At 57.2% G+C, this 461,373-nt stretch carries 388 protein-coding genes, 1 tRNA gene and 1 other RNA gene (2 of these 390 cut by a window edge); 142 read left to right on the top strand and 248 right to left on the bottom strand.

All coding sequences use genetic code 11. The features are described 5' to 3' along the window. The 7 genes from EDB95_RS10715 to EDB95_RS10685 all read right to left on the bottom strand — a co-directional run. Nucleotides 1–423 carry the 5' portion of a YggS family pyridoxal phosphate-dependent enzyme gene (locus EDB95_RS10715; protein ID WP_133993435.1) on the bottom strand. 210 nt of this gene lie to the left of the window's left edge, so 423 of the gene's 633 nt are visible here — the first part of the coding sequence; the start codon lies at nt 421–423; its stop codon lies off the left edge, out of view. Between the two features lie 9 nt (nt 424–432). Continuing rightward, nucleotides 433–915 (bottom strand): hypothetical protein, encoded by a 483-nt coding sequence (locus EDB95_RS10710; protein WP_133993433.1) that lies wholly within the window; start codon nt 913–915, stop codon nt 433–435. 177 nt (nt 916–1,092) lie between these two features. Continuing rightward, nucleotides 1,093–2,232, bottom strand: coding sequence for an acyl-CoA dehydrogenase (locus tag EDB95_RS10705; protein WP_133993431.1), 1,140 nt, complete (start codon nt 2,230–2,232; stop codon nt 1,093–1,095). A 63-nt stretch (nt 2,233–2,295) separates the two neighbouring features. Further along, nucleotides 2,296–3,510 (bottom strand): agmatine deiminase family protein, encoded by a 1,215-nt coding sequence (locus tag EDB95_RS10700; protein ID WP_246073599.1) that lies wholly within the window; start codon nt 3,508–3,510, stop codon nt 2,296–2,298. Nucleotide 3,511: 1 nt separating this feature from the next. Beyond that, nucleotides 3,512–4,381 (bottom strand): carbon-nitrogen hydrolase, encoded by an 870-nt coding sequence (locus EDB95_RS10695; protein ID WP_133993429.1) that lies wholly within the window; start codon nt 4,379–4,381, stop codon nt 3,512–3,514. A gap of 32 nt (nt 4,382–4,413) precedes the next feature. After that, nucleotides 4,414–5,151: a bacillithiol biosynthesis deacetylase BshB1 gene (gene bshB1 / locus EDB95_RS10690; protein ID WP_133993427.1), complete on the bottom strand. Its 738-nt coding sequence runs from the start codon at nt 5,149–5,151 to the stop codon at nt 4,414–4,416. Between the two features lie 64 nt (nt 5,152–5,215). Further along, nucleotides 5,216–5,920: a DUF4294 domain-containing protein gene (locus EDB95_RS10685; protein WP_246073597.1), complete on the bottom strand. Its 705-nt coding sequence runs from the start codon at nt 5,918–5,920 to the stop codon at nt 5,216–5,218. A 49-nt stretch (nt 5,921–5,969) separates the two neighbouring features. Between EDB95_RS10685 and EDB95_RS10680 the strand changes: the two genes are divergently transcribed. Then, nucleotides 5,970–6,323 (top strand): hypothetical protein, encoded by a 354-nt coding sequence (locus EDB95_RS10680; protein ID WP_133993425.1) that lies wholly within the window; start codon nt 5,970–5,972, stop codon nt 6,321–6,323. Further along, a complete protein-coding gene (locus tag EDB95_RS10675; protein WP_133993424.1) occupies nt 6,298–6,570 on the top strand; it encodes a hypothetical protein in 273 nt (90 codons plus the stop codon). Before EDB95_RS10680 ends, EDB95_RS10675 begins: the two co-directional genes overlap by 26 nt. Here the strand turns inward: EDB95_RS10675 and ccsA are convergent. Both ccsA and EDB95_RS10665 read right to left on the bottom strand, forming a co-directional pair. Continuing rightward, entirely contained in the window at nt 6,505–8,928 is a 2,424-nt protein-coding gene (gene ccsA, locus EDB95_RS10670) for a cytochrome c biogenesis protein CcsA (RefSeq protein ID WP_133993422.1), read from the bottom strand. The two genes, EDB95_RS10675 and ccsA, sit on opposite strands and share 66 nt — an antisense overlap. A 12-nt stretch (nt 8,929–8,940) precedes the next feature. Beyond that, nucleotides 8,941–9,348 carry a cytochrome c maturation protein CcmE domain-containing protein gene (locus EDB95_RS10665; RefSeq protein WP_133993420.1) on the bottom strand — a complete coding sequence of 136 codons (408 nt, stop codon included), beginning with the start codon at nt 9,346–9,348 and terminating at the stop codon, nt 8,941–8,943. Nucleotides 9,349–9,400: 52 nt separating this feature from the next. Here EDB95_RS10665 and EDB95_RS10660 point away from each other — a divergent pair, with 52 nt between their 5' ends. The 4 genes from EDB95_RS10660 (at nt 9,401) to EDB95_RS10645 (ending at nt 14,771) form a co-directional block, all read left to right on the top strand. Then, nucleotides 9,401–10,444, top strand: coding sequence for an agmatinase family protein (locus tag EDB95_RS10660; protein WP_133993418.1), 1,044 nt, complete (start codon nt 9,401–9,403; stop codon nt 10,442–10,444). Nucleotides 10,445–10,448: 4 nt separating this feature from the next. Then, the gene (locus EDB95_RS10655) at nt 10,449–11,075 is read left to right on the top strand and encodes a hypothetical protein (protein WP_133993416.1); all 627 of its coding nucleotides are present in this window, start codon (nt 10,449–10,451) and stop codon (nt 11,073–11,075) included. A gap of 1 nt (nt 11,076) precedes the next feature. Further along, nucleotides 11,077–12,375, top strand: a complete 1,299-nt coding sequence (locus EDB95_RS10650) for a radical SAM protein (protein WP_133993414.1) — start codon at nt 11,077–11,079, stop codon at nt 12,373–12,375. A gap of 188 nt (nt 12,376–12,563) precedes the next feature. Continuing rightward, on the top strand, nt 12,564–14,771 hold the full coding sequence (locus EDB95_RS10645; protein WP_162852546.1) for a glycoside hydrolase family 15 protein: 2,208 nt from the start codon (nt 12,564–12,566) through the stop codon (nt 14,769–14,771). Between the two features lie 18 nt (nt 14,772–14,789). On the opposite strand, the gene EDB95_RS10640 is transcribed toward EDB95_RS10645, so the two are convergent. Further along, entirely contained in the window at nt 14,790–15,764 is a 975-nt protein-coding gene (locus tag EDB95_RS10640) for an App1 family protein (protein ID WP_133993410.1), read from the bottom strand. Between the two features lie 56 nt (nt 15,765–15,820). On the opposite strand from EDB95_RS10640, the gene EDB95_RS10635 reads away from it, so the two are divergent. The 3 genes from EDB95_RS10635 to EDB95_RS10625 all read left to right on the top strand — a co-directional run bounded on the left by EDB95_RS10635 (nt 15,821) and on the right by EDB95_RS10625 (nt 18,963). Continuing rightward, on the top strand, nt 15,821–16,723 hold the full coding sequence (locus EDB95_RS10635) for a diacylglycerol/lipid kinase family protein (RefSeq protein WP_133993409.1): 903 nt from the start codon (nt 15,821–15,823) through the stop codon (nt 16,721–16,723). A gap of 56 nt (nt 16,724–16,779) precedes the next feature. Further along, nucleotides 16,780–17,637: a RodZ family helix-turn-helix domain-containing protein gene (locus tag EDB95_RS10630; protein ID WP_133993407.1), complete on the top strand. Its 858-nt coding sequence runs from the start codon at nt 16,780–16,782 to the stop codon at nt 17,635–17,637. 72 nt (nt 17,638–17,709) lie between these two features. After that, on the top strand, nt 17,710–18,963 hold the full coding sequence (locus EDB95_RS10625; protein WP_246073596.1) for a bifunctional folylpolyglutamate synthase/dihydrofolate synthase: 1,254 nt from the start codon (nt 17,710–17,712) through the stop codon (nt 18,961–18,963). Here the strand turns inward: EDB95_RS10625 and EDB95_RS10620 are convergent. From EDB95_RS10620 to EDB95_RS10580, 9 genes are read right to left on the bottom strand one after another with little or no spacing between them, the layout of a single operon-like run. Then, nucleotides 18,960–20,078, bottom strand: coding sequence for a tetratricopeptide repeat protein (locus EDB95_RS10620; RefSeq protein WP_162852545.1), 1,119 nt, complete (start codon nt 20,076–20,078; stop codon nt 18,960–18,962). The two genes, EDB95_RS10625 and EDB95_RS10620, sit on opposite strands and share 4 nt — an antisense overlap. Nucleotides 20,079–20,114: 36 nt before the next feature. After that, the gene (locus EDB95_RS10615; RefSeq protein ID WP_133993401.1) at nt 20,115–20,678 is read right to left on the bottom strand and encodes an NUDIX hydrolase; all 564 of its coding nucleotides are present in this window, start codon (nt 20,676–20,678) and stop codon (nt 20,115–20,117) included. Next, the gene (locus EDB95_RS10610; protein WP_133993399.1) at nt 20,679–21,194 is read right to left on the bottom strand and encodes a YfiT family bacillithiol transferase; all 516 of its coding nucleotides are present in this window, start codon (nt 21,192–21,194) and stop codon (nt 20,679–20,681) included. Nucleotides 21,195–21,203: 9 nt separating this feature from the next. Continuing rightward, nucleotides 21,204–21,944, bottom strand: coding sequence for an FKBP-type peptidyl-prolyl cis-trans isomerase (locus EDB95_RS10605; RefSeq protein WP_133993397.1), 741 nt, complete (start codon nt 21,942–21,944; stop codon nt 21,204–21,206). 10 nt (nt 21,945–21,954) lie between these two features. Further along, a complete protein-coding gene (locus EDB95_RS10600; protein ID WP_133993395.1) occupies nt 21,955–22,719 on the bottom strand; it encodes an ABC transporter ATP-binding protein in 765 nt (254 codons plus the stop codon). 20 nt (nt 22,720–22,739) lie between these two features. Continuing rightward, complete coding sequence (locus EDB95_RS10595) at nt 22,740–23,255, bottom strand: CAP domain-containing protein (protein ID WP_133993393.1); 516 nt, start codon at nt 23,253–23,255, stop codon at nt 22,740–22,742. 34 nt (nt 23,256–23,289) lie between these two features. Beyond that, nucleotides 23,290–24,285, bottom strand: coding sequence for a class 1 fructose-bisphosphatase (gene fbp / locus EDB95_RS10590; RefSeq protein ID WP_133993391.1), 996 nt, complete (start codon nt 24,283–24,285; stop codon nt 23,290–23,292). 42 nt (nt 24,286–24,327) lie between these two features. Beyond that, nucleotides 24,328–25,182 (bottom strand): nucleotidyl transferase AbiEii/AbiGii toxin family protein, encoded by an 855-nt coding sequence (locus tag EDB95_RS10585; protein ID WP_133993389.1) that lies wholly within the window; start codon nt 25,180–25,182, stop codon nt 24,328–24,330. Then, nucleotides 25,179–25,817, bottom strand: a complete 639-nt coding sequence (locus EDB95_RS10580; protein WP_133993387.1) for a type IV toxin-antitoxin system AbiEi family antitoxin domain-containing protein — start codon at nt 25,815–25,817, stop codon at nt 25,179–25,181. Before EDB95_RS10580 ends, EDB95_RS10585 begins: the two co-directional genes overlap by 4 nt. Before the next feature lie 103 nt (nt 25,818–25,920). Between EDB95_RS10580 and EDB95_RS10575 the strand changes: the two genes are divergently transcribed. Genes EDB95_RS10575 through EDB95_RS10565 form a run of 3 tightly spaced genes read left to right on the top strand, consistent with a single transcriptional unit; the run spans nt 25,921 to nt 28,660 of the window. Next, nucleotides 25,921–27,180, top strand: coding sequence for an aspartate kinase (locus EDB95_RS10575; protein ID WP_133993385.1), 1,260 nt, complete (start codon nt 25,921–25,923; stop codon nt 27,178–27,180). Nucleotides 27,181–27,189: 9 nt separating this feature from the next. After that, entirely contained in the window at nt 27,190–28,083 is an 894-nt protein-coding gene (locus EDB95_RS10570) for an SMP-30/gluconolactonase/LRE family protein (RefSeq protein WP_246073595.1), read from the top strand. A gap of 58 nt (nt 28,084–28,141) precedes the next feature. Then, on the top strand, nt 28,142–28,660 hold the full coding sequence (locus EDB95_RS10565) for a DUF4337 family protein (RefSeq protein ID WP_133993381.1): 519 nt from the start codon (nt 28,142–28,144) through the stop codon (nt 28,658–28,660). Here the strand turns inward: EDB95_RS10565 and EDB95_RS27510 are convergent. From EDB95_RS27510 to EDB95_RS27735, 12 genes are all read right to left on the bottom strand, one after another. Then, entirely contained in the window at nt 28,657–30,243 is a 1,587-nt protein-coding gene (locus EDB95_RS27510) for a hypothetical protein (RefSeq protein ID WP_211352073.1), read from the bottom strand. The two genes, EDB95_RS10565 and EDB95_RS27510, sit on opposite strands and share 4 nt — an antisense overlap. Nucleotides 30,244–30,247: 4 nt before the next feature. Next, on the bottom strand, nt 30,248–32,476 hold the full coding sequence (locus EDB95_RS10555) for an alpha-galactosidase (protein WP_246073593.1): 2,229 nt from the start codon (nt 32,474–32,476) through the stop codon (nt 30,248–30,250). Beyond that, nucleotides 32,469–33,347, bottom strand: coding sequence for an AraC family transcriptional regulator (locus tag EDB95_RS10550; protein WP_133993379.1), 879 nt, complete (start codon nt 33,345–33,347; stop codon nt 32,469–32,471). The genes EDB95_RS10555 and EDB95_RS10550 overlap by 8 nt, the downstream gene beginning before the upstream one ends. Before the next feature lie 54 nt (nt 33,348–33,401). Next, complete coding sequence (locus EDB95_RS10545) at nt 33,402–34,421, bottom strand: LacI family DNA-binding transcriptional regulator (RefSeq protein ID WP_133993377.1); 1,020 nt, start codon at nt 34,419–34,421, stop codon at nt 33,402–33,404. A gap of 16 nt (nt 34,422–34,437) precedes the next feature. Then, on the bottom strand, nt 34,438–35,058 hold the full coding sequence (locus EDB95_RS10540) for a YhcH/YjgK/YiaL family protein (RefSeq protein ID WP_133993374.1): 621 nt from the start codon (nt 35,056–35,058) through the stop codon (nt 34,438–34,440). Then, nucleotides 35,055–37,097 carry a glucosidase family protein gene (locus EDB95_RS10535; protein WP_133993372.1) on the bottom strand — a complete coding sequence of 681 codons (2,043 nt, stop codon included), beginning with the start codon at nt 37,095–37,097 and terminating at the stop codon, nt 35,055–35,057. The genes EDB95_RS10540 and EDB95_RS10535 overlap by 4 nt, the downstream gene beginning before the upstream one ends. Then, nucleotides 37,087–39,519 (bottom strand): glycoside hydrolase family 88 protein, encoded by a 2,433-nt coding sequence (locus tag EDB95_RS10530; RefSeq protein ID WP_133993370.1) that lies wholly within the window; start codon nt 39,517–39,519, stop codon nt 37,087–37,089. Before EDB95_RS10530 ends, EDB95_RS10535 begins: the two co-directional genes overlap by 11 nt. Before the next feature lie 7 nt (nt 39,520–39,526). Then, nucleotides 39,527–41,065 carry a rhamnogalacturonidase gene (locus EDB95_RS10525; RefSeq protein WP_133993368.1) on the bottom strand — a complete coding sequence of 513 codons (1,539 nt, stop codon included), beginning with the start codon at nt 41,063–41,065 and terminating at the stop codon, nt 39,527–39,529. A 42-nt stretch (nt 41,066–41,107) separates the two neighbouring features. Continuing rightward, on the bottom strand, nt 41,108–42,835 hold the full coding sequence (locus tag EDB95_RS10520; protein ID WP_246073591.1) for a RagB/SusD family nutrient uptake outer membrane protein: 1,728 nt from the start codon (nt 42,833–42,835) through the stop codon (nt 41,108–41,110). Nucleotides 42,836–42,845: 10 nt separating this feature from the next. Next, entirely contained in the window at nt 42,846–45,938 is a 3,093-nt protein-coding gene (locus tag EDB95_RS10515) for a SusC/RagA family TonB-linked outer membrane protein (protein ID WP_133993366.1), read from the bottom strand. Nucleotides 45,939–46,032: 94 nt separating this feature from the next. Then, on the bottom strand, nt 46,033–47,487 hold the full coding sequence (locus EDB95_RS10510) for an alpha-L-fucosidase (protein ID WP_133993364.1): 1,455 nt from the start codon (nt 47,485–47,487) through the stop codon (nt 46,033–46,035). A gap of 55 nt (nt 47,488–47,542) precedes the next feature. Beyond that, nucleotides 47,543–51,010, bottom strand: a complete 3,468-nt coding sequence (locus EDB95_RS27735) for an alginate lyase family protein (RefSeq protein WP_246073589.1) — start codon at nt 51,008–51,010, stop codon at nt 47,543–47,545. Between the two features lie 189 nt (nt 51,011–51,199). Here EDB95_RS27735 and EDB95_RS10495 point away from each other — a divergent pair, with 189 nt between their 5' ends. Continuing rightward, nucleotides 51,200–55,669 (top strand): AAA domain-containing protein, encoded by a 4,470-nt coding sequence (locus EDB95_RS10495; protein WP_133993362.1) that lies wholly within the window; start codon nt 51,200–51,202, stop codon nt 55,667–55,669. Here the strand turns inward: EDB95_RS10495 and EDB95_RS10490 are convergent. Then, nucleotides 55,666–58,299 (bottom strand): alkaline phosphatase family protein, encoded by a 2,634-nt coding sequence (locus EDB95_RS10490; RefSeq protein ID WP_133993360.1) that lies wholly within the window; start codon nt 58,297–58,299, stop codon nt 55,666–55,668. The genes EDB95_RS10495 and EDB95_RS10490 overlap by 4 nt on opposite strands. A 68-nt stretch (nt 58,300–58,367) precedes the next feature. Continuing rightward, nucleotides 58,368–59,120, bottom strand: a complete 753-nt coding sequence (locus EDB95_RS10485) for a L,D-transpeptidase family protein (protein WP_246073587.1) — start codon at nt 59,118–59,120, stop codon at nt 58,368–58,370. A 184-nt stretch (nt 59,121–59,304) separates the two neighbouring features. Between EDB95_RS10485 and EDB95_RS10480 the strand changes: the two genes are divergently transcribed. After that, nucleotides 59,305–60,585: a sugar MFS transporter gene (locus EDB95_RS10480; protein ID WP_133993358.1), complete on the top strand. Its 1,281-nt coding sequence runs from the start codon at nt 59,305–59,307 to the stop codon at nt 60,583–60,585. Here EDB95_RS10480 and EDB95_RS10475 read toward each other — a convergent pair. After that, on the bottom strand, nt 60,575–60,874 hold the full coding sequence (locus tag EDB95_RS10475; RefSeq protein ID WP_133993356.1) for a YciI family protein: 300 nt from the start codon (nt 60,872–60,874) through the stop codon (nt 60,575–60,577). The two genes, EDB95_RS10480 and EDB95_RS10475, sit on opposite strands and share 11 nt — an antisense overlap. 92 nt (nt 60,875–60,966) lie before the next feature. Between EDB95_RS10475 and aqpZ the strand changes: the two genes are divergently transcribed. Both aqpZ and EDB95_RS10465 read left to right on the top strand, forming a co-directional pair. Continuing rightward, on the top strand, nt 60,967–61,665 hold the full coding sequence (aqpZ, locus tag EDB95_RS10470; protein ID WP_133993354.1) for an aquaporin Z: 699 nt from the start codon (nt 60,967–60,969) through the stop codon (nt 61,663–61,665). 203 nt (nt 61,666–61,868) lie between these two features. Beyond that, the gene (locus EDB95_RS10465) at nt 61,869–62,780 is read left to right on the top strand and encodes a hypothetical protein (RefSeq protein WP_133993351.1); all 912 of its coding nucleotides are present in this window, start codon (nt 61,869–61,871) and stop codon (nt 62,778–62,780) included. 17 nt (nt 62,781–62,797) lie between these two features. Here the strand turns inward: EDB95_RS10465 and hppD are convergent, their stop codons facing one another. Continuing rightward, entirely contained in the window at nt 62,798–63,928 is a 1,131-nt protein-coding gene (gene hppD / locus EDB95_RS10460) for a 4-hydroxyphenylpyruvate dioxygenase (RefSeq protein WP_133993349.1), read from the bottom strand. 192 nt (nt 63,929–64,120) lie between these two features. On the opposite strand from hppD, the gene EDB95_RS10455 reads away from it, so the two are divergent. From EDB95_RS10455 to purE, 5 genes are all read left to right on the top strand, one after another. Beyond that, nucleotides 64,121–65,242 (top strand): 5-(carboxyamino)imidazole ribonucleotide synthase, encoded by a 1,122-nt coding sequence (locus EDB95_RS10455; RefSeq protein ID WP_133993347.1) that lies wholly within the window; start codon nt 64,121–64,123, stop codon nt 65,240–65,242. A 138-nt stretch (nt 65,243–65,380) separates the two neighbouring features. Further along, complete coding sequence (locus EDB95_RS10450; RefSeq protein ID WP_246073585.1) at nt 65,381–66,442, top strand: efflux RND transporter periplasmic adaptor subunit; 1,062 nt, start codon at nt 65,381–65,383, stop codon at nt 66,440–66,442. Between the two features lie 2 nt (nt 66,443–66,444). Beyond that, nucleotides 66,445–69,522, top strand: a complete 3,078-nt coding sequence (locus EDB95_RS10445; RefSeq protein ID WP_133993345.1) for an efflux RND transporter permease subunit — start codon at nt 66,445–66,447, stop codon at nt 69,520–69,522. Further along, nucleotides 69,519–70,826 carry a TolC family protein gene (locus tag EDB95_RS10440; protein ID WP_133993343.1) on the top strand — a complete coding sequence of 436 codons (1,308 nt, stop codon included), beginning with the start codon at nt 69,519–69,521 and terminating at the stop codon, nt 70,824–70,826. The genes EDB95_RS10445 and EDB95_RS10440 overlap by 4 nt, the downstream gene beginning before the upstream one ends. Before the next feature lie 36 nt (nt 70,827–70,862). Next, the gene (gene purE, locus EDB95_RS10435; RefSeq protein ID WP_133993341.1) at nt 70,863–71,384 is read left to right on the top strand and encodes a 5-(carboxyamino)imidazole ribonucleotide mutase; all 522 of its coding nucleotides are present in this window, start codon (nt 70,863–70,865) and stop codon (nt 71,382–71,384) included. On the opposite strand, the gene EDB95_RS10430 is transcribed toward purE, so the two are convergent. The 3 genes from EDB95_RS10430 to rimO form a co-directional block, all read right to left on the bottom strand. Then, nucleotides 71,385–73,838 (bottom strand): FtsX-like permease family protein, encoded by a 2,454-nt coding sequence (locus EDB95_RS10430; RefSeq protein ID WP_133993339.1) that lies wholly within the window; start codon nt 73,836–73,838, stop codon nt 71,385–71,387. 117 nt (nt 73,839–73,955) lie between these two features. Next, nucleotides 73,956–75,551, bottom strand: coding sequence for a bacillithiol biosynthesis cysteine-adding enzyme BshC (bshC, locus tag EDB95_RS10425; RefSeq protein WP_133993337.1), 1,596 nt, complete (start codon nt 75,549–75,551; stop codon nt 73,956–73,958). 43 nt (nt 75,552–75,594) lie between these two features. Beyond that, nucleotides 75,595–76,902: a 30S ribosomal protein S12 methylthiotransferase RimO gene (gene rimO, locus EDB95_RS10420; RefSeq protein WP_133993335.1), complete on the bottom strand. Its 1,308-nt coding sequence runs from the start codon at nt 76,900–76,902 to the stop codon at nt 75,595–75,597. A gap of 97 nt (nt 76,903–76,999) precedes the next feature. Here rimO and EDB95_RS10415 point away from each other — a divergent pair, with 97 nt between their 5' ends. After that, complete coding sequence (locus EDB95_RS10415) at nt 77,000–77,440, top strand: hypothetical protein (protein WP_133993332.1); 441 nt, start codon at nt 77,000–77,002, stop codon at nt 77,438–77,440. Here EDB95_RS10415 and ftsY read toward each other — a convergent pair. The 4 genes from ftsY to rpmB form a co-directional block, all read right to left on the bottom strand. Further along, on the bottom strand, nt 77,437–78,393 hold the full coding sequence (gene ftsY / locus EDB95_RS10410; protein WP_133993330.1) for a signal recognition particle-docking protein FtsY: 957 nt from the start codon (nt 78,391–78,393) through the stop codon (nt 77,437–77,439). The two genes, EDB95_RS10415 and ftsY, sit on opposite strands and share 4 nt — an antisense overlap. 113 nt (nt 78,394–78,506) lie before the next feature. Further along, complete coding sequence (locus tag EDB95_RS10405; protein WP_133993328.1) at nt 78,507–78,677, bottom strand: DUF4295 domain-containing protein; 171 nt, start codon at nt 78,675–78,677, stop codon at nt 78,507–78,509. Between the two features lie 2 nt (nt 78,678–78,679). After that, on the bottom strand, nt 78,680–78,862 hold the full coding sequence (gene rpmG, locus EDB95_RS10400; protein WP_133993326.1) for a 50S ribosomal protein L33: 183 nt from the start codon (nt 78,860–78,862) through the stop codon (nt 78,680–78,682). Between the two features lie 28 nt (nt 78,863–78,890). Next, nucleotides 78,891–79,127: a 50S ribosomal protein L28 gene (gene rpmB / locus EDB95_RS10395; protein ID WP_133993324.1), complete on the bottom strand. Its 237-nt coding sequence runs from the start codon at nt 79,125–79,127 to the stop codon at nt 78,891–78,893. Nucleotides 79,128–79,192: 65 nt separating this feature from the next. Here rpmB and mutS point away from each other — a divergent pair, with 65 nt between their 5' ends. Together mutS and EDB95_RS10385 are read left to right on the top strand one after the other, a co-directional pair. Further along, nucleotides 79,193–81,793 carry a DNA mismatch repair protein MutS gene (mutS, locus tag EDB95_RS10390; RefSeq protein WP_133993322.1) on the top strand — a complete coding sequence of 867 codons (2,601 nt, stop codon included), beginning with the start codon at nt 79,193–79,195 and terminating at the stop codon, nt 81,791–81,793. 211 nt (nt 81,794–82,004) lie between these two features. Continuing rightward, on the top strand, nt 82,005–82,268 hold the full coding sequence (locus EDB95_RS10385; protein WP_133993320.1) for a hypothetical protein: 264 nt from the start codon (nt 82,005–82,007) through the stop codon (nt 82,266–82,268). Nucleotides 82,269–82,298: 30 nt separating this feature from the next. On the opposite strand, the gene EDB95_RS10380 is transcribed toward EDB95_RS10385, so the two are convergent. From EDB95_RS10380 to EDB95_RS10355, 6 genes are all read right to left on the bottom strand, one after another. Next, entirely contained in the window at nt 82,299–82,934 is a 636-nt protein-coding gene (locus EDB95_RS10380; protein WP_133993318.1) for a porin family protein, read from the bottom strand. A 56-nt stretch (nt 82,935–82,990) separates the two neighbouring features. Continuing rightward, entirely contained in the window at nt 82,991–84,253 is a 1,263-nt protein-coding gene (locus tag EDB95_RS10375) for a retropepsin-like aspartic protease (RefSeq protein WP_162852544.1), read from the bottom strand. A 106-nt stretch (nt 84,254–84,359) separates the two neighbouring features. Further along, nucleotides 84,360–86,720 carry a ribonucleoside-diphosphate reductase subunit alpha gene (locus EDB95_RS10370; protein ID WP_133993314.1) on the bottom strand — a complete coding sequence of 787 codons (2,361 nt, stop codon included), beginning with the start codon at nt 86,718–86,720 and terminating at the stop codon, nt 84,360–84,362. Between the two features lie 43 nt (nt 86,721–86,763). After that, nucleotides 86,764–87,738, bottom strand: coding sequence for a ribonucleoside-diphosphate reductase small subunit (locus EDB95_RS10365; RefSeq protein WP_133993312.1), 975 nt, complete (start codon nt 87,736–87,738; stop codon nt 86,764–86,766). 333 nt (nt 87,739–88,071) lie between these two features. Next, a complete protein-coding gene (locus tag EDB95_RS10360) occupies nt 88,072–89,208 on the bottom strand; it encodes a hypothetical protein (RefSeq protein ID WP_133993310.1) in 1,137 nt (378 codons plus the stop codon). A gap of 259 nt (nt 89,209–89,467) precedes the next feature. Next, nucleotides 89,468–89,812, bottom strand: coding sequence for a hypothetical protein (locus EDB95_RS10355; RefSeq protein WP_133993308.1), 345 nt, complete (start codon nt 89,810–89,812; stop codon nt 89,468–89,470). Nucleotides 89,813–89,891: 79 nt separating this feature from the next. On the opposite strand from EDB95_RS10355, the gene EDB95_RS10350 reads away from it, so the two are divergent. Genes EDB95_RS10350 through EDB95_RS10340 form a run of 3 tightly spaced genes read left to right on the top strand, consistent with a single transcriptional unit; the run spans nt 89,892 to nt 93,656 of the window. Continuing rightward, complete coding sequence (locus EDB95_RS10350) at nt 89,892–91,376, top strand: alpha-amylase (protein ID WP_133993306.1); 1,485 nt, start codon at nt 89,892–89,894, stop codon at nt 91,374–91,376. Between the two features lie 15 nt (nt 91,377–91,391). Then, a complete protein-coding gene (locus EDB95_RS10345; protein ID WP_133993304.1) occupies nt 91,392–92,690 on the top strand; it encodes an NAD(P)/FAD-dependent oxidoreductase in 1,299 nt (432 codons plus the stop codon). 15 nt (nt 92,691–92,705) lie between these two features. Next, complete coding sequence (locus EDB95_RS10340; RefSeq protein WP_133993302.1) at nt 92,706–93,656, top strand: cation diffusion facilitator family transporter; 951 nt, start codon at nt 92,706–92,708, stop codon at nt 93,654–93,656. Here the strand turns inward: EDB95_RS10340 and EDB95_RS10335 are convergent. Then, nucleotides 93,653–95,041, bottom strand: a complete 1,389-nt coding sequence (locus tag EDB95_RS10335) for a hypothetical protein (protein WP_133993300.1) — start codon at nt 95,039–95,041, stop codon at nt 93,653–93,655. The two genes, EDB95_RS10340 and EDB95_RS10335, sit on opposite strands and share 4 nt — an antisense overlap. A gap of 188 nt (nt 95,042–95,229) precedes the next feature. Between EDB95_RS10335 and EDB95_RS10330 the strand changes: the two genes are divergently transcribed. Further along, nucleotides 95,230–96,789 (top strand): gluconokinase, encoded by a 1,560-nt coding sequence (locus tag EDB95_RS10330; RefSeq protein WP_162852543.1) that lies wholly within the window; start codon nt 95,230–95,232, stop codon nt 96,787–96,789. 10 nt (nt 96,790–96,799) lie between these two features. Further along, the gene (locus EDB95_RS10325; RefSeq protein ID WP_133993296.1) at nt 96,800–97,846 is read left to right on the top strand and encodes a tryptophan 2,3-dioxygenase family protein; all 1,047 of its coding nucleotides are present in this window, start codon (nt 96,800–96,802) and stop codon (nt 97,844–97,846) included. Nucleotides 97,847–98,201: 355 nt separating this feature from the next. On the opposite strand, the gene EDB95_RS10320 is transcribed toward EDB95_RS10325, so the two are convergent. Continuing rightward, entirely contained in the window at nt 98,202–99,179 is a 978-nt protein-coding gene (locus tag EDB95_RS10320) for a hypothetical protein (RefSeq protein ID WP_133993294.1), read from the bottom strand. A gap of 77 nt (nt 99,180–99,256) precedes the next feature. Between EDB95_RS10320 and EDB95_RS10315 the strand changes: the two genes are divergently transcribed. The 4 genes from EDB95_RS10315 to EDB95_RS10300 are packed head-to-tail and all read left to right on the top strand — an operon-like array spanning nt 99,257 to nt 103,524. Then, complete coding sequence (locus EDB95_RS10315) at nt 99,257–99,967, top strand: 3'-5' exonuclease (protein ID WP_133993292.1); 711 nt, start codon at nt 99,257–99,259, stop codon at nt 99,965–99,967. Further along, entirely contained in the window at nt 99,964–100,962 is a 999-nt protein-coding gene (gene holA, locus EDB95_RS10310) for a DNA polymerase III subunit delta (protein ID WP_133993290.1), read from the top strand. Before EDB95_RS10315 ends, holA begins: the two co-directional genes overlap by 4 nt. Nucleotides 100,963–101,000: 38 nt before the next feature. Next, complete coding sequence (gene glmM / locus EDB95_RS10305; protein WP_133993288.1) at nt 101,001–102,389, top strand: phosphoglucosamine mutase; 1,389 nt, start codon at nt 101,001–101,003, stop codon at nt 102,387–102,389. Nucleotides 102,390–102,393: 4 nt separating this feature from the next. Further along, on the top strand, nt 102,394–103,524 hold the full coding sequence (locus EDB95_RS10300) for a cysteine desulfurase family protein (protein WP_133993286.1): 1,131 nt from the start codon (nt 102,394–102,396) through the stop codon (nt 103,522–103,524). Here EDB95_RS10300 and EDB95_RS10295 read toward each other — a convergent pair. From EDB95_RS10295 to thrA, 12 genes are all read right to left on the bottom strand, one after another. Further along, on the bottom strand, nt 103,521–104,024 hold the full coding sequence (locus EDB95_RS10295; protein WP_133993284.1) for a hypothetical protein: 504 nt from the start codon (nt 104,022–104,024) through the stop codon (nt 103,521–103,523). The two genes, EDB95_RS10300 and EDB95_RS10295, sit on opposite strands and share 4 nt — an antisense overlap. Further along, nucleotides 104,021–105,136 carry an AAA family ATPase gene (locus tag EDB95_RS10290; RefSeq protein WP_133993283.1) on the bottom strand — a complete coding sequence of 372 codons (1,116 nt, stop codon included), beginning with the start codon at nt 105,134–105,136 and terminating at the stop codon, nt 104,021–104,023. Before EDB95_RS10290 ends, EDB95_RS10295 begins: the two co-directional genes overlap by 4 nt. 37 nt (nt 105,137–105,173) lie before the next feature. Beyond that, entirely contained in the window at nt 105,174–105,923 is a 750-nt protein-coding gene (locus tag EDB95_RS10285) for a DoxX family protein (RefSeq protein ID WP_133993281.1), read from the bottom strand. Between the two features lie 3 nt (nt 105,924–105,926). Continuing rightward, nucleotides 105,927–109,373: a hypothetical protein gene (locus tag EDB95_RS10280; protein WP_133993279.1), complete on the bottom strand. Its 3,447-nt coding sequence runs from the start codon at nt 109,371–109,373 to the stop codon at nt 105,927–105,929. A 53-nt stretch (nt 109,374–109,426) separates the two neighbouring features. After that, entirely contained in the window at nt 109,427–110,188 is a 762-nt protein-coding gene (locus EDB95_RS10275) for a succinate dehydrogenase/fumarate reductase iron-sulfur subunit (RefSeq protein ID WP_133993277.1), read from the bottom strand. 9 nt (nt 110,189–110,197) lie between these two features. Beyond that, on the bottom strand, nt 110,198–112,171 hold the full coding sequence (locus tag EDB95_RS10270; RefSeq protein ID WP_133993275.1) for a fumarate reductase/succinate dehydrogenase flavoprotein subunit: 1,974 nt from the start codon (nt 112,169–112,171) through the stop codon (nt 110,198–110,200). 9 nt (nt 112,172–112,180) lie between these two features. Further along, a complete protein-coding gene (locus EDB95_RS10265; protein WP_133993273.1) occupies nt 112,181–112,852 on the bottom strand; it encodes a succinate dehydrogenase cytochrome b subunit in 672 nt (223 codons plus the stop codon). Nucleotides 112,853–112,920: 68 nt separating this feature from the next. Continuing rightward, complete coding sequence (locus EDB95_RS10260; protein WP_133993271.1) at nt 112,921–115,242, bottom strand: erythromycin esterase family protein; 2,322 nt, start codon at nt 115,240–115,242, stop codon at nt 112,921–112,923. 49 nt (nt 115,243–115,291) lie between these two features. Further along, nucleotides 115,292–115,876 (bottom strand): hypothetical protein, encoded by a 585-nt coding sequence (locus EDB95_RS10255; RefSeq protein ID WP_246073582.1) that lies wholly within the window; start codon nt 115,874–115,876, stop codon nt 115,292–115,294. A 44-nt stretch (nt 115,877–115,920) separates the two neighbouring features. Beyond that, nucleotides 115,921–117,201: a threonine synthase gene (gene thrC, locus EDB95_RS10250; protein WP_133993269.1), complete on the bottom strand. Its 1,281-nt coding sequence runs from the start codon at nt 117,199–117,201 to the stop codon at nt 115,921–115,923. Nucleotides 117,202–117,237: 36 nt separating this feature from the next. Then, entirely contained in the window at nt 117,238–118,182 is a 945-nt protein-coding gene (locus tag EDB95_RS10245; protein WP_133993267.1) for a homoserine kinase, read from the bottom strand. A gap of 36 nt (nt 118,183–118,218) precedes the next feature. Beyond that, a complete protein-coding gene (thrA, locus tag EDB95_RS10240) occupies nt 118,219–120,666 on the bottom strand; it encodes a bifunctional aspartate kinase/homoserine dehydrogenase I (protein ID WP_133993265.1) in 2,448 nt (815 codons plus the stop codon). Between the two features lie 289 nt (nt 120,667–120,955). Here thrA and EDB95_RS10235 point away from each other — a divergent pair, with 289 nt between their 5' ends. Further along, nucleotides 120,956–123,532 carry a phosphoenolpyruvate carboxylase gene (locus EDB95_RS10235; protein ID WP_133993263.1) on the top strand — a complete coding sequence of 859 codons (2,577 nt, stop codon included), beginning with the start codon at nt 120,956–120,958 and terminating at the stop codon, nt 123,530–123,532. Nucleotides 123,533–123,549: 17 nt separating this feature from the next. Here EDB95_RS10235 and EDB95_RS10230 read toward each other — a convergent pair whose 3' ends face one another. Next, nucleotides 123,550–124,350 carry an alpha/beta hydrolase gene (locus EDB95_RS10230; protein ID WP_133993261.1) on the bottom strand — a complete coding sequence of 267 codons (801 nt, stop codon included), beginning with the start codon at nt 124,348–124,350 and terminating at the stop codon, nt 123,550–123,552. Nucleotides 124,351–124,378: 28 nt separating this feature from the next. Here EDB95_RS10230 and EDB95_RS10225 point away from each other — a divergent pair, with 28 nt between their 5' ends. The 10 genes from EDB95_RS10225 to EDB95_RS10180 are packed head-to-tail and all read left to right on the top strand — an operon-like array spanning nt 124,379 to nt 133,603. Then, nucleotides 124,379–125,095 (top strand): esterase family protein, encoded by a 717-nt coding sequence (locus EDB95_RS10225; protein ID WP_133993259.1) that lies wholly within the window; start codon nt 124,379–124,381, stop codon nt 125,093–125,095. Nucleotides 125,096–125,139: 44 nt separating this feature from the next. Continuing rightward, nucleotides 125,140–126,096 (top strand): ATP-grasp domain-containing protein, encoded by a 957-nt coding sequence (locus EDB95_RS10220; RefSeq protein WP_133993257.1) that lies wholly within the window; start codon nt 125,140–125,142, stop codon nt 126,094–126,096. A 32-nt stretch (nt 126,097–126,128) separates the two neighbouring features. Then, the gene (locus EDB95_RS10215; protein ID WP_133993255.1) at nt 126,129–127,244 is read left to right on the top strand and encodes a carboxylate-amine ligase; all 1,116 of its coding nucleotides are present in this window, start codon (nt 126,129–126,131) and stop codon (nt 127,242–127,244) included. A 26-nt stretch (nt 127,245–127,270) separates the two neighbouring features. Continuing rightward, nucleotides 127,271–127,813 (top strand): RNA polymerase sigma factor, encoded by a 543-nt coding sequence (locus EDB95_RS10210; protein WP_133993253.1) that lies wholly within the window; start codon nt 127,271–127,273, stop codon nt 127,811–127,813. After that, nucleotides 127,810–129,198 carry a hypothetical protein gene (locus EDB95_RS10205; protein WP_133993251.1) on the top strand — a complete coding sequence of 463 codons (1,389 nt, stop codon included), beginning with the start codon at nt 127,810–127,812 and terminating at the stop codon, nt 129,196–129,198. Before EDB95_RS10210 ends, EDB95_RS10205 begins: the two co-directional genes overlap by 4 nt. Next, nucleotides 129,198–130,127, top strand: a complete 930-nt coding sequence (locus EDB95_RS10200) for a hypothetical protein (RefSeq protein WP_133993249.1) — start codon at nt 129,198–129,200, stop codon at nt 130,125–130,127. Before EDB95_RS10205 ends, EDB95_RS10200 begins: the two co-directional genes overlap by 1 nt. Nucleotides 130,128–130,138: 11 nt before the next feature. Beyond that, nucleotides 130,139–131,104 (top strand): FAD-dependent oxidoreductase, encoded by a 966-nt coding sequence (locus EDB95_RS10195; protein WP_133993247.1) that lies wholly within the window; start codon nt 130,139–130,141, stop codon nt 131,102–131,104. 10 nt (nt 131,105–131,114) lie between these two features. Continuing rightward, entirely contained in the window at nt 131,115–131,906 is a 792-nt protein-coding gene (locus EDB95_RS10190; protein ID WP_133993245.1) for a type 1 glutamine amidotransferase, read from the top strand. 15 nt (nt 131,907–131,921) lie between these two features. Further along, nucleotides 131,922–132,413 carry a c-type cytochrome gene (locus EDB95_RS10185; RefSeq protein WP_133993243.1) on the top strand — a complete coding sequence of 164 codons (492 nt, stop codon included), beginning with the start codon at nt 131,922–131,924 and terminating at the stop codon, nt 132,411–132,413. After that, on the top strand, nt 132,410–133,603 hold the full coding sequence (locus EDB95_RS10180; protein ID WP_133993241.1) for a hypothetical protein: 1,194 nt from the start codon (nt 132,410–132,412) through the stop codon (nt 133,601–133,603). Before EDB95_RS10185 ends, EDB95_RS10180 begins: the two co-directional genes overlap by 4 nt. A 3-nt stretch (nt 133,604–133,606) precedes the next feature. On the opposite strand, the gene EDB95_RS10175 is transcribed toward EDB95_RS10180, so the two are convergent. The 4 genes from EDB95_RS10175 to EDB95_RS10160 all read right to left on the bottom strand — a co-directional run bounded on the left by EDB95_RS10175 (nt 133,607) and on the right by EDB95_RS10160 (nt 138,565). Continuing rightward, on the bottom strand, nt 133,607–134,872 hold the full coding sequence (locus tag EDB95_RS10175) for a sensor histidine kinase (protein ID WP_133993239.1): 1,266 nt from the start codon (nt 134,870–134,872) through the stop codon (nt 133,607–133,609). Further along, nucleotides 134,869–135,552 carry a response regulator transcription factor gene (locus EDB95_RS10170; RefSeq protein ID WP_133993237.1) on the bottom strand — a complete coding sequence of 228 codons (684 nt, stop codon included), beginning with the start codon at nt 135,550–135,552 and terminating at the stop codon, nt 134,869–134,871. Before EDB95_RS10170 ends, EDB95_RS10175 begins: the two co-directional genes overlap by 4 nt. A 66-nt stretch (nt 135,553–135,618) precedes the next feature. Further along, nucleotides 135,619–137,679, bottom strand: a complete 2,061-nt coding sequence (locus tag EDB95_RS10165) for a putative porin (protein ID WP_133993235.1) — start codon at nt 137,677–137,679, stop codon at nt 135,619–135,621. A gap of 52 nt (nt 137,680–137,731) precedes the next feature. Next, nucleotides 137,732–138,565, bottom strand: a complete 834-nt coding sequence (locus EDB95_RS10160) for a purine-nucleoside phosphorylase (protein WP_246073581.1) — start codon at nt 138,563–138,565, stop codon at nt 137,732–137,734. A gap of 51 nt (nt 138,566–138,616) precedes the next feature. Between EDB95_RS10160 and sucC the strand changes: the two genes are divergently transcribed. Together sucC and EDB95_RS10150 are read left to right on the top strand one after the other, a co-directional pair. Continuing rightward, a complete protein-coding gene (gene sucC / locus EDB95_RS10155) occupies nt 138,617–139,828 on the top strand; it encodes an ADP-forming succinate--CoA ligase subunit beta (protein ID WP_133993233.1) in 1,212 nt (403 codons plus the stop codon). Nucleotides 139,829–139,850: 22 nt separating this feature from the next. Further along, nucleotides 139,851–140,363 carry a GNAT family N-acetyltransferase gene (locus EDB95_RS10150; protein WP_133993231.1) on the top strand — a complete coding sequence of 171 codons (513 nt, stop codon included), beginning with the start codon at nt 139,851–139,853 and terminating at the stop codon, nt 140,361–140,363. Here the strand turns inward: EDB95_RS10150 and EDB95_RS10145 are convergent. The 5 genes from EDB95_RS10145 to EDB95_RS10125 are packed head-to-tail and all read right to left on the bottom strand — an operon-like array spanning nt 140,352 to nt 142,437. Further along, nucleotides 140,352–140,975: a SprT-like domain-containing protein gene (locus EDB95_RS10145; RefSeq protein WP_133993229.1), complete on the bottom strand. Its 624-nt coding sequence runs from the start codon at nt 140,973–140,975 to the stop codon at nt 140,352–140,354. The genes EDB95_RS10150 and EDB95_RS10145 overlap by 12 nt on opposite strands. Beyond that, nucleotides 140,975–141,358 (bottom strand): hypothetical protein, encoded by a 384-nt coding sequence (locus tag EDB95_RS10140; RefSeq protein ID WP_133993227.1) that lies wholly within the window; start codon nt 141,356–141,358, stop codon nt 140,975–140,977. Before EDB95_RS10140 ends, EDB95_RS10145 begins: the two co-directional genes overlap by 1 nt. Nucleotides 141,359–141,373: 15 nt before the next feature. Continuing rightward, nucleotides 141,374–141,580 carry an AtpZ/AtpI family protein gene (locus EDB95_RS10135; RefSeq protein ID WP_133993225.1) on the bottom strand — a complete coding sequence of 69 codons (207 nt, stop codon included), beginning with the start codon at nt 141,578–141,580 and terminating at the stop codon, nt 141,374–141,376. Then, nucleotides 141,564–142,016: a bactofilin family protein gene (locus EDB95_RS10130; RefSeq protein ID WP_162852542.1), complete on the bottom strand. Its 453-nt coding sequence runs from the start codon at nt 142,014–142,016 to the stop codon at nt 141,564–141,566. Before EDB95_RS10130 ends, EDB95_RS10135 begins: the two co-directional genes overlap by 17 nt. A gap of 25 nt (nt 142,017–142,041) precedes the next feature. Beyond that, nucleotides 142,042–142,437 (bottom strand): hypothetical protein, encoded by a 396-nt coding sequence (locus tag EDB95_RS10125; RefSeq protein ID WP_133993221.1) that lies wholly within the window; start codon nt 142,435–142,437, stop codon nt 142,042–142,044. 116 nt (nt 142,438–142,553) lie between these two features. Here EDB95_RS10125 and porW point away from each other — a divergent pair, with 116 nt between their 5' ends. The 4 genes from porW (at nt 142,554) to EDB95_RS10105 (ending at nt 149,288) form a co-directional block, all read left to right on the top strand. After that, nucleotides 142,554–145,514 carry a type IX secretion system periplasmic lipoprotein PorW/SprE gene (porW, locus tag EDB95_RS10120; RefSeq protein WP_133993219.1) on the top strand — a complete coding sequence of 987 codons (2,961 nt, stop codon included), beginning with the start codon at nt 142,554–142,556 and terminating at the stop codon, nt 145,512–145,514. Nucleotides 145,515–145,567: 53 nt separating this feature from the next. Continuing rightward, entirely contained in the window at nt 145,568–147,940 is a 2,373-nt protein-coding gene (locus EDB95_RS10115) for a transglycosylase domain-containing protein (protein WP_133993217.1), read from the top strand. A 14-nt stretch (nt 147,941–147,954) separates the two neighbouring features. Beyond that, nucleotides 147,955–148,500 carry a DUF2911 domain-containing protein gene (locus EDB95_RS10110; protein ID WP_133993215.1) on the top strand — a complete coding sequence of 182 codons (546 nt, stop codon included), beginning with the start codon at nt 147,955–147,957 and terminating at the stop codon, nt 148,498–148,500. Nucleotides 148,501–148,565: 65 nt separating this feature from the next. Further along, complete coding sequence (locus EDB95_RS10105; RefSeq protein WP_211352071.1) at nt 148,566–149,288, top strand: isocitrate lyase/PEP mutase family protein; 723 nt, start codon at nt 148,566–148,568, stop codon at nt 149,286–149,288. A 4-nt stretch (nt 149,289–149,292) separates the two neighbouring features. Here the strand turns inward: EDB95_RS10105 and EDB95_RS10100 are convergent, their stop codons facing one another. From EDB95_RS10100 to glgB, 4 genes are read right to left on the bottom strand one after another with little or no spacing between them, the layout of a single operon-like run. Beyond that, on the bottom strand, nt 149,293–149,898 hold the full coding sequence (locus tag EDB95_RS10100; protein ID WP_162852541.1) for a hypothetical protein: 606 nt from the start codon (nt 149,896–149,898) through the stop codon (nt 149,293–149,295). Between the two features lie 31 nt (nt 149,899–149,929). Continuing rightward, nucleotides 149,930–150,307, bottom strand: coding sequence for a septal ring lytic transglycosylase RlpA family protein (locus EDB95_RS10095; protein WP_133993209.1), 378 nt, complete (start codon nt 150,305–150,307; stop codon nt 149,930–149,932). A gap of 39 nt (nt 150,308–150,346) precedes the next feature. Continuing rightward, complete coding sequence (locus EDB95_RS10090) at nt 150,347–152,041, bottom strand: L,D-transpeptidase family protein (RefSeq protein WP_133993207.1); 1,695 nt, start codon at nt 152,039–152,041, stop codon at nt 150,347–150,349. Nucleotides 152,042–152,066: 25 nt separating this feature from the next. Next, entirely contained in the window at nt 152,067–154,004 is a 1,938-nt protein-coding gene (glgB, locus tag EDB95_RS10085) for a 1,4-alpha-glucan branching protein GlgB (protein WP_133993205.1), read from the bottom strand. Nucleotides 154,005–154,119: 115 nt separating this feature from the next. Between glgB and EDB95_RS10080 the strand changes: the two genes are divergently transcribed. After that, on the top strand, nt 154,120–156,909 hold the full coding sequence (locus EDB95_RS10080; protein ID WP_133993203.1) for a TonB-dependent receptor: 2,790 nt from the start codon (nt 154,120–154,122) through the stop codon (nt 156,907–156,909). A 10-nt stretch (nt 156,910–156,919) separates the two neighbouring features. Next, complete coding sequence (locus EDB95_RS10075; protein ID WP_162852540.1) at nt 156,920–157,663, top strand: GLPGLI family protein; 744 nt, start codon at nt 156,920–156,922, stop codon at nt 157,661–157,663. A 52-nt stretch (nt 157,664–157,715) separates the two neighbouring features. Here the strand turns inward: EDB95_RS10075 and mobA are convergent, their stop codons facing one another. From mobA to EDB95_RS10045, 6 genes are read right to left on the bottom strand one after another with little or no spacing between them, the layout of a single operon-like run. Beyond that, a complete protein-coding gene (gene mobA / locus EDB95_RS10070) occupies nt 157,716–158,339 on the bottom strand; it encodes a molybdenum cofactor guanylyltransferase (RefSeq protein WP_133993199.1) in 624 nt (207 codons plus the stop codon). Then, complete coding sequence (locus tag EDB95_RS10065; protein WP_133993197.1) at nt 158,329–158,607, bottom strand: SelT/SelW/SelH family protein; 279 nt, start codon at nt 158,605–158,607, stop codon at nt 158,329–158,331. The genes mobA and EDB95_RS10065 overlap by 11 nt, the downstream gene beginning before the upstream one ends. A gap of 16 nt (nt 158,608–158,623) precedes the next feature. Beyond that, complete coding sequence (locus tag EDB95_RS10060; protein ID WP_133993195.1) at nt 158,624–160,012, bottom strand: rubredoxin; 1,389 nt, start codon at nt 160,010–160,012, stop codon at nt 158,624–158,626. Beyond that, entirely contained in the window at nt 160,009–163,566 is a 3,558-nt protein-coding gene (locus EDB95_RS10055) for a nitrate reductase (RefSeq protein WP_133993192.1), read from the bottom strand. The genes EDB95_RS10060 and EDB95_RS10055 overlap by 4 nt, the downstream gene beginning before the upstream one ends. Next, nucleotides 163,563–164,852, bottom strand: coding sequence for an MFS transporter (locus EDB95_RS10050; protein WP_133993190.1), 1,290 nt, complete (start codon nt 164,850–164,852; stop codon nt 163,563–163,565). Before EDB95_RS10050 ends, EDB95_RS10055 begins: the two co-directional genes overlap by 4 nt. Nucleotides 164,853–164,856: 4 nt before the next feature. Beyond that, nucleotides 164,857–166,383 (bottom strand): alginate export family protein, encoded by a 1,527-nt coding sequence (locus tag EDB95_RS10045; RefSeq protein ID WP_133993188.1) that lies wholly within the window; start codon nt 166,381–166,383, stop codon nt 164,857–164,859. 247 nt (nt 166,384–166,630) lie between these two features. On the opposite strand from EDB95_RS10045, the gene EDB95_RS10040 reads away from it, so the two are divergent. Further along, nucleotides 166,631–167,347 carry a Crp/Fnr family transcriptional regulator gene (locus tag EDB95_RS10040; protein WP_133993186.1) on the top strand — a complete coding sequence of 239 codons (717 nt, stop codon included), beginning with the start codon at nt 166,631–166,633 and terminating at the stop codon, nt 167,345–167,347. Here EDB95_RS10040 and nirD read toward each other — a convergent pair. Together nirD and nirB are read right to left on the bottom strand one after the other, a co-directional pair. After that, nucleotides 167,320–167,679: a nitrite reductase small subunit NirD gene (nirD, locus tag EDB95_RS10035; protein ID WP_133993184.1), complete on the bottom strand. Its 360-nt coding sequence runs from the start codon at nt 167,677–167,679 to the stop codon at nt 167,320–167,322. The genes EDB95_RS10040 and nirD overlap by 28 nt on opposite strands. 42 nt (nt 167,680–167,721) lie before the next feature. Then, nucleotides 167,722–170,226, bottom strand: a complete 2,505-nt coding sequence (nirB, locus tag EDB95_RS10030; RefSeq protein WP_133993182.1) for a nitrite reductase large subunit NirB — start codon at nt 170,224–170,226, stop codon at nt 167,722–167,724. Between the two features lie 194 nt (nt 170,227–170,420). On the opposite strand from nirB, the gene EDB95_RS10025 reads away from it, so the two are divergent. After that, complete coding sequence (locus EDB95_RS10025; RefSeq protein ID WP_133993180.1) at nt 170,421–171,182, top strand: uroporphyrinogen-III C-methyltransferase; 762 nt, start codon at nt 170,421–170,423, stop codon at nt 171,180–171,182. Between the two features lie 130 nt (nt 171,183–171,312). On the opposite strand, the gene EDB95_RS10020 is transcribed toward EDB95_RS10025, so the two are convergent. The 5 genes from EDB95_RS10020 to EDB95_RS10000 all read right to left on the bottom strand — a co-directional run bounded on the left by EDB95_RS10020 (nt 171,313) and on the right by EDB95_RS10000 (nt 178,108). Next, nucleotides 171,313–171,975, bottom strand: coding sequence for a DUF4760 domain-containing protein (locus EDB95_RS10020; RefSeq protein WP_133993178.1), 663 nt, complete (start codon nt 171,973–171,975; stop codon nt 171,313–171,315). 119 nt (nt 171,976–172,094) lie between these two features. Then, nucleotides 172,095–173,957, bottom strand: coding sequence for a glycoside hydrolase family 13 protein (locus EDB95_RS10015; RefSeq protein WP_246073580.1), 1,863 nt, complete (start codon nt 173,955–173,957; stop codon nt 172,095–172,097). Further along, complete coding sequence (locus EDB95_RS10010) at nt 173,954–175,279, bottom strand: MFS transporter (RefSeq protein WP_133993176.1); 1,326 nt, start codon at nt 175,277–175,279, stop codon at nt 173,954–173,956. The genes EDB95_RS10015 and EDB95_RS10010 overlap by 4 nt, the downstream gene beginning before the upstream one ends. 94 nt (nt 175,280–175,373) lie before the next feature. After that, nucleotides 175,374–176,657, bottom strand: a complete 1,284-nt coding sequence (locus tag EDB95_RS10005; RefSeq protein WP_133993174.1) for a glucose-1-phosphate adenylyltransferase — start codon at nt 176,655–176,657, stop codon at nt 175,374–175,376. Nucleotides 176,658–176,695: 38 nt separating this feature from the next. Further along, the gene (locus EDB95_RS10000; RefSeq protein ID WP_133993172.1) at nt 176,696–178,108 is read right to left on the bottom strand and encodes a glycogen synthase; all 1,413 of its coding nucleotides are present in this window, start codon (nt 178,106–178,108) and stop codon (nt 176,696–176,698) included. A 151-nt stretch (nt 178,109–178,259) separates the two neighbouring features. Here EDB95_RS10000 and EDB95_RS09995 point away from each other — a divergent pair, with 151 nt between their 5' ends. After that, nucleotides 178,260–179,240 (top strand): ROK family protein, encoded by a 981-nt coding sequence (locus EDB95_RS09995; RefSeq protein ID WP_133993170.1) that lies wholly within the window; start codon nt 178,260–178,262, stop codon nt 179,238–179,240. On the opposite strand, the gene EDB95_RS09990 is transcribed toward EDB95_RS09995, so the two are convergent. From EDB95_RS09990 to EDB95_RS09970, 5 genes are read right to left on the bottom strand one after another with little or no spacing between them, the layout of a single operon-like run. Beyond that, nucleotides 179,194–180,354, bottom strand: a complete 1,161-nt coding sequence (locus EDB95_RS09990; protein WP_133993168.1) for an MFS transporter — start codon at nt 180,352–180,354, stop codon at nt 179,194–179,196. The two genes, EDB95_RS09995 and EDB95_RS09990, sit on opposite strands and share 47 nt — an antisense overlap. A gap of 43 nt (nt 180,355–180,397) precedes the next feature. Further along, nucleotides 180,398–180,676, bottom strand: coding sequence for an ArsR/SmtB family transcription factor (locus EDB95_RS09985; protein WP_246073578.1), 279 nt, complete (start codon nt 180,674–180,676; stop codon nt 180,398–180,400). Between the two features lie 53 nt (nt 180,677–180,729). Next, nucleotides 180,730–181,308 carry a hypothetical protein gene (locus EDB95_RS09980; RefSeq protein ID WP_133993166.1) on the bottom strand — a complete coding sequence of 193 codons (579 nt, stop codon included), beginning with the start codon at nt 181,306–181,308 and terminating at the stop codon, nt 180,730–180,732. Further along, on the bottom strand, nt 181,305–182,396 hold the full coding sequence (locus tag EDB95_RS09975; RefSeq protein ID WP_133993164.1) for a dipeptide epimerase: 1,092 nt from the start codon (nt 182,394–182,396) through the stop codon (nt 181,305–181,307). Before EDB95_RS09975 ends, EDB95_RS09980 begins: the two co-directional genes overlap by 4 nt. Nucleotides 182,397–182,398: 2 nt before the next feature. Beyond that, a complete protein-coding gene (locus tag EDB95_RS09970) occupies nt 182,399–185,089 on the bottom strand; it encodes a 4-alpha-glucanotransferase (protein ID WP_133993162.1) in 2,691 nt (896 codons plus the stop codon). 72 nt (nt 185,090–185,161) lie between these two features. On the opposite strand from EDB95_RS09970, the gene EDB95_RS27260 reads away from it, so the two are divergent. Next, nucleotides 185,162–185,320, top strand: coding sequence for a hypothetical protein (locus EDB95_RS27260; protein ID WP_162852539.1), 159 nt, complete (start codon nt 185,162–185,164; stop codon nt 185,318–185,320). A gap of 444 nt (nt 185,321–185,764) precedes the next feature. On the opposite strand, the gene dnaK is transcribed toward EDB95_RS27260, so the two are convergent. Then, the gene (dnaK, locus tag EDB95_RS09965) at nt 185,765–187,678 is read right to left on the bottom strand and encodes a molecular chaperone DnaK (RefSeq protein WP_133993160.1); all 1,914 of its coding nucleotides are present in this window, start codon (nt 187,676–187,678) and stop codon (nt 185,765–185,767) included. Nucleotides 187,679–187,800: 122 nt separating this feature from the next. Next, nucleotides 187,801–189,045, bottom strand: coding sequence for a TCR/Tet family MFS transporter (locus tag EDB95_RS09960; RefSeq protein WP_133993158.1), 1,245 nt, complete (start codon nt 189,043–189,045; stop codon nt 187,801–187,803). A gap of 47 nt (nt 189,046–189,092) precedes the next feature. On the opposite strand from EDB95_RS09960, the gene ygiD reads away from it, so the two are divergent. After that, the gene (ygiD, locus tag EDB95_RS09955) at nt 189,093–189,929 is read left to right on the top strand and encodes a 4,5-DOPA-extradiol-dioxygenase (protein WP_133993156.1); all 837 of its coding nucleotides are present in this window, start codon (nt 189,093–189,095) and stop codon (nt 189,927–189,929) included. Nucleotides 189,930–189,932: 3 nt separating this feature from the next. On the opposite strand, the gene EDB95_RS09950 is transcribed toward ygiD, so the two are convergent. Then, nucleotides 189,933–191,150, bottom strand: coding sequence for a hypothetical protein (locus EDB95_RS09950; RefSeq protein WP_133993154.1), 1,218 nt, complete (start codon nt 191,148–191,150; stop codon nt 189,933–189,935). Nucleotides 191,151–191,179: 29 nt separating this feature from the next. Between EDB95_RS09950 and purU the strand changes: the two genes are divergently transcribed. Further along, entirely contained in the window at nt 191,180–192,004 is an 825-nt protein-coding gene (purU, locus tag EDB95_RS09945) for a formyltetrahydrofolate deformylase (protein ID WP_211352069.1), read from the top strand. A 10-nt stretch (nt 192,005–192,014) separates the two neighbouring features. Here purU and EDB95_RS09940 read toward each other — a convergent pair whose 3' ends face one another. From EDB95_RS09940 to EDB95_RS09920, 5 genes are all read right to left on the bottom strand, one after another. Then, complete coding sequence (locus EDB95_RS09940) at nt 192,015–193,535, bottom strand: RagB/SusD family nutrient uptake outer membrane protein (RefSeq protein ID WP_133993150.1); 1,521 nt, start codon at nt 193,533–193,535, stop codon at nt 192,015–192,017. A gap of 9 nt (nt 193,536–193,544) precedes the next feature. Then, nucleotides 193,545–196,946, bottom strand: a complete 3,402-nt coding sequence (locus EDB95_RS09935) for a SusC/RagA family TonB-linked outer membrane protein (protein ID WP_133993148.1) — start codon at nt 196,944–196,946, stop codon at nt 193,545–193,547. 5 nt (nt 196,947–196,951) lie between these two features. Continuing rightward, complete coding sequence (locus EDB95_RS09930) at nt 196,952–197,908, bottom strand: FecR family protein (RefSeq protein ID WP_133993146.1); 957 nt, start codon at nt 197,906–197,908, stop codon at nt 196,952–196,954. A gap of 62 nt (nt 197,909–197,970) precedes the next feature. Beyond that, a complete protein-coding gene (locus EDB95_RS09925; protein WP_133993144.1) occupies nt 197,971–198,483 on the bottom strand; it encodes an RNA polymerase sigma factor in 513 nt (170 codons plus the stop codon). 63 nt (nt 198,484–198,546) lie between these two features. Further along, nucleotides 198,547–199,434 (bottom strand): polysaccharide pyruvyl transferase family protein, encoded by an 888-nt coding sequence (locus tag EDB95_RS09920; protein WP_133993142.1) that lies wholly within the window; start codon nt 199,432–199,434, stop codon nt 198,547–198,549. Between the two features lie 38 nt (nt 199,435–199,472). Between EDB95_RS09920 and EDB95_RS09915 the strand changes: the two genes are divergently transcribed. Genes EDB95_RS09915 through EDB95_RS09905 form a run of 3 tightly spaced genes read left to right on the top strand, consistent with a single transcriptional unit; the run spans nt 199,473 to nt 202,757 of the window. Continuing rightward, a complete protein-coding gene (locus tag EDB95_RS09915) occupies nt 199,473–200,576 on the top strand; it encodes a glycosyltransferase family 2 protein (RefSeq protein ID WP_133993140.1) in 1,104 nt (367 codons plus the stop codon). Further along, entirely contained in the window at nt 200,530–201,360 is an 831-nt protein-coding gene (locus tag EDB95_RS09910) for a hypothetical protein (protein ID WP_133993138.1), read from the top strand. The genes EDB95_RS09915 and EDB95_RS09910 overlap by 47 nt, the downstream gene beginning before the upstream one ends. Beyond that, nucleotides 201,357–202,757 carry a DUF4403 family protein gene (locus EDB95_RS09905; protein ID WP_162852537.1) on the top strand — a complete coding sequence of 467 codons (1,401 nt, stop codon included), beginning with the start codon at nt 201,357–201,359 and terminating at the stop codon, nt 202,755–202,757. Before EDB95_RS09910 ends, EDB95_RS09905 begins: the two co-directional genes overlap by 4 nt. Here the strand turns inward: EDB95_RS09905 and EDB95_RS09900 are convergent. The 4 genes from EDB95_RS09900 to EDB95_RS09885 all read right to left on the bottom strand — a co-directional run bounded on the left by EDB95_RS09900 (nt 202,747) and on the right by EDB95_RS09885 (nt 206,147). Next, the gene (locus tag EDB95_RS09900; protein ID WP_133993134.1) at nt 202,747–203,232 is read right to left on the bottom strand and encodes a GtrA family protein; all 486 of its coding nucleotides are present in this window, start codon (nt 203,230–203,232) and stop codon (nt 202,747–202,749) included. The two genes, EDB95_RS09905 and EDB95_RS09900, sit on opposite strands and share 11 nt — an antisense overlap. 63 nt (nt 203,233–203,295) lie before the next feature. After that, entirely contained in the window at nt 203,296–203,796 is a 501-nt protein-coding gene (locus EDB95_RS09895) for a hypothetical protein (RefSeq protein ID WP_133993132.1), read from the bottom strand. 100 nt (nt 203,797–203,896) lie between these two features. Beyond that, nucleotides 203,897–204,385: a hypothetical protein gene (locus tag EDB95_RS09890; RefSeq protein ID WP_133993130.1), complete on the bottom strand. Its 489-nt coding sequence runs from the start codon at nt 204,383–204,385 to the stop codon at nt 203,897–203,899. A gap of 136 nt (nt 204,386–204,521) precedes the next feature. Further along, entirely contained in the window at nt 204,522–206,147 is a 1,626-nt protein-coding gene (locus tag EDB95_RS09885) for an ABC-F family ATP-binding cassette domain-containing protein (protein ID WP_133993128.1), read from the bottom strand. Between the two features lie 74 nt (nt 206,148–206,221). Between EDB95_RS09885 and EDB95_RS09880 the strand changes: the two genes are divergently transcribed. The 7 genes from EDB95_RS09880 to EDB95_RS09850 all read left to right on the top strand — a co-directional run bounded on the left by EDB95_RS09880 (nt 206,222) and on the right by EDB95_RS09850 (nt 217,000). Next, nucleotides 206,222–207,031 (top strand): SDR family oxidoreductase, encoded by an 810-nt coding sequence (locus EDB95_RS09880; RefSeq protein ID WP_133993126.1) that lies wholly within the window; start codon nt 206,222–206,224, stop codon nt 207,029–207,031. A 1-nt stretch (nt 207,032) separates the two neighbouring features. Continuing rightward, nucleotides 207,033–209,771 (top strand): MGH1-like glycoside hydrolase domain-containing protein, encoded by a 2,739-nt coding sequence (locus EDB95_RS09875; RefSeq protein WP_211352068.1) that lies wholly within the window; start codon nt 207,033–207,035, stop codon nt 209,769–209,771. 94 nt (nt 209,772–209,865) lie between these two features. Next, complete coding sequence (locus EDB95_RS09870; protein WP_133993125.1) at nt 209,866–210,606, top strand: class I SAM-dependent methyltransferase; 741 nt, start codon at nt 209,866–209,868, stop codon at nt 210,604–210,606. A gap of 81 nt (nt 210,607–210,687) precedes the next feature. Beyond that, the gene (locus EDB95_RS09865; RefSeq protein WP_133993123.1) at nt 210,688–213,756 is read left to right on the top strand and encodes a SusC/RagA family TonB-linked outer membrane protein; all 3,069 of its coding nucleotides are present in this window, start codon (nt 210,688–210,690) and stop codon (nt 213,754–213,756) included. Between the two features lie 18 nt (nt 213,757–213,774). Beyond that, a complete protein-coding gene (locus tag EDB95_RS09860) occupies nt 213,775–215,205 on the top strand; it encodes a RagB/SusD family nutrient uptake outer membrane protein (RefSeq protein ID WP_133993121.1) in 1,431 nt (476 codons plus the stop codon). Nucleotides 215,206–215,297: 92 nt separating this feature from the next. Next, entirely contained in the window at nt 215,298–215,972 is a 675-nt protein-coding gene (locus EDB95_RS09855; protein ID WP_133993119.1) for a response regulator, read from the top strand. A gap of 98 nt (nt 215,973–216,070) precedes the next feature. After that, nucleotides 216,071–217,000 carry a hypothetical protein gene (locus EDB95_RS09850; protein WP_133993117.1) on the top strand — a complete coding sequence of 310 codons (930 nt, stop codon included), beginning with the start codon at nt 216,071–216,073 and terminating at the stop codon, nt 216,998–217,000. 71 nt (nt 217,001–217,071) lie between these two features. Here EDB95_RS09850 and EDB95_RS09845 read toward each other — a convergent pair whose 3' ends face one another. From EDB95_RS09845 to EDB95_RS09830, 4 genes are read right to left on the bottom strand one after another with little or no spacing between them, the layout of a single operon-like run. After that, nucleotides 217,072–217,596 carry a hypothetical protein gene (locus tag EDB95_RS09845; protein ID WP_133993115.1) on the bottom strand — a complete coding sequence of 175 codons (525 nt, stop codon included), beginning with the start codon at nt 217,594–217,596 and terminating at the stop codon, nt 217,072–217,074. A gap of 18 nt (nt 217,597–217,614) precedes the next feature. Beyond that, the gene (locus EDB95_RS09840; protein WP_133993113.1) at nt 217,615–218,133 is read right to left on the bottom strand and encodes a hypothetical protein; all 519 of its coding nucleotides are present in this window, start codon (nt 218,131–218,133) and stop codon (nt 217,615–217,617) included. A gap of 16 nt (nt 218,134–218,149) precedes the next feature. Beyond that, nucleotides 218,150–218,668, bottom strand: coding sequence for a hypothetical protein (locus EDB95_RS09835; protein ID WP_133993111.1), 519 nt, complete (start codon nt 218,666–218,668; stop codon nt 218,150–218,152). A 41-nt stretch (nt 218,669–218,709) separates the two neighbouring features. After that, a complete protein-coding gene (locus EDB95_RS09830) occupies nt 218,710–220,692 on the bottom strand; it encodes an LTA synthase family protein (RefSeq protein ID WP_133993109.1) in 1,983 nt (660 codons plus the stop codon). A 108-nt stretch (nt 220,693–220,800) separates the two neighbouring features. Here EDB95_RS09830 and EDB95_RS09825 point away from each other — a divergent pair, with 108 nt between their 5' ends. From EDB95_RS09825 to EDB95_RS09815, 3 genes are read left to right on the top strand one after another with little or no spacing between them, the layout of a single operon-like run. Then, on the top strand, nt 220,801–221,394 hold the full coding sequence (locus EDB95_RS09825; RefSeq protein ID WP_133993107.1) for a phosphatase PAP2 family protein: 594 nt from the start codon (nt 220,801–220,803) through the stop codon (nt 221,392–221,394). Next, the gene (locus EDB95_RS09820) at nt 221,391–222,698 is read left to right on the top strand and encodes a hemolysin family protein (RefSeq protein WP_133993105.1); all 1,308 of its coding nucleotides are present in this window, start codon (nt 221,391–221,393) and stop codon (nt 222,696–222,698) included. The genes EDB95_RS09825 and EDB95_RS09820 overlap by 4 nt, the downstream gene beginning before the upstream one ends. Beyond that, nucleotides 222,699–223,505 (top strand): hypothetical protein, encoded by an 807-nt coding sequence (locus EDB95_RS09815; RefSeq protein WP_133993103.1) that lies wholly within the window; start codon nt 222,699–222,701, stop codon nt 223,503–223,505. An 8-nt stretch (nt 223,506–223,513) separates the two neighbouring features. Here the strand turns inward: EDB95_RS09815 and EDB95_RS09810 are convergent, their stop codons facing one another. Together EDB95_RS09810 and EDB95_RS09805 are read right to left on the bottom strand one after the other, a co-directional pair. Continuing rightward, a complete protein-coding gene (locus tag EDB95_RS09810; protein ID WP_133993101.1) occupies nt 223,514–223,717 on the bottom strand; it encodes a hypothetical protein in 204 nt (67 codons plus the stop codon). Beyond that, nucleotides 223,714–224,583, bottom strand: a complete 870-nt coding sequence (locus EDB95_RS09805; RefSeq protein WP_133993099.1) for an SPFH domain-containing protein — start codon at nt 224,581–224,583, stop codon at nt 223,714–223,716. Before EDB95_RS09805 ends, EDB95_RS09810 begins: the two co-directional genes overlap by 4 nt. 91 nt (nt 224,584–224,674) lie before the next feature. On the opposite strand from EDB95_RS09805, the gene EDB95_RS09800 reads away from it, so the two are divergent. Continuing rightward, on the top strand, nt 224,675–226,012 hold the full coding sequence (locus tag EDB95_RS09800) for an SGNH/GDSL hydrolase family protein (RefSeq protein WP_211352067.1): 1,338 nt from the start codon (nt 224,675–224,677) through the stop codon (nt 226,010–226,012). On the opposite strand, the gene EDB95_RS09795 is transcribed toward EDB95_RS09800, so the two are convergent. From EDB95_RS09795 to EDB95_RS09695, 21 genes are all read right to left on the bottom strand, one after another. Then, a complete protein-coding gene (locus EDB95_RS09795; protein WP_133993097.1) occupies nt 226,013–226,678 on the bottom strand; it encodes a toxin-antitoxin system YwqK family antitoxin in 666 nt (221 codons plus the stop codon). It lies immediately after the preceding gene. A gap of 26 nt (nt 226,679–226,704) precedes the next feature. After that, the gene (locus EDB95_RS09790; RefSeq protein WP_133993095.1) at nt 226,705–227,802 is read right to left on the bottom strand and encodes a TlpA disulfide reductase family protein; all 1,098 of its coding nucleotides are present in this window, start codon (nt 227,800–227,802) and stop codon (nt 226,705–226,707) included. Then, on the bottom strand, nt 227,792–228,388 hold the full coding sequence (hisIE, locus tag EDB95_RS09785; protein ID WP_133993093.1) for a bifunctional phosphoribosyl-AMP cyclohydrolase/phosphoribosyl-ATP diphosphatase HisIE: 597 nt from the start codon (nt 228,386–228,388) through the stop codon (nt 227,792–227,794). The genes EDB95_RS09790 and hisIE overlap by 11 nt, the downstream gene beginning before the upstream one ends. A 5-nt stretch (nt 228,389–228,393) precedes the next feature. Further along, nucleotides 228,394–229,149: an imidazole glycerol phosphate synthase subunit HisF gene (hisF, locus tag EDB95_RS09780; RefSeq protein WP_133993091.1), complete on the bottom strand. Its 756-nt coding sequence runs from the start codon at nt 229,147–229,149 to the stop codon at nt 228,394–228,396. Beyond that, the gene (gene hisA / locus EDB95_RS09775) at nt 229,143–229,856 is read right to left on the bottom strand and encodes a 1-(5-phosphoribosyl)-5-[(5-phosphoribosylamino)methylideneamino]imidazole-4-carboxamide isomerase (protein ID WP_133993089.1); all 714 of its coding nucleotides are present in this window, start codon (nt 229,854–229,856) and stop codon (nt 229,143–229,145) included. Before hisA ends, hisF begins: the two co-directional genes overlap by 7 nt. A gap of 1 nt (nt 229,857) precedes the next feature. After that, nucleotides 229,858–230,451, bottom strand: coding sequence for an imidazole glycerol phosphate synthase subunit HisH (hisH, locus tag EDB95_RS09770; RefSeq protein WP_133993087.1), 594 nt, complete (start codon nt 230,449–230,451; stop codon nt 229,858–229,860). Beyond that, nucleotides 230,448–231,236 carry a tryptophan synthase subunit alpha gene (trpA, locus tag EDB95_RS09765; protein ID WP_133993085.1) on the bottom strand — a complete coding sequence of 263 codons (789 nt, stop codon included), beginning with the start codon at nt 231,234–231,236 and terminating at the stop codon, nt 230,448–230,450. The genes hisH and trpA overlap by 4 nt, the downstream gene beginning before the upstream one ends. Before the next feature lie 6 nt (nt 231,237–231,242). Further along, nucleotides 231,243–232,424, bottom strand: a complete 1,182-nt coding sequence (trpB, locus tag EDB95_RS09760; protein WP_133993083.1) for a tryptophan synthase subunit beta — start codon at nt 232,422–232,424, stop codon at nt 231,243–231,245. Between the two features lie 5 nt (nt 232,425–232,429). Further along, nucleotides 232,430–233,068, bottom strand: coding sequence for a phosphoribosylanthranilate isomerase (locus EDB95_RS09755; protein WP_133993081.1), 639 nt, complete (start codon nt 233,066–233,068; stop codon nt 232,430–232,432). After that, nucleotides 233,058–233,849: an indole-3-glycerol phosphate synthase TrpC gene (trpC, locus tag EDB95_RS09750; RefSeq protein ID WP_133993079.1), complete on the bottom strand. Its 792-nt coding sequence runs from the start codon at nt 233,847–233,849 to the stop codon at nt 233,058–233,060. The genes EDB95_RS09755 and trpC overlap by 11 nt, the downstream gene beginning before the upstream one ends. After that, nucleotides 233,846–234,841, bottom strand: coding sequence for an anthranilate phosphoribosyltransferase (gene trpD, locus EDB95_RS09745; RefSeq protein ID WP_133993077.1), 996 nt, complete (start codon nt 234,839–234,841; stop codon nt 233,846–233,848). The genes trpC and trpD overlap by 4 nt, the downstream gene beginning before the upstream one ends. Beyond that, nucleotides 234,838–235,404, bottom strand: coding sequence for an anthranilate synthase component II (locus EDB95_RS09740; RefSeq protein ID WP_133993075.1), 567 nt, complete (start codon nt 235,402–235,404; stop codon nt 234,838–234,840). The genes trpD and EDB95_RS09740 overlap by 4 nt, the downstream gene beginning before the upstream one ends. A 5-nt stretch (nt 235,405–235,409) precedes the next feature. After that, nucleotides 235,410–236,813, bottom strand: a complete 1,404-nt coding sequence (locus tag EDB95_RS09735; protein WP_133993073.1) for an anthranilate synthase component I family protein — start codon at nt 236,811–236,813, stop codon at nt 235,410–235,412. Nucleotides 236,814–237,025: 212 nt separating this feature from the next. After that, nucleotides 237,026–238,165 (bottom strand): bifunctional histidinol-phosphatase/imidazoleglycerol-phosphate dehydratase HisB, encoded by a 1,140-nt coding sequence (gene hisB / locus EDB95_RS09730; protein ID WP_133993071.1) that lies wholly within the window; start codon nt 238,163–238,165, stop codon nt 237,026–237,028. 102 nt (nt 238,166–238,267) lie between these two features. Next, nucleotides 238,268–238,750, bottom strand: coding sequence for a c-type cytochrome (locus EDB95_RS09725; RefSeq protein WP_133993069.1), 483 nt, complete (start codon nt 238,748–238,750; stop codon nt 238,268–238,270). A gap of 59 nt (nt 238,751–238,809) precedes the next feature. Next, nucleotides 238,810–239,871, bottom strand: coding sequence for a histidinol-phosphate transaminase (gene hisC, locus EDB95_RS09720; protein ID WP_133993067.1), 1,062 nt, complete (start codon nt 239,869–239,871; stop codon nt 238,810–238,812). Next, nucleotides 239,868–241,151, bottom strand: coding sequence for a histidinol dehydrogenase (gene hisD, locus EDB95_RS09715; protein ID WP_133993065.1), 1,284 nt, complete (start codon nt 241,149–241,151; stop codon nt 239,868–239,870). Before hisD ends, hisC begins: the two co-directional genes overlap by 4 nt. After that, a complete protein-coding gene (gene hisG, locus EDB95_RS09710; RefSeq protein WP_133993063.1) occupies nt 241,151–242,008 on the bottom strand; it encodes an ATP phosphoribosyltransferase in 858 nt (285 codons plus the stop codon). Before hisG ends, hisD begins: the two co-directional genes overlap by 1 nt. Nucleotides 242,009–242,154: 146 nt before the next feature. Beyond that, complete coding sequence (gene fsa / locus EDB95_RS09705) at nt 242,155–242,811, bottom strand: fructose-6-phosphate aldolase (protein ID WP_133993061.1); 657 nt, start codon at nt 242,809–242,811, stop codon at nt 242,155–242,157. A gap of 35 nt (nt 242,812–242,846) precedes the next feature. After that, an RNA gene (gene ffs / locus EDB95_RS09700) (signal recognition particle sRNA small type) lies at nt 242,847–242,945 on the bottom strand. A 37-nt stretch (nt 242,946–242,982) separates the two neighbouring features. Next, nucleotides 242,983–244,272 (bottom strand): type IX secretion system plug protein, encoded by a 1,290-nt coding sequence (locus EDB95_RS09695; protein WP_162852536.1) that lies wholly within the window; start codon nt 244,270–244,272, stop codon nt 242,983–242,985. A gap of 36 nt (nt 244,273–244,308) precedes the next feature. Here EDB95_RS09695 and EDB95_RS09690 point away from each other — a divergent pair, with 36 nt between their 5' ends. Next, entirely contained in the window at nt 244,309–245,538 is a 1,230-nt protein-coding gene (locus EDB95_RS09690; protein ID WP_133993056.1) for an ABC transporter permease, read from the top strand. A 7-nt stretch (nt 245,539–245,545) separates the two neighbouring features. Here the strand turns inward: EDB95_RS09690 and EDB95_RS09685 are convergent, their stop codons facing one another. Further along, on the bottom strand, nt 245,546–246,292 hold the full coding sequence (locus tag EDB95_RS09685) for an RNA methyltransferase (RefSeq protein WP_133993054.1): 747 nt from the start codon (nt 246,290–246,292) through the stop codon (nt 245,546–245,548). Nucleotides 246,293–246,314: 22 nt separating this feature from the next. Here EDB95_RS09685 and EDB95_RS09680 point away from each other — a divergent pair, with 22 nt between their 5' ends. Beyond that, complete coding sequence (locus tag EDB95_RS09680) at nt 246,315–249,092, top strand: BamA/TamA family outer membrane protein (RefSeq protein WP_133993051.1); 2,778 nt, start codon at nt 246,315–246,317, stop codon at nt 249,090–249,092. Here EDB95_RS09680 and truB read toward each other — a convergent pair. Continuing rightward, entirely contained in the window at nt 249,080–249,778 is a 699-nt protein-coding gene (truB, locus tag EDB95_RS09675) for a tRNA pseudouridine(55) synthase TruB (RefSeq protein WP_133993049.1), read from the bottom strand. The two genes, EDB95_RS09680 and truB, sit on opposite strands and share 13 nt — an antisense overlap. Before the next feature lie 521 nt (nt 249,779–250,299). On the opposite strand from truB, the gene EDB95_RS09670 reads away from it, so the two are divergent. After that, on the top strand, nt 250,300–250,749 hold the full coding sequence (locus EDB95_RS09670) for a hypothetical protein (RefSeq protein WP_133993047.1): 450 nt from the start codon (nt 250,300–250,302) through the stop codon (nt 250,747–250,749). Here EDB95_RS09670 and EDB95_RS09665 read toward each other — a convergent pair. Genes EDB95_RS09665 through EDB95_RS09645 form a run of 5 tightly spaced genes read right to left on the bottom strand, consistent with a single transcriptional unit; the run spans nt 250,746 to nt 256,029 of the window. Further along, on the bottom strand, nt 250,746–252,083 hold the full coding sequence (locus tag EDB95_RS09665; protein WP_133993045.1) for a DUF58 domain-containing protein: 1,338 nt from the start codon (nt 252,081–252,083) through the stop codon (nt 250,746–250,748). The two genes, EDB95_RS09670 and EDB95_RS09665, sit on opposite strands and share 4 nt — an antisense overlap. Nucleotides 252,084–252,085: 2 nt before the next feature. Continuing rightward, on the bottom strand, nt 252,086–253,066 hold the full coding sequence (locus EDB95_RS09660; RefSeq protein WP_133993043.1) for an AAA family ATPase: 981 nt from the start codon (nt 253,064–253,066) through the stop codon (nt 252,086–252,088). Continuing rightward, nucleotides 253,066–254,316, bottom strand: coding sequence for a DUF4350 domain-containing protein (locus tag EDB95_RS09655; RefSeq protein ID WP_162852535.1), 1,251 nt, complete (start codon nt 254,314–254,316; stop codon nt 253,066–253,068). The genes EDB95_RS09660 and EDB95_RS09655 overlap by 1 nt, the downstream gene beginning before the upstream one ends. Beyond that, nucleotides 254,313–255,080, bottom strand: coding sequence for a DUF4129 domain-containing protein (locus tag EDB95_RS09650; protein WP_133993039.1), 768 nt, complete (start codon nt 255,078–255,080; stop codon nt 254,313–254,315). Before EDB95_RS09650 ends, EDB95_RS09655 begins: the two co-directional genes overlap by 4 nt. Next, nucleotides 255,073–256,029, bottom strand: a complete 957-nt coding sequence (locus tag EDB95_RS09645) for a stage II sporulation protein M (RefSeq protein ID WP_133993037.1) — start codon at nt 256,027–256,029, stop codon at nt 255,073–255,075. The genes EDB95_RS09650 and EDB95_RS09645 overlap by 8 nt, the downstream gene beginning before the upstream one ends. A gap of 38 nt (nt 256,030–256,067) precedes the next feature. Here EDB95_RS09645 and EDB95_RS09640 point away from each other — a divergent pair, with 38 nt between their 5' ends. Further along, entirely contained in the window at nt 256,068–256,790 is a 723-nt protein-coding gene (locus EDB95_RS09640; protein ID WP_133993035.1) for an RDD family protein, read from the top strand. A 7-nt stretch (nt 256,791–256,797) separates the two neighbouring features. Here the strand turns inward: EDB95_RS09640 and EDB95_RS09635 are convergent, their stop codons facing one another. Both EDB95_RS09635 and proS read right to left on the bottom strand, forming a co-directional pair. Beyond that, nucleotides 256,798–257,244, bottom strand: a complete 447-nt coding sequence (locus EDB95_RS09635; protein WP_133993033.1) for a DUF5362 family protein — start codon at nt 257,242–257,244, stop codon at nt 256,798–256,800. 13 nt (nt 257,245–257,257) lie between these two features. After that, a complete protein-coding gene (gene proS, locus EDB95_RS09630; protein ID WP_133993031.1) occupies nt 257,258–258,733 on the bottom strand; it encodes a proline--tRNA ligase in 1,476 nt (491 codons plus the stop codon). A 98-nt stretch (nt 258,734–258,831) separates the two neighbouring features. On the opposite strand from proS, the gene EDB95_RS09625 reads away from it, so the two are divergent. Genes EDB95_RS09625 through EDB95_RS09615 form a run of 3 tightly spaced genes read left to right on the top strand, consistent with a single transcriptional unit; the run spans nt 258,832 to nt 261,802 of the window. Beyond that, entirely contained in the window at nt 258,832–259,668 is an 837-nt protein-coding gene (locus EDB95_RS09625; RefSeq protein ID WP_133993029.1) for a hypothetical protein, read from the top strand. A gap of 34 nt (nt 259,669–259,702) precedes the next feature. Further along, nucleotides 259,703–261,253: a hypothetical protein gene (locus EDB95_RS09620; protein WP_133993027.1), complete on the top strand. Its 1,551-nt coding sequence runs from the start codon at nt 259,703–259,705 to the stop codon at nt 261,251–261,253. Nucleotides 261,254–261,286: 33 nt separating this feature from the next. Then, the gene (locus EDB95_RS09615; protein ID WP_133993025.1) at nt 261,287–261,802 is read left to right on the top strand and encodes a hypothetical protein; all 516 of its coding nucleotides are present in this window, start codon (nt 261,287–261,289) and stop codon (nt 261,800–261,802) included. Here EDB95_RS09615 and miaA read toward each other — a convergent pair. The 4 genes from miaA to EDB95_RS09595 form a co-directional block, all read right to left on the bottom strand. Continuing rightward, the gene (miaA, locus tag EDB95_RS09610) at nt 261,772–262,671 is read right to left on the bottom strand and encodes a tRNA (adenosine(37)-N6)-dimethylallyltransferase MiaA (RefSeq protein ID WP_246073575.1); all 900 of its coding nucleotides are present in this window, start codon (nt 262,669–262,671) and stop codon (nt 261,772–261,774) included. The two genes, EDB95_RS09615 and miaA, sit on opposite strands and share 31 nt — an antisense overlap. 3 nt (nt 262,672–262,674) lie before the next feature. After that, nucleotides 262,675–263,241, bottom strand: a complete 567-nt coding sequence (locus EDB95_RS09605) for an IS1096 element passenger TnpR family protein (RefSeq protein WP_133993023.1) — start codon at nt 263,239–263,241, stop codon at nt 262,675–262,677. A gap of 96 nt (nt 263,242–263,337) precedes the next feature. Then, complete coding sequence (locus EDB95_RS09600; protein ID WP_133993021.1) at nt 263,338–264,777, bottom strand: CCA tRNA nucleotidyltransferase; 1,440 nt, start codon at nt 264,775–264,777, stop codon at nt 263,338–263,340. Nucleotides 264,778–264,841: 64 nt separating this feature from the next. Then, complete coding sequence (locus EDB95_RS09595) at nt 264,842–265,411, bottom strand: L-threonylcarbamoyladenylate synthase (protein WP_133993019.1); 570 nt, start codon at nt 265,409–265,411, stop codon at nt 264,842–264,844. A 49-nt stretch (nt 265,412–265,460) separates the two neighbouring features. Between EDB95_RS09595 and EDB95_RS09590 the strand changes: the two genes are divergently transcribed. Next, nucleotides 265,461–266,273, top strand: coding sequence for a 2,3,4,5-tetrahydropyridine-2,6-dicarboxylate N-succinyltransferase (locus EDB95_RS09590; protein WP_133993017.1), 813 nt, complete (start codon nt 265,461–265,463; stop codon nt 266,271–266,273). A gap of 48 nt (nt 266,274–266,321) precedes the next feature. Here EDB95_RS09590 and EDB95_RS09585 read toward each other — a convergent pair whose 3' ends face one another. Then, nucleotides 266,322–267,311, bottom strand: coding sequence for a glycosyltransferase family 9 protein (locus tag EDB95_RS09585; RefSeq protein ID WP_133993015.1), 990 nt, complete (start codon nt 267,309–267,311; stop codon nt 266,322–266,324). Nucleotides 267,312–267,391: 80 nt separating this feature from the next. Between EDB95_RS09585 and EDB95_RS09580 the strand changes: the two genes are divergently transcribed. Continuing rightward, nucleotides 267,392–267,473: transfer RNA gene (locus EDB95_RS09580), tRNA-Leu, on the top strand. A gap of 149 nt (nt 267,474–267,622) precedes the next feature. On the opposite strand, the gene EDB95_RS09575 is transcribed toward EDB95_RS09580, so the two are convergent. Next, complete coding sequence (locus EDB95_RS09575; protein ID WP_133993013.1) at nt 267,623–268,114, bottom strand: GNAT family N-acetyltransferase; 492 nt, start codon at nt 268,112–268,114, stop codon at nt 267,623–267,625. 45 nt (nt 268,115–268,159) lie between these two features. On the opposite strand from EDB95_RS09575, the gene EDB95_RS09570 reads away from it, so the two are divergent. Beyond that, complete coding sequence (locus tag EDB95_RS09570; RefSeq protein WP_133993011.1) at nt 268,160–268,654, top strand: hypothetical protein; 495 nt, start codon at nt 268,160–268,162, stop codon at nt 268,652–268,654. Nucleotides 268,655–268,815: 161 nt separating this feature from the next. After that, entirely contained in the window at nt 268,816–269,859 is a 1,044-nt protein-coding gene (locus EDB95_RS09565) for a Fic family protein (protein WP_133993009.1), read from the top strand. A gap of 6 nt (nt 269,860–269,865) precedes the next feature. Here EDB95_RS09565 and EDB95_RS09560 read toward each other — a convergent pair whose 3' ends face one another. After that, nucleotides 269,866–272,835, bottom strand: coding sequence for a glycoside hydrolase family 2 protein (locus EDB95_RS09560; protein ID WP_133993007.1), 2,970 nt, complete (start codon nt 272,833–272,835; stop codon nt 269,866–269,868). Between the two features lie 285 nt (nt 272,836–273,120). Here EDB95_RS09560 and EDB95_RS09555 point away from each other — a divergent pair, with 285 nt between their 5' ends. Next, complete coding sequence (locus tag EDB95_RS09555) at nt 273,121–274,194, top strand: lanthionine synthetase LanC family protein (protein ID WP_133993005.1); 1,074 nt, start codon at nt 273,121–273,123, stop codon at nt 274,192–274,194. Nucleotides 274,195–274,196: 2 nt separating this feature from the next. Here the strand turns inward: EDB95_RS09555 and EDB95_RS09550 are convergent, their stop codons facing one another. The 11 genes from EDB95_RS09550 to EDB95_RS09500 all read right to left on the bottom strand — a co-directional run bounded on the left by EDB95_RS09550 (nt 274,197) and on the right by EDB95_RS09500 (nt 286,556). Next, entirely contained in the window at nt 274,197–275,276 is a 1,080-nt protein-coding gene (locus EDB95_RS09550; protein WP_133993003.1) for an NHL repeat-containing protein, read from the bottom strand. A gap of 30 nt (nt 275,277–275,306) precedes the next feature. Further along, a complete protein-coding gene (locus EDB95_RS09545) occupies nt 275,307–276,224 on the bottom strand; it encodes a pirin family protein (RefSeq protein WP_133993001.1) in 918 nt (305 codons plus the stop codon). A 14-nt stretch (nt 276,225–276,238) separates the two neighbouring features. Further along, complete coding sequence (locus EDB95_RS09540) at nt 276,239–276,910, bottom strand: response regulator transcription factor (RefSeq protein WP_133992999.1); 672 nt, start codon at nt 276,908–276,910, stop codon at nt 276,239–276,241. 17 nt (nt 276,911–276,927) lie between these two features. Further along, nucleotides 276,928–277,683: a sensor histidine kinase gene (locus tag EDB95_RS09535; protein ID WP_133992997.1), complete on the bottom strand. Its 756-nt coding sequence runs from the start codon at nt 277,681–277,683 to the stop codon at nt 276,928–276,930. After that, nucleotides 277,653–278,315, bottom strand: coding sequence for a hypothetical protein (locus EDB95_RS09530; RefSeq protein ID WP_133992996.1), 663 nt, complete (start codon nt 278,313–278,315; stop codon nt 277,653–277,655). The genes EDB95_RS09535 and EDB95_RS09530 overlap by 31 nt, the downstream gene beginning before the upstream one ends. Next, nucleotides 278,305–278,916, bottom strand: coding sequence for a hypothetical protein (locus tag EDB95_RS09525; RefSeq protein WP_133992994.1), 612 nt, complete (start codon nt 278,914–278,916; stop codon nt 278,305–278,307). The genes EDB95_RS09530 and EDB95_RS09525 overlap by 11 nt, the downstream gene beginning before the upstream one ends. A gap of 112 nt (nt 278,917–279,028) precedes the next feature. Then, the gene (locus EDB95_RS09520; protein WP_133992992.1) at nt 279,029–280,498 is read right to left on the bottom strand and encodes a RagB/SusD family nutrient uptake outer membrane protein; all 1,470 of its coding nucleotides are present in this window, start codon (nt 280,496–280,498) and stop codon (nt 279,029–279,031) included. Between the two features lie 17 nt (nt 280,499–280,515). After that, nucleotides 280,516–283,884, bottom strand: coding sequence for a TonB-dependent receptor (locus EDB95_RS09515; RefSeq protein ID WP_133992990.1), 3,369 nt, complete (start codon nt 283,882–283,884; stop codon nt 280,516–280,518). 100 nt (nt 283,885–283,984) lie between these two features. Then, nucleotides 283,985–285,142: a FecR family protein gene (locus EDB95_RS09510; RefSeq protein WP_133992988.1), complete on the bottom strand. Its 1,158-nt coding sequence runs from the start codon at nt 285,140–285,142 to the stop codon at nt 283,985–283,987. Between the two features lie 38 nt (nt 285,143–285,180). Continuing rightward, a complete protein-coding gene (locus tag EDB95_RS09505; protein ID WP_133992986.1) occupies nt 285,181–285,771 on the bottom strand; it encodes an RNA polymerase sigma factor in 591 nt (196 codons plus the stop codon). A gap of 59 nt (nt 285,772–285,830) precedes the next feature. Continuing rightward, the gene (locus EDB95_RS09500; RefSeq protein ID WP_133992984.1) at nt 285,831–286,556 is read right to left on the bottom strand and encodes a hypothetical protein; all 726 of its coding nucleotides are present in this window, start codon (nt 286,554–286,556) and stop codon (nt 285,831–285,833) included. A gap of 69 nt (nt 286,557–286,625) precedes the next feature. Here EDB95_RS09500 and EDB95_RS09495 point away from each other — a divergent pair, with 69 nt between their 5' ends. The 3 genes from EDB95_RS09495 to EDB95_RS09485 are packed head-to-tail and all read left to right on the top strand — an operon-like array spanning nt 286,626 to nt 288,138. After that, the gene (locus tag EDB95_RS09495; protein ID WP_133992982.1) at nt 286,626–287,123 is read left to right on the top strand and encodes a GNAT family N-acetyltransferase; all 498 of its coding nucleotides are present in this window, start codon (nt 286,626–286,628) and stop codon (nt 287,121–287,123) included. Further along, a complete protein-coding gene (locus tag EDB95_RS09490) occupies nt 287,120–287,590 on the top strand; it encodes a MarR family winged helix-turn-helix transcriptional regulator (RefSeq protein WP_133992980.1) in 471 nt (156 codons plus the stop codon). Before EDB95_RS09495 ends, EDB95_RS09490 begins: the two co-directional genes overlap by 4 nt. After that, nucleotides 287,563–288,138: a Crp/Fnr family transcriptional regulator gene (locus EDB95_RS09485; RefSeq protein ID WP_133992978.1), complete on the top strand. Its 576-nt coding sequence runs from the start codon at nt 287,563–287,565 to the stop codon at nt 288,136–288,138. Before EDB95_RS09490 ends, EDB95_RS09485 begins: the two co-directional genes overlap by 28 nt. Here the strand turns inward: EDB95_RS09485 and EDB95_RS09480 are convergent. The 4 genes from EDB95_RS09480 to EDB95_RS09465 all read right to left on the bottom strand — a co-directional run bounded on the left by EDB95_RS09480 (nt 288,135) and on the right by EDB95_RS09465 (nt 291,358). Beyond that, on the bottom strand, nt 288,135–288,689 hold the full coding sequence (locus tag EDB95_RS09480) for a YceI family protein (protein ID WP_133992976.1): 555 nt from the start codon (nt 288,687–288,689) through the stop codon (nt 288,135–288,137). The two genes, EDB95_RS09485 and EDB95_RS09480, sit on opposite strands and share 4 nt — an antisense overlap. Nucleotides 288,690–288,694: 5 nt before the next feature. Then, nucleotides 288,695–289,603 (bottom strand): AraC family transcriptional regulator, encoded by a 909-nt coding sequence (locus EDB95_RS09475; protein ID WP_133992974.1) that lies wholly within the window; start codon nt 289,601–289,603, stop codon nt 288,695–288,697. Nucleotides 289,604–289,688: 85 nt separating this feature from the next. Next, a complete protein-coding gene (locus tag EDB95_RS09470) occupies nt 289,689–290,696 on the bottom strand; it encodes a lipid A deacylase LpxR family protein (RefSeq protein WP_133992972.1) in 1,008 nt (335 codons plus the stop codon). Nucleotides 290,697–290,830: 134 nt separating this feature from the next. Continuing rightward, the gene (locus EDB95_RS09465; protein WP_133992970.1) at nt 290,831–291,358 is read right to left on the bottom strand and encodes a carboxymuconolactone decarboxylase family protein; all 528 of its coding nucleotides are present in this window, start codon (nt 291,356–291,358) and stop codon (nt 290,831–290,833) included. A gap of 107 nt (nt 291,359–291,465) precedes the next feature. On the opposite strand from EDB95_RS09465, the gene EDB95_RS09460 reads away from it, so the two are divergent. The 7 genes from EDB95_RS09460 to EDB95_RS09430 all read left to right on the top strand — a co-directional run bounded on the left by EDB95_RS09460 (nt 291,466) and on the right by EDB95_RS09430 (nt 301,180). After that, a complete protein-coding gene (locus EDB95_RS09460; protein ID WP_133992968.1) occupies nt 291,466–291,897 on the top strand; it encodes a Crp/Fnr family transcriptional regulator in 432 nt (143 codons plus the stop codon). Between the two features lie 100 nt (nt 291,898–291,997). After that, nucleotides 291,998–292,693, top strand: a complete 696-nt coding sequence (locus tag EDB95_RS09455; protein WP_133992966.1) for a LytR/AlgR family response regulator transcription factor — start codon at nt 291,998–292,000, stop codon at nt 292,691–292,693. Nucleotides 292,694–292,705: 12 nt separating this feature from the next. Continuing rightward, nucleotides 292,706–294,919, top strand: a complete 2,214-nt coding sequence (locus tag EDB95_RS09450) for a hybrid sensor histidine kinase/response regulator (RefSeq protein ID WP_133992964.1) — start codon at nt 292,706–292,708, stop codon at nt 294,917–294,919. 86 nt (nt 294,920–295,005) lie between these two features. Beyond that, nucleotides 295,006–296,403 (top strand): TolC family protein, encoded by a 1,398-nt coding sequence (locus EDB95_RS09445; RefSeq protein ID WP_133992962.1) that lies wholly within the window; start codon nt 295,006–295,008, stop codon nt 296,401–296,403. Beyond that, complete coding sequence (locus EDB95_RS09440) at nt 296,400–299,549, top strand: efflux RND transporter permease subunit (protein ID WP_133992960.1); 3,150 nt, start codon at nt 296,400–296,402, stop codon at nt 299,547–299,549. Before EDB95_RS09445 ends, EDB95_RS09440 begins: the two co-directional genes overlap by 4 nt. A 4-nt stretch (nt 299,550–299,553) precedes the next feature. Beyond that, the gene (locus EDB95_RS09435; protein WP_162852534.1) at nt 299,554–300,636 is read left to right on the top strand and encodes an efflux RND transporter periplasmic adaptor subunit; all 1,083 of its coding nucleotides are present in this window, start codon (nt 299,554–299,556) and stop codon (nt 300,634–300,636) included. Between the two features lie 124 nt (nt 300,637–300,760). Then, a complete protein-coding gene (locus EDB95_RS09430) occupies nt 300,761–301,180 on the top strand; it encodes a hypothetical protein (protein ID WP_133992956.1) in 420 nt (139 codons plus the stop codon). 59 nt (nt 301,181–301,239) lie between these two features. Here the strand turns inward: EDB95_RS09430 and EDB95_RS09425 are convergent, their stop codons facing one another. The 5 genes from EDB95_RS09425 to EDB95_RS09405 all read right to left on the bottom strand — a co-directional run bounded on the left by EDB95_RS09425 (nt 301,240) and on the right by EDB95_RS09405 (nt 308,781). After that, entirely contained in the window at nt 301,240–301,686 is a 447-nt protein-coding gene (locus EDB95_RS09425) for a hypothetical protein (RefSeq protein ID WP_133992954.1), read from the bottom strand. A gap of 234 nt (nt 301,687–301,920) precedes the next feature. Continuing rightward, complete coding sequence (locus tag EDB95_RS09420; RefSeq protein WP_133992952.1) at nt 301,921–303,462, bottom strand: RagB/SusD family nutrient uptake outer membrane protein; 1,542 nt, start codon at nt 303,460–303,462, stop codon at nt 301,921–301,923. Nucleotides 303,463–303,472: 10 nt separating this feature from the next. Further along, the gene (locus EDB95_RS09415; RefSeq protein WP_162852533.1) at nt 303,473–306,751 is read right to left on the bottom strand and encodes a SusC/RagA family TonB-linked outer membrane protein; all 3,279 of its coding nucleotides are present in this window, start codon (nt 306,749–306,751) and stop codon (nt 303,473–303,475) included. A gap of 304 nt (nt 306,752–307,055) precedes the next feature. After that, nucleotides 307,056–307,613, bottom strand: coding sequence for an RNA polymerase sigma-70 factor (locus EDB95_RS09410; RefSeq protein WP_162852532.1), 558 nt, complete (start codon nt 307,611–307,613; stop codon nt 307,056–307,058). A 22-nt stretch (nt 307,614–307,635) separates the two neighbouring features. After that, nucleotides 307,636–308,781: a FecR family protein gene (locus EDB95_RS09405; RefSeq protein WP_133992946.1), complete on the bottom strand. Its 1,146-nt coding sequence runs from the start codon at nt 308,779–308,781 to the stop codon at nt 307,636–307,638. A gap of 75 nt (nt 308,782–308,856) precedes the next feature. Here EDB95_RS09405 and EDB95_RS09400 point away from each other — a divergent pair, with 75 nt between their 5' ends. After that, entirely contained in the window at nt 308,857–310,404 is a 1,548-nt protein-coding gene (locus EDB95_RS09400) for a M20/M25/M40 family metallo-hydrolase (protein WP_133992944.1), read from the top strand. A 182-nt stretch (nt 310,405–310,586) separates the two neighbouring features. On the opposite strand, the gene EDB95_RS09395 is transcribed toward EDB95_RS09400, so the two are convergent. Continuing rightward, nucleotides 310,587–311,684 (bottom strand): AI-2E family transporter, encoded by a 1,098-nt coding sequence (locus EDB95_RS09395; RefSeq protein ID WP_133992943.1) that lies wholly within the window; start codon nt 311,682–311,684, stop codon nt 310,587–310,589. Nucleotides 311,685–311,768: 84 nt separating this feature from the next. Between EDB95_RS09395 and EDB95_RS09390 the strand changes: the two genes are divergently transcribed. Further along, the gene (locus EDB95_RS09390) at nt 311,769–315,539 is read left to right on the top strand and encodes a hypothetical protein (RefSeq protein ID WP_133992941.1); all 3,771 of its coding nucleotides are present in this window, start codon (nt 311,769–311,771) and stop codon (nt 315,537–315,539) included. Here the strand turns inward: EDB95_RS09390 and EDB95_RS09385 are convergent. Both EDB95_RS09385 and EDB95_RS09380 read right to left on the bottom strand, forming a co-directional pair. Next, nucleotides 315,505–316,893 carry a porin family protein gene (locus tag EDB95_RS09385; RefSeq protein WP_133992939.1) on the bottom strand — a complete coding sequence of 463 codons (1,389 nt, stop codon included), beginning with the start codon at nt 316,891–316,893 and terminating at the stop codon, nt 315,505–315,507. The genes EDB95_RS09390 and EDB95_RS09385 overlap by 35 nt on opposite strands. A gap of 118 nt (nt 316,894–317,011) precedes the next feature. Beyond that, on the bottom strand, nt 317,012–317,767 hold the full coding sequence (locus EDB95_RS09380) for an MBL fold metallo-hydrolase (RefSeq protein ID WP_133992937.1): 756 nt from the start codon (nt 317,765–317,767) through the stop codon (nt 317,012–317,014). A gap of 73 nt (nt 317,768–317,840) precedes the next feature. Between EDB95_RS09380 and EDB95_RS09375 the strand changes: the two genes are divergently transcribed. Next, complete coding sequence (locus EDB95_RS09375; RefSeq protein WP_133992935.1) at nt 317,841–320,756, top strand: FAD-binding and (Fe-S)-binding domain-containing protein; 2,916 nt, start codon at nt 317,841–317,843, stop codon at nt 320,754–320,756. Here EDB95_RS09375 and EDB95_RS09370 read toward each other — a convergent pair. Continuing rightward, complete coding sequence (locus EDB95_RS09370; protein ID WP_133992933.1) at nt 320,745–321,515, bottom strand: hypothetical protein; 771 nt, start codon at nt 321,513–321,515, stop codon at nt 320,745–320,747. The genes EDB95_RS09375 and EDB95_RS09370 overlap by 12 nt on opposite strands. A 96-nt stretch (nt 321,516–321,611) precedes the next feature. Here EDB95_RS09370 and EDB95_RS09365 point away from each other — a divergent pair, with 96 nt between their 5' ends. Next, on the top strand, nt 321,612–322,178 hold the full coding sequence (locus tag EDB95_RS09365) for a Crp/Fnr family transcriptional regulator (protein ID WP_133992931.1): 567 nt from the start codon (nt 321,612–321,614) through the stop codon (nt 322,176–322,178). Between the two features lie 23 nt (nt 322,179–322,201). On the opposite strand, the gene EDB95_RS09360 is transcribed toward EDB95_RS09365, so the two are convergent. The 6 genes from EDB95_RS09360 to EDB95_RS09335 form a co-directional block, all read right to left on the bottom strand. After that, nucleotides 322,202–323,692 (bottom strand): alpha-L-fucosidase, encoded by a 1,491-nt coding sequence (locus tag EDB95_RS09360; RefSeq protein WP_133992929.1) that lies wholly within the window; start codon nt 323,690–323,692, stop codon nt 322,202–322,204. 63 nt (nt 323,693–323,755) lie between these two features. Then, nucleotides 323,756–325,423 (bottom strand): RagB/SusD family nutrient uptake outer membrane protein, encoded by a 1,668-nt coding sequence (locus EDB95_RS09355; RefSeq protein WP_133992927.1) that lies wholly within the window; start codon nt 325,421–325,423, stop codon nt 323,756–323,758. Nucleotides 325,424–325,449: 26 nt separating this feature from the next. Beyond that, complete coding sequence (locus EDB95_RS09350; protein ID WP_211352065.1) at nt 325,450–328,878, bottom strand: TonB-dependent receptor; 3,429 nt, start codon at nt 328,876–328,878, stop codon at nt 325,450–325,452. A gap of 209 nt (nt 328,879–329,087) precedes the next feature. Next, nucleotides 329,088–330,152, bottom strand: a complete 1,065-nt coding sequence (locus tag EDB95_RS09345; RefSeq protein WP_133992925.1) for a FecR family protein — start codon at nt 330,150–330,152, stop codon at nt 329,088–329,090. A 103-nt stretch (nt 330,153–330,255) separates the two neighbouring features. Further along, on the bottom strand, nt 330,256–330,816 hold the full coding sequence (locus EDB95_RS09340) for an RNA polymerase sigma-70 factor (RefSeq protein WP_133992922.1): 561 nt from the start codon (nt 330,814–330,816) through the stop codon (nt 330,256–330,258). Nucleotides 330,817–330,827: 11 nt separating this feature from the next. Next, nucleotides 330,828–331,256: an SRPBCC family protein gene (locus EDB95_RS09335; RefSeq protein WP_133992921.1), complete on the bottom strand. Its 429-nt coding sequence runs from the start codon at nt 331,254–331,256 to the stop codon at nt 330,828–330,830. Between the two features lie 81 nt (nt 331,257–331,337). Here EDB95_RS09335 and EDB95_RS09330 point away from each other — a divergent pair, with 81 nt between their 5' ends. Next, complete coding sequence (locus EDB95_RS09330; RefSeq protein ID WP_133992919.1) at nt 331,338–334,025, top strand: ABC transporter permease; 2,688 nt, start codon at nt 331,338–331,340, stop codon at nt 334,023–334,025. 28 nt (nt 334,026–334,053) lie between these two features. On the opposite strand, the gene EDB95_RS09325 is transcribed toward EDB95_RS09330, so the two are convergent. Beyond that, on the bottom strand, nt 334,054–336,738 hold the full coding sequence (locus EDB95_RS09325; RefSeq protein WP_133992917.1) for a glycoside hydrolase family 78 protein: 2,685 nt from the start codon (nt 336,736–336,738) through the stop codon (nt 334,054–334,056). Nucleotides 336,739–336,848: 110 nt separating this feature from the next. After that, on the bottom strand, nt 336,849–337,628 hold the full coding sequence (locus tag EDB95_RS09320; protein ID WP_133992915.1) for an RMD1 family protein: 780 nt from the start codon (nt 337,626–337,628) through the stop codon (nt 336,849–336,851). Between the two features lie 43 nt (nt 337,629–337,671). Here EDB95_RS09320 and EDB95_RS09315 point away from each other — a divergent pair, with 43 nt between their 5' ends. Continuing rightward, the gene (locus EDB95_RS09315) at nt 337,672–339,936 is read left to right on the top strand and encodes a B12-binding domain-containing radical SAM protein (protein WP_133992913.1); all 2,265 of its coding nucleotides are present in this window, start codon (nt 337,672–337,674) and stop codon (nt 339,934–339,936) included. 75 nt (nt 339,937–340,011) lie between these two features. Here the strand turns inward: EDB95_RS09315 and EDB95_RS27865 are convergent, their stop codons facing one another. Continuing rightward, complete coding sequence (locus tag EDB95_RS27865) at nt 340,012–341,178, bottom strand: YXWGXW repeat-containing protein (RefSeq protein WP_211352064.1); 1,167 nt, start codon at nt 341,176–341,178, stop codon at nt 340,012–340,014. A 145-nt stretch (nt 341,179–341,323) separates the two neighbouring features. On the opposite strand from EDB95_RS27865, the gene EDB95_RS09305 reads away from it, so the two are divergent. Both EDB95_RS09305 and EDB95_RS09300 read left to right on the top strand, forming a co-directional pair. Next, a complete protein-coding gene (locus EDB95_RS09305) occupies nt 341,324–342,148 on the top strand; it encodes an alpha/beta fold hydrolase (protein ID WP_133992911.1) in 825 nt (274 codons plus the stop codon). Next, entirely contained in the window at nt 342,145–343,248 is a 1,104-nt protein-coding gene (locus EDB95_RS09300; protein WP_133992909.1) for a DUF1624 domain-containing protein, read from the top strand. Before EDB95_RS09305 ends, EDB95_RS09300 begins: the two co-directional genes overlap by 4 nt. 4 nt (nt 343,249–343,252) lie before the next feature. On the opposite strand, the gene EDB95_RS09295 is transcribed toward EDB95_RS09300, so the two are convergent. From EDB95_RS09295 to EDB95_RS09280, 4 genes are all read right to left on the bottom strand, one after another. Next, nucleotides 343,253–344,479 carry a GNAT family N-acetyltransferase gene (locus EDB95_RS09295; protein WP_133992907.1) on the bottom strand — a complete coding sequence of 409 codons (1,227 nt, stop codon included), beginning with the start codon at nt 344,477–344,479 and terminating at the stop codon, nt 343,253–343,255. A gap of 17 nt (nt 344,480–344,496) precedes the next feature. Continuing rightward, nucleotides 344,497–344,997 carry a DinB family protein gene (locus EDB95_RS09290; RefSeq protein WP_133992905.1) on the bottom strand — a complete coding sequence of 167 codons (501 nt, stop codon included), beginning with the start codon at nt 344,995–344,997 and terminating at the stop codon, nt 344,497–344,499. Between the two features lie 79 nt (nt 344,998–345,076). Further along, a complete protein-coding gene (locus tag EDB95_RS09285) occupies nt 345,077–346,117 on the bottom strand; it encodes an LIC11966 family surface protein (RefSeq protein ID WP_133992903.1) in 1,041 nt (346 codons plus the stop codon). Continuing rightward, complete coding sequence (locus tag EDB95_RS09280; protein WP_133992901.1) at nt 346,114–348,057, bottom strand: S41 family peptidase; 1,944 nt, start codon at nt 348,055–348,057, stop codon at nt 346,114–346,116. The genes EDB95_RS09285 and EDB95_RS09280 overlap by 4 nt, the downstream gene beginning before the upstream one ends. 48 nt (nt 348,058–348,105) lie before the next feature. Here EDB95_RS09280 and EDB95_RS09275 point away from each other — a divergent pair, with 48 nt between their 5' ends. After that, nucleotides 348,106–349,017, top strand: a complete 912-nt coding sequence (locus EDB95_RS09275; protein WP_133992899.1) for a hypothetical protein — start codon at nt 348,106–348,108, stop codon at nt 349,015–349,017. Between the two features lie 3 nt (nt 349,018–349,020). Here the strand turns inward: EDB95_RS09275 and EDB95_RS09270 are convergent, their stop codons facing one another. Beyond that, nucleotides 349,021–349,554, bottom strand: a complete 534-nt coding sequence (locus tag EDB95_RS09270) for a YbhB/YbcL family Raf kinase inhibitor-like protein (RefSeq protein ID WP_133992897.1) — start codon at nt 349,552–349,554, stop codon at nt 349,021–349,023. A 73-nt stretch (nt 349,555–349,627) separates the two neighbouring features. Then, a complete protein-coding gene (locus EDB95_RS09265) occupies nt 349,628–350,488 on the bottom strand; it encodes a helix-turn-helix transcriptional regulator (RefSeq protein ID WP_162852531.1) in 861 nt (286 codons plus the stop codon). A gap of 87 nt (nt 350,489–350,575) precedes the next feature. Here EDB95_RS09265 and EDB95_RS09260 point away from each other — a divergent pair, with 87 nt between their 5' ends. Next, the gene (locus tag EDB95_RS09260; protein WP_162852530.1) at nt 350,576–351,427 is read left to right on the top strand and encodes a PhzF family phenazine biosynthesis protein; all 852 of its coding nucleotides are present in this window, start codon (nt 350,576–350,578) and stop codon (nt 351,425–351,427) included. Here EDB95_RS09260 and EDB95_RS09255 read toward each other — a convergent pair. The 17 genes from EDB95_RS09255 to EDB95_RS09175 all read right to left on the bottom strand — a co-directional run bounded on the left by EDB95_RS09255 (nt 351,413) and on the right by EDB95_RS09175 (nt 367,492). Beyond that, on the bottom strand, nt 351,413–353,803 hold the full coding sequence (locus tag EDB95_RS09255) for an ABC transporter permease (protein WP_133992890.1): 2,391 nt from the start codon (nt 353,801–353,803) through the stop codon (nt 351,413–351,415). The genes EDB95_RS09260 and EDB95_RS09255 overlap by 15 nt on opposite strands. A 55-nt stretch (nt 353,804–353,858) precedes the next feature. After that, nucleotides 353,859–354,662 carry a metallophosphoesterase family protein gene (locus EDB95_RS09250; protein WP_133992888.1) on the bottom strand — a complete coding sequence of 268 codons (804 nt, stop codon included), beginning with the start codon at nt 354,660–354,662 and terminating at the stop codon, nt 353,859–353,861. Next, a complete protein-coding gene (locus EDB95_RS09245) occupies nt 354,659–355,846 on the bottom strand; it encodes an alpha-D-ribose 1-methylphosphonate 5-triphosphate diphosphatase (RefSeq protein ID WP_133992886.1) in 1,188 nt (395 codons plus the stop codon). Before EDB95_RS09245 ends, EDB95_RS09250 begins: the two co-directional genes overlap by 4 nt. A gap of 53 nt (nt 355,847–355,899) precedes the next feature. Then, nucleotides 355,900–356,709, bottom strand: a complete 810-nt coding sequence (phnE, locus tag EDB95_RS09240; protein WP_133992884.1) for a phosphonate ABC transporter, permease protein PhnE — start codon at nt 356,707–356,709, stop codon at nt 355,900–355,902. Further along, on the bottom strand, nt 356,706–357,500 hold the full coding sequence (gene phnE, locus EDB95_RS09235) for a phosphonate ABC transporter, permease protein PhnE (RefSeq protein WP_133992882.1): 795 nt from the start codon (nt 357,498–357,500) through the stop codon (nt 356,706–356,708). The genes phnE (EDB95_RS09240) and phnE (EDB95_RS09235) overlap by 4 nt, the downstream gene beginning before the upstream one ends. Continuing rightward, nucleotides 357,481–358,245 (bottom strand): phosphonate ABC transporter ATP-binding protein, encoded by a 765-nt coding sequence (locus EDB95_RS09230; RefSeq protein WP_133992880.1) that lies wholly within the window; start codon nt 358,243–358,245, stop codon nt 357,481–357,483. Before EDB95_RS09230 ends, phnE (EDB95_RS09235) begins: the two co-directional genes overlap by 20 nt. Before the next feature lie 2 nt (nt 358,246–358,247). Next, nucleotides 358,248–359,165: a phosphate/phosphite/phosphonate ABC transporter substrate-binding protein gene (locus EDB95_RS09225; RefSeq protein ID WP_133992878.1), complete on the bottom strand. Its 918-nt coding sequence runs from the start codon at nt 359,163–359,165 to the stop codon at nt 358,248–358,250. After that, nucleotides 359,162–359,797 (bottom strand): DapH/DapD/GlmU-related protein, encoded by a 636-nt coding sequence (locus EDB95_RS09220; protein ID WP_133992876.1) that lies wholly within the window; start codon nt 359,795–359,797, stop codon nt 359,162–359,164. Before EDB95_RS09220 ends, EDB95_RS09225 begins: the two co-directional genes overlap by 4 nt. Before the next feature lie 3 nt (nt 359,798–359,800). Beyond that, nucleotides 359,801–360,652, bottom strand: a complete 852-nt coding sequence (locus EDB95_RS09215; protein ID WP_133992874.1) for a hypothetical protein — start codon at nt 360,650–360,652, stop codon at nt 359,801–359,803. After that, on the bottom strand, nt 360,645–361,910 hold the full coding sequence (locus EDB95_RS09210) for an alpha-D-ribose 1-methylphosphonate 5-triphosphate diphosphatase (RefSeq protein ID WP_133992872.1): 1,266 nt from the start codon (nt 361,908–361,910) through the stop codon (nt 360,645–360,647). The genes EDB95_RS09215 and EDB95_RS09210 overlap by 8 nt, the downstream gene beginning before the upstream one ends. 33 nt (nt 361,911–361,943) lie before the next feature. After that, complete coding sequence (phnL, locus tag EDB95_RS09205) at nt 361,944–362,657, bottom strand: phosphonate C-P lyase system protein PhnL (protein ID WP_133992870.1); 714 nt, start codon at nt 362,655–362,657, stop codon at nt 361,944–361,946. Next, complete coding sequence (locus EDB95_RS09200) at nt 362,654–363,490, bottom strand: ATP-binding cassette domain-containing protein (RefSeq protein ID WP_133992868.1); 837 nt, start codon at nt 363,488–363,490, stop codon at nt 362,654–362,656. Before EDB95_RS09200 ends, phnL begins: the two co-directional genes overlap by 4 nt. After that, the gene (locus tag EDB95_RS09195) at nt 363,487–364,371 is read right to left on the bottom strand and encodes an alpha-D-ribose 1-methylphosphonate 5-phosphate C-P-lyase PhnJ (protein WP_133992866.1); all 885 of its coding nucleotides are present in this window, start codon (nt 364,369–364,371) and stop codon (nt 363,487–363,489) included. Before EDB95_RS09195 ends, EDB95_RS09200 begins: the two co-directional genes overlap by 4 nt. Further along, on the bottom strand, nt 364,368–365,549 hold the full coding sequence (locus tag EDB95_RS09190) for a carbon-phosphorus lyase complex subunit PhnI (RefSeq protein WP_133992864.1): 1,182 nt from the start codon (nt 365,547–365,549) through the stop codon (nt 364,368–364,370). Before EDB95_RS09190 ends, EDB95_RS09195 begins: the two co-directional genes overlap by 4 nt. Before the next feature lie 11 nt (nt 365,550–365,560). Continuing rightward, complete coding sequence (gene phnH, locus EDB95_RS09185; protein ID WP_133992862.1) at nt 365,561–366,232, bottom strand: phosphonate C-P lyase system protein PhnH; 672 nt, start codon at nt 366,230–366,232, stop codon at nt 365,561–365,563. 1 nt (nt 366,233) lies between these two features. Then, nucleotides 366,234–366,653 carry a phosphonate C-P lyase system protein PhnG gene (gene phnG, locus EDB95_RS09180; RefSeq protein ID WP_133992860.1) on the bottom strand — a complete coding sequence of 140 codons (420 nt, stop codon included), beginning with the start codon at nt 366,651–366,653 and terminating at the stop codon, nt 366,234–366,236. Between the two features lie 128 nt (nt 366,654–366,781). Continuing rightward, nucleotides 366,782–367,492, bottom strand: coding sequence for a response regulator transcription factor (locus tag EDB95_RS09175; protein WP_133992858.1), 711 nt, complete (start codon nt 367,490–367,492; stop codon nt 366,782–366,784). A gap of 218 nt (nt 367,493–367,710) precedes the next feature. Here EDB95_RS09175 and phnN point away from each other — a divergent pair, with 218 nt between their 5' ends. The 8 genes from phnN (at nt 367,711) to EDB95_RS09135 (ending at nt 381,071) form a co-directional block, all read left to right on the top strand. Next, a complete protein-coding gene (phnN, locus tag EDB95_RS09170) occupies nt 367,711–368,259 on the top strand; it encodes a phosphonate metabolism protein/1,5-bisphosphokinase (PRPP-forming) PhnN (protein WP_133992856.1) in 549 nt (182 codons plus the stop codon). Further along, a complete protein-coding gene (locus tag EDB95_RS09165) occupies nt 368,256–371,597 on the top strand; it encodes a SusC/RagA family TonB-linked outer membrane protein (protein WP_133992854.1) in 3,342 nt (1,113 codons plus the stop codon). Before phnN ends, EDB95_RS09165 begins: the two co-directional genes overlap by 4 nt. Before the next feature lie 21 nt (nt 371,598–371,618). After that, nucleotides 371,619–373,253: a SusD/RagB family nutrient-binding outer membrane lipoprotein gene (locus EDB95_RS09160; protein WP_133992852.1), complete on the top strand. Its 1,635-nt coding sequence runs from the start codon at nt 371,619–371,621 to the stop codon at nt 373,251–373,253. Between the two features lie 44 nt (nt 373,254–373,297). After that, nucleotides 373,298–374,116 carry a tyrosine-protein phosphatase gene (locus EDB95_RS09155; RefSeq protein WP_133992851.1) on the top strand — a complete coding sequence of 273 codons (819 nt, stop codon included), beginning with the start codon at nt 373,298–373,300 and terminating at the stop codon, nt 374,114–374,116. 85 nt (nt 374,117–374,201) lie between these two features. Continuing rightward, the gene (locus EDB95_RS09150) at nt 374,202–374,807 is read left to right on the top strand and encodes a sigma-70 family RNA polymerase sigma factor (RefSeq protein WP_133992849.1); all 606 of its coding nucleotides are present in this window, start codon (nt 374,202–374,204) and stop codon (nt 374,805–374,807) included. A gap of 56 nt (nt 374,808–374,863) precedes the next feature. Further along, the gene (locus tag EDB95_RS09145) at nt 374,864–379,360 is read left to right on the top strand and encodes a SusC/RagA family TonB-linked outer membrane protein (RefSeq protein WP_162852529.1); all 4,497 of its coding nucleotides are present in this window, start codon (nt 374,864–374,866) and stop codon (nt 379,358–379,360) included. Nucleotides 379,361–379,362: 2 nt separating this feature from the next. Further along, complete coding sequence (locus EDB95_RS09140) at nt 379,363–380,724, top strand: RagB/SusD family nutrient uptake outer membrane protein (protein WP_133992845.1); 1,362 nt, start codon at nt 379,363–379,365, stop codon at nt 380,722–380,724. An 11-nt stretch (nt 380,725–380,735) separates the two neighbouring features. Beyond that, the gene (locus EDB95_RS09135) at nt 380,736–381,071 is read left to right on the top strand and encodes an RNA polymerase sigma factor (protein WP_133992842.1); all 336 of its coding nucleotides are present in this window, start codon (nt 380,736–380,738) and stop codon (nt 381,069–381,071) included. Here the strand turns inward: EDB95_RS09135 and EDB95_RS09130 are convergent. Further along, nucleotides 381,068–381,481, bottom strand: coding sequence for a DoxX family membrane protein (locus EDB95_RS09130; protein WP_133992840.1), 414 nt, complete (start codon nt 381,479–381,481; stop codon nt 381,068–381,070). The genes EDB95_RS09135 and EDB95_RS09130 overlap by 4 nt on opposite strands. Before the next feature lie 179 nt (nt 381,482–381,660). Here EDB95_RS09130 and EDB95_RS09125 point away from each other — a divergent pair, with 179 nt between their 5' ends. Both EDB95_RS09125 and EDB95_RS09120 read left to right on the top strand, forming a co-directional pair. Continuing rightward, complete coding sequence (locus tag EDB95_RS09125; RefSeq protein ID WP_133992838.1) at nt 381,661–382,026, top strand: hypothetical protein; 366 nt, start codon at nt 381,661–381,663, stop codon at nt 382,024–382,026. 84 nt (nt 382,027–382,110) lie between these two features. After that, the gene (locus EDB95_RS09120; protein WP_133992836.1) at nt 382,111–383,514 is read left to right on the top strand and encodes a sigma-54-dependent transcriptional regulator; all 1,404 of its coding nucleotides are present in this window, start codon (nt 382,111–382,113) and stop codon (nt 383,512–383,514) included. On the opposite strand, the gene EDB95_RS09115 is transcribed toward EDB95_RS09120, so the two are convergent. Then, entirely contained in the window at nt 383,507–386,074 is a 2,568-nt protein-coding gene (locus EDB95_RS09115; RefSeq protein WP_133992834.1) for an ATP-binding protein, read from the bottom strand. The two genes, EDB95_RS09120 and EDB95_RS09115, sit on opposite strands and share 8 nt — an antisense overlap. A gap of 53 nt (nt 386,075–386,127) precedes the next feature. Between EDB95_RS09115 and EDB95_RS09110 the strand changes: the two genes are divergently transcribed. The 5 genes from EDB95_RS09110 (at nt 386,128) to EDB95_RS09090 (ending at nt 396,996) form a co-directional block, all read left to right on the top strand. Then, nucleotides 386,128–387,726, top strand: coding sequence for a DUF6377 domain-containing protein (locus EDB95_RS09110; RefSeq protein ID WP_133992832.1), 1,599 nt, complete (start codon nt 386,128–386,130; stop codon nt 387,724–387,726). Between the two features lie 173 nt (nt 387,727–387,899). Further along, nucleotides 387,900–391,058, top strand: a complete 3,159-nt coding sequence (locus tag EDB95_RS09105) for a SusC/RagA family TonB-linked outer membrane protein (protein WP_133992830.1) — start codon at nt 387,900–387,902, stop codon at nt 391,056–391,058. 18 nt (nt 391,059–391,076) lie between these two features. Continuing rightward, nucleotides 391,077–392,870, top strand: coding sequence for a RagB/SusD family nutrient uptake outer membrane protein (locus tag EDB95_RS09100; protein ID WP_133992828.1), 1,794 nt, complete (start codon nt 391,077–391,079; stop codon nt 392,868–392,870). Nucleotides 392,871–392,948: 78 nt separating this feature from the next. Next, nucleotides 392,949–394,541, top strand: coding sequence for an endo-1,3-alpha-glucanase family glycosylhydrolase (locus tag EDB95_RS09095; RefSeq protein ID WP_133992826.1), 1,593 nt, complete (start codon nt 392,949–392,951; stop codon nt 394,539–394,541). A gap of 10 nt (nt 394,542–394,551) precedes the next feature. Beyond that, nucleotides 394,552–396,996, top strand: coding sequence for a glycoside hydrolase family 31 protein (locus tag EDB95_RS09090; protein ID WP_133992824.1), 2,445 nt, complete (start codon nt 394,552–394,554; stop codon nt 396,994–396,996). A gap of 92 nt (nt 396,997–397,088) precedes the next feature. On the opposite strand, the gene EDB95_RS09085 is transcribed toward EDB95_RS09090, so the two are convergent. The 6 genes from EDB95_RS09085 to EDB95_RS09060 form a co-directional block, all read right to left on the bottom strand. Then, entirely contained in the window at nt 397,089–398,579 is a 1,491-nt protein-coding gene (locus tag EDB95_RS09085) for a RagB/SusD family nutrient uptake outer membrane protein (RefSeq protein WP_133992822.1), read from the bottom strand. A gap of 30 nt (nt 398,580–398,609) precedes the next feature. Further along, nucleotides 398,610–401,843 (bottom strand): SusC/RagA family TonB-linked outer membrane protein, encoded by a 3,234-nt coding sequence (locus EDB95_RS09080; RefSeq protein ID WP_162852528.1) that lies wholly within the window; start codon nt 401,841–401,843, stop codon nt 398,610–398,612. Between the two features lie 215 nt (nt 401,844–402,058). Continuing rightward, nucleotides 402,059–403,237, bottom strand: coding sequence for a FecR family protein (locus EDB95_RS09075; RefSeq protein WP_133992818.1), 1,179 nt, complete (start codon nt 403,235–403,237; stop codon nt 402,059–402,061). A gap of 91 nt (nt 403,238–403,328) precedes the next feature. Further along, nucleotides 403,329–403,928, bottom strand: a complete 600-nt coding sequence (locus EDB95_RS09070) for a sigma-70 family RNA polymerase sigma factor (protein ID WP_133992816.1) — start codon at nt 403,926–403,928, stop codon at nt 403,329–403,331. A 26-nt stretch (nt 403,929–403,954) separates the two neighbouring features. Continuing rightward, complete coding sequence (locus tag EDB95_RS09065; protein ID WP_133992814.1) at nt 403,955–405,799, bottom strand: family 20 glycosylhydrolase; 1,845 nt, start codon at nt 405,797–405,799, stop codon at nt 403,955–403,957. A 12-nt stretch (nt 405,800–405,811) separates the two neighbouring features. Then, nucleotides 405,812–407,107: a Gfo/Idh/MocA family protein gene (locus EDB95_RS09060; protein ID WP_133992812.1), complete on the bottom strand. Its 1,296-nt coding sequence runs from the start codon at nt 407,105–407,107 to the stop codon at nt 405,812–405,814. On the opposite strand from EDB95_RS09060, the gene EDB95_RS09055 reads away from it, so the two are divergent. Further along, on the top strand, nt 407,106–408,236 hold the full coding sequence (locus EDB95_RS09055) for a Gfo/Idh/MocA family oxidoreductase (protein WP_246073572.1): 1,131 nt from the start codon (nt 407,106–407,108) through the stop codon (nt 408,234–408,236). The genes EDB95_RS09060 and EDB95_RS09055 overlap by 2 nt on opposite strands. On the opposite strand, the gene EDB95_RS09050 is transcribed toward EDB95_RS09055, so the two are convergent. Continuing rightward, complete coding sequence (locus EDB95_RS09050) at nt 408,237–408,524, bottom strand: YXWGXW repeat-containing protein (protein ID WP_133992810.1); 288 nt, start codon at nt 408,522–408,524, stop codon at nt 408,237–408,239. 22 nt (nt 408,525–408,546) lie between these two features. Next, on the bottom strand, nt 408,547–409,533 hold the full coding sequence (locus EDB95_RS09045; protein WP_133992808.1) for a LuxE/PaaK family acyltransferase: 987 nt from the start codon (nt 409,531–409,533) through the stop codon (nt 408,547–408,549). 34 nt (nt 409,534–409,567) lie between these two features. On the opposite strand from EDB95_RS09045, the gene EDB95_RS09040 reads away from it, so the two are divergent. The 5 genes from EDB95_RS09040 to EDB95_RS09020 all read left to right on the top strand — a co-directional run bounded on the left by EDB95_RS09040 (nt 409,568) and on the right by EDB95_RS09020 (nt 413,990). After that, a complete protein-coding gene (locus tag EDB95_RS09040) occupies nt 409,568–410,071 on the top strand; it encodes a hypothetical protein (RefSeq protein WP_133992806.1) in 504 nt (167 codons plus the stop codon). A 31-nt stretch (nt 410,072–410,102) separates the two neighbouring features. Then, nucleotides 410,103–410,909, top strand: a complete 807-nt coding sequence (locus EDB95_RS09035) for a UbiA family prenyltransferase (protein WP_162852527.1) — start codon at nt 410,103–410,105, stop codon at nt 410,907–410,909. Between the two features lie 71 nt (nt 410,910–410,980). Continuing rightward, entirely contained in the window at nt 410,981–412,093 is a 1,113-nt protein-coding gene (locus tag EDB95_RS09030; protein WP_133992804.1) for a M42 family metallopeptidase, read from the top strand. A 2-nt stretch (nt 412,094–412,095) separates the two neighbouring features. Further along, nucleotides 412,096–413,109 carry a biotin synthase BioB gene (gene bioB, locus EDB95_RS09025; protein ID WP_133992802.1) on the top strand — a complete coding sequence of 338 codons (1,014 nt, stop codon included), beginning with the start codon at nt 412,096–412,098 and terminating at the stop codon, nt 413,107–413,109. A 23-nt stretch (nt 413,110–413,132) separates the two neighbouring features. Next, nucleotides 413,133–413,990, top strand: coding sequence for a hypothetical protein (locus EDB95_RS09020; protein WP_133992800.1), 858 nt, complete (start codon nt 413,133–413,135; stop codon nt 413,988–413,990). A gap of 61 nt (nt 413,991–414,051) precedes the next feature. Here the strand turns inward: EDB95_RS09020 and EDB95_RS09015 are convergent, their stop codons facing one another. From EDB95_RS09015 to EDB95_RS08965, 11 genes are all read right to left on the bottom strand, one after another. Next, the gene (locus EDB95_RS09015) at nt 414,052–415,026 is read right to left on the bottom strand and encodes an RpnC/YadD family protein (RefSeq protein ID WP_133992798.1); all 975 of its coding nucleotides are present in this window, start codon (nt 415,024–415,026) and stop codon (nt 414,052–414,054) included. 187 nt (nt 415,027–415,213) lie between these two features. Next, on the bottom strand, nt 415,214–415,645 hold the full coding sequence (aroQ, locus tag EDB95_RS09010) for a type II 3-dehydroquinate dehydratase (RefSeq protein ID WP_133992796.1): 432 nt from the start codon (nt 415,643–415,645) through the stop codon (nt 415,214–415,216). Beyond that, nucleotides 415,642–416,736 carry a glutamine-hydrolyzing carbamoyl-phosphate synthase small subunit gene (carA, locus tag EDB95_RS09005; RefSeq protein ID WP_133992794.1) on the bottom strand — a complete coding sequence of 365 codons (1,095 nt, stop codon included), beginning with the start codon at nt 416,734–416,736 and terminating at the stop codon, nt 415,642–415,644. Before carA ends, aroQ begins: the two co-directional genes overlap by 4 nt. A gap of 177 nt (nt 416,737–416,913) precedes the next feature. Continuing rightward, entirely contained in the window at nt 416,914–417,408 is a 495-nt protein-coding gene (rplQ, locus tag EDB95_RS09000) for a 50S ribosomal protein L17 (protein WP_133992791.1), read from the bottom strand. 88 nt (nt 417,409–417,496) lie between these two features. Then, nucleotides 417,497–418,495, bottom strand: coding sequence for a DNA-directed RNA polymerase subunit alpha (locus tag EDB95_RS08995; protein ID WP_133992789.1), 999 nt, complete (start codon nt 418,493–418,495; stop codon nt 417,497–417,499). 74 nt (nt 418,496–418,569) lie between these two features. After that, nucleotides 418,570–419,175 (bottom strand): 30S ribosomal protein S4, encoded by a 606-nt coding sequence (rpsD, locus tag EDB95_RS08990; RefSeq protein WP_133992787.1) that lies wholly within the window; start codon nt 419,173–419,175, stop codon nt 418,570–418,572. 141 nt (nt 419,176–419,316) lie between these two features. Continuing rightward, entirely contained in the window at nt 419,317–419,724 is a 408-nt protein-coding gene (rpsK, locus tag EDB95_RS08985; protein WP_133992785.1) for a 30S ribosomal protein S11, read from the bottom strand. 120 nt (nt 419,725–419,844) lie between these two features. After that, entirely contained in the window at nt 419,845–420,225 is a 381-nt protein-coding gene (gene rpsM, locus EDB95_RS08980; RefSeq protein ID WP_133992783.1) for a 30S ribosomal protein S13, read from the bottom strand. Nucleotides 420,226–420,251: 26 nt separating this feature from the next. Continuing rightward, on the bottom strand, nt 420,252–420,368 hold the full coding sequence (gene ykgO / locus EDB95_RS08975; protein WP_133992781.1) for a type B 50S ribosomal protein L36: 117 nt from the start codon (nt 420,366–420,368) through the stop codon (nt 420,252–420,254). A gap of 6 nt (nt 420,369–420,374) precedes the next feature. Further along, nucleotides 420,375–420,596, bottom strand: coding sequence for a translation initiation factor IF-1 (gene infA / locus EDB95_RS08970; RefSeq protein WP_133992779.1), 222 nt, complete (start codon nt 420,594–420,596; stop codon nt 420,375–420,377). Between the two features lie 96 nt (nt 420,597–420,692). Then, nucleotides 420,693–421,850, bottom strand: a complete 1,158-nt coding sequence (locus EDB95_RS08965) for a homogentisate 1,2-dioxygenase (RefSeq protein WP_133992777.1) — start codon at nt 421,848–421,850, stop codon at nt 420,693–420,695. A gap of 278 nt (nt 421,851–422,128) precedes the next feature. On the opposite strand from EDB95_RS08965, the gene EDB95_RS08960 reads away from it, so the two are divergent. After that, nucleotides 422,129–422,647: a metallophosphoesterase family protein gene (locus EDB95_RS08960; protein WP_133992775.1), complete on the top strand. Its 519-nt coding sequence runs from the start codon at nt 422,129–422,131 to the stop codon at nt 422,645–422,647. Here EDB95_RS08960 and EDB95_RS08955 read toward each other — a convergent pair. Beyond that, nucleotides 422,630–423,103 carry a hypothetical protein gene (locus EDB95_RS08955; RefSeq protein WP_133992773.1) on the bottom strand — a complete coding sequence of 158 codons (474 nt, stop codon included), beginning with the start codon at nt 423,101–423,103 and terminating at the stop codon, nt 422,630–422,632. The genes EDB95_RS08960 and EDB95_RS08955 overlap by 18 nt on opposite strands. Nucleotides 423,104–423,147: 44 nt before the next feature. Between EDB95_RS08955 and EDB95_RS08950 the strand changes: the two genes are divergently transcribed. The 7 genes from EDB95_RS08950 (at nt 423,148) to EDB95_RS08920 (ending at nt 428,199) form a co-directional block, all read left to right on the top strand. Beyond that, the gene (locus EDB95_RS08950; RefSeq protein ID WP_133992771.1) at nt 423,148–424,149 is read left to right on the top strand and encodes a tetratricopeptide repeat protein; all 1,002 of its coding nucleotides are present in this window, start codon (nt 423,148–423,150) and stop codon (nt 424,147–424,149) included. A gap of 13 nt (nt 424,150–424,162) precedes the next feature. Next, a complete protein-coding gene (gene rpe, locus EDB95_RS08945) occupies nt 424,163–424,810 on the top strand; it encodes a ribulose-phosphate 3-epimerase (protein ID WP_133992769.1) in 648 nt (215 codons plus the stop codon). Between the two features lie 190 nt (nt 424,811–425,000). Next, nucleotides 425,001–425,984, top strand: a complete 984-nt coding sequence (locus EDB95_RS08940) for a PhoH family protein (protein WP_133992767.1) — start codon at nt 425,001–425,003, stop codon at nt 425,982–425,984. Between the two features lie 28 nt (nt 425,985–426,012). Beyond that, nucleotides 426,013–426,426 (top strand): hypothetical protein, encoded by a 414-nt coding sequence (locus EDB95_RS08935; RefSeq protein WP_133992765.1) that lies wholly within the window; start codon nt 426,013–426,015, stop codon nt 426,424–426,426. Beyond that, nucleotides 426,423–427,256, top strand: a complete 834-nt coding sequence (locus tag EDB95_RS08930; RefSeq protein WP_133992763.1) for a sulfite exporter TauE/SafE family protein — start codon at nt 426,423–426,425, stop codon at nt 427,254–427,256. The genes EDB95_RS08935 and EDB95_RS08930 overlap by 4 nt, the downstream gene beginning before the upstream one ends. After that, nucleotides 427,253–427,639: a DUF1634 domain-containing protein gene (locus EDB95_RS08925; RefSeq protein ID WP_133992761.1), complete on the top strand. Its 387-nt coding sequence runs from the start codon at nt 427,253–427,255 to the stop codon at nt 427,637–427,639. Before EDB95_RS08930 ends, EDB95_RS08925 begins: the two co-directional genes overlap by 4 nt. 17 nt (nt 427,640–427,656) lie before the next feature. After that, nucleotides 427,657–428,199, top strand: coding sequence for an inorganic diphosphatase (locus EDB95_RS08920; protein ID WP_133992759.1), 543 nt, complete (start codon nt 427,657–427,659; stop codon nt 428,197–428,199). 2 nt (nt 428,200–428,201) lie between these two features. On the opposite strand, the gene EDB95_RS08915 is transcribed toward EDB95_RS08920, so the two are convergent. After that, nucleotides 428,202–428,966, bottom strand: a complete 765-nt coding sequence (locus tag EDB95_RS08915) for a C40 family peptidase (RefSeq protein ID WP_133992757.1) — start codon at nt 428,964–428,966, stop codon at nt 428,202–428,204. Nucleotides 428,967–429,006: 40 nt separating this feature from the next. Between EDB95_RS08915 and EDB95_RS08910 the strand changes: the two genes are divergently transcribed. Both EDB95_RS08910 and EDB95_RS08905 read left to right on the top strand, forming a co-directional pair. After that, the gene (locus EDB95_RS08910; RefSeq protein WP_133992755.1) at nt 429,007–429,564 is read left to right on the top strand and encodes an RNA polymerase sigma factor; all 558 of its coding nucleotides are present in this window, start codon (nt 429,007–429,009) and stop codon (nt 429,562–429,564) included. Next, nucleotides 429,557–429,886, top strand: a complete 330-nt coding sequence (locus tag EDB95_RS08905) for a hypothetical protein (protein WP_133992752.1) — start codon at nt 429,557–429,559, stop codon at nt 429,884–429,886. Before EDB95_RS08910 ends, EDB95_RS08905 begins: the two co-directional genes overlap by 8 nt. Here EDB95_RS08905 and EDB95_RS08900 read toward each other — a convergent pair. Further along, complete coding sequence (locus EDB95_RS08900) at nt 429,883–430,362, bottom strand: nucleoside deaminase (RefSeq protein ID WP_133992750.1); 480 nt, start codon at nt 430,360–430,362, stop codon at nt 429,883–429,885. The genes EDB95_RS08905 and EDB95_RS08900 overlap by 4 nt on opposite strands. A gap of 2 nt (nt 430,363–430,364) precedes the next feature. Beyond that, nucleotides 430,365–431,450, bottom strand: a complete 1,086-nt coding sequence (locus tag EDB95_RS08895) for a hypothetical protein (RefSeq protein WP_211352063.1) — start codon at nt 431,448–431,450, stop codon at nt 430,365–430,367. 90 nt (nt 431,451–431,540) lie between these two features. Between EDB95_RS08895 and EDB95_RS08890 the strand changes: the two genes are divergently transcribed. Continuing rightward, nucleotides 431,541–431,978 (top strand): DoxX family protein, encoded by a 438-nt coding sequence (locus EDB95_RS08890; RefSeq protein ID WP_133992748.1) that lies wholly within the window; start codon nt 431,541–431,543, stop codon nt 431,976–431,978. Here the strand turns inward: EDB95_RS08890 and clpB are convergent. Continuing rightward, a complete protein-coding gene (gene clpB / locus EDB95_RS08885; protein ID WP_133992746.1) occupies nt 431,975–434,575 on the bottom strand; it encodes an ATP-dependent chaperone ClpB in 2,601 nt (866 codons plus the stop codon). The genes EDB95_RS08890 and clpB overlap by 4 nt on opposite strands. Nucleotides 434,576–434,731: 156 nt before the next feature. On the opposite strand from clpB, the gene queG reads away from it, so the two are divergent. Further along, a complete protein-coding gene (gene queG, locus EDB95_RS08880) occupies nt 434,732–435,697 on the top strand; it encodes a tRNA epoxyqueuosine(34) reductase QueG (RefSeq protein WP_133992744.1) in 966 nt (321 codons plus the stop codon). On the opposite strand, the gene EDB95_RS08875 is transcribed toward queG, so the two are convergent. From EDB95_RS08875 to EDB95_RS08865, 3 genes are all read right to left on the bottom strand, one after another. After that, complete coding sequence (locus EDB95_RS08875; protein ID WP_133992741.1) at nt 435,645–436,274, bottom strand: hypothetical protein; 630 nt, start codon at nt 436,272–436,274, stop codon at nt 435,645–435,647. The genes queG and EDB95_RS08875 overlap by 53 nt on opposite strands. Further along, nucleotides 436,271–437,731, bottom strand: coding sequence for a hypothetical protein (locus EDB95_RS08870; RefSeq protein ID WP_133992739.1), 1,461 nt, complete (start codon nt 437,729–437,731; stop codon nt 436,271–436,273). The genes EDB95_RS08875 and EDB95_RS08870 overlap by 4 nt, the downstream gene beginning before the upstream one ends. Before the next feature lie 67 nt (nt 437,732–437,798). After that, nucleotides 437,799–438,332: an RNA polymerase sigma factor gene (locus EDB95_RS08865; RefSeq protein ID WP_246073570.1), complete on the bottom strand. Its 534-nt coding sequence runs from the start codon at nt 438,330–438,332 to the stop codon at nt 437,799–437,801. A gap of 105 nt (nt 438,333–438,437) precedes the next feature. Between EDB95_RS08865 and bioA the strand changes: the two genes are divergently transcribed. Continuing rightward, on the top strand, nt 438,438–439,712 hold the full coding sequence (gene bioA, locus EDB95_RS08860) for an adenosylmethionine--8-amino-7-oxononanoate transaminase (RefSeq protein ID WP_133992735.1): 1,275 nt from the start codon (nt 438,438–438,440) through the stop codon (nt 439,710–439,712). On the opposite strand, the gene EDB95_RS08855 is transcribed toward bioA, so the two are convergent. After that, the gene (locus tag EDB95_RS08855) at nt 439,699–440,040 is read right to left on the bottom strand and encodes a DUF5615 family PIN-like protein (RefSeq protein ID WP_133992733.1); all 342 of its coding nucleotides are present in this window, start codon (nt 440,038–440,040) and stop codon (nt 439,699–439,701) included. The genes bioA and EDB95_RS08855 overlap by 14 nt on opposite strands. Further along, entirely contained in the window at nt 440,037–440,264 is a 228-nt protein-coding gene (locus EDB95_RS08850) for a DUF433 domain-containing protein (RefSeq protein ID WP_133992731.1), read from the bottom strand. The genes EDB95_RS08855 and EDB95_RS08850 overlap by 4 nt, the downstream gene beginning before the upstream one ends. Nucleotides 440,265–440,334: 70 nt before the next feature. On the opposite strand from EDB95_RS08850, the gene EDB95_RS08845 reads away from it, so the two are divergent. The 3 genes from EDB95_RS08845 to EDB95_RS08835 all read left to right on the top strand — a co-directional run bounded on the left by EDB95_RS08845 (nt 440,335) and on the right by EDB95_RS08835 (nt 442,542). Beyond that, nucleotides 440,335–441,018: a cbb3-type cytochrome c oxidase subunit I gene (locus tag EDB95_RS08845; RefSeq protein ID WP_133992729.1), complete on the top strand. Its 684-nt coding sequence runs from the start codon at nt 440,335–440,337 to the stop codon at nt 441,016–441,018. 83 nt (nt 441,019–441,101) lie between these two features. Further along, complete coding sequence (locus tag EDB95_RS08840) at nt 441,102–441,656, top strand: hypothetical protein (protein WP_133992727.1); 555 nt, start codon at nt 441,102–441,104, stop codon at nt 441,654–441,656. Nucleotides 441,657–441,717: 61 nt separating this feature from the next. After that, a complete protein-coding gene (locus EDB95_RS08835) occupies nt 441,718–442,542 on the top strand; it encodes a hypothetical protein (RefSeq protein WP_133992725.1) in 825 nt (274 codons plus the stop codon). A 154-nt stretch (nt 442,543–442,696) separates the two neighbouring features. Here the strand turns inward: EDB95_RS08835 and EDB95_RS08830 are convergent, their stop codons facing one another. The 9 genes from EDB95_RS08830 to EDB95_RS08790 are packed head-to-tail and all read right to left on the bottom strand — an operon-like array spanning nt 442,697 to nt 458,939. Next, nucleotides 442,697–444,832: an IPT/TIG domain-containing protein gene (locus tag EDB95_RS08830; RefSeq protein WP_133992723.1), complete on the bottom strand. Its 2,136-nt coding sequence runs from the start codon at nt 444,830–444,832 to the stop codon at nt 442,697–442,699. Between the two features lie 12 nt (nt 444,833–444,844). Continuing rightward, nucleotides 444,845–448,108: a TonB-dependent receptor gene (locus EDB95_RS08825; RefSeq protein ID WP_133992721.1), complete on the bottom strand. Its 3,264-nt coding sequence runs from the start codon at nt 448,106–448,108 to the stop codon at nt 444,845–444,847. A 22-nt stretch (nt 448,109–448,130) separates the two neighbouring features. Beyond that, on the bottom strand, nt 448,131–449,114 hold the full coding sequence (locus EDB95_RS08820; protein ID WP_133992719.1) for a fasciclin domain-containing protein: 984 nt from the start codon (nt 449,112–449,114) through the stop codon (nt 448,131–448,133). Between the two features lie 8 nt (nt 449,115–449,122). Beyond that, nucleotides 449,123–450,352, bottom strand: coding sequence for a fasciclin domain-containing protein (locus EDB95_RS08815; RefSeq protein ID WP_162852526.1), 1,230 nt, complete (start codon nt 450,350–450,352; stop codon nt 449,123–449,125). An 18-nt stretch (nt 450,353–450,370) separates the two neighbouring features. Next, entirely contained in the window at nt 450,371–451,459 is a 1,089-nt protein-coding gene (locus tag EDB95_RS08810) for a fasciclin domain-containing protein (protein ID WP_162852525.1), read from the bottom strand. A 20-nt stretch (nt 451,460–451,479) separates the two neighbouring features. Continuing rightward, nucleotides 451,480–452,679 carry a hypothetical protein gene (locus EDB95_RS08805; RefSeq protein WP_133992713.1) on the bottom strand — a complete coding sequence of 400 codons (1,200 nt, stop codon included), beginning with the start codon at nt 452,677–452,679 and terminating at the stop codon, nt 451,480–451,482. 1 nt (nt 452,680) lies between these two features. Continuing rightward, a complete protein-coding gene (locus tag EDB95_RS08800) occupies nt 452,681–454,408 on the bottom strand; it encodes a DUF4397 domain-containing protein (protein WP_133992710.1) in 1,728 nt (575 codons plus the stop codon). Nucleotides 454,409–454,438: 30 nt separating this feature from the next. Continuing rightward, a complete protein-coding gene (locus tag EDB95_RS08795) occupies nt 454,439–457,921 on the bottom strand; it encodes a TonB-dependent receptor domain-containing protein (RefSeq protein WP_211352062.1) in 3,483 nt (1,160 codons plus the stop codon). Between the two features lie 37 nt (nt 457,922–457,958). Beyond that, entirely contained in the window at nt 457,959–458,939 is a 981-nt protein-coding gene (locus tag EDB95_RS08790; protein WP_133992708.1) for a FecR family protein, read from the bottom strand. 101 nt (nt 458,940–459,040) lie between these two features. On the opposite strand from EDB95_RS08790, the gene EDB95_RS08785 reads away from it, so the two are divergent. Continuing rightward, nucleotides 459,041–459,610, top strand: coding sequence for an RNA polymerase sigma factor (locus tag EDB95_RS08785; RefSeq protein WP_162852524.1), 570 nt, complete (start codon nt 459,041–459,043; stop codon nt 459,608–459,610). Here the strand turns inward: EDB95_RS08785 and EDB95_RS08780 are convergent. The 3 genes from EDB95_RS08780 to sppA all read right to left on the bottom strand — a co-directional run. Next, nucleotides 459,595–460,158 (bottom strand): SRPBCC family protein, encoded by a 564-nt coding sequence (locus EDB95_RS08780; RefSeq protein ID WP_133992704.1) that lies wholly within the window; start codon nt 460,156–460,158, stop codon nt 459,595–459,597. The two genes, EDB95_RS08785 and EDB95_RS08780, sit on opposite strands and share 16 nt — an antisense overlap. Before the next feature lie 3 nt (nt 460,159–460,161). Next, nucleotides 460,162–461,274 (bottom strand): ABC transporter permease, encoded by a 1,113-nt coding sequence (locus tag EDB95_RS08775; RefSeq protein WP_133992702.1) that lies wholly within the window; start codon nt 461,272–461,274, stop codon nt 460,162–460,164. Nucleotides 461,275–461,335: 61 nt separating this feature from the next. Then, nucleotides 461,336–461,373, bottom strand: partial view of a signal peptide peptidase SppA gene (sppA, locus tag EDB95_RS08770; protein WP_133992700.1) — the end only. It continues 1,729 nt past the right edge of the window; only the last 38 of its 1,767 coding nucleotides appear in the window; the start codon falls outside the window, past its right edge; its stop codon occupies nt 461,336–461,338.

Below are 461,373 nucleotides of genomic sequence, written 5' to 3'. Positions count from 1 at the left end.
CGCGTTTGCAAAAGCGTGGTCCAGCGCGGGCGCGAGCTCGTCCCGGTCGAAGCCGAACTTGGTCTCCTCCGCGGCAATGTGCACCTGGAGCAAACAGTCGATCACCCGATCGTGTTTCGCCCCTTGTTTGTGGATCTCCTTTAGCAGTGAAAGGCTGTCCACCCCGTGGATAAGGTACACGAAAGGGGCGATGTACTTGACCTTGTTGGATTGCAGGTGGCCAATAAAGTGCCAGCGGATGTCCCCCGGCAGGAGGGGTTGTTTTTCGAGGAGTTCCTGCACATAGTTTTCCCCAAAATCCCTTTGGCCCAGGTCATACAAGGCCTGGATATCCTCCACGGGTTTTGTCTTGGAAACCGCCACCAGCGTGACACCGGCGGGTAGCTCCGCGCGCAGCGCCCGGAACGCGTCCATTTGTATCATGGCGCGAAGTTACTCCTTCAACGGTATACTGAAGCGCGTATACGCCGTAGGCTGCTTGACCTCGTTCTTGAACACCTCGTACACGATGCTGCCCGTGAGCCGGGCCTTGTCCATCGGTACTTCGAGGCGCTGGATAAAATGAAGCTTTTTGCGGAACGATACGTAAGGGCTTTCCTTGCCCCGCTGGCGTTGGAGGGGGGTGAGCGCCTCGACTTCGCGGTCAAACAGCAGCTCGGGGTCCAGGGCGAAGCGGATGTTTACCGGGTAAGCGAAAGCACCAGGTGTTTGCGGCCGGTCGGAGAGGTACCATCCTTCCGCCACCTTTGCAATGATGCAAAGGTCATAGATACGACCAAAAACCGGTTTCGCGGAACAGATCCATTGAAGTGCGGACTGTTCGGTCAGGGCTCTTTGGATGACCGGGTCCCAGAAGATCAGCGTGCCCGTTTCCACCTTTTCCAGCGAATCCTTCATCGTAAGTTCATCCATCATGGGAATGTTTTTTACATTAAAAATTCACCACCGGTCCGGGACTTGCGGGCGCACAATTCACCAGACCGGATAGGTCATTACCATAAGGCTTGCACAGAACAATTCAGGTCGTAGGCTAATAGTGAGAGATAGGAACCTAAACCTAAGTAATAAAATTGAGACCGCAAAGAGGAATCCTTATTTCAGAATCGACCGGCTGATGACAATCCTTTGGACTTCGCTCGTACCCTCGTAGATCTGGGTGATTTTCGCGTCCCTCATCATGCGTTCGACGTGATACTCTTTGACATAACCGTAGCCGCCGTGGACCTGTACGGCCTCCGTGGTCACCCACATCGCCGTCTCCGACGCATAGACCTTGGCCATCGAGCTGCTGGCGGTATAATCGAGCCCCTGGTCCTTTTCCCAGGCGGCTTTAAAGATGAGCAGCCGGGACGCCTCGATGCGCGTGGCCATATCGGCCAGCTTGAAGGCGATGGCCTGGTGGTTCATGATTTCGGTGCCAAAGGCCTTGCGTTCCTTGGCATACGCCAGCGCACGTTCATACGCGCCACTCGCGATGCCGAGGGCCTGGCTCGCGATCCCGATGCGTCCCCCCGCCAGGGTTTTCATGGCAAAAGAAAAACCAAATCCGTCGTCCCCGATCCGGTTTTCTTTCGGCACCCGGACGTCGGTAAAAAGGATGGAGCAGGTATCGCTGGCGCGGATGCCCATTTTATTTTCCTTGGCCCCCACGGTGACCCCGGGGGTATCCCTTTCTATGATCAGGGCGTTGATCCCATGGCTGCCCTTTGAGGCATGCGTCTGGGCCATGACGAGATAGATAGAAGCGCTGGCGCCGTTGGTGATCCAGTTCTTGGTGCCGCTCACCAAATAGTGGTCCCCCTTGTCTTCGGCAACGGTGCGCTGGGACGTCGCGTCGCTCCCCGCCTCGGGCTCACTCAGCAAAAAGGCGCCGATGACCTCCCCCTTGGCCAGGGGGACCAGGTATTTTTGTTTCTGGGCTTCGGTCCCATATTTTTCGAGCCCCCAACACACCAGGCTATTGTTGACGGACATGCAGACGCTGACGCTGGCCTCCACCTTGGAGATCTCTTCCATGGCCAGGACATAGCTGATGGTATCCATACCCGATCCACCGTACGCCGGGTCGACCATCATTCCCATAAAGCCCAGCTCACCGAGCTTTTTTATCTGTTCCTTTGGAAATTGTGCTTTTTCGTCCCGTTCGATAACGCCCGGCAAACATTCCTGTTGGGCAAAATCCCTGGCGGCTTTCCGGATCATCAAATGTTCTTCTGAGAGTTGGAATAGCATATAGCGTCGCAGTAATTGGTTGAGACGCTAAAATAGGGAAATACACTGACAACTGTTAGTTTTTTACGCCGGTTCTTGCTGACTCAAACAATGAAAGCTCCCGAGCCCCCAGATAATGTCGGTGGAATCGATCCCTACGACCTCGCGGGACGGGAAACATTCCTGGATAATCCTCAAAGCCCGGTCATCCGCCGCGCAGCGGTACGTCGGGACGATGACGTGTTTATTGGCGATATAGAAGTTGGCATAAGACGCCGGCAACCGCTGGTCCTCGTACACGACCGGCGCCGGCATCGGCAGCTCGACGATGTTGAGGGGTTTCCCGTTCGCCAGGCGCATGGCCTTCAGTTCGCGGAGGTTGGTCTGAAGCAACGCGTAGTTCTCGTCGTTTTTGTTGGATTCCACGACGGTCAGCACCGTGTCTTCGTTGACAAAGCGGACGGTATCGTCGATGTGCCCGTCGGTGTCGTCGCCCACGATCCCTTCGGAGACCCAAAGCACCTGTTCCATGCCGTAGAAGTCGCACAAAAAGCGTTCGATGGTGGCTTGATCCAGGTTCGGATTACGGTTGGGGTTGAGCAGACAACAGGTGGAGGTGAGCACCGTCCCGGCGCCGTTGAATTCCACGGAGCCGCCTTCCATGACGATCCCGGGGTAAAAGACCGGAAGACCCAGGGCCTGGCCCACAAGCGTGGGGATGTTGTCGTCTAAGTCGAAGGGAGGGTATTTACCACCCCAGGCGTTGTAGCCCCAGTCCAGGATGGCCTTCCCTTTGGCGGGGTCGCGGTTCAACAGGAACGCAGGGCCGTGGTCGCGGCACCAGGCGTCGTTGGTGGGGTGGAGGTAAAAATGTATGCGATTCACATCCGCGCCCGCTTTGAGAAGCCAGTTCGTGGCAGCGGCCTTCATGACGTCATCGTTGACGTTGATGCAGACTTCCTCGCCCAGTGCCAGCGTGCGGACGAATTCCGCGTATCGCGGATAGATGGCCTCGATCTTGCCCGGCCAGGAGGCTTCCTTATGCGGCCAGCTCAACCAAGTGGCGCGGTGGGGGGCAAATTCGGCGGGGAAAAAGTAGCCTTGCTCGCGGGGCGTGGATCCCGGTGCGGCCGTGGTGGCCACCGCCTGACCCGGGGTCATGCTGACGGGGGCCGGGGCCAATTGCGACAGAGGGTCGGCGGGGGCCGTTACGTTGGCGCCTTCGCGCGCAAGGTCGTCCATCGCCTTGCTAAACATGTCCTCTGCGGGAACCTTCGGTTTGAACTGGATGATGCCCATACTAGTCTATATAACGTTTGAGAATGGGTTCGTAGGAATCGATGCGCCGGTCCCGCATAAAGGGCCAGTGCGTGCGGTATTTGTCGGTGGCCTCGGTGTCGATGAGGACGACGGCCACTTCCTCTTCGTCATGGGAAGCCTTGTAGAGCAGGGTCCCGAACGGATTGGAAACGAAAGAACCGCCCCAGAATTTCATGGCCCCGTCCTGTTCGAAGCCAACCCGGTTGACGCCCACCACGTGCACCCCGTTGGCCACGGCGTGGCCGCGCTGGATCGTTTGCCAGGCGTTGTATTGCTCTATGTTGGTCGCCTCGTCCTGGGAGGTCGCCCAGCCGATGGCCGTGGGATAGAAAAGGATCTCTGCGCCCATGAGCGACGTGATCCGCGCGGCTTCCGGGTACCACTGGTCCCAGCAGATCAACACGCCAAGGGTGCCGAACTTCGTTTTCCAGACTTTATACCCCAGGTCGCCCGGTGTGAAGTAGAATTTCTCGTAGTACGCCGGATCATCCGGGATGTGCATCTTCCGGTATTTGCCCAGGTACGTCCCGTCCGCGTCGATGACCGCGGTGGTGTTGTGGTAGATCCCTTTGGCGCGTGCTTCGAAAAGGGAAGCGATGACCACGACGCCTTCTTCCGCGGCGACTTTGCTCAATGCATCGGTCGAAGGCCCGGGAATCGGTTCGGCGAGCTTGAAGTTCTCGTAGTCCTCCACATCACAGAAATAGAGCGACGTGAACAGCTCCTGCAGACAGACGATCTGCGCCCCCTTCCGGGCGGCCTCGCGGATCTTATCTTCCGCTTTTTTCAGATTTTCAGCCTTGTCGGCGGTGCAGCTCATCTGCACCAGGCCTACGTTTACTTTTGCCATATCCAATTGATGCGCTTTTGTGCGAAAAATCGTTACGTGTCCCGGCGGACGAAAGCATCCATGCTCGCCACACCGAGCATCTTTTCCGAAATAAATCCTTCCGCATACGGTACGCCAATCATTTTGCCATACATCTGCAACCGCCCGATGATCGCGTTGAGGAACTCCGGTGTCGAAATATACGTCTGCGGCTCGTCTTCTTTATATTCTGTGGAAAAGAATTGGGACGAATACGCCTTGATGGCCTCTATTTTCCGTTCCATCACCGGGCTGATGTCGTATACAAAAGAAGGGGTGTAGTACCGGTCCTGGACAAAATGAAAAACGTATTTGGGCCGCCAGTGCGCCTGGGGTTTCCCCTCGTCGTCCAGGGTCTCCACTTTTCTCAACCCGCTCAGGAAACAGGACTCGGCGACGAGCTTCCCCGCCCGCCCGTGGTCCGGGTGCCTGTCCTCCAGAGGGTTGGTGAGGACGATCTCCGGGCGGTACTTCCGCAGCGCGCGGATCACCTTGCGCTGGTGCTCTTCGTCGATCTTGAAAAAGCCGTCCGCCATCCCGAGGTTTTCCCGCACATCCAGGTCGAGGATAGCCGCCGCCCGGGCTGCTTCTTTCAGCCGCAGTTCCGCCGTGCCCCTTGTCCCGAGCTCGCCCCGGGTGAGGTCAACGACCCCGACCTTTTTGCCCCGGAGTTTCTCCATCATGAGCGTGCCCGAAGCGCAGAGCTCCACGTCATCCGGGTGCACGCCGATCGCCAAAATGTCTAGTTGCATAGTGCGGTTTGAAGGCCGCAAAGATAGCGATTTTTCGCGCGCGGGGGAAGACGGGCGGCGGCGCCTAGCGGCGCGAGTACATGCGGTTGATCTCCTGGACCACCGTCTCTATGGGCTGGTCCTCGCCGGAAGCGTCGTAAGGTTGTTTGAGGCTGCTGCCGAAGAAAAAGGCAACGGTTTGATAGACGCGGGCGTTGAACCCGCCCTTGTATTCTTTAATGATTTCGTAACAGTTGTTACCGGTCTGGCGGTTGATCAGCTTCATCAGGATCCTGCCCTGGTAGACCGACATCTGCTCCAACTGGTTGGTGAACTGCCCTCTCAGTTCTTTTTCCCTGGACTTGATATATGCCTTGCGCTCCTTCTCGTCGGACATAAAGGCGAGGTGGGCGTTGATGTCGTTGATCACCCGCCCGGCGGCCACGGCATAGGGATAGGTGACATAAACTGCGTTTCGCAGACGGTTCCAACGCTCCATCATCCGGGCGTACTGGGCGGGGGTTCCCCCGAAAATATAGATATCGGCTAAGACACGGTAAGGGATGGTATCGCCTTCGTACAGGATCGCGCCCGTCATGATGGTGTCGTTTTTGCCCAACTGGACAGGCGCACCGGGCATCGCAATAGGAGCCCCGGGAGCCGCCTTGGGAACGACTTCGCCGCTTTGCGCCCGGGTGACCAAGGGTAGCAAACCGGTCAACAGGGCGACGGCCAACAACCCACGGGTACAAAGGTTGGAAAGGATGCTGTATTTTTGACTGGACTCCATGGAGCGAATGTAAATATAGCAAAACCGTACCTACTATTGATCTTATAAAATGCTAAAAGTAACCCCGTTCGCCGGCGCGATATTTCTTAATTTTTTGTTATTTAACGGATGCAACCAGGACACCGGCAGCAACCGGGAAGAGATACGTTATGAAAACAAGCTGGATTCCCTCTATGAGCGCAAAATCGACAGCGCCTACGCCCGGATCGGCCATACCTGCGACAGCACGCTGGCGGCCCGGTGGAAGGTCCTTGAAGACTCCATTTTACAAAAGCATCATGTGCTGGACTCGCTTACTGCCGATTCGGTGGCCTTTGAGCGCCATATCCGCGACTCGCTGGAACAGCGGCGCCACGACTCGCTGGCCGCGCACGCTCATGCTCATCCTCGCCGTCGCCGTTAGCGGGGCCACCGCCATTGGCGCCGCCGGCTGCCGCCCGCGCGCTACCATGGAGCAAAAACTCGACGCCTGGCTGATCCACCAGCGCAAAATGGAGGTCATCCTTCAGGATGTGCAAATGGATTGCGATTCAACGGTGGAAGCAACGCTCCGGTACCGGGTGGACTCGTTGGAGAAAGCCCTCTTACCCGCGCCTCACCCGGCGCACCACGCTCATCACGAGACCGGCCGCCATCACCATCGTTCCTAGCCACAAGAGGTTGATGTACGGGAAGACGTACGCCTTGATGGTGACGAAGTCCATGACGGACGCGGACTCCCGCGTACCCAGCGTGATCCCTTTGGCCGTGGCGCCCGCGAAACGCAGGATCAGGCTTTGAGACATGACGGTATCGGGGTAATACGCCAGCCGGCCGTTTTGGACGACAAGCACCGGTCTTGCCCGGTACAGGCTGCTGTCCATGGCGTGGACCGTAATATCCGCGGTAAAGACGGAATCCCCCAGACCGGCGTCAATCCCTTCCCGGCCGTCGGTGCCGTGGACGATCCGGTTCAGGATCATCAGACCTTTGCTATAGAAAAGAGTATCCCCCGGTTTGAGCGCATGGTCCCGGAAGGTCGACGTGTCGTCGGTGCTGGAGCGGTTGGGCAGCGAGGTCAGGTACACAAACACGTCCCGGTCGAGGTAGTGTTTGGAAGCCGGGTTGGCCAGGATACCTTCCTGTCCCTTGGGGTTGATAAACGCGTCGGGGTAAATGGCAAAGTCTTCGTTGGGGCTGGTAAAATGCAACCGGTAGTACACTTTGGCATCCTTGGGGCCACCCGCCGAGTCCCCGGTATAGGTTACGCGGTAGTTGGCCAGGCGGAAGTCCAGGTTTTTGACCAGGGTCAGGTTTTCGGTGGGGTCTTCGGGTTTGCCCTTGGCGTCCGTCAAACCGGGGATCACGATCCCCGATGTATTCTGGGAAATGACCGTTTTTTTGGAGGTGGAAATGAGGATGCCCAACAACATCAGCCCAAAACCGATGTGGGCCACGGAGGCGCCCGCATTTTTGAGCTTGCCCTTATACGCCACCCAGATATAGGACAGGTTGGCGACAACCGCAAAAACGGCGGAGGCCACCGCCACATAGATGGCGATCAGGTAACCTTGTCCGTATTTCAGGTAGTCGAAGTGTCCGAAACCTAAGACGAGGGCGGCGACCGCCAGCGCAATCACGGACGGCAGGAGGAGTTTCCGGAAGCCCGTGGCCGTTTTCTTATACTTGAGGTATTGGGTGATCCCGGTGAGGAGTGCGATCACGATCAACACCAGGATCATCACCTTGTTGTAGGCATAGAGCACGTCTTCGGGCGGGGCGGTCTTTTTATTAAAGAGTTTGTCGTACACCGGGATCGATGTAAACGCGATCACGTAGACTGCTGACAAAAAAAGGATCAGCGCCCCGACAAACATCCAGAACTCCCTGGAATCGACCGCCTCTTCGGCCTTGATCGAGGGAATGTCTTTATAACGTACGATAAAGAGCAGGAGGGAGGGGATGACAAAAACAAAAAGGAACAATGCGAGCTGTGTATTCATCCCCAGGTCCGTAAAGGAATGCACCGAGGTGTCTCCTAAAATGCCGCTCCGGGTAAGGAAGGTCGAATACAGGATGAGCAGGAAAGCCAGGATGAAAAAGGCAAAGGTGATCCTCCCCGAATGCCCGGTAGACTTATACGCGAGCAGGGTGTGGATCCCGCAGATCATGACCAGCCAGGGCACCATGGACGCGTTTTCCACCGGGTCCCAGGCCCAGAAACCGCCAAAGGTGAGGGACTCGTACGCCCAGGCGGCGCCCATCATGATCCCCGTCCCTAAAACGGCGGCGCTGAACAATGCCCAGGGAAGGGCCGGTTTGATCCATTCCTTGTATTCCCGCTGCCAAAGGGCGGCGATCGCATACGCAAAGGGGACGATGGTCGACGCAAAACCAAGGAAAAGCACGGGCGGGTGGATCACCATCCAGTAGTTCTGGAGCAAGGGGTTGAGCCCCCGTCCGTCCTGCATCACCGGGCTTTGCAGGTAATGCGGGTCCGAGAAAATGGGCGCGCCCGCCTCGAACTGCCGCATCAGGATAAAGGGGTTGGTGCCAAATTTTGCGGAAGAGAAATAGATCCCTACGATCATGGACGCCAGACAAAGCTGGGCAAAACTCAACACCGACATCACCGGCGCTTCCCATTTGCCCGACATCCGCATCAGGACCAGGCCCAGGACACAGTTCCAAAAGGTCCAGAGCAGGAAGCTCCCTTCCGAACTTTCCCAGAAACCTGCGAGCAGGAAGCGGCGTTGCATTTCGTTGGAGGAGTGGCTCCACACGTAAAAGTATTCGTAATAGTGGCTGGAGATCAGAAAGTACAAGGTGCCGATCACCACAAACACCGCGACGATGTCGGTGATAAAGGCCGCCCTCGCGAGACGCCGCCAACTGTTTTTCTCTTCGGGATTTTCGGTCCGGGTGGACTGTATATACGCGATCATCGCCACCAGCGAGGCGGCAAAGCTCAGGATCGCAAAAAAATGCCCCAGCTCGCCGGGCAGCAGGTGTTCACCGATGAATTGCATGGAGGGCCCCCTCTATAATTTTGCGTTGAGTTGTTGCTGCACCTGGTGCTTGTCGTCCTTGTATTTGGAAGGACACTTCAGGAGGATATCCTTGCAGTCGAAAACCTGGCCATTCATCCGTCCCTTGATCACCAGCCGGTCGCTGGATTCCAGGTCGGCGGGTTTGGGTTCGTGGTAGATGACTTGCGTCCGGTCACCCAGGGAGTCTACCACAAAGAAGCTCAAATAGTTAGGATCTTTCAACGCGTCGTAAACGATGGGTTGGGTCCGGTCCAGCTTGGCGATGACGTGGACAAACTTGCCCTGTTTCTGGCGGGCCGAGGCCAGGGTATCGTAGGTGGACAGGTCTCCCGTCATGCTGATCAAAACCCCGATGGCGGCGGCGATGACGATGAGCAGGATGATGTGGACTTTCTTCATGAGCAGCAAAGTTAGGCCAAAAACCTATCGGCTTTTATTATTTTGCACCTTCATGGCAGATCTTTCCCGTTTTGACCCGGACGGCATCAGCAACCCAAAGGGGAACATCTTCGGCCTCCCTTTTTCCGAGGAAGACGCCCGCCTGGTGATCCTTCCCGTACCCTGGGAGGTGACCGTCAGCTACCACGCGGGAACCGCCCGGGCAGCAGATCATATTTTCCAGGCCGCCCTCCAGGTCGACCTGTTTGATCCCTCTGCTCCGGACGCCTGGAAAGAGGGGGTGTACATGCGGCCCTTAGACAAAAAGATCCTCCTCAGGAGCGACTATCTCCACAAAGAGGCGGAACTTTTTCTTCGCTACATCGCCGAAGGCGAAGCCGTGGAAGCGAACGCCTTTATGTCGAAAACGCTCAAAGAAGTCAACGAAGGCAGCGCTTTCCTGAACCAATGGGTCTACCAGCAAACGTCGGCCCTTCTTCACCAGGGGAAGCTGGTGGGTATCCTGGGCGGCGACCACAGCACCATTTTCGGTTTTGTAAAAGCGCTGGGCGAACGCCACCAGGGTTTTGGCATCCTGCAGATCGACGCGCACTGCGACCTGCGGAAGGCGTACACCCGGTTCACCCATTCCCATGCCTCGATCATGCGCAACATACTGGAAGAGATTCCCGCCGTGGAGCGCCTGGTGCAGGTGGGTGTACGAGACTTTGGCCAGGACGAATGGACCTATATCCGCGAAAGCGGGGGGCGTGTGGTCGCTTTTCCTGACGCAGACCTTTCCCGCCGGCAGTGGGAAGGGGAAACCTGGAAAAACCTGGCCGGGGACATCGTTTCCCGGCTCCCCTCCAAGGTGTACATAAGTTTTGACATAGACGGCCTGGACCCTAAGCTGTGCCCTCATACCGGAACACCTGTGCCGGGTGGTTTGGAGACGGCCCAGGTCCATTACCTTTGTCAAAGGATATTGGACAGCGGCCGGACCCTGATCGGGTTCGACCTGGTGGAAGTGGGCGCCGGCCCCAACGATTGGGACGCCAATGTGGGGGCCCGCCAGTTGCTAAAGCTCTGTTATCTGCTGATCCGTTCAAACACTTAGAACTATGCAAGCCTACAGGATAGCCGTGATGTTACCGGACGTGGAGCGTCGGAAAAGAACCCTGGGACCACTGCACTTTTTTGCAGGTTGTGTCTTTGTTTTTTACAGCGCATCCCTGCTCCGTGGGATACGCTCCGACAGCATCACCTACTGGTCGGCGGTCATCCTGATGGGGCTGTGGATTGCCGTTTTTGCCCTGGCGGGGAAGCGTATCTTCCCTCACGAAAAGGACTTCGCCGCCGCCAGCCGCAGCATGCGCTGGCTCGAATCGGGTCTTTTCGTGTTGCTGGCGTTGTTCGTTTTTTTGCACGGGGGACCCTACTTACACGCCGTCATCCTGTTGTGCTGGTCCCTGGCCTTCGCCCTGATGGCCTGGACGGAGCGCGCCCTGTTCGAGCCCATCTACGTCAGCATCACCGACAAAGGCATCGGCATACCCCGGCCCGGTAACCCGCGCGTCATCACCTGGAACCAGATCGAAGGGGTGGCCCTGAGACCCGATTTTTTTACCATCCTTCTGCCGGGCAACCGCTACATGCAATTTGAAGTCACCCAGTTACTCCTGGACGCAGAAATCGTGGAAATAAACGAATTTTGCTCTTCCATGTTGAAACAAAACACCCCCTCCTGAGATGTCACTGACCACGTCCCCCTACCTGTTGTATTCCGACGGGAAGGGCAATATATTCGAAGATACCTCCCTGTATACCGTAGGGAGGAGTGGCTGGGACGCCTACCCGGTGCCCCCGGAAGACTGGATACCCTTGCCCGACGGAGGTTCGCTGTACGAACTGCCCGGCCGGAGGGGCATCGGCATAGACGTCGACACCGGAGATATGCGGCTTTGCGAAAAAGGCTGGGCGGTCGCCGCCTTTATCCCGCCCGCCCATACAGGCCTGTTCCTGGCAGCTTACGAAACCCTTCCGGAAGCCCCCACGCTTCCCCTGTTTTGTTATACCGCCGCGGGTTGGTCGGACGGTGTCTTTTATGTCCCCGCCGTCCGGATCGAAAGCGACATCCGCCAGGAATGCGCCGGTTTCGACCAGACGCGTGTCGAAACCGGGGTGGACACCCTCCTGGCCGCCTATCCCCACAACCGGCTGGTTCGCCACCTCGCGGAAAACTGCGCCCTGACGTACCATTGTCCCGCCGCCCGGAATTATTTCATGGGCCGCTGGGAATGCCCCATCCCGTCCTCCCCCGCCTGTAACGCCAACTGCGTGGGATGCATCTCCTTCCAACCCGAAACGGAGACCATCCCGTCCACCCAGGACAGGCTCACCTTCAAACCCAGCGCCGAGGAGATCGTCGAATACACCGTCCCCCACCTGGAAACCGCACCCTACCCCATCGTCAGCTTTGGCCAGGGTTGCGAAGGCGAACCCCTGCTGATGTGGGAAACCATCCGGGACGCCATCCGGGAGATCCGCCGGCATACTTCCAAAGGAAGCATCAACATCAACACCAACGGCTCCAAACCCGACGCCGTACGGGCGCTCTGCGAAGCCGGTCTGAACAGCATCCGCGTCAGCACCAACTCCGCCCGGCCCGAGGTCTACCTACCCTACTACCGGCCCAACAACTATACGTTCGAAGACATCGTCGAAAGCCTAAAGATCGTCCGCGGCTTTGGCGGGTGGACGTCGATCAATTATTTTGTTTTCCCCGGGATGACCGACAGCGTGGCGGAATACGAAGCGCTGCGACGCCTGATCATCGACACAGACCTGTGCATGATCCAGTGGCGCAACTTCAACATCGACCCCGACTGGTATCTGGGTAAGCTGGGCGTGGTCGACACCGGTGAATGCATGGGCATGGGGCAGCTCCTGGAGCTCATCCGGGAGGAGTTCCCGGCGTTGCGCTTTGGGTATTTTAATCCGCCCATGGAGCGGATCCACGGGGATTATGCCGCGGATTTCGCCCATTAGGGCGCCTCCGGCGCCCGGCCCCGAAGGGGCAATCATTAGCGATGTTGCGGCGGCGGCCTAAATTGTCCGCCAAGGCCGCCGCCGCAACACATTAACAGGCCGTTGTCATTGTATGTCAGGCAATTTTATATATTTTTGTAGCCCAACGCTTACCTCGTATGTCGTTGGGATCCAATATGCCTCTGCTCATGACCGACCCTAAGGAACTTGCCCCGGGCGCACCGGGTAGTCCGCCCTACCGGGCAAAGTCCCCCCTTTCGGGTGTCGGTACCGCGCTTTCCCCTACCTCAAAAGTTACTTTTTGCCTATCGGAGGGCATCGTTTCCGAGGTCGGTTTTCCCGACGCAGGCTCCCCCTGTCTGTCGAGCCTGGAGTGGATCGTCACCGACGGAGCGGCTTTTTTTTCCCAGGAACAGCGGCACACGCTCCACGAAACCGCCTTTTTCGAGGAAGGCATCCCTGGCTATCGTCTGGTGAATACGTGTCTTGAAGGCAAATACCGGATCACAAAGGAAGTCCTGACCGATCCGGTCCGGGATACTTTTTTGCAAAAAACCCGGCTGGTCCCCCTGGCCCCCCTGGACAATCCGCTCCGGCTCTTCTTGACGCTCAACCCCTGTATCGGCGGAGACAGCGCCCTTCACGACGCCCGGGTCAGCCGGTACAAAGGACAGCCTTTGCTGGTCGCCCAAAAAGGGGCTGTTACCCTGGCCGTACTTTGCTCCCACCCCCTGAAACATACGTCCGTGGGCTACGCCGGTATCTCCGACGGCTGGCTGGACCTGGCCGCCCACCAACGGATGACTCGTTTCTACGAAAGGGCCGAAGGCGGACATGTGTCGCTGACAGCAGAAGTCGAGCCGGGCGAGACCGACATCATCGTCGCCATCGGCCTGGGCCAAAATGAACGCGAAGCCGCGGCCAAAGCCTGGGCGAGCCTTCTTGACGGCTTCGATACCGCCAAGGAGCGGTTTGTGGGGCCTTGGAGGACCTGGCAGCAGGGGCTTTCGCCGATGCCGCCGATGCTGGGCAGCGCCCTTCCCGCTGGCGCCCTGTCCGCCGGCGCCCACGTCAAAACCGGCGCCCTCGCGCTCCGCGCCCTGGAGTCCAAAGCCCACCCCGGCGCCCTGGTATCCTCCGGCGGCGTCCGGCCCCGGGATTTGGCGGCCGCCTTTGACGCTTTTCAGGCGCTGGGAGCTCGCGAGGACGCCCAGCGCATCCTGGCCTACCTGATGGCTGTGCAGGAGGAACGGGGCTTTTGGGCCATGTTGCTCCACCCCGACGGGAGCGCCGCCTCCGGTCGCGTGGCCCGCGACCAGGTGGCACAGGTCATCCTGATGGTGGACGCCTGCCGCCGTACGTTCCAGCTCAGCCCCGCCCGGATGCAACGTTATTGGCCCCTGGTCTGGACGGCCGCGGCCTATCTCGTAGGCGGCGGACCCGAACCGGAAGCCGACCGTTGGGACGGGGCGGAATCCCTGTCCCTACACACCCTTTGCGCCACCGTGGCCGCACTCCTGGCCGCGGCCGATATGGCCGACGAACGCGGGCAACCCGGCGTCGCCACGTACTGCCGCAAAACAGCCGACTATCTTCACGAACACATCGACCCCTGGACATACATCCGCGTCGGGCCCGGATCGGGTCCCGACCGAATTTCCGGGTACTATGCGGCGGCCGGGCAACCCGGTCAGAAGGCTTCCGGGCCGGCGAGCGCCGACGTGCTGTCGCTGGTGCGTTACGGGCTTCGGGCGGCCGATGATCCGCGGGTGATCGATACGCTGAAGGTCGTCGATGCCAACGCGCGGCGGGACGCCGACGCATTGCGGGACGCCGATGCGCGGCCGGGTACCGCCGAAGCACAGCCCGCGGCCGCGCCCCTGCTGCTCACCGCCGAACGCGCCCTCTACGAGCTCTCCGCCGGTAACAAAAACGGCGCGCTCGCACTCCTGCAAACCCTGGAGGCTCAAGCCCCCTCCGGCTTTTTCCCCGACAAAACCGGTCACCTGCCCGACCTCCGCACCCACGCGGAATACATCCGGCTTTGCTGCGCACTGAAGGCGGAACACGCCCCCGAGGTGCCCCGCTTTACGACCGAACGTTATATCCGGAAGCAAACCACCGCGCCCTTTGACTTGTGGCGCATCGAACGGCCCTGCCCCCGGCTGGCGCCCGACAAAAAGCTCCGTATAGAACTCCCGTCCGGCGCGTTGATCCACTGGACAGACGATGACTGGGCCACGAAGCAACACACCCTCACACGCGATACCCGTCTCGGGGTCCACGTCGCGGAGCTGAGCCCGCATCCCGGGGCCCGGCAGGTCATCTTTACATTTTTCTGGTTGACGACGGAAAGGTGGGAGAACAGGAACTATACGGTGCCGGTGGGTGGATGAAGGTGCCGGGCGCGCCCATTACATAAACCCCATCGCGCGCGAATGCCGTATGGCCTCCTCCGAATGTCTGAAATAGCAATGCGGCACCCCCAGCCGTTCGATCTCCCCCAGCATCGCGGAAACCTCCCGCGACGGCCGCCGGCGCGTATGGCGGATATAGACGCAGGCCACCTGTTGCGGGAACTTGCGGACGGCCTGCATATAAAGGACGGGGTCCTGCTGGGTGTCGTCGCCGAGGAGGATAAAGCGGTGGTCGGGGTAATACCGGAAGATCTCCTGGATCTTATGGAGTTTGTGGCCGTGGTTGCCACCCGGGCGGAACAATTCGGTAAAGCGGGTCTTGAGGTTGGCCATGAGGTAGATCCCCCGGGGCACCTGGTAGGTCCGCGAAAAAGCACGGATAAACGGATAGAGGTTCCATTCGCTGCTGGACACGAACGAGAACAGGCAGGAGCCCTTCCGGCTGTTGGCATCGTAGAGCTGCTGGTAGTGGGACACGACGCCGTCGAAGGGTTTGCGCTCGCTGGGCTGGTGCATGATCAGGAGCCGGAATTTTTTCCACCAGTTGAGCGAATGGGATATCAGGAGCGTGTCGTCTATGTCGCTGATGATGTCGTAGGAATTCAGGGCGGGATGGAGGATCCTGCCCTGGGCTACCGGTGCCTCATAACCGCCGCCGGGGGCGAGGCGGACCTCCACGGCAGTCCATCCATAGGGGACGGAGGGGGCGAGCGTGAGGTCGAAGCGGAAGAAGCCGTTGACATCGGTCGTGGTCTCGGCCACCAGGCTGCCCACACAAAGCTGGACACGCGCGCCGGCGAGGCCCTTTACCCGGAAAAGTTTCCACAACACGCGGAGGTTGGCAAAAAAATTATCGGAATAGGGATACCAATGGCGCAGGTTTTGCCTGAAAACATGACCGAATACCACCAGCCCGGAATGGTTGGCGTACCCGGGATAAACGACGATCGTGGGGTTAGCAGCTGCTCGCATCGGACGGTTAATTTAACGAAATTTGAGATGCGGCGCCTGCGGCGCCATAAGAGAATATGCACAGGGAAGAAAAAATACTCTTCGTCGTCAATCCCGCCGCGGGCGGCAGGGACAAAAGCCTTTTCTGGACCTGTTTGGAGCAGGCCCTGGCGATCCATGCCTTTGATCACCTGACCTACCGGACTACCGGGGAGAACGACGTACAAGAATTGCGCCACCTGCTCGCGGGACATGCTTTTACGAGGGTGATCGTGGTGGGCGGGGACGGCACGGCAAAGATGGTGGCTGAACAACTGGTCCATTCCCCCATCGCATTGGGCATCATCCCCATGGGCTCCGCCAATGGCATGGCCAGGGAACTGGGGTTGCCCTCGTCCATAAAAGACGCGCTCAGGGTGGCCCTTGGTCCGAATACCACGTATATCGACACGATCCACCTCCAGGGACACGGGCTGTGCATCCACCTGTGCGACCTGGGGCTCAACGCATCGCTGGTGGAGCGTTATGCAAAAGAGGGCTTTCGCGGGATGTGGGGGTACGGACGGCTGTTCGTTTCGACCGTATTGCAACGGAACCGTTTCCGGATCTATGTATCCGGGGATCATTTCCGGTATAACCGTAACGTATACATGCTCATGCTGGCAAACGCGCGTAAATTCGGCACGGGTGCGCTGATCAATCCCCTGGGCTCGCCCCGGGACGGACGCTTCGAAGTCATCATGATGAAGGACTTCCGCTGGTGGGACCTGCCGCGTCTTTTCCTGCCGCACCGCAAACAACACCTGGAAAGGGAAGAGGTCGTTTCCGTCCAGTCCGTCAGCATCGCCTGTAACCGGGCGGTCCACTTCCAGGTGGACGGCGAATACAAGGGCAAGATCAAGCGGTTGAAGGCGTCGGTCATTGCGCAATCGCTGAGGGTCCTGGTGCCCGAACGCCTGGGCGCGGCCGCCGCGGGATAATGCAATTTTAACAGCTCCCCGTTCGTTGTAAAGAGGTCATAAGGTATATTTGTAGCATGGAACAACCTAACGATACGGCTAAAAATACAAAAGCGCTGGTGGCCACCCTTGTCTGGCATGGTGCGCTGCTGTTGTTCCTCATCTTCGTAGGTTTTAGGGTTCCCCAGCCGCCTCCCCCGCCCCAGGACCAGGGTATCGAGGTCAACCTCGGCAACAGCGACCAGGGTTCCGGTACGGAACAGCCGCTGGCACCGGGAGACCCTGCCCCCGAAACACACGTACACACCGCGCCTGCGCGGACCCAGACGCCGCCCACGGCCCAAGCGCATATAGAAACCAACGACAACAACAACGACGACCAACCCGCCGTCGAACAACCCAAAAAAGTCAAGCCCACGCCGCAACCCGTCATCCGGGAAACCGCGCCGAGGGTGACGCAAAGGACCATCGTCAACCCAACCCCGGCGCCCCCACGTCCCAAGGCCCTCTTTAAAGGCGGTACCGGTACGGGAGGGAACGACCAGGACGCCTTTAACAAGAGCCAGAACGAAGGCATAGCCGGGGGACAGGGCGACCAGGGCAAACCCAACGGCGACCCCAATTCGAAGAGCTATACGGGCAACGGGGGCACCGGTCATTCGGGCGCGGCGATCGTCCGGGGACTGGTCGGCCGTACTTTTTCCATGCCCTCTTTCGAAGGAGACTATAATGAACCCGCCAAGGAATACGTAGACCTGAAGGTCGACCGGAACGGACACGTCATCAGCGCCTCCCTCCACCTCGCCGGTTCTACGCATTTCAACGGGTATTTTGCCGACCAGGCCGTAGAGCTGGCCCGGAAACTCAAATTCAACACCAGTAACGCCGACGAACAGACGGGAACGATTTTGTTTGTCTTCAAGGTCCATGAATAAAACGAACACGATATTAGCGCCTCACCAATGAACTATCCGGAAACCGTCCACTACTTGTTTACCCGCCTGCCTATGTACAGCCGAATCGGAGCGGCGGCTTATAAAGGAGACCTTGGCAACACCATCGCCCTTTGCGATATCCTCGAAAATCCCGAAAACCGGTTTAAATCCATCCATATCGCGGGCACCAACGGGAAAGGCTCGGTGAGCCACATGCTGGCCGCCATCCTCCAATGCGCGGGTTACCGCACCGGGTTGTATACCTCCCCCCACCTCCACGACTTCCGGGAACGGATCAAGGTCGACGGGAAAGAGATCACCGAAGACTTCGTGGTCGATTTTGTGTCCCATATCCAACCGCACATCGACACGATCGATCCTTCTTTCTTTGAGATCACCGTGGCCATGGCGTTTGACTATTTTGCCAACCAGGAAGTAGACATCGCCGTTATCGAAACGGGGCTGGGCGGACGCCTGGATTCGACCAACGTCATCCTCCCGGAGCTGTCCGTCATTACCAACATCGGCTACGACCACATGCACATCCTGGGGGATACCCTGGAAAAGATCGCTGCCGAAAAAGCCGGCATTATCAAACGGGACATTCCGGTCGTCATTGGCGAATTCAGGGAGGTCACGGGTCCGCTTTTTGTCCGGAAAGCCCGGGAAAAACACGCGCCCATCATGTTTGCCGACCGGGAAAGGTCCGCGACGAACTGGTCGTTCGAAGGGCAGGATATGAAGATCGAGGTGACCATCCGTCACACCGACATCAAGGACTATTATACCCTGGACCTCGCAGGGCTGTACCAGACCAAAAACCTGCTGACTGTTCTTCAGGCTGTCCAACAGCTCCGCGAAAAAGGCTGGAACATCAAGGATTCGGCCCTTCGCGAGGGACTGGCCAAAACACGGGCGCTGACCGGTCTGCATGGCCGTTGGGAACGGCTGCACCAGCACCCCACGGTCATTGCGGACGTGGCCCACAACGAAGACGGTATCCGTGAGCTGATCCGCCAGATCGAGGTCACCACCTTCCACCAATTGCATATCGTCATAGGCATGGTCAAAGACAAGGACATCCGTTCCGTGTTGCACCTGTTGCCCCAGGACGCCCACTACTATTTTACGCAGGCGGACATTCCCCGTGCGTTGCCGAAGGAAGACCTTTGGGCGGCGGCGGAAGACGCCGGTCTGCAGGGAAAGGCCTACGAGGACGTCAATACCGCCCTCCAGGAAGCCCTGGGCCATGCGCACAAGGACGACCTTATCCTCGTTTGCGGAAGCGTCTTTGTCGTGGGTGAGATCGACAGGGGCCGTCTTTAGTGGCAATATTGGGCCAGCGCGGCGCCCGCCTGGGTGAGTCCCTTGTCCGCCGCCGTCCGCAGGTCCGCACAGGCACCCTTCGTATTCCCCGCGGCAACCTCCAGGAGACCCCGGTTGTAGTAGGCGGGTCCGTAATTGGCATCCGCATCGATGGCCCCGCTAAAATCCTTTACGGCGCTGCCCGGTTTACCCATTTGTTTGTGGGTGATCCCTTTATTGTAATAATAGTCCGGGTTAAACCCGTTTAGCTCGATGGCCTTGTTAAAATCCCGAAGGGCGGCCCGGTAATGCCCCTTTCGCATCTCCAGGGTACCCCTGTCGTTATAGGCGTCGGAGAAATGGGGGTCGAGGCTGATGGCTTTGTCAAAATCCCTGCGCGCATCCGTCAGGTTTCCTAAGTATTGTTCCTCCAGGGCGCCGACCTCCAGGTAAGCCCTTGCATTCTGGGGATTCCAGCGAAGACACTGCCGGAAGTCTTCTATGGCCTCGGGAAAGCGCCCCATGGATTCCTCCAGGAAGGCCCGGTTCATATACCCCAACGTAAAACCGGGTTCGGCGTGCACCGCCCGTTGATAATCGTCCAGGGCGCCGGTCGTGTCCCTGAGTTCCAGTTTGCACTTGGCCCGGTTATTATAGGCGTCCTCCGCCTCGGGGTTGAAGCGGATGGCCTGGTCGTAGTCGGCCATGGCGTCCTTGTATCGCCCCAGGGCCAGCTCGCTGCCCGCCCGGTTGTAGAAATACACGTCCCGGTCGGCGACGCTGATGTCCAGGCAATGGGTAAAATCTTCTATGGCCTTGGCGTATTCGCCCTGTTGACTAAAGGCCATCCCCCGGTTATTGTAGGCTTCCAGAAAACGGGGATACAGCGAAATGGCCGTGCCAAAATCCTTGATGGCCATGTTCAGGTTTTGCAGCGCCATCAACGTCAGGCCCCGCATGTTATAGGCGGCCGCCCACTGGCGGTTGGTTTCGATGGCGTGGTTGAGGTCCTCCAGGGCGGCGGTATACTCCCGGGCCTGGTAGAGCAATTGCGCCTCCTGCAGGTAGTCCCGGTGTTGCGCTTGCACCCGGCCCAGGAAGAGCAACAGGAAGAATGGTAGGACCCTGAAAGACATGGGGAAGCCTTTCCTTAAAGTTACGATAAAGCCCATTTAAACAAAGGCCACTTGTCCCATTTGCAACAGGGCGAACCAAAGACAATTGACGTGCAACGACTGCGCCAGCTCGCCACGCCGCAACATGCCCTTCAGGTCCTCCAGCGGCACCAGGACGATCTCGATGTCTTCGTTCGGGTCCAGACGCTGCGCCCCGGCCTTGCGGCCTCCCTTGGCCAGGAAAAGGTGGGTATAATTGTTCAAAACGCCGGGGTTGGCCGCTATTTTCCCGAGGTGGATCACCTCGTCGAAGGCGTAACCGGTTTCTTCGAGCAATTCCCTGCGGGCGGACTCCGAAGGATCTTCTCCCTTATCGATAAAACCGCCTGGGATTTCCAGGAGGGTCTCCCCCAGCGGATGACGGTATTGGCGGATCATCACCACCTCGTTGTTCTCCGTGAGGGGAAGCACGCAAACCGAGGGGGGCAGCTCCACCACGAAGTATTCGGGGACGATCTTTCCGTCCGGGCGCTGACACCGGTCCTTACGGGCGGTGAAATAGATGTGGTGGCTGATATAGGTACTGTCCAGGACCTTCCAGCGCATAGGATCTTCGCTCATTTACCAACCTTTTGCTTCGATCAGGGAAGTGATATGGGCGACGTGGTGTTTACCATGCCAGGCATACATACCCAGCAGCGTCCAAAGGCTGAGGTGTTTGCCGGTCTCCGGGTGCACGACCTCCCGGTTCCAGTCGGTAATGCTTTCCAGGACGGCCACCCAGCGGGCATGAAGGGCGTGCAACAGCGTCAGCGAGAGGTTGATGGGCAGGGCTGTGTCCGCCAATTGCGCCCATGCCTTCTCGTCATACGGCCGGATCGTCGGCGTGTCCTCCGTCAGCCCCAGCTTGAAGCGGGTATAGGCGTTGAGGTGACTATCCGCTACGTGATGGACCAGTTGTTGCACCGTCCAGCCACCCTCCCGGTAAGGCGTCCCCAACTGAGCGGCGTCCAGAGGGGAGACGGTTTTTTCCAGGAGGGTGGGCAGGAAACGGATATCCGCGATCCAATTATCCCTTTGCCGATCGGAATAGGGTTGTGGTTCATACTTCCCTATGGGGTAGCGCGGGTCGTTCATAGTCGTATTTTATTGTCCGGCGGCCGGTGCAGGCGTAGCACCCGGCGCAACGATGTCCAGGAGTTCCACTTCGAAAATCAGGGTGCTGCCTCCGGGGATATCATTCCCCGCGCCCCTGTCCCCGTAGGCCAGTTCGGAGGGAATATAGAACTTGTAAGAGGACCCGACCGGCATCAGCTTCACGCCTTCGGTCCAGCCCTTGATGACGCGGTTGAGGGGGAAGGTCGCCGGTCCGCCGTGGTCGGCAGAGGCGTCGAATTTCTTACCGCTCAACAGGTAACCGGTGTAGTTCACCTTTACGACGCTGGTGTCGACTGGCATGGGCCCCGTCCCCTTGCGGATGACTTCGTATTGAAGCCCGTCAGGAAGCTCGACGACACCCGGGCGTTTTTTGTTTTCCGCCAGGAACTTCAGGCCCTCTTCCTTAACGGCATTGGCCTTTTTGGTCATGAATTCCTGGAGCTTTTGTTGTATGGTCATAACAGCTTGTTCGTCCGAAAGGGTCAGCGGCTTTTCCCCGAAACAGTCAGCGAGGGCTTTGTCGAGGGCAGCGTAGTTCAGGTGTTCGACACCCTGTTTTTTGAAATAGGTCCCTACATTGACGCCGATGGCATAGCTCAGGCTATCGGTCGAATTTTTCAGGAGGGGCGCAGGGGCAACCGCTTTTTTGGCGGCAACGGGTTTTTTGGTCTGTGCAAAAGCGCCCGTTCCCAGCGTGAGAAGGGCAACGGAAAAGAACATTTTGTGCATATCTGTTTTTTTATTCTTCACGAAGATGTTTCCCGGTCATGCCGATAAAAACATCTTCCAGGTTTGCTTTTTTGACTTCCCTTTCGCGCTCGAAGCCTGACGCCACCAGGTGGTCGATCAAGCCATCCGGAGTGTCCAGGGCGATGATCCGCCCCGAATCGATAATGGCGACCCGGTCACACAACAGTTCGGCCTCGTCCATATAGTGGGTGGTGAGGATGACGGTCGTCCCCTTGTCCCGGATTTCACGGATCAGGTCCCAAAGATTGCGCCGGGCCTGGGGGTCCAGTCCCGTCGTCGGTTCGTCCAGGAAAACGATTTTCGGGTCGTTGATCAGCGTGGTGGCGATGGAAAAACGTTGTTTTTGCCCCCCGCTCAGTTGTTTGTACAGGGCCTTGGCCTTGTCCCTCAGGTTGACCGAGTCCAGGAGCACGAGCGGGTCCACCGAACGGTTGTATAAACCCGCAAACAAGCGGATCAGTTGGGTCAGGTTCAGCCCCGGATAATACCCCGAGGTTTGCAACTGTACCCCGATGACCTTTTTGATCTCGTTGGGGGAACGGTCCAGGTCCAACCCATCCACCATGACCGTGCCTTCGGTTTTGTCCCTCAGCGTCTCAATGATTTCCAGCGTCGTCGACTTGCCTGCACCGTTAGGACCCAGGAGTCCGAAGATCTCCCCTGCCCGCACGTCGAAGCTGATCCCCTTGACGGCCTCAAATGTCCCGTAACGCTTGACCAGGTTGCGGACCTGGATGATGGGTGGTTGCTCCATGGGGGGCTAAGATACCCTCTTTAGCGTTGATGGGCAAATATCTGTGTGAAATAGATCTGGCCGTCCGCGGCCTTGACGGCGGCGATCCCGGTCAGGTTATAGTTCCCCAGCATGTTCGCGCGGTGTTTAGGGCTGTGGATCCAACCGTCTACGACTTGCCGTGCGTCCAGCACGCCCATGGCCACGTTTTCCGCAAAGGCGTCTATATTGCCCAGCTTGGCGGAGACATATTTGAACCGCAGGTCGAAATTGTCGTGGCCAAAAGGAACCGTTCCCTTGGCCATGGCGTCGCTATGGATCGCGGCGGTCTCGACCATCGTGTTGTTCATGGTCAGCGGAGGTTGGCCGTTGTCGGCGCGGAATCGGTTGACGTAACGGAGGATTTCTTCATTGAAGGGGATCCTTGCCTCCGCGGGTGCCGGGGTCTTTGCGGGCGACGCGATTTTCGCGGGAGGCGCGATTTTCGCGGGCGCCGGAGCGAGCCTGAACGATACAGATGTGGCGCAAAGCGCGAGAAGTACGAATATCTTTTGCATACGTAAAGGTATGACTTCCCACAGTACCCGCGGTTTAACCCGCCAGCATTCCCCCCAGCTCTTCCATCATCTCCTTGCTGCCCAGAAACAAAGGAGATCGCTGGTGCAGCTCGGTGGGCGCCACTTCCAGGACGCGGCGTGTGCCGTCGGTGGCCAGCCCTCCCGCCACCTCCGTGATAAATGCCATAGGGTTGCACTCATACAACAACCGGAGTTTCCCCTTGGGTTTGGCAACGGTCCCCGGATACATAAAGATACCGCCCTTGATGAGGTTGCGATGGATATCGGCCACCATGCTCCCTACATAACGTTGCGTATAGGAGCCCCGCTGACAAAGTTCTATGTAATTGCGGACGTTCTGGTCAAAGTCATAGTAGTTCCCATTGTTCACCGAATAGATGTTGCCGATGGCCGGACACTGGATACGGCGATGGCTCAGGCAAAACTCGCCGATCGACGGATCAAGGGTAAACCCGTTTACCCCCCGGCGGGTGGCATACACCAACATCGTACTCGACCCATAGATCACGTATCCCGCGGCCACGAGCTTCAGACCGGGTTGCAGGAAGTCCTCCATGGTGCAGGGCAAACCCAGCTGGCTTACCCGTCTGTACACCGAAAAGATGGTGCCGATAGAGGTGTTGACGTCGATGTTCGAGCTCCCGTCCAGCGGATCCATGAGCACCACATACTTCGACCGGTTCGACACCTCGTCGTCAAAAACGATGACCTCATCGTTCTCCTCGCTGGCGACCCCGGCGCAATAAATGCCGTTCCTAAGGACGCTGATCAGCTGGTTGTTTGCAAACAGGTCCAGCTTTTTAACGTCCTCGCCCTGGACGTTGACGGCCCCGGCATCCCCCAGGATGTCGTCCACCAGGCCCGCCTTGTTCACCTCCACGTTGATGCGTTTGGAGGCCAGGCCAATGTCCCGGAGCAGACCGGAAAGCTCCCCGGTCGCGGCCGGGAATTGTCTCAGTTCCTGGATCGTGAATTCGTCCAGGGTTAATACGCGTCGAGTGGGTTGCATAGCTAGCGATCGTTCGTTTGCTTTAACAATGGGCAAATATAATCATTCCTCTATCTTCAACAGTCGCGCCAGGTCGTGAAAATACCGCTTGCTCCAGAGCTCCAATTGCTCCGGCCGGCGGATAAACCGGCGGATGTCCGCCTTCACCCTGTCCATATTGACCTGATCGATGCGATCGTTTAGCAACGCGCGGAACTGCTCCGGCGTCATCGTATCACTTTTCCAATCCCCGCTGTCCATGGCCCGCTGTAATAAATGGCCAAGGTGTAAAGGTACCCCTCTTCGAATGTACCATTCCATGTCGAACCAATCCCTTCCTTTGACGTTGTTTTTCCACTTCCTGAACAACAAGGCGTGCATTTTCCCCGCAAAAAGATCAGGAAGGGTAAAGCATTTTATATAGCAGGAAAAGGGCCGCAAGAGTAATTGTTCCTCGGTCTCGAATCCTCCGGGAGGATGTACATCCACCTCTAATTTTACCGTGATGCGCGCCACCTGGTTAAGCCCGTTTTGCGGAATCACGCCTTCCAACACCAACTGCCGCCAAAGGGTTTCCGATTTCAGGAAAGCCGATTCGATATTGCTTTGAGCCGTTTTCTGTTTATCGCGCACCGTGACATCCATCCCCAGCGACGCGAATTCCAGTCGTACCGCATCCAGATATTTTTCAAGGGAGAACTGGGGATCCGGTCTTAGCAAGGAAAAATCAAGGTCCTCGGAAAACCGCTCCAGGCTATAAAATATGCGAAGAGCCGTTCCTCCGTAAAAGGCAGCCTTTTCAAAAAAACCTGCCCTCTGCAAAGCGGCTAGGGCCGTCTCCTGCATGATTTCTCTGAGTGCTTGCTCAGCCTCATCCCGATTAGCCGGTTTATAGTCTTCCAGCCATTCTTTGATCATACATTTTCTATTACCTTGATCATGTTTTTTAAACTCTCATTCTTTGGCGCGTCCTTCAACCAACCCAACATCGCTTTTGTGTCCAGTTGCCGTAGTTGTTCTTCTTCCATCCGCAGGTCTTCCAGGAGCCAGGCCTTTGCAGCCTTTTGACTACGAAAAACAAGCCCGGATGTGGTGATCAGCCGGTCGCAAAGGGCCTTTTCAGGCGATGCCGCGAGCACAAACTGGTCTTCAGCCAGCTTGATCTGACGTATACCAAAAGCATAATAGGGTAACGGCAGGCGGGTATACGAAAAATGCCCAAAGGGCGTGGAAAACTCCCTTGAAGACTTGATCGTCATAGAAGCAATCTCGTATACTCTTTCGGGGATGAGCCCGTAGTAGAACAGCGCCGTGTCGACGGAAACATAACTGGGACCCATAATATGGTTGGCCAGCAGGAATGGCTCCGGCTTGCCCGTTTTCAATGCAGGACCTGCGACATACAATCCCCTTTTAACCGGCTCCAGCAGTTGTTGCTGGATCAGGTCATGCACTTTATCGTTGGGGAACTTGTACTTCTTTAACAAGGAGCCCAACCACTGATGCGTAAATGGGTGCCTGGCATGTGCAGACAGTTCACGGGCGATTTCCATGCTACAAATGTATATTTTTTATAGGATAATAGGAAAAAAACCTATTATCTATCCATAAAAATACATTTTTTTATAGCCGAAATGCAACGAGTTTTGCAACCCTATGCAAGTCTTTAAGTTCGGCGGGGCCTCCGTCAACAGCACGGAACGGATACAACGCGTTGCTTCCATCCTGGAAGGGCACAAGGGTCAACCCCTGGTGGTGGTGATTTCTGCGATGGGCAAAACCACCAATGAGCTGGAAAAGGTCGCCGAAGCCTTTTACAGGGGCCACGCGGCCGAAGCCCTGGACCTTTTCGAGGCCATCAAGCGGAAACACCTGGACATTTACAATGCCCTGATCGGGGATGGAAGGGGCCAGGAATACCTGGTGGACCTGTTTACGGAGGTGGAATGGTTGCTCCACGACCGTCCCGTCCGGGAGTACGACTACTACTATGACCAGATCGTCTGTATCGGTGAGCTCCTGTCGACGACCATCATGCACCGGTACCTGGACCATGCGGGCATCCCCGCCCTCTGGGTCGATGTAAGGGATATCTTGCGGACCGACGCCGGTTTCCGGGACGCCACCGTCGACCTGGAGTACGCGGCAGCGGAGACGAAGCGCCTGCTGACACCCTTGCTGGAAAAGGGCCGGACCATCATCCTTCAGGGTTTTATCGGCGCCACCGCCGAGAACGAAAGCACGACCCTTGGCCGGGAAGGCAGCGACTATACCGCGGCGATCTTTTCGAACCTGCTCGGCGCCACCTCCCTGACCATCTGGAAGGACGTCGAGGGCGTCATGAATGCAGACCCCAAGCTCTTTAGCGAAGCCCAAGTCATCCCGGAGCTGAACTATACCGAGGTCATTGAAATGGCCTACTACGGCGCCCAGGTCATCCACCCAAAGACCATCAAACCGCTGCAGAACAAACACATTCCCATGCACGTGCGTTGTTTCCTGGATCCGTCCCTGCCTGGCACGCTGATCCATGACCAGCCCGTCCATTCCCTGCCGCCGGTCATCGTCCTGAAACAACACCAGGTTTTGCTGCACCTGAAATCCAGGGACTTTTCCTTTGCCGGCGCCCACGCCGGTGCGCTCTACACCCTTTTGAAAGACCTTCATGTCCAGCCCAACCTCATCCAGAACGGGGCCATTACCATCCAGCTTTGCGTCGACGACCGGGGCGAACGGACGGAACGCCTGGCCCAGGCTGCCTCAGCCTTTTTCGATGTGTCGGTGGAGCGGGGGCTGACGTTGTTGACCATACGGCACTACAATACCGGCCTGCTGGAGACGCTGACGGAGGGCGCTACCCGTCTTTTGCGGCAGCAGACGGCGGAGACCGTGCAGGTGCTTTTGAGAAAAGCATAAACTATGTATATGCATCGCGTTGTTTGGCTTTTGTTGTTCCCCGTCTGTGTCCGCGCCCAGGAGCCCCTCATGGACAGCGCCGGTCTTGTCGTGCCCGGCGCTACACCCCGCCTGGTCGCCCGTACCTTTGACTTCACCGAAGGCGCCTCCGTAGACAAGCACGGAAACGTCTTCTTCACCGACCAGCCCAACAACCGGATTTGGGAATACGATACGCACGGACGGCTCTCCCTTTTTATGGACAGCGCCGGCCGCTCCAACGGTATGTACTTCGACGCCCACGGCAACCTCGTGTCCTGTGCCGACGAAATCGATGAGCTCTGGTCCATCAGCCCACATAAAAAGGTCCGGGTCCTCGTACACGATCTCGACGGGCATCGCCTCAATGGGCCCAATGACCTTTGGATAGACACCCGGGGCGGTATTTATTTCACCGACCCTTATTACCAGCGGCCTTACTGGAACCGCAGCCAACCCGATCTTCCACAACAGTGCACCTACTACCTGGCCCCGGGGGCACATCATCCCTTCGTTGTCGACAGCAGCCTGGTCAAACCCAACGGGATCGTCGGCACTCCGGACGGTAAGCACCTGTATATCGCAGACATCCAGGATGGAAAAACATACATTTTCACCATCCAGCCGGACGGTCATCTGACCGACAGGCGCCTTTTCGTCTCCATGGGCTCCGACGGGATCACCCTCGACGAGCGGGGCGACCTCTACCTGACCGGGCGCGGGGTGACCGTCTTTTCCCCCGAGGGCAAACGCATCGCGCACATTCCCATCCCCGAGGGGTGGACCGCCAATCTTTGTTTCGGGGGCGCGGACAAAAGGACCCTCTTTATCACCGCTTCAAAGGGGATATATGTCCTGCCGATGACCGTGTCGGGGGTCGAGTAGCGACCCTTGCAGCGGCCGCCGCGGCTCGCGGCCGCAAGAAAAAACCTATCTTGCCCCCATGGAAGAAATGGAAGTCCCCACCGAACACCTGCACGAAGCCATCGAAGAAGGCGTTGAAGAGGCGCTGGAAAAACAGGAGAAGAAAAGCTCCATGTACATTGCCATCTCGACCGCCCTCATGGCCGTGCTCGCCGCCCTGGCCAGCCTCCTGGCGGGTCACCATTCCGACGAGGCTCTGATCGAGCAGATCAAGGCCTCCGACCAGTGGGCCTACTACCAGGCCAAAGGCATCAAGGCCGAGATCCGTTCCCTGGCCCCCGCAGGTCCCGCCACCGACAGCGCCATCGCCCACTACAAACACGACCAGGGCGAGAGCCAGAAACAGGCAAAAGAAGCGGAAGACGCCTCCCACGAACACCTCGAAAGACACAGCGTCCTCGCCCGTGCGGTCACCATGTTCCAGATCGCCATCGCCATCTCCGCCATTGCGATCCTAACCCGGCGAAAGCCGCTTTGGTGGATCAGCATGGGCGTGTCAGCGCTGGGGCTGGTGTTTTTTATCCTGGGGCTTCTCTAGTCCAACCGATACGCCGCTATCGTCTTCCCAAAAAACGAAGGCACAAAGACGATCCGTTGCGCCGGATCATACCCGATATCCGCCGTATTCTTTTTGATCAGGTGGGTATCCAGCAACAGCTCCACGTGCCCGTCGGCATAAACATAGTACACATACCCGTTCCAGGCCGTGGCCAGCCAGTCGCCCCCCGACAGGGGTTCCAGGCCGTCCCCCCCGTGGTCCAAAAGCGCCAGGCGGGTAAGGTGTTTGTCCGGGCCGGCCTTTAGGAAATCGGGACCGGACAGGATATAGAGGTCCTGGCCGATGGCCTTTAGCCCGTTGGCGCCCTTCATGTCTGTGAGCCAGGTCGTGACGGTGCCGTCCGGATCGATGCGGTGGATCTTGGCGGTCCGGGTATCGGATACATAGACAACGCCCTTGTCGTCCACGGTGATGTCGTTGAGCATTTTGGCCCCTTCGACGGGGATCGTCTTGATGACCCGACCCGTGGGGATGTCGATCACCGCCACGTCGGTGAGGTCGGCGGCATAGAGGGTGTTCCCATAGCGGCCAAGCCCTTTGGGGGAATTCAGACCGGTGACCCAGTGCAGGTCGATGACCTTCCCGTCTGTCCCGATCTTGGCCACGCCACCATTGCCATCAAAGTCGTCAGGACTACCATAGCCTATTTCGGAGACGTAGAGTATATGGTTTTTCAGATCGGGCAAAACCGACTCGGGCGTCTGTACCACGGTGTCGGTCTCCCAAAGCTTTTGCAGGTGGTGGGTCCCCGGACGCGCCTTGTCCGCCGGGTCATCCACCCCCGGGACACGGGTGCGGATCCAGCTTACCCAGGCCTCGGCCCCCTGGGTGTTCTGGAATTCCGGGGACAGGTTGTGGTTGTCAATGTATTCGTTGTAGATCCAGGGGTCCCCCACCGCAAAGACGGTGCCCCTCCCGTAGCGGGCGGTGGCCGCCAGCACGGTGTCTCCGTGCAAGATGGCCGCGGTCGCGGGAGGATCTACATGGAGGCTGCTGACGTCTTTCATGTACAACAGCAGCGGGGTCTTGAAAATCGAATCACCGCCGGGCATGGGGATCTTCCCCGGGTCGTGGTTTTTACCGATGACATGGTTGACACAGTCTTCGTTGAAGCGTATGCCAAAAACGGTGGCCAGGGTGTTGAAGTGTTCAAACTCCGCATTCCCCTTGTCGTTGCCCATGAGGATCAGGACGCCGCCTGATCGGACCCAATTTTTGAGCACATCTACGTCCTCCGGGGAGATAAAGTGGGGATCAGGACTTTCGGACTTTGTATCCGGGTCCACGATGATGTAGACCGAGGTACGCCGGAGGTTTTCCACGGTAGGCGCCACCGGTAGGCTCGACAGGGTGAACCCGTGGGCCGTGAAAACGTCCCCGATCTTCGAAAAACCGCTGTTGGCCTTGTCTTCCCAGGTATAGTGGTACCGGACGGAATCCCCATTCTTGTCCCGGTGCCATTCATTGTTGAAATAATAGTCCAGGGTCACGATCTGGGCCTGCACCGCCGATCCCGCCACGAGAAGGGCGCCGGCCGCGAGGGTGGAGAATAATTTATGCATCGTGTTAGTCATTTTCCGTTGTGATGTCATATACCCAGCTCGTCGCCGGGTTGATGCGGCCCGGCGTCAACTGCAGACCGGCCTTCATCAAAAAGTCGCCGCTGAATACCTTGTCGTCGTCCGGATTCACCGAATGGGTACCGGGGGCAAGATTGATCTCCTTAACGCGATACCGCCCCGAAGGGTCCAGGCCGCGAAGCGGTACCCTGTAAAAAAACTCCTGGTGACGCGTTTGAAGCGTGTACGCAAAGACCACCGCATGGGTGCGCGTGCTGTCCACGTACATCAGTGCCGCCCGGTGTTCTTCATAGGGAGACACCAGCCGGTACAGATCCCCCCACCCGATCAACGGGCTTAACCGCCGGTATGTTCGCACCGCGTTCGCGCTAAACGTCAACTCCTCCGGCGTCAAACGGTCCACCTGAATATCGTATCCCAGCTTGTCCATCATCGCCACATCTGTCCGGAACTTCAGGGACTCCCGACCCATGGACGTGACATGGGCGCAGATCGAAAATGCAGGGAAAAAGCAGGAATACCCCCACTGTATAAACACCCGCTCCAGGGCGTCGGTATTGTCGCTGGGCCAAAATTCGGTAAAATACCGGAGCGCCCCGTAGTCGGTCCTCCCGCCTCCCCCCGCACACAACATCATGGGCAGGTGCGGGTATTCTTTACGCAGCCGCGCCAGGACGTTGTAAAAACCATGGGTATAGTCGATATACAAGCTCCCCTGGTGCTCCCCTAAGAAGGGCGACCACGCGTCGGTCATCGGCCGGTTGCAATCCCATTTGATATAAGCTATCCCCGTATCCCTTTGGAGGAGGTCGTGTACGACGTGGTAAACGTATTCCTGGACGGCAGGATTACAAAGGTCCAGCACCAGTTGGTTGCGCTGGTATTGCTCCGGCCTGTTGGGGAGCCGCAGGATCCAGTCGGGGTGCGCGTGATACAGTTCGCTGGCCGGGTTGACCATTTCCGGTTCCAGCCAGATGCCAAAACGCAGGCCTTTTTTATCCGCCTCGCGCACCAGGTACCCCAACCCGTCGGGCAGCTTCCGTGGGTTTTCCATCCAGTCTCCCAGCCCCGCCTTGTCGTTGTCACGGGGATACTTATCCCCAAACCAGCCGTCGTCCAGCAGGAACAGGTCCAGCCCAAGCCGTACGGCCCCGTCAAAAAGCCCGACCAGCTTTTGCTCATCAAAGCCGGTATGCGTGGCTTCCCAGTTGTTAAGCGGGGTCAGCCTCGGCTGGTCCCCATCCATGATGCCATAGCGCGCCGCCCAATGATGCAGGTTCCGGCTCGCCTGTCCTTTACCGTTCGTCGTGTAAGTAAAAATAAAAGGCGGGGTGGTAAACGCGCGACCCGGTTCGAGCGTCACCGGCGACCGGTATGGATTGATCCCCGACACGACCCGCAAACTATGCCGCTCGTCCACGTCGAAAAGGAACCGGAAATTACCCGTCCAGGCCAGGGTTCCGGCCAGGACCGGTCCATTCTCTTCACGGGCCGGGCCATCCAGGGAAAGCATAAAAAACGGCGCCTGGTACATATCCGGCCGGGTGCCCAGCTTGCTGTCGAGGATGCGGACACCATTCTCCAGCGGGCTTTCCTCCATCTGCATTTCCGAGGCATAGCCGCCGTGGAATTCCGTGAGGTGGTATCCGGGTCCGTCGAAGTGTAGCACTGACGATGCCACCTCCTCTATGGTGACCACCTTTTTCTCCGAATGCCGGATCTCCGTCCAGGTTTCGGTGACGTCCTGATCGGCGAAAGTTTTGAAGTGCAGCGCCACGGTAAAAGGATACACGGAGTCTTTCAGATAGATCACCGTTTCGTTGCCGGTCACCTCATGGCGCACATAGCGGAGGTCCAGGGAAGGATTCCCGTCGGCATGCGTCACCGTTATGGCGGGTTCCGCAAGGTCGCTCAAACCCGCACCGATAAAGGCTTCGTGCCGGGGCGCCGGGCCGGCGGCATATTCGGCCGTGTCCGCCAGGCGCGGACCCAGCCAGCTTTGATACAGGCTGCCGTCGGCGCCAACGGTAAATACCAGCGCGACGTGCGTGGTTTCGATGCGGATGGGTGCGAAGCCCGGGGCGGGTTGCGCGGCCGCGGGCCGTTCGCCGGGCTGAGCGGGTGCGGGCCGTTCGGCCGGCCGGGCAGAAGCGGCGGCCGCCGCGCCCACCAGCGCCACCGCGCAAAAAAACATCGCCGCTGTGCGTCTACGCATACTCCGGCTGTTTAGCCACATACTCCCGCTGGTAGTGGAGCGGACTCTTGCCTGTGATGCGTTTGAAATATTTGTGGAAGCTCGTGAAATTATTAAACCCGCTTTCGAAACAAAGCTGTTTGATGCTTTGCCGGTTTTCAATCAGCAGCCGGCAGGCATGCCCGACCTTTACTTCCATAAGGAACTGGGAATAGGTTTTACGCGTGCTGGATTTGAAATACCGGCAGAAGGAATGCGGACTGATGCAGGCCACCTCGGCAATTTCTTCCAAAGGGATCTTGCGTTTGAAGTGCTCCATCGTATACGCGTAAATAGCCTTGAGGCGTTCGTCTTCCGTGGAATAGATGTCTTGCCGGAAACCGACGGACGAGAGCACCTGGGTCTGGTGGCTGTCGGCGATCAGGGTCAGGGCCTCTATCAGGTAGATGATCCTTTTGGCGCCGTCGCCATACACCATCTTTTGCAAAAGATAGGCCACCGCGTCGCGCTCGGGGCCCAATACCTGCAAGCCTCTTTTGGCCTGTTCGAGAATATGTTTCAGCGGACGGTTTTCCGGCAGGTCCAAAAAATGGGCGCCCCAAAAGTTGTCGCAGAAGTGCGCTACCCGGACGTCTGCATGGGCATCTTTGTCAAAATACCGCTCGTCGAAGCGCCAGTAATGCGGGAGCTGTGACCCCACCAGGATGACATCCCCGGGGCTAAAGGGGCGCACGCTGTCCCCGATGAATTGCATCCCGTGCCCATCTTGAAAGTGGATGAGCTCGATCTCGGGGTGGTAATGCCAGTAGTTGTTGATATAAGGCTCCCTGTCTTGCCGGACGCTGAAAGAGTGAGCGGCGTCGTTAGACATTTTGATATAACGGGGTCTCATATAGACAAGTTTTAAGAAAACCTGCAATCGTTTGCAGAACAAGTTAATAAATTTTTACGAACTGTTTCTCCTAATTAGTTCTATCGGGTGGCTCAAATTGATGTAACCCTTTACAGGCTTCTGTTTATCGCCGATCAGATCCAATATCAGTTGCGCTGCTTTCTCCCCGATCTGACGCGGAAACTGTTCCACGGTCGTGATAGAGGGTGTGATGATCTCGGTACGGGGGTCGTTGGAATAACCCACCAGCTTGAGGTCCCCCGGCACATCCAGGCCGATCTCCCGGGCATAGCCCAACAAGGCGATGGCCGTGGTATCATTACAGGCAAAAATGGCGTCGGGTGGATGCTTCCTGGCCAGGAGCGCCTTCCCGGTTTTCAGGGCGTTATCCTTTGTCAGCTCGTGGAAAAAAAGCAGGTCGGGGTCGGGCGCCACCTTGTACCGCTCGTGGGCGGCCAGGTAACCCATATACCGGTCCCGGTAGATGTTGCTGGTCAGCGGCCCCCCAATGTGGGCGATCCGCCGGCACCCATGTTCCAGAAGGTGAAGGGTCGCCTCCAGGCCTCCCTGGTATTCGTCGCCTGAAATTTTGTGCGAGGGATAGTCCTTGGGTACACGGTCATAAAACACCAGGGGGATATGGTTTTTCCGGAAAATATCGAAATAGGTAAAGTCCGTCGTCGTAGATGTGGTGGCGACGATCAGGCCGTCCACCCGCGCGCTGTACAACGCGTTGACCAGCTCCTTTTCCAGGTCCGGTTGGTCGTTGGACTGGCAGATCATCAGGTGGTACCCGCTCTCGTGAAGCTTGTTTTGGATCACGGTCACGACCTCGGCATGGAAGTACATGGAGATCCGGGGGATGATCAACCCGATGGTCCTGGACTTGTTGTTGCGCAAAGAAGCCGCAACGGCGTTGTGGCGGTAGCCCATTTTTTCCACCACCTCCCGAACCCTCGCCTTAGTGGCCTGGCTGGTATGCGGATAGTCCTGGAGCGCCCGTGATACCGTGGAAGGGGAAAGCCCCAGCGCTTCGGCGATGTCCTTAATGGTGTGTTCAGACGTTCTCTTCATAAGCAAGGCATGCAAGTCATGGGCTCACCCGGATCTTGATCACCAGTTTCTTGTCCGTGGGGCTACCGTCCGCGATGATCCCGGGACGATGTACATCATGGGGGAAAAACAGGAAAAAGATGCCGGGTTCTGCCGTGTAAAAAGTTCCCTCTACTGTATAATGCGCATTATCGCTCTTATCCGTAAACGGTTCGGTCACCGTTGCGTTGTCCAGGGAAGCCACCCCGATCCGCTCCTTGCCGCTGATGACATAGTGTACATCGATGTATTGCCGGTGGGATTCCCATTTGACGGTATCCATCGCCTTGGTAGGCCCCTGTGTCACGATGGCCCAGGCATTGTCTCCGTCGATCGGGTATTTGCCGGGAGCGATGGCCTGGAGGTCGTTGGTCCGGATCCACGCAAAAACCTTGTCCCAAAGAACAGGGTTGCGGTGATACTGAAGGGCAAAATCCACGGGGTTGACGGAGGCGTGGGGGTTCACCCCGGTGAGGCCTTTCCGCCACTCTCCCTTATGCACCCACGTCTCCGCCTTGTGCCTCGTCCAATAAGAAGCGGTGGTATCCTGGGCGTGGAGGCCCAGGGCGCCGGCGGCCAGGCATAGGGTCAAAAGCAGGCGTATGGAAATGGTTTTCATGTGTCTAAGTTAATCGTATCTCCTTCGCGGAGTATATAAGTTTTTGTTTTTCCGTCGATCCGCAGGCGGACCGCGAGCTTGGCGGGTCCCGCCCGCTCCACTTCCAGATCAAAAACCCGCCCAAAGGCGTGCACCTCCCTCAACGCCATGCGCTCCCAGCCCGCGGGCAACCGGGGCGTACATTGAAAACGATGCCAGCCGGTAGGCCGGATCCCAAACAGCCCCTCCGTAAAGATCCGGCAATACAGCCCGCTTTCCGCGGACAGGTGCCGCTGATTCCCCTCGGGATAGGCTTCGACGGGATAGGGCACGTGTTCCCCCAGCAACCGTCTTTGCGTATAATATTCCAGGTATTCCATCCCGCGCCCCATTTCCCCCGCGGCCAGCACCCCGCGAAGCGCATACAACGTCGCCCTGTCCCAAAAAGTCCGGTCACCTGCCTGAGAAGCCAGCCCGTCCGCCGTCCACAGTTGCGGAGAAAAAAGCGCGTCGATGGTTCCCCCTACCCTGCCCGGGATACCCATCACCAGGGGGGTGGCGATCCAGGCCCGCAGGAGCGTGTCTCCGTCATAGTAGCGATAGGTGTCGTACCCTTGTACCCGGGCGTCGAAAAAGGCGTGAATGTTCCGTAACAACGTATCCGCCCGGTGGGAATACACATCCGGTACGCCGAATGCCCGGGCCAGCATCGCCGCCGACCGCAGCGCATCGTAATACAGGCAACTGGTATTCAGGTTGGCGTCCCCCGATGGAAACCGTCCTTCGAGCTCATCGCTGTGGGAACGCACGACGCCAGAAGCATTGACCTTCCGTCTCAGGTATTCCAGGCACCACCGGATCAACGGCCAAAGCACCCGCGCGGAATCAGGGTCGCCGCAGGTGAGCGCCACCCGTCCCACCCCATAGGCGATCATGGCCATGTCGCCCCGGTCACCCGCGCCATGCCAGGTTCCCTCGCCTTCGGCGATGATGGAGCTGGGGATGGGTTGGTAGTCCGGATTCATATACCGGGCGAACCAGCGAAACGCGGTCATGGTCGCCCGGACACCCAAAGAGTCGCCCAAAAATGCCAGGAACGGCCCCACATATTCCGCCTGGTCGTTGGCCCAGATCGCGGCGTAATAGCGCAGGCCGCCGGGGCTGTGGACATAGCCTCCGCGCGTTTTGAATATGCTTTCGGTTGCCCGCAGTTTGGCAAAGGCAAACGCCGTATTGAGCAGGGTATCCGGCGTCTCCAGGCGCAGCAAGTTCGAGAGTGCGGAGACCCGTGCACGGCGGCCGTCTTCCTCCGCGACGGGGTCCACTGTGGCGCGCGGGCCCTCCGCGGCAACACCGGAAACCACGGCGGCCCCCGGAGCAGCGCCACCCCCGCGCACCGCGCGGAAACAACACCAAAACACCGCCGAATCCCCCGGCCGGAGCGTCTGCACCCCATCGCCCAGCGACAACACCATGAACCGGAGGGGCCCGTCGATCGCCCTTTCGGGGGACGGGCGCACCTCCATGTCCATGTGCTCCATTTCTATAGTCAACGATTGCTTGGAGACATTGGTAAAAACAAATTTTTCCAGCGCCAGCGCGTTCACCGCGGACGGGAACAACAGGCGGTGCACCGACAGCCCTGCGCCCCAGCGGCTGTCGATGTCCATGATCCCCTTTTGACGGACCGACACGGCCTCGTCTTTGATACCATGGGTGACGGACCCGTTATACACCCCAGCCTTCCAGGGTTGTCCGTTCACAAGGATACGGGGCAGGTCTTCGTCCCGGACGGTATACATCATGGCAGAAGACGTTTTGTTGGGTTGCAACCGGAAGGCGGGGAAAACCATCGTCGCCGATACGTGTGGTGTCCGGGCGCTGTCGACCTCGTATTGCACCCACATCGAAACCTGCTCACCGCTCATCTCGATATGGTCTGCGTGGGGCAATCCGGCCCCTATCGCCCACAGGATACTCCCGTCGGGCTGGATGGACCAGCGCTGTCCGTAGCCTGTCGAACACAAGCCCAAAAGCACCAACAGGTACCTACCCCCCATAGACCACCCTCCACAATGTATTCCCCTCGTCATCGGCCACCAGCAGGGACCCATCAGGAAGTACCGCCACGCCCACGGGACGGCCATAGGCCTCACTCGTCGCCTCGTCCTTGATAAACCCGGTCAGGAAGTCCTCGGGGATCCCCGGTTTGCCGCCGGTAAAAGGCACGAACACCACGCGGTACCCGGAAAACACCGACCGGTTCCATGATCCGTGTTGCCCGATAAAGGCACCGCCCCGGTATTTGGAGGGGAACGCCTTTGCGGTATAAAAAGCAAGTCCCAGGGAAGCCGTGTGCGCACCCAGCGACACGTCGGGCACCAGGGTCCTGGCCACAAGGTCCGGTCGTTGACCGGCCAGGCGAGGGTCTTCGTGGGGGCCGAAATACGCATAGGGCCAGCCGTAAAATCCACCGTCCTCCACGTGGGTGAAGTAGTCCGGCACCAGGTCGTCCCCCAGGCTGTCGCGCTCGTTGACGGCTGTCCACAGCGTTTGGGTGCCCGGCGCCCAATCCATCCCCACGGGGTTGCGGATACCCGATGCAAAAACACGTTCTCCGCTCCCGTCCGGGTTGATCACGAGGATGTCCGCGCGCCGGTTCTCGTGCTCCATCCCGTGTTCTGCATTGTTGCTCCCCGACCCCACCGATACATAAATCTTCGACCCGTCGGGGCTGGCGATCAGGTTCCGGGTCCAGTGGTTGTTATACCCGCCCGCGGGCAGGTCCAGTATCTTCTGACCATCGCCCGCAATGTGCAACTGTCCGTCTTTATAAGGATAGCGGTACACCCCGTCGGTGTTGCCCACATAAAACCACCCGTTCAGGAGGAGCATCCCCAGGGGCTGGTGAAGCCCGCTCATAAAGACCTCCCTGACGTCAGGAATCCCATCGTGGTTGGTATCACGGAGAAGAAGGATATCATCCGCGCTTCGCTTTTTATTGGTAGCGGACTCGGACACCAGCACGTCTCCGTTGGGGAGGACATAAAACCAGCGCGGGTTCCGCAAATGATCGGCGTATTTTGTCACGGTAAAGCCTTCGGGCGCCCGGGGCATCATGCCCTCCGGCCACCCGACGACCTTGCTGTTGTGGTGGACGGAGGCGGTCGTATAGGGCGCGGGCAACTGGGCAGCCACGGAGGTTCCATACCCCAGGGCAGGGGCACCGGTCCGGGCAGCGGGTTTGGGGGCCCGCTCCGCCCGGAGGATTTCCGAACCCGCCAGCAGCAAAGGCCCCAACCCGTGCAAGTCGTCGGTTTCCTTCGGCCTGTTGTAATAAAACCGGATGTCGTCTTCGATGTTGGTGCCGATACACACATCCTGGAGTTCCCCCCCGGGTGTGATCCGGCTCAGCAAACCGCCCCAGGCATCCCGGGCGATGCTCAGGTAACGCGGATGGATCCAGCCTTCATTGACAGCTTTGGCGACCGTGTAGGCAAACATCGCCGAGACCGAGGTCTCCAGGTAGGCGTCCGGTTTGTCCAGGACCTGGTGCCAAAGCCCGGTCGCATTGTCCTGGTAGCGTGAAAACCCGATAACCTGCCGGAGCAGGAATCCGATCAGTTCCGCCTTTTTGGGATGATTCTTCGGCAGGTGGTCGATCAGCATCGCCTGTGCCATAGCCAGCCAGCCGTTGGCCCTGCCCCAGTGCACCACGCCGTTGACACCCATGTCGGAATAATAACAATGGAAGTATAGCCCGGTGGCCGGGTCAAAAAGGTAATGGTTAAACTGCTCCACCTGGTGGATGGCAAAGTCGACATACCGGGGATCCCCCGTCAGCTTGCCCATACGAGCCAGAAAAGGGACGCTCATATACAGGTCGTCCGCCCAGATCGTCAGGGCGCGCGGATGATCCCGGCAAAGCGTACTGTCGGGTAATTTGAGCTGCCGGTTCATAATATAATCGGCCGCCCTTTTCAGGTAGGCCATATAATCCACCCTCTGGTCAAAGGCATACACGTCCAGCAACCCCGCCGCCATGGACCCGCAGTCGTCCAGGGCACTCATACGGAAGAAAGGTCCGAATTCCACCTTTTTTTCCCCAGCTTCGTATCCCTTCCGGAAGTAATCGATGTTGTCGAAAATAAACCGGTAATTCTTACGCGCGTAGTCGGAATAGGTCGCGTCCTTCAATATCGAGGCTGCTTCCACCATGCCCACCGCCAACACCCCGTCGGGATAAACCCATTTGTTGTACCGGCTTTCGGCCTTGACGTCCGGTGAAGGCGCCAACCCTGCCGTGGAGCCCACCTTAACCCCGGTCTTTGTATTCACGTATTGAAAGCTCGTCCCGGCGACGATATGGTCCGCCACCTTCCGGATCGCCGCTTCCGTGGAATCCAACGGCGCGGGCGTTCGCGGAGGCGCGGGCGTTTGCGCCAGTGCGGCGCTGAGCATTACACTTGTCAGTAGCATCATGATGTTATTAGAGATCCTGCCGGTCCGCCGAAGCGATCACCGCATCTTTTACGTGTTGCACCCGTTCCAGACTCAGATCCGACACCTGCCGCAGCACGAGGCACGGAGCGCCGTCGGCCTTTTGCACCTGCACGTGGTGCAGCTCTGCCCCGGTCACGTCTTCCATGTAAAAAGGCGGCCGCTGGTCGTCTGTGGCATACCTGATCTCCAGGTCATGGAGGTGCAGGTCCTTTACGTGACGGATAAAGAACCCGTACGCCGGCATGGATCCAAACCGGTAGGGTTCGGGATAATCCTTCTCGTATTCCGGTACGACCCGGGCCGCCATATCTTTTGTGCCACCGCCCCTATAGTACAGATGAATGTCGCTCATGCGCAATCCCTCGATCGGGTGACCCGGGACGCCGCTGATGATACACCCATGCCGGGGGTCGGCATTGTACACGACGATATTGCTGAGGATGATCCGCCGGCAAACGCCCACCGGTATCGTATCGGGACCGCGCATGCGTTCCCCCAGCCGGATAAAGAGGGGGGCATTGGTGACGTCCCTCATGGTGATATTGGAAATGGTCACGTCCTCTAAGAGCGCCCCATCCACGGTTTCCAGGGCCAGCCCCCGGCAGTAGTCAAAAACGCAATTGGAAATGGTGACGTTTTTAAAGCCGCCGTTGGACTCGGTCCCCATCTTGATACGGCCCGTGGGGCTCCCGTCCGAGTACTTGCTGTAGGTGCGTTGAAAGGTGCCGTCCAGCAGCGTACCCATGTCATACCCGCTCACCTGGCAGTTGGTGACGGTCACGTTTTCCGTGGACCGTGCCAACCCGAGACCAAAGGAGCTTTTTAAACATATCCCGTCGTCAAAGGGAGAGTTCACATAACAATCCGACACGCGCACGTTTTTACAACAGTCGATGTCCATTCCGTCCCGGTCGGTGTCGATCTTCAGGTTCCGGATCGAAAGGTTGTCCACCCCGGTGGCCAGGATGGCGAAGTGTCCCCCGTGCAGGATCGATATGTCCTGGATCGTCACGTTCCGGCACCATTTGAGACCGATGGCCTTGTTCCCGATACCGGACGGTGTTTTGGAAGACGCGTTCCGGATCAGCCCCCGCCCCCAGATCATCCCCTGGCCGAGGATGGAAATATCGTGTACGTACTCGCCGCAGATCAGGCTGTTCTTCCAGTGGTTGTGCCCGAAATCCTGGTAGGCGTCATAGGCCGTATTGGGTTCCGGGGCGTCATACCCCGCGCCCTCCTTGCTCTCCGCGCCGATCAGGACGGCGCCCTGGTCGAGGTAAAGAGATACGTTGCTTTGCAGGTGGATCGTAAAGGATAGGTAGTGGCCCGCAGGGAAAAATACCGTTCCTCCCCCCGCGGCCGCCGCCGCGTCAATGGCCTTGTCGATGGCCTTGGTTTCCAGCGTGACGCCGTCGCCTTTGGCGCCAAAGTCGCGGATGTTGTAGACGCCGCCCGCCGGAGCCTTTGTGGCCGCCGGAGCCGGGACGGCCGTCATGCAAAAAAGAATGACGAAAAAGTGCTTCATATTGTTCGTTTAGTTGAGCGGCGCCTGTGGCGCCCTAAGGGTTTACCAACCTGGATTCTGGGTATACGCGGGCCCGGTGATCGTTGCGTCTATCTGTACCTGGGGGATGGGCCGGAGGGTATCCCTTGCCGTAATAGTAAACCTTCCATCCGAATTATGCAACTGGACGCGTTGCAAAAGGGTCCGCGTCCGCCGCAGGTCTTCCCAGCGCGTGACCTCCCCGCACAATTCCCGGGCGCGTTCGTCCAGGATAAAGTCCAGGGTCACCTGTCCGGCCGTGATGTCCATGGCCGCGGCATTCCCCGTGGGATAGGCCGCGCGCTCCCGGATCGCGTTGATATAAGGCACCGCCGCGGCGGCCTGTCCGCTCATCAACAAGGCCTCCGCGGCAATCAGGTAGGTCTCTGCGAGCCGGTAGATGATAATCGGCCGGATGGAAGGCGCATTCATATTGGAGCGGTTGATGTCAAAATACTTGGTCATGGCGGGAGACAAGGCGATGGAATATTTCCGGGGCGGAATCAGCAGGTAGCGGGAAGCGGCGATCTGCGCGTTGCTGACGTCGTACCCGGGCATAAAGATCGCGGTGTCGTTCAGGGTAAACTTGGGCTGGCCCACCACGGCGTTCGCCGGCGCCCCGGGTGGCAAAGGACTCGTCCAGACCGGGATCGAACCCGCAAAGTTGCACAACCAAAGGTTTTGAAAGCTCTTCGCATAGCGGGTGTCGTTGACCTTGTCCGCAAAGGCGGTATCCATGAGCCACAGCGTAGGCACCCAGCGGATATAGGGGCGCCCGTACAGGGTGCTGCGCTGCATACCCGGCTCCACTTCGTATTTCGGCACCCAGAAGTGACAATACAGGTTGTCCGGTCCGCTGTTGTTCTGGGTCGCGGACCCGTTGTAGGCAAGGTTGGTGGTGTGTTGCACGGACCAAAGTACTTCGTTGTTGGCTTCGTTGCCCTCCGCATATACCTGGCCAAAGTCCTGGAGCAGGTATACCCCATTAGCGGGTCCCAGGACGTGGATGACGCTGTCCGCGACCTGGAAGGCATGGGTAAAGTCCCCCGCCTGGGCGGCAGGCGACCACCCCCGGGTCAGGTACACCTTGGAGAGGAGGTGCATGGCGGCCGCCTTGGTCGCCTTGCCCGCCAGGACACCCGTCGTCTGGGGACTGGGCGGGAGCACCGCTATGGCGGCCCTCAGGTCCTGAATGATAAAGGCATACACGTCTGCCATCGGAGACTGCGCAGCCGACGTCGTCGGGGTACTTTGAAAGTGCTCGTTCAGCGTGATGTTCCCCCATTGCTGGACCAGGAGGAAGTAGTAGTTCGCCCGGAGGAACCTGGCCTCACCCACCATCTCGTTGCGCGTGGCGGTGTCCAGTCCCGTCACCGAAACCGCGTTGTCGACAAGCCCGTTACAGGTATTGATATACGTATAGCAGGGCGTCCATACATTGGACAAGGTCCCCGTGGAAGACGTATAGTTGCTGTTGTATTTGTTGATGTCGTTGTTCCCGTCGTTGCCGGTGATGAATTCATCCGTACCCGGCACGCTCATGGTGGCGTAATCCACCGGGCCCCAGATGTTCCGGTTCCCGGCATACGCCGCGTCCAGCCCCGTTTGGAAACCCTGGGCCGTTTTGAAAAACGCCGGAGTGAGGATGGACTGTGGGTTTTCGACCAGCTTGCGCTGGCAGGCCGCAGCAAGCAGGAGAAGCCCGACCATGGTCGCGCGCCTCAGGTTCGTATGAAAAAGTTGTCGTTGCATGATCTTTTTTTTACAATGAACCATTAACCCCAAAAATCATCGACCAGGTGGACGGCGTATTGATCCCGATCGCTCCCTCGTTGCCCGACCCGGCCCCGGACCCCATGGCCGTCTCCGGGTCTACGCCCCCGTACTTGTTGCGATAAGGCGAGAAAAGGATAAATGGGTTCTGGGCCGTGGCGTACACCCGCATCGTATGGAATCCAGTCATTGTCAACCAGGACCGGGGCAATGTATACCCCAGGCTCAGGCTCCTGATTTTTACAAACGTCCCGTCGAAATAGCTCAGCAAAGAAGAATAAGGCGTATTCGTGGAAGCCGAATTGGGTTTGGGATACACGTTCTCGTGGTTCGCCGGCGTCCAGTAATTGACATTGATGTTGTTGTAGTTCCCCTGGTAGGTATTGACAAAACCGCCGCTCTGGAAAAGGCTGCTGGTAATGGTTCCTCCCACCCGGGCAAAGGCAACCACCGTAAAGTCGAATCCACGGTAAGAGAACCGGTTGGTCATCCCGCCCTCCCATTTGGGTTGATTGGATCCCTGGGTAATCCGGTCGCCCGCGTCGATCTTCCCGTTCCCGTTGACATCCGCCACCTTGATCGTCCCGATCACCGAACCGGTTCCGGTCAGGGTCAGCCCCAATTTTTGCGCCAGGGCCGAGTCCGCTCCCGTATTCTGCCAGATCCCGAGCTTTTTGTAGTCAAAAATCGTCCCGATGGGATGGCCGACAAACCAGTTGTTGGCAATGTCCTGCGTCACCCCGTTTTCCAGCCGGGTGATTTTCCCCCGGTTGATGTACAGGTTCAGGTCCGCCCTCCAGGTAAAGGCACCCTTGCCCTTGCTTTGAAGGATCATGGCGCCAACCTGGAGCTCTATCCCCTGGTTCTCCGTTTTGCCGATATTGGTCAGTACCGCGTTGGGTATACCCGATGTCGGCGGCAGGGATTCGGGCAAAAGCAGGTTATTGGTGTACTCGTGATACAGGTCCACCGAACCCGTCACCCTGTTGTTCAAGACACCGAAGTCCAAGCCCAGGTTTAGCGTCGACGTATATTCCCAGGTCAGGTTTGGGTTCGGGACGTTGGTCGGATAAGCGCCCGTCACGACCGCGGTGCCGAAATTATAGTTGATGGCGGACAGCGACCCCAGCGTCTGGTAAGGATCGATGGCGGTATTGCCCACCGTCCCATAGCTCAGCCGGAGCTTCAGGTCCGAAAACGTCCGGGTGTTTTTCATAAAGGTTTCGTGGTTGATGTTCCAGGCCGCCGCCGCGGACGGGAAAACGTGGTACTTGTTCCCCGGCGCCAGCCTGGAGGAACCGTCCGAACGAAGGGTCAGCGTGAGCAGGTACCGGTCGGCATACGTATAGTTCAACCGCCCCATATACGAGATAATGTCCCACTTCTGATAGGAACCCGTACCGGTCAGGTTGGCGGCGTACTGCGGGTTATAATACTGAAGGTAATCCGCCGTAATGGAATTGTCGCTAAACGAGTTCGACTGCGCCTCGTATTGCTGGAGGCTATACAGCCCCGTAAAGTTCACCTTGTGGCGTCCGCCAAAGGTCCGGTCATAGGTCAGCAGGTTCTCCAGCGTATACGACGTATTGATACCCGTCGAATTGGTGGACGTCGACAGACCGCCTAAGTTGTTGGTCGTATTGCTCGCATAAAAGTTCCCGTAGATGTCGGTATGGATCTCGGTCCCCGCGTTAAAACGGTACTTCAACCCCTTGGCCAGGCTCACGTCCAGGTAGAGGGTGTTAAAGGTGTTCAGGCGTTTCCGGTTCTCCACCGCCGCCCCCTTGACAAAGTTGTCCAGGGGATTCCAAACCTGGTTGGCGCTCCCAGGCACAAAATAATTGATCAGCGCCCCCGTGGAATCATAGGGCGACGCCAGGGGACTCGCCCTGAGCGCCTGTTCCATGGGGTTTGCGTTTTCCCCGTTGGTGATGGTATAAGAATCCAGGCTGTTCAACCCGAACCGGATCAGCCGGCCCAGTTGCTGGTCCACGCTCAGCTTTACGGAAAAGCGCTCGAATGACTGACCCGGGTACACCCCCGTTTCCTTATGATAGCCCCCCGAGACCGCGTATTGCGTAAAGTCCGCCCCGCCCGACACGCCGACCTGATGGTCGGTCATAAAGCCGGTGCGATACACCTCCTTTTGCCAGTCCGTGCTCCGGTTGTGCCGGATACCGTACAGTTCTTCCGGGGCAAACGTCCCGTCCGTCATAAACGCCGGGTCGTCGATCCCTGTATATTTACCGGGGTTGCCGTTGATCAGCCCCCACTTTTTCAGGTTTTCAAATTCCGGTCCGTTCATAACGCCATACTCCCCCGACGGTTTTGTAAACCCGCCATAACCGCTGTAGGTAACCACGGGTTTTCCGGTCCGCCCCCGGTTGGTCGTGACCAGGACAACGCCGTTCGCGCCCCTCGACCCGTATATTGCCGTCGAGGACGCATCCTTCAGCACCGTCACCCCCACCACGTCATTGGTATTGATGTCGTCGATCGACCCGTTAAAAGGAATCCCGTCCACCACGATCAGCGGGCTGTTGGACGCGTCGATCGAGCGCACACCCCGCACCAGGATGCTGGGCGCCGCCCCCGGGTGGCTGTTGCCCCCGCTTTTCTGGACGTCAATCCCCGCGCCCTGTCCCTGCAACGCCGCGCTCAGGTTAGCCACCGGCACGTCCTTAAGGGACTGTTCGGAAATGGCCGTCAGCGACCCCGTCAGGTCCGCCTTGCGCCGGGTGCCGTACCCCACGACGACCACTTCGTCCAGTACGTTTTTCCCCGGCGATAAGTGGATCACGAGTGCCCCCGCCTCTTTTACAAGAACAACTTCTTCCTTGGTGGTATACCCCACGGCCGAGACGATAAGCGCCACTTTGTTCGAAGATATCGTCAGTTGAAAAGCCCCGTTGGGAGAGGTGATCGTCCCCTCACCATGGTCCTTGACCACCACCGAGGCTCCATTGAGCGGCTCACCGGTCACGCTCAGGACAAATCCCTTGAGGAGCGTTTTTGTCTCCTGCGCGCGAAGGGGTGGTGAGCACAGCAAAGCGCAGCAGCACAACAAGACAAGCAATTTCATATAACAAGCAGCATTTAGGTTTTTTCGCGTCCGCCCATGTGTCGGGCTTTCCGGCGCTGCAATCGTTTGCAGTATCGGGGAAAATAAGGGCGCCTTACAGCACCCCTTCTACTTCCACACACACCACGCTGGCGATCGTGTCCGGTGCCTTTGCAGGCAGGTGGATTTGTAATCCGTCGGCAGCGGCTTCGGTGAACACCTGCTGCCCACCCGCCAGCAACCGCGCGGAGCTTACCGTTTTTGTCAAACCCGGCACCAGCAGTTTGCCGTCCGCCGGCCAGTCAAAAACAGAGAGGTACAACCGCGTATTCGTTCCGTCCGTCTTTTTGGTACAACGTCCCCAGGACAGCGGCCCCAGTGGGCTCGCCTTGGTGCCGTAAATCGCCTCCCCATTGACCTTCATCCAGGCGCCCATGGCCTTCAGGAGCTCCACGCTCGCCGGCGGGATCTCCCCTTCCGGTGTCGGGCCCACGTTCAACAGGTAGTTCCCGCCTTTTGAGGCGATATCGATCAGGTTCCGGATAAGCGTTTCCGGCGTTTTCCATTTGGTATCGGAGGGTTTGTATCCCCAGGTCCCGTTCATCGTCATACAGGTTTCCCAGTCCTTGCCGTCCAACTCGTTTAGTTTCGGGATTCTTTGTTCCGGGGTTTTATAGTCACCCGGAAAATCCGGGCGTTCCAGCCGGTCATTGGTAATGATGCCCGGCTGAAGCGCCAGCGCATCGCTTAGCTTTTTCGCCAGCGTATCGTTCATCCCCACCGGCGTATCCCACCACAATACCGCCACTTTACCATAATTGGTCAGGAGTTCCCGCACCTGTGGCACCGCCACCTGGTCTATATAGTCCGCAAAAGAACGCGTCGTTTGTGCCGGATCCCAGTGTCCCTGGTGCGCCGCCGTATACGCGTCTATCGTCGCAGAATCCGGGTTGGCCCACCCCTCGGAAGTCACTTTCCGTGCAGCCGCGCCCCCCGGGTTATTCCAGTCCTGCGCCTGCGAGTAATAAAAGCCCAGCTTTATCCCGTATTTACGGCAAGCCGCCGCCAGCGGTTTGAGGACGTCCCGCCCATACGGTGTCGCGTCCACGATGTTCCATTTGCTCGCGCCGGTTTTAAACATCGCAAAGCCATCATGGTGTTTGGCCGTAATCACGATGTATTTCATCCCTGCATCCCGGGCCATCCGTACCCACGCGTCCGGGTTATATTTAACAGGATTAAACGCTTTTGCAAATTGCTGATACTGCGCCACCGGTATTTTCCCCCGGTTCATGATCCACTCCCCCGCATGCCCGATGGCGTGTCCATCGTATTCTCCTCCGGGTACGGAGTACACGCCCCAATGGATAAACAACCCGAAACGGGCGTCGCGCCACCAGGCCATTTTATCGGTGGTGTCGGCGGCGTCCGCCTTCCCGCCTCCGGCCACTTCTACACGGCCGTCGCTGGCCGGCCCCTGCGCCGTCGCCAGCGGCCCTTGCGCTCTTGCCTGCAATCCCCAACTTGCCGTAACGGCAAACAATACCAATGCATTTCCTAACTTTCTCATATATGCAACTACGTTAATTTTTTGACGTCTTTTTTACCGAAAAATCACCTTTTATTCAGCGATTTTGGCCTCGCAAATCACCGAGAACGTTCTCGGTAACATCCAGCCAAATCAAAGGATGCCTAACGGGCAGGTTGCGCAATACCTCCGGGTCCGTCGGCGCATGCGCCAACCGCGCCCAGGCACGCAACCAATCCTGTCGATGGAAAGCCAGCGCACCAAAAAGAAGACACGGCTGCGCCACCGGCCAGTCGTTCCAATGCATCACATCGTGCGGATAAGGCCATTTCGTTTTGTCGGCTAAGTAGGGATAAAGAAACGCCACCCCCTTTGCGATGTCCCGTCCGTCGTCCGTCCGGTACTGCCATAGATCAAGTACCTGGCAGATCGTGGCCATGGCGTCCAGGTTGAATATAGAATAGCCAAAAGGCTTGGTGCGTTTCAGCTCCGGGGGGAAACTGCCGCCGGCTGCCATCTGTTTCTGAAGCAGGACATGTTCGTATCGGTCCCTGCAAAAGTCTTCCATGCTGTCCTCCCCCGTAAACCGCGCAAACACCGCCGCCTGCATTACCCAGCAGGTGCCGTGGTTGTTGGCCGCGTTCATTTCGTCCAGCCCGTACGGGTGTGTCGTGAGCCAGTGCAGATAGTCCCGGAACCAGGCACGGGCACCTTCCAGGGTGTTTTGGTCCATCGCCCCGGAGGGCGCCATCACCCGCAACCCCTGCGCCACTTCCATCAGTTGGATGGCGTCGATGATCCCCGTGCCCCGCCCGGTAGCCCTACCCTGGATAGCCTGGGCAAACCGAAGATCCGGGTTCATCCGCGTTGCCGTATCTACAAACCACGCCCGGACGTGCCGCAGCGCTGCCCGCACATAATCGTCGTCCTTTGTCAGTACATAAGCCGACGCAAGGGCCCCCACGATCCGGCTAAACCGGATCATCGCTTCCCGGTGTTTTGTAAAATTGTCGGGGTTGGTCTGTCCGTCATGCTGCACATAAGGACTGTCCGGGTGCCCCGGTACCGGCCACCAATAATCGCCCTCCGAATAAAAGTCATGTGGTCCACCTGCGCTCCGCGCGCAGTGCGATGCCGTTACCGTGACCGGTTCCTGGGTCATGGCCCAGGCGGCTTCTGTTAGCGTGAGCGCGCGCAGGGTGTCGATCACCAGCGCGAGCGCGGTTCCAGTGTCGACGACCAGTGCCAGCGGGGTCGCGGTGTCGCCTGCCGGGCGCGGCCTGCCGGCCGTGGCAGCCGCATGGGGCCCGTCGGCCGTGGCAACTGCCTGGGGCCCGTCGCCCCGCGTCGCCGCCCCGCCAGGGACCGGCGCGCCTGCGGCGCCCGTCATATCCTTCCACGTCACCGCCCCCACCGTGTTCGGCTTCCCCCTCTCCGGTCCGGAGATCGCGCCGGTCAAACGCCCCTGTGCATCGCGGCTGAAGCGCAGCGTCCGCCAGGTGTACAACCCGCGCGTATAATCGTAGGTTTCCCCGTCGTCGTCGTACAACCGTCCCGTGCCCTGTGCGCCGTAGCAACGGATCTCCAGGTCTACACGCTGACCCGCGGCGGGTGCGTGTAAAAGCGGCGGCATCATCGGGATCATCCCGCCCTCCTTTACAAAAAGCGGGATCTTATCGAGACCGGGCGTCACGCTGATCACCTCTCCGTCGCCGGCGTAGGCGCCCGTATAGAAGTCATACCAGCGGCCCTTCGGCAGGATGACTTTTCGCGTTGTCTGGCCGGTGAACATGGGCGCGACCAGGAGACAATCGCCCGCCATATACTGGTCCTTGACCTCGCGGGCGGTGGCTTCGGCGTAGGGATTGGCTTCGAGGGCGGTGTCGCCCCTGGCGGGGGCGCCTTTCGCAGCGGGGGCGGCGTCCATTGCGAGCGCCCCCTCGCTAAAGCCCGCCTCCAGCACCATCGCCCGAAAGGGCGGAACCCCCTGAAAGTGATACCGCGCAAAAGCGGTATACCAATACGGCATCATGCGCATGCGGAGAAGCGCCATCGCCTTGACCTGGTTCGCAACCTCGGGAAAAGACCAGGGTTTTGTTCCACTCGCCCAGGCGTTGATCATGGCCAGGGGCGAAAACACATTCGACTGTACGCGGCGGAGCCATTCCTCCGCGGTTTTGGAGGCGCGCACCTCCGGGGTCCACAGGACGCCTGCAAAGCCGCTGTTCACCAATGCGGTGATAAAGTCTTCATGGTTATAGTAGTCGTTGTAGATGACGTAAGGGTAAGAAGCGCCCCCGCCCCCGGAAGCTCTTACCAGGCCAAAGGTGCGCTGGTTCCTGGCACGGTAGAGCGCGGTGCTGTAGCGTTGCATCAGCAGTCCGTACGTTTGGCGCATTTGTTCGGCACTGTGGCCGGATGGCCAGGTGGCAACGTCCGGCCAGAGGTAGACGTCTCCCCCGTCGACCTCGTCGAATTTGTAGCCGCTCACGCCGGGGTAGACCTGGTCCTTTTGGAGTTGCCCGAAAAAGAGCGCCCGGGCCTGTGGCAGCGTCATATCCGCCACGACGCCTGCCCAAACGGTATGCGAACCGGTATACGGTAACAGCGCTTTGTAGATCGGCGATGTAGGAGATACATAAGGATTGGTCCAGAGGTTGACCCGCACGTCCGCCGCGTGCATCCCGTCGAGAAAGCGACGGGGATCGGGAAAACGGGTACTGTCCCAGCGGAGCGTACAGGGATAGGAGCTGCTTTGCCAACCCGGCTCCAGGCCGATGACATCCAGCGGGTACCCCTTATCGCCAAAGTCGTGCGCTTCGCGTAGTGCGTCTTCCGCCGTGGCCAGCCGTTGCAGCCGCTGCATAAAACCAAGCCCCCAGCGGGGGGGCAGACAACCGCCCCCGCACAACAGGTTGTACCGGCGCACGGCCTCCAGCGGCGTTGGTCCGCCCAACAGGTATACCTCTGCGCCTTCCGCGGGCACCAATATCTCCACGGCGTCCGAATAAGGACGGGAAGACCAGGTCTTGTTAAGATTGCGGTCTTTCACCGCGGGCGGGTGCGGGCTGTCTCGTCTCACCGCTGTGCCTGCGTAGACTTCCAGGTAACGCGCGGCGTTGATAAAGACACCATATCCCTTCGACGACACATAAAAGGGCGTGGGCGCATGGGTGCGCCCGTTGTCCCGGCCCGCGAAATTATCCACGTGCAGGTCCAGGACCTTGCCCCGTTGGTGCACCGTCTGAAAGTTCAGACCGAAGCCGTATAGCTGTTCTTTGGCATCAAGAGGGAAACGCAAATAGGTTTTTCCATCGGACAATACCACCGTCGCGGGTGCGTCCTTGAAAGGAAAGGGCGCGGCGCCCATATCCCTTATATCAGTAGTGTCGGGGACGGCCCCGGCTGCGCCGAGAAGCGTATATTTTTCCGGGCGACCGGCCACGGCTTTCCAAATACCGGGCAAGACCTCGCGCCAGTGAAGAAGGGCGGGCGCCACCGGCGCTCCGGGGGTGGTGGACGGCGCAGGCGCTTTTTGCCCCGAAACGGTCAATATTGCAAGCAAGCAAACCGCAAATGCGGTAGTTTTTTTAAAAATCATAGATGAATTTCGTCAAAATCCCCGCGCGGGCACGTGCTATGCCAAAATCGTTGTATGATGCGCCAATTGCGATTAACGATTTTCGGCATAATTTTTTCAACATCCATACGACCTCCGGGTTAAAAGTCGTTTAACAACATTAAACTCCGACTTATGAACGTAAACACCGAGCGTGTAGAAACGCCGCTACAAAATCTTTTTTCCTACATCAGGGATCTCTATAATGCACGCCAGGATTGTTTGGATTGCCTGGACGAGCCGGGTGAGCCAAAGGTGGCGGGGACCAATTATTGGGCCCTGGGTGATCTGTTGACCCTGTCTCAAAACTGCGCGCGCAAAAACATACCCGAATTCGACCTGGGGCTGGAAGGGGCCGGGGGACAGGTCCCGGACTACCTGCTCAAGGTCCGCCGCATGGCATTGCCGCCCAAACCGGTCATGGAGCAGCTCGATAGCGCGACGGTCCTTGAGCCGCTCGACGGCACGCCCGCCGGGGCCGCCCCGGACGCGGGCGACGCCGCAGAAAAAGCGGCGGCTGCCGCCGCCGCGAAAAAACGCAAAGAATACGAACAGGCGCTGCGCGACTATCAGCGCAAATACGCGCTGCCGCTGGAGGTCAACGCGTGTTACGACGCGTTGCACGCGCTCTATTACGAGCTGCGCGGCCGTTCGGGCAAACGCCTGCACCTGTCCCTGGGGTTGGTCGCGGGAGAGATCGGGGGCAAGGTGTACAGGAACTTTCTTTTCCATGTACCCCTACGGCTCAAGCTAAAAAACCATGAGATCCGCATCGAGACGGACACCTTTGCCTATAAAATCTTTTGCGAGCAATTTTTTACGGAGTTGCTGGATGCTCATTTCACCAAAGAATCTCCTTATGTGGTGGAAGAACGGAAGCGAGAGGTGTTGGTAGCGGTGGACCGTTTTAATGCACGCACACTGGAATGGACCTTTAACCCGGAATATATCCGCACCGAGTTTTACGACAAGGGGTGGGACATCCTGGCGGTCTTCCCGGACAAGGATTACAAGTTTTATACGGAGGACAGGGCGCTGGACTTTACGTTCTATCCGGATATACCGGACCGTCTGACGTTTAGTTTCTCACCGGTGATCCAGACGCGGCTGGTGGCGGATCAACTGGCGGTGTCAAAAGATGCCTCGGCCATCGTGCGAACCATCAACGAGCTCCAGGGCGCGGGGGAGATGGGAAAGATCCCCGACTTTTTCAAGAAATTATTCGCGCTGCCCGGGGAGCCCGCGCTACAAGCGGCACCGGAGGAGGAGGGGCGCTTTCTTTTCCCCCTGCCCTACAACCAGGAACAATTCGAAATCGCGCGCCGGCTCCGGGAACAGGACGCGGTTACCGTGAAGGGCCCTCCCGGCACGGGGAAAAGCCATACCATTGCGAACCTGATCTCGCACTTCGTGTCGGAAGGGAAGTCTATCCTGGTGGTCTCGCACAATGCCAAAGCGCTGAGCGTACTCAAGGAGAAGCTGCCGAGGGGTATTCAGGACCTGGCGGTGTCATTGGTGAACGAGGGGAAGGGGAACGAAGGGCTGAAGGCCTCGGTGAGCGCCATCATCCGGCACATTTCCCAACACTATGAGGAAGGCCGGATCGAAAGCCTGGAGGGGCAGTTGTCGGCCATGGAACATAAATACGCCCTGTTGCTGAGCGATATGTACCGCGTCGTCCAGGCGAACGGGGAACGCCTGGCGCTGGCCAATCCCGTCCACGGACTACAGGAAGACAGGAGTGCTTATGAATGGGCGGTCTTTCTGCACGAGGAACCGGACCGGGAAACGGTGTTGCTCAAGGACCCCGTGGATTACAAGACCGAGACCGAAGGGCTGGCGGAGCGACTGCAGACGCTGACCGTGATCGCCAACCAGTTTCAACCGGGCGACTTTGACCTGATCCACTACCAGTTCCTGCAGGACCATGCTTTTCCGGAGGTGCAACAGTTGCGTCGCATAGAAGTACGCCTGGAAGAAATCACCGCGGCCATACAACTGGACGACTACGCGCGGGTCGATCCGGCCGTGGCGGACGAGGCTTTCGTGCAGGACTACCAGCAGCTGGGCGAGCGTTGGGAAGGTCTTCAGGGGACGCAGCAGGCGCTGGAACTTTTCAGGCACAAGGATTTCGACCGGGAGGGGCTTTTCCGCTTCCTCCAGGACAGCGCCCCCTACCGCGAACAGGTCACCGCGGCGGAGGACCGGTTGCTGCCCTATGACCTGGACCTGGCGCCCCTGCTGGGGGTCGACCCGGACATCCTGTACCGCCAGGTCAACCAACTGATCGTCAAGTTTGGCGAGCACCAGCACCTGGGTTGGATGTCGCGCAACCTCCTGGACAAATCCCTGAAACTGTTTTTCTCCTGTAAGGTCAACTATATTCCCGCGGCGGACCTGGAGCACTTCCGGCTCATCGAAACCGCGATCAACCGGGACCGTTGTCTCAAACAGTTGCACATCAGCTGTCAGAATTATTTGCGCCGCTTTGGTATCCCTTGTCCGGACGCAAGAGAAGCTTATAAAGAATTGGACCTGCTGGCGGCCTTTATCGACGGGCTATCGGGTTTCAACGTGACCCTCCGGCAAAAAAAACTGCCGCTCCTGGATCCGCGCGATCCGACGTTCGGAGAGCAACGTAGTTACCTTTCCGGGCTTGCGGAATTCGTGGAATACAAAAAGATCCGCGCCTTCCTGGAGGAAGCGCGTCAGCGCATCATCCACCACGACCAGGCACACCCGCTGATCTTCAACATCGCCCGGGCCCTGGAATTTGTGAACCGCGGCAACTACGAGCTTTACCTGTCCCAGTACCGCGAAAAGAGGCAACGCCAGCCGGCCGCGATCCGTTTCGACCAGTTGTATAAAGAGGTGGGGCGCGTGCTGCCGCATACGGTCCTGTTCATCAAGGACCGGAGCGGGGCGGGAGTCAAACTATTCCCCACCGTGGAAGACCTGGAAAAAGACCTGTTTTTCGCAAGGCTCCGGAGTTTCCTGGAACAGGTCCTGTCCAGGACAAAAGGCGCCTCCGGTCTGTTACAGGAACTCCAGTCCGTCAAACGGGGGATGGAACGGCAAACCGCCGAGCTGATTTCCTATAAGGCCTGGTTTAACAAGTCGAGAAGCGTCAGTGACCTGCAAAAGGCGGCGCTCAACGCCTGGCTGAACGACCTGATCAACATCGGCAAGGGCTTTGGCAAAAACACGGCCCGCAACATGGCCAGCGCCATCCAGAACATGCAGATCGCCAAGGAAGCGGTCCCCATCTGGATTATGCCCCAGGAAACCGCCATCACCTTTTTCCCTGAAGCGGGTCCGGGACAGTTCGACCTGCTCATCATCGACGAGGCCAGCCAGTGCGACATCAGCAGCCTCAACCTCGTTTTCCGGTGTAAGAAATGCCTGATCGTGGGGGATGAAAACCAGACCTCGGTGGCGGCCGACCGGCGCTGGTTTTCGATCGGCCGTACCAACGAGCTGATGGACAAATACCTGATTTCGCACCGGTTCAAGACACAGTTTGATGTCAACAACAAAAACAACAGCATCTATACGCTGAGCGGCGTGATCTACCCGAACATCGTGACCCTGACGGAACACTTCCGTTGTCTCCCGGAGATCATCGGTTACTCCAGCCAATACATCTACAACCGGGAAATCGTGGCCCTCAAAACCGCGACGGAAAGACCCTTTGGCGACCCCATCGGGATCGTGCGCACCGAGGACGACCCCGAGTCCGAGGAAAAACCCCTGATGGTCCGCAAGGTCGCGGAATCCATCGGGGACTACATCCTCCGTTATAAAGAGGGCAGTCTCCGGCGGCTGCCCACCATCGGCATCATCACCCTGGACAGCTCCAACCAGCAACACCACAATGCCCTGCTGAGGGAAATCGCGGGGAACGAGCTCATCAAGGAATACGAAGACCAGTTGGAGTTGTTGATCGGCACCTCCCGTGAATTCCAGGGGGACGAGCGGGACGTCGTGCTGATGACCATCACGGCGGCACATACCGTCAAGAAGGAAAGGGACCGGATTTCCTTCAAACCGCCCCGCGCAGCCACCACGGAGGAATACATGCGGATCTACAACGTCGCTGCGAGCCGGGCCAAGGAACGCTCGGTGCTTTTCCACAGCATCCATCCCGAGGCGGTGGCGTTGATGAACCCGGACTGTTACCGGAAGATGCTCATCGACTATTACCAGCTCCAGGCTTCCCGTTTCGGAGAACCCGCCGCACAGGCCGTGAGCCTGCCCGACCTGCTCGAACAGGTGGATACCTTCGGGGGGGATTTCCAGGGAAGCGTCTGCCGCTTCTTATATGCACAAGGCTGGGGAGACTACTTGCATCCCCAGTTGGAAGTAGGTAAATACCGGATCGACTTCGGGCTGATCGCGGGCAACCGCAAGCTCGCCATCGAGTGTGACGGGGAAAGACACGCGTCCGATCCCGAACGCATCCGCGAGGACATCGCGCGCCAGCTCATCCTGGAACGCGCGGGCTGGCACTTCTTCCGGATCCAAAGCACCGACTGGTATTATCGCCGCGAAGCCGTAGGCGAGGCGTTACTGGCCTGGATCAAGGAGAACACCGCGACGGTTTAGTCGTCGTGGTCTTTCCTCAACCGCTTTGGCAACACCATCGCTTGCGGATAGGGTTTGTTCCCATTCGCCGCAAACCAAAGGATGTGGTTGAGCAAATCGTCGTTCCCCCCGTCGATGTGGGCAAACTGGGGCGAGGCCGACGCCAGGGCGTATCGTTTGGCCTTGCCCGTCAGCAGGGCGACGTCGGGGTTCATCTTGTCCAGGGGAATCCGGTTGGGCTGCCAGTGGTAAACCGTCCGATCGAGGCCGGTGGCATCAAAACAATCCGTCATCGGCACCGCCGTGGCATCCAGCATGTTCATGGGCGGTATCCCCAGGATCTGTTCGATCGTCCTCAGCATCGACACCTGGTTGTAGTTGGTGTGGATCGTGCGGTGCAACCGGGAATAGGGGCTAATGACAAAACCCGTGGTCCGGTAAGCGGACACATGGTCCCAGCCGGCTTGCGAGTCGTCCTCGGTGACGAAGATCGCGGTGGAATCCCAAAAACGACTTTGGCTGACAGCATCCACGATCCGGCCCAAGGCCAGGTCGTTGTCCGCCACCATCGATTCGGGTGAAGGGTTCCCCGGGCGGGTACCCACGGTATGGTCGTTGGGAAGGGCCAGGACCATCAGTTCCGGCCATTGGTCTCCCGGCTTTTTTTCAAAGTCGTGTAGTTCCTGGATAAAAGCGTTGGCGCGGAACTGGTCGGAGATATTCGGACCGTCAAAACCCGGATACAGTGTATCCAGGATCGGGCGCACCCGGGAGATCGTCGTGGTATTGAAAAACGAAAGGGGCTGGTCCCTGGCCAGCAGGCCATAAATGTCGGTCCAGTTCTGGGGACCGTTGACAAAGACCGTCGTCGCTTCTCCGTAGATCCGGACGGACTTCCCGTGGTCCAGGGCGTTGTTCCAGATAAAGCCCTCCTTGTCATAGACAAGGGCGTCCGTCTGTACGTGCGGGTAGCTCCGGAACCAGGCGCGGACATTTTTTTCCACATAATCCGTCACCATGCCCTCGTCAGTCCACTGGTGTCCTTCCGCGGAGCACTTCCCTGACGCATAGTAGTTGTCGAACAACAGGAACGAGCGCGCGATCTTGTGCTGGTTGGGCGTGACCGTATCCCCGTACATACACAAAGACGGCGCGCCGTTGCCTTCCGGCATGTCACCCAACACCTGGTCGTACGTACGGTTTTCCTTGATGATGTAGATGACGTGTTTAAACAACGAGGGCTCCCCGATCCGCTCCGGGACAGGCACCGGCTGGACGCCCTGTCTTGCGGGCAACTTCGTCAGCTCGGTCCGGAAAACAAAATTATTGGCCTTTGCCCAGGTTGTATACGAACGCAGTTGACGCTCATCCGGCAAGGGAATCGCCGAGAGCGTCGCCTCCTGGTGGTGGCTGTTGTAGGCCTTGTTTTCATTAGCTACGCGGGCACCCTCCCCTTCCAGGTTGGCGACATAGAGATACCCTTTGCTCACAACCAGGCCGGCGGGATAGGCTTCTGTCGGTATAAAACCCTTTACCTTGCTCTTCCCCGGTTCACCCAGCGCCACGACCGCCACGGCGTTGTCCATGCCGGCGGATACAAAAAGTGTTTTCCCCTCTGTGTCCAGCGCCAGCCCGTCGGGCGTATCCCCGATAAAGGCGTCCGCGCCCGCCAGTTGGATCGCTATGGAATCTATAACGGCGTCGTCCTCGGTGCGAAGGACCGATACGTTATCACTGTTCCCGTTGGCCACGTATACCTCGCGGCCGCCCGGACCGGCGAGGATCGCGTTCGGGTGCAGCCCCACGCCGACTTCCCGGAGTACCTGTCCGCTGGTCCGGTCGATGACCGACACGGTCCCCTGGGCGGTCGCGCCCGTGCGCGGATCGATAAAGACGCGTCCGTAGGGAATACCCGCGGTTTCGCGGTCCGTCGAATCGGGGGGCACCGGTCCCGCCCAGTTGCTCACATACGCCTTGCCACCCGCCAGGGCCACCCCGTACGGGGCCATCCCCGTGGACGCTTCCCACACGATGGAGCGGTCGCTCCAGCGGATCTTTTCCAGCTTGCTGTTCCCGTTGAGGACCAGGTAGACATACATACCACCGTCTTCCACCGCTACGGCGATGTCGTTGGGCAGCGCGAGCGGCGCCGGGTCCTCCGCCTTAAAGGCATAATAGGAAACGATCTGGGCCGTATCCTTGCCCCAAAGCGCGTCAAAGAGATAGGCTTTGCCATGCCCCGTTTCCGAAGCGCTCCACAACACGTGGACCTGCCCGTCCGCATCCGTATACGTCTTGATCCCCGAATACGTGCTCATACAGCCGCGAAAGGCCTCTTTACCATAGTCCAGCCGGAAGATCAACTGGTTGTCCGGGACGCGGACAAAGGCCACCCCGTAACGGTCCTCGACCGCCAGGACGTCCCCGCCCGGGAGAAGGACGGCGTCCAGGCTGTGGTTTTCCAGGGCCCCACTACCAAAATGCAATACCGTACCCGCCGGGTTGATCAACCGGTTGTAGGGCAGCAAAATAGCGCCCTTGCCAGGCTCCAGCGTACTGGTGTCGTAGGGGCGACGGTATTCATCCGTAGTTTGAGCCAGGGCTCCGAGGGAGATGGAGAGGGAAATGAGGGAAAGAAAAAATAGGCGCATGCGGGCGGCTTTCTCCGCAAGATAGGCCCTTTGCATTAAGTCTATGTTACCCTTCGGGTTACGTCCCACTATTTAATCACGTAGTCCCCCCGGCTGTCGACAGCAATCACCGGCAGACGGTGGTGTTCCTCGAAATAGTCGAAGGACGACCGCAATTGTTCGTTGAACCTGGCCCAGTCCTTATCGTCCCGGATCTGGTTTTTGAGAAAGGCCGCGGAGTTTTCCAGGTTATAACGGATGGGGAAAATATGCACCGGGATATAGTCCTGCCCTTCTTGCCGGGAAATCGCGGCCAGCATATACACCTCCTCTATCTGGTTGTCTAAGATGGGGATACAGCCGACCGACACACAGGAACCGTGGATATAAATGTCACCCCCGAGGTCCGACGCCCCACTTTTCAGCCGGTCCGAAAGGTTCGGGTAGTCCAGGCCCAGCGCCAGGTGGTAGTTGCTGTTGGGATTAAAACCGTTGATGTAGTAAAAGCCTTCGGGCACCTGCATGTCTCCCTGGCGGCGTTTGGGGCCCATCTTGCCCGAAGTCCGGCACACCTTGTACACCTTGAACAAACGGAACGTATCCTGTATGTCGTTTTTGACCCACACCTCCAGCTCCTTCTCGTACTTGAAGGAACGCATGTAGATATACTTGGCGGGCCATTGGAGCCCCTTGGCTTCGAACTGTTTACGCAATGTATCTTCCCCACCCTTGATCAGCGGGGCCAGGCGGGCATTGGTGGATTGGATACCGACATACGTCTGTGCGTGGGAGTAGGAGACGACCAGCAGGAAGAACAGGATTTGGATGGACACGAACTTCACCGAAACATCAATTTAGCTTATCAACGAAGGTAACTAGAAAAATATTTTCCGGGTAGCGCACTTAACCGTGAAATCATATATCGTAAATTCCGCATATCACTTGATGTTTCGCGCAACCGTTTGATCCACAATTAGTCGTTCCCGGCATTACAAAATCCGCTAATTTCGTCACTCACTTGACGACATGAGTATATCTTCATCCAACCGCACCGGCTACGCGCTGTTTATCATCGGCGTCCTGTTTTTCATCTTTGGTTTTGTGACCTGGCTCAACGGAACACTGATCCCGTTCCTCAAACTCGCCTGCCAGTTGCACACCGACCTCCAGGCTTTCTTTGTGACCTTTGCGTTTTATATCGCCTACTTTTTCCTGGCGATACCCAGCGCGCTCATCCTTGAAAAGACCGGCTACAAAAACGGGATGGCCCTGGGGCTGGTCGTCATGGCGCTGGGATCCCTGGTTTTTGTTCCGGCCGCCCAGCTGCGCAGCTTCCCGCTTTTCCTGATCGGCCTGTTTGTACAGGGCACCGGTCTTTCGCTTTTGCAAACTGCATCCAATCCCTACATAAGCATCCTCGGCCCCCTGGACAGCGCCGCCAAACGCATGAGCATCATGGGTATCTGTAACAAGGTCGCCGGCGTGCTCAGTCCCCTGATCGTCGGCGCGATTGTTCTCAAAAATGCCTCCAGCCTGGAAGGACAGATCCATGCCGCGACCGATCCCACGCAAAAGGAAGCCTTGCTGTCCGCCCTGGCCGCCCGCGTCATCGTCCCCTACCTCGTCATGGCGGGTATCCTGATCCTGCTGGCGATCATGATCAAAGCTTCTTCCCTCCCGGAAATTCAAACTGAAAAATCCGTTGGTGGGGCATCTTCCGAAAAAACAAGCGTCTTTCAATATCCCCACCTGTTGTTGGGTGTCCTTTGCATCTTCGTGTACGTGGGCGTCGAAGTACTGGCGGGTGACGGCATCGGCACCTTTGGCAAGGCCCTCGGCATCAGCCTGGATAAAACCAAATACTTCACCACCTTCACCCTCGCGGCTATGCTGGTGGGTTATGTCATCGGCATCATCACCATCCCGCGCTACCTCAGCCAGTCGACGGCCCTAAGGATATGCGCCATTTCAGGGCTTGCCTTTAGTGTAGGGATCCTCACCACCACCGGCTATACCGCCATCACGTTTATCGCCCTGCTGGGCCTGTCCAATTCCCTGATGTGGCCTGCCATCTGGCCCCTTGCCCTGGAAGGTCTTGGCCGTTTCACCAAGATCGCCTCGGCCCTGCTGGTTATGGGCATTGCCGGCGGCGCGTTGCTCCCCCTGCTCTACGGCGGTCTTAAAGACAACGCCCATGTCTTCAACAACCTCGCCTATTGCATCTGCCTTATCCCCTGTTACGCCTATATCCTGTACTTTGCCCTCGGCGGTCACAACGTCGGGAAACCAGTACTCGTCACGGCATAGCGGTCCGCACCCGCATCGGGTGCACCTCGTACCTGTTCATTCCGTTCGCGGGGTCGGCGCCGATCAGTTCCTTCAACTGCTCTTCGCTGTCCACGGCAAGGATTCCTATCCCGTACACACCCGCCGGGTCCGCGACCGGCCCCATGACCAGCATCGTCCCCCCCGCCACGTGGGGGGCCCAATACTCCACGTGCTGCTGCATGACGGCCCGCTCTTCCGGTGTCATATCCAGGGCAAAGGAGGCCCTTGGCGGGTGAAGCTTCAGAAAAAAGTACATTTTGGTTGACATGATAGATGATTTGCTTATTTTGGCAATACTAACGGCGGAGCGCCGTCGCAGCAACGCCATCGGCCTGATTATTCACACCAAAAAGATAACCAATGAAACCCTCTCTTTTCCAAAAATGTCTCGCTGAATTTTTCGGGACCCTCGTTCTTGTCCTCATGGGTTGCGGCAGTGCCGTCCTCGCGGGCAGCCACGTCGGCTTCCTGGGGATCGCCTTTGCGTTTGGCCTCTCCGTCGTCGGTATGGCCTACGCCATCGGCCACATCTCCGGCTGCCACATCAACCCCGCCATCACCATTTCCATGTGGGTCACCCGTAAACTCCCCGCGGCCGATACCCTGGGCTACGTCGTTGCCCAAATCGCCGGCGGCATCGTCGGCGCCGGCATCCTCTACGTCATCGCCTCCGGCCATGCCGACTACAGCCTTGCCACCAACGGCCTCGGCCAAAACGGTGTAGGCGACGGCTCCCCCGACCACTACCCCCTGGCGAGCGGTCTGATCGCCGAAGTCGTCTTCACGTGCATCTTCCTGCTCGTCGTCCACGGGAGCACCAGCAAAAACAACACCACCCCCATTGCCGGTCTTGGCATCGGGCTTACCCTTACCCTCATCCACATCGTCGGGATCCCCGTTACCGGGGTCTCCGTCAATCCGGCGCGCAGCATCGGGCCGGCCCTTTTTGTAGGGGGGGAGGCGCTGAAAGATCTTTGGGTATTTATTGTGGCGCCAATTGCAGGAGGGATCCTTGGGGGGATTATTTGGAAGATGGTGGATACGTGGAAGAAGGTGTAATCACCCTATCTTTCTACACGCGCGGCCATGCCCTTTGCAAATTGCATTGGGCGCGGCCGCGGTGCTTTTAACGGGACTTTAACTGTGCTATAAGCCGCCTTATATTTCCATATATTTCTACTAGATAGTCTATATTCCTAACGGGTCTTAATCCGCGCCCGCAGAGGCATACAAGCGATTGACTGCGCTTGTAGATTTGCTTCATGGAAAAGAACGATGACGCCCTTTGGAAGGCGCTTTTGGAGGAGGTATTCGACGATCTGTTGCGATTTGTTTTCCCGAATGCCGATGCGGTTTATGATATGGACCGCGGATTTACTTATCTGGACAAGGAGCTTACCGAACTGGAGCCCGAACCAGGGAAAGGACCCGATACTCGTTTCGTGGATAAGCTGGTCAAAGCCTATACCCGGGACGGGGGAGAAGAGTGGATGCTCATACACGCCGAAATACAGGGATATTCGGGTGAGCGGGCTTTTTTCCCAGAGCGGATGTACCAGTATCAATACCGGATATACGATCGCTTCCGGAAACCCATTACGGCCATCGCGATTTTTACAGGAACTGACGGTAAATTGATACCTGATCGGTTCAGCTATCGTCTTCAGGGCACATACCTTTTGTATAGATACAATACCTTTTGTATCACTGACCCGACGGACGAGGAATTGAAGGCAAGCGACAATCCTTTTGCACTGGTAGTTTTAGCAGCTCGGGAAGCGTTGAGGAGCAAGAAAATTCCTGAAATAGAATTACTTAACCGCAAGTTGATGGTAGCCAGGTTGTTGTTGGGTAAAACCCACATCTCTCACCGAAAAATCGGGTCAATATTGTTCTTTCTTCGAAATATTATTGTCCCTCAAAATTCTGAATATTGTTGTATCTTCGACCAACAAATCAATTCAATCACCGGTAAATCCAACACCATGGGATTTTTTGAAGTACTTGCAGAGATAAGGGCTGAAGAAGCCACGGAAAAGCAAAAGACGCTTTTCGTTCGCAATCTGCTGAATGCAAAGACCTTTTCACACGAAGAAATCGCGTCACTCGCTGACGTCTCCCTCGAATTCATCGAAGAGGTCCGGGAAAAAATGAAAAGCGGGCAGAAAGTCTAGCCCGCTTTTCCACAACCTTATAAATTCCCCCGCAACTCCTGCTCCCTTTCAATCGCCTCGAAGAGCGCCTTAAAATTCCCCTTCCCAAAGCTCTTCGCTCCCTTTCGTTGGATAATCTCAAAGAACAGTGTTGGCCGGTCTTCGACGGGCTTGGTAAAGATTTGCAGTAAGTAGCCTTCGTCGTCGCGGTCGACGAGGATCCCGAGCTCGCGGAGGGGGTCGATGGACTCGTCTATTGTGCCGACGCGGGCGAGGAGGTCGTCGTAGTAGCTGGTGGGCACCTGGAGGAACTCGACGCCCCGGCTGCGGAGGTCGCGGACGGTGGTGACGATGTCGGCGGTGGCAAGGGCGACGTGTTGAACGCCTTCGCCCTTGTAGAATTCGAGGTATTCTTCGACCTGGGATTTCTTTTTGCCTTCGGCGGGTTCGTTGATGGGAAATTTCACGAAGCCGTTGCCGTTGCTCATGACCTTGCTCATGAGGGCGGAGTATTCGGTGGAAATGTCTTTGTCGTCAAAGCTGAGGATGTTGCGGAAACCCATGACGTCTTCGTAGAATTTCACCCAGGTGTTCATCTGGTTCCAGCCTACGTTGCCGACACAGTGGTCGACATAGAGCAGGCCGGTGGAGTTGCTTTGGAAGTGTGGGGTGTTCCAGGCACGATAGCCGGGCATAAAGGCGCCGGTGTAGTCTTTGCGTTCGACGAAGAGGTGGACGGTGTCTCCGTAGGTGTGGATACCGGAAAGGACCAATACACCGTGTTCATCTTTTAAAACCGTGGGCTCCATAAAGGAGCGCCCCCCGCGGGTGGTGGTTTCTTTCCAGGCGGACGTGGCGTCGTCTACGCGGAGGGCGAGGCATTTGACGCCGTCGCCGTGGAGGCGGATGTGATCGGCGATGGGCCCTTCATCTGCGAGCGGGGTGGTAAAGACAAAGGTGAGCTTGTTTTGACGGACGGCATAGCTGGCGCGGTTGCGGGCGCCGGTTTCGGGCCCGGCATAAGCGAGGGGCTGGAAGCCAAAAGCGGTTCTATAGAAATGGGCGGCCTGTTTGGCGTTGCCTACATAAAATTCAACGTAATCGGTACCCTGAAGGGGAAGGAAATCCGTGGAAACCACGGGCACGGCCTTGATGGCAGTAGCGGACATGCGAAAAAATTTTTGTGGAAAATGATAACAAAAAAACAAGACGGGTGTAGGAAAACCGGTCTAGGCTGCATCCATGGCGAGGGCTTCCATGAGCAGGCAATATACGATGCGTTTATCGTCGAAAACCTTATGGGCGTAGTCGGGTAGCATCTCCCCCAAAGATACTATCTTCACACCCAATAAACGAATCGTATGCAGAAAGTGGGCATCCTTGGCGGAGGGCAATTGGGTAGAATGCTGTTGCAAGCCGCGGCCAATTATCCCGTCATCACCTATGTCCTTGAAAACGATCCGCATTGTCCCGCTGCTCACCTTTGTCACCACTTCGTACAAGGGGACATCCGGGACTACGATACGGTATACCACTTTGGCAAACAAGTGGATACGGTGACCATCGAGATCGAATCGGTGAACGTGGACGCATTGGAGCGTCTGGAAGCGGAAGGCGTGAAAGTCTATCCCAAGCCGTCGGCGCTCCGCATCATCAAAAACAAGGTTCAACAAAAGCTTTTTTATAAGGACAAAGAGATCCCCACCGCGCCCTTCGTAATTCTCGAAAACCGCGAAGCATTGCGGGCGCACCTGGGGGAACTGCCGGCCGTCCAAAAGATCGGGGAAGGCGGGTATGACGGGCGGGGTGTACACATCCTTCATGGGCCCGAGGACCTGGAACAGGGTTTTGACGCGCCTTCGGTGTTGGAAAAACTGATCCCTATCAAAAAGGAGCTCTCCGTCATCGTCGCGACCAACGGGCACGGGGAAAATGCGATCTATCCCGCCACCGAAATGGTGTTTCACCCGGAGCTCAACTTGTTGGACTACCAGCTTTGCCCGGCCGACATTCCCCGTGAAACTTTGTGGAAGGCGGAGGCCATGGCCATGATGGTAGTCAAGGGGCTCGCCTCGCCGGGCATCTTTGCGGTGGAGCTTTTCGTGGACGCCAGGGGAGATGTATGGGTAAACGAAACCGCCCCCCGCGTCCACAACAGCGGTCACCACACCATAGAAGCCGCTTACTCCTCCCAATTCGACATGTTGTGGCGGTTAATGCTGGGGTATCCCCTGGGAAACCCGGAGATCCGTCAGCCGTCGGCGTTGCTCAACGTCGTGGGCGCCGAAGGCTTTGAAGGCGACGCCCGGTACGAGGGTTTGGACGATATTTTGAAGATGGCCAATACTTTTGTTCACCTCTACGGCAAGAAGACCACCAAGCCGGGGCGCAAGATGGGGCACATCACCCTCATCGGGAAGGACCGCCAGGAGCTCGTTTATCAGGCCGGCGTGATCAAGAAATTGTTCCGCGTGATCGCGTAAAGGGGACGCGCATGATCGCGCGCGAACCTTTCCAGTCATCCCCCCAAAAGACCAATTATCGAATTCCCTGCCGTTTAGCTGGGGGAACCGGCGTTGATTGCATCCGATTAAGCCTTTCATTCACTAACAAACATCCGGATGCAATTGTTTTGCAGCCCATCCTTTTTGCCGGTGATGGGTATTTGTGTGCTCCTTTCGATCACGGCCTGCCAGGAAACAAAAGCGAAGAAGACCGAAAGCACGACGCCCATTGTCGATGTGATCATTGCCAGGAACCAATCCATGACGAATCCCGTCGAGGCAAGCGGGACGGTGGTGGCCAACCAGTCGGTATCGCTTCAACCGGAAACGTCGGGGCGGCTGATCTACCTCGACGTGCCCGAGGGCAGGGTGGTGCAGGCGGGCACGGTCATCGCGCGCATCAACGACTCGGACCTGATCGCACAAAAGAACAAGACGCAACTATTGCTGGACCTGGCGGTGCAGACGCGGGAACGTTTGTCGAAGCTGCTTGCGATCAACGGGATTAACCAGACCACCTACGATACAATGACCAACCAGGTCAACAGCCTGCGTTCGGACCTTGATTATTACAATGCGATGATCGAAAAAACGATCGTTCGCGCGCCGTTTACGGGTGTGCTGGGGCTGCGGCAGGTGAGCCTTGGCGCGTATCTGTCGCCGGCGAGCGTCATCGCTACCTTGCAGCAAACGGACAGCCTCCGGATCGACTTTACCATACCGGATCAATATGCAAGCGTGCTCCATAAGGGGGGGACCGTTACGGTGGTGACGGACGGGCTGACACCGGTACGGGAAAAAGCGGTCATCCTTGCCGTGGAACCCCAGGTGAACGTGACGACGCGCAACATCACCGCCCGCGCGCTGCTCGTACACAGCCGCGCGAACATCGGGGCCTTTGCAAAGGTCTTTGTAGACGGGGGCGGGGACAGACAAGCCATCATGATTCCTACCAGCGCCCTTATCCCCGATGACCGCAACAACGATGTTGTGACCGTGAAAAATGGCAAGTCCGTGTATGTGGGGGTGACCACGGGTATCCGCCAGGCCAACCTCGTCGAGATCACGGGAGGCTTGCAGCCGGGGGATTCCGTCGTCGTGTCGGGCATTATGTTTACCCAGGTGAACGGACCCGTATCGGTCAGAAGCATTACCACCCTGGACGCCTTCAAGCAATAAACATGAACATCTCGGAACTTTCCCTCAAACGTCCCGTCCTGGCCACCGTCATGAACATCATGATTGTTCTTTTCGGGGTAGTGGGGTACACCTTCCTGGCCGTGCGGGACTATCCCAATATCGACCCGCCCGTGATCACAGTACAAACCTCGTATACGGGGGCGAACGCGGACGTGATCGAGAACCAGGTCACCGAACCCCTGGAAAAACAAATCTCCGGTGTCCCGGGCATCAAAACGATCTCTTCTTCCAGCGCCCTGAACACCAGCAACATCACCATCGAGTTCAACTTAGGTGTCAACCTGGAGGCGGCGGCGAGCGACATCCGCGACAAGGTCAGTCAGGCCACGCAAAGCCTGCCCGCCAACATCGATGCGCCCCCGGTCGTCAGCAAGGCGGATGCCAACAGCGACTTTATACTTTTGCTGGCCGTACAAAGCCGGACGAAGGGCCTTATGGAGCTCAGCCAATACGCCGAAAACGTCCTCCAGCAAAACCTCCAGACGATCAACGACGTCAGCTCGGTCTATATTTTCGGGGACAAGACGTATGCCATGCGCATCTGGCTCAACCCGGACAAGATGCGGGCCTACAACGTGTCCTTTACGGACATCAGCACGGCCATCAACAACGAGAACTCCGACCTGCCACCAGGGAAAATCTATGGCAACAACACCGAGGTGATCATCCACAGCCTGGTCCGGCTGACCACGGAGGACCAATTCCGCAGCGTGATCATCCGCCAGGACAGCGCGGGCATCATCCGCCTGGGAGACGTGGCCCGGGTGGAACTGGGCCCCCAGATAGAAGAACAGCAGTGGAAACTCAACGGGGGCTTTGGCGTCGGTCTTGTGTTGACCCCGCAACCGGGTGCCAACATCATCGCCATTGCGGACGAGTTTAAAAAACGCGTGGCCCAGATCGAACAATCCGCCGGCTCCAAGGACATACAGCTCAAGCTGCTGGTGGACAATACCCTCATCATCAAACACTCGCTGGACGAGGTCAAGGAAACCCTGTTGATCGCGTTCGCGCTTGTCGTGTTGGTGATTTACTTTTTTTTCCGCAACTGGCTGATCGCCCTGCGGCCGTTGATCGACATCCCGATTTCGCTGATCGCCACTTTCTTTGTCATGTATGTCGCCGGCTTTACCATCAACATCCTGACCCTGCTCGGCATCGTGCTGGCGACCGGGCTGGTGGTGGACGATGGGATTGTGGTGACGGAAAACATCTTCAGGAAACTGGAGGAGGGCATGCCCATCCGCAAAGCCGCCCTGGAAGGAAGCAGGGAAATCTTTTTCGCGGTTATATCGACGTCCATCACCCTGGCCATCGTTTTCCTGCCCGTCATCTTCCTCTCCGGTTTCGTGGGAAGCCTGTTCCGCGAATTCGGCGTCGTGGTCGCCGCAGCCGTGTTGATCTCCGCCTTTGTATCGCTGACGATCACCCCCGTCCTGAACGTCTACCTGACGCGTAAGCATTCCGGGCACGGGAAATTTTACGAACGCACCGAGCCCTTTTTCGAGGGTATGGAGAACGGCTACAGACGCCTGCTGACGGCCTTTATGAAGGTCCGCTGGCTGGCCTTCGTCATCATCGGGATTTGCGGAGCCATGATCTGGTACGCAGAGACCCACCTTCAAAGCGAAATCGCCCCCCTGGAAGACCGGGGGTCCATCCGCTTTACCATCACCGGGCCGGAAGGCGCGAGCTACTCTGCGATGTGTGGTATCTGCGACCGTTTTACGAACTACCTCCTGGACTCGCTGCCCGAGAAACAGTATGCCTATTTTTCCGAACCCGGGGGCGGAAGTTCGGCGATCAACGGCGGCTATGCCCGCCTGGGTTTGGTGGATCCCACCGAAAGGAAACGGAGCGAAGCCGAGATCGCGGCCGACTTGTCCGGCAAGTTGTCCCGCTTTAACGACGCGCGCATCTTCGCCATCCAGGAACAAACCATCGCGGTGGGCTCCAGCTCCCGGACCGGGCTACCCGTCCAGTTCGTCCTCCAGAACCTGAACCTGGAGAAGCTCCGGGAAGCGCTTCCGAAATTCCTGGCGGAGGCGCAGAAAGACAAGACGTTTGCAGGTGTGGACGTCAACCTCAAATTCAACAAACCCGAGGTGCAGCTGACCATCGACCGGATCAGGGAAAAAGACCTGGGTCTTTCCTCCGCCGACGTCCTGAGCGCCGTTCAGTCGGCGTATGCAGGAGGAAGGCTGGCATACTTCATCATGGATGGAGAACAGTATTATGTCATCAGCCAGGTCGAGCGGTCCAACCGGGACCAGCCCGCGGACATCTCCAACCTCTATGTGAAGAACAGCCGGGGTGACCAGATCCCGCTCAGTGCCGTGGTCCACCTCCAGGAAAGCAGCAGCCCCGCCACCTTGTATCACTTCAACCGGTATAAGTCCGCCACGATTCAGGCCTCCCTGGCCGAGGGCAAGACCATAGGCGATGGGGTAAAAGCCATGCAGGCCATCGCCTCCAGGGTCCTGGACAATACCTTCCAGACATCCCTGTACGGGCCGTCCAGGGACTATGCCGAAAGTTCGTCCAACACCAGCTTTGCCTTTATGCTCGCCCTGATCCTGATCTACCTGGTGCTGAGCGCGCAGTTTGAAAGTTTTCTCGACCCCTTTACCATCATGCTCACCGTGCCGCTAGCGCTCGCGGGTGCGTTGATGAGCCTGCTGGTGTTCCACCAGACCCTGAACATCTTTTCGGAGATCGGGATGATCATGCTCGTAGGCCTGGTGACCAAGAACGGCATCCTCATCGTGGAATTCGCCAACCAGAAACGGGAACGGGCCGCCAAGTCCAAAATGGAGGGCGTCATCGAAGCCGCCACCCAACGGCTCCGGCCCATCCTCATGACAAGCCTGGCCACGTCCCTCGGGGCGTTACCGATCGCCCTCAGCCTCGGCGCCGCGTCCACCAGCCGCGTCCCCCTGGGGATCGTTGTCGTGGGCGGGGTCATGTTTTCCCTGGTGCTGACATTGTTCGTTATTCCTGCCGTGTATACCTATATTTCCAGCGAACACAAAGGACATAAAACTGTTGTTACAGAATGATACGCCGCATACTATATTGCGTCGCGCTCGGGGGGGGCCTTTTGCCTTCCGGTCTGCACGCCCAGGACCTCACCCTGCGCCAGGCCCTGGACATCGCCCTGGCCAACAACCTCGGTATCCGGGTCGCCCGGAACGGCGTGGCCGCCGCCACCATCAACAACAGCTATGGCGTCGCCGGCGGTCTTCCCCAGGTCAGCATCACCGGTAGCGACATAGAACAGACGGTCGACATCCGCCAGAAATATGCCACCGCCGCCGACAACTCCAGCCGGAACGGTGCTACCTCCAACAGCCTGTCGGGCGGTCTCAACGCCTCCCTGCTGTTGTACAACGGCGAGCGCGTCGTTTATACCAAACGCGCGCTGAACCAGGCCGAGATCCAAAGCAAAGACATCCTCAGCTCCCGGGCGCTGGCGCTGGCCTACAATGTCATGCTCAAATACTATGACGTCGTCCGTCAGCAGAGCTATGCCCTCACCCTTCAGCGATCGATCGACGCTTCCCGGGAGCGCCTGAACATCATCCGGACCGAACTTTCGCTGGGCATGGCCAACAACGCCGACCTCTTCCAGTCGCAGGTCGACCTCAACACCCAGCTCCAAAACCTCAAGGCCCAGCAGCTCGTCATCGACCAGGACAAGACCGACCTGCTCACGCTGCTGACCCTGAGCCCGGACTCCGTGGTCAGCGTGCGGGATACCATCATCGTGGACAGCACGCTCCAGCTCAAAAGTGTGTTGGCCACCGTGGCACAAAACCCCGACATTGCCGCCGCCAACGACCAAATCACGATCAACCAGTTTGTTGCCCGCGAGACAAACGCCCTCCGTTATCCTTCCCTGACGGTAAACATCGGGTACAACCTCAGCCGCACCCAAAACTCCGGGGGCTTTAGCCTGCTCAACGCCCAGTACGGGCCGTTTATCGGCCTGGGGGTGAACATCCCGATCTTCAACGGCTTTATCTATAAAAAACAGGCCCAGGTGGCCGACATCAACGTCTCCACGGCCCGCCTCCTGCGGGACACCCTCACGCTGGCGTATACCGCCGGGGCCGTCAAAAACTACCAGGCCTATACCAACACTTTGGAACAGCTCACCATGGCCCGGGACAACTACCAGCTCGCCGGTCAGCTCCTGGACCTTGTGATGCAAAGGTTCGGGGTCAGGCAGGCCACCATCGTGGATGTGCGGAATGCGCAGGACAGCTATGAGAATGCGGGGTATCAACTGGTCAACCTCGCGTATGCCGCCAAGGTCGCCGAGATCAACCTCAAACGGTACGCGAATACCCTTAAATTCTAGCGGCGCGCGGCGCGCGCTTTTTTGTAGATTTGCCCCATGCCGGATACTTCTCCCCTCGTGGGCATCATCATGGGCAGCGACAGCGACCTAACGGTCATGCAACCTGCTGCGGACTTTCTTCGTTCTCTGGATATTCCGTTTGAGCTGACGGTGGTGTCGGCGCACCGCACGCCGTTGCGCATGGTCCATTATGCCAGCGACGCGCGGGACCGCGGTTTGAAGGTGATCATTGCAGGGGCCGGGGGCGCGGCGCACCTGCCCGGGATGGTAGCCTCGCTGACGACGCTGCCGGTGATCGGGGTGCCGGTGAAGTCCTCCAATTCCATCGACGGCTGGGATTCGGTGTTGTCCATCCTGCAAATGCCCAATGGGGTACCCGTGGCGACCGTAGCCCTGAATGCGGCGAAGAACGCGGGGATTCTTGCTGCCGAAATCCTCGGCGCATTCGACGAACGCGTCGGCGCGGCGCTGGCGGCGTACAAACAACAAATGATCCACGAGGTCCAGGAGAAGGTGGATATTTTGAAGGAAAAGGGGTGGATCAACCAGTTTGATTGATCACTCCGTCCGCAAGCTGTTCACCGGGTTTGCCCTGGCGGCCCTGAGGGCCTGGTAACTCACAGTGAGCAGCGCTACGACCAACGCGCCCGCGCCTGCGAGCACGAATACCCACCAGCTTACGGAGGTCCGGTAGGCAAAGTCCTGCAGCCATTGGCGCGAAAAGTACCACGCGATGGGGGAAGCGATGACCAGCGCCAGTCCCACCAGGATGACAAAGTCCCGGTTGAGCAGCAGGACGATCTGGCCGACGCGCGCACCAAGCACCTTGCGGATACCGATTTCCTTTATCCTGCGTTCTGCCGAGAACATGGCGAGACCGAACAGGCCCATACACGAAATAAAAATAGTAATACACATTGCCACCGTCGCGAGCCACACCGTGTTTTCCTCCTGGGCGAACAGCCAAGTGATCGACTCGTTAAGGAAACTGTATTGGAAGTCCTGGTCGGGGTATATTTTTTTCCATTCCGCCTCCATCCGGGTCAGCACGCCCTTGACCTGGGCAGGGGTCTTGATCCCCGGGGAAAGTTTGACGGCGGCGCCTTCGATAAAGTCGGGCCACTTCATGATGACGGCGGGCTTAATGGCATTATGGAAGGATTCCATACTAAAATCAGCAACGACCCCTGCGATCGTATACGTCTTTGTCCCGTTCGGGCCGGGCGCAGACAGTTGCCGCCCGATGGCTTCCCGGGCATGCCGGAAACCCATCGACCTGGCCATCGTCTCGTTGATGACCACTTCCATGACGCTGTCCCCGTGGAGCATATTCCGGCCGGCGACAAGACGCATCTGGTAAAACGGGATGTATTCGTCGTTCCCTATTTCCACGCCGGCTTCCGTCTGGACGGTATCTTTATCGACGTAAAAAAAGCTGGACGTCATCTGGGCAAATCCCATGGGGGCATGGGATTGCAGGATGACCTTGTCCACCCCGGGGATGTTCCGGATGCGGTCCGCCAGTACCTGGAGCTTCGCCTGGGGTGGAGGCCCCCAGTGCGTCAGGGTGATGACGGCGTCGGTGTTGAAGCCTTTGTCGGCATTGCGCATGTACCTGATCTGCTTGGCAATGACGATGGAGCCGATGATAAAGACGAGAGAAATAACGAATTGAAACACGATGAGTGCTTTCCGCAAATTGGCCCGGGGTCCCTGGGCATTGCCTTTCAGGGTAATCACCGGCAAATAGGACGCCAGTACCCGGGCCGGGTAAAATCCGGACAGTACCGTCGTCAAAGCGACAACAGACGCTAAAAAGGCAAGGTTGGTCAGGCCAAAGGGATGGTACAGTACCCCTTGGGGAACATAGTCTTTGAACAGCCACAACACCGGGTTAACCAGGCTACTGGAAAGGACGGCGGCGATCAGCGTAAGCAACAGGGTTTCGGTGAGGAACTGTCCCATGATCTTACCCTTGCCGCTGCCGAGTACCTTGCGGACGCCAATTTCCTTCGCGCGCTGGATGGACTGGGCGGTGGAGAGGTTGACGAAGTTGATGGAGGCGAGCAAAAGGATAAACCCGGCCACCCCCATCAGGATGTAGAGGGTCGGCATGTAAGGCTTCCGCCAGTTGTCCCCGTCGTCTTCGACGTGGAAGGCTTCACTGAAGTGGGCGGCGGTCAACGGTTGAAGGTACATCTTCACCGAGCCATGCTTGTAGTGCAGGTTCGCGATGTAGGAAGCAAAACGGGCATTCACCTGCTCCGGAGTCACGCCCTTGTCGAGGAGGACGAAGGCCTGCGAGCCATGCGGCTGGAGGCTGCTCCAGTCTTCGGTGGGGATTCGTTTTTTCAAAAAGCTGTGCGTGGCCGATGACAGGGAAACGAAGTCTGTATAGGCAAAATCACTACGGTTCGTCCAGTCCCTGACGATCCCACCCACGTTTACCTTTAGGGAGTCCGCGTAAATAATCTGCCGGCCAATGATGCTTTCCAGGGGTATATCACCAAAATATTGACGGGCCCGGCTTTCGGTGAGTACTACCTGGAACGGCCGGTCGAGTGCAGACGCATCCCCGGCCAGCCAGTCGTAATGGAATATATCGAAATAAGAGGACTTTGTCAGGATAGCGGCAGGCTGATAAGAATCCGGCACGCGGTTATCGAAATTCTGGAGCTTCCCTTTGTCGTCCGGAACGGCAATCGACTGGCCAAACCAGTAATACCCCACCTTGGCGGCAAAACCCGGGACCTGTGTCTCAAAACCGGCGAGGTCGTTGTAGACGCTGTTGATGAATGATTTTTCCCCCCGTTCGTTGACATTTTCCCCGACAATCCGGTAGATCCGGTCCCGGTTGGGCAGGAAGCGGTCGAAGCTGAATTCGTAACGGACGATCAGGAAGATGACGACACAGGCGCAGATCCCCAGGGCGAGGCCCAGGATATTCACTGCACTATAGAGCAGGTGGCGGGTGATGTTGCGCCAGGCGATCTTAAGGTAGGTTTTCAGCATACAAAGGGTCCACCAAAGGTATGCCGTCGGCTAAATGACTGTGGGTCAATATATCCCGGGAGGACTATTGTCCGCTGGCGATACACCTGCTGTACGCTGGCGATGCCCGGAGGATGCTTAGGGGATGGTCAGCAGGCAAAATTTGGCCTCCAACCCCAGGGAATGCTGATAGAGGACTTCGATCAAGTCCCGCCCGTATTCGGCATAATAGGGCATAAAATTCTCTACCCGCTCCTGCAAGCCCCCCTTGGGGAAAAGGGTGCCTTTTATCGTGTGGATCTGCCGGCGCTGGTCGTCGAAGTGTTGCTTCTCCGCCTTTAGCAGTTTCTTTTCCAGGACGTGGAGTCCTTCGAGGGCCCTGCTTCCCAAAGCCCCTACATGGGGCTGGAGGGTAACGTCCACGGCCCCTGCGAGGGTGGAAAGGCGGTCGTAGAGCGCCCGCAGCGTGTCGATTTCTTCGGTCAGCGACAATGGGTGGGTGCTATCCCTTCGCACCAATGCATTGACCAGCTCCGGTTCCGGCGCAAACCAGCACGGCAGGGGCAGGTCCAGCCGCGCCGCCTTGTCCGCCACTGCCTGTTTGACCAGGAGAAAGGAATTCCGGAGCACCAGCACCGGGTAGGGCACACCCGCTTCGGCAAAGACCTCTTTCAACTCCAGCCAGTAGGCGAGCTCTCCCCCACCCCCGATAAAGGCGATACCCGGCAAAACCCATTCCTGGAAGACACCCCGGAGGATAACGTTCGGGCTAAAGCGTTCGGGATGGGCCTCCAGTTCGGCGTTCATCGCGGAGACGGTAAAGGTCAGGTCGGTGTCCACCACCCGGTAGCCGTCGCCTTCACGGACGATGCGGTTGCGGAGGTTGTCTTTCAGGTAAAACAGGTTGAGGTCCCGCCCGGCGGCCTGGACCTTGTAGTGCTCCTCCAAACGGGCGATGGTGCCGGACACGGCGGTATGGGAAAAACCCTCGGCCAGCTCCCGCCGGAACAGGGGCAGGAAAAGCCGTTTGAGCGCGGCGTCGTCGGGGATCAGCACGACCAGCCCATAGTCGGCAAACAAGGCATGGACCATGTATAAGGTCGCCGCCTGTATGGTGTCGTGCCTGAGATAGGCCTCGCGGATCAGGGAGGCCATTTCCGCTCCGTGCGGGAGCCCGCCAAACTCACCCTCCAGCCGGTGGACCAGGGTGTCCAGTCCTTTGGGCGACATACGGCCCACGGCCCCGGTCTGGTCGGTGGCCCACGTCAGCGTTTCGCCACCCGCATAGATATGCCCGAGCTCATCCAGGTCAGCGTCCTCGCTGCCCATGAAATACACGGGTACGAAGTCGTAATCCGGCAGGGCGGTTTTTGCCTCTTTGGCGAGCCGGATGGCGTGCAGGATCTTATAAATGAAATACAGGTGCCCCGTGAAAATATTGGGCTGGTGCGCTGTGGTGATCACGAAGGTTGTGGGACGTTCCAGCAGCTCCAGGTTACGGTGTAACGCTTCCGCGGGAGGAAGGGAACGGTATTGTTCGCGAAGCGTTTGTACCAGGGTAGCGCGGTCCGTAGGGAAAGCTTCCCGCTCTTTGATGGCGTCCTTTAGCCCGTCAAGGGACACCGGGTGTTTGTAAAAGGGCCGGAGCGTATCCGCTCCTTGTACATAGTCCGAAACAAGGGCCGAGAATGCCCCCGTTTCCTTATAATCGATCCACTGAGCTATACAGTCCATATACTGTCGAAAAAGTACAACCGCCGCCCCCGGGGGCGCGGGTCTATATCACTTCCCCTTCAAGATCGTAATCATAAGCCTTGGTGATCCGCGCTTCCACAAATTCTCCCGGTTTGAGCTTGCGCTCGCTGTGGAGAACGACCTCGTTGTCCACTTCCACGCTGTCAAACTCGGTGCGACCGAGGTAACGACCCGCTTCTTTTTTGTCCACGATCACCCGGAAGGTTTGTCCCACCTTGTCCTGGTTCTTTTCATAGGAGATTTCCTGCTGCACTTCCATGATGGATTGCGCCCTTTTCTCCTTTTCCGCCGCGGGGATATTGTCCTCCTCCGCGTAGGCGGATGTATTCTCCTCGTGTGAGTACGTAAAGATGCCGACCCGGTCGAGCCGCATGCGTTGTAAAAAGTCCTTGAGCTCCTCCACGTCCGCCTCGGTTTCCCCGGGGTACCCCGTGATCAGGGTTGTCCGCAGACAGATCCCGGGGAGACGGTCCCTGATCTGACCGATCAGGTCTTCCATTTCCACACGCGTGATCTGGCGTTTCATCGCCTTGAGCATGTTGTCGGAAGCGTGTTGCAACGGCATGTCCAGGTAGTTGCAGATGTTGGGCCGCTCGCGCATCACGTCGATGATCTCCAGCGGGAATTTCGACGGATAGGCATAGTGCAACCGGATCCACTCCAGGCCCGGCACGTCTGCCAACGCATGCAACAGCCGCGGCAGCTCCCGTTTTTTATACAGGTCCAACCCGTAATACGTCAGTTCCTGGGCAATGAGCATGACTTCCTTCACGCCCATGCGGACCAGCTTACGGGCTTCCTCCACCACCTGTTCGATAGGTTTGCTGACGTGTCCGCCCCGCATCAAGGGAATGGCGCAAAAGGAACAGGTGCGGTTACAGCCCTCGGATATTTTCAGGTAGGCGTAGTGCTGGGGGGTGGCAAGCAGGCGCTCTCCCAACAGCTCCGCCCGGTAGTCTACGTCAAAGCGTTTCAGGATCAGCGGCAGCTCCATGGTCCCGAACCACGCGTCCACCTCCGGGATCTCGCTTTCCAGGTCACCCCGGTAGCGTTCGCTCAGACAACCCGTGACATACACCTTGTCCAGGCGTCCTTTTTTCTTGTGCTCCACCTGGTCGAGGATGGTATTGACGGATTCCTCCTTGGCCTTGTCGATAAAGCCGCAGGTATTGACGATGACGATGTTGTGGTCTTTTTTCGTGCTCTCGTGCACCACGTCTATGTCCCCCGCGGCCAACTGACCGCTCAGCACCTCGCTGTCCACCAGGTTCTTGCTACACCCCAGGGTGATGATGTTCACCTTGTCCTTCTTGAGCGATCTTGTCTTCATGCGGGGGCAAAGTTATGACTAAATCTGTTGCGGCGCCGAAGGCACCCTTGACGGAAAGTCTGAATTTCACTATTTTGTTGCAACAATCTGCTCTGATATGCAAAAACACCTGCTTCGGGGAATCCTTTCCCTCTCACTATGCGTGGCTGCGCCCGCGCTGCTCTCCGCCCAAAGCCTGGGGGACCTCACCAAAAGCGCCCCTTCCCTGTCCGCTATCACCCAACCGCCTGCGATCGGCAACGTCACGGAAACATCGGGGGGTATTACAAGCCTGCTGGGGTCGAAACTGGGGTTGAGCGCCACCCAGAAACCGGGCGTTTCCGGGGCGGTCACCGACTTCCTGACCAAAAAGTCCGGGTTCATCGGGACGGCCAAAACCGACCCCACCAGCTACATGTCTTCGTTCAAAGGGCTCCAGGGCGGGCTATTCGGAAAGCTAAAGACCATCATGACGGTCTCCCAGTATGCAAAGTTCCTAAAGCTCAAGCCCAGCGCGTCCAGCGCAGGGAGCAGCCTGCTGGGCAACCTGTTTTACTAAAGCTTGAAAAGGCTGTCGACGAATTCGTGCCGGTCGAACACCAGCAGGTCCTCCGCCTTTTCCCCCACCCCGATAAACCGGACGGGGATCTTGAACTGGTCCGCGATGGCCAGCACCACCCCCCCTTTGGCCGTGCCGTCCAGCTTGGTGATCGCCAGGCTGGTGACCTGGGTGGCGGCGGTAAAGTGCCGGGCTTGCTCGACGGCGTTTTGCCCCGTCGACCCGTCCAACACCAATAATACGTCGTGTGGCGCTTCAGGGATCACTTTTTGGATGACCCGCCGGATCTTGGAAAGTTCGTCCATCAGGTGGGCCTTGTTGTGCAACCGGCCCGCCGTATCGATCAGGAGGACGTCCACGCCCTTGGCCACGGCGCTGTTCACAGCGTCAAAAGCCACGGAGGCGGGGTCTGCCCCCATTTCCTTTTTGACGATGGGTACGCCCACCCGCTCGCTCCAGATGGTCAGCTGGTCCACGGCCGCCGCGCGGAAGGTATCCGCCGCGCCGAGGAGGACGCTTTTGCCGGCCCGTTTGAACTGGTGGGCCAGCTTGCCGATGGTGGTTGTTTTCCCTACCCCGTTTACACCCACGACGAGGATCACGTAGGGCTTCTTCCCGCCGGGCAGCTCGAAATCCTTATACCCCTGGTCGGGTGCCTCCACCAAAAGCGCCTCGATCTCTTCCTGCAAAAGCCGGTTGAGCTCCGTGGTGCCCAGGTACTTGTCTTTGGCTACCCGCTTTTCAATGCGATCGATGATCTTGACCGTCGTGTCGATGCCTACGTCCGCGCTGACCAGGGCCTCTTCCAGGTTGTCCAACACCTCTTCGTCCACCGTACTTTTCCCTGCGACAGCCCGGGTCAGCTTCCCCAGGAAGCCTTCTTTCGTCTTTTGGAGCCCCTGGTCCAGGCTTTCCTTCTCCTTACTCCCGAATAGCTTACCGAAAAAACTCATACTGGCATTTTTATAAAGTTACCGCGTCGCCCGCGGGACGGCCAAAAACCGCAAGCGCCGCAGCCAATATCACAGGCAGCGGCGCTCACACCACAACTTTCCCAAAGGGACAATTATTTTTCGCTCAGGAAGTCTTTGACCTTGTCCTTGTGGACGATCTGCTCCTTGAATGTATAGGCGCCGGACTTGCTGCTCCGCACGGCCTTGATGACCTTGGTATAGTTCTTTGCTTCGGCGGCGACCTTAGGGTCTTTCTTAATGGCCGTTTTCGCTGCTTTTGCCATGTCTATTTAATTTCTTTGTGAACGGTATACTTCTTGAGGATCGGGTTGTATTTCTTCAACTCCAGGCGCTCAGGCGTGTTCTTCTTGTTTTTGGTAGAGATGTAACGGCTGGTCCCGGGCAGGCCCGTGGTCTTGTGTTCCGTACATTCCAGGATTACCTGAACCCTGTTCCCTTTCTTTGCCATTGTATAATGAATTTGCTTGTAAAAAAAGTTAGATCACGACGCCTTTCGCCCTCAGTTCCTTTACGACAACCAGGAGACCGTTCTTATTGATCGTCCGGATCGCTTCGGAGGACACCTTCAGGGTGATCCAACGATCTTCCTCGGCGAGGAAAAAGCGCTTGGTCTGCAAGTTAGGCAGAAAGCGCCGCTTGGTCTTAATATTGGAGTGAGACACGGAATGTCCAACGATCGGCTTCTTACCAGTAACCTGACATACTCTTGCCATGACGATTGAAAATTTTGGATTGCAAAGGTAATGAAAAAAAGCAATAAAGCAACTATTTTTGGCCTGTGGCAAAATCTTCCGCAGACACCCCGCTCATGCAACAACACCGGGCCATCAAAGCCCGGTTTCCAGACGCCATCCTCCTGTTCCGTGTAGGTGATTTCTACGAAACCTTCGGGGAAGACGCCATCGTCGCCTCCAAGGTCCTCGGGATCACCCTCACCAAACGCAACAATGGCGCCGCCGCTTCGGCCGAACTGGCCGGTTTTCCGCACCACGCCCTGGATACCTATCTCCACAAGCTGGTCAAGGCGGGGCATCGTGTAGCCGTATGCGACCAACTGGAAGACCCGAAGACCGTCAAAGGTATCGTAAAACGGGGGGTTACCGAAATGGTCACCCCCGGGGTTGCCACCAACGACAAGCTCCTGGAAGGGGGGAGCAACAACTTCCTTGCTGGGTTTCATGCAGACGGCGGCCGCGTCGGGCTGGCCTTCCTGGACATCAGCACGGGTGAATTCTTTGTCACCGAAGGGGACGCCGACTATGCCGACCGCCTCCTCCAAAGCCTTCGTCCCGCCGAGGTGGTGTTCCGCAAGGACCTCCAGCGCTCCTTTAAGGAGACTTTCGGGGACCGGTTTTATACCTACCCCCTCGACGCCTGGATCTTTGAGGAGCAATACGCCCGGGAAAGCCTTGCCCGGCATTTTGAGACGCGGGGTCTGAAAGGGTTCGGGATAGACGACATGCCCCTGGCGATCATCAGCGCCGGGGCCGTCCTCCACTACCTCCGGGAAACCGAGCACCCCCACCTGGGCCACCTCGTGTCCATCCAGCGCATCGCCCCCGACGGCCACCTGTGGATGGACAAGTTCACCATCCGCAACCTCGAACTCTTAGGCTCCAACGTGGAAGGCGGACATCACCTTTTGGCGACGCTCAACAACACCGTTTCCCCCATGGGTGCCCGGCTGTTGCGCCGCTGGACGGTCATGCCCCTGAAGGACAAGGCCTCCATCGACCGACGTCTCGACCTGGTGGAATACCTCGTTCGCGACACCGATGTACGCAAGACTTTCCGGGAGGCGATTGCCTCCTGCGGGGATATAGAGCGGCTTGTCAGCAAGCTGCCGGCGCGCAAGATCAATCCCCGGGAGGTGCTGCAGCTTTGCGCGGGGCTGGGCGCGGTGGGGCGCGTGCGGGAGGCGAAGCTGGGCGCGGGCGGCGACCCCTACCTCGCGGAGCTTTGCGCGGGGCTTGACCCCTCCCCCGCCCTGCGGGACCGCATCACGCGCGCGCTGGTGGACCACCCCAGCGTACAACTGGGCAAGGGCCCCGTCATCCGGGAAGGCGTGGATGCCGCCCTGGATGACCTCCGCGGCATCGCGGGCGCCGGCAAGGAATACCTCCTCCGGCTCCAGCAGCAGGAAAGCGAGGCCACGGGCATCAGCAGCCTGAAGGTCAGTTTCAACAACGTCTTTGGGTACTACCTGGAAGTGACCAATGCCCATAAAGGAAAGGTCCCCCCGACCTGGATCCGGAAACAAACCCTTACGGGAGCGGAGCGCTATATAACGCCGGAGTTGAAGGAATATGAGGAGAAAATAATGGGTGCCGAGGAAAAGATCCTCGCCCTGGAAACGCGGTTGTACGACGAACTCCTGGAACACCTCCAGGGCTTTATCGCGCCCCTCCAGCGAAACGGGCACCTCCTGGCCATCCTTGACGTCCTCGCCGGTTTTGCGGAGAACGCCCTGCGCTATCACTATAAAAAACCGGAGGTCCACGAGGGCACGGAACTGGACATACGCGAAGGCCGGCACCCGGTCATGGAACGCCACCTGCCCCCCGGGGAAAGTTATATTGCCAACGACCTGCTGCTCGATCCCACGACCCAGCAGGTGATCATCCTTACCGGGCCTAATATGAGCGGTAAAAGCGCCTTGTTGCGGCAAACCGCCCTTATCACCCTGATGGCCCACCTGGGCAGCTTCGTGCCCGCCACGGCCGCGCGGGTGCCCTTAACGGACAAGATATTCACGCGCGTCGGTGCCAGCGATAACCTGAGCGGGGGCGAAAGCACCTTTATGGTGGAGATGAACGAAACTGCCAGCATCCTGAACAACCTCACGGCCCGAAGCCTGGTCCTTTTGGACGAGATCGGGAGGGGCACCGCTACCTACGACGGGATATCCATTGCCTGGAGCATCGTCGAATACCTCCAACGGCACCCCGGGCGGCCCAAGACTTTTTTTGCTACACATTATCACGAACTGAACGAGCTGGAAGAGCGGCTGGAAGGTGTCCGTAACTTTCACATTACCCACAAGGAGGTCGGCCAAAAGGTCATTTTCCTTCGCAAACTGGCACCCGGGGGGAGTACCCACAGTTTTGGCATTCATGTAGCCAAAATGGCAGGAATGCCACCTTCTCTCCTGGAAAGAGCGGAGGAACTCCTGGCGGAAATGGAGGGGAAACACCTCGGCACGCCTGTGGACATGCCGGGCCGCAAGAACGGCACTCCCCAACTCCAATTATCCATCTTTGACGCTCATTCTGAGACCTTTGCGGAAATCCGGCGGGTTCTGAATGCAGTGGACATCAACAACCTCACCCCGGTGGAAGCGCTTCTGAAACTCAGCGAGATAAAAAACCTTTTGAAGTGAAATCCTTATCCAGTGCGGGTTCCATAGCGCCTAATTAATATATGATATTAATATTACCCGTCGGTTAAGACTTCTGAATCCCCCCTATTTCGCCTATCTTTGTATCAAGACGCCCGGCCCCGACCTTGCGGGAATGCCACGAATACTTACTGACCCAGCTCGTACTGCCCCATTGAAAGGAATTATTCACTGACGTAAAAAAGGATTGGTTATGTATTCGTATGATCTGTTGGAGCCTGGCTGTTATTATTTGGTCCAGGAAAAACAAAATGGTCCTATCACCCTGATCAGGGTTTCGGTTGTCAGCGACCATTGTATGTACGTTTCCCGTTTTGAAGACACGGAGATTCAGGAATGGAGAAGGAAAACCGACTCTATTTTCGACATTATCGAGCTCCTGGATGAAAAAGCGGTGCAAGCCTGGGAAGCGGAGTACAATAAAGACATGTACAATTACGAAGAGGATGAAGAATAGAAAGGCGGCCTGTGGGGCCGCCTTTCTGCTTTAATAGCGACGGCTACGTCGCTCATAGCCATCCCCATTGGGGAACTTAAACCCAATCCCAATCTGGGCCCCGCGGTTGTATTCGGAAGGCCCGTTGTCGTTGTAGACATCTGACAGCCCCAGGTTGTAGCGCGCAAAGAGCGATACCACAGGACCGCAATTCAGGCCGAAGCCGAAGTTCAGGTCGGCATCCACCTTGTTAAAATTGGAAGACACGTCCGTCTTCACCCCGTCAGTGATGGCCTTCGCCGAGGTCAGGAATTCCACCTGGGGGCCAAACTCAAGGTAGAACACCCGGTTGACATGAAACTGGAACATCAGCGGCACTTGTACATACCCCATGGAGAGCGTCGTATTGTTGGGGTCGGTGGGGTCGAAATAATACCGGCCGTTGCCATAGATCCCGCCCTGCCCGGCATACAGGACCTCGGGCTGCAGGTACCAGTGCCAGCCGAGCGGGATGTTTACAAAGACACCCCCGAAACCCGTACCACGCCATTCGTCGGCGTCTGTGATGGCGGTGCTGCTGAACCCGCCCTTGATCCCAAAATGCGCTTCCTGTTGTGCGTGCGCCGCAATGCCTGCGAGAGACAAAAATGCCGCCAGAACGATGGCTTTCATTTTCATAAAGTTCATAGAATCATAGTTTTCTAGGGTATAGACTTCAAAAGAAGGGCCAAGTTTAGAAGGCCCTATGGGAATTGGAGATACATATACTTAAAATTGAGCACCATTTCCGGAAAGCGGCTAAATACGTCCTGTCCGAGGTTGCCGTAGTATCGTTCGCCCTTGTCGTCGGTGGAGTGGGTCAGCACATCGACCTGGGGCAGGGTCAGGGGACGGCCGCCGACTTCCATGTCTACATTTTTCAACCGGTACACCTCGGTGGCCACGATGCCGCCCGCCCCGCCTCTTCGGGATGTCTGGCGTTTGCCTTCCCGGAGGACTTCCTCCCGGTGCCGTTCCAGGTAGGGGCTGTACAGATCGGTGTTGCTGGCGCCGGTATCGAAGTGAAAACTGAGCGTATCGCCCCGGGTGATCACCGACACGACCGGCGCCCATCCGTCAAGGGCCAGGTTGGATGCCCCGGGGTGATCGGCCCGTTCCAAACGCAGTTCTCCGTCCCTCAGGATGTGTATCTCCTGCAACTGCCAGATCACCGGCAACCCCAGAATGGCCTTGATCGAATAGTGGATGGGCGGGAAGGTGAGCTGGGCGTCGGGAAGTACGAGAAAAACGACGTGTCTGAGCAGGACATCGCCTAAGAAAAGGCTGTCCGCCACCGCCAGGGAAGAGGTATTGTGTTGCCCGGTACTGCCCTGGACGTCCACCCCCGCTTCCCGGATATGAAGACCAAGACGGGCGGCAAAGCTTTCGCTGATGGTGGACAACCCTGCGCCCGTATCGAAAACAAAATTGTACGTCGCCGTGTCTATCCGTACCGGGACGTTCATCAGCCCCGCCACATCCCGTGTCCAGGAAACACTGGCGGAGGCGGGGAGGAACACCTCCTGTGGCGGGACATCCTCCAGGGCGTGCCAGAGGATCCGGTCGTTGGCCAGCTCTACCCGCTGGACCGCATCCATCATATCCTCGTAGTGTCTGAGCAGCGTATCGCAACAGGCAACGGCCATACGGTATTGCCCCAATTTGTAATAGTTGTCCTCCTGCAACAGCCAGAGGCCGTAGCGTTGTCTGCCGGTAAGGCTGTTGGTCTCCAGGAGCGCGCGCACTTCCTTCAGGGACCAGTCGTTTCGCGCAAAAACATTGTCCACGAAGGCTTGGAAGTAGGCTTTGTCTTCGACCCGCAAATGTGTGGATTCCTCTTCAAGAGCCGTCTTCAGACGGAAGTAGTCCTTTTGATCCAATAAAGACTGGAGGCGCGAGAAAGGGGTCTGTGCCTCCGCCGCAGTGATGCAGAGCAGCGCGCACAACAAAAAAAGGGACCGGCTCATGGGATAAATGTAGCGCAAAAAAAAGCCGGCCCCATTCGGGTAACCGGCTTTGCCCATATTTTACCAAAATTTTTAAACGCTTTACGCGCCGCGGGGAGGCCCCGGTTTATGCGCTACACGCCAGGCACCCGTCCGGGTTATCCAGCGAGCAGGCGATGGCGTCCTGCTGCTCATCCTTGGAAGCAGCAGCGGGTTGCTGGAGCGCCTGGGTATCCACCGTGAACTTGATGGCGTCCGCGGCGGCCCGGGTGCGGAGATAATACATCCCGGTCTTGAGGCCTTTTTTCCAGGCGTAAAAGTGCATGGAAGTCAGCTTCCCGAAGTTCGGCTGGTCGATGAACAGGTTCAGCGACTGTGACTGGCAGATGTAGGCGCCCCGGTCGGCGGCCATGTCGATGACCGTGCGTTGCTTGATTTCCCATACGGTCTTGTAGATCTCGCGCAGGTCCTCGGGGATCTCGCGGATCTGCTGGACAGACCCGTTGGCGGCGATGATCTTGTTCTTCAGGTTTTCATTCCAAAGACCGCGGTCCACCAGGTCCTTCATGAGGTGCTTGTTGACGACCACAAACTCTCCGGACAAAACCCGGCGGTTGTAGATGTTGGTCGTATACGGCTCGAAGCACTCGTTGTTGCCCAGGATCTGGGAAGTGGAGGCCGTGGGCATGGGCGCCAGCAGGAGGGAGTTGCGCACACCGTTTTCCATGACGTCCTTGCGCAGGCTTTCCCAATCCCAGCGATCCGTAGGTTCTGCGTGCCACAGGTCAAACTGGAACTGACCCTGGGACATGGGAGAGCCGGCAAAGGTTTCATAAGGGCCATGTTGCTTGGCAAGTTCGTTGGAGGCTGTCACGGCGCCGAAATAAATCGTTTCGAAGATGTCCCGGTTCAGCAAACGCGCTTCCTCGCTTTCAAAAGGCAGGCGGAGCATCATAAAGACGTCTGCCAGACCCTGTACGCCAATACCGACGGGGCGGTGGCGGAAGTTGGAATATTGCGCTTCCGGGATGGGGTAGTAGTTGCCGTCGATGACCTTGTTCAGGTTGCGGGTGACCACCTTGGTGATCTCGAAGAGTTTCTGGAAGTCAAAGGAACCGTTGGTGACGAACCGGGGCAGGGCGATGGAGGCCAGGTTGCACACCGCCACTTCGTCGGGGGACGTATACTCGATGATTTCCGTGCAAAGATTGGAGCTTTTGATCGTGCCCAGGTTCTTTTGGTTGGACTTCTCGTTGCAGGCGTCCTTATACAACAGGTAGGGTGTCCCGGTCTCGATCTGGGCATCCAGGATGGCGTTCCACAGTTCGCGGGCGGGCACGGTGCGGCGGGCGCGGCCTTCCTTCTCGTATTGGGTATACAGTGTCTCGAACGCTTCCCCGTACGTGTTCTGCAGGTCGGGGGCTTCGTGGGGGCAGAATAGGGACCAGTCCGAATCTTCTTCCACGCGCTTCATAAAGAGGTCGTTCACCCACAGCGCCAGGAACAGGTCGCGGGCGCGGAGTTCTTCCTTACCGTGGTTTTTCCGAAGGTCCAGGAAGGCGAAAATATCGTCGTGCCAGGGTTCCAGGTAAATCGCAAAGGCACCCTTGCGTTTTCCACCGCCCTGGTCGACGTACCGGGCCGTGTCGTTGAACACCTTGAGCATGGGGATGATCCCGTTGGACGTCCCGTTGGTCCCCCGGATATAGGCTCCGGTGGCACGGATGTCGTGGATGGCGAGCCCTACCCCACCGGCGGACTGGGAGATCAGGGCGCAGTTTTTCAATGTTTCGAAGATGCCGGGGATGCTGTCCTCCTTCATGGTCACCAGGAAGCAGGAAGACATTTGCGGTTTGGGGGTACCGGCGTTGAACAACGTGGGCGTGCCATGGATAAACCATTTTTCGCTCATGAGGTTGTACGTCTCGATGGCGGCCTCGATGTCCGTCTTATGTATACCCAGGGCAACACGCATAAACAGGTGCTGCGGGCGTTCGGCGATCTTCCCGTTGAGCTTGAGCAGGTACGACCGTTCCAGGGTTTTGAACCCGAAGTAGTCGAAGTGATAGTCGCGGTCGAAGATGATGGCGGAATCGATCCGGTCTGCATGCTCCTCGATGATGCGGTATACCTCTTCCGACAACAGCGGTGCGGATTGACCGGTTTTCGGATCGATATAATTGAAGAGCGCCTGGGCGGTGGCCGAGAAGGATTTCTGGGTGTTCTTGTGAAGGTTGGACACGGCAATACGGGCCGCCAGGGTGGCGAAGTCCGGGTGCCGGGTCGTGTACGAGGCCGCGGTTTCCGCCGCCAGGTTGTCCAGCTCGGTGGTGGTCACCCCCTCATAGATCCCCTGGATGACCTTCTGGGAGATTTCGATGAGGTCCTTATAGTCCACCTGAAGACCATAGCTGAGCTTGTGGATACGGCTCGTGATCTTGTCGAAATGGATCTTCTCTTGTTTGCCGCTGCGCTTTATGACGTACATAGGTGCAAGTAATTTATATGTGTGAGTGTAGTAAGTTTAACATTTAAAAGTCTTCTTCCATGGAGAACCCCTGGGCAGGCTGCCCGGCGTTCATCACACCCGACTTCTGGTATTCCCCTACCCTGCGTTCAAAGAAATTGGTCTTCCCCTGAAGGCTGATGAGCTCCATGAAGTCAAAGGGATTGGTGGCGTTGAACGCCTTGGTGCTCCCCAGGGCCAGCAGGAGGCGGTCCGCAACGAACTCGATGTACTGGCACATCAGGTCGGCGTTCATCCCGATGAGACGGACCGGCAGCGCGTCGCTGACGAATTCCTTTTCGATCTCCACCGCGTCCCGGATGATGCGTTGCACCTCGGCGTCCGGCAAACGTTCCTGAAGGTGCCCCGTATACAGGAGACAAGCAAAGTCGCAGTGCAACCCTTCGTCCCGGCTGATGAGTTCGTTGGCGAAGCTGAGCCCAGGCATAAGGCCCCTTTTCTTCAACCAGAAGATGGAGCAAAAGCTGCCCGAGAAAAAGATCCCTTCGACCGCCGCAAAAGCGATCAGCCTTTCCGCAAAGGAACCCTGGCTGATCCAGCGAAGCGCCCATTCGGCCTTTTTGCCGATACAGGGGACGGTATCGATGGCCCTTAGGAGGCGGTCTTTCTCAACCACGTCCCGGATATAGGAATCGATGAGGAGGGAGTACATCTCGGAGTGGATGTTCTCGATCATCACCTGGAAGCCATAAAAACAACGCGCCTCGGGATACTGAACCTCCTGGAGGAAGTGCACGGCGAGGTTTTCGTTGACGATTCCGTCGCTGGCGGCAAAAAACGCCAGGACGTGTTTGATGAAATAACGTTCGTCATCGGTGAGTTTCTGGTTCCAGTCGACGAGGTCGCTGGAAAGGTCCACTTCCTCGGCCGTCCAAAAGCTGGCTTCGGCTTTCTTATACATTTGCCAGATGTCCCCGTGCGTAATCGGGAAGAGGACGAACCGGTCTTTATTTTCTACTAGAATGGGTTCCGTTGCCATATATGCTCACATTTTAAGGTCCCCCGCTTTACACAGACGACGACAAGTCCTCTATCGCTTATCTTCACCACAAGCGAGCAAAAGACTTACTATCGTTACAATGGATTTTCGGGGGCGGTGTCGCCCTTGACGACACTACAAATGTTGAAATTCATTTTAAATTAACCTGGGGTTAGATATCCACCGGTGTGGAAAAGGGAAACGCCCAAATTGAACCCTTTCCCCAGCGGGCCTTCGGTCATTTTAATACTGCAAAATTCAGGCCTGACAAGCATTCCGGCCAACATGTCGCCACCATATCCCCCGGGGCGGGCGCATCCGGACTTGGCAAGTTCAGACCCCCGGACGGGCGGGCTTCCAGGAGCCTTCCCTGAGTACAAGGTACTCCAGGAGCAGGAAGCGGTTATAGGCCGGACAACGGAACTCGTACTTCAAAAGGGGGCTATGGAGAAAAATCCTCCGGAAAGGGTTGGGCAGGTAGTCCGAAAAGCTGGCGTCGAAGAAGACGAAACCCGGGTCGTCGGGGTCTAGCCGGAGGGCACCGCCTTCGGGCCGCGCCCCCAGCCGCAACAGGGTCGTCCGCAACAGCACCTGGTCGAGCGGGTCCTTCGTTTGCGCCAGCACTGTTTGGGCCTGTGCGACGACCAGGGGCCTCAGGGAATCCAGACCGGGGACGGAAAAGGTCCCCAGAAGCCGGCCAATATGGTATAGGACCACCGGGCTACGGGCGTAGTGCGGGGAGGCGAAGGCAGGGTCCTTTACCGGTAGTCCCCGGGTGATCATGTCCCGGAGCAGACCGATCGTGGCGCTGTCGGCATGACCGAAGGCGAAATGGTTGTCACAAACCCAATACAGGACGTTACACAACACGGAAATATCATAATCCACCGGCATCTTTTTGCCAAACCAGGTGGAATAGGCTTCCCGCCGGCGGTAGCGCCGGTAGCCCCGGTAGGCCCTACGGCGGCTGCCCGCATGGGCCTCCATCAGGGCCTTGACCACCCGGACGCTGTCGTCGTGCCGCCCCATGGCCTCCAGGAAGATCACCGTATCGTCCAGGTCGTCCGGGAGGGCATGGGACCTGTCGAGCAGTTCCAGCCACCGGTCCTCCGGGAAGATCTGCGGAGGGTCCGTCTTCCAGAAGTTGTAGGTTAACCGGCCCGCACGGTTCCTGTAGGGCGCAAAGGCCCCCTGCATCCGGGCCAGGATGCTGTCGCAAAGCACGCCGTCCGCGCCCCGGAAATAAGGCCGGAGCTGGCGCAAGCCAAGCCCGATAAGACCGGTGAAAAAAATATTGTTATCCTGTCGCACCGCCCCGGGGCGTGAAAGGTGGACCCGGGTCGAGGGAAAAGCACCCGTTTGGTAAAAACCCCGTGTTTGCTGCTGTCGTCCCGCCATATCCGCCAGCAGGGCGCTGATCAACGCGGAATCGCCGGCGGGCCGGACAGGGGAGTGAAATAAACTGCACAAAAGTAAAAACGGGAACATAGGCCGGCCAAAGGGCCAAAGATAAAGCAAAATTCAGCCAAATCCCCGGCGCCATGGTCCCGGTAAAGGGACCCGGCCCGGCGGCACTGATGGTGATAGTTAGTTATCCTTGCGGCACAGTGGTGCGGAGAAAAAACGAACGATGGTGTAGCCAGCGGCCAGTAAACAGGAGGGAAATTTACGCCTTGTGGTCCTTGCAAACAATCCGTACAAAGACCGATTTTCGACAGGAGCGTCCCTTTTACTCCACAATCTGCTCGGGCCGGTTGCGAACCGGTATCCGGTGGATAAAGTCGTCAAAGGTGATGTCGTCCTCGTGGTTGCTGTAGATCCCGTAGGCATCGATGACGTAGCCCACCCTGCCTTCGCGGGTGCAGATGATGTACAGAACCGAGCTGTCGGAGGGATTGGACGCGCCTTCGAAACGGTAGGTCTTGATAATCTCCAGTTCGTCCGGAGCATAAAAGTGTTTTTCCTTGAGGAAAAAACCTTTTGGCGCGTGGTGGAACTCGTGGTCCCAACCTTTTTCATGAAGTTGCGCCATGACTTGTGACAAAGTGACCATATCTGTGGTAGCGGGGCTCATATAAGGTGCTTTCGTAGCATCGCTCAAAACGCGTACCATTTCTGGCCTCGTATTTGCATCCATTGAAAACCTAACGTATATGGCAAACAATATCACCTTGATGCAATTTTTCCATTGGTATTATCCCGCGGATGGCTCTCTCTGGAACTGGTTGACATACGAAGCCCATCACCTGGAAAAAGTCGGCATCAATGGCGTTTGGTTACCCCCTGCCTACAAGGGCCTCAGCGCCCACGACGTGGGCTATGCCCCGTATGATTTGTATGACCTGGGGGAATTCGATCAGAAGGGTACGATACGCACCAAATATGGCACACGCAAAGAATACCTGGAAGCCGTCAAAACGGCGCGCCGCCACCACATTTTGGTGCTTGCAGATGTGGTATTTAACCACAAAGCGGGGGCCGACGAGAAGGAACGCATCCCCGTACGGAAAGTAAACCCGGAGAACCGGAACGAATTTATCAGCGAGCGGTACGACATCGATGCCTATACCCGGTTTACTTTTCCCGGACGCAAAGGGAAGTACTCCAAATTTATCTGGGACTGGCATTGTTTCTCCGGGTTGGACCGGGCAGAGGATACAGGGGAAGAAGCCATCTTCAGCATCCAGAATGAATACGGGGAGCTTTGGGAGGAGATGATCGACGACGAGCTCGGCAACTACGACTACCTCATGTTCGACGACATCGAAACACGCAACCCTTCCGTCCGGGAAGAATTGAAAAAATGGGGGAAGTGGTACATGGAAACCGCCGGCCTGGACGGGTTCCGGCTCGACGCCGTCAAACACGTCAACGCGGATTTTCTCCGGGAATGGGCGGAGCGGATGCGTGCGGTTTCTTCGAAGCCCCTGCTCATCATCGGGGAATACTGGCAAACAGCCAGCAAGGATCCATTGGTCGCGTTTATCGAAAAAACCAGGCGGAGCATCCAATTGTTCGACGCGGTACTCCACATGAACTTTCACCAGGCCTCCAGGCAGGGGGAGACGTATGACCTGAGGACCATTTTTGACGGGAGTCTTGTCCAGCACGATCCGTTTATGGCCATCACCCTTGTCGACAACCACGACACCCAGCCTCTCCAGGCCCTGGAATCCCCGGTGGATTTCTGGTTCAAGCCACACGCATACGCCATGATCCTTCTCCGGGAGCAGGGGATTCCGTGTATTTTCTACCCGGCGTTTTACGGCGCAAAATACAAAGACAAGGGTGGAGACGGGGGGGAACACGAGATCAACCTGGCCCCCGTCGAAGAGCTCAAGACGCTCCTGCCGTTGCGTCGCCACAAGGCCTACGGATTCCAGCGGGACTACCTGGACCATCCGAATACGATCGGGTGGACACGGGAAGGAGACAATGAACACCCCGGTTCCGGTCTGGCCGTTTTGCTCAGCAACGGGGCGGAGGGTTTCAAACCCATGGAAATGGGTACCCGGCATTCAGGCAGGCCTTTCCGGGACGCCCTCGGTCACCGTTCGGAAGTCATCACGGTCGATGAGCACGGCTGGGCGCAGTTCCTGTGCAACGCGGGGTCGGTTTCCGTCTGGGTGCCGGTATAGTCTTATCTTTGCACCATGGAAGAACCCAAACACCTGGTGATCGTGGGTGGGGGCTTTGCCGGACTAAAACTGGCCCGGTCGCTCAGCAACCACCCAGCGTATAGGATCACCCTGATCGACCGGCACAACTTTCACCAGTTCCAGCCCTTGTTTTACCAGGTGGCCACGGCCAGCCTGGAAGCCAGCAGCATTTCTTTCCCCTTGCGTAAAACGTTCCAGGGAAGCAGGAATGTGCGCATCCGCATCGCCGAGCTGTTCAGTGTCGACGCCGGCCGTTCGACGATCCAGACCAGCGCGGGCCCGATCGCGTACGACTACCTGGTCCTGGCCATGGGCGCGGACACCAATTATTTCGGCAACAAAGACGTCCAGCAGTACGCGTTCCCGATGAAGACGACCATGGAAGCCATGGCCCTCCGCAACCGCATCGTGGAGAACCTGGAAGCCGCGGCCAGCGCCCCGGACGAGGCGACCCGCCAGCGCCACCTGAATGTCGTCGTGGTGGGGGGCGGTCCGACGGGTGTCGAGCTGAGCGGCGCCATTGCGGAGATGAAGCGCTTTATCCTCCCCAAGGACTATCCCGAGCTTGACCTCAGCAAGATGCACATCTACCTGGTGGAAAATTCCCCGTATGTCCTGAACGCCATGAGTCCCGCTGCCAAAGAAAAGGCCCGGGCCTATCTTACCAGGATGGGGGTAGAGGTCATGACCGGCACCGCCGTCAAGGACTACGACGGCACGCAGGCGATCCTTAAGGACGGGAGCAGCATTCCCACCGCCCTGGTGATTTGGGCGGCCGGTGTCCGTGGGAACGTACCCAAGGGCATATCCCCTGACGACGTCACGCCCCAAAACCGGATCCGGGTAGACGCGACCGGTAGGATCGCGAGCGGAGAAAATATATTTGTGCTGGGCGATCTCTCCTACCAGGAGAACGCCGAGTTTCCAAAGGGCATGCCCCAACTGGCCAACATCGCCATCGCCCAGGCGGCATTTATGGCCGGGAACTTTAAACGGCTGGCCAAAGGAAAAGCGTTCGAACCCTTTCACTTCAAGTTCCAGGGTTCCATGGCCACCGTGGGCCGCAACAAGGCCGTGGTAGACCTGAATTCGCCAAAAATCAGCTTCCAGGGCCTTTTTGCCTGGCTGGTGTGGATGTCCGTTCACCTTTTTTTGCTCATGGGTTTCAAAAATCGCCTTCTGGTCTTTATCAATTGGGCGTATAAGTATGTTACATTTGACAATTCCCTGAGACTGATCTATACCCGGCCGCCCTACCCTATCCAGGTGGAGGAGACCGAGGCGGTCTCATAACCAAATATCCGGAACATGCACGATCACGATCATCACGATCACGACCATGACCACGATCACGACCACGGCTTTGGCCTGGGTCACCACCACCACGAAGTGGACCTCACCCAGGTGAATACCACCTTTATTCTTGGCATCATTCTAAATATCGCCTTCGTGATCGTTGAAGGCGCTATCGGTATCTGGAAACACGCCCTGTCCCTCCAGGCGGACGCCTGGCATAACTTAGGCGACGTCGCGGGCCTGGCGTTGTCCCTGCTCGCCTTTCGCGTGGCCAGGATGAAGTCCAACCAGCATTTTACCTATGGTTACCGGAAGAGCACGATCCTGGCCTCTTTAGCCAACGCCATCCTGCTCCTCATCGCCGTGGGGGTGATCGGGTACGAAGCGGTCAACCGGCTCATGGTACCCCAACCCACCGAAGGCGCGGCCATGGCGTGGGTCGCGGCGGCCGGCATCCTCGTCAACGGGTTTACGGCCTGGCTTTTTATGAAGGGGAAAGATAAGGAACTCAATATGAGAGGCGCCTATCTGCACATGGCCTCCGACGCCGTGGTATCCCTGGGCGTCGTGATCGCGGGTATCGTCATTTCCTTTACGGGCTGGTTCTGGCTCGACCCCCTCATCAGCCTGGGCATCATGGTGGTCATCGTACTGGGTACGTGGAGCCTGCTCAGAGACAGCCTCCGGCTCTCCCTGGACGGGGTGCCTTCCGGTATCAACCTTGACAAGATCCGCGCGGCCGCCCTGCACATCCCGGGCATCCGGGACATCCACCACATCCACGTCTGGGCGATGGATACCACCACCAACGCGCTGACCGCCCACCTCGTCGTCGATGCGGCATTGGGCGAACAAGGCCTTGTCAAGGTCAAGCACACGCTCCGGCACGACCTCGAACACCTCAACATCCAGCACGTAACGCTGGAGACGGAGACGAGGAATTGCGAAGTAGAGGACTGTTAACGGATCACACTAAAAGGTACCGGTTTTAATTTCATTTGGCTGCCGGCGAACAAAAGCCGGTACATCCCCGACGCCAGAGACGGCAGCAACAGGGCTGTATTGGATGCTCCCTGGACCAATTGGGCCTGCGTGTGCAAGACGATCCTGCCCGTCATGTCGATCACGAGCCACTCCCCTGTCTGGGTCGTTTGCATATTGCTCACGATATTGAGCGTGCTCCCCCTGACCAGATTGGGCTGGATGGCGATGGTATTGCCGCTCGCCGCCTTTTCCCCCTGATAGTCCGCTTCCACCACCTCGGAATAGGTATACGTACCGTCTTCGTTGTCGACCCTCAACCGGAACCAGGTCTTACCCTGGAGAACGGTGGGATAGGTATAGGTCGACGCCTCATGGTGGGCGGTCACCGTTGCCAGGGAATTGAATGTCTTGCCATCGGTGCTGTATTCTACGTCGAAGTCTTTCACCGCGTCTTCCATGGACGTCGTCCAGGTCAGCGTGCACGCATTCCCCAAACCCGTTTCGGCCGTAAAGCTGACGAGTGTCACGGGAAGGACGATGGTGTTGCAATTGGCGTCGACCGTGGCTTTTCCGGGGTCGGCGCCCGTGTTATTGATCCCGGTGGCCTCGCAAAGCACGACATTGCTCGTATTGGTGAGCTTGTTTAAATTGGTATTGATATATTTCTTGATCGTAAATCCCGCGTTGTTGTACCCGCCGTCTGACGTGACCGTGACCTTGTTGTTCCCCCCGTCCGCATACAGCGAATCCGTGACCACGTCCGAACCACCCCCGAGACAGTCGCTCCCCGTGAACAGGTATTGACCACCCACCGTCAGGGTGCCGTTATTGTCCATAGACCCGAACGTCGTGAGGTCACCCGCTACCGTAAAGGTCGAGGTCGTGTTGACGTTGTATAAACCGTCCGAACCGGTATTGAAGGTGAGGGAAGAGGTGGTCGAGAATGTACCGTAGTTCCAGACATTGCCGTTGACGGAGATGTTTGAATAAGTGGAGGCCCCGTTGATCGCAAACGTACCGTAGTTAACGACATCGGCCTGGAGGTAATTGTTCGCGGCGTCGCTATAGGTGACGGATCCACCCGCCAGAACGATGATGGTACCTCCCCCCAGGGTGGAGGCCGAGATGGTCAGGTTGCCGCACACGACAAGGGTACCGCCCCACATCGTGACGTTGGTCACCGAGCCCGTCCCGCTAAAGTAATAGGTACCGCTGACCGTTGCATTGGTCGTCAGGGGCGTTTCACCGGCGCCGCCACAAGCCGGAGATGCGATGGGAGAAGGAATGGTACACTGTGCGCTCGTACGGATAGGGAACGACAGGGACACGAAAATGATGCAAACAAGCCAAAAGCCAGTTTTCATAGATAAGGTAGTTTATAAGGCTCTACCCCAAACATGGCTGTGGCAAGTGGACACAGCATTTGTGCGTTTAGAAGTAAGCGGCACAAATATACAAGTATACCTTTTACATAACTGGATAATCTGATATGTTTTACCAATTGTTAACGTGTTTGCAAATCCTTACTTTGCGGACCGTTAACCCCTTTTTCATGGACTTCTTCGTCGGCCTGGACATCGGCACCTCTTCCGTAAAAGCGCTCGCCCTGGGCCCTTCCGGCGAAGCGCTGGGGGTGCGCAAAAAGCCCTATCCCGTCCAAACCGATCCATCGGGCCGGCACGAGGAGGATCCCGAGACCATTGTCCAGGCGACCCTGTCGGTCCTTCGAACCTTGTTGGACGACCTGGCCGGACCGGGTTCGCCTGGCCGCCACCTGGCCTCGCCGGACGCCCCGGCCCGCCGGCCGGTCTGCATCGCGCTGAGCGCCGCCATGCACGGCCTTATCGCCCTGGACGAGGAAGGGCGCCCCCTGACACCCCTGATCACCTGGGCCGATACACGGGCCGCCGCAGAGGCCGCCGCCTTTAAAGGCACCCCCGCCGCCCGCGACATCTACCGGCTAACGGGTACGCCTATCCACCCCATGTCTCCCCTTATCAAGCTGCGCTGGCTCAGGACAGCCAGGCCGGACCTGTTTGCAAAAGCGGCCACCTTCGTCTCGATCAAGGAATATCTATGGTTCCGGCTTTTCGGGGTCTTTGAGGTCGACCGCTCCATTGCGTCCGCCACCGGTCTTTTCGATACACAGGCCGGCCGCTGGTACCCACCTGCGCTCGAAGCGGCGGGGATTACCCCGGACCGGCTTTCCAAACCCGTGCCCGTTACCCACCAACGGTCCTGCACCCTGCCGGGTCTGGAGGTCCCCTTTGTCATCGGGGCCGGCGACGGCTGCCTGGCCAACTTGGGTTCGGGGGTGATCGCGCCCGGCGAAGCCTCGGTGACCATCGGTACCAGCGGGGCCGTTCGCGTAGTGACGAACCGCTGGCAGCCGGATCCGGAGGAGCGGCTTTTCCAGTACTGGCTGTCCGAGGGGATGTTCGTCCGGGGTGGGGCCAGCAATAATGGGGGGAACGTCTTGGACTGGTTCGCGGGCATCGCGAACTGGGGGGGTGCGGCCACGCCGGGGCAGGCGGCGCCCGCCGCGACCGGGCCGGGGCAGGCGGCGCGCCCGGAGACTTCAGCACTGGACCAGGCGCTCGACGAAGCATTTGCCCTCCCGAAGGAATCCGAGGGACTTTTATTTTTGCCGTACCTGTACGGCGAACGCGCCCCCATCTGGGACGCCGCCGCCAGGGGCGCTTTTATAGGGCTCCGTTCCTACCACAAGAGCCCCCACCTGCTCAGGGCCGTCACCGAGGGCATTGGCTACGCCCTTTATGATACCTTCCGCCTCCTCGATGCAGAAGCGCCCATCCATACCGTTTATGCCAGCGGGGGCTTTACTCAAAACGAGGCCTGGGTCCAACAACTTGCCGATACCTTTGGGAAAACCGTCCGCCTGACCGATGAGGCCGATGCCTCCGCCACCGGCGCCGTGTTCCTGGGGATGCTCGCTACCGGAGCGCTGTCCAAGCTATCCGATGTGAAAAGACACATCCTGGAGGGCAAGACCTACGCACCCCGGCCCGAAAGACACGCCTATCATCAGAGATACTATACGCTCTACCGGGAACTGTATCCCGCCCTGAGCAAGACTTTTCATCAACTGTAAATCGATTGCCATGCAGCATCCTTCCCTGTACTATCACGACTACCTGGAGCTCGACAAAGTCCTCGACAGCCAGCATCCCCGCAGCTTTGCGCCCGGCCAGCAACCCGCTCACGACGAAATGCTGTTTATCATTATCCACCAGGCATACGAGCTTTGGTTCAAACAGATTCAGTTCGAGCTGGATTTTGTACAGGATGTCTTCGGGCAAACGCACATCAACGACAACGACGAGGACCTGAACCTGGTCCGGCACCGGCTGCACCGCATCATCCGCATCCTGGAGTTGCTCAACCAGCAGATCACCCTTCTGGATACCATGACGCCCCTGGACTTCCTGGAATTCCGGAACCTGCTGACCCCTTCCTCCGGTTTTCAAAGCCTGCAATTCCGGCTGATCGAGGCCCGGCTGGGGCTGCGCATGGAGGAGCGTCACCAGCGCGACTATTACAAACGCACCAACGAAGGCGGCTTTTCCACCGCCCACTACCAGACCCTCCACCAGACCGAGTCCGGGGAGAGCCTGCTCCACCAGGTCAACCGGTGGCTGGAGCGGATGCCCTTTTTCAAAATGGAATACTGGGGCTCCTATGGAGCAACTGAGGGGTCGGGTCACCCCTTCTGGAACGACTACGCCACCCTCTACCGGCAAAGCCTGACCGAAAAGGAAGCGGGGAAGTGGGAGGACTTCAAAGCCTTCTTTTTCCCAACGGGAGCGCACTCGACCTCCCTTTCGCCGGAAGCCCTCCGGTCGGCCCTTTTCATCATGCTTTTCCGCGACTTTCCGGTTTTTCAAACCTCCTACCAGGTCCTCGACGCCCTGATCGAAATCGACCACTGGATGGCCGGCTGGAGACACAAACACCTGACCATGGTCCGCCGCATGATCGGCATGCGCGTGGGCACCGGCAATACGACCGGCGCGGGTTACCTCGAAGGCGCGCTCACCGGACACTACGTCTACCGCGACCTGGCGGCGCTCTCTACGTATCTCATCGAACGGCGGAAGCTCCCGCACCTGCCCATCGAGCTCATCCGGCATCTGAGCTTCAATACTTGAACTCCCGACCACCCGGTTACTTGATTACCCGACCACCCAACGCACCGAAATCGCGGGCGGGTTGCGGGACCGCAAAGGGGTGTGTCTTTTTCCCTCTTTTCCGTAGGATTTAAACACGCATTGCAGGCCTTAATCCTACGGAAAAGAGGGAAAAAGACACACCCCTTTGCTGAGACACACGCGAGTCCGTTGTTCTGACCGATGAGACACACGCGAGTCCGTTGTACCGACCGATAAGGTGACCCAAAAAAGAATAAAAAAGCAAAAGCCCCGGGAGTTCCGGGGCCTCTGACAGGTATTAATAATAGGTCGGCAATAATAGACAACTGTGGGATAGGATATGGAATATCCGGGACTAACCGAAGATCCCGCCTTTGCGGAGGGCTACGGTCCCTGCCCCGATTTTGAATCCGTTATTGTAGATCTCGATCTTGTACTGACCCTTCGTGAATTTGGCGTTTTGTTTCCAGGTGACTTCGACGGGCAATACCTGGCCCTGTACGTAGTCAACGGATTTCTTCACGGTGTACACCTTGTCCCCGGTATCGCGGGTGGTAAAGGTTCCGGAACCCATGGCCTGAATAGACACCGGCTGACCGGCGGGGTCGGTGATACAGATATAGAGATCCTTGCTACCGGTCTCTGCGATCCGGTTTTCATCCAGCTGGAAGGTTACTTTCAGGGCGTTGGCGCGTTTGGCGCTGGTCGTTTCCTTCACCTTGCCATCGGATTTCTCGTCGACCGCCATGATGGCGATATTGGAGGCGTGAAGTGTGGAGCCTACGTCTTGCAGGTTATTTTTAACCACGTTTACAGAGTCGTAGGTGTGCTGTACCTGGTCGCGTTGAGCGGTGACGGTCGCTTTGTCCTGGGTCAGCTGGAGGTTTTCGCCTTTCAGCCTTTCGATCTCGGCGATATACCCATCGATCTGGCCGTTCAGTTTGGCGATCAGGTTACGGGCTTCGGCGAGTTCCGCGGCCGTTGCGTGTTGCTTGGAGAGGATCGACTTTACGCGGGATTTCATGGAAGAGATGTCCGCGTCGTCCCTTTTCAGGAGGCTGTCCAACTTGGCGTTCTTGCCGGTCATTTCGTCCAAACGGGCGTTGGCCTCGTTGAACTGTTCCTGGATAGCGCTCTTGGAAGAATCGGCCTGCACGATTTGTGCTTGCGTCTGGGCGATTTGTTCACCGGTCTTGGACTTATCATAGATGATATATCCCCAAGTGCCGAGCAATGCGACGATGGAGGCGCCGAGAATGATCGCCTTGTAATCCTTCTTATTTTTAGGTTGTTGAGGAGTAGGCGATGCAGAGGGGGCATTTGAATACGTCATAACCGTTGGTTTTTAATTGAACAAAATTTGCTTTATTCTATATATTATTGGAAAATAATTATTCACAAACTGCGCCCATGAACGACGCGTTATTTATTGATATAGAGACAGTTCCGGCACAACCCACGTTTGATCTTCTTTCCCCGGAATGGCAATCGCTCTGGGTAGCCAAACTTTCCAAAACCATGCCAGAAAATGGAGAACCCGGGGAAACATACCTCCAACGGGCGGGGATCATGGCGGAATTCGGTCGGATCGTTTGCATAGCAGTAGGCTATTTTTCGGAAGATAAAACGACCCGGAAGACACAGTTTAAAGTCAAGCCCATCGCCGGTTCCGACGAAAAAGGGCTGCTCCAGGAGTGGGTCCGGACCGTGGACCGGTTCGCCGGGGTTTTCCCCGCCTTCCGGTTTGTCGGGCACAATATAAAAGAATTTGATATACCCTATATTTGCCGGCGCCTGATGGCCCTGGGGCTTCCGCTTCCGAAATACCTTCAGATCAGCGGGATGAAGCCATGGGAGACCAACATGGTGGACACCATGCACCAGTGGCGCTTTGGCGATACCCGGCACTACGTTTCCCTGGACCTTCTCGCCCACACCCTGGGCATCCCCACACCCAAGGACGATATCGACGGAAGCCAGGTGCAGCGGGTGTTTTACGAGGACGGCGACCTGGAACGGATAAAGATCTACTGCGCCAAGGATGTGGTGACGACGGCCCGGGTCATGCAACGCTTCCGCGGACAGGAACCGCTAAAAGACGAAGATATTGTCATAGTATGAGTACATCGAAGATCATAGGAGATTGGCAAAAAAAATTGTTCAAGCCGGTGTACTGGCTGGAAGGAGAAGAGGATTATTTTATCGACGAAGTGGTGGCCTACGCGGAAAACCATATCCTCACGGAGGCGGAAGCCGGTTTTAACCTGACCGTTTTTTATGGAAAGGATGCCGATTGGACGGCCGTCATCAACGCCTGCCGCCGCTATCCGATGTTTGCGGAGCGCCAGGTGGTCCTGCTCAAGGAAGCCCAGCAGATGCGGGACATCGACAAGCTCGAAGCCTATATCGAGCACCCCCAGCCTTCTACGGTCTTCGTCGTTTCTTACAAGGAAAAAAAAGTGGACGGCCGCAGCCGCCTCGCCAAGGTCCTCAAGGAAAAAGGAGAACTGCTCACTACCAAAAAGCTATACGACAATCAGCTCCCGGAATGGGCGATGGAAGTCATCCGCCGGAAGGGTTTTACCATCACGCCCAAAGGCCTGAACCTCCTGGTCGAACACATCGGCAACGACCTGGCGCGTATCGCCAGCGAGATCGACAAGCTTTCGGTGAATGTGGGCCAGGGCCGGGAAATCACGGAGGACGATATAGAAAATTACGTCGGTATTTCCAAGGAGTATAACGTCTTCGAGCTCCAGAATGCGTTGGCCCGGAAGGACCTTGCCGGTTGTATCCGGATCATCCAGTATTTCGACGCCAACCCCAAGGCGGGTCCCATACAGATGGTGCTGCCGGCCTTGTATAATTTTTTTGCAAAAGTCTACCAGTTGTTCGGGCTCAACGGGGCCGCGGACAAGGATATAGCCACCGCGCTGGGCGTAAACCCCTTTTTCATCAAGGACTACAAGGCGGCATCCCGGTTATACGGGTACGACGGGGTGGAGCGGGTATTGCTTTTGCTTCACCAATATAACCTGAAAAGCCTGGGGATCGGGGCCACGGGGGTGGAGGACGGCTCCCTGATGAAAGAAATGGTCTTTCGGATGATCGCTTAAAAAAAGGTATATTTGCCGCTCCTAAACAATAGTATTGCATGGCTTTGATCAAATCGATCTCTGGAATCAGGGGCACTATTGGAGGCAAACCTGGAGAAACACTGTCCCCGCTGGATGTCGTCAAATTCACCGCGGGTTTTGGTACCTGGCTGATGGAACAGTATCCCACCAATAAAAAGGTGGTGATCGGGCGGGACGGCCGCATCAGCGGGGAAATGGTTCGCAGCCTCGTCGTATCCACACTCAACGCCCTCGGGCTGGATGTGGTCGACCTCGGCCTCAGCACCACCCCCACCGTCGAAATGGCGGTGGTTTGGGAAAAAGCCGCGGGGGGAATCATCCTGACGGCCAGCCACAATCCCAAAGACTGGAACGCCCTGAAGTTGCTCAACCACGAAGGGGAATTCATCAGCGCAGAAGCCGGGGCCAAGGTCCTGGACTATGCGGATAAAGAAGCCTTTTCTTTTGTGGGTGTCGACAAGCTGGGCACCTGCCAGGTCAACGATACCTACCTGCAACGCCACATCGACGCCGTGACGGGTTATGCGCTCGTCGACGTCAAGGCGATCCATAAACGCAAGTTCAAGGTCGTCGTGGACGCCGTCAACAGCACCGGCGCGATCTTCGTACCGGCCCTGCTCAAGGCTCTGGGCGTGGAAGATATCGTCGTCCTCAACGGCGAAGTGACCGGTAAGTTTGCCCACAACCCGGAACCCCTCCCCGAAAACCTCGTGGAACTTTCCCGGGAAGTCAATAAACACCATGCAGACCTGGGGATCGCCGTGGATCCCGACGTGGACCGGCTTTGCTTCGTCTGTGAAGACGGCAGCATGTTCGGTGAAGAATATACGCTCGTCGCCGTGGCCGACTATATCCTCAGCAAACGCCCGGGCAATACGGTGTCCAATATGTCCTCTACCAAGGCGCTCAAGGAGGTGACGTTAAAACATGGCGGCCAGTACTTCCCCAGCGCGGTCGGTGAGGTGAATGTGGTCAGGAAAATGAAGGAAGTCGACGCGGTCATCGGGGGTGAAGGAAACGGCGGGATCATCGTTCCCGACCTGCACTACGGCCGGGATGCCTTGATCGGCATCGGTCTTTTCCTGAGCCACCTGGCCCACCACAAAAAAAGCATCAAAAACCTCCGCGCCCAGTATCCCGACTATTTCATTTCGAAGAACAAAATAGAGCTCGAACCCCACGTGGACACCCATGCTATCTTTTCCAAGATCGGGAACAAGTACAAAAACAACCCGGTCAACACCGAAGACGGGCTCAAAATCGAATTCGAAAACGACTGGGTACACCTGCGTCCTTCCAACACCGAACCCATCATCCGTATATACGCCGAGAGTGACTTCGAGACAAAGGCGAACAACATTGCGCAGCGCCTGATGCAGGACATAAGGGAAGTCATGAATGAATAAGACCATGCAGCAGAGAATATATTTCGACAACGCGGCCACCACGTCCCTGGACCAGGAAGTGCTGGAGGCCATGATGCCTTACCTCACGGAAAAATTCGGTAATCCATCCTCCATCTATTCCTACGGCCGTGAAAGCCGGCTGGCCATTGAAAACGCCCGTAAGTCGGTCGCCAAGATCCTCAACGCGCACCCGGCGGAGATCTTTTTTACCAGCTGTGGCACGGAGGCCAGCAACACGGCCATCACCGCCAGCGTTCGCGACCTCGGCTGTACCCACATCATCAGCTCTCCTATTGAACACCACGCCACCCTGCATACCGTAGAATACCTCCACCATAACGGAGAGGCTTCGCTCAGCTACGTGCAGTTGTTGCCCAACGGCCACGTCGACCTCGAAAACCTCGAACAGCTCCTGGCCGAAACCGAAGGCAAAACGCTGGTGACGCTGATGCACGCCAACAACGAGATCGGCAACCTCCTGGACGTACATGCGGTCGGCAACCTCTGCAAGATGTACGGCGCCATTTTCCATTGCGATACCGTGCAGACCGTGGGCCACTACCCCTTCGACCTGCGCAATACCCCCGTCCACTTCATCAGCGCTTCCGCCCACAAATTCCACGGCCCCAAAGGTGTCGGGATGCTCTATATCAACGAGAACGTCAAGATCAAGCCCTTCATAAACGGCGGCTCCCAGGAACGCAACATGCGCGCCGGCACGGAGAACCTTTACGGCATCGTCGGTTTTGCGCGCGCCCTGGAGCTGGCCACGGCCCATTACGAGGCCGACAGCGCGGCGGTGAAATCGCTCAAGCTCTACATGATGGAGCAGCTTAAAAAGAACATCCGCGGGGTGTCCTTCAACGGCGACCCCATCGGGAACAGCCTTTATACCGTTCTTTCCGTCTCATTCCCCAAAACGGAGAAGTCGGAAATGATCCTCTTCAACCTCGACATGGCGGGGATTTGCGCTTCCGGCGGCAGCGCCTGCACATCCGGGGCGGACCAGGGATCGCACGTGATCCGGGCGATCAACAATAATCCGAACCAGGTGACCGTGCGGTTTTCTTTTTCCAAGGGGAATACGAAGACGGAGGTGGATACGGTGGTGTCTAAGTTGAAGGAACTGATCTAGCCCCGTGTCGGGCGAAATCCCCTTTCTAAAACAAAGTCCTTGATCTCCACGATTTCGGGTGGTTTTGCTTGAACAAGTGTATTCAGGAGGTTTTTGAAGTCGTTATTTTTTAATACTGCCGTCTGTTTAGTGAATGGAAGGAAGGCCTCGAACGTATTTGGTACGCGTTGCGGCCAATTATTGATATATTTAACACACAAATCAAATAAAAACTTGTCCATAGCCGGTCTTACAACAACCAGATATCGATTTTTATCGACATGTTTGTAGAAACCCACACTCCCCATCTCTTTCACGCTCTCAAACTGTTTGAAATACAGCGGTTTCTTTTTGTCGTTGTCGATAAACCCAATTACATTTTCCTTGGTGGGTGCCCTTTCTAATATCGCTAGAACACCAGCAATACTTGACGCATGATTGGGTTCTTTAAAACCAATGGCTTCGACAAATACCGTATCGACATTACATTCCGGTATCAGATTCGGGTATTTTACCATCACCTTGAAGAATCAATATTAAAAAAGACATCCACACCACTTCCCCAAATGAGATCGAGCTCCTTTTGAGATAACTTTTTAATTTTGGTTTGATAGTCTTCAAAATAAACCTGAAAAAAACAAATGTCTTTGTAGGTTATTGAATCTTCCACCATACTACTAAAGAAGTATGGACTATGTGTTGTTATAAAATAGGTATTGTGCTTGTCGGCTTTAATTAACTCAGAAAGTTCCTTTATATATGGCGGGAAAGAATGTGCTTCCGGCTCTTCAAAAAGGATAACGCTTCCAGAATTTGAATAAATAGCGGCGATATTAAAAAGCATTCGCCTTAAAGTATCTGGAGTTAGTTCAAATGGTATTTTGTAGGCGATTCCGTTCTCAATTCTTTGAACCTCAAATGTTCTAGTATTGAAATCCATTAAAAAATCAAGGCCATATTCATCAAAGAAAGGCTTGATCCAATCTCTGATTTCAGATCTCTCCCTAACGATAGAATACAAATTTTCTCCATGCTGTTTCAAATAACGTGAGAAGTTTTCTCCATAGGAATGACCATCTTTAAAATCATATTTACGGACAGGGTTTTCAATATGGATTGCGCCTTTTCCAGTTGATAATGTGCTTCCATCGGCGTTAAGCATTGCCATTTTGGAAGCGAACTGTCCCTTGTATTTTTTTGGTCGACCTATATGTTCTGATAGTTCAAACTCGTAGGCTATTGAACTGGACGGTTCATTTAGACTATAATTCTGCGCATCGGTCGATTCGTTTGGATTAATAGCCTGAATGAATGTATTCAAGTCCCGATCAAACATTAACTTAGCAACTTCATCGCCAAATTTCACAGTAACATTTTTGGACGTATCCGTGTCATAAAATAATTGATTCAACGATTTATATCTAATAGTTGATGGTCTATCTGGAGTTCCCCTTTCAATAAAATTGAATAATGTCATTGCCTCCAAAAGATTGGATTTGCCACTATTGGGTTTTCCAATAAAAATATTTATCCTGGAGGTCTCTAGTCTTATATGCTTAATTGACTTGAAATTCGTTATTTCAAGCGGGGTTAATTTCGCGTTTTGTGCTACCGATTTCCGTGATTGGGCCATGAACCAAATAGTTTATTTCGGAATACGTAAAGATAGCTCATTTTTGCCCCTTTAGAATATTACCCTCACCGACGCCCTTCCCTGATTCACCGTGTTCCCTTTCCCTAACGATCATGAAAGCGGTCCCGCCATACGCCAACGCCAGAAACGCGCTCGCGATTTCGCCATCCATGACGGCAGGTCCGGCGGTGATCACCCTGGGGATATGGAGGATCACAAACCACGTCAGGATCATCGCGCCCAAAAGGGTCGCCATTAGCCGGGTCTTGAATTGCACGAGTATCGCAAGCCCGAAGCCCATCAACGCCCCGCCGGTGACATACAACCAGAACACGTGACCGGGTATCCATGCGGGAACATAATCAGCCGCCTCGTGTGCGTAGAGAAAATGATCGACGGCGAAGCTGATGATCGTTAAGGCGAATAGGATGGTTCCCACACGCCTCCACTTCCCCCCGGCGATCACCAAAGCGCCGGCGGCCAATGCCAGCTCCTTTGCGGCATTCTCCCCATCCCCAAAGTGCTTGTAATGGGGAGAAACGGTAAGGAATAAACAGAAAACCGCCAGCAACGCGAGGCCCAACAGCAGGGGTATCCAGCCATATTTTTTCCAAAAAACAATACTTACCCCTGCCAGCACCATCAATGCGCCCGACACATACACGAGACCCACAGGACAGGTATATTGCGGGGGGATCAGCATATAGGGGAAACCGGCATACCAGATGGTCAGCAACCCCATCACGGCAATCGATATGCCATAGAAAATGCGGCCTATATTTTTCATGGTTTAAAAAATGGCCCGGACGGACGCCCGCCCGGTATTGATCGTTTTCCCCTCACCCGGTTTCCGTCCGTCGTAAGATACGGTTATCTCGATATTTCCCAACACCCTTTTCGTCAGGTCGATGGTCCAGACATAGTTGGTCCCGGTGGTCAACCCCTGTAACATCGTATACGCCACGGTCGTCGTCTGGTCCGTTCCGGTGAACGTGATGTCGTTCATTTCGACATGGGAGGTGATGGAGGTATTGGAAACGATGTTGTATTTGGTGTCAAAGGTCAAAGCCTTGGACACGGAGTGTTCTCCCCCGTAGGCGGGCTCGTCTTCCTGCTGGAGGTAGCGGCACCCGAGCGTAAACCGGTACTTTGTTCCGCGGGTGTAGGAGAACTGGGGTTCGGTCTGGAAGGAATGGATGAGGTAGTTCTGGTTGGCAAAAGCAGGGGTCAGCATGCTGTTGACATCAAGTTTGTTCGCAACGATGATCGAATACACACGGGTGAGGTTCCAGCGGAACCGGAGGCCGAGGTCGCGGAGCCGCTGGCTTTGCGCGCCATAGGTGAGGTAGGCCTTGTTGGAATTGACCAGGTGGGTAACGTCGAGGCCCCAGACGGGGCTGAGCTTGTTGAAGAAGATGGCGTTGCTGAATACTTCGGCAAGGCTCAGCAACGAGGTGTCGGCGGGGTTGCCGGAGAAAGGGTTCCAGGACACGGCGTCGTTGGATATGACCTTTTTGTTGACCTGCATGCTGGACTGGAGCATAAAGCGGCCGACGAACTTTTGCATTTTCGAGAGCGTTTTCTGCGACCGCCAGGCCACCGACGGATTGAGTGTAAACGCGTAGTTGAGCTGGGTATAGTCCGCCTTGACATAGTTGCCGGTGGGCTGGTAGACCTTTATATAGTCAGCCTGGTCCTGGAACTGGGCGGGCACGAATTCGTTGATTTCCGCGATACCGTCGTGGTTGTAGTCGATCCAGGTGTACTGGCCCTGGCCCGCGGGGACCTGGACGTAGGTGTACTGGCGCTGCTGTTCCTGACCGGCGCCCAACTCGTACAGGACGTTCCCGGTAAGGGCGCCTTTCCAGACATTGGTCAGGTATTCGGCCCGACCCAGGACGCTGTGTTCGGGTACAAGCGTGGTGGCTTTCGTCTGGTTGACGTCGAGCTCGCGGTAGGTGGCATTGAGTTTGAGCTGCTGGTGGATATTGAGGGCCCATTCCCAATACCCGTTAAGGGTATGGCTTTGGTCGACGGGCGCGAGGTCGCGGCCGTAGGGCGAGCGGTCACGCCGCTCGGTATAGGAAAGCCCCCAGCGTTTTTTGCCTTCGGGGGATTTAAGGTAGACCTGCCAGGTATCAAACGCATAGCTCAGTGCGTTCAGCGAGTCGGCGAGCCGGTTGTTGATGACGTCCTTTTCCAGGCTGTATTTACCCCCAAGGTTGAGCTTGCCGAAGTCGGTGAGGATTTTGCTGAGCTCCAGGGTCGGCCGCCAGTAGGTGCCCCGGTTGTACGCGCTGTCGAAGGTCGTCAGCGCCAGTTGGGCGTTCCACGACCACCCGTCGTGTTTGTAACTTTGGGTGAGCACATTTTGTTCCCCGGAGAAGTCACCGCCCCGGGTGAAATACCGGACGTCGTAACGGATGGCGGCGTTTTTGCCGGTAAAGCCGATCCCGGCCATGCCCAACCGTTCGTTCTCCGATGCGACGACCAGGGGCAGCCCCCAGTCCCGGTAGAACTCCGGGCTGCGCAACCGTTCGATAGAGGTAAACCGCTGGTTGACCCATTCCATCGACACATTGGCGGCAACGCGGAGGTCGGGGTTGAGGTTTTGTTCCCGGGTGAGACCAACCTTGCCGGCCATGCCGATCTCATCGGCCCGGGTATGCGAAAAGGTATTCGGGTTGTAGTCGCTGAGGGCCCAGTCGCCGCTCAGGGTGGTATGCGGGTCGATCAGGTAGCTGGCACCGACGGATACCACTTGTTGCTTTTTGGGCGCGACCAGGAGGATGACGGGCTGGTATTCGCCGACATGCGCCCCGTTGATGGGTGGCGTCCATTGGTACACGTTCCCGTTGGCGGACTGGCCGACGAGGATATAGTCGCCGTTCCCCAAACCCATATCGGTAAAGCCGACACTGTACACCGCCGAGTCCGGGTTGGTGGAATAAACAAATACGGAGTCGTAATGAACGCCGCTAACGGTGCTGTCCCTTAGCGCGTACATCACGGCGGACGCGCTGAAGGTGTCCAGTGTGGCGCTGGGATAGTAGGCATTTTGAACGCTGTCCCCCAGTTGTGACAGGAATTGTTTCTGAGCGGTTGTCAGGACCTGGTTGAGGGGGCTGTTTTTGGCGTCGGTGCTGGAATAGTAGTTGGCCTTCAGGTGCAGCCGTTTGTTAATGTCTATATCGTCCCCGAGCAGGAGTTGGGTGTTTAGGTAATTCTGGTTGGCGTATTCAAACTCCACCTGTATGCGCTGGTCTTTGGAGATCATGCGTTTGGCGGTAAAGGTGATCTCCGCCGTGTTGTAATTGATGACATAGTCCTGGTCTTCCCCCCTTTGCATCTGGACCCCGTCGATAAAGACCTTTTCGGTCCCGGCCAGGACGACGAAATAAGCCTCGTTGTTGTTCCCCTGCAGCCGGTATGGCCCCTGGTTGCCTTCCTGTCCTTCGAAGACGTTGCGGGCAAAGATGCCTTTGGACATGGCTCCGCTGGCGATCAGGTGATTACCTGGGGTGGAAGACTCCACCGAAATACCTTCCAGGCGTTTGAAAAAGTTGAAATAAGCCCCTTCGTTGCGCCGGATATCGATGTCGCCTAAGGCCACCTGCCAGCCGTGTTTGCGGAACTGGATATACACCTTGTCAAATTCGTTGAGCTGGGTGGTCGTCCCATCCGGTTGTACGGGGAGGTTGTTGTCGGTAATGGCGGCGGACAGCTCGATGGAATCGCCGATATACCCGCTGATCTGGAGGTTGAGGGACGAATTGACCACGGCGTCCTGGTTGTTGCCAAAGGACAGGGAGCGTCCGAAGCTGCCGCTGTATTGGATGTTGCCAAAGGACATCACCGAGCCGTCCTCCTCCGAACGCCGGCGGAAGTAGGGAGACACGACCATAAAGCGGGAGACGCTGTCGTACCTGTACTTGTACAGGGGCTGTTGAAAGGGGAAAGGGAAAACCCGGTAACTGACCTGGACGCTGTCGGTCTGCGGGCGGTGTTTCCACCACAGACGGCTTTTGACCGCGCTAAATCCGTAAGCGCCCGTATCCACCCCCTGCAATACAAACGTACCCGGTACAATGCTCATCGAGTCCAAGCTCACCGTATCCGGGCGAACAGGAATCTTCTTGGTACGCCAGTTGGAGGATATGGATTGTATGACCTGGGCCCTGGAGACGTTTGCACCGGCTAAGATCAGAAGAAGCCAGAGGCAGAGTAATCTTAGCAACAGCGGACGCTTTGGGTCACCCTAAATTAGACAATTCCGGCGAAATCTACTAGTTATTCGCTTGCAAACCCGGCGCGCATATACTCCTTGTTCAGGCGCGCGATATTGACCAGCGAAATCTCCTTCGGACACTCGGCCTCACAGGCGCCGGTGTTGGTACACCCGCCAAAGCCTTCCTTGTCCATCTGGGCTACCATGGCCTGTACCCGGTTCTTACGCTCGGGATCGCCCTGGGGCAGGAGCGCCAGGTGGGAGACCTTGGCGGATACAAAGAGCATGGCCGAAGAATTCTTACAGGCGGCAACGCAGGCCCCGCAACCGATACAGGCGGCCGCGGCAAAGGCGTCGTCGGCTTTCTGCTTATCAATGGGGATCGCGTTGGCGTCCACGGCATTCCCCGTGTTGACGGAGATGTACCCCCCGGCCTGGATGATCCGGTCGAAGGCGCCGCGGTCTACGACGAGGTCCCTGACAACCGGGAAAGCCTTCGCCCTCCAGGGTTCCACCACGATGGTGTCCCCGTCCTTGAAGGCCCGCATATGGAGCTGACAGGTGGTCGTGGCGTGCCAGGGGCCGTGGGGTTTCCCGTTGATGTGCATCGAGCACATCCCGCAGATCCCTTCGCGGCAGTCGTGGTCGAACGCGATCGGTTCTTTCCCTTCCGCCACCAGGCGCTCATTCAGTACGTCGAACATTTCCAGGAAGGACATCTCGGAGGAAATCCCGGGTACCTGGTAGGTTTCGAAACCGCCTTTGTCTTTGCTGTTCTTCTGGCGCCACACCTTGAGTGTGAGGTTCATCGTATAATGTTCCATAATGCTTTTTTATTTGTAGCTCCGCTGGGTAGGGTGAACAACTTCGTAATTAAGGTCTTCCTTGTGCAGTTCGAACTGCCCGTCGCCCTTGTATTCCCAGGCGGCGGCGTAGGTGAACAGGTCGTCCTGGCGGAGGGCTTCCCCGTCGGGTGTCTGGTATTCTTCGCGGAAGTGACCGCCGCAGCTTTCGTTACGGTGGAGCGCATCAATGCACATCAGCTCGCCCAGCTCCAGGAAGTCAGCCACACGACCGGCTTTGTCAAGCTCGGGGTTGAACTCCTGGATCCCGCCGGGAATACGTACGTCCTTCCAAAAAGAAGCGCGAAGCGCACGGATTTCCTGGATGGCCTCCTGCAACCCTTGCGCGTTGCGCGCCATGCCGCATTTGTCCCACATGATTTTGCCGAGACGTTTGTGAAAGCTTTCCACGCTTTGGGTCCCCTTGATGTTCATCAACGCGTCGATCCGCGTCTTTACTTCGGCCTCCGCCTGTACAAAGGCGGGGTGGTCGGTGGGGATCACTTTGGTACGGATGTCGTCCGCGAGGTAGTTCCCGAGGGTATAAGGAATGACGAAATAGCCGTCGGCCAGGCCTTGCATCAGCGCGGAGGCGCCAAGGCGGTTAGCGCCGTGGTCGGAGAAGTTGGCCTCACCCAGGGCGTATAAACCCTGTACAGAGGTCATAAGCTCGTAGTCGACCCAAAGACCGCCCATCGTATAGTGTACCGCGGGATAGATCCGCATCGGGACTTCGTAAGGATTTTCGCCGGTGATCTTCTCGTACATGTCGAAAAGGTTGCCGTACTTTTCTTTCACCACCGCCGTGCCGTGATGACGGATTTCTTCGGCGCTGGGGTTTTCGATCCCGTGCTTGCTACACTCCGTACGGCCGTAACGGTCGATGGCGGAGGCATAGTCCAGGTAGACCGCCTGTTTGGAGGAACCCACGCCAAAGCCGGCGTCGCAACGCTCTTTGGCGGCCCTGGAGGCCACGTCCCGGGGAACCAGGTTACCGAAAGCGGGATAGCGTCTTTCCAGGTAGTAGTCGCGCTCTTCTTCCGGGATCTGGGCGGCGGGGCGGGTATCCCCTTTTTGCTTGGGCACCCATATCCGGCCGTCGTTCCTGAGGGACTCGGACATCAGCGTGAGCTTGCTCTGGTGATCCCCGGTCACGGGTATACAGGTCGGGTGGATTTGCGTATAACAGGGGTTGCCGAAATAGGCGCCGCTGCGGCAGGCCTTCCAGGCGGCGCTGACGTTCGACCCCATGGCGTTCGTGGACAGGTAAAAGACGTTCCCGTAGCCACCGGTACACAACAGGACGGCGTGTCCGAAGTAGCGTTCCAGTTCCCCGGTGATGAGGTTGCGGGCGATGATCCCCCGGGCCTTGCCGTCGATCTTGACGACGTCCATCATTTCGTGACGGGTATACATCTTGACATTCCCCTCGGCCACCTGGCGCTCCAGGGCCTGGTAGGCCCCGATGAGCAATTGCTGGCCGGTCTGACCCGCGGCGTAGAAGGTCCGCTGCACCTGGACACCCCCGAAGGAACGGTTGCTCAGCAACCCGCCGTATTCCCGGGCAAAAGGCACGCCCTGAGCCACGCACTGGTCGATAATGCTGGCGCTGACTTCGGCAAGGCGGTAGACGTTCCCTTCACGGGCACGGTAGTCACCTCCCTTTATCGTATCGTAAAACAGGCGGTAGACCGAGTCCCCGTCGTTCTGGTAGTTTTTGGCGGCGTTGATCCCCCCCTGGGCCGCGATAGAGTGGGCGCGGCGGGGCGAATCCTGGAAGCAAAAACACTTGACCTTGTAGCCCATTTCCCCCAGGGAGGCGGCTGCCGAGGCGCCGGCCAGACCGGAGCCCACCACGATGATTTCGAGGTGGCGTTTGTTGGCCGGGTTGACCAGCTTTACCGTATTCTTATAACTCTTCCACTTGTCTTGTAAGGGACCGGCAGGGATCTTTGAGTTCAGCATATACGTTCTTTATTGGATCACTTGAGTGTACATGAGGATAGGCATCAGGGCAAAAAGGATACACACGATAAACGTGTAGGCATACCCGGTGCCGACGATCAGGGGTTTGTACCGGCCCGTGCGGACGCCCAGCGTCTGGAAAGCGCTCTGGAAGCCATGGAACAGGTGCCAAAAAAGACCAAAGACACCCAACAGGTAGATCACCACATAATACCACTGGCTGAAAACCTCCTTCATATCGGCAAAGGCATCGGTGGGCGCATCCCCGTGCAGGTAGATGTTCGCCCGGGCGGGGGCCCAGAAGTTCGCCAGGTGGATGACCAGGAAAATCAGGACGATGGAGCCCAAGATACCCATGGAACGGCTGTACCAGGTGCTGTTCGTTCGGGCAGCGGATACGGCGTATTGTACCCCGCGGCGGGAGTTATTCTCCTGGGAAACAAACCAGGCCTGGACGATGTGCAGGATAAGACCGGCGAAAAGACCGACTTCCAGTAGGCGGACGATGATATTGTGCGACATGAAGTGGGCCACCACGTTAAACTCGGCGCCCCCGTCATTGAGGAAAATCATGGAATTGATGGTGACGTGGACAACGAGGAACAGGATCAAAAACAAACCGGTGAAGGCCATGACTAATTTTTTCCCGATCGAAGAGGTGAAGAACTGTTTCCAGGTCATAGCAGGAGGATTATTTTGACAAATTTTTTACAAACCTACAATCGGAAGGGTTGCGAGACAAAAAAAAATTACTGGAAACGTTTGACCGGGAATACGGTGTGTATAAATATGAGTCCGTCAAAAACGTCCGCCCACGCCCCTGTGGCCTCTCCATAATCCGCCAGGGCGCCCGGCCGTTTTTCCCCGGGGGCTGCTGCGAAGGCATATTTGTATCCGCTGAGCGCGTTTTCGATGCTGCCCGTTGATCTTTTGGGTACGTTTACGATGTCACTATTGGTATAATCCATATACTCGCCCGCCGCCCCGGTAAACCCGATGGCGTACGACTGTTTGCCGAAATGTTCTTTCACGGTCTCCCCCATCGGCCGGAACGTTGTGTTCCCAAAAGTTTCGAGCCCCTTTGCGATGTGCACATTGTGTGCCCAGACGATGATTTTTTTCTGAGGGTAAGCATAGTCCGCGAGCCAGATCAGGTTTTGGGCCATCTGCGCGTCCCGGACGCTGTTGGGGTCTCCTTTTGCCAGGCCCCAATAGCGCAGGGCCTGGGATTCGATGCTGGCGGTGACCTGGTACCAGAAGCCGGGGGTGTCGGTGAGGTCCGGGGCGGCGGCGGCCGGGGCGGTGCCCTTTGCGCGTGTGCCCCCCGAAGGGAGCGCTTTTTTCAGCCGCGCCACCTCGGCCAGGAACGTCTGTTGATCCGCCGGGTCCGGTTTGTACGCCGCAGAGGCGAACACCGCAAGGCTCACCCGTGCAAAAACCGGCCACGAAGCATCCACCAGTTTCGGGTAGTGTGCCCGGAGAAAGCGTTCGAAGTCGGGGAAAAGGGCGGTTTTTGCTTTTTCCCCGGTATGCTGACTGTCAAAACCCGTCAGCGTCAGCCGGTGGGATTGGACATAGGCGAAGAGGTCGCGGGTCTGGTAACTCGTGGCATACATATAGAATAGGCTGCCCAGTACTTCCTGTGGAAGCATTCCGCCTTTTTGCACGTTCTCCTCGATGCGCGCACAGTCGTACATGCCGCTTTCGAACGCCAGGACGTCAAAGCCCAGGCGCTCGTGCAGGTAACGTATGAGCCGGGTCTTGGCCTCGAAGGTAGAGCCCTCGCCGTGGGTCTGCTCGCCCAGGAGCACGATCCGCGCGTCGCCGATGGCGCGGCCGAGGGGGGCGAGGTCGGAGAGGTCGGTGTCTGTGGGGGAGATGGAGCGGAGGGGCCAGGCGGCGAGAGGCGCGGCCGCAAACGGCGCCGCTACGACCGTCATCGCCGGTACGCTATCGAACATCGCGCGGAAGGTATTCCAGGGTGTTTCCCCCGGCTCGGGTACTCGCGCCCCGGGAGGAGGCGGCGGCAACGGCTCCCCGTAATACCCCGCGAGAAACTGGGCAGTCGGCGACCACACCGTCTCGATCACCCCGAGGAAGCGCTCCCGCATCTCGGGTGAGGACTGGGCGCGGAAGCGCATCATGTCCTCTACCTGGAGCACCGCGAGGCTGGGTTTGCGCCAGGGGCAGGTGATGACGCGCAGCCCCTTGACCGCGAAATAGGGCGCCGTATAGTCGGCCCGGTCATAGTGCCAGTCGCAGATCGTGACGTCCCGGGGGATAAGGTCCACGGCCCGGGAGGTGTTGTTGTAGCTGGCTTCCCACTCCCCCAGACCGGTGGTTTTCCCGTCGAGGAGACGGTCTCCCCAGATCCAGAGGGAGCGGCCCTTGGAGGCGAGGTGGTCGTGCAGGCGGCGGACCTCATCGGCAAAAAGCTCCGCCTTGTCCCGGCCCGCGCAACGGGGGCAGGTGGGCTCTCCGAGGTAAAAGACCTCGTCCATGCCGGCGTGGAAAGCGTCGGCGTCAAAGGCGTCGCAGATCTCGTCGATGACGTCGAACAAGACCCTGTGCAGGTCCGGGTGCAGGGGGCAATAGCTTTTGCAGTACAGTTTATCGGGGTTCGGCCAGACATACACCGCCGGCATCTTTACCTCCGGTGTTTCGTCAAAGGCGGGGTAGGCCTGGAGCAGCCTGCCGAGGTGGTTCCGGTCCGACTGGTGTCCTAACATATTGATCTGCGGAATGATCCGGATACCGGTCTCTTTGCAGACCGCCACGATCCTGGCGGCGTCGCTGCGCGTCAGGGCGAAACTGTCGATGAGCTCGGGGTGGCTTTGGAAGGTATAGTGATAGTCGACCCTCAGGATGAGGGTATTCACGTGCCGGGGGGCGAGCTCCTGGCGGATAAAGACCAGGAAGGAGTCGAGGCCGGATGGCCGGGGGGCGGCGATGGCCAGGCCCCGGACGGGCAGCGTGGAATCCAGTGGGGATGCCGCGAAGCGGGCGGCGGACGGCGCGGCGGCGGCGCCCACGAAGCACCCAAGCAGAAGCGCCAGGAGGATATTCTTCATATACAGTTGATTTTCCCTAAGGAGTGCCCGCGCCGGCGCGGATGTAACGTCAATCCCCCACCCTCCGCAACATAAAATTGTCGATGGCCTGGTAGAGGTGCTGGGGTTGCAGCGTCCGCCAGTTGGGGTAGTCGAGCAATTCTACGTAATTGGTCAGGTGGGCCTTTCGGAAGTCTTGCTGGGTGTGCTCGGGCATGTTGAGGATGACGATCCAGCCGTTTTCGTCCCGGACCTGTTCGTACCATTCTTCGTAGTAGGCGTCGTCGCTGGAATGGAAGTTGAGGACGTTGTCGGCGATGAGGATGAACTTACGGATACCGGCGTCGAACAGGAGGTCGGTGACCTCTCGTCGCATCATCATGATGTCGTTCTCGATGGCGTCGTTCCATTCGCCGATGAGCTCGATGATGACGAAACCCATGCTGTAGTCGGCATAGAGGATCTTCATGTAGAGCGTACGCGATCCGAATTCATCCCATTGGGGGTGAATAAAATAGTTGTACACCGTCTGGGTGAATTCAAATTCGCTGTATTCCCTCCCGAAAAAAGGAGACAGCTCGTCCTCTTCCGCGGTATAGAGGTGGCGCCAGTTATAAAAAGGTTCGATGTCGTGCATAGGCCTGTCCTTGCGCACGAAAATATTAAATTTACCTGGCACGTCCCGCGGTGCCTTTATTTTTACCCCGCTCCCAGGAGGAATGCTTTCAGTTCGGCAAAATCGGTCCCCATGGCAACCTTCCGGGCCGGCTTTTCATACAGCGCCTTGACCGATTCCGGCAGGTCGAGCTGTATACCGAGGGCGCTTTCGATGGTGGGGGCGAACTTGACCGGGTGGGCGGTGGACAACAGAATGCCTTTGGCGCCGGGATGGGTCTTCCGGTAGGTTTTCCAGGCGTCGTAGCCCACGGCGGTATGCGGGTCGGCGACGTATCCGTAGACCCGGTAGAGTTCCCGGATGGACTCGATGGTCGCTTCATCCCCTACGCTCAGGCTGGATACCTTGCCCCCCAGGGGCATGCCCCTGCGTTCGAACAGCTCCAGGATGCGCCCGAAGTTGCTGGGCACGGCCACGTCCATGGCATTGGACAGGGTGGCTACGGCCGGGTGCGGGTCCATGGTCCCGGTTTGCATAAACCGGGGCACGGTGTCGTTGGCGTTACAGGCCGCCAGGAAATGACTGGCCGGCATCCCCTCATGGAAAGCCAGGAGACCGGCACAGATATTCCCGAAGTTCCCGCTGGGCACTACGAAAACAGGAGGCTCCGCGTGGTCCCACTGGCGGTAGGCCCACCAGTAATAGACCTGCTGCGGCAGCCAGCGGGCGACATTGATCGAATTGGCGGAGGTAAGCCCCGTCAGCGACCGGTCGGCAAAGGCTTCCTTGACCATCCGCTGGCAGTCGTCAAAGGTCCCGTCCACTTCCAATGCCGTGACGTTTTCGCCGCAGGTGGTGAGCTGTAGTTCCTGGACCGGACTTACTTTGCCTTTGGGATAAAGGATGACCACCTTTACGCCTTTGACGCCGTCAAAACCGCTGGCGACGGCGCCACCGGTATCACCGGATGTCGCAACGAGGACGGTTACCGGTTCGCCGGAAAAATAACCTAAGCACCGGCTCATAAACCGGGCCCCGACGTCCTTGAAGGCCAGGGTGGGTCCATGAAAAAGTTCAAGTACGTGCAGATCTTCGGACAGGGGCACGAGGGGTATGTCAAAAGAAAGGGCGTCCGTAACAATGCTCCGCAAAATGGGCTCGGGAAGCGACCCTTCGGTCAGTGGACCGAGGACCGCAGCGGCGAGTTCCGGAAGGGAATGTGCGGGTAACGCGTCCACAAATTCGGGGGCAAGACGGGGAATGCGTTCAGGGAAATATAATCCTTTGTCCGGGGCCTGTCCCAGGACTGTCGCCGTCCGGAAATCCACTTCCGGGGAACGGTGTTCTAAGCTATAATAATACATGCGAGTCAAAAAGTTGGGCGTCCTTTTGGGGCGCGGTTATGCCACAATGCGTACGCCCCCTTTGGCAATGGGGCCTACGTATGTATGATGATCGATACCCATGGACCGGTACACGTCTGCCATGGCGCCGGCCACGGCGTCGGCCGTTGCCCGGTCGGCGCTGAGCATAAAGATGGACGGACCCGAACCCGAAATCCCGCCGCCCAGGGCACCGGCCGCAAGGCTGCGCTCTTTGACGAGGTCGAAACCGGGGATAAGGATCTTGCGGACCGGTTCGATCAGGACGTCTTCCAGGGAACGGCTGATGAGGGCTTTGTCCCCTTTGAGGATACCCGCCACCAGACCGGCAATGTTCCCCCATTGTTTGATGGCGTCCTTGAGGAATACCTTTTGCATGAGGATCTGCCGGGCGTCTGACGTCCGCACCTCGATCTGTGGATGGACCACGGACGCAAACAGCGAGGGTGCGGGCAGCGGTACTATATCCAGGGGGAAAACGGCCCTGATCAATGTCACGCCTCCGTATATGCAAGGGGCGATATTGTCGGCGTGTTTGACACCGGACGCTACTTTTTCCCCACACATCGCAAAGCGCACGAGCGTCGTGGGGTCGAAGCGCCCGCCCAGCAAATGGTTGGCGGCGACCACCGCCCCGGCGGCGCTTGCAGCGCTGGAACCCACGCCGCTCCCGGGTTTGATCCGCTTGTCGATCACCACTTCAAAGCCTACGGGGGTCTCCAGTTCTTCCTGCAAGGCGATCAGGGCGGCACCCGCTACATTTAACGAGGGTTCGGTGGGCAGGTCGTGGTCGTCTACGTGACGGATGCGGATGTCGGAAGTACCTTCCAGCAGGGTCAGCGTCATCACGTCATAAGGTTCATCCAGGCAAAATCCGAGTACATCAAAGCCGCAAACCATATTGGCTACGGTGGCGGGTGCATGTACCCGGATGGTTTTACAGTCGCTAATATCTTGGTTCATATAATCGATCTTTCGAGGTGAGGCCCGCGAGGGCGGCTAAACCCGCGCGGCCCGGATAATGTCCGCAAATACGCCCGAGGCCGTCACGTCCGCCCCTGCGCCCGCTCCTTTGACCATGAGGGGTTGCTGGGGATAACGCTTGGTATAAAACTGGACGACGTTGTCCTTTCCATAGAGGTGGTAAAACCCGTGTTCCGGGGATACTTCCTGGAGACCGACCTGGGCCTTGCCCTCCGAAAAGGAGGCTACGAATTTAAGGATCCGTCCGTTGTCCTTCGCCTTTTGGTACAAACCGGCGAAGTGTGCTTCGTGCCGCGCCAGCTCTTTGTAAAAATCCTCCACGCTGCCCTTCATGCAAGACTCGGGCATAAAGCTGTTGTTGGTGATGTCTTCCATATCCATCTCCGCCCCGCATTCCCGGGCGAGGATGAGGATCTTGCGCATCACGTCCGTCCCCCCCAAATCCAGGCGCGGATCGGGTTCGGTGTATCCTTCCTCCTGGGCCTGGCGGACCACTTCTGCAAAAGGACGGGTGGCGTCATAATTGTTAAAGACGAAATTGAGCGTACCGCTCAGGACCGCGTCGATCCGGTCCACCCGGTCCCCGCTCCGGACCATGTCACTGAGGGGGCCGATGACGGGCAACCCGGCACCGACATTGGTCTCGAAAAAGAAGTTGGTATTGTAGTCCCGCGCCAGGAACTTGAGGCGTTGATACACGGGATATTTGGACGAACAGGCAATCTTGTTGCAGGCGACCACCGCGATGCTCCGGGTGAGCAGGCGGTCGTATACCAACGCCACGCGTTCGCTGGCTGTATTGTCCACAAAGACCGAATTGCGGAGGTTGTGCCGCCTGGCTTCTTCCACAAAGGCATCGAGGTCCATGGGCGCGCCTTCCTGGAGGGCCTGCTGCCAGTTCCCCAGGTCGATCCCCTGTTCGTTGAGCGCCATCTGGCGGCTGTTGGCGATCCCGATCACACGAAGCTGGAGACGGACGTGTTTGAGGAGATAGTATTGTTGTTGTTTGAGCTGTTCCATGAGCTTCGAGCCCACGTTCCCCAACCCGACGATATAGAGGTTCAGTTGCTTATACGCGGTTTCAAAAAAGGCTTCGTGTAGGACGTTCACGGCTTTTTTCACGTCCTCAGACGCCACCACGGAGGAGATGTTTTTCTCCGAGGCGCCCTGGGCGATGGCCCGGACATTGACCCCGTTGCGGCCCAGCGCGCCGAACATACGGCCGCTGATCCCCGGGTGGCTTTTCATGTTGTCCCCCACCAGGGCCACCACTGCGAGGTGTGTCTCCAGACGGACCGGCTGGATCGCGCCCTTGCCGATCTCATAGGAGAAAGCGGCGTTCACCGCTTCGCGCGCGTTTTCGGCGTCGGCACCGGCCACGCCCACGCAGATGGAGAATTCCGACGAGCCCTGGGTGATCAGGATGACGTTGATCGACTGTGCCGCAAGTGCCTGGAAAAGCCGGCTGGCCACGCCCGGCACGCCGACCATCCCGCTGCCTTCAAGGCTGAGGAGGGCCATGTCGTTGATGCTGCTGATCCCGCGGACGGGTCCCTTCCGGTCTTCGTTCACCTCATGCTCGATCAGCGTACCGGGATCTTTTGGCGCAAAAGTATTTTTGATCCAAACCGGTATACCCGAATCCATCACGGGCTGGATCGTCGGGGGATAGACCACCTTGGCACCGAAGTGAGAGAGCTCCATGGCTTCCTGGTAAGAGATACGGTCGATGACGCGGGCGTGGGACACCCAGCGGGGGTCCGCCGTCATCATCCCGCTGACATCCGTCCATATTTCCAGGACATCCGCCTGGAGGGAAGCGGCCACCAGGGCCGCGGTATAATCGGACCCGCCCCTGCCCAGCGTGGTCGTCACCTGGCGGGCATCGCTGGCGACAAACCCGGGCAGGATATACAGGGGGGCGGGATATTCCTTCACGTAAGCGTTCATCAGCTCCCGGGTCGCGGTCATGTCTACCTTGGCGTTCCCAAAGGAGGAATCCGTACGGATCAACTGACGGCTGTCCGCCCAGACGTGCGGCACTTCCCTCGACTGCAAGGCGCCCGAGACGATAAAGCTGCTCAGCCACTCCCCGTAGCTGACCAGCCGGTCCAGGGTCCGGGGCGACAGTTCCCCCAGCAGGAAAACGCCTTCGCAAAGGCTTTCCATTTCATTGCAGCGTTGTTTCACCCAGCTCAGCAGCGCGCTTTGGCGGGCGACCGGTATGAGCGACCGGACCGCGTCCAGGTGACGGGTCTCGATCGTTTGTAACAACTGTTTGTATTGTTCGCTCCCCGCCGCGGCCAGCTTACCCGAAGAGATCAACGCGTCGGTGACTCCGCCCATCGCCGACAACACCACGGCAGTTGTGCCCGACCCTGAGGCAGCGAGCAGAATAGCGATCACCTTTTCCATGTTTTCGGCGGTGGCTACGGAAGACCCTCCGAATTTCAAAACTTGCATATAAGAATGTAAATGATAAACAATAAAAATCTCTGGGATGGCGCAAATGTTCCGGGGTTTGGCAGGCAGCCCGGGGGCCCGATGGATGATATGGTACCGTACAACCCTTTACAGGGTTGTAATGGTGGTGGTGGTAATAATGGAGGAGGTACAGCAGCAGGTGCTGCCGGAAGAAGAAGGGGTGATATGAAAGTGCCGAAGTATCATATACTTGCGGGCACAAGGTAGTCAAAAAATTAATTCTCCACCAATTCTATGCACAAAATTTTATTTTCCTAATTTTATGCCCATGGACATCTCTGGTGCACAGAGCCTGCAGGAATTCAAGAACCAGGTAGCGCTCAAATTTCAACTCTACAACAGCCTTTTTACTTCCCTCCCGTTTCATCGCATTGAAAAGACTGGCATTCTTCTTTCCCTTTTATTGACGAATTGCGAAGAAGGATATAAGAAAAAACTCAGCCCGGTCGATATCATCGAACAATTTTTTCAACAACATACCGGTTACGCAAGCGACCGGGAACGCATCGACCTTTTGTTCCGTTTTATTCAATACACGGAGCGCCAGGTCGTTCTTTTCGACTCGCTGGAGGACAGCGCGTTCCGTAAAGTCAATGACCTTAACGGACCCGGCACCCTCAAACACCTGCTCACCGAAGTCGAGCAGGCCACCCGCGAAAAAGGTCTCGCGGACATGCTCCAGGATTTCGCCGTGCGCATCGTCCTGACCGCCCACCCTACCCAGTTCTACCCCGGCTCCGTTTTAGGCATCATCAATGACTTAGGCAAGGCGATTGCCGCGGACGATGTCAGCAACATCAACCTCTACCTGCAACAATTGGGCAAAACGCCCTTCTTTAAAAAACAAAAGCCCACGCCTTATGACGAGGCCGTCAGCCTGATCTGGTACCTCGTCAACGTCTTCTATACCGCCGCGGGGAATATCGTGACCACGCTGAAGAACAACTTCCCCGAGGCCATTACCGCCAAGCATCCCGTGATCCAGCTTGGCTTCTGGCCGGGGGGCGACCGGGACGGCAATCCTTTTGTCACCTCCGACACCACCCACCGGGTGGCCGAGGCCCTGCGCACCAGCGCCCTCAAAAATTATTACCTGGAGGTCCGGAAGCTCAAGCGCCGGCTGACCTTTAAAGGGGTCGATGTCCTGTTGAATGATTTGGAAAAGAAATTCTACGATCCCATCTTCCAACCCGACAAGCCTTCCAGCCTGACCCCGGAAGAAGTGCTCCAGACGCTGGACGAGGTCCGCAGCATCCTCATCCACCAGCACAACGGGTTGTTCCTGTCGCTGGTCGACCAGCTCATCAGCAAGGTGACCATCTTTGGATTTTATTTTGCCGCCCTCGATATACGCCAGGACAACAGCATACACCATAAGGTGTTGTCGGCCATCGCCGCGGCGGGTGACGGGTTGCCCAAAGACTTTGACAGCCTCGCCCCCGAAGCCCGGATCGAGGTCCTCTCCTCCGTCCACGCGCAGGCCCACCCCGAGAAATACGAAGGGATCATCAAGGATACCCTGGAGACCATCCACGCCATCCGCACCATCCAGCGGAAAAACGGAGAGGCGGGCTGTTCCCGTTATGTCATCAGCCAGTGCACCGGCGTCCTGGACGTCATGGCCGTCTATGGCCTTTTTGCCCTGTGCGGCTGGAACACCCAGGCCCTGCCCGTAGACATCGTGCCTTTGTTCGAGACCATAGACGACCTCGCCCACGCATCGGAAGTCATGGAGACCTTATACAAACACCCCGCATACAGCCGTCACCTCCGTTTCCGGGGTCAGCGGCAGACGATCATGCTGGGCTTTTCCGACGGCACCAAGGACGGCGGCTACCTCATGGCGAACTGGAGCATCTATAAAGCCAAGGAGGCGCTCACCGCGCTTTCCCGTCAATACGGCATCGAGGTTCTTTTCTTTGACGGACGCGGCGGCCCTCCCGCCCGGGGCGGCGGCAAGACCCACAAGTTCTATGCTTCCATGGGGAAAAACATCTCCAACAAGGAAATACAACTGACCATACAGGGCCAGACCGTCAGCTCCAACTTCGGTACGGTCGATTCCGCCCAGTTCAACCTGGAGCAGCTCCTCCACGCCGGTATCTATAACGACCTCCTCCATCCCCGCGAGGGTACCCTCACCAAAGAAGAGGAAGCCCTGCTCCAGCAGCTGGCGTCCGAAGGGTACAAGGCTTATATCGCGCTAAAGGAGCACCCATCCTTCCTGGACTACCTGTCGCACGCCAGCCCCCTGCGCTGGTACAGCGAGACCAATATCGGCAGCCGTCCGGCCAAACGGTCCGGTGGCAAGCGCCTCAGCCTCAGCGACCTTCGGGCCATTCCGTTTGTCGCCAGCTGGAGCCAGATGAAGCAAAACGTCACTGGGTACTATGGCGTCGGATACGCCCTGGAGGCCCTGGAAAAAGCCGGTAAATGGAGTGAGATCCGCAACCTCTACCAACATTCCTCCTTTTTCAAGACCCTGATCGACAACTGCGAGATGGCGATGCTCAAGTCTTATTTCCCCCTCACCGCCTACCTGTCCGGCGATCCCCATTACGGTGAAGTCTGGAACAAGGTCTACGAGGAATACGAGCGGACGCGCAGCTATGTCTTCAAGCTGTCGGGCAAACAGGAGCTCATGGCCGACTACCCGGTCGAGCAATTGTCCATTCAAATGCGTGAGCGCATCGTCCTCCCGCTGACCACCATCCAGCAGTATGCGATGGCGCGCATCCGCGGGATGGAGGAAGGGAAGGCGCCGTCGGCGTTAAAAGAAGAGTTCGAGAAATTGATTATTCGCTGTTCGTTCGGGATTATCAACGCGGGGAGGAACTCGGCGTAAGCGCCGCGGGTTGGCGCCTAGCGGCCCCACCCCCACTCCAGAAATTCCGGAAGGGCAGCCGCCCAGGTGTCCTTGTCGTGCTTCCCCCCAGGTACTTCCAGGTAATGAATGTTCGTGCGCGGGATACCGCTTTCTTCCATGTCCCCGATGAGGTCGAGGGTGTCGTCAATGACATCGATCACCCCGTTATGGTTGCGGTCCGCGGTCTCATCGGCGGTACCGCATTCAAAAAAGAAGCGTTGCTCCGGGCTCCCGCCCCTCCCGCTCCGGACCTGCGCGTGCATGATCCGGTCGGTTTCTTCGCTATAGCCGTCGTCATATCCTTTAAACCGCCACCAGAACGAACCCGAAAAAACACCCGCGGTCCGGAACAGGTGCGGATGGTTCCACACGATATCCATGGCGGACAAACCGCCCAGTGAAAAACCGGCAAAAGCACGTTCGGCAAAAGTGACCCGGTAGGTTTTCTCCAGAAACGGGAGCAGTTCCTGGACGATAAAGTGGGTATATAAAAATGCCTTGGAGCCCCTCCCCTTGTAGTCCGCGCGTGCGGCGGTACCGTATTCGCTCAGACGGTCCTTGCCTGCGTGGATCCCCACACACAGGACGGGCGGCCCCTGTAGTTGTTCCAAAAGCACCGGGAGCCCCATTCCGCCGACGTCCTGCCCGTCGTTGAACAACAGGAGCCGGAGGTCTGACGGGTCTTCCACAGGGTCGGGCAAGTATGTATCCAAACGGACATGTCTCCTCAAAAAGGCGGACGCGAATTCCAACTTTTCCAAATGCACCACGCGGTCCGCCGTGGCGATGATCCTCATAACCCAAATGTACGTATATTCGAGGTCTATGAAGGAAGAATACCGCAAATGGCACTCTCCACACCTAAACCAGGAATGCAATATGCTGGTATTCGGCCATGGCGGAATGCCCCTGGTTCTTTTCCCCACTTCCCAGGGCCGTTACTATCAAAACAAGGATGAAGGTATGCTGGAAGCCGCCCGCTGGTTTGTTGATGAGGGCAAGGTTCGGATCTATTGCCCCGACAGCATCGACCACCTCAGTTGGTACAATAAGGACATCCCCGCCTCCGCCCGGGCCTATAACCAAACCTGTTACGACCGCATGGTCCTGGAGGAAATCGTCCTGCCCGCCCAACAGGAGACAGGCGTGCAACGCATCGCCACCGCGGGTTGCAGCTTCGGCGGCTACCACGCGGTCAATTTCGCCTTCCGTCATCCGGAAACCGTGAGCTACGTCTTCAGCATGAGCGGTATTTTCGACATTTCGCGGTTTGCCCCCGACGGTCAGGACGACAACGTCTATTTCAACAACCCGATGGACTATATCAAGGGAGACAACGACCCTCACCTTTGGAGGATGGGCATCGTGCTGGGCTGTGGCGAACAAGACGTCAGCCTGGAGGACAACCGTACCCTGAGCCGTCTCCTCGGGGACAAAAACATCTCCCACTGGCTGGACGTCCGCGCCCACGCGGTCCACGACTGGCCGTTGTGGCGGCAGATGTTTCCGCAGTATCTGTCGCTGTTGTTGCCCAGCTATTAGTTTTTCTGGCCGCCCCCGCGGCCCGCGCACAAAAAATCACACGTATGAAGAAGATCGGACTCCTCTTCGGCCAGGAGCGCTCCTTCCCCGGCGCCGTCATCGACAGGATCAACGCCCTTGGTCACAAGGGTATCGTCGCCGAACCCGTCCGGATCGACAAAGTCATCCAGGGAGAGGGTCCCGGCTACGCCGTCATCATCGACCGCATTTCCCACGACGTCCCCTTTTACCGGGCCTTTCTCAAAAATGCAGCCCTGGCCGGCACGGCCGTGATCAATAATCCTTTCTGGACAAGCGCCGACGAAAAATTCTTCAACAACTGCCTCGCGACCCGTATCGGCGTGCCGGTACCCCGGACCGTCATCCTGCCGTCCCGGGCGTTGCCCACCGATACCTCCGACCAATCTTTTTCCAACCTTACCTATCCCCTCGACTGGGAAGGCATCTTTGGCTATGTCGGTTTCCCGGCCTATATGAAACCCTTTGCGGGTGGCGGCTGGAAAAACGTCTACCGGCTGGAAAACAAAGAGGCATTTTTCCGCCACCACCAGGAAACGGAGCAACTCGTCATGTTGCTCCAGGAAGAGATCGTTTTCGAAGAATACTATCGCTGCTACTGTATCGGCGGCAAGTACGTGCGCATCATGCCCTACGAGCCCCGGAACCCGGCCCACCTCCGGTATGAAAGTTCTTTCCGGCCGGGTCCCGAACGCCTCGCCCAGATGGAAGGCATCGTCCTGCGTCTCAACCGTTACCTGGGGTACGACTTCAACACCGTCGAGCTCGCCGTCCGGGACGGGGTGCCCTACGCCATCGACTTTGCCAATCCCGCGCCCGATGCGGACGCCCGGAGCGTGGGAGCGGAGAATTTCGAGTGGGTGGTGGAAACGTCGGCGCGGTACGCCATCGAGCGGGCGCTCGCGTGCCGCGAGGGGATGGACAACCTGACCTGGGGGGAGTATATCCGCACGGGGGCGGCGGGGCTGCCGTTGGTGCCGTAATTTGCTTATCTTCCATTAATATTCCGCTTGCAATGTCGGCAATCAATTATCAGCTTTTCACCCTGGGTGTGGAAGAAGAATACATGGTCCTGGATCCCCGCTCCCTGGAGCTGACCAGCCATGATCAGAAGATCGTACAGGAAGCCCAGAAAAAGATCGCCGACAAGGTGAAGGCGGAGATGCACCAGGCCGTGGTGGAGGTGGGGACATCGATCTGTAAGGACATCGAAGAAGCCTACAAGGACGTGAGCGCCCTGCGCAAAACCATCCACCAGATCGCCGGAGACCAGGGATTTGCCATCGGGGCCGCCGGGACCCATCCCTTCAGCCACTGGCAGACCCAACTGATCACCGACCACCCCCGCTACAGCGAGATCGTGAACGAGATGCAGGAGGCCGCCAGGAGCAACCTTATTTTTGGCCTCCACGTCCATGTCGGAATGGAAAGCCGGGAAATGGCCTTGCACATTGCCAATTCCGCCAGTTATTTTCTCCCCCATATCTACGCCCTAAGCACCAACTCCCCCTTTTGGGAGGGCCGTCAGACAGGCTATAAATCATTCAGGACCAAAGTTTTCGACAAATTTCCGCGGACCGGAATCCCGGAATATTTCGACAGCATCGAGGCTTATGACAACTATGTCAAGCTCCTGGTCAAGACCAATTGTATCGACAACGCCAAAAAGATCTGGTGGGACCTGCGGGTGCACCCCTATTTCAACACCGTGGAATTCCGGATCTGCGACGTCCCCATGACCGTGGACGAGACCATCGCCCTGGCCGCCCTTATCCAGGCGATTTGTGCTAAATTGTATAAGCTGCGGACGCAAAACCTCAACTTTATCATCTACCCCCGGGCGTTGGTAAACGAAAACAAATGGCGGGCAAGCCGTTATGGGATCGACGGCAACCTGATCGATTTTGGGAAGGAAGCCGAGGTCAATACAAGGGTTTTGCTCTACGAATTACTGGATTTCGTCGACGATGTCGTCGATCACCTGGGTAGCCGTCCGGCCATCCAATACGTCCAAAAAATCATGGAACGCGGCACGGGCGCGGACCGGCAACTGGCCGTCTTCGAAAACACCCGGGATCTGCACACCGTGGTGGACACCATCCGGTCCGAATTTCTCAAAGGAATTTCGTAGATTTAGAGCTCAGTAGTGTTAATCACTTGAGCGAACACCAGGTCATCCAAGGTTGCATCGAAGGCGATGTCCGTTGCCAGCGTATGTTGTTTGAACGATACGCGGGTAAAATGTTGATGGTATGTCTTCGGTATGCCTCGGACCATATGGAGGCGGAGGATATTTTGCAAAACGGGTTCATCAAGGTCTTCCGGCATATCGGGCAGTTCAAATACGAGGGCTCCTTTGAGGGGTGGGTCCGGAAGGTGATGGTCAATACGGCCCTCAAGTACTGCCAGCGCAAACGGATCCGGTTCGACGAGCTCCAACCGGACATGCCCCAGGTACCTGGTATCGAGCCCTATGTGTATAGCCTGCTGGGAGAAGCCGACCTGCTGCACCTGATCCGGCAATTGCCGGAAGGGTACCGCCTGGTCTTCAACCTGCACGTGATCGAAGGTTACAGTCATGAGGAAATCGCGGGAATGCTGAACATCAAGGACAGCACCTCCCGTTCGCAATTGGTGAAAGCCAGAAGGATGTTGCAACAAGCGGTAACGTCTTTGCATAAAACTACGGTTGCTGTATGAGTCATAACGACCCTTTTTTCGATGCCTGGGTGCGTGACAAACTCCGACATGCGGAGGCACGTACCCCGGATCATCTGTGGGATGCCATCCGCAGGGGTAGCCTCTACTACATCGTGGTCGACCGCAACAAATACTTTCTTGTCCTCCTCCTTTTATTGCTGACCACCGGTGGGATTGCCTACTGGGGGTTCCACGCTTCCGCCCCGAGGGGGGGAGAAGCGGGTAAGAATGCCGCGGTGGGTGCCCGCGGCGCAGACGTCGCGGCGAGCGGCCGCAGCGCAGCAGGTACGGGCATTGCGGATGCCTCCCGGACCGGTGTCGCCGCCCCAGCGGTAACACCGCCACCAGATGCCAACGTCGCTTCGCAGGCGGAACCGCTTACAGCAGTTTCCCTGGCCTCGGGCGTCTCCGCGGCGACGTTCCCCGGCCCCACGTTGGAAACGCGGCAGTCCGCGGAAACGGACGCGGCCGCAAACCGGCCACTGGAAGCGGACCCGGCTGCAAGCCTGCAGCCGCAAACCAGGCAGGGGTCGCTCACCCTCTCCGGTAAGGGCGAAGACCTCTCGATCCCCTTCCGGACCGGTGCCCTGGCGCCGAAACAAACGACGGCCTCCCTGGCCACCGCCCCGCTCGTCCACCTGCGCGAACGCCGGCATACCTATATCGAATGCTACGCCGGTGCGGATCATGTGAACCACTATATCACCGCTTCCAGTCCGGCCTATGCCTCTTATGTGCAACAGGCCAAAAGCATGGAGATGAGCTACCCCAGTTTTAGCGTGGGTCTCCGGCTCGACCTGCCCCTCTGGACAGACCGGTGGCGGTTTCAAACCGGTGTTCACTACGCCCAGATCAACGAACATCTGCATTACTTCAATCCGTCGTATACCAAAACCGTATTCCAGGTCACGACCCGCAGCGTGGTCGGGCCCTCGGGGAATGTGGTGCAGGTGATGGACACCACGTCGGTTACGTACAAGGGACAGTACCTGAAACAATCCCTCAATGCATATCGCCGTATCGACATCCCGGTGGTGTTGTCCTATACGCTGGTGCACACCCCCCAGTTCGAACTGGGCGGAAGCGGGGGCGCTTTTTTCAACGTCGTTTCCTGGTACGGGGGAGACATCGTCGATACCACCGGCTTACCTACCGCCCTCCACAGCGGACACGGCCAGGGTGTTTCCAATTGGAAAAAACAAATGGGCGCAAGCCTTTATGGAAGCCTGTCCCTGAGGGACCAGCTTTCGTCAAGGGTCCGGGTCAGTCTCGAACCCTATTTACGCTATGACCTAAACACCATCAATAAGGATGTAAACGTTTATAAAGAGCGCTTTGTCGCCACAGGGCTGTCCCTGGGGTTACAATATGCTATAGGTCACTAATGAACAGGTTTAGGACATTCATCATCGGATGGGCCATCTGCAGTAGCATATTGCCCGGTTGTTCCAAGGACATCAACGAGTTCACCCCCTCCGTGGTGGTCGATACTGCCTGGGTGCAACAAATCACTTCTGCAAACGCGGTGGCAAAGCTTTCGGATACGTTACAGCTTTCGCCCGCGTCCCAAACCGTACAGTTGCCTTCCACCGATACGCTTTCCATTGACGGAATGACCTGTCCGCTGTCCGGCCTGACGTGGACCGGAACCACGGCGTATACCGGAGCCGCACAGGTCCAGGGATTGCTGGTCGAAAAACCAGGGGAGTGGATCCGGCAATTTCTGTCCGCCACCTACCAGGGCAAACCCATTCAAACCGGCGCCGCGCTTTTTTTGTCGGTTACCGGCGGCGGCAATACGCTAGAACCAAATGGATACCTTACGATCTTTATCCCGGTGCAGGATTCCGTCGACGTAGATGGCATCTGGAGCGGCGGCTACACTCCACCTTTTTTACAATGGGCGGCACCGGTATCCGGGGCCTCGGTGACCGATACGGCGACCGGTCTGAAACTGACTACCCCTGCCACGGGTTGGTTGCTGTGCGGGCGGCCTTTCTCCGGCGATACGTCGGCCTCTGTGACGGCCATCCTGCCCAATTCCTTTAGCAATGCCAATTCCGCCGTGTTTTGCCTGCTTCCGGCCCAACACCTGCTGGTGGGGTTGAAAGGGCAACCCTCCACCCGGACCTTTACCGTCTCGGGTTTGCCCGCGGGGGCCGCTGCGATACTGGTCAGCCTTTCCTATGCCGGTAACAGCACGTACTACCTGGGGACCGCTTCGTTTAACCTGGGTAGCGGGACTTCCACGGAGTTCATGACGCCTTCCCTTCAAACGCTGTCTTCCCTCATTTCCTACCTGGAACAATTGTAAATTGTACCATCATGGACATTACCGTATTGGGGTGCGGCGTCATCGGACTGACGACGGCCCTCCGGCTGACAGAAGACGGTCACCGTGTGACCATACGAACCTGGAAAGTCCCTCCGGAGACCACTTCCGATAAAGCGGCCGCGTTTTGGTCGCCCTACCGCATCACGGAAGACGGGCAAACTTTTGCCTGGATTGCAGAAACCTACCGGACCCTCGCGGAATTCAGCCGGATCCCGGGCAGCGGGGTGAGCATGGTCCCCCTGCGCAAGTTTTTAAAAGACGGGCGGGATACCTCCGACAACTGGTGGCTAAAGGCCATTCCAGGGGAACACTATACATCCCTGAACAACGGGGAGCTGCCTCCGGGGTACACCGCGGGTTGGAAAGCAGAGGTGCCGCTGATGGAAACGCCCCTCTATCTGCCGTTCCTGATGGACCGTTTCCGCGCTGGCGGCGGACGCACGGGCGGCGGACGCATTATCACCGGCGAAAAAGTAACCACCCTGTCCGCGTTCTCCGGCTCCCTGGTGGTCAACTGCACAGGGCTGGGCAGCCGTGACCTTTGCGGCGACGAGGCGCTGCTTCCGGTACGCGGCCAGATCGCCGTCACGGGACCGTTGCCGCTCGATGGCATTTATGTCGATGCCGACACCCCCATATACCTCGTACCCAGGGCCGACGGCTGTATCATCGGCGGAACCTACGAACGGGACAACTGGGAGGATACCCCGGAACCGGAGACCATCAACGAAATAGTGCAACGCGCAAAAGCCTTGACACCGGACCTGACAACAGGCCCAGCGATCCGCTCCTACGCCGGCCTGCGGCCCTACCGCCCCAGCGTCCGGCTGGAAGCCGATCCCGCGCAGCCCGGCCTGATACACCACTATGGCCACGGGGGGGCCGGGTTTACCGTTTCCTGGGGCGCCGCGACGTCGGTGGCGGCATTGGTCCGCAGCCTCGACCGAATTTCATAAGTTTGCACGCATGCAACCGCTCCGTTTCGCCATCCTGGACATGTACGAAGGCAGGCCCAACCAAGGCATGCGCTGTCTGCGCGAGCTATTGGTGGCATTCGCGGAAAAAAATGACCTGGCGCTGGAGATCCGCGAATTCGACGTGCGGCTCCGCAGGGAAGTACCCCAAGGGACATTTGACGGCTATATTTCCTCCGGCGGACCTGGTTCTCCCCTTGACAGTGAAGGGAGCGAATGGGAGAAGGTCTACTTCGACTGGCTAAACGGCCAAACGAATGCGAATATTTTTTTTATCTGCCATTCCTTCCAACTGGTGTGCCGGTACTACCGTTTCGCGGACGTGTGTCCCCGCAAATCGACTGCCTTTGGCGTCTTCCCCGTGCACCTGCTGGAGGCGGGTAAGGAAGAGCCCGTATTCGAAGGTCTGTCCGATCCTTTTTATGCCGTCGACAGCCGCGACTTCCAGGTCATCCGGCCGGACCAGGAAGCCCTGGCCCGCTGGGGCGCGCAGCTTCTTTGCATCGAAAAGGAAAGACCGCACGTCCCGCTGGAACGCGCCATCATGGGTATCCGTTTCAGCCCTTATTGGATCGGCACGCAATTCCATCCCGAGGCCGACGCCCCGGGGATGCATCAATACCTGCAAATGGAAGACAAGCGGCAGGCCGTGATCGCCGAACACGGACTGGCCAAATGGGAAAGCATGACCCGGCAACTGGAAGACCCGGACAAGATCATGTGGACCTACCGACACCTGCTCCCTGCTTTTTTCAAGATCGTGAAGGAAGGTTCCGCGAAATAATATAACTTGGGCTCTATGCAACCAACCATCTTCCAACGCAAAAGCCTGCTCACGGCGGGCGCCATCGTTCTCACGGCCGCGTGTATCAGCGCCTTTTCGATCGGCGGCCCCCAGCAGCACAAACGCAACCTCAAGGTACTTCCGCAAGACATCAGCCGGGACAGCCTGGACATGATCATGGACCACTTCAAACTTGCCCTGGGGGTGAAGTGCGGTTTTTGTCATGCACAGTCCACGACCAATCCCGGACGGCTCGACTTCGCCAGCGATGACAAACCCGAAAAGGAAGTCGCGCGCAAGATGATGATCATGACCAACGACATCAACCAGAAGTACATGCGCTTTAACGACGATACCGCCAAGGCTGAGGAGGCGGTCTCCTGCATTACCTGTCACCGCGGAGATCCGCATCCGGAAGTGAAATATCCCGAGGAACATCATGGTGGACCCGACACGCCAAAAGGACCTCCCCCCGGTCAGGGCAATCCAGGAGGACCACATAAATGATCCCTTTCGCCAGGGACCGATTTAACGAAGGTTTTTCCGACGACAAATACCGGGCCTTCCTCCAGGCGTTAGACAGCGCCCACCCGGGTGCCATTGACTTTCGCGTGGCGGAAACCCCGGTATTTGTTCCCCGCTCTTTCCGGGCACAGATGGAAGAAACCTGTGCCTATATCCTCGACCTCATCGCCGATCCTTCATTCAAACAACGGACGGCAGCCGCTATTCCCCCGGGGCTGTGGACCCCGGGCGAACAGGACTATCCCCATTTCGTGTCTTTTGATTTCGGCGTTTGTACCGGCGATACCGGGCTCCCCGAGCCGCGGCTGATCGAGCTCCAGGCGTTTCCTACGCTGTTTGCCTTCCAGGTGTGGCTCCCCGAAAACTATCAGGCACAATTTCCCATACCGCCCGATTATGACTACCTCTTGGGCGGCTATGACAAACCGGGATATATCCGGCTTTTGAAAGACATCATTGTAGGGGACGTTCCTCCGGAGGAGGTCATCCTGCTGGAAGTAAAACCCCACGAACAAAAGACACGCATCGATTTTTACCTCACCCAGGACTACCTGGATATACGGCCGGTTTGCGTCACCGAGCTCTTTGCCGAAGGGCGTGAACTCTTTTATTTCCGCGATGGCCGCAAAACAAGGGTTCGCCGCATCTACAACCGCGTCATCGTCGACGACCTCATGGCGCAAAAGGAGACGCTGGGGCCCGTGATCGACCTGACCGCGGGCTGGGACGTGGAATGGATATCCCACCCGAACTGGTTCTACCGCGTGAGCAAGTACCTGTTGCCCCTGCTGCACCACCCCCTTATCCCGCAAGCGTATTTCGTACAAGACCTGAAAACGGTGCCCAAAGACCTGGACCGGTATGTCCTCAAACCACTTTTTTCCTTTGCCGGTCAGGGCGTCGTCCTGGAGGTGACACCCCGCCACCTGGAGGACCTCCCCGATCCGGAGAACTGGATTCTCCAGCGTAAGGCCACGTATGCGGACATCATTCGGACGCCTGACGGGCCGGCCAAGTGCGAGATCCGGTTGATGTACTTCTGGAAAGACGGCGCTTTAAGACCGGTCCCCGCCAACAACCTGGCGCGGCTCAGCAAAGGACAAATGATCGGGACCAGGTATAACAAGGATAAGACCTGGGTGGGCGGCAGTGCCTGCTTCTTCGAGCCATAGCCCTCAGAACGTCACCGTAAAGGTGTGGGTCCCCTCCCCATATTCGTACCGTATCCCCATCCCCGACATTTCGACGATCTCCTTGACGATGGCCAGCCCCAGCCCTACCCCCTCGGACGGATGCTGTTTCTGAAAGCGCTGGAAAAGACGATCCGGATCCAGCGCCTTATGAGCCCCTGTATTCTTGACGCTGAAAAGACCGGGAAGAAGGGTGACCAGGATCTCTCCCCCCGGGACATTATGCCGGACGGCGTTGCTGAGAAGGTTGTTCACCAGGCTCTCGGCTAAGAAAGGATGCATCCGGACGGTTTCGGGCATCAGGTCCAGGGTGACGGTCAGGCCGTGTTCGCGGATCCATTCCTGCCAGACATCCAGTTTTTCCTCTACCAGGGTCTTGAGCTCCACGGGCTCCTTTTCGAGGTATTGGCGGTTTTCGATCCGGGTCAGCAACAAAAGGGACTGATTGAGCCGGCTAAGGCGGTTGACGGAAAGCAACAACTGCTGCATCCGTTCCAACTGGTGGGCGGTCAGACCCGGCTCCTGCATCATCAGGTCCAGCTTGCTTTTAATCACAGCCAGCGGGGTTTGCATTTCGTGGGCGGCGTGGTCGGTGAATTGTTGCAGCGCCAGGTAGTCGCGCTGCATCTTGACCGTCATTTCCTCCACGGACCGGCCCAGCAGGTTGAACTCGTCGATCTTTGATACACCCGGCCCCCCTTTGGGCGGGGCGGACAGGCGGAAGGATTTCAGGTAGTCCAGGGTTTCGTAAAAGGGGTGCCAGATGCGGCGGAGCAAAAACCGGTTGCCGATAAACAACCCCGCCACCAGGACGAGGATAGACCCGGCCGTTACCCAAAGGATGAGCCAGAGGAGGTCTTCGGTCTCCTCCAGGGATTTGGTGATCGTTACGATATAATCCGTACCCTTCACGCGAACGGGGAACTGAACCTCGCGGCTGTCGCCGACATTGCAGAAACGCCGGCGGTCACGGTCATGGTCGCGACCGCGATGGCCGGGACCGCCGGCCACGCCGAAGTCCATCGTCCCCTGCCGCCAGTCGAGTTGCTGGTCGCGGTAATGCGAAGGCGCCGGCAGGGAATCGTGGAGGTGGACGAAGTCCAGTAGTTCCTGTTGCTCGATCTTGAGGTCGTTGTCGACCTGGTGGATCAGGATATAACGGATCACCACGTAATACGACAGACAACCCAGCGCCAACAGGATCGCCAGGAGCACGAAATAAAAACGCTGATAGGTGGCCGCCAGTTTCATATTTTCTTATCCGTCCATTTATACCCTACCCCGTAAATGGACTGGAGGTAGTCCCTGGCGCCGCCGTCCAGGAGTTTTTTGCGGAGGTTCTTGACGTGCGTATAGATAAAGTCGTAGTTATCGGCCAGGTCCATGCTATCCCCCCAAAGGTGCTCCGCCAGGGCGCTTTTGGGGATCACCTTGTTGCGGTTGGACACGAGGTACAACAAAAGGGCATACTCCTTTTTGGTCAGTACCAGGGACTGACCGGATACGCGCACCGTCCTGCCTTGGGTATCGATCTGGATTTCGTGGTAGTCGAGGAGGCTGTTGCCGCCGAATTGTTTGCGCCGGATGATGGCCGCTACGCGGGCGCCGAGCTCCGGCAGGTGAAAGGGTTTGGCGAGGTAGTCGTCCGCCCCCATCTGCAGCCCCGTAATCTTGTCCTCCAGCCGGTTTTTTGCCGAAATGATGAGCACCCCTTCGGCCTTCCGGTTGACCTTGAGCTCCCGGAGCAGCGACAAGCCGTCCCCGCCCGGCAACATGATGTCCAGAAGAATGCAGTCATAGGCATAGAGCTCGATCTTTTCCAGGGCTTCGGCGTAGGTCGCGGCCGTTTCGCAGGTGTACTCTTCCAGGGAAAGATAGGCGGTCATACTCTCCAGGAGCTCCGGCTCGTCCTCTACGATGAGTAGCTTCATAGGACCAAAGTACGCCGGAAATCTGTGAAAATCCTGTAGGCGTCATTGCAAAAGGCGCCGCGGCCGCTAATTGACAAACCCCCAGCTGATCCCGAAATGGATGATCAACCCCGGGTCGGCGAACCCTACATAAGGCTGGTTGACCGATTTAAACCCAAAGGGACTAAGCGAAAGGGTATTGAGGTTCTCCGCCCGTGCGATCAGGTAAAAGGTATGGAGACGGAAGTGCACAAAGGCGTCGATTTCCGGGCGGTTGTGATAAAGAATCGGGGACGTTCCATAGGGCGAATCCGACTGTCCGAGCTGGGGGAAGAACTGTCCCAGGAGCGGAGAATACATATCGTTCTTATACGCGGTGGCATACTTGATCTCCAGGCCGGTGGCCAGGTTTAGCTTCCGGTGTATACGGCCTTCGTAGACAAACCGGTCGCGCGTATAGACCAAAGGTACCCGCACCGGCGCGTCACCGGTGACCTGCTGGACATACACGTCGCCATACCATACCCAGCGTTTGGTCAGGTGGGTTTCCTTCTGGACCGACAGTTGGAGGATGTTGAAGGGCGAGCTGTATTGCGCGACCCCGGTATAGTCCTTCAGGTAGGTGTAGTTGGTCATCAGGTAATAGTGCGCCGCCACGTTCATCTTCAGGTAGGGCATCCAGAGATACCCGAAGACCTGTGTATTGTTCTCGTTGGTCGGCGTGGTAATGCCGGTGTTGTTGAAATTGAAGCTGCTGTACTTCTGGTAGATGTAGGAAGGCGTACGGAGGGTATTTTCAAAACCTGCCTGGAGGTACCCGATCCTGCGCCCAAGGCTCCGCGCCAGGCTTCCGTATACGTCGTAATTGCCGATGTTGTACCCCTCCAGGTACAGCTTCCCGTGAAGGTCTATGTCCCACTTTTTGTTCCGCGTCTGGTTCCGGTATTCAGCGTGGCCGTACACGTTGTAAAACTCCATGATGCGGCTGAAAAAGGTACCCCTTAGCGTTTCGAGACTGATCCCCTCGGTCAGGTACTGGCTGGGGTTTTTGGCCACGGGAAATTGATACAGGGCAAAATCATTGATGATCTGCGACCATTTGTCTTGTATATAAAAGCCGGGCAACGGTGTGCTTAAAAAGTTGTAGGCTTTTTGATAAAAGTGGGTGGAAGAGTCCGGGCTGTTGTCCACATACTGATAATTGTACGTGTTGACCTGAAAGGTATGCTGCAACCGTATCCTTGGATAAAACAGGTAATAGGTCGTTGAGTCGTTGACGACGATGGAGTCTTGTTGCCCCAGGTCGTATTGTTGCCGGAGCAAAAGCTGGAAGTCGCTGTAATGCGTGCCGGTTTCCAGGGTCGTGTTGAAAATATTGCTTTGGTAGTCCGTGTTTCCGCCTACGTTGGTGGGTACGTCGAACCGGTTGTTATAGCTGGGGCTATACAGGACGCTGTTGTTGATAAATCCGCCGTTATCCTCGCTTTTGAGGTTGTTGGCCAGGAACCCTCCGTACAGGTGGTAGCGTTTCCGGGGAGATTCATACCAGGTGTACAGGCTATAATTGTTGTGGTTGGATTTCTCGCTTTTGTATTGCCCGGGACCACCCGTCAACCGGTATTGGAAGGCAAAGTTCCAGTGTTCGTTGATGTTTTGGGTATGGAGGATGCGGATGTTCTGTTCGTTGGCACTACCCAGAAGGTACTCCATTTCGGTATACGGCCGGGTTGTTGTAAAAAACCGGGTGGTTTCCCAGGTCAGCCGGTAGATATCGTACGCGTGAAACCCGGCGTCCCAACCGGGTTTGAAGTTGGGTGTAAAAACAATGGATTCGGCCGCGGTACCGACATTCCCCAGGGTCTTGTAGATGGACGGCACGGGGTAAAACTTGTCGATGTCCGCCACGGACGTATCCAGCTTGTAGATATGCGTGGAATCCAGAAAACGATAGGTAAGGGTCAGGGTATCTTCCAGACCGGTACGGTGGTGCAGGGAATCCTTTTTCCCGCCCCTGTTGCCCATGCCCTGTCCCATTCCCTGCACGCTGTTTTGCAGGCCCCCCAGGGAACCTTGCGCCCTCAGCCCCTGCACGCTACCCAGCACGCAACAAAACACACAACAGACCCGGATTAGTAGACTTAAGCGCATAGTGATTCGGGCAAAAATAACCGATTTTCGGCGGGGCCCTTGTAAAATAATGTTATAACGTGCCCGCGGCCACGCCGCCGAGCGCCGCGACCAGGCCGCTAAATATCTCCGTCAGCTTCGGCTCCGCCGCTGCTGCGGCCTCCAGCACTTCCTGGTGTGTAATGGTGTTGGCTTCGTCCCGGATACCCAGGTCCGTGATGACGCTAAGGGCAAAGACCCGCATCCCCGCGTGGACCGCGGCGATCACCTCTTGTACAGTGCTCATCCCTACGGCATCTCCCCCGACCAGGTGCAGGAGCCGGTACTCGGCCCTCGTTTCGAAAGTGGGGCCGGTAACCCCGCAATATACGCCTTCGTGTATGGCGATGCCCGCCTTACCGGCGATGGCTTTTGCCTGCCGGATCAGGTCCAGGCTATAGGGTTCGCTCATATCGGGAAAACGCGTGCCCAGACGGGGTTCGTTGGGACCGACGAGGGGATTGTGTACAAAAAGACTGATGTGATCCCTGATGATCATCAGGTCTCCCACCCGGAACTGAGGATTCATTCCGCCGGCCGCGTTGGAGATCAGCAGGGTGTGTACCCCCAGGACGCTCATCACCCGGATCGGGAAAACCACTTGCTGGGGGGTATATCCCTCGTAAAAATGGAAGCGTCCGCTGAGGACGGCGACATTTTTCCCCTTCAACCGGCCAAGGATCAGCTTACCCTCATGTCCCTCCACGGTAGAGACCGGGAAATGGGGGATATCCTTGTAGGAAATCGACGTCACCCCTTCGAGCTCCCGCGTCAGGTTGCCCAGGCCACTACCCAGGATAATCCCGATTTCGGGTACTTCCGGTACCTGCCGGCGGATATAGGAGGCCGCCTCCTCCAAGTGTTGCATAATCATGGGGGGCAAAGATAGTTTTTCCTATCTTCGCCAAAATTTTTTCGTATGAACCTACACGAATACCAGGCGAAAGAGTTACTGAAGAAATATAGTGTCCCCGTCCAGGAAGGATTTGCGTGCAGCACCCCCCAGGAAGCCGAGGAGGCTTACCGCCAGATCAAGACATTATACGGCAGCAATTTCGCGGTAGTCAAGGCCCAGATCCACGCGGGCGGCCGCGGTAAAGGCAAGATCGTCGGTTCCGAGCAACGCGGGGTGGCCGTAGGGAAGAATGCGGAACAAATAAAAGAGATCGCCCAGAACATCCTGGGCGGTACCCTGGTAACCATCCAGACCGGCCCTCACGGGAAGGTGGTTAACAAGGTCTTCGTTGCGCAGGATGTTTACTACGAAGGCCCCAACCCCATCAAGGAATTTTACCTGTCCATCCTCCTGGACCGCGGTAAGAAACAAAACGTCGTGATGTACTCCACCGAAGGGGGTATGGATATAGAAGAAGTCGCCCACAAGTCCCCGGACAAAATCTTTAAGGAATGGGTTCACCCCGGCGGCGGCCTCCTGCCCTTCCAGGCCCGGAAGATCGCCTTTAACCTGGGATTGAGCGGGGAAGCCTTCAAATCCTGCGTGAAATTCGTCACCAACCTGTACAATGCCTACATCGGGCTGGACTGCGCCATGGTGGAAATCAACCCCCTCTTCAAGACCAGCGACGAGAAAATCATCGCCGTGGATTGTAAGATGAACCTGGACGACAACGCCCTGATGCGTCACCCCGACCTCTCCAGCCTTCGCGACATCACCGAGGAAGATCCTACCGAAGTCGAGGCCGGCAAATACAACCTGAACTTTGTCAAACTGGACGGGAACGTAGGCTGTATGGTCAACGGCGCCGGTCTGGCCATGGCCACCATGGACATGATCAAGCTCAGCGGCGGCGAACCCGCGAACTTCCTGGACGTAGGCGGTTCCGCCAATGCCCAGACCGTCGAGGCAGGTTTCCGCATCATCCTGAAAGACCCGAAAGTAAAGGCCATCCTGATCAATATCTTTGGCGGGATCGTACGTTGCGACCGGGTGGCCCAGGGGGTCATCGACGCCTACCAGAAGCTCGGGAACATCAACATTCCGATCATCGTCCGCCTCCAGGGCACTAACGCCGAGGAAGCCAAAAAGCTCATCGACGAAAGCGGGCTGAAGGTAGAGTCCGCCATCCTCCTGAGCGAAGCCGCTCAGTTGGTGAACAAGGCCGTGGCCTAGCCGCGGCGGGCCATCGTTTTTTATGCCCGACATCCACATTCGTGACATCCAGCCGGGGGACAATGCGCCCCTGGCCCTGATCGTGCGGAACGCCCTCGCGGAGTTTGGCGCGAACAAGCCCGGAACGGTCTACTTCGATCCGACTACGGATCATTTGTATGAGCTCTTCCAGAGGGCGGGGGCGTGCTTTTTCGTGGCAGAGAGCGCGACGGCCGGCAGCGCTGCGGCGACAGCCGCCCTGCTTCTCGGCGGCGCCGGCATCTATCCCTCGGAGGGTCTCCCTCCCGACACCTGCGAACTCTGCAAAATGTACCTCCGCCCCGAAGCGCGGGGCCAGGGCCTGGGTGGCCGTCTCATCCAGCGTTGTCTGGAACAGGCGCGCGCGATGGGTTACCGCCGGGTCTACCTGGAATCCATGCCGGAGCTGAGCCAGGCGCTTTCCGTCTACGAGCGTTTTGGATTTCAGTACCTGGACGGCCCTATGGGGAACACGGGACACTTCGGGTGCGACCGGTGGATGCTGCTAACGCTCTAGGGGCTCCACCTCATAAATCGGGCTGAACAGGTATACTTTTTCCGACGGTACTTCAATGCACCGGATGCGTTTCCGCACCACTTTTTCCCTGCGAAAAACCCTTCCGTCGCGGGTACGGAACAACGTCCCCTCGGCGAGCTCCTCGACCAGCGCGTGGCGCTCGTCCACGGGATCGTATTTGCGCAACACCCGCATCAGGTCGTCGTCGGCGCAACTGCTGGCGGCCGGGTTGCGCAGGCTTGCGGAGAGTGCCTTGTGTATATCCGGGGGGAAAACATGATGCTGCAAAAACTGCGCGAGCAGACGGCCAAACTCGGCCTTCCACTCTTTGCCGTGCGCGGACACCGTATGTCCGAAACGATCAAAGGTGAGGAGGTGGGCCAGTTCGTGAAGAAGGGTGATCAAAAAGGCGTAACGGTTGAGGTTGCCGTTAACGCTGATGCGGTGGTGCCGGTCGGCGGTGGCGTTGCGATAGTCTCCTAAGACGGAAGCCCGTTGACGGGACACGGTCAGGTGTACCTTGTACCGGTGCAGATAATCCACGACGTGTTCATACGTCCCCGGGGGCAGATAGTCTGCCAATGCTTCGAGCGGGGCTTCCGATTTTGCCATTACTGTTTCACTTTTCCGGCACGGACGAGTTCCTTGACTTCAATGCCCGTATAACCGATGTACATCACCAGCCACGACAACACCACCCCCTTGCTGAGGACGGCGCGGTCTATGAGTGCATACAAAAGTACGACCCCCGCGGACAGGAACAATTTCAGGAGCATCCCGGTGTATACGAACCGGAAGAATGCATAAGAGTTGGCCTGACGTACACCCTTTACTTCGAGGGCAAACGCCAGCATCGTAATGACAAACAGCCAGGCATTGCCGTACTCCAGGGGATCGACCGCCACGTTCCAACCGGGCAGGCGCGTCCGGAGCAGCACAATGACACCATTGACTATGACAAACAGGAGGAGGCTCAGCAGTATAAAACGTTTCATACCTGCAATATGCGACTATTTTCCCGTACCTGTATCCCGGACCAGGCGGACCAGGATTCCTACGAGGATGAGGAGAGGAAGCAGCCAGGTGGCAATAGGCGTCTTCCAGTGAGCCCAGTGGTCCACTTTTATACCTATATAAACACCTAGACCCAACGCTACGAAGAGCTGGGTCGCCAGGCCGGCATATTGCAGGAGAGACTTATTATTCTGCTTCGGCATATTCGGGTTCGTCCTCCCCGACCTTCACGGCGGAGGCGCCCGGTAAAGCGGCTACCGTCGTACTTCCGGCCATATGGCAATTGCCATTGAAGGAAGCGGAGGGTTCCACCTGGAGCTTGCCCGTGAAAAGGTCGCCCTTGACATGGGCCTTGCCGCGGATGTTGAGCAGGTCCTTGACGGTGACCTTCCCCTGGACCTTCCCGAGGATGTCGGCATTGACACAATGGATGTCGCCTTCCACCAGGCCTTCGGTACCGATAAAGACCTTGTTGGTAGCGTGTACGTTCCCCTTGAGGGTGCCGTCGATCCGGATGTCGCCGGAGCATTCGATGTCGCCTTTGATGACGGTGCCGCTAGCGATGATGCTGGCACCTACTTTTGCCGGAGCGGAGGATTCCGGGACGGAGCTGTTTTCTTTGGATTTGGATGTAAACATGTTTATGCGCATTTAGAGCTGCCGGTTAATCATCAGACTTCTCGACCGACGGCATCTTCAATGCCGTCGTATCGCGGTTTTCCACTACCCCACCCACCAATACTTTCTTGATCGATTCCAGGTATTGGTCCTTCATCTGCATCTCCCTTTCCAGGGAATCCGTACGGTATTTGAGCTGGATGTATTCCCTCCGTTCACTCGGGTTCCCGTAGCCCGGAAGATAATACTTTAAGTTGGTAAAAGACACCAGCGCCACCGTCAGGCCTATCAAGATAACAAAAATCGTGCTCAAAGCCACATAAACGCTCATCCGTGTCAACTTAAAAGTGATCACCTCCTCGTAGGTATCGTCATTCATGATGACCAACCGGTACCTGTTCTGTAAACGCTTAAGGGTTTTGTTGCCGTCAAATAGGGCCATATTGGGGGTTTTCGACCTAAAATTAGCCTGTTGTCGCAAAAAAAGGGCCATCTTCAAAATATTTTGTGTTGTTTGCAGTTATAAAAGGCATGTCATTTCACCAACGTCTGGGCCTCATGGCCAGGTGTCTGCTTATCTTGCTGACGCCCATGCTCACGCATGCCCAGGCCGGCTACGATCTTCCGCTCCACAAACCGGCGGCCTTCGAAAACAAAACCCTCGCTTCCGAAAAAAGTACGTCCACCAAAAACACCGCCTTTCGCCGGTTCGTCCAGGGGACGGTCACGCACTACAACTATTATTTCAACGCCCACCAGAAAATCCTCCAGGTCCTGGCCCGGTGCCGGGAAGAACACCAGGACGACCTTACCCGGCTGATTTCTTTTTACGGCTACGCGTTGGAGGATACGAAACGCGAACGCATACAACTGGACTCGGTCATTTATAAATGCACCGCGGGGATCGTCCTCCATGACCTGCGCAACGGTTGGATCGACAACCTGTACCTGTTGATCGGCCAGGCCTTTTTCCTGGAAACAAAATTCGACTCGGCGGACCGGATCCTGGAGTTTCTGAACTATCACTTCTATGTAAAAGAAGAGGGTGACTACCATATTCCCATCGGGACGGGTACCCAGGCCAAAAACGGACAGGTCTCGATCGTCAATCCCGAGAACCGGAAGATATGGCACGAGGCCTTCAACCGTCCGCCCAGCCGGAACGACGGGCTGATCTGGCAGGTCCGGAGTTATACCGAACAGGGAAAATACGCCCAGGCAGCGGGGCTGATCAGCCTGCTCCGGTCGGATCCGCAGTTCCCACCCAGGCTCCAGCCGGCCCTGGCCGAGCAGGAAGCCTATTGGTTTTACTGCCAGGGTATCTGGGATTCCACGGCCGTGTACCTGGAACGCGCGCTCCCGAACGCCGCCAGCCAGGCCGACCAGGCACGCTGGGACTACCTGCTGGCCCAGTTGTACGAACTTTGCCACCAAAGCGCCGCGGCCGGGAAATGGTATTCCAAAGCCATCGAACAGAGCACCGATCCCCGCATCGACATTTATGCGCGTTTGTACCGCGCGCTCCTGGGACAAGGGAACGATAAACAAACGATCCCCCAAACCATTGCCGCCCTGCTCCGGCTGGCGGACAGGGACCGGTTCGCGCCCTTCCGGGACATCCTCTACCTGTCCGCCGCGCGTCTGGCCCTGCAGCAACCCGATACCACCGAAGCCCTTCACTTCCTGGACCTCAGCGCCCGCAACGGCGGTAAAGGCGGTGTCCGCAACCAGGCCTATCTGCTGATGAGCGATATAGGCAAAACCCAGGGCAACTATAAGATCGTCGCCACGGCGTACGACAGCCTCATCCTGACCGACCCGAACCTGCGCGACCAGATCCCCGTCCTGGCCAAGGACAAAGCACTCTACGACCGCGTCCTTGTCAGTATCCTCCGGGTGGAACGGGAAGACAGCCTGCAACGCATCGCCGCCCTGCCCGAAGCGGAAAGGACGGCGTTTGTCAAAAATCTCCTTCACCAGTTGTTAAAGGCCCAGGGGGTGAAAGAAGAAAACAACGGGAACTATTACGGGAGTACCGGTATCAGGGATTCACTCAACGCCTCCGATCTGTTTGGGACCGGGAACGGGGAATGGTATTTCTATAACCAGTCGGCCCGGTCCTCCGGGTCATCGGACTTCCAAAGCCGCTGGGGAAACCGCCCCAACGTCGACAACTGGCGCAGACAGTCCGCCATGAACACCGCCGGCCCCGGCGGAGTCATCCAGCCCCATACGACGGAGGATGCCCTGACGGCGGCGGCCAAAAAGGCGGGCGCCAAACCCCTGGTGCTGACCATGGATGGATTGATGAGCGACCTCCCCCTGACGCCAAAGGCGCTCGCTGCGTCCAACGATACGGTCGCCTACCACCTGTTCCGGCTGGGAGACCTGTATAAAAACGAAGTGGGCGACAACCGGGCGGCCGTCAAGGTCCTGGAAGAGCTGTACCAGCGTTACCCCACCTATAAACAGGAAGAGGCGCTGTACGACCTCTATGTCTGTTACCATCTGATGGGGGATGAGGTAAAAGCAAACTATTACCTCGGGCTGTTGCATAAGCGTTACCCCGCCGCCGGCAAACCCGCCGCGCCCGTGAAGGATACCGCCGCCGACCTCGCCACCGGGCGTTATAAAGATATTTACGACCAGTTTATCGCCGGCAACTATGACGCCGCCCTGGCGGAAAAAAAGTCGGCGGATTCCCTGTTTGGGACGAAATACTGGACCCCGCAGCTCATGTACATCCAGGCCGTCTATTATGCCCACCAGCGGCAGGACTCTTCGGCCATCAAGGTCCTGAACGACCTTGCGGCTCAATTCCCCAAGGACCCCGTGACACCACGGGCGAATAAACTGAAGGAAGTGCTGGGTCGCCGTACGCAGATCGAGACCTACCTGACCAACCTGAAGATCACCCGGTACAAGGTAGACTCTTTGCACATCGATACCGGGGCGGCCGTCGCCGTGGCCGTACCCGCACCGCCTGTAGCACCACCCGACCTGCACCGGGCGCTGGGCAACAGACCTGACACGCTGTTGAAGGCGCCCGGCGCGGGAGCGGCCGCGCTACCGGGTAAGTCGGGCTTACAGGTCAACAACAATGCCGTAGCGGGTATGCACAGCGACAACTACCTGTTCGACCCGTCGACGCCACACTACGTCCTCGTGGTCATGACGAATGTCGCCGGGGTGTACGCCTCCGAGGCCAAAAATGCCTTTTCCCGGTATAACCAGGACGTACACTACCAGGAGGACATTCCGATCGATACGGTCCTCTTCCAACCCGGCATGAACATCCTGAAACTGGGTCCCTTCAAAAACATCGTGGACGCCCTGGCCTATCAGTTCGACCTCCAGAAAAACGCCGGCAAAGAAATAGTGCCGTGGCTGTCGGCCGACAAATATCGTTTTATCGTTATTTCACAGGATAATTTGATGGTACTGAGGAATAAGAAGAACCTGACCGAATACGAGACGTTTATCAACTCCTATCTTAAGAATATGCCGGCCACCCATTAGCGGGTATGCTTTTTGCAACGGATTGCCTAGTTTTGAACACAATACAACCCACTATGTCCACTCCCGTACGCCTCCTGTGGCGCGTTTTTTTGATCGGTCTGGCTTTGCTTTTTCTGTTCATCCTGCTGGCCGACCTGGGTGTCTTTGGGCGTATGCCTTCCCTGTCGGAGCTGGAGAACCCTTCCGCGTCCTTAGCCAGCGAAGTCATTGCCGCTGATGGTACCTCCATGGGTAAGTACTATGTCCAGGACAGGACCAACGTGGAGTTCAAGGACATCTCCCCCAACGTCATCAACGCCCTGATCGCCACCGAAGACAAACGGTTTTACGAACACTCCGGGATCGACTTCTATCGTTTAGGGAGCGCCGTCCTCCACCTGGCCAGGGACGGGGGCGGAAGCACCATTACCCAGCAGCTCGCCAAAAACCTCTTTACCAATTACTCCACCAACTTTGTCGTCCGGAGCACCCAAAAGATCAAGGAATGGATCATCGCCGTCAAGCTGGAGCGCAACTTTACCAAAAACGAGATCCTTGCCCTTTACCTGAACACGGTGTCCTTTGGGGAAAACATCTACGGCATCCGGAACGCCGCCCGGACCTTTTTCCAGAAGGAGCCCGCGGAGCTGAACGTGGACGAAGCCGCTGTACTCATCGGCATGCTCAAGGGGAATACCTTATATAACCCCCGCCGCAACCCCATCGCCGCCTTTAACCGCCGCAACACGGTGATCAACCTCATGGCGGCCGCGGGGTACATCAGCCCCATGGCCGCCACCGAAGCCAAACGCGCCCCCATCCAGCTGAACTACATCCGCATGGATGAAAACAACGGGTACGCCCCTTACTTCCGGAGCTACCTGGAGGACGAGTTGAAAGATTGGTGCAAACACCATCTGAAGGCCAACGGCCAGCCGTATGACCTGTTGCGGGACGGTCTGAAGGTCTATACCACCATCAACATCCGTATGCAAACGGCGGCTGAGGAAGCCGCGGGCCGTCAGCTCAGCTATCTGCAAAAACTCTACTTCTCCCAGCCCGAAGTCCGGAGCGGCGCCATCTGGAGGGGTCATGAGAATATCATCGAGGCCGCCATGAAACAAAGCGACCGCTGGAACAACCTCGAATCCGCAGGGGTACCCGAAGCCGACATCCGCAAAACGTTTTTTGTAAAGGTGCCCATGAAGGTCTTTGCCTGGAATGACAAACGGGAAAAGGACACCGTCATGACCCCTTACGATTCCATCAAATACCACAAGGAGATCATCCAGTGTTCCTTTATGGTCATGGATCCCATCACCGGCGAGGTCAAGGCCTGGGTGGGGGGCGCCGGTTTTAAACGCTTTAAGTACGACCACGCCAACATCGAGACCAAACGGCAGGTGGGGTCCACGTTCAAACCTATATTGTATACCTACGCGGTGGAGAACGGGTACACACCCGAAACCATGCTCCCCGCGGGCCCCGTCAGCATGGGCGGCAAGGAGATCGACGGCAAGGGCGGCCCGATGGAGGTTTGCCTGGCCTGGTCCTACGATCCCCCCGCCGTTTACCTGATGAACCAGTTCCAGCCGCAGCCCATCATCCACTTCGCCGAGCAATGCGGTATCGAATCCAAGCTCCCGCCCTACGCGTCCCTGGCTTTAGGGGCAGGGGACATTTCGCTCTACGAAATGATGCGGGCCTACACCATGTTCCCCGGGTACGGCGTCAATGTCAAACCCATCTACCTCTCGCGTATCGAGGACCGCAACGGCAACATACTGCAGACCTTTGTCCCCGACCGCAAACAGGTCATCAGCGAAGCAGCCGCGTATACCATGATCCGGATGATGCAAGGCGTCGTCGACTTCGGTACGGGCGCCAGCCTCCGCAATGTGTTGGGTCTTCAGGGAGAAATGGCCGGTAAAACAGGGACCATGGGTAAGACCGGCGCTCAATACGGCAACAAAGACCTTTGGTATATCGGCTATACTCCCCAGCTCTTAGCGGGCGCCTGGGTCGGCTTTGACGATCCCTTCCTGAAGATCACGGGGGAAGGCAACCGGATCGCCCTCCCGATCTGGGGCTACTTTTTCCAAAAAGCCTATGCCGACAAAACCCTCGGCATAGACCCCAATGCACACTTCAACATCCCCGCATCGCTCAAGAACGATACCCAATACGACTACCAGAACTTCGGCAGCCAGTACGGCAACGAATCCAACGACGAAGAAAACAGCAACGGCAAAGCCGGTGACTACAATACCGTCGCTCCCGGCAAGAGCGAGTACGTAGCGCCCGAATCCCACCCCGACCCCGAGGAACAACGCGTCCTCCGGGAAGCCGAGCGCCAGGGCAAGACGAAAAAAGACACGTCCCCACCCGCCGATCAAAAAAAAACTTTTTGGCAAAGGATAAATCCTTTTAGGAAAAGGAATAATTAAAACAATACACCATTATGAAAAAGCTACTCCTGCTGGCCCTTGCCGGCACCTTCGTTGTGAGCGCCGTGTCTGCACAGGCACCAGAAGACAAGTCCAAACGCCCCAGCCCCCCCGCCACGGCCATGGAAACCATCCACGGGGGTGTGCACGTACAAATCGACTACAGCCAGCCCTCCGTCAAAGGCCGTACACTTTGGGGCGGCCTGGTGCCTTATGGCCAGGTCTGGAGGACCGGTGCCAATGAGGCCACTGTATTCACCATTTCCGCTCCGGTGACCATCGAAGGCAAGACCCTGGCCGCCGGCACCTACGACCTGTTCACCATCCCCACCGACGGCGACTGGACGGTCATCTTCAACAGCGAAACCAAGCTGCCCAACGGCAAACCGACCTGGGGCGCCTACACCTACCACCAGGACAAGGACGTCCTGCGTGTCACCGTTCCCGCCGGCAAGTCCGCTTCTTTCACCGAAAGGATGACTTTTACCGTCGGCAAGGACGGGAAGGTGTCCCTGATGTGGGGGGATAAGCAGGTGGATTTCCACGTGGCGAAAGCGTAAACTTTTTTTATCACCATTGTTCACGGGCCGCCTCGCAATATGGGGCGGCCTTTTAAATGTTTGCTATGAACCTCGCCCAACGCTTCCGCTCCCTCCACTTCGGAGCGCCCCTCCTCTTCCTCCCCAACATCTGGGACGTCGCCGGCGCCCGCCTGCTCGAAGAACTCGGCTACCCCGCCGTCGCCACCGCCAGCGCCGCCGTATCGCGCAGCCTGGGCTACGAGGACGGCGAAAAGATCCCCTTCGATCAATTGTGCTGGCTCCTGGAACGAATCGCTTCTTCGGTAAAGATCCCCGTCACCGCCGACATTGAAAGCGGCTTCGCCCCCGACCCCGAAGGGCTGCAACGGAACATCCGTCGTGTGATCGACACCGGTGTCGTAGGCATCAACTTCGAGGACACCGACGTGCGGACCGGGCAACTCATCCCCCTGGAAACACAGGTAACCCGCATCAGCGCGGTTCGCGAGGCGGCGGGAGAGAAACTGTACATCAATGCGCGGGTCGACTCGTTTCTCCGGCTGAAAACGGACCAGCGCGAAGACGCCTTGCGCCGGGCAGCCGCTTATCTCGAAGCCGGCGCCGACGGGATCTATCCCATAGGCGTAAGGGACATGGGGGTCATCAAAACACTGGTGGAGGGCATCCCCGCTCCGATCAATATCGGAGGTGTGCTCGACCTGAAAGCATTGGAGGCGTTGGGCGTCGCCCGCGTCAGCACGGGGCCGGGGTTTCATCAAAAGACGCTGGAGGCGATGCGTGCGCTCGCCGGTTCGTGGAAGGCATAAGGCCCTATTTTTTCTTCGAACTCCCAATATTCCCCGCCACCCCCAAACTATAGTAAAGGGTATTGGCGGCGTTCTCGGACACGCCCACCTGATACTGGATGTGGATCAGCAGGAAGGCTTCGTTAAAGAAGTTGACCTGGAGACCCAGCCCAAGCGGCATATAGGCTCCGTAGTTGGATTTGTAGGAGAAGGTCCCGACACCCGCGGAAAGAAAGGGGCTGACCCAGTGTTTGTCGCTGAAGAGCTTGAGGTGAACGGAGGCGTCAAGGGCGGAGAGGAGGTATTCGTCCTCGTAGCCCGGGCTGTTGGGAAAAGGATAGTCCACAAAGGATCCGGTGTACCGGATCATATAGTCGAGGTGGTCGGTAAGGCCGTCTAAAAAGCTCAGGGCAAGGCCCGGCTGCATGTTCCCGATATTGGTCAGGCTCCCGCTGTTGAGGGTCTTGGAAAGACCGATCTGGCTGATGAGCATGGCCGAGTTAAAATCATATAAGGAAAAGTGAATGCCGATCGCAGGGTCTTTCTTATAGCGGTATACGTGCTGGGATTGGGATATCCCCGCTTGTGTGAGTAAGCACATGATTCCGCCGATAAAAAATACTCTCAGCATAGCATTGATATGAGTTGCGGGGCACTCCGCTTCATGGCGGCGGAATGACCTCGACCCTAACCTTGGTCAGCCCCCGGGCATAGAAGCCGAGTTCTTTGGCCGCCCTGGCGCTGACGTCGATGAGCCTTTTATTTTTCGGATGCATCCGGTCATTGATCCACAGGTTGACCGAACGGTGGTTTCTCAGGTTCGTCACTTTCACCCAGGTCTTCAGCGGCAGTTTGTTGCACGCGGCCGTCAGTTTGTCCGGATCGAATACCTCGTCTGTATGCGTCCGTTTGCCCCGGAAGCGTTCTCCATAAAAGCTCGCGGTTCCTACCAGCACTTTACCGATGAGCCGTTGGCCGGCGGCCTGGCCCATCCACAAAAGCAGGGGACACAGCATGACCCCAAGCAGGCACTTCCTCATGATGATACCATTTTGATTTCCAAAGGATTGGACTATATTCTAGTGTATGGATTCCTTAAAGAAGCCATCCAGGAGACGTTTATCGTCTCCATAAATATCATCATAAAAAACCAAACGTCCGTCTTTTCCGTCGCAAGTAAAATACCGGAGGAAAAGATAGACGTGATTGTTGAAATAGACGGTGTGTTTTTCAGAGCGGGCGATCCACGCCTTTATGGTATCCATGGGGTAACGCACTTTGTCGTTGCGCACCAGGTACCCCGAGAGCGCCTTCCAGTCCTGTACGCGGACACAACCGTGGCTGAGGTCTCTGGAGTTGTTGGCAAAAAGATCCCGTTCGTTGGTATCGTGTAGGTAAACGCTGTATTTGTTGGGAAAATTAAACTTGATCACGCCAAGCGAGTTGTCGTTGCCTTCGAGCTGGCGTATCCTGTAGGGGAAATTGTTTTTGCTGTAGCGCTGCCAGGGCAGTGCGTAAGGATTCAAGACGCTGTCCCGGTCGTTGACGACGACGAGGTTCTGGCTGGTGAGGTAGCCCACGTTGTGCTTGATCTTTGGCAGCATTTCCTTATAGATGATGCTTTCGGGCACGGTCCAGACGGGGTAGGTCACAAAGTTGGACAACCGGGAAGTCAGCACGGGCGTACGCGTGGCGGCGTGTCCCACGATGACCTTTGACTGGAACTGAAGGCTGTCGTTGCGCCATACCTGGAGATAGAAACCGGGGAGGTTTACCCAGACGTATTCTTTGGGCATGGAAGCGGAATCGGGCAACAGCTTGTACCGGTCGAGGTTGAGCGCTGCGATGCGGACGCGTTCATAGTCGCTGAGGTTGAGCGTTTTTACGAGCATGGGCCCGGGTATGCCGTCGGGTTTTAACCCTTTGGCCTTTTGGACAGTCTTGATCACCCGGGACCAGGCGACCGAATCATCGGGTACGCCCGCAGAGTCCGATACCAATCCTTCTTCCTTGAAACGGGTCAAGAGCTGGCGATAAAAGTTGAGGGTGTCCTTATCGGGATAGTCGATGTGCGTATACTGTTGAAACCGCGCGGAGTCCAAAAAGTTGCCCAGGGCCTCCCTGAGGGAACGATACCCCCTCAGGGCAGGCTGGAGGGAGTCGAGGAAGGGGGAAACACCCTGGCCGCCGCCGGTGATGCGGCTTAGAAAACCCAGGTATTGATCGTTTGTAAAGGCGGAATCCTTCCGGAGGGTGGTGGTGTCCCGGGGGATACGGCCAAAAGCCAGGTCGTGGGTCATGCCGACAAACGCATCCGTCAGCAGCAGGTCCTGCAGGGACCAAAGGACGGCGTCCTTGTCGTCAAAGGTATTGCGCTGGAGCCGCTCCCGGATGGAAGCCAGCTGGCGACCGTGATAGTCGCCTGGGAAAAGACCGGCATACATCCCTTTTTCGAGGAACGCATACAGACTGTCGGCCAGAGGTGATAGAGCAGGCGGATGAACCCAGGCCGTGGAAAAGGCGTGTCCTTCATACCATTGTTTCAGGAGGTCCAGGTGTTCGAGCCGGATCGAGTCGTTGACCTTGCCGTCATTGTCTTCTGCATACGACAGGGCTACCCTGATGTTGTCCGCCGTCCTTTCGGACAGCTCCTTCGGTTGTTCAACGATCTCGCGGTGTTTAGGTACTTCCTTGAACTTTCCATGACAGGCCAAAACCAATAGTACGATCAATCCAACAAAGCCTTTCGCACGTCCATTTTGTGATAAAACCATATTGCGCTAAAATATCGATTTTTTCCTATTTGAGGAAAACCGCTCCAAGGGGAGGCAGGTGGAGGGTAAGCTCGGCCAGCCCTTCGTCGTGCGCCAGGGGCTGTACCGGAATGAGGGGGTTGTAGGTATCCCCGGTCCCCCAATAGCCGGCCTGGTCGCTGTTGAATATTTCCGTCCAGTGCGTCTTCCCGTAGGTGATGACCTTCCAGTCCCTGCGGACAACGGGTGTCATGTTCAGCACCACCAGGATGTCGTCCTCCGGGCGGTGTCCTTTCCGGCGATACGCGACCACCGATTCGAGGCGGTGCCCCAGGTCCACCCATTCAAAACCGCCCGTCTGGAACTGGCGTTCGTAGAAGGCGGGTTCCGACCGGTACAAATGCCCCAGCGTCCGCACGCAATCCTGTATGCCCCGGTGCGCGGGATACTGCAGGAGGTGCCAGGGAAGCTCGGAATGGTGGTTCCATTCGGTGGTGGCGCCGAACTCGTCCCCCATAAAAAGCAGTTTGGCACCGGGATGGGAATACATATAGCTGTACATCAACCTCAGGTTCGCGGACTTCTGCCATTCGTCCCCGGGCATTTTATAGAGCATGGGGCTCTTGCCATGGACGACTTCATCATGGCTGAGGGGCAGCATGAAGTTTTCGTCATAGAAGTACATGAGGCTGAACGTAAAAAGATCCTGTTTACCGCTCCGGAGCAGGGGGTCGGTTTTGAAATAGTTCAGGGTGTCGTGCATCCAGCCCATCATCCATTTCATACCAAATCCCAGGCCGCCTTCATACGTCGGCCGCGAGACCTTTGGCCAGTCGGTGGCTTCTTCCGCAATGGTCTGAACGTCGGGAAAGTCCCTGAAGATGGTTTCGTTGAGGTCCTTGATGAAGTGGATGGCCTCCAGGTTGCCGTCGCCTCCATATTCGTTGGGTTCCCATTCCCCTTCTTCCCGGGAATAGTTCAGCTTCAACATGGAGGAAACCGCATCCACGCGCAACCCGTCCACATGGTAGCGCCGGAGCCAGAAGTGTGCGCTGGAGATCAGAAAAGACTTGACCTCTCCCCTCCGGTAGTTGAACACATAGCTGCTCCAGTCGGGGTGATAGCCCTTGCGCATGTCCGCGTATTCATACGTATGCGCACCGTCAAAAAGAAAAAGGCCGTGGGCGTCGTAGGGGAAATGAGAAGGAACCCAGTCGAGGATCACCCCTATGCCTTCCGCGTGAAACGCGTCCACCAGGGCCATAAATTGCTCGGGCGACCCGAAACGGGAGGTGGGCGCAAAATAACCCGTGCCCTGGTAGCCCCAGCTTCCGTCAAAGGGGTGCTCCATGACCGGCATGAATTCCACGTGGGTAAAACCCATGTCCTTCACGTAAGGCACCAGCAATTCGCGGAGCTGGTCATACGTGTTGTACCAGTCTTCGTTGTTTTTGTCCGGGCGCATCCAACTGGCCAGGTGTACCTCGTACACGTTCCAGGCCGCATCCAGGGCGTTATGGGCGGCCCGGGTATTCATCCATGGCGTATCCTTCCATTCATAACGGGGGGCGAACGTGATGGACGCCGTATAGGGCTTCAGTTCACAGTAAGTGGCAAAGGGATCGCCCTTGTCCAGGTGCACGCCCTGAAAACCGTGTATGTGGTATTTGTAGCGTACGCCCTTGGGAAAGCCCGGGATAAAACCCTCCCAGATGCCGGACCGGTCTTCCCGGACGAGGAGCGGATGGGTTTCGTTGTTCCATTCGTTGAAGTCGCTGATGACCGATACGAATGTCGCGTTCGGAGCCCAAACCGCGAAGTAATATCCTTCCTTATCCAGCACCTGCAGTGCGTGGGCGCCAAAGTGCTCGTAGAGGCGGTAATGCGTACCGTTCTGAAAGTTCCGTATGTCTTCGTCGGTGAAAAGGGAGTAGTTCCAAACCTGTCTAGTACTGTCGACGAAGTAGCGTTCCTCGTATTGCATATACGGCACTTTAACATAAAATTAGGCCATTGGAGCAGGAATAGATTTCATGGCTTCAAAAACTTTTGCTTTTTTTATATCACTAATCTTTTAGTGCTTCCCCTAAACGCCCATTATGAGAAGAACCCTTGCGCTCCTCCTGATCCTTTTTACCCTTTTGGGCGTCAAAACCCGTGCCCAGACCGCCCAGGTCACGGGATCGGTCAAAGACACCATCAACCAGTCCATCCCGGCCAATACGGTCATTCTCCTGCTGCGGCCGGTGGACACCAACATGGTCGCCTTTACCCGCGCGGACGCCAAAGGCGCCTTCCATTTTTCGGGTTTGCCCGCGGGCGACTACCTGATCTGGATTTCCCATCCTGCTTTTGCCCCCTACCGCGACTCTATACACCTGGTTCCGGGCCCCAACGACCTCGGCGGGATTTTTCTTACCCTCCGCAGCCAGATCCTGAAGGAAGTCATCATCAAAGGGGTCAACCCGATCCGGATGAAGGGCGACACCGTAGAGTTCACGGCCGACAGCTTTGCGGTACGCCCGGGGGCGACCGCCGAGGACCTGCTCAAACGCCTGCCCGGCATACAGGTGGACAAGAACGGGAAGATCACCGCCCAGGGTCAAACCGTCCAAAAGGTCCTCGTGGACGGGGAAGAGTTTTTTGGGGACGACCCCACGATCGCCACCCGCAACATCGCCGCCAGCGCCGTGGACAAGGTCCAGGTCTTTGACAAAAAAAGCGACCAGGCCGCGTTTACCGGGATCGACGACGGACAGACGACGAAGACCATCAACCTCAAACTGAAAAACGGCAAGAAGAACGGCTACTTCGGAAAGATCAGCGGGGGGCTGGGTACCGACGGGTATTATGAAAACACCGCTGCCGCCAACTTTTTCAAAAACAAGCGAAAGCTGTCCTTCTTTGGCGTGGCGGCCAATACCGGGAAAACCGGGTTGAACATGACGGACAACACCAATTACAGCAGCAGCGGCATCAGCACGGTCAATGACGGGGGTGACATGATGTTTTTCTTTAGCGGGTCCAACGACGACTTCACCAACTGGAACGGCTCGTACAGCGGACAGGGGGTCCCCATCGCCTGGAACGCCGGGGCCCATTACAACAACAAATTCGACGACGACAAAATCTCGTTGGGTGGAGATTATATCTTCAACCAGGTACAGGTCGGTGTCAACAACAATACGGTCAGCCTGCTCACCCTCCCCGACTCTACCACCAACAAAACCACCTCCAACACCTTTAGCCGTTACTTCGACCGGCAACACTCCCTGAGCGCGCGGTACGACGTCCAGCTCGACTCCCTCAACGAGATTAAAGTCACCGCCCAGGGGAAAATGCGGCACAAGACGACCTTTGAACAAGACACCAGTTTCGCGGTCAACCAGGACAGCGCGCTGATCAACAATGCAGGCACCCACAAAAACATCATCGGCGACAACAATACGTTCAACAGCACCCTGCTCTGGCAACACAAGACCCACAAAAAAGGGCGCACCCTTTCCTTCAGCGCCCAGGAAAATTATACCGAGATCAACAGCACCGGCAACCAATATTCGCTTGTGAACAGCTACGAAGGCGGCCCGCTGCAAAGCGTGGATACCACCGATCAGTACAAGACCAGCTATAGCCGGGACCTGACCCTTCTCACCAAGCTCACCTATACCGAACCCCTGTTCAACAACACCTACCTCAGCCTCGACTATGGGGTGAACCTGCTGAGCGCCACCTCCGACGTCAATGCCTACAACAAGAATGCGGGCGGTAAATATTCACTGCTGGACTCTGCGTACAGTAACTTTTACAACCTGAACATCCTGACCAACGCCGGCGGCGCCTTTTTCCGGAAGTCGACAAAGAAGTACAATTATGCGCTGGGGTCCGACGTGGGGTACACCAGCTATAAACAGGACAATATCTACCAGGACCTGGTGCGCAACCGGGACTTTATCAACTGGTACCCTAAAGCCAACTTCAGCTACCGGTCCGGCGGGTCCACCTACTTTGGCATCAACTACAACGGCAACACGACCCAACCCAGCCTCGACCAGCTCCAGCCGGTGGCCAACAACAACAACCCGTTGAACATCGTGGAAGGGAACCCCAACCTGAAACCTTCCTTTACCAACCGGGTCAACATGAACTACAACAAGTATAACGTCCTGGCCGACCGGGGTATGTTCTTCTGGGGCGGTTATACCTTCACCAGCAACGCCTTTAGCAACAAGGATTCCGTGGACAAGTCGGGCAAAACCTATTCCCAGACCGTCAACGTAAACAATTCCCAAAACGGGAACCTTGGCGGGGGCTATAATTTCAGGTGGAAAAAGCCCGATCTGCATTTTTTCTTCGGCCCGAATATCGGGTACAACAAATACACCAACTACGTCAACGGCCTCCTCAACAACACCCAAAGCGGCAACTACGGTCTTGCCCTCGGCACGAACAAGCGCAAGGAAAAGGTCTACGAATTTGACGTCCGCTTCAATGCCACCTACAACACCAGCAAGTCTTCGATCCAGTCCTCCAGCAACATCAACTATTGGACCTACGAGTTCAACGGCGACGCTTCCAAGGACCTCCCCTGGAAATTCCTATTGGCCACCGACTGGGACATGAACTTCTACCAGAAGACCACGGTCTTTACCAACAAAAACATCGCCCTGGTCAACGTCTCGCTGCAAAAAAGCTTTTTCAAGAACAACGACCTCGTGCTCAAGGCAACGGTCAACGACCTGTTTAACCAAAACACCGGGTTTACCCGCAGCGTCACCACCAACCTTGCCACCCAATCCGTGTACACCGCCATCCACCGGTACATGATGTTTAGCGTGACCTGGAACTTTGCCAAAAATGGAAAACCAAAAGACAACCCCTGGGGGGAATAAAAAACTTTTAATGATGCGCCACTTTCTGACCATAGCCTTGCTCGTTTTCTCCCTGCCCGTTTTTGCCCAGGACAGCAGCGGCACCGTCCGTTTTATCCAGGCCGGAACGATCGAATACGAGCGGAAGGAAAACCTCCGCAACGAGTTTACCGGGGATGGCGACTTCGCCGACGAAATCCGCAAGAACATGCCGGAGAACAAGATCACCTGGTTCAACCTTTATTTCTCCGGCAACCATTCGCTGTTCGAACCAGGCCGGGAAAACCCCGACAACGTCCGTATGTGGGATGCCCCGGGGTCTACCAACATCGTCTACGCCGACCGCGACACGCGCCGGCAGGTCAGCCAGAAACAAATGTGGGGCTCCACCCTCCTGCTTTCCGACTCCCTCCGCACCCTCCACTGGAGGATCACCGCGGACACCCGCGTCATCGCCGGTTTTGAATGCCACCGCGCCACCACCGTTATCATGGACAGCGTATTTGTTGTCGTATTCTACACCGACGAAATCCTCTCCCCTGCCGGGCCCGAGTCCTTCGGCGACCTCCCCGGCATGATCCTCGGCATGGTCATCCCCAAGCTCCACACCAGTTGGTACGCCACCAAGGTTGTCCTGGGCGAACCCAAACAGCCGATGCAGCCGCCAAAGAAGGGGCAAAAGATGGGCTACACGGAGATGCTGTCCACCCTTCGGGACTCTTTTAAGGATTGGGGGGATTGGGCGAAGCCGATGGTGATGCGGATTATGCTGTAAGCTTTTGCGCGCGCCGCCCGCGTCGGGACACACCCGCCGCCGGGTGCCCGCCTCACGGCGTGTTCCGGTTGATAAACGCCTCGGGCCGTGTCACCGGCAGGAAGTGCGTGCGGCCTCCGCGCAGCAATAACTGCAGGCTTTCCACGGGCTTTATCGCCCGCGCCCGGTATATCCCCGGGAAGGGTTCCGCAAAACCATCGGTTTGGTACACGAAAAAGTCTTCGTCCGGTATGTTCTTGTATGCTTTCAGCAGTTCGTCTAAGATTGCCTCGTCTATTGCTGTCATATCGCAAGCCAACAGCAGGAGGTCCGTGCCCGGGCAGGCGTGGTAAGCGCTTAGCAGCCCGCCCAGCGGGCCCGGCGCTTCGCCGTCATCCAGTACCAGGCGGTCGCCGAAAAGCTTCTCGTAAGTGTCCACCTGCGCGGAGCGGACGGAGATGAGCCAGGGGAGGCCCTGGCGTTCTATGAGCGCGACGGCGCGGCCGGCCCAGGTGAGCGGCGGCGCGGCGGCAGTGGGCGGCGTGTCCGCGGCGGTGGGCCTCGCGGGCGCCGCCGGCGGCGCGCCTGGCGCGGGGGCCGCGGCGCCGGGCGGCGCCCAGGGCAGCAATCCCTTATCGGCGCCCATGCGCCGGCTCTCCCCTCCGCAAAGGACGATGCCCGTCAGCTCAGTGCTCATCGACGTGCCCCAGGGACATGCCCGGGTGGACACGGTCCCGGACCATCCGTTTGAGTTCCTTGATCTCCGGGAAGTGCCCGTGCTCCTTGCGGTCGTACATTACCTGCCCGTCGATAAAGATCGTGTACTGTCCCCCGGTTTCGCTGGGCCGGAGCAAAACGCCATCCAGGTCGTCATTAAAGGTCGTCAACAGCTCCTGGGCCATGTAGGCGGCCCGGAGCAACCACCCGCAGCGCGGGCAGTAAACGATGGTAATGGTCGGTTTCATGGATACAAAGTACGCATTATCCAACAGGCATGGGCTTGGGGACCCGGACAAAATCCGTCGCGTCCGCTTCGCAAACGGGGCATGTCCCCTCCGGTTCGGTGATGGTCAGGCAGTGTTTGCACTGGTACACCATTTCGACCTCCACCGTGTCGACGCGACGCTCGCCGTAGACATGATGGGCAATATCTCCCTCCCCACTCCTGAGCTCATAATAGTATTTGCACAGCGAGACCAGGTAGGGCGTCAGGTGTTCCTTTTCGATTTCTTTCCGGAAGAGGACGTACTCCCTTTCGTGGGGGTTGAAGTCGCGGGCATAGAGGATGTCGTAGCGGTCCAGCGCCTTCCGCTGGTTGGCGCTGGTATTGGGTCTTTTGCGGACCAGGATGGAGGCAAAAGGAGCGCTCCCCTGCTGGACCTGTACGGCAAAACAAAGCCCCCAGGTCCGCACGTCTTCCTTATCGAACTGGCGGACCAGGAAATTTTTGAGGGTCAGCCCTTCCTCGGAAAGGTCCTCGGACTGCCAGCAAAGCTCGTTAAGGGCGTGCCGGACATTGATGAGGTAGCGCCCCAGCAGGATGTCCCAGCCCTTCCGGTCGCGGGGGGCGATGCCTTTTATGACGAGGGACTTCCAGGGGGTGACAAAAAACTGGGCGACCTTGGTACCTAAGGCAAGCTGACAGGCGTCCCGGAGGAACGAAAGCGGAAAGCGTTCGTCCCGGCGGTACACGCCCAGCCATAGCCCCTGGGCATACCGGTTGAAGCCTTCGTAATACGGCAGCGCGAATTCGGGCACCGCCAGGGGATCGGGCGCCGGTTGGGGGAGCCATTGCTCGGATTCCATGATGGTGGCGTAGCGCGCTTCCAGGTCGGCGCTGCCCGGCAATGCCTCTTCGAGCACCTTGCACAACCGCGCGATATTCCCCGAATACACGAGGGACGGCCACTCCCACACGCGCTCGGTGCCGGGGTAGCGCACCAGCAGGTGCCAGTAGTTGCCCACCGTGGACGCCACGAAATTGAGGTGGCCGGTATGGATGGGGACGAGGTTTTGGCCGGGGTCGCAGATATTGACCTTCACCCGGGGCGGAGCATCGAAGGCGTCAAGGATGTCCTTGTAGACGCTCTCGCGGGTCCAGCCGGCGCTGTGGAGGATGTTTTCCGACACATAGGAGCTCATGATGTTGGGGTACTCGTCGGCGTCGACCTCGAAAAAAGCGCCGGCTTCGGTGAGGCTGCGCGTCAAAGAATCCAGGCGTTCGGGCCGGACCTCCAGGAAGAGCTGTTGACGGCTCCCGAAACGGGCTTCGCCACCCGCCCCCGCGGCCTCCGCGATCGCCAGCAGAAGCCCCGCGGGCACCACGCCTCCGGGGAGGTTCACCTTGACGATATGTTGCCTGCGGATCATAACGGAACGGCCAGGCTTTCCAGGATGCGTTGTATTTCCGGTTTACAGGAACCGCAACCGGTGCCGGCCCCGGTGGCGATACCGATGTCCTTTACGGTGCAGGAGCCTTTTTCGGCCGCGGCCCGGATGTTTCCGGCGCCGACGCCCTGACAACTGCACACAAGCTTGCCAAGGACGGGTTCGGCTTTTTTGCCGCTCCTCAGGAGCTGGAGGCGTTTTTCGCTCAACTCCAGTTCGCCCGCGATCATCTCGCGGAACTCCTGTAGTTCCTGTTTGTCGCCGATCAGGATGGCGCCCACGAGGCGGTCCTGGTGGACGATACATTTTTTATAGTAGCGTTTGGCCTTGTCGATAAAGACAATTTCCTCGTACGCGGGATCGTCCGGACAGGTTGTCAACCCAAGGCTGCAAAGGTCGAAACCCTGGATCTTGAGGATGTTCATCGCGAGCGTCCCGTTATAGGCGGCGGCGACGTCCCCTTCGAGCCAGCGCGCCAGGATGCCGGCCTGTTCTTCTGCGGCGGCGGCGATGCCAAACATCATCCCCTTGCACTCGGCGATCTCCCCGATGGCGAAGATGGAGGGGTCGGCCGTCTGCATGCGTTCGTTGACGACGACGCCGCGCTGGCAGGGGAGCCCGCACTCGCGCGCCAGCTCGATGTTGGGGGTCGTGCCGATCCCGAACATAACGGCGTCACAGTCGAGATAGCGGCCGCTTTTGAGCCGGATGCCGGTGACCGCCTTGTCCCCGTAGAACAGCTGGACCTCGTCGTTGTAAAAGGTGTCGCACCCCATGTCGGTGATCTGCCCGTGGAGGAGCTGGCTGGCCAGCGGATCAAGCTGGCGCTCCATAAAACGGGCGGAGCGGTGGACGATGGTGACGTGCACCCCCATTTCCCTCAGGGACGCGGCCATTTCGAGACCGATCAGCCCGCCGCCCGCAATCACCGCCCTGGCCCCGGGGAAAAGCATACTCCGGAAGCGGTCCCCGTCTTCCCGGGTCCGCAGGGTAAATAAACCCTCCAGGGAGGGCACCTGTTTTGGCCAGGTGGCGCGGCTCCCGGTGGCTAAGAGGAGGATGTCATAAGGAGTCCTTTCACCACGGGAATCGACCACGTATTTGCCCGCCCGGTCGATGGCCGTGACCGCCACCCCCCGGTGGAGGGTAAAGTGTTGTTCGTCTCCCTCCCGGAGGTTTTGCATGCTTTCCCAGTCGTGCTCTCCACTTACATAGCCGGGAAGAAGGATGCGGTTATAAAAAGGATTGATCTCCTTGCTAAAGACCGTGATCTCGTCGTGGGGGTACCGCTCCCGGTGGGCGCGAATAAAGGCAAAGGCTCCGGTCCCCGCCCCCACGATCACGATCCGCTGGAAGGGTTTGACATACTTCTCCGCGGCGACCGCGCAATATTTGAAATCGGGCTCACCGCTCAGGGGATCGACCACGTTTTTGGTCACATTGTTGGCCCGGTTCAGGTCGCTTTGAAGGATCTTACCCCAGTGCATGGGTAGGAAAAGTACACCCCTCCGGATCGAGTCTGTTACGCGTGCCCTGACCACGACTTCGCCCCGGCGGGACGACACGCAGATCAGGTCGTCTTCCGCAACGCCCAGCCGCCGGGCGTCGTCGGGATGCATCTCGACAAAGGAGCGCGGAATATGCTGGTTCAGCTTGCGGACCTTACCCGTCTTGCTCATCGTATGCCACTGGTCGCGGATCCGGCCGGTGGTCAGAATAAAAGGATAGTCGCCGTCGGTGGTCTCGCCCCGCGCGTCGTCGGGGAGGTCGTGAAAGCGGGCGCGACCGCTCGGGGTGTAGAAGTGGCGGTCGGTGAAGAGCCGGGGAGTGCCCGCGGGGCCGAAGGCCGCGCCGCGGGGCGTCAGGGCGGCCGTCGAAGGGCCCCCCGGGCCTGCCGGCGACGCCGCCGAGGCGCCGGCGGCAGGCAGCGGCCACTGCACCGTGCCGCCGGATCCGAGCAACGCGTAGTTCACCCCGCTCACATCAATGTTCGTCCCTTTCGTCAACCCCGCGTGCTCATCATATATTTCCGAAGGACTTTTGTAAGAAAACCCCGGAAACCCCATCGCCGTCGCCAGCCGGCAGATGATTTCCCAATCGGCCAGGGCCTCGCCGGGCGCATCGGTAACCTTGTGCAAACGGCTGATGCGGCGTTCGCTGTTGGTCATGGTCCCCTCTTTTTCCGCCCAGGCGGCGGCGGGCAGCACCACATCCGCATAAGCCAGCGTCTCGGGTTTGCGGCTGACCTCCTGGACGACAACAAAGCGGGCTTTGGACAAACCACGTTCCGCGGCACGCACATCGGGCAGGCTGACGAGCGGGTTGGTGCCGATGATCCAGACGGCTTTCAACCGGCCGCTTTCCAAGGCGGCGAACATCTCGGGCGCCGTCAGACCGGGCGTTGCCGATATGGGTCCGCTCCCCCAATAGGTTTGCACCTCCAAGCGGTGGGCAGGGTTTTTCAAGTCGCGGTGTGCCGCCAACAAAGTCGCCAGCCCGCCGACCTCACGGCCGCCCATGGCGTTGGGTTGGCCGGTTAGGGAAAAGGGACCGGACCCCGGTTTGCCGATGTGCCCCGTGATCAGGTTGAGGCTGATCAGGCTGAGGTTTTTGTGGACCCCGGCCACGCTTTGGTTCAACCCCATCGTCCACATCGTGATAAAACCCTTGGAAGCCGCGATCGAGCGGGCGGTGCGCCGGATGTCTTCCACGGACACGCCGCAGATCGCGGCCGCCTCGGCTACGGTCCGTTGGAAAACGCGGGCCCGGTAGGTCTCGAATCCCTCGGTATGGTCGTGGATAAAATCGATGTCGATGTCGCCGTTTTCGATCAACACCCGGGCGATGGCGTTGTTGAGGGCGATGTCGGTCCCCGGCCGGAGCTGGAGGTGTATGTCCGCCGTGGTGGCCGTGTCCGTCCGCCGGGGATCGGCCACGATCAGGACCAGGTCGGGGTTGGCGGCTTTTGCGGCCTCCACCCTCCTCCAAAGGATGGGATGACACCAGGCGGGGTTGGCGCCATCCACATAAATACAATCCGCGGTGTCGACGTCCTCATAACAGCCTGGTACGGAATCCTCCCCCAGGGCCATTTTATAGGCCACGACGGCGCTGCTCATGCAAAGACGGGAGTTGGTATCGATGTTGTTGCTTCCGATAAACCCCTTCATCAGCTTGTTGAGCGTATAATATTCTTCCGTCAAACACTGCCCGGACGCGTAAATGGCTACGCTGTCCGGGCCGTATTTGTCGATAAACGTGCGAAACACTGCCGCAGTCCTTTCCAACGCCGCATCCCAGCTTACCCTCTGCATGGGGGACTGCTTGTTGTAGCGCATCTGCGGGTACAACAGACGGTCCGAACGGTCGTTGACCGTATGGTGCAGGTTCATTCCCTTGCTGCACAACTGTCCCCGGTTCACCGGGTGATCCGGATCCCCTTCCGCTGTGAGTGCGCCCTGCTTGTCCTTCCGCACGATGACCCCGCAGCCCACACCACAATAGCAGCACGTCGTTTTATATACGTCAGTTGTCATATAAATACTTCCTCCTCCGCGAATACCAGCGACGGAGAAGGGGTACGCTTCGCTTTTACGGCAAAGCGCGTCAACGCGACGATGGCACTCACCGCGAGGATGGTCAACCCGATCCACCGGAAGGCCTGCGCATACGTGAGCGAAGACGATTTAAACAAAAAGCCGAACAATACACCCCCGAGGTTACCCCCGGCACCGACGATCCCGCTGACCAGCCCGACGTTCTTGGTATTGACGAAGGGGACGATGCCAAAGGTGCCCCCGTTGGCCATTTTCAGGAAAAGGGCAAAAAACAGCATCAACCCGATGGCCATGGCCAGCGAACCTGCCATCGAGAACAGGATGAGACCGGTCCCTTCCAGGAGGAGCGCTCCGGCCAGGAAATATCCTTTGCCTTTCATTCCCCACCGTTTGCCCGCCTTGTCAGAAAAGATGCCGCCGAGTGCCCGGGCAAAAAGGTTCATAAACCCAAAGACACCCGCCCAAAAACCGGCCGCGGCCTGGGTGAGGTGAAAGGTATCCACGAAGTGCAGCGAGGCCACGTTGTCAAACGTGAGCTCCATGCCGAAACACATCGCATAGGCAAGCATCAGCACCCAGATGCGGGGATCCGCGAGGACCGTCCAATCGGTAGGCGGCTTCTGGAGGCGCTCAGAAAAATTGCCCTCAGGCGTATCGGTCGTATACTTATAATACAAGAATGCAATCCCGAGCATCATTACCCCCGGCAGGATCATGGCGTACCGCCACGCCGCGTGGGGCGTAAAACCCATGCCGACGATGGCGGAAAACACCAGCGGCATCACCATATTGGTGACCCCCCCGCCGAGGTTCCCCCATCCTCCGGTGACCGCATTGGCCGTGCCTTTGATGGCGGGCGCAAACATCATCGAGGTATGAAACTGGGTGATGACGAAAGACGCGCCGATGACGCCGATGCAAAGACGGAAAAGCAGGAACGATGTATAATCATGAGCGAGCCCTACAAGGAACACCGGTACCGATCCGGCAAGCAGAAGACGTACCGCCGTCTTGCGCGGCCCCCAGGTATCGCACAGCTTGCCGACAACCAGACGCGCCAGGACGGTCGCTGCCACCGAAGCGATGATGATGTTCCCGACCTGCGCCTTGGTCAGCCCCAGGTCGACGCGGATGGTCGGCATCAGGGGTGCCAGGCCGAACCATCCAAAAAAGCAGACAAAGAACATCAGCCAGGTGATGTGAAAGGTCCGCATCTGGACGCCCTTGAGGGAGAATATGTTTAAACGATCGAGCGGTTTGTTCATCTTCTTATTTTTTAAAGAGGTCCGGGGTGATGTTGACCTGGAGGTAGCTCCAGTAGGCATTCAGCCGGGCAGTCCCCGGGGTGATGGCCTTGGCATACGCCATGCTGGGCGTCGCCGCCATGGTACAAAGCCCCAACGTAATGTTGACCGAAGGTGCGAGGTTATAGGAGGTGATCCAGTCGAGCTCGCTCCCCAGGTATTTGTCCACAGACTTTCCTTTCGTATCCTTTTGGCTGCCGGCCAGGGAGAAATACCGATAGTCCAACCCCGTCGTCAGCCTCGTGGCCGTATATTTTATTTTAAAGTAGGCATCGCTCAACCCACCCGTAGGCGAGCCCGTGCCTGCATAGAAATAATCCATAGCGCCATGGACGCCGTGCGGCGATCCATACAGCGGGTCGAAACGGTGATTGTCCGTGGACGTCGAGTACGCGTTGTTCCCTGACAGCACGTCCCAACCCGCGGTAAAGGAGAAGGCCGTCGGTTTGTAGGTCAGCGACAACGTCGTCATATACGCTTGCATGGTCAAACCGTCCCGGTCTTTCCCGCCCTGGTAATACGCGCCCGCGATCAACTGCCAGGCGGACCCAAACGGGGCTGTGAGGTATAACCCGGTCGTATAACGGGCATTGACGCCTGCGTGGTTAAAATGTTTTCCGTAAACATAGCCCGTGTCTGTTCCTACGATATTGCGGACGGAGTCGTTGCTGTACTTCCCGAACTGGTCGGCCACCAAAAGGTAGCTCAACCGTGCTTCCCCGATGGGGTGGGCGACATACAGAAATTGCAGCGCCTTATAATCCTGGTACTGACCGTTGGTGGACGGAGAGGCCACCTCCGCCGGGCTACCCGTGGGAGAACTCAACCCCGCCGCATTGACCAGGGGGATAAACCCCGCGGGCGTCGTCGTCAGGTTTCCTTTGCTGTCCTTTACATACGGTAATACGTTGGCGGGTGTATAGTAGGTCCCGTTATAGTTCCAGGCATCCGAATTCTGGTTGAAGGCGCCGCCCAGGTCCACCTGCCAGGCACCTGGTTTCCAGCGAAGTACCGCAGCGTCATGGTGCCGGGCCTGTTGCAACCAGTCGAGGTTTCCCAGCAGCCGTCCGTCGTCATAGACCAGTTCCTGCCGGCCGATCCGGATACCTAAGTAATTGGTAAAAGATTTTTTAAAGGCGGAGTCCTTCCGGTTGGATAAGACCAGCTCGGCCCAGGCCTCGTAAACCTGAAATTTGGTGCCATCGGCATTGTCGATGCTGGAGGCGTCTTGTCCCCACACCCTGACGTCCTGGACGGAGGTGTGAAAACGGAGATGAGTAGATTGATAATCAAGCGATAACCGTGCCCTTTGGGAGATAAAGATGGAAGGCGTGGAGGTAAGCGGGAGAAGCGTGCCGGTACCGTCCCTGTATTCTGCCCGGTCCCTGAGCTGACCGCTGATCAAAAGCTGCGCCTGTGCGCGTGTAGTCAGAGCCCCGGAGAAGAACAAAATGACGTACCAACCCGTTTTTTCAAACAGTTTTCGATACATTTGAATGGTTTTAAGTTGTTCAAGCGATTTGAAACGTCACCCCGTCATGGACTGCGACTCCTGGCGGGGTTCTTTGTTTTGTGCGTTAGTTTTTGTCAGTCTTGGTGGGTTACTTCATATTAATTTATTTACACATTTAATGAAATTATAGCAAGCAACCGCTAAAAACGACCTATAAACCTATCGTATGTTATAAAAATACGAGAAACCATTCAATATTTTACCTATTTTTCCAATAAATATTTAAATGAAGAAAAATAAACATACGTGTGACCTGAGTAGCTGCTTTCTGTGCAAAAACTGTCTGCCGGAATGGAGTCCTGCCATCGCCGCCCATCGGAAAAACTTCGAATTCCGGAAAGGCGAAACGATTTTTCGCGAGGGGGATCCTGTGACCGGTATCTATTTTGTCAACAGCGGGGTGGTGAAAGTGCATAAGAAGTGGGACCAGGACAAGGAGCTGATCATTCGCTTTGCCGCCGCGGGAGATGTGTTTGGGCACCGCGGCCTTGGTAAGGATTCCGTATACCCTATCTCGGCCACCGCCCTGGCGCCCGTGGTCGTTTGTTATATCGACCTGGATTTCCTGAACGCCAGCCTGCGCACCAACTATCCGTTTATCTACCGGCTGCTCCAGTTTTTTGCCGAGGAGCTCCAGGAGTCGGAGAAACGGATGCGCAACCTGGCGCACATGCAGGTCAAGGGCCGCGTGGCCCAGGCCCTCCTGGCCTTGAGGGATAAATTCGGAACGACGCCCGACCGGGCCATCGGTTTTACCCTGAGCCGGCAGGACCTCGCGTCCTTTACCGGCACTACCTACGAAACTGTGTTTCGGATCATGAATGAACTTGTCAAAGACCGTATCGTCGCCGTCACCGGGAAGGACATCCGTATCCTGGACCCCGTCCGGCTGGGGCTGCTGACCAAAGAAGAACCTTATTCCTCCCCGTCTATTCCTATATAAATCTTATCGTCTTCTACCCTGACCGGATAGGTGCGGATGCTGTAGGGTTCCCCATCCAGGCATTCCCCGTTCACCAGGGAAAACGTCTTTTTGTGAAAGGGACAGGCCACCTTCGGTTCACAGTCGTGCCCCGAACTCCCGATCATCCCCCTGGACAACACCATTTGTTGTTTGTGAGGACACATGTTATCCGTGGCATACCATTCCCCCCGGCGCGTAAAATTGAAAATCGCAATCTGGGTATCTTCCAGTTTGACACAGGCGCCCCCATTTTGGGGTACGTCTTCCGTACGGCAGGCGTACAACCAACGCGTCGCTGACAGTATTTCCATAACGTATCTTTTAAATGACCATTCCTTTGTGTGAACCGCGGGCTACCACTCTTTGGCCCGGACCTGCTCCCGCAAGGGCACCAGGGCCACCGTGGGATCTTTTTCTCCAGGGGCATTGACAAAGTGGGTAAACCGCTTGCGCATATTGACGTCCTCGATAGCAGCCTTCCATTCGCACTGGTAGGTCGCGACGTGCCGCGCCATGGCCTCTTCGAGCTCCGCCCCTATACCAAGGCTGTCGTTCACGACGACATTGCGCAGGTAGGCCATCCCGCCGTCCATCTTGGAGAGCCAGGTCGACGTACGCGTGAGCGGGTCGGCCGTGCGGATATAAAACATCAGGAAACGGTCCAGGTAACGCACACAGGTCTCCTTGTCGACATCCGCCGCGAGGAGCTGCGCGTGGGCGGGTTTCGAGCCACCGTTCCCGCAGACATACAGGTTCCAGCCTTTTTCGGTGGCGATGATGCCAAAGTCCTTGCCCCTGGCCTCGGCACACTCGCGGATACAACCCGACACGCCCCCTTTGAGCTTGTGCGGCGCCCTCAACCCTTTATAGCGGTTTTCGATCTCGATCGCAAAGCTTACACTGTCGTGCAGGCCAAACCGGCACCAGGTACTGCCCACACAGCTTTTGACCGTCCGCAGGGCTTTGCCGTAAGCGTGCCCGCTTTCAAAACCGGCTTCGATGAGCTCGCTCCAGATCTCGGGCAGGTCATCCAGGTGCGCGCCAAAAAGGTCGATGCGCTGGCCGCCCGTGATCTTGGTGTATAATCCATACTTCTGGGCCACCTGCCCGATGGCGATCAGCTTTTCCGGGGTGATCTCCCCCCCAGGTATACGGGGCACCACCGAATAAGTCCCGCCCTTTTGTATGTTGGCCAGAAAGCGGTCGTTGCTGTCCTGTATGGTGTCCTCTTTCAGGATAAGGTCGTTCCAAAGACTGGCCAGGATCGAGGCCACCGCCGGTTTACACACCTCACACCCGTCCCCTCGCCCAAACTGATCCAGGACCTCGTCGTAGGTCTTGACCTCGTTCAGCCGGACCAGATCCAGGAGTTCCTGGCGGGAATAGTCAAAGTGTTCGCAAAGCGTTGTTTTTACATACATCCCCTCGGCCTTCATGGTGCCGGTCAGCAGATCCTTGACCATGGGCACGCACCCTCCGCAGCCGGTGCCCGCCTTGGTGCACTTCTTCATCGCGTCGATCGTCGTGACTCCCTTTTCGCGTACGGCACCGCATATACTGGACTTGGTCACCCCTTCGCAGGAACAAATAATCGCATCGTCGGGCAGGTCCATGATGTTCATACCTTCCCCGCCGGCGCCGCCCCGGGCGCCGAGAATGAGGTCTTCGGGATTGGGCGGCAGGGCGATCTTGTTGACCGTCGTTTGCAATAGTATATTATAGGCCTCCGCATCGCCCACCAGGATACCCCCTAACAACTGCTTGCCGTCCTTTGTGATGTTGATGCGTTTGTACACACCGGTGTATGTATCCTCGTACGTCAGCGCCTTTACATTCGGACCTTCGGCAAAGGGGTCGCCAAAGCTGGCCACGTCTACGCCGATGAGCTTGAGCTTGGTACTCATGTCGAAGGTGCTAAACCGTTTGGGGCTGCCACACAACCGGGAAGCCACCACATCCGCCATCTCGTAGCCCGGCGCCACAAGACCGTAGATCATGTCATTGTGCAAAACGCATTCGCCGATGGCATAGATATACTGGTCACTCGTCTTCATCCGGTCGTCCACCAGGATCCCTCCTCTGGGTCCGATCATCAAACCCGCATGACGGGCGAGCTCGTCCCTGGGCCGGATCCCCGCGGAGATCACCAACATGTCCACATCCAGGGCAGTGCCGTCAGCATAAGAAAGCCCCTCAATCCTGTGCTCCCCTTTGATCCCTGCCGTCTGTTTGTTCAGATGGACCTTCAGCCCCAAAGCCTCCAGCCGGTGTTGCAACCGGGCACTTCCCCCCGCGTCGATCTGCCGCGGCATCAACCGGGGCGCAAACTCGACAACATGGGTTTCTTCCATCCCCAGGTCCAGGAGCGCCTTGGCCGCCTCCAGCCCCAACAGCCCACCGCCCAGCACGGCTCCCTTGGTCGCCTTCCGGGCGTAGGCCTTGATCATATCCAGGTCCTCCAGGGTGCGGTAGACAAAAACACCTTCCTTATCCACCCCCGGAATATTCGGCACAAAAGCAGAAGATCCGGTGGCCAGCACCAGGTAATCGTATTTTTGTGTAAGACCCTTGAACGAATGCAGTATTTTTTTCTCCCTGTCGATGGTAACGATGGGATCCCCCGTATAGAGTGTCACCCCGTTTTCGGCATACCAGCCCGGAGGAGCCATGTACAGGTCGTCGGCCGTTTTGCCGTCGAAATAAGCGCTCAGGTGAACCCGGTCATAGGCCACCCTGGTCTCTTCCCCAAAAACAACCAACTGAAAGGGGGCCGAACGGGAAACCATCTTTTCACAGAATTTGTAACCGACCATCCCGTTTCCAATCACAGCCACGATAGGCAAAGCGGACGCTGCCATGGACATAAGTTTAAGTTAATCAAGCGATTTTACCGGGATAAACGCAAATATGATGGCTGCGACCCGATCATATTTGCTTTTTAATAATCTTTATCCCTTATGTAATATTACGCCATTATCTTGAAATAAATCATAGTTATGCCCATATTTTTACATCAAGTTTGTCAAAAACATTATATATAACTTTTAATAATATGGAATTGATCGTCGTCGGCGCAGGCCCTGGAGACCCTGAATTGATCACCCTTAAGGCGCAAAAAGCCCTCGCACGTGCGCGCGTCATATTGTACGATAACCTCATCAACCGCGACCTGCTCGCCTACGCACCCGGGGATTGCGAGAAAATATATGTTGGGAAAAAACCATACGGGGAGTATACGCCGCAGGAGGAGATCCACCGGTTGATACTGGAAAAGGCTTTGCCATCCGGCGATACGTCCGACAGGGCCGGCGGCGGCCCTGGCCCCAGCCTCGCCGCCGGCCGCTGCGTCGTCCGCCTCAAAGGCGGCGACCCCTTCATCTTCGGCCGCGGCATGGAAGAGATTCAGTTTGCGCGCGCCCACGGCATCCCCGCCAGCTACATCCCCGGTATCACCAGCATGCAGGCCGCCGGTCTGGAAGACATCCCCCTCACCCACCGCGACCTCGCCGAAAGCGTCTGGATCGTCACCGGTACCAAAAAGGACGGGACCCTCTCCCACGACCTCCGGCTTGCGCTCGCCTCCCGCGCCACCGTTGTCGTTTATATGGGTATGAAAAAACTCACAGAGATCGCCGCGGTCTATGTGTCCGAAGGCCGGGGCGATACGGCGGCGGCCATCATCCAGCACGCGTCGCTGCCTTCGCGCAAGAAGGCGCTCGGCCTTGTCCGGGATCTGCCTTTGCTGGCTGCGTCTGCGGGGTTGACGCATCCGGCGATTATTATTATTGGGGCGGTGGCGGGGTTAGCGCAATAAAAAAGGGCCCCTATCGGGGCCCGTTATAATATGCTTTATGCATTCTACCAGTCGGAGGCGTCTTTAATAAATTTCATCAGTGTTTAATTGAGTCGTTATAAAAATAGTTTAATAGGCTGTGCCAAACAAGTTAATTTTCCCTATTCCACTTCTCCGCCAAATTGGTGAAATACTCCCAGGAAGTGGGGCTATGGTGAACCTTTCGCCTGTACTTTATATAAAACTCATAGTTGGCATGGTACCTAAAAAACATTGACTTGAAATATCTTTTGATCATTTTCTCGTCGAGGACCTCTTCTTCAATACCGATAGCCAGAAGTTCCAGATAATTCAGTATGGATACCAACGCAGAACGTGCCTCTTCATTTTTCTCAAGTATATCAAAAAACTCCTTCGATTTATTTTGGTCGCACAGGTGCTTATGCTCGTTATGCATTTTTTTTGTAATCTTTAAATTTTCCACCATCGTAGGCTTCGTCCACTCAAAGGCCGCATTAAATGCGTTTGTAAGCTTCGATATATCTTCGTCGTTCTTGATTTTCTGATGGTTCTTCTCATAGTTCAGAATGCTATAAAATATCCCGATAACGATGGATCCCGCGGTGAGGACAAAACAAAGATTTTTTAAAGCATCCTCCTTTCCCGAAACATTATATTCATGGACGCCGTAAAAACACACCGCTAGAAGCGCCAGAAAAACAAAGATGAGTCGATAATAGAAAACAAAAGAAATACAGTTGTTTATAAATCCGTCCAATACCCCAATAGAATATTTCTGCTCCCCCTTAATCATGACTGCAACTGTTAGATGGTGAAAAGAACGTGTAAAGCTACACCTTTTTTTCACACATCAAAACGCCCAAACCATGAACTGGAAAGGATTCCAGAATATAGTAGCACGTAGTAACAAAATCACTTGCTCAACTCCAGCACCACCACCTTATGGCTCCCCAACCGCATCCCCGATAACGGCTCCGTCGCTCCGGTGACCACATCCCTCCCATCACGGAAGCCCCCCACCCTCTCCGAAAACCGCGACATATCGAGCGTCTGCTCATGATCGCTGGTATTGGCCGCGACCATCACGGTTTGGGAGGAGTCGTACCGGAAATAGACATACATCCCGTCGGTAGGTACATACTGCATCAACCGACCAGAAGTCAGGGCAGAAGACCCCAACCGGTAGTGCGCGAGCGTGCGTAAATAGGAAAATGCCTCCTGTTCCTCGGTTGTTCGTCCGGCGGGCGCAAACTTGTTGACCGAATCCCCGGGCCATCCCCCGGGGAAGTTTTCCCGCACAACCCCGTCCCCACCCTCGCTTTTGAGCCTCCGCATCAGGATCTCGGTACCGTAGTACAGTTCGGGGATACCCCGAAGGGTGAGCACCCAGGCGATCCCCATCTTGTATTTGTCGAGATCCTGTCCGACGATCCCGTAAAACCGGTCCATGTCGTGGTTGTCAAGCATGATACAGTTCCGGAAGGGGTTTTTGTAAAGGAAGTCCTGGGCAAGGGTGGTATACAACCGGTCTGGGTTGCCGTCTTTGCGCAAGGCGTCCTGCATGGAAAAACAGACGTTGAAGTCGACGACGCCCTGGAGGTTGGATTTGTACGGGACGTCGAGGTTGTTTTGACACCAATAGGCGGCTTCCGCCACACTGCCTACCCACACCTCTCCAAACATGGTAAGACGGGGAAATTCGCGGACGAGCGCGGCGTTGACATGGTTGAGGAAGTCTTTGTCGCTGTAAAACCAGGTGTCCACGCGCCAGCCGTCGACGCCAAAGGTTTCGGTGGCCCAGATGGCGTATTGGGTGAGGTAGTTCCGGACGTAAGGATTCCTTTGGTTGAGGTCGGGCATGGACTTGACGAACCAGCCGTCAACGGAGGTACGCCGGTCGATGTCGGAGGCATAGGGATCCAACAGGGGCTCCACCTTATAGCTGGTGTTGGTATACTCGGGCCATTGGTTGAGCCAGTCTTTCATCGGCATATCCAGGACGGTCCAGTGGTCGGAGCCGACGTGGTTGTACACCCCGTCCTGGATGAGCTTCATCCCTTTGCGGTGCAGCGCCTCGGACAAAGCGGCATACGCTTCGTTACCCCCAAAGCGGCGGTCGACCTGGTATTGGTCGGTAAAGGCATAGCCGTGATAGGCGCCGTGGGGCATATCGTTTTCGTTGACGGGCGTCATCCAGACGGTGGTGATGCCGAGGTCTTTGAGATAGTCGAGGTGATCCTGAACGCCCTTGAGGTCGCCCCCATGCCGTTCGCTGGGTGCGTCTTTCTCCACTATGGTGTCCCGCATGCCGCGAACCACGTCATTAGAGGGGTCTCCGTTTGCAAAACGGTCGGGCATCAGCAGGTATACCAGGTCTTTATCGGTGACCCCCTGGATGCGCGACACACCGTCACGGGCGTCGCGCGCCCGGAGGACAAAGTCCATGTTGTAAGACGGCGCACCTGCAAAAGTGAAATGAAGCACACCCGGCCGGGCGCCGGTGCCGATCGACAGGTCGACGAAGAGGTAGTTCCGGTTCTCCACCCTGTGTACGGTTTTCAAGGCCACCCCCGGATAAGCTTCCAGCCGGGGTGTGGTTCCTCCGATGCCGGGGGCATAGCACATCAACTGTACCGATGGTTCTTTCATCCCGACCCACCAGTTCGATGGTTCGACCTTTACCTCCTGCGAGGCGGGGCCTGCGTGAAGGGTGATCACCTGGGTCTGCGCCTCCGCAGAGACGGCCAGCAGCAACAGCAACAACGTACGCATCATTTTAACTCGTCTTTATCTTGTACAATAAGGTTCAGCACCCCGCCGATCATCATCGAAAATCCACCCACCACCAGGGCATAGATGCTTTGGTTGTGAAAGATCCACTTGACGATATGACCCAACAGCCAGGCCGCAAGAATCTGGGGGATAACGACAAAGAAATTGAACACGCCCATGTAAAAACCCATCTTGTGTGACGGGAGCGCCCCTGCCAGGATTGCGTAGGGCATGGTCAGGGTGCTGGCCCAGGCAAGGCCGATGCCCACCATGGGAACAAGGAGCACCCAAGGGGTATGGATCAGCAACACGGACACGAGGGAGGCTCCGCCGATCAGTAAACAGATCATGTGGGTGAACCGCCGGCCCAGGCGCCCCGCCACCACGGGCAGGACAAATGCCATGAGCGCACTGACGCCGTTATAGACCATGAACATGACACCCACCCAGTCACCCGCCGTCTGAAAGGCGTGCGTGGTAGGATCCGTTGTACCGTAGGCGTTTTGGGCCACCGCCGGCGAGGTATAGATCCACATAGAGAAAAAAGCGATCCAGGTAAAAAACTGGACGAGTGCCAGTTGGCGCATGGTGATAGGCATGGTCCCAAACCCCCTGGCGATCTCGGCAATTCCTTTCCACAGCCCTTTGGTGCGGAGCTTTTCTTCTTCCCAGGTGTCGATGTTCTCCGGGGGGAACTCCTTTGTCGAAAAGACGGTCCACATCACCGCCACGATATACACGAGGCCCCCGACATAAAACGAATACCGGACCGATAAGGGGATCACCCTTTCGGGCGCTGTATTGGGGATCTTAAAAACATTGGTAAAAATATACGGCAACAGTGACGCGACGACCGCCCCCAGGCCGATAAAAAACGTCTGCATGGCAAAACCCGCTGTGCGCTGACTGCCGGGGAGCTTGTCCCCCACAAAGGCTCGGAAGGGTTCCATGGAGATATTGATCGACGCATCCAGGACCCAAAGAATGAGCGCGGCCATGAGCAGGGTCGATGACTGTGGCATGAGGATGAGGGCCAGGGACGCCAGGATCGCGCCTGCAAAAAAGAACGGCCGCCGCCTGCCCCACCATGGGTGCCAGGTCCGGTCACTCAGGTAACCGATGATGGGCTGGACCAGCAAACCCGTACAAGGTGCCGCCAGCCAGAGGATGGAGATGTCGTCGATCTGCGCTCCCAGGGTCTGGAAGATCCGGCTGACGTTGGCGTTTTGGAGTGCGAACCCGAACTGGATGCCCAAAAAGCCAAAGCTCATGTTCCAGATCTGCCAGAAGGTAAGTTTAGGGCGGTGAAGGGAAATGACGGCCATGCAAGCAATTGTTGTGTAAAAAAAAGACCCTGATCGCTCAGGGTCCTAAAATAAGGTAAAGTTGCGTAAAAAGTACACGAAAGGTGCCGGCCGCTTAAATCACAAACCCATCCGGCAAAATCGCCCCCTTCTTCACCACGACAATTCCGTCCTTAATGGTATACAGGGCGTGGTCCACATCCTTGAGGTGGGACCCGCCGTTGATGCGGACGTCGTTGCCGATCCGGCAGTTCTTGTCGATGATGGTGTTTTTGATATAACAACGGTCACCGATGCCGATCTTGGGGAGACCTTTTTCCTCGGCGCGATTCATTTCTTCTATGGTCTCATAGAAGTCGCCCCCCATAATATAGCTGCTCACGATGGTGGTGCCGTGGCCGATCCTTGTACGGATGCCGACGATGCTGCTTTCGATCCGGGAAGCCGTGATGATGCAGCCGTCGGAGATAAGGGTTTTTTCAAGGGTGGTCCCGCTGATCTTCGCCGGGGGGAGCATCCGTGCCCGGCTAAAGATCGTCTTGACGTTGTCGTAGAGGTTGAAGGTGGGGATGTCCTCGGTCAGGGCGATGTTGGCCTCGAAAAAAGAATAGATGTGTCCGATGTCGGTCCAGTAGCCGTCGTATTGATAGCTCACCACCTTGTACTTCTCTATGGAACCGGGAATCACTTCCTTCCCGAAGTCGGTCACGTCGGGGCTTTCTTCCAACAGCAAGTCGAAAAGCAGCTTCCGGTTGAAAATATAGATGCCCATGGAAGCCAGGTAGTGCCTGCCCTGGGCGGCCATTTCGGGACCGGTGTCGCTGACCCATTCGGGGAGCAGTTCCTTTTTGGGCTTTTCGATAAAGGAGGTGATCAGGTGGTCCCCGTCTGTCTTCATGATCCCGAACTCGGGGGCCTCTCTTTCGGCCACGGGGATGGTCGCGATCGAAATGTCCGCCCCGTCGTCGACATGCTTGGTAAGCATCTCTTCGAAATCCATCTGGTACAACTGGTCCCCGGACAGGATCAGGACGTACTCGAAGTCGTGCTGCTGGAGGTGTCTCAGGGATTGGCGGACCGCGTCGGCCGTACCCTGGAACCAGGAGCGGTTATCCGGCGTTTGTTCGGCGGCCAGGATGTCCACGAAGGCGCTGCTGAAAACGCTGAAGTGGTAGGTGTTCTTGATGTGCTTGTTGAGCGAGGCGGAGTTGAACTGCGTCAGGACGAACATGCGGTTGATGTCCGAGTTGATACAGTTCGAGATCGGAATATCGACGAGCCGGTATTTACCGGCAATGGGCACCGCCGGTTTGGAACGATTCGAAGTAAGCGGATACAGACGCGTGCCCGCGCCTCCCCCCAGGATGACGGCAACAACCGACTTAGAAATGTTAAACATAAGTTCTTCTTAAAAATGTTTGAAAGCGTTAATGTGTCTTACAGGGCGGGATAGATTGTCAGGTATTGATGGGCACTGCTTTCCCAGGAATGATCGATCTGCATGATCCGTTCCTGGATGGTCCCGAATTGTTCCGGATCGCCGTATAACTTCAGAGCCCTATAAATGGCATGTGTGATGTCTCCAACGCTGGCGTCATTAAAACGGACACCAAATCCCTGCCAGTCTTCAAAATCCACCACGGTGTCCCTAAGCCCTCCCGTGTTGCGGACGATGGGTATTGTCCCGTACCGGAGGGCGTACATCTGGTTCAGACCGCAGGGCTCGACCCGGGAGGGCATCAATAAAAAGTCGGCCCCGGCATACATCTCGTGGCTGAGCTGTTCATTGTATCCCTTATAAAAGCGGAAGTCTTTCCCCACCATGTCCTCGACATGCGCGAGGTGACGTTCTACATTTGGGTCTCCGCTGCCCAATATAAGGAAATTCATGCTCCGCCCGATATAGTGGAAACAATCTCCCACCACGGCGGGGAGCAGGTCCGCTGCCTTTTCCCCGACCAGGCGCCCGATAAAAATGAAAAGCGGTTTGGAAGGGTCCAGCTGAAATCGTTTGCACAATGCTTTTTTGTGGGCGGCCTTTCCTTCCCGGACAGTGGTATGGTCATAGTGGGTGGCCAGGTAGGTGTCTGTGGCCGGGTCCCAGACCTGGGCATCGATGCCGTTCAGGATACCGGAGCACTTCCCTTTCTCGTATTCGAACAGGGCTTCCAGGCCGTTGGAATTGTATTTGAGCTCGGCCATATAACTGGGGCTGACGGTCGTGACCTTCCAGGCGCTACGGACGGCGCAGGCCAGTGGGTTGATCGTCCCCTTCCATTCCAGCAACCCGGCCTTCCAGGCATCATACCTGGGCAGGAGGTGGCCTTTGTCCCAGCCCATCCATCCCTGGTACTGGGCGTTGTGTATGGTGAGGACCGTGGGGATCCCCTTGAGGTGGCCGTAGTCGTAGGTGTATTGCATGAAAAAGGGGATCAGCCCCGTGTGGTGGTCGTGTACGTGCACCACGTCCGGACGGTGCCTCCACTGGGAGACCCAATCCACGAAGGCCACCTGGAAAGCCGTAAAGCGCTCCGCGTCGTCACTGTATCCATACACCCCCTCCCGGTCCAGCAGGCCATATATGTCTATGAGGTAAAGATCGAAACCCAGTTCGTTGGTCCGCTCCTTGATCACCGTATAGTCGAACCACCAATTCCCCAGGTGGGTTCTCCCTTTGTGGACCACCTCCCAGTCGTGGCGGTAAAGAAAAGCCGTTCGGTACATGGGCAGCACCACCTTGGCGGTATGTCCCAACTGCTGCTGATACTTGGGCAGGGCGCCCACCACATCCCCGAGGCCCCCCACCTTGGCCACCGGGTAACATTCCGCGCTAACGTGTATAATTTCCATGTGGATAACAATTTAACTACAATTTCAATACCTTACTTTTTTTTATCGGTCTCAACTAAATTTAAACGATTTAGCTCTTCGTAAATAAAAAGGGTTTAATTTCCGTCCTTGAATCATGCAAACGACAGCCAATAAAAGCTCCAAAACTGCTATGCAAGCCAAAACTAGAAAGGACTATGCGATCGGTATCGATATCGGCGGAACCAATACCGTTTTCGGAATGGTGGATCACCGGGGGGACATCCGTTACAGGGGTGCCATCTCGACCCGCAAGCACGATACCATAGAGCCCTATATCGAGGAATTGCATGAAGCCCTGTTGCCCGCGATCGAACACGTAGGTGGTATACAAAATGTGCGGGGTATCGGCGTGGGCGCCCCCAATGGCAACTATTACAACGGCACCATAGAATATGCGCCCAACCTGAGGTTCCAGGGAATCATTCCCCTGGCGAATCTCATGGAGAAAAAATTCGGACTCCCAACAGCCCTTACCAACGACGCGAATGCCGCCGCGGTAGGGGAAATGATGTACGGCGTCGCCGTAGGGATGAAGGACTTTATCATGATCACCCTCGGCACCGGGGTGGGCAGCGGCATCGTTGCCAACGGCCAGCTCATCTACGGACACGACGGCTTTGCGGGTGAACTGGGTCATACGATCACCATCCCCGGCGGCCGGTTCCATCCCGGCACCGGCGCCCACGGTTCCCTTGAGGCGTATGCCTCAGCCACCGGGGTGACCCGTACCGCCCACGAGTTCCTGGACAAAGACCCCTCCAAGGAATCCCTGCTCCGCGCCTATCCGCGGGAAGACATCGACAGCCGCATCGTGTATGATTGCGCGATGAAAGGGGACGCCATTTCCGGTGACATCTTCCGGTATACCGGCGAGATCCTCGGGATGGCGCTGGCCAACTTCGTGATGTTCTCTTCCCCGGAGGCCATCGTTCTTTTCGGCGGGCTGACCAAGGCAGGCGACCTCCTGCTCAAACCCACCAAGGCGAGCATGGAGAAAAACCTCCTCCCCATTTTCCAAAATAAAGTCAAACTGGTCTTTAGCGAATTGAAGGAAGCCGACGCGGCTATACTTGGAGCGAGCGCGCTCGTTTGGGAGCTGAAAAAGGACTAAAGCTTATTCCCCAGGCCAGCGCCAACAACGGGACACTCGCCCAGATCACCTGGTGTACCCCGTAATGGGCGATCACAAAGCCGCCCAGCAGCGTTCCCAGCGTAATCCCGGCGTTATACGCCGAAGGCAGAAAGCTGTTCACCGCTTCCAATCCATCGTGGGGTACGTCGTGGGTGACATAAAGGTTCACCATCAAAAGGCCCCCCGTATGGATAAAGCCCCAGACCGACAACAGGATGACCATGGGGATAAACAGCCCGCCGACGCTGTACGCCAGCACGTGGGTCACCACCAGCAACGCCATGATCCACCGCGACGTCGCCTGCACGTTTTTCGACAGCGCGATCCCCGTCAGCCAGTTCCCCACGATGCCCGTGGCCCCGAAGACCAGCAGCATCACGCTCACTTGCACCCCGCTCATGTGCGTCACTTTGTCCAGGTACCCCGCCAGGTAACCGTAGGTCGCGAACATACCCGCCACCGTGATCACACCCGTCAGCAGTTTTATCCAAAGCTGGGGAGACGCCAATACGTTCCGCCCCGTCTGTGTTTGAGCTTCCGCCCTGACCGGTAGAGAAGGCATCAGCGCCGCCAGTGCGCCGAACGCCGCCAGGTTGATGATCCCCGCCACTAAGAAAGAGGCCTGCCACCCCAGCAAGGTCGCCGCATAAGTCGTGACCGGTACCCCGAGCACGGTGGCCACGCTCAAGCCCCCCATGATGATCGCGAGGGCTTTTGGCGCGTCTTTGGGACCCACTTGTTTGGCCGCCACCGACATCGACACCGCCCAAAACACCGGGTGTAAAAAGGCCGGCAGGATCCGCGCGATCATCAGCACCGTGAAATTCGGCGCCAAAGCCGACAACCCGTTCGACACGACAAACACCGCCAGCACCGAGCACAGGATGACCTTGCGATTGACCCTGGCCGTCAGCTTCGTTGCCAATGGCCCGAAAAGGGCCACCGTCAGCGCAAACCCGCTGATCAGCCAACCCGCCGTATCCAGGGGGATCCGGAACCGCGTCGCCAGTTCGGGCAATATCCCGATGACGCCAAATTCAGTAGTGATGATGCCAAAGGCACCCACGGCCATTACGTAGATTGATCTTTTCATAGATTTAAATATTCAAATGTTTCTATATTTTTAGGAAAAAAAATCAGCTTCCCAATTCTTTTAGCCCTCTGATGTATTCGTCGAGCACTTCCTGGTTTAAGAGGTATTTCAGGTTCCGGCCCTCCTTCTCCGGTATCAACAAACCCGCATCCACCAGCAGCTTCAGGTGGTGCGACACCGACGGCTGGGTCAGGTCCAGGAGGTCGTTCAAATCCGCACAGTACACGCAGTCCTTTTTCTTCCGGAATTGTTGCAGGATCGCAATCCGGTTCGCGTCGCCCAGCGCCTTCGAGATCTTTTCTATTTGCTTCGCGTCAATCACAGCGTATCGTTTACGGGACAAAGATAGGAAAATATCGAAACATTTCAATAAATCTATTCTTCATCCCATTCTCCGTTTCGATAATAATACCTGGCAGCTCCAATGGTAATGACCGGCACGCCGGTTTTCTCATGCCCGCTGTAAAATACATCCAGCCCGGGGTCGAATCGTAGCGTAAGTTGTCTGTTGTCATGGGTGCTGGGTTTCCCGGGCGACCGGTTTTCATTGTGAATATCAAGCCGCAGCCCGCCGGACCCGGATAAATGGGTTTTCACCTGAAACAGCTGATACGTATGGGGCCGCAGATCGTATTCAGAAAACGACCGGATGTGCATCGCCTGGATCAATTTGTTATGATGTACACACAATAATAAAAGATACCTCAGACCCTCGTTCGAGCCCGCTCTCTTCGCGTAGGAAATCTGCAAAAACCGGTTATTCAAAATTTCCACGGTGTCCAGTGCCCAAAAGTCCGCCACGTGTATCGTGTTCCCGGCACAGGAAATCCTCAAGGACCGTTTATACGTCAGTTCGATCTGCACTTTTGCGCCGTCGAGGGATTGAAGGGAATACGTTTGAGCGTTGGCGAGGCCTTGCAAACAGAAACCAATGGATAACAGGAACTTTATCATGAAAATAACGCTTGTTGCACCCGTACCCCCAACCCCGGCTCCCCCGAAGGCATCACCCGCCCATCGACATACGTCAACCCGGTGGCGACATCACCTTCGAGCAGCAACGGCCCGTCGAAGTCCGCATAATCAAGCAGCGGGCCAAGGGCCGCCAGCGCGGCGGTCCCGATGGACGTTTCGTTCATGCTTCCCCCCATGACCCGCAAGCCGAGCTCCCGGGCGCGGGTGATCATGCGCCGGGCGGGCGTGAGACCGCTGCACTTGGTAAGCTTGATATTGATCCCGTGGAAAAAGCCGGCGCACTTGTCGACGTCGGATTCGAAGACGCAGCTTTCGTCGGCAAACAAAGGCAGGGGCGAAGTGGCAAACAATCGCTTCATGCCGTCCCAGTCGTCGCGCGCCAGCGGTTGCTCCACCAGTTCGACACCGAGGTCTTTTAAAACGGGGATTTTTTGTTGCGCCTCTTCGAGCGACCAGGCCGCGTTGGCATCCACGCGAAAAGGTGCATCGGTGTGCGCCCGCAGGGCGCGGACGATGGCGAGGTCGTCGGGCATGCCCAGACCATGCGCACCGTCCGGGACAGGTGCCGTAGCGGCCACCGATGCCCCGGCGCTGGCGCCGCCGAGCTTGATCTTGTAAATCGGCCACGGATGGGCGCGTAACTTCCCGACCATCCGCTCGACGGTATCGATCCCGATCGTATAATCGGTCACCGGCGAACGAGAGGGGTCGAGCCCCCACAACCGCTGAAGGGGTGCCCGCTTGAGCTTCCCGTAGAGGTCCCAGGCCGCGATGTCAAGGGCACAGACCAGGAAAGGATCCGCGGGAAGGAGGTGATGAAGATAGTGCCAGTACCGCTCCGGGTCCGTAAAGGCAAACTTTTCGACAAAGGCGCGTTTGACGGACAAGACCGCGAGCATTTTTTCCGTCGTCACGTTGTAATAACTGATGGCCGGGGCTTCCCCGTATCCGTATTGCCGGAGGCCTTCGAGCTCGATGAGGAGGGAGGGCTGATGGGTCTTGGTTCCCTTGGAGATCGTGAAGGGATAACGGAAGGGTAGGTTGGAGACGGCGGTGCGTACCTTCATGTCTATACCCTCCCCGCCCGGTGGATGCTGGCCCGGAGTGCCTCGTTGAATGCCGTTTCGGATAACAGTTGCTCCAGGGTCAGGTGTACCCGGTACCGCCAGTAGTGTTTCGGGTTGGCGGGTATGTTGATGCGCTCCGATTGCGGGTTTTCCTTCCGGAGGGCGCCGTCGGAGCCTAAGAGGTCCTGGAGTTGGAAGATGCTCCACATGGCGGGGCTGTTCAGGTGCTGGTCGACGATCATCCGGTTGATGTCCGGTTCACAAAAGAACGGCGCCTCTCCCGGCAACCCCAGCATGGCGTTATAAAAACGCTGGGTACGCGCCCGGTCTTCCTCCCACCAACCCCGGATGGTGCTCATATCATGGGTCGAGGGCGTCACGACCGAGAGGTAGGGCGCCTGGCCGGGATGGAAAAACTCCGCTCCCAATACTTTGGGCATGCGTTGTACCTCCAGGCTAAGGATGCCCAGCTGGCGCATGACTTCCGGGACACAATGGGGCACCAGCCCCAGGTCTTCCCCGCAGACGAGCATGTTCGTCGCCCGCTTCAGGGCGGGAAGACGCTCAAGGGCTTCCCTGGCCCAGAAGTCGTCCTGGCGGCGGAAGTAATAATCCAGGTAAAGATCGTAGACCACCTGACGGGTGGCTTCGTCCAGGTGCCGGAAGCTGGACGTTTGGTCCATGCCAAAGCGGAAATGGAACTTCGTTCCCCCGCTCCCTTCCTCTTCAAAAAGGATCACGTTCGAGATCAGGTCATACAAGCCCTGCCGGAGAAAGACCGTGCTTTCGCTGGCGATCACGTCCGCAAAGTGGCGTTCCACCAGGCGCTGGGTGGAGAATTCGGGTCTCAGTTCGTATAACCCGTCCGCCCCGTCCGGGCGGAGGAACTCGTGGAAGTGGTCTTTGTTCGAGCCAAACATATCCCAAAGGACGTCCTCCGTGATATAAGGCTTGGTATAGCGTGACGGTTGAAACGAAAGGTCTCTGAATTCGTCTGCTGTCACGGGCAGCGCCGGGACAAATCGCCCCAATATCCCTTCCACCGCGTTCATCGGGATACTCCAGATGCGGAAAAAGCCCAGGATATGGTCGATGCGAAAGGCATCAAAGTAATGGCTCATTTGCTCGAACCGGCTTTTCCACCACTCATAACCGTCGGCGTGCATTCGCTGCCAGTTGTATGTCGGGAAACCCCAATTCTGCCCCCTGGTAGCAAAAGCGTCGGGGGGCGCCCCGGCCTGCATGGTCATAGTATACAACCGGGGGGCCAGCCATGCGTCACAGCTATACCGGTAAATGCCGATGGGGATGTCCCCCTTGAGGATGATCCCTTGCTGGTGGGCATAGTGAACCGCCTCGGTCAGTTGCAGGTGCAGGTGGTATTGTAGAAAATAATAAAAAGCCACCTCGACATACTGCGGCTGTCCCGGTTCGACAAAGCGGTCGATCGCCGCCTCATTATAATGGGCGTGTTCCTTCCACCGGTTAAAATCGGTGGTTCCATACACGTCCCGGAGCGTACAAAAGGCCGCGTAAGGCACCAGCCAGTGCCGGTTCTTTTCAAAATACCGCTGGTAGTCCGGGTGTTCCTCAAAGGAAGTCCCCACCCGTTCATAGACCTTACGGGCGATCGTGCGCTTACACGCCAGCACCGCCTCGTAGTCCAGCTCCGGCTGGGCGTTCAGTTCCTTTTGTTTTTTCTTATAATTTTTGAGCAGCCCCGCGTGCTCTTTACCCGCCACTTTGCCCACATTCAGGTAAATCGGGTGCAAGGCAAAAGCCGAAATGGCCGCATAAGGATAAGAATCAACCCAGGTTCCCGTGGCGCTGGTATCGTTGACGGGCAGGAGCTGGATTAGCTTCATCCCCATCGTCCTGGCCCAGTCCACCAGCAGGGCAATGTCCGTAAACTCCCCCACCCCGAAGCTTTGTTCGCTCCGGAGGCTGAAGACCGGGATGGTCACTCCCGCGCCCCTCCACGTATTGTTGGGCAAACGCGCAAAGCCATCGTGCATAATCTTGATCTTGTCGTGCCCGCTCGCTTCGAACAAAATCCGGTTATCCCCGCCCTCGAACCGGACAAAGACGCCCTTATCTATATCATATACTCCATATTTATAGGCCAGCGGGAACGTATCCCCCGACAGGTCGAGCCGGAAGACCCACCAATTGTTTTCCCGTTTGCCCAGCATGGGGTCCTCCGTGGACCAGGCCCCCGCCCCCGGGGTACTTCCCACCAGGCAAAGCACCTCGCCCTTCGCCAGGAGCGGCGCCTTGACCCGGAATTCATGGGTGTATTCCTCCGGCCATTTGATCTTCCGGCTGGCGCCCTTGGTCTCCAGCAATAGGGTTTGCTGGAAGGGAAGGGTATAAAAAACGTTCTCGTATTCCCCGGCAAAATTCCAGGTATCGATCAGCCTGATCTCGCCGACCGGCCTGGATTCATGGTCCACCACCCGGTCATTCCCCCACTCTTCCGTCAGCAAACCGTCCTCGGTACGCAGGATATACTTATACCGCAGCGGTTCGTCCACGCTCTTGACCTCGATCGAGGCATGCCAGAATTGTTCGTTGAGGTAGGTCATGGGAAGCGCCCTGGAGAGGTCGTCTTCCCCTAAGAGGGGGTGGTTGCCGCTGAGTAAAAGGGATTGTCCGAAATAGGTGTGGTAACGTATATAAAAGTGCACTATCATCAGCACCGGGTCTTTTTAAAGCGGAAAAATAAGGAAAACCTGTATCTTCGTGCCGATAAAACCGGAAATACGATGGAATCCAACACTAAAAAATCCACGCTCATCTGGTGGATCCTGTTCCTCCTGAGCGTCCCCCTGTACATTTACCTGGCCATGGAAGTCGGGTTTACCAATGTCTATCTTCTGCCGTTTGTCTGCTACTTCTTTGTGAAAGCAGTCGATATAATTTAGGAGCTCCGCGTCTTTTTCGCGCTGCCGCCCCACTAAAAGCCGTCTTATCAAGACGGCTTTTTTCGTGCACTCATTACCAAATTATGAATCCCCGTTCCCGGTATTTTATGATCAGCATCCGATGATTAATTTGGAAATACATTAACCAACCAAAATCGTTTAGTCATGAAACAAATGAAAAAGATCAATGCCGAGGCTCTTTCAAAGATAGAGCTAAAAAAAATTCAGGGCGGGTACAGCAATCCGGGCGGAAAATGCTTTGGGGTCAGTCCCCAAAACAGTCATTTCTGCGAAGGGACATGCAGCGGTCCTTCCGGATATGGTGTTTGCATACTGTCCTGCGGTGGATGGTCGCCGGGAAATGGTTATTGCTAGGCAAAAAAAAGAACTGCCCCAAAAAGTCGGATACTTTTGGGGCAGTTCTTTTTATAGAGAGGTATACGCTTACTTAACTTCTTCATATTCCGCGTCCGTCACCTGGTCGCCCTGGGCACCGCCGGCCGCACTTTCATGCTGCGCGCCACCGGTTTCCGGACCACCGGCCTGGGCACCACCCTGGCTAGCCTTGTAGATTTCCTCCGAGGCAGCCGTCCAGGCGTTGTTCATGTCTTCCACGGCCTTGTCGATGGACGCGACGTCCTGAGACTTGTGGGCTTCCTTCAGGCGGTTCAGGGCGTTTTCGATCGGGGCCTTTTTGTCGGCCGGGATCTTGTCCCCGAATTCCTTCAGTTGCTTTTCGGTCTGGAAAATCAGGCTGTCGGCCTGGTTGATCTTTTCGATCTTTTCCTTGGCCGCCTTGTCGGTGGCTTCGTTGGCCTTGGCTTCGGCCTTCATTTTTTCCACTTCTTCCTTGCTCAGACCGCTACCGGCTTCGATGCGGATCTTTTGTTCCTTGCCGGTACCCTTGTCCTTCGCGCTGACGTGCAGGATGCCGTTGGCGTCGATGTCAAAGGTGACTTCGATCTGGGGTACACCCCGGGGTGCCGGCGGAATGCCGTCCAGGTTAAAGGTACCCAGGCTCTTGTTGTCGCGGGCCAGGGAACGTTCACCCTGGAGCACGTGGATCTGTACACCCGGCTGGTTGTCGGAGGCCGTAGAGAAGGTTTCCGATTTCTTCGTCGGGATGGTCGTATTGGAAGAAATGAGGGTCGTCATCACACCGCCCATGGTTTCGATACCCAGGCTGAGCGGGGTTACGTCCAGAAGCAGTACGTCCTTGACTTCCCCGGTGAGGACACCCCCCTGTATAGCGGCGCCTACGGCGACCACTTCGTCCGGGTTGACCCCCTTATTGGGTTTCTTGCCAAAGAATTTTTCAACGAGTTCCTGTACCCGCGGGATACGCGTGGACCCACCGACCAGGATGACTTCGTCGACCTGTGCAGCGGTGTACCCGGCGTCCTTGAGGGCTTGTTCGCAAGGTTTCAGGCAACGCTCGAACAGCGTGTCGGAGAGTTGTTCGAACTTAGCCCGGGTCAGCTTTTTGACCAGGTGCTTGGGCACCCCGTCGACCGCCGTGATGTACGGCAGGTTGATTTCCGTTTCGGAAGAGGAGGACAGTTCCACCTTTGCCTTTTCGGCGGCTTCCTTCAGACGCTGCCAGGCCATAGGGTCCTTGCGCAAGTCAACGGCTTCGTCAGCCTTGAATTGGTCGGCCAGCCAGTCCATGATCACCTTGTCGAAGTCGTCCCCGCCCAGGTGGGTATCCCCGTTGGTGGATTTTACTTCAAATACGCCTTCGCCGAGGTCCAGGATGGAAATATCGAACGTACCACCCCCCAGGTCGAAGACCGCGATCTTCATATCCTGGTGCTTTTTGTCCAGGCCATAGGCCAGGGCGGCCGCTGTCGGTTCGTTGATGATCCGGCGGACGTTCAGCCCGGCGATTTCACCGGCTTCTTTCGTTGCCTGACGCTGGGCGTCGTTGAAGTACGCCGGTACCGTGATCACGGCCTCGGATACTTCCTGGCCCAGGTAGTCTTCCGCGGTTTTTTTCATCTTCTGCAGGATCATCGCGGAGATTTCCTGAGGCGTATAAAGACGGCCGTCGATGTCGATGCGGACAGTGTTGTTGTCCCCCTGGACGACCTTGTAGCTGACGTGTTTGATTTCTTCCACCACTTCATTGTACTTCCGTCCCATGAAGCGCTTTACGGACATAATGGTGTTCACGGGGTTGGTGATCGCCTGGCGTTTGGCCGGGTCGCCCACCTTCCGTTCTCCGTTCTTTAAAAATGCCACCACGGAGGGGGTGGTACGGCGGCCTTCGTCATTTGCGATGACCACCGGCTCGTTGCCTTCCATGACGGCAACGCAACTGTTGGTTGTCCCTAGGTCAATACCGATAATCTTACCCATATAGTAATGATGCTTTAGTCAGAAATTTCCAATACAGGCATCATTAATTATGCCAAGGCGGGGGGGGATGAAAAAATGTCAGGCTATTGTCTAAGCCCCTGATGGACGAGGATTTCCAAGCGTCAAGCGGGCTTTTGGGCGGGCGTCGTCCCGGCAGGTTCCCCCCGGAGAGTCAGGTAGGCGATGACAATACTGCACAACATGAAAATGGCGCCTGCCAAAAACGGGGCGCCCGGGAAGTACAGGAATCCGTGCGGCCGGGTAAAATAGGCAAAAAGCCCGGTCATCATAATAGGACCGAAGACAGCCGACAAGCTCATGATACTGGTGATCATCCCCTGTAGCTCCCCCTGCTCATCCGCCGGCACGTGCCCGGAGAGGGTACTTTGCAGGGCGGGTCCGGCGATCCCCCCCAGGCAATAAGGGATCAGGAATATGTACATCATCCACCCCTGGGGGGCAAAAGCGAACAACACGAGCCCGGTTGTATAAAGGAATAACCCGGTGTATATGCTCTTTTGGGGGCCCAGCAGGGGGATGGTCTTGCGGATCAGCAAACCCTGGACAACGGCCGTGACGATCCCCACGACGGTAAGCGAATAGCCGACTTGTTTGCTCGTCCATTGGAACTTTTCCATATTGAAGTATGGCCAGGTCGACTGGACCGAATAGGCCGCCAGGTAAAGAAATACGAGCGAACCGAAAAGGCCCCAGAGTGACGGGTATCTGCCAAGGCTCAACACGGAGCCCAACGGGTTCGCCCTGGCTATGTCGAAAGGCCGGCGCTTTCCCTTCGGAAGGGACTCCGGAAGGATAAAAAAGCCAAACACCGTATTGAGCAGGCTAAAACCGGCGGCCACGAAAAAAGGCACCCGCAACCCCCAACCGCTCAGCAAGCCGCCGATGGCCGGTCCGAGGATAAACCCAACGCCGAAGGCCACCCCGATCAACCCAAAGTTCTGGGCCCTGTTTTCAGGGGTGCTGATGTCGGCGATATACGCCGAGGCGGTGGTAAAGCTCGCCCCGGTGATGCCCGCGATCGCGCGGCCCACGAAAAGCCAGCCCAACGTAGGTGCAAAGCCCTGGAAGGTATAGTCCAATCCAAAACCCAACAGGGAAAACAGGAGAATGGGCCTGCGTCCGAAGTGGTCGCTCAGGTTCCCCAACACGGGGGCGAACACGAACTGGATCGCCGCATAAAGGAAGAACAGCCACCCCGCATATTGGGAGGCTTTACTCAGGTCACAGTGTTTCAGTTCCTGGATGAGTTTGGGGAAAATAGGGATGACCAGGCCGAACCCGATGGTGTCGATCAGCAAGGTCACGAATATGAACCCCAAGGCGGCAGATCGTTTGTGTATAGGCATAGGAGAGCGCAAAATAAACATTTTCCCCGTCGGCGTACCTTTATGAAATGAATACGCTTTCCGAATTCCGGTCATTTACCGGCCGCCTGGAGGACACTGATGTTTTGATGCCGGCGCTCTTCGTCGGCCATGGCTCCCCCATGAATGGCATAGAAGACAACGCGTTCAGCCGGCGCTGGGCCGAAAAAGGCAAGGAAATCCCCACCCCTAAAGCTGTCTTGTGCGTTTCCGCCCACTGGTTTACCCGGGGCACCCGGATCACTGCCATGGAAGCCCCTCCGACCATCCACGATTTTTACGGATTCCCACCCGCCCTTTCGGCGGTGGAGTACCCCGCTCCGGGCGACCCGGCACTGGCGGGCGAAACCGCCGGTCTCCTGTCCTCGGCTGGTCCGCTCCTCGACCACGACTGGGGCCTGGACCACGGGACCTGGACCATCACCCGCCACATGTACCCCGACGCCAACATCCCCGTTCTCCAACTCAGCATAGACCACACCCAAACCCCCGGGCGCCACTACGAGCTCGGCCGGGAACTCGCCTCCCTTCGCCGGAAAGGCATCCTGATCATCGGCAGCGGCAACATGGTCCACAACCTTCGCATGATGAACTGGCACCAGCCCGAGGGCGCCTACGACTGGGCCGCCACCGCCCAGGAGCGCTTCAGCACGCTGATCCGCGAGGGAGACGCCGCCGCGCTGGCGCACTACGAGCGGCTGGGACCCGAGGCCAGGCTGGCCATCCCCACTCCGGAGCACTACCTTCCATTGCTGTATGTACTTGGTCTGCGCGGTTCCAACGAACCCGTTGAATTCTTCAACGACCGGACGGTCATGGGGTCGGTGTCGATGACGTCGATACAAATCGGCGCCGCCGGCGCGTAGCGCCTATCCGCCCGTGGCGGCCGCCCGCCGCAACACCAGGTACTCCAGCAACAGCGCATCGTTGTACGCCGGCGAGTAGAAATGGTAGATAAAAAGCGGGTTGTGCAACGCCATACGCCGTATGGGATTGGGGAAAAGGGAGGCAATATTCGCGATGTAAAACAAAAACGGGTCGTCCTCCGGCGACAGCGCGTCGGGGCTTGCGCCATCATCGGGTCTTGCGCCCACGCCGTGCGCCACGCCCAGCCGCGGGGACAGTGCCCGCAGCCCGGCGGTATCCCCCAGCCGCAACAAAGACGTCCCCAGGATGACTCTGTCCATTCCATCTTTTGCACCGGCCATCGCCTCGCGCAGGTCTGCCTTCACCTGCCCGCGGTAGGCATCGAGGTCCGGGAACCGGCCCATAAAACGCGCCAGGTGATACAATAAAACCGGCGTCCGGGGATAATAGGTGGAGGCAAAGGCGGGGTCGGTCCAATATTTTCTTTTTTGCACTACATACGCCAGAAAGCGTACCGAAGCCGAATCGTGCGCATCCGGCGTCAACCCGCGGTCCCGCAGGAAATACAATACGTTGGCCACCACCCCCGCGTCCAATTCGATCGGCGTCCTAATGCCAAACCAGGCGCTATAGGCCGGAAGGTCCCGGACCGCGCGGTAGGTGCTGTTGGCGCGGTGCCCGGGCCCCGCCGCATGCGCGTCCATCAAGACCTGCAACCGGCGGGCAGTGCTGTCCGGGATACCCGCCCCCAGCCAAAGGATGCTCGTATCGTCCAGGTCGTCTGTGATCTGTTTGGAACGGCGGAACCGGCTTAGCACGGTCGCATTTGGAAAAAACACCGGGTGATCCGTGGGCCAGAAATTAAAGGTCGGCCGGCCGTTCGCATTCCGGAAATAAGGATACGCCTTCAGTGCCCGCGTTACGATGCTGTCGCATACCGCGCGTTCTCCCTCTGTTAACAAGGGTTCGAGCTGCCGGAGGGTAAAAACGATCAGACCGGTGTAAAAAATGGCGTTGTCTTCCCGTAAGGTTCCGGGGCTTGCCGCCCAGGTGCGGTACGTACGGAACATGCCCGCATAGTAGAAGCTGTCCTTGCGGAGCTGCTGAACTGCGAGGCGGTGGAGGCATTGGGCGATGAGGGCGGAGTCGCCGGGCGCCGCCATCGCGGCAGCCGGCGCCAGGGCCATTGCCAACGTCCATATTTTCAGCCTCCTCCTCAAGGCCTGCAATTTAGTACATATATTACAGCATGGTAGTCGTCATTCAATGCAAGGACCAGGTGGGCCTGGTGGCAGCCATCTCCGCGGTACTGGCGGGGCATGGCCTCAATATCGTATCGATCCGCGAAAATGTGGATGCGGAAAGGGGGTTATTCTTCGCCCGCCTCGTGGTGGAGGGCGATGCGACGCCGCTTCTCAGTGAGGAGCTCCGCCTGGTCCTTCCCGGGGGTGCCACGATCCACGTCAATCCCGAGCCCCTGAAAAAGGTAGCCGTCCTCGTTACCAAAGAATACCACTGCCTGGGGGACATCCTCCTGAGGAACCACTTCGGAACCCTCAGCGCCACCGTGCAATGCGTCATCGGCAATCACGCTTTTCTGGGGGACATCTGCCATCGCTTTTCCATCCCCTTCCGCATGGTCTCACACGAGGGCAAAGAAAAGGCGGCCTTTGAGGCCGCCCTTCTGTCCGTGCTGGAGGATTATGATTTCGATTATATCGTACTAGCCAAATTCATGCGCATCCTCTCACCCGCCTTTGTGGAGCGTTATCCGCACCGGGTGATCAACATCCACCATTCTTTCTTACCCGCTTTCGTGGGCGCCAGCCCCTATCGTCAGGCATTCGAACGAGGGGTGAAGCTGATCGGGGCCACGGCCCATTTCGTCACCAACGATCTCGACGAGGGGCCCATCATCGCCCAGCAAATCATCCCGGTCAACCACACGTTCACCCCCATCGATATGGTCCGCGCCGGTAAGGAAATCGAGACCTCGGTTCTGGCGCGGGCGCTACAGCTCGTGTTCGAGGATAGGGTGTTCATCTCGGGGAATAAGACGATCGTGTTCGAGTAACGCGCGGCGCTTACCACCCCGGATTCTGCGTAATAACGCCGTGCGAGTTATCAATGTCTGTCTGCGGCACCGGCCACACATCATCCACCGTAGGATCGAAAGTCCGCGCGGGCCAGCAGACCGTACCGTCCGCTCCATGGAGCGGCAGTGCGTAAGTCGCCTGGGCATCGCCCCAGCGGACGAGGTCGCGGTGACGGTCGGCCCATTCCCCGGCCAGTTCAAGGCGGCGTTCGAGCTTGAGCTCGGTCATGGTGGCCCCGGTGATGGGCGCCAAACCGGCGCGCTGGCGGATCAGGTTGATGGAAACGTCCCCGCTTTTCCCTTGCATGAGCTTGGCTTCGGCGTCGATTAAAAGTACTTCGGCGTAACGGAGCAGGGGCACGTTGAGGTCCGTGGTGGGTTCATTGCCGTTGGAGCTGACGTGGATGCCGCCGGCGTAGGAGAAGGGTTCCATGTACTTGTTGAACTGGTAGCCCGACTCGCTGTTTACGGAGTGGTAGATCATCGTGTCCCCCCAGAAGACAAACTTGTCCCCGGGTTTGAGGATGGTCGCCGCGAGGCGGGTATCCTGGGCGCTGTAGGCGTTGTAGAGCTCCTGGGTGGGCGTGTAATAGCCCCAGCCGTTATAGATGCCCCAGCCCTTGTTCTCCAGCATACAGCCGGGAAGGATGCTGCCCCAACCGCCGTTTTGGGCGGTAGAGACGGCGGACCAGATGTACTCGCTGCTCCAGTTGTTGGCGATCTTGAAGACGTCGGCGAAATTGGCGAGCAGCGCATGCTGTCCGCTGCTGATCACGGAATCGGCATATAGTTCCGCATCGGCATAGTCTTTCATATAGAGGTACGCCTTGGCGAGGAAGGCCCAGGCCGCGGTCTTGTGGGCGTGACCGTACATGTCCGGGATATAGGTGCTGAAAAAAGGCAACAGGACCGCGGCTTGTTTCAGGTCGGATACCAGGTAGGTATAGTTGGCCATGGCATTGGCAGCCCTCGGAATAGGGTTCGGGTCGGAGGGGTTCGCGCGGTCCGCGATGGGGACCCCTGCCTTGTCGTTGCCGTAGTTGGACACGAGCTGGAAGTACATCAACCCGCTCATGAAATAGGCCTCCCCGATGATCCGGCGTTTTTCCGCGGTATCCATGTCGATCCCCGGGAGGTTGTTGATGATGTCATTGGCCTTTTTGATGACGGCGTACCGTTGGTCCCACTGTACTTCGGTGTTGCCCCAGCCGTTAAAAACCGGGTTGAAGTTTTTGACGTTGTTCGCCTGGGAATTGTTACGGCCGGTGACCATGTCGTCGCTGGCGTTGATAAACCAGAAATAGCCGCGTCCGTAGAATTCATCGGCGTTGCCGTTGGAGTTACCGAAGGAAGCATACATCGCGTTGTCTGCGGCTTCGGCGTCGGCCTGGGTTTTCCAGAAACCCGTCAGGGTGGGAGAACCCTGGGGCACGATGTCCAGTTTCTTGGCGCAGGAACCGAGCAGCAGGGCAACGGCCAGCGCAGGTATGGAGAGGAATTTTTTATTCATAAAAGAGGATTAGAAGTTAACGTTAAGACCACCCATAAAACTCCTGGCCTGGGGATACAGGCCCATGTCCACGCCATATTGGTTCATCCCTACTTCAGGATCGAAACCGCCGTACTTGGTAAAGGTCAGGAAGTTGTTGGAGGTCACGTAGACGCGGAGACCGGCCAAACCCAAGTGGTGGGCGACGGTTTCCGGTAGCGTATAACCGAGGGTTACGTTTTTGATCCGGAGGTAGGAACCGCTTTCGAGATACCAGTCGGATGTATTGCTGAAGTTGCCGTTGTTGTCGCTGGCGCTTATGATGGGGATATTGGAGTTGGGATTGGCCGGTGACCAGGCGCCCAAGACACCCTTCAGCATATTGTAGTTCTGACCCGTACCGGCGTTGTACGCGGTATACTTCAGGGAATTGAAAAGCTTGTTGCCATACGAGCCTTGTGCAAAAATATTCAGGTCGAAGTGTTTGTAGCTGGCGTTAAAGCTAAACCCGTAGGTGAATTTGGGGAAGGCGCCGGTTTCCACCACGCGGTCGTTGTTGTCAATTTTGCCATCCCCATTGGCGTCCACGAACTTCAGGTCACCGGGGCGGGCATTGGGCTGGATCTTGTTCCCGCTTTTGTCCACGTAGTTGTCGATCTCGGCTTGTGTCTTAAAGGTGCCCGCGTTCTTGATCAGGTAGTAGGAATACAGCGGATAGCCGGTATGGATATACAGCGGGTCCAGGATGGTCCGGACGTTGATCAGGTTATCCGTGGGGATATTGGTCTGCCCACCGGGGAGGGCCAGGAGTTTGTCGGTGACCGAGGTAATGTTGGCGTTGACCGAATACTGGAAGTCGGCGTGGGGGTCGCTGTTGTAGGTCAGCCCCAGCTCGATTCCTTTATCCCGGTCGCTACCCCCGTTCTGATATTGACCATACGCCACACCGGTTGTCGGCGGCGTCTGGACCAGCAGCAGCATATTGTCGGTGGTCTTGATGAAGTAGTCGGCCACAAGGGTCAACCTGTTTTGCAAGACCCCCAGGTCGATCCCGAGGTTGAGTTGTTTGGAGTTCGCCCAGTCGAGGTTCGGGTTGGGTAGGTAGTCGGCGGAATACCCGGTCATCAGCGTGGCGGGCGAACCGATATATCCCACGGTTTGAGTCAGGGGGGCGTTGACGGCCGATACGGGCAGGCTGCCGAGGTTCCCCAGGATGCCGTAGCTGGCCCTGAGCTTCAGGTTTGACAACCAGGTTGCGTCTTTCAAAAAGGATTCTTTGGAAGCGACCCAGCCCCCGGAGACGGAACCATAGTTCTTAAACCGGTTCTGTTGCGCCACGAGCGAGGTCCCGTCCCGCCGTCCGATCAGGGTCAGCAGGTACTTACCGCGGTAGTCATAGTTGATCCTGCCGATATTCGAGATAAGCGCCTGTTCCTCAAAACCGCTCTGGGTATTGTTCCCACCGGTCAGAATATTGCTGCCGTTCTGGACGTATTGGTATTGCGGGCTTTGATCGTTGAAGCCTTGTACATATACATACAAAAAACTTTTCCGGGTGTCCTGGTAGGAGTAACCGCCTGTCAACGTCAGGTGGTGCCCCCCCTTGAAGGTATGGTTATATGTCAGGGTCTGTTCCGCCAGCAGGTCTGCATAATCATCGACCTTTTGGTCCAGCTCGTTGTAGTCAAAGATCTTCCCGATCTCCAGTACTTTATCCGTAAAGTTTTTATAGTAGGTAAAAGAAGGGGTGTAGGAGAAATTGGAGCGGAACGTCAACCCCGGCAGGATGGTGGCTTCCACGTAAGGATTGAGCGTAATGGTTAACACCGGGTCGCTCACTTGCAGTCGTTTGAGGTAAGCTACGGGGTTGATGACATCCCCGTAGGAACCCGCGTATTGAGCGGGCAGACCGGCAAAGGCGCCCGTGGAGGTATACGGAGCGACGCTGGGCGGATAGAAAATCGCGTTGATGATCGCACCCTGGTAGTCGTCGGTCGTATTGGCCCCTGTCCCGTTAAGCGAAGAGAAGGACATGTTCTCCCCTACCTTCAGCCAGGGTTTTACCTGCCAGTCTGAATTCAGGCGAAAAGTAAACCGCTGGTTATAGGTATTGAGCAGGATGCCATCTGTCTTGCGATATCCAAAGCCCATATAGAAGTTGGAATTTTCCCTGCCACCGCTGACGCCGGCCGTATAGTCCTGGATCAACCCGTGCTGGAAGATGTCGTCCATCCAATTCGTGCGCGTGACCTGGCCGTCGGGATAAACGCTGGCGTTAAATGCGGGATTCCGGGGCACCTGGGGCACGGCGTTGTCGTCGGCCAGGTTAACCACGTTCGCAAATTGTTGGGCGTTCAGGGGCTCCAATTTTCTCCAGGCGCTTTGCACGCCGACCTTCACGTCAAAGGAAACCTTGGGTTCGTCCTGGCTCCCGCGTTTGGTGGTGATAAAGATAACACCCCCTGAAGCCCTTGCCCCGTAGATCGAAGCGGTGGCGTCCTTAAGCACGGAAATGGATTGGATCTCGTTGGGGTTGAGTGCGGGTGTTCCGCTGACGATACTTCCGTCCACGACATACAGGGCGGATTCGCCATTGATCCCGCCCATGCCGCGGATATACACGCTGGGCGCCACGGTGGGGTCCCCGCCGTTGTTGGTGACGATGACACCCGGCGCTTTGCCCTGGAGGACGTCGCCGATATTGTTGACAGAGCGCGAATCCAGTTTGTCGAGCTGGACCTGGGTAACGGCCCCGGATACCACCGACCTTTTTTGCGAGCCATACCCTACCACGACCACCGGATCCAGTTGTGCGGGCCGCATCCTCATCAACACAGAGACGGGCTCGCCTTCGCTGACCTTTATCAGCTGTGGGTCGTAACCGCTCATGCTGATCTCCAGCATAACGTCCGCGGAAGGGCCGTCAAAACGGACGTCGAAGCGACCCGTCTCGTCCGTCAGCACGGCATGATCGGTGCCCTTGATGCGCACCGTGGCGCCGGCCAGGACTTCTCCTTTGCCGCCCCGGACAGTCCCGGAGAATTCGTGAACGGGTTGCGCCTGTTCGGCGATCTTTTTATGACCGGGCGCCGGGCGTTTGACGATGACAACGTAGCTTCCTTTTTCCGTAAACGTCAGGTCGGTTTGCGCCAGCGCTTTGCGCAAGGCCGCCATGCCGTCCGTTTCCTTGTCGAAACCGAAACTCACCTTGTAAGCGCCCGCCAGGGCTGCGTCATAGGATAATTTTAACCCGAACCGGTGGGACAGGTACTCAAAGACTTCCTTCAGGCTGGCCGTTGCGGGCGCCTCCACCCTGGGGGAGGGATTGCCCTGCGACAGCAGGGGGACTTGGACCGAAGCAGTCAGGATCAGGCACAGGAGGGCCCTTCGGGGAAACGCGAGGCGTCCCCCATCAGATCTTTTGCGTAGCATAATGTCTAGTGATGGTTTGAGGACCTTATCGTGACGGTTGTGTCACTTTTGGTCAGTTCGATATGATTGTTCTGCAGAATCAGGTTGAGAATATCCAGCATGTCCTGGACGCCGGCGCCCTTGTCGAGTTGTACTTCGTAGGTGCGAACGGAGGCCTGGGTCAGGTTGACAACGTGAAGACCATAGTGCATCTCTATCCATTGGGCCACCTCTTCCAGCGTCAGGTCGTGCAGCACGATGTTGTGGCTGATCCACCCGTCCGCTTCGCCTTCCGCTATGGAGTCCCTGATCACCTGCGGCCGGGCGCCATCGGTATACCGCAGCCGCTGTTCCTTATATAAGGTGTCGACCACGTCACCGCCATGCCTGACCTCCACGATCCCATGGATCACCGCCACCTTCAGCCCCTGCCAGCGTTCGTACCGGCTGACCGAGAAAGCCGTTCCCAGGTCCCGCACATCAAAAACCCCGGACGCCACGCGGAAAGGATGGTCCGTATCGTGGGCCACGTCGCAAAACACCGAGCCCTTGTCCAACTGTATGTCCCTGCGACGCTTAAAATCCTTGGCGATCCGGATCGTCGTAAAATGATCCATCCAAACCTTACTGCCGTCGGCCAGGGCAACCAGCCGGGACTGATCTGTCGTGGCGTAGGTATCCCATCCGGCGGGTGTGCGCAATGTATAAGCCACCCAGCTCGACACGCCCAGCAGAAGAATGGCCGCTGCGGCCCACATCCAACGCATTTGTGCGACACGTCCCCTGCGGGGGTTTACTGCGGCCCAAAGGGCCTCTCTGGTGCGGTCCCGGTCCCCGGCGCTCCCAAACACCGGGGCTTCACCTTCCGCCCCGGCCGTTTGGGCATCCAGCCATGCATGCAGCAAAGCAAGCTCTTCCGTCGTGCATTGTCCATCCTTATAGCGCTGCAGCAGCAACCGGATATGTTCATCTTTGGGTTCCATCGTCAAGAGAAAGACAAAAAAAAACAGGGGGTTAACTATCGCTCCGGGGAGTTAATAATTCCTTAACGGTGGAGCAGGATAGCTTGCAGTTTTTTAAACGCGGTGGCAAGCTGGTTGCGCACGGTTTGTTCGGCGGAACCCGTTTCCAATGCGATTTCCCGGGGGGATAGCCCCTCGAAGTGACGGAGATAAAAAACGCGGCGGGTCTTTTCCGGCAGGTGTTCCAGGGCGTAGAGGATTTGACCCCTGGCCTCCTTTTGATGAACGGGATCGGCATCTACAGCCATGTTCACCGCATCCAGGGGAAGAACAGGGTCCCGGCGGCTGGCAAGCATATTCAGAATCCCGTTTCGCAGGGCAGTGAATAGGTAGGCCCTGGGATCTCGGACGTCGGCCAGCGAGGCGCGGACGGTCCACAAACGGATAAACAACTCCTGGACAACCTCCCTGGCGTGGTGGTCGTCCCGGAGCACGCGGAACGCGTATGCGTAGCAGTCTTCCCACCAAACGGAGAAGAGGGTGGCGAAGGCTTTATCGTCACCTTTTGTAAATGCCAACCAGTCCTGGGTATTCATAAGCCGGGTACAAAGAAATCACTATTGCGCAATCTGATTTCCGCTTACCCAGTTAATTAATTATTATACTTGTCCTATAAACCTGATGCATTCGCTTTTCAAGAATTCCGCCCGTTCCAGGTATTTTGTTGAATTGGCGCACCAGCAGTTCTGCCCTATTTTGTCCCCGTGTGAGACACCAAAGTTGGACGTTACCCCACCGGCGGAATCGATGCTTATCGTATTGAGCAACTCCAGCAGTCCCTCAAATCTGCAAAAACAGGTTTCGTCTTCGGAACCGGACTGAAGAAACAACACCGGTGTACCCAAGGCCAGGCAAGGCAAGGCACAATGCAGGCGCGAGGTGATCACTAATTTTGCACGGGCATACTTGCCAATCAATTCAGCTGCCCTTTCAAACCGTTTTATTTCCGGTTCTTCGTCCCCATACAAATGAGTGACAAATTCCGCCGTAGCCAAAAGATCCCTGTCCAGGAACACCCCCAACGTCTGAACATCAAATTGAGCATCAACTATATAAACGTTATCCGACCTTGAATCCGCGGTGTAATCCAGGTCAAGTGTCGTGGTCAGGCATCCGGAAAAATAGGCATGAACGCCCGCATCCTTCAATAACTTCAAGGTGTACAAATCCCGGCAGCCCACAGATGCCCACTTCTTAAAGTAGTCAACACCTGAACTGGTCAATAGCCGCCCATTTGTACCGGCATTAATATGAAAAGAGACAAATAGCGGGTCAATCGCCGAAGAAGGAGGCCAATTTTCAGGGATATGCATAAACCAACCATTCATGATCATTTTGACAGGATCATCTTTGAAGTGATGTAGTGCTTCCCTGTTGATAAAACAATCTACCTGTGGCAAGAACTGCAGAGCAGCCAGGCTTTGAATGTAGTCTCCAATATTGTATACCCCACCGAAAGAGGGATATGTCATTAGTCCGTATTGCATGGAAGCAATCTCAGAAAAAATATTTACATTAACCCAATATGCCCGCCTACATTTCTTTTTGCACCGTATGTATGAACAGGTTGCACCAATTGAAAAGAACCTTGTTGCAAAACATCAGGGACAATGAGGATTACCCGGACCTGGAGTTCATCCTGCTGGATTATAATTCCCAGGATGGAATGGCTGAATGGGTATACGAAAATTGTCAGGAATATCTCGCCACGGGGAAGCTCGTCTATTACCGAACGTATTCGCCGGCGGTCTTTAACCATAGTCATTCAAAAAATGTGGCCTTTACATTGGCCACCGGGGACATTGTCTGCAGTATCAATGCAGATCATTACACTGGCAGGAACTATGCGCATTATGTCCATGATGCATTCGAGAAGGGGAATAACATCGTATTGACCCCCATCGACTTCTTCAAAACCAAAGGAAACCATCGTCCCCCCGGCGACGTGATGGGAAAAGTCTGTGTGAAAAAATCAGATTTCCTAAGTGTGAACGGCTTTGACGAAAGCATGGGCAATTATGGATTCGAAGATTATGACTTTATCAATCGCCTGGAAATGTCGGGGGTGAGGCGTGTACTGATAGAAGACCCTTCCTTTTTGGAATTCATCGCCCATAGCGACGAAGAAAGATATTCGACCGGCAAATTGACCGGCCATCTGGATAGCGTATATATCCATTATTGCTCGCCGGCAATCACAAAAATCATTTTTCTTTATAAAGACAGCCGGTTTGAGGAGGGAACCATTATTGACAATTACTCCATTGATGCGGACAATCCCATCTTTGCCTATACCCCTAGAAATAGCAGGTTTGAATTCAGCCTGAAAGAACAACATTGGAATACCGGGCGTTGGAACTGGAACGGCAGCCAGGACAAAATGCTTTTCTATCCCGACACCGGCACCCGTTTTTCCTTTGAAAGCTATTTTCCTGTAAGTGATCCGGGGATCGTTCAGGATGCCGTCCGCTTCCGTCACCTTCTTGCCAGCAGGTCGATCATGGAACAAAACCTTGAAACGAAAAAAATAATGGTGAACCCTCTTGGCTTTGGCAGAGATATCATTTTCAAAAATTTTAACCATGCAAGGAAAGACCGTCTGGCTGGTGACTTCTTTATTCTGCCGTAGGAAACACTGGAATGGTGTATTCAATACAGGCATTAAGCCCTTTATTACCGAAGGGGACATCTTATCCTACCAGATCGGGTTGAACTACCAGGGAGGTGAAAATATCAGGCTGGCATTCCTGGCGGAAGAAGACCGGGCCGGGGATCTGGCGTTGCATGCGAGAGATTATTTTCAATCTTTTTTCTCCTCTGCCGGCCTCGTCCCGTCGGAAACCGGGCTACCCGTGAAGGGGATATTTATGCCGTTCCCCTGCAACACGATCCAATTTGGTCTGTATGAGGCAAGCACCTCTGATCATCACATTGAAAGAGCCATCTCCGATATAATGCTGCAAGCGCTACCGGAAAACGACATCGAAGAGGAAACCATTCTAATGACCGCCTATTACTTACACATTTCGCTATTGGTGACCCTATGTCCATACGGCGGCAAGGAAATGGCGCATTATTCGCCGGTTTACCAAAGCCGGCTTCTAACCAGCGAAACAATAGACGAACCCTTTAAGCAAAACGAGCTGAATGCCAATAGATCCATTTTTATGGAGGTCATCCGGGACATCAGCGCCAGCCGGTCAGGAAAGGAAATGTCGATTCCTTCGCGGCTGGCCCAATGGATGGCTCTTTGCAAAAGAATTATCTCTGAAATGCCGGCATCCGAATCGCATCGGTATCTATCCCATTACATCAACAAACAACTAGGTATAACGGGGGACATGAACATTCTTTTGAATTATTTTATTTATCAAACTTTTTTTACCCCATTATGTATAAATTCAACCCTATGAGAACCAGGCTGAGCATTTTATTCATTCTATTCTCGATCCCTACCCTTGCACAGGAGATCAAACCCACCGACACTACCATCAGGCCCGCAGTGGATACCCTGCCGATGAGCGACATCGACATCCCCATCCGTGTCAACCTGAAGGCCTTGTATCGTATTTTGGAAAAAAAAGTGGATATGGTGTACCATTCGCCGGGCTGGCCGGTCGGCTACTACCAACAAGACTGCAGCACCCGGTATATGTACCGTTTCCGCCGGGGACACCTGCGGCTGACCGCCTTAGGCAACAGCATGGACATGCGCTTCACCGGCTACTACCAGATCCGTGCGTCGACCCGTCTTTGCAACGGCACCACCGCCTATTCCCCCTGGACACCTGATTGTACCTGCGGTTCTGGCAACGAAGGCGCGCGACGGGTGGACGTCGGCTTCACCACCCGTTTCAGCCTGCGGCCCAACTATACCCTACAGGCAAAGGTGACGCGTCTGCCCGCCGTCCCCATCGATCAGTGCACCGTTTGTTTCTGGGGGCAAAACATCACCACCCAGGTGATGAGCGCCATCAACGCCCAGATGGACACGGCCGGCTGGGGCATCCAGGATACCCTCGCCCGGCTCAACCTGCGTCCGCAATTTCAACAGCTTTGGCAAAAACTCTGGTCGACCTATCGCCTCTACAATGTAGGCTACCTGCGGCTCCAACCCGAACGGCTACGGATCAGCGACCTCATGGCCAGGAACGATACCCTGTACCTATCCGTGGGGATCTCGGGCCGCCCCCTCATCAGCCTCCGCCCACTCAAGGACACGGTGACGGCGGTACCCGACCTCAGCGACTTTACCCCCAGGCATGGCTTCAATATTTATATGGACGCCCGTCTGGACTATGACTCTCTGTCGTCCATCCTCAATACCCAACTGGACCGCCAGTCCTTTACCGTAGACAACCACACTATTACCATCGAGAAATGCACCCTATTGTCCCTCGACCAGGGACACCTCGGGATCAGCCTCCAGATCAGCGGCGCGCAAAGCGGCACCTTCTACCTCAGCGGCGTGCCCACCCTGGACACCGCCACCGGGATCCTTGACATCGCCGACCTCGATTATCACCTGCAGACCAACAACGTCCTCATCCGGACCGCCTCCTGGCTGTTCAACAAGAAGATCTTAAAGGAACTGAAAAACTATACCCGATTCCCCATCCGGGATTACCTGGAACAAATCAGGACAAAGGCAAATGCGCAATTGAATCAACCCATCATCGCCGGGATCCGCACCACCGGTCAGCTCGACCGGGTCAGCATCCTTCGCCTGTCTGTAGGGGCACAGGAAATGGAGATCCGTTGCCAGGCCTCCGGAGAGCTCAATGTGTATGTCGACAACCTTACGTGGTAGACTGTTTCTTGACGCGGAAGGTAAAGTGCTTTTGGCTCAGGTAGCTAAAGACCACTACAAACACCACCGTGACAGCACGGGCCACCGAAGCATACAGGTGGCAAACTTCCACAAAGAAACGAAGCAGGATATAGTTTAGGAAAAGACAGGTCAGCACAAGGACGAAATACCGGAACAACTGTACCCTCCCCTTCAGGTCCGACCCCGGGAATACGATATACCGCATCAGGAAAAAACCCGTCGGGAAGCTCACGCAAAAAGCCATAAAAAGGGCCGCCACGTAGGGTTTGAAGGTAATAAAACCCAGGTGGACGATCTGCTGGTGAAGGATGTAATTATAGCTGATGAAAAACAGGCACAGGTCCAATAAGGTATTGGCTCCGCCGCAAGCGGCGTAGCGAAACGTCTGCAAAGGCATGACGCGACGGAAGGGCGGATAAAACCAGTCAATGACGGATAACAGAAAATCTTTCATGTATCCGCGAAAATAAGGCAAAGCGCCCAAAACCACACTCCCGTATCGGGAGCCTTTGGCGGTCTAAAACGCGAACCGCACCCCTAACCCGCCCCATACATTGAAATACCCCCCTGGGATGTCCACACGGGGTTGGATATCAAAGCTCAGGTCGATCGGCGCGCTGTCAAACTTATAGTCTACCCCCAAGACCCCGTCCGGTCCAAGATAGACCCCGTCGGGCCGGCTTGGATAGTTTTTTGTCCAACGGTTGTTGTACGCCCCCGCGTGGGCCCCACCCCCGGCATACCACCGCAGCCCGGCCACGTTGCCAAAGTCCCCGTAAAACTGGTAAAGGCCGCACAACTCACCCCCGTATTGGTAAAAGGACGCCCTGACTTCGATGGCTGCGTCGTCCTTAATAAAGTGCTTCAGGGAAAGGGACGCCCCGTTCCACCAGCCGAAGGTTACGCCCACGGCGTTCTGGTACGTCTGGTCACCGCCCTGGGCCGCTTCCTGTGCCGCCGCCGGATGCGCAAAGGTGCAACAGGCCGCCAGAAGGGCAGCCAATACGAAATACCTCATGGTCTGTGGGATTTCCCTCTAAACGGCCCGTGAGGGCCATTTATTGCGCCCGCGCGGGCCCGCGGCAGTGGCGCCCGTGAGCCGGTGGCGGCGCCGCTCGCTAAAAGGCGAACCGTACCCCTATTCCTCCCCACAAATCGACCCAACCGACGGGAAAGTACATCCGGGGCTGTACGTCGAAACTCATATCGATCGGGGCCCCCTGGAATTTATAGTCCATACCCGCAACCCCGTCCGGTCCCAGGTACCACCGGTTTAGTTCACTGGGATTGTATTTGGCCCAGGCCAGGTTGTATTGGCCGACGTGGGCGCCCCCGCCGGCGTACCACCGAAGGCCGTCGATGTCCGGAACATCCCCGTAGAACTGGTAAAGCACACACACCTCCCCTCCATATTTCCAAAGAGAAGCCCGGGCTTCGAGGGCCGCGTCATCATTGATAAAATGCTTTAGGGAAAGGGCCACACCGCGCCACCATCCGAAATGGATGCCGACGGCATTCTGATAGGTATCATCGAAACTTTGGGCGGCTACGGGCAAGACAAGGGTACAACAAAGGGCCAGAAGGCACAAGACAAGGCAATGCTTCATTTTCAGAGGTACTTTCCTCCTAAACGGCTGACAGCCAAACTTTATTGCGTGCCCCCCTCGCGGACGGCGAAGCCGCGACGTGTGGCCCGCCCCGCGGCGGCGCGACCGTGGCGGCAAGACGCGAGGAGCCAGCCCTCTAGGCGTACATCTCTGCGCGGAGCGCTGCCACGCGCGCGTCCTCCAGGTACTCGTCGTACGTCATCAGACGGTCGATGATCCCCTTCGGGGTCAGCTCGATGATGCGGTTGGCAACGGTTTGCATAAACTGGTGGTCGTGGGTGGTGAAGAGGACGACACCCTTGAAGTCGATCATCGAGTCGTTGAAGGACGTGATGCTTTCGAGGTCGAGGTGGTTGGTCGGCTCGTCGAGGATGACCACGTTGGGGTTTTGGAGCATCATCCGGCTGATCATGCAACGAACCTTTTCGCCCCCACTGAGGACGGAGGTATTTTTACGGACCTCGTCTCCGCTAAAGAGCATCTTGCCAAAAAAGCCGCGGAGGAAGTCCTCGTCGACGTCGGTGACGTTAGCCGGTACGAACTGACGAAGCCAGTCGAGAAGGGGGAGGTTGTTTTTGAAAAAGGCGGTGTTGTCGTTGGGCAAGTAAGCCTTGGTGATGGTGGTGCCCCATTCGAGGGTGCCGGTATCCGGTTTGGCGTCGCCGTTGATGATGTCGAAAAAGGACGTGAGGGCGCGGTGGTCCCTGGACAAAAAGGCGATCTTGTCGTTTTTCGATACGGAGAAGGTGGCGCCGCTGAACAAGGGGCCGTCGTCGGCTTGTTTGGTGAGGCCGTTGACGTTGAGGATCTGGTTGCCGACCTCGCGGTCCTGTTTGAAGATGATGCCGGGGTATTTGCGGGAAGAGGGCTGAATGTCTTCGATGACGAGCTTTTCCAGGGCCTTTTTCCGGGAGGTGGCCTGTTTGGACTTGGAGGCGTTGGCGCTGAACCGGGCGATAAAGTCCATGAGCTCCCTGCGCTTTTCCTCGGTCTTTTTGTTCTTATCGGACATCTGCCGGGCGGCGAGCTGGGAGCTTTCGTACCAGAAGCTGTAGTTCCCCGTATAGATCTTGATCTTCTGACGGTCGACGTCCACGGAGTGCGTACAAACGGCGTCGAGGAAGTGACGGTCGTGACTGACGACGATGACGATGTTTTCGTAGTCGGCCAGGAAGTTTTCGAGCCAGCCGATGGTGGTCACGTCGAGGTCGTTGGTCGGTTCGTCCAGTAAGAGGATGTCGGGGTTACCATACAGGGCCTGGGCGAGCAGGACGCGGAGTTTGAGGTTGCCGGGCAGGTCCTTCATCAGCGTCGCGTGGAATTCATCGGGTACGCCGACCTCCCCGAGGAGGGTGCCTGCGTCGCTGTCGGCGGTATACCCACCCATTTCGCCAAATTCGGCCTCCAGTTCCCCGGCACGCATGCCGTCAGCCTCGCTGAAGTCGTCTTTGGCATAAATGGCTTCCCGTTCCTTCATTACCTCCCACAGCTTCTTATAGCCGATGAGCACGGTTTCCAGGACGGTATAGTTATCGAATTCGAAGTGGTTCTGTTTCAATACCGCCATGCGTTCGCCAGGCGTAATATCGACGGTCCCCTTGTTGGGGTCTATCTCCCCACTCAGGATCTTTAGAAATGTACTTTTCCCTGCACCATTCGCCCCGATCACGCCGTAGCAATTGCCCTTTGTGAATTTTAGGTTAACCTCGTCGAACAACACCCGTTTCCCGTAGGCCAGGGTTATATTATTTACTGCTATCATGTACGTAAGTTCCTTTGGAGGCCGCAAAGATAAATATTTTGCCGAATTTAGGGGACCCTAACACCTACCTATACATGGAGCAAAAGCTTTCCAACCAGATTGCACTGATTACCGGCGCCAGCAGCGGCATTGGCGCGGGCGTGGCCAAGGCCTTCGCCGCCCAGGGCGCCACCGTCGTCCTCAACTATCCTGTCGAAGCGGCCAAAGACGCGGCCGACGCCGTCCTCCGGGACATTACCGCCGCGGGGGGCAAAGGGATGACCGCCCAGGCCGATGTCAGCAAGGAGGAGGAGGTAGTCCGTATGTTTGCAGACATCGTCCGGACGTATGGAACCGTGGACATCCTGGTCAACAATGCGGGTCTCCAGAGGGACTCCGCTTTTACCGAAATGACCCTGGATCAATGGAACACGGTTATCGGGGTGAACCTGACGGGGCAATTCCTTTGCGCCCGCGAGGCCATCCGGGAATTTCTCCGCCGGGGGCCGCAACCGGAAAAGTCCAGGGCCACCGGCAAGATTATCTGTATGAGCAGCGTCCACGAGGTCATCCCCTGGGCGGGTCACGCCAACTATGCGGCCAGCAAGGGCGGGATCCACATGCTGATGCAAAGCCTGGCCCAGGAATACGCGCCCCGGAAGATCCGGATCAATTCCATCGGCCCGGGTGCCATCAAAACCCCCATCAACCACTCGGCCTGGGCCACTCCTGACGCGGAAGCGAAGCTGTTGGAACTCATCCCCTACGGGCGGGTAGGCGTCACCGAAGACATCGGCGCGGCGGCGGTTTGGCTGGCCAGCGACGACAGCGACTACGTCAGCGGCATTACCTTGTTTGTGGATGGGGGGATGACGCTGTTTCCAGGATTTTCAACGAACGGATAATATGAACGAGGAACAAGCACGGCTTTCCGATCCCACTTGGAAAAAATGGGGCCCCTACCTTTCCGCCCGCCAATGGGGCACCGTCCGCGAGGACTATAGCGAAGGCGGCGATGCATGGTCCTTCACGACCCACGACATGGCGCGCAGCAAAACCTACCGCTGGGGTGAGGAGGGGATCGCGGGATTTTGCGACGACCAGCAATTGCTTTGTCTGTCGCTGGCGCTTTGGAATGAAAAGGACCCCATTCTGAAAGAAGTCTATTTTGGTTTGTCCAATAAGGAGGGCAATCACGGGGAAGACGTCAAGGAACTTTTCTACTACCTGGATGGGACACCCACCCATTCGTATATGAAGATGTTGTACAAGTACCCCCAGTCGCCCTTCCCTTATGACCAGATCCGGAGGGAAAATGCGGCCCGCACCCGCAACGACCCGGAGTTCGAGCTGATGGACACGGGGGTCTTCGATAAGGACGAGTACTTCGACGTCTTTGTGGAATACGCCAAAGCCGGACCGGAAGACATCCTGATCCGCATTCATGTCGAAAACCGCGGTCCGGAGGCCGCCGCGCTGCGGGTCTTGCCGACGGCCTGGTTCCGGAATACCTGGAACTGGGGGTACGACGCCTACAAACCGGTCTTCGACCTGGCTGGGGACGGGCGGGTCTCGGTGTCCCACCGAGACCTGAAGGGCTACTACCTGTACGCGGAAAACCCCGCGGAATGGCTGTTTTGCGACAACGAAACCAACACCCGCCGGTTGTACGGGTATGATGACCAACATGCTTTTCCAAAGGACGGGATCAATGATCATGTCGTGCAGGGTGCCCCCACCGTTAACCCGGGCAGGCAGGGGACCAAAGTAGCGGCGGCCTGGGCGTTGCACGTCGGGGCGGGTCAGTCCGCGACCGTCCGGCTGCGCCTGGCCAAAGCAGACTTGTCCGCACCCTTCTTTGGCTTTGACGACGTTATTACCCAAAGGATCGCCGAGGCCGACCGTTTTTACCAGGACTTGCAATTCGACATCGAGGCCGGGGAAAAACGGATGATCCATCGCCAGGCCCTGGCCGGCATGCTGTGGAACAAACAATTCTATTACTACAATGTTCAGCACTGGCTGGACGGCGATCCTGCCCAGCCGGCCCCGCCCGCCGCGCGCAAAAAGGGGCGCAATTCGAACTGGAAACACGTCAAGGCGGTCCACATCATTTCCATGCCCGACAAATGGGAATATCCGTGGTTTGCGGCCTGGGACCTGGCGTTTCATACCATCGCATTTACGCTGTTGGACACTGCTTTTGCGAAGAATCAGCTGTATACCCTGACCCGGGAATGGTTTATGCACCCCAACGGCCAGCTCCCAGCCTATGAATGGAACTTCAGTGACGCCAATCCACCCGTCCATGCCTGGGCGGTTTGGAGGGTTTACCAGTTTGACGCCAAACAAAACGGCGGCAAAGGCGACCTGGCTTTCCTGGAAAAGCTTTTCCATAAACTACTGGTCAACTTCACCTGGTGGGTTAACCGTAAGGATGCCGAAGGAAATAACATTTTCGAGGGCGGCTTTCTGGGACTGGACAATATCGGCGTGTTCGACCGGGACATCGTGCTACCGCAGGGGCAGCTCGTGGAACAGGCCGACGGTACGGCCTGGATGGCCATGTATTGTCTGAACATGCTCCGGATATCCCTGGAACTGTCCAAGGCCAACAAGAACTATGTCGAAATGGCCAATAAGTTCTTCGCCCACTTCCTGTATATCGCCAGCGCCCTGGAATCCCTGGGGGATAACGGCGCGGGCTTGTGGGACGACGAAGACCAGTTCTTTTACGACCAGATCAGGGCCAAGGACGGAACCTCGAAACGCCTGAAGGTCCGTAGCCTGGTGGGGATGATCCCCTTGCTGGCGGTGGAGGTCATCGACGACAAATTGCTCCGGGATCAACCCGAATTCCAGGCGCGGATGAACTGGTTCCTGGAGAACCGGCCCGACCTGGCGAAACTGGTCTCCCGTTTCAACGAAAAAGGCGACAACGAAAAACGCCTCCTGGGCCTGGTCCGTATCCACCGGATGAAGGCTGTCCTGCAAAAGATGCTGGACGAGGCCGAATTCCTCAGCCCGCATGGCATCCGCTCGGTCTCGAAGTACCACCTCCAACATCCCTACCAGTTCCCCGTGGACGGCCAGATTTTGGAGGTCAAATACCTGCCCGCCGAAAGCGACAGTGCGCTCTTTGGCGGCAACTCCAACTGGAGGGGACCTGTCTGGATGCCCATCAATACCCTGCTGATCGAAGCCCTCCAGCGCTATCACTATTATTATGGGGACGGGTTGACCATCGAATGCCCCACGGGTTCGGGCCAGTACCTGAACCTCCACCAGATCGCCCAGTTGTTGTGCGACCGCCTGATCGGTCTTTTCCAAAGGGATGCCTCCGGCAGACGCGCGGTGTTCGGGAACCGGGATAAGTTGCAAAACGACCCACACTTCCGGGACTATATCCTGTACCACGAATATTTCCACGGAGACAACGGGACTGGTCTGGGGGCCTCTCACCAGACCGGCTGGACGGGGATGATCGCCAAGGTTATCCAGCCCCGCTGGCCGATGGGCGCTAAGGACGATATGATGCCCACCAAGGACGCCGCGCAGGAAGCGCATATTACGCCGCCCCCCGGGCCCGCCCACCAGGCGACCGCTGCGGTGGTCACGGCGGCGCATGAACCGGGCACCTCATAGCGGCGGCTGAGGTGCGGCGGCGATGGGCGCGTGGCCGCGCCCGCCGCGCGAGCCGCGCAAATATTTATCTTTAACCACAAACGAAACGCGAACGATGCCCCAAAGACCCTGGTTCAAGGACTGGTTCAATTCTCCTTATTACCACCTGCTGTACGCCGGGAGGAACGATCAAGAGGCCGCGGACTTTATCGACGCCCTGCTGGGGTATCTCCAGCCCAGGCCGGGTTGCCGGATGCTGGACGTGGCCTGCGGGCGCGGGCGGCACAGCCGTTACCTGGCCTCACTGGGGTTTGACGTCACGGGGATCGACCTGTCGCCAAAGAGCATCGAATACGCCAAGGCCTTTGAAACAGACCGGCTGCACTTTTACCAGCAGGACATGCGGCTGCCTTTTTGGATCCGCTATTTTGATTATGCCTTTAATTTCTTTACAAGCTTCGGGTATTTCAATACCCGGCGGGAACACGACAACGCACTCCGGACGATGTCTCAGTCGCTGACGGGAAATGGCGTCCTGGTGATGGACTACCTCAACAGCCGTTATTGGGAGAACCACCTCATCCACCGGATGGAACGCGAACAGGACGGCGTTCTTTTTCACATCACCAAATGGATGGACGAGACGCACTTTTACAAAAAGATAGAAATCGAAGACGATAACCTGGACCGTCCCCTGGAATTCACGGAGCGGATCGCCAAATTTTCTTTGGGGGACTTTACGGAAATGCTGGCCTTTCAAGGGATGCAGGTCAAGGACGTGTTTGGTGACTATGCGCTGGGCACCTATCGGATGGCGGAATCTCCCCGGCTGATCGTGGTCGCGCAGCGACAATAATTTGAAAAAACTAATTCCCCTTTAATCGGTTTCCAATCCCGGTTTAAGACCGCCCTAATGGGCCGGATCTAGCTTTGCCGCATGAAATATTCGATCACCACACTGCTATTTGCGGCATTCATCTTTTTTTTCTCACTGGCAAGTTCCGGTCAGCGCCGGTTGATCCGGGGCGTTGTCCTGGACAGCGCTTCGCGGCAGCCGCTGAGCGGCGCGACGATCCGGGGCAAAGGCGCCACTACGCTCAGCGGCGCTGACGGCGCCTTTGCCCTCACCACAACTGGGAAGACCCTGGTCTGCTCGATGGTAGGCTACAAGGACCAGGACGTTCTCCTAACCGACACGGGCGGCATGGTACAGGTCTTCTTAGCGGGCGATGTAAAATCCCTGAGCAACCTGGTCATCACCGGGTACACACAGCAAAGCAAAGTAAAGACCGTCGGGTCGCTTACCACCATTTCGGGGGCTACGTTGCAGGACGTGCCGGTCGCTTCGTTTGACGTCATGCTGCAGGGACGGGTCCCCGGCCTTTATGTCGGCACGCCGACGGGCCAGCCAGGGGAAGCGGGCAGGGTCACGTTGCGGGGCATGGGCTCCATCAACGGGAACGTACAGCCGCTGTATTTAGTGGACGGGGTCCAGGTGGCCAATACCATCTTTTCGGGATTGAACACAGAGGACTTTGAATCGGTGGTGGTGCTCAAAGACGCCGCCTCTACAGCCCAGTATGGGTCCAGAGGGGCCAACGGGGTCATCGTCATTACCACCAGGAAGGGGAAGGGCTGGGAGGATGGTAAGGTCCGGGTAGATTATAATACCTATTATGGGATCTCCCAGGTGAACAGCTCCCATGTGAACCCGATGAACACCAACCAGCGTCTGCAGTTCGAGGAAATCATCCAGGACCCTACGCTGCCCGGCTGGGCGTATTCCCCGAATAATCCCATCAAAATTGTCAACGGAGGGTCTTATGCCAAAACCGCCAGTGATTATGCATACGGCACATACGTCCTGGACAGTCTGCACAAGATCAATACCAATTGGGCGAAGGTCCTGCTCCGGACTGCGGTGACCCAGTCCGACCAAGTGAACATCTCCGGCAACAACGGGGGAACGAACTATTACCTATCGTTGGGCTATCTGAACCAACAGGGGATCGCCCTCAACTCAGGCATAGAACGGTACAGCCTCCGGGGCAACATTCAGAATACAAGCGGCATATTGAAAAGCACCCTAAACATAGGTGTTGTGCAGGCAAACATCCGCTATATCCAGGACGAGGGGACCGCGCCCACCGGGGGAGCCTCCGCGGGCGGAGGAGGCATAGCAGCCAATAACCCCATCGCCGACACCTACTTTGCGCTGCCTTACCAGAAGCCGGACGCGAACGCGACGGGGCCTAACGAATTTGGAAATGACGCCTTGAACGAATATGCCAATGCAGACCTGACGGACAACCAGTTGGAAGGGATCGCGTCCCTCAATGAGGTCCTGCGTCTGACCCATTCCCTACAGCTGACGAGCACCCTGGGGATGTCTTACCAACAGGACAGGATCACCGACTATCTGGCTCCGAACTCCTATTTCGGGCAGCAGGTGGCTACGGGCAATGCGGGTATGTACCAGGATAGCATCACCATGCGCTATCATTTGGTGGAAAACATAGGAGCCCGGTACTTCAAGCACTGGGGCAGCGCGAACGAGATAGAGGTCAACCTGCTGGGGGAAGCCAACCGGAACTACGGCACCTACAACGGCTATACGGGCTATGGACTGAACGCCCAGTTGGGCAGCAGCGCAGCGGCGATCACCCAGGGCAGCAGCACCAACAATTATATCCCCTTGGTGGCTGGGAGCACCCTGGTCAACAACCTGCTGCTTTCCCAGATCGCCCTGCTCCGGTATTCCTACGGGAGCAAGTATACCTTTACGGCAAGCCTGCGCCGGGACGGGTCTTCCCAGGTGCCCACGACCAACCGGTACATCAACTTGTACGCCCTGGGGGCCAAATGGAATATCCTGGAAGAGCCGTTTATGCGGGGAATCCGGTCTGCGGTGAGCGCACTGCGGATCCGGGGTAGCTACGGCTTGACCGCCAACGCCGGGGGATTCACCACCGACTTCGGGTACCAGATCCTGTACGCGCCCACCAACTACGGGGGCAGCACGGCGGTGATCCCCCAGTCCCCAGGCAATCCCAATTACAATTGGGAGATCAGCCACGTGGGGGATATGGGCATCGAATTCGGCTTCCTGGACAACCGGCTCTACGGAGAGGTAGACGGATACGACCGGACGACCAGCAACCTGTTCGTCAATCAAAACCTTTCCCTGACCACCGGCTGGCCCACCGTGGCCGCCAACCTGGGCAAAGTCCGGAATGTAGGCACGGAAATAGAGCTGAACGCGGACTTGGTCCGGAGAAGGGATCTGAAGGTGACCCTCGGGCTGAATTTTGCCTACAACAAGAACACCCTGCTGACCCTGGGCGCCGGTGAGCAAGAACAATTTGCCGATCAGGTCTCTATGAACCGGGTCGGGTATCCCCTTGGCACCTTTTATGCCGTGCGCTGGGGGGGAGTGAATCCCCAGACAGGGGCGCCCATTTACCTGGACATCAACGGCAAACCCACCAGTACCTATAATCCCGCCAATGCCGTGCCCCTGAAGTCCACCTGGGATCCTCCGTACAAGGGGGGAGTGACCCTGGGCGTAACCTATAAACGATTTGACGTCTCGGTGCTGTTCAGCTTTATCCGGGGTATGTCCCGCTTTAGCTATCCCTATTGGTATAGCCATGCGGCCGATCCCAACTACCGGATCTACAACCAGTCTGCGGACATGCTGGCGGTCTGGCAGAAAGCGGGACAGGTGACTCCATTCCAGGGGGCCTCGTACTACACCCAGCTCACCTCCCAGTATGTCATAAGTTCGGACTATATCAAGCTCCGGAATGTATCCCTGAGCTATTCGGTCCCCCTTTCCCCGGAGGCGAGCCGGTATGTCCGCGGTCTAAGGGTCTTCGTCAATGGTCAGAACCTGTACTCCTGGATGAAGTGGAAGGGCTATGACCCCGAGGACGCCAACGACATTGCCCAATACGAATACCCCATGCCGCGTACCGTCACGGCCGGCCTGAACGTATCCCTTTAACTGCAATAGAATAATATTATGAAGCGCTATACATTTCTCTCCGCGGCGATCCTGCTGTTTTGCTCCTGTAACAAGCTCATGAACAACATCCAACCCAAAGACCAGCTCAGCGGCAGCGTTGTCTATTCCAGCGTCAGTGAGGCCAACCTGGGGGTTCTGGGGGTCTATTCCGCCTGGGATCCGGAATATGTCAACCAGATCGGGTCGGAAGTGGCCGACGAATGCCGGATCGGCCTCGCTAATACCGGCGCAGGTCTCGCGGTGGGTATCTCGGGGCCGGGTCAGGTCCTGTTCCCCTGGGCCTTCTCCTCGCAGTCCTCAGAGATCCTGGCACCCTGGACGAACGGCTACGAGGTGATCAATGATGCCAACCTCGTGTTGAGCGCCCTTCCCGCTGTTCCCGTGACCAACACCAGCGACAGTCTGGAAAAACTGGAGCTCCAGGGCGAGCTGCTGGCGATACGTGCCTTTGCGCACTTTGACTTGTACCGGGTCTACGCCTACTCCGGGATTTATGATTCCACTGCCCTGGCAATACCCTATGTGACCACTACAAATATCTATAGCCTGCCCGCCAGGCCGGCCACCGGCGCGTTCTTCACCCAATTGAAAGCGGATATGTCCGCCGCGGAGTCCCTGATCGGGAGCAGTAACGGGTTGTACCGCATGAACCTGGTCGCCCTCTACGCCCTGGAAGCCCGGGTGGCCCTGTACACAGAGGATTGGACGACCGCGATCAGCCGGTCGGCCACGGTCATCAACGCGGTGCCTTTGGCCACCCAGGCCCAATTCCCGGCCACCTGGACGGACGCCGGGGCCTCGGAAGAAATATTCAGCCTGCTCCGGACCACCCAAAGCGTCGTCCGTCCCGGGGACCTTTGGTACAATATTCCCTACGGGGTTTATCTGTTCAATCCGGCCAAGGCCCTGATGAGCCTATATGATACTGTAAACGACGTCAGATACCACAGCTATTTTGCTACGGACTCCTCCCTGATTGCCAGTGGCGAATTGCCGGACATCATTGTCAAATACGAGGGCGCTGCCGGCGCCCGGAACGTGAACAACCTGAAGGTGTTGAGGACAGGGGAACAATACCTGATCCGCGCCGAGGCGTATGCCCAAAGCGACAACCTGTCCGCCGGAGCGGCCGACCTGAATATCCTGAGGGCTCAGCGGATCACGGGCTACCAGCCGGTCACATTTTCCAACAAGGCAAACCTGCTCGCGGCCATCTTCCAGGAAAGGTACAAGGAGCTGTGCTACGAAGGACACCGCTTATATGACCTAAAACGGGAAGGCGCGAATGTTCAACGGGCCACCATCGACCTGCCGCCCGGGGTGACCAATGGTACACTGACGTCTTCTAGCATGTACTATTACATTCCCATACCCCTGACAGAGGTGAATGCCAATCCCCATATATTGCCCAACAACCCCGGATGGTAAGCGATGTTAATGAATTCTAACCCGTTTTAAAACATTCTAATGCCGGCAGAAGCCCCGTCCGTCCTACTTTTGGGGCCAAATTCCGGACTCCGATGAATATCTTGTTGATCGAGGACAATCAGAAAATAGCAGAGCTGGTCAAAAAGGGATTCAGGGAACAGTCTCACAATCTGGACATTGTATACGATGGTATCCATGGATTACGGCAGGCACTGGACGACGAATACGACGTTGTCATCCTGGACCTGATCATACCCGGTCTGGATGGACTGGAAGTATGCAGGCGCATCCGCAGGTTTAAAAACGACCTGCCGATCCTGATCCTAACGGCCCTGGGCACTACCCTGGACAAGGTGAAAGGTTTTGAAAGCGGAGCAGACGACTACCTCACCAAACCGTTTCACTTCGACGAGCTGCTGGCGCGCGTCCAGGCGCTCTGGCGCAGAAGCCAGCGGATCACGCCGGAGCTGATCTACAAGGTCGCCAACCTCGAAGTGGACGCCTATAAAAAAACCGTCCACAGGGCCGGGAAGGAAATCAGCCTCACCGCCAGGGAGTTCGCGATGCTGGAATTGCTGATCATGAATAAGAACAGGGTGTTGTCCCGGATGTCGATTTCCGATGCGATCTGGGGCATCCACCAGCAAAAGAACACCAACATCATCGACGTCTACATCAACTACCTCCGGGCCAAGATCGACAAGGGTTTTAGCCCGCAACTCATCCATACGGTCATCGGGATGGGATATGTGCTGAGGGACGAATAAGACCAGACATTAAAACGGCATTAGTTTTCCTCTGGTAAGCGGGGCCTTTCTTTTGATGGGCCCCTTTTTTTTCTATTTTGTAGCCAAGATCCATCCTTATGAAAAAATATCTCGCTGTCCTTTTGGTAGGACTGCACCCTTTTCTTTCAGATGCGCAAGCCGCCCTTTCATTCAAAGACGCAAAGACGGAGATCGGTATCGACGCAGGGCCGTCCTTTTTCCTGGGAGACCTTGGCGGAAATTTCAAGGTGCGCAAGGGTTTTGTCGCGGACCTCAACTTCCCGTCGACGCGATATTTCGTAGGCGTCAACGGTCTCATTTACCCATCACCATGGCTAGGCCTGAGGGGCAGCCTGAACTTTGGGGAGCTGTATGGGAACGACGCCTATTCCAGTTCGAGTGACGACGGCCGCAAAATCCGGAACCTGGATTTCAGGACAACTATCTGGGAGGCCTTCGTGGGGCTGGAGGCCTATCCCCTGGACCTCATTTTCCCGGATGACGACGTACTCCCGATCCGGCCGTATTTCGTGGCGGGGGTGGGCGTCTTTCATTTCAACCCCCAGGGCACGTATAGAGATCCCACCACCGGTCAAACCACCTGGATCGACCTGAGACCCTTGCACACCGAGGGGGAAGGATTCGGACCCGGATTCCCCAAGGAATACAGCCTCTGGCAACCCAATGTCCCCCTGGGCGTAGGGGCCAGGATGGACCTCTCCGACAAGGTCTCCCTGGGCGGGGAGCTTCTGTACAGGGTCGTCTTTACCGGGTATATAGACGACGTACACAACAAATACATCGACCCCAGCCTGTTTTATCAACACATGCCCGCGGCCGAGGCCGCGATCGCGGCTGCCATGGCCAATAAAAGCACGGAGCCCTGGAACTGGTTCACCACCAGGGGAGATCCTAACCGGACGAATGCGTATTTCTCCCTTGTGCTCAGCCTGCGGGTGCAGTTGAGCGACGGTGGCTCGTGGTTTGAGCGGGCGAGCGCACAAACCCGGTGTCCCACAAGGTGGTAGCATGAAAAAGCCCGGGGTTTCCCCCGGGCTGGTTTCAAATCGGTAAGCACTGTACAACTGAATTTTCCGGACTATTGAAGTTTCGCCGAGAAAGATCCGTTTTGTATCAACAGCGAATCATTCGCGTTTAAGTCGAACAACTCCCCGCTAAACGTTCCGCTGATGACGTTCCCCTTGTTGGAAGTAATCGTCATTACGTCTGGATGCAGCACTGACGGATATTGGGTAGTGGTGCTGGCGTCCCTGTATTGATACCCCGTTTTCGCGTCCACGAGGAATACGTTCAGCACCTGCTCGGTTGCCGTGTCCGCCCAAAGGCCACTGTACTGATAGTTCCAGGGAGCGATGTTGCTGTAGACATTATTGTAACTAAGGGTGAAGGTGATCTCGGCAGTGTCCTTGGTGGCGGGCAGTACACCGGCGGCAACGATGGTAAATATGGTGGTCGTATCATACACGGCGGCGAATGTCGTGCTTTGACCATTGACGGTCATGCTTCCGGTTCCGAGGGAGTTGCCAGAGCTGCTTTTTTTGCAGGCGGTCATGGCGATGGCAAGGGCAACGATGACGGCCCCGCAACATTTCATGGATCTCATAGTGTTGGTTTTATGTGGTTATTGAAGTTTGACGGAGAATGATCCATTGGTCACCAGGAGCGAATCGGCGGCGTTTGTATTGTTATACAATTCCCCGCTGTAGGTGCCGGTCAGGACGGTCCCGTTGTTCGACGTAATTTGAACGATAAAGGGGTGAACAGGCGAAGGCATTCCGCTGGTAGGGTTGGCATCGGTATAGTCTTTGCCGTTCTTTGCGGTAATCTCAATCGATGCCGTCTGCACGGTAGCCGTGTCGGACCATAGACCGCTAACGGCGCCGTATCCGATGTTGACGTTGGGTTTGTAGAGCAGAATGCCCAGGGCGGCTGAATCACTGGTACTGGAAAATAGACCGGCGCCGGCCAGGGTTAGCAGGTAGGTCGTGTCGGCTGTCAAGACCATGGTGTTGCTTTGCCCTGAGACGCTAAAGGTCGTCGTACCAAGGGAGGCGGATGAATTACTGCTTTTTTTACTGCAGGCAGTCATAAAGAGCGCCAGGGCAAGGATGGCTGCCCCGTAACGGATAATGGATTTCATACTGTTTGTTTTGTGATTATTGGACTTTGAGGTAAAAGTTGCCGTTGGTCATCGTGATGGAGTCCGGCCCGTTGCCGCCTCCTTTATACCACGTCCCGCTGAATGTACCCTTAACAGTCGACTCGTCGCTGCTCGTGATGTCCACGACGAGGGGATTCGGCGGCGTTGTATAGGTCTTGGACATATAGTTGTCCAGGTAAGTCTCGTCCTTAGTACCCCATCGATCGAGGTTCCCGTACACCAGCAGCACACTGGATGTATCGGTCCACAGCCCATTGATATTCGTGAAGGGGTTGTTGTAGTTAGCTACGACGATTTGTAACAACGCCGTATCCTGGGTGCCCGGCCATAGGCCCTTGGCAATGATTTCTTCGCTAACGGTGTCATAGCCCCCGGTCAGATTGAAGACCTGGCCGTTCACGTCGAAGGACGCCGTTCCGAGCACCGGAGCCGGTGTGTTGTTGCTGCTTTTTGAACAGGAGAAGAGTGCAAAGAGAAGGATTCCGTAAAGGTAGGAATGCTTTACAGCTGTCATGATATTGGATTTCGCCAAAAATAGTATTTTTTTCTACTTTTTTAGGGATTCTTACGATTATTTAATAAAAGGTAGCGCGCGGTTTCATAAAACGCGTCGGTATAGTTCCTCAACCTGTTCTCCAGGCTGTCGGTAGCCTTGCCGGCCGGCAGCGGATCGTTCCCCCGGATGGACACCAGTTGTTCCTTGCCCCCGGTGAGTTGCCGGAGGTAGTAGTACCCGTTTTCCACCACCCCGATTTCCTTGGCGTCGTGGTCCATGATAAACGACACATTGGACGCGGTATCGCGTTCATGGAAAAGGTCGCGGCCCAGGGTCGTGTTCGTGTAGGCGGCACCCGTTAGGCCGGCGATGGACGGCAGGACGTCTACCTGGGAGCAGTTCATCGTATGCCGGGTGGGGCTCAGCAGCCCGGGTGCATAGAAAAGCAGGGGCACGTGGAAACAGGTCAGGGCCTGGTCCGTCCACGCCCTGGGGAGCATATCGCCCGCATCTCCCCTGATCCCATGGTCACCGATGAAGATAAAGATCGTATTCCGGAAATACGCTTCCTTTTGGGCGGTTTCGATCAGATAACGGTAGCAAAAATCGGTATACCGGAAGGCGTTGAGCTCTTCGTTTTGTTCGAACCCGTATTTGTGGAGGGTGTCCGGGGCATAACCGACTTCGTGAAAATCCTTGCGGTCTTCGGCCGGGATGGTATAGGGCCGGTGGTTGTCGGACGTTTGTATGATGGCGAAGAAGGGTTTGTCGCCGGGTTTGCTCAGCACCTTGTTCGCCTCCATAAAGAGGTTTTTGTCGCTGATCCCCCAAACGTCCAGACGGGGAGAGCTGTAGTCGTTCTCTTCGTACAGGTGAAGCCCCTTGAGGTTGTTTTCGAGCACGCCCCGGATGTTCGCCCAGCTGGCGCTGCCACCGATAAAATAATATTTCCGGTATTCGGACAGGTCGTTCAGGACGGAATGCTGGTCCACGGCCTGCGGATTGCGGCTGGACGTATTGTCGATGAGCACGTCGGGGATACCCGTCACCGTTGCCCAGACCCCGCGGGCGGTCCCGTAGTGGGGCGTGAAACAATGATCGAAGAACGCCCCCTGCCGGCAAAGGGAGTCGAAGAACGGGGTGGTGTTGAGCGGATTCCCCCACATGGAGCTTTTATACCCGCTAAAGCTCTCGCAGATCACCAGGATGACGTTCGGACGGTTCGTCCCGGTGGCCGGTACGGTCCGGGTAAAGTTTAGCCGGGCGCTGTCCGGATCGGTTACGCCCGTGTAGCTCGCCATCAGGGGATAATCCGCCTTGACGATGGTCTTGCTGTAGTTCTGCTTCCGGAACTTCATGGAGGAGAAAAAGCTTTGGAACGGGTTGAGCGCCAGTTGGGCCTCCCGGTCGCTGGACAAGGAAAAGGCGTCGCTCCAACGCAAGGGGTATTGACCGAGGTGGCCGAAGATCCCTCCGCCCAGCAGCAGGAAGATCAACACCCCCCAGGCCCAGGCGGCACCCCGGGAAGACCGTACGGGCGCATCCGCGAACTGGCGGTAGCCCCAGCGCAGCACGACCATGATCACCAGGGTCACCCCGACGATCAGGAGGAAAATCCGGATCACGGGATAGCTCTCCCAGATCATGTTCAGCGACGCCTCCGTATCGCTCATATACGACAGCACGCTGGCGTTGAGGCGTTGGGACAGGTACGCGTAGTGTTGGAAATCGAGGCTGTAGACAAACGTAAAAATGACCGCCGCCACCCACAGGAGAACAAACCAGACCACTTTTCCCAGCCGGGTGCGGAAGGGGTTGAGCCAGGGAAGGGATCCCAGCAACAGGAGGACGACACAAAGGATGCCGACGTCCCGGAGGTCGTAACGCACACCAAGCCAGAAAGCGGGGAGGGAGGTGCCAAAGGTTTGCTGGGGTGATTTATAGGCCACAAAAAGGGTAAGACGCGCAAGGCTCATCAGGACCAGGAACACCAGGGCGATAAAAACCAGCCACCGCATGTACCTGGGTAGGGAGTTAAACATATAAACAGATAATAATGAGTTAATATAACCTTATCTAAAAATTAATATCCAGGAAGCAAAATTCAGAAAACTCTTTGATTTGCAAAAATTTCGGATTTTTATAGCAGCATGGACCTCCTTCAGCAGATCATACACGCGGATTTTTCTTTGTTTAGGCTGGTCAACAGCCGCTGGACCAATGACTTTTTCGATCATGTTTTTATTTTCGCCCGCCAGGCTATGGTGTGGGCGCCCCTCTACCTGTTCCTGCTTTTGTTCGTGGTCCTCAACTTTCAATGGAAGGGCTGGTGGTGGGCGGTTTTCTTCTTAGCCTGTGTCGCCCTGACGGATGGAATATCCAGCCACATCCTCAAGGATGCGGTGGGGCGGCTGCGGCCTTGTATGAATCCTCTTTTAGCCGACCAGGTGCGGTTCCTGGCTAATTATTGCCCGAACAGCGGCAGCTTTACGTCTTCGCATGCCGCCAATCACTTTGGCATGGCGACCTTTATCGCCTGTACCCTGGGAAGGGAACACCGCTATTGGCGCTGGGCGTATGCCTGGGCCTTCCTGATCTCCTACGCGCAAGTGTACGTGGGGGTTCATTTTCCGCTGGATGTGCTGGGGGGCGCCCTGCTGGGGATGGGTGCCGGTAGTTTGTTGGCACGGATTTTCAACCGAAAGATCGGCCCCCTTTTCTTCACCAACCTCGCTTCTGAATGACCGACATCCTCATCATCTTTGGTTTGATGATCCTGAACGGCTTTTTTGCCATGGCGGAGATCGCCCTGGTTTCGGCGCGCAAAGCCCGGCTGGAAGCCCAGGCCGCCAAGGGCGACAAGGCCGCCCGCCAGGCGCTGGAGCTCGCCGGTCAGCCCGCACGCCTCATCTCCACCGTACAGATCGGTCTGACCCTGATCGGGATCCTGATCGGTAACCTGTCGGGGAGACAAATGGAAGCCGACCTGGAGGTTTACCTAAGGCGCTTTCACTGGATCGGCCGGTATACGGATGACGTCGCCACGGGGATCATCGTCCTGATCATCAGCTATTTCCTCCTGGTCCTTGGGGAGCTCGTCCCCAAACGCATCGGCCTGTCCGCCCCCGAAACCATCGGCAAGGCCCTGTCCGGGACCATGAGCCTGCTGTCGAGGTTTATGTTCCCCTTTACCTGGATGCTCACCAAGTCTTCCAACTTCCTGTACAGGGTGTTCCGCATCGACAACAGCGACAACCAGGTGACGGAAGATGAGATCAAGGCCATCATCAACGAGGGTACCGAACACGGCGCCATCGAGGAAGCCGAACAGGAGATCATCGAGCGGGTGTTCCACTTGGGCGACCGCAACATCACCTCGCTGATGACCCACCGCAGCGACATCGTTTGGTTCGACATGGCGACGCAGGTGCAAGAGGTCCGGGAGACGGTCCGCCAATCGACCCACTTCACCTATCCCCTTTGTGACCGGAGCATCGATGACATAAAGGGCATCGTCACGCTGAAAGATCTCTTCCGCGCCGAGCCTTCTACCCGCCTGTCGGAAATCATGCAACCCGCCTTATACGTCCCGGAAAACAATACCGCCTACCAGATCCTGGAAAAGTTCAAACAGGCCAAGATCCATTCCTGTTTTATCGTCGACGAATACGGCACCCTCCAGGGCATGGTCACCCTCAACGACATCCTGGAAGCCATCGTGGGCGACATGCCCGAGCCCGGCCAGGACGACTACGAGGTCCACCAGCGGAGCGACGGGTCCTTCTTAGTCGACGGACAATTGCCTTTTTACGACTTCATGCAATATTTCGACAAGCTGGAATGGATCGACACGGAAGAGATGGAATACGACACCCTCGCCGGTTTTATCCTCCACCAGTTGGAAAGGATCCCCTCCACGGGGGAGCTCCTGGAATGGAAAAACTTTACCTTCGAGATCGTCGACATGGACGGCCACCGGATCGACAAGGTCCTGGTCACCGTGAAACCGGAAACGAGCGAAGAAGACGAAGAACAAGAGAAAGAATAAATGCCTCCCATCCTGACCTATCTTGCCAAAAGGTTTGCCTATCCCCTTTTTCTCCGGGGCCAGGTAAATCCCGCACTCCAGGTGCAGCTCCGGTTGCTCCAGGCGTCCTATCGCGACCGCCCGGACCTGACGCTCGCCGAAAGGGAGGCCAACGTTTTTACGTATCATGGAGAGGACGGGCTTTTGCTGTTTCTCGTCACGCACCTGCCCTCCATCCCCCGGGTGTTTATCGACGTCGGCGCGGGGGACTGTGTCAAGGGCAACACCGCCTTGTACGCCGTCCACTTCGGATGGTCGGGTCTTTTTATCGACGCGGACCCGCGCAACATCGCCATCGGCCGGGCCTTCTACGGCAAGCTGGCCCTGACCAAATTTGCGCCGCCCCGCTTTCTTTGTACGACGGTGACACCGGGCAACGTTTCCTCGCTTCTCCCCGCCCAGGAGGTCGGTCTTTTGTCCATCGACATCGACGGGGAAGACTATTGGGTATGGGATGCCATTCACCAGGTCCGTCCCTGGATCGTCATCATCGAAGCCAAGATCGAATTGGGGGCTGCTTCTGTCGTCGGCCGGTATGGCACACGGGGAGGGGCCTCCGTGCCCGCGCTCTGCCGGCTGGCTGAGGCCAAAGGGTACGCTTTAGTGGCCTATAACCGTCAGGGTTATAACCTCATCTTCCTGCGCACGGACCTGCTGGGGGGGGCGCTACGGGCCCTTGATCCAGGGGCGCTGCTGGCGGATCCGGCCGTTGCCGCCTGTTTCTTATCCCCGGAGACGCTGAAGGGGCCGGATTACCTGGAGCGCTGACGCCCGGATTATTTGGCGCTCCCGGGGCCTTTACCCCGCTCGTTCGTTTCGGGCCCGCGTTTCTCCCGGAGACGGCCCGCCGCCTTCAACTGCTGGTTCAGCACCCACTCTATCTGCCCGTTCACACTTCGGAACTCATCCTGGGCCCACTTTTCCAGGGCCTCATACAGATGCGCATCCAGGCGCAGGGCAAAACTCTTTTTTGCACTCATTGGTATAATGTCCCCGTGTTCAAAACCGGTTGCGCTCCTCTTTCCCCGCAAAGAACCACCATCAGGTTGGACACCATGGTCGCCTTGCGTTCGTCATCCAGTTCCACGATGTGTCTTTTGGAGAGTTGATCCAGGGCCAGTTCCACCATGCCGACGGCGCCCTCCACGATCTTCGTACGGGCGGCCACGATGGCCGTTGCCTGCTGGCGCTGGAGCATGGCGCCGGCGATCTCCTGGGCATACGCCAGGTGGCTGATCCGGGCCTCTTTGATGATCAGACCGGCAGGCGCGAGGCGTTCGTTCAGCTCCGTTTCCAGGAGCTCGTTGACCTTGGCGCCGCCTTCCCTCAGCGTGATCTGCGCCCCTTCGTCCTCCATGTTGTCATAGGGGCAGGTCGTGGCCAGGTGCCGCACCGCCGCTTCGCTTTGGATGTTGACATACTGTTTGTAGTCCGCCACTTCAAACGTTGCCTTATAGGTGTCGTTCACCTGCCAGACAATGACCGCGGCGATCTCCACCGGGTTCCCCATCTTGTCGTTGACCTTGAGCACCTGCCCGTTCAGGTTTTGCGACCGCAGCGAAACGCGGGTCGTGCCATAAAACGGGTTCACCCACAAAAGGCCGTTTTCCTTGACCGTGCCGATATACTTTCCAAAAAACATACACACCCGCGACTGGTTCGGCTGGATGATCATGATCCCTTTCACCAGGAAAAAGAAGCCCAGTTCGCAAAGGATCCCCGCCACGATCAGCACTACATTCTGCCCGCCGCTGTTCGCAGCGAAGCAAACGATACCGATCACGGCCAGGGCAAGGGAAAGGAACAGGGCAAGAAACCCCGAAACGGGGCGCATCAGCTTTTCCATATAAAATTTAGTTTGATATTATTTTGATATTAAATTAAACAATTTTTTGTTCCCTACCTTTATTTTCTTTTTAGTAAAAAATAAGTTGCCCATGGCCCCGGCTGTCCGATTGTTGCCCTTTGCCCTTATCCTGCCGTTATTCAGTGCCCTGAACCCGGTCCCAATCCCGGTTCCTATCCCGGTCTCGGTTTCGGTCCCGGTTTCGGTCCCGGTTTCGGCCCCGCCCTTCGCCCCGACCCCAGGAACGCACGCCGAAGCCAGAGGGGAGGTAGGTCTTTTCACCACTTTTCCGCAGGAGCCAAAAGTGCTCGCATCCAAGCGAATCACCTGCGGAAAAGTGGTGAAAAGACCTACCTCCCCTCTGGCTTCGGCTACCGAGCTTAGGTGCAAGTCGGGAAATGTCGGGTCGGGAAGTGTCGAGTCGGTGAGTGGGAAGATTTATGACGCCGACGATCCGCATATCCGGTATACGGGGAGGGTGGACTTTTCCAACCCAAAGGTGCCCCATTTTTGGGCTCCGGGGGTGTATGTTCAGGTCCGGTTTGAAGGGGCGGCCTGCCAGGTTTTTTTGAGGGACGAAGTTTTGTACGGACACAACCACAACTATATCGAGGTCCAGGTCGACGACGAAACGCCCTACCGGCTCCAGACGCGCAGCCAGGCGGATACCCTGACCATCGAGGCCCACCTCAAGGGCAGCAGCCACCTGTTGACGCTTTGCAAAAGCACGGAATCGGGTATCGGCTTCCTGGGGCTGGCGGGGCTCCGTTGTAAAAAATTACTGGACCTGTCGCCGGCGCCCACCCGGAAGATCGAATTCATCGGGAACTCCATTACTTGCGGGACCGGGAGCGATATGTCGGTGAAGCCCTGCGGGCAGGGGGAATGGTATGACCAGCAAAACGCCTATCTGGCTTACGGGCCGTTGACGGCCCGGGCGCTGGGGGCGCAGTGGTACCTGTCCTCGGTCTCCGGCATCGGGCTTATCCATAGCTGTTGCAACATGAACCTCACGATGCCGCAGGTGTTCGACAAGATGAACATGCGCGCCGATACGATGGCCTGGGACTTTAGCCGGTACCAGCCCGACGTGGTGACGGTCTGTCTGGGTCAGAACGACGGCGTCCAGGATTCGGCCACCTTTTGCGGGGCCTATGTGCACTTTCTCCACGACCTCCGGGGGCACTATCCCGGGGCCACGCTGGTTTGCCTGAACAGCCCCATGGCGGAGCCGAAACTGACGGCGGTCTTAAAGCGGTACATTACTGCCGTCGTAGCGGAGGAGCAGAAAGAGGGGGAGAAAAAAGTGGTTTCCTATTTCTTCGCCAAATGGTATCACCATGGCTGCGGGGGGCATCCGGATCTGGTGGAACAAAAAGAGATAGCCGGTGAGTTGACCGCGGCCCTGAAGCAAATCATGACTTGGTAGTTATCCGCCTGTCTCGCCTGTACGGACCTTATACTTTTTCCCCGAATTCTTCTTATTGAATTGCTCCACCTCGGGCGGGGGCTTGGCACCGGCGGAATCGACCCGGTTCTGGGGAGCGGTGCCCCCGAACTCATTCTGGAGCTTGCCGAGGACATAGCGCTCGGTTTTGGCGACCGTCCCGGTGGAGGGATCGAAATACAGCCAGGTGCCGTTTTTGACCGTGGAAGCATCCAGCTTGACGACCCGGCGATTGGCCTTGAAAGGGTTGTGGGGATCGTCGTACACGACGACGGTGTCGTAGGGGTTCTTGGGATTGACCGACATCCAGTTTTCCTCCCGTAACCGGTCACCGGCCCAGGTAAAATACTCCTGGGTGCTGTCCTTGCTGCCCCATTTATAGTTTTCCACGGCGATGATGTCACCCTGGAGGTCGTACCGCCTCCAGATACCGTTTTTCCCGTCATTAAAATACGCTCCTTCTTCTTCATAACCCGGTTCCCCGCGGAGTTCGTCTACATGGACAACCCAGCGGCCCTGTTTGTGGTGTTGGGCGTCTACACAGTTAAGGGTATCCCCCTTCTCACTTAGTGAGTAGGTGATGCATTGGGCGTTGGCGCCCAACAGGGTGCACAAGGCCAGACCGGAGAGAAGTGAGCGCAGGTACATACGGATATAACGTTAAAAAGAGCTACTTATTGAAGCACCTCCTTGAGTTTCACCTCCAGCTCCTCGCCCCTCAGGTTCCGGGCGATGATCCTGCCCTTGGGGTCCACCAGCATGTTTTGAGGGATGCTGGAGATGTTGTAGAGCTGGGCGGCGGCATTGTTCCAGTATTTAAGGTCGGAGACCTGGGTCCAGGTGAGGCCGTCGTCGGTGATGGCCTTGACCCAGGCTTCCTTGGCCTGGTCGAGGGATACGCTGAGAATGGTAAAGTTCTTACCCTTGAATTCCTGGTAGGCCCTGACCACGTTGGGGTTTTCCATCCGGCAGGGACCGCACCAACTGGCCCAGAAGTCCACCAGGACGAATTTGCCCCGGAAGGAGGACAGGGTGACGGGGTTCCCGTTGACGTCGTTTTGGGTAAAGTCGATGGCCATGGTGCCCTCTTTACCGATGCGGGCCTTGACGATCTGGTGTTCCAGGATACGGCCATAGTAGTCCTGCTGGATCTTTGGCTGGAGCAGGGCGTATTGCGTTTCCAGCCAGTCGTATTGCTGGCGGACCTGCATGTGCACGGCGAGGATAAAGGTGCTCACGTGGGAGGCGGGATGCGCCTTTACATACGTGGCGGTCATGTCGTCGAGCGTATCCAGTTTCTGGCGGTAAATGGCAATCAGGCTGTCGGAGGCGGCGCTTCCCCGGGGTTCCTCGTTGACGCGTTGGGCCAGTTGGCCCAGACGGCCGAAATAGGGAGCGAACTGGGGTTCGAACTGGAGATAGTCGGCTTCCGAAACCGAACCCTGGACAACCGCGTTGTCAAAACCGGCATCCTTTGACGTAAAGGACATCGGGGCGGGGTCCAGGAAAAGCAGCCTGTGCTGGTTGCTGCCGGTCTCCGCGAGAAAATACAAATTGGGGTCCTTCAAAGGGCCCCGGAGGGTGAAATGCCCCCCGTGTACGATGTCTTTGGCCAGGGTATCCCGGGAAATATTCGGATTGAACAGGTATACGACGGCCCCGTCCGGGGTCCCGGGAACGGTGCCCTGGAGGGTAAAGGTAGTGTCACCAGTCTGGGCGGCGGCGGGTGCTGCCCACAGTAACAGGCACGGAATCAACCATTTATTTTGCATGTCGTTGCTTTAATACGTCGACCACTTCGGCCAGGTCATAGCCTTTGGCCCGGAGCAGGACCAGGTAATGAAACATCAGGTCCGCGGCTTCTCCCAGGAACAGGGCCTTGTCGTTGTCTTTGGCCTCGATCACCAGCTCCACCGCTTCTTCCCCCACTTTCTGGGCCACCTTGTTGATGCCCCGGGCGAAAAGCTTTGCGGTATAGGACGTCTCCGGGGAAGCACCCTTCCTGGAGGCAATCACGCCCTCCAGGTAAAATAGAAAATCTCCCGGTACGTTGGTCTCCCCCCAGCAGGTATCCGTACCCGTATGACAGGTAGGGCCCTGGGGCGTGGCCTTGATCAGCAGGGTATCCTGGTCACAGTCCAGAAGGACTTCCCCCAACAGGAGAAAGTGACCGCTTTCCTCCCCTTTGGTCCACAACCGCTGTTTGGAACGGCTGTAAAACGTGACTTTCCCGGTTTCCCGGGTCTTCGCCAGGGCGGCTTCATTCATAAACCCCAGCATCAACACCCGTAAGGTATCCTTGTCTTGAACGATGGCCGGTACGAGCCCGTCCGCGTATTTTCCAAAATTGACCTCCATATATGCTATCGTACAGGTATGTGCTGCTCTTGCAAATATCCTTTTAAATCCTGAATCCCGACCTCTTTGAAGTGAAAAATGCTCGCCGCCAGGGCCGCATCGGCGTGCCCCGACATAAATACGTCCACAAAATGAGCGGGTTGCCCACCACCTCCGGAAGCAATGACCGGTACGGGCAGGCTGTCGGACAACCGGCGGGTAATGTCGAGGGCAAACCCCCGTTTGGTGCCGTCGTGGTTCATGGACGTCAGCAGGATCTCCCCCGCGCCCCGGTTGACCGCTTCCCGCGCCCAGTCGGCGCAGCGCGTCTCCGTTTTCACCCGTCCCCCGTTGAGGTAAACGTACCATTCCCCGTCGGCTTCCTGGCGCGTATCGATGGCCAGCACCACGCACTGGGAGCCAAAGGCCAGGGCGAGCTCGCCCACGAGCTCCGGTCTCCGGAAGGCCGCGGTGTTTACGGAAATCTTATCGGCCCCGCATTGCAGGAGATAGGAGACGTCGTCCACGCTGGAGATGCCCCCGCCCACGGTAAAAGGAATATTGATGTGCCGGCTGATCCTGTCCACCAGTTCGCTCAGCGTCTTGCGCCGTTCGTTGGTGGCGGTGATGTCCAGGAACACCAGTTCGTCCGCGCCCTGGGCGGCGTACAAGGCGCCCAGTTCCACGGGGTCTCCCGCATCCCGGAGGTTTTCGAAGTTTACCCCTTTCACCGTCCGCCCGTCCTTGATGTCCAGGCAGGGTATGATCCGTTTGGTCAGCATGCTGCAAGTTCTTTAAGTGTGATGTGTCCTTCGTAAAACGCCTTCCCGACGATGGCGCCCTTACACCCGATGTCCCGGAGGCGCTCCAGGTCGGCCAGACCGGACACACCCCCGCTGGCGATAAACCATAGGTCGGGGAAGCGCTCCAGGATCTTTGTATACAAATCGATGGAAGGGCCCTGGAGCAAACCGTCCTTGCTGACGTCGGTGCAAAAAACCTGTTGTATGCCCTTTGCTTTATACCCGCCGATGAAGTCGAACACGTCCGTATCCGTCGTCTCCAGCCAGCCGCCCACGGCGATTTTTTCGCCCTTGACGTCGGCGCCTAAAAGAAATTTGCCCGGCCCGTATGTACGCATCCATTGCTCCATGACCTCCGGCTGCCGGACGGCCATGCTCCCGATCGTCGCCAGGGCCGCGCCCGAATTGAAAACGATCTGCAGGTCTTTTTCCATTTTGATACCGCCGCCGAAGTCGATGACCAGGTGCGTTCCCCCCGCGATGCGTTCCAGGACCTTCCAGTTGGCCACCGCGCCCGCTTTGGCCCCATCGAGGTCCACCAGGTGCAGGCGTTGCAGACCCGCCCCTTCAAAGGCTTTGGCGACTTCCAACGGGTCTTCGTTGTAGACTTTTTTTTGCGCGTAATCCCCTTGGGTAAGACGGACGCACTTGCCGTCGATGATGTCTATGGCTGGGATAATCTGCATCTTATAACCGCATAAAGTTTTTCAGGATCGTCTCTCCCACCGAAGCGCTTTTCTCCGGGTGGAACTGGACGCCGTAAAAATTGTCCCGGTGCAGACCGGAGCTGTAGGGCTGCACATAATCCGTCTGCGCGATGGTGTGGTCGCCAAGCGCGGCGTAGAAGCTGTGGACGCAGTAGACGTAGGCGCCTTCGCTGACGCCCGCGAACAGTGGCGTTTGCAGGTGGTCGATGGCGTTCCAGCCGATTTGGGGGACTTTGAGGGGGCGGGCCGCGGCCTCCGGCCGGAACAGGCGCACCTTTTCCTCAAAAATGCCGAGACAGGACGTATCATTCTCCTCTGAATGCGCACACATCAACTGCATCCCCAGACAGATCCCCAGCACGGGCTGTTGCAATTCGCGGATCACGTCATCCAACCCCCGCTCCCGCAGGTAATTCATGGCCGTGCTGGCCTCCCCCACCCCGGGAAAAATCACCCGGTCCGCCGAGCGGATCCGGGCGGGGTCGTCGGTGACGATGGCTTCCGCGCCGATCCGGGCGAGCGCATAGCGCACCGACTGGATGTTGCCCGCATTGTATTGGATGATGACGGTCATGGACGTATCGTTTTTATAAAACCGCGTGTCACGTCGGCGATCGAGGCACCGGCGGCTTCGGGTCCCTTGAGGGCGCGGATAAAGGCGGTCCCGATGATGGCGCCGTTGGTATGGGCGCAGGCGGCGGTAAAGGTGGCCGCGTCCTTGATCCCGAAACCAACGAGGACGGGGTTGCGCAACCCCATGCCTTCCAGGCGTCGGAAATAGGCCTGTTGATCACCCATGTCCTTGTCCCTGCCCGTGGTGGACGAGGACGAGACGGCGTAGAGAAAGCCGGTGCTCAGGGCGTCCAACTGACGGATACGCTCAGGCGACGTTTCCGGGGTCACCAGGAAAATCAGGTGAAGCCCGTGGCGTTGAAGCACGGGTGCATACAGGGTTTCATATTCATGCATGGGCAGGTCGGGTAAGATCAGCCCGTCGATCCCCACGGCGGCGGCGTCCGCGCAAAAGCGTTCAAAGCCGTATTGCATCACGGTGTTGAGGTACCCCATGAGCAGCACGGGCACTTGGATGCGTTCGCGGAACCCTTGCAACTGTTCGAACAACAGCTTCGTTGTCATCCCGCCTTCGATCGCCGTCATGCTGCTGGCCTGGATCACCGGGCCGTCGGCGAGGGGATCGCTGTACGGCATCCCCAGCTCGATCATATCCACGCCGCTCGCCTGCAGGGACTGCATGACCTCCAGGGTGGCGTCCCGATGGGGGAACCCTGCTGTACAGTATACATTCAACACGCCCTTGGGGCGGCGCGTAAACAGGGCGTCTATTCTATTCGTTGACATACATTTTTATTTCATGTGGTTCATGTAGGCTTGCATGTCCTTGTCCCCGCGACCGGACAGACAAAGGACCACAGTATCGTTTGGCGACAGGTCGAGTTGGTGGAGACCCGCCAGCGCGTGGGACGATTCCAGGGCGGGGATGATGCCCTCCGTCCGCGCCAGGTCAAAGGCGGCGGTGACGGCTTCTTCGTCCGTAGCGCTGAGGTAACGGCCCCGGCCGGTAGCGAACAGGTGCGCATGCAGGGGGCCAATCCCCGGGTAGTCCAGCCCCGCGGAAATACTGTGTGCCTCCAGTACCTGGCCGTCCTCGGTTTGCATGACCAGGCTGCGGCTTCCATGGAGGATACCGTCCCTGCCCAGTTGGGTGGTGGCGGCCGAGTGCCCGCTGTGCACGCCTTCGCCCGCGGCTTCCACCGCGATGAGTTCCACCGACGGTTCGTCTAAGAAGTGATAAAAGGTCCCGGCGGCGTTGCTTCCACCCCCCACGCAGGCGATCACCTTGGTAGGGAGTTCGCTGCCGGTGGTTTCCTTGAGCTGTTTGCGGATCTCCTCGGAGATCACGCTTTGAAACCGCGCCACCATGTCGGGGTATGGGTGCGGCCCGACGACGCTGCCGATGATGTAGTGCGTGTCCACTGGATGATTGATCCAGTCCCGGATGGCTTCGTTGGTGGCGTCCTTCAGGGTCTGGCTCCCGCTCAGCGCGGGTTCCACGTGCGCGCCCAGCATACGCATCCGCGCGACGTTGGGTGCCTGGCGTTCGATATCCTTCGCCCCCATAAAGACGATGCATTCCATCCCCATCAGGGCGCAGACGGTGGCCGTTGCCACGCCGTGCTGACCGGCCCCGGTTTCCGCGATGATGCGCTTTTTCCCCAGCCGGCGGGCCAGGAGGATCTGCCCGATGGTGTTGTTTACCTTGTGGGCGCCCGTATGACAAAGGTCTTCACGCTTCAGGAAGATGCGCGTGCCAAAACGTTCGCTCGTCCGGCGCGCAAAGTACAAGGGCGTGGGCCGGCCCACGTAGTCCCGGAGGAGCTGTTGGAACTCCTGCTGGAATCCGGGTTCCCGGATGATCTCCAGGTAGCGGCCGCGGAGCTCTTCCACATTGGGATAGAGCATCTCGGGGATAAACGCCCCGCCGAATTGCCCGTAATACCCGTTCGTATCCACACTATATACTGACATAAGGTTCAAATTGTATGTACTGCTTCTATAAATGGTTTTAAAAGATCCAGATCTTTGAGACCGGGCCGGACCTCAAACTTGCTGTTGACGTCGATGGCAAACATATTTTCCCCGGCGGGTCCCTGTGCAAATTTCCGGACGTTCTCCACGTCTTCCGGCCCGATGCCCCCGGAGAGGATAAAGGGTTTGCTGAACTGGACCTTCGACAGGACGTCCCAGTCGAACTTTCGCCCCGTACCGCCGTAGTTCTGGCCGGCGGTGTCAAAAAGAAAAAGGTCGCAAGCGCCGCTGTAGTTCCTGACCCTGTATTCCACATTGTCGTCCGGGGCTACGCGAAAGGCTTTGATCGTCTCCAACTGCTCCGAAATGCGCTCGCAAAACTTCGGTGTTTCGTCGCCGTGGAGCTGTACCATGTGCAGACCGTAGGCGTCCACGCTGCGCATCACCTCTTCATACGTGGGATTCACAAAAACACCCACCTTGTTGGTTCGCCATCGCGCCCGGCGCACCTCGTCCGGGGACAGGAGGTTGCCCAGGAAGCGGGGCGATTTTGGATACAACATCAGCCCCACGAACTCCACGCCGGCCTCGTCCAAGGCCTGGAGCTGGTCCATTTGTGTCAGGCTGCAAACTTTAATGCGCATGGGGGTTAAGTTGTTGCACAAAATTACGGAATGCCGCTCCCGGGTCTTTGTCCTTCATAAACGTCTCGCCGATCAGGAACCCTGTAAAACCATGGGCCCGCATCTCCTGTATGGTAGCGGGATTACTGATCCCGCTTTCCGCGATCCTGGGCAGCTCCGCGGGCAGCCGGTCCGCCAGCGCCAGCGAACGCGCGATGTCCACCTGGAAGGTCTTCAGGTCCCGGTTATTGATCCCCACCAGGTCGACCTCCGCACACACATGTCCCAACTCCTCTTCCGTATGCAGCTCCAGCAGCACTTCCAAACCCAGCGATTTCGCCAGCGCACCCAGCGTCTTCACCCGTGCGGGTGTCAGACAGGCCGCGATGAGCAGGATCACGTCCGCGCCCATGGCCTTTGCTTCCAGCACCTGGTATTCATCGATCATAAAGTCCTTGCGTAAGATGGGGATGGCGTTTTTTCGAGCCTCGGCAAGGTCTTGTTTGCTCCCGCCAAAAAACTTCTCGTCTGTCAGTATCGAAAGACCCGAAGCCCCCGCTTCTGTATACGCCGTCGTAATGGCTGCTACATCCGCGCCTTCCAGGAAGACCCCTTTGGACGGCGACCGGCGTTTGAACTCGGCGATGATCCCTGTGCGGGTAGGATCGGCCAGGAATTTCTTCAACGAATAGGTCGTCTGTCCGAACAACGGCGAGTTTTGCAGCGTCTGTTCGGACACCGCCTTTTTCGCCGCTTCCACTTCTGTTGCTTTGTGCGCAACGATGGTATCCAGGATGGTCATGCTTGCAGGGATATGAGTTTTTCAAGTGCCTGGTAGGCCTTTCCGCTCTCCAGGCTTTCCAGGGCCGCGTCGTAACAAGCCGTATAGTCCCCGTGCCGGCCCGTGCAAAAGAGGGCCATGGCGGCGTTGGCCACTACGACGGCGTGTTGGGCCCACGACCCTTCTCCTTTCAGGATGTGCAGGAACAGCTTGGCGGCTTCCTCGACCGTATTCCCCCCGTACAGGTCCGAGGGGAGCACCGAGCGTTTGCCCAATTGTTCGGCGGAATATATTTTTTCCCCTGCATTACGGATGACCTTGGTATCCCCCGTCAGCGAAATCTCGTCGTACCCGTCGAGCCCATGGATGATGGTAAAGGCCTGGTTGCCCTGCTGGAGCAGGTAGTTGTAGACCCTGGCCATCTCCAGGCTGTACACGCCGATCAGTTGGAAAGGCGGGAAACAGGGGTTGACCAAAGGGCCCAGCATGTTGAAAAAAGTCCGCACGCCTAAGTTGCGGCGGATGGCACCCACGGCCTTGAGCGCCGGGTGGAATTGCGGGGCGTGGAGGAAGCAGATGTTGCTTTGCTCGACTTCTTTTTGCAGCGCTGCCGCGTCATTTTTGAACTTATACCCCAGTTGCTCCATTACGTTGGACGCACCGCTGATGGTGGAAGCCCCGTAGTTTCCGTGTTTCGCCACCTTTTGCCCCGTCCCTGCCACGACAAAACAAGACAGGGTGGATATATTAAACGTATTTTTTCCGTCCCCACCGGTCCCTACGATGTCGATGACGTCATACCCGTTCATATCGATGCGCACACAAAGTTCCAGCAAGGCATCGCGGAACCCCTGGAGCTCCTCGATGGTGATGCTTCGCATGAGGTAGACCGTGATAAAGGCCGTCACCTCATATTCGCTGTACGTTCCCTTGGAGATCTGCACCAGCGTTTCCTTCGCCTGCTCGCGGGTGAGCGTTTTGTGCTCGAACAGGTATTGCAAAATCTTCTTCATAGTTTCAACCAGTTTTTGAGGATGTTTTCGCCCAGCGGCGTCAGGACGCTTTCGGGGTGAAACTGCACACCCGTCACGTCAAAGCGTTTGTGTTGCAGCGCCATGATCATGTCGTGCCCGTCCCGGGCGGTGACCTCCAGGTCCTCCGGAAATCCGTCTTCCCCGACGACCCAACTGTGGTAACGTCCGACTTCCAGTCTTTTTGGTAAACCCTTGAAGATAGCTGCCCCGGTCACTTGAATGGGCGTCGCCACCCCATGATACACCTGGCTCAGGTTGACCAGCGTGGCGCCAAATGCTTCGCCGATCGCCTGGTGTCCCAGACACACGCCGAGGATGGACTTCGTGGGCGCGTATTCCTTGATCAGCGGCAGCAGCAAACCTGCTTCGGTGGGTATGCCCGGACCCGGGGACAGGATGATCTTGTCATAAGCTTTTACGTCTTCCAGGGGGATTTGATCGTTGCGATACACCTCCACTTTTTGGTGGAGGATTTTCTCCACCAGGTGGACCAGGTTGTACGTGAAGGAGTCGTAGTTGTCAAAAACAAGTATGCGTGTCATGGTTTTTACAGCTGCTCGGCCAGCTCCAGCGCCTTTTTTAGTGCGTTTAATTTATTGTTCACTTCCTGCAATTCGCTCTCCGGGTCGGAGGCCGCCACGATCCCCGCCCCTGCCTGGTAGTAGAGGTGGTTGTCTTTGCTCAGGAAGGTCCGGATCATGATGGCGTGGTTCATGCCCCCGTCAAAACCGACAAACCCTATCGCTCCCCCATAGTATCCCCGGGGGGTGGGCTCGTAGGCGTCGATGAGCTGCATGGCCTTGAACTTGGGCGCGCCGCTCAGGGTGCCCGCCGGGAAGGTCGTCGCCAGCAGCCGGAAAGGGTTGGCCTCCGCCGGGACCTTGCCCGTCACCTCGCTCACCAGGTGTATGACGTGTGAATAATACTGCACCTGCCGGTATTCGGAGACCTCCACTTCGGTACACGAACGGCTCAGGTCGTTGCGGGCCAGGTCCACCAGCATGACGTGCTCGGCATTTTCCTTCGGATCCTGGAGCAGGCGTTCGGCCGCTTCCTTGTCGATGACGTCGTCGCCGGTCCTGCGGAAGGTCCCTGCGATCGGATGGATGATGGCCTTGTGGTTGCGCACGATGAGCTGGCTCTCGGGGCTGGACCCCATCAACCGGTAGTCTCCATAGTCAAAGAAAAAAAGGTAGGGTGAAGGATTGATGCTCCGGAGCGCGCGGTAGACGTTAAACTCGTCGCCGATAAAAGACCGCTCGAACCGACGGCTGAGGACCACCTGGAACACATCCCCCCGGTAACAGCTTTTGATCCCCTTGCGGACCATGTCCCGGTAGGTTTCGTCTTCCATGTTCGAGGTTTCTGCGCCATTTGTCCGGAAGGGGTAGACGGGCACGTCCTTGGACCGGATCAGCGATTCCACCGCCGCCGCCTCGCTTTCCATACCCTTGACGACGTTTTCGCAGAGGTACAGCTCCTCCTTATAGTGGTTGATCACGATGACATACTGGTACAACCGGTAACGCATCAACGGAATACCCTCCGAGCGTTTGAACACGACCGGCTCAAAAAACTGCTCGGCGTCAAAGGTGGTGTACCCGAACAACCCCTGGGCCAGGGCCGCGGCCCGGTCCTGGACGGCGTTCACCTCGAACCGCTGCATGAAATGCCAGAGCAGGTCCGGAACCGAGTCCCCTTTTTGAAGTGTCTGGGTTTCCGCTTCCTCCTTTGGCACCTTGGTCTCTATCCGTTCCAGGCTCGATATTTCGATGCCCGCCATCGCATTGATGCCAATCAGGGAGTAGCTGTTCTGCCCCGCGTGAAAGTCCGTGCTCTCCAGGAGCACCGTGTCCCGGAAACGGTCCCGCAGCCGGAGGTAGATTCCGACGGGGGTGAAGACGTCGGATAGCATTTTTTTGTACGTGGTCGTAATCGTGATCTTGCTCATTGTGGTCCATTTTTCCCGTTCAGGGCCCGCTTAAAACTCCGAGGGCCCGCTGTGTACAGCGGGCCCTCGTTTGGTTATTTGCATAATATGCAAGGCTCTGTTACACAGCGTTCAGAAAACTGACACCGTGCCACCACCAAGACATATTTTGAATTTGATTGTTCATCGAGTGCAAATATGGGGGGAAAAAACATTTTTTGCAAAAAAAAGTTTTATAGCATCTCCTTTGTGGACGGGAGGTGGTTGCTCAGTGGGTCTCTCTTCACCGCCATCCTGATCGCCCGCGCCAGCGCCTTAAAAATCGCCTCGATCTTGTGGTGCTCGTTGTCTCCGCGACACACCACGTTCAGGTTGCACCGGGCCGCATCCGAGAACGATTTGAAGAAATGGAAAAACATTTCCGTGGGCATCTCCCCGATCTTTTCCCGCTTGAATTCCACGTCCCATACGATCCAGCTCCTGCCGCCAAAGTCGATCAGCACCCGTGCATCCGCGTCGTCCATCGGCAGGGCAAAGCCATACCGCTCCATCCCCCTTTTGTCCGCCAGCGCCAGCGCAAAGGCTTCCCCCAGCGCGATCCCCGTATCCTCGATGGTGTGGTGCTCGTCGACGTGCAGGTCGCCCTGCACCCTTATCCCCAGGTCCAGCCGCCCGTGACGGGCGATCTGGTCCAGCATATGGTCAAAAAAACCGATGCCCGTGTGGATGTCCGACTTGCCGCTGCCGTCGATGTTGAGGCTGACGGCGATTTTGGTCTCCGCCGTGTTCCGTTCGTGGGTAACCTTGCGTAGCCCCAGCTTTAGGAAAGCATAGATGTTTTCCCAGTGCGGGCTTTCAAGGGCAATGGTGTCTTTTAACGTGGTTGCGTTTTCACCGATCTCCCCCGCCCCGAGGCTGGGGTCGTTGTTCAGCCAGATGGCCTTGCAACCCAGGTTCTTCGCCAGTTGCACATCGGTAATGCGGTCCCCGATCACAAAGGAATGCGCCAGGTCGTATGCGGGGTTGTGCATATACTTGGTTAACATCCCCGTATTGGGCTTCCGCGTCGGCGCATTGTCCTTTGCAAATGTCCCGTCGATGTGCACGGCGCTGAAAACGATGTCTTCCTGTTTCAGCGTCTCCAGGATAAAATCCTGGACCGGCTGGAAGTCGCTCGTGGGAAAGCCGGGCGTTCCCAGCCCGTCCTGGTTGGAGACCATGACGAGCTCGTAGTCAAATTCCCGGGCGATCCGTCCCATCCACTCAAACATGTGCGGATAGAAGGCAAGCTTTGCAAAACTGTCGATCTGGTAAGTGGGGGGCGCCTCATTTATGAGCGTGCCGTCCCTGTCTATAAATAAAACGCGCTTCATCTGGTTTATTTTAATGGGCGCCTCCGGCGCCCAGCCCGAAGGGCCATAATTAGCGGTGTTGCGGCGGCAGCCTAAATTATCCGCTTAGGCTGCCGCCGCAACTCATTTAACGCCGTCTTGCACCCGCACCGCCTTGACGTCCGCCGCGGTGACGGCCGCCGCCTTGTTCCCAAAGCTGTGCCGCACAAAGGTCAGCACGTCGGCAATCTCCTGGTCGTTCATCGTGGTATGCGGGGGCATGACGTTGTGGTATTCGTAGTCGTCTATGGTCAACGGTGTCTTCATCCCTTCCAGGACGATCTTGACCAGGGCGCTTTTGTCGCCCAGTACATAGGTTGTTTTCACCAGGGGCGGGTTCATGTTCATGACGCCCGTGCCGTCGACCTGGTGACAGGTCAGGCACTGCACCTGGTAGATTTTTTTGCCGCGCGCGAGTTGCGCGGCCAGCGGGGTGGTTTGCGCGGGCGACGCGGCCGTTTCCGCGGGCGTGGATGCGCCCGGCGCGGGTGCGACGGCTTTTTCCGCCGGCGACGCGGCGATTAGACCCAGGCTGAGCATGGCGATGATGGTGGCTAATAGTTTCATTGATTCATTGTTATTGCTCAAAATTACCGCTTGGATTCGCTCCATCCGCGGCTAACCCCTTAATGAGCGACCGCGGCATACACCCCCAGCGCCTCCAACAACTCCCGGTTCTCCTCCGGCGTCCCGATGGTGATCCGCAGACAGCCCTCGCAAAGCTCGATCCGGCTCCGGTCACGGACAATGATCCCTTTGTCCACCAGGTATTGATAGATCCCCCGGGGGTCGGTGGTCTTGACCAGGATAAAGTTGGCGTCGCTCGGATACACATGAAGCACAAGGGGCAGGGCCGTCAGGGCCGCGGCCAGTGTTTCCCGCTCCCGGACGGTTTCCCGGATCCAGGCGTTGACCTGGTCGACATTCCCTAGTGCCTGTAGCGCAAGCTCCTGGCTGGCCTGGTTGACGTTATAAGGAGGCTTGATCTTGTTCATGACGTCCACGATCACGGTGGAGCTGAAGGCCATGCCGACCCGCAGGGCCGCCAGGCCCCAGGCCTTCGACAGGGTTTGCATGACCACGAGGTTCGGGTACTCGGTGAGCTCCTGGATAAAACTTTTGTGCCGGGAATAGTTGATATACGCCTCGTCGATCACGACAATCCCCTTGAAATTGTTCAGCAACACCTCGATGTCGCCCCGGCGGAGCGCATTCCCCGTGGGGTTGTTGGGGGAGCAAAGGAAAATAAGTTTTGTATGCCCGTCCACCGCCTCTTCCAGCGCCTCCAGGTTAAGTTGGAAGTCCGGTGTCAGGGGCACCCGGCGCAGGGCAATGTCGTTGATGTTGGCGCTCACCTCGTACATCCCGTAGGTGGGCGGGCAAATGATCACGTTGTCCACACCCGGGTTGCAAAAGGCCCGGTAGACGATGTCGATCACTTCGTCGCTCCCGTTTCCGATAAAGATGTGCTCCGCGGGCACGCCCTTGATCTCCGCGATCCGTTCTTTCAGCTTCCACTGCAACGGGTCGGGGTAGCGGTTATACGCCGACGGCAAGGGCGAGCCGAAGGCGTTTTCGTTGGCGTCCAAAAAAATGCTGGCCTCGCCCTTGAACTCATCACGGGCGGAGGAGTAGGGCACCAGTTTTTTGATGTTTTCCCTCAGCAATTGTTCTATATCGATCGTCATGACAATGTGTTTAATCTGATTTGTACCGCGCGTGCGTGTGCCCGCAACCCTTCTGCCTCGGCCATGTCCACCACGGTGGGGCCCAGCCGGCGGAGACCATCCGGGGACAGCTCCTGGTAGGTGATCTTGCGCACAAAGCTATCCAGGCTTACCCCGCTGTACGCCCGGGCATAGCCGTTGGTCGGGAGCGTGTGGTTGGTGCCGCTGGCGTAGTCCCCCGCGCTTTCGGGTGAATAGGCCCCCAGGAAAACGGAGCCCGCGTTCACCACGCCTTCCGCCAGGAGCCCCGGGTTGGCGCAGGCGATGATCAGGTGTTCCGCCGCATATTCATTGACCAGCTCCATGGCTTCCTGCATACTGGTAACCACCACGATCCGGCTGTGCGCAAGGGCCCTTTCCGCGACGTCCTTCCGGGGCAGCTCCTGCAGCTGGCGCTGGACCTCCGTCATGACCTTGCCGGCGAGTGTTTCATCCGTCGTGACCATCAGGACCTGGCTGTCCGGCCCGTGTTCCGCCTGGCTGAGCAGGTCGGAGGCCACAAAGGCCGGGTGGGCCGTGGCGTCCGCCAGCACGCACACCTCGCTGGGTCCCGCGGGCATGTCGATGGCCAGGCCTTCCTGTTGCACCATTTGTTTGGCGCCGGTGACGTATTGGTTCCCCGGTCCGAATATCTTGTACACCCTGGGGACGCTTTCCGTCCCATAGGCCATGGCCGCAATCGCCTGTACGCCGCCGATCCGGAAGATGGACGTAAGACCCACCGCCTTCGCCGCATACAGGATCGCCGGGTGGAGGTTTCCATGATGATCGGGCGGGGTACAAAGCACGACCTCCTTACAACCCGCCAGGCGGGCGGGGATCCCCAGCATCAGCAAGGTGCTGAAAAGCGGGGCCGTTCCCCCGGGGATGTACAGACCGACTTTTTCAATGCCCACGCTTTTGCGCCAGCACTTTACCCCCGGCATCGTTTCCACGACCTGAGGTTCCTCGCGCTGTATACTATGAAAGGCTTCGATGTTGGCGCGCGCCCGGTCGATGGCGTCCTTCAGCGCCTGCGGCACTGTTGCGGCGCCGGCTTCGATCTCTTCCGGCGTAAGCCTCAGGCGGCTGATGTTCGCCCCGTCAAAACGCTCCGTGTACTCCCGCACCGCGCTGTCCCCTTTTGTTTTTACGTCGTCCAGGACGCCCCGGATCTTCGCCTGCAACGTGTCCGCGTCCGCCAAGGGGCGGCGGATCACCTGTTCCCATTCAACCCGGGAAGGATGGTATACGATCTGCATCAGACGATCATTTTTTCGATCGGCACCACCAGGATGCCCTGGGCGCCGGCCGCCTTGAGCTTCTCGATGATGTCCCAAAATTCGTTTTCGCTCAGGACGCTGTGTACCGAGCTCCAGCCCGCCTCCGCCAGCGGAAGGACCGTCGGGCTTTTCATCCCCGGCAGCAACCGGATGATTTCTTCCAGTTGTTCGTTGGGCGCGTTCAACAGGATATACTTGTTGTTCCTTGCCTTCTTAACCGCCTGTATACGGAACAGCAGCTTGTGCAGGATGTCCATGCGGTCCTGGTCCAGCCCGTTGTTGCGCACCAGGACTGCCTGCGATTGCAGGATCGGATGCACCTCCTTCAGCCCGTTCATAAACAGCGTACTCCCGCTCGACACCAGGTCGCAGATTGCCTCCGCCAGCCCGATCCCCGGCGCGATCTCCACCGATCCGCTGATCTCATGGATGTCCGCCGATACGCCGTGTTCCTTTAGAAAACGATCCACCAGCACGGGGTAGGTCGTGGCAATGCGTTTGCCCTCCAGGAACGCGGGGCCGTCATAGTCGTCCCCTTTACGCACCGCCACCGACAACCGGCATTTTCCAAAGCCCAGTTTTTCGACGACGGTAATGCGTTTGTTTTTCTCATACACCACATTCTCCCCCACGATCCCAATGTCCGCGACCGCGTCTTCCACATACTGGGGAATGTCGTCATCCCTCAAAAAGAAGACCTCCAGCGGGAAATTGCTCGCTTCCGTCTTGAGTTTGTTAACCCCGTTGGAAACGTCGATGCCGCATTCCTTGAGCAGTTTCATCGAATCTTCGTGCAAACGCCCGGATTTTTGAATACCGATTCTGAGTTTTGTCATAAAAAAAAGAGGTCCGCCTTTTTTGGCGAACCTCGGAATGTTGTTTATCGTGTATACACAAACATCACCGGCTCACCTGCCCGGGGCAAAAATGATGATGATGATGGATGTGTACCTGAATGTTCATGGACGCAAATATAAGGGACTTATACAAATTTCTTGGCATCTTCCAGGAATTTTGCCAGACCGATGTCCGTCAGGGGGTGCTTCAGCAGACCCAGGATCGGTTCAAGGGGCGACGTGATCACGTCCGCACCGGCTTCAGCACACTTCACGATGTGCAGGGAGCTCCGGATGGAAGCCGCCAGGATCTCGGTCTTAAAGCCCTGGAGTTGGTAGATGTGGGCGATCTGGCTGATCAGCTCGATCCCGTCCCAGTTACTGTCGTCGATACGGCCGATAAAGGGCGACACGTATTTGGCACCCGCTTTGGCGGCCAGGATGGCCTGCCCTGCAGAGAAAACCAGCGTACAGTTGGTGGCAATATTGTTGTCCGTAAACCAACGGATGGCTTTTACGCCTTCCTTGATCATGGGAACTTTTACGATAATGTTGGGGTGGATGGCGGCCAGCTTCTTCCCTTCTTCGATGATCTCGTTAAAGGTGGTCGAAACCACTTCGGCGCTGACATCGCCCGTCTTGACGATATCGCAAATCGTGGCGTAGTGCTTGTAAACAGCTTCCTGGCCTTTTACCCCTTCCTTCGCCATGAGCGACGGATTGGTCGTCACGCCGTCGAGGATGCCCAGTTCGTGTGCTTCTTTGATCTGGTCGAGGTTGGCTGTGTCGATAAAGAATTTCATGATATGTGTGGTGTTATGGTGTATGCAAAAATAAAAAATGGCAAGTTACTTATATCGCACCGCTCAACCACCTACCCTTGCTGCCTTCCGGCCCTGGGGGAGTTCAGCAGGAGCTGGTCGTATAAGACTTGCCGGTGCAAAGATAGGGGAAATCACAGAAAAAGCGCTTTTTTATTGCGTCTGCTGCGCATTCTTCTGCGCCAGCGAGTTCACGCGCCCCAATCCAACCAGCTCGTCAAAGCGCCCGCCAAGGGGACGGTAGTAGACGAGGATGAGGTAGTTGTTTTCGGTTTCGAAAAAATTCCCTTCGGTCTCGTCAAGGCTGATGTTCCCGTCTTTGTTTTTGGTGACATACATATAATCGTAGTAGCCCTGCTTGAGGAACTGGGCGGTGGTATAGACATGACGGTCGGGGTCCCAGCGCAAACGGGCGCTGTCGCCGAGGTCATAGTTGGTGAGGGCACCGTAGAGGTAGAGGTCCTTACCCTCATAAGGCATGCCCCCGGGGGGAGCGTAGGTGAAATGCACCCAGCCATAGTCGCCCTGGTAATTCACGTTGTTGGAATCACCGGAGACGATCGTATAGGCGCCGTTCTGGTCGGTATATACAATAAAGGGAAGATCGACCCGGCTGGGATCGGGCAGGATATACACATGGTTCGTGGTGGCGCCCTCCTCGACCCTGGCAACGCGGTCTCCCCGGAAACGGAAGGTGCGGTTGTCGAGCCAGCGCCATTCCCTGCCGCCGGGGAAAACGGCGTCTACTTCCGGGTTGTATTCGAGCGAATTGTTACGAATAAAAGTGGGCCGTATGTCGTACTTGGCCATTGCCCAGCACCAGTTCTGGACGATCACCACCTTGATCTCCTGGGTGGGATTGGTCAGTTGCTGGTTGCCAAGCCCCACGGAAAACTGGACCTTTTGGGAGTTGGCATGGGTATCGCTGGAAAAAGGCGGCTGTACCTCAGCGGTCACAGGCATGGTGTTGTTGACCACCAGGAACCGTACCTGAAAGGCCAGGTTGGAGGGGTCCCCGTCCTGGTACACCTTCAGCAGGTAGTTCCCGCCCTTGGTCGGGGTGTAGTTGGCGTCGGGCAGCGTGATGTGGTAATGGGTATACCGGGTCGTGGCCAGGCTGGACATCTTATATGAGGTGATCTGTATACCCGTGAACCCCCGGGTGTACTCCATCGCGTTCAGGCTGGTTGGGCTCCAGTCTTCGTTTCTGAGCTCAAACGCGTAGGAATAATTCTTCACGTCTCCATCAAGGTCGTCAAACGAAAGGTCGAGCACGTCTCCGCCCCCCAGCGTAAGGACGGGGGGTGTCGTCTGGCTGCCTTTGGCGTAAAGCTGAACGGTCCGGATATTCGGTTTGAATACGTGCGTGCCCCCATCGTCATCCTGGGCAAGTGTCCGCACAAAGGGGGCAAGGGCTAAGACGAGCAACAGTTTTGCTTTCAAATGCTTTATTTTTACAGATCAACAAAAGTACGTGCTTTGAACATCGCCCGGTTTATCGCCCAGCGCATTGCCTTTAACCCGGAACGGACCTTTTCCCGTTTTATCATCCGCCTGGCCGTCGTCGCCACGACCCTGAGCGTGGCCGTGATGATCGTCGCCCTGGCCTTTACCAACGGGTTCCAGAGGGCCATCAGCCAAAAGGTATTCAGCTTTTGGGGCCATATCCGGGTGGAACATTACGAACCCGAGCAGACCATCATCGCCGAGGAAACGCCCATCGCCAAAAACGATACCGTCGTGCAAGCCCTTCATTCCAATCCGGGGGTCGCCTACGTCGATGCTTTTGCGACCAAATCGGCCATGTTAAAGACCAACGAAGGGATCGAGGGCATATTGTTCAAGGGCGTGGAAAAAGACTTCCATTTCGAACGCCTTTCCGCTTTCCTGAAACAAGGCCACTGGGTCTCCTTCCCCGACAGCGGGTACAGCCACGAGATCGACCTCTCCGAATATACGGCAAATCAGCTCAAACTGAAGGTCGGGGACGAGGTATTGATCTATTTTATCCAACCCAACGCACCGCCCCGTGCCAGAAAACTCAAGGTGGCGGGTATATATAAAACGGGGATAGAAGAATACGATCACAACTTCGCCCTGGGGGACCTGAGCCTGGTCCGCCGGCTCAACGACTGGGACTCGACAAAGATCGGGGGGTATGAAGTGTGCGTCCGGGATGCCCGCCAGATGCGGGCCGTTAATGACTCGATCCGGGAACTCCTGCCTCCCGAATGGAACTGCCAGACCATACAGGATGTCTACCCCAACATCTTTGACTGGCTGAACCTCCAGAACATCACCAAAATCCTGACCCTGGTGATCATGATCGTCGTCGCCGTCCTGAACCTGATTACCTGTCTGATCATCCTGGTCCTGGAGCGCACGCGGATGGTGGGTGTCCTGAAGGCGATCGGGAGCTCCGACCAAACGATCCAAACCATCTTCCTGACCCACGCCGCGCTGATCACCGGCTGGGGCATCTTGCTGGGGACCACGCTGGGTCTGGGTTTATGCTGGATACAGCAACGCACCGGTCTGATCAAGCTCGACGAGGACGCCTACTATATGTCGGTGGCGCCCGTCCACGTCGTGGGCTGGCAGGTGCTCCTGATCGACGCGGTGACGCTGCTCGTTTGTTTCCTGGTGTTGTTGATTCCGGTGCAGTTGGTGCAGCGTATTTCGCCCGTAAAGGCCATCCGGTTTAACTAGTCCTGGGCTAATCTTGCACAAGGTGCGACAGGATAATCCCCGTCGCGATGGCGGCGTTGAGAGACTCCGCGGAACCCGCGCGCGGTATCGTGACCTCGCGGGTGGCCAGCGCCCGCAACCCCGGGTCGATGCCCCTGGATTCGTTTCCGACAAGGACCACGCCGGGAGGGAGCTCTCCCAGACGCGTCACCGGCTCGCCCTCCAGCGTCGCCGCATAGACCGGCCGGGCAGCCTTTTTCAGCCAGGCGGTCAAATCCGTGTACAGGGCGCGCACCCTCAGGAAGCTACCCATCGTCGCCTGGATCACCTTGGGGTTGTACCACTCGGCACAGGCCTCGGAACAAACGACAAAACCCACCCCAAACCAATCCGCGATGCGAATGATCGTACCCAGGTTCCCCGGGTCCCGGACGTCGTCCAGCGCCAGACACCAGGCGCCTTCCGGCAAGACCCAGGGCGCCGTATCCTGGCGGGACAACACCACGAGCACTTCATTGGGGGTCACCAGGGCGGACAACCTTTCGAGCTCCGGGGGACTGACTTCGGCCACCCGCTCACCGGGTATGTCTTTCAACAGGCAGGCGTGTGCGGTTAACCATGCGGGTGAGGCCGCCACGTATTGAACCTGGCGCGGAATCTCCGTCAACACCTCGGTCGCAATCTTGGGCCCTTCCGCTATATAGGCTCCCGTCTCCGCCCTGAATTTTTTCTGGTGTAAACTTTGAATATATTTAATTTGTGCCTTAGTGAGCATAGATTTTGTCCTGTTAAGACTTATGAAGGTAAGTTCTCCTCGTTTTATATGGCTTTTTTGTCTGGTCGTTTGTTATGTCCAATACGGTTGTTATAGGGCAAGTCATTACCAGAAGGATAAGCCGTTCGTCTTCAAAAATAACATAGAACTGACTGCCGACGTAAGTAAGACGGAAAAAAAAGCCATTGTCCGGGACCTTGCCCAACAGCTGGACGACAGCCTTACGCCTACCGTCAAGGACATTTTATTCCTCCGCCATACCGTGGAAAGCCCGGCGGTATACGACACCAGTTATCCGAACGCCTCGCTCAAAACGATGCGGTTCTACATGGTCAACCAGGGATTTTTTAGCCCCGAGCTCAGTTATACCTTCAGGACCGATACCGTGGGGTACGGCCATAAACGACAATACCGCGTTACCACGGACTTCTCCGTCCAGGCCGGCCCGCAGACGCTCCTGGATTCCATCGTTATCGACCTCAGGGATTCCACGCTCCAACACCTCGCCGACTCTTCCAGGGCAAGTTCCCTTTTGGTCCACGGACAGCCTTTCAACGTCGACAATGTAACCGGTGAGATCAACCGCCTCATAGGGATCTACAAGAACTACGGTTATTACGGTATCAGCCAGGACGCCTTCCAGGTCCAGCTAGACACCGTCAACCCGCTGCTCATCAACCCTTCCATCGACCCCCTGGAACGGATCCATCTGTTTGCAGGCCAGCAACGCCAGCAAAAGAACCCCACGACCGACCTTTACCTTTCGCTGGCGTCCCCGCTGGACAGCAACCTGATCAAAAAATATTATATCCGCCAGGTCTTTATCTATCCTGACTTCGAAACCACGCGCGACAACAAGACAACGCCCCTGACGGGTCTTTACCTCGACAGCATCAACCTCCGTTACCATACCCTCAAGTTCAAGCCCAGCTTCCTGTTGCGCACCAATTTTTTGAAACCGGGCGACCTTTACCGCCAGGACAACTATGACAAGACCCTCAACACCGTCAATTTTCTGGGGGTGTGGCAGGTGCCCATCATACAGGCCAGGGAGGTCAAGGACACCAGCGCGGCCGCCAAAACGTCCGACAGCACCCGGAGGATCACCGCCACCGATAGTTCGCAGGCGGCGCGGACCTTTCTGGAGGACAGCCTGCGCGCCGCGCGGAGCACCGACAGCACCCGGAGGGCGGCCCTTAACGAGCGCGTCGACAAGGCCCTGGCGTCTATGGATACGACCCGGCGTGGAGACACCGCGGGCGCGGCGCAGGGACTGCCGGGCGCGGATACCACGCGGACGGGCGCTGCGCGGGCGGGCTCGGACACGACGCAACCCCGAAGGGCCGACACCGCCCTCAAGGAGGACAACGAATCCCTTCTCTCCGGCGGCATTTCCCATATAGACATCTCTTACAAGGCATACGCCCACCGGCGGGACACCGTGGGCCTCCTGGATTTTTATTACCTGCTGACCCCTGCCAAAAAGCAAAATTTTAACAGCGACCTGGAAATCAACTACTCGAACAACAGCAACAACCAGGCGGCCCTGGCGTCGATTCCCGCCACCAACCTTTTCGGGGCGGACGCGGATGTCAGCATCACCAACCGCAACGTGGGCAAAGAGGCCATCAGCATGACCAACGCCGTAAACGGGGGTGTCGAGGTAAGCCCCGAAGCGCGTTTTGCGCTGGCGGCGGTGGACATGGGTTATACCAACACCATCACCATTCCGCGTTTTATCACGCCGTTCCGGAGCATCAACCGCAAACGGCTCCTGGCGGAACAAACCGTCATCAGCGGCAACTTCACCTTTGTGGAACGCATCGGCTACTTCAATGTCAACAACTTCAACTTTAAATACGGGTATCAATGGAAAAACAAACCCGCCGTCACCTGGTCCTACAACCCGATCGACATCGAGTATTCCTATCTCTACAACGTCACCCACCCCTTTGACTCCATCCTCAACCAGAACCCCTACCTGCGTTTTGCCTATACAGACGCCTTGATCATGGCCCAGAACGGCGGCATGATCTACAACTTTGCCAACCGCCGTCATCCCAACCGGACCAGCAGCCTGAGGGCGAACCTGGAGACGTCGGGCCTGCTCGCGGGCATCATCAAACGCTCCAGCGACAACCAACAGTTTGGGCGCCTGTTCCAATACATCAAACCAAGCCTGGAATACATCCACCAGATCAAATACCCCAACAACAATTCCTGGGACTTCCGGTTGTTTTCCGGGGTAGGCATCCCCTTGGGCGGAGACTCCACCCTCCCCTTTTTCAAACAGTTTGTCGCGGGGGGGCCCAACAGCATGCGCGGCTGGGGCTTCCGGAGCCTCGGACCGGGGGCCACGCACCTCGCGCCCTATTCCACCACCGTCTTTAACGACCGTTTCGGGGACATCCAGTTCGAGGGCAACATCGAATATCGCTATAACATCGCGCAGATCATCCCCAACTCCCTGTATTTGAAGGGCGCCATTTTTACCGACATCGGTAACGTCTGGGACTTTAAGAAACAACCCGCGCCCACCAACGACAGCGCCACCCTGGACATATCCCACCTCTACCAGGAGCTGGCCGTGGATGCGGGTCTGGGCTTCCGGCTGGACTTTAACTATTTCGTCCTGCGGTTCGATTTCGGTTTCCGCTTCAAAAAACCGGATGAGCCCCAAAACGACGGCTGGCAGTGGCCGGGGATCAACCTGGCCCATGTATTCGGGCGGAGCTCCAACAACAAGGTCTGGCGGTACAACAATTACAACTTCAGCTTCGGGATCAACTATTCGTTCTGAGCCGCGCGCACTTCCGCGACAAAAGCATCCACGGTTTGTGCTTCCTCCACCCGGAAATCCCCGATCCGGGTCCGCCGGAGCTTGCTCAGGTAGGCCCCACATCCCAGTGCAGCCCCAAAGTCGTGCGCCAGGCTCCGGATATACGTTCCCGTGGTGCAAACGACCCGGACATCCACCTCCGGTAACCGCAGGGCAAGGATGTCAAAAGCCTTTATCGTTACCGGCCGGGGTTCCAGCTGCACGTCGTGCCCCTTGCGGGCTTTCAGGTACACCGGTTTACCCCCTTGTTTGATGGCGGAATGCGCCGGGGGCACCTGCATAATATCGCCGGTAAAGGACAAGGCCACCCGCCGGCAGTCTTCTTCCGTCACGTTTTGCGGCGACGCAACGGCTTCCGGTTCGCTTTCCAGGTCGTAGGTCGGCGTCCGGGCGCCCAGGGTAAAGGTCGCCAGGTATTCTTTTTCCTGCCCCATATATTCGTTGATCCGCTTCGTGTACTTGCCGGTACACACGATCAATAAACCGGTCGCCAGCGGATCCAGGGTCCCCGCGTGACCTACTTTCTTTATTTTGATCACATTGCGGATCTTTGCGACCACATCGAAAGAGGTCCATTCCAGGGGTTTGTCCAGGAGGAGGACTTTGCCCTCCGTGAATAGCTGTTGTAATTGAGTGAGTTCCTTCATCGAAGATGCAAAAATAGGACAAGGAATTTCGACATATCCAATTCTTACCATATATTTACACCAGCTTATCTCCAACCGTCCTCGACGAAACCGCTTTTATAAAGTCCACATTTCCTACCATTTAGTGAACCCTCCGTACCTGGCAACCTTGTCAGCAATTATTTTTTTAATCAATACCGTCGCTTATGAACAATTCGATTACACTCGAAATCGCAGCAGCTATCATTAGTTTTGTTGCCCCCTCTGTTTACGTGGCTTACCAGATCATCCGTTTCAACCGGAGTCTGAAGTATCCCAAATCCTCTCGTTGATTGTAAGTACCTATCCATATCCAGCAAAACCTTGCAATGCATCCCATATCTTATGGTGGGGGTCCGGGGAACCGGGCCCTTTTGCTTTTTAGGGGGGACATGCGTAGTTATACGCACAAGCTATAATAGTTAATACGGTAAATTACCGCTATACCGCATTGTGGTATTGACTTCCAGCGAACGCCCCCGTAGGTTTGCTTTAAAAAAACCGTGAAACAACACATTTTCAACAGGGCCCTGCTTAGTTTATTGCTACTCGCAATGGTACTCCCCGCCTGTACCAAAACCGGCGCCACCGGCCCGAAGGGCGCCACGGGCAACGCCAACATCCAGTATTCCGCCTGGGATTCGACCTTCTCGGGTACGTACGCGACCTGGAGCGTACCCGCCCTCACCCCGGGGGTGCTGGACAGTTCCATCGTGTTGGTTTTTGTCCGCCAGAACGGGTACGTCTACCAGCTGCCGTATGACAACGTCAACGGGAGCGGGTTTTACATCAACGACCTGCTGAATACGGGCATAATCACCCTGTCCTGCAACAGCGGCTACAACCTGAACCAGTTTGCGTTCCGGTATATGATCGCGCCGGGGAATACCGTGATCACCGGGCTGCCGATGGACTACCAGTCGCTCACGAGCCGGTTTGGCATTGCACCCTAGAGTGCCTGCCGGGCCTTTATCTCCAGGTACTTGTTGATGGTCTTTACCGTGAGGTTCTCGGGAGAGGTGAACACGGAAAGAATGCCGTATTGCGCCAGCTCCTTGGCCATGAGTTTTTTCTCGTACAGGTACCGGTCGGCTATCGTCTTGATGTACACGTCCTCCAGCGTATGGGCCTCGGCCTGCTGGAGGGCGTGTAATTCCGTATTGTCAAAAAAGACGGTGACGAGGAGGTGATACCGGCCGATGGACCGTAGGTAGGGTAACTGGCGCCGGAGGCTGTGGATGGACTCGAAGTTGGTGAACAGGATGAGGAGGCTGCGTTGTTTGAGCCGGTTGCGGAGCTGGGCGTACAAAGTTTCAAAATCGCTTTCCTTGAACTCCGTCTCGACGTTATAGAGGGCTTCGAGAACGGTTTCCATCTGGCCGGTCTTGCGGTCGGCCACGAGGAACTGGTCGACTTTTTTCGAGAAGGTCACCAGCCCGGCCTTATCCTGTCTGTGGAGGGCAACATTGATCAGGGCGAGGGAGGAATTAACGGCGTAGTCGAGGAGGGTCATGCCCTGGAAGGGCATCTTCATGAGCCGGCCCTTGTCGATCACGCAATAAATGGGCTGGCTTCGCTCTTCCACGTAGTTGTTGACCATGAGTTGTCCCTTGCGGGCGCTGGCCTTCCAGTTGATGGTGCGGTAGTCGTCCCCGGGGACATAGTCCTTGATCTGTTCGAATTCGAGGCTGAGACCGGTGCGTCTCAGCCGCTGACGGCCGGCGTCCTGGCTGGTGCCCTGGGTTTCGAACTGGAAACGCCGTAACTGGATGAAAGAGGGATAGACCTCCACGTCCTGCTCCAGGGCAAAGGTGCATCGGCGGCGCACGATCCCCAGCGGGGACGCGATAAAGAGGTGGAGCTGGCCGAACTTATAAATCCCCCGCTCCTTTGGCTGCAATTCGTAGGCGAGTTCTTCCGTGATGCCCGGGCGAAGGAGGAGGCTCCGTTTCCAGTTGCGGTCCTGGAATCGGATGGGCAGTTCGTCGATCACCACGGTCTGGAGCGCAAAGGGAAACCGGTTGTGGATTTTCAGGGTAACCGTATTGACGTCGCCGTTGCTAAAGCGCGCCGGGGCGTCCCGGGAAGCCTCCAAACGGCCGCTGCTGCCATACAGGAGGAAGGTATCCAGGACGATACAGCCCAGGAGGACATAACCCGTCAGGCGGGCAACCAGGGAAAGTGCGGGCAGAAACCACGACCCGGCCATCAGCAGGATCACGATCCCGCCCACCAGGTAGGCCCGGCGCGTGAGATAAAACGATTTATAGAATTCGACCAGCAGCATGTCTAACGGGGGATCTCCAGCGTCTGGAGGATTTGTTTGATGACGTCTTCTTCGGTGACGCCTTCCATTTCTTTCTCCGGGGTCAGCAGGATCCGGTGCCTCAGGACGGGTATGGCCACTTCCAGGATGTCTTCCGGGGTGACGAAGTCCCGGCCTTCGAGGGCGGCCGTTGCCTTTGCGGCGTGCATCAGGGCCAGCGACGCCCTGGGTGAAGCGCCGAGGTAGATGGAATGGTGCTGACGGGTGGCCTGGGTCAGCCGGGCGATAAACCGGAGCAGGGGTTCCTCGATGTGCAACCCACGCACCTGGCCCCGGAGGGTGGCGATACGGGCGGCCGTGAGGACCGGGCGGACGAGCGAAACCGGATCGGCCACGTCGGTGTGGTTAAACCGGGTGAGCATGTGGACCTCTTCCTCCTCACCGGGATAGGGCACCTTGACCTTGAATAAAAAGCGGTCCAGCTGGGCTTCGGGGAGCCGGTAGGTTCCCTCCTGCTCCACGGGGTTCTGGGTCGCCAGGACCATAAAGGGCAGCTCCAGGAGATACGTCGTCCCGTCCATGGTGACCTGGCGTTCTTCCATGACCTCGAAAAGGGCCGCCTGGGTTTTGGCCGGGGCGCGGTTGATCTCGTCGATCAGGATGAGGTTGGAAAAAATAGGCCCGCGTTTGAATTCAAAACGGGCGTCCCGGGGGTTGAAGACGGTGGTCCCCAACACGTCCGAAGGCATGAGGTCGGGTGTAAACTGTATCCTGGAAAATCCGACGGACAAAGAGGCGGATAAAAGCCGGGCGCTTAGGGTCTTGGCCACCCCTGGCACGCCCTCGATCAGGACGTGGCCGTCGGCTAGGACGGCGGTGACCAGGAGGCGGATGAGCTCGTCCTGCCCCACCAGCACCTTACGGATCTCGGTGTATATATGACCCACGGCTTCCTGTAATTCCTGGAGGTCGGTCCGTTGCTGAAATAAGGCTTCTTCTTGCATTATTGCGCGTTTTTATAAAATGTTTGGATAAGCTGGTACCATTCGTCGAGTTGTGCTTCGTCGAGCGAGGGCGCGTCGTGGACATAACGCAGCATCGTGGCGAGCTCACGGACCAGGGTCTCGCTCACACCCGACCGGGAGGACAGCCGGAGGATGGACGACTCTTCCGAGGGGTCCAGCTGGACCAGGTAACGGGTCCGGAGGTGTTCCTGGAAATGCTGTCCCATCTTGATGGCCAGGTTTCGGTGGTCACCCTTCTCATAATACAGCCGCCCGATGGTCTTGACAAAGTCGAGGGACTCGTTGGACTTGGGCGGTATTTCAGGGATGATACGCTGGCGGCGCTTCATGTTCAGCAGCACATACACGGCCAGGACCAGCAACAGCAACCGGAAAGCGGGGCCCAGTGCAGGGTCCGCGAGTAACTTCGCCAGACCAGACCACCAGCTGGAGCTGCTGTCCTCTTCCTGGTTTTTGTAAAGATAATATTGATTCCAGATCACCTTGTCCACCCGGGCAGGCAATGCGGAAAAGACGTTGTCGTAGTACCGCATGTTGCGGCCGTACAGCAGGAAATAGTTGGAAAAGGCCATCGGCGCGGTCTGGAAAAGGATGACCCCATCCCCGGCCCGGATCCGGACGAAATTGGCATAGTGAAGATCGCTGGTCCCCAGGACCTCGGTAAAGCTGCTGTCGAGGGAAACAATGGACCGGTCCATCTTCCGGCCCGGATAGAAAAAGGAAGCGGTGTCGGCAAACGGCGGATGGGCGAGCCCCAGGTACAGGGAATCGTCGTGCAGTTGTATCATCCCCTCTTCGATAAAAGCGTCCTCGGTAAAGTTGCTGAGTTGGAGGTGGAGCTGGTCCTTGACGTCCTGCGTGAACCTGGACGCGGCAATGACCAGGTAGTTCCCCTGCCTGACCCAATGAATCAGTTGGTTCCATTCCAGGGAATTGGCGTAAAACCGGGGGCTGAGGACAACCATCAGTTGGTGCCGGTCGGAGTCCTGAAGGTCATTCGTAAACGAACCGCTCCGGCGGCTGAGGGCGACCGGCGTCCCTGGGAAAACCCGCGACAGCTCATTATAGGCGACATACGCCCCGTAGGGTCTTTTGTCCCGGTAGGACAAGGTCACCGTGGTGTCGAAGTGATACTCCTTGGAACGGCGGCGGACCACAAAAATGATCAACCCGGCCAGGAGGATGCCTAAGGAGGCAAAAAGGACGATATAGAAGGTATTCTTTTTCAAAGGGTGTCCAGTCGGTTTTGAAACCGGGCGTATTGATCCCGGATGGTCTGGAAGGCGGCGGCGCTGGGGGCAAACCCGCCGTAATAGGTATACTCGTAATGTCTCAGCAGGGGTGCAAAGTCGTCATACAGGGGGTGTCCCCTCAGTTCCCGGAGGTACTGGCGGTTGGTTTTTTCGGGATGGTGCTTGATCAGCCCGCGTTCGCCCAGACCGGACAGGGCCCGGATATACAGCCAGCGTTCGGCCGCGCTATAGTCCCGGGCCTCCAGGGCTTTTTCCAGTTCGCGTTCGGGGTCGTCGATCACGTCGATGTCTTTTTCCCCTTCGGCAACTTCCTTGAGCTTCCGGGACCGCCTGAACATACTTTGCCCGCTCCCGGCCTGTATGATGGCCACGAGCGCCGCCACGGCCACCCCCACCAGCAAAGTCCACAACATAAATACGGCCCAGGGCTGGGAGAGGAAGTTTCCCACCTTCGTCCAAAAACGATCCCACCAGGTTTCGTGTTCCGGTTTTGGCTCCGGGGGTTTTTGTTTGTCGGGGCCTATGGCGACATAGCGGAAGTCCTCCTCTTTGCGGAGACGGTCGACCTCTCCGGAGGGAACGTGCCGGGGTTGGAGGTGCACGGGGGCTATCCCCTGATTGTACCAGATGGTGTCGCTGGAAGCCGTTTGCGTCGTGGTGTCCGGGGCGAGGGCCGTCGTCGTATCCTGTGCCCTTGCGACGCCCGCATACAGACACAGGACCATGAAGGCTTTACGCATGGGCAAACCCTCCTTTCCTTTCCAGCCGGATGGGGTAGATGATGAAATAGCCGATGATAAACGTCAGGGAGCCCACCAGGATCAGGAGCTTGCCCCAGACCGGCATAAACTCATACCGGGTCACGAAACCTTCGAAAAAAGCAGCGGTGATGAACACGGGCACCAGGCCCAGGATGATCTTACAGGCGTCCTTGGCGCTGCGTTTAAACGCCTCCAGCCGGCTCAGGGTCCCTGGGAAAAGAAACCCTTTTCCCAGGATAATACCGGCGGCCCCGGAAATGATCAGGGCGGATATTTCAAGGGTTCCGTGGATAAAGACGGTCAGCACGAAATCGCCCGCCAGCCCCTTTTGCGCAAAAAGGGCTTCGAACGCCCCGAGACGAAGGGCTTCGAAAACCAGTTGGAAGATCGGAAGCAGCCCGACGAGGACGCCCCCCGCCAGCATTTGGATGGAGACGAAAATATTGTTCTTCAGGATCCACAACCACATGTACAAGGCGTTCTCATTTGCATAAACGCCAAAGGGTTTGCCCTGGGCAATGTTGTCCTCGGTCATGTTGACATAGGCGTTCCCCAGCATACCCCGGATAAAAGACTCATCCCCCCGGGCGGAACAGACGCCTACGATAAAAAACAAGGTAAAAATCCCGAAGGCCAGGAGCAGCACCTTATGATGCCGGCGGATGGTCTGGGGTAAGTCGTACTTGCAGAACCTGGCCAGGGGATTGACCTCCGCCTTCCGGTTCTTGTAAATGCCCAGGTACATCCGGGAGGCCGCGATGTTGAGGTAACGGGCGGTCCTGCTGGTCGGGTAAAAGGTCTTGGCATAAGACAGGTCGTCGACCAGCTGGATGAACTCGGTGGCCATTTCATCAGGGTCGGAAGCCGGTTGCTGTTCTATCTGCGTCCAGCGGTCTTTGTTCTTTTTGATAAATAGTGCTTCCCGCAAGCAGAAAAAATTTCCTGAAATTTACGGAAATTGTGGACATGAGCACTATCCGTATTCCAACGAGTTTCAACATCGACCTGGAATTTGACATACCGGAATTTCACCGGAGGCTGCTGGCCCTTTTCATCGACTGGAGCCTGATCTTCCTGTTTTGGTTACTGACCAAGGCCGTCACCGTGGCTGTCCTGGGAAGGTCCGACGACATGGACACGGTCATGATCGCCATGGAGATCGCCGGCATCCCGATCCTGTTGTATTTCCTTTTGTCGGAAATATGGATGAACGGACAAAGTCTGGGGAAAAAAATAATGCGTATCCGGGTCGTCAATATGAACGGCGGGAAGCCCAGCCTGGGCCAGTATTTTATCCGCTGGCTACTCCGGCCCGTGGACTTTGCAATCACCTTTTGCCTGGGGGGGTTGCTGTCGGTGATCTTCTCCAAATATTCCCAGCGTCTTGGGGACCTGGCCGCGGGAACCATCCTGATCAGCACCAATGCCCGGGCGGGTCTTGAAGAAACCGTGTTCATGGAATTGGCCCAGGACTATGTACCCCAGTTCCCGCAGGTGATGCGGCTGAGCGACCGGGACCTCAATACGATCCGCTCGCTCCTGGAACGGTCAAAAGGCAGCGACAACTTCCACATCACCGCCACCGCGGCGGAAAAGATCAAGGCCGTCCTGCACATCGACACCCCCCTGGAACCCTACGACTTCCTGGAGACCCTGCTCAAGGACTACAACTACATTTCCGTGCAGTAAACCGGGATCAGACCCCCGCCCCGCTGATCCCCAGCGTAAGGACGATGTAGACGATGGCCGCCACGATCAGGACGATCACGACGATCGCTATGATGCCAAGGAATTTGAAATACGACTTCAGCTTGGAAAAAGCCTCGGTCATGACGTCCTGGTTGTTGGACGCAATGGCGGCCCTTATACTCCTGGAATAATTGAACAGGTGCAGACAGGGTATGAACGAGAGCACCGCTATGATCAGGTAGGTCACGACAATCGTCAACCCGGTCTGTCCTGAGCCCAGGGAGGAGGCGGTCCCGATGACCAGTACCGTCACCATGCACAGCGCAATGAGGCCGCAAAAGATAAACCCGATAATGGCCAGGAACGTCCCCCATCTGGCGCTTTCTGCCAGGGCGGCTTCCGCGGCCGGGTCTATCTGTAGACTGAAAATGCTTTTTTGTTCTTCGTCCATCATATAAGGGAAAATATTAGTAGGCTCTGGCGAACAAGACCCTTTCGTGCGACGGCTTACCCGTCAGGATACAACGGCCTTCTTCCTGGGGATTGTCCAGGGGGATACAACGGATGGTGGCCTTTGTCAGTTCCTTGATCTTCTCCTCGGTTTCGGCTGTACCGTCCCAGTGGGCGGACACAAAACCACCTTTTTCATCCAATACCTTCTGGAAGGTATCGAAGTCGTCGACACGCGTGATGTGTTCCTCGCGGAAGGTCAGGGCGCGGTTATAGAGGTTTTGTTGGATTTCCTCCAGCAGGGATGCAATCCGTGCGGGCAGCCCTTCCAGCGGGAGGCTCACCTTAACCTTCGTATCCCGGCGGGCCACCTCGGCGACCCCGTTTTCCAGGTCACGTGCCCCCAGCGCGATGCGTACGGGAACCCCCTTCAATTCGTATTCAGCGAATTTCCAACCCGGACGGGCGTTGTCGCTGTCGTCGTATTTGACGCTGATCCCCGCGTCTTTCAACGCCTTCACCAGCGGAAGGATGCTTTCGTCCAGGGCCTTTTTCTGGTCATCCCCTTTATAGATGGGGACCACCACGACCTGCAGGGGCGCGATGCGGGGGGGCATGACCAGCCCGTCGTCGTCGCTGTGGGCCATCACCAGGGCCCCGATCATCCGGGTGCTGACGCCCCAGCTCGTCGCCCAGACATAGTCCAGCTTGTTCTCCTTCGAGAGGAACTGGACCTCGAACGCCTTGGCGAAATTCTGACCCAGGAAGTGCGAGGTTCCGGCCTGGAGGGCCTTGCCGTCCTGCATCAAGCCCTCGATACAGTACGTATCGACCGCCCCGGCGAAGCGTTCGCTGGGGCTTTTGGTGCCCTTGACCACCGGCAGGGCCATATAGTTCTCCACGAAATCGGCGTATACGTCCAGCATCAGCCGGGCTTCGGCCACCGCTTCCTGTTCCGTGGCGTGGGCCGTATGGCCTTCCTGCCAGAGGAATTCCGCGGTCCGGAGGAAAAGCCGGGTCCGCATTTCCCAACGGACCACGTTCGCCCATTGGTTGATGAGCAAGGGGAGATCCCGGTAGGACTGTATCCAGGTTTTGTAGGTATTCCAGATGATCGTTTCCGAGGTCGGGCGAACGATCAGCTCTTCTTCCAGCTTGGCCTCGGGGTCTACGATGACACCGCCGCCGTTGGGGTCGTTCTTGAGCCGGTAGTGGGTCACGACGGCGCATTCTTTGGCAAAACCCTCCACGTGGGCTGCCTCTTTGCTCAGAAAGCTTTTTGGGATAAAAAGGGGGAAGTAGGCGTTCTGGTGTCCTGTTTCCTTAAACTTACCGTCCAACACGCTCTGCATCCGTTCCCACAAGGCATAACCATAGGGTTTGATCACCATACAGCCCCGGACGGCAGAATAATCGGCCAGCCCCCCCTTGATGACGAGGTCATTGTACCATTGCGAATAGTCCTGGGAGCGCGCCGTAATTTCTTTACTCATACCGTTCTTAATAACTTTTAATAATACTTAGGCCTTTGGCCGGTGCAAACGTACATAAAATGTGTTAACTTCATAGTGGGATATCTAAACCCTTAACCATGAAACTGCGTTACTTAGCGCTCGCCGCTTCGATTGCTGTCTTCACCAGTTGTTCTTCCACCAGAAAGGCGCAGACAACCGACGATGTTTATTATTCCGACGGAACCGAAGAAAACAGCCAATCCAGCGGTGGATACGTAACCCGCGACGGACAAGACGATCGCGTGGCGCCCTATACGACGTACGGCGCCGCCAGCAATTATAACGATTACGCGTATTCGCCTTTCGATACATACATCGATCCTTACTGGGGGGCAGGCTTCGGCATGAGCCCCTGGTATAGCCCTTACAGCTATGGGATGTTTGGCATCGGCTTTGGCTTCGGATCGTTCTGCAGCCCGTTCTATAACCCCTACTTCTACCCCATGCCGTCCTACTACGGCGGTTTCTATTATCCTTACTATCCCGGCTTCGGCTATTACACGAAGACGTATGTCGCGTCTACGTCCGTGTACACCGGCGGCGCAAGGATCAACGTCCTGGCGTATAACACCCGGCACTTCAACAACGTGAACACGACCGTTCCTACAACGGGTGTGACCTCCCTTCCCCGGGCCGCCACGGTCTCCGGGCGTGTACCGACATCGCTGGCCGCGGGCAGCGCTTCCACCACCCGCTTTCAGCCGTACCAGCCCGCAAACGACCGTCTCGTGACCGGCAGGACCGCTCCGGCTTCCCGCCAGATCAGCCCCAACCGCCCGGTCAATACCAATACCCGGACCTATCAGCCGTCCTACAGACCCGCTAACAACGCCGTCTTTGGCCGGCCCGCCGGTGGCGGGTTTGGCGGCGGCGCCAGGATGGGCGGCGGAGGAGGCGGTTTTGGCCGCCACTAGTGGTTGCCTGTCTTAAGTCTTACTTCGTCTTGCCATGAAAACATACTTCACCTTGCTGTGCCTGGTGGCCGTGGCGTCTGTGCGCGCACAGGACCCCGCGGACATGCTCAGATACAGCTTTTACCCCACCTCCGGATCCGCCCGTAACGTGGCCATCGGGGGTGCCATGGGCTCCCTGGGCGGGGACATCAGCAGCCTTTTTATAAACCCCGCAGGACTGGGTATGTACAAGACCGGGGAATTCGTCCTCACCCCCGGCTGGGGACTCAACCACAACCACAACGACTACAGGGGGACCGCAGCGGCCTCCCAATTAAACAAATTCCAGTTGGGCACCTGCGGTTTCGTTTTCGGGCAATCCGCCTGGGATGCCTCCTCCCACTGGAAAGGACACGCCTGGAGCATCGCCCTCACCAAGCTCGCCGACTACAACAACCACAACGTCTACCAGGGGCTAAACACCTACAGCTCCTATTCCGAGCAATACGCCGAGGACGCTGCCCAGGACGGACGGACCATCGACCAGATCCTCAACGATCCCGGCAAGGCCTTCGGGACCTCCCTCGCACTGGATACCTACCTGGTAGACACCTTTTCGACCCCCTCCGGTTTGCAATACAGGGGGCTGCCCCAATTTCTCCTGGCCAAAAACATCCCCCTGCTCCAGCAAAAAACCGTCGACGCCGCCGGGGGGCTGTCGGAAGTCGCTATAGGTTACGGGACTTCGTATAAGGAAAAACTATACATCGGTATCAACGCGGGTATCCCCATTCTCTACTACAACGAGACCACCACCTTTACCGAATCCGCCTCAAAACCGGATCCCGCCGGCCAGTTCGTGTCCTCCACCCTCACCGAAACCCGGATCGTCAAGGGTGACGGGGTCTACGCCCGGGTCGGCGTGATCTACAAACCGGTCAGCGCCGTCCGCCTGGGTTTTGCCTTTACCACCCCCAGCCTGGTGGGGGTCACCGAAACCCGGTCGGATACCATGGTCACCAATACCGGGTCATACGCCGGGATCCGGACCGCCGGATCCACCACCTTCCTGGCGGGCGCGGACCCCTCGTTTAACTACAACCTCCACACCCCCTGGAGGGCCCTGGTAAGCGGCGCCTACGTGTTCCACGCCGTCCAGGACGTCCGCCAGCAGCGGGGCTTCCTGACCGCCGACCTGGAATACGTACGCTATACCAGCGGGTCCTATCATGTGCCCCCCAATACCGGCCAAAACGTCCCCTCCGGGTTTTATGACGGCCTGAACGGCGTCCTCAAAGGCCTCTACAGGGGCACCCTCAACCTGAAGGCCGGCGGGGAGCTCAAGCTCACTACCTATCTTTTCAGGCTGGGTTTTGCCCACTACGGCAACCCCTACCGTGACGTCTCCGACCTCAAAGCCGGGAAAAACGTCTTTAGCGGGGGTGTCGGCTACCGCAACTTTGGGATTTTTGCGGATCTCACGTATGCGTATTCTATCCAAAAAGAGGTCGATTTCCCTTATTTATTGGCGGATAAGGCGAATACGTTTGCCGATTTGACGGATCGCAGGGGGGAGATATTGCTCACCCTGGGGGTCAAGTTGTGAAAAAAAATAATATATTTGGTGTAATCCAATCTTATGCGAATCCTTTGCGCTGCCTTCGTGCTCCTTTTGTCCTGCGTTTGCGCCCTCCGGGTCTCCGCTCAAACCGCGCCCGACGACAAGGTCCGGGCCATCCAAACCGCTTATCAACAGATCGATCATGACACCGCCCTGCGGATCATCAGCATGACCGAACACGAATTTGCTGCCGACGAAGCGGGGAAAAGCGGTACCCTCAAGGGCTTTTTCAAGGGGGACTCCCTCTTTAAGATCATCCTCTCGGTGGGTCTGTCCTACGGAAAGATCAAGGAAAATTATTATTTCCGCGGAGGCCAGCTGGTCTATGTGTACGAAACCGAAAACGACAACGGAAAGCCGGGCGATGCCTTTGAAGGGCGCTATTTTTTCGAGGGGTATAAAACCTTGTCGGTGCTTTTAAAGGGCACCAAACGGGACGGCCCCGACGACAGCCATCATTCCCTGGAGCTATACCACAATGCCGGTTACTATGCCGGCATCCTTCAAAAGGAAGCCAGGCGCCGCCGTACATAAGCCTCGACCGCGTCCAGCGCGTCAGGAGCGAACCAGGCCACCTCCGGATCCCGTCTGAACCAGGTCAGCTGCCGCTTGGCATAGTTGCGCGTATGCTGCTGGATCAGGGCTACGGCTTCTGTCAGGGTTAGTGTTCCATCCAGGTAGTCAAACAACTCCGTATATCCTACCGTATGCAAAGCCTTTTGATTCCGGAAGGGCAACAATGCCTCGACCTCTCGCAACAGCCCCCTCTCCATCATCTGGTCCACCCGATGGTCGATCCGGGCGTATAATTCCGGCCGGGGCAGGTCCAGGCCGATGTGGACGACACGTTTGTCTGTTTGCTGTCCCCCTTTCTGGAAGTCCTTTATGGAGTTCCCCGTGGCTTCAACCACTTCCAGGGCCCGCATCAGGCGATGTGGGTTGTATCGGTCGCCGGTTTTGAACCATTCCGGGTCTTTCGTTTCGATTTCTTTTTGCAGCCATCCCAGGCCCCCGGCGGCATATCCCTCCCGGACCGCTTTGCGGATCCCTTCCGGGATAGCGGGAATCGGGTCCATGCCCTCCGTCAGCGCCTTGATGTACAGACCGGTGCCACCCACGACGAGGACCAGTTCCCGGCCTTCCATCGCGCGGTTTGCCTCTGCGACAAAAGTGGCCGCGTTGATGTGTTCCGTAATAGAATGGGTGGCTATAAAAAAGTGAGGAATGCGTTGCAGGTCTCCCGGAGCGGGTCTGGCGACCCCGATGTCCATCTCCCGGTAACACTGACGGGAATCCGCCGAAATAATGACCGTTTGCAACCGTTCCGCCAGCCCCAATGCCAGGTCCGTTTTACCGACACCGGTCGGACCGGCAATAACCACGATGGTGGGGATGCTATCCAATGTTTACAATTCCTCTCCGAACGTATCCGTTTGCTCCTCTTCCGTGCTTTCTTCTCCACTGCCGCCTTCTCCCTCTTCGCCAAAGCCCTCTTCGCCCTTGGTGAGGTCATACTTTTCCTCCACTTCCACAAACTTATCCCCCAGCAGGCTCCTGGTGCCGTATTGGTTCGGCGCCAGCCCCTCCGTGCGGATCACACCCGGATAGGCCTGTTTCTGGTTCTCGTCCTTGCTGACGTTGATGAGCTCTATGAGAAACGTCCAGTTCCGGTTAAAATCGTAGATATAGATGAACTTCTGGTTGGGATCCTTGATCTCCGTTCCGATGGGCGTCTGCTCCATGATCAGCGGTTCCTTCACGTAGACCTTGTCGTACTTTTCAAGCGTGATTTCCCGGCCCCGTTGCCAGTGGTCGTTGCTGCGGTAAAAAGTGGCCTTGTGCTTGTTGTCAAATTCAAAGGACTTCAATACAATATCGTTCAAATCCTTAAAGCTTTGACTGTGCTTGATCACCACGTCCCTGTATACCGCGTCATCCTCTTCCCAGTAAACACGAAATTTAAGTACCGCCATTAGTCCTCTAAGTTTGGATTATTACAACAAATTTAAAAGAATTAACCAAGTTTTTAGCACTTTTACAGTGCGGCCACGTCTCTTTAACGGCGCGGCTCAGGCCCCTTCTATAGGCCGACCCGGCACGGGCTCAAGATCGTGGTTTTTCGCAATCTTGAGCATCAAATCGTATGCCGCTGCGTACGTATTATCGATAACACCGTCCAGGATCGCCTCCCGTATGGCCGTTTTTATGTCCCCAACGATCTTTCCCGGGGGAAGTCCAAACGTGTCCATGATCACCTCCCCGGTAACCGGCGGCTGCCAGTTCCGGATCCGGTCCTTATCCTCCACCTCCTTCAGGCGTTCCTGGACAAGCTCGAAATTATCCAGGTAGCGCTTGACCTTTTGTTTGTTCTTGGACGTAATGTCCGCCTTGCAAAGCGTCATCAGGTCCTCCAGGTCTTCGCCCGCATCAAACAAAAGGCGCCGGATCGCCGAATCGGTAATATTCTCCTTGGTCAGGCTGATCGGCCGCAAGTGCAGCTCCACCAGCTTGCGCACGTAGCGCATTTCTTCGTGCTGGGGCAGCTTTAGCCGTCCAAAAATCCGGGGCACCATTTTCCCCCCCACCACTTCGTGCCCGTGAAATGTCCAGCCATGACCCTGTTCAAAGCGCTTTGTGGCCGGTTTCCCGATGTCGTGTAAAATGGCCGCCCAACGCAGCCAAAGGTTTTTCGTATGCACGGCAACGTTGTCCAGCACCTGTAGGGTATGGGTGAAATTATCCTTATGCCCTTTCCCGTCTATATATTCCGCCCCCGCCAAATCCACCATCTGCGGGAAAATCCGCTCCAGAAGCCCCGTCCGGTACAGGTATTCAAACCCCACCGACGGACGCTGACTGAGGATAATCTTATTCAATTCATCGGTGATCCGCTCTTGCGAAATGATCTTGATCCGGTCCGCGTGTGTCCGTATCCCTTCCAGGGTCGTTTCTTCGATCGCGTACCCCAGTTGGGACGCAAACCGCACCGCCCGCATCATCCGCAAAGGGTCGTCGCTAAAGGTCCCGCCCGGTTCTCTCGGCGTCCGGATCACCTGGAGCTCGATATCCCGGAGCCCGCCAAACGGATCGATGAGTTTTCCATAGTCGTCCCCGTTCAGGCTCACCGCCATTGCATTGATCGTAAAATCCCTCCGCCACTGATCGTCCTCCAGCGTCCCCGGCTCCACCTCCGGGTTCCTCGACTCCGACCGGTAGCTTTCTTTCCGCGCCCCCACGAACTCCAGCTCCATATCCTCCAGCTTCAGCTGCGCCGTCCCGAAGTTCTTAAAGAAGTTCACCTGCGGCTGCGGCCTCAACCGCTCCGCCACCTTATGCGCCAGCGCAATCCCGTCCCCTACGCACACAACGTCCACGTCCTTCGTCGGCCGCCCGATCAGCTTGTCCCGCACAAATCCCCCCACCACATACGCAGGCAGACCCAGGTCCGCGGCCGCGGCGGCTATTTTTTTGAAGATGAAAAGTTCCCTATCGTTACAAATAATATCCATTGCTTATCCTGCAAAATTAATAAATCCCCGCGGGGCTCGCCTTCGTTTTGTAGCGTGGCGCCCATCACGGCCGCAGCACTTCTACTTTGCCATCGCGCCCCCAGCGCACTACTGCGGACGGCACTTTTTTTTCCCTATCCTCTCTCCTGTATTTCACCACATAATCCACACCGGCGAGGACCTCCGGCGCAATCTCCTCGAACGACCCCGGGGCGGGCCGCCCAGAGATATTGGCGGACGTCGATACCAGCGGCTTGCGGAACCTTTTGACCAGGTGCCGGCAAAACGGCTCGTTCACGATCCGGATCCCCACCGACCCATCCTCCGCCAGCAGGTTTGGCGCCAGCCCGATCGCCCCCCCATACACCACCGTCGTCGGCTTCGACACCGTTTTCAGGTAGTCGAAGAGGCGAAGATCCACGCCCGCCGTGTATTTTAGCACATCTTTGACCTCCCCCACCAACACGATCATGCTTTTGCTTTCCGCCCTTTGCTTCAGGGCGTAAATCCGCGCCACCGCGGCCGCATTCGTCGCGTCGCAGCCGATCCCCCAGATCGTGTCCGTGGGGTAAACGATCAGCCCGCCCGCATTCAGCACCGCCAGGCACTGATCCACATCTTCCAGAAAGTCCATTGGCGCAAAAATATTTTAATCTAGGTTTGCAAAAAAATTACCACACGACATGGACCTGAAAGGAACGATCCAGGCGGCATGGGACAACCGCGAACTGCTCAAAGACAACACCTATTCCGACGCCGTCAGGGCCGTCATCGAGGACGTTGACAAAGGCCGGCTCCGTGTCGCCGAACCCGCGAACGGTACCTGGGTCGTCAACGAATGGGTCAAACAGGCCATCCTGATGTACTTCGCCATCCAGCCCATGGAGACCCACCACCTCCCTCCTTTCGAGTTCTATGACAAAATGAAGCTCAAGAGCGACTACAAACACATCGGCGTCCGGGCCGTACCCCACGCCGTTGCCCGTTACGGCGCCTACCTCGCCAAAAACGTCGTCCTCATGCCCAGCTATGTCAACATCGGCGCCTACGTCGACGAAGGCACCATGGTCGACACCTGGGCCACCGTCGGCAGTTGCGCCCAAATCGGCAAACACGTCCACCTCAGCGGCGGCGTCGGCATAGGCGGCGTCCTCGAACCCCTCCAGGCCAGCCCCGTGATCATCGAAGACAACTGTTTCCTGGGTTCCCGCTGCATCGTTGTCGAAGGCGTTATCGTCGAGCGCGAGGCCGTCCTCGGTGCCAACGTCGTCCTCACCAAATCCACCAAGATCATCGACGTCAGCGGCGACAACCCCGTTGAATACAAGGGCCGCGTCCCCGCCCGCAGCGTCGTCATCCCCGGTACCTATCCAAAGGTCTTCCCAGCGGGCACCTACCAGGTTCCCTGCGCCCTCATCATCGGCCAGCGCAAGGCGTCTACCGATACCAAGACCAGCTTGAATGAGGCGCTTCGCGATTTTAATGTGAGTGTGTAGGGCCGCGGCGCCCACTTTCGACCCACCGCGGCGCCCACCGTGGCGCCCCTAAAGGTCGCCTTTCAGTAGCGCCACCGGTATCGTGTACGCGCACTTGAAATGCCCCTTCGGGCAAGCCCTGTACCCGTGCAGCCCGCAAGGCCTGCAATCCAGTGCCTCCGGCGTTTCCACCACCCGGGACACATCCGAAAGCGGCCCAAACCCGAAATAAGGCACCGTCGAGCAATACACGGCCGTCACCGGCGCATTCATGGCCGACGCCAGGTGCATCGGCGCCGAATCATTGACGTAATTCATTCGTGCGTCCCGCATCAGTGCCGCAGACTGCAATAAGCTCAACTGGCCGCAAAGCGATACCGCGTTCGGGTGCCCCGCTTCTTGTAAGATGCCTTCGCATAATGCCTGGTCGCCCGGCGCCCCCAGCAGGTATATTTTTTGCCCCGCGTCTGTTGACTTGATCAACTCCACCCACTTCTCCCGCGCCAACTGCTTGGTAAACCAAACCGAGGCCGGGCTCATCGTGATATACGGGCCGTTTTTACGCGTCGCCACCTTTTGATAGTCTCCTTCGGAGGGATACAACTTCGGCCGCACCATCGCCCCGTCCGTCAACCCCTCGATCAAAGACAGGTTCCTTTCCACTTCGTGCTTATAGTGCTTCGGGTCCGTGCCGATCACGTGCGGCTTCTTTTCCTTAAAATACCGCGACAACGGATTCTTGTCAAACCCGATCGTATACGCCCCAGAAAACACCGTGATCAACCCCGAAGACGCAAACCGCTGCAAATTGATCACGTAGTCATACCGCCTTACCCGCACCTTCCGCATCATCCCCCACAGGTTCCGCATCTTATGCTCCTTCTTATTCCACACCAACACCTCGTCCAGCAGCGGATGATCTTTCAGCAACGACTCATTCCCCTTCCGCACCAGGAAATCGATCCTATCCTCTGGATAAAACGCCCTTAGTTTTTCGATCAAGGGCGTGGCCAACACCACATCTCCCAAGAAAGCCGTTTGTATGATCAGGAACCGCATAGTGCCCGCAAAAGTCCTAAAAATTTATTTCCCAAATCCCAAAAACCCGTATATTTGCACCCCGATCTACAAGATCACCTGCCCAGGTGGCGAAATTGGTAGACGCACTGTTTTCAGGTAGCAGCGCCGCGAGGTGTGCTGGTTCGAATCCAGTCCTGGGCACATCACGTTAGACCCCTCAGCTAAAGCTGAGGGGTTTTTTCGTTCATGCGCGTCCGCGAGCAAGCTCGCTACCGCTCATGAATGAAAAAACCTAGCGCCGAAGGCGCGAGGGGCCGGTGCGATGAAGCCCCCCCGCAGGACGTATTGGATCACCGAAGCCGCGAAGCGGCGGAGGTAATCCAGTCCCCCGGAAGCGCCATACAATGGCTCACCTTATACTCCCTGGTTCTTTCAAACCCCAATTTTTCGTAAAACACCGAAGCCGCCGGATCATCCGTGAATAGGCGCAATACGGTAAAGTTTTGGCGAGCCTCCTCCATTATTTTATTCATTATTATAGTCGCACAACCCGCCCGGCGCTGATCCTTCCGAACATACAGGTGCCGCACCCGGCCCACCTTTGGTGTGAGGCTATAAGGATCTATATTCAGGCCGCCGACACCGACCAGGTCCTTTCCTGTGAACAATCCCCATAACTTTTCACCCGGCTTATCAAACTTGTTCGCACCGCTATACCAATCATCGATTGTTCTTTGTAAAAAAAGATAACCATCACGTGTCGATTCCCAGATCAGGGAATGTAATTCTCCAACATTTCCGTCTGTAATGGGCATCAGTTCGGGTTCATGTTCCAATGGCATATTCAAATTTAAAGCTTAAATTCAGCTGCATAAAGAATACACGTTATGCCAGAGCAATGGAATAACTTTTTTGTGATGGTCGGCGGCGGCGCCGCAGCTCTTGCCGGTCTGATTTTCGTCGCGATGTCGATCAATCACGAAATCATTATCCGAAACACCACGCATAAAAACCGGGCGATAAACATGCTGACGGGCTTCACGGCCATTTTCATGGCCAGCTGTTTTGCGCTTATAGGGGATCAATATCTTTGGGCGCTCGGCGTTGAGTGGCTTATGCTCTGGCTCATCGCCACTGTCATCTTCATCAGAGGCTATGTTATAGCCATCAGGTCGGGCATGAGTTCCATTGGATTAAACTTGCCGCGACTTTCCGGTGGCACCATATGTTACATCGCTGAAGTGATAGGCGCGATTTTCCTTATCCTCGGATATAGCTCGGGGTTTTTCATCGCAGCGATCGGTATCATTGTTTTATTCGCGTTTCTCATTTCGGGAGCCTGGCTCCTGATGATCGGCATTTACGAAGATCGTACGAAGTGATGACTAGTGCGATGCAGCATTGGCAATCGCAACAGTTGGGCTCGGAGCCATCAGGCGAAGATTTTTCAGCAGTTGCTTTGCTGTTTTCCTCTCATTTCCTAGTGGTTTCCCTTTCAAAATGAGAGGAAAAAAGCCTATTTTTGAGAGGAAAGGAATAATCTATGGAATTAAGTGCCCGAAAACGGCAAATACTTGACTGGATATTAGAAAATCCCGAAGCCGGGATCGCTGATATTTTAAAACATCTACCGGATCAACCGCCCGTCTCGACAGTCAACAGAGACCTCAAGTCATTGGTAGACAACCATTTATTATTAAGAACTGGCCAAGGGCGCGCGACGGTTTACATGGTAGCTCCGGCATACCGCTTTATTTACGGAAACGTTGGCGACTCTTATTTCGACAAAGACATCGATGAACGCAAGGGAAACAAGAGAATTGATCCCGAAGTATTCACTTACTTAGAAAAGGTAGACATATTTACAAAGGGAGAATTAGATCAACTGAATGCTCTTCAAAGGGATTTCCGTGAGCGCATCCGGACCCTGCCACAAGATATCATAAGAAAGGAAAGAAACCGTCTTACGATAGAGCTCAGTTGGAAGTCATCCCAAATCGAAGGAAACACTTATAGCCTGCTGGAAACAGAAGTTCTTCTGTCTGAAAATGTTCCTGCTGAAGGAAAAGCCAAGGATGAGGCCACCATGTTGCTCAATCACAAAACAGCGTTGGACTACATTTACGAAGGAAGACTCGTATTAAACCCATTACGTACAAGCGCCATCGAGAATATTCATTCCCTATTGATTGCAGACCTCGGAGTAAGCAAAAACATTCGTAAACGGATTGTCGGAATAACAGGAACGAGCTATACACCCCCGGAGAACGAATTCCAGATCCGTGAATACCTGGACCGGGCTTGTGAAATAATCAATCTACGTTCCTCCATTTTTGAAAAGGCATTGTTAGCCGTGTTATTCATTTCCTATATCCAACCATTTGAGGATGGAAATAAAAGGACCGGTCGCATTACCAGCAACGGGATTTTGATTGAAAATGGCTTTTGTCCGTTGTCTTATCGCAGCGTTAAGCCTGTGGACTATAAAAAGGCAATGATACTTTTCTATGAACAGAATAATCTGTCAGCTTATAAAAAGCTGTTTGTTGAGCAGTATACGTTTGCGGTGAATAATTATTTCAGATAAAGTCACTTACGGCTTGTCAAACGACGAATCCAACACCTTCAAAAACTCAGGCTGGTTGCACGTCAACCTCGCCTGAAGGTCTCCCTTAACAACAAAGTGGTTCCACCCTTGGTGCAGTCGCAGCGCTTTGGCCACGCCTTTGCCCTTGAGCACAAGCACATCATTCAGCCGTACTTCACCCGCATGATCCGCTTCGAGGTTCACTACGGGGATATTCGGTTCGCTGAGCAGGTCATCCAACGAGCGCGGACTCAATACCCAGAATTCGGTCGCTTCGCCGATGGCCAGCGCCCCGCCCGGCAGCAGGGGTCTTCCTGTCGTACCGGTGTCGTTCGGATGCACTCCCAGGTTGGCGAGCAGCATCCGCACCGCCTTCGCGGCTTTCTCTCCCCTTGGGGCGACGGGCAGGGTGCTGACCACCAGCCTGCCGTTGCCCATCGGCCCTTCGATGAGTACGGCGCCGGGCGGCTTGGCTTCGAGCTCGGATCGCAGCACCATGGCGGTCTTGGCATATTCGGGCTGTTTGTTCCACTGTAGCCAGTCCGTCCCGCATGCCTGTAACAAGACCCGGCTTTGCCCGGCCAGGCCGAGCGTATAGTCGACGATCTCCGGCGGCTGCAGCTCCGAGAAATAAAGATCGGCGGCCGTCAATCCGGCGGTAATACGATCCTGACCCACGGGCAACAGCGAAGAAGCTTTCCGCGCATAGAGCGTCAATTTAACCCGCAGCAGCTCGTTTAAAGTGGCAAGCGTTTCGGGGCGCACACCCCATACGACGACCGTTCCCCCGGCGGACGCCACGCGATGAACGTCGGCGGAGGAGGGCAAATGCGCGGCGGACGGCAAGGACGGCAGATGCCCAGCGTCGATAAACAGTGCCTCCCCGGCGGGCGCAACACGTGGCTTGGCCGCTGCTACTGGTGTATCCGCCCTCCATCTTCCAAAATTTGCCCCGGTGGCGGCATCCCGGATGGCATCGAACAAGGGCCAGGTGCGATACACCGGCAAGCGCGGGTCGTAGCCGGGATTCAGCGTGGTACAGTAGGGACCCAGGCGCTCGGGTTGTACTCCCGGTTCACCCTCTTTAAAATGGGTAAAATAAACCCCGTCTTCCAGTTGAGGGGGCCGCGTGGTGTCCTTCATGCCCAATGGGAGTGGCCGAAGCCCGTACCACACCATATTGAACACGCTTTGATAAATGGCGTTGCGTTCCTTTTGGGCGATCAGCGACCGGTAGGACGAAGCGGCCACGCCCTCCATCCGCCCTTCGAAGGATGCGTAGGCGCGCAGGCCATCGGTTTGGGCCACCTGCTCGGGTGTGCCGTAATAGGCATTGCCGGCCTCCCCTACGCCCCAGGGTTTGCCGTTTTTCTGCGCCCGGTTCATGGCGTCCAGGCCGCCGTAGTGGACAACATATACAGGGAAGCGTCCCTGGCCGTCCTCTTCACCATCGGCGGAAATCCAGGTACGGGTCGGATCGAGCTGGCGGCAGATGGCCAACCATTCCCCGTCATAAGTCAGGAGGGTATCCGCCATACCGGGTGGATTATGGAAAACATTCTTCACGACGGGCATGACCTCGTTGGACACGCTCCAGCCGAAGACCGATGGATGGTTGCGGTCGCGCAGGATCAGGCCGGATAAATGCGCTTTGGTATCCTGCCAATACAGGGGATCGTCGAGCTTTGGCCCGCCGTCGCTGGCCCAGATGGCGGTTTCGTCGAGCACCAGGATGCCTAGCTCGTCGGCGATGTCGAGGTAAAACGAAGGATACGGTTCCGCGTGCAGGCGTACGGCATTCAAACCCGCGTCACGCATGGCCTGGTACCACGCGCTTGCATAGCGGGGCGTCATTTGCGGTATGCCGAGAAAATGCCAGGAATCCCCGCGCAGGACGATGGGTTTTCCATTCAACAACACTTGGGTGCCCTGGAGGCTTACCTGTCTCCAACCAAAACGGGTATATTTTTTGTCGACGGGACGACCATTTGACCGCACTTCTATGCCAAGGGTATACAGCCGGGGGCTATCCGGCGACCAGTATGCTAACCGTCCCCTGACGGCTGCCGATAGCACTATCTTTTTTTCCCCATGCGCCGGAACCACGGCAGTGAAACCAGGTATCGACAGTGCATTCTCCCCGGAGGCCTCCCAGGGCGACACCGTGGCTTCCAGCGACAGGTCCGCTTCTTGGTCCCCCGCATTGACCAGCGTCAGCACAGCTTCCAGCGTGTCGGCATCCACGCGGGGCTGGACAAACACGTCTTCGACATGGGTAACGGGCAGGGCCTTTACAAATACATCCTGCCAGATCCCGGCAATATGCTGCCCCCAAAACGACCCGGCCTGATACGTGCGGCGTCCGTAGGGTCCGCGGCGATCGAACAACGACGCCTTGCGAACGCCCACCAGCAGTTCGTTGTCCATCCCCGGCCGGGCAACGCCGGTAATGTCTATATCAAAAGGCAGGAAAATGCCAAAGTGGCTCCCCACGGTTTTACCGTTCACGATAACTTCCGCGTCGCCGGCCACGGCTTCAAAGTGCAACAGGATGCGCCGCCCGTGCCAACCCGCCGGTAACGTAAAGGTCTTCCTGAGCCAGCCCATTTTGCAGGTTTCCCATTCCCTTGGGTAGCTGGGATAGCTGCGAAAATCACCGCCCTGCCCGTCTTTATAAGCAAAGCTGTTTACATTCCAGGGCGAAGGGATGCGAATGGGGGTCTCGCTCCATACGGCCTTATCAGCCGGATCAAGGGCGGGCGCGGCGTCATACCCCTCCTTAAACCCGGCGGGCAGGCGCTCCGGGGCGAACTGCCAAAGGCCATCGAGACAGATATTGTCCCTGAAAGGCTGCTCCGCCTGCCGCAGTTGCTCCGCCGCACCGGCAGGAGCAAAAACACCCGCATACTCCGTACGTTGCGCCGTTGCGGTAAACGAGGCCATCAACAAACCCAGATAAGCTATTGTTTTGCGCATACCCGGTAAAACTATAACTACAACGATAATAATGCATTAATAAAGCATTAACACATCGATTCTTCTCATGTTCCCTACGCCGATGGGTGGAAACCCGCACTTATTGAGAAAAAGACGCAGTTATATAATACCCCTTCCCATCCCTTTCCCATATCCTAGATTTAGTTCAAATTGCTAAACAATCGAAAAAAAATCAGATACAGCTGCGTCCCCGCGGTATCCGGCCCATCCGGGGAGGTGGCGTCATAATACTTACGCCATGAAAACGATGTGCCTGTTCCTTTTATGACGGATATCAGGGAACGAGCAGAAAAAGCACTCAGAAAAATCTATGCCGAACTGGAGGCGGAGGGGCCCGATGGTCTCCCCGCCCTCATGTCCGGCCGTGCAGGCAAGGCCTTGTTTAAATTTCACTACCTGAAATATCAGGGTGCTTCTGACATCACAAAGCGGCTGGGAAAAGAGGTGCATCTCATAGCCGAAGCCGCAGCAACCTATCCCAACCGGACATTCTGCTCAGGGACGTCAGGAATACGGTGGTTTTACCGGTTCCTGGCGGACCGGCAGATGCTGGAGGACCCGCAACTGGGGGGCTTCCTTCCGGAGGAAGCGTTGGAGATGTTGGAAAAGGGCAATTACGACTTCCTTCATGGGGCGATCGGGCTGGCCCATGCGTTTCTACTGGACGCCAAAAGGCCGCCAGAATCATTCTTTCTGCGATTCTTAGCATCCCTTAAAAAGCAAAGAACCTCGGACCTTAGTCTGGCGCACGGCCTGGCCAGTATCCTCAAATTCTGCCTGGAATGTTACAACGCGGGCCTCTGCCGGATGGAAGCCGGAGAAATGGCCTGGGATCTGATCCAGTACCTGCTGGATCATGTGAATGAAGACACGGAGCTGAGCTACTTCCCCGGTGCCAGGCTGGCCTGGTGTAATGGCGACCTGGGCATCGGGTACGTGCTGTACCAGGCGGGGATGACTTTTGGCGACCCGATGCTGATCGATTTTGCCATGGGCGTACTCCGTCATGCGGCCGGGCGGCGGGGTTACCGGCGCACCCGTGTCTCGGATGGGGCCCTTTGCCATGGGGCCGCCGGGGTCGCGCATATATTCGGCAAGATCGCGCATAAGACCGGGGACTCTTTATTCAGGGAAGCCGCGGACTACTGGATCGAGATGACCCTTGCCTGGGGCTTTCACCTGGATGTCCGCTCCGGGTACAAAAAGTATAACCCCGCGACCCAAATGTTTGAACCCGATACCAGTTTGCTCGAAGGGAGCGCCGGTATCGGGCTGGTACTATTGAGTTATATCACCGGGGATTTCGGCTGGGACGCCTGTCTCCTCCTCAATGATTAAGGCTATTGCTGTGTCAGCTTTCGGATATTGGCGTTGACCAGGTCGGAGACATAGACGTCTCCGTTGCCGTCTACCGCCACCCCGGAAGGGCTTTGGAAAAGGGCAATGTTGCCCGGCCCATCCGTCGTTCCCTGGTTTTCGTTGCTACCGGCGATGGTCGTGACCAACCCGGCCGGAGAGACTTTACGGACGGTGGCATTGGATGCATCGGTCACGTATAAATAACCATTGCGGTCTGCCGCTATCATATAAGGCAGCCCAAAAGTAGCCGCCGTACCCATGCCGTCGGTGGTATCCGATACGCCGATATTACCGGCGAGGGTGCTGACCGCGCCGGCCGGCGTAATCTTACGGATCAGGTAGTCGCCATCATCCGTTACATACACATTACCGCTGCCGTCCACACAAAGCCCGGTGGGCAGGTCAAAGCTGGCGGCTGTGCCGGTACCACCGGCAGAGCCGGAGGAACCGCTACCCGCAAAGGTCGTCACCAAGCCGGCAGGCGTGATCTTTCGGATCTTAAAACCTTTTCGATCTGCCACATACACATTGCCGCTGCCGTCCACCCCAATACCGTCAGGCTGGATAAAGCTGGCCGCGGTGTCGGCACCATCCACGGACGCGGCTTTACCGTTACCGGCGAGGGTACTGACGACGCCGGCAGGCGTGATCTTACGGATTTTATGATTGTTCTGATCGGACACATAAAGATTGCCTTGTTGATCAATGGCGATGCCGACGGGTCCATTGAAACTGGCGGCCGTATCGTTGCCATCTGCCGCGCCCGGCGATCCACTCCCGGCGAAAGTGGTGACGACACCGGCCGGGGTGACCTTTCGGATTTCACAATTGAAATAGTCCGCCACATACACGTTACCGCTGTTGTCGACGGCCACGCCGAGAGGATTGTCAAACTTTGCAGCGGTACCGGTACCATTGGCCAATCCGGTGGTGCCGCCGGCTAAAGTACTGACTACATACGAGTTGGATTCTGTGAGCGCAGAAGATCCGGATTTCTTACAGGAGAAGGAAAGGGCACAAGCCGCAAGGCTGAGTACGAATTGGGTTTTTCTAAGTGTCATATTGTACAGAATAAAAGAGTCGCGAATATACTAAGAAAGCGGATTCGCCGCGGGCGCGCTACCCGCGGGCCGGGATTTATCTTCCGGCAGCGGTATAAACTCATGGTTATCGTTGGGCGGTAGCAGGATCCGGCCCTGACGCCAGTCTTCTTTTGCCTGCTCGATGCGCTCCTTTCGGGAAGAGACGAAATTCCACCAGATAAAACGCTCCCCCAGGGGTTCTCCGCCCAGGAGCATTAAAACGGTATGTTCGAGCGCCCGGATCATGGGGTCGGGGCCAGCGCCAAAAACCAACATTTGCCCGGAATGGTAAGCCACACCGGCTACTTCCACGCTACCCTTGGCAAGATAAATACCGCGTTCGGAATACCCGGTGGGCAGGCCGAAGGTCGCACCGGCGTCGAGCACCACGTGGAGATAAAACAAGGGGGAGTTTGTATGAACCTGCCCGCCCAAACCATAGGCATCACCGGCGATCAACCGCATCCAGACCCCCTTGTCGGTATACACGGGGAGTTGTTCAGGGGTATAGTTGACAAAAGTGGGCGCCGACTCTTCGTCCTTTTCGGGCAGCGCCACCCAGGTTTGGATCATCTCCAGCCCGCCGCCGGCCAGTACCGCCGGGTCTTCAAAGCGCTCCGAGTGGGCGATGCCACGCCCTGCCGTCATCCAGTTTACTTCCCCGGGGCGGATCACCTGCTCAACGCCCAGGCTGTCGCGGTGGGTTACCTTTCCGCTAAAGAGGTAGCTGACCGTCGAAAGACCGATGTGCGGGTGCGGCAGCACATCCATCGAAGCCGTCACCCCGGTCATGGCGGGTACCGGGCCTGCATGATCCAAAAAAATAAAGGGCCCTACCATTCGCCGGAGACGGAAGGGTAAAATGCGCTGCACCTTCATGAGCGGGCTGATGGCGGCCTCACGGGCGTCGATAACGAGGTCGATCATACCGTAAATTACGACTATACCAGATTCACCAGGTCGTTTTTTACCGCAAAAAGGACAAGCCCCGCCACGTTTTTCGAGCCGGTTTTCAGCAATAAGTTGTTCCGGTGACCATTGACTGTTTTGACGCTGATAAAGAGTCTTTTGCCGATTTCCTCGGCGGTGAGCTGCTGACAGGTCAGTTGCAGGATCTCCAGCTCCCTTCGCGAGAGCTTGACGAGCAGTTTTCTGGTTTTTGCCTTCCGGCCCATGGTGTTCTGAAGGGCGCTCAACGTCCGGGCATTGACATAAGATCCCTTGGTATATACGGACAGGATCGCCTCATAGACCTCCTCCGGGTCGGCATCTTTGACGAGGTAGCCATGGGCACCGTGCTTGATCAGCTCCGAGATGAAGTTCTCGTCGTCGTGAACGGATAGGATCAGTATCCGGATGGCGGGAAAGTGCTCCAGCAAAGCCAGGGTGACGTGCAACCCGGTATATTCTTTTTTGAGCTGAGGAGGCAGCGACAAATCGACCAGCATCACATCGGGCACCACCGGGCTTTGTTTCAACCGGTCGATCACCGAGAAGCCATCCGGGCTTTCGAATACGACGGTAAAACAATCCCAGTTTTTCAGGAGCGCCTTGATGCCTTCCCGGAAAAGGGACTGGTCTTCCACGATCCCCAGCTTGATTTTCCCTTCCATAGGTTCACTTTTTTTGATCACACCGGAATTTCAATAACCGCTTTAAATCCAGGGGCCACCAGGATGTAACAGGTGCCTTTCATGGCATTCACGCGAGCTTCTATATTTTTGAAACCCATGCCCGCCCGCTGCCTGTCCCCCGGGCCCAGGCCCCTGCCGTTATCCATATAGGTCACGTACAGGGTTTCTTTGACAACCGCCAGCTCGATACAGATCTCCGTTGCCCCAGCGTGTTTTACCGTGTTGGCGATCCACTCCATGATGATCCGGTACAAACCAAGGGTGGTCATCCATTCCAGCACAGGGAGCGGGCTTTTTTGCTCGAACGATATCTGGATATGCCCGGCCTTGTTCATCGTCTCCGCAATGGAGGACAGCGTCTTGACCAGACCGAACGCCTCCAACTGGGGCGGCATCAACTGATGGCTGATGGTTCTGACCGTTTGAAGCCCCGTCTCGGAAAGACCGACCAGCTTTTGAAGCGCCTCGATCTTTTCCGGAGAAGGCTCCTTTTTCAGCAACAGCAACAAGTTCATCCGGGTAATGGAGAATACCGCACCCAATTCGTCGTGCATATCCGCTGCAATCCGCTTCCGCTCGGCTTCCTGTACCTCGATGCTGTTGCTCAGCAGTTCCTCCTGCTGTCTGGCCTTTATGGCGGCGTTGTCGAGTTCCTTTTGGTAGAGGTTCTTCTGGAAATTCTGGTAGAGCAAAACGACACCCACCGCGATAATGAACAGCACTATGGAAAACGGGACGATAACTGCTTCCATAATCCGACGATAAAACAACTGTACATGACCATGGACGAAATAGAATGCATCATCCAGGCATGCATATTGAATTTGAGACTATAAAATTTGAGCATATAGTTCGACAGGTAAAAAATCAGCAACGTGGATGTATAATAAACCAGCAGGCCCGAATTGATCCAGCCGACGGCGTTCAGGTTGGACTTTGTCACCAGCGAAACCCTGCTTTTGCTCAGCGATACAAAGAAGGTAAATAAAGTGATGATGATGATCAGGATGGACTCGACGGTCAGCGCATACGAATTGAACGTATGGATATTTTGAAAAAAAAGGGTATTGATGATGGAAAAGAAAGTAAATAAAAGCGCCAGCCCGCTAAAAACCCCTTTTGTAACCGCTCCGCCCAAAAGCGCCCGGTAAAAGGCCACCAACAGGACAAATCCCACCGGGGTGTATATATGCAGCAATACCATGTTGTTGTGATGCCGCAAAGCCATGATCATGGCCAAAGCCTGGATGGCTGCGGAGAAAAGAACAAATCCACAAAAGATCCTAAGCGCAGTGTCCGCCTTCCGGTATAAAGCGGCAGCGGCAACAGCCGCCACCGCCACCGGAAGGTCCGATACCACCAGGAAGATCATATCACTGCTCATGCGACTGATTACAAGCGGGTGGACAAGGCGTATTCAGGTCCGCGACAAACGCGGTCGTGTCATTGTTCCTCCGCTTACCGGCCCCACAATTAAAAGGAATCGCCCTATGAAAGATTTTCCCCGTGCTGTCGAAATAATAAGCCGTACCCGGGTCGGTGATGTTTCCAGAGCTGTCAAACTTTACGTGTTTAACCGGTTGAAAAAAGACCCTCAGTTTACTCGTCACCGTATCGTAACCAACCGAGATGCGCATAAACCGGGCGACCGTATCCTTTCCAAACTTAATCTTGTCCCCCACCAGCGCGACCGTTGCGGAATCCAATCCCATCGACAATAGCACGTCCCGCGTACGAATGGTACAAAAATCGAAAATGGAATCCCGTACTTCCGGATGCCGTGCCCTAAAGCCATTATAGTAACACATCCAGGCATTGGCAGAGTCATAGGGTTTGAGGAGCTGGCTCAACGGAATACTGTCCCCGTATTCCAGGTGTTTCGGCTCCGAATTCCCGGCGGAAGGGCGGCAGCCGTTGGTACAAGCAAGGGCCGCCACAAAAGCGAATGCGGCGGCCCTCCACAAAAGTTTGAATGATGTTTTCATAAGCGACAAATTATATCGCTTCCGCCAGCTATTTCATAGCCGGTTATCGAATACCTTCGTAAACGGATATTTACCCCTGCGGACAGACATAAAACGGGTAAAAATACCTGGTTCAATACCCGTCGTTCTGCACCAGCTCCGGCTGGTTGCGGTCTATTTCCGTTTGGGGCAGCGGCCAGTATTCATACATATCCTTGTACATGGTCGTTACGGACGGGGTCGTCGGATTTTGGATAAACCCGTTTAGTTTCTGTGTGGCGATGCCCCATCTTCTCAGGTCGAAATACCGCAGTCCTTCCAGGGCAAGCTCTACCCTTCTTTCATGCCGTATCCTCACCCGCATGGAGTCCTGCGAAAGGCCTGCGGGCAAAGGGGGCATATTGACACCCGGCCGGGCCCGTACGGCGTTGACCTGTTGGTAAACAGTGGCATCGGGACCCACCGCTTCGTTCTGCGCTTCGGCATACATCAATTCTATATCGGCATACCGCAACAATACATAGTCCTGGTCGTCCAGTAAACCGGGCGTCGGGTTTGTTACAGCGGGGTCGACGCCTTTTTTGCCAGGATAAAATCCAATCACCCACTCATTCACACCGGGGGTTCCCACGGTGCCCGGGTAAGGCCACCCCTGTGCGGTTCCATCGCCCGGGAAAAAGAAGGTCATGGTTTTTCGGGGATCGCCCGGTTCATATTCATTGATCATGTCCTGTGTTCCCTGGCAATCCTTCCAACCCGGCCCGATGAGCAATACATTGAGGGAATAAGGATGGGGTACGGCAGGCGCCTGGTATTGCACGGAAAACATAATCTCCGGGCTGGATTTCTGATCGGGCTTATAAAAGTTGGACGGATAATTCGGGTTGAGCGAAAACAAACCGCCCGATATAATCGTCTGCGCCATAGCGGCAGCTTCGGCAAATCGCTGTTCAAACAGGTACAACCTTATCTGAAAACCTTCCGCGGCCGCCTTGACGGCGTGCCCCGTGGTATATTTCGTATCCGGCAGATAGGCGATGGCCGAGTCAAAGTCATTCTCGGCCTGTTTCAACACATCCGCCCTGGGGGATTTGGCCATCTTGCTCTGGTAGCTGATCGTCATAGGGTCGGCGGTGACGATCGGCACATTGCCATACAATTGGGCAAGCCAGAAATAATTAAAACCCCGCAGGAAAAAAGCCTCTCCTTTATACCGGTTCAGCGTATCGCCGGACAGCACCTTGCCGACGTTGGCGAGAAAGGAATTACACGCAGCGATGGCGATATAGCCATTCTGGTAATACAACAACTGGTAGTTCCCGCTGGTGGGCGTAAGCCCCGAAATCAGGGCGTTTTGCGAGCCTCCCAGGCTATGCTGGCTATAGGCGTTATCGCTAAAACAGTCCCACCAATAGGGCGCATTCTGGTCTACCGTGCCATTGTTGGCATATAGGGTATTGTATAACCCGGCCAGCGCAAGATCGGCATCGCTTGCCGTTTTCCAGAAAACCGTGGTGGACAATTGGGAGGTAGGGGTAAGGTCCAGTTTTTTACAAGATACCATACACACCATCCCTACGAGGAATATATATTTGGAAGTCATTTTTGGTTATTTATTATTTAAAATTGAACGGAGGCGCCGAAAGTGAACGTCCTGTTTTGCGGGTAGTTGGCGAATCCATACCAGGCGTCGGGTTTATTGTTAATATCCAGTCTTTCGGGGTCGGTGCCTTGTTTCAGCGGGGTGAACAGCGCCGCGTTGTCTACCGAGAAATAGATTCTTAGCGATTTTGTGCTTCTCAGGAGACGGGTGGGTATGGTATATCCCAGCATGACGTTTTTAATCCGCATAAAACTGGCATTGTACAAATGAAAGGTCGACTGCACCCCTGTTATTTTCGGATAGCCATAATACCCCATATAAATTTTGGGCATGGTGGTGGAGGGATGGGCAGGTGTCCAGCGGTTGAGCCAGTCCGTTGTCGGCGGTGCGCCCTGTGCGAAGGGATCCGTCCCCCATTTGTATAAATAAAGTTTATTGCCCTGCGATCCATACAACTGAACACTCGCGTCAAAACCCTTATAGCTGGCCCCCATCGTATAAGAATATTCGAAGTTGGGGTATTGGCCGGGCACGACGGTCCGGTCGTTGACGTCTACCTTGCCATCCCCGTTGATATCCTTGTATTTGATATCGCCGGGCGTGGGTACCCCCCCCAGGGATGACTGGTCGGGTGATTTGTTGATCTCATCCTGGCTTTGAAAAATGCCGTCCATGACATACAAATAAAACGAGTTGATCGGTTTGCCGTTCTCCATGATCGTCTGGCCGTCGGGGCCTCCATACTCCGGTGTGCCGAAGGACACCAGCTTGTTCCTGTATAACTGAAAGTTGGCTACCCCGTAATAGTTGAACCCTCTTCCTATATGATCCTGGTACCTCAGGCTGAATTCAAACCCCTTATTGCTGACCGCCCCGTTGTTGACGGTCGGTGCATTTAATCCCAACCAGAGGGGCACTTGTGAACCCCGCAAAATATTGAAGGTGTATTTGTCAAACCAATCGGCAGAGAAGCTGAGCCTGTTCTTGAGGGTGGCCAAGTCGATCCCCAGATCGGTCACCCGGGTCGTTTCCCAGGTCAGGTTGGGATCCACGAGCGTATTAGCCGTGAAACCCGTACTGACCGTACCGGCAAAGGCATAACTGTTCTGTGACAAAATGGACTGATAGGGATATGTCCCGATATTCTGATTGCCCAATTCACCCCAGGATCCCCGGACCTTGAGGTCGTTCAGCCAGGAGACGTTTTTTAGAAAAGCCTCGCTGGACAGGCGCCAGGCGCCGGAAAAGGAGTAGAACAACCCCCAACGGCTGGCGGACGGCAGACGGGAGGTACCATCATACCGGACGCTGGATCCAAAAAGATATTTGTCGTCGTAATCGTAGTTGACATTACCATAAAAGGATTGTATGGCCCACTCGGAAGAAGTCCCCTCGTTCGTTTGCCCGCTGGCGGAACCCGCGTCCAGTTCGGTCAGGTCATTGGTGGGAAAACCGATGCGGGAGGCATTCAATTGACTGTAGTTGTCTACTTCCTCCTGCGCACCGCCCAATACGGTGAGGTTATGCAACCCGAAACTTCTTCTATAGTTTAACTGGCTGTATATCGTCGTATGGATCTCGTCGTTCTCGCCCACCGTCAGGCCGAGGCTGGTACCAGGGTTGAAGTCACCGGCAAAGGACAGGTCGCTGTAATAATAGGTGGGCACGGTTGGAATGAAGGTTTTGCTTTTGTCCACATCAAAGCTGGCGCCCGCGCGGTTCTCCCATTTTAACCCTTTCAGGATATCCACATCCAGGGAAAGGTTCCCCTGACCGTAGTAATCAGGGTTATTGGTCTGGGCCATCGTTGCCGTCAGCACGGGGTTTTTATTACCCAGTTCCTGGCTATAAGCCTTGTAGATCCACAAACCTGTGGTTGTCCGGGCGGGATATAACGGGGATTGGGCAAGCGCCGCAATATACAGGTCTGTGCTGTTGTCTTCCGGATACACACGGTTGCCATAACGGAACTGCAAGTTGGTGCCTACCGTCACCCTTTTGTTGACCCTGGAAGATAGTCCAAGGTCTACCGTGTATTTCTTATAAGAAAAACCAAGCATGGTCCCCGGCTGGTCCGTGTACCCAAGACCCAGGCTATAGGTCGTGCCCTCCTTGCCCCCGCTCAGGTTCAGATAGTGATTTTGAACGGTCGCCGTTTTAAACATATCGTTCAGCCAGTTGTGGTTGGGATATTTGACCCGGTCCGTAGCATTTTGATACAGGTCGATCTCGGCTTGTGTATACAGCGGCGCATTCCCCGAATTCGTCTCTGCTTCGTTGGACAAGGCCATGTACTCGGCAGAATTCGTCACCAGGTGGGGCAGCCGGGTAGGCGTCGACAACCCGATGTTGACATTATAGGTAAGGGCAAAAACACCCCCTCTCCCTTTTTTGGTCTTGATCACGATGACCCCGTTCGCACCCCGGGAGCCGTAAATCGCCGCCGAGGCGGCGTCTTTAAGAACGGTTGCGGATTCAATGTCATTCGGGTTGATGACGGAAAGGTTGCCAGGCAGGCCATCCACTATGATCAGCGGATTCGTTCCAGCCCCGCTGAACGTCCCCACCCCCCGGATGCGCAATTGAATATCCTCATTGCCCGGCTCCGCCGAATTCTGCACCACCGATAAGCCCGGCAGTTGTCCCTGCAACAAAGAGGTCGGGTCGGTCGCCACCCTTTTGGTGAGCTCCTCTCCCGACACGGTGACCACGGCGCTGGTGAGCTTGCGCTTCTCTTGCGTGGCATAGCCGACGATCACTACTTCGGCGATCTTGGCCGCCGCCACTTTTAGCCCTATCCGGATCGTCCCTTCCTTCGTGACAGTGACCTCCCGGGAATCATATCCGATAGAAGAAATTTCCAGGACGGCGCCCGCGTCCGGCGCCTGTAAAACAAAATTCCCGTTGAGGTCCGTAAATGTGCCTTTATCGGTGCCCTTCAGCTTCACGGACACACCGGCCAGGGGCAATCCCGTACTATCCGACACGATAACGCCCCGGATCTCGATCGTGGCCGGAGCCGGGGCCGGTGGGGGTGCATGGCTAACGACCGGCGCCCCCTTTTTAATCACAATAATTTTATCGATGATCGAATACGTCAGGGACTGACCTTGCAGGCAAACAGACAGCACCTCATCGATAGAAGCATTTGTTACATTGACATTCACATTCTTTGCCTGCTTGAGCAACTTGTCCTTATAAAAGAACTGGTAGTCGCTTTGCTGCTCGATGGTCTTAAAGACGGTCTTTAGGGAAACATTTTTTTGCGAAATGGTAATCTTTTGAGAATACCCCTCCATGGCGGTAGCCTGCAAACAGGCAGCCAGTAGAAGAATCGCTGTAATGTTCATGATCTGCAGGGTTTTGGAAAGCAATCGTAAATACATACCTTTGATTGGTTTAGGTTAAATAATAAGCAGTGCAACCCGCTTGTTTGTGAAAGCCTGAACGTCCAGCCAGGAGTGTCCCCACACTACTGGCTTTTTTTCAAGGCTGTACAGTAATTTTTCTCCCCTCTATTGTAAAGTGTACATCATATTGTTCAAGGACTTTTAAAAATTTCGACAAGGGCACATCGCGCCTTATCTTCCCCGAGAATCCATCATCTTCTATATTCCCTTTGAAGGTCACGTCCACATCGTACCACCTGGATACCTGTCTCATGAGTGTGTGCATATCCGTGTTGTCAAACCAGAAGAACCCGTCTTTCCAGGCGGTCTCCCGGGCAACATCCACATTTTTGGAAAGGGTAATCCCCCCTTGTGCGCTGAACGCAGCCTGCTGACCGGGCTCCAGCACCTGCCGGGCTTCGGCTCTTTTAACGGCAACCGCTCCTTCCAGCAAAGTGGTTTTCACCGTGGGTTCATCCGGATAGGCATTGATATCAACATGCGTCCCCAACACTTCTATCTCTCCATTCCCCGCTTCTATCGTAAAAGGCATCGCCGGATTTTTCGCCACTTCAAAATAGGCCTCCCCGGTGACCTCCACCCGTCGCTCCTTTCCATTAAAGGCAGTGGGGAACCGCATGGAAGACGCCGCATTCAACCATGCTTTTGTACCGTCCGGCAACAGGAGTTGATATTGATTGCCGTTGGCCGTCGAGATGGTATTGAACAAGGCCTGTGCACCCCCGGCATCCTTGTAGGCAATTTGTCCGTTCAGCTTGATCACCTGGGTGTTTCCCTGCCGGGCCAACCCGCCGTCAGCGGCGCTATCCAGTGTAATGGTGCGCCCGTCTGCCAGGGTAAGCAGCGCATTGTTCCGTCCTGGGGGCCGGTCATGGGCATTACCGGAAACCGCCGGTGGCATTGTCGCCGGGGAGCGCCCCGGTAGAAAGTATAAAATGGCGCTTCCTGCCATGAGCAGGACAAGCGCCGCCACAGCGAGTTTTTTCAGGGTCAAGATCCACGGCCTGTCCTTTCTCCCCTGTATGCGCTCATGAATGAGTGTCAGCAGGCGCTCCGCCTCCGGGGGATGCGCACGGTCCGCCGCCGCTTCCGCCTGGAAATGGGCGTCCATTAGCCGGCGCAACTCCTCCTGGTCTTGCGTTTCCAGGTAGTCCAACAGCCAACGCCTGTCCTCTTCCGACCATAGTTCCGTGTCGAAAAGGCGCTTTAACCTTTCCTCATTAGTCAAGCTCATATAATAAATACGAACCTGGTTTTGAAACGGGGGGGCCTTTATTGGAAAAAAATCAACGCGATCGGAAGAAGCACCGTCGCAGATTCGGGATGATGGAGGCTATATTCTTTTATAGAGGTGATGGCGGCGGATAAATACTCTTTCACGGTGTGTTTGGAGATCCTGAGTTCCATAGCCGTTTCCTCATACGTCTTACCCTCCAGCTTGCACAGCTCAAAAACCCTTCGCCGTTGCGGAGAGAGGCTGGATAAGGCATTCTCCAATATTTTCCACTGGTGCCCATATTTGAGCTCCTCTTCCATGGAACCCTCTTCGGGCTGTGGTAATTTCTTGTATAGAAGGGACTCCCGCAGTTTCTTCCGGAGTATATTGACCGATTGATGGTAACAAATAATAAAGAGCCATCCCGCCAGCGACTTTTCCGGATCGATCGTCGTCCTTTTTTCCCAAAGGGTGATAAAGACCTCCTGGAGCGCATCCTCGGCAAGCGATTTTTCCCTGGTGATTTTCAGGGCATTGGCGTAAACGGGATGGAAATACCTCCGGTAGATTTCATCAAAAGCGGCGATGTCCCCGGCCATAAGATGACGGGCCAACTCATTCTCCGTATGACAAGCGAGCGGGGGCAATGCAAACGTTTACATAACAAATATAGTGTATTATTTCGTGGGACCCGACACCAATGGTTTTATGGTTTGATCAGGTTTTTGGCATTCCCTTTCTCGTCAAGCTCCTCCAACCTTGCGTGCCCATCCTTGTCCACATAGATCTTTAACCGCGGCCGGCCCTTGTCGTCATAAAGAAACAGCCCGGAATTGTCGTCCAGGTCCCGGCCGACAAAAAGCCGGCGACTCGGCCACTCTTTGTCTTTCAGTTTTTTCAACCGGGCCGCGCGTTCCCCGGCGTCCTTTATTGAATCGATCGCGGTCAACTGGTGTACCGTATTCATCAGGGAGGACCCGACCGGGAATTCGTTGACGACAAAACCCCGCCGGATGTTCGCCTTGCCGTTCTGATAGGTCTCCTCGTTGACCATCTCCACGACCTGGTCGTTGCGGTAGTTGTCCATGGTAAAGGACGCGCCGGAGTTGAGGGTATCCTTTCCCGAGACATCGGCGCCGGTGAGTCCCCCGCATTCGTCTCCTTTGTTGTTGAAAAAAATAATGCCGGCCGGCCGGTCGCGCTTCGGGAGATCCTGCCCGTCCATGCGTCCGGGGTGTTGCCGGGTTTCGTTGCTGATGACCAGCCGGAGGCTGCCGTCTTCCCCGACGATGTTGAGGCGTTTAATGGTCAGCTCGTCCACATTTTCACCCCTTTGCCGGAACGACGAGCACAACACAATGCCCAGGATCAATGTGCTTACGCACGCATAAATGGTCAGGAGGTTGACCCTTCGTATAAGTTTTTTTTCCATTGGCATAAGATACACCATTTTCCTCCAGGATTTGGATTTATGTAGTCAACTACGTACCTTCATACACAAATGAAACAGCTCATCACCCTGGACAACACCTGGAGCCAAACGATCATCGAACTGATCCTCCCCATCCAGCAACAGGAGTTCCATGTCCCCGTGACCGCGGCGGATCAGCCGGATCTTCTGGACATCGAACGGTACTATCATGGGACCGGCGGCGGATTCTGGGGCGTGATCGAGGGCGACCGCCTGCCGGACGCTATCGACGGAAAAACCCTGTTGGGCACCATCGGCCTGATCGCCATCGGCAACCGGGCGGGCGTGATCCGGAAAATGTTCGTCCGCAGGGAATACCGGGGCAAAGAACATGGGATCGGGCAGCGGTTATTGGAAAAGGTAATGAACCACGGCATGACGGATCTTTACCTCGGCACCTATGACCGTCTCCAGGCCGCCATGCGGTTTTATGAACGAAACGGGTTCGAAAAAATCCCCCCGGAAAACCTGCCGGTGGATTTCCCCCGCATGGCAGTCGACAATGTTTTTTATCACATCCATATATGAACGCCATCGACCAGGCCGGGGTGCTGGCCATCTCCACGCGGCTGCAACGCCTGAGCGACCAGATCCGGAAGGACGGGTTGTCGGTCTACCAGGCATACGGCATCGATTTCCAACCGAAGTGGTTCCCGGTGATCTACACCCTCCACGTCAAAAAAGTCCTTGGCGTGGTGGAGATGGCGGCCGAGATCGGCTATTCCCACCCCTCCACGATCAGCCTGCTTAAAGAGCTGGAAAAGGAACGCCTGATCCGGAGCTCCCGGGACAAAACCGACGAGCGGCGGCGGCTGCTCCGGCTGACCGAAAAAGGGGAAGCCCTGGTCATCCGGATGTTGCCCGTCTGGGACGTCATGGCTGCGGCCATCGGCCAGGTGACCGGTCACCTCATGAAGGCCATCCGGGAGACGGAGGAGATGATGAAGGAAAAAAGTATATTAGCCCTATGCATGAAGCCTTATTCCGATACATAGAGGAACGGTCGGGTCTCCGTTTGACGGAGGGAGACCAGGTCCTTATCGAATCGAAGTTCCGCCCCAAAAAGATGAGGCGCAAGCAGTACTTCCTCCAGGAAGGGGATATTTGTAAAACCGTCGCTTTTATCACCAAGGGCGCCGCGCGGATGTTCTCCGTCGACGACAAAGGGCATGAACATATTGTCCGGTTTGGCCTGGAGAACTGGTGGCTGGGGGACCAGGAAAGTTTTAGTTCGCTGACCCCCTCCCGCTACCATATCGAAATGCTGGAAGACTCGGACCTGCTGGTCATTACGGTCGCGCATGCCTATGAACTGATGGACCAGGTCAGGGCCGTGGACCTGATGATTAAAGCGATGGACCGGCAAATGGGAGCTGCCGCGCAGAAAAGGATCAACGCGGCGCTCAGCATGACCGCCGAAGAGCGGTATGAAGACCTGGCCAAAAATTATCCCCAGTTCCTGCAACGGTTTCCCCAGAATATGATCGCGTCTTATCTGGGCGTCTCTCCGGAGACCCTGAGCAGGATACGCAGGAAAAACTAGACCTCTTTTGCCAGTTGTACCTCGATATCCAAGGTTACTTCCTCTCCGATCAGCACCCCGCCGGTCTCCAGCGCGGCATTCCAGCCCAGGCCGAAGTCTTTCCTGTTGATCTTGCCCTGGAGGATGAACGCTGCCTTTTCGTTACCCCAGGGATCCCTGAGCACGCCACTGAATTCAGCGTTCAGTGTCACGGGTAGCGTTGTACCCTTTATGGTCAGGTCGCCGTGCAGGACAAAGTCATGGGGCGTACCTTTTTGCTCGATCTTGTGGCTCTTAAAGGTCAATTCGCCAAAATTCGCCACGTCGAAAAAGTCGGGGCTTTTCAAATGGCCGTCCCTTTTCTCATCATTGGTGTCGATGGAAGCGGCGCTGATGGTAAGGTCGATCTCGGCCGTCGCAAAGTCGGTTTCCCAGGTGGATATCCGGGCGACGTATTCCCCGAAACTGCCCCTGACGTTGGTAAACATAAGGTGTTTTACCTTAAAGCCGATCTGGCTGTGCATGGGGTCGATGCTCCATGCGGTCTTTGTGGATACTTCTTGTGCTAACATAAAATTTAATTTAAAGTTCTATAGCTGAGGGGCGATAAACCCGTCTGCCTTTTGAAATATTTGCTAAAAAAGAACTGGTCGCTGAAATTCAACTCATCGGCGACGTGGCCAACGGTGACGGATGGATCGTCGAGCAAGGCTTTCGCCTCCGCGACCACCATTTCATCGATGAGCTCGCCGGATGTTTTTCCCGTTACTTCCTTGACGGTCTGGGAAAGATATTTGGGGGTCACATATAAAATGTCTGCGTAGTAATTGACCTGTCTGTGTACCCGGACATGGTCGCGCAGCAAATTCATGAACTGGTTGGTGAGGTGCTCCTTACGGCCGAGGGTCAGCGTAGGACCGGTCGCTTCACTCCGGGTGGACGAGGTGATTTCCAGGATCAACAGGTTGAAGGCGTGCCGGACTGTCTGGTCATAAAACGCCGGCTTTTCTTTCCGGCTTCCTTTTTCTTTGAGAAGGGACAACAAAGCCTCTATGGTCCCATTTTTTTCCAGGGCTAATACGGGACTTTTGGCGGCAAGGACGGCGAGGGCCTCCATTTGCCTGATCGGTGCACCGGGCCCACCCGCCAGGTCCGGGGTAAATCCCAGGATGCTGAATTCACCGTCTTCCGAAAGTCCCAAATGCTGGACCGTCGCATTCCGGGCCTTTACCAGCAACGCCCCGGCGGGAAGGGTGTACGTTTTCAAGTCATGCCGGATGGTCAGCTCGCCCCGGTGGACATAGATCAGTTCCGCATCGTCTGTCTTAAAAGGTATATCCGAAAGGTTCGACCGGATCTCCGTGGAGTGGATCACGTAGAAAAGATCATATTTTGAGCCATAGCGCTCCACAATCTGATGGAAGCTACACTGGTGGATGATGCTTGCTTTGACGTTCTCGCAGTATAATTTTACGCTAAGTTCCATTGTTGTTGTTTTCTGACTGCAAGATGCAACGAGCCACGGCCCTCACCAATGACATTTGGCAACAAAGGCGATTGACAAATGTCAATTACCATGCTATATAAAGGGTAATATTCCCCACGTTGTGGCTATACAACCCCTTCATGTAAGCGGTGCTGGGTTTTTGGGTATACGTGAGGGTGACGTTTCCAAGAGATACCACCCAGCCAAAGTCCCCTTCAAACAGGAAGTTGCTGATGGGATGGTAGGAGGCGGTGGTTTCCGTCATTTTCCCGTTCTCCCCGTAGGTCGTTACCCGGGAAGGCTTCCAGGAGGTCAATCCACCTTGTAAAATGGCGTTATAGGCTACGGCCTCGCCGGTAGGTTGGAGGAAAAAATAGAACTGGCCCTTGCTCCGGCGGCCGGTCAGGTTGAGAAAACCATTGAAGTAGGGATCTAGCTTTCCCACGCGCAGGATTTCATAAGCGGTAAGCCCATCCAGCATGGTGCCGGCGTCCACCCTTGTACCGCCGATAATATCCACGGCATCGCTCCACCCCCATTCCTTTTTCTCCGCGGCAAAGCTTACGTTCAGCAAGGGGGCGTTGCCATATTGGTTCGACCAGCCCTTGGGTTCCTTATAGTGGACCGTCCGGTGCACCATGGTTTGGGACGGTCCTGCCAGGGATACAGGCCCCATCATCCCCAGCGTGAGCTCCGTTTTATACGCAAACGCACGCCGGGCATTGTAAGAATAAAGGGAATGGGTAGCAAACACAGCGCCGGACCATGGATAGTCGTTGGGTTGAAAGTTAGGATCAAGGAGATTGTCGGGTGTGTACATCACCTGCATCAAAGACCATCCGTAGATATCCGTGCTGTGTCGCCCGGCTTTTGGCATCAGACGATCCGCGAAAAACCGGGAGGGGTGGTTTTTTGTGTAAAAGTATTCGAGGCGTTCACCGCTGGTATAGGAATTGTCCGTCCCTTTGCCCTGGACATTGAGAAAATCGTCATCCCAGTATACACCGAAAATGTGGGTGGGGGCTTGGGCTTTCCCGTTGTTTATTCCTATAAAAAGCGCCGAAATGGTCAAAGCGAGTAGAAGAGGTTTCATAACTGTTGGTTTTGTAACACAAAGTTCTCTCGGAGCCAGGCGCTGGAGAATGGCGAAAGGACGCAGCAATATGTCTAAATGTCGAGAGGGGTGTCTCCATTGCTGGGACACCCTCTCTTTTTATGGTTTCTATTTTATAGTTCTACCGCCAGCGGAAAGTCGATGGGAAGTTCTGTAAGGTTGTGCAGGTAATTGCTGATGATCTTGTCCCCTATGGCGATAACGACATCGACCAGGTTCGCCTCCGTGTAGCCGGCGGCAAAAAAATCATCGACGGCAACGCGTCCTTTGTTTTTCACCACGGACGCCGTGAATTTGGCCAGTGCGTCCAGTTTTGGATCGAAGGGGGCGGTGCCTTTTCGTATGTCCAGGATTTGCCCGTCGGTGAAGCCGGCCATTCGCCCGACTACCGTATGCGCCGACTGGCAATAACGGCATCCGTTGATCTGGCTGGTGACGAGGTTGACGACTTCTCTTTCTTTGGCATCAAGGGTGCTTTTCCGGTTTTGAAACGCCAGGTAGTCTCCCAGCGCCGTGTCGTTTTTAGCGAAATAGGCGTATAAGTTGGGGACGAAACCAAGTCCCTTTTGGAGCTTATCGAAGATCGCCTGGTTGTGGACCGATACTTCCGCCCGGGCCGGGACAGTAAATGTTTCCTTCATATTGCATGTTTTATAGAGGACAAAATTGAGGCCGTTCGTCCCCGTTAAAAATGAACTGGATTAGGAAAAATGCTTGAACCAGTTCAACTCGCTACTTTTGCGGTACCATGAATGCCATCGCTGTATATGTGAGCCGGTTCGTCGAGCTCACGCCCGATGAGTTGACGCAATTCACCGAGGCTTTCCGGGAAGTCCGGATCGTAAAACGGCAATTCCTCGTTCAACCCGGATTCATCGCCCGGAGCAGGTACTTCGTGTTGAAAGGCGCCCTGAGGGGCTACGTGGTCGGTGACGAGGGACAGGACCATACCATCCAGTTCGAAACCTTTTTCAGGATGCTGGCCGAACGCTCCACCGCATATATGCAACGGAGGATTATTTCCAACCTTACCGAATCCGCTCCGGAGCGTTACGACCGTTTCCTGGAAAAATACCCCCACGTCGTCCAGCGGCTTCCTCAATACGCCCTGGCCTCGTACCTGGGCATGACCACGGAGTTCCTGTCCAAGATCCGCAACCGGAAGGTGAAGCGGAAATAATGCCCATCGGGCGACACAAAATGCCCCGTCACCGAATCCGGCCCGTTCAGCCGGCACGGCGCCGTTACCTTTGTCCCATGGTTTTCGCTACATTTAACGTGTGAACGCGCTGATCATAGACGACAACCGCATTGCCCGGGAAACCCTGCGGCAACTGGCTACACAGGTCGCGGACCTTACGGTCGCCGCGGAATGTGCCAGCGCCATGGAGGCCTATAACTTCCTCCGGAAGGGCCAGGCCGATCTTTTGTTGCTGGACATCGAGATGCCGGGAATGACGGGACTGGAGCTCACAGAGACACTGGGGGACAAGCGCCCGGTCATCGTCTTCGTCACCTCCAAGCGGGACTATGCGGTCGAAGCTTATGAACTGAACGTGGCCGACTATCTTGTCAAGCCCGTCCTGCCCGCGCGGTTTGTACGCGCGATCGATCGCGTCCGGGAGGTCCTGAACAGCAACCGGGAGGAGACCAGCGTACAGGAGGATGAATTTGTTTTTATCCGGGACGGAGGCGTGATGCGGCGGCTAAAGCTGGACCATATCCTGTACGCGGAAGCCATGGGCGACTACGTAAAGCTGCATACCCCGGAAAGGTTTTACGCAGCGCACACCACCCTGAAAAACCTGGAGGAGCGTTTGCCCGCCCATCGATTCCTCCGTGTCCATCGCTCCTATATCGTGGCGGTGGACAAGATAGATACCCTTCAGGACGGTGCCCTGGTCATCAACGGCAAAGCCGTACCGGTGGCCGACGCTTACCGCAACACCCTGAACGGCCGGATGAACATCCTGTAAAACATCGGCTCCATGGCCAGCAACAAATTTATTTATGTCATATTGGGAGCTTTTTTTGCCAGCGCCCTTCTCCTGATTGTCCTCCAGTACAATTCGAGGCTAGGCATCCGCGCCCTGATCGACGGCAACGAGCGGCTGATGGCCGAGCTTCGCGCCGGCAACGCCCTCCGTCAGGCGGAGCGTGACATCCTGTCGACCGAAAGCAGGATCCGCGCCGCGGCGGCCACCGGGGATACGAGCTACCTGGCCGGTACGGACGAGTTGGTGGCGGAGGCGGAAGCCAACCTGGATACGCTGCGGCGGACCTTCGGAGGCGATGGCGCCGCGGGAGTGGGCGGCGCCGGGGCTGATGGCGACCGCACCGCCACGGACGGCGACAGCGTCCGCGCCTACCTCGACCGCCTGGCCCTCTTAGGGGCCGCCAAAGCCCGTTGGCGGGACGACGTCTTGGTTACCCTGCGCCGTCAGGGCCGTGTCTCGCTCACAGCCAACCGCGATTCCAACCAGGTCGACGCCCTGACGGGTAACATATACAGAAGCCGCGAGCAACGCCTTGCCCGGCTGGAAGCGGGCATCCGTGCGGACGGGAAACGGGTCCAGCGGCTGGAAACCCTGCTCGTGGCCGTAGGGTTGCTCAGCGGGGCCCTTTTCTTCTGGTTTATCATCAACCGCATCCGCTACCAAAACCGGTCGATCCGCCGCCTGGATGCCTCCGAGAAAAAGGTCCAGGAAACCGCGAGGATCAAGGAAAACTTCCTGGCCAATATGAGCCACGAAATCCGCACGCCCCTGAACGCCATCTTAGGTTTTACCTACCTGCTCAAAAACCGGAACACGGATCCGGCCCAGGCGGAATTCATCCGCACCATCGAACAATCGGGTGAAAACCTGCTGGCGATCGTGGGGGACATCCTGGACATTTCAAAGATCGAGGCGGGCATGATCCGCATCGAATCGGCCCCTTTTGGTCTCCGGGATCTTTTGCAGTCGGTCGTCGTTTTGTTCAGGGCGCGGGCGGAAGAAAAAGGCATTGCCCTCGAACCCGACACGGACCCTTCCTTACCGGACGTATACGTGGGGGACGCGATGCGCCTGACGCAGATCCTCGTCAACCTGGTGGGGAATGCGGTCAAGTTCACGGAAAAGGGGAGCATCACGCTCCGCGTGAGCGGGGCGCGGGGCGATGGTGACGGCGCGCGGAGCGACGGCACTGCGCTGACCTTCACCGTCAGCGACACCGGCATCGGTATCCCACCCGAACATTTATCCGCGGTTTTCGACCGCTTCACCCAGGCGGACGCCTCCATTACCCGCCGGTTTGGCGGAACGGGGCTGGGGCTCTCCATTGTCAGGGACCTGGTGGAGTTGCAGGGCGGGCATATCACCGTGGACAGTCAGCCCGGCAGGGGCACGACCTTTACCTTTACGATCGGTTATGCCTTGCCGTCAGGTCCCGTATCCGGCGTAGTGAAGGAGGCGCCCGCTGCCAGGTTGGAAGGTATACGCCTGCTGGTCGTGGAGGACAACGCGATGAACCAAAGCCTGCTGCGGCATGTGCTGACAGACTGGAAGCTTTCCTTCGACCTGGTGGGAAGCGGCGAGCAGGCCCTGGAAGCCTTGGTTGAGAAAACATACACCCTCATCCTTATGGACATCCAAATGCCGGGTTTGGACGGCTACGCCACGACACGCCAGATCCGGGAACGGTTGCACCTTCGTCTGCCCGTGATTGCGATGACAGCGCACGCGATGGCGGGGGAGCGGGAAAAGTGTGTGGCCGCGGGTATGGACGGGTATATCACCAAACCCCTGGACGTGGCGGAGCTCTACCGGCTGATCCTGCGCTTCTCGGATGCGCCGGTATATTCCTATATCGACCTGCGCTACATGAAGCAGGTCAGCAACGGGAACAAGGCGTATGAGAAAAGCGTAACCCGCCAGTTCATCGAGGGGGTCCCCAGGGACCTCGACACGCTGGAGCAGGCGTATAGCGCGGGCGACATCGCCCTGCTGAAAAGAACCGCCCACGATATGCGGAACAGCCTCGGCGTCATGGGGCTCGCTGGACGGCTGCAGGACGTCCTGGACGGCCTGGAGTACGGCCCGGCGGGCAGCCCAACGGGAGCCGCGGAATACGGGCCCGCCACTGCCGCGCGCATCGAGGCCCTCCGGGCCGTCTGCCTCCCCGCCGTGCAAGAGGCGCGGCACTTCTACGAAACACTTTAGCGACACTTTTTGCCCATTGGGCGAACGGCACCCAAAGCCCCCTTCGCACCGGCGTAGTTTTATTCCGCCAATAAAACACGCTGTATATGCGCACCATCTTCATCTTTCTCGCGGGGATATTGATCACGGCCCCTGCTGCGAAAGCCCAACAAAAGGACAGCACCCTGACACTGGATGAAGCGATCCGGATAGGGGTCGCTCATTACGCGCTGCTGACCTCCAAACAACACGCCGCCGACGCGGCAGCCGCGGACCTGCAGGCGGCGAAAAAAGACGGGCTGCCGGACGTGACCCTGGCCGCCGAAACGGCTTATGGTACTTTAAACGGCATGAACGGCCTGACTTCCGGGGAAAACGGCCTGACCACGCTGACCTCTGGCCCGGCAACCGCCACGCAAAATTGGAACGCGGCGTTTGGCTCGCTGTTTGTCACCAACGTCGACTGGAACCTGTACTCCTTCGGGATGCAACGGGCGCACGTCGCCGCCGCTGCCGGGCAATACGAGGAGGACCGGCTGGACTTCCAACAGGAGGTTTTCCAGGAAAAGGTCAGGGTCGCCGGCGCTTATCTTACCCTGCTGGCTGCGCAACGTGTACGCCGGGCGATGGAGGACAACCTCGCCAGGGCAGCCGGGCTCAGGGACGTCATTGTCCGAAGAACGGCAGGCGGGCTGAATCCCGGCGTCGACTCTTCCATCGCGGACGCCGAGGTATCGAGGGCGCGTTTGTCGCTGATCGACGCCCAAAACGTCGAACAGGCCGAGGCCAGCCAGTTGTCGACCGTCCTAGGCATTCCCACAAAAAGCTTCCGGCTTGACAGCACTTATGCAACGGCCCTCCCAGGGGAACTGCCGGGGGACAGCCTGGACGCCCACCCCCTCCTCCTGTTCTTGCAAAGCCGGGTACACACCAGCGACCTCGTGGCGACCTATCTTCAAAAAACAGGGCTGCCCCGGCTGAACCTTTTTGGGGTCGGACAGGACAGGGGGTCCGGCTTTGGTGCGGATTACGCCACACAGCCTGCCGACTATTCGACTTCCCTTTGGCAAGGGATCGATCCGTACCGCGCCAACTACCTGGTCGGGATCGGCCTGAGCTGGGACATCACCGGCCTTGGCCGCTCCCGGTCGAGGGCCCGCGCGCAGCGGTTCCGGAGTATGGCCCTTTCCGACGACTATGACCTGGAACGGAGCAGGCTCTCGAACCAGGCGACCCTGGCTGATAAACAACTGGCCAATGCGCTGGACAAATACCGGGAGGTGCCCACCCAGCTCAAGGCGGCACAGGATGCCTATTTCCAAAAGGAAGCGTTGTATGAAAACGGCCTGACAAACATCGTCGACGTCACGCAAACCTTGTACCTCCTCAACCGGGCGGACATAGACCGGGAGGTTTCCTGCAACGCCGTTTGGCAGGCGATTCTGTACAAGGCCAGTGCGACCGGAGACATGACTATTTTTTCCTCCCAAAAAATGAACCCATGAACCTGATCTCCTCTGCGTTGCGGAAGCCCATCTCCGTCATCGTGCTGGTCGCCAGCCTGCTCATTTTCGGGCTGATCGCGGTCACGCAGATCAACATCGACATCTTTCCGTCTCTGGACATCCCTACGATCTATGTATCTCAGCCTTATGGCGGCATGTCTCCCCAGCAAATGGAAGGATTTGTCGCAACGAACTACCAGAACCTTTACCTGTATGTGAGCGGGATCAAAACCATCCAGACGAACAACATCCAGGGGCTGAGCATGCTCAAGCTGAGTTTTTACAGCGGCACCAACATGGCCCAGGCGGCGGCGGAAGTCACGTCACTGACCAACAGGGCCTTTGCCGAAATGCCGCCGGGAACACCGCCGCCCATTATCATCCGCTTTGACGCCTCCACCTTGCCGGTGGGGCAACTCACGCTGAGCAGCCCTACGCGGACGGGCAACGAGCTCCAGGACCTGGCCAGCGTGTGGGTGCGTCCGGGGTTCTCCCAGGTGCCCGGGTTGTCTTCCCCTCCGCCGATCGGCGGGAACGTGCGGACCGTGGTGATCAAGGCAGACCCCGGACTTATGAGGAGTCATAACGTTACGCCCGACCAGATCACCGCCGCCATCCAGGACAACAGCCATATATCCCCCGCGGGGACCATCAGCATCGGGAACACGAGTTACCTGACGCCCACCAATACGGTGCTCCCGTCGATCCCTGATTTTGGCCGCATACCCCTGTTGTATCAAAACGGCGCCACGATCTATATCAAAGACGTGGCGACGGTGGAGGATGGGGCCGACATCACCACTGGTTTTGCGTACATCAACGGGAAGCGGTCCATCTATATTCCGATCATCAAAAACGCCAACGCCAGTACCTGGTCTGTCGTGCAAGGACTAAAGGCTGCTATTCCCCGGATGCAAAGCCTCCTGCCTCCGGATGTGCAACTGAAATACGTGTTTGACCAGTCCGTGTATGTCATCGACTCCGTGCGGAGCCTGATCATGGAAGGATGTATCGGCGCGCTGCTGACCTCGCTGATGGTGCTTCTTTTCCTGCGGGACCCACGGAGCGCTTTGATCGTCGTCCTCAACATCCCCTTGTCCGTGATCACCAGCACCTTGTTGTTAAAGCTCTTTGGACAAACCATCAACATCATGACCCTCGGTGGCCTGGCGCTGGCCATCGGCATCCTGGTGGACGAATCCACGGTAACTATAGAGAACGTCCACCGGCACCAGGAAATGGGCAAATCAAGGGCGAGGGCCGTGGCCGACGCCTGTCACGAAATCGCCCTGCCGAAGTTGCTCATCCTGCTCGCTACCCTGGCGGTCTTCGCCCCTGCCTTTTTCATGACCGGTGTCCCACAGGGGATGTTTCTGCCCCTGTCCATGGCCGTTGGGTTTGCCATGATCCCGGCTTATTTGCTGTCCCAAACGCTGGTGCCCGTTTTGTCCAACTGGATTTTAAAAGACAAACACGTTACCGCCAAGGGACCGGGTGCGTTTGACCGCTTCAAGGATCGCTGTCTCCGGCTTGTGGAAAAAGCCATGCGGCACAGCCGGGCGGTCATCGCCGGTTATTTTGTGGTGTCGCTGGGGCTTGCCGGTCTGACGGCGTCCCTGATCGGGAAGGATATTTTGCCTGCGCCCAACGACGGCCAGTTCCAGCTAAGGCTCCGCGCACCTGAAGGAACCCGGCTGGAGCAAACCGAGGCCACCTTGCTCAAGGCCCAGGAGGTTCTTTACCAGGTGGTGGGCGGGAAGCAAAACGTGGACATTATTTCCGCGTTTGCGGGCCAGCAACCCCCTTCTTTCCCTACGCTGCCGATCATCCTGTTTACCAGCGGTTCCAACGAAATCCTGATGCAGGTCGGCATGAAACCCTCTTACAAAGAAGACGTGGGCGAACTGGAAGAACGCTACCGGAACGCCCTGCACAAGGCCATGCCGGAGGTCACTTTATCCTACGAGCCTATCAACCTCACCGACAAAATCATGAGCCAGGGAGCTTCCACCCCGATCGAAGTCGCCGTGATGGGACCCGACCTCAACGCCAGCCAGGCTTATGCGCAGAAACTGGAGACGGCGCTCGCGAAGGTGCCGTTTCTGCGGGACGTCGCGCTAAAGGAACAGCTCCACAATCCCGCGGTACAAATCGACATCGACCGCGACAAGGTCAAACAGTTCGGACTCACTATGACCGACGTATCCAATTCCCTGACGGAGGCGACTTCTTCCAGCCGGTATACCCAAAAGATGCTTTGGCTCGACCAAAGGAATGCCAATTCCTATGAAGTCCAAGTCGAGGTACCGCAGACGGCCATCGGCAGCGTAAGCGACCTGGCCGCCATCCCCGTCCGTCCCGATCAACCACGCCCGGTGCTGGGTGACGTCGCGACCTTGACGCAAAGCCAGGTCGTCGGCGAATACGACCGCCAGGGCGCGACCCGGTTCTTGTTGATCGGCGCCAATATCTACCGGAAGGACCTGGGCACGGCGGCCACCGCTGTGCGCCAGGCCATCCGGTCCGTGGGTCCGCCGCCCCGGGGCGTATCCGTCGAAACCCGCGGGCTTACCGACCTCCTGACCCAGACCCTGGGCAGCCTGCAAACGGGGCTGATCATTACCGTGGTGGTCCTGTTGCTGATGCTCGCGGCCAACTACCAGTCCTTCCCCTTGTCGCTGGCTGTCCTTTCGGCCGTACCCGCCGTGCTCACGGGGTCCCTGCTGCTGCTGCTGGCCACCGGTTCCACCCTCAACCTCCAATCCTACATGGGCATCATCATGTCCGTGGGCGTTTCGGTCGCGAATGCCATCTTACTCGTGACCAATGCCGAGGAGATCCGGAAGACCGGGGCCGACGCCGCCGAGGCGGCCCTTCGCGCCATCGGCTTGCGTCTCCGGCCCATCCTGATGACCAGCATCAGCATGATCGTGGGTATGATCCCCATGGCTTCCGGTTGGGGAGAGGGCGCCCAAAGCGCACCCCTCGGTCGCGCCGTCATCGGCGGTCTGGCCGCCTCTACCATTGCTTCCATCCTTTTTCTACCGCTGATCTTTTACCGGGTAAGACGGAAAGCGTCCCTGGCGTCTGTTTCGCTCGACCCCGATGACAACCATAGTATTCATTTCGAACCTGCAAAACATTAATACGATGAACAAGCTGTATTTTCTTGCATCCCTGCTCCTTCTTTACGCTTGCGGGGGAGCCCCTGCCGCCCCGGCCATCACCGCACCGGATACGGTCGCGGTCCACGTCATCCCCATACAAAAGGGCCAACTCACCACCACCATGACCTTGCCCGGTCAGTTGCTCCCCTACCAGTCCGTGGACCTGTATGCCAAGGTCAACAGTTTTGTAAAGGCGGTATTCGTCGACGTGGGGAGCAAGGTCCATCAGGGCCAGTTGCTGGCGACGCTGGAGGCGCCGGAGCTGGAGGCAGCCACCGACGAGTCCGCGGCCCTTTTGCACACACAGGAGGCCCTTTACCGCGCCAGCAAGGCAACGTATGAGCGGTTATACGCCACCAGCAAGATCCCCGGCACCATTTCTCCCAATGAACTGGATGTCGCCAAAGCAAAAATGGGGTCCGACAGCGCCAACCTCGCCGCCGCCAGGTCCCGCTACCAGGGATCGGCCGATCTTCAGCAATACCTTTCCGTAAGGGCTCCTTTCGATGGCGTTATCAGCGCACTCGGCATGTACCCCGGCGCGTACGCGGGGCCCGCGGGAAAGGGTTCCACCCTTCCGCTGATGACCCTCCAGGAACAGGCCCGGCTGCGCCTGGTCATTGCGGTTCCGGAGGCGGCCACCGTATATTTTCACGAAAACGATACCGTTCATTTTACGGTGCAGACATTGCCGGGGCGTTCTTTTGCGGCCACTGTCGCGCGCATGGCCGGCAGTCTGGACCCCCAGCTGCGGACCGAACAATTACAGATGGACGTGTCCGGCAACGACAAAACCCTGTTGCCCGGGATGTTTGCCCAGGTGACCATCGACATGACCAACGGGCATCCCCGGTTCATCGTGCCCACTTCGGCCGTGACGGGGAATTCTGAAGGGACTTTCGTGATCCGGGTTTCGGATGGTTTGGCTTCCTGGGTTGACGTACAAAAAGGAAGGGAGGCTTCCGGGCGCATAGAAATCTATGGCGATCTGAGGGAAGGGGACCGGATTGTCGCGGGGGCGACGGATGAATTGAAAAATGGCACACCAGTGCGGGTACAACCATAGGGCGCCAGGGGCGCCCTGCCCGAAGGGCCATCATAAGCGGTGTTGCGGCGGCGGCCTAAATTGTCCGCTTAGGCCGCCGCCGCAACTCAATAAATGGTTACATTCGTAGTCCATTCCTTTCACCATGAGACGCCTGCTCACCTTACTCATTCTCGGCTGTGCCTTGCATACTTATGCCCAAAAAGCAGACACCCTGCTCATCAGCCCCCACACCCAGGACCGGACGCAGATCCTACGCAAAGTGGACACCCTCCCGGTCTACCCCGGCGGCGCCCAGGCCTGGGTCCGCGACCTGAAAAGCGCCGTCAAACGGAACAGCGCGTCCATCGATGACGACGGCATCGCGTCCATGGGAGAGTGCGAGCTCGAATTCGTGGTGTGGTACGACGGAACAGCGGGGAACGTGCGGGCGCTGACGATGGGCAACAGCCGCCTGGCGGAGGTCGCGGCGGATTTTATCAACCATACCAAGGGGTGGATACCGGCGAAGCAACACGGGATTGTCGTCAACACCTACCTGAAGGTTAAGGTAAAGTATCCCTAAAAAATAGACCAACCCATAAATATGGGTTGGTCAGATCATGGCTATTAGTCATTCAGAGATTAACGTATTGTTTTGAACTCATTGATCGACCCGTCGCTCTTCACTTCCAGGATCCGGATGTGGGCGGGGCTTTCGACCGTAACGTAGTATACGGGGTCTTCACCGTCTTTTTCCATCACTACAGCGTCTTTTACCGTATACTTTTTGTACCAGGTGGCGATCTGGTGTTGTGTGTCCTGCGGCAATTCGGTAGCCTTTATGTTGTGGAAGGTACCGACGAGGTTCCCGTCCTTGTCATAATAGGCATCCATAATGGTGTTGTGCCAGAAGAACAGGACTTCGCTGTAGTTGCTGTTGACGTTCCAAACGGCGCTGACGTCGTTGTAATCGGCTTTGAAATTGGCGACGGCTTTGGTGTCGGTTGTGTTAGCGGGCGACCCGGTAGAAGCAAAAGCGGAACCGGTAGTAACCGTGGCGGCGAGAACGAAGGCGAAAAGCTTTTTCATGACTATACTTTTTTGTGTTTGTGTTATTGTTTGTTTGATATGGTATACAATGCCAAAGGGCTGCCAAAATCAAAACAAATACACAACTAATTGATAGTCAAGTTAATTAACAGGACGTTGGGTTTTCAAAAGTGTTCGCTTCCGGACGAATTCTGTCCGGTTGTGTACAAAAATAGGGCGCCCGGAGGCGCCCTTTCTGTGTAAGGAGGCAGAGGTACGGCAAAACGCTTCGACTTATTGCCACGCAGGGTTCTGCACCATCTTTGGATTGGCATCAAGCTCCGCCTGGGGTATGGGAAAGTAATCGAACTTCCCGGGCACATAGAACTGCGCCCCTGGCTTGTCGGTGTTGGCCATGGCCGTTTGCAACAGACCCCAACGCCGGAGGTCATAAAAGCGGTAGCCTTCCCGGGCAAATTCGATCATCCGCTGGTGCTGGATCTCCGCCATCATCTGGGCCTGGGTATACCCGGCGGGAAGGTCGGCTAAAGAGGCGCGTTCGCGGATCGCGTTGAGGTCCGTATACGCATTCTGCGGCCGGCCCTGCATCGTGACGGCCTCGGCGTGGAACAACAATACATCGGCATACCGGTAAGCGCGTTCGTCGATGCTGGACGTATAATTGCCTCCGTTAGAGCCGGTGACCTCGTTGGACTGGCCGTAATTCTGGTATTTTTTGATCCGGGAAGAAAATCCGAATTCGGTGGGGAAAAAAGTGGAAATCGGCAATTGATAAAACTGCGTCACACCGCCCCCCGTGGCCGATTCACTTTGCCACACCAGGGTTTCCACCATCCGGGGGTCAAAGTTCCCCGCGGTCGTTTTCTCTTTTTGGAATTCGTTGTACAGTTTGTCGGTGGGGTACAGCTCGAACCAGCCGGACACCTGGGCCGGGGCGAATTCCTGCGCCGTCGTCAGCCCCAGGGACTCGTTGGCGCCGGAGGTCCAGGGGTTGGTGCCCCCGACGTCGGCCACCTGGATTTCAAAAACCGACTCGGCGTTGTTCCCATGGGCGACGTCGAAGTTGTCTGCAAAAACGGGCATGAGGCTGTACTGTCCGCTCATGATCTTTGTCAGCGTGGCTTCGGCGTCGGCCCAGTCGTTCTGGTAGATATAAGACTTCCCCAAATAGGCGATGGCGGCGCCCTGGGTGGCACGTCCCACCCACTGAGACGGATAGGAGGTGGGCAGGACCGCGGCGGCCGCGATGAAGTCACTGTCGATTTGTTTCCAGACGTCCGCCTGGGGCGACTTGGCCACATAATAATCGGACTGGGTCACGGGCACGGTCAGGTGCAGAGGGACATCACCAAAGTTTGATGCAAGGAAAAAGTAAAACACCCCGCGAAGGAACCGTGCCTCTCCGATCAGTTGCCCCTGGGTGGTGGGGTCGATGCTGCTGATGCCGGGGGTATACGCGATGATCTGGTTGGCGCTAAAGATCCCCTGGTAACAACAATTCCAAAGGGCGTCGACGACCCCGTTGTCGGGGGCATTGGTAAAGGTCGACAGCTTGTACAAGTCGGCCACGTCGTTACGGATAAAGAAGTCGTCCCCGCGGCCGTTGGTCAGCTCGGTGCCCCGCACGGACCAGATCCCGCTGTTGTTGGTGCTCCTTAGGGAATTGTAGGTCGCGGCCATGGCACTCAGAACGTCGTTCTCGGTCTTCCAGAACGTGCCGGTGGTGATCTGGTTGGGGTTTTGAAGGTTCAGTGTCGATTTGGAGCAACTGCCCGCCAGTAACACGACGGCTGCGGCAAGAAATATTTTTTGCATACACTCTTTTTTAGAATGACAATTGAATTCCCAGCGTCAAAGTCCGCGCGAGCGGGTAGTTGGCAAAGCTGAAGTCAACACCCCGGTCAAGGATGGATCCTGTATTGTTGATGATGTTCCCGGAACGGCCCAGGTCGGGGTTGAAACCGGAATACTTCGTCACGGTGAACAGGTTGTCGGCGCCCGCATACACCCGGAAGGTGTTGATGGAGGCGCGTTGCAAAAAGCCCGGGCTGATGTTGTAGCCGACCTGGAGGGTCTTGCACCGGAGGTAAGACCCGTTTTCCAGGAAGCGGTCGGATACCCGTCCGTTATAGTTGGGGTCGTCGATCACCGCCCTGGGGAAATCGGTATGGTGCGTCGGTGTCCAGGCATTGAGCGTGGCCTTGGAATAGTTCATTTCCAGGTTCATCCCATCCAGGTCCATCCGGAAGCCGTTGTAGATCTTGTTGCCATAAGTGCCCTGGAAATACACCGCAAAATCAAAACCTTTCCAGGCCAGGTTGGCCCCCAGGCCATAGGCGAATTTCGGGTTGGGGCTGCCGGCGTACACCTTGTCACCGTCGGAAATCACGCCGTCCCCGTTGGCGTCTACGAATTTGATGTCACCGGGCTGGGCATTCGGCTGGATGAGGTTGCCTGCCTTGTCCGTATAGGCATTGATCTCCGCCTGTGAATTAAAGATCCCCGCGGTCTTGATCAGGTAAAAGGCGCCGACCTCTCCCCCAACTTGGGTGGTCGTGGTACCTTCCCCGTGCAGGGTGGGCTGCCCGCCGATGATTTGCTGGGTTCCCGTGCCTAAGGCGAGGACTTTGTTTTTGTTCGTGGCAAAAGTACCGTAGACGTTGTACTTGAAAGCCCCCACGTTGCCGTTGTAGGACAGCGCCAGCTCGATCCCCTTATTCATGATGGACCCGGCGTTGACATAAGGATTCGACGTCGACCCGGCTGAACCCGGGATGGGTACCTGTAACAACAGGTCGGACGTTTTTTTATAGTAATAGTCGGCGGTCAGGCTGAGGCGGTTGTTCAGGAAGGTCATGTCCGTCCCCACGTCCGACGTCTTGGAGGTCTCCCATTTAATGTTGGGATCCGCGAACGCCTGCTGGATGGCGCCGGTCCAGCGGGTGGGTGTCGAACCGCTGACGTAGTCCACGTTGGAAGCGATGGCGGCTAAGTACTGGTAGTTCCCCACTTCCTGGTTGCCCAACACCCCATAGCTGCCCCGGACCTTCCAGGACGTGATCATCGAACGGAGGCTGCTAAAAAACGACTCGTTGGAAATGTTCCAACCGACGGCCAGGGAAGGAAAGTTACCATACCGGTTCGACGGGCTGAACCGGGAGGAACCATCCCTCCTGAAGCTGGCGGTCAATAAGTAGCGCTGGTCGTATGTATATATGACCCGTCCGAGCCAGGAGAGGAGCGTGTTTTCGTTGGCATTGCCCCCGTTGCTCCGGGCGCCCGCCGCGGCGTCGATCTGTTCGACCCCGTCGGGTAACCCGTTGGCGGAAGCGGAAAGCGTCTGGTATTTCTCGTCCTGGTAGCTGTAGCCGGCAAGGGCCTGAATATTGTGTTTGCCGAACTCCCGGTTAAAGTTCAGCGTATGTTCCAGGAGCAACAGCTTGTCCGTGCTCCTGGAATCGGTGATGTTATTCGTCGGGTTGCTAAACAAAGTGCCGACCTGGTAGCGCTGTGTATAGTTGGTGTTGTGGACGTCGTTGCTGGTATACCCGAGGTTGACCTTGTAATAAAGGCCTTTGATGATATCGACCTGGGCGTAAGTGTTCACCAGGACGTCGCTGGCGTCCTGGGTCACGTGTTCCAGGTGCAACTGGGCCACGGGGTTTTCGACATTCACGACCGGGCCATAAGGGCCACCATAGCCGCCCACGTCCGCCGTATCATAGATCTTAAAGACCGGGATGGACTTCGGCGCCGAGCCCACGGGATTCCCCCCCTGGCCACCCCAGCTGCCGGGCAACTGGTTCCAGTTCTCCTGTGAAAAGATCAGCGTTTCGCCGATCTTGAAGCGTCCCTTGGTCGTTTCCGATTTGGCACGGAAATTATACCGGTAATAACCCGTTTGGTCCACGATCCCCTGTTGGTTGATATAGCCCCCGGAAACGCTGTACACGCTCCCCTTGGCGCCGCCGCTGATGTTCAGCTCGTAGTTCTGGATGGGCGCCGTATGGTAGATCGCGCCCTGCCAGTCGGTCCCCGCACCCAGCGAATCGGGATTGTCTGCAATCGCCAGCCTTGGCAAACCTGCATTGTCGTGGGCGGCGTTGCTCACGTTTGCCCACTGTTCGGCGTTGAGCACGCTCAGCTTTTTGACCACCTGCTGCACCCCGACATACGCATTGAACGAAAGCGCCGTTTTCCCGGAAGTCCCGCTCTTGGTCGTCACCAGCACCACCCCGTTCGCCGCCCTCGACCCATAGATCGCCGCGGCGGACGCGTCCTTCAACACGGAGATGCTGGCAATATCGTCCGGGGCCAGGTTGCTGATGCTCGATACGTAGACCCCGTCCACGATATACAACGGATCGGTATAGTTAAAGGTGCCGACCCCCCGGACAAGGATCCGCATGCCCGAACCGGGGTCGCCCCCGGCCGATTCGACTTCCACACCGGCCATCTTGCCCTGGAGCGCCTTGTCCACGGAGGTGACCCCCGCGGTTTTCAGGTCGCCCGCCTTTACCGACGCCACAGCCCCCGTCAGGTCCCCCTTGTTGACCGTGCCATACCCGATGACGACGATGTCGTTCAGCGCGGTTTTGCTGTCGTCGTGTAAAGTGACGTTCAGGAATCCGCCCTCCCCTGCCGGGACCTCCTGCTGGGCATAACCCACATAGGAGAAAACGAGCACGGCGTCCGGATCCGTCACGGTTAGCGAAAAGCTCCCGTCCTCTGCGGTAAGGGTTCCGTTCTTTTTGCCTTTTTCCTGCACCGTCACGTTGCCCAGGGGTTCCTTCCGGTCGTTGACGACCTTTCCCTTTACCACGACCGAATTTCCCGGTGCTTCTTTTTGGTAAATAATGACCAGGTTTTTATCCTGCCGCTTGTATCCAAGAGAGGTATTGATCAACAACTCGTCCATGACCGTCGCCAGGTCCTGCTGCCGGATATCGATGTTGAGCTTTTTGTCCGGAAGGATATCGTCATTGTACAGGAAATGAACCGACGTCTGCTGCTCGATCTGCTTAAAAGCGGCCCTATAGGAATTGTTTTTTAACCTGAGCGTGATGTTCTCCTGTGACAGCCCCTTGTTCGCAAACGATTGCATAGAAAGGGCCAAAATAAGAAGAATGGTTAATTTCAACATAATCAAGCATTTAACAAGCGGAATAGCCGTAGCCTTCCCCATCATTTTTTCCATAACTTTGATTGGTTTGTTGATAAAAAGGAGCGCCTTACAGGGGCTGTTTCTTTACACGAACTCGGGGAATGTTAGCGCATTCCCCTTTTTTATGTCGTCGGGAGACGTCAGGTTTGACATTTCATAAGCATCGTTTGGTATGAGCAATCGTTTCCTTATCCATAAGACAGGGAAAAGATTTATGCTCCCCAACGGGTGTGAAAATATTTTTCTAGTGCTGATACTTCCGCGCAAGTGCGGTCAGTTTACGGAAAGCGATATTGAGGTGACGGTCCACCGTATTTTCCGCAATACCCATGATCGACGCGACCTCTTTATAGGTAAGGCCCTCCTCCCGGACGAGCTTATAGGCCATCTGGCATTGAGGGGGCAGGGACCGGATCATCGTCTCGATCTGCCGCCTCCATTCCTCTTTCAGCAGGATTTCTTCCGGATTATATAAGTCCAGGTCATGCCCGACCTCGACATTGTCCAGGTCCCAGCTCGTATACCGGTGGTGTTGCTCCAGGTAGTTCAGGGCCGCGTTCCGGATCGCGGTAAACAGGTACACGCGCAGGGAGCGGATCTCCGGCAGGCGCTCGCGCTGTATCCACAGCCGCATCATGACGTCGGAAACGACTTCCTCCGAGGCCTCGTGCGCCTTCAGCATGCTGTAGGCAAAACGATACAGGTCCTTATAGAACAGCAGGAAGAGCTGCTTGTACGCTTGCTCGGAATGCTCATAAGTAATTCTCTCGGTCAGTCGCTGTATGTCAGGCAGTCCCGTCACAAAATCAAAATAGCAAAATATTCTAGTAAATAATAACTTCTTTGTTCCCGATGATGGTATAATTAAACCGGCCGGTCAGCTTCAGCGCCTCCATCACCTCCTGTAGTCCCTGGTCCTCAAAAACCCCGGTGAACCGGAGCGTCCGCAACCGCTCGTTTCGAATCCTCACTTCCACGTTGTACCAGCGCTCGATGTCACCCGCCACCACGTCCAGCGTTTCCGACTCAAAGGCCAGCTTGTTCTCCACCCAAAGGGTTTCGATGGCGCTGCTGTCCCCCACCTGCGGGTGGCCGACCCCCAGGGAAACGGTGTCTGTCTTCTTGTTGGGCGCCTCATTGTTGTCCGTGGACACGCTCAGCTTCTGGTTCGGCTTCAGGAGGATCTTCCGCTGGTTCCGGATGGTGACCTCGATCGACCCGTGGAGGAGCAGGGTCTCCACCTTTTTCTCCCTCGGATAAGAACGGACGTCAAAACGCGTACCCAGGACATGGATCTCCACCGGCCCCGCGTGGAGGACAAAAGGCCGGGCTGCGTCCTTGGTGACGTCGAAAAAGGCTTCCCCCGTGAGGAACACCTCCCGTTTGGTCCCCTTAAAGTTATCAGGATAGCTGATCCGGCTGTCGGCATTCAGCCAAACCAGGCTGCCATCCGGGAGGGAAATACGCGAACGGGAGCCCTTGCGGGTGGCGATTTCGCTTTTCGGCGGGGTGTCTGCGCAGGTTTTGCAGGTGTTGTCGCGCAGCGCCCACCACACGCCCGTGCCCAGGAGGAGCGCGGTGACGACCGCGGCGTACCACCGGACGCGGGAGCGCGCCGCGTACTGCCGCGCTTGGGAGCGCGCCGGGGGCCCCCAGGCGTCTCCGCCCTGGGCGGCCTCCGCGGCTCCATCAAAAGTGTCTATCATAGGCTCAGCCGGGGCTTCTGCGAAAGGCTCCCCCGGCGGAGCCTCCGTAAAATGCCCCGCCAACTGCATCTTTACAAAATGCGCCGCATACGCCTGCTGGGCGGCCAGCCGGTCCGCCTCGTCCGGGTCCGGGCGCCGGCGCACAAAAAGCGACGTATAGATCCGCTTCCATTCCGGGTTTTCCTCCAGCTCCGCCCTTTCCTCCGGGGTTGCCTCCCCCGAAAGCGCTCTCCCCGCCAAATAAAAAAATCGGTCGTCGGTCATAACTACTCATAAGACAGGTCTGGAAGGCCAACTCCCCAATGGTGCCCCTTCAAAATTTTTTATTAGATTCACCCTATGAGAACACTGCTTGTCCTTCTACTCTTATCTCCCCTGGCGCTTTTTGCGCAGGAAACCGTCGATACCGCTACCTTCCGGATGATCCGCGAGGCCGAAACCGCAGACTCCCACATCCCCGATATAGCCTTCCACATTACGGATGTGGCGGGCGCCCGCCTGACCAATTCCCCCGGCTTTTTCCGGGCAGCCCGCTGGGCGGCAGCCACGATGAAGGGATGGGGCTTACAAAACACGGCCCTGGAACCCTGGGGAACGTATGGACGGGGATGGGAGATCCGGAATTTCAATATATCGATGCGTGCCCCTTATCAAGGCTACGTCTTAGGCTACCCCCTCCCCTGGAGCACCAATACCCCCGGGGAAATCCACGCCCCTGTATACACGCTCTCGATGGGCCATTTGGTGGATTCAGCATGGATGGAGCAACACCGGGCCGACCTGAAGGGTAAGATCCTCCTGGTGGCCGGGTCGCAGGACAAACACCAACCCGACGATACCGCCGCCTTTTCGACCCGTCTGACCGACAAGGAGCTCGCCGACATGCACGATGAGTATATGATCACCCGTCCACAGATCGACGGCTTTTTGAATTTCCTCCGCGCGCGCGACAAGGCCAGGTACCGCGCCAAGTCCTTCGGCGCCGTCGCCATCGTGTACGCATACGGTCAGGGCCGGGACGGGACCATAGAAATCGACGACTTTTTTGGCTATAAACTCGACGAGCCCGCCTACCTCCCAGAGGCCTCCATTTCATCGGAGGACGGCTTCAAGATCAAGCGTCTGCTCGCCGCCGGTATTCCCGTAGAGCTCAACCTGAATATAGACGGTCATTTCAACACCGACGACACCAAGGGCTACAACGTGATCGGAGAGATCCCCGGCACCGACCCCACCCTCAAGGCCCAGGTCGTCATGCTCGGCGGTCACCTCGACTCCTGGGCCGCCGCCACCGGCGCTACCGACAACGGTGCCGGATGTATCGTCATGATGGAAGCTGTTCGACTCCTCGATTCGCTCCACCTCCGCCCCAAACGCACCATCCGCATCGCCCTCTGGAGCGGCGAGGAACAAGGCCTCCTTGGCTCGTACAACTATGTCCTCAACCACTTTGGCAACGCCCAAACCGGCAACCTCAAGCCCGAGCAGTCTTTGGTATCCGCCTATTTCAACCTCGACAACGGCACCGGCCGTATCCGCGGCATCTTTGCCCAGGGCAATGCCGCCGTCAAGCCCATCTTCGAAGCCTGGCTCGCCCCCTTCCAGGACCTCGGCGCCTCCACCGTGTCGATGCACAACACCGGCTCCACCGACCACCTCGGTTTCGACTGGGTTGGCATCCCCGGGTTCCAGTTTATCCAGGATCCCCTGGACTATGAGTCCAAGACCCACCATACCAACATGGATACGTACGACTATCTCCGGATGGAGGATCTTAAACAGGCGGCGATTATTGTCGCGTCGTTTGTTTATCAGGCGGCCAGCCGCGCGGAGATGTTGCCGCGCAAGGCGCCCGTCAAGGAGCAGTTTGTGTTCGACGGGCTGTAGCCTCGCGCAAAAAATAAGGCCAAGGGTCTTGCCCCTGGCCTCAGGCGCTCTTCCGCGCCACAGTTATCGAATGAAAAATCCTGGTTAGGCGATACTAACGGGACGTTTCCATGAATAAGCTGCTTGTTTCATGAATACCTCCTTTTGTTTGGTGAACGGTAGACCTCAAGGTACGAAAAAAATCAGGACGCCGGTCGCGCGGGCTTCAGGGGCCGCTCCGGCCGCTTTTCAAGCCAGGAAGTAAACAAGGTGTAAAATACACTCACGATGATCGCGCCCTTGAACATCCCGGTAAACCCCCAGGACGCCAGGCCGCCGATCACGCCGATAAAAAGGACCAGGAAGGGGATCCGCCCCCCGCTTTTGGCGATCAGCACGGGTTTGAGCAAGGCGTCTACCACCAGCAGACCGATGCCGTAAATGATCAGGAAGACCGTCGTCCCCGGGTGGCCTTGTGTCGCCGACCAGATGACGAGGGGTACCCAGACGATCAATGGGCCGAGTTGTAATAGTACAAGGAAAAAAACGAGCGCCGACAGCATGATCGCAAACCCGATCCCTGCTATGGTCAAACCGACCCAGGAAAGGATCGCGGCGATAAACGCCGTCCCCATCACGCCGATGGACACGCTTTTGATGGCCTGGTTGGTGGCCCGAAGCAAAGACAAGCCGTCCCTTCGGCCGAGGAGACGCGTCAGGGCGCTTTTGATGGGGTCGAGGGCCTTTTCTCCCGATGCCAGGAAGAAGGCCGACACCACGATCCCCGTGATGCACTGGAAGATCGTCCCCAGCATCCCCGCCCCGCTGGTCAGGATGCGGCGCAGGGCGCCCCTCAATTGTTCACTATGCGATGCAATCACGTCCTTCGGGCTGTCCTGCAGTTCCTGCCAGAAGCTCGAAAGCTCGTCGCCGACATAAGGCAGGCGCTGGATCCAGTGCGGCAAGGGGGGAAGACCGTTCTCCTTGATCTGTTCGATCCACACGATGGCATCCTTGACGTGACTTCTCAAGGCGGCGATGATGTACATAAACGGCAAGGCCACGATACCCAGGAGGAGGAGCGAATAGATCACGGCCGCTATCTTCCGCCGGTTGCCTAACAGGCGAACCATGGCTTCAAACGGGCCCGCAAAGGACACGGAAAAGATCAGCGCAAAGGTCAGGACACCGAAAAAAGCCCTGAGTACGTCATACAAGGCCCACATCAGGGCCAGGAGGAGCAGCAAGACCAGAATCGACTCAATAGCACTACGTGAACCTCCCTGAAGATATTTGTCCATAACCTACAGGTTGTTTCTAAAGTTAAGCTAAATTTATAGTTCCTGGATCGCCTCCGGCGGTCCGCCCGAAGGGCAAACACAATTATGAGACGCGTCTACCTGGTGATCTTTCTGCCGCTACTCCTCCTGGCGGTGGGTGTCGGCCTGGTTTGGTTCCTTCTTGTCTATCGCAGCAAAGACAGCCTCAGGTATCTCGTCGACAAGGAATCGAAAGGGCGGTATGTCTTTGACGCCAGGAGCGTCCACGTTTCATTTCGACACCACAGCATCCAGTTGGAAGACGCCGTTTTGTATTGCCGGGACACCCTGAACACCGACGCCTGGTACAACGTGCGCATCCCGAAAATCTACCTGTCCATTACCTCCTGGAAAACCCTCCTTCTCCAGAAAAAACTCATCGTCGACAGCCTCTCCATCTACCGGCCGGACATCGACCTGCACGTATACAAAACCCTTCCCCGCAAAACCCACGCCGACTTCCGCGCATCGGACATCCTGGATTATCTTGACAAGGCCCTCGTTCATTTCAATGTCCACGCTTTTTCGCTGCAAGGAGCATCCTTTACCTACCGGGACCCCAACCACCTCCAACCCCTGCACGGGGACAACATCAACCTGTCCGTGTCCAACTTTACGGGCGTCAATAACGTGGACAGCCACCTGCTCGGGTCGGACAAGGTAGCCCTCTTCATGGGCCCCCAGCACTGGACCTTTGCCGGCGGCAAAAACGAGATCGACTTCGCGAGCCTCCGGTTCAACAGCAGGGGGCAGCGTTTCGAGCTGGATTCCTTTACCTTCCGGCAGCACTCCGATACAAGCCGCGATATCGTCCTGACGGCCGACCAGTTTTTTTTCAACTCCCGCCACCTGCCCGCCATCTATCAGAAGGAAGAGCTGCTGCTCGACACCGTGACCGTTGTCAACCCGGTACTTTCCCTACCCGCCTATAACGGGCAAAAGCCCCCCAAAGACACGCTGGGTCAGCTTCGATATAAAAACAGCCTGTTCAAACACATCAACGTCCGTTTTATCGATGTCATCGACGGGGCGCTGGCGTTCCAGGGCAAACAACAGTCCAGCGCTTCCACACAAAAGGTCAACCTGAGCGTCTTCAACCTCGACATCAACCCGCTCCACGACCCCACCCTGGTCACCGACAGCGTCCGGATCAAGCTTGATTCCATCAGCTTCCTTACCAAGGATGGTCTTTACAAACTCTCCATCGGCCACTTTACCATCCACGGGGAAGACGCCGTATTCCGGGATGTCGTCTACGCCCCCACCCTCCCCGGACGGTCCGATAAGGACGTTCGCTTCCAGGCGCCCGCGCTGGTGCTCCGCCACATCAGCCTCGGCGACTTGCTGCAGCGGCACATTCGCGCCTCCGGCGCGGAGCTGGAGGAGCCGAGTATTTCTATGGAGGATCGGGGTGGGGTGGCGCTTGGCGCGGCGGCCATGGGCAGCGCCCCGGCGGCTGCGGCTTCGGCGCCCCGCAGCCCAGGCGGCTCACCGACGGCTGCGGCCCTTTCAGACCGCGGTCCGGGCGGCGCGCTCAAGGGCGCTTCGGCTCCGCGCAGCCCGGCGGGCGGCGGGGCCCCTCATGGCCCGGCGGGCGCCTCCGCCCCGCTTGCTCCTCCTTCGGACGCCAAGCTGGCGCTCTTTTATAAGACGCTGCACAACGTCAGCGAACTCATTGACGTCGCCGACTTCCGGATTACCCGCGGCTCCGCCCACTACCGGTCGGCCGGCCGCATGGAGGGGAACGTCACCGGTCTCAGCACCCACATCCTGCTCAACCAGTTTTTCATCAGCGACAGCCTCGTCGACATCAAACACGCCATCCCTGAGTGGCAGATCGGCGACATGAACCTGTCGTCGGCTACATTTTCGGTCACCGTACACGGCTACCGATTCGATGGCCTCCGGCAACTCAGCACAGGCGATCACGCCCGCTTCACCACGACATCCGGCCTGGATATACAGGCGAACAACATCCGATGGAAAGTTTTGGACTGGGACGCTTACCAAAGGACGAGGGCTATCCGGTTTGATTCCCTGCACATCGAAACACTGATCGTGCGGGACAGCAGCGCCAGCGGGGCCCGAGGCCAGGCCCCGGGTGCGGCCCCGGCCGGCGCCCCCGGCGCTCCGCGCGCGTTGCCCGACCTCCATGTCGGCAGGCTTCGCATCGACCGCATCGTGGTACGAAAGCCCTCCGGCCGGACACCCATATACACCACCATCCAACCCATCGACCTCAGCGGGCTCCGTTCGGAAGGACGCTTCCTCGCCTGGGACCATGCGCGACTTCGTTTTACCGGTCTTAGCGCCGGTTCGCTGGTCCATGTGGGGGCAGGATCTTTTGACGCCGATGAAGGGATCGTCCTGTCCGGGTTGCGCCTGCAAACACCGGCGCTTTTAGCAAGTCTCCCCGACATTCACCTGGATATGCGATGTCACTCCACCGACTTTAGCCACTTGTCGGCCAGCGTTCTTCGTTTTGAGCAGGGAACGCTCCGGTATACCTACACAGGCCTGAAGGACACGCTCCGGGTCCAGGCTGCCGTCGGCGGCCAGATGACGGATGTTCACCTCGCGGAAGGTGTTGTTACCGCCAGTATCCACCTGTTGTGGGATAACGGCACACTCGCGTATCACCAAGGCCACCAACTGGTGACGGCAGAAAGTTTGTCGGGTATCTTTCACCATGACACCATGCACCTGTACAAGGGTATGCCCCTCCGCTGGCAAACATTATTGAGTGACGTCACCCTGCAAGACGGAAGCGTCGTGTACACCAGCCCGCAAATCCGCGCAAGCGCCGCGCACCTCTCCTGGGCTGCCGCAGACCGTCGTTTGTCCCTGGATGTCTTCTCGCTCCTGCCCCGGCTCAGCCAGGCCGAAACCTTTGCCAAAGCCCGCTGGCAAGGCGACTACGTAACCGTGAGGGGACAAGCCGTGACCTTGAACGGGATCCGGTTTCCCGAACCTGGCGGGGATTCCACCTACCGGGTCCGATCCATAGTGGTCAGCGGAGCCACGGTGTCCGCCGTCAGGGACAAAAACATTCCGTTCCGTCACGGCATCGAAAAACCGATGCCTACCCGGCTCCTCGAAAAGCTTAAGGTTCCCTTGAGCGTGGATACCGTGCTGCTGCAACACGACAGCGTCACGTACCACGAGCGCTCCGCTTCCACCGGGCAGTGGAGCACCATTCCCATCGATGATATCCATGGGGTGGTGACGCACTTGCGCAGTGGGGGCGGCCGCGGCGATTCCGGCGGCGCCCGCGGCGATTTTGGCGGCGCCCGCGGCGATGGCGGCGGCCGGCGCGATTCCGGCGGCGACACCCTTCGCCTGGAGGCCAGCGGCAGCCTCCTGGGCGGCCGCATCCATCATTTTTCCTACCGGGAAGCCTATGGCGATTCGCTTTCCTTTTTTACAGCCTCTGTCACCTCGGGACCAATGGACCTTACCCGTTTTTCCGTGGTATCCGTGCCCGCAGCCGCGGTGCAGATCAATGGGGGACGAGTCGATACGGTTTTTGCATGGTGGAGGGGTAACAAATACGCCGCCTATGGTACGATGCATTTTTACTACAAAGGGCTGACCGTTAGCCTGCTCAATAAACGCGGCTGGCGCAGGCGTGCGGTATCCTTGCTGATCAACCTGCTTTTGCCCGGCACCAATACATCACCTGCTCCCATCTATATCGAAAGGGACCGGGAAAAATTCGTGTTTAATTATTGGGTAAAGACGCAGACCAGCGGGTTATTGGCAACAGTAGGTCTGAAGAAAGGACGAAAGTACCGCGACGCGGTCAAAACAGCGACCGGTTCCGGAAAACATACGTAACCGTCAACATCACGCTCCGGGTATGGATGCGCGTATCTCCCAGCGCGATGTTCCGGGCACCCAGGTCAAATTCCGTGCTGATGACGAAGTTCCTGTCCATGAGCAACCCGGCCGTTCCGTCTACCCCGTAGTCCATCCGGCGAAGGTTTGCCCCGGCCCCGCTGCCAAAGGTCATATCGGTATTGATTCCCTTGAGCGTAAAGGTTCCGTTTGCCGCGTAGGCCGCATAGGGCCCCATCCCTACAAAAAAGCGCCTTTGCATCCAATCCGTATGATACACGAGGTCGGGCGCCGTATGAAAATAGGACACATGGATATTGACGGGTTGCCCGCTCACTACGGCCTGATACCCTTGGTAGGCGTACTGGGCCTTGGGCCGCAGGGATAATTTCTTTTTCAGGGGCACATCGGCAAAGACGCCTAAAGTAAGCCCGGTCAGCGTCCGTCCCCCGATTTTTCCCGCAGCTCCCGAGGCGGAAGCGCCCGACCAGTTTAGCCCTGCCATCCCCCCAAATCGGATGCCGTCAGGGTTCATCAGCAGGTTCCGGATGGTGTCGCGAAAGAAGGGCGTCCCGGTTCTGTCTACCGCAGACCGGGCAAATTCCCGGAGCGTCGGCGCTGACGGCGCCGCCAGTGCGGCGAGTGTGAGGCGGGATTCAGGCGCGGAGGGCGCGGCAAACGGCGCCGTGGTGACAGACGGTGCGGTCAGGTCGGAGGCGAAAAGCTCGCTCGCGACAGTGGGATCCGGCGCAGCGGCAGAGGGCGCGGCAGCGGTAGAGGGCGCGGCAGGGGCGTCCAATGCGGCGGCAGCGGAAGGTGCGGCAGCGGAAGGTGCGGCAGCGGAAGGTGCGGTAGCGGAGGGCGCGGCAGCGGAAGGCACAGTGGCGGCGGAAGGCACAGTGGCGGCGGAAGGCACAGTGGCGGCGGAAGGCACAGTGGCGGCGGACGCGGTAGTGGTGGACGCGATGGCGGCGGGCGGTGCGGCAGCGGATGGCGCAGCGCCGAAGGCCGCGGCGGCCCCCGCCGAATCCCCACGCGCCGGCGCCTCCGGCGAAGCCTCCCGGCTCAGGGTGGAAGGCGCCGCAGGCACCGTCTCCCCCGGCTCGACAATCCCATGCAAAAGATCCTCAGACACAGCCTTTGTGCTACGGCGGCCTATCCGGGGGAGGGGGGGCCGGTGGTGGGCACGGTTAATAAGACCGGGTTCCGGGGTGATCAGTATGGGGGTGGTGAGCAGGGTGGTAATGGGAGCGTGCGTTATGTAGGCAGCGCCCGTCCGGGCACTGTAGTGTGGCACGGAGTCAAGGACGCCGAAGGAGATACAGAAGATAAGCAAAAGGACAACGTATCGCATACGTCTTCATTAGGGTATTTGGATTCCGAGGGTGCTGCACACGATAGGGCAGCCAGTAAATATACCAGTTTTTTCTAATCCATAACCATTAATTTTTCAAACAGGACGTTAATGCAGGTTACTTGCCCTGGGAGGAATACCAGCTCCTCAAACGCACATCGATAGAGGGGTCTCCCGCGGCCACAAGCGTTTTGAACCCGGCCACGTCGGCAAAGCCACCCTGTCCCCGGTAGTGGTAGGGGTATACGATCTTGGGTTTGAAGGCGAGGACGGCATCGGAAGCTTCTTTGATGTCCATCGTATAGGGAAGGTTCATACACACGAAGGCGACGTCGATGTTTTTGAGGGCGCGCATTTCGGGAATGCCTTGGGTGTCTCCGGAGATGTAGAGGTTGCGCGAACCGAGACGCAGTACGTAGCCGTTGCCACGGCCCTTGGTGTGCATGGCGGTGGGGCTTTCGGGCAGGTTGTACATGGGGATGGCGGTGATGCCGATGTCGAGCTTGCTGATGTTTTCCCCATTATTCAAAATGGTTGCGCGGGCCTTCAGGTCATCGGGGAGCAGCGCGGCTACCGCTTTGGGGACGATCAGTATGGTGGAGGGCTTGAGGATTGCCGCGAGGGCCTTGGCGTTGTAGTGATCGCCGTGGATGTCGGTGACGAGGATGAGGTCGGGGTCGTTCAGCCCGCTCAGGAGGCTGGCGTCGGCGGGGTCCACATAGATCGTCTTTCCTTTGTAGGTGAGCACCATCGTGGCGTGGTTGATGGGCTGGATGGTCAGTGCACCATTGAAAAGGACATCGGGTGCAATGCGTTGGGCGTTCGCGGTGCTAAAGAGGAGCGCGGCGGTCAGAACGAGGAGGGCGGCTTTCATGGCCGCTAAATTACAAAGGCGTCTCGTAGATAATTTCCATAATTTTAACCTCTATTTTGAAGATTTACTAGCAATGACGACGAAACTGAAGCAATTGGGTGAAGAGATGGAGGGTTTTGTGTATGACGACACTGCGATGCGGACCCTATACGCCACCGACGCCTCCGCTTACCGGGAAATGCCTTTGGCCGTAGCCATCCCCAAAACCGTAGCCGATATACACAAGCTTATTTCATTCGCCCGGACCGAAGGGGTTTCCCTGATCCCCCGTACGGCGGGTACTTCCCTGGCCGGACAGGTGGTGGGCTCCGGGATTGTCGTCGACGTGTCCAAAAACTTTACGCAGATCCTGGAACTGAATAAGGAAGAGCGCTGGGTACGGGTACAACCGGGGGTGATCCGCGACGAGCTGAATATGTTCCTCAAACCGCACGGCCTGTTTTTCGGACCGGAGACGTCCACCGCCAACAGGGCGATGATCGGCGGCATGGTGGGGAACAATTCCTGCGGTTCCAATTCGGTCGTCTATCGCAGTACGCGGGAGCACCTTTTGGAAGTCAAGGCCTTGCTCAGCGACGGGTCCGAGACCGTTTTCAAAGCCCTGGATATCGACGCCTTTCATGCCAAATGCGAAGGAGAAACCCTGGAGGCCAACATCTACCGGACGGTACGCCGGCTGCTCAGTCAAACCGATAACCAGGACGAGATTCGCCGGGAATTCCCCAAACCTTCGATCGAAAGAAGGAATACGGGGTATGCCCTGGACGTGTTGCTGAACACCGCGCCGTTTACCCTGGGCGGTCCTGACTTTAACTTTTGCAAACTCATTGCGGGCTCGGAAGGCACCCTTGCCTTTATCACCGAGATCAAGCTCAATGTCGTCCCGCTCCCTCCGGGGGAGGCGGGTGTTTTGTGCGTCCATTTCAATACCGTGGACGAGTCCCTGAGGGCGAACCTGATTGCGCTGAAGTACCACCCGACGGCCAGCGAGCTGATCGACCATTATATCCTGGAATGTACCAAGGGGAATATCGAACAAAGCAAAAACCGTTTTTTTGTCCAGGGTGATCCCGGGGCCATCTTGGTGGTGGAGCTGCGGGGGCACGACGTGGACGAAGTCCGCGCCCTGGCGGCAAAGGTGGAAGCGGATATGCGGGCGGAAGGGCTCGGTTTCCATTTCCCCCTGTTGCTCGGTGAGGATACCAAAAAAGTATGGAACCTGCGGAAAGCAGGGCTGGGTCTGCTGGGTAACATGCCCGGAGACAACAAGGCGGTCCCGGTCATCGAGGATACCGCGGTGGACGTCCAGGAGCTTCCCGAATACATCCGCGAGTTTAACGCGATCCTGAAAGGCTACGGTCTTTATTCGGTTCACTACGCCCACGCAGGCAGCGGGGAGATCCACCTCCGGCCCATCCTGAACCTCAAAACGGAGGAGGGCAACGCGATGTTCCGGACAATTGCCCAGGAAATCGCCACCCTTGTCAAAAAGTACAAGGGCTCCCTGAGCGGCGAACACGGTGACGGACGGCTAAGGGGCGAGTTCATCCGCCAGATGGTCGGGGAAAAGAACTACGCCTTGATCCGCGAGGTTAAAAAGACCTGGGACCCCCAGGGTATTTTCAACCCGGGCAAGATCGTGGATACCCCGCCCATGAACACGCATTTGCGGTATACGCCTGGGCAGCATACACCCACTTTTCCTACCATCTTCCGCTTTGAAGGCAACGACATCCTGCAATCCGCGGAACAATGCAACGGGTCGGGAGACTGCCGGAAAACGCAGCTGAGCGGGGGGACGATGTGCCCCTCCTACATGGCGACCCGGAGCGAAAAAGATACGACCCGCGCGCGTGCCAACATCCTGCGCGAGTTTCTGACGCGGTCCCCGAAGGCCAACCGGTACGATCATAAGGAAATTTACGAGGTCATGGACCTTTGCCTGAGCTGTAAGGGCTGTAAGTCGGAGTGCCCGTCGAACGTGGATGTCGCCAAACTCAAGGCCGAGTTCCTGCAACACTACTACGACGCCAACGGCGTGCCATTCCGGGCGAAGCTGATCGCGGAATTTTCCCGGTCCGCGGCCCTGGGCGCGATAGCGCCCGGTCTGTATAATTTTATGGTGACCAACCGGCTGACCGGGTCGCTGATCAAAAAGGTGTCGGGATTTGCGCAAAAAAGATCGATGCCCACACTGTATAAGACGACGCTGCGTGCGTGGTATGCGAAGCACCGGCGGGACACCGTGGCGCGGCGCAAGGTGTACCTGTTCTGCGACGAATTCACGAACTACAACGACACCGCCATTGGTATAAAGGCCATCCAGCTCCTGGAAAGGTTGGGTTATGAAGTCATCATCCCCGAACACCTGGAGAGCGGCCGCACCTGGCTGTCCAAAGGCCTGATCCGTAAGGCCAAGACCATCGCCCAGGAAAACATCCGCTTATTGAGCCCGCTCGTCACGGAGGAAACACCCCTGATCGGGATCGAGCCTTCCGCCATCCTCACCTTCAGGGATGAATACATAGACCTGGCGTCGGACGAGCAACTGGACACCGCCCGCACCCTTGCCCGGAATACCTTCTTTATCGACGACTTTATCGCCCGGGAGATCGACCGCGGGCATATCCGCAGCGAACAGTTCACGACGGGGACCCGGCAAATCAAATTACACGGGCACTGCCAGCAAAAGGCATTGACGTCCGTGGCGGGGTCGGTCAAGCTCCTGTCATTACCAAAGAACTACACCGTGTCAACGATCCCTTCCGGTTGTTGCGGCATGGCGGGATCCTTTGGGTACGAGCGGGAACACTACGACCTGTCCCAAAAGATCGGGGAACTGGTGTTGCTGCCGGCCGTGCGGAGCGCCGCCCCGGAGGTGCTCATCGCGGCCCCCGGCACCAGTTGCCGTCACCAGATCAAGGATGGGGCGGAGAAAAAAGCAATGCACCCCATCGAAATACTCTTCGACGCGCTGTTACAACCGTAAGGACAACCCCGCATCCAGGTCCACCGTGCACATGCTTTGCGTGATGTTCCGGGTTTGGTCGTATCCGATAATCGGACCGGCGGAGTTGGCAAAAGAATACAGCCCGGGAACGTTGAGCCCCTGGGTCGACTCGACCCATTCCGTTATGTTTTTGAACGTAGGCCGCAGGTAACAAAAAGCGGCATGAAGCGTGAAGGAAAAATGGGAGGTCAGCGGATAACGGATCCCCAACCTCGGCAAAATGGAGGGTGCCAGCGCGTGTGCCTTGTTCGCGCGGACGGTCTGGTAGTCCTGGCTGCCGGGGTACAGGACCGACTTCCGCAACCCGGTGGCGCTCAGGGCCGGCAGGACGGTATAGACACCGCCGACCGATACGCCCGCCTCGACAGAGAGCTTTGACGAAAGCGCTTTCCTATAATAAGCACCCACAAAAATCCCTCCTGCCTCCCACGATGTTTTGTCCACGGTATAGGTATACCCCGTATCCCGGCTTTTGGGATACGCCAGGTTCGCGTCTTCGTTCATCGGATTCAGCCGGGCCCTTAACCCCGCGGAAAACCCAAAGGGTCCCCCGTGCAACGGGTGTTGATAAGAGAGGTCCAATACGCCGCCAATCCGGGCGAGACCGGCACCTTCCTGCGCTCCGTTCTGGCTGGCAAAAGCACCCACCGGCTGCGAAGGGCCGATGGACAGCGTGATGGACTGGCCGTTGGTAGTAACTGCTGTACAAAAGGCGATCAGAAATAGGGTAAGTCTCATGGGATAAATGTACGACAGCCCTTTAACAAAACTATAAGCCCAACGAGCCCTCTTTTCGGCGACAAGCCATCGTTTTTTAGATACAAAGGCTGCCCCTTGAACGACTTTTTCAACACCATCAACGACATTGTGCCGCTGGCGAAAGAGGTACAGATGGCCCTGGCAAAGACGATCCGCATTCTTCGTCTGGAGCGGGGCCAGCCCTGGATCAGGGAAGGAGACAGCGCGCACCACCTGGCTTTTATTTCGGAAGGATACCTACGCAAATACCGTTTGCGCGAGGGGCGGGAGGTGACCGAAGGATTTTACTTCGACAATGCCTTTGCCGCCGACCTTCCACCCGTGCTCACCGGCAGACCTGTCCGCTGCAGCCTTGTGGCCATGGAGCGCACCGAATTGTTCCTGCTTCCCTACGCGGTGCTGGGTATGCTGGCCCGGGACCACCCGTCGATCGAACACTTGGTACGGACCCTCGTCGAACGGGATTTTATCGCGTGGTATTACCGTTATATGGAGTTGCTCACGACACCCCTGCCGGAGCGCTATGTCCAGTTTGTCCAGGATCATCCCCTGGTGCTTGAACGGGCGGAGGCCCGTCACGTGGCGACCTTTTTGGGGATGACGAACCAACAGTTCTCCAGGGCGAGGGCGGGGCACGCCTAGCGTACGACGCGCCGCGGCCGGGTTCACTCCGCGCCGGGCGCCGCGTATAAACCGAAAGCCGCGAGCGTCGGCTCCGTCCGGGAAGACAGGATGCGTAACCGCACTTCGCCGGCCGTCACGGAGGGAAAGCGCAGCAGGCGTTTGTACCCCACCGTGGTCCCCCGGGTGATTTCTTTCCAATCGTCTCCGTCTTTATATTCGAGCACAAAGGATTCTATCCGCTGCCCTACGGTGATCTCTTCCTGAAGAAGCAGGACGTTAAACGCGGTGGGCTTCGCCAGTGTAAACTGCAGCGTCGCCGTCGTATCGCCGGAGAGATAATACGTCTCGTACTTGTCGTCCAGCACGGCCGCCGCATGCTGCCCGCTGCTGGCGGTCACGTGTGCGTGCGCCGCAAGGTTGTGCGCAAAGATGGCGTTGCGCGCAAGCGCCCAGGCCCTCAGGCGGGTGACGTCGCTGTCGCTGATCAACCCATGGGTATTGGGCGGGATGTTCATCAGGAGGGTGCAGTTCCGGCCCACGGAGGAGAAATAAATGTCCATCAGCTTGTCGACGCTTTTCACCTCCGAATCCTGGTCCGCGTGGTAAAACCAACCCGGCCGGATGGATACGTCCGCCTCGGCCGGGTACCAGACCAGGCCTTGGGCGGCAAGGATCTTGTCGCGGCTCCCCAGGTCTTCAGCGGTCTTGTCTCCCGCAGGGGCGTAGGCCGCGTCTTTCTGGGAATTGTCGGCGATCTTCTTCAACATGTTGGCATCCGCGGGGATGACGCTCCATTCGGTTGTCCGTCCATAACCGGACTCTGTCCCCACCCAGCGAACGTCCGGTCCCATGATGGCGATGACGGCCGCGGGCTGGAGTTTCCTGATGAGTGCATACCAGGCATTGAAGTCATAGACCGGCTTCCGGCCGTTGGGGCCTTCGCCGTTGGCGCCGTCGAACCAGACTTCGTCCACGCGCCCGTAGTGGGTCAGGAGCTCGGTCAGCTGGTTCATGAAGTAGGTATTGTATTTTTCCGAGTCCCCATAGTCGGGATTGTTTCTGTCCCAGGGAGAGAGGTAAACGCCAAAACCCACCCCGTATTCGTGACAGGCGTCGGCCACCGCTTTCACAACGTCTCCCTTATAAGGGCTGTTCTTGACGGAATGTTCGGTATATGCACTGGGCCACAAACAAAACCCGTCGTGGTGTTTGGCAGTAATGATCAACTGTTTGAAACCCGCTTCCTTCAACACCCGCACCCACTGGCGCGCGTCCAGTTGATCGGGGTTGAATGTCCGGGGATCTTCCTTCCCGGTCCCCCACTCCCGGTTGGTAAACGTATTCATGCCGAAATGCGCAAACGCCGTCAGCTCCAGCTCCTGCCAGCGCAGTTGCCGGGGCGAAGGGACGACGTTCGCGGCCTTGCGGATAATGTCGGCCTTGCTGTCACCCGGTTGGATGAGGACGTGGTTGGACTGGGCAAAGACGCCCGTGGCGAGGAGGGCCAACGGGAGGATGAGACATTTTTTCATGCGACGAAGTTAAAGGAAGGCCCCCGAAAGGGCCCTCCCGATTTTCCAAAACGACTGCGACGATTACCACCCCGGATTTTGTACGAGGTTGGGGTTAAGCGTTATTTCCCCCGTAGGTATGGGATAGAGATACATTTTATCGGCCCATACGCGGGCGGTGATGCTGGGATATACCCGCACATAGTTGTTGGCGTCGACCACGATGCTGCTTACCTGGCTGGCGGGGTATTCCGCCCGTACTTGCGGCAGGAGCTTGATCCCCAGGATGGTTTCGGGGTTGTTGATCAACGTACCGGCCTTCCAGCGGTGGAGGTCGTCAAAACGGAAGCCCTCGGCGCCCAGCTCCACGCGGCGCTCCCGGCGGATCTCGTCGATCAGGACGGGGACGTTGGGGAAGTGCGAATTGGGGTCGCGCACCAGGCTCGCGATGATCATGTGCGGCATGCCTACCCTGGCGCGGAGCAAATTGATGGTGCCGTCGATCACCGCCTGGGTGCAGGTGCCGAGCTCGGCCCTTGCCTCGGCGTCGATCAGGAGCGTTTCTGCGTAACGGAAAATAAAGAACTCCAGCGTAGACGCGTTGGCGTTCCAGTCGGTGATAAGGGAAGACCGGCCCTTGATGCACTGATAGCCGGTGGACGTAACGGTCGTCCCTATGCGCGGCAGGGAAATGGTGTCCCCGGCGAGGAAGTCAAAGCCGCGGGTGGCGATCTGCTGCTTCAAACGGGGATCCCTGTTGATGATTTCCTCGTCGAGAGAGTCGTCGCCCTTATATAAGGGGCTCAGGGCCGTGGGCAGCCCGTCCGTGCACAGGAAGTTGCGTACAAAGTCCTTGCTGTATCCGTCGCCGGACTCGCCCAGCGTACGGTCCACACCGTTCATAAGGACGTTGGTGCTGAACAGCATGGGCATGATGGCTTCGGGATTGGTGCTTAGGTCGTGCTGGATAAACAGGTTGTAATAATCGCTTCCGGGGTTACCCGTGCTGTACAGGCTGTACAAACCGGACGCCATGATCTGTTCCGCCGCCGCGGCCGCTGCTTGCAGGTAGGACGTCTGGTCCCCTACGCCAAAGTATTCCCGGTAGGTCCCTTCCCAGAGACATATCCTGGCTTTCAGTGCCAGGGCCTGGTACATATTGAGCCGGCCCTTGGCGGCATTGGCCGGGAGGGGCAGGTGGGCCACCGCAAAATTCAGGTAGTTAAGGACAGAATCCATGACCTGTTTGTGCGGTGTTCTGCCCGCATACAGGACGGACGTAGAAGTATCGGTAATGTAGGTATTGATAAAGGGCACGTCCCCGTACAACTTGACCTTGTTCCAGTAGTCGAGGGCCAGGAAAAAGTCGGTTTCACCTACATAGATGTTTTTAACGCTGTCGGTCACGGCCGCCTTTTGATAGTTGGCCAAAAAGAAGTTCAGCGTCCGGTTAAAGCTGAAATCCCAGGTTGTACCGGCCGCGGCGCTGGGGACGGTATACGTCCCCGCCAGGAATTGATTGATGGACTGGTTGGCCTTGTCGTCCGACGTATCGTCCGCATCCACGAAATTCTGGACGGGAAGTTTGCCGTAGTATTGGTTACAATACAGTTGCAGGTCGGTCTCATCCGTGAAGAAATTCTCCGGGCTGATGTTGCTGATGGGGTTCCGGTCCAGGAACTTTTCCCTTTTACAGGAGGCCAGGACAAGACCTCCGCCCAAAAGAATGTATATAAAGGATTTTGTTGTCATTGTTTACATTTTTTTGTGAACACTTGCTATAACGTAACCTGCAGACCAAAGGACACCGACTTGTTGACCGGGTAGGTATTGTACCCGCCCTGGTAGTTGGCGATCTCCGGATCGATACCCTTGAAGAGGGAGGTGATCGTAATCAGGTTGGCGCCGGTCACGTACACCCGTACCCTTTGTATGCTGTAACGGCCCAACAAGGCCTTGGGCAGGCTGTAGCCAAGGGTCAGCTGTTTGACGCGGGCAAAAGCGGCGTTTTGCAGGAATTTGGTTTGGGTTTGTTCATTCCCGTACCCCGCAAACCTTGGCCGGGCAAAGTATGCGTTCGGGTTGGATGGGCTCCAGCTGTTGGTGGCATAAGAATAGGGGATGCCGTATTCGTCGTAGGGAAAAGGATTGAAGACGTTGCTCTGCACCGGGTTGTATTTTGCCTTCAGGACCCCTTGGGCGAAGGCCGCAAAGTCAAAGCCTTTGTACGCCAGGTTGAGGTTTAACCCGAACTTGTACCGGGGCGTGGAATTGCCGATGATGCGCTGGTCGCCGGGGTTCGACACGGTATTGTTCCCGTAACCGATCTTCCCGTCGTGGTTCAGGTCGGCGTATTTGATGTCTCCCGCCAGCCACGTGTACCCCGCCAGGGCGGAATTGTCCACGGCCTGGGCCTCGGCGTCCGTTTTATAAAACCCTTGTGTGGTATAGCCCCAGATTTCTCCCAGTCTTTCGCCGACCCGGTAGGTACCGGAGGAGATGCTGCCGGTGGGGTTGCCCCCGTAGCGGGTGATGGTGCTGTAGTTGTCCGACAGACCCAGGGTGACGCTGTAGAACAGTTTTTTGTTCAGGACATTGTCCTTCCAGGTGATGCTCGCCTCCCAGCCGTTGGTCCGCAGGTCGGCGGCATTGGCCAGGGGAGCGCTGGTGCCCAACACCGCCGGCAGTTGGGCGCTGGGAACCAGGATGTCTTTTGTATAGCTGACAAAATAATCCAGGCTACCGCTCAAACGGTCGTTCAGCAGCGAATAGTCAAGACCGAGGTTTTGGGTTTCTACTTTTTCCCAGCTAAAATTAGGGCTCACCAAGGCGGGGGCTGCCACGGTAACGCCCGGCTGTCCGTTAAAGAGGTAGGGGACCGTGCCGGTGGTCATCGTCGCCAGGTAGGGATATTGGTAAAACGCGGATACGCCTGTCGGCGCCAATTGGTTGGGAAGGACCCCGTACGACGCCCGGATCTTCAGCTCGTCGATCTTGCCGCTCAGCCCCTTCATCCAGCTTTCCCGGGCAATATCCCAACCGGCGGAAGCGGAAGGAGAGAACACATACCGGTGGCTGGGCGAAAAACGGGACGTGCCGTCATAACGCCCATTGACCTCCAACATAAACCGCTGGTCATACACGTAGTTCACCCGGTAAAAGGTACCGACCAGGGCGTAGTCCGTTTCCTGACCCGTCACCGTGGGCTTGGGGTCGTTGTTCGCGCCGATGGCCGGTACCGAAGGATCGATCAGGTCGTGTGTAATGGAGGTATCCACCTTGTAGTGCTGGTATTCCTGGTTGTACCCACCCAGGACCTTGACGTAGTGTTTACCCCAGGTGTTTTCATAGGTCGCGTAGGCGTTGAGCGCCGTATAATAATTGTTTTGGGTGTACTGGCTGACCTGGGAGGGGTTTGTCCAAGGAAAAATATCCAGGAAGGCGCCATTCACACCGTACTCGTTAAAGGGGATCAGGTTGGCTTTGTCAAAGTCGGTAAAGGCGTTCCAGGTATAATCGCCGGTGACCGTCAGGTGCCGGACGGGTTTGAGGTTGACCCTGCCCGTGACCCAATAGTCGTTGCGGGTGTCGATGTCCCGGCCGGACAGCGTCAGGATCGCCACGGGGTTGGAATAGTTCCCTTGCCCCGAGAAGTGTCCGTCCGGGTTGTAGACCGGTTGCAATGGCCGAAGGTCACCGGGTATCCAGGAACCGTTGGTGGGGCCGCCCTGGCCGATCCGGGTCGCCGCGCCCTGGTTGTTGCTCGTATGGGTCATCGACATCGACAGGTCGGCGTTCAGCCAGGTAGTGATGTCCGAATTGATCTTGAGGCTGGGTGTATACCGCTGGTACACCTGCTTGGCCACCTTCTCCAGGCCGTCCTGGTCGAAATAGCCCATGCTCGCGACATAAGAAGTTTTCCCGGCGCTGTTGGACAAGGAGACAAAATGCTCCTGCTGGGGCGCCCAGCCGGGATACAATACTTTTACCCAGTCCGTATTACCGACATAGCGATAGCGATTGGGGTTCCCCGGGTCGACATAGGCGTCGGGGTTCTGCGCGGGGTTTGCGCGATAGGCGGCCGCCAGCGTGGAATCCGTGGCCGTCAGGGGATCGCTGCTGGTATACCCTCCCGTCGCGGCACCCGTCCGCTGGGCGCTGTTGAAAAGGTCGATGTACCCCTTCGAGTCTACGTATTTGGGCAGGTTCGTCGGCCGGGAGGTCGTGTAGGAACCGGAATAAGAGATCTGCGGTCCCGCTCCTCGCTTTGCGTTTTTGGTCGTGATCAGGATTACCCCATACGCCGCGCGTCCGCCATAGATGGCGGCGGAAGAGGCGTCTTTGAGTACCGTGATGCTTTCGACATTGTTGGGATCTATGAGGTTGGGGTCGCGCTGCACGCCGTCCACCAGGACCAGGGGAGACGTGTTGGCGTTGCCATTACTTTGGATGGTCGACAACCCCCGGATGTTGAACTTTGCTTCAATCCCCGGCTGCCCGCTACCCAGGTTGACGTTCAGGTTCGGGATCAACCCCACAAGGCCGTCGGCAAGGTTGACGATCGGCCGGTTCTCCAACTTGTCCGCGCCGACGGTAGCCACCGCACCCGTCAGGTTGACCCGCTTTTGGGTGCCATACCCGACGACGACCACTTCTTCCATCGACTTCGTCCCATGTAACAGCTCGATCCGGATCGAGGTTTGGCCCCCCACCTTCACCTCCTGTGTCAGGTAACCGACAAAGGAAAACACCAGCACGTCGTCGGGGGATGCATCGATTGTAAACTCACCGTTGGCATTGGTGGTCGTGCCCTTGTTCGAGCCCTTGACCGTAATGCTTGCACCCTGTATGGGCGCTCCCTGGTCGCCGGTAACCACACCGGTCACCGAGCGGAAGTTGTCCACCAGTCCACCGGTCGACAGCACGACCAGGTCTTTGCTATTGACCGTGTAGCGCAAACCCGTACCGGCCAGGATCTTGGTCATGACCTCGTCAATCCCGGCATTAATGACCCGGACCGTCAACCGGTCCTTTTCAAAGACCGGGTTGTCGCTGTATAAAAACCGGTAGTCGGAATTTTGTTCGATCAGCGTCAATACATCTCTTAAAGTTTCCTTTTTTGCCGTGAATGACATCGTTTTTTGTGAGTGGGCCCATAAGGTCATGTGCATGGCAAAAACAGTAGTAGCGACCAAAGAAACTCTCATAAACCATCTCGTTTTGGCGGAAAAGCCGGGCGCCCTCCGCAAGCAATTAGTTAGGGAGAAAATCATATCTTTATGATTGTTAGGTAAATAAATGGGGAACGCTCTAGCAGGGGCTCCCATTTCCTGGCAGTAAAAAGGAGGGGGATGTTGCAGCATCTCCCTTTCTCGTTGTGTACAGTCGGCTATTTCATGCAGTGGGTATTTGGTGATTAATGGCGTTTGCTTATCGTTACGACGCCCCGGTCCACTGTATAGTCGAAGGGCGAGAGTTGTTGTAAGGCGTTCAGGGCCTCCGCCAGGTTTTCTTTTTCCAGGGAACCTGTGATGAGAAGATTCCGCGAACCCGTGTCGCTGAAATTGATCTTCACCCCATACCAGCGCTCCATTTTCCAGGCCACGCTTTGAAAGGGTTCTTTTTGAAACACAAGACGGTCCTGCGTCCACACGATCTCGTTGATGCTGCTGTCCGCCGTGTTGGGTTTTATCCGGTCGAGCATCACGAACGAAGGCTCTTCCTTTGCCTTGCGGGTGTTTGCCGCCGGTGCTTTGCTAAACACGATCTTTTCATAGGGACGCATCAGGATCGTCCGTCCCGGATCCCCCGAAGAACTCACTTCTATGGACCCGCGGATCAGCGATGTTTCGATGGTCGAATCCGCCGCATACGCCCGGACGTTAAAGGCGGTACCCAGCACCGTAATGTGCACTGGACCCGCCTTGACCACCAACGGAACCGACTCGTTCCGGGCGACATCAAAATATGCTTCCCCCGTCAGGGTGATTTCCCTTTGACGGACGCCAAAGTCCCGGTTATAGCTGATCTGGCTGTTTTTGTTGAGCACCACAAACGTCCCGTCCGGCAACGTGATCCTCGTTTTTGACAAACTCGTCGCGACCTGGTTGGGTTTCTCCGCCGGCGGTGTTCCCGGGCGGCTGATCCGGTACAGCCAGAAGCCCGCGCCAATGAAAATCCCGATGACCATCGCCCAGACAAAACCCTGGCGTTTGTACAAGGGACGGACGGGCATGCCGAAATCGACCGGCTCTGTCTCTTTTTTCTCTATCCGGCTCGCGATCCATTCCCTGCTCCGGGCCTCATCCATGGCCGTCGTCAGCTTTTTCACCCCCAAATCCTCCGATCGCGTCAATATTTCATTGAGCTCCAGGGCATCACGATGTTCGCTCAGGAGCTGATCCAGTTCTTCCTGTTCCGGCCCCGAAAGGCCGTCGTTGTACTTTCGGGCTAATAGTTCCCATAACCTGGCTAAGGGCATAAGCGTGGCTTCTCCTTACAAGGAGACAGGTTGGGGGGGTGTACCCCCAAGGGGAGGAAAAATAATTTTTGGCGCGGTTGCGCCGCGCCGCTCGCGGGCCCGCTCACGCGAGCTTGAAGGGTATGCTGGCGCTGAGCTTCTTAAAAGCGATGCCCATCTGGTTCTCGACGGTTTTCTCCGAAATATGCAGTAGTTCGGCGACCTCCTTGTATTTGAGGTCGTTTTCCTTGACAAGGCGGAAGATCACCCGGCACTTGGGGGGCAGGGCTTTGATGGCTTCATTGATCACCCGGAGCATTTCGGAGGAGATGAGCATTTCGTGGGGGCCCCGCTCCAGGGCGCACTCCAGATTGGGGAGATCGTCAAAGGATTCCCAGGAGATGGAAGGCCGTTGCAGGTGCCGGAGCGCCTTATTGCGGGCGCAGACAAACAGGTAGGCCACGGGGCGGGACACGTCCAGGAGCAGGGCGCGTTTTTCCCATATATCTACAAAGACGTCGCTGGCGAGCTCTTCGGCGGTTTCCTTTACGCGGACCAGGGAAAGGGTAAAAGCAAAAAGACGGGGATAGTATAGAGCATGCAAACGCCAAAGCGCTGCCTCGCTGCCGTGCACCGACAATTCACGGAAAATAGCAAGCGTATCCTTGTCAGATGGCGAAGACATTTGCTACCAAGTTAACTATATTCCACGAATTTCGGCAGGGACGTCCCGATAATCTGTGTCCAGCCCACCACAAAATTGCCCTTGGCAAAGTCACCGGTTTCTTGCGGGAAGGTCTCCAGCCCGGTATGTGTCAGATGCACACGTGTTTTGCCGTCTTGTTCAAAAAGCTCGATGGTGACAAGGGAATCCCCGGTATAACCGTCGTACCGCCATGTATACGCAATCTTCCGCTCCGGGATCGCTTCGGTTACCCGGCACAGATGGAGGAACCTTTTATCGTCCTTGCCCCCGGAAAACGAAAACTCGAACCCCACCACCGGTTGGAAGTCCGAGACATCGAAATACCACTCTTTCATTTGGGCTTTGTCGGTAAGGGCCTTCCAGACCCTGGAGACCGGTGCATTGATCAGTCTTTCGACGATGACGGGCGCGTTTTCCATGCTTCAAATATAGGTAACTATTCGGTTACGTAAAAAAAATTAAGGCCCCTCCGCCGCCGCAAAGTTGTATTTTTCGGTGCCATGAAGGACAAGGACTACATCTGGCGGCTGATTGCCCGGAAACTCTCCGGGGAAGCCACGGAGGAAGAGCTTAGGGAACTTTCCGCACTCCTGGAAGAAGACGGGGGCCGGCAGTTTTCCCTGCAGCTCCTTGAGGCCTTGTGGGGGCTTGATGAAAACGGCGAGGGCGCCGACGAGGCCGTGGACAGGCTTCAGCTGAGGCTGGATGCGCTCGACGAAGATCCGCTGGGCGCGGAGCCGGCGACCCCGCGCGGGGGCCGCCCCGCCGGCGCGGTATCCGCCTGGTCCGCCGGCCGAAGGCCCCCCGCGCGGTGGCTCCCCGCCAAAAGCGTGCTCCGCACCCAGTTCAAGACCACTTACCGCAACCTTCTTCGCAGCAAGGTCTTTTCCCTGATCAATATCCTGGGGCTGGCCCTGGGTATGGCCGCCGCCACCCTGCTCCTGATCGTCATCCGCAACAACCTAACCTACGACCGTTTTCATAAAAACGAGGACCGGATCTACCAGGTCATGGACAAGGCAATGATCGACGGCAGGCTGGAATGCTGGGGAAGCACGCCCATGCCCCTTGCCCCGGTCCTCCGGTCGCAATACCCCGAAGTCGAAAGGGTGGCCCGTACGGAGTGGGTTGGTTCCTTCCTTTTTAACGTGGGGGACGACCACTTGCGGGCCTGGGGATACTTAACGGACAACGACTTCCTTTCCATCTTCAGCCTCCCCCTCCAGGAAGGCGACCCGGCCACGGCCCTGGCCAGGCCACACTCCATTGTCCTCACCCAGGCGCTATCCAAAAAAATATTCGGAGACGCCGATCCGCTGGGAAAGACCGTCAGCCTCGACAGCAACCAGCTTTTTACCGTGACCGGGCTTTTAAAACCGGTGCCTGCCAACAGCCGGTTCAGTTTCAGCTATCTCGTTCCCTGGTCCTATATGAAGGAAATCGGTTGGGAAAACCACGATTGGATCAACAACAGCGTCATCACTTATGTGCTCCTCAAACCGGGCGTGACGGAGCAAACAGCCGACCGGCTTTTTTCGTCGATCACCGCGATCAACGACCCTTCCGTAGCCAACCAGCTTTTCCTCCATCCCATCAAAAAGTGGCGGCTGTATTCCAATTTTGTAGACGGCGTCGCAACAGGGGGGATGATCAATTTCGTAAAGACCCTGGGTGTGCTCGCCGCCTTTATCCTCTTAATCGCCTGTGTCAATTACATGAACCTGAGTACGGCCAGGAGCATGCGCCGCGCCAGGGAAGTGGGTATCCGGAAGGTCATGGGGGCGGGGAAGGGCGCCCTTGTCTGGCAGTTCCTGGGGGAATCCATCCTGGTGGCCGCCATGGGCGGTCTGATCGCGCTGGGCGTCGCCCATTTGTGTATGGACCGGTTCGACAAACTGATCGATGAAACTTTCACCATCCCATACACCGATCCCTGGTTCTGGGTCTTCGCGGTGGGGTTTGTCTTGTTCACCGGCATGATCGCGGGCAGTTACCCGGCGTTTTACCTCAGCAGCTATCAACCCATACAAGTGCTGAAAGGCACGTTCAAAAGTGCATTTGGCCTGGTTACGCCCCGGAAGGTGCTCGTCGTCTTTCAGTTTACCATTGCCATTGCCCTGGTGATTTGTACCATCGTCATTTACCGGCAGGTCTGGTTCGCCCGTCACCGGGATGCGGGATATGCGCAGGAAAACCTGCTGTTTATATACATCAACGGCGACATCAGGAAAAACCTGGCCGCCATCGAAACCGGTATGCAAACCTCGGGAGCCATTACCGGCTTTACAAAAACCAATGCCCCCGTCACCGATGCCTGGAACGACATTTCCGATTTTCATTGGACGGGCCAGCCCGCCGGAACACGCCAGGATTTTACGTATTATCTGGAGGACCGGAACTTTGCCTCGACCATCGGTCTGCGCGTACTCCAGGGACGGGACATCGACGTCCTCCGCTACCCTTCGGATACAAACGCCCTGGTGCTGACGGAAGCGGCGCTGCACACCATGGGTTTTAAAAAGCCCCTGGGACAGGTCGTCACCATGGGTTCGTGCCGGTTCCACGTCGTCGGTGTCGTGAAAGACTTTATACACGGCTCCCCCTACTACCCGGTCTGGCCGACGGTCATCGCGGGAACCACCCAATTCTTCGGCGCGCTCACCTTCCGGCTGAACCCACTTCGTAACACGGAAGAAAACCTTGCCCGGATAGAAGAGGTCTTTAAAAAGTATAATCCCGGCTACCCCTTCGAATATAAATTCGTGGACGAGGAATACGGCCATAAATTCAGGGAAGAGCAACACCTCGGCACCCTGGCCGCGATCTTTAGCGGTCTGGCGATCTGTATTTCGTTCCTGGGTCTTTTTGCCCTGGCCGCCTACATGGCCGAGAGCCGGATCCGCGAGATCGGCATCCGCCGCGTTTTGGGCGCGACCATCGCCAACATCGCCACGCTTCTCTCCAAGGACTTTATGAAGCTGATCGTGATTGCCTTCGTCATCGCGTCTCCCCTCGCCTGGTGGGCCATGCACGCCTGGCTTTCGGAGTACACTTACCGGGTAAGCGTCAGCTGGTGGCTGTTTGCTTTGACCGGTATCGCGTCTTTCACGATCGCCCTGTGCACCGTTGCGTACCAGGCGGTGCGGTCGGCGCGGGTAAGTCCGGCGGAGAGTCTGAAGGTGGAGTAACCGCGCGGCGCCTGCCAGCCACGACGCTCTACCGCGGCGCGCTGAACGTATAGTCTCCGCTTCCCACTTCTACGACGGCGTACCCATCCTCCATGCCTTTGACGGTCACACCCGCGGACGCGCTCAACGCCCCCGCGCCCTCACGCACCGCGTCGACAGACGAGGCCGGGATATAGACCGTCGCGGATGTGTTTACGGGGACGGTCACGTGGAGCGTGAACTGCCCGCCCGCGATGATCCACGAACTCGCGATGGTCCCGTAGTTCACCGCATAGGTGGCCTCGGCGGAGGTGAGACGCCCGCCGGGATGGGGTTTGATGACGATGTGTTTGTACCCGGGCGCATCGGTATAGGTATCGATACCGGAAACGACACGGTACAACCAGTCCCCGATCGCGCCGTAGGCGTAGTGGTTAAACGAATTCATACCGGGCGTTTCGAAGGTGCCGTCGGTCTTTATGCCATCCCAGCGCTCCCAAATGGTGGTGGCGCCCATTTTGATGGGATACAGCCAGGAGGGATAGGTATCCTGGAAAAGCAATTGATACGCCACGTCGGTGTGTCCGAACCGGGTCAGCACATGACAGAGGTAGGGTGTACCCAAAAAGCCGGTGGTGAGGTGGTTGTTATAGGCGCGGATGTTGCCGACCAGGCGGTCGGCAGCCTGTGCCCGCAGGGACTCGGGGAGCATGTCGAACTGGAGCGCCAGGACATAAGCGGTTTGGGTGGGAGACACCATCCGTCCGTTGGGGGTCACGTATTCGTGCATAAAGGCGTCCTTAATCCGCGCCAGCAAATCTGTATACGTCGCGACGTCTTCGGTCCTGCCGAGAACCCGGGCCGCATCGATGAGCAACTGGGTCGAGTGCGCATAAAAGCACTGCGCGATCAGGTACTTATCGGTAACGGCAGCCCGACCGTCGTTATCGTCGGCAGGGCTATAGTATAACCAGTCTCCAAAGTGGCTGCCGGTGTTCCAAAGGTCGTTCCGGCTCACCTTATGGATGTATTCCACCCACGCCTTCATGCTGGGGTACTGGTTGCGGAGGACCTGGGTGTCTCCATAAGCGAGGTATACGTTCCACGGCATGATGGTGGACACGTCCGCCCAACCCGCGGACCCAAAAACACCGTCAATCACGTTGGGGATCACTGGGGGTACGATGCCCTCGGCGGTCTGGTCCGCGCTCACGTCCTGGAGCCATTTGACAAAAAAGTTATGGGCGTTCCGGTTAAAGGTGGCGGTGCGCGAAAAGACCTGGGCGTCACCCGTCCACCCCAGACGTTCGTCCCGCTGGGGACAGTCGGTGGGGACGTCCAGGAAATTCCCTTTTTGCCCCCACTGAATGTTGTGCTGGAGCTGGTTGATCATCGTATCGGAGCAATGAAAAGAACCCGTCAGCGGCATATCGGAGTAAAGGGCGACCGCTTGAAAGTCTTCCAGCCGGACGGGACCCGGATATTGATCCAGGCGCACATACCGGAAACCGTGGAAGGTAAAGTGCGGCTCCAGGACCTGTTCTCCACCACGGAGCACGTACGAATCCTGTGCCTTAGCCGAGCGGAGGTTATCCGTATAAAAGTTGCCGGCCTTGTCCAACACTTCCGCGTGGGAAAGGATGACCGAGTCTCCGGGTTTTCCCGAGATCTTTACAACCACCCAGCCTACGAGGTTCTGGCCAAAATCAAGGACGTGTTCGCCTTTGGGCGTGGTGATCACGCTGACCGGGGTAAAGGTTTCGTGTTTGCGGACCGGTTCGTTATGGGTGGCGATCAGTGTTGTTTTGGGAAAATCCCGAAGGGCGACCGGGCTCCAGGAAGCATCATCATACCCGGGCTTGTCCCAGCCGGTTTTGTCGAGGCGGGTGTCGATGGTTTCCCCGTCGTAAATGGTGGCGCTGAGGATGCTGCCCGGGCTGGATTTCCAGGTATCGCCGGTGCCGATCCTTTCGGTGGTTCCGTCTGTATAGGTGAGCTCCAACTGTGCCAGAAGACCGTTTTCCTTGCCATAATGATCCCCTACCCTCGGGAAACCCAGGGGGGACCGGAACCAACCCAGACCGACGGTAACCCCGAGGGCGTTGTCGCCCTGGCGAAGCAGACCGGTGACGTCGTACACCTGGTATTCCAGGCGTTTATTATAGCTGGTCCAGCCCGGCGCCAGGTAGGCGTCCCCCACCCGTTGCCCGTTGATCCTTGCTTCATACATCCCATGGACGGTGATAAAAAGGGTTGCCTCCCGGATTTTTTTGCCGGCTTGAAAAGTTTTCCTGAAAAGGGGCGCATTCCCGTTGTCCACACCGGGGACGATCCACTGGGCCGTCCAATCGGAAGGGGTGAGTAACCCCATCCGCCAAAACGTTTTCGCACTCCAGGGAGAGGTGTGCCCCCGGTTATCCCATACCCGTACCTGCCAGGAATATCCCTGCGCGGACACCAGCGGGGCCCCTGCATACGCCACATAAACAGACGCGTCCGAGGCGACTTTACCGGTTTCCCAAACCACCTTCTTGTCTTTTTCCACCTTTACCTCGTAGGCTGTCTGGAGGACGCCCCTACCCCCCTCCTGAAGTTCCCAGCCCAGCCGGGGGTGCAGGTTGTCGACACCTAGGGGATCGGAAAGGCCTTCACAAGTAAGATGGGTAACACGCAACTGGGCGCCGGCCGCCAGGCAAGTCGCCAGGAGCGGGAGACATAAGACAAGCTTTCTCATGGCCTAAATTACCGGGAAATTTGGCAATGGGGCAACCTGCCCTTACCTGCCCGGGCGCAACCCGCTCGTTGCCGCGGTGCGGGCGCCGCGTGCGGCCTGGCGGCGCGGGCCTACTTAAATATCTTATCGATGAGCAGATTCAACACTTCCAGGAATACGAGCACGATGATGATCCACTCCAGGAAGGTGCTGTTGCGGTATTGGAGCAGATCCTTGAACAGGTCGAGGTTTTCCTTGATGATCTCCAGGCCCTCGCGGATGTCCCGGAAGCGCTCCTGGAGGTCGAAGGTGGCTTTCAATCCCTGGTCGATCTTGTTGAGTTGCTCGTCCTCCCAGGTTTCCGGGGGCGAGTCGAAGACATACAGGTTTTCGGAGATGCGGTTTTTGAGGTTGAGGGTCTTGGCGATGTAGCGCGTGAGGTTGTTACCGGAAATATCCAGCTTTCCCTTTTTCTCCAGAACCTGGGTGTGGGCGTTTGTTTCCTCCTGGAGCCGCTCGGTCAGTTCCGAGTAGTAATCCAGCGCCACAGATTGGGACACATTGAGCATAACCAGCCGGAGCGCCTGGACGTCCGCGCCCGCCAGTTCGATCTTGTTGTATCCTATGCGCGGCTCCCTCGCGTTGACGTCCACTTCAAACTCTTCGCTGAACTGGGCTTCGAGCAGGTTTTTGCTATAGGGGGCGATCTTTTCGATAAAAGCGCGGATACCCGCTGCGTCGACGTTGATAAAACAAACGACACCGTATTTGAACACGTAGGTAAAGGACTGTGCACCTGTTTTATAAAACAGCTCGGCTGCATCGAACTGGTAGATATCCTCCTTGTACATTGACCGGAACGAACGGATGTCAATACTGTCCGCTACCTGGTAGGATTGGACCTTGAGCATAGGGGGAAAATTACGTTAACTTTGCCGCATAAACGAGACCATTTTGGAGGCCCCCGTCTTTCTGTTCACACCGCCCTTTACCCAGTTGAATACGCCCTACCCGGCGACGGCCTATCTGAAGGGCTTTCTGAATACCAAGGGCATTCCTTCGGTGCAGGCGGACCTGGGTATAGAGGTTACGCTGGCGATCTTCTCCAAGGAGGGGTTGGGGGCGCTTTTCGCGCATATCAAGGCGAGCGGCGGAGCCGCAACGGCGGCTGCCGCGGCGCGCTCTGCGAACGCCACCCGCATCCTCGCGCTGGAAGACGCGTATCTGCGCACCATCACGCAGGTGGTGCGCTTCCTGCAGGGCAAGGCGCCCACGATGGCGCACCTCATCGCGCAGCGAAACTTCCTGCCGGAGGCGTCACGGTTTGCACAGTTGGAAGACCTGGGCTGGGCGTTTGGCCAGATGGGGATACAGGACAAGGCCAAACACCTGGCGACCCTATACCTCGAAGACCTGGCGGACCTCATGACGGAGTGCGTCGACCCGCACTTTGGGTTTAGCCGGTATGCGGAGCGGCTGGCGCGGTCGGCAGGGAGCTTTGACGAGCTGTATGAAGCGCTACGGGGTGAGCCGACCTATACCGATCACCTGCTGCTGCGGACGCTGGAGGGGTATATGGAAAGGGTCCGGCCGTGTCTGGTCGCCATATCGGTGCCCTTCCCGGGGAACCTGTATGCGGCGCTTCGTTGCGGCGCCTGGATCAAAAAACACCATCCCGGTGTTCGGGTGGCGATGGGGGGTGGTTTCCCCAATACGGAACTGCGTTCGCTGGCGGATCCGAGGGTTTTCGAATTCGTGGATTTCATCACCCTCGACGACGGGGAAGCGCCGCTGGAAAACCTCTACCGGCATGTCTGCGGTGCGTTGTCGGCGGGGACTGGGCTGAAACGCACCTGGACCCTGGAAAACGGCGCCGTCACCTTTGTCAATAACGACAGCCATCCTGACTATAAGCAGGCCCAAACGGGCACACCGGACTATGACGACCTTTGGCTGGACCGGTATATATCGGCGATCGAGATCGCCAACCCGATGCACAGCCTTTGGAACGACGGGCGTTGGAACAAGCTCACGATGGCCCACGGCTGCTACTGGGGGAAGTGTACGTTTTGCGACATTTCCCTGGATTATATACGCCTATACGAGCCCTTAACGGCCAAGCTCCTGTGCGACCGCATGGAGGAGCTGATGGAGCGGACGGGGCAAAACGGGTTCCACTTCGTGGACGAGGCGGCGCCGCCTTCGCTGATGAAGGCCCTCGCGCTGGAAATCATCCGGCGCCGCCTGACAGTGTCGTGGTGGACCAATATCCGTTTTGAAAAAAGCTTTACGAAAGACCTTTGCCAGTTATTGCGGGCGTCGGGTTGTATCGCAGTATCGGGCGGGTTGGAGGTGGCTTCCGACCGTCTCCTGGAACTCATCCGCAAAGGGACCACGGTGGCCCAGGTGGCAAGGGTCTGCCGGAATTTTAGCCTGAGCGGGATCATGGTCCATGCCTACCTGATGTATGGCTTTCCCACCCAAACGGCCCAGGAGACCATCGACTCCCTGGAAGTGGTCCGGCAGCTTTTTGCGGCGGGGGTGCTTCGGTCGGGTTTCTGGCATTTGTTTACGATGACGGCCCACAGCCCCGTGGGTATGGCCCCGGAAAATTTCGGCGTGGAAAAAGTGGGGCCGGCCGCGGCCCATGCGGAGGGCAGCGCGCCGCGGGCAGAGGGCGGCGGCCTCTGGGTCGAGGGGCCCTTTGCCAACAATGACATCCCGCACCGCGACCCGAAGGGTACCGACCACGAAGCCTTTGGGTACGGTCTCGCCAAGTCGCTGCTCAATTATATGCACGGGGCCTGTTTCGACTACCCGTTGCAAAAATGGTTTGACTTCAAGGTACCTTCCACAAAACTCCCGCCCCAGTATATCCAGCAGATCCTGGAGGAAGAAGAATACCAACCCGCCGCACCCAACGCGAAAGTGGTCTGGCTGGGCGGGAAACCTTCCGTTCGCCATTTTACAAAATCCAAAAAGGGACAGCATTGGGAGATGAGCGAGCTCGTCTTCGAACACCTCCAGGAGACGTTCAGGCTAAGCGTGGGACAACTCCAGGGGGAGTGGCTGGCGGGGATCCTGGAGACGCTTCACCATCCGGTCTCCCTCCAGGAGATCAGGGAGAGTTATGAGCGCGCGGGGCTGGGCGATTTCGAATTGTTTTGGGACAACAAACCCGTGACCGGTCTGCGCAGGCTTGGCCTGCTCAGGATCTGATCACGGGTTTGTAGGGTCCGGGGCGCGCGCCCGGCGGAAGCCGCGGCGCCGAACCGAAGCCTAGGCTTCGGTTATCTAGCGATGCCCATGGTGCTCACCGCCGCCGCCGGGGTGTCCCTGGGGCGCCTGACGTACAGGGGCCGGACGGGACATGGGGGCTGGACGGGACATGGGCGCCGGGTGGGACTCACGCATCGGCTGCTGCTGGTGCTGCGGAGGTGCCTGGCGAGGCGCTTGATGGACCGGGGCCGGGTGATAGGCGTTGGGGTGCTGACCACCGGGTTGCCCGCCTTGATGGACCGGGGCCGGGTGGTAGGCCTGGCCGCCACCGGGGTGCGAACCGTTAGGATTGCCACCCGGGCGCCCGCCGTTGGGGTTGCCGCCGGGGTGCGATCCACCGGGATTGTTGCCCGGACGCGTAGCAGCCGCGTTGGCGTGCATCCCACCGGGTTGTCCCCCTCCGGGCTGCCCGCCAGGGCGCGCTGCGTTATTGCGCGGCTGATAGGCCGTAGCCGGTGCCGAATGCCCCTGGGAACCAAAGTGATTACCCCCTACCCTGTTCATCGCGGTGATGGCGGGACGGCCGTGGTTGGCCGAGGCGAAGGCATTCCGGTCCTGGCTGGCGGTATGGTTGTGGTTGAACTGCTCGGTAGTCGGTTGGACGTGCCGGTCATTTGCAAAGGAACGTTCTTGCGCGTTGGGTTGGCGGTCGATACCGCCGGGGCCGTTAAAGCTTGCGCGGTTGTTGATGACCGTGGTATTGTTGATGACGGTCCGGTCGATATACGTGTTGTGGATGACGGTCGTGTTGACGTTCACCACGGCGGTATTATAGCGGTATACGCCGCCGGACCAGCCGCCGCCGATAAACCCGACACCGCCGTAGCCGCCACCGTAGTTACAGCCACCGTAGAAACCGACGTGCATCCCCCAATAACCGCCGTGCCAGCCATACACGCCGCCGGCAAAACCCCAATAGCCCGGGGTCCACAAAAAGCCGGGTTGAGGAGGGGCAATCCAAACACCCGGTACCCAATAGTACCCGTCGTCGTCATCGTAGGCCCAGTAACCCGGGGTCCACAGATACCCTTGCACGGGGCAAGGGGGTTGTACATATACCGGAAGGGCCGGAGGGGCCGTCCGGATGACCACGCCAACGGAGACGCTGAACTGAGCAGACGCACTCGACGCCAAAAGGGCGGGAGAGAAGGCGAACGCTGCGTATAATAGATACTTTTTCATAACACAATAGATAGATGAAACTTATACTATTTACAGGATATAATCCAACTATTATGCCATCAATATTTCCTGTGGGTATTAAACCTTTGGGATAAAAAAGCATCCTCCGGGACAAATAATGCTTATTTTGAATAAAAGCCGGGTTATGAAGTTCTTTGTCCTGGTCCTCTTCTTATTATGCAGCGCGGGCGGATACGCCCAGGTCTCTTACGGCAACAACCCCGCTGCGGGCCACTTCCTGTCTACCAGGGGGATCCGCCTGTATTATGAAGTCTACGGGGAGGGAGCACCCGTTCTTTTGCTCCATGGCAACGGGGGATCGATCAGCAATATGGGTGGTCAAATTCCTTTTTTTTCACAACAATTTAAGGTCATTGCGGTCGACACCCGCGCCCACGGCAAATCCACGGACCCCTCGGATTCCCTGAGCTTCGAAATGATCGCCGACGACTTCAGCGCCCTGCTGGACAGCCTCCACCTTGACAGCTGCAACGTAATCGGCTGGAGCGACGGGGGTATAGATGGCCTCGTGCTGGCGATCCGTCACCCGGATAAAGTCAGGCGTCTGGCCATCACGGGCGCGAACCTTTGGCCGGATACGACCGGGTTGACGCCTTTCGTGTTCCATTTGATGGAAAAAGAAGCCGCCCGCCTAAGCAGTCAGCCCCAAAAACCGAATACGAAAAACGCGTTAAAAATCATCAACCTCGACCTTTACCAGCCGCACATCACGCTGGACCAGTTGCATACGATCCAGTGCCCGTCGCTGGTGATCGGCGGTGACCACGACGTCATCCCGGTGCTGCATACGGTATTGATTGCTCAAAATATTCCGCAGTCGTATTGTTGGATCATCCCCAATTCGGGACACTCGACACCCGTATACAAACGGGAGCTGTTTAACAAGACGATCCTGGACTTTTTTAACAAACCTTACCGGGTGATTGCGGGTGTCGCCACCTTCCAATGAAACGCATCCACTCCATAGACATCGTCCGGGGCCTGGTCATGATCCTCATGGCCCTTGACCATACGCGAGACCTGATGCACGCGAGCAACATCAACCCGCTCGACGTGGACAAGACTACCCCCCTGCTTTTCTTCACACGCTGGATCACGCACCTTTGCGCCCCTACTTTCGTTTTCCTGTCGGGCACCTCGGCCTACCTGGGCTCGCGGAAGGACTTCCTTTCGGCGAGGCGGTTCCTGGTGACGCGGGGCCTTTGGTTGATCATCCTCGAAGTCACATTGATCAATTTTCTTTTTTGGGCGGATATTCATTTCCGCATCCTTTTCCTCCAGGTGATCTTTGCCATCGGCGCCGGGTTCCTGTTGCTGTCCCTCTTGCTCCGGGTGCAAGCCCGGTGGCTGGCGGTTCTTGGCCTCGTCCTCATTGCCGGTCATAACCTGGTGAAAGGGGGTGGACCATTCGACTTTCTTTTCTTTACCTCCATTACGCAGGTGACACCTCATTTTACTTTTGCCTACCTATATCCGGTGCTGCCCTGGTTTGGAATCATGCTCACGGGGTTTGCCTGCGGGCCCCTGTTCCTCCGGGAACATCGCGGGCGTTTATTTCTCGGCATCGGGGTGGCGGCACTCGCGTTGTTTGCCCTTCTTCGCTGGATCAACCGGTACGGGGATCCCTTCCCATGGACGGCCGATCATGCCTTCCTTTCTTTTATGAACGTCACCAAGAATCCTCCTTCGCTGTTGTATACCCTCGTGACGTTGGGTATCATGTTCCTGCTCCTGGCCGCGGCGGAAGGCAGGGATAACCGGTTCACCCGTTTCCTGGAGGTCTATGGACGGGTACCGATGTATTACTACCTCTGGCATATTTTCCTCATCCACACGGCCATGTTCATCATGGATTTTGCGCTGGGATTTGGACCCAAAGATCTCGTCTTCGGTCCCTTTCTTTTCGGGAATCCTCCGGGGGCGGGGATTTCGCTGGGCGGGGTGTACCTCGTGTGGATCGCTGTCGTGGCGGTGGCGTATCCGATTTGTGTGCGATGGGGGCGCTATAAGGCAGCACACCGGGAGAATGTATGGCTGCGGTACCTGTGAGGCCCTAGGCTTCGCCGCCCAGCATCCGGATCATCTCCTTCCGGCCGAAATGATACGCCCATCCCAAAGCAACACCTTGGTATTGCTTGTCAGTAATACTAAGATCCGGTCCCGCGGCCAGCGTATAGCGGAGCAGTTCCACATCTCCCCTTTCCACGGCGGTATGCGCGAGGGTAAGTTCCCCGTCGCCGTAGCGCAGGTTGACCAGGGAAGGATCTGCCGACAACAGGGCGACAAAACGATCCTTCCAACCCAAATCCCAGGCATCGAGCGGACGGAGCGGAACACCTTGGTCCAACAGCCAGTCCACGGACGCCGGTTGCCGCAGGTGGACCGCCAGTTCCAGCAAGGTCATACCATTGGAAAGTGGCCGGGAAAGGTCATCCTCAGAAACGGCCAAGCCGTCGGGAGCGCCGCGGCCGATGGCTTCTGCAAGCGCAATCATCTCCGGCGTATTGTCCAGCCACCGGTCGTTCATCAACCACCACGTCCAGCCGTCACCGATCGAACGAAAACCGAGTTGGTTGTAAATGCGTCTTCCATCCCCGGAGGCGTTGAGCGTGGCATACCGGTACCCTTTGTCCCGCGCAAAACGGCAAGTGACCAGCGTAAGCGCCTTACCGATCCCCTTGCTGCGGTACGCCGGTAGGACGCTGACGTTGTACAACCCCGCGACGTCCGTGCAAAGCACCCCGCTTTGACCGATGATCTTACCGTCGATGCGCGCGATAAAGCGTTGCGTCAGCGCCTCGCCTTCCTGCAACAATACCTCGGACCATGCATACGGCAGGTCCGCAACACCGCTCAAAGATGTGACCTTGTCCGCCGTGATCTCCAACCCGGGAGGAAAGGTGACCTCTTCGCGGAGGTCTTTGTCGAGGTCGGCCACCATCCAGTGCGGACGCCAGCCGGGTTGAAAGCCCCTCGCCAGGAGACGGACGCCAAGGTCGGCGGGCTCGGGCGGGTCGAGCGACCAACAGCCCGCGGAAGTGGGCGGCGCGTCCCGGAATGCGTCCATCAGCAGGTCGAGATAAGGACCGGCCTCCTGGCCGGGTAGCCGGGGGAACGCGATGTTGGACCGCTTTCCCACCGGCAACCAGGTCCAGACGACCGGTCCGGTTTGCCGTTCTTCCCCGCCCGCCTGTTTGGCCTCCATACGGAAGTAAACCCTATGGTTGGCCGCAATGGCTTCCACCAGTTGTTGATCCGTGGCGTCGTGAAGAACCGTCATGTCTTAAAGATACACCATCAGAAGTTCCCTTCGTCTGCACTCGGACCGTAGCTCCCGGGGATGGGGACGTCGAGCAGCCGCAGGAAAACCCCGAGCTGGGCGCGGTGGTGCACAATCTGGCAATAGGCCATGCGGATGACTTCCGCTTTGGTTTGGACGGAGACGGCGTGCCCCTTGGAAAGCAAGGTCCATTCCTTGGCGAGCTCGGCTTCTTCCGCATCCGCCAGGTGGGACAGGCCGCCGGACAGTTGCTCTTCGAAATAGGACGACAGTGCTTCGGGGTTTTCGGCCACGAAGGGTTTGTAGTCGTCGTCCTTCCCAATGTCCAGTTGCGACGTGGTGAGGGTGATGGTTACCCAACCCGGTATTTCGGCCACATGGGTCGCCAGGCGGCCAAGGGTCATGCTTTTCGGGTGGGGCTGCCAGTTGAACTTGTCGGCCGGTACGCGGGAAAGCATGTTACGGGTGGTCCGGGCTTCGAGTTCCATTTCCTTGGTCAATTCGAGTAAGGTGGTCATACTGTTGTTGTTTATGACACAAAGGAAATGGCCCCCGCTGACAGCCTTATGTCAGCAGGGGCCAGGAAAAATTTTTATGTTAGGCCTTATAGTGCGGCATGTGCGCATCCATAAACGACTTCTCCGCATTATTCCAGTTATCCGTCAGCGTCTTCCGGTCGTTGTTCATCTGGGTGCCCTGCTGGTTGTACGCATTCACGCTGGCGTTGACATCCTTGACGGCGCTGTTGTAGGAGTCGATGTCCTGCTGGGTCCGGCTGCTTTGGGGTTTGGCGTCCAGGGCGGCCTTGAGTTTTTCAAAATTGTCCTGTTTGAGGTAGAAGTCTTCCACTTTGGGGAGCTCTACTTCGGCCATGTGTTTGTAGGTCTTCAAGGCCCCGGCGCAGGCGACGGACAGGGTAGCGTCACCTTCGAACGCGCGTAGGGTGTCGAGGGCCTTTAGTCCCTCCGTGGCAAAATTATCCAGGGAGTTCCGGGACTGTTCGATATTCTTCAGGTCCTTTTTGTTGATGGCCTTGGTGATCTCTTCGTCCTGCCAGTTGCACTTGAAAAACAAAAGGAACACCTCGTTATAATAGTGATTCAGTTTTTCGGCGACGCCCATCTTTTGGGAAAGTTCACTCGTCCCGTTGATCAGGTGGATCGAATACTTGGCGGCAAAGGTTTTTTCCGCGAGGTCCATGCTGTCGGCGGCGGACCGGATCCGTTCGTTGGTCTTTTCCTGGAGAAGGAGGTACGCCTCCATCTCGTCAAAGGACTGTTCGGCGATCTCCTCCATATTGACGATATGTGCGTAGTCCTCATTAAAAACGCTGTAACACAGCTTGACATAATCGATGCTGCTTTGGCGCAGTGAATTGTCCCCTTTGAAATAGGGAAGGCCGTTGATCTTATACCGGCAATCGGTGATGCTTTGCAGTGTTTGCTGGCGCATCTTTTCGATCTTGCGGGCGCGGTGGCTATGGGCCGTGGCGCTCAGGTAGGCCATATAGGTCTTGTTCATGTCCGTCATGGCGGTGGAAATGGCGTCCATGTATTTACCCGGGTCGGAGCTCAGGTCCTGGGCCTTGAGCGCAAGACCCATTAGGGTAAGCAGCAAGCAAAGTAAAATTCTATTCATTCTGTGGGGGATTTATGCATTTGACAGGCGACCCTGTACGCGGCCTCCATATAGGGGTCGCCCTGAAGGGCCTGCCGGATTTGGTCGGTGGTGGTTTTTAGCACGAGATCCGCTTCCAGCCACTTTTGCTCATCCTTCGGACCGGTCATGACGAAGGTGGAGGAATGCGTCCCCGGTTTGAAAAGCCCTGCCGACTCCATCGCCGCAACCACGGCCTGGAGCGGGGCTTTGGCCAGGGGGGGATACGGCCGGTAGTATTTGTTGGGCGCGATCGTGCTGTTGAGGAGGGCCCGCGGTTCATCCGCTTCGCGATGCTCGATCGCGCCAGCCGGGGCAGGCAGTACGACGTCGGGTTGTACGCCCAAAGCCTGTACGCTGGCACCCGTGACCCGGTAAAGACGGCTCACCGTCAGCTTTATGAAATTTCCGCTGTTTTGCAAGGACGCGCCGCCATTGAGGTCGATATTGGTGTCCAGGGGCAGAATGACCTGGGCGGTCGCCTTTCCATACGTCGGCGTCCCTATGATGATGGCGCGGTTATAATCCTGGAGGCTGCCCGCGATGACTTCGGAGGCCGACGCACTATACCCGTTCACCAGGAGCAGGAGGGGACCGTCAAAAACCGTCCCGCGATTGACGTCCCGCAGCACGACAGGTTTTCCATCCTGGTCTTTGGACTGGGCCAGGGGGCCCGCGTCGATAAACAACCCCGCCAGGTCGATGGCTTCTTCGAGGGACCCGCCGCCGTTATACCGGAGGTCCAGGATCAACCCTTGTATGTTTTCTTTTTTGAGTTCGAGGATCTCCTTGGCGACGTCTTCCGCGCATCCTTTGTCCGCCCCCTCCCGGCTGTCCCAATCGGTATAAAAGGCGGGCAGCGAAATATAGCCGATGTTCTGGACGCCCTTGAGCACCCATCCCTTGACCTTGTCGAGTTCCAATCCCTCTTCCGGCGCTTCCTCCTTGCTGAGGCTGACCTGGCGGGTTGACCCGTCGGCCTTTTTGATGGTAAAGGTGGCTTCGTCGTGGTTGCTGGCCTCCAGGATCGTATTGACTTCCTCCAGGGTGGCGTCCGTCAGGTCTATAGGTTCTTTACCCGCCCATTGAATAGCGGTCAACTGGTCCCCCTTGCTAAAGACCCCGGTCCGGAACGCCGGGCTGCCGGCCTGCACCCGGTCGATAAACACCCCATTTGCCTGCTCCTTCATGGCAAACCCGAACACAAACCGCTTGCCCCCCAGTTCTCCTTCGAACTGTTCCTTCAAGGTGCTGGAAAAGAATTCCGTATGCGGGTCATAACAAGAGGCCAGGGCATTACAATACGACAGGTCGAGCATAGCCGAAAGACCGCCCGGACCCTGGGTCAACCCGCGGATATTCCGGCGGACCATGTCCCTTACCCTTCTTCTTTCCTTTGGCTCGGTGTCATTCCACCCGCTGTCGAGGTCCCTTTGCAGATAGGCCATTTCCGCCTCCCCCATCAAGGCGGCCAGCTTTGAACGCATGCCCACCAGGTTCAGCGGGGCGCTGGTATCTTCAAGGGCATCGCCCTTGTAGGTATAATGCTGTTTCATGGGCACGTCGCTGATCAGGGTCACCAGGGAATCCGCCTGGCGGATGCGCTCCCTGTAGATCCCCGTTACCAGATCTAGGAAATCCGTCCGTTCGGCCCTGACCTGTTGATCCAGTTGCAGGCGGAAGGGTTCCAAACGGATCAGGTCCCCCCGGAGAAAGAGAAAGTGTTCGGCATCCAACCCATGCAAAAATTGCTCGAAAAAGGCCCGGGAAAAGGCCCCGTCAAAGGGCCTGGGCGCGGCGTGGTACTTCTCCGCCATCCGTGTGATCATAAAGGCGCTGACGGCCACGGGCCGGGGCGTTTGGGCCATCGGGGCGAAGGGCAACCACACCAGTAAGCAGACGGGAAAGACAAGCAGTTTCATCCTGGATCAAATATAAAAAGAGTATCTTACCATGCCAAATCGCCCGACATGTCCGTTCCTCGCCAAAAGTTAATACTGCTTTGCCTTTCCCTTTGGATCACGCTGAACGCCCACGCCCAACAAACCGGGCATGACACCGGCGTGTTGCAAGTCGGAATCCAAACCGGCTACCGGTCCGAAAACCTGCGCTGGTCCATCGCCGGGAACCTCCAGGGCCAAGACCCCAATATCTATTCCGAACTGATCTGGAAAAGCGTTGACGGTTTGCTGTGCGCGGCCGACGTCCGGTGGAAGGTCTACCGTTCGCTGGAGCTGCATGGTCATTTTTCAATGGCCACCATCAGCGGCGGCCGGGCCACGGACACCGACTACCATGGCGACAACCGCACCGATGTTTCTTATTATGGCTATTTTGACGCGGGGGAAGGGAACCTGCTCTCAGGTGACATACAACTCGGGTATCGCCTGAACCTGGGTCCCCGGATCGTCCTTATCCCGGCGTTTGGCTATGGCGGAGACCAGCAAAACCTTTACCTGAAGGCGTATGAAGGAAACGCCCCTTCCACGCTCAACAGTTCGTACACCGCCCTCTGGAAAGGCTTCCTAGGTTCCATGACCGCACTGATTCCCTTTGGTAACCGCTGGGAAGTCGACCCCTCTATCGCCTATCACCAGGTGGTTTTTGACGGCACCGCCGACTGGAACCTGATCACCACCTTCCAACATCCTGTCAGCTTCCGCGATCACGCCAACGGGTTTGGCGTGGTGCCCGCCTGCGAGCTTCTTTACCATCTTCGCAGCCACTGGGCGATTTCGCTTCACGGGAACTATGGATGGTGGAAAACGGGGCTCGGGGTGGACAACCTCTACCTCTCCAACGGGACCACCTCCCTCACGCAGTATAACGGTGCCCGCCGCACCGGCGGCGAGGCGGGCATCGGGTTCCGGCTGACGCTTTAAACACTACTGCTGCCCGTACATCACAATCGACGCTTCCGCCAGCATATTAAAGTGGAGGTTAAACCCGACAAACGCGGGGCTCGCAGAAGCATCGAGGTTGAGCTTGTTCTTCAACGCATAGACCGTGATGAGGTACTGGTGCGGGGTGCCGGGAGGAGGACAGGGGCCGCCGTAACCGGGTTTGCCGAAGTCGGTGACACTTTGGATGGCGCCGGCGGGGAGGAGGCCTTTGGAGGCGTCACCGGCACCGGATTTTAGTTCAAGCACGTTAGCGGGGATATTGAACACGACCCAGTGCCAGAAACCGCTACCGGTGGGCGCGTCCTTGTCGTACATGGTGACGGCGAAGGCCTGGGTACCCGCGGGGGCATCGGTCCAGGACAGTTGGGGAGAGACGTTGTCCCCGTGACAGCCGAAGCCGCTGAAGAACTGGCGGTTGGTGGCCTGACCGCCGAGCTCGTTGCTCCGGAGGGTAAATGTCTGGGCCTGGGCGGCGACGCAAACCATAAGAGACAACAGGAAGAAAAATTGTTTCATAAGTAAATGATGTTTACGCAAAGGTACCCCACCCGAAAAACGGGCGCTATACCGGAACAGTCATTTACTATCGCTATAAGGTCATTTCCTGCGGACGCCAGGCGCCGGGGGTGACGCCGAATTCCTTTTTAAAGGCCTGTACAAAACTGCTGAGGTTCCGGTAGCCAAGGTCTTCGTAGATCTCGCTGGCCTTCCGGCCGTGTTCCCCCAAAAGCCGCGCGGCGTGGGCCATGCGCCGTTCGTGGAACCACCGGATCGGGGGCGTGCCGAAAAGCTGTTCGAATTTCCGTTTGAATGTGGACTGGCTGACATGGCAAAGAAAAGCCAGCTCTTCCAGGGTGAGGTTGTTGTGGATGTTGTGTTCGACCACTCTTTTCAAGAGGCCGTCTGCGTCTTCCTCGTCCAGACCGGTGACGAAGTCGGGAAAAGTAGTGGGATAGGTATGGGCCAGGTAGAGCATCAGCTCTTCGAACTTTAGCGGGAGCAGGGCGTCGGCCAGCGTGGTGGCGCCGCTTTCCAGGCGCAACAGGGCGGCCACGAAGGAACGGACAAAATCATCCTGGTCGAGGACGAAGGCAGCCTTCCGGAGACCGGCCGGCCTGCGCCGGAAAATCGTGGGGTGCTTTTCGCGGAGGGCCGCCACGGCAGAGGAGGTAAAGGAAAAAAGCAGGCTGCTGTACTGTCCATCCCGGGGGGCACGTTCCATCATGAGACAATGACTGATGGGAAAAAGCAACGCCTGCCCCGGGTCGATATGGATCGCATCTTCCTGCAGGTATACGTGTTTCTCACCGGAAAGGAGAAAGCTGAACATCGGGCGCAGGAGTTCGACGGGGGTTTTGAAGGGACGCTCCGAAGGACTGCGGTAATGGTATACCGTCAGGTCCCGGTTTTCCCAGGACGCCAGGTGGTCGGGGACGCAGAAGGTGGTCATGGTACAAAAATACGAAACCATCTGTTATGCAATAATATTTCAATTCTGCATCTGTTCTGTCATGCAAAAGAACCGGACCTTTGTATCATGTATATCCCCTATTACCACGCAGACGTATTTACGGAAGTGCCCTTTTCCGGGAACGGCCTTTCGATTTTCCTGCCGCCCGTGGAGCTGCCCGCGGACCGTATGTTGCGGATCACCCAGGAGATGAAGCAGTTTGAGTCCATTTTTGTGCGGCCCCGGCCGGAGGGGACGCTGGTCGACGCCCGCGTCTTTACGGTGGAGGAGGAGCTGTCTTTTGCCGGTCATCCGTCTATCGGCGCGGCGGCGCAGTTGCATGCGCTCAACAGGGCCGGAGAAACGGAGGCCGGCTGGATCTTTATTTTTCCTCAAAAATCCTTACCCATTGCCACGAGGAAAACCGACTACGGCTACAGCTGCACAATGAACCAGGGGGAAGCGGAATTCGGGGAGCCGCTGCCCGAAGCGGCGGGAAAGCCGGTGTTGGAAGCATTACAAATAGACCCGAAAGACCGGGACGAAAAATACCCCCTCCAGGTGGTCTCCACCGGTCTCCCCTACCTGCTCGTGCCGCTGAAACGGAATTTCACCACCGCAAACATCGGTGCGGAGGGGCTCTCGGAAATGCTGGAAGCCGTGGGCGCCAAGTTCATCGGTCTTGTCGACGTCGACGGACGCTCCATGCGGACGGGGGACAACCTCGGGAAGGTGGAGGACATCGCCACAGGCAGCCTGGCGGGCCCCGTGGGCGCTTACCTGGTACGCCATGGCGTGGCGGCTCCCGGTGAAGAAATCGGGCTTGTCCAGGGCGTACACCTTGGACGCGAGAGCCGGTTATACGTTACCGTTAGCAGCGACGTGATCGTCCGCGGAGGTGTGGTGCTCCTGGCGGAGGGACGGCTACTCTGTCCGTAGATTTTTGACAGGGTTCATGAGGGCAGCCGCCACCGCTTTGATACTGACCGTCACCAGCGTCAACGCCAGCGTCAGCACACCCGCGAGCACAAAAACAAACACGCTGAGGCTCGTCCGGTAGGCGAAGTCCTGTAACCAACGGTGCATGGCCCACCACGAGAAAGGCAACGCCACCAGAAAGGCGATGCCCGCGAGGCGGACGAAGTCCCGCGACAGCAACAGGACGATCTGGCCGACGGACGCCCCCAGGACCTTCCGGATACCCACCTCCCGGACGCGTTGCTGGGCGGCATAAGAGGACAGGCCAAACAGCCCCAGACAGGCGAGGACGATGGCGATCCCGGCAAACAGGTCCAGCGCCTGGCCCAGCCGGATTTCGGACTGGTACATCCGGTCGTAGTCTTCATCCAGGAAGTGGTATTCAAAGGGACGGTAAGGGACCAGGTCCTTCCATTTGGCAGCAAGGGCGGCGATCATGGGCGACGGGTCGCCGGACCGGAGCTTGAGGAGCCATTGGTAGCTGTACGTCGTTCCGGGGAACAGCACCAGGGGTTTGATGGCGTCGTGCATGGACGCGAAGTTGAAGTCCCTGACAACCCCTTTTACGATCCCGGCCTGCTGGCTTTCCATATACATGCGCTGGCCGATGGCGGTCTGCGGTGTCCAGCCCAACTGGCGGGCCGCCGACTCGTTGAGGATATAATGATACAACTGGATGCTGTCGGGCAGGGCGGCTTGCTGCATATCCTGGTGCGTCAGGTCTTCACCGGCTACCAGTTGCAACCCCACGGTCTTGACATAGTCCTCGTCGATGGGATTGGCGCTGACCGCGATATTCTGGCTGGCCGGCATGGCCGCCGAACGCATGGTAAATCCGCTCACGATATTGATCGGCGAATTTTGGGTGGCGGATGCGTGGAGGACACCGGGAACGGAGGTGAACTCGGTTTTGAACAAGTCAATTTTATCACGCATCCTGCGGTCCAGGGGGAGCACCAGGACGTGGTCCCGGTCGACGCCCATGTCCCTGTGTTGTATGTAGTACAATTGCTTCCGGACCACGACGGTGGATACGATCAGGAAGACGCTGATGACGAACTGGAAGACGATCAGCGACTGGCGCATCCACTGCCCCTTGTCGGTATGTTTAAATGACCCCTTGAGGACCTTCACCGGTTGAAAACCGGACAGCACCAGGGCGGGATAAGCGCCGGCCGCCAAACCAACGCAAGCCATAAAGCCCAACAGGGTGAGCAGGATGGAAGGCGAATATAGTGCCGACGTCGGCAGGGCGGTCCCGGTCAACCCGTCAAAAGCCGGCAGTACAAGCGCCGCCGCGAGCAAGCTCAGCAAAATGGACACACCCGCAAGCATCAGCGACTCCCCGATAAACTGCCAGAACAACGCCCGCCCGCCGGCGCCCATGACCTTGCGGACACCGACCTCGCGGGCCCTTTCCATCGAACGCGCGGTCGACAGATTGATGTATGTGAAACAAGCAATCGCCAGGATCAGGAGAGCGACGCCACCCAGGACATAGATGTACGTGATGTTGTTGTTGGGTTCAAAACCACCGTATTCGGAAAAAAGATGGACGCGCCGCATGGGCTCCAGGGTGAAGTTAACGGTGGCGCTCGTCCCTTTCATCTCCGATTGCATAAAGGCCGGCAGCTTTGCCTGGAGCGAAGCGATAGCCGCGGGGCTCTTCAGGAGCAGGTAGGTGGTATAATTGGCGTTCCAATACGTCTTGTCCTGGTTGACGCCTAAGGAAGAAAAGGAACACAAAAGGTCAAACTTGATCTGGGAATTCGAAGGACAGTCCTGGATAATCCCGGTGACGAAGTAGGGGATCGTGTCGGGCCCCACCTTGAGCATCTGCCCGATCACCGGGCCATCCCCAAAATATTTCCGGGCGGCGGTCGCGGTCAGGAGCACCTTGTGGGACCCGCTCAGCGCGGTATGGGCATCCCCGTCCAAAAGCCGGAAGGAAAACACGGTCAAAAAAGAAGAATCGGCATACATAAACCGGTCCTCCGAAAACTGTTTGTCCTGGTAGGTCACGACCCTTTTAGCTTCCTCCATCCGGACGGCCGACGCTATCTCCGGAAACACCCGCTGAAAGGTCGTGGCGACCTTGGTGCTGGTATAATTACCCGTCTTCGATTCCTTGCTCCCGTTAAAGGCATACTCCATGATCACCCTGGCGATCCGGTCCCCGTTTGTCTCGAAGCCGTCATAACTAAGCTCATGGAGGATATAGACAGTGATCAGCAGACAACTGGTCAGGCCGATGGTCAAACCGGTGAGGTTGATGACCGTGGCGAGGGTGTTTTTCCGGAAGTGCCGGAGGGCTATCTTGAAGTAGTTGAAAAGCATAACCGAGAAACCGCCAAAGCCGTGCCCTTTTGAATATAAACTGACGCACAACGCTTTAGAAACCACTCATCGGAAATACGCTGTCCGGTTTCGATACACTGCGCACGCTCTCTTCCAGGGACACTGCCTCTATGGTGGACGCGCCGGTGTCTAAAATCAAATATCCATGCCGGAACTGGCAGCGCGCGATACAAGGCCCGTACAGATAGAGCAGGCCGGACGGCAAAGGATAGGTTCCGAAACCCTTCCGGGCCAGGTATTCCCCGTCGCAAAGGCTGACGCCCTCGAAGTGCATGTGTCCCGATATGCCCAGGCTGCACCGCTGGCGGCGTATAAAGCTGAGGTGATCCAGGAACTCGTCGGCCTGCTTGGGAAAATAGGTCCCCAGGCCGTGCAGGTCGGGATAGGCAAAGTGGGAAAAAAGAACCCTGCGCCCGTCGTAGGACTGCTGCCAGGTTTCGGGCAGGGCGTCTAGGTAGGCCCGGTCTTCGCGGGTCAGCAGGGAGGGCAGTTGCACGTCCTCGTATAGAAAGACGCTGTTACCGGACAAGGCCTTGCGCTCAAAAAAATCCAGCTCGTACCAGTTATCGGGGAAGGCAAACGGCCCCTGGTACACCGGGAGTTTTTTGATCTGGTAAAGGTCGTTGTTGCCGATCACCACCCCCTGGCAGTTGGCCCGGACCATGGCAATGCATTCGTGGGCGCTCCGGGTGTCCAGGTAGTGATAGGTATTGACCTTGTACCCCACGATGTCTCCCAGGCAAATGATTTCGGTACACCCCCGCTGTTCCAGACACCGCAGTGCTTTTTTCAAAGAGACGGCGTCTTCGTGGATGTCACCGATCACGCCGACCTTCATAGGGTATGGCTTTCGATGGTGTTGATCGCGCCCGTCAGCGGACGGGCCTTTTCGGTATAGTCAGCGGCCATTTTACAAACCCCTTCGACCCAGACCGAGGTTACGGAGGCAAAGGAGCGCTCGCTTTGGAAGGCGACGAGGTCTGCCTTCAACCCGACCGCAATGCTCCCGATCTCCTCGTCAAACCGGAGCAGCCGGGCGGGATTCAGGGTCACCATATTGACGGCCTTGCTGGGGGACATGCCTTCGTCGATCATCCGGACAACGCTGCCCAGCATCGTCGGGAAGTGATAGTCGCTGCAAAGGATATCCACCAGGTCTTCCTCCATCGCATCCACGCACGCGAGGTTCCCGCAGTGTGATCCGCCCCGGTAATAGTTGGGGGCCCCCATGCAGACCCACATACCCAGCTCCTTGGCCTTCCGGGCCGCGGCCAGGGTCGTCGGCATCTCGGCGAGAACCGACCCGGAGGCATGCGCCTCCAGGATGTGCGCGACCGTGGTATCATCATGGCTCCCGATGACGCATTTGTCCTTGAACGCCTCGTAGATCAGGTGTCGGTGATTGATCTCCCGGGCTTCCTGTATCTGGGCCAGGAGCTTGTCCCGGGTCACCTCCCAGGACGTGCCGTGTTCCTTCATCCGCATCTCGATCTGCTGGTTCAGGGAATACTGGCGTTCACCGGGGATATTTTCGTTAAAGATGACCATGTACAAACTTTCCAGGAGCGCCATATCGGACAGGTGGTCCAGCAGGGCGTGCGTATTGGGGTCGATCCGGGCGTGGAGAAAATGACGCAGGAGCAGGCTACCCCTCACCTCGTCAAACTGGCGGGCCATACAGATCGCCTGTTCGAAGTTCCGGCCTTTGCTTTCGTTGTCTGAAAAACTGATCGCGCTGAACACGGTGGTGATCCCGCAACTCGCCGCGCGGGCGTCCAGGAAGTGGAGGGCGAAGGGCATGGGAAAAGAAGCACTGGACCGGGGATGCAGCTCTTTTTCCAGGTAGTCCGTATGGATGTCGATACAACCGGGAATCAGCCAGGCACCCTTCAGGTCGTGCCCGTCCCGGTAGAATTTGTCCTTGTGAATGGCAGCAATCACTCCATTGTCGATTTCTATGGACCCGGTAAAATGCGCGCTAGGGGTAACTATCTGGGCGTTGGTCAGGAGCTGGGTGTTCATCTGAACGAATATCCCTTAACTATATTAATGGTAGGTTAGGCCTCCGTAAAGATTTAGTGAAGTTTTGTGTGTTGGCGGTGGCGCCCTCTGCCGATCAGGCGCCGGCGAAGCCCGTCCGACAACTTCTCGGTCAGGACGATCAGCAGGACGATCACGCAGATCAGCGCAAAGGCGTCCCGGTAGTGCAACACCCGCATCGCCAGGAAAAGCTGGAACCCGACGCCCCCACCCCCGAAGATGCCCAAACCCACGGCCGAGCGGACATTGACATCGAACGCATAAAAGAAGTTGGCGGTCAGGGAAGGCAACACCTGTGGCAGGATCCCAAAACGGATCACCTGCCAGCGGGTGGCGCCCACCGAAAAGATGGCTTCCGCCGGTGCCTTTTCGGTGGCTTCGATGACCTCGGTAAAAAGCTGTCCAAAGGTCCCCATCGTGCTAAGGACCAGGGTCAGCATACCCGCAAAGGCCCCCAACCCAACGGTCACCACGAAAATCAGCACCATCACCAGCGACGGTATAACCCGGACGAGGGAAACCATAAACCGGGCAATACCCCGGATCCAGGGGTAAGGCATCGTATCCTTTGCCGTCAGCAGGGCGCAGCCCACCGCCAGCATACCCCCGGCCAGGGTCCCTAAAAAAGCCATGGACAAGGTCTCCAGCACGGAAAAGGCAATCGTTTTGTCCATCCAAAGGAGGGAGAAGTGCGGAGGACTCATGCTCCCCGCCAGGTCGACGACATAATGGAATTCTGTAAACAGCATACCGGGGTTCACCCCCATGTACACAAAGGAAGCCAGCAGGATCAGGGCCAGCAGGCTGCTTACCGTGGCCCGCTGTAGAAACAACCGTGCTTTCATCGGGGCCTCCCTTTTTGACGCACACGACTGCGCAGGTACACAGAAATCCGTTCGGAAACAACCACCAGCACCAGCACCAGGAGGAGCGCGGTGCAGGCCCGGTGAAAGTCCAGCAAGGCAAAGGACCGGTATAGTTCATGCCCGATCCCGCCCGCACCTACCGCGCCCAAAACGACGGACAGGCGGATGCTCAGCTCGAAACGGAAAAGCGCATAGGACACCACGGTCGGCAGGACTTGCAACAGCACACCGTAATACATGACCTGCACCTTGCTGGCGCCTACCGCCTGGATCGATTCAATGGACACCGGGTCCACTTCCTCGATGGCGTCCGCAAACAGCTTCCCCAGCATGCCCACGGCCCCGATCACCAGGGACAACACCCCCGCAAACGGCCCCAGCCCAAAGGCCGCCACCAGGAAAAGCAGGATGACCACTTCCGGGAGCGCCCGCTCCAACCCCAGCAGAAAGCGCACGCTTTGCCGCAACCAGGGCGGCGCCACGTTGGACGCCGCCGCCAGACCGAACAGCAGGGCCGCCAGGGTCCCCAGGAAAGTCCCCACCAGGGCGATGAGCACTGTTTCCAGCGCGGGCTTCAACAATTCGGAAAAGGCGCCCACGTCCGGCGTCAAAAGGTTTTTGAAATACACCAGCCCGCTGCCCAGGCCTTTGTACAACAGGTCCCAGCGGACCTTGCACACCACCGCGGCCCCGGCCGTCAGCAAGGCCATCCCCGTTACAGGCAACACGCCTTTCCGGTAGCGCCGGAGGCTATAGTCGTGTAGGCTCATGGTGTTCTATTTGGCGCAATTCCTCCCCGTAGATATCCACCAACTGTTCCTGTGACAGCTTCGGGTCCCCGTCATAAATGATCCGCCCCTCCTTCAGGGCAATGACCCGGGTACAATAACGCGCCGTCATCTCGGGCTGGTGGAAAACACCGACGACCGGCATGTTCTCCGCGAGCGGACGGATCAGCTTCATGATCACTTTGGCGTTGCTTGGGTCCAGGTTGGATATAGGCTCATCCGCCAGCAGCAACCCCGGTTCCTGAAAGATCGCCCGCGCGATCGCCACGCGTTGCATTTCGCCCCCGCTCAGGCTACCCACACGCGTCCCCGCCAGTTGCGGTATTTTCACTTGCTCCAACGCCTGCAAGGCCGCGTCCGCCTCTTTGTCCGTAAATCCGTAGACAAGACTCCGGAGCGTATTGATCCGGCCCAGCCGTCCCACCAGGACGTTGTCCAGGGCTGTGAGCCTTTTGACCAGGTGATACCCCTGGAAGACCACGCCGATGCGCTGCCGGAGCAACCGCAACCGGCGCTTGGACACCCGGCAGATATCCTCGCCCTCCAGCAATACCGAGCCCGCGTCCGGTGTCATCAATCCGTTCAGGCAACGCAAGGTCAGCGTCTTCCCCGCGCCACTCGCGCCCAGGATGCCCACAAACTCCCCCTTCCGTACCGAAAAGCTGATGTCGTCCAGGAGCTTCCGTCCCCCCGGCAGGGTTTTCGAAATATGACGTACTTCCAGCATGGCTATTGTTTGTCGGTGGTGATGTCCCCTGCGTCCTTCATCAGCTTTCGCAGCCCGTCAAAGGCAGTGTCCGATATGGCCATATACCCCAGGCTGTCCGCCTGTTTCGGCTGGTACCGTGCAAAATATCCCTTGGCTGCTTCCGGAGCGTCCCGCTGCATGTTGATATAGGCTTGTTTCACCTTCTCCGCAAACTCAGGATTGATGTCCGTCCGCATCGCAATCGGGTTTTCCACGATCGGGTCCGAGGTCCACAGGATCGTCAGGTCCTCCGGCTTGATGGTATTCTCCCTGATGAGCTTCTGATAACCATACTCAAACGAACACCCCACGTCTATCTTACCCGACTTCACGCTCAACATCGACGCCACGTGCGACCCTGCAAACATCGATTCCTTAAAGGCCGTTTTCGGGTCGAGGCCGATGCTGTTCAGGTAGGCCGCGGGCACCAGGTGCCCCGACGTCGACGCCGGGTCCGCAAAACAAAGCGTCAGGCTGTGCGACCGCCTCCGGACGTCTTCCATCGAATGAAGCCCCGTGGACGGGCTGGTGAAAATAATGCTCCGGTACATCGCCGGCTTCCCGTTGAGCCCCGCCGCGACCAGGGGTATCAGTTTTTGTTTTTGCGTGGCCAATACATACGGGAAGGGACTCAGATAGGCCATGTGCACTTTTTTGGTCAGGAGCGCCTCGATCACCGACGTATAATCGGAAGACGTCAGGAACTCCACCGGCCTCCCCAGCTTGCGCGACAGGTATTCTCTGATCGGGTCCAACACCCGCGTCTGTTCCCCGGGGTTATCGCCCTCATAGATGCCCACCAGCAGCGTGTATGGCACACCGTTCGCATCCAAAGCCTGTTTGGAACGGCACCCTGCCAGCGCGAGCAGCACTATGGCAGCGCCTATCAGCTTTTTCATACGTATTTTTTTAAAAAGGTTTCCAGGTCCAGCAAATCCTCAAAGCGTTCCTCCAGCGTTGCCCTGTCCCATTCCCACCAATGACTCTCCAGCAGACGTTCGACGATCGGGTCCGGGAAGCGCTGCTTTATGACCTTTGCGCTCACCCCCACCGCGACCTGGTAAGGGCCAATATCCTTCGTCACCACCGCTCCCGAACCCACGATCGCGCCCGTCCCGATGGTCACCCCCGGCATGATCACCGCCCCGTGCCCGATCCAGACGTCATGTCCGATGCTACAGGCATGGTCCTTCCGCCACTGGAAAAATGCCTCGTCATCCTTTTCCCCCAAGCCATACTGCCGGCGCCGGTACGTCAAATGGTGTTGCGTCACCCGCCACTGCGGATGGTTCCCCGGGTTGATGCGCACATGGCTGGCAATCGAGCAATACTTTCCGATGTCCGAATAGATGATCTGCACGTCCCCCGCCGTATAGCTGTAATCTCCAAAAGACGAGTCCACCAGAGAGGTGTGCGCGCCTAAGTCCGTCCACGCGCCCACGCTGCTGTTCCGGACGACGCATGTCGGATGTATCCTCGGTTCCTCCCCCAGCTTTTTGTCCGGCTCGGGAAAACGGTCAATGTGTGGCATGGCTTAAAGAATATATTGAGGAAAAGTGGGTCGTCTCTCGAACGCCGACAGGTTTTCGTATCGCCGGAGTTCCGCCGGAGCGAGGTGGAATACCGGCCTCGCCGCGAACATCGCCTGGTTCAGGCTGTGCACCGCCGCCCCCAGTTCCTCCCGCTGCATCGTCGTTAAGTCTGTTTCCACGTACGCCAGCGTGACGTGCCCGATAAAAGGGCGGGTGCGCCGGACGTCGAATGCCCTTACGGCCGGGTCTTTGTAAAAGTGTTCCCTGAAGTGGAGAATTCTTTGGTAGGATTCCTCTTCTTCGAAGACACCAAGGACGCCGAGGGCGGTGCCGAAGATGGAGAGGCCCGCCAGCGGCATGCGGATGGGGGCGCCTGGCTCCGGCTCCGCCTTCGCGGCCCGCGGCCCCGGGGCGTCTTCGGCGGTGGCTGCTGCCACCGCGGCGCCTGCGAACCGCGGGATCCGCGCGAAGGCCTCGGCCACGCGCTGCGGATACGCCCCCTCCAACCCCGGGCGGGCGATGTGCTCGATAAACCGGTCCTCCGACAGCGTGTTCGCGATCGTCTGGTGAAAGCTCGACGCGGGCAGAAAGTACAACGATTCCCCCCACGGGCAGTGCTCCCAAAGGGCCGCCTGCACCGACTCCAGGATACCCGGGAGGTCCTGGTTCAGGGGTTCCCTGTCTACCATCGAGACCACCGCAAAACCCGGGTACGGCAGCGACACCCAGCCACGCCCGTTCCGGCGGTAGTGTCCCGAAGGCTGGAGCGTCAGGGCCCGGGTCAGCAGGTGCTCCGGTTCCAGTTCCCGGTACTGGCGGGCCGTATATTCGTCAAAGGAAAGATCGTTACTCATCGCCGTTTTGTTTATATGCCGTCGCCAGCACCACCGTGCCCCCGACCATCGTATGCGTGACCATCGGTATTTGCTCCTGAAGCCGGACCAGGAGGAGGTCCGCCCGTTTGCCCACTGCCACGCTCCCCGTTTCTCTCTCCAGCCGCACCGCCCTCGCCGGGTGCAGCGTAGCCAGGTTCACCGCCTCGTGCAAGGGCATCCCTCTCCGGTGATGCAGCAGGAACACCGAATGAAGAATGGACGCCGGGTAATAATCCGAACAGAGAATGGCCACCGCTTTTTCCTGCACCGCCTCGGCCATATTCAGGTTACCCGACAAAGACCCACCCCGGAGGATGTTCGAAGCACCGCCCGCCACGTGCAAGCCCTTCCGCGTTGCGTGCCGGGCCGTTTCCATATTGATCGGAAATTCGCTGATGGTCACCCCCAGCGCCACCATGGCATCCACCTTCTCCGGGCTGTCGTCGTCGTGAGACGCCACCGGGATACCCCGGTCCACCGCCCGGCCGATCATCGCCGCCAGCCGTTCCCCCTCTATGCGCGGCCGCTCCGTGCGCTCCCTGAATTCCTCTTCCAGTTGCGCTTCCGTCTTACCCTGCGAAAGCATCGCCTCCCGGAAGTGTTTTTTGCTAAACTGCCCCTGGCCCGGCGTATGGTCCATCACCGAGAGCAGCGATATGCTTCCTTCGTCCAGCAAGGTCAGGCAGTCGTCATACGCCTCCACCCCGGAGAGCTCGAAACGCAAATGAATTTTATTGTTCAGGAGCGTCGGCCCCGCCGCCGCCCTTATCACCTCCCGGAAGACCGTCGCCCGGCTAAAGCCGCTCCGGGACTGTTTCTCCGCCACTTCATAGCCCAGGTGCATGGAGTGAAGAACCGTCGTGATCCCGCAGGCCGCCATCTTCCGTTCCAGCTCCCGGAAAGCCACCACCACCGGGATGTCGGCGCCCGGGCGGGGGACGATCTCCAGGTCCATCGCGTCCGTATGGATGTCGATGATGCCGGGCATGAGGATGGCGCCGTGGGCGTGCCATTCGGCAGGTGCGCCAACGGCGCCCACCGCCGTCGTGTCCGCGAGCCCATTCGTCGCGGCCGGATCGCCGGGCGCGCCCGCCGCGGGGCCCGCTGCCCCGGCGTGGCGGAAGGCCTCCATGGCCCCGATCTCGGCGATGACGCCTCCCCATATACGGACGAAGCCGTCCGGAATCACCCCTTCGGGGGTTACGATTTGTGCGTGTGTGATTAACCAGTTATTCATGTCGTTCTATTGCATTGCTGCGCCGTGGGCGCTCTATAATACGTGTACCGATGGTCCGGCCAGATGGCCGGCATGGAGGTGGAGCCTCCTGTCTACCAATTTTTCCAACGTGTATTCATCGTGGGAGATGCACAACACCGATGCCCCTTCGTGTTTGAGCTCGCGGATCAGGTCAACGACGGTGTCCTTTGTCCGGGCGTCCAGTGAGGCTGTGGGCTCGTCGATGAGCAGGAGACGCGGCTGGGCGATCACCGCACGGGCCACGTTGATGCGTTGTTGTTCTCCCCCGCTAAAGGTGACGGGGTAAGCATCCCAAAGACCCTGGGGCAAACCCAGCCGCTCCAGGAGCGCCATGGCCCGCTCGCGGGCGGCGGACCGGTCGCGGAGGACACCGTACAGCGGTTCCGCGACGACGTCGAGCGCGGAGACCCGGGGGATGACGCTTAGAAACTGCGCGCAATACCGGATCTCGGAACGGCGAAGCCCGATCATCGTGTGGTCGCTGGCACGGACAAGGTCGATCCACCCACCCCGGGCGGCATACCGGATCTCCCCGGAGGTGGCCAGGTAGGTGCGGTACAGGCACTTCATCAGGCTGGACTTGCCCGAGCCCGACTTGCCCGTCAGACCGACGATCTCCCCTTCCGCCACCGTAAAATGAATATCGCTGAGGGCTGTGATCTCCTTCCCTCCCAGGATGTGGAGCACAAAGGATTTGTAAAGGGCGTTGACTTCGATAACGTTCATAACAGGGAGCTGACTAAAAGTTGGGAATAGGCGTGCTGGGGATCCTGGAGGACCTGGTCGGTCAGACCGCTCTCCACGACCCGGCCGTTTTTCATGACCAGCGTCCGGTCGGTGAGCATGCGGATCACCGAAAGGTCGTGAGAGACGACGATCATCGCAATCCCCAGCTCCTGCTGCAGTTCGCGGATCAGGTCCAGCACCTTTGCCTGGACCGATACGTCCAGACCCGTCGTCACTTCATCCAGGAAAAGCAGGGGCGGATTGTTCGCCATGGCTTTGGCAATCTGGACGCGTTGCTGCATCCCCCCGCTGAAGGACGCGGGCGGATCGTCCATGCGCTGCACGGGGACTTCGGTCTTCTCCAGGAGAAAGGCCGCCCTTTCCCGGATGCGGCCCACGTGCATGTGCTCCGCCATGATGAGCTTTTCCGCGATATTACCACCGGAGGAAAAACGAAAGTTGAGCCCGTCCCGGGGATTCTGGTACACCATCCCCATCAGGTGGTTGCGGATGTGCCGTTTTTGCTGTCCGGAAGCGGCCAGGATGTTACCGCCTTCATACGGCCGAAACAAAGCCTCCCCCATCGTGGCCTCGATGTCGAAATACAACGTACGGACCACCGTGCTTTTGCCGGAGCCGCTTTCTCCTACGATCCCCAACACCTCGCCCGGGTACAGGTCGAAGCTCACCCCCGCACAGGCCACGATGGCATCCGTGTCGGGGCATATATTGGAATTGACCTCCGGCCCGGTCCGTTCCAGGGTTTCCGGACCCGGTTCCCCGTACACCTTGGTCAGGTTCCTGACCCTAAGCAGCGGATGGTTCTCGTTCATAAGATATAAGGGTTGCTAAAGGGTGTGATGGGTATTCCTTGTTCGATTTTGTCCAGGAAATTACTGTCGTTGATGACATGCTCTCTCGACCCGTCGTCCAGGTAAAGCTCGTCCAGAAACGCCCTTGTATAGTGCGTCTTATAACAATAAACATCCTTGAACTGTTCGATCCGGAACTTGACGTCCTCGAACTCCAGGGGTTCAACCGTCGTAAAAGGAGGAACGGCATACAACCTCTTTTCGCGGCCCGCCCCAAAAAGATACAGCGTCTTCGCCTGGTGGAGGTTGGGCACATCCCAGCGGGGGATCGGACTGGGCGCCATGATGTACCGCCCGTTCACCTTGACCGGGTAGCCCGCACCCAGCATAATGTCCCCGTGCCGCACAATCGACTCGTACAAAGACACCCACATCTTTGCGTAGTCCGCCTCCCCGTGCATCTGGCGGGTCTTAAACTCGTACCGTTCCACCCCCCGGAGCGGCTCCGGCTGAGGCACCTGGAAGACCATGATCTGTTGCTCCGTCAGTTCCTCCTCCGTGATCCGGTGCCGCGTCTGTATCAACGTCGCCTCCTTTGTATCGTAGGTCGTCTTGCAGTCGGTCATCCGGTGTACAAAGTCGCGGAGGTTACACGCATTGACGCTGGCGTCGCTCCCCTGGTCGATGATCTTAAAGACGTCGCCGCGTCCGATGATCGCCAGCGTGACGTGGAGTCCACCCGTGCCCCAGCCCCGCGCGATGGGCATTTCCGGGGAGCTGTAGGGTACCTGGTAGCCGGGAATGGCGACCGCCTTCAGGAGCTTGCGACGGATCTCCTTTTTGGTCGACTCGTCGATAAACGCAAAGTGATAGCGGCGGGCGTATTTCGTATTCTCGATCATGCGTGTGCGGGTTTGGGGTCAAGGTGCGGCGCGGGAGCGCCGTTCGGGGTCGCGGCCGTCGCGGCGGCGGCGACGCCGCCGGCCACCGCAGCCTCGGCGTTTGCCCTATCGATGGCCTGGCGCAAATTGCTGAGGCCCGCCTGGAAGGTCACGTAGTGCGGGAGCTTGAGATGGTTCGTAAACCCCATCGACTCGATGCCCTCGGTATGATACAGCACAAATTCGGCGTCGTTGGCGGGAGAGGAGGTGTCCGGGCTGCGCATGGCCCTGTCCAGGATGCCCATGCAGATCGCCTTGGTGTCGTTTTGGCCGAGGCAAAGGCCATAGCCGATGGCGAAATACGGGGCCTGTTTCTTTTTGGAGACCTTGATCGTCGAGACCATTTCGGCTTCGGTGAGCGGGATCTGACCGATGTGGCGAACGCGGCCCGAGGGGTCTTTGACGCGCAAGGGCACCGTGCCGTACCGGAGCTCGCCCACGGTGGGGTGGGTCGCGCCAAAGCCGCGCATGCTGCTATAACCGAGCGCCATAAGGCCCCCCGTTTCCGCCCGCGACAACATCTGGAGACGCGCGGAACGGGGCGCGGGGAACGTAATGGCCTCGCGGGTAATATCCTTTAGCGTCCGGTCTTCGGCATTGCCTACGGGTTGGAGGAGTCCTTCGCGTTTGAGGAGGTCGATCACCTTGTCGTACGTACGGACTTCCGGCAGGCGGGTCTTGTCTATCCTGGCGGCGAACGTATTCAGGAAAGCCTGGAGGTCGGTCTCCGTTTCGTGCACCATCCGGGTATCGAGCAGCCGCTGGCTATAGTCCCGGGTGGGCCCCAGCACCTGGCCGCCGGGGATCTCCCGGAAAGAGGCGGATATTTTCCGGCGGACAAACATTTCCCGGGTATTGACGGTTTCGGAATAATACCGTCTTTCCATGGTGGTGATAAACGCCCGGAGCATAAAGGCAGCCTCGAACACATCACCCTCGGTTTGTTTTAGGGCGATGGCGGCGTATTCGGGGGCGTACAAGCCGCCTTCGCCCATGACCTTGTCGACCCCCAGCCTTTGCTGTGTCATGATCTGGGGCACGGACAAGGGCGGCGTTTGCGCCTGCACCCTGTAGAATTCCACCAGCTCTTCCGCGTGACGGATGGCATCGGTGCCCCCTTTTACAGCTACATATCCCATAATATCTTAGTTTAATCCCATTGAACTTTGGTGCTTCTGGGTATCGCGGCGATCCGGCCGCCGGCGTCGGCCAGGATCAGGTCGATCCCGAGCGGGAATTCACGGTTTTGCTCTCGCAGGGTCTCCAGGAATTCGGCAGTAAGGCCGAGGACGGACAGTTCGTTCACCCGTTCGATGCCGGGGCCAGTGAGCGACAACACGAGCGCCGCTGTGGGGGCCGCGTCGGCCGCAGGGATCGTGGAGGCCGCCGGGTGCGGTGCCGCCGCAGGCGCAGCGGCGGCACCCACCGAGACCGCGACCCGCTCCACGCAAACGACGACCGTCGCTCCCCCTTCGGGATACGTCAGCGTCCCCGTGCGCGCCTGCGCAATAAGCGCAGCGGCCTCTCCGTCGACAAGAAGCGCACCGCCGACGAAAAGAAAGTCCGCGTCCGGCGCGTCCGACGCCACGGCGTCGGTATTCTCCCGTAGGTAGTCCTGCCAAAGCGGCGACGCGAAAAACGAGACGTCGGCGTTGAGAAGCGCGAAGCCCACGAGGGCGGCTGCGGGATGCAGCCCCTCAGGCGGGTGCAGGCCGGCGATGGGCAGAACGCGCACCGTACCCGGTCTGGCCATGCAATCCAATAAGATCCGGAAGTGTTCCTGGGCGTCAAAAACGCTGTCGTACATCAGCTCTTTGTGCATATCAGTCCTGTTCCATGAGTTTGAAATCCACCTTCGTGCGCTGTATTTGCGCGTGTTCGATCCGGCGCGCTTCTTCTAAAAACGCTCCCTGGACCTCGACAAATGCCTGAATGGGCGCGACGCGGTCGCCGCCGAGGAGCAGGGCGGCATCTATAAAGGCGATGCAATAGCTTCGAACAGGTTCGTCTCCTAAGCAGATGCCGTAACCGGTTTGTCCGTCGAGGACGAGGGCGGTTTCGGTGACCAGCGCCTCGCCGAGGTAAAAGGGTTGTCCTTCTACGGAATCTTCTGCACAAATCATCGTCGTGGCCAGGGTGGGATAACGGGCGATCACCACGGTATAGAGGGGTTCCAGCGTCCGGACAAAGGCCTCCAGGGCATCCAGGGAGCAGGCACAAAGTATCTCGTCGGGGGTATGCATGGGTGGTTGTTGGATGTAAAAGTAGCCGCGAAATATTTGGCAGCCGTTAGGGTGAGGGCGCGAATTTGTTAGTTCCTCATTACGCCACCGCGTATGCGAAAAGCCCAAACAGAACGCACATGAATGACTCACAGCGCCTTTTCGTTGAGCCGGTATCCCACCGACCGCACGGTCTCGATCCCATCCTTATAAGGCCCCATTTTTTTGCGAAGCCCCGCTACCTGTACATCGACGGAGCGCTCCGCCGCGAAATAATCCATCCCGTTGATGCGCTCCATGATCTGGCTGCGGGAAAATACCTTTCCGGGTTGCTTGGCAAGGAGTTCGAGCAAACGGAACTCCACGATGGTGAGGTCGAGGGGCGCTTCGTCAAGGTAGGCCTTGTAGCTGGCCAGGTCGACCTTCAGGCGGCCGCGGGCGATGGTCTCGCGCTGGTCCTGGCCGGTTTGTAAAAAGGCGTCGCCCGCCTTGCGGCGGAGGATTTTTTTAACCCTGGTGAGCATTTCCTTCATGCGCACGGGTTTGGAGATATAGTCTTCAGCGCCCACCTCCAGGGCGGTGACAACGTCGATCTCCTCGTTTTTACAGGTCAGCATGACGACGGGGATGTCTTGCGTGGCGGTATGGTGTTTCAGGTTCCTGCAAAGGTCGAGGCCGTCCATTTCCGGAAGCATCCAATCGGTGATGACGAGGTCGGTGTTTTCCCCGGTGATGTATTTCAAGGCATCCACCGCGTTGAAAAAACCTTTTACGTCGTAGCCTTCGGCGGAAAGGTTGTATCTCAACAGCTCGACGGTATCCGGGTGGTCATCTATGAGCACCAGTTTTTGTTTCTTCATTCCCCGATAATAAAAACCTAATATGACCGGATTTTTAGGGAAATGTTAAGTATAGGTAAACAAAAAGTAAACAAGCCGCTTTATTACAGTTTGCTAACCATTATTGAACAAGACACACATAAACCGGGGCGCACAAAGAAATAATCAACTCCTAATACAAGCCGAACGGGGCTGCTGGAATTTCGGCCATCGCGGGCAGGACCCTTGTTCACCAATTCATGGCTACACTTTTTTATGTTATGGGCGCTTCCGGCGTTGGAAAAGACGCATTGATGCAATACGCCCGCCGGTCCATAGATGGGTCCAGATCCATCGTCTTTGCGCACCGGTATATTACCCGACCTTTTGAAGCTGGTGGTGAGAACCACATCTATCTGAGTCCCGGTGAATTCGCCTTGCGGAAGGGGCGGAACCTGTTCGCACTCGACTGGGAAAGCCACGGATTTTGTTATGGCATCGGCCGGGAAATCGACGCTTGGATGGCGGACGGTTTGGACGTCGTAGTAAATGGGTCCCGGGAATACCTCCCTATCGCCCGCGAGCGGTATCCGCACCTGGTGGCCGTACTCATCGAAGCCGACCCGGCGGTCGTCCGGCAAAGGCTGGAAGGAAGGGGCAGGGAAACCCAGGAGGAAGTGGAGCGCCGTCTCCGGCGAGCACCTGTCACCACAAACACACTTTGTATCCAAAACGATAGCACGCTGGAAGAAGGGGGAAATGCGCTCCTCAGCACTCTATTCACACATCATCAATCATCACGCACATGAGTCAAAAATTGACACTCACGGCAGCCCTTTTCACGGCGCTGCTGCTCTGCCTGTTAACAGGCAGTCCTGTTTCCGCCCAGGACCTTAGGGTCGGCGGAAAAATCGTTTCCTCGGGTGCGCCCCTGGCCGGGGCCACGGTCACCGAAAAAGGGACCAAGCACAGCACCCTTACGGACGTCGACGGGAACTTCTCCCTGGAGGTAAGCAATCTGAACGTCACGCTGGTCGTCAGCTACGTCGGGTTTACCACGCAGGAGATTCCGCTGTCCGGCCGGAATTCCATATCCGTTGCCCTGATCCCCTCGGGTCAGCAACTCCAGGACGTGGTGGTCACCGCCCTTGGCATCAGCAAAGAAGCCAAGACCATCGGGTACGCAACCTCCACCGTCAAGGGGAACGACCTCATCAAGGCCAGGGAACCGGACGTCTTCAACAGCCTGGAAGGCAAAGTATCCGGTCTGACGATCGGTTCCTCACCGGAACTGCTCGGCCGTCCCGAGATCGTCATGAGGGGCACCAAGGACATCCTCATCGTCGTGGACGGTATTCCCATCAACTCCGATACCTGGAACGTCAACGCGGACGACATCGAGTCGACCACCGTCCTCAAAGGGCCCAACGCTGCAGCGCTCTACGGGTTCCAGGGACAAAACGGCGCCATCGTCATCACCACCAAACGGGGCAGCCGGGACAGCCGGGGCTGGCAGGTCAGCTTTAACAGCAGCACCATGATCGAAAAGGGTTTCACGGTCATCCCCAAGGACCAGACCGAATATGGCCGCGGGTCCAACTTCACGTATTCTTACGGGGACCAGTTGTATGACTATGGCCAGCGTCTGGCCGTATGGGGCCCCCGCTTCGAGGGCCAGAAGATCAAACAATACGACAGCCCCTGGGATCCCACGACCGGGACGCGTACGGCAACAAACTATACCGCCCGGGGCGTCAACAACCTCCAGCACTTCCTGCAAGCCGGTATCCTGTCCACGAACAACGTTTCCGCTTCCGCGGGTGGGTCCAACTATGACATCCGGATGTCCTACTCCCACATCTACCAGAAAGGACAGGCGCCCAACACCGGGCTCAACATGGACAACCTGAACATCAACACCACCTACTCCGTCAGCCCCAAGATCCGTTTCCACGCCAACCTGAACCTGAACGAGCAGTATACACCGAACATTCCGGACGTAGACTACGGTCCCAACAGCTATGTCTATATGTTCAACGTTTACGGACCGGCCGACTATGACGTCCGCGACCTGAAGAATTATTATAAGGCCCCGATGGGCGTCCCCGGTCTTACCCAGTACAACGAGAACTACGGCCGGAGCAACAACCCCTACTTCATGGCCTACCAATGGCTGCGGGGTCACTACAAAACAGACATCTACGGCTATATCAAGCTCACCTACAACATCACCCCCGAGCTGAACGCCTCGATCCGCACCCAGATCACGACCTGGGACCAGACCCGGACGGAAAAGGTACCGGCCGGTACGATCCTGAACCAATACCTGAGCTGGTACTATCCCGGTTGGTACGGAGACTACCGCGAAGACGACCGGAAGCTTTTGGAGAACAACACGGACGTGCTGTTGAGCTATAACAAAAAGTTCAGCGACTGGACCATCGGCGCGAACGCCGGGGCCAACGAACGGTCTTATAAGTACAACTCTTCTTTTACCACCACCAAAGACCTGTCCGTACCTGGGGTATACAGCTTTACCAATTCGCAGTTGCCGGTACTGGCCTATAACTTCGGGTCCAATATGCAGGTGAACAGCGCCTACTATTCCGTGGACCTGGGGTACAAGAGCTATGTCAACCTGTCCACCACCGGACGCGTCGACCACCTCTCCACCTTACCTTCCGGGACCAATACGTTCTTCTACCCGTCCGTGTCGCTGAGCACGTCGATCGGGGATTACGTAAAATTGCCGAAGGCCTTCGACCTGTTGAAGCTGAGGGGTTCCTACGCCGACGTAAAAGGGGGGCTGACCTCCTCCCAGATCGGGTCTGCTTATTCCGCCCTCTACGGGACCACGCTCAACAGCGGGTTGCTGGGTTACGGGAGCGAGCTGTATTCGTCTTATAACGGCCCGAGCTACGCCAACCAAAGCGCGTACTCCATCACGACCTATTACAACGGGGAACCCGCCGTGTCTTATTCCAGCAACATCGCCAACCCCAAACTCAAAAGCTACGACGTACAGTCCTTTGAAGAAGGGCTTGACCTGAGCATGTTCAGACACCGCGTAGGCCTGGACGTCACGTATTTCCAGACCAAGAACGGCCCGCAGATTTTCCCGCTGGGTGTCGCCTCCTCCACGGGGTATACTTCCCAGAACGTAAATGCGGTCACCACCCTGAAAAAAGGCTGGGAAGCCGACCTCGCCCTCACGCCCATCCGGACTGCGAAGTTCACCTGGGATGTCAACCTGAACTGGTCTACGTATAGGGAGACCCTGAAGAAAGTCTACGGCAGCCTCAACCACATCGTGATCAACAACCACGACTTCCACGTCGGGGACCGGATGGACGCCTTTTACAGCACCGCTTTCGTACGCGACGGCAGCGGGAACATCGTCTATCAATACGCACAAAACACGCAAACCGGCAACGGGGACCCGCTCCAGGCGCCCTCCGACATCGGCGACAAAAAGCTGCTGGGTTACCTGAACCCCAAATATACCTGGGGTATCAACAACCGCTTTACGTACAAGAGCTTTAGCCTGAGCTTCCAGTTCGACGGCCGTGTCGGCGGTGTGATCTACGACGACGTCTGGTACCACGCGATGAACGGCGGTACCGCCATCGAGTCTGACCAGGGCGCCCTGGGCGCCGCACGTCGTGCAGAATGGGAAAGTGTAAAGGCCGGGGCGGCCAAACCGACGCCTTCCTATATAGGAGATGGCGTGGTCATTACGGCCGGTACGCCCAGCTTTAGCGGCGGCAACATCACCAACATCAAGCAACTGACTTTTGCCAAAAACACCGGCGCGAGCACGGTTCAGAACTACCTGTCCGGGAACGGCCTTGCGTCCAACTTCGACGAGTTCTATACGATCTCCAGGACATACGCCAAGCTTCGGGAAGTACAGATCGCCTACATGATTCCGAAGAAAGTCCTGGGCAAAACCCTCATCAAGACCGCCTCCGTGTCCCTGGTCGGCAGGAACCTCCTGTATTTCGCCAAGCGTAAGGACTTCGACATCGACCAGTATGCCGCCGGCTACAACGCAGCCGACAACTCCACCCAGGGTACCTCGGGTGACGTGACGTTGTCTTCCCCCACGCAACGCCGGTATGGGATCAACCTCAACCTTGGTTTCTAAACCCCTATAAAATCATTGTAAATGAAAAAGAACATCTTATCATATACCGGCCTGGCGCTCGCATTGGCGTGCGCGGGTCTCAGCGGGTGCCAGAAAGGTGACCTGCTGTCCAACCCCAACGTGGCGAGCACCGCGACCACCGTTCCGCCCTCCCTTATCCTCAACCGCATCACCAACGAACTCTACAACGGCGGCGGTGTCATGGACGGTGTCAACGGGAACGCCAGCGAAATCCCTTTTAGCCAGGTGCAACGCTGGAACCAGTTCTTCGTATCCAACTTCGCCTACTACTGGGGGAACAATTCCTACAACTGGTCCAACACCGCAACCATGTACAGCGTCCTGAAGTATACCGAACTGATGGAGCAACAGGTCGCCAAGCAATACGGTTCCACGACCACCTACTACAGCGCCCTGGCGAAGTTCTTCCGGGCCTACAACTTTATCTGGTATACCCAGCGCGTGGGGGACATCCCCATGTCGGAAGCCGGGGACGCCAACAACACGACGCCGAAGTACGACCTCCAGCACGACGTCTATAAGAATTGCCTGGCCCTGCTGGACACCGCCAACACGCTGATGGCCTCCGTCGTCACCCCCGCCAACCAGAACAACACCATGGACGCCACCGGGGACATTTACGGTCTGACGTACCTCCAATGGCAAAAGGTCATCAACACCTATAAACTCCGTGTCCTGATCAGTCTCAGCAAACGCGCCGCAGACAACGCCGACCTGAATATCACACAACAGTTCGCGGCCATCGTGACCAATCCCACAAAGTACCCGATCATGACGTCCAACGCGGACAACATGACGTACAAGTACAACGCCGCGTACAACAAGTACCCCATTTCCCCGAACTATACGCCCTATAACTTCTTTGAGGACGTATGTAATACCTACCTGAACATTACGACGGCCGACCAGGATCCCCGGACCTTTATCGCCGCTTCGCCCGCCCCTGCCCAGTTCTATGGGCAGCACAAAGCCCTGGGTGATTTTACCGCTTATGTCGGTGCGGACATCGACCTCAGCGAAGGGGACATCAACAACAATTCCGTCGCCGGGCAATATTCGTATACCAACTACGCCCGGTACTATTCGGACCCCACCGGGGCCACCGAGGAACCGTATATCCTCGTCGGTTATCCCGAGCTGTGTTTCAACATTGCGGAGGCCGCCAACAGGGGCTGGTTGTCGGGCGTTTCCGGTCTGACCTGGTACAACAACGGGATTGCAGCTTCCCTGGCGATGTACAAACTCGCCGACGGTGTCCAGATCCCCGAGGCCGACAGCGCCGGGAATTCCCTGGGTTCGGTGACCGCCAACGTCACTGCTTTCCTGGCCAACCCCAACGTCGTTTATGCCGGGGACAACGCCGCCGGTCTGAAACAAATCCTCACCCAGAAATACGTGGCCTTCTGGCAGAATTCGGGTTGGGAAGCCTTCTACAACTGGAGGCGGACGGGTGTGCCCACCTTTGGACAAGGCGGTCCCGGGATCGGAACCACCTCCAGCGGCAACCTGATTCCGCTGCGCTGGCAATATCCGCTGGACGAGGCCAACTATAATTCCACGAATTACCAGTCGGCTATCCAGTCTCAGTACGGAGGTACGGACGACATCACCAAACCCATGTGGCTGATCAAATAATATCACCGGGAGGAGGCGGTTCGCCTCCTCCCTTTATTTTTCCTATGCAAAAAATATTTCTCCTATACGCGCTGCTGGCGCTGGTACAACCGGTCCATGCACAAGTTGCCGACAGCACCCGCCGGCACATCGCCTTGCAAGGGGCCGTCAATGTGCGCGACCTGGGCGGATACCCCGGGGCGGACGGACGGCTGGTCAAATGGGGCAGCCTCTATCGCGCCGCGGATATCAGTAAGCTCACGGACGGGGACCTGCGCACCCTGGACAGCCTCCACATCCGCTGTGACGTGGACCTGAGGGGCGTGGCCGAAAGCGCACAGGCACCCGACAAGATCAACCCCGGGACCGATTACCTTCTTTGTCCCGCGGGCAGCGACAGCACCAACAAATGGATGCGGCAACTGGTGGGTTTGCAAAGCGGCGGCGACTCCATGATGATCGCGTTCTATGCCAACACCACCTACCTGACCGCCCGCTACAAACCATTTTTTGACAAACTCCTCACCCTGCCGGATACCAGCGCCCTACTGTTCCATTGCACCGCCGGCAAGGACCGGACGGGCATCGGCGCCGCCCTTGTGCTCTATGCCCTTGGCGTGCCGTATACGGTCATCCGGGCCGACTACGAGGCCACCAACGTCTACCGGAAAGACGCCAACGAACGCATGATCCAGTCCATGGTAAAGGGGTTGCACATCAACGAACAGGTAGCCCGGGACATGTTGAGTGCCAAGGGGATGTACCTCGACGCCACCTTTGCGGCCCTCCGGAGCCAATATGGATCCATCGACGCATACCTGCATGACCAACTGGGTCTGGACGATTCGGCCCTTTCCCAACTCAGGAACCGTTTCCTGCAATAGTTGTTCATTTTATTCATTTTACTCATTTCCACCTCTTGGCTATGACGGATTCCTTCCGAACAGGATATTTAGTGTACATTAAAGTATGCAGACGACCGTCGACAGAAGTGCATCGGGTGAGGACGTATTATTAAGGGATTTCAGGGAAGGGGATACTCAGGCCCTGAAACACATTTTTCAACTCCATTGGAAAACCCAGGTCTTTTTTGCCAGCCGTTTTATTCCTGAACAGGATATATCGGAAGATATTGTTTCGGAAGCCTTCCTAAAGCTGTGGAGCCGTCGGGAAGGCTTTTCTTCTTTGCCCTCCATCCGCGCCTTCCTCTATACCGCCACCCGGAACGCCTGCGTCGACCATCTTCGTAAAGTCAAGGGACAGAAGGCGTTCCAAAAAGAATTCGTCCACATCGAACAGGATCGTCTCCAGGAAGACGAGTTCAACGAAGTGGTCCGGGCCGAACTCATGGCCAAAATCATGTCCTCCATCGACCTGTTGCCCAGCCAGTACCGGAAGGTCATGCACCTCAGTACCCAGGGCATGGATACCGAAGCCATCGCCCGTGAAATGAACCTGTCCCCTAAGATCGTCAGGAACTACAAGGCACGGGCCATCAACATCTTAAGAAAGGATCTCCTGGACAAGTCCTCCCTGCTTCTCCTCCTTTCCCTATGCAGCGCACACCATCTCTGAAATTTTTTTTTCCGGATGATGGTGTCTTTTTAACAACCCTACGTTTTAATAGTACTATGGAAAATCAAAGCGTGCATCATGCCTTCAGGATTGCAGAGCTGATCCGTCTTTACAGAGACCGTCAGCTCAGCGGTGAAGATGCTGTCCAGTTCGAGGCCTGGCTCGGGGAAAAACCCGGAAACCGGCAATTGGTGGACGAGTGGGATGACGAAGAAACCGTAGAACGATATATAGATAAGTATGTCTCTGCTACCGATGCGGAGGTTGCCTTTGAAACCAGAATAGCCACACGCTTAACCGACCGGTATGCACCGGTAAGACATGTAAGGGTGTACTGGCTGACCGGTATTGCCGCCAGTCTGGTGGCAGCAACGCTGGTCGCCGCCCTCTGGTACGGCAAGGAGCGACAGGCGTCGCAACACGCCCTTGCCGTCCATGCGCCGGTGGCCGCTCCCGGGTTACCCACCGCCCCGCCGGGCAGTGGGAGCCCCGGCCCGGGAAGCGCGCGCGCCACGCTGACGATGTCGGATGGTCACCAGTTCATCCTGGATGAACTCCCGGTGGGGTGGGTGGCCGTGGAAGGGGGCACGCACATTCTTAAAAAAGCACAGGGCCTCCTGGGGTATGATGCGGCAGGGACGCCTGCAACCGGCACCCCCGGGAACCTAGCCCTGAATACGATAACGACGCCGAAAGGCGGCACCTATAAAGTGGAATTGCCCGACGGAACCATCGCCTGGCTCAACGCTGCCTCATCATTGCGCTTTCCCGCGGCTTTCAAAGGGAATGTACGCGAAGTGTCCCTCGACGGGGAAGGCTACTTCAACGTAGCGCAGCGGCCCGACGCACCGTTTATCGTACACACGGAACATTCCAACACCGACATAAAAGTGCTCGGCACTCGATTCGACGTGCTGGCCTATGAAGATGAACCTATCTGCAAGACTACCGTTCTGGATGGCTCTGTTAAGGTAACCGCTGGCACTGGGGCCAGCGGTACCTTACAGAAAGGCCAGGAAGCCCAGTCCACCAGGAGCGGTGCGCTCCGGGTGTTCCCCGCTACGGGGGACGCCATTGCATGGACCAACGACGAGCTTCCCCTGAACAGAAACATCACCAGCATCATGCGGGACATTGCCCGCTGGTATGACGTCACCGTCGAATACCGGGGCGACGTCAGCGGACGCAGCTTCGGAGGCATTGTCCCCCGGGACAGCAGCCTCACGTATGTGCTGAAAGTACTCGAAGGCACCGGCAGCATTCACTTTACCCTGGACAAAAGGAGGATCATCGTAATGCCTTGGCGCATGCTTGCAAGACTAACTATCCTTATGTTTACCATGATCTGGACCCCTACCATATACGCGCAGGAGCCTTCTGTGCCCATAACCCTTCATGTAAAAGGGGTCCGCATAGAAGACGTGCTCAGCTCCATCAGCCGCCAGACGGGATGTTTTTTCGTCTACGACATGGCCAGCCTCCGTCTCGCGGGCCGGATCACCCTCAACATCGACCGTGTCCCCCTAAAGGAAGCCCTGGACCGCTGTATGGACGGCCAGCCGCTGACCTATACCGTTTTCGACAAGACCATCGTCATCCGCGCCAAGACGCCGCCTCCCCCGCCCCGGCGGTTGCCCATGACCGTAAGCGGGCGCGTCGTCAATGAACGCCGGGAACCCGTCCCGGGCGCCAGCGTGAGCATCATAGGAACGATCCGCGGTGTTTTTGCGGGGGACGACGGGGTTTTCAGCCTGAACAATGTCCGTGTGGGCGATACGTTAAAGGTCAGCTGCATCGGCTATGAAACCAAGGATATCCCCATCCATGGCGGCACCCCGCTTGACATCATGCTGCATACCTTTGCCAGCGTCCTGGATGAGACGGTGATCATCGCCTACGGGACGACGACCCGGCGGCTCAATACCGGCTCGGTCTCCAAGGTGACCCAACAGGCCATCGGCCTGCAACCGGTGGCGGACCCCCTGGAAACGCTCCAGGGCCGGGTACCGGGGGTACTGATCACCGCCAGCAGCGGCATACCGGGATCCTATTACAAGGTCCAGGTCCGGGGGCAAAGCTCGATCCTCCAGGGATCCGATCCCCTGATCGTCATCGACGGGGTCCCCTTTGCACCGAATAATAACCCCCTTAACCAACTGGTGTCCGCCGCCAATCCCCTGGGGAATGCGAGCCAGGGTGGGCTGAGCCCCCTGGCGTTGATCAATCCCGGCGACATCGAAAGCATAGAAATTCTAAAGGACGCCGACGCCACGGCCATCTACGGGAGCCGGGGCGCCGCCGGGGTCATCCTCATCACGACCCGCAAAGGCCGCCCGGGCAAAGCCGGCTTCAGCCTGAGCGCCTATACAGGGGCCGGCGCCGTCACGCGTACCCTGCCCATGATGGGTACACCGGCCTATCTTGCGATGAGGCGCGCGGCTTTTGCGCAGGACTCCGTGACGCCCACCGCCATCAACGCACCGGACCTCCTCGTTTGGGACACCACCCGGTATACCAATTTCAACAAACTCCTGATCGGGGACTGGGGCGCCACCAACGACGTCCAGGCCAGCCTGTCCGCCGGGAGCGACCAGACGCAGGTCCTGCTCAGCGGAAACTACCACCAGCAGCAAAGCGTGTTCCCCGCGCACCTGGGCGACCAGCGGGGCGGCTTGTATGCCAGCATCAACCACCACTCCCTCAACAAACGGTTTGCCGCGGACTTTACGTTCAACTACACGGCGGACCACAACGCCTGCATCGCCCAAGACCTGACCGCCAGCGTCAACCTGCCCCCCGACTACCCGGCGCTCAAAAACGCCTCCAACGGCTTTGTGTGGCAGGACAAGGGCATCTCTTTTTCAGTAAACCCCCTGGCGTATCTCCTGGACCGGTATACGGCTCAGTCCAGCAACGTACTGACCCATCTCCAGTTGTCCTACCAGGTTGTCCAGGGGCTGAGCCTGAAAGTAAGCGCAGGATACAATGCCCTGCAGGTGAACGAAACGGGGATCGTCCCCATCGCTGCGCAAAACCCCGCCACCAGCCCCACGGGGTTTGCCCAGTTCGGAACCCGTCACCTCAGCAACTGGATCGCGGAGCCACAGGCCGAATACACAACCCGTCTCGGAAAGGGCCGGTTGCAACTGCTCGCCGGTGCCACCTGGCAGGGGCTCACAGGGACCGGGTACATGATCTCCGGCTACGGCTACCACGACGACGCCCTGCTCGGCTCCACCAACGGGGCCGCCGGTCTCAGCTCGGTCAACACCAGCACGGCATACCGGTATGAGGCCGCCTTCGGCCGGCTCACCTATAACCTAAAAGACCAATACCTCCTCAACCTCTCCGCCCGCCGGGACGGTTCGAGCCGGTTCGGCCCCGGTAAACAGTTTGCCGGTTTCGGCGCGGCCGGCATGGCCTGGATCTTTACCAAAACGGCCCTTCATTTACCGTTTCTTAGTTATGGGAAAATCAGGGCCAGCTATGGCATCACGGGTAACGACCAGATCGGGGACTACCAATACCTGGACGTGTGGAGTTCCACCCCCTATCCCTACTTAGGCTCTGCCAGCCTTTACCCGGTCCGGCTCTATAACCCCTACTACAGTTGGGAGATCAACCGGAAACTGGAGGGCGCGCTTGAATTAGGATTCCTAAACGACAAGATCCTCTCCACGACCGCCTGGTATATGGACAGGGGCGGCAATCAACTGATCCGTTATGGACTTCCCCTCCAGACAGGATTTAGCGGGATCACCGAGAACTTCCCGGCCCTGGTCGAAAACACCGGTCTGGAGGAAGAGCTGACGACGCGCAACATCACCACCAGGCAGGTACAATGGTCCACGACCCTCAACCTCACCCTGCCGTATAACCGGCTCCTGTCGTTTCCGGGCATCGCCACGTCCTCCTATTCCAATCTGCAGGTCGGGCAACCCCTGAGCATCGTCGATGGTTTCCTCTATAACGGCGTCAATTCCGCCACGGGGACGTATACCTTCAAAGACATCGACCAGAGTGGCCAGATCTCCTACCCCGGGGACTACGTCAAAAACATCGCCCACCTGGCGCCGACGCTTTTTGGCGGGTTGTCGAGCAGCCTGCACTACCGCTCCTGGCAGTTGGATGCTTTGGCCTCCTTTCGTCTGCAAAAAGGCCCGAATTACTATTATTACTATTACAACAGCGGCTTTCTTCCCGGCACCCTTTACAACCAGCCGGTGGCCAAAGGAACCGTCTGGACCCATCCGGATGAACAGGCCACCCTCCAACGCTACACCGCGGGATACAACGCCGCCGCATACACCGCCGGATACGACCTGGCCAATTCTTCGGCCGCTTATTCCGATGCCTCCTTCCTGCGTCTGACCAATGTTTCCCTATCCTATACTTTCGCGCACTTATGGGGGCTGGACCAGGTTCAGTTGTATGTCCGGGCCCAGAACCTGTTGACCCTGACGCGGTACATGGGCGCTGATCCGGAGACCCAAAACACGTTTGTGCTTCCTCCCTTAAAAGTGATGGTGGGGGGCATCCATTGTCAACTGTAATCATGGCTTCCTGGAAACCATATATCGTCTTGGTTGTCGCCCTCTGCGCCTGTAAGAAGTTTGTGGAGGTCAGCCCGCCCGCCGGTCAAAGCTCCACCAGCCAGGTCTTCTCCGGGGACGCCGACGCCACCGCCGCCATGAACGGGGTTTATAGCCTGATGATGGGCTCCAACTTCGGCTTTGGCGATGGGGCCGTTACCTTGTATTTCGGGTTGAGCGCGGATGAGCTCTACAACACCACCCCCAGCCCGCCGGTGGACCAGTTTGCACAAAACACCCTGAACGCCAACAATCCCCTGCTGGTGACCAACTGCTGGGGAGACGCCTATAGTTATCTTTACCAGGTGAATGCCGTCCTGGAGGGCCTGTCCCGCTCCACGGGCGTCAGCGCCCCCGTCAAGGCGCAGCTCACCGGCGAGGCGGACTGCGTACGCGCCTTTTGTTACCTGTACCTGACCAACCTTTTCGGGGACGTGCCCTACGAGACCAGCACCGACTACACCCTCAACGGCACCATGCCCCGCACGCCAAGGGACTCGATCTACCTGTTGTCTATCCGTGACCTGCTTAACGCCCAAAACCTGCTGACCCCCGCCTATCCCACCGCCGGCCCACTCAAACCCAACAAATGGACGGCCGCCGCGCTGCTGGCCCGGTTCTACCTGTATGAAAGCGACTGGGCGGACGCCGACGCGGAAAGCAGCAAAGTCATCGACAGCGGTGTCTATCACCTCGAACCCGACCCCAACCGTATTTTTCTCGCCTATAGCCCCGAAGCCATCTGGCAGATGGCACCCGTGGTGCCCGGCCTCAATACGTACGAAGGGTATGATTTTATCCCCGCCGACAGCAACACCATCCCCGCGTATGCCCTCGATACCGGTTTACTAAACGCCTTCGAGCCGGGCGATTTGCGGCGAACCGACTGGCTGGGCCAGTCCACCATCGCAGCGGAAACGTACTACTACCCGTTTAAATATAAGATCCAGTCCGGCAACACCCACGTGGAGAACTACACCCTCCTGCGCCTCGCGGAACAATACCTGATCCGCGCAGAGGCCCGGGCGGAGGAAGGGAACCTCGGGGGGGCTGCCGCGGACCTAGATTCCGTAAGGCTCCGGGCTGGGCTGCCGCCTACTTCGGCTACCGGTTTTTCGGGGCTTCTCGCCGCGATCCTCCATGAAAGACGCGTCGAGCTTTGTTTCGAATGGGGCCACCGCTGGTGCGACCTCAGGCGAAGCGGTCAGGCCGGCGTGGTGCTTTCGTCATTGAAGCCCGGCTGGCGCGACCTTGATACCCTTTACCCTATACCCCTATCCCAATTACAGGCCAATACATCACTTTCGCAAAATCCAGGTTACTAAAAATGACAAAGATGAAAGAACGGAACACGCACCTGCTGGACGTCGCCGATGTACCGGAAGACACGCTGATCTCGCTGATGAAGGCCGGGGAAACAAAGGCATACAGGTACTTCTTCTGGGAGTATGCCGACTACGTCAACACCCTCGCCCACTCCCTGCTCTCCAACCCGGAAGACGCCCAGGTCGTCATGCAACAGATCATGAGGGACGTCTGGACAAAGCGCAAAACGTCCTGGTTAAAGGCTCCGCTGAAGCCCTTTCTTTATCGCGAAGTATACAGGCAGTGCCAGCCTTTCCTGGAGGGGAAAAGGCGCGCGTCCCTGCTCGGCAGGCTATTCCGGCCTTAATTGCTGCCCGGTTTCTTGCTGCTGCGCGCGTCCAGCGAGATCCCGTTGTGATCGATCAACGCGAGAAGCCCCGCCAGATAGACTCCGTAAAACAATTGAATGGCCACGTTCTGCCATTCTTCAATCATCGTCGATCCAAAGATCAGGATCAGCATAAGCGCCCCGCCCAGGAAAAGCGCAAACCGCGTAAACAAGCCCAGGAGCAAGAGTATCCCCGTGAGCAATTCCAGGAAAGGCAACACGTAGCTAAAGGGTTGCAACAACCAAAGGGGGAAAAAAGTCCTGTTGAATTCAATGGTCAACCCAAGGCTGAACTGCTCCAGCTTGGGCATACGAACGAGTCCATGTCCGAGAAAACTCATGGCAATCGGAAGCCTGGCCATCAGATAGGCCCATGTATACCGTTTCATATACCTGGATTTTGTATATAAAAGTACAATTATGCGGCAACGTGTGGGGATATTCCCCGTTCACTTTTCATTCGGGTCTTTTTCAATCTTTTGATTATCATTTTCTTGGTAGCCCGTTTTGGGTTTGGCATCATTCTATTGCCCCTTATTGGAAAATCACATCTGCAAAAAACATCGTTATGAAAAAGACCTTATTATCCATGACAGCCCTGGTCCTTTGCGGAGGGCTATTTTCGGCGAGGGCCGCGGGCGCCGATACGGCGGCGCATTTGGACACGGCCGCGGGCGTTAGCGCCGCGCACTTTGACACCGCCGCGCACTTTGACACCGCCGCGCTCGCCGTCGCACCGCTTGCCTCGTATACCGCTTCGAACTTCGATACCGCGGCGCGGCGGGATACTGCCGCCCGCCACCAGGCCATAGATACAGCCGTTGCTAAGAAAGACACCTCGATGTTGACCCATCGGGTCGTGGGGGCCGTAGCCGATACGACAGAAAAACCCGCGAAGGATACGACCAAAAAGAAAAAGGGGGGTGACCAATAGGGCATTTTTTTACCAACCCTCTAACACGTACGAAAGCCGGATTCACTCCGGCTTTCGTATTTTTGTCTTGAAATCAGCTGACCTATGCCAAAAACCCTATTGGTGGAAGACGATCCCACCTTCTCCCGGCTTTTGGGAGATTTTCTCCATAAACATGCTTACCAAACGGACATCGTCCGGGACGTCAAGACGGGGATCCGCCGGCTGGAGACCGATTCCTATGACCTCCTCCTGCTGGACTATCGCCTGCCCGATGGGAACGGCCTGGAAGTGCTGTCTCGGGCCAGGGAAAACGGCGTCACGATCCCGGCTATCGTCATGACCAGTTTTGACGACATCCGTACCGCCGTAAGGGCCATCCGGTCCGGGGCATTCGACTATATTACCAAACCCGTCAACCCCGACGAGTTACTCATGGTGATCCATTCGGCGATGGACACCGGCAAACCTGTGTCCGGTCGCGGGCCCGAGCCGGACTATATCCGCGGGGGGAGCGCCCCTGCCGCCAAGCTCTACGAATACATCGACCTCGTCGCGCCCACCGACATGTCCGTGATCATACAAGGGGAAAGCGGCACCGGGAAAGAATACGCCGCGCGTTGCATCCACCGCGGGAGCAAACGGGCTTCGGGTCCCTTTGTCGCCATCGACTGCGGTGTACTTTCCAGAGACCTGGCCTCCAGCGAACTTTTTGGTCACATCAAAGGGGCCTTTACCGGCGCCGTGTCCGACAAAAAGGGGCTGTTCGAAACTGCAAAGGGCGGCACCCTTTTCCTCGACGAAATCGGGAACCTTGGTTACGATACCCAGGTAAAACTCCTTCGGGCACTCCAGGAAAAAATCATCCAACCCATCGGCAGCACCCGCCCCATCCCCGTCGACGTGCGCATGATCGTCGCCTCCAACGAAGACCTCCCCACCGGCGTTCAAAAAGGAGAATTCCGGCAAGACCTTTACCATCGCCTCAACGAATTCAAGATCCACGTGCCGCCCCTCCGCGAGCGCGGCAAAGACATCGACCTCTTTATCACCCACTTTATACAACAATCCAACGAACAGCTCGGCAAACACGTACACGGCATCGATCCCGAAGCCCTCGACCTGCTCCACCGCTACGACTGGCCCGGTAACCTGCGGGAGCTCCGCAATGTCGTCAAGCGTATGGTGTTGCTCGCGAAGACCGGGGTCGCGGGGATTGATTGTCTGCCGGATGATATGGAGTTGTCGGTCACCTGGACGCCGGGTGGCGGGGCGCCAGGGGGCCGCGGGCCTTTGGTCCTGGGCGCCGGGGTGCCGGGCTCGCCAAGCGCCGCTGCACCGGGCTCCGCGGCCGGCACCGACCTCAAAGCTTTGCAGGAGGCCAACGAAAAGGCGCTGATCGAAAAGACTTTGCGGGATGTGCGGTACAACAAATCCAAGGCCGCGCGTTTACTCAACATCGACCGAAAGACCCTCTATAGCAAGATCGAACGCTACGGTCTTAGCTGACGGGCGCCTCCGTCATTTCTTCGGCTTTCGCAATCAGCGTGTCCAGCTGCGCGCATAAGCCCAGCAGTTGCTTTATGCTCGCGTCATCGAGTATCTGTTCATGCGTCAACGTTTTTTCCATCCTCCGGAGGTCTGTCGACAGTCGGCGCGCGCCGACTTGTCCGGTACGTCCGGCGATGCGGTGTACCAGCAAGAGGGCACCCGCGAAGTCGCGCTCCCGCAGATAGTTTGCGAGAAGAACCTTGTCCTGGCGTTGATCTCTTGCGAAGTGGCGCAGCATTTGGTTCAGTTGGGCTTTGTCACCGAGGGTCATGCGTTCGAGCGGTGAAGGGTCCCAGTCGGGTGACGCAGCCACGGGAGTGGCGGGTGCCGCCTCCTCGAAGATCCCCAGCAGATCCCGCTCGGTAAACGGCTTTAGCAAAATCCCGTCGAACCCGCCTTCGAGGACGCGGGCCTGTTCGTCGGGGAGGACCTGGGCGGTGAGGGCGAAGATGCGGACGCCGGGCGGAATGCGGTCGCGAAGGGTGGCGCAGACCTCGAAGCCGCTCATGCCAGGCATGCGGATGTCGAGCAATACATAGCACACCGCTCCGTCCCAGGGTTCATTAAGGAGCGCGGCGGGGGAAGAAAAACACCGGTGCGCGATGTGATGACGGTCGAGGATCCAGGAGCAGACGTCGAGGATAAATGGGTCGTCATCCAAGATCCAGGTTTTTTTGTGGCGTGCGATGCTGTGGGGAAGTTGGACGTGTTCCGGCAACGGCACGGGGGCGATGGTGTAGGGCAGCGTGACGGTAAAGCAGCTTCCTTCGCCCGGCGTGCTGGCCACGACGATGCGGCCGCCCTGGGCCTCCACGAGTGCTTTGCTGATCGGGAGGCCGAGACCCGTCCCCGAGGGGCCGGACCGGCTTTCGGCTTGTTCGAATTCCTGAAAGACGCGTTCGAGGTCTTCGGGTGCGATGCCGGGACCGGTATCGGAAATGGCGCATATTAAATGCCCATCCTCGTAACGCACGTCGAGGTTGACCCAGCCGGTGGTCGTGAATTTGATGGCGTTGCCGAGAAGGTTGTACAGCACCTGTTTGAGGCGGAAGGGGTCGCCTTCGAGAAGCAGGGGCTGCTGCGCGGCGGCCGGCGCGAGCTGCGCGGCAGCGGGCGCGAACGGCACGAGCGCGGGTGCACCGGGCAGCGCAGCGGTGCGCGGCGCTGGCGCAGCGGCGGGCGCAGGCGTGGCGGGCGCCGCAAGCGCATAGCGCGTGGTGAGCGCCAGCCCCTTCTCATCGGCCTGCAGCCGCAGCACCGACACGATCTCATCCAGCAGCTCTAATGGCCGGAAAACCCGCCTGGTAAAGGTGAACTTCCCGGAAACGATCCGGTTATAGTCGAGGACCTCGTTGACAATCTGCAGGAGGTGCTCGGCGGAGTGGTGGAGGGCGTCGATGTCTTTGTGGGCGGCAAAGCCTTGGGCGCGGATGCGTTCGGAATAGCCGACGATGGATTGGAGGGGGGTCCTGATTTCGTGGCTCATGTTGGAGAGGAAGCGTTGTTTGGCCTTGCTGTGGTATTCGGCCTGGTCGCGGGCGGTTTCGATTTCCTCGCGGTAGGCGTTGCCGCGGGCGATGTCGGTGAGGATGAAATAGAGCAGGACGGCGGTAACGAGGAAAAAGGTGAACATGATGGCGTTGATGCGCGTGATGCCGGTGTGGACGACTTCTTCGGCCCGGGCGTTGCTGGCTTCCATGCGTTCTACGGCGTCTTGCTCGACTTGTTTGAGGACGAGGAGGATCTGGCGGTTGAGGCGGTCGCTGGCGGCGGCGAGCTGGGCTTCACGGTCGAGGAAAAGGGTACTGCAACGGCGCCGGTGGCGCTCGAAGTCTTGCATGCGGGCGTCGAGGGCGTCAGCGGTGGTATCCGCGGCGGCGGTGGCGATCGTATCGACGTGGGTACGGGTTTCTTCCCGTACGACCTGGTAGGGGGCGGCGGCGGGGGCGGGCGGTGAAGCTTTCTTTTTCCCAAATAATTTACGGAAAAAGCCACGAGAAGCCTGCGGATGGGCGGGCTCCTGTCCGGGGTATACGGTGGTGGTGTAGGACTTGCGTTCGGTGGTGACGACGGTGGAATCCTTGGGCGGTGGGCTGTTGCGGACATTCTCCGCCAAAGCAAAAACCTGGTGACTGAGCGAACTGTCTTCGACGACCTCGGCGCGGACCCGCAAATAGTCGGAGACGAGCTTGTCGCGCTGGCCCAAAAGGTGTTCAAGGGTATTGACCTGTGCGCTCCGGAGGGAGTCGCCGGCGTAAAGGCCTCGGAGCGTATCGATGAGCAGGTGGAGGGGCCGGAGGTCCTGCCGCTGCAGGCCCTCCAGGCGGGCGATGCCGGCAGACAAGGCGCTGGCGACGCGCCAGGGGGAATTGGCGGCGGACGTGTGCTGAACGGCGCCCAGCATGCGGCGGAAGGTCCCCTTGCTGACCGCCCAGGCGAGCAGGAGCGCGCAGCAGGACAGGACGAGGGCGGTAATGACCTTTCCCCTCACCGAACGTGTAAATCCGCTTCGGGTCATGGCTGGTATTTATACAAAATTGATACCACGAAAGAACGTAAATTAGCCTGGTTATGAAGCGCTTCACGACTGGCTTGCTCCTTGTGCTCTTTTTGAACAACGTTTTGGGCAGTCCCGTCCGGGACAGCCTGCTGGCGGCTCTGGATAAGGCCATTGCGGCTTCCCCGGCATACGACCAGCAAAAACTCAAGACCATCACGGGGTTGGAGAATGCCCTTCACGACGGGATTACCTTGGGCGAGCGGTACGACATTTATCTCCAGCTTTTCAATGAGTATAAGTCCTTTACCTACGATTCAGCCTATGCGTATGCCCGCAAGCTGACAACGGTGGCGTATGCGATGAAGGACCCTGCCCGCATTACGTATGCGCGGATAAAGCTGGGGTTTACGTTGGTGTCATCGGGTTTATTCAAGGAAACGTTTGATTCGCTGCATACCCTGGACGCCCGGGGGGCGCCCGACAGCATCCGTGCGGAATTTTATTCGCTGATGGGGCGGTATTATTATGACCTCGGGGATTTTGACAACGACAGTTATTATACGGGGGCGTATAACCAGATGGGGAGTCTTTATATGGACTCGGCCCTGCAGCTGTATCAGACGAACTCTTTTGATTTCTCTTACTTCCGGGGGCTACAGGCGTTGAAAGGCGGGCGGATAGACGAAGCTTCGGCGAGCTTTAAACGGATCATCGGCCGCCAGGGCCTGGCGCCCCACCAGGTGGCCTTGGTGGCTTCAACCCTTGCGGACATTTATATCCGGAAGGGAGAAACGGACTCGGCCATCGATCTGCTGATCCGGGCGGCGATCGCGGATATTCAGTCCTCGACCAAGGAAACTTCGGCCATCCTCAACCTGGCGGAACAGCTTTTTAAAAAAGGGGATGTGCGCAACGCGTCTATATATATAGAACGGGCCATGAAGGAGGCGGTTTTTTATGGGGCCCGTCAGCGAAAGATACAGGCCGGCGCGATCCTGCCGATCATAGAAGATGAAAAGATCGCCGCGGTGGAGGGCCAAAGAAAAGTACTGATCGAATACGCCTCGGTCGTGACCTTTTTGCTGCTGGTTGTCGTGGCCCTGGCCATTATTATTTTCCTGCAGGTACGGAAGCTCCGGGTGGCCCAGCGCGCCTTGTCGGAAGCGCACGCCCGTACCCAGGAGATCAACCACCAGCTGTTGGAGGCCAATAAGATAAAGGAGGAATACATTGGATATTTTTTCAATGTAAATTCAGACTACTTCACCAAGGTTGAAAAGTTCAAAAAAGCGATAGAACAGAAGCTGTCGGACCGGAAATTCGAGGATATCCGGTTTCTCGCAGGGAATATCAACCTCAAAAAGGAGAAAGAAGATCTTTTGCAACATTTTGATAAAGTGTTCCTGAAGCTTTTTCCTCATTTTGTGGAGGACTTCAACGCGCTCTTTAAGCCGGAGGACCGGATCCACCTGAAGGAGGGGGAGCTGCTCAATACCGACCTGCGGATCTTTGCCCTCATCCGGATGGGCATCAGCGATAATGAGAAAATTGCCAAGATCCTGGAGTATTCGGTCAACACCATATATACCTATAAGACCCGGATCCGGAACCGTTCCCTGGTCCCGAATGAGACTTTTGAGGAAAAAGTCATGCAGATTAAAGCCTTATAGGCTCTATATATATAAAAACATAATACATCTTCTACTCTTTGTAAATCAATTAGTTAAAAAGTTACACCGGGGCAAATTGGGCTTTATTTCCTATATCGCCGTTAGATAAGTTGTCATCCGCTGGTAAGGTTTCGTTCTTTACCCCCGAACGATTCCAAATCAAAACCACTGTTATGACAAAAACGCGATTGCTTAGGAAAGGACTCCTCCTGCCTTTTCTTCTCGCCCTGGCTTTCCTGGTCCAGGCCCAAACCAAACCCTTTACCGGCACCGTCCGGGATGAAAAAGGGAACCCGGTGGCCGGCGCCTCTGTCCTTGTAAAGGGCAAGCGGACCGGAACGACCACCGATGCTCAAGGTACTTTCACCCTCACCTTACCCTCCGCTACCCATTCTATCCAGGTCTCCTATGTAGGATACGAGACCCAGGACATTGCCGTGGGCGGCCGTTCGAGCGTGGAAGTGAGCCTCGCTCCCTCTAAAAGCTCCCTGGACGAGGTCGTCGTCGTGGGGTATGGTACCCAGAAACGAAAGGATGTCACCGGCTCGGTTTCTTCCGTGCGGGGGAATTCCTTTAAAGATCAGCCGGTGACCAACGTTACGGCCGCCCTGCAGGGACGTGCGGCTGGGGTCGAAGTGGTGAGCAGCTCCGGCGCACCCGACGCCACCCCCACCATCATCATCCGGGGCGTGTCTTCCCTTCACCAGCCCGCCCCCTTGTATATCGTGGACGGGGTTCGGGTACCGGGTGACAACATCAACATACAAGACATCGCTTCGGTCGATGTACTCAAAGACGCCAGCGCCACGGCCATCTATGGGTCCGCCGCCGCGGGGGGTGTCATCGTGATCACCACCAAAAAGGGCTTGGGTGGTAAACCGGCCATCAGCTTCAGCATGCGGTACGGGGTGGTCAAACCCAGGTTGGTGCACCTGCTGGATAAAAATGGCTATATCAAACTGGAGGACATCGTCGCCCCGAAGTTTTTCACCGGGGCCACCCAGATAGACACGTTGCCGAACACCGATTGGACGAAGGCCTTGTACTCGAACGGACGGGAACAAAATTACAACCTGTCCATCACCGGGTCGAGCCCGGTGGTCAACTACCTCGTCAGCGGATTTTATAACGACGCCAAAGGGGTATACCTCAATAATGCGTCCTCCATCGGGGGCGCCAGGGTCAATACCGACTTTAAGCTGGCCAACTGGTTCAAGATCGGGGAACAGCTCTCGTTGTCCCAACGTAAGACCTCGCCCCCCGTTCCGGGCCGCAACGACCTGAGTTACCACAACGCGCCCTTCCGTTCGCTGCCTATCATCCCCATCTTGAATAAGGATGGCTCCTGGGGAACGGCGCCTCCCAACTACAACGGGTTTACGTTTAGCGGCCCGAACCCCGTGGGCGCGATCGAAAACGCCACTACGCAAAACGTCAAAAACAACCTCAACAGCAACGTCTACGCCGAAGTAAAGCTTCCGCTGTACCTGACCTTTAGGGCGAACTTTGGCTACGACTATTACCTGGAGACACAGGACTATTTCCAGAATGCCTTTAACTACGGCCCGGGTTCGGTACAGACCTACAACAGCCTGGACAAGTACTATATCGAAAGCACGCAGTTGCTCCAGAACTATGTATTGACGTTCGACCATACCTTTGGCCGGCACTCGATCAACGCCATTGCGGGGTATGAGCAGATCACCAATGACTACAACACGGTAAATGCGTCGATGACGTCCACCGGTCTGCCCGGTTTTTCCTTTATACAAACGTCCGCTTCCAACCTCGCGCTGACAGGGTATCGCGATCCACAGGGGTTGATCCAGTCGCAGTTTGGACGGATCAACTACAACTATGACGGGCGCTACTACCTGTCAGGATCTATCCGTCAGGATGCCAACTATACGGTCTTTGGCCCCAACAAACAAAAGGGTGTCTTTACCGCGGGTTCGGCCGGCTGGAACATCAGCGACGAAACCTTTTTCAAATCGGTCAAGAACGTCGTCAATAACCTGAAGCTGCGCGCCAGCTATGGCACTATGGGGAACAGCGCCATACCGCCGTATACGTATACGGCGACTTATTCGCAGTTCACCGACGCGGGCGGCCTGGCTTCCGGCGGGCAGAATTTCGCCCCGGGAGCACCCTTGGTGATCGCCAATACTTTTAACTCGATCCCCAACCCCAACCTGCACTGGGAAACCGTCACCGAAACCAACATCGGTGTAGACGGGGAAGCCTTCCATGGGAAACTTTATTTCAGCCTGGAATGGTACAACAAGACGACAAAAGACATGTTGTACGCGCTGACCCTGCCGCTGAGTTCCGGGTTCACCGCGCCTTATTTTGTCAATATCGGCAACGTAAGCAGCAAAGGCGTCGACCTGTTGATCGGGTATAAGGACAACGCCGGCCCCGTGGGATACGACGTGACCTTTACCGCCGGTTTCAACACCAACAAGGTGACCAACCTGGACGGCATCACCAATGACGCCTTGTACGACGGGTACAACTATCTCAACTACGGGGACCAGACCTTCAACATCATGCCCAACCTGCCGATCACCATCACCAAGTCAGGGTTGCCTTTCGGTTCATTCTATGGTTACAAGGTCACCGGGATGTTCCAGACCGACGCACAAGCGGCCGCCAGCGCTCAGCCCAAAGCGCATGCAGGGGACCTGATCTTTGCCCACGACGGCAAAAACGGGACGACCCTCAACCCGAACGACCGGCAGGTCATCGGCAATCCGAACCCAAAGATGGTTTATGGCGTCAACATCCGGCTGAACTACAAGAATTTTGACCTGTCGGCTTTATTCAATGGCGTGGCCGGCGTGCAATTGTTCAATGGTGTAAAGGCCTACGAGCAATATCCCTTTGCAGACGGCAACACCACCAGCAAGGTCTTTGGCGATGCTTACCTTGGATCAAACGGGCTGACCTCCCAGCCTCGTTTGGGCGTGGCCAATGCCGCGAACAATACGTTCACCCTCGATCCGAACGGGAATTATACCACCGTCAACAGCTATTTTGTAGAGAACGGCGCCTACCTGAAGCTCAAAAACCTTCAGATCGGCTACACCTTCTCGAACCCCTTATTCAACAAGGCCGGGATCAAAGGCGCGCGGTTGTTTGTCATGGCCAACAACCTCTTTACGATCACCAAATACACCGGTCTCGACCCCGAAGTCGGCAGTGGATATTCCGCCGCCGCCCAATCGGGTTTTGTCGGCAATACGGTGGGGGTGACCACCCGGGGCATCGACGCCGTACCGCAATATCCCCAGACAAGGATTTATTCGGCTGGCCTGGATGTGAATTTCTAAACCATTAATCAACGAATCATGACAAAACGGATATATACCGCCCTCGCCCTCCTGGTCCTGGGTGCCGGCTGTGCCAAGGATCCTTCCCTGGTTGGCCCTACCAACGCTTATTCGACGAGCAATTATCCTTCGACGCTCGACGGTTTGAACAGCGTGCTCGCGCCCTGTTACTCCAACCTGCGCGACCCGGGCCTGTTCGGTTTCCATTTCCTGCCCAAAGCCATTTCCAACTCCGAACACGCGGTCAACTCGATCTATAACGGGGACGCGTCCTGGAACGATATGGCCGCCGTGAACGTGAGTCCCACCAACGAATACGTTAACGAGGCCTGGCAGGTTCTTTTTACGGGGGTCAAAAACTGTAACGTACTCCTGGAAGGTGCCGACCTCTTTACCCAGCACTACGCCAAATCCTCTGACCTGCCCACGGTCGCCCTTATCAAGGGCCAGGCGTATTTCCTGAGGGCCTATTACTACTTCGAGCTGGAATGTCTTTACGGGGAAGACAACGTCCCCAGCCCCAGCGCCACGGATACCCTGGGCGTCCCCATCTTTAACGGCGTCCCCACGACCCTGGCCCAAAGCCAGCAACCCCGGAGCTCCATCAAGAACGTCTGGGCGCTGATCGAAAGCGACCTCCAACAAGCCGCCACCCTGCTCAAGGGCCAGGTCTGGACGGGGAACGACGAGGGCCGCGTCACGGATGTGGCCGCCGAGGCACTCCTGGGCAAGGCGTATGTGTTTACCAAGAATTATGCCGCCGCCAAGACCATGTTGTCCACGGTGATCGGCAGCGGCAAAGGCCTGGTGGGCTATGATACGCTGCGCGGCGAATTTATCGGTATCACCGCGTATAAATTCAACCGCGAATCCCTTTTCGAACTCAACATCGACCAGAATTCCTACGGGGGTTATGGCGTCTATTCCGGTGCCGCCAACTCCACCACCATCATGGGGTTGATCTGGCCGCCCTGGGCCCTTGGCAGCGACGGAACCGAAGGCAACTGCACCCCCATGGGCTACGGGAACGAGATCGCGCACTGGAAAAACGTCCTGCGTTATGGCTACAAGCTCGGTACGTACAACCTGGTCGCCAACCCAAACTACAACGCCGCCAAGGGACCCAGCTACAACAACCCGCAAGAGGTCATGGACCCTGTGTATAAGGCCGCAGCCCTGGCCGCCCGCACCAACGGAACGGTGGATCCCCGTCTTTACATCAGCATGCTGCAACCCTGGGTTGACTCGGTGTCGCCCGACGGGCAGCATTGGTACCCGGTGTCCAGGCCCAACTTCGAACAGGGAGCGGGGACCTACGGCTGGAGCATCCGCAAATACACCCCCGTATTCAACAACATCAACAATGTCGGGCCGGCCGACGACGTCAACCTTCACCTCCTGCGGATGGCGGATGTGTACCTGCTGTATGCCGAAGCCTGCGCCAATACCGGCGATCCTTCGGACGCCCTGGAATACATCAACAAGGTCAAACGTCGTGCTTATGGCTACCCGATCAACAGTGCATCACCCATCGACTATGCCAGTCTGACGGCGGCGACTATGGCGCCAGACCCTTCCCTCGCCAACAACCCGCTGTACTACGAACGCTGGGCAGAGCTCTTTAACGAGGGGCAGTGGTGGCTGGACGTCTGCCGCTGGCACCTCGGGCCCAACGAAGCCGCGTACTATGGATCGGCGTACAATGTCACCACGCCGCTTTCGTGGTCCGACAAAAGTTATGTGTGGCCTATTCCGTTGAACGAGACCAACTCGAATCCGCTGGTAGCGAATCAGCAGAACCCGGGGTATTAAGCTTACTGTACTTTTTAATAAAGGAGGGGTCCTTCGGGACCTCTCCCTTAGCATTCTTTTACGTATAACGAGACCATCATGAAAAAAAAGGCCTTGGTGATTATCGGCGTGGCATTGACCTGTGGCGGCGTGCGTGCCCAGGATGGCCTGAAAAACGCGGCGGCGCTGAGCCTCCCGCTCACGGATAAGAAGATCGTCGTTGCCCATTGCATGACAAACATCATCCGTTACAAAGGACACAAATTCGAAGACAGCTGTAATCCGGACTTTTTCTCCCCCACCGGGAACATCACGGCGTCCATAGGCGGGCTGACGCAGGTGCTGCCGATGGAGGATACGCTCCTGACCGGCGCACCCCTGGACAGCGCGGTGGCCTTTGACCTGAGGGCGGCACGCGCCAGTGGTATCGACGCTTTTCAGTTTTACTATCCCCTGCATACGGAGGCCTGGGACGAGATCATAGAGGCGTACTTCCGGGTATCGGAGGCGCTCCATATTCCATTCTCCTTTACGTTTTGCATCTCCCATCCTTCCGGGGGAACCCAGGCGGACCGCGTGGCGTCCTTTGCCGGACGGATCAACCGGATCATGGACGCGGTCGGGCGCGATAATCCGCGGTGGCTGCGGACGCCCGATGGGCGGTTGGTCGTGTACCTTTGGGCGGGGGCGGGGTTGGCGGATATACCAGAGGGCACGGGTGTTGGCGCGGGCGGCTCGGATGCGGACGTGCCACGTACCCCGGCCTACTACGTGGCCCGTGCCTTCACCGACCTGGCAACCGCCGTCCACGAGCGCTTCGCCTGTATCTACGACATCAACGAACAGATCACATCGGTTAAGCTCAACGACATACTGGATTACTTCCCCGCCTGCTGGATATGGACCCTTCCCTACCGGGAGCACTATATCGGAAACCTGGTGGCGGCCACCTGTGCGAAGCGGCACCGGAGCTTTACGGGCTCGGCCTTTTGCGACTTTTATACATCCAAGCTGCTGGCCAAGGGTACCTGGAATATTTTTAGTGCCGAGGGCGCGGCGGCCGCGGGTCTCCAAAAGTCAGACCGGAAGTACATCGTTACAGGTCTCTCCTACAACTTCCGGAAGCTGTGGGAATTCGGGATCGATCACGACGTACCGGTGATGAACATCATCACCTGGAACGACTATCCAGAAGGACACCACCTTGCCCCGGAGATCAACCACAACGAGGGCTTTTCCATCCTGCTCAACTATTATAAAAGCGTATGGAAAAAGGAGCCTTCCCCCTACGCGGACCGGGACGTGGCTATCGCCTTTTTCAAACAGTACGCGCGTGCCACCAAACCGTCGCCCTACGATTTTACCCTTGTTCCTGTAGAAACCGGGATCGATCCGGCTTCCGAGGATTCGGTGGATGTGGTGACGCTGCTTAGGAAGGCGTCGACGCTAACGGTGAACGGTCAGTCGGTAAGCGTGCCGGCGGGCATGGCGGATACGCGATTTTTCCAGGCCCAGGGGCCGGTACAAGTCGCGGTTGGCCGCAACGGTGCCTCCGTTTTGGCATTCACCACCCCCGCCTGGATCACCCTGCACCCCTTACGCACCAACAGGCTGACGTATTCCTACAGTAGCGAGCACAGGACATTTTTTGCGCCCCTGGTAGGGACCCATAACCTTTGGCCGACTCCTTAAAAAGAAACAGATGAAACGACCTACCCTAAGCGGGCTTCTTCTCCTCCTCCTGACCTATGCCTCCGCCCAGACGCCCGTGGCGGTGGGCCCTGTCTCTTCCGTATCTGTCGACAACCAAACCGTCCGTGTTAGCACTTCAAACGCACGGGCCGAGATCAGCGCCTATGGCCCCGGGATCATTCGTGTGCGGGTGGTACCGGGGAACACGCTGGGGCCTTATTTTTCCTACGCCGTTACCGGTACGCCTGAAACGACACGCGTGAAGGTCACGTCTTCAGGCGCTGACGTTCGTATCGTTACCGACTCGCTCCAGGTATGCGTTTCAAAGCAGCCCTTCGCCGTCACCTTTCTCACACCCTCCGGAGACACCATCAACACCGATGAACCCGGTCTCGGCACGTCCTGGATCGGCTCCGACATCACCACCTACAAACACCTCCAGGAAGGCGAGCGCTTCGTCGGTCTTGGGGAAAAGACGGGGGACCTCGACCGGAGGGGTTCGGGGTATACCAACTGGAACCGGGATGTCTACGGGTACCAGGTTACCGAAGACCCGCTCTATTCTTCCATCCCATTTTACATCGGCATCCACCACGCCCTGACTTATGGGATATTCTTTGACAACAGTTACGAGACCCGGTTCAACTTCGGGGCAAGCAACAACCGTTTTTCCTCCTTTGGCGCCCGGGGCGGAGAGATGAGCTATTACTTCATTTACCATACGGGTGTCCCCGGTATCCTCCGCGACTATACCTACCTGACAGGGCGCATGCCTCTCCCGCCCCTTTGGAGCCTCGGCTACCAGCAGAACCGGTACAGTTATTTCCCCGACACGGAGGTGATCCGTATCGCGCAGACGTTAAGGGAAAAAAGGATTCCTTCCGATGGGGTCACCCTGGATATTCTCTACATGGACGCCTATAAGCTGTTTACCTGGAACAAGGAACGTTTTCCGGACCCTGCCGGGATGATCCACCGTTTACACGACCTGCGCTTCCACCTGACCACCATCGTGGATCCCGGTATTAAGGTGGAAAAGGGATATGCCGCCTATGAAAGCGGGCTTTCGTCCGGCGTTTTTTTGCGGTACCCCGACGGCACCAACTACACCGCCAAGGTCTGGCCCGGCTGGTGCCACTTCCCCGACTTTACCTCTTCAAAGGGGCGGTCCTGGTGGAGTTCACAGATCAAGGGTTTGTCCGACCAGGGCATCGAAGGCATCTGGAACGACATGAACGAGATCTCCACCTGGGGACAGCAGGTCCCGGACAATGTCCTTTATGACTTCGACGGTCACCCCACCACCACGCTCCAGGGACACAACGTCTATGCCCTGGAAATGGTCCGGTCCAGCTACGACGGCGCCAGCGCCTCCGGCAAACGGCCGTTTATCCTCACCCGCTCCGGTTTCGCCGGTCTCCAGCGCTACAGCGCGATCTGGACCGGAGACAACCGGTCCGAGGAAAATCATTTTTTTACCGGCGTCCGTATGCTGGCCAGTCTCGGTTTGAGCGGCGTGGCCTTTACCGGTATGGATGTCGGCGGCTTTACCGGCAACCCCACCCCCAACCTTTTTGCCCGCTGGATGGAAACCGGCGCCTTTATCCCTTATTACAGAAATCACACCGCCCTGAACACACGGTCCTCCGAGCCCTGGACGTATGGAGAAGACGTCCTGGACATCTCCCGGAATTATGTCGGTCTTCGGTACCGGCTACTGCCTTACCTCTATTCCACTTTTTACACGGCCAGCCAGGACGGGGTGCCCGTCCTGCGCTCGCTGGCCATTGACTGGCCGTTTGATGGGCAGGTTTACTCGCCTGCTTATGAAAATCAATATCTTTTCGGGCCATCTTTGCTGGTGGCGCCAGTGGGTGCGGACGCGGCGTTTGCCTCTGTGTATCTGCCATCCGGGCGTTGGTATTCGCTGTATACCGACTCTGTTCTTTCCGGGAGCTTCGTGACACCGCTTGCCCTCGACCGGTTGCCGGTGTATGTGCGTGGGGGGGCGATTATACCTATGCAGTCGCTGGTACAATCCACTTCAGAGGCGCCTTCCGATACGCTTTGGATACATGTATATAACGGTCCTGCTCCGGGGGCGTTTACCTACTATGAGGATGATGGGGCGACGTTTGCTTATCGTAACGGAGCGTTCTACAAGAGGGAGATCCGGTTTGATCCCGCGGCGCGGACGATCACGCTCGATGCGCCGGAAGGGTCACTGGCGTCGAAGTTCCGATATATGCAACTGGTGTTGCATGGGTTCGGCGGGTTGCAGCAGATTATCGCCGACGGCACTGCGCTGGTAGCGCGTGATACCACCTACGCCATCCTGCCTCCTACGGCCCGCGTCAACGCCCAGGCTGACGATGCGCCGCCGGCGCCGGAGTTTTGCAGGGTAAAGGTCGTCACGATCGGAAATGATCATCGTCAGATCAAGCTGGGGTACTAACAATAAAGCCGCCCCCAGACGGGGGCGGCCACTTTAATCTCAGATGCCAGGTTGCTCCACCTGGAGCCCCCTGTTGTTTTCACGGCATTCGTTTACCAACCTGGGTTTTGGACCAGGTTCGGGTTGATGGTCATGTCATTTGTTGGTATGCCCCAGACAAATTTGTCGGCACCTGCCGGCTGGGACACGGTCGTATAATTGGGTACGAGTACATTGATATTTTGCGGGTCGTGACGGGTAAAGCCCAGGTTCCAGCGTTCGAGGTCGTCGAGGCGGAAGCCTTCGAAGGCCAGTTCCCGGAACCTTTCGTCACGGATGGCGTTGGTCAGGCTGTCGGCGGTAATGGTCGCCACTGTGATGGCGGGCAGTCCGCGGGCGGCACGAAGCTCGTTGAGGGGCACTCCGGCTGCGGCGGCCTGACCCTCATTGGCAGCCGCCTCGGCGGAGATCAGGTACATCTCGGCAATCCTAAAGATCTTGGGTGACTGCTCATAGTTGGAATAGACCCCGGTAAAAAGGGCCGGGTTTCCCGGGAATTTGCTGACCTGCCAAACGGTATAGGTCCCATTCTGGAAGGTAGCCGTGGTATTGATGAAATACGCATTCTTCCGGATATCCGCATTGTCGAACATATCCACCACCCACTGGGAAGGAAGATACAACGGGTCGTTGGCGCCGGTGGCAGAGTTATAATTGAGGTACACATTGACGGCGTTGGGTACCTCGTTGGGCTGGCTGGCATTCAACTGCAAAATGGACTCGTTGGGCAGGTCCTTGGTCCACATGTTGATGAAGGTCGCCTGGTCGCTGACCAGCGGATAGTTCCCTGACCCAATCAGGCTGTCGGCGGCGGCCTTGGCCCCGGCCCAGTCCTGCATGTACAACCGTGTACGGGCGGAGAGGGCGGTCGCCGCGTCCTGGGTGAAGGTGGAGGACCCGGGCGTCCCTGTAATCCCGCTCAGCAATCCCCTTGCCGTAGCGATGTCGCTAAGGATTTGGGCATACACCTGGGCCACGGTAGCCCGGGCCGGCAGTGCGGTGAGGTCATATTTCAAAACGAGGGGCACCCCAAGGTCTGTGGACGCGGTCGACGAGTTGTAGGACTTTGACCAGCGCAACACCAGCTTCAGGTAATAAAATGCACGCATCAGGTAGGCGTCCCCGGTGCACTCCTTCAGGGTGGCGCTGTCGGATGCGTTTTGGGGTACGATCAACTGGAAACCGGCCAGGGCCTCATTGATATTGGCGAGGGCATTATAATACCCGGCCCATTGCGGGCCGATGTTTTGATCGGCCGCCAGGAGCGCGGTCCAGAGTTGGAAAAAGCCGTAGTTGTTCCCATAGTCCACCGTCGCATTCAACTGGTCGGCTTGTATATCGGGGGCCATGATAAATTGTCCATATACGTTCCCCCTCAGGGACGCATAAAAGCCGTCGTCCCAATGCTTCGCATCGCTGGCCTTTTGGAAGGCGGACGAGAGGTCTATGCTGCTGGTGGGGTGAAGGTCCAGGAGTTTTTTGCTACAGGAGGCCATCCCCAACATACCCAGTATCACCGCGCTCCTCAATATATATTTATTCATACTGTTTCGAAGTTTTGTTTGAACAATGGATTAAAAGATAACATCCAGGCCTCCCACAACCTGTTTGGTGTTGGGATAGTTACCCAGCGCAATGTTGGAGTCCACTTCGGGGTCCGCGCCGGGATATTTCGTAAAGGTCAGCAGGTTGCGGCCCGTTACGTATACTTTTATACCCTTGATCACCCGGGTACGTTGTAAAATGCTCTTCGGAACACTATAGCCGATGGTGGCGGTCTTCATCCGGCAGAACGAAGCGTTTTGGACGATCTTGGTGTCGATGTACTCGGTGAACTGTTCATTATTGGCCAGGGAGGGGAATGGGGTTACATCACCCGGTTTCTTCCAATAGTTCAACACTTCCTTCGACTGGTTATACCCCGTGAATACGGTGGGGTTGTCATAGAAATACATGTCGTTGTTGATGATGTATTTCTTCAGCACGAAGGAGAAAGACACGTCCCAATACAGCCCTTTAAAAGATCCGTTCAGACCCACACTGCCGATGATCGGCGGATTTCTGTGGATGCCCGTGTTCTGCTGGAGGCCGGTGGAATTGAACGTCGTCGTCAGGTTCTTCGGATCCTTGTTCGTGTTGGAGATGTTGGCGCCCGGGTTATACCATTGTTCGACACCGGTCTGGGGATCCACACCGGCGAAGATGGGAAGGAAATAGGAAACCGGTTTGCCGACGACCCAGCATACCCCTGTATTGGGAATGACCCAGTGATCCAAACCCTGGAACAGTTTGGTGACCCTTTCCTGGTTGTCGCTGAACCTGCCGAATACGGTCAGGTTGAGGTCCCGCGTTTTCAGGACGTCGATGTCCGCCTGGAGGTTGATCCCCCTGTTCCGGAGGGAGGCCACGTTGGACGTGATCTGTGAGAAACCCGTCGTATAGGGATAGGGCACCGACACGAGCATGTTAGTGGTGAGCTTATTATACACATCCACGTCAAAATGCAGGCGGTTGATCAGGGAGAACTGGGCGCCAATGGTGGTTTGGGCGACCTTTTCCCATGTCAGGTTGGGGTTACCGGGCGAGTTGATGCTCCACCCGGTCGAATTGTCGTACTGGGAGGTTCCTACCAGGGGCAACGCTTTATAGTTATCGATGGCGGAGTTACCGCTGGTACCATAGTTGGCCCTCAGGGCGAGGTCGTCCAGCCACTTCACGCTTTTCAGGAAGTCTTCCTTTTTGGCCTGCCACAGCACGCCTACCGAGCCGAAAGTGGCGTCCCGCTTATTCGCCCCGAAAAGGGAGGATTCGTCCTGGCGCGCGGAGAGGTTGAGATAGTATTTCTCGTTGTAGTTGTATTCCACACGGCCGAAATACGAAATGTAGGCATATTCCGCCGTGTTGGACGCAACCGAGATGTTGTTGGTTCCCTGCCCGAGCTGGATGAGCCGGTCGTCCGTCTGGCCGGTGGAGGCGCCGCGGAAGTAGCTATCCTTGTTGTCGATATATTCCTGGCCCACCAGCACGTTGATGTCGTGGACATTTTTCAGTTTGAACCCGTATTCGATCGTGTTGTTGAAGTCCATGTGCACCGACCGTCCAAAGGATTGGGCCACGTTCCCGTTGCCGGGAGAACCCTGGTAGGAAGGCAGTTGTATCGAGTCGTTGCGTTGGTCGAAGGCGTCCATACCCGCCGTGGACCGGAGGATCAGCCCCTTGATAGGGTTGAGTTCCAAGTAGCCCTGGGGGTTGAACTGTACCGTATTGACGGGGTTGGGGCTTTCATCGGCCCGGTAGTTCGGGTTGTAGCGATTCCAACCCGGGATGAGGGTCGGATACGCTTTCCCCGTGGCGGGGTTGATGGGCGTATAGAAAGGCTGGGCCAGCCAGAACAGACCACGGTTGGTGGAGTTTACCCCAAACGGATTGGTCTGGTCGTAGTTGTACCCGGCGGCCAGGTTCAAACCCATGTTCAACCAGGGTTCCACCTTGGTATTCAGGTTTGCCCTGAAGGTATACCGGTCATAAGCAGAACGATAGGCCAGCCCTTCGTTGTGAAAGTAGGAGCCCGAAACGAAGTAGGTCGTTTTGGTGGTACCGCCGCTCAGGGAAACATTCTGCTGGTATACCGGCGTACTGTTCTTATAATAGTATTTGTACCAAACCGTATTATTAGGGTATTTCTGGAGCAGCGCATCCACCTGGGCCTGTGTCTGGAATCCCTGGACCACCCAGGTTCCGGTCAGCTCCTTCGAATCCATGAAGTTGTTGTAGAATTTCGTATCGGCCAGCTTGGATATACCGTATTGGGTAGAGACGGTCACCATATCCCTGCCCGGCTGCCCCTTTTTGCTGGTGACATAAATAACGCCATTGGCCGCCCGGGATCCATAGATGGAAGTGGCTGATGCATCCCGGAGCACGCTCATGCTTTCGATATCGGCCGGGTTCAGGGCCAGGAGCGTAGATAAGGCTACAGGCACCCCGTCGAGGACGATCAGAGGGGTCACATCCGCACTGAGGGAACCGACCCCGTTCAGGGAGAGGGACACCTGGGAATTGGGCTCACCCGATGAGCTCAGGACCAGCAGACCGGGGATTTTCCCTTGGAGGGCGTCCATCATATCGGCCACCGGTTTCTCCTGGATGTCCTTTACGGAGACCGTAGTGATCGATCCCACGACGTTTTGCGCCTTTTTTGCGGACCCGTATCCTTCAACGACCACTTCTTCGATCAGCTTGTTCCCCTTGAGCAGGGTAACGCTGAAACGGGTCTGGGTCCCCACCCTCAGTTCCTGGGTTTCCATACCTACGTAGGAAAAAGACAGGATGTCGCCGGGGGCCACGTCGATGGCAAATTCGCCGGACTCATCGGTGACAACCCCTTTTTTACTTTTTTGCGAGGTCACCGTGGCTCCGGACATCGGTTGCCCGGTGTCCCCATCCACCACCCCGGTCACGTGAATCAAGTGGCCTCTTTTTGTGGTGTCACCGGGTTCCGGGGCAGACGCCGGGTCCTTCTCCCGCACGACCACCATTTTATCAACGATCGTATACGAATAGGGCTGGTGCTCGAAACACCGGCTCAATGCCTCTTCCAGCGCAACACCGCTGACGGCGATGCTGATGGGTGAGAAGTGCCTCAGCTCGTCTTCGGTATAAAAAAAGGTATACCCAGTTTGGGCTTTAATGGCCACAAATACCTTCTCCAGCGGAGCATCGGTCATGGCCAGCGTCACCCTTTGGGAATAGGACCTGGCATGGACATGGAGAAAGGCAGCCAGGAGGAAAAGCGCGGTTAGTTTCATGATGCGCAATGTTTTGGTGACTCCCGGACGCTCCGGGACGCAGCAAATCATCCTAAAAAGCATAAATTTGATTTAGTTTAGGTTAATACAATGAAGCAGTCTGTAAGAGGACCTTTTTGGAACCTGAACATCCGCCGCTTCGTCTAGCCACGAAGCGGCTTTTATTTAGGCCAATGATTCATAAAACGATAGTACCATAGGCTATATATTTTGTGTTAGGGTAATACAATGATCTTTTTCCCCTCGATCCCGAATGTCACGCGACCGCTCAGCTCCATGGCTTTTAGCAGGTCGGACAAGGGCGTGCTCCGGGATACTTCTCCGTAAAACTTCGGGTTATCCTTCCGCCGGTTCTCCACATCTACATCATACCAGCGGGCGGCCTCGCGCAACAACGATTGCATATCCACGCCATGGAAAACAAAGTATCCGTTTTTCCAGGCCATCACTTCTTCTATGTCCGCCTGATCCGTCCGGCTGATCCCGCCGTGGTCGGAGACCCTGGCCTGCTGACCGGGTGACAGGTCGGTGGTGACATTGTCCCTGGACACAAGGACCTTACCACCCAGCAAGGTCACCACCTGGACACTTTCATCGGTGAAGGCCTTTACATTGAAGTCCGTACCAAGTGCTTTGACCTCCATCCCACCGACTTCCACGCAAAACGGGCTGCCTGCTTTTTTGCCCACCTCGAAATACGCCTGGCCCGTCAGTTCCACCCGCCGGGGCCCCGCGCCGAAGGCCGTGGGATACCGCAGGGAGCTTGATGCATCCAGCCATACTTTCGTCCCGTCGGCCAGCACCACGGAGGTCTGTCCTCCCCTCCCGGTGGTCAGCGTATTGTATACGATCTCCGCCGGGGTCTTATCGAGTGCGTTGTACGCCAGTTTCCCGGAACCCGTCTTGACCAGCGAAGCAGCGCCCTGTTTGCCAAAGGTGCCCGTGGACAGGCTGTCCAGGACGACCTTTTGCCCCGAACCCAGCGTCAGAACGGCCCGGCTCCCCGCGGGAGCCGCCACGTCGTTCTTGAAACGCTGCGCCTGCGGCTGCGCGACCTCGATGGCCGGTGGCTTTGGTGTCCAGGTATACCAGGCAAAAACACCGGCACCCAGCAAACAAGCCGCCGCGGCCACCCACACCCAGTGCCGCCGTTTCCGGCGAATCGGAACCAGTCCTTTGTCCACCGATACGATCCTTTGCACCAGTTGCGCTAAAACAGCCGGGTCCACGGGGATAGCCCCCGCGGACTCTGTCTCCAGGTATTCCTGGAGAACCGCCAACATAGCCGCTTCGTTCTCTTGTGAGGTTTGCTCCAATAATGCTTCCGACTCAGATTCCGTCAGCCGGCCAAGCATATATTGCTCCAGCAAATAGGTGATTTCCGCCTTCTTCATGTCTGTCAACCATTTTAATACCCACACGTCCCGCGCACACTTGATAAGATGCGGCAAACGGGAAAACGTACTATCCTCTGTTAAGTTTTTTTTAAAAAAAATGTTGCAGGATATACAGCAGACTGACGACGTGTCCGGAGGCGGACAGATGATCCCGTATTTCCTTGAGGGCGATCACCAGGACATTTTTTACGGTGCTGACGGACAAAGACAGCTCCCCGGCAATGGCGGCCGGTTTCAGCCCTTCTTCCCGGCTTAGCCGGTAGATCCGCTGGCGCTGGGGAGGCATCCGGTTCACGGCTTCGGCCACCAGGAGGGTCATCTCGGCCAGGGAAGCACTGTCCACGGGCATTTCCCCGGTGGACACCGGCGCCTCCTGGCGGAAGGCCGTGATCTTTTTACGGTCGTTGAGCTGGGTGCGGAGCGCCATCAGGCATTGGCGGGAAGCGACCGTAAAGATCCATGACCGGAGGTTGGTGATCCCGGGGAGTTTATCCCTGGACAACCAAACCCGGACAAACGTTTCCTGGAGGATCTCCTCTGCGTCTGCCCCGGTGGTGGCAAAACGTTGGACAAACGGACGGAGCTGCGCATAATAATGACGGAAAAGTTCTGTAAAAGCGGCTTCGTCCCCGTCGGCGATCCTCTGCCTGACGTCATCGTTCTCTGAAAAAAGGACATGCGGCTCCATTGATGTCCTACAAACTTACAACCTAATTAGTATACATGGTGTTTCTCTTGCGAGCGCTTCTCCAGATCGTCTTTGTTCAGGCTGATACGTTCTCCTATGGGTTTGCCATCCCTGTAGGTAATGACGGTCAGGATCGCCGCGCCTTTGGGGAATTCCAACGGTTCTCCCTGGTACTTCGCGCTGAGCGAGTCGGGACGGGTGTTGTCAAAGGTATAATAGATATCGAGCCCTTTGATTTCGGTGATGAACCGGATCGCCAACCGGCCCAACTTGTCGTGACCGGGTATGGCCACCGCGTCAAAGGCGCTCCGGGCATAATTGATGCCGGCTGCGTCGAGGCGGGGGAGCTCGGCTTCCATGCGGCGGGTGAAGTCGTCCCAGTTGCGTTTGGCTTTAGGACTCCAATACACTTCGGCCAGCGCCAGGGACCTCGGCCAGGTCATGTATTCGGCGTGACGGAAGGTGGGCACGGACTCCGTCCAAAGATTTCCCTGTCCGCCGATGATCAGGCGCGGATCAACGCTGTCGGGCACGGGATCGTATTTGTAGCAATCGGTGAGGCGGCACAGGCCGTATGTCGGGGGTTCCACCGCCGGGTCACCCTGGTAGAGGTCGAGGTAGGCATAATCCCAGGGGGTCATCACAACCTCGTGTCCCATCCGGGCGGCGGTAATCCCACCGGCCATGCCCCTCCAGCTCATTACGGTGGCGGAGGGTGCCAGCCCGCCTTCCAGGATCTCGTCCCAGCCGATCAGTTTTTTGCCCAGGCCGTTCAGCATCTTCTCCATACGTTTGACAAAATAGCTTTGCAGCTCATCCACATCTTTTAGGTGTTCCTGTTCCATCAGGTGGCGGCACTTCGGACAATTGGCCCAGAAGCCTTTGAAGGCTTCATCGCCCCCGATATGGATATAAGGATTGGGGAAAAGGGCCGCGATCTCCGTGAATATTTTTTGCAGCACTTCATAGACGGAATCATTCCCCACGCAAAGCACGTTGTCCTGACGTTCCGGTCCGCGGCTTCCGGGGTTGACCGGATACGGCAGCTGGGTACAAGAAAGGTTGGGATAGGCTGAGATCAGCGCGAGGCTGTGCGCGGGCACGTCGATTTCGGGGAGGACGGTGATAAAACGGGCCTTGGCATAGGCCAGGATTTCTTTGATGTCTTCCTGTGTATAGAAACCGCCGTCGTCCGTGGGTTCGTCGGCCAGGGGCGGCAGGAAAGTACCCCAGCGGCCGCTCCGGCTCACCCTCCAGGCACCTTTTTGTGTCAGTTCGGGCAGGCTTTTGATCTCGATCCTCCAGCCGTTGTCGTCCGACAGGTGCCAGTGGAACGTATTGAATTTATACCGCGCCATTTCATCGATATAACGCTCGACCTCCGTCTTTGTAAAGAAGTGACGGCTCACGTCCAGCATGAGCCCTCTCCAGCCAAAGCGGGGATAGTCCGTGATCTCGGCGCAGGGCAGGCTGTGCCCATCTATCATTTGTAACAGGGTTTGGAGACCATAGAAGACGCCGGCGGGCGTATTGGCCTTTATAGTGACGCCTCCGGGTTTTACGGAGAGGGTATAGCCTTCCTTGCCGAGGGTGGTGTCGGCTTCTTTGAGCAGCGCCAGCGTGATCTGTTTCTTGCTGTGCTTGGCCACGTCCAGGTGGACCAGGCCACCAAACCAGGAGGCGGTTTGCGCCAGGTCTGCGGATTCCGAGTGGATGACTGTTCCGGCGTCGAGGACGAAGGTGCCTGGGGTTTTGGTGAGGGAGACGGGGGCGGGGATGATCGAAACGTGGCGGTCGCCGGCAGGCGCGCCGCCGGCCAGCGCTGTCATTGTAAAGGCGCTGCACAGCAGCGGAAGGATCAGTTTTCTCATGATGCGGGGAAGCTAGGAAAAGTATTTCGGAATCGTATAACCATTGTGATATGCGGCGGCCAGGTAGCGGTTTGCTGCTTCATCGGTAAAACGTCTGTTCGTCGTGTCCCAAAAAAGTTTCTTCCCCGTCTTATAGGCGATGTTGCCCATCTGGGCCACGGTGGCCACGTGGGCACCGGCTTCAATGGGGGCTTTCAACGCAGCGCCGTTCCGGGTACGGACGGCTTCTAGGAAGTTGGCGGTGTGTAGGTCTACGCCATTGTCCACCACGGACTGGAGGGCAACGGCGTCCATACGGGGCGTCTTCTGGTCGTGTTCGGGGATCACTTCCCATCCCTGGCGATCCAGCACCAGGGTGCCGTTGTTGCCGATAAAGGCGATCCCGTGGTTCCGGTTGTAGGGGCCGCCGTCGATACCCACCGCGTGTTCCCACTGTATGTTAAAACCTTCGTATTCATAAACGGTCGTTAGCGTATCGGGGGTTTCCGCGGCGTCATCGGGATAGGCGAACTTGCCCCCCGACGCCATGATGCTTTTCGGATCACCGGCGTCCATCCCCAGGAGGGCATAGTCCAGCAGGTGTACGCCCCAGTCGGTCATCAATCCTCCCGCGTAGTCCCAGAACCAGCGGAAGTTGAAGTGAAAACGGTTGGGGTTGAAGGGTCTTGTTTCGGCCGGACCCAGCCATTGGGTATAATCCACGCCGGGAGGCGCGGCCCCGTCGGGCTGTTTTGGGATGGAATGCATCCAGCCCTGGTAGGCCCAGGCCTTGACGAGGCGAATCTTTCCCAGGCGGCCGGTGCGGACGAAGGCCACCGCGTCGGCAAAGTGTTTTTGGCTGCGCTGCCATTGCCCTACCTGGACGATCCGGTGATACCGGTCCCTGGCCCCGACCATGGCGGCGCATTCCACGATGGAATTGCCCGCGGGTTTTTCCACATAGACGTCTTTACCCGCCGCACAGGCGTCCGTCATGATCAGACAATGCCAGTGGTCCGGAGTGCCAATGATGACGGCATCGATGTCTTTCCGGTCGAGGATCTTCCGGTAGTCGCCGTAGGTATCAACTTTGCCGGTCGCGGCCAGCGACGCGGCGCGTTTGTCGAGGACGTTCCGGTCTACGTCGCAAAGTGCGACACAACGGACCGAGGGGTCTTTGAGCGCGCCCGTCAGGTCGGCCCAGCCCATTCCGTTGATGCCGATGGCGGCAATGTTGAGGCGGTCGCTGGGGGCGAGAAGCGCCGCGGGCCCCAGCGCGGCCCCGGCGATCAGCCCCGCTGAAGTCGTGAGAAATTTTTTACGTTGCATGGACAAGGTCGTTAGGTTTTTAAATATCGCCCTTATTTTTGAAAAAATCATCCGCATGTCCTCTCCCCTCCAGGTTGGCTTCGTCGGTTTCGGTATGTCCGCCAGAACCTTTCACGCTCCTTTCCTTGCGCTCATACCGGGTTACCGGCTGCATACCGCCTGGGAGAGACACGGCCCGCAGGCGCCTGCGCTTTATCCCGGTATCCGTTCGGTTCAGGACCCGCGGGACCTTTTCGACAACCCGGAGATCGACCTCATCGTCGTGACCACCCCCAATACCACACACGCGGAGTACGCCGCCTGGGCGCTGCGCAGCGGTAAACATGTCGTCCTCGAAAAACCCTTTACGATCAGCACCGGCGATGCGGTCGTCCTGGAAGACCTGGCCCAGGCCCAGGGTAAAGTGCTGGCCGTGTTCCACAACCGCCGCTATGTAAGCGACTTCCTGACGGTGCGCCAGGTACTGGCCGGGCAACCCCTCGGGCCCGTCCACGAATACGAAGCCCACTACGACCGTTACCGGCCGGAAGCCAAACCCAACGCCTGGCGGGAAGAGCCCCTGGAAGGCAGCGGCATCCTTTATGACCTGGGGCCTCACCTCATCGACCAGGCCTTTTGCCTGTTCGGCCTGCCGCAAAGCCTGTACGCGGATGTCCGGTTGCAGCGCGCCCACGCGCGCGCGGTCGACTACTTCGACCTGCAGTTGTACTATCCCGGGCTAAAGGTCATCCTGAAAGGCGGCATGCTGGTCCGTGAGCCCGGTCCGAAATATATGATCCACGGCCTGGACGGTTCCTTTATCAAATACGGGGACGACCCGCAGGAACCGATCCTCCGGGCCGGGGGAAAACCTTTGGGGCCCGGTTGGGGAGAGGAAGACCCTGCCCATTACGGTCTGCTGCATACAAAAAAGGCAGGGGAGGTGATCTATGAAAGCGTCCCTTCCCTACCTGGGAATTATGGTCTTTTTTATCAGGACCTCTACGCGACCCTTCGGGAAGGCGCGCCCCTGAAGACGACGCCCGCGCATGGCTACAATACCGTGCGGTTGATCGAGCTGGCGCTGGAGAGCAGCAGCCGGCAGGCGGTGGTCGACGCCACGGGGTTGCGCGAGGTGGCGTACCCGTGATTATCTCCCCCAGCCCCCGCGGTGCCAGCGGTACCCGCGTCCACCGTGTTCCCAATACCCCCGATGCCAGGAGTAGCCGGGCCTCGGACGGGACCAATATCCATTCCTATACACATAGCGGCCACCGCTCCAACCCCATTCCCCCTCGATCCACACATAACCGGGACCGGGGGCCCCGGGATGGACGTAGACCGGTTCAACGGGTTGTTCGGTCACGTAGTAGGAGCCTTCGCAACTCGCGAGGAGGATGACGAGGGCAGCGAGGCAGATTTGGACATACTTTTTCATAGATCAAAAATTTGCATCTAATTTACATAGTTAATAATAAACTACAACCCCGAATATCGCTGTTGTCCACGCGCCCCAACACTTCGAAGCCACCGTCGGGGTAAATATTCCCCAGGTCTTCGGTGGCGATAAAGGCGCAGGAATACACATTGGCCAGGTCGATGACGTTGAGGACGCCCTTGCCTTCGGCGCGGACAGCCAGCGGGTCGTCCTCTTCCCTGACCAGGAGCCGCATCCAGGGTACGGTGTGAAAAATGCCCCCGCCTTTGGAATATCCCTGGCTCAGGAGTTCGGTCATCCCGTATTCGGAATGGACGGCGTCTACACCCAGGCGCTCGCGGAGCATGCTGTGGACCTGGTCCCGGGTCCATTCCTCGCGCCGTCCCTTCATCCCGCCTGTTTCCATGACCACGGTATGCCGCAGCGGCAGGGCGTACTCCTGTGCAAAATCCAGCAACCCGAAGGTCACGCCGATGAGCAGCGTTTGTTGTCCTTGCTTTTCCAAAGAATCCAATTGTTGTGCCAGCCTTTCATGTTCGTATAGGTAGAAGCCCCCGGCCGGGTGACCGCTCAGGCGGACCAGGTGGTCCACCATATACACCAGGGAAGAATGCCCGCGCTCCAGATAGTTGGGCAGCAGTCCGAGGATACACCAATCTTTGGGCTCTCCGTAAAAGCGTCGGAAACCTTCGACAAAAGAGCGTTCGTACAAACCCGGGTCTTTTACCCAGTGCCGGCTGTTGACCGACCCCGTGGTGCCGCTGCTCTCGAAATAAAGACCGGGATCAAAGGAAGTAGTGGTGACCGTATGGGTCTTAAAAAACCGGATGGGCAGAAAAGGGATGTCCGTCATCCTGTTCACCCGCCCGGGGTCCACCCCCAGGGCACGGATATAGTCCCTGTAGAGGGGATTGTGCACCGATTGGAAGCGGAAAAGGGCCAGGGCCTCGTCCTCGAAACTATTTTCTCCCGCCTGGAAAATATTCCCTTCGTAGGAAACGTTGAACATAAATATGTCTATTTTTGACTCAGAAAGACCCCGTATGACCAGTGCAAAATTATGGATTGGGCTTTTTATAGCCGCCTGTATTGCGTATAGCTGTTCCAAGAGTAATTATGGGTCTACACCCACCATCAGTCTGAAATCCGTTAGCGCGAGCGTCCTGCCTTATGACACCACCTCTTCGCTCGTCACCTTTACCCTCACCCTGACCGAGAAGAAATACAACCCGAACGACACGATGTTCGTCCTCATCAGTATGAAGAACTGCGCCGCCGACAATGCGCGGGACACCTTCCAGATGACCTCCCTGGGATCCGGTATCCCCGAGACCAACGGGGGCGGCTTCAAGGGCGACATCCAGGCCAGCTTCTCCAACGGCACCTATTGGGAGCAATACGGCTATCCCGATATCGAGCCCGGCTTTACCTGTCACGTCGGCCCCACCATCGAGAACGATACAGCGACGTTTAAATTCGTTATAGGTTCCAACGGCCACTACAGTGATACGGTAACGGCGGGGCCTGTCGTGCTGCTCCATGGTTAAAGGATACGTCAAGTTCGCACTAGACTTTTTTTTGTTCAGTTCCCTGTTCATTTCAGGCTGTGCCGTGGTCATGGTGTATCAAACCAACCAGTTGCTCGGCCTGGCGGAGGTCCCGGACGACCTGTATGCTTTTGTTTTCTGGGCCACCATGGCCAGCTATAACTTCCACTGGTACCTGACCCCCACCGCCTATTCGTCCTCCGAACGCATCGGCTGGTCCCACAGACACAAACGGCTGGAACTGACGCTGTTCCTGTTCAGCGGGCTGGGAGCGGCTTATTTCTTGTTTTTCCTGCATAAATATGCCGGCTGGATCGGGCTCGGGATCCTGCTCACTTTTTTGTATACCGCCCCCAAAATCCCCTTCAAACCCCTGGCGGCCCTTAGCCGGATCGCGGTGGGTAAGACCATTTTCCTGACCGCGGTATGGACCTACATCACCACGGTGCTCCCTGTCGTCATGTCCGGTTCCCCCTTTACCTGGGCCGCCCTTTTGCTCACCCTTCACCGTTTATTCCTGATCTACGCGATCTGCATCATCTTTGACTACCGCGACCGGGACCAGGACAAACAATCGGGGATCCGGTCCCTGGTCGTCTATCTCGACGAAGAAGGCAACGACCGGCTTTTTTACGGTTGTTGCGCCGCGGCCCTGATCTCCACCCTGCTCCTGCTGACCTGCGGGTTTTCGGTGACGATCGTCCTGGCGTTGTTCGTCCCGATCCTGACCACGATGTTGCTTTATCCCGAAGGCAAAAGAAGTAAATCGGACTACTTGTTCTACTTCGTCCTGGACGGGTTGATGGCCTTTTCGGCGGTGTTTACGACGTTCCTGTAGGGGGGCCTCCGGTCGACACGCGGCACCGCATTTCCGCCTTTTTACGTAGGTTTGCCCCTTAAATGGCAGAAATGGCGAAAAAAGGCAAGGAGGACGCCGCCAAGGCGCCCGCTATAGAGGCGAAAGCATTTCAATTCTTAAAAGACTACCTCAACACCCCTTCCCCCACGGGTTTCGAAAGCAAGGGACAACAACGCTGGCTCGACTACATCAAACCCTATATCGATGAGCATATCGTCGACCCCTACGGAAGTGTCGTCGGGATCATCAATCCAAAGGCCTCCTTTAAGGTCGTCCTGGAGGCCCACGCCGACGAGATCAGTTGGTTTGTCAACTATATCACCGACAGCGGTCTGATCTACCTCAAACGCAATGGCGGCGTCGATAACCAGATCGCCCCCTCCATGCGCGTCCTCATCCACGGGGACAAGGGGCCCGTCAAGGCTGTCTTTGGCTGGCCGGCTATCCACACCCGTAACGCGGATGCCAAAGACGTCACGCCCAAGGTCGAAAACCTTTTCCTCGACTGCGGCGCCCGAAGCAAAAAAGAAGTGGAAGAGCTCGGCATCCGTATCGGTTGCGTCGCCACCTACGAAGAAGGTTTTGATGAGCTGGCCCATGGCTCGCTGATCGCCCGCGCCTTTGACAACCGCATCGGTGGTTTTATGATTGCCGAAGTGGCACGCATGCTTTCCGAGCGCAAGAAAAAACTCCCGATAGGCCTTTATTTTGTTAACGCCGTCCAGGAAGAAATCGGTCTCCGCGGGGCGGAAATGATCGCCCGCCGTCTGAAACCCGACGTGGCCATCGTCACCGACGTGACCCACGATACGACCACCCCGATGATCAACAAGAACATCGAAGGAGACGTCGCCAACGGCAAGGGCCCCGCGCTGACCTTTGGACCCGCCGTCCACAACAAGCTCCTGGACCTTGTCCGGAAGGTGGCGGCCGACGGCGACATCCCCGTCCAGCTCCGGACCGTCTCCCGCAGCACCGGTACCGATACCGATGCCTTTGCCTATTCCGGGGAAGGCACACCCTCGGTACTCATCTCCATTCCCCTGCGCTATATGCACACCACCGTGGAGATGGTCCACACCAATGACATCCTCAATACCATCCGGCTGATGTACGACACCGTACTGGCATTGACGCCGGACATGAACCTTAAATACCTGTAACTATGATCCGAAACGACTGGAGCATTGAAGAGATAAAAGCCATATACGACACGCCCCTGCTGGAGCTGGTCTACCGGGCCGCCACGGTCCACCGCCAGTACAACGAGACCGCCGAAGTGCAGGTCTGCACGTTGCTGTCCATCAAAACCGGCGGTTGCCCCGAAGACTGCGCCTATTGCCCCCAGGCCGCCCGTTATCATACCGGCGTCAAAAACCACGGCCTGATGCAGACCGAAGAAGTCCTCGCCGCCGCCACCAAGGCCCGCGACGCCGGCTCCACGCGTTTTTGCATGGGCGCCGCCTGGCGCGAAGTCCGCGACAACCGCGACTTCGACCGCGTGCTGGACATGGTTCGCTCGGTCAACGACATGGGCATGGAGGTCTGCTGCACCCTCGGCATGCTGACCCCCGAGCAGGCCAAAAAGCTCGCCGACGCCGGTCTCTACGCCTACAACCACAACCTGGACACCTCCCCCGAATACTACGGTGAAATCATTTCCACCCGGACGTATGAAGACCGCCTCCAAACCCTCGACAACGTCCGCAAGGCCGGTGTCAGCGTTTGCTGCGGAGGCATCGTCGGTCTCGGCGAAACCCACGAAGACCGGATCGGTATGCTCCACACGCTCTCCACGCTGCCCGAGCACCCCGAATCCGTTCCCATCAACGCCCTGGTCCGGATCAAGGGTACCCCCCTCGAAAACAACCCCAAGGTCGACATCTGGGACATGGTGCGCATGATCGCCACCGCGCGTATCCTCATGCCCGCCGCCATGGTTCGTCTCAGCGCTGGCCGCGCGGAAATGTCCGTTGCCGAGCAGGCCTGGTGTTTCATGGCCGGAGCCAACTCCATCTTTACCGGGGAGAAGCTGTTGACGACGCCCAATCCGGGATTGGACGAGGACAATGCGATGTTTCAATTGCTCGGGTTGCACCCGCGTGAGGCGTTTAAGGCAGGGCCTGCCGGCGCGACCGCGGCCGCCGGGGAGCCCGCCAAATCCGTCCTTACACATTAAACCAGTAATTTAATATACGCGTGATGAAGGCAATTTTCCGAGTCGTACTCGCAATAGGTATCCTATGCAATGCAGCGTACGCTCAAAACAATGCGGCGTCCGGCCAGGCCGGCAATCTGCCGGTGCCCAACCTGCAGAACAACTATGAAGGCCGCCAGGGCGGCTGGTGGTTCTCCTGGGGATACAACAAGGAATGGTACACCCACAGCGATATCCACATCAAACAACCGTCCCTCGGCAACGACTACGTCTTCAAAAGCGTTTTCGCCGAAGACAAACCCGGGTGGAATAACGAGCTCTTTCACAGTGCCTTTACCATCCCCCAATACAACTACCGCATCGGCCACTGGTTCAAGGACAACTGGGGTATCGAACTCAACTTCGACCACACCAAGTACCAGGTCGCGCAGATGCAGGCCCTCCACGTCGTGGGCACCCAGAACGGCCACCACGTCGACCAATACATGCTCAACGACAGCATCCTGGTCTACCAGTTGAACAACGGTGCCAATTTCTTCCTGTTCAACCTCGTCCACCGCGTCCAGATCCCTAAGCTCAACTACCCGAACTTCAACACGTCTTTTATTTGGAAAGCCGGCGTCGGATTCATGGTTCCCCACGTCCAGAACACCCTTTACGGCAAGGACAATGACCCGCACTTCCAGTTCGGCGGCCTGGACGCCGGCTTCGAAGCCGCGATGCGGTTTACCTTTTACAAATTCATTTACCTGGAATATACCAACAAGGTCGTCTACACCAACTACTGGGGGCTGAAGGTCTATGACGGGACGGCGCGGCAGTCGTTCGGGACGTATGAGATGATTCTTAACCTGGGGTTGTCGCTGCAACTGGGGCATCCGGAGAAGAAAAAGAAAGCGTAAAACGCTCCAGCGTATAAATAGAAAAGGCCCTCGCGGGCCTTTTTTTATTTGCTTGCGTTACTTACTTTTTCAGCTTGTCCTTCACCCTCTTTACGAACTTCAGGTCTACGCCGGCGACGTCGGCGATTTGTTCGTCGGTGAGGTGGAGTTTGGAGAGGAGGTTCGTGACGAATGCTGCCTTTGCTTCTTCGAGGCCTTCCGCATGACCTTCCGCACGGCCAACTGCGAGACCTTCCGCATGGCCTTGGGCCAAGCCCTTCGCGCGACCTTCTTCCAGGCCCTGCTCCTTTAACATCTCAATGACACCCATAGGATTTTTTTTACCGGTGATCGACTCAAGTTGTTTACCAAATGTACGATATGTTCGTGGCTCTTCAAACTGCACGCAGCTCTCCAGAAAAGCCGAAATAACCAATTTTTTTCGCTGGGATAACTTTTTGGCCTCCAGTGCCTCGAACAACCACGCATGCTGCGTGACCAATTCCCGGTCGGTGATCTTGCCCTTCAAAAGTGCAGTCCTGGCGGCCAATACAACGATGGCGAAGGGGTTAGCGCTGCATTTTAGCGTGTCTTCATCTGTTTCCCAGATATCGAACACGTTATAATTGTACATTAACTCCGTCCCCAGACACTCGTCGTAATACTGGGATACCACCTTCGTTGCGCTTCCCATAAAAATGGCCAAAGCGGTGACAGGCTGACCGTATCTGTCCCTGATACGATAATAATACCTAAACATCCTTTCAGGAAAGTTTTTCTCACGATACCCTTGCAACTCGATATGCACAAGTATCGACTCCTCTTCCATTAAGGACTTTACCCGCACCAGTTTGTCCACGAATTTCGGCGCCAGGTTCGCATCCGACGAAGGGAACAAATCCTGGAGCTCCTTGTCCAGGAATTCAAAGGTCGTCTGCCGGTCTATCATCCCCCTCGCTTTTGGGTAGAAGAACTGCAGGAATTCCGGAAACAGGTCCTCGATGAGGCCCTTCCAGAGCGTGTCATCTTTCTTCATATTCATTTGTTGATTGATCATACAACAAACATAAAAAGAGTTTTTGACAATTAAAAAACAGCCATTTACACGTTAAAAATTTTTATTACTTCATACTTTTATATGTTTCTACATGTTTCTAAAAAGGGGCAAAAACAGCAAAAATTTTTACAATAAAATGACAAAGGCCGCCCGAAGGCAGCCTCAAAAAACGCACAAAATCCCCGATTTATCCTTCTATGAAGAAGCGGACCGCCAACTCATACCCCCGCAGTCCCAACCCCATGATGGTCCCCCGCGCCTTCGCGGAGACATGAGAAATTTTGCGGAAGTCCTCCCGCGCATGCACATTGGAAATATGCACCTCCACCACGGGCGTGGTGATAGAAGCAATAGCATCCCCGATCGCGACAGAGGTATGGGTATACCCCCCGGGGTTGAGGATGATGCCGTCGTAGTCGAACCCGACGCGCTGCAGTTCGCTTACGAGCTCCCCTTCCACGTTGCTTTGGAAATAGCTGAATTCCACGGAAGGGAACAGCTTGTGCAGGTCCGGGAAATAGGCCTCGAAGGACTGGTTCCCGTAGACGCCGGGTTCCCGTTTGCCGAGGAGGTTCAGGTTGGGACCGTTGATGATGGCGATACGCGCGGGATGGTTCATGGCCTCATCATTTGGAGGAAGTCGTCAAAAAGATAGCGGCTGTCGTGCGGACCGGGGGTGGCTTCGGGGTGGTATTGGACGGAGAACGCCGGTTTGCCCTTGACCCGGATGCCTTCGATGGAGTCGTCGTTGAGGTTAACGTGGGTGATCTCTACCCGGTCGGAAGCGCGAACCGCCTCGGGGTCCACACCAAACCCATGGTTCTGGGTGGTGATCTCGCAACGCCCGGTCTGGAGGTTTTTGACGGGGTGATTCAGACCTCGGTGACCGTGGTGCATCTTGAAGGTGGGGATGTCGTTGGCCAGCGCCAGGAGCTGGTGGCCGAGACAGATGCCAAACAGCGGTTTATCGGTCTTGAGGATATCCTTGATGGTGCGCACGGCGTAGTCCATGGGCGCGGGGTCGCCGGGGCCGTTGGACAAAAAATAGCCGTGCGGTTTGAACTTTTCGAGCTCTTCCAGCGACGTTTTGGCCGGGTGCACCCGTACATAAGCACCGCGCTGCGCCATGCATTCGAGGATGTTGTGTTTAACCCCGAAGTCGAGGACGGAGATCCGGATGGCCGCCTGCGGGTCGCCGACGTGATAGACTTCCTTGGTGGATACGGTGGAGGCCAGTTCCAGGCCGTCCATGGAGGGCACCTTCTTCAGTTCTTCTTTGAGTTTCGCCACGTCCAGGATCTCGGAGGAGATGATGCAGTTCATCGCGCCCTTGGTACGTACGTGCGCCACCAGGGCGCGGGTGTCGACGTCTTCTATGGATACGATCCCCTCTTTTTCCAGGTATTCCTGGAGGGAGCCGACCGCCTGGATCCGCGAAAAACGGGGTTCGAGGTTGCGGCCGATGAGGCCCTTGATCTTGATCCCGGTGCTTTCCACATCACTGTCTTTGACCCCGTAGTTACCAACATGCACGGTATTCATGATGATGATCTGGCCATAGTAGCTGGGATCGGTAAAGACCTCCTGGTAGCCGGTCATACCGGTGTTGAAACAGATCTCACCGGTCGTGGTGCCGATCTTACCAAAAGCTGTACCGTGAAATACCAGCCCGTCTTCGAGCATCAGAATAGCGGGTTTTGTCGGGGTCATATTCGGGGGAAAATTTTGCAAAATTACTAAAAGCGGACCACAGGTCCGCTGCCCGAAGGGCCATAATAAGAGTTTTTTTCGCGGCGCGGGCTACGTTGCCCCGCAGGGGCCCGCGCCGCGAAAAAAAAGGCGGGGTGAATAACCCCCGCCTTTATGAAAATTTTATCAACATGATGATTACTCAGCCGTCTTTTCTTCGGCGGCGGGTGCCTCGGGTGCAGCGTCAGCAGCAGCGGCTTTCTTCTTGCCACCACCTGCGCGACGGGTGCGCTTGGCGGGTTCCTTGGCTTCGCCCTTTCCTTTACCGTAGATTTCGTTGAAGTCGACCAGCTCGATCATGGCCAGTTCGGCGTTGTCACCGACGCGGGTACCCAGCTTGATGATGCGGGTATAGCCCCCGGGACGGGCAGCGATCTTGGGGCTGATCACATCGAACAGCTCGGCCACTGCTTGCTTATCCTGCAAGTAAGAGAAAACGATCCTCCGCTGGTGGGTGGTGTTTTCCTTGGACTTGGTGATGAGGGGCTCGACGAAGGTCCTCAGGGACTTCGCTTTGGCGTGGGTGGTAACGATCCGCTTGTGCGTGATCAGCTGGGAGGCCAGGTTGTTCAGCAGGGCCTTCCGGTGGGACTGGGTACGACCCAGGTTGTTGATTTTGTCTCCGTGACGCATGGCTTATATGGTTTTAACCCTCACACCGTGCCAGGAATTGCGAGGGGTGGGCACCGGCCAGCCCGTTAGGGCCGCGGCGCGCCGGTTATCAAAAATCATCGTTGATCCCGAGCTTCGCGAGGTCCATCCCGAAATGCAAGCCGCGCTCGTGGAGCACCTGCTCGATTTCGGCCAGGGACTTCTGACCGAAGTTGCGGAACTTCATGAGGTCTTCCTGTTCGTACTGGACCAGCTCGCTGAGGGAGTTGATCTTGGCAGCCTTCAGACAGTTGAAGGCGCGGACGGACAGGTCGAGGTCTTCCAGCGGGGTCTTCAGCACCTTGCGCAGTTGCAGGGTCTGTTCGTCCACGAGGTCTTCCTTCTTTTCCTCCTTATTATCGAACGTAATGTTCTCGTCGGTGATGATCATTAGGTGCTGGATCAGGATCCGGGAAGCCTGTTTCACCGCCTCTTCGGGGTGAATGGTGCCGTCCGTAGCCACTTCCATGACGAGTTTCTCGTAGTCGGTGCGCTGTTCCACGCGGGTATTTTCGATCGCGTACTTCACGTTCTTGATGGGCGTGAAGATGGAGTCGATGGGAATATATCCGAAGGGGGCGTCCTTCACTTTGTTTTCATCGGCCGGTACATAGCCGCGGCCTTTGGCGATATTGATCTCGATGTCGATCTTGGCGGACGAATCCATGGTGCAGATCAACTGACCCGGGTTCATCACCTCGAAGCTCTGGGTGGCTTCGCCGATCATGGCGGCGGTGAATTCCGTCTTGTTCTTGAGGCTAAGGGTCACCTTCTCGGTGCCTACCTCGTGGTCCACCTTCTTCTTGAAGCGTACCTGCTTCAGGTTCAGGATGATTTCGGTCACATCCTCTGTAACGCCCTTGAGCGTCGCAAATTCGTGATCGGCACCTTCGATCTTGATGCCCACGATAGCGTAACCTTCAAGCGAGTTCAGCAACACCCTGCGCAGGGCATTGCCTATAGTTACACCGTAGCCCGGTTCCAGGGGACGGAACTCGAATTGCGCTTCAAAATCCGTAGCTTTTTGAAGAACGATCTTATCGGGCTTTACGAAGTTTAGAATGGCCATGTATGGTGTCCTTTTTTTATTTAATGCAAAAATAACAAAAAACACGGCACCCACCGAGGGCGCCGCGTTCAGGCTTATTTGGAGTACAATTCCACGATCAGTTGCTCGCGGATGTTTTCCGGAACGCTTTCCCTTTCAGGGTAAGCGACAAAGGTCCCCTTCAGCTCGCCTTCGTTCCAGTCCAGCCAGTTGATCTTGGGGTTTTTCCCCTTGACCTGGCCCATCAGGGCCTCGCTGTCGGCGGTACGCTGGGTGATGCTGATGATGTCCCCGGGTGTCAGCTGGTAGCTGGGTACGTTGACCACGTGGCCGTTCACCGTGATGTGCTTGTGGCTCACCAACTGGCGGGCGGCGGGACGGGAAGCGGCCAGGCCCAGGCGGTATACGGTATTGTCCAGGCGGGCTTCCAGCAGCTTGATCAGGTTTTCACCTGTGGCCCCCTTGCGGCGGGCGGCTTCCTGGAAGGTACCGCGGAACTGCCGTTCCAGGACCCCGTAGGTGTATTTAGCCTTTTGCTTTTCCCTGAGCTGCAGGGCGTATTCTCCGAGCGTTTTGCGCTTGCGGGTCATGCCGTGCTGACCGGGAGGATTGCTGTTTTTACCCAGGTACTTACCGTTCCCCAGGATGGGTTCCCCGAAAATGCGGGAGATCTTTGTCTTTGGGCCAGTGTAACGAGCCATAGTCTTTAATCTGATTTTTTAGTGTCGGTCGCGCAATCAGTAAAAATCGTAAAAATCAATTGCGGACCCGGTGATTAAATAATGCAGGAAAATCCGAAGGCCCGGGGGCGCTTCGGATCGTCCGATATGTCTAATGTATTTTTATACACGACGTTTCTTGGGCGGACGGCAGCCGTTGTGCGGCAGCGGCGTGATGTCTTTGATCATCACGACTTCCAGACCGGAATTGGCGAGCGCCCTGATGGCACCTTCCCTACCGGCCCCGGGGCCTTTTACATATACGTCTACTTTACGCATCCCGGCGTCCAGGGCTACCTTGGCAGCATCCTGGGAAGCCGTCTGGGCAGCATACGGGGTGTTCTTTTTAGACCCCTTGAAGCCCATCTTACCGGCGCTGCTCCAGGCGATCACCTGGCCTTGCTTGTTGGTAAGGCTGACGATAATGTTGTTAAAGCTGGCCGTAACGTGGGCATCCCCGTAGGAGTCCACCTTTACGATCCTTTTTTTGGCCGCGGCCTTCGCGTTGTTCTGATTCGATGCTTTTGCCATGAAATCCTAAAAGGTAATCATTTAAAAATCAACCGGTTTCCCGGCCCTTTTTACCCTCCCCGGCAACTGCCCCGGATCCGGCGTATAAAAGGTTGTCATGCAGCTGCTGCTACCCAAGTCCTACTTCTTCGGTGCCTTCTTCTTACCGGCAACGGTCCGGCGCTTGCCCTTACGGGTGCGGGAGTTCGTCCTGGTACGTTGTCCGCGGACAGGCAGCCCTTTCCTGTGACGAAGCCCACGGTAGCAGGCAATATCCAACAGACGCTTGATGTTCATTTGAACTTCGGAGCGCAGCTGACCTTCTACCTTGAACTCGTTATTGATGATATTACGGATAGCAGCCTGATCCTCGTCGTTCCACTGGTTCACCTTCTTGTCGTAGCTGATCCCCGCCTTATCCAGGATATACTGGGCCGTAGAACGGCCGATCCCATAAATATAGGTCAGGCCAATCTCGCCTCTTTTGTTCTTGGGTAAATCAATACCGGCTATACGAGCCATATTCGAATTTTAAAAATTTTACGAGTTTAGCCCTGGCGTTGCTTGAACCGGGGGTTCTTTTTGTTGATTACATACAACCGGCCCTTGCGACGGACGATCTTACAGTCGGCGCTCCTTTTTTTGATGGCGGCTCTTACTTTCATGACGTTTTAGTTTTTATACCTGAAATTGATCCGTCCCCTGCTCAGGTCATAAGGGCTGATCTCGACGCCGACGCGGTCCCCCGGTAGAATCCGGATGTAGTGCATCCGCATTTTCCCAGATATGGTAGCCAGAATTTCGTGCCCATTTTCCAACCTTACCCTGAACATGGCGTTCGATAAGGCCTCGATAATGATGCCGTCTTGCTTGATCAATCCTTGTTTTGACATACAGATTTTGGGAGCGCAAAGATAGCATTAATTATAGGAAAATACGAATCTATGAACATATTTTTATTCCGCCCCCGGCTGCAGGGCGCCAGGGCCCTATTCTGCCCAGCTCATCGTATAGCTCGGATCCTCGATTTCAAGGGCGGTTTTTGTCAGTTTTAACGGGTGAAACGTGTCCACCATGACCGCAAGCTCCTTTGTTTCCCGGGCCCCAATGCTCTTTTCCACCGCCCCCGGGTGTGGTCCGTGCGGTATCCCCCCCGGGTGTAGGGTGATCTGCCCGCGGGTCACGTTTTTCCGGCTCATAAAGTCCCCATCCACATAATATAACAATTCATCACTATCTATATTACTATGATTATAAGGAGCCGGGATCGACTGCGGGTGGTAATCAAATAACCGGGGCACAAACGAACAGATCACAAAATTCCTGGCCTCAAAGGTCAGGTGAACAGGCGGCGGCTGGTGAACCCGGCCCGTAATCGGTTCAAAATCATGGATCGAGAACGCAAACGGGTAGCAACAACCGTCCCAGCCTACCACGTCGAAGGGATGGTGGCCGTAGTGAAAGGTATACAACTGCCCCTGTTTTTTGATCAGCATCAGGAAGTCCCCTTTTTCGTCATGGGTCTCCAGGTTTTGGGGGGCCCTGATGTCCCTTTCGCAATAGGGGCTGTGCTCCAGGAGCTGCCCGTAAGGGCTCAGGTACTTTTTGGGGTAACGGACCGGGCTAAACGACTCCACGATAAAAAGCCGGTTTTTCTGGTCTGCGAATTGGATCTGGTAGATCGTCCCCCGGGGGATCACCAGGTAGTCCCCGTACCCGAAGGACAGCGCGCCGTAGGGGGTCTTGAGCACGCCGGTCCCCTCATGGACAAAAATCACTTCGTCGGCGTCGGCGTTCTTGAAGTAATAGTCTCCGGTTCCTCCTTCGGGGGCCGCAAGCACCACGTGTACATCGTTGTTGACCAGGACCGCCTTCCGGGAAGACAGGTAATCCTTCTCCGGGGCTATTTTAAAGCCCTGAAAGCTCCGGTGTTTGAGCATTTTCTCCTCCGCTATCACCGGGGCAACGTTATGAGGCGTCCCCACCTGAATTATATCCGTGGGTGGATAGACATGGTAAAGCAACGAATAGTCGGAGGAAAAACCTTCCGTGGAAAAAAGCTGTTCTGCGTACAACCCGCCGTCCGGTTTACGGAACTGGGTATGACGCTTGTGGGGGATTTGCCCCAGCGTATGATAGGATGGCATGGCAAAGCAATTTTTTGTTTGAGGGGAAAAAAAGCGCCCGCAAGCGGCGCGATTCGGGCCGTGCCTATGGCGTCAACCGCCACACGGGCGTCGGCGGCGCACCTCCAGGTGCGGGCCGCACGGATGACGCCGCCGCGTCAACGGCGGATAGCTCCCCGCCGGTCCGCGGCGAGCGACAACAGCAGGAAGTAGTACTTCCAATGCCGTTTGTCGATCCAATAGGTGAAGTTTCTATGGAATGGCATAACCTAGTGTAAATATACCGAAATTGCCCGGGTATGACAAGGATAGGCCTGCTTTCGGACACCCATGGATACCTGGACCCCGCGGTGTTTACCCACTTCAAGGACTGCGACGAAGTCTGGCACGCCGGGGACTTCGGCCCGGCCGCCGTGGCGGAGGCGCTGGCCGCGTGGAAACCCCTGAGGGGCGTCTACGGCAACATCGACGCCTACGATATCCGGAGCCGTTACCCCGAACGGCTGGTCTGGACCTGCGAAGACCTGAAGGTCTTCATGGTCCATATCGGCGGTTACCCGGGACGGTATGCCCCGGGGGTAAAGGCCGATGTACAACGCGAAAAGCCGGGGCTTTTTATCAGCGGGCACTCGCATATCCTGAAGATCATGCCTGACAAGGCCCTGAACCTCCTGCATATCAACCCCGGTGCCGCGGGCAACCATGGCTGGCACAAGGTGCGGACGCTGGTGCGGTTTACGGTTGACGGGGCCCGGCTCACCGATTGTCAGGTGATCGAGCTGGGCGGACGTAGCGGACCGTTAAGCTCCGGGGAATAAGGGCCGCCCGATCGCTACCCTCCAGGGCCAGGGAATCGTAAAGTAAAGGACGACCAGCGCCACCAGGAGCAGCCAAAACACCTTGGCGCCAAGCCCCGCACGTTGGGTGCCTTTCTTCACGGTGCTATAGGCGATGGTGATAAGGGTAATGGCGACGACCATGCCGAAGGGGTGTTCGATCCAGAAGAAACGGTAAAACTTGTCCTTCATCAGCTCCGTGCCAGCGGGCAGGGAGGTGGTGATGAGGCCAAAGCGGCCGAACAGCCATTGGTATAACCCGACGAGCAGCGTCAGGTGGGCGGAAATGAGCATGATGAGGGCGCCCTTGCGTTCGCCGGCGGTAAAGGTGCGTTTGGCTTTCCAGGCGGACCAGGCTTTGGCCAGGACGTACAACAACGACAGCAGGATGACCCAACGGAGGATATTGTGCAGCCCCAACAATATAGTATCGAACATGGTGAAAATTTGGAGGCAAACGTACGGAAAATTAGCTTTGACGCATGAAGCAATTCCTTCTGTTTGGTCTTATCTGCCTGGCCGCTTGCCAATCCACGACAAGCAACGACGACCAGGCCCTTCAGAAACCACCCTATGCCGTCTGGACGGATAGCATCCGGCAGTTCCCCACCCACTCCAATTATTTCTTCGAAAGAGGAAAACTTTTTAGCCAGAACAACGACTCGGCCCACGCGGTCCGGGACCTGGAGAAGGCCCTGTCGATGGCGGACGAAGCGGACTATGCCCTCGTCCTGTCTTCTTTCTGGCTGGACCATGGGCAGCCGGATTCGGCCCGGGTCGTCCTGGGGCCCTCCCTGGCACGGTTTCCTTATAATCAACTCCTGAGGCGCAACCTCCTGATGTCGTTTTACGGGGAAGGACGTTTTGACGAGGCGATGAAAATAAACGACACGGCCCTGCGGTATGATTCGGCCAGCTCGGGGAACTGGTACAACCGCGCGATGGTGCAGGACGCCATGAAGGATTCCACGGCGGCCCTCCGGAGCCTGGAAACCGCCTACCGGCTGGACTCCGGCAATGCCACCATTGCGTACGAACTGGCCAACCGTTACGCCGACGCGGGCAATGCCACTGCCCTGTCGCTTTGCGACCGGATCATCCGGCGCGAATCCAAGGGTCAGCCAAAACCCGACCCCTTTGCCATTAAAGGCATCTATTACGCCAACACCGGTCATCCCGCTGAAGCGGTGGCTGCCTTCGACCGGGCGATCGCCGTCGACTATACCTTCCTGGATGCCTACCTGGAAAAGGGGATCCTTTTGTATAAACAACATAAGTATGCGGAGGCGCTGAAGGTGTTCGACCTGTCCACGTCGGTAGACAATACTTTTGCCGACGGTTATTATTGGACGGCCCGTTGCCAGCAACAGCTGGGGCAACTCAAGGACGCGCGGCTCAACTACGAGCGCGCCATTGCGTTTGACAAACATTTTACAGAAGCCCGGGAAGCGCTGGCCAAATTGGATCAGGCCGACCGAAAATGATTATCTTGCCCGTATGCACCTGGTAGCCCCCTCCCTCTTAGCCGCGGACTTCCTCCACCTGGAGGACGCGTGCCGCCTCGTCAATGAGAGCAAAGCCGATTGGTTCCACCTGGACGTTATGGACGGCCGTTTCGTCCCCAACATCAGCTACGGGATGTCGATCATCGAACAGATCCGTACGGTTGCCCAAAAGCCGTGCGACGTGCACCTGATGATCGAGGAGCCGGGGCGCTATGTTGCCGACTTTAAGGCCGCGGGGGCGGATCACATCACGGTGCACTGGGAGGCCTGCCCGCACCTGCACCGGAACATCCAGCAGATCAAATCCCTGGGGATCACGGCCGGGGTCGCCATCAACCCGGCGACGCCGGTGGATTTTCTGACCAGTATCCTTCCGGAGCTGGACCTCGTGCTGATCATGAGCGTCAATCCCGGGTTCGGAGGCCAAACCTTTATCTCCCACACTTTCCAGAAGATCCGCAAACTTCGCAAGATGATCCACGACCTGGGGCTTCATACGCACATCGAGGTCGACGGGGGTATTTCGGTGGAAAATGCCGGGCCCATCGTGCAGGCGGGAGCCGATGTATTGGTGGCGGGGTCCACAGTTTTTCACGCACCCGATCCGGTGGCGGCGATTGCGAAGTTGAAAAGCGTCTAAGACTCAATTCTTCACATCCTGTTAATAAGATTTATTTGGGATAAGCCTCTTGGATTTCTTAAATTTATAGGGAATGAACATCGCGGGGACACGCCAGGCGTGTCGGACGCTGTAAGTTAAAAGGAACCACGTGCAACGCCCTTTCGAAGCGAGCGGCCGTATCCAATTGGTGACCATAAATTGAACAATTTTGACGGAGACGATTATTAACCTTGAGAGCATTAACCCTATTGAGTTCTTCGGGGTCAACAACGGCAAATTAGACATACTAAAAAAGAAATTCCCCCTTCTAAAAATCCTTTCCAGAGGTACCCAAATCAAGCTAAGCGGTGCGCCGGAACAGATCGAAACCGCCCGGGAAAAAATAGACCTGCTGGTCCAGTACCTGGAGCGGAACGGACACCTGAGCGAAAACTATTTCGAGCAGATCCTGGGCGGGGACGACGCGGAAACCATCGACCATTTTAAGGACCGCAATCCCAATGACATCCTGGTCTTCGGGCCAAACGGCAAAACAGTCCGGGCCCGCACGGCAAACCAGAAAAGACTGGTGACGGCGGCGGACAAAAACGACATCCTCTTCGCGATCGGACCCGCGGGTACGGGTAAAACCTATACGGCGGTGGCCCTGGCGGTTCGTGCACTCAAGAACAAAGTGGTCAAAAAGATCATCCTGACGCGTCCGGCCGTGGAAGCGGGGGAAAGCCTTGGCTTTTTGCCGGGCGACCTGAAGGAAAAGATCGACCCTTACCTGAGGCCGTTATACGATGCCCTGGACGACATGATCCCCGCCGACAAACTGGGGTATTATATGAGCACCCGGGTGATCGAAATAGCGCCCCTGGCCTATATGCGGGGCCGGACCCTGGACAACGCCTTCATCATTCTGGACGAAGCGCAGAATGCCACCGACCTCCAGCTGAAGATGTTCCTGACGCGTATCGGGGCCAATGCCAAAGCCATCATTACCGGTGACCTTACCCAGATCGACCTTCCCAAGAACCAGAAAAGCGGTCTGGACAAGGCCGTCCGCATCCTCAAACACGTGGACGGTATCGCCCATATCGAGTTGGATGAGGAAGACGTCGTCCGCCACAAGCTGGTCAAGGCCATCATCAAGGCCTACGACAGGGAGCACCAGGCCGAACAGGTGAGGGTGGAAACCCACCGATAATTGGGGCATATACGCTATATTTGGGGCCATGCGGAAATACACTTATCTCCTGCTGGCCCTGGTCGCCGGTTTATGGAGCGCCTGTCATGCACCTTACGCAAAGCCGTCCGATCCCACCGAAGCGGGTCGTGATTTTATCAACGCCACGCTAAAGGCGGATTATGCGATCGCGGATGGCTATATCCTGCAGGACACGCTGAATCAAAGCACGTACCGCCGGTACAAGCAGCAGTATACAAGCCTGCCGGATGCCGAAAAGGACAGCTATGCAAAGGCTTCCCTGGTGATCTACTCGGTCGACAAGCCGTCCGACTCCACCGCCGTCATCGATTTCTCCAATACGTACAAAAACGAACGGAGTCGCGTCTTCCTGGTCCGCAAGGGAGGTGAATGGTGGGTAGATTTCGCCAAAATGTTTACGGACACCACGAGCGCGAAATGACCATCCTTGTTTTCACCGGCATCATCCTGTTGGGTGCCTTCGCGGCGGGTTTACTGGGCTCCCTGACCGGTTTGGGCGGGGGCGTGGTGATCATTCCACTGCTGACACTCGGCTTCGGAGTGGACATCCGGTACGCCATCGGGTCTTCGCTGGTGGCCGTCATCGCCACTTCTTCGGGGTCCGCCGTGGCTTATGTCAAAGAAGGTTTTTCCAACATCCGTTTGGGGATGTTCCTGGAGGTGGCCACCACTTCCGGCGCCATCCTGGGGGCCTTTCTGGCGATCTATGCGCCCACGCACCTGATCGCCATCACCTTTGGGGTAATCCTTGTCCTGACCACCGCATTGTCGCAAGTCAAGCGGCAGGACCTGCCGGACCCCACCGGGAGCGCCCTTGCCACCCGGCTGAAGCTCAACGGCACCTACCCGGAAAACGGCAGCCTGAAAGCGTATGGGGTCCACCGCGTCTACGGCGGGTTTGGGATGATGGCGGTCGCCGGCATGCTGAGCGGCCTGCTGGGCGTGGGTTCGGGTGCCCTAAAGGTCATCGCGATCGACAACATCATGCGTGTGCCCTTCAAGGTGTCGACGACCACCAGCAATTTTATGATCGGCGTGACCGCGGCCGCCAGCGCCGGGGTATACCTTTACCGGGGCTATATCGACCCCGGGATCTCGATGCCGGTGGTGCTGGGTGTATTGGGGGGTGCGTTTATCGGGTCCCGCCTGCTGGCCGGGGCACGACCGGCCTGGCTAAGGATCATCTTTACCGTGGTGGTCGTTTTCCTGGCCGTTGAAATGATTTATAACGGGGCAACCCATCGTATATGAGCGGCAAGAAGTGGGGCGATAAAGACATGCAACTGATCATCGGGAACCTCCTTCGCGGCGGGGTGCTCCTGTCCACGGGGATCGTGATCATCGGGGGCATCGTCTACCTGGCCCGGCACGGTCAGGAACTCCCGGAGTACGGGACCTTTCACGGACAGCCCCGGGAATTCCGGACCATCCCCGGTATAGCCCGGGGAGTTTGGGACGGCAAGGGAAGGGCGGTGATCCAAATGGGGATCCTCGTCCTGATCGCCACCCCCGTATTCCGCGTGGCCTTTTCCATCATCGGTTACCTGCTGGAAAAGGATTATTTGTACACCGCCATCACGCTCCTTGTGCTGGCCATCATTCTTTTTAGTATGCTGGGCGGTCTTGGCGCCTAGCGAAAACATATCATTGTATGCTGACAGTTCTACACCCCTGGCACGGGGCCCATTATGGGGACGATGCACCCGAAGTGATCAACGCCCTGATCGAGATCCCGCAAGGCTCCAGGGCTAAATACGAATTGGACAAGGAAACCGGTCTGCTCCGTCTGGACCGTGTGATCTATTCTTCGTTCCATTACCCCGCCAACTACGGCTTTATTCCCCAGACCTTAGGGGAGGACAAGGACCCGCTCGACGTGCTGGTTATTTGTTCCCTCCCCGTCCAACCCCTTTGTCTCATCGAAGCCAAGATCATGGGCGTCATGCAGATGATCGACGGCGGGGACGCGGACGACAAGATCATTGCGATCGCCGCCAACGACCCTTCGGTGAACTACATCAATTCGCTGGACGAGATGCCCCGGCACTTCTTCAACGAGCTCCGGCACTTCTTTGAGGAGTATAAACACCTCGAAAACAAGACCGTGAAAGTGGAGGAGTTTCAGGACAAGACCGTCGCCATCCAGATCCTCAACGAGGCGATTGCGCGGTATAAGGAGGCGTACAAAAAGTAACGCTAGAACAGGCGCTTGATGATCCTCAGTTGGTGCGTGCGCTGACCTGTTTCGCCATTGACAATCCCCTGGCTGTCGATCCTGTCGACACGCACCTTCCCGGAGGCGTGGATGATCTCGTGTTCTCCCAGGAGGATGCCTACGTGGACGATGCGTCCTTCCTCGTTGTCAAAAAACGCGAGGTCACCCGTGTGCGCCTGTTGGAGAAAACCCACGGTTTCCCCCCGGCTCACCTGCTGGGAGGAGTCGCGGGGAAGGTCGATCCCGAAAAAGCGAAAGACGCCCTGGGTAAAACCGCTGCAGTCGATGCCAAAGACCGATCGTCCACCCCAGAGATAAGGGGTGTTGAGGTATAAAAAGGCCTGGTGCCGGATAGCCTTGGGCTCCGGCGCGTGGGACACCCACACCTGCCCTGAATACCGGAGCTCGTTTCGCCTCCAGGCGCCCCGGCCGTTATGGACAGCCGTAAGGCTGCTGCCCAGGGGGATGTGCATGGGGTGTCCGTTGTAAGTGAGCTCCGCGGCCCATTCGGCGCTGAGGTCGGCGTGTGCGTGCAGGTAGTCATCCATGTCGATCTCGGTGAGCTGGGGAAGCGTGCACCAGCCTTCGTACCCGTCATACAGGGTCACGATCCGGACCCAGCCGTCCCGGCCTGTCTCCAGTACTTTGCAGCGTTCCCCGAAAAGGAGCTGGCTGACCTGCTCGGAGCGATGCGCGGGTTCCGAACGGAGAGGACTGACGGGAACACAGCAAACCGCATAGACCATGGTAAAATGTATTGTCGCCGAATTTATGGAAATTTGGTGAGTGGAGCATTCGAACTATCAACTATATAGCGACGAATATCTGTTGGAGATGTATACGCGGACGGGGGATAACCAGTGGCTGGCGGCATTGCTCGAACGATATACGCTGGTGCTGCTGGGTTATTGCATGCGCTCCCTGCACAACATGGAACTGGCCAAGGACGCCGTGCAGCAGGTCCAGCTCAAAGTCATCCGTTATGTGCACCGGCAGAAGATCACATCCTTCCCTGCCTGGCTGTTTGCGATTGCCCGGAATGAATGTGTGCTCCAACACCGGAAGCAACAGCGGCTGCTGCGGGACATCATCGAGGCGGATCCGGAAGCGATCGCCAACCCGGAAGTACCGGAAGGGTACGAAAGAGCCAGGCTGGACAGACACCTCCCGGACGCCCTCGACCGGATCACCGAACCCCAGCGTGATTGCATCCTTTTGTTTTACTTACATCAACTCAGCTACCAGGACATTTCCGATAAGACGGGCTATAGCCTGAAGGAAGTAAAGAGCCATATACAGAATGGAAAACGGAACCTGAAGAAAATCTTGGAACAATATGAGTAACGAGCACACCGACCCACAAAAGTGGCTGGACTACCTGGACGGCAAGCTCCCGGAGGAGGAAGCGCGCCGGCTGGAAGCCGAGATCGCGAAGTCCGAGTTTCTTCGCGAGGCTTTGGAAGGACTTCGCCCGTTCGCAGGAAAAGGGGAGGCCCTCCGGAAAACCACCCGCGAGCTCAACCAGCGGCTTCACCAGCAGCTCGCGCCCGCGAAACGGGCGAGACGCACGCCCCTGGCCGTTCCCCTGCTTTGGGTGGTGGTGGCCCTGTTGGTCATCTTAGCCGTTATTTTGCTAGGCTATTATTTTTACACAAGGAAGGGCTAATATTCCTTTCGCCCCGCCTTATTGACCCACTCCTCAAAAACGGCCTCCGCCCCTTCCATGGGCACGTGTGTAAAAGGAATGCTCCTGTCGGCGCCCTCCAGGGCGATCTCCCCATAAATAACCGCATCATCAAAACCCGCCCGGGCGGCGTCTCCGCGCGTCGCCGCAAAATAGACGGCCATTGGTCTTGCCCAATAGATCGCCCCCAGACACATCGGGCAGGGTTCGCAGGAACTAAAAAGAAGACAGCCCTCCAATTGGAAGGTGCCCAGTTTCCGGCAGGCTTCCCGGATGGCCACGACCTCCGCGTGGGCGGTGGGGTCATTTTCGGAGGTGACCCGGTTATACCCTTCCGCCAAAAGGACACCGTCTTTAACGATGACGCAGCCAAAGGGTCCCCCCTTGGCTGCGGTCATCCCTTCGCGGGAAAGGTCGATGGCCCTTTGCAGATAATACCGGATCTCTGCGGGTTGCATACCTATTGGTATTGGATATAGATCGGCGACGGCTTCAGCGCCAGCACCTGTGCGGGCGTCATCATCCTGGTTTCAGACATTTTAACACCCCTCGGCGTGCGTACGTCGTTCTTATAAAAAAGCTTGAACCCGGTGAACTGCACAGGCGCCTGGGCGACATACGCCTTATAGCTATCGGTCTTCAGGCTGACGGGTCCCCACCCGTCCATGTCCAGGATGAATTGAACCTCGGGATGCAGGCGGATGTTCTGGTAATTGGTGACCATGTTCCTGGTAAACCGGTGTACGATAAAGATTTTGGGCGGAAGGTGGTTGGCCTTCACCAGTTTGGCGAGGTAATCCGAGCAGAAGTTGATGTCCTCGGCGTCCATGGTGCCGATCACGGTACCCGGACGCTTCCCGGTCTTCATGGAAAACTCCGGATCTATCCCCAGGTGTACGTTGGGCATGGACAGGTATTTCTCCAGGAGGGGGATTTCCGCCTGTACGTTGGAGAAACCGACCTGTACGTCCAGGAAAACAATGGCGTGTATCCGGGCCGCCAGGTGGAGGGCCGAATCGATTTGTTTGAAAGGCATCCGGGCGCGGTACTTACCGTCTTTCCCCGGGGCGCCCTGGGCCGTTACACAGATGTAGTGCAGGGCCGGCAACACGGGGGTGGCGGGATCGGCATCGGCCCACTGCTTGCAGGTTTCCTTGAGCTTAGCCAGCATGATGTCGGGCGGGTATTCCCCGAGGACACCCATGTTCTTGGAATAGAAGTTCCCGTAGTAGGCCACGATGCGCTTGAAGGGCAGGATCGCGCCCGCCAGGGGGTAATCCCTGTGTATCAGGAACTTGCTGGAGGAGTCGTTGTGGGCGAGAAATAGCAGTTTCCGGTTGTACGCCGCCGTGTCGATGGGGGTCAGGTCCACCTGGGGCGGGGCAGGGACGTCAACGACATCTGCTTTTTTGGCAACTGTGTCGGTTCCGGTCTTGGTCTTGTCATCCCCTTTGTGGCCACAGGCGGCCATAAACAATGGGGTACACACAAAAAAAGCCATAACCCTGGCATAGCGGGTAGATGTTTGGAGGAGTGTCTTTTGCATGGAAAATCGGTCGAGTGCTATTTGGGGCCAAAAATACGGATTTGTTTAAGTAGGTACCCTTTTTGTGGCCCTATTCCTAAAACATAGTCTATGACCTACCTGCAATATTTTCATGACCGGGTCGACCGCGTTCCGTGGCCCCTTCTCTTTCTCCTAAGGATCGCCCTGGGGTGCATGCTGATCATCAAAGGCGTCGGGTTTATCGGCCATATCCAGCAGTTGGAGGGCATCATTGCCGCCAGCCGTTTCCAGGCGGGGTCCGAATTTCTGACCCATTACATCCCTTATGCCCACCTGTTGGGGGGCTTTTTTATCGTGATCGGCCTTTTTACCCGTTTTTTTTCGATTATCCAGATCCCTGTCCTGGTAGGCGCCGTGTTTTTTGTCAACACCCCGCACGCCGCCTTTAACGTGCAAGGGGGAGAATGGGGCTTCTCCATCATCGTCCTCGTTTTGTTGATTTTTTTCAGCATCGAGGGGTCGGGCAGCATGTCTATCCAGCACTACGTAAAAAGGCACGCTGTTTAGCGTGCCTCGTTGCGAAAAACCACCACTCCGTCAAAGACGTCCACCAAAACCGGGTGGGACTTGTCGATCTCACCGGACAAGATCTTCCGGCTGAGCTGGTTGATGATTTGTTTTTGGATCAGCCTTTTCAAAGGACGGGCGCCGAACTGTATGTCGTAGCCGTTCTCCGCTAAGTAGGCCAACGCGTACTCGGTGAAATCGAGTCTGACGCCGCTGGCTTCCAGCAGTTTTTTGAGGCTGTTCAATTGTATTTCGACGATCCCCCTGATCTCCTTTTTCATAAGGGGTTCGAACAAAATGATTTCATCGATCCGGTTTAAAAATTCCGGGCGTATGGTCTGCCGCAGCAGCGCAGTCACTTCTTCCTTCGTCCGTTCCACCACGTCTTCCCGGTTGCTCTCCGTCACGTCTTCGAAACGTTCCTGGATGATCTGGCTGCCCAGGTTCGACGTCATGATGATGATCGTATTCTTGAAATTGACCACCCGGCCTTTATTGTCCGTCAACCGGCCGTCGTCCAACACCTGCAACAGGACGTTGAACACATCCGGGTGGGCTTTTTCGATTTCGTCCAGGAGGACCACCGAATACGGCTTGCGCCTTACGGCCTCGGTCAGCTGTCCGCCTTCGTCATACCCCACATAACCGGGAGGAGCACCAACCAGCCGGCTCACCGAGTGTTTCTCCTGGTATTCGCTCATGTCGATGCGGGTCATCATCCCTTCGTCGTCGAAAAGATAGTCGGCCAGTGCCTTGGCCAGCTCCGTTTTCCCCACACCCGTGGTCCCTAAGAAAATAAAGGACCCGATCGGCCGTTTGGGATCGCTCAGACCGGCCCGGCTGCGCCGGATGGCGTCGGCCACCGCTTCGATGGCTTCGTCCTGGCCCACGACGCGTTTGTGCAATTCTTCTTCCAGGTGCAGGAGCTTTTCCCGTTCGCCCTGGAGCATCTTGGACAAGGGGATACCCGTGGCCTTGGCGACGCTTTCGGCGATGTCCTCGGCATCGACTTCTTCCTTGAGGAGCCGCTTTTCGCCAGACTCGCTCAGTTGTCTGGAATATTCCTTGATCAGCTTTTCCTGCTCCTGTATCTTGCCGTAGCGGATCTCGGCCACCTTGCCAAGGTCTCCGTTCCGTTCGGCCCTTTCGGCCTCCTGTTTCAGGTTTTCAATCTGCGTCTTGGCCGACTGTACCTTTTCCACCAATTCTTTTTCCTGCGACCATTTGGCCTTCAGGGTGTCCCGGTCGACGGACAGGTTGGCGATTTCCGTGGACAGTTCTTTCAGCTTCGCTTCGTCCTTCTCCCTCCGGATGGCCTCCCGCTCGATTTCGAGCTGGCGAAGCCTCCGTTCGAGCTCGTCCAGTTCTTCGGGCATGGAGTTCATCTCCAGGCGCAGCTTTGCCGCGCTTTCGTCGATCAGGTCGATCGCCTTGTCGGGTAAAAAGCGGTCGGTGATGTACCGGGCCGATAATTCCACCGCGGCGATGATCGCCTCGTCCTTGATCCTGACGTGGTGGTGGGTTTCATAACGGTCCTTGATCCCCCGGAGGATGGAAATGGCGTCCTCTTGCGAAGGCTCGTCGACCATGACCTTTTGGAAACGGCGTTCCAGGGCCTTATCCTTTTCAAAAAACTTCTGGTATTCGTTCAAGGTCGTGGCGCCCACCGCCCGGAGCTCGCCCCTGGCCAATGCGGGCTTTAGGATATTGGCGGCATCCATCGCGCCTTCTCCCCCACCCGCGCCCACGAGCGTGTGGATCTCGTCGATAAAGAGGATCACCTCTCCTTCGCTTTCACCCACCTCTTTGACCACGCCTTTGAGCCGTTCCTCGAATTCACCCTTGTATTTGGCGCCCGCGATGAGCAGCCCCATATCCAGGGCAAAAATAGTTTTTGTCTTCAGGTTTTCCGGCACGTCCCCATTGACGATCCGGTGCGCAATGCCTTCGGCGATGGCCGTCTTACCCACCCCGGGTTCCCCGACGAGGATCGGATTGTTCTTTGTCCGGCGGCTCAGGATGTGCAAGGTCCGGCGGATTTCTTCATCCCGGCCGATGACCGGGTCGAGTTTACCCGCCCGGGCCAGCTCGTTCAGGTCCTTGGCGTATTTATGAAGCGCGTTAAAGGCCGTGTCCTGGGTCTGGCTCTGCACCGTGGACCCCTTCCGCAAATCTTTTATCGCCGCGATCAGGTCTTTCTTGTTCAGGCCCGCGTCCCTCAGGACGTTGGCGGTCGCATCCTTGCCTTCCAACAGGGCCAGGAGCAGGTGTTCCGGTGTCACAAATTCGTCCCCGAACTCCTTCAGGTAGCCGCTGGTCTTCAGCAATGCCCCGTTCAGGTCCCGGCCCAGTTGCTGGGCGGGTTCGGTACCGCTCACTTTCGGCAACTTCCCGATGGCCTCTTCTACCTTCGTCCCCACATAGTTCACGTTCACGTTGTTCTTCTTCAGAAGGTATTCGATGGGTGAGTCATCTTCCTCCAGGAGGGACTCCAGCAGGTGCTCGGTCTCGATGGCCGGGTTTTGGTGATTGAACGCAATCTGCTGTGCGTTGGCCACAGCCTGTTGCGCTTTTATCGTATAATTATTTAGGTTCATATATCTTGTTTTCTCCCGGTTCTTTGGAGCAAAAGATAATCCAATTCATTTCCGGGTGCAATTCTGACACTTGGCATCTGTTTTAACTGACTGTTTTTCAGATACATCGGGTTCTTTCTGCTATTTTTTCAGGGCCGCCTTACCTTTGTCACTGTCATGGATACCGCCCGTCATACGCGTCTGATCAAATCCTTCGCCTCCGCCCTGGGGTTCGATTACTGCGGCATCGCCAGGGCCGTCCGTCTCGACGACGACGCCTTTAGGCTGGAGCGTTGGCTCACCGCGGGTATGCACGGGAAGATGGGATACATGGAAAATTATTTCGACCTGCGGATCGATCCTACCCGGCTGGTCCCGGGCGCCAAGTCCGTGATTACTTTGCTGCTCAATTATTTTCCTTCTGAGTCCCAGGCGCCCGGCGCGCCCGGGATCGCTAAATATGCGTTTGGGCGCGATTATCACGAAGTCATCCGGGAAAAGCTGCGCGTCTTTCAGCATCGTATCCGCGAGGAAATCGGTGAGGTTGCCGGCCGCGGATTCGTCGACTCCGCGCCCGTGCTCGAACGATCCTGGGCGGTCCGCAGCGGCCTGGGGTGGATCGGCAAGAACGGAAACCTGCTACACCCCGGCGCAGGATCGTTTTTTTTTATCGCCACCCTTATTGTCGATCTTCCTTTGGACTACGACGACCCGTTCGCCAAAGACTTTTGCGGCACGTGTACGCGTTGCATCGACGCCTGTCCCACCGAGGCCATCCTCCCCGATAAGGTCGTTGACGGCAGCCGTTGCATTTCTTATTTTACGATAGAGCTAAAGGACCTCCTGATCCCCGGCGACATGGAGGGGCGATTCCAGGACTGGATGTTCGGCTGCGACACCTGCCAGGACGTATGCCCCTGGAACCGCTTCAGCAAACCCACCCTGGAAGAAGGTTTCCGGGCATTGCCGGAAGTGCTCAACTTTACCACCGCCGACTGGGAAGTCCTTACCGAAGAAGCCTTCCGGGAGATCTTCCGGGAGTCCCCCCTAAAAAGGTCGAAGTTCAAAGGAATACAGCGTAACCTGGCGTTTATTTCGCTCCCCAGCGCCAATCCACCGACAGAAAACCCGCCCACTCGCTGAGGTGCCTGTGCAGGGTGAAACCCCAGCCAGGGGTGTCGAAATTCCCCATTACTTTTTCATCGTATGTGCGGTACCGGTAGCCCGCGCTCAGCCAAAGCCTGCTCTTGACGGGTCTCCAGGCGAGCCCGCCGCGAAGGTAAATGCCGGCCCGGTATTGGGTCTCGGTGAAGCCCTTGCCCGGCTTTTGGGTGACCGCGTTTGCGCCCACTTGTTGGAAAACTTCCAGGGTGTTTTGCAGATTGTTTTGCAGATTGTTTTGCGGCCTGTTTTGCAGCCTGTTTTGCAGCCGCCAGCGCGTCTCCGCCAGGACCGGTACCGACGTGATCCCGGCGTTGTCCAGGCCCGTGGCCACGCCCCAGGACCAGCGGCCGTGGCGGAGGCCGCCGGAGGCGATTCCGAGGAAGCCGGGGGCGGGAGTGGCCCAACCCACATCGGCGACGCCGTAGGCTTTTAAGGGTTGCGCCGCGTGGGCCGCCGATGGCGCGTTCGCGGGCGCCGCGCCGCTCACGGTTTGCGCCCCTGCGGGCACTGCCCCGGCCAGCAGGGCCAGGCACAGGAGCACTTGTATATTTTTCATGGCTTGTTTGACTTTGATGGAATCGCGATCCCCAGCCGGAGACCCGCATAATTGAGGTGGTCCTTTACCGGTGTCGCCTTTTGGATACCGGAAAATCCATATTGTATAAACGGCCCCGCCTCCAACGCGAACCGGCCCGATCGCCACAAGTCTATCATGCCGCCCATCTCCCCGTACAAAGAGAGATGCCGGTACAGCGTTTTATTCTTTTCATAGCCCACGGCATTGGGTGCATACATCAGCGCATCCCCCGAAAAAAGAAAGGCAGGGGACAACCCCAGGTAAAAGGTCGGTGTCCATCGTGCCGAAGGCGTAACCGTCCAGGCAAGGTCCAGGGGTAGACGAAGCAACCGGTAGCGGTTGATATAGTCAAAGGCCCCCGACCCGCTCCCCGAGGGTAGCGATTGACTCGTGCCCGAGCTATTGTAAGCGTCTAAAGCCGAATAACTGCCAGCACTGTTTTTTGCCACCGGACCCATCCTCGTTTCCAGGTGATCATACGCCAAACCCATATCCAGGCGCAGGTGTGCGGACAACCGCCGCGAGGCACTCATCCCGATCGACCACCCTGCACCCGTCTTTCGCGTGGCCAGGGTGTCGTAATATCCGGTAGCCAGGTTGCCGGAGCCAGAGCTGGATAAACTGCCCGGGGACGAGATAAACGGGGCATACAATGTCTTTGCGGGGGTATGGAATTGCAGGAACGGCCCCTGGCCGGAGAACCCGAGGTTTCCATTGAGGCGGAAGGTCCAGGGGGAAGTTTTTTTCTCCGCATTTCTTTTTAATTGGGCTGGCGTCAAATGCGCCGCGGAAAAATCGAACCGGTGCAGGTCGGCTGTAGCGCCGACGGACGTAAGGGGTCCGCGGGGGTGCGCGGCGGGGGAGGATGCGGTGGCCGCGGTGTCTACGCGGGTTGCCGCGGCGACTGCCGGGGTCGTGTTGCCGGTCGCGGATGCTGCGGCGTTGGCCGAAGCCTCGGTGCCGGTCGCGGACGGCGTGTTCGCTACACCGGCGCTGCCCGCGCGGTCGCTTTGCGGCGTGCCGTCCACAGATCGACCGCCTTCAGCGCGAGCGCCCGACGTCACGGGCGCATCGACTGACCCAACATTTGCGGGCGAAGGGCGATTCCCGCCGGAGCCTTGCGCTGCGGGCGACGGGCGGGTCTGGCCTGTGCCCGGCGCCGCGCCCGGCTGTGAAACGGCGCCACCGGCGACGCCCACCCGGTTCGTCACAACGGCCGCACCGCTCCCCACGGGCTTCCTGCCCTCAAGGGCATACCAACCACCCCAAAGCATCCCGCCCAGCGACAATAAGCCGACCGGCACCCATAGGATGAACCCGCGGCGTCTCCGCCGGCGGATCGCATCCAGGACCGCTTGTCGGATCACCGGGGAGGGTGGCAGCTCCAAGCCCTGAAGCCCTTCCCGTACCTGTTGTTCAAACTCCTTATCGGGCATATTGTTCTGGTTTGTTGTATTTCGGCGGTGGTCTAAGCGGACAATTTAGACCGCCGCCTAAATACGGCTAATGATTTCCGGTCGCCTTCGGCGACCTATAGTGGTCGGAAGCCTGCGTGATCCAGGTAATCAGCAACGCCCTGGCCCGGGCGTACTGGGACCTGGAAGTCCCCTCGTGTATTCCCAACATTCTTCCGATTTCTACGTGTGTAAAGCCTTCGACGGCGTGCAGGTTAAGGATGGTCTGGTACCCCGTGGGCAGTTGACGGATCAGGTCCGCCAGTTCCTTGGCGCCCAGCCTTACCTCCGGGTGGTCGTCGACCACCGGGTGCATCGCGTCGTCCTCGAAAGCCAGCTCCTGCTGATAGTGCCGGTTTTTTTTGAGGTAATTCAGGGCTGTATTGACCATGATCCTCCGGATCCAGGCGCCCAGCTCCCCTTCGAACCGGAACCGGTGCAGGTGACGGAAAACATTGATAAAGCCTTCCTGCAACACGTCCTCCGCATCGGCCTGGGACTTGGTGTACCGGTAGCACAACCCCAGCATCTGTCCCGCGTAAAGGTCATAGAGCTCCCCCTGGGCAGTTGTACTACCCTGCAAGCACTCTTTAACAAGCTTACGCGAATCGGTCATATCCTGGTTACATCCTCCTGACAACGAAAAAACGACGAACGTTGCACCCCTGCAAGCCCTACTTTTGCAGCTATGCCGTCCACACTATCCGAACGGGACCTAAAGGTGATCTGGCACCCCTATACCCGTCAAAAAGACATGCCCCCTGCCCTCCCCCTGGTCCGGGGAGAAGGCGCCCTCCTGTTTGACGAAAACGGCAAGGCCTATATAGACGCCACCAGCAGCTGGTGGGTCAACATCCACGGTCACGCACATCCCTATATTGCCGAAAGCATCTATCGCCAGGCGCTCCAACTGGAGCACGTCATTTTTGCCGGGTATACGCACGAGCCGGCCGTTCGCTTGGCCGAACGTCTGCTGCCGCTGCTCCCGGGCTCCCCGGGCAGGATCTTTTACTCCGACAACGGCTCCACCGCCGTAGAAGTCTCCCTGAAAATGGCCATCCAATACTGGTGGAACAGGGGCGTCCGCCGCCGCCGCCTGCTGGCCTTCCGGCACAGCTACCACGGAGACACCTTTGGCGCCATGAGTGTCAGCGAGCGCGGCGTCTTTACCGTTGCCTTCCAGGATTACCTTTTCGAGGTCGCGTTTATAGACACGCCCACCGCCGTCAACCTGGACGCGCTCCAAGACCAGATCCGCGCCCATGGCCCGGAGACCGCAGCCTTTATTTACGAGCCCCTCCTGCAAGGCGCCGGTGGGATGCGTATGTACGAGGCCGCCCACCTGGACGTGCTGCTGGAAACCTGCCGGTCGGAAGGCATCCTTTGCATCGCCGACGAAGTGATGACCGGCTTTGGCCGCACAGGCAAACTATTCGCCAGCGAATATACGGAGCACAAACCCGACATCGTCTGTCTGAGCAAGGGGATTACCGGGGGCACCATGGCCCTGGGCGTCACCGCTTGTTCCGACGCCGTCTACCAGGCCTTTGTCGACGACGACAAACTCAAAACACTTTTTCACGGCCATTCCTTTACCGCCAACCCCATCACCTGCGCCGCCGCCCTCGCAAGCCTCGACCTCCTGGAAGACCCCGCCTGCGCCGACCGCCGCCAGCGGATCCACCGCCAGCACCTGGCTTTTGCCGAACGGCTTCGGGCTATTCCGCTGGCGACCAACGTCCGCGTGCTGGGCACCGTTCTGGCCTTTGACGTAGCCACCGGGGCCGGGTATCTCGACAATGTCGGGCCCTTGATCGCCAGGTATTCCATCGAGCGTGGCATCATGCTGCGGCCCCAGGGCAGCAACGTGTATGTGCTGCCGCCGTATTGTATTACGGAGGAGCAGTTGGAGGCGATTTATGGGTGTATAGAGGGGGCGTTGGGGGAGCTTAAGACGCGATGATTTCGAGTAGCCCTAAGTCTGGGGAGTGGAAGAATGCGAGAATGTCCTCTTTCTTTTGGATGAGTAGATTGGCCGTATATATTCTCTTGTGATTGCCGATCCTGAACAACAGAACCTTTGGCGGGAAGCCTTTTACATGAACCAGATCTGCGAAGTCGTCATCGTTAGTTACTATAAGCAGGTTGTGGTCTTTGGCATAGTTCCAAATTTCGGCATCCGTTGGCGGAATCTTCAGACCAATCGAATTAACATGGAGACAATCGTCAAAATGTTGCTTCAGGACAGATATTAAGCGCCAGGACAAGTTTGCATCCAGCAAAAGAGTCATCCTACTAGTGTTTTTACCATGGCCTCTCTGTTCGCTGCAAATATCAGCGCTGCTACGATGTCATCGTGCTTAATCTCGGGAAAATCTTCTTCGATTTCCTCGTAGGTCATACCGGAGGCTAACCAGGATAAAATATCACCCACAGTGATCCTGGTACCCTTGATATGGGGCTTCCCGAAACGGATTTCAGGATTTATGGTTATATGTTGGGATACCTGAGGCATAGACACTTGGTGTCTCAAAAGAGACATTTTATGTCATTAAAGGTAATAAATATTGGTATATTAGGAATGAATGAAAACACTCCGCCTCATCGCCGCCTGCCTCCTGCTCCTTGGGCTTCCGCCGGTGCTGGTGATGTGGCAACACGTCATCGTCTGGGGTCTGAACCCTTTTGTCAACGCACTGCTGGCCCTGGTCTTTTTGCTATTGGCCATTCCACCGGCGACCTGGCTTTTCAAAACACTGAAGTCGCCCGCCATCGGAAAATATGTGATCCGGCCGGACACCTGGTTTGCATTGGGCGCAGTGGTTCTTTTGGTGTTGAGCTTCGACCCTGGCAGGGTATCGCGGTACAACGCCCTGGACATACACCTGCATGATACCTATTTCATGTTGTCGCAGGGATCTGTCGACCTTGCCCTGGCGGCCTGGTTTGCTTTGATGGCCTTTCTCTATTTTATTTTTCCAAGGATCACCAAACGGCCGTTACAAAACGGTCTGGGATATATCCATTTTTGGATCACGGTGCTGGTAGGTGATTTTATCCTGTTCCCCGCGCGGTACATGCTGCAGGAGCCTTTGTCCAGCCGGTACATGGACTACGCGCAATGGAATTCATTTCGCCGGTTCGATCTTATTGACATAACGGCGTTGATCATACTCCTGTTATGTCTGCTGGCGCAGCTACTGCTGCCGGTCAATATGATCCTTGCTTTTGTCCGATCGCGCAAACGCGAAAAAGAACCCACTTCATGAAAAAATTGATTGCCGCCTGTCTCTTCCTGATCGTTCCACCGTTGTTGGTCTGGTTATACTTTCATTGGCGGAACCCAGTTGCAATGATAAGCTTATTGCTGCCGGTCGCCGCGGTAGCGGCGGCGTGGCTTATGAGAACCAACGAGCCAAGCGGCGGCAGGTCACCGGCCTTATGGTTTCTTGGAGGAGCCTTGGTGTTGCTGACCGGCCATTTTATCATCATCGACGGCCCCCCGGGTATTCATGTATATAGTTCCCTTTGGACTGTTGCGCGGCCGTCATTTTGGGTGCTTATTTCTTGGATCGACGGGCCGTTTTGGTTCCTGTTCCTTTGCCTCGTTTACCTCTTGTTTCCGCGGGTGTTTCACAAAAACCTGACTGAGTGGATGGGACACGTGCACTTCGGGCTTACGTTTATGGCGGCAGCATACTTATGGTATGCGCGATACTATGCGCTTGGAGCGCACAGTATCGTACCGGGCTGGCACTTGGTCATATTCACGGAGGAAGAACAACAAGCCGGTAGGATCGTGGGCATCCTGTTGCTGTCGGCGCAGCTTCTGTTGCCGGTCAATTTGCTGCGCCCCAAAAAGGCTCCCCGCGAAACCCAGGCGAAGGCCGATTTTAGTAACATATAGAAACACATAGCATCATATAGAACTTTGAAAATCAAATACTTATGATTATCTTTGTCCCATTATGGCCAAAGAGAGATCAGGCAGCAAACAGGTCAATCAGTACGATAAAATTCTCAGGGAGAATTTAGAAGCTGCACTTCCGGGATTGATAAAAGACCTGTTGTGTATCGATGCGGTGAGCGCGGAAGAAATTCCGGATGACGTGCAGCACACGAAAGAGCGCAAACCCGATGTGTTGAAAAAAATTACCGACAATAAGGGGGACACGTTTACCCTGCATGTAGAATTCCAGGTAAGCAATGAGCCCAATATGATCTTCCGGATGGCGGAGTATTGGGTCATGCTGTACAGAAGGTATCATTTGCCGGTAAAACAATACGTCATCTATGTAGGCAAGGGCGTCCCCAAAATGGCCGATCATATTCGTTCCGGCCGGATATATTTTCACTATGCGCTTATTGCCCTCTCTACGGTGGATTACCACTTGTTGCTTCGCTCGGATAAACCGGAGGAAAAGATAATGGCCATTCTGGCCGGTTTTGGTAAGGAAAATCCGACCGTTGTGGCAAAAGATATTATAACCCAGATCATTCAAACTACTGCGGGAGACCTTGACAAACAAAGGTTCCTGCAACAATTGCGGATATTGGGGCAATTACGTAATTTAGACTCACAAATCATAAAAATCATGGATAGCGTTGCAGGTTTAATATCAGAGGAAAGAGATATTCTGTACCAGAGGGGGGCGATCAAGGGTGAAGAAAAAGCAAAAACGGAATTCGTGAAAAACCTCATGAAAACAGGTAAGTTTACCGATAAGGAAATAGCTGCCCTGGTAAATGTCTCCAAAGCTTTTGTTGAAAAGATAAAAGGGACCGTGCACTAGTCGATCGTCACCATCATTGCCCACACCCCAAATCCCTGCGCCGAAAGGCGCTTTTTTATTTCAGGCAAGAGCGGGCGATAAGCCCCGGTAAAAAAAAGGCCGCCCCCAAAGGAGCGGCCGCTGATTTTCCAAAACCAGGTGCTATGAGAAAAAATCAATGGAATTGTACTTTCCGTATGTACGAGTTCCCTCCGTAAGATCCATCCACGATATACATATTCCCCTGCTGGTCGATGGCCAGGGGTCCCATCTGGGAGAATTCAGCCTGAGACAAGGTACCGTCCTGGTATCCATAACCAGCCTGGAACAGGAGGGTGTTCGTCCCTGCAGCCAGGTCGAACACGGTCAGGTTCCGGTTGTATTGATCCCCACACACCAGGTTGCCTGTACTGGGGTCCTGTACCAGCGTGTAGGCATTGTTGAAGCCTCCAAAGAAGTGCATAAACTTCCCTGCCGGGGAATACTCATATACCGGGTTGCCACCGGTCACATAAAAGTCTCCGGACGGATCGGTGAACGCGGCGTTGGGGTTATAAAAATTATTACCTCCGGGGTAGGCCTGACCGTATGTATTATTCCCAAAATTATAAGAGAAGACCCCGCTGTTTCCATTGTAGTTCGCCTCCGTAAACAGGAGCTGGCCGGAGGGGCTGAGGCTCATGCTGGTGATGCCCCCGACGGACTGCATAAGGGTATGGACGATCCCGGTGGCCTTTATGATTTCCCGGATGGTTTGGCTTCCCTCATCGGCCACATACATATTTCCCTGCGCGTCTGTACCTAACCGGCCGATGCGGGAACTGAACAATACGCTGGACAACGGCGCGTCGGTAGCCGGGCCGGTCACGGTTGGGCTTCCCGCAAAGGTGGTGACTGTTCCGCCGGGGTCGATCATCTGGATACTGCTGTTACCGCTAAGGGTGAAGTAAAGGTTCCCGCTGACGTCAACGGCTATTCCATTGACATACGAACCGGAAGGCGCCGTATAAACGGTGGTGACACCGGCGTGGTAGAAGACCGGTCCGGTGGCGGAAAGCGGTCCGACCGTCACGCTGACGGGACCTGTAGTGACCCCCGCGGGTACGGTGACGACCAGTTGCGTATCCTGGGCGCTGGTGACCGTGGCGGGCAGGCCGTTGAAAAATACCTTGTCGTTCGCGGGTGTGGTGGCGTCAAAGCCGTTCCCACTGATGATCACCGTGTTGCCGGCCAGGCCGTTGTTCGGGGTGATCCACGTGATGTTCAGGACCTGGAATTTAAAGACGGGGCCTGTGACCTGCTGTTGGTTAACAGAGAGGGTGATCGCGCCGCTCGTGGCGCCTGCGGGTGCCGTCACCGTGAGCTGGGTTCCCGACGCGGATTGGACGACCGCCGGGGTACCGTTAAAAAGGACCTGGTTCTCGGTCGGAACGGAGCTGAAATTCGCCCCCGTGATGACCACCGTAGCACCCGCGAGCCCGCTGGTGGGCGTAACGGTCGCAATGGTCGGGAAAGGTACTTCGGTAAATACCGGGCCCACGGTCTTTTCGTTGTTAATGGTGACGTCTACGGGTCCTGTCTTGACGCCGGCCGGCGCATTCACGACAATAAGCGTATCCGCCGTGACACTGACCACGGGGGTGACGGTGCCGTTAAAATCCACCTTGAGCTGGCTGGGGTCGGTGCCAAAGCCCACCCCGTGGATGGTCACCTTGGTGCCGGCGCCGCCTGTCAGGGGAGCGATCGCGTTGATGTGCTGGTAGGTGAACACAGGGCCCGTGGCCGTTTGGCCATTGGCGCTGACCACAATGGGACCCACGCCCGCACTGTCGGGAACCGCGGCCACCAGGGTGGAGTCATTGGCCAGTGTCACGGTGGCGGCACGGCCGTTAAACGTGACGACAGGCACACCCGTCTTGCCGGTAAACCCAGCCCCGGTAATGGTGACACCGGTACCTGCGGGACCGTTAAGGGGGGAGGCACCATGAATGCTCAACAACTGGTAGGTATAGGTGCCCGCCGTGATACCGTTTACGGCCAGCGGCCCCGTTGTGCCCGTGGCCGGGGCGATGACCACCAGGGAGGTGTCCGTCACCTGGAAAATGGAGGTCTTGGTCCCATTGAAGGTGACGACGTTGGTCAGGGTATCCGGGCCGAATCCGCGGCCATAGATGGTGACCAGGGTCCCGCCCATGCCGCTGGTCGGCAGGAACGAACTCAAAGCGAGCGGTGTGCTGCCCGACTGGTCTTTTTTCTTGCAGGCGCTCAGCATCAACGCGAGACCTGTCATCAGATATAGTAATCGCTTCATGATTGGTCGGTTTTAGAATGAATACCTTATCCCGAACTGCATCTGGTACCTGGAATTGAAATAATCCACCGAATACGGCTTACCCGGATTCATGAACGTATACACGGGGTACCCGTTCTGGTTCTGCTGTGGGGGGAACAAGGTCGGTGACAACCCGACGCTCGCCGTTTGGTTGTACGTGTTCGGCACGAAGTACAACTGGCCCCAGTTCTTGTCCAGCAGGCTCGTCAGGTTGATGATGTCCACTGTCAAGGTGATGTACTGGGTCTTCCCGAAATGATACTCCTGTGCAAACCGGAAGTCCGCCTGGGTATTCCAGGGCGTATGCGCCGCGTTCCGCTCCGTGAACTGGCCCCGGCGGCTGCGGAGGTATTTATTGCCGTCGATAAAGGCATTGAATGCCGCGGCCTGGCTGGCGGCGGTCGCCGTTACGTTGCCGTTGGCGTCGAGCTGGTCCTGGAAGAAATTGATCGCTTCGCTTTCTTTGGGGATGTAGGCCAGGCTGACCTGCTGACCCGTCCCCTGGATGCTCTGGTTCACGAATCCATACGTGAACGGGGCGCCGGACTGCGCGCTGACAAACACGCTCAGAAGACTCACCCAGTGGCGGTCCCATGCCTTGCGGTAATGGATGTCCGCAATGATCCGGTGACGGATGTCGAAGTTGGACAACGCCAGCCCGGGGTTGTCCGGGTTCAGTGCCTGGTTGAGCTGCCAGTTGCTCTCCATCGAATTGCGAATGCCGTTCGAGACATCCTCGCTGCGACCGTAGGTATACGCTGCCATGAATCCAAATCCGCCGGTAAACTCACGCGATACGGTCAATGAAATGCTGTACCGGTATCCCAGTTTCGTATTGCTCATTTCGTAGGCATTGGCAAAACGCGGGTCTACCCCCGTGCTGGGGAAGATCGGCTGCAGATGATTGACGTCGTACGGGTAGTACCTCGGGTTATCCTGTATGTTTACCTGCTGGAAGGTGATGTCTTCGAGTGTCTTGGTATAGATCCCCTCGATGCTGTATTTGAACCCGCGTTCGTCGGTATAGTCCAGCGCCGCGCTCGTCCGCCATACCTTCGGCATCAACAGGTGGTTGTTCACGGCGTCCACCTGGGTCGGGCCGGCATTCTTGCTGGTGACATTGCCGCCGTTCTGCGCGATAAAGCTGGAGATCCCATTGGGGTTGTACACCATCGGGTCGGTGCCGGCGATAAAGGCTTTGTTACTGGCCTTCTGGTCGAAGGCCCCGTACGTGTCCCCGTTGTTATAAAACGAATACCCCAGCCAGGCAAACGGGATACGGCCGGTGAATAAACCCGTACCGCCCCTCAGGACCAGCTTCCGGTCGGCGGTCAGGTCATACCGGAACCCGATCCTGGGGGAGATCTGGGGAGCGTTGAAATAATCGTTCCTGATATGATTTAAGGGTGTATAGGTATAGGTAGTGCCAAAGTAGGGATCGACATACGCGCTCTGGGTCTTCGTGCTCAGGATTTGCTTCTGCGGTACTTCCGCTTCGTCCACCCGGACCCCGGGAATAAGCTTGAACCGCTCGTTGACCTGGATCTCATCCTGGATGTATGCGCTGTAGAGGTCGATATTGAACTGGGCGCTGGGATTCGATAGAATGTACGCCCGGCTGTCGTTGATATAGTTATAAGAGCCTCTGACCCGGTAGGGATTGCTGTTCAGGTAGTCGGAGATACTATTGTAGTCCACCCGGCCGTTCCAGGAATTCACGAAGTTGTAAAGGATATGGTACAGCTCGTTGTGGGTCCCCAGCGTGAGCTTGTTCGCCCCCAGGTTCAGCGTCACGTTGTCCGTCACTTCCACGCTGTTTTGTTTCATGTTGAAGATCGCCGCTTCCCGGTCCGTGCCGAAATAGATCGTCGTTCCCGGCGTATTCCCCAGGATCTGTACCTGGGGATGGATGGAGTCGCTGGGGTTCCGGTAGTCGTGCACCGTGGTATACCCCGCCACCAGGCTGTTGGACCAACGGCTGTTGAACTGCGTTTTGAGTTCCAGAACGGTGGAGCTTTGGTTATTGACCTGTTGGTAGGCGATGTCCCCGAAACGGAAGTCCTGCTGGTCCCGTTCCAGGTTGATCGCCTTGGAGAGGATGGTATTGTTGCGGAGGGCCAACTGGTTGTGGCTGTCGATGTTCCAGTCCAGGCGGTTGAAGTACTTATCGGAATTGGCATACACGTTAAAAGTCCCGTATGTCCCGGGGTCCCACCCATAATGCTGAACCGTATACTGTCGCAGGTTCTGGGCATCCGCGAGCGAAAGGATGCTACTCGACTCCGCGCTCCCCGCATTCTGCTGGATGGGGTCCTGGCGGCGCGCCAGCTCTTCATTGGTAAAGAAGAACAGCTTCGAGGTGACCAGTGGAAAGCCGATCCGGAACCCTACCTGGTAGTCGTGGAAGTCGGAGGGCTCTTTGCCCTGGTCCCCGATCCGGTCCTTTCCGGTGGTGGCGGCATTACGGCCAAAGGCGTAGATAGACCCTGTCACGGTGTTGGTCCCCGAACGGGTAACGGCGTTGATGCTGCCCCCCGTAAATCCCCCCAGCTTGACGTCGAAGGGAGAGAGGTACACCTGCATGTCCTCGATGGCATCCATGGAAATGGGGTTGCTACGGGTGCTGCTCCCCGGCATCCCCGAGGTACCGGTGATACCGCCCAGCGATGGGCTGAACCCGATGGCGTCGTTGTTGATCGCCCCGTCCACGGTGACGTTGTTGTACCGGAAGTTTGTCCCGGCAAAGGAGTTGTCCTTGGACCCCTGGGGCACCAGTTTTGTCATATCGGTGATGCTCCTGGAGAGGGTAGGCATTTGCCGGATATTGTCGCGGCTTATATTGGTCCCCGACCCAAAAGCATTGGCCCGGGCGCTGTTGCGCGTGGCCTTCACCAGGACGGACCCCAGCTCACGGACGCTGGGCGCCAGGACGAAATCTTCGGTCAGTGCGTCGCCCAGGGTGATGGTTACCCCGTCCTTCGTTTGCGTCTCCATGCCGCTATAACTGATCTCTATATGGTACGGGCCCCCGATCCGAAGGTTGGGGATGCTATAGATCCCGCTCCGCGTACTGGTCGTGGAATACCGGGTGCCCGAGGGCTGATGGATCGCCGTGATCGTGGCCCCCGGCAGCGGGTGACCGCTCGAATCCTGTACGTGACCCGTCAGGCCCCCGCTCGTCTCCTGGGCGCGCAGGGAAGACCCCAGACCGAACAGGCAAACAAATAAGCATAGTAATGGAAATACCTTCTTCATCAGTCAATTCATTATTGAATAATTAAAACGTCTGTTTGAGCACCTGGTCGATCGTATGCACGACACCATTCCCCGCCAGTATATTGGAGCGCACCAGGTTAGAAGCGCTGGTATTACCCGCCCCCTGGATGGTAATACCGGAGTACGTCCCGGGTCCGGAGGAGATCAGCGTAACGGTCGCGCTGCTGCCGTCGATCATCGTTTGCCCGCTGACGCCGCTGGCGTCTGTGGACAGTATATAGTCATAGATAAAGCGGCGGTCACTCAGGACATGGTACTTGATGATGGCCGACAGTATCGCAGGGTCCGTAGCGAGTATGCTGTCCGTGGACATAAAACCCAGGGCACGGAAAGCGCTGTTCGTCGGGGCAAACACCGTATAGACGGCGCTCCCCTCCGCGATCGTGTCCGTCAGCCCGGTGTGGTTCATGGCTTCGTTAAAGAAGGTAAGGGCCGTGTCCCCTGACAGGGCTTCATGGATATTTTTGTAAATGGGCGGATTCAAAACGGCGCTCAACACTTGTATGACCCCGTTGGAAGCAGGGAGGTTATATGCGATCACCGGGGTACCGTTGATCGTCAGGATGGTATCCCCGGCCTTTACCCAATGGGTCACATACATTTTGTCCCCGTGGAGGGTGCTGATCTCCTGGTTGAAGGAAAAGGGCAATTCATTCAGGTAATACGTCCCCCCCAGGATGTGATAGGAAATGATCTGATCCATCAGGGCGCTGCTCGTCCCTTCCACCGCTACGACATTCGCATACCCGGAGGCATTGAACGCATTATCATTCGGAACCAGCACGGTATAAGGGCCCGGTTTCAGGAGGGTGTCACCCAGGTGGGTATAGGACAGGGCGGCGGTAAACAGGCTTAAATTGCCGTTGTCCCCTATGACATAGGTCAGCCGGTTGCCGGCCGCCAGAGAGTTCCCGGAGGAGCTATCCTTTTTACAAGCCGTCAATGCCAGGGCCAGGGCTGTTATATAAAAGTAGATCCGTTGCATAACTAAGATTAAGGTTGGGGTAGCAATAAATTATCCACCGAATGCACAACCCCGTTAAGGGTGGTCATATCATAGGGGGCGACCACCGTGGCCGCTCTTCCCCCCGGGAAGTCCTGCCGGTGAAGGACCACTTGCCCGTTCACGTTACTGAACGTCAGGTATAAATAGACAGGATGCTGGTTGTATTGCCCCGCCCCGGTCGGGCTCTCCACGTACATATTGAGGGAGGGGTCGCTGAGCATATCCTGGGTATAGAACACGCCCGTGCTCTGGTGGTAATTCAGGATGGAGTCCATATTGGTGACGATGACATTATAATTCTGGTCGTAAAAATTGCCCGAGACGACGTTATAGGATTGCAGGATATAATTGTAGATATCCGTCACCGATTGAAAACCCGCCTTCCTGAAGGCATTGTTGGTGGGCACGAAAAAAGTCCTGGGCGCAAGGCCGGCCATCAATTGCAGGAAAACCGTATCGGGTCCCGAGGTATATACGGGACGGGACACAGAAATATAGTTGTTGCTATATATCGAATCGCTGATCTCGCCGGCCGCCATGAAGAAACTGAAACTGGTGTCGCCCGCGATAACGGCATAGGCCTCCTGGGTGGGCTTGGTGACAAGCGTATCCGTTTCCCACAGTACGCCGTCCGTGGCTTGAATACCCTGATTGGCCCCGACGGGGCGCCCGTTCTGCATCAGCGTCCCGTTGGTCCAACCCACGTAAAGGGTGTAGATATAGGGATTTTGGGCGCTGAATCCATTCCCGGGGTTCCAGGGTTGCCCTTGATAACTGCTTTGTATGCTGGTGACCTGCAAAAGGGTATTCAGGGGCTGGTATCCTTGAAGGGTGCTCAACCCTTCCGTGGTATATGAGCCCGTAGCCGCCAGGTAGAAGGCAATGCTATCCAGGACGGCCGGCGCATAACTTCCCACCTGCGACAGGGTAATGCCCGCCTTTTGGAAGGCCTCGTCGGCCGGAGCGAAGAGCGTATAATATTTGGCTCCCTGCGCGCCGCGCAGGCTGTCCAGCAGGTGACCCAGGTCCGAATGATGATAGATCGAGTCGTAAATCCGCAAGGTCGGGATCGAATCGATGAGCGCCTGTAGCGTCCGGTTGGGCGCCCCGGTATAGGGGATGGCCTGACCGACCGTTTTCGGCGGCTCTTCGTTTTTGCTGCAGGAAACCGCTAACCATACCAGCGGCAGGAGCCACCACCCAATTTTATGTGTCATATACATTCGTTTTGGAGTTTATTTATGTACGGCGCTGGGTAATACCACCAGGTCCGAGAGGATATGGACGACCCCGTTAGAACAGGTAAAATCCGTCTCCCCCGGTACATAGGGGGTGGTTTCGGGGTAACCGTACGGGCTGGGAATGGGGCCGATGTAATTCCCTGCCAGGTCGATCATATAACACCCGAATCCGCCGTAGGTGCCCGTCATGATAAAAGAATATCCGCCGGCCAGGGGGAAAATGGCGTTGGAATTATAAGAGACGCCTGTCGCATTGGCAAAGGCCGAGATAACCGTGAGGTCCCATACGAACAGGTGGTGTGGGTACTCGACGTAACCGGAGAACAGCGCGGGATAATACTGGCTGGTATCCAACCGGGCAATGCTGTCGGCGGTCAGCCCCCTGCCCTCCATGCCCGCATTGTTAACGGCGTACACAGTGGCCGGGTTGGCCGTCTTCAGGCCGTCCCAAAGGTTAAAGTGTTTACAGGCCGCGACAAAGTCCGACAGGTCGGGGCGGGCGGTAAGGAAATCCTGGACGGTGTACGCGTTCGACTTCATCACCGTGGGCAGCACGTGTATCACCGCATTAGCCTGCGGAACGTCGTACGTCGTCGCGTTGCCGGCCGCATTGGTGAACCCCGTTACCCTCACCCCGTCTACAAGAAAGAACGACGTGTATCCGCTGCTTGTTGAAAAAGCCGAAAGATATAGGTTCACCCCGTTCAGGTTGGGGTAGAGGTTGTCCATATTGGCAGGGATGTCGCTAAAGAACAACTTCTGCCGGAGGATATATGACCGCATCATCGTCCGGAGCGTATCGATGGGGATCTTGTCAAAATCCGAAGGGGACAGGATGCTGTCCGCGTTGAACGCCTCATTCGTCGGCACGAATACGGTAAAGGAGGCGTTGGGATTGTTTAGCGTATCCAGGAAACCGGTCTTTTTGAGGGCGGCGGCGAAAAGCGTATAGTCAAAATTGTTATTGATATAGTCTCCGGCATTCTGGAGGGTCGCATTGGCCTGCTGCTGGCTTTGGTAATTGGGCTTATTACAGCCGATAACGCACAAGACCAGGCAAGATATTATTATACTTTTTTGCATGACGGTCATGGTTGAATGAATTAATACGTCTCGACGGGGGGTGCATACTGACGCTGTACGCTCATGACATACGCCTGGTTGTTGATCACCTCCACCGTGCTGATGGTCGAGAACGAGCGGTTACCGGAAGTACCCGAGGGGATGGTGATGATCAGGTTGGGCGACAGATAGGCGTCGTTGTTGGGCGGTCCGTAATTCCCCTTTTGATAATACCGGCTGGTGCAGGCCAGTACGGCATAGTCTCCCAGGCTGGCGTTGTAGCTGGGGAAAGACCCGAGCGCAGGATAGTAGTCCGGGGACAGGAACATGAATTCTTCCCATATCCCACTACGGGTAAACGTCGTATCGACCCCGGCGTAGGCGGGGAAAACGGGGAAGCTGATGTACGGCGCCACCCCGCTGTTGTGGGACCGGATGACGGCATTGACCGGTATGTATTGGTACCCGGGTACGACCGCATTACCCGGCCAGGATGCACTGTCCGGATAATGAAGGGTCATATAGATATTCATGGTGTCCTGGATGTAGTTACCCCCTCCTTGTGTACCCTGCTGCGCGATGGCCTGGGCGGTAAAGCCATCCGCCCCCAGGTTGTAAAAATTTACATAACACAGGGAATCGTCAAAGGACAGCTTTGTGAACTGCTCCTGGCGCATATAGAAGTCAATCTGTACCGGGTTGCTGTACACGTCGTGCTGTAGCAATTCCATGGTGTATACTTCTCCCTCCGCCAGGTCGACCGTCGTATCCGCGAATACAAACTTCCTTTGGTTGGCCGCCAGTTGGAAGAAAGGGGTCTGGGAGACCGGGCGGCTGTAGAACACGAACCGGTGCTTGCCGGACGCGATCTGGGCCCAGCTGGACAAGTCAAACCCGTTCAGGATGGGGCCCACCAGGACCTTTTCGGAACCGGGATATTCATAATTGTCCACGGAGGTATTCCCGGCATTGGCCGGGTAAGGCGGCGCATAGGTCGCCCGCTTGTCCAGGAAATCACCCACGACAGCCCCCCCGGTGACGACCCCGTTCGCGTCGAACTGGGGGTCCACGACCATGGCCAGGTAGGGTTGGGGTTCGTCCTTGGTGGCGGGGGTGATCAGGTAGTTCATGCTGTTGAAAAACCGGAAATACGCCGGCTTGCCGATCGAATTGTAGGTCACTTTACGGCAGCCCATCGCGAGCAGGAGCAGCAATGACCCGATATATGATAGCGTCTTCATGTTATTGGTTGTGTTTTACGATGATCATCTGCGCAGCCGCGCCTGTTCCGACAAGTGCAACAGTATAGACGCCCGGTTCACCCGTGCTGGTGGGCAGCCCGTAAGGATAACTGGCTGCCGTGCTGTTCACAAAATCAGATGGCGTCAGGGCCGGTATATCCGACAACCAGTCTCCCGGCAGGACCAGGGGTTGCGATTGATAGACCTGGATCTGGGCAGGCATGGTATAAAAGCTGGCGACGTATTGGAGGTAGGTATCGGGCAACCCTCCCGGGGCCAGGTTCTGGGCAGCCAGGGCGGAAGAACCGTAGCCGATATTGTCCGGGAACAATTGCCCGTTCGCTTGTGTGAAGGTGACGAGGGGCAGGTCCGGACAAAGGTTCAGGAAGCGGATCCAAAAAGGGTAATACGTATGATACTGGCTGGTGGCCGCAGAGGAACCGTCTCCGCCGGTAGTCGGGCTGTACCAGCTCCCGCTCAGGTTATTTTGCACAGGCAGGATGGAGTCCGCACCACCTGGACCGGGATACACCCAGGCCGTTATATTATCCCCCCCGTTAAGGGTAAGGGTTTTCTGCGCCATGATCTGTCCACCTTTGTCGGTGACCTGTACCTGGTGTGTCCCGCTCACATACACCTGGTATGCCCCGGCGCCGGGAAAAGCCACCGAACCACCCAGGGGCTGGCCGTCCACCGTTATCGAAATATCGCTCCCGGGTACGGCATTGGCCACCTGCAAATGGGCATAGGTGACATTGGCGCCGGGTGTGATATCCGGGATCACCCAAAAGGAATTGGAAGCAGAGGGGAGGCCACCGTTTCCGTAAGGGACCTGGAAGTCGTTGTTGGTATTGACGACGATCGTGTACACCCCACCCGGTTGGTAGGTGATGATGGGCGCATAGGTCAGGGGGGAACCGCTCATCGTACCGGTTGCCTCAGTGAGCGACAAGCCCGCCGAGGTCGACACCACATCCTGTTGGGCGCTCGGCACCTGGGCGTTTTGGGCCGTCAATACCTTGAACTGGTAGGTCCCGTAAGGCAATTCGATATACCCTGAATAATTCCCGGGGATGGTCAGGGTATCCGCCGCACCCGTCGCCACATGCGCGCCGTTGGCATACGCCAGGCGCATCCCCCCGACCAGGTTGGCCGCATCGGGACCGGAGCTGAGGTTCAGGATCCGGATGAGAAAATGCGTGGGATCGGCCGCCGGGGAAATGGGCCGGGGGATTACAAACACAGAGTCGGAGGTAATCTGCAAGGTAGCCAGGGACGGTGGTATATTTTTCCGGTAGGGTACGTCGTAGTAGTCATTGGGTTGTGCATAGTCATCGGTCACCTGGAACTTCTTGTACAACGTATCCAGGGTACCGGTGTTGATCCCCTGGAGCAACTCTACCTCGGCCGTATGCTGGGCGTTGAAAAATTGCTGGGGGATCTTATAGGTCTGTCCCATCTTGCCGGTAGTGGGAAAAAAGGGCGTAGGCGAAGGATAAATGACCTCCCCAAAAGTCTGTTGAAACAACATATCCGTCAACGGCTGCCCGTTCACCGCGATGTCGGTGTACCCGTCAAGATTGACGATCCGGGCGCTCGACGAAACGATCTGCTGGGAGGTCACCAGGTTGCCGGAGGTCGGGAAGTTCGGCTTGGACTTGGCGCAGGCGCCCCAGGTAAGGGCGGTCATCAGCAGGACGACGTATTCTTTTATGGTTAATCGGAACATAGTGGGTGGTTTGGCATCAAAAGTTTGGCATCAAAACAAATGATAGGTCAGGCCGAGCATAATCTCCGAGCCCTTCTGGTAGCTCCGGCGGATATAGGTATGGCCGTAGTATTTGCCCCCGTTGCCGGGGTTGGCGTAGACCTCATTCAGGGAAGGGTTCAGCGCGTTCTTTGCATAGCCTTTGAACTGAAGGCGCTTGGTGATCATCTGGCTGAACACGATGTCCAGGATGGGCGCCGGCCGGCTGTACAGGTCCGGGGTACCGTCCAGGTTCACCTGGATCAGGCGCTCTCCGACTTCGTTGAAGGTGACGGTAACGTCCGTACCGGTATGCGGATTGGCGTAGTTGATGTAAGCGTTGACCGAATAGGGCGCCTGCTCGAAGAGGGGGCTTTTGGACGGGGAATTCCGGTCCATGATCCGGTCCGCATTCAGACGCTGCGGGTTTTTCACCACTTCACTGTTGGCAAACATCACGTTGGAGCCTAAGAAGAAATGGGTAAGCGGTTTCCATACCTTGCCCAGGTCCTTGACCACTTCCAGCTCTATACCTTCGACGTATCCCGTATTGGGATCGTTCTGGAATTCCACTGCCGGGAACTCCGGGTAAGTGGCGCTCAGACCAGCGGAATTGAGGATAAATACTTTTTCCAGCTGATGATTGATCTGTTTGTAAAAGGCGGAAGCGGACAGCACTTCCCCGGATTTCGGAAACCATTCCCAGCGAAAGTCATAGTTGGTTGTTTCCTGGTTCGTCAGGTCCGGGTTGCCCACCACCAGCGCCTGCTGGTAGGGATCGTATTCGTACACATTGGTCAGTTCCCTGATCTCCGGGCGGGCCAGCGTCGTGCTGTAGGCCAGGCGGAAATTCATTTTTTCGCTGAGGGTATAGGTCAGGTTGGCGGAATAATAAGGTTTGTAATTGGTTTTGTACCCCGAATTGGGATTGACGTATACCAGGTTCACGCTCCCGTTTTTGAGCGAAGGACTGATGTACACATTGGAGGTGTCCACCGCGCTTTGGATATTGGTCTTTTCAAAGCGCACCCCGCCTGTCAGGCGAAGGTTCTTTTGCAGCTTCAGGTCCAGCATCCCGTAGAAGGCGTTGGTTTCATAGAACCCCTGGTAATTGTTGGGGGATTTCTGGCTGTTGTACAGGAAGCCACCGACCAGGGGAGCGCCCTCACCCGTCGGGGATGTGAGCTGCTGTATACCCACGATCTTTGACCCCACCAGTTCATTCAGGTTCCCGTTCACTAAGTAAAGGGGATAGGCGCCCTCACTGGAAAAATTCGATCCCGGCAGGGACAGCACGTGCTCGGTGAAGTTCCGGTCCCGGTGCAGGTAGTTAAAGCCGGCCTTGAAGACCTGCGTCAGCCCGCCCAGCGGAAAGGGCACCGTCAGGTCCACCTTATGGTTGTAATTGGTTTCGGTCATGTTCCGGTAGCGGCGGCCATTGGGGTCCACCTGTATTTTTCCGTAGGGACCATACCCGTCTACATATCCCGACAACAGGGAGTATATATCGGGGGTGGCCGCGTAGCCGCCGCCCTGCCCCGGAACCGTGGGGGGCGTTCCATAATAGGACCCGCCCACGGGCCGGTAGTCGATCAGGTTGACGAACCGGTAGTCCGGGTCGTTCTCCGTCGCCCTGGAGGTGGCCAGGTTGTAGCTGAGGCGGGGCGCGAATTCCCCCTTGCCTATCTTGTGCTCCCCCTGGAAATTGTAGGTATTCAGGGTTCTGAACGTCTGCTTGAGCGAATAGGCGGTGTTGTAGACCGGCCCCGACAGGTTGTAGGTATAGTCGTATTGTCCGGTCAGGTAGCTGGCCTGGGTTTCCCCGCCCTGGCTACCCAGGTATTGGAAGCTGACCTGGTTCCGTTGGTTGAACCGGTAGGCCAGCCCGCCGAGAAAACCATAGTTCAACGATTCCGTGCCGGTGTACTCCTTCTGTCCTACGTATTTACCCAAGACAAGGGTATTGGGGGTAATATAGTTGGGGATCATCCGGGGGCTGTTGTTGTCGATGGCCGGGTTACCGGTCAGGATCCCCTGGTACAGGCTGTACTGGTTGAGGGTACCGCCGTCAATATCCGTCGTCCGGTGGTAGTAGCTGGCGCCGGCGATCACTCCCAGTTGGTGCCCGTGGAAGATCCTGAACGTATTGCCATAGGTCACGGAGTAAATGCCGTTCAGGGCCGCCTTTTTGTATTGGGTTGTCAGCACCGGGTCGAATTCACCCTGCATGATGTTGTTGATCCGGGTTACTTCCTGCAGGGCCGCGGTGCTGTTGCTGGCGCCCGCAATCATGTTTTGAATCTGGGGCAACCCACCGGGGTATTGGGTACTGAGGTTCAGGAAGTCCTGGTGCAAATCGTGACTCCCGATCTTTTGCCCCAGAAAACCCATGTTGCTGTTATAGTAACTGTTCACTTGTCCCCCGATCCCGATGTTGCTGTTCCAGCCCGTCTCCACCGTGACATCCAGGACTTGCTTGTCCGGGATGGACTTTGTCTTTAGCTCAACGATCCCCCCCGAAGCGTCCGCCGGATGATCGGGTGTATACGTCTTGTACACCTCGATATTGTCCAGCAGGTTGGCCGGGATCAGGTCGAGCGGGATGGAACTGCGGTCCGGGTCCGCGGAGGACATCCGCACCCCGTTCATTTCGGCGATGACACTCCGGTCACCAAGCCCGCGTACCGCTACGTATTTGTCGTCGGTGATCGTCACACCCGACACCCTTTGGAGGGCCTGGGTCGTGGTAATGCTCGCGGTCTTTTCGATGTTCTGGGCGGAAATCCCGTCCATCACGATAGAGGCGTGCTGACGCTCACTGAGGAGGGCCGCCTCGGTGTTCACCTTGCGATAAGCCTGTACGGTGATCGTACCCAGGGATTTGGAATCCTGCACCAGGCGGACCTCAAGGGCGGCGGCGTCCTCCGCGTGCACCGACCTTGCATCGTAACCAACCGAGGAAAACGTCACCACGGAAGAGGAATCGCTGACATAGAGCGAAAAGCGCCCGTTCGCGTCGGTCACCGCCCCGCTTCTCGATCCATCTTCCTGGATGTCCACCCCGGAAATCGGGGCGCCCGTTTTACTATCGACCACCCGGCCGGTCACCTGATGCGCGTGCCTGGTCGGTTTGAAATCGGGATCGCGGGACACCGCGATCGTCTTACCGTTGAGCATAAACGACAGGCCGCAATACTCTTGCAGGTATTGCAGCACCCTTCCCAAGGACACGTTCTGAAAATGCAGGTCGTGGAGGGAAACCCCACTGAGCGCGGCCTTGTCCATATAAAAGGAATAGGTCGTCTGCTTTTGCAGGGCCTCCACGAGGGTGGCGGCATCAGAGGTCTTGGCCGAGAAAGTGACTTTGTCCGTAAGGGAAGGAAACTTGTTGTTCTGCGCGTACCCCCATCGTCCGAAGGACAGAAGTACGAGACAGATAAGCATGGACCGCATGGGCATGCGGATCCCGGCAGCCATTTGTCGGGTAAACAGCATAGTCTTGATTTGCTTTTAAAAGAATTGAATATTCTCGCTATTTCGGGAGCACTACCAGTGTATTCCCTTTGATACGGTATTTATATCGGGAAATGAACAATACAATATCGAGTGTCTGGGCAAGCGGTTGTTGTTTGAACACGCCGGTCACGTGCTTTCCACGCAGGCCGTCGGGGTCTTGAATATCCAGGGACAGGCCATAGCGTTTGGCGATGCGCCCCAGAGCGTCTGCCACCGGGACCTCGTTAAAGAGCATATAGCCGTCTTCCCAATCGTGTACGTTAGTCATCTTCAGCTCCTCCATGCTGATGGTCTTTGCATTCCTGACGTATGTCAGCACCTCACCCGCCTTCAGCACCCGAACCATGGTGTCGCTGCGCACCGCCACACGTCCCTGAACCAGGGATATGCGCACCGTACCCTCATCACCATACGCTTCTATATTAAAGGATGTCCCCAACACCTGCGTGGACAACGGTCCTGCGTCCACCACGAACGGGTGTTGGTCATCACGGGTAACGTCGAAAAAGGCTTCCCCTTCCAACCGAAGCGCCCGGTGCTGGACAAAGTCTGTTGGGTAGGAAAGTGTACTATGGGGGCTCAGGTATACTTGCGAGCCGTCCGGCAAAACGCCCAACCGGGTGTGCACATCCGCGTTGTGCAAGGTTTTCCAAACTACGGCCACTTCCGTGTCGTGCCGGGTGTGCGCGTAATACAAAAGGGTCGTCACAGCTGCCGCCAGCACCGCGGCGGCGGCGGCCAGGCGCCACCACCTATAAACGCGTACCGGCTCCCCCGCTACGGCCGGGTATAGCTTTTGTCTCAACCCGGAGAGCACCTCCTCCTTCAGCGAAACGCTACCCTCCACGTCCGGCGCCGGATCCGCCACTTCCGCAAAACACGCTTCCAAGGGCTGCCAGTCGGAATCATCCGCCGCCAAATACGCCATCACGGCCCGCGTTTCTTCTTCAGTAGCAAGGCCATCGAGGTATTTGCGAATCAGATTTTTGTCCGGCATATATAGAACACACCGCAGGGAAAAAAATGTACAGGATTTTCCCCCGGCTTAATATTAAGTTAACAGAGGCCGCCGGTGGGAAGGCCCTAATTTCGTGTCTCATGCCCGAAAATCGACCATCTCCAGGCCAGGCAACCGTTCTCCGTTTTGAGAAAATATACGGTGAGACCTTCTACCGGCTGGAGATTTTCGTTAGGAGTTTTATCAAACGGGAAGAAGGCGTACACGATATCCTCCAGGAAACTTACATCCGTCTTTGGGCAAACCTCGACAAACTAAGCGACGACGAAGCCCTCCTCCCCCTGCTCCGGACCTACGCCACGAACCTCATGATCAACGCGCTCCGGAAATCCGCCAAGGAGCAACAAAGGGCCCGTCTTTTCTACGAACGCCAGGAGCTCCCCCTCTCCCCGGACGACGCTTTGGACTACAAACAAACCCTCGAAGCCTACGCCCAGGCCGTCGAGACGCTTCCCGGGAAACGAAAAGAAATTTATCGCCTGGTCGAAGACGAGGGGCTGTCTTATAAGGAAACTGCAGAACGGATGAACCTTAGTCCGCACGCCATCCGTTACCACCTCGTGGAGGCCCGCCGGCTGCTGGCCCGTGAACTGAGCGTGGATAAGCTGGCGCTGGCGGTGTTGATTGCGGAGATTTACCGGGCGTCCTGATCATCGTCGGGCGCCACCGCCTCTCCATACACCTCATGCTTAAGCCGCCCAAGACTTTCATTCATAGACGTCCCCCACACCTTGTCCATGGCGACTCCGGAAATTTTTTCCCAGGGATACCAGCGCAAACGGACCTCCAGCGACCATTGGAGAATGGTGCTATCCTTTTTCTCGAAGAGGTCGAATCCACCGCCCGCGGGGAGCAAATTTCTGAATTGGTAGAAAAGACGAATGTTGCCGGGCTCGCTTTGCAGGATGGAAATGAACATCTTGTTCTCGGGGTGACCCTTGGGATACCAGGTCACGGTAGCCTGGTGGGTGTCGGTGGCGGGGGTATAGACGCGGTTGACGGCGCTATCGGTGCCCATCCAGGTGCACCAGGAGGGCCAGCGGTGGAAGTCTTCCAGGAGGGCCTGAATACTGTCCTTCCGGACGCCGATGACGATGCTCCGGGTAACGAGGATGTGACGGGGGAAGAAGGCGGTGAGCAGGCAAAGAAAAGCCAGGAGGATGCTGATACCGATGATGACCGACTTTATCTTTTGCATAGCCTATTCCCATTTAAAGACTTTGATGGCGATGGCATAGACCAGGATCCCCCAGGCGAGCAGGTAGCCGATCTGTCCCTTGACGTCCCATATATGCGCGCCCTCGAACGCGACGTCGCGCATGGCGTCGTTGAGCTGTTTGAGCGGAAGGGCGTTGCAAAAGGTTTGGAGCCAGCCGGGGAAAGCATCTGTGGAAAAGAAGGTGCCGCCCAGCAGAAACTGCGGCATCGTCACCAGGTTGGCGAAGGGGGGAATGCTGCTCTCGTTCTTGGCCACGCTGGACACGATAAAACCAAAACCCATAAACACCACCAGCCCGATAAAGCTCAGCAGGAGCATGTCGAGAAAGGTCGCCCAGCCGTGCACCAGGGTGAAGTGAAACGAGAGATACCCGATCCCGATGATGACCACCGCGGTGATCATCTGGAAGGTCACCCGGGAAAGGCCCTCGCCGAGCACGATATAGGTCCGGCGGATGGGCGTGGCAAAAAACCGCTTCAGGACGAGCGTCTGCCGGAGGTTGAAGAACAGGAAGGCCACCCCGAAGATCCCGGCACTGAGAAGGGAAAAGCCGAGCATGCCGGGCAGGATGAAGTCGATCATCCGGTATTCCCTGCCGGGTAGTACCACCGGTTCGGCCAGGGTGGAAAACGACGGCCGTCCGGGAAAAGCCCTTTTGTCGATTTCTGCGTTCAGGGTTTTCAGGACGGTTTCCAGCAGGGGAAACTTGTCCATACAAGCGGAAGACGTCGTGGTATGGATCGTGTAACGGGGATAGGCGCTGTCCGCCGGATTGCGGGTGATGTCGATGATTGCGGTGATCCGGCCCTTGCGGACGTCGGAGAGGATTTTGTCCTGCGGCTCGCCCGTGACCAGTTTGACGTTACCGAATTTTTCAAGGGCGTAATAGACCCAGTTGGCCGTATCGCTGGAGGGCGACATGGCGACACGGATGCTGGGACCACCTCCGCCGATAAACCCGAACACCAGGATAAAGATGAGCGGAAATCCGAGGCTGAATACGACGGCCGAGGGGCTGCGCAGGATGGCCCTGAAGCTTCCTTTGGCAATGGCGAACATGGCCCGCCATTGGTTGTACGATGATTGCTGTGCCATGGTTGACGATCGTCGAGCGGGCCCTGCGGGCCCGCGTCGGGCGGGGCGAAGCTACGCGATTTTAGCGGATATCCACGTCGTAAGGCAAGCGCACCTCGA

This window comes from Dinghuibacter silviterrae, from assembly GCF_004366355.1.
In the GTDB taxonomy this organism is placed as follows: Bacteria; Bacteroidota; Bacteroidia; order Chitinophagales; family Chitinophagaceae; genus Dinghuibacter; species Dinghuibacter silviterrae.
Note: the sequence above shows the minus strand (reverse complement) of the source record. Positions and strands in the feature narration are given on the sequence as shown.

Excerpts from the sequence above, each read along its gene's own strand:
- EDB95_RS08950 (WP_133992771.1), top strand. The coding sequence starts at position 423,148 with ATGAAGCAATTCCTTCTGTTTGGTCTTATCTGCCTGGCCGCTTGCCAA.
- thrA (WP_133993265.1), bottom strand. The coding sequence starts at position 120,666 with ATGCAAGTTTTGAAATTCGGAGGGTCTTCCGTAGCCACCGCCGAAAAC.
- EDB95_RS09145 (WP_162852529.1), top strand. The coding sequence starts at position 374,864 with ATGGAAAATCAAAGCGTGCATCATGCCTTCAGGATTGCAGAGCTGATC.
- EDB95_RS09490 (WP_133992980.1), top strand. The coding sequence starts at position 287,120 with ATGAACGCCATCGACCAGGCCGGGGTGCTGGCCATCTCCACGCGGCTG.
- EDB95_RS10125 (WP_133993221.1), bottom strand. The coding sequence starts at position 142,437 with ATGGCCCTATTTGACGGCAACAAAACCCTTAAGCGTTTACAGAACAGG.
- EDB95_RS10195 (WP_133993247.1), top strand. The coding sequence starts at position 130,139 with ATGGACATTACCGTATTGGGGTGCGGCGTCATCGGACTGACGACGGCC.
- EDB95_RS10645 (WP_162852546.1), top strand. The coding sequence starts at position 12,564 with ATGACCGACCCTAAGGAACTTGCCCCGGGCGCACCGGGTAGTCCGCCC.
- EDB95_RS09625 (WP_133993029.1), top strand. The coding sequence starts at position 258,832 with ATGAAACTGCGTTACTTAGCGCTCGCCGCTTCGATTGCTGTCTTCACC.
- EDB95_RS09255 (WP_133992890.1), bottom strand. The coding sequence starts at position 353,803 with ATGCTTTTCAACTACTTCAAGATAGCCCTCCGGCACTTCCGGAAAAAC.
- EDB95_RS10495 (WP_133993362.1), top strand. The coding sequence starts at position 51,200 with ATGAACGTAAACACCGAGCGTGTAGAAACGCCGCTACAAAATCTTTTT.
- EDB95_RS09980 (WP_133993166.1), bottom strand. The coding sequence starts at position 181,308 with ATGATAAAGTTCCTGTTATCCATTGGTTTCTGTTTGCAAGGCCTCGCC.
- EDB95_RS09470 (WP_133992972.1), bottom strand. The coding sequence starts at position 290,696 with ATGAAACCTCTTCTACTCGCTTTGACCATTTCGGCGCTTTTTATAGGA.
- EDB95_RS08800 (WP_133992710.1), bottom strand. The coding sequence starts at position 454,408 with ATGTTCCGATTAACCATAAAAGAATACGTCGTCCTGCTGATGACCGCC.
- EDB95_RS10080 (WP_133993203.1), top strand. The coding sequence starts at position 154,120 with ATGAGAAGAACCCTTGCGCTCCTCCTGATCCTTTTTACCCTTTTGGGC.
- EDB95_RS08935 (WP_133992765.1), top strand. The coding sequence starts at position 426,013 with ATGCGGAAATACACTTATCTCCTGCTGGCCCTGGTCGCCGGTTTATGG.
- holA (WP_133993290.1), top strand. The coding sequence starts at position 99,964 with ATGAGTACATCGAAGATCATAGGAGATTGGCAAAAAAAATTGTTCAAG.
- EDB95_RS10580 (WP_133993387.1), bottom strand. The coding sequence starts at position 25,817 with ATGGAAATCGCCCGTGAACTGTCTGCACATGCCAGGCACCCATTTACG.
- EDB95_RS09685 (WP_133993054.1), bottom strand. The coding sequence starts at position 246,292 with ATGCTCACTAAGGCACAAATTAAATATATTCAAAGTTTACACCAGAAA.
- EDB95_RS10635 (WP_133993409.1), top strand. The coding sequence starts at position 15,821 with ATGCACAGGGAAGAAAAAATACTCTTCGTCGTCAATCCCGCCGCGGGC.
- EDB95_RS09150 (WP_133992849.1), top strand. The coding sequence starts at position 374,202 with ATGCAGACGACCGTCGACAGAAGTGCATCGGGTGAGGACGTATTATTA.
- EDB95_RS10610 (WP_133993399.1), bottom strand. The coding sequence starts at position 21,194 with ATGAACGACCCGCGCTACCCCATAGGGAAGTATGAACCACAACCCTAT.
- EDB95_RS10010 (WP_133993176.1), bottom strand. The coding sequence starts at position 175,279 with ATGGCCGTCATTTCCCTTCACCGCCCTAAACTTACCTTCTGGCAGATC.
- EDB95_RS10205 (WP_133993251.1), top strand. The coding sequence starts at position 127,810 with ATGAGTCATAACGACCCTTTTTTCGATGCCTGGGTGCGTGACAAACTC.
- EDB95_RS09605 (WP_133993023.1), bottom strand. The coding sequence starts at position 263,241 with ATGGCGGTACTTAAATTTCGTGTTTACTGGGAAGAGGATGACGCGGTA.
- phnL (WP_133992870.1), bottom strand. The coding sequence starts at position 362,657 with ATGAACGTTATCGAAGTCAACGCCCTTTACAAATCCTTTGTGCTCCAC.
- EDB95_RS10145 (WP_133993229.1), bottom strand. The coding sequence starts at position 140,975 with ATGGCAAAATCGGAAGCCCCGCTCGAAGCATTGGCAGACTATCTGCCC.
- EDB95_RS10640 (WP_133993410.1), bottom strand. The coding sequence starts at position 15,764 with ATGCGAGCAGCTGCTAACCCCACGATCGTCGTTTATCCCGGGTACGCC.
- EDB95_RS10585 (WP_133993389.1), bottom strand. The coding sequence starts at position 25,182 with ATGATCAAAGAATGGCTGGAAGACTATAAACCGGCTAATCGGGATGAG.
- hisF (WP_133993091.1), bottom strand. The coding sequence starts at position 229,149 with ATGCTGACCAAACGGATCATACCCTGCCTGGACATCAAGGACGGGCGG.
- EDB95_RS09600 (WP_133993021.1), bottom strand. The coding sequence starts at position 264,777 with ATGGATATTATTTGTAACGATAGGGAACTTTTCATCTTCAAAAAAATA.
- EDB95_RS09795 (WP_133993097.1), bottom strand. The coding sequence starts at position 226,678 with ATGTACCTGCGCTCACTTCTCTCCGGTCTGGCCTTGTGCACCCTGTTG.
- EDB95_RS09970 (WP_133993162.1), bottom strand. The coding sequence starts at position 185,089 with ATGATAGTGCACTTTTATATACGTTACCACACCTATTTCGGACAATCC.
- aroQ (WP_133992796.1), bottom strand. The coding sequence starts at position 415,645 with ATGAACCATCCCGCGCGTATCGCCATCATCAACGGTCCCAACCTGAAC.
- EDB95_RS09820 (WP_133993105.1), top strand. The coding sequence starts at position 221,391 with ATGACCGACATCCTCATCATCTTTGGTTTGATGATCCTGAACGGCTTT.
- EDB95_RS09135 (WP_133992842.1), top strand. The coding sequence starts at position 380,736 with ATGAAAGAACGGAACACGCACCTGCTGGACGTCGCCGATGTACCGGAA.
- nirB (WP_133993182.1), bottom strand. The coding sequence starts at position 170,226 with ATGGCAGCGTCCGCTTTGCCTATCGTGGCTGTGATTGGAAACGGGATG.
- EDB95_RS08820 (WP_133992719.1), bottom strand. The coding sequence starts at position 449,114 with ATGCAACGGATCTACTTTTATATAACAGCCCTGGCCCTGGCATTGACG.
- EDB95_RS10245 (WP_133993267.1), bottom strand. The coding sequence starts at position 118,182 with ATGAACCAAGATATTAGCGACTGTAAAACCATCCGGGTACATGCACCC.
- EDB95_RS09400 (WP_133992944.1), top strand. The coding sequence starts at position 308,857 with ATGAGAACACTGCTTGTCCTTCTACTCTTATCTCCCCTGGCGCTTTTT.
- EDB95_RS09650 (WP_133993039.1), bottom strand. The coding sequence starts at position 255,080 with ATGCGTAAAGCCTTCATGGTCCTGTGTCTGTATGCGGGCGTCGCAAGG.
- bshC (WP_133993337.1), bottom strand. The coding sequence starts at position 75,551 with ATGGACTGTATAGCTCAGTGGATCGATTATAAGGAAACGGGGGCATTC.
- EDB95_RS10215 (WP_133993255.1), top strand. The coding sequence starts at position 126,129 with ATGTCGGCAATCAATTATCAGCTTTTCACCCTGGGTGTGGAAGAAGAA.
- aqpZ (WP_133993354.1), top strand. The coding sequence starts at position 60,967 with ATGAAACCCTCTCTTTTCCAAAAATGTCTCGCTGAATTTTTCGGGACC.
- EDB95_RS09725 (WP_133993069.1), bottom strand. The coding sequence starts at position 238,750 with ATGAAACTATTAGCCACCATCATCGCCATGCTCAGCCTGGGTCTAATC.
- EDB95_RS09585 (WP_133993015.1), bottom strand. The coding sequence starts at position 267,311 with ATGCGGTTCCTGATCATACAAACGGCTTTCTTGGGAGATGTGGTGTTG.
- EDB95_RS09360 (WP_133992929.1), bottom strand. The coding sequence starts at position 323,692 with ATGAAAAAATGTCTCATCCTCCCGTTGGCCCTCCTCGCCACGGGCGTC.
- EDB95_RS09050 (WP_133992810.1), bottom strand. The coding sequence starts at position 408,524 with ATGAAAAAGTATGTCCAAATCTGCCTCGCTGCCCTCGTCATCCTCCTC.
- EDB95_RS10330 (WP_162852543.1), top strand. The coding sequence starts at position 95,230 with ATGGACTTCTTCGTCGGCCTGGACATCGGCACCTCTTCCGTAAAAGCG.
- EDB95_RS09250 (WP_133992888.1), bottom strand. The coding sequence starts at position 354,662 with ATGAAGGTCGGCGTGATCGGTGACATCCACGAAGACGCCGTCTCTTTG.
- EDB95_RS09415 (WP_162852533.1), bottom strand. The coding sequence starts at position 306,751 with ATGCAATCGTTTGCGAACAAGGGGCTGTCACAGGAGAACATCACGCTC.
- EDB95_RS09555 (WP_133993005.1), top strand. The coding sequence starts at position 273,121 with ATGACGGATATCAGGGAACGAGCAGAAAAAGCACTCAGAAAAATCTAT.
- EDB95_RS09075 (WP_133992818.1), bottom strand. The coding sequence starts at position 403,237 with ATGAAGAAGGCGGAAATCACCTATTTGCTGGAGCAATATATGCTTGGC.
- EDB95_RS09815 (WP_133993103.1), top strand. The coding sequence starts at position 222,699 with ATGCCTCCCATCCTGACCTATCTTGCCAAAAGGTTTGCCTATCCCCTT.
- EDB95_RS27865 (WP_211352064.1), bottom strand. The coding sequence starts at position 341,178 with ATGAAAAAGTATCTATTATACGCAGCGTTCGCCTTCTCTCCCGCCCTT.
- EDB95_RS10700 (WP_246073599.1), bottom strand. The coding sequence starts at position 3,510 with ATGGGCATCATCCAGTTCAAACCGAAGGTTCCCGCAGAGGACATGTTT.
- EDB95_RS10415 (WP_133993332.1), top strand. The coding sequence starts at position 77,000 with ATGCAAAAACACCTGCTTCGGGGAATCCTTTCCCTCTCACTATGCGTG.
- EDB95_RS09560 (WP_133993007.1), bottom strand. The coding sequence starts at position 272,835 with ATGCGCAAAACAATAGCTTATCTGGGTTTGTTGATGGCCTCGTTTACC.
- rpe (WP_133992769.1), top strand. The coding sequence starts at position 424,163 with ATGCACCTGGTAGCCCCCTCCCTCTTAGCCGCGGACTTCCTCCACCTG.
- EDB95_RS08845 (WP_133992729.1), top strand. The coding sequence starts at position 440,335 with ATGAAAACACTCCGCCTCATCGCCGCCTGCCTCCTGCTCCTTGGGCTT.
- EDB95_RS08795 (WP_211352062.1), bottom strand. The coding sequence starts at position 457,921 with ATGCTGTTTACCCGACAAATGGCTGCCGGGATCCGCATGCCCATGCGG.
- EDB95_RS09300 (WP_133992909.1), top strand. The coding sequence starts at position 342,145 with ATGAAACGCATCCACTCCATAGACATCGTCCGGGGCCTGGTCATGATC.
- hisG (WP_133993063.1), bottom strand. The coding sequence starts at position 242,008 with ATGACAAAACTCAGAATCGGTATTCAAAAATCCGGGCGTTTGCACGAA.
- EDB95_RS09115 (WP_133992834.1), bottom strand. The coding sequence starts at position 386,074 with ATGACCCGAAGCGGATTTACACGTTCGGTGAGGGGAAAGGTCATTACC.
- EDB95_RS09905 (WP_162852537.1), top strand. The coding sequence starts at position 201,357 with ATGAGAACCAGGCTGAGCATTTTATTCATTCTATTCTCGATCCCTACC.
- EDB95_RS09380 (WP_133992937.1), bottom strand. The coding sequence starts at position 317,767 with ATGAAAGCCGCCCTCCTCGTTCTGACCGCCGCGCTCCTCTTTAGCACC.
- EDB95_RS09100 (WP_133992828.1), top strand. The coding sequence starts at position 391,077 with ATGACAAAACGGATATATACCGCCCTCGCCCTCCTGGTCCTGGGTGCC.
- EDB95_RS09055 (WP_246073572.1), top strand. The coding sequence starts at position 407,106 with ATGGACAAGGTCGTTAGGTTTTTAAATATCGCCCTTATTTTTGAAAAA.
- EDB95_RS08995 (WP_133992789.1), bottom strand. The coding sequence starts at position 418,495 with ATGGCCATTCTAAACTTCGTAAAGCCCGATAAGATCGTTCTTCAAAAA.
- EDB95_RS09405 (WP_133992946.1), bottom strand. The coding sequence starts at position 308,781 with ATGACCGACGACCGATTTTTTTATTTGGCGGGGAGAGCGCTTTCGGGG.
- EDB95_RS10235 (WP_133993263.1), top strand. The coding sequence starts at position 120,956 with ATGGACATCTCTGGTGCACAGAGCCTGCAGGAATTCAAGAACCAGGTA.
- thrC (WP_133993269.1), bottom strand. The coding sequence starts at position 117,201 with ATGTATTATTATAGCTTAGAACACCGTTCCCCGGAAGTGGATTTCCGG.
- EDB95_RS09450 (WP_133992964.1), top strand. The coding sequence starts at position 292,706 with ATGGCCAGCAACAAATTTATTTATGTCATATTGGGAGCTTTTTTTGCC.
- EDB95_RS09440 (WP_133992960.1), top strand. The coding sequence starts at position 296,400 with ATGAACCTGATCTCCTCTGCGTTGCGGAAGCCCATCTCCGTCATCGTG.
- EDB95_RS10020 (WP_133993178.1), bottom strand. The coding sequence starts at position 171,975 with ATGATTAAGGGGGAGCAGAAATATTCTATTGGGGTATTGGACGGATTT.
- trpC (WP_133993079.1), bottom strand. The coding sequence starts at position 233,849 with ATGACCATCCTGGATACCATCGTTGCGCACAAAGCAACAGAAGTGGAA.
- EDB95_RS10115 (WP_133993217.1), top strand. The coding sequence starts at position 145,568 with ATGTCCACTCCCGTACGCCTCCTGTGGCGCGTTTTTTTGATCGGTCTG.
- queG (WP_133992744.1), top strand. The coding sequence starts at position 434,732 with ATGGATACCGCCCGTCATACGCGTCTGATCAAATCCTTCGCCTCCGCC.
- EDB95_RS10515 (WP_133993366.1), bottom strand. The coding sequence starts at position 45,938 with ATGAAATTGCTTGTCTTGTTGTGCTGCTGCGCTTTGCTGTGCTCACCA.
- EDB95_RS09845 (WP_133993115.1), bottom strand. The coding sequence starts at position 217,596 with ATGAGATCCATGAAATGTTGCGGGGCCGTCATCGTTGCCCTTGCCATC.
- EDB95_RS10150 (WP_133993231.1), top strand. The coding sequence starts at position 139,851 with ATGCCCGACATCCACATTCGTGACATCCAGCCGGGGGACAATGCGCCC.
- EDB95_RS09435 (WP_162852534.1), top strand. The coding sequence starts at position 299,554 with ATGAACAAGCTGTATTTTCTTGCATCCCTGCTCCTTCTTTACGCTTGC.
- EDB95_RS10315 (WP_133993292.1), top strand. The coding sequence starts at position 99,257 with ATGAACGACGCGTTATTTATTGATATAGAGACAGTTCCGGCACAACCC.
- EDB95_RS10650 (WP_133993414.1), top strand. The coding sequence starts at position 11,077 with ATGTCACTGACCACGTCCCCCTACCTGTTGTATTCCGACGGGAAGGGC.
- EDB95_RS09895 (WP_133993132.1), bottom strand. The coding sequence starts at position 203,796 with ATGAGGTATTTCGTATTGGCTGCCCTTCTGGCGGCCTGTTGCACCTTT.
- EDB95_RS10525 (WP_133993368.1), bottom strand. The coding sequence starts at position 41,065 with ATGAAGCACTTTTTCGTCATTCTTTTTTGCATGACGGCCGTCCCGGCT.
- EDB95_RS10535 (WP_133993372.1), bottom strand. The coding sequence starts at position 37,097 with ATGGGGGGTAGGTACCTGTTGGTGCTTTTGGGCTTGTGTTCGACAGGC.
- EDB95_RS08930 (WP_133992763.1), top strand. The coding sequence starts at position 426,423 with ATGACCATCCTTGTTTTCACCGGCATCATCCTGTTGGGTGCCTTCGCG.
- EDB95_RS10630 (WP_133993407.1), top strand. The coding sequence starts at position 16,780 with ATGGAACAACCTAACGATACGGCTAAAAATACAAAAGCGCTGGTGGCC.
- EDB95_RS10005 (WP_133993174.1), bottom strand. The coding sequence starts at position 176,657 with ATGTTTAACATTTCTAAGTCGGTTGTTGCCGTCATCCTGGGGGGAGGC.
- EDB95_RS10695 (WP_133993429.1), bottom strand. The coding sequence starts at position 4,381 with ATGGCAAAAGTAAACGTAGGCCTGGTGCAGATGAGCTGCACCGCCGAC.
- EDB95_RS10370 (WP_133993314.1), bottom strand. The coding sequence starts at position 86,720 with ATGTACGTCATAAAGCGCAGCGGCAAACAAGAGAAGATCCATTTCGAC.
- EDB95_RS09305 (WP_133992911.1), top strand. The coding sequence starts at position 341,324 with ATGAAGTTCTTTGTCCTGGTCCTCTTCTTATTATGCAGCGCGGGCGGA.
- EDB95_RS10465 (WP_133993351.1), top strand. The coding sequence starts at position 61,869 with ATGGAAAAGAACGATGACGCCCTTTGGAAGGCGCTTTTGGAGGAGGTA.
- EDB95_RS09915 (WP_133993140.1), top strand. The coding sequence starts at position 199,473 with ATGCCCGCCTACATTTCTTTTTGCACCGTATGTATGAACAGGTTGCAC.
- EDB95_RS10095 (WP_133993209.1), bottom strand. The coding sequence starts at position 150,307 with ATGAGGAAGTGCCTGCTTGGGGTCATGCTGTGTCCCCTGCTTTTGTGG.
- EDB95_RS09335 (WP_133992921.1), bottom strand. The coding sequence starts at position 331,256 with ATGGAAAACGCGCCCGTCATCGTCGAAAGACTGATCAATGCACCGGTC.
- EDB95_RS10015 (WP_246073580.1), bottom strand. The coding sequence starts at position 173,957 with ATGATGCGTACGTTGTTGCTGTTGCTGCTGGCCGTCTCTGCGGAGGCG.
- EDB95_RS09095 (WP_133992826.1), top strand. The coding sequence starts at position 392,949 with ATGAAAAAAAAGGCCTTGGTGATTATCGGCGTGGCATTGACCTGTGGC.
- EDB95_RS10165 (WP_133993235.1), bottom strand. The coding sequence starts at position 137,679 with ATGCGCTTAAGTCTACTAATCCGGGTCTGTTGTGTGTTTTGTTGCGTG.
- rplQ (WP_133992791.1), bottom strand. The coding sequence starts at position 417,408 with ATGCGTCACGGAGACAAAATCAACAACCTGGGTCGTACCCAGTCCCAC.
- EDB95_RS08780 (WP_133992704.1), bottom strand. The coding sequence starts at position 460,158 with ATGCAAAAGATAAAGTCGGTCATCATCGGTATCAGCATCCTCCTGGCT.
- EDB95_RS10260 (WP_133993271.1), bottom strand. The coding sequence starts at position 115,242 with ATGAAGAATATCCTCCTGGCGCTTCTGCTTGGGTGCTTCGTGGGCGCC.
- EDB95_RS09920 (WP_133993142.1), bottom strand. The coding sequence starts at position 199,434 with ATGCAATACGGACTAATGACATATCCCTCTTTCGGTGGGGTATACAAT.
- fbp (WP_133993391.1), bottom strand. The coding sequence starts at position 24,285 with ATGCAACCCACTCGACGCGTATTAACCCTGGACGAATTCACGATCCAG.
- EDB95_RS08960 (WP_133992775.1), top strand. The coding sequence starts at position 422,129 with ATGACAAGGATAGGCCTGCTTTCGGACACCCATGGATACCTGGACCCC.
- rpmG (WP_133993326.1), bottom strand. The coding sequence starts at position 78,862 with ATGGCAAAGAAAGGGAACAGGGTTCAGGTAATCCTGGAATGTACGGAA.
- EDB95_RS09030 (WP_133992804.1), top strand. The coding sequence starts at position 410,981 with ATGGCGAAAAAAGGCAAGGAGGACGCCGCCAAGGCGCCCGCTATAGAG.
- rpmB (WP_133993324.1), bottom strand. The coding sequence starts at position 79,127 with ATGGCAAGAGTATGTCAGGTTACTGGTAAGAAGCCGATCGTTGGACAT.
- EDB95_RS09510 (WP_133992988.1), bottom strand. The coding sequence starts at position 285,142 with ATGAGCTTGACTAATGAGGAAAGGTTAAAGCGCCTTTTCGACACGGAA.
- EDB95_RS09755 (WP_133993081.1), bottom strand. The coding sequence starts at position 233,068 with ATGCGCATTAAAGTTTGCAGCCTGACACAAATGGACCAGCTCCAGGCC.
- EDB95_RS09640 (WP_133993035.1), top strand. The coding sequence starts at position 256,068 with ATGAGCACTATCCGTATTCCAACGAGTTTCAACATCGACCTGGAATTT.
- EDB95_RS10405 (WP_133993328.1), bottom strand. The coding sequence starts at position 78,677 with ATGGCAAAAGCAGCGAAAACGGCCATTAAGAAAGACCCTAAGGTCGCC.
- EDB95_RS09210 (WP_133992872.1), bottom strand. The coding sequence starts at position 361,910 with ATGAATAACTGGTTAATCACACACGCACAAATCGTAACCCCCGAAGGG.
- EDB95_RS09065 (WP_133992814.1), bottom strand. The coding sequence starts at position 405,799 with ATGAGAAAACTGATCCTTCCGCTGCTGTGCAGCGCCTTTACAATGACA.
- EDB95_RS09735 (WP_133993073.1), bottom strand. The coding sequence starts at position 236,813 with ATGAGCAAGATCACGATTACGACCACGTACAAAAAAATGCTATCCGAC.
- hppD (WP_133993349.1), bottom strand. The coding sequence starts at position 63,928 with ATGTCCGCTACTGCCATCAAGGCCGTGCCCGTGGTTTCCACGGATTTC.
- EDB95_RS10510 (WP_133993364.1), bottom strand. The coding sequence starts at position 47,487 with ATGAGAAAGTTAGGAAATGCATTGGTATTGTTTGCCGTTACGGCAAGT.
- EDB95_RS10380 (WP_133993318.1), bottom strand. The coding sequence starts at position 82,934 with ATGAACTTTATGAAAATGAAAGCCATCGTTCTGGCGGCATTTTTGTCT.
- EDB95_RS10540 (WP_133993374.1), bottom strand. The coding sequence starts at position 35,058 with ATGAAAACCATTTCCATACGCCTGCTTTTGACCCTATGCCTGGCCGCC.
- EDB95_RS09975 (WP_133993164.1), bottom strand. The coding sequence starts at position 182,396 with ATGAAGGTACGCACCGCCGTCTCCAACCTACCCTTCCGTTATCCCTTC.
- bioB (WP_133992802.1), top strand. The coding sequence starts at position 412,096 with ATGATCCGAAACGACTGGAGCATTGAAGAGATAAAAGCCATATACGAC.
- EDB95_RS09800 (WP_211352067.1), top strand. The coding sequence starts at position 224,675 with ATGGCCCCGGCTGTCCGATTGTTGCCCTTTGCCCTTATCCTGCCGTTA.
- ccsA (WP_133993422.1), bottom strand. The coding sequence starts at position 8,928 with ATGCAATTCATCGGTGAACACCTGCTGCCCGGCGAGCTGGGGCATTTT.
- EDB95_RS10480 (WP_133993358.1), top strand. The coding sequence starts at position 59,305 with ATGAGTATATCTTCATCCAACCGCACCGGCTACGCGCTGTTTATCATC.
- EDB95_RS10490 (WP_133993360.1), bottom strand. The coding sequence starts at position 58,299 with ATGCGCCTATTTTTTCTTTCCCTCATTTCCCTCTCCATCTCCCTCGGA.
- EDB95_RS10320 (WP_133993294.1), bottom strand. The coding sequence starts at position 99,179 with ATGACGTATTCAAATGCCCCCTCTGCATCGCCTACTCCTCAACAACCT.
- EDB95_RS09070 (WP_133992816.1), bottom strand. The coding sequence starts at position 403,928 with ATGGAGCCGCATGTCCTTTTTTCAGAGAACGATGACGTCAGGCAGAGG.
- EDB95_RS09615 (WP_133993025.1), top strand. The coding sequence starts at position 261,287 with ATGCGAATCCTTTGCGCTGCCTTCGTGCTCCTTTTGTCCTGCGTTTGC.
- bioA (WP_133992735.1), top strand. The coding sequence starts at position 438,438 with ATGCCGTCCACACTATCCGAACGGGACCTAAAGGTGATCTGGCACCCC.
- EDB95_RS09960 (WP_133993158.1), bottom strand. The coding sequence starts at position 189,045 with ATGCCTATACACAAACGATCTGCCGCCTTGGGGTTCATATTCGTGACC.
- EDB95_RS09540 (WP_133992999.1), bottom strand. The coding sequence starts at position 276,910 with ATGGAAGGGAAAATCAAGCTGGGGATCGTGGAAGACCAGTCCCTTTTC.
- EDB95_RS10705 (WP_133993431.1), bottom strand. The coding sequence starts at position 2,232 with ATGCTATTCCAACTCTCAGAAGAACATTTGATGATCCGGAAAGCCGCC.
- fsa (WP_133993061.1), bottom strand. The coding sequence starts at position 242,811 with ATGAAATTCTTTATCGACACAGCCAACCTCGACCAGATCAAAGAAGCA.
- EDB95_RS08790 (WP_133992708.1), bottom strand. The coding sequence starts at position 458,939 with ATGCCGGACAAAAATCTGATTCGCAAATACCTCGATGGCCTTGCTACT.
- EDB95_RS08905 (WP_133992752.1), top strand. The coding sequence starts at position 429,557 with ATGAGTAACGAGCACACCGACCCACAAAAGTGGCTGGACTACCTGGAC.
- EDB95_RS10110 (WP_133993215.1), top strand. The coding sequence starts at position 147,955 with ATGAAAAAGCTACTCCTGCTGGCCCTTGCCGGCACCTTCGTTGTGAGC.
- EDB95_RS09855 (WP_133993119.1), top strand. The coding sequence starts at position 215,298 with ATGAATATCTTGTTGATCGAGGACAATCAGAAAATAGCAGAGCTGGTC.
- phnE (WP_133992882.1), bottom strand. The coding sequence starts at position 357,500 with ATGAGCCTACACGACTATAGCCTCCGGCGCTACCGGAAAGGCGTGTTG.
- phnN (WP_133992856.1), top strand. The coding sequence starts at position 367,711 with ATGGCTACACTTTTTTATGTTATGGGCGCTTCCGGCGTTGGAAAAGAC.
- EDB95_RS10060 (WP_133993195.1), bottom strand. The coding sequence starts at position 160,012 with ATGATCCGCAGGCAACATATCGTCAAGGTGAACCTCCCCGGAGGCGTG.
- glgB (WP_133993205.1), bottom strand. The coding sequence starts at position 154,004 with ATGCAATACGAGGAACGCTACTTCGTCGACAGTACTAGACAGGTTTGG.
- EDB95_RS09850 (WP_133993117.1), top strand. The coding sequence starts at position 216,071 with ATGAAAAAATATCTCGCTGTCCTTTTGGTAGGACTGCACCCTTTTCTT.
- EDB95_RS09225 (WP_133992878.1), bottom strand. The coding sequence starts at position 359,165 with ATGAAAAAGCTGATAGGCGCTGCCATAGTGCTGCTCGCGCTGGCAGGG.
- EDB95_RS10550 (WP_133993379.1), bottom strand. The coding sequence starts at position 33,347 with ATGAGACCCCGTTATATCAAAATGTCTAACGACGCCGCTCACTCTTTC.
- EDB95_RS09545 (WP_133993001.1), bottom strand. The coding sequence starts at position 276,224 with ATGATCGACCTCGTTATCGACGCCCGTGAGGCCGCCATCAGCCCGCTC.
- EDB95_RS10365 (WP_133993312.1), bottom strand. The coding sequence starts at position 87,738 with ATGGCAACGGAACCCATTCTAGTAGAAAATAAAGACCGGTTCGTCCTC.
- bshB1 (WP_133993427.1), bottom strand. The coding sequence starts at position 5,151 with ATGCAACTAGACATTTTGGCGATCGGCGTGCACCCGGATGACGTGGAG.
- EDB95_RS09525 (WP_133992994.1), bottom strand. The coding sequence starts at position 278,916 with ATGAAAACATCATTCAAACTTTTGTGGAGGGCCGCCGCATTCGCTTTT.
- EDB95_RS09370 (WP_133992933.1), bottom strand. The coding sequence starts at position 321,515 with ATGAGACTTACCCTATTTCTGATCGCCTTTTGTACAGCAGTTACTACC.
- EDB95_RS10680 (WP_133993425.1), top strand. The coding sequence starts at position 5,970 with ATGCTAAAAGTAACCCCGTTCGCCGGCGCGATATTTCTTAATTTTTTG.
- phnH (WP_133992862.1), bottom strand. The coding sequence starts at position 366,232 with ATGCACAAAGAGCTGATGTACGACAGCGTTTTTGACGCCCAGGAACAC.
- EDB95_RS10620 (WP_162852545.1), bottom strand. The coding sequence starts at position 20,078 with ATGTCTTTCAGGGTCCTACCATTCTTCCTGTTGCTCTTCCTGGGCCGG.
- ykgO (WP_133992781.1), bottom strand. The coding sequence starts at position 420,368 with ATGAAAGTAAGAGCCGCCATCAAAAAAAGGAGCGCCGACTGTAAGATC.
- EDB95_RS10660 (WP_133993418.1), top strand. The coding sequence starts at position 9,401 with ATGGCAGATCTTTCCCGTTTTGACCCGGACGGCATCAGCAACCCAAAG.
- EDB95_RS10065 (WP_133993197.1), bottom strand. The coding sequence starts at position 158,607 with ATGAAACCGACCATTACCATCGTTTACTGCCCGCGCTGCGGGTGGTTG.
- EDB95_RS09155 (WP_133992851.1), top strand. The coding sequence starts at position 373,298 with ATGCAAAAAATATTTCTCCTATACGCGCTGCTGGCGCTGGTACAACCG.
- EDB95_RS09740 (WP_133993075.1), bottom strand. The coding sequence starts at position 235,404 with ATGACACGCATACTTGTTTTTGACAACTACGACTCCTTCACGTACAAC.
- hisH (WP_133993087.1), bottom strand. The coding sequence starts at position 230,451 with ATGACCGTCATCATCCAATACAATGCGGGCAACATCCAGTCGGTGCGC.
- EDB95_RS10565 (WP_133993381.1), top strand. The coding sequence starts at position 28,142 with ATGGAAGAAATGGAAGTCCCCACCGAACACCTGCACGAAGCCATCGAA.
- EDB95_RS10530 (WP_133993370.1), bottom strand. The coding sequence starts at position 39,519 with ATGATGCTACTGACAAGTGTAATGCTCAGCGCCGCACTGGCGCAAACG.
- EDB95_RS10450 (WP_246073585.1), top strand. The coding sequence starts at position 65,381 with ATGCAATTGTTTTGCAGCCCATCCTTTTTGCCGGTGATGGGTATTTGT.
- purU (WP_211352069.1), top strand. The coding sequence starts at position 191,180 with ATGGTAGTCGTCATTCAATGCAAGGACCAGGTGGGCCTGGTGGCAGCC.
- EDB95_RS10045 (WP_133993188.1), bottom strand. The coding sequence starts at position 166,383 with ATGTATCGAAAACTGTTTGAAAAAACGGGTTGGTACGTCATTTTGTTC.
- EDB95_RS09165 (WP_133992854.1), top strand. The coding sequence starts at position 368,256 with ATGAGTCAAAAATTGACACTCACGGCAGCCCTTTTCACGGCGCTGCTG.
- EDB95_RS08920 (WP_133992759.1), top strand. The coding sequence starts at position 427,657 with ATGCTGACAGTTCTACACCCCTGGCACGGGGCCCATTATGGGGACGAT.
- EDB95_RS10200 (WP_133993249.1), top strand. The coding sequence starts at position 129,198 with ATGAACAGGTTTAGGACATTCATCATCGGATGGGCCATCTGCAGTAGC.
- EDB95_RS09480 (WP_133992976.1), bottom strand. The coding sequence starts at position 288,689 with ATGTTAGCACAAGAAGTATCCACAAAGACCGCATGGAGCATCGACCCC.
- EDB95_RS10105 (WP_211352071.1), top strand. The coding sequence starts at position 148,566 with ATGAACCTCGCCCAACGCTTCCGCTCCCTCCACTTCGGAGCGCCCCTC.
- EDB95_RS09840 (WP_133993113.1), bottom strand. The coding sequence starts at position 218,133 with ATGAAATCCATTATCCGTTACGGGGCAGCCATCCTTGCCCTGGCGCTC.
- EDB95_RS09445 (WP_133992962.1), top strand. The coding sequence starts at position 295,006 with ATGCGCACCATCTTCATCTTTCTCGCGGGGATATTGATCACGGCCCCT.
- EDB95_RS09295 (WP_133992907.1), bottom strand. The coding sequence starts at position 344,479 with ATGACGGTTCTTCACGACGCCACGGATCAACAACTGGTGGAAGCCATT.
- EDB95_RS10290 (WP_133993283.1), bottom strand. The coding sequence starts at position 105,136 with ATGGCCCAATCACGGAAATCGGTAGCACAAAACGCGAAATTAACCCCG.
- clpB (WP_133992746.1), bottom strand. The coding sequence starts at position 434,575 with ATGAACCTAAATAATTATACGATAAAAGCGCAACAGGCTGTGGCCAAC.
- EDB95_RS09215 (WP_133992874.1), bottom strand. The coding sequence starts at position 360,652 with ATGAGTAACGATCTTTCCTTTGACGAATATACGGCCCGCCAGTACCGG.
- EDB95_RS10025 (WP_133993180.1), top strand. The coding sequence starts at position 170,421 with ATGGAATTGATCGTCGTCGGCGCAGGCCCTGGAGACCCTGAATTGATC.
- nirD (WP_133993184.1), bottom strand. The coding sequence starts at position 167,679 with ATGGAAATACTGTCAGCGACGCGTTGGTTGTACGCCTGCCGTACGGAA.
- EDB95_RS09925 (WP_133993144.1), bottom strand. The coding sequence starts at position 198,483 with ATGAATACCCAGGACTGGTTGGCATTTACAAAAGGTGACGATAAAGCC.
- EDB95_RS10185 (WP_133993243.1), top strand. The coding sequence starts at position 131,922 with ATGCAACCAACCATCTTCCAACGCAAAAGCCTGCTCACGGCGGGCGCC.
- EDB95_RS08835 (WP_133992725.1), top strand. The coding sequence starts at position 441,718 with ATGGCCAAAGAGAGATCAGGCAGCAAACAGGTCAATCAGTACGATAAA.
- hisC (WP_133993067.1), bottom strand. The coding sequence starts at position 239,871 with ATGACGATCGATATAGAACAATTGCTGAGGGAAAACATCAAAAAACTG.
- EDB95_RS10710 (WP_133993433.1), bottom strand. The coding sequence starts at position 915 with ATGATGGATGAACTTACGATGAAGGATTCGCTGGAAAAGGTGGAAACG.
- EDB95_RS10575 (WP_133993385.1), top strand. The coding sequence starts at position 25,921 with ATGCAAGTCTTTAAGTTCGGCGGGGCCTCCGTCAACAGCACGGAACGG.
- EDB95_RS10135 (WP_133993225.1), bottom strand. The coding sequence starts at position 141,580 with ATGCCGAAGCAGAATAATAAGTCTCTCCTGCAATATGCCGGCCTGGCG.
- EDB95_RS10455 (WP_133993347.1), top strand. The coding sequence starts at position 64,121 with ATGCAGAAAGTGGGCATCCTTGGCGGAGGGCAATTGGGTAGAATGCTG.
- EDB95_RS10140 (WP_133993227.1), bottom strand. The coding sequence starts at position 141,358 with ATGAAACGTTTTATACTGCTGAGCCTCCTCCTGTTTGTCATAGTCAAT.
- EDB95_RS10270 (WP_133993275.1), bottom strand. The coding sequence starts at position 112,171 with ATGCTGAACTCAAAGATCCCTGCCGGTCCCTTACAAGACAAGTGGAAG.
- EDB95_RS09885 (WP_133993128.1), bottom strand. The coding sequence starts at position 206,147 with ATGATAGCAGTAAATAATATAACCCTGGCCTACGGGAAACGGGTGTTG.
- EDB95_RS10665 (WP_133993420.1), bottom strand. The coding sequence starts at position 9,348 with ATGAAGAAAGTCCACATCATCCTGCTCATCGTCATCGCCGCCGCCATC.
- dnaK (WP_133993160.1), bottom strand. The coding sequence starts at position 187,678 with ATGGGTAAGATTATCGGTATTGACCTAGGGACAACCAACAGTTGCGTT.
- EDB95_RS09495 (WP_133992982.1), top strand. The coding sequence starts at position 286,626 with ATGAAACAGCTCATCACCCTGGACAACACCTGGAGCCAAACGATCATC.
- EDB95_RS09020 (WP_133992800.1), top strand. The coding sequence starts at position 413,133 with ATGAAGGCAATTTTCCGAGTCGTACTCGCAATAGGTATCCTATGCAAT.
- EDB95_RS08900 (WP_133992750.1), bottom strand. The coding sequence starts at position 430,362 with ATGCAACCCGCAGAGATCCGGTATTATCTGCAAAGGGCCATCGACCTT.
- EDB95_RS09860 (WP_133993121.1), top strand. The coding sequence starts at position 213,775 with ATGAAGCGCTATACATTTCTCTCCGCGGCGATCCTGCTGTTTTGCTCC.
- porW (WP_133993219.1), top strand. The coding sequence starts at position 142,554 with ATGGCCAGGTGTCTGCTTATCTTGCTGACGCCCATGCTCACGCATGCC.
- EDB95_RS08850 (WP_133992731.1), bottom strand. The coding sequence starts at position 440,264 with ATGCCTCAGGTATCCCAACATATAACCATAAATCCTGAAATCCGTTTC.
- EDB95_RS10345 (WP_133993304.1), top strand. The coding sequence starts at position 91,392 with ATGGAAGAACCCAAACACCTGGTGATCGTGGGTGGGGGCTTTGCCGGA.
- EDB95_RS09940 (WP_133993150.1), bottom strand. The coding sequence starts at position 193,535 with ATGAATAAAAAATTCCTCTCCATACCTGCGCTGGCCGTTGCCCTGCTG.
- EDB95_RS09110 (WP_133992832.1), top strand. The coding sequence starts at position 386,128 with ATGAAGCGCTTCACGACTGGCTTGCTCCTTGTGCTCTTTTTGAACAAC.
- EDB95_RS09680 (WP_133993051.1), top strand. The coding sequence starts at position 246,315 with ATGAAGGTAAGTTCTCCTCGTTTTATATGGCTTTTTTGTCTGGTCGTT.
- EDB95_RS09475 (WP_133992974.1), bottom strand. The coding sequence starts at position 289,603 with ATGGAACTTAGCGTAAAATTATACTGCGAGAACGTCAAAGCAAGCATC.
- rpsK (WP_133992785.1), bottom strand. The coding sequence starts at position 419,724 with ATGGCAAAAGCATCGAATCAGAACAACGCGAAGGCCGCGGCCAAAAAA.
- EDB95_RS09015 (WP_133992798.1), bottom strand. The coding sequence starts at position 415,026 with ATGATCAATCAACAAATGAATATGAAGAAAGATGACACGCTCTGGAAG.
- EDB95_RS10430 (WP_133993339.1), bottom strand. The coding sequence starts at position 73,838 with ATGCTGAAAACCTACCTTAAGATCGCCTGGCGCAACATCACCCGCCAC.
- EDB95_RS10340 (WP_133993302.1), top strand. The coding sequence starts at position 92,706 with ATGCACGATCACGATCATCACGATCACGACCATGACCACGATCACGAC.
- EDB95_RS09890 (WP_133993130.1), bottom strand. The coding sequence starts at position 204,385 with ATGAAGCATTGCCTTGTCTTGTGCCTTCTGGCCCTTTGTTGTACCCTT.
- EDB95_RS09260 (WP_162852530.1), top strand. The coding sequence starts at position 350,576 with ATGTATATCCCCTATTACCACGCAGACGTATTTACGGAAGTGCCCTTT.
- EDB95_RS10335 (WP_133993300.1), bottom strand. The coding sequence starts at position 95,041 with ATGAAAACTGGCTTTTGGCTTGTTTGCATCATTTTCGTGTCCCTGTCG.
- EDB95_RS10445 (WP_133993345.1), top strand. The coding sequence starts at position 66,445 with ATGAACATCTCGGAACTTTCCCTCAAACGTCCCGTCCTGGCCACCGTC.
- EDB95_RS09990 (WP_133993168.1), bottom strand. The coding sequence starts at position 180,354 with ATGAAAAGATCAATCTACGTAATGGCCGTGGGTGCCTTTGGCATCATC.
- EDB95_RS10355 (WP_133993308.1), bottom strand. The coding sequence starts at position 89,812 with ATGAGCCCCGCTACCACAGATATGGTCACTTTGTCACAAGTCATGGCG.
- EDB95_RS10570 (WP_246073595.1), top strand. The coding sequence starts at position 27,190 with ATGCATCGCGTTGTTTGGCTTTTGTTGTTCCCCGTCTGTGTCCGCGCC.
- EDB95_RS09575 (WP_133993013.1), bottom strand. The coding sequence starts at position 268,114 with ATGCCATTGGAACATGAACCCGAACTGATGCCCATTACAGACGGAAAT.
- EDB95_RS08870 (WP_133992739.1), bottom strand. The coding sequence starts at position 437,731 with ATGCCCGATAAGGAGTTTGAACAACAGGTACGGGAAGGGCTTCAGGGC.
- EDB95_RS09085 (WP_133992822.1), bottom strand. The coding sequence starts at position 398,579 with ATGAATAAATATATATTGAGGAGCGCGGTGATACTGGGTATGTTGGGG.
- EDB95_RS09160 (WP_133992852.1), top strand. The coding sequence starts at position 371,619 with ATGAAAAAGAACATCTTATCATATACCGGCCTGGCGCTCGCATTGGCG.
- EDB95_RS10000 (WP_133993172.1), bottom strand. The coding sequence starts at position 178,108 with ATGGAAATTATACACGTTAGCGCGGAATGTTACCCGGTGGCCAAGGTG.
- EDB95_RS10265 (WP_133993273.1), bottom strand. The coding sequence starts at position 112,852 with ATGACCTGGAAACAGTTCTTCACCTCTTCGATCGGGAAAAAATTAGTC.
- EDB95_RS09245 (WP_133992886.1), bottom strand. The coding sequence starts at position 355,846 with ATGAACACCCAGCTCCTGACCAACGCCCAGATAGTTACCCCTAGCGCG.
- EDB95_RS09350 (WP_211352065.1), bottom strand. The coding sequence starts at position 328,878 with ATGAGAGTTTCTTTGGTCGCTACTACTGTTTTTGCCATGCACATGACC.
- EDB95_RS09875 (WP_211352068.1), top strand. The coding sequence starts at position 207,033 with ATGAACGAGGAACAAGCACGGCTTTCCGATCCCACTTGGAAAAAATGG.
- truB (WP_133993049.1), bottom strand. The coding sequence starts at position 249,778 with ATGAAGGAACTCACTCAATTACAACAGCTATTCACGGAGGGCAAAGTC.
- EDB95_RS09345 (WP_133992925.1), bottom strand. The coding sequence starts at position 330,152 with ATGCCCTTAGCCAGGTTATGGGAACTATTAGCCCGAAAGTACAACGAC.
- EDB95_RS10130 (WP_162852542.1), bottom strand. The coding sequence starts at position 142,016 with ATGTTTACATCCAAATCCAAAGAAAACAGCTCCGTCCCGGAATCCTCC.
- trpD (WP_133993077.1), bottom strand. The coding sequence starts at position 234,841 with ATGAAGAAGATTTTGCAATACCTGTTCGAGCACAAAACGCTCACCCGC.
- EDB95_RS09620 (WP_133993027.1), top strand. The coding sequence starts at position 259,703 with ATGAAAACATACTTCACCTTGCTGTGCCTGGTGGCCGTGGCGTCTGTG.
- EDB95_RS08855 (WP_133992733.1), bottom strand. The coding sequence starts at position 440,040 with ATGACTCTTTTGCTGGATGCAAACTTGTCCTGGCGCTTAATATCTGTC.
- EDB95_RS09320 (WP_133992915.1), bottom strand. The coding sequence starts at position 337,628 with ATGCTCAAGGTCCAATCCTACCAGGTAGCGGACAGTATTGACATCCGT.
- EDB95_RS09175 (WP_133992858.1), bottom strand. The coding sequence starts at position 367,492 with ATGAAGAAACAAAAACTGGTGCTCATAGATGACCACCCGGATACCGTC.
- EDB95_RS10225 (WP_133993259.1), top strand. The coding sequence starts at position 124,379 with ATGAAGGAAGAATACCGCAAATGGCACTCTCCACACCTAAACCAGGAA.
- rpsD (WP_133992787.1), bottom strand. The coding sequence starts at position 419,175 with ATGGCTCGTTACACTGGCCCAAAGACAAAGATCTCCCGCATTTTCGGG.
- EDB95_RS09530 (WP_133992996.1), bottom strand. The coding sequence starts at position 278,315 with ATGAGCAGTGATATGATCTTCCTGGTGGTATCGGACCTTCCGGTGGCG.
- EDB95_RS10220 (WP_133993257.1), top strand. The coding sequence starts at position 125,140 with ATGAAGAAGATCGGACTCCTCTTCGGCCAGGAGCGCTCCTTCCCCGGC.
- EDB95_RS08965 (WP_133992777.1), bottom strand. The coding sequence starts at position 421,850 with ATGCCATCCTATCATACGCTGGGGCAAATCCCCCACAAGCGTCATACC.
- EDB95_RS09355 (WP_133992927.1), bottom strand. The coding sequence starts at position 325,423 with ATGACAACAAAATCCTTTATATACATTCTTTTGGGCGGAGGTCTTGTC.
- EDB95_RS09590 (WP_133993017.1), top strand. The coding sequence starts at position 265,461 with ATGGACCTGAAAGGAACGATCCAGGCGGCATGGGACAACCGCGAACTG.
- purE (WP_133993341.1), top strand. The coding sequence starts at position 70,863 with ATGCCGGATACTTCTCCCCTCGTGGGCATCATCATGGGCAGCGACAGC.
- EDB95_RS09870 (WP_133993125.1), top strand. The coding sequence starts at position 209,866 with ATGCCCCAAAGACCCTGGTTCAAGGACTGGTTCAATTCTCCTTATTAC.
- EDB95_RS08895 (WP_211352063.1), bottom strand. The coding sequence starts at position 431,450 with ATGCAAAAGACACTCCTCCAAACATCTACCCGCTATGCCAGGGTTATG.
- EDB95_RS10040 (WP_133993186.1), top strand. The coding sequence starts at position 166,631 with ATGAAGAAAAATAAACATACGTGTGACCTGAGTAGCTGCTTTCTGTGC.
- EDB95_RS09810 (WP_133993101.1), bottom strand. The coding sequence starts at position 223,717 with ATGAGTGCAAAAAAGAGTTTTGCCCTGCGCCTGGATGCGCATCTGTAT.
- EDB95_RS09570 (WP_133993011.1), top strand. The coding sequence starts at position 268,160 with ATGCCAGAGCAATGGAATAACTTTTTTGTGATGGTCGGCGGCGGCGCC.
- EDB95_RS10440 (WP_133993343.1), top strand. The coding sequence starts at position 69,519 with ATGATACGCCGCATACTATATTGCGTCGCGCTCGGGGGGGGCCTTTTG.
- EDB95_RS09825 (WP_133993107.1), top strand. The coding sequence starts at position 220,801 with ATGGACCTCCTTCAGCAGATCATACACGCGGATTTTTCTTTGTTTAGG.
- proS (WP_133993031.1), bottom strand. The coding sequence starts at position 258,733 with ATGAGTAAAGAAATTACGGCGCGCTCCCAGGACTATTCGCAATGGTAC.
- EDB95_RS09635 (WP_133993033.1), bottom strand. The coding sequence starts at position 257,244 with ATGATGGACGAAGAACAAAAAAGCATTTTCAGTCTACAGATAGACCCG.
- ftsY (WP_133993330.1), bottom strand. The coding sequence starts at position 78,393 with ATGAGTTTTTTCGGTAAGCTATTCGGGAGTAAGGAGAAGGAAAGCCTG.
- EDB95_RS08915 (WP_133992757.1), bottom strand. The coding sequence starts at position 428,966 with ATGGTCTATGCGGTTTGCTGTGTTCCCGTCAGTCCTCTCCGTTCGGAA.
- infA (WP_133992779.1), bottom strand. The coding sequence starts at position 420,596 with ATGTCAAAACAAGGATTGATCAAGCAAGACGGCATCATTATCGAGGCC.
- EDB95_RS09460 (WP_133992968.1), top strand. The coding sequence starts at position 291,466 with ATGAATGCCATCGCTGTATATGTGAGCCGGTTCGTCGAGCTCACGCCC.
- EDB95_RS09520 (WP_133992992.1), bottom strand. The coding sequence starts at position 280,498 with ATGACTTCCAAATATATATTCCTCGTAGGGATGGTGTGTATGGTATCT.
- EDB95_RS09420 (WP_133992952.1), bottom strand. The coding sequence starts at position 303,462 with ATGCAAAAAATATTTCTTGCCGCAGCCGTCGTGTTACTGGCGGGCAGT.
- EDB95_RS10350 (WP_133993306.1), top strand. The coding sequence starts at position 89,892 with ATGGCAAACAATATCACCTTGATGCAATTTTTCCATTGGTATTATCCC.
- EDB95_RS09935 (WP_133993148.1), bottom strand. The coding sequence starts at position 196,946 with ATGCTACGCAAAAGATCTGATGGGGGACGCCTCGCGTTTCCCCGAAGG.
- EDB95_RS10230 (WP_133993261.1), bottom strand. The coding sequence starts at position 124,350 with ATGAGGATCATCGCCACGGCGGACCGCGTGGTGCATTTGGAAAAGTTG.
- EDB95_RS09500 (WP_133992984.1), bottom strand. The coding sequence starts at position 286,556 with ATGGAAAAAAAACTTATACGAAGGGTCAACCTCCTGACCATTTATGCG.
- EDB95_RS10615 (WP_133993401.1), bottom strand. The coding sequence starts at position 20,678 with ATGAGCGAAGATCCTATGCGCTGGAAGGTCCTGGACAGTACCTATATC.
- EDB95_RS09665 (WP_133993045.1), bottom strand. The coding sequence starts at position 252,083 with ATGCTGCTGGTCGAATTCTATAAATCGTTTTATCTCACGCGCCGGGCC.
- EDB95_RS09390 (WP_133992941.1), top strand. The coding sequence starts at position 311,769 with ATGAGACGCGTCTACCTGGTGATCTTTCTGCCGCTACTCCTCCTGGCG.
- EDB95_RS09195 (WP_133992866.1), bottom strand. The coding sequence starts at position 364,371 with ATGATCGAGAATACGAAATACGCCCGCCGCTATCACTTTGCGTTTATC.
- EDB95_RS10375 (WP_162852544.1), bottom strand. The coding sequence starts at position 84,253 with ATGAGCCGGTCCCTTTTTTTGTTGTGCGCGCTGCTCTGCATCACTGCG.
- EDB95_RS08805 (WP_133992713.1), bottom strand. The coding sequence starts at position 452,679 with ATGAAGACGCTATCATATATCGGGTCATTGCTGCTCCTGCTCGCGATG.
- EDB95_RS10160 (WP_246073581.1), bottom strand. The coding sequence starts at position 138,565 with ATGCAACACTTGGAGGAGGCGGCCTCCTATATCCGCCGGCAGGTACCG.
- EDB95_RS09125 (WP_133992838.1), top strand. The coding sequence starts at position 381,661 with ATGAAAAAGACCTTATTATCCATGACAGCCCTGGTCCTTTGCGGAGGG.
- EDB95_RS09120 (WP_133992836.1), top strand. The coding sequence starts at position 382,111 with ATGCCAAAAACCCTATTGGTGGAAGACGATCCCACCTTCTCCCGGCTT.
- EDB95_RS09880 (WP_133993126.1), top strand. The coding sequence starts at position 206,222 with ATGGAGCAAAAGCTTTCCAACCAGATTGCACTGATTACCGGCGCCAGC.
- EDB95_RS09275 (WP_133992899.1), top strand. The coding sequence starts at position 348,106 with ATGTCCGTTCCTCGCCAAAAGTTAATACTGCTTTGCCTTTCCCTTTGG.
- EDB95_RS08785 (WP_162852524.1), top strand. The coding sequence starts at position 459,041 with ATGCCCGAAAATCGACCATCTCCAGGCCAGGCAACCGTTCTCCGTTTT.
- hisA (WP_133993089.1), bottom strand. The coding sequence starts at position 229,856 with ATGCAGATTATCCCAGCCATAGACATCATCGACGGCAAGTGCGTCCGT.
- EDB95_RS08815 (WP_162852526.1), bottom strand. The coding sequence starts at position 450,352 with ATGACACATAAAATTGGGTGGTGGCTCCTGCCGCTGGTATGGTTAGCG.
- EDB95_RS09805 (WP_133993099.1), bottom strand. The coding sequence starts at position 224,583 with ATGGAAAAGCTGATGCGCCCCGTTTCGGGGTTTCTTGCCCTGTTCCTT.
- EDB95_RS09595 (WP_133993019.1), bottom strand. The coding sequence starts at position 265,411 with ATGGACTTTCTGGAAGATGTGGATCAGTGCCTGGCGGTGCTGAATGCG.
- EDB95_RS10555 (WP_246073593.1), bottom strand. The coding sequence starts at position 32,476 with ATGCGTAGACGCACAGCGGCGATGTTTTTTTGCGCGGTGGCGCTGGTG.
- EDB95_RS09230 (WP_133992880.1), bottom strand. The coding sequence starts at position 358,245 with ATGCTGGAAGTACGTCATATTTCGAAAACCCTGCCGGGGGGACGGAAG.
- EDB95_RS09325 (WP_133992917.1), bottom strand. The coding sequence starts at position 336,738 with ATGAGAAAGCTTGTCTTATGTCTCCCGCTCCTGGCGACTTGCCTGGCG.
- EDB95_RS09430 (WP_133992956.1), top strand. The coding sequence starts at position 300,761 with ATGAGACGCCTGCTCACCTTACTCATTCTCGGCTGTGCCTTGCATACT.
- EDB95_RS09280 (WP_133992901.1), bottom strand. The coding sequence starts at position 348,057 with ATGAAACTGCTTGTCTTTCCCGTCTGCTTACTGGTGTGGTTGCCCTTC.
- EDB95_RS09270 (WP_133992897.1), bottom strand. The coding sequence starts at position 349,554 with ATGAAACAATTTTTCTTCCTGTTGTCTCTTATGGTTTGCGTCGCCGCC.
- phnG (WP_133992860.1), bottom strand. The coding sequence starts at position 366,653 with ATGCATACCCCCGACGAGATACTTTGTGCCTGCTCCCTGGATGCCCTG.
- EDB95_RS10275 (WP_133993277.1), bottom strand. The coding sequence starts at position 110,188 with ATGGAACATTATACGATGAACCTCACACTCAAGGTGTGGCGCCAGAAG.
- EDB95_RS09265 (WP_162852531.1), bottom strand. The coding sequence starts at position 350,488 with ATGACCACCTTCTGCGTCCCCGACCACCTGGCGTCCTGGGAAAACCGG.
- EDB95_RS10475 (WP_133993356.1), bottom strand. The coding sequence starts at position 60,874 with ATGTCAACCAAAATGTACTTTTTTCTGAAGCTTCACCCGCCAAGGGCC.
- EDB95_RS09045 (WP_133992808.1), bottom strand. The coding sequence starts at position 409,533 with ATGTTCAACGTTTCCTACGAAGGGAATATTTTCCAGGCGGGAGAAAAT.
- EDB95_RS09995 (WP_133993170.1), top strand. The coding sequence starts at position 178,260 with ATGCAAGCCAAAACTAGAAAGGACTATGCGATCGGTATCGATATCGGC.
- EDB95_RS10520 (WP_246073591.1), bottom strand. The coding sequence starts at position 42,835 with ATGCAACGACAACTTTTTCATACGAACCTGAGGCGCGCGACCATGGTC.
- EDB95_RS10595 (WP_133993393.1), bottom strand. The coding sequence starts at position 23,255 with ATGCAAAAGATATTCGTACTTCTCGCGCTTTGCGCCACATCTGTATCG.
- EDB95_RS10175 (WP_133993239.1), bottom strand. The coding sequence starts at position 134,872 with ATGAAACTGGCGGCCACCTATCAGCGTTTTTATTTCGTGCTCCTGGCG.
- EDB95_RS10655 (WP_133993416.1), top strand. The coding sequence starts at position 10,449 with ATGCAAGCCTACAGGATAGCCGTGATGTTACCGGACGTGGAGCGTCGG.
- EDB95_RS09535 (WP_133992997.1), bottom strand. The coding sequence starts at position 277,683 with ATGGAAGCAGTTATCGTCCCGTTTTCCATAGTGCTGTTCATTATCGCG.
- hisD (WP_133993065.1), bottom strand. The coding sequence starts at position 241,151 with ATGCAGATCGTATACCATCCTTCCCGGGTTGAATGGGAACAGGTGATC.
- mobA (WP_133993199.1), bottom strand. The coding sequence starts at position 158,339 with ATGAGCACTGAGCTGACGGGCATCGTCCTTTGCGGAGGGGAGAGCCGG.
- EDB95_RS09040 (WP_133992806.1), top strand. The coding sequence starts at position 409,568 with ATGACCAGTGCAAAATTATGGATTGGGCTTTTTATAGCCGCCTGTATT.
- EDB95_RS09190 (WP_133992864.1), bottom strand. The coding sequence starts at position 365,549 with ATGGGATATGTAGCTGTAAAAGGGGGCACCGATGCCATCCGTCACGCG.
- EDB95_RS08810 (WP_162852525.1), bottom strand. The coding sequence starts at position 451,459 with ATGCAAAAAAGTATAATAATATCTTGCCTGGTCTTGTGCGTTATCGGC.
- EDB95_RS10075 (WP_162852540.1), top strand. The coding sequence starts at position 156,920 with ATGATGCGCCACTTTCTGACCATAGCCTTGCTCGTTTTCTCCCTGCCC.
- EDB95_RS09200 (WP_133992868.1), bottom strand. The coding sequence starts at position 363,490 with ATGAACGAGAACCATCCGCTGCTTAGGGTCAGGAACCTGACCAAGGTG.
- EDB95_RS10685 (WP_246073597.1), bottom strand. The coding sequence starts at position 5,920 with ATGGAGTCCAGTCAAAAATACAGCATCCTTTCCAACCTTTGTACCCGT.
- EDB95_RS08775 (WP_133992702.1), bottom strand. The coding sequence starts at position 461,274 with ATGGCACAGCAATCATCGTACAACCAATGGCGGGCCATGTTCGCCATT.
- EDB95_RS09550 (WP_133993003.1), bottom strand. The coding sequence starts at position 275,276 with ATGACACTTAGAAAAACCCAATTCGTACTCAGCCTTGCGGCTTGTGCC.
- EDB95_RS09910 (WP_133993138.1), top strand. The coding sequence starts at position 200,530 with ATGCAAGGAAAGACCGTCTGGCTGGTGACTTCTTTATTCTGCCGTAGG.
- EDB95_RS10100 (WP_162852541.1), bottom strand. The coding sequence starts at position 149,898 with ATGCTGAGAGTATTTTTTATCGGCGGAATCATGTGCTTACTCACACAA.
- rimO (WP_133993335.1), bottom strand. The coding sequence starts at position 76,902 with ATGAAGACAAGATCGCTCAAGAAGGACAAGGTGAACATCATCACCCTG.
- hisB (WP_133993071.1), bottom strand. The coding sequence starts at position 238,165 with ATGAAGCGCGTTTTATTTATAGACAGGGACGGCACGCTCATAAATGAG.
- EDB95_RS10300 (WP_133993286.1), top strand. The coding sequence starts at position 102,394 with ATGCAGCAGAGAATATATTTCGACAACGCGGCCACCACGTCCCTGGAC.
- phnE (WP_133992884.1), bottom strand. The coding sequence starts at position 356,709 with ATGAAAGCACGGTTGTTTCTACAGCGGGCCACGGTAAGCAGCCTGCTG.
- trpB (WP_133993083.1), bottom strand. The coding sequence starts at position 232,424 with ATGTCAGTATATAGTGTGGATACGAACGGGTATTACGGGCAATTCGGC.
- EDB95_RS09130 (WP_133992840.1), bottom strand. The coding sequence starts at position 381,481 with ATGAAACGGTATACATGGGCCTATCTGATGGCCAGGCTTCCGATTGCC.
- EDB95_RS09090 (WP_133992824.1), top strand. The coding sequence starts at position 394,552 with ATGAAACGACCTACCCTAAGCGGGCTTCTTCTCCTCCTCCTGACCTAT.
- EDB95_RS09220 (WP_133992876.1), bottom strand. The coding sequence starts at position 359,797 with ATGCCACACATTGACCGTTTTCCCGAGCCGGACAAAAAGCTGGGGGAG.
- trpA (WP_133993085.1), bottom strand. The coding sequence starts at position 231,236 with ATGTCAACGAATAGAATAGACGCCCTGTTTACGCGCCGCCCCAAGGGC.
- EDB95_RS08925 (WP_133992761.1), top strand. The coding sequence starts at position 427,253 with ATGAGCGGCAAGAAGTGGGGCGATAAAGACATGCAACTGATCATCGGG.
- EDB95_RS09285 (WP_133992903.1), bottom strand. The coding sequence starts at position 346,117 with ATGAATAGAATTTTACTTTGCTTGCTGCTTACCCTAATGGGTCTTGCG.
- EDB95_RS10385 (WP_133993320.1), top strand. The coding sequence starts at position 82,005 with ATGTATTCGTATGATCTGTTGGAGCCTGGCTGTTATTATTTGGTCCAG.
- EDB95_RS09395 (WP_133992943.1), bottom strand. The coding sequence starts at position 311,684 with ATGGACAAATATCTTCAGGGAGGTTCACGTAGTGCTATTGAGTCGATT.
- EDB95_RS10090 (WP_133993207.1), bottom strand. The coding sequence starts at position 152,041 with ATGGTTTTATCACAAAATGGACGTGCGAAAGGCTTTGTTGGATTGATC.
- EDB95_RS09790 (WP_133993095.1), bottom strand. The coding sequence starts at position 227,802 with ATGCAAAATAAATGGTTGATTCCGTGCCTGTTACTGTGGGCAGCACCC.
- EDB95_RS09290 (WP_133992905.1), bottom strand. The coding sequence starts at position 344,997 with ATGACCACCTTACTCGAATTGACCAAGGAAATGGAACTCGAAGCCCGG.
- EDB95_RS09900 (WP_133993134.1), bottom strand. The coding sequence starts at position 203,232 with ATGAAAGATTTTCTGTTATCCGTCATTGACTGGTTTTATCCGCCCTTC.
- EDB95_RS09375 (WP_133992935.1), top strand. The coding sequence starts at position 317,841 with ATGACGACGAAACTGAAGCAATTGGGTGAAGAGATGGAGGGTTTTGTG.
- EDB95_RS09835 (WP_133993111.1), bottom strand. The coding sequence starts at position 218,668 with ATGACAGCTGTAAAGCATTCCTACCTTTACGGAATCCTTCTCTTTGCA.
- EDB95_RS09385 (WP_133992939.1), bottom strand. The coding sequence starts at position 316,893 with ATGCGATACGTTGTCCTTTTGCTTATCTTCTGTATCTCCTTCGGCGTC.
- EDB95_RS10605 (WP_133993397.1), bottom strand. The coding sequence starts at position 21,944 with ATGCACAAAATGTTCTTTTCCGTTGCCCTTCTCACGCTGGGAACGGGC.
- EDB95_RS09515 (WP_133992990.1), bottom strand. The coding sequence starts at position 283,884 with ATGTATTTACGATTGCTTTCCAAAACCCTGCAGATCATGAACATTACA.
- EDB95_RS10545 (WP_133993377.1), bottom strand. The coding sequence starts at position 34,421 with ATGAAGAGAACGTCTGAACACACCATTAAGGACATCGCCGAAGCGCTG.
- EDB95_RS08840 (WP_133992727.1), top strand. The coding sequence starts at position 441,102 with ATGATAAGCTTATTGCTGCCGGTCGCCGCGGTAGCGGCGGCGTGGCTT.
- EDB95_RS08875 (WP_133992741.1), bottom strand. The coding sequence starts at position 436,274 with ATGAAAAATATACAAGTGCTCCTGTGCCTGGCCCTGCTGGCCGGGGCA.
- EDB95_RS27510 (WP_211352073.1), bottom strand. The coding sequence starts at position 30,243 with ATGCATAAATTATTCTCCACCCTCGCGGCCGGCGCCCTTCTCGTGGCG.
- EDB95_RS10675 (WP_133993424.1), top strand. The coding sequence starts at position 6,298 with ATGCTCATCCTCGCCGTCGCCGTTAGCGGGGCCACCGCCATTGGCGCC.
- EDB95_RS10600 (WP_133993395.1), bottom strand. The coding sequence starts at position 22,719 with ATGGAGCAACCACCCATCATCCAGGTCCGCAACCTGGTCAAGCGTTAC.
- EDB95_RS10050 (WP_133993190.1), bottom strand. The coding sequence starts at position 164,852 with ATGAACAAACCGCTCGATCGTTTAAACATATTCTCCCTCAAGGGCGTC.
- EDB95_RS09485 (WP_133992978.1), top strand. The coding sequence starts at position 287,563 with ATGCATGAAGCCTTATTCCGATACATAGAGGAACGGTCGGGTCTCCGT.
- EDB95_RS09425 (WP_133992954.1), bottom strand. The coding sequence starts at position 301,686 with ATGAAAAAGCTTTTCGCCTTCGTTCTCGCCGCCACGGTTACTACCGGT.
- EDB95_RS10170 (WP_133993237.1), bottom strand. The coding sequence starts at position 135,552 with ATGAAGCTACTCATCGTAGAGGACGAGCCGGAGCTCCTGGAGAGTATG.
- EDB95_RS08890 (WP_133992748.1), top strand. The coding sequence starts at position 431,541 with ATGACCTACCTGCAATATTTTCATGACCGGGTCGACCGCGTTCCGTGG.
- EDB95_RS08830 (WP_133992723.1), bottom strand. The coding sequence starts at position 444,832 with ATGAAGCGATTACTATATCTGATGACAGGTCTCGCGTTGATGCTGAGC.
- EDB95_RS09830 (WP_133993109.1), bottom strand. The coding sequence starts at position 220,692 with ATGTTTAACTCCCTACCCAGGTACATGCGGTGGCTGGTTTTTATCGCC.
- EDB95_RS27260 (WP_162852539.1), top strand. The coding sequence starts at position 185,162 with ATGGAATCCAACACTAAAAAATCCACGCTCATCTGGTGGATCCTGTTC.
- EDB95_RS10180 (WP_133993241.1), top strand. The coding sequence starts at position 132,410 with ATGATCCCTTTCGCCAGGGACCGATTTAACGAAGGTTTTTCCGACGAC.
- EDB95_RS09105 (WP_133992830.1), top strand. The coding sequence starts at position 387,900 with ATGACAAAAACGCGATTGCTTAGGAAAGGACTCCTCCTGCCTTTTCTT.
- rpsM (WP_133992783.1), bottom strand. The coding sequence starts at position 420,225 with ATGGCTCGTATAGCCGGTATTGATTTACCCAAGAACAAAAGAGGCGAG.
- EDB95_RS09465 (WP_133992970.1), bottom strand. The coding sequence starts at position 291,358 with ATGAAGGAAACATTTACTGTCCCGGCCCGGGCGGAAGTATCGGTCCAC.
- EDB95_RS09565 (WP_133993009.1), top strand. The coding sequence starts at position 268,816 with ATGGAATTAAGTGCCCGAAAACGGCAAATACTTGACTGGATATTAGAA.
- glmM (WP_133993288.1), top strand. The coding sequence starts at position 101,001 with ATGGCTTTGATCAAATCGATCTCTGGAATCAGGGGCACTATTGGAGGC.
- EDB95_RS09080 (WP_162852528.1), bottom strand. The coding sequence starts at position 401,843 with ATGAAACTAACCGCGCTTTTCCTCCTGGCTGCCTTTCTCCATGTCCAT.
- EDB95_RS10055 (WP_133993192.1), bottom strand. The coding sequence starts at position 163,566 with ATGACAACTGACGTATATAAAACGACGTGCTGCTATTGTGGTGTGGGC.
- EDB95_RS09140 (WP_133992845.1), top strand. The coding sequence starts at position 379,363 with ATGGCTTCCTGGAAACCATATATCGTCTTGGTTGTCGCCCTCTGCGCC.
- EDB95_RS10190 (WP_133993245.1), top strand. The coding sequence starts at position 131,115 with ATGCAACCGCTCCGTTTCGCCATCCTGGACATGTACGAAGGCAGGCCC.
- EDB95_RS09340 (WP_133992922.1), bottom strand. The coding sequence starts at position 330,816 with ATGTCTTCGCCATCTGACAAGGATACGCTTGCTATTTTCCGTGAATTG.
- EDB95_RS10325 (WP_133993296.1), top strand. The coding sequence starts at position 96,800 with ATGCAGCATCCTTCCCTGTACTATCACGACTACCTGGAGCTCGACAAA.
- EDB95_RS09060 (WP_133992812.1), bottom strand. The coding sequence starts at position 407,107 with ATGCAACGTAAAAAATTTCTCACGACTTCAGCGGGGCTGATCGCCGGG.
- hisIE (WP_133993093.1), bottom strand. The coding sequence starts at position 228,388 with ATGGAGGTCAATTTTGGAAAATACGCGGACGGGCTCGTACCGGCCATC.
- EDB95_RS09330 (WP_133992919.1), top strand. The coding sequence starts at position 331,338 with ATGAAGGACAAGGACTACATCTGGCGGCTGATTGCCCGGAAACTCTCC.
- EDB95_RS10625 (WP_246073596.1), top strand. The coding sequence starts at position 17,710 with ATGTACAGCCGAATCGGAGCGGCGGCTTATAAAGGAGACCTTGGCAAC.
- EDB95_RS08955 (WP_133992773.1), bottom strand. The coding sequence starts at position 423,103 with ATGTTCGATACTATATTGTTGGGGCTGCACAATATCCTCCGTTGGGTC.
- EDB95_RS09930 (WP_133993146.1), bottom strand. The coding sequence starts at position 197,908 with ATGGAACCCAAAGATGAACATATCCGGTTGCTGCTGCAGCGCTATAAG.
- carA (WP_133992794.1), bottom strand. The coding sequence starts at position 416,736 with ATGACCCCGACAAAACCCGCTATTCTGATGCTCGAAGACGGGCTGGTA.
- EDB95_RS09865 (WP_133993123.1), top strand. The coding sequence starts at position 210,688 with ATGAAATATTCGATCACCACACTGCTATTTGCGGCATTCATCTTTTTT.
- EDB95_RS10285 (WP_133993281.1), bottom strand. The coding sequence starts at position 105,923 with ATGAAAAATATAGGCCGCATTTTCTATGGCATATCGATTGCCGTGATG.
- sucC (WP_133993233.1), top strand. The coding sequence starts at position 138,617 with ATGAACCTACACGAATACCAGGCGAAAGAGTTACTGAAGAAATATAGT.
- ygiD (WP_133993156.1), top strand. The coding sequence starts at position 189,093 with ATGAATACGCTTTCCGAATTCCGGTCATTTACCGGCCGCCTGGAGGAC.
- EDB95_RS09660 (WP_133993043.1), bottom strand. The coding sequence starts at position 253,066 with ATGCAAGAAGAAGCCTTATTTCAGCAACGGACCGACCTCCAGGAATTA.
- EDB95_RS08825 (WP_133992721.1), bottom strand. The coding sequence starts at position 448,108 with ATGAAGAAGGTATTTCCATTACTATGCTTATTTGTTTGCCTGTTCGGT.